Raw genomic sequence first — 461,373 nt, 5'->3', positions numbered from 1 at the left:
CCAGTTGAGGAACGGGACCACCTGCGTACAGCACGGATTGGGACGAGCCGATGAACCTTTCGGAGGTGAAGGGGACGACTCGCACGGTGACGCTCGGCCACTCGGTTACTTCCAGCAGGTAGTCGAGCTGGGAGCGAGCCACCTTCCGACCGCCGTAGTGCATGCGTAGCGCGGCCTCGTGGATGATCGCCTCGAATGGTGTCGGCTGGTCGCGTTCGAAGATCACACGTCGTCTCGCGCGGTGCTCGACTCTGGCATCGACCTCGCTTCGGGGAAGCGGTGGGATAACTTCCTCGAAAAGCTTTCTCGAGTAGTCCTCCGTCTGGAAGATGCCGGGCACCGTGAGCGTCTGGAGCGAGCGCAGATAGGCGGCGTGGTACTCAAGCTCCGCTACGTTGAGGAATGACGGCGGCAGGATGCCTCGATATTCTTCCCACCACCCCTTGGTGCGGTCTTCGGCGATCTCGCACAGCGCGTCGATCAGTTGTTGGTCGCCGGCGGAGTAGAAGGCGGCGAGTCGCCGTACGCGTTCCGCACTCACACCCCAGCGCCCCGACTCGATGTGGCTGATCTGAGCCTGGTTGCCGCCGAGCAGTTCTCCTGCCTCGCGAGCAGTGAGACCGGATGCCTCGCGCAACTTCCGCAGCTCTGCGCCCAAGCGGGCCTGACGTGCTGTGGGGCTGCTTCTGGGTGGCATTGATCCTCTCCCGATAGGCGGTCCAAGTGTGCCGTGCGTCCGCTCCGGCGGTCCACTCGTGAGTGAAGATCCTGTCACATGGTTGTGACGGCACATGTATGTGCCTTACGGTTCGATGCGCAGCGTGAACACCAGTGAACCCGCAGTGCAGTTGCCCTTCCCTGCCCATGTGCCGAAGCGGCGCGGGTGGAGCGACCGAGCCACGGTGGTGGACGCGCGTGCCGGTACCTCGTAGACGAACCGCGCAGGAGGCACGGATGACCGTGACCACGTCGAACAGCCCCACCACCCACTACCGGCTGACCGCCCCCGCCATACCGACCACCCCCAGAGTGGCCCGTGAGGCGGTCGCGGCCTGGCTGTGGGCCGCCGGGCACCACGGACTGTTGGACACCGCCCGCACGCTGGTCAGCGACGTGGTGACCAACGTGGTCGTGCACACCCGTGTACCGCACCTGTCGGTGGAGGCCGCCGTCACGCGCCTGGGCGTGACCGTCTCCGTCTGGGACGGCGACCAGCGCGGCGTCCCGCGCTCGCGCCGCGCGGACGCGGACGACACCACCGGACGCGGGTTGTACCTGGTCGAGACCCTCAGCCACGCCTGGGGCGTGAGCTGGACGGGCGGGGCGGAGCCGGCCGGCAAACGGGTCTGGTTCGAACTGCGCGCCGCGCGCGAGGGGACGTGAGCGCCGTGGACTTCATCGCCGTGTGCCTGGGCGGACTGATCACGGCCGTCAGCGCGGCCCTGATCGGCTTCACCCTCGCCTCCGCCCGCGCCCCGTACGCGTCCGGCGGCGTGTGGTGCGAGGCCACCGTCGTGGAGGAGGGCACCCGCCGGGAGTGGCTGCTGGGCGGTCACCGGGCCCGCAGTCCTCGTCGTGCCCTGCGCTGGATACGTGCCCAGGCCCCGCGCCTGGCCGATCGCATCGACCCGTCGCCCCACGCCCGTTGGGCGTCCTCCGGTCTGCTCCGCCCGTACGACGGGGCCGGCCCGGACGCCGCCGCGCTCCTGCGCCGTTGGCCGTCGGACGGGGTCGCGCACCGTGACGCCCTGCGGGCCCTGGAGGACGGCGGCCTCTACGTCCTCACCGTCCCGGACGGCGACGGCCTGCGCTACCGGATCTCCGTCCGGTCGCTGGGCGGGGCGGGGGGTCGCAGCATGGCCGGAAAACCGGCTTACGGCCGCCGTGGGACGGAGAAACTCACCACGGGGACGTTCCGCCGAGCGGGGGCCGGTGGCCGGGCGGGCGCGAGGAGCGCCGTCCCCTCCAAGCAGAAGGGGGAGTCATGAGCACGACAATCCTGGACGAGCGCACCGGGACCGGCCTGGTCCTGGACAGACCGGAGGACAGATTCCCGCTGGACCGGGGCGCGGCTCCGGACCTGCCGGACCTGACCGACCACCGGGGCCCGGCACCGCTCGCCTTCCGGTTCCTCACCGCCGTCTCCGGCTCGGGCGGTGTGCTGCCGGAGGACATCGCCTACGACGAGGAGACGCAGACCGGCGTCTACCAGGGGCTTCCACCGGGGGTCTTCATGACGCGGAACCCGCCGAAGACCTACGGACCGACGCAGCCCACCGGCGAGTTGGACGCGCCGGACGACCCGGGCCCGAGCGACGACTGACGGCCGGCGGACCGTGACGGACGACCGATGAGGGACGACCGATGACGGACGACCGATGACCACGGCCGGAACGGTCCTCGTCCTGGCGGGCCGCTTCGACCCCACCGCCGACCTGGTGGTCGAGGAGCTGAACCGGCGCTCCGTGCCCGTCTTCCGCACCGACCTGGCGGACTTCCCGCAGCGACTGGCGCTCGCCGCGAGGTTCGAGGGGACGGAGTGGGGCGGCACGCTCCGCACGGAGCGCCGGACGCTGGAACTGCGGTCCGTGCGGAGCGTCTACTACCGCAGGCCGGCCCGGCCCCGGTTCCCCGACGCCATGTCGCCCGACGCGCGCGCGGTGGCGGAACGGGAGGCGCGACGCGGTTTCGGCGGACTGCTGACGGCGCTGCCGGTCCGGTGGCTGCCGCCGCCGGGCCGGGCCGCCGACGCCGAGTACAAGCCGCTGCAACTGCGCGTCGCGGCCGAGTCCGGACTGACCGTGCCGCGCACGCTGATCACCAACGACCCGGATGCGGCACGGGAGTTCGGCGACGCGCTCGGCGGCCCGCTGGTGTTCAAGCCGTTCACGCCCGTGCGCGGGACGGCCGGCGGGGAGTCGGTGGCGACGTACACCAGCGTCGTCGGCGTCGAGGACCTGTCGCACCCGGACGTGGCCACCACGGCGCACCTGTTCCAGGAGTGGGTGCCCAAGGCGTACGAGGTGCGGCTGACGGCCGTCGGCGGACGGCTCTTCGCCACCGAGATCCACGTGGACTCGGCGGCCGGACACGTGGACTGGCGCAGCGACTACGCCGGCCACAGTTACCGGGTGTGCGAGCCGCCGGCGGCCGTCGCCGCCGGAGTACGCCGGACGATGGACACCCTCGGGCTCCCCTACGGCGCGTTCGACTTCGTCGTCACGCCCGACGGGGAATGGTGCTTCCTGGAGGTGAACCCGGGCGGGCAGTTCGGGTTCGTGGAGCAGGCGACCGGTCTGCCGATCACGGCCGCCGTCGCCGACTGGCTGGAAGGGAAAGGGACGTGAACTCGGACGGGGGCGAGGACGACGGAGACCTCATCGAGGCGAGAGTCGAACTGGTGCGGCGGATGGACGAGGGAGGTGTGGTCCTCTCCTCCCGGCTCGCCGAGACCTTCCTGAACGTGCCGCGCCATCCGTTCGTCCCGGTGTTCTACCGCAGGGACGGGGAGCGCTTCGTCCCCTGGCGCAGGTCGGACGGGGACGCCCGGGAGTGGGCGGCCCGGGTGTACGCGGACGACTCCCTGATCACCGAGGTGGACGGGGTGCACGCGGAGGACGCCGGGACGGAGGCCGTCACGGGCGTCCCCACCTCGTCCTCGACCGCGCCGAGCCTGATGGCCGACATGCTCGACGCCCTGGACGTCGAGCCGGGCGCGCGGGTGCTGGAGATCGGTACCGGGACGGGGTACAACGCGGCGCTGCTGTGCCGGCTCGCCGGGGCGGAGAACGTGGTGACCGTGGACGTCTCCGCGCGCCTGACCGCCGCGGCCGAGGAACGGTTGGGCGCGCTGGGGCTGTCGCCGGTGGTGCGGGCGGCCGACGGGGCGGCGGGCGCGCCCGGACACGCGCCGTTCGACCGCCTCATCGCCACCTGCTCGGTGCGGCGCGTCCCCGACTCCTGGCTTGACCAGTGCATGACGGGCGGCCTGTTGGTCGTCCCGCTCAAGGGAACCCTGGCCGGCGGAATGCTGGCCCGACTGACGAAGCTCCCGGACGGGACCGCCGCCGGACACCTGCTGCACACCCCGGCGGCCTTCATGCCGCTGCTGTCCGGCCCCCGACCGGCGGCGGCGCCCCCGGAACCGGCGGACGGACACCACCGAGGCTCGCCGCTGTCCGGCAGCGTGCTGGACGACTGGACGTTCTCCTTCTTCGCCCAGCTCCACCTGGGACCGACCGTCGAACGCGACCACCACCGCACCGACGACGGCCGGCACGTCACCACACTGCACGACCCCGAGGACGGCTCCCGCACGCGGGTGACCGACCACGGCCGGCGGTCCGGCGCGGCGGTCGTCGCCGCCGGGCCCCGGGACCTGTGGGAACGGGTCGAGCGCGCCCACGCGCGGTGGCGGACGCTGAACCGGCCCCGCCGCGAGTGGTTCACCGTCCGCGTCACGCCACGGGCCCAGACCCTCGCGTACGCCGAACCCGGCGGCCGGACGCACACCTGGGAACTGTGACGGCCCGACGGCCCCGGGAACCGGTCCTCGGCGAGCGGACAGTGACAGGGGCGTGGAGACCAACCAGGAGGAACTGAGGGCCCGGATACGGTCCGGTGACGCCGACGCCTTCGGAACGCTCTTCGACCGGTACGCGAAGTCGGTCTACAACCACGCCTTCCGGCTGACGGGGGACTGGTCGACGGCCGAGGACGTGGTGTCGCTGACGTTCCTGGAGGCGTGGCGCCTGCGCGGACGGATCGGGGCCGAAGGCGGCTCGCTGCGGCCCTGGCTGCTGGGCCTGGCCACCAACACGGTCCGCAACAGGCGCCGCGCCGCCCGCCGACACGCCGCCGCCGTCGCCCGGCTGCCGCCACCGGCGGAGGAACGCGACTTCGCCGACGACGTCGCGGGCCGGATGGACGACGCGGCCCGACTCGACGTCGTACGCACCGCGCTCGCGGCCCTGCGCCGCCCCGAGCGCGAGGTGCTCGCCCTGTGCGCCTGGGAGGGGCTGGACTACACGGCCGCCGCCGAGGCCCTGGGCGTACCCGTCGGCACCGTCCGCTCCCGGCTGTCCCGGGGACGGAGGAAGTTGACCGCCGCGCTGGAGGAACGGTCCCGCGACGGGGCCCGTGACGGCGGACGGACGGACGACAGGCGCGCTTCCGTGAACAGGCTCGCCCGGGAGGGAAACCGATGACCACGCCCACCGAACACCCCGAACACCCCGAACTCCCCCGACCCGGCGAGCGGGACCTCCCGCCCGGCCGCCGCCGGCTCCTCAGGGAACACCTGATGACCGAGGTGGCCCGGGACGGACGGACCGACGCGCCACCGGCCCCGCGGCCACGCCGGCTGCGCCCCTCGCTCGTCACCGGGACCGTGGCGGCGGCCGTCGTCGCCACGCTCACCGTGGCCCTGCCCTCCGACCTCCCCGACCGGGGGGCGCCGCCCGCGTCCAGGGAGGCGGTGGTGCTGCTGGAGGAGGTGGCGTACGCCGCCGAGCACCGGAAGGTGCCGGACGGCATCCGGGACGACCAGTTCGTCTACGTCGAGAGCCTGGCCGCCCACAGCCGGCACGAGGAGGGGAGGAAGGCCGTGGTGGAGCCCGTCCACCGGCGCGAGGCCTGGCGCTCCGTGGACGGCACCCGCTGGGGACGGGCGCACGCGGACAGCGAGTACGGCCCCCTCACGTTCGACCTGGAGCCCGAGACCCCGGGCATCCCCGCCAACACCAACTACCGGCGCCTCCAGACCCTGCCGACCGACCCCGGCGAGATGCTCGACTGGTTGTACGCGACGAGCGAGGGCGGTGCGGAGGGCGACGACCAGGACGCCTTCGAACTCGTGAGCACCCTGGTGCGCGAGTCGCTGCTGCCGCCGGACGTCGCCGCCGCGCTGTTCCGGGCCGTCGCCCGGATCCCGGGGGTCGTCCTCGTCGAGGACTCCGTCGACGCGGCGGGCCGCCACGGGGTCGCCGTCGCGCGGGAGAACCGCGGGGAACGCGTGGAGCTGATCTTCGACCGGAGGACGAAGGTCTACCTCGGCGAGCGCGTCGTGGCGACCGAGGACTCCCCCGACGGACTGAGGGAGGGGCAGGTCATCGGACGCCACGCGGTCCTGGAGCGGGGGATCGTCGACGAGATCGGCGAGCGGCCCCGACGGGCTGGCGGGCCGGGACCGGTCACCCGGTCCCCACGTCCTCGGTGATGCTCCTGGCCCTGATGTAGGGCTCGCCCTGGTAGTCGCGGTACAGGCCGTCCGAGAGGTTCACACCCAGCTCCTCCTGGACCTCCTGGAGATCGAACTCGCGCACGGTGCCGGTGACGCGGACCACGTCGTCCTGGTCGACGGGCGGCATGTCCCCCTCCACGACCAGCATCGGCTCGACGCCTCCCGGCTCGTCGCCGCCGACGGTGAAGGCCCAGGGGGAGACGACGTCGGCGACCCGGCCCTCGATCGTCCGCTCCTCACCGACGACGGACCCCCCGTCGCCGTCCTCGAACGCCTCCCGGATCTCGGTGATGCCCTCGGACCCCCGACCTCCGCACCCCGACAGGACGAGAACCCCGAGAACCCCGAGGACCCCGAGGGCGAGGCGCGCCAGGGCGGGCGGCACCACCGCCGGACGCCGCCGCGAACGGCTCCGAACACCCCACATGGGCCTCTCCTCTCCCGGCCGGGGTCCCGGCGAGACGGTTTTCGGACACAACCGCCCGAATACGGAAAAACATCGGTGATCGCCATTGTCGACGGTGCGGGGCCGTGCCGCCACGCGAGCCCGGCCCCTCACCGCCGGCCCACGGAGGTGTCGACGGCGGTGGCCACGAGGTACAGCTCCTCCTCCCAGTCGGCGAGGAGGTCGGCCTCCCACTCCACGCCGAGGTCGTCCGCCACCTCCCGGGCCGCGAACCCCTCCCGCACCGTGCCGGTCACCCGCACGGTGCTCCCCTCCCGCGCCTGGTGCGGATCGGCGGAGACGACCAGCAGGTTCCGGCGGTCGCCGAGGTTGTCGCCGTCGTCCTCGCCCGCGTCGGCGACGGTGAAGGCGTGTTCGTCGACGACCTCGCCGACATCGGCCCGGAGGGTGATCCGCTTGCCCACCCAGGTGTCGACGTCGTTCCAGAACTCGCCCTCCGCCAGATCCCCGTACACGAAGTCGTAGTCCTCGCCGCCCGCACGCGTCTCCTCGACGTGCACGGACGCCTCGGGGGCGGGCTCCTCGTCGTCGCCGCAGCCCGCCAGGCACACGGCGCCGAGCACGAGGGCGAACGGCAGGGCGGCGACCCTGCGGGGCCGGCGGCACTTCGCGGTGGAGCGCATGTCCTGTGGTCCTCTCACGGCGCGGGCGGCCCGGGAGGCGGTCGGAAGACCGACGCCGAGGCCGGGAAACGAACAGAAAAGAGCATTCCGGCTACGGCGGCGGCGCGTGCCGCACACGCCACGTCCGTCCACCGGGCAGCGGGCGGCTTCACCCGGGTGCGGGATCGGCGGGCTCACAACGGCGACCGGCCCCCGGCCGTCCCGTCAAAGCGAGGACGTGGCCGGGGGCCGGTGGAGAGCGCGGGTCTCAGGCGGTTTTCGGCTCCTCCAGGCGCGGGAAGAGCACCGCGCCCTTGGTCACCCGGGTGCCGGCCGGGAGCAGACCCCAGGCGCCGGCGTCCTGGACGCGCTGGTCGGCCAGGGCGCCCAGCGGGGCTTCCGCGCCCAGGGAGTCCCACAGCAGGCCGGAGGTGCGCGGCATCACCGGGTTGAGCAGCACCGCGCAGGCGCGCAGCGACTCGGCGGCGGTGTAGAGGATCGTCGCCAGGCGCTCCTGGGCCTCGGGGGAGGTGTCCTTGGCGACCTTCCACGGCTCCTGCTCGGTGAGGTAGCCGTTGACCAGCTTGACGAAGTCGAAGATCGCCGCGATGCCGCCGGCGAAGTCCAGCTCGTCGCCGATCCGCCGGTCGGCCTCGGCGACGGCCTCGGCCAGACCCTCCTTGATCGGCTGCTCGGCCTCGCCCTCCGCCTTCGACTCCGGCAGCAGCCCGTCGAAGTACTTGTTCACCATGGCCGCCACGCGCGAGGCGAGGTTGCCGTAGTCGTTGGCCAGCTCGCTGGTGTAGCGGGCGGAGAAGTCCTCCCAGGAGAACGAGCCGTCCTGGCCGAAGGCGATGGCGCGCAGGAAGTACCAGCGGTACGCGTCCACGCCGAAGTGCTCGGTGAGCTGCTGCGGCGAGATGCCCGTCAGGTTGGACTTGCTCATCTTCTCGCCGCCGACCATCAGCCAGCCGTTGGCGGCGACCTTCCCGGGCAGCGGCAGGCCCTGCGCCATCAGCATCGCGGGCCAGATCACCGCGTGGAAGCGCAGGATGTCCTTGCCGACGAGGTGGACGTCGGCCGGGAAGGTCCGCTCGAACTTCTCCTGGTCGGCGCCGTAGCCGACGGCGGTGGCGTAGTTCAGCAGGGCGTCGATCCACACGTAGATGACGTGCTTGTCGTCCCAGGGGATCTTCACGCCCCAGTCGAAGGTGGAGCGGGAGATCGACAGGTCCTCCAGGCCCTGGCGGACGATGTTCACGACCTCGTTGCGCGCCGACTCGGGCTGGATGAACTCGGGGTGCCTCTCGTAGTGCTCCAGCAGCTTCGGCCCGTACTCGGAGAGCTTGAAGAAGTAGTTCTCCTCCTTGAGCATCTCCACGGGCTTCTTGTGGATCGGGCACAGCTTCTCGCCCGCGAAGTCACCCTCCCCCTCCAGCAGGTCGCCGGGGGACTTGTACTCCTCGCAGCCCACGCAGTACGGGCCCTCGTACTCGCCCTTGTAGATCTCGCCCTTGTCGTACAAGTCCTGGACGAACTCCCGGACGCGGGCGGTGTGCCGCTCCTGCGTGGTGCGGATGAAGTCGTCGTTGGCGATCTCCAGGTGTTCCCAGAGGGGCTTCCAGGCCTCCTCCACGAGCCTGTCGCACCACTCCTGCGGGGAGACCCCGTTGGCGTCGGCGGTGCGCATGATCTTCTGACCGTGCTCGTCCGTGCCGGTGAGGTACCACACCTTCTCGCCGCGCTGGCGGTGCCAGCGCGTGAGCACGTCGCCTGCGACGGTCGTGTAGGCGTGGCCCAGGTGCGGAGCGTCGTTGACGTAGTAGATGGGGGTCGTGACGTAGAACGCCTTGGACCCCTGCTGCTCTTTTCCAGTGGCCGCCATGGGGAAATCCTAACGGTCCGGGCCCGCCCGCCGGCCCTGACCGAGCGCGTCCGGCCGGACCCGACCCGTGAGAATGGTTGAGGGCTTCAACCATTCTCACGGGTCGGGTTAAACCGGTGTTCACCGTGTGGTCGCCCGCCGTCGCATCCGCACGCATACCGTCCTCACCTGCACGAACACGGAACATCCGGAGGGGACCATGCGCAAGCTGCTGCCGTTGATCGGTTCGCACCCTGGCGGGAGATCCGCCCTGACCTGCCGCTACCGCTGCGGCGACGCCTGCTTCCACGAGGTGCCCAACACCAGCGGCAACGAGTACGTCGGCGACCTCATAGCCGGTGCCCTCTCCCGGCGTTCGATGCTGCGCGCCGGCGCCGTCGTCGGCGCCGCCGCCGCGGCCGCCGCGGCCGGGCTCGGCCAGGCGCCCGGAGCCGGTGCCGCCCCCGCCGCCGCGGCGGGGAAGGGCTGGGAGAAGAGCAAGCCCCTCGACGGCGCCCGCGGCCTGCGGTTCGCGCCCGTCGCCCCGAACACCGCCGACAAGGTCACCGTGCCCGCCGGCTACGACCAGAACATCGTCATCCGCTGGGGCGACCCGATCCTGCGCGGCGCCCCCGCCTTCGACCCGGAGAAGCAGAGCGCCAAGGCGCAGGCCGGGCAGTTCGGCTACAACAACGACTTCCTCGTCCTGATGCCGCTGAAGGGCGAGCGGGGCCGCCAGGTCCTCTTCGCCAACCACGAGTACACCGACGAGAACCTGATGTTCCCCGGGTACGACCCGGACAACCCCACCCGCGAGCAGGTCGAGATCGCCTGGGCCGCGCACGGGCTCTCCGTCGTCGTGGTCGAGGAGGACCGCCGCACGGGACGGCTCGGGGCCGTTCCCCGCCACCACCTCAACCGCCGCTTCACCGCGACCACCGAGTTCCGCCTCACCGGCCCGGCCGCGGGCAGCGACCTGCTGAAGACCTCCGCCGACCCCACCGGCACGAAGGTGCTGGGCACCCTCAACAACTGCGCGGGCGGCTCCACCCCCTGGGGCACGGCCCTGTCCGCCGAGGAGAACTTCAACCAGTACTTCGCCAACGCCGCCTCCGTCACCGACGCCGACACCAAGGCGAAGCTGGCCCGCTACGGCATGACCGGCGGCGCCACCGAGCGCAAGTGGGAGCGGTTCGACGACCGCTTCGACCTCGCCAAGGAGCCCAACGAGGCCAACCGCTTCGGCTGGATCGTCGAGGTCGACCCGTACGACCCCGACTCCACCCCGCGCAAGCGCACCGCGCTCGGCCGCTTCAAGCACGAGGCCGCCCAGCCGCGGCTGACCGCCGACGGCCGCCCGGTCGTCTACATGGGCGACGACGAGCGCTTCGACTACCTGTACAAGTTCGTCTCGGCCAAGTCGATGATGAAGGGCGACAGCCGGCGCGCCCGCGAGCACAACCTCACGCTGCTGGACGAGGGCACCCTCTACGTCGCCAAGCTGACCGGCGACAGCCCGGCCGACCGGATCGACGGCAGCGGAAAGCTCCCGAACGACGGCGAGTTCGACGGCTCCGGCGTGTGGATCCCGCTGGCCACCGGCAACACCTCGCACGTCCCCGGCATGACGGCCGAGGAGGTCTACGTCCACACCCGGATCGCCGCCGACAAGGTGGGCGCCACCAAGATGGACCGGCCCGAGGACGTCGAGCCCAGCCCGCGCACCGGCCGCGTCTACGTCGCGCTGACCAACAACTCCCAGCGCGGCACGGCCGGCAAGCCCGGCGCGGACGAGGCCAACCCGCGCAACGCCAACAAGCACGGCCACGTGCTGGAACTGGCCGAGCACTGGGACGACCCGGCGGCCGACGGCTTCGCCTGGCGGCTGTTCCTGGTCTGCGGCGACCCGGAGGACCCCGCCACCTACTTCGGCGGCTTCCCCAAGGACCAGGTCAGCCCGATCTCCTGCCCGGACAACCTCACCTTCGACGACTACGGCAACCTGTGGATCTCCACCGACGGCAACGCGCTGGGCTCGCACGACGGCCTCTTCGGCGTCGCCACGGCGGGTGAACGGCGCGGTGAGGTGCGGCAGTTCCTGACGGTGCCCGCCGGTGCGGAGACCTGCGGCCCGATCGTGCAGGACCGCCGCGTCCTCGTCGCCGTCCAGCACCCGGGCGAGAAGGACGGCGCCACCTACGAGAAGCCGGCCTCGTCCTGGCCCGACGGGCCGGGCAAGGTCGTCCGCCCGTCGGTCGTGGCCGTCTGGCGGAAGAACGGCCGGAACATCGGCGTCTGATCCGCGTCCCCTTCCCGCCCGACCTCCCCGTTCGACCCTCCCGTCCGACCTTCCCGTTCGACACGGTGCGCCGCCCCGGTGGGGCGGCGCACCCGCGTTTCCACCGGCCGGCCGTCGGACGCCGGGTGCCGTAACGCGCGTCGGTCGGTGCCCTCTTGACATGTTCTCCGTGTGCCTCTCCGCGAAGAGGGAAGGAGGAACCGCAAGGAAACGACCCGAAAAGGTGAAGTCATGGAGATTACCGGCATTCTCACCGCGATCGTCGTGGGTATCGTCATCGGCGTCCTGGGGCGCCTGGTGCTTCCCGGCCGTCAGCGCATCGGCTTCCTGTGGACGATCGTGGTCGGTATCGCCGCGGCCCTGATCGGTACGTTCGTCGCGGCGGGGCTCGGCGTCGCCAGTACGAACGGCATCGACTGGATACAGATCCTGATCCAGGTCGTGCTGGCCGCGGTGGGCATCGCGGCCCTGGAGCGCGCCAAGGTCCGCGCCTGAGGGACGCCGTGGGCGTGTCGTAGAGGTCTCCGACCGCCGACGCGGCGGTTCCCAGCGATCTTTCGCCGTCCGGGCGGTCCCCTCCGCCCGGACGGCGACGGCCCGGCGGGGAGAAGCGGCTGGAGAAGCCGCCTCCCCGCCGGGCCTCGGGCCGTTCCGGGACGGACCCGCCCCGTCCCGGAACGGCCGGGGAGCCGGGGCGGTGCCTGCCCCGGCTCCGCCGCCTCCGGCGCGACGGTCCCGACCGACTCCGTCCGAACCCGTCGGGCGGGACCGGCTCCCTCGCGCCGGAGCCGGTGTCCGGCGCGCCGCCTCAGCCGGTGTGGTGGTCGCGCTGGAAGAGCGCCGCGTGCTCCAACACGTCCTCCAGGGGGTCGTCGATCTGACCGGTGGAGATCAGCGCGATGTTCGGCCCGTTGTGCGAGCCGTGGTGGGTCTCGTCGGCCCATGCCGCCCCGCCGCCCGCCAGGACCGCGCCCGCCACGGCCACCGCCACCGCGCCCGTCCGCACCAGGGCCCGTCCCCTCGTGTTCATCGTGCTTCCCTCCTCGCCGGTCGTGGACGGGCGATCGCCGTCCGCCGTGCATATCTGCCGGTGAGCGGAAAAGTTACGAACGGATGTGAGGGTCGGTCGGCGCACGCGCCCGCGATCCGCGCGCGTGCCGGCTCCCGCGCTCGGGCGCGCGCCCGAGCGCCGTCGGGCACCCGGCTCAGGAGCGCCGCGGCTCGTAGTGCAGGGCGACGATCCCGCAGTCGAACGGCCGGGCGTCGACCAGGCGGAACCCGTGGTGGGCGCCGGTGTCGGGGAACACGGGCAGCCCGGAGCCGAGCGCGGTCGGATTGACGAACAGATGGAGCTCGTCCAGCAGCTTCCCGGCGATCAGGTTCGAGACGAGCGTGCTGCCGCCGTAGGTGATGATGTCCCCGCCCGGCTGGGCCTTGAGCTTGCGCACGGTCTCGGCGAGGTCGCCGCCGGCTACGGTGGCGTTCTCCCAGGGCGACTCGGCCAGGGAGTCGGAGACGACGACCTTGGGCGTGTTGTTCATGAAGTCGATGGACGCCTGGTCCTCGCCCTCGGGCCCGGCCGCCCAGGCCGGGATGAACCCCTCGGCGAGCCTGCGCCCCAGCACGATGCAGTCCACCGACCGGGTGAGCGCGTCGACGTGGGCGTTGAGGTCGTCGCTCCACGGGACCGTCATCCAGTCCATCTCGCCGTTCGGACCGGCCATGTATCCGTCGATGCCGACCTGGACCTGGAGCTTGAACTTCCGCACGGATCGCGTCCCTTCGGGATGGAGGCGGTACCGGGCGCCCGGCGGACGCCCGCGGTGGCGCGGCGGCCGGGACCCGGCCGGCCCGGCTCCGCACGGAGGAAAGCTAGCGGGCGGCACTGACAGGGGAGCGCCGGAGCGACGGCCGGTGCGGTGTGTCGCGCCGGCCGCCGCCGGACCGTCAGGCGCGGGCGCACGCCCGGCAGGCGCGGGACGAGACCGCCACCGCCGCGTGGGACACGGCGGTGAGCACGCCGGCGAGCGCGACCGGTGGCCAGTGCGTGGCCAGGGGAGAGCTCACGGCGAGGGCGAGCGTGGCGAGCGCCAGGGACGCGCCGGCGGCGGTGCCGGTCCACGCGGCGGCCAGGGGCAACCGACGCGGCGTGGGCAGCCGGCGGGCGAGGGGCCCGGTGGCCGCCAGTACCGCCAGGGCGAACAGCGCGGTGACGATCGCGACGCCCGCGAAGGACACGACCGGCACCTGGACGGCGCGTGGCGGATGGTGGCCGGATCCGTGGGCGAGGGCCACCAGGTACCAGCAGACGGCCGGAAGCGGCGCGGTCAGGAGCACGGTCCGAGCGGTGTGCCGGGCCTGGGCGACGGTCAACTCCCGCCGACAGGCCGGCGCCAGCTCCGCCACGGTGCCGAACTCGCGCACGGCCGACGCCAGGGCCCGGTCGCGGGGCACGCCCCCGTCGACGTGCGCCTCCACCGTGTCCGCGAGGCCGGCGCGGATCTCCGCCACCAGCCGCTCCCTGGCGCGGGCCGGTCCGTGCAGGGCGGAGGCCAGGGCCCGGGCGTACTCCTCGACCGAGCCGTACTGTTCGGCGGCCTCGTGTTCGGCGGCCTCGACGCGCCCCGTCGGTCGGTCGGCGGCGCTCATACGGCGTGCCCCGGACGCGCGGGGGGCTCCAGGACGGCGCCGATGGCCGCGGTGAACTCCCGCCAGGCCGCCCGCTCGTCGGCCAGGGTCCGGCGTCCGGCGTCGGTGAGTTCGTAGCGGCGCCGCCGCCGCTCGCCGACGGAGTCCCAGTCGCTGCGGAGCAGCCCGAGCCGCTCCAACCGGTTGAGCGCGGGATAGACCGTGCCCGTGCGCAGCTCCAGCGCGCCGGCGCTGCGCCGCTGCACGGCCGTGATGATCGCGTAGCCGTGCAACGGCCCCGGTTCGAGCACGGCCAGCAGCAGTCCGTCCAGATGTCCCCGCACCGCGTCCGCCTTCTTCATGGGTGGGCAGCCTACCCAGAACTAAGTAGGCGTGCTATCTATTGGCAGCCAATGTATTCGTCATCGGTACGGAGGGCCCGAGATGGCCAAGCTGCTGTTGTCCGTGCACGTCCTCGCCGCGATCCTGGTGGTCGGCCCGATCGCCGTGGCCGCCTCGCTCTTCCCGCGCTACGCCCGACAGGCGGCCTCCGGGGGCGGGGGACCGCAGGGGCGGGACGCTGGGGCCGTCGCCGTCCTGCACCGGATCTGCCGCGGCTACGCCGTCGTCGGCGTCGCCGTTCCGGTCTTCGGTGTCGCCACGGGCGCGCGGCTCGGCGTCCTCACCGACGCCTGGCTGGTCGCGTCGATGGTCCTGACGGCGGTCGCCGCGGCCCTGCTGGTCCTGGCGATCGTGCCCGGCCAGCGGCGGATGCTCGAAACGGCGGGCGGCCCGGACGGAAGCGGGGGGACGCGGTCGGCGGCGGCCCGACTGGCCATGCTCACCGGCGTCTTCAACCTGCTGTGGGCGGTCGTCGTCGTGCTGATGATCGTCCGCCCCGGATCCACCACGGGAGCGTGACCGGCGTGCGCGCCCTGCGGATCGCCGCCGGCGCCGAGGCGGTCTCCCTGGCCCTCCTGACGGCCAACCTCCTCACCATGCACGCCGAGGCGGTCACCTCGCTCGTCGGTCCACTGCACGGCACCGCCTACCTCGCCACCGTCGTGGCCGCCCGGCAGGCCACGACCGCCGCCGACACCAGCGCGCGGTGGTACGCCCTGGTGCCCGGCGTCGGCGGACCGCTCGCCCTGCGCCGCGTCGAACGGACGCCCACACCCACCGCCCGGCGGGAATGAGGCGCCGGACACCCGGCGACCCCCGACCGCCGCCCGCGTGTCCGCCGGGCGCCGCCGGTTCCGGTTCCGGTTCCGAAACGGCGGTTTCGCGCCGGTGGCGAGCCGGGGAAGTCTACTGTCGGCGGAACACGGCCGACGGCGGGACGTCCACGCGTCCGCGTGCGCCGGGCCGTGCCCGGAGGGGGGATCGGAATGGAAACTCGAGTGCTGCTCCGGCTGCGCGGAGCGGACGACGACGCGGAGCGCCTGGAGCTGGCGACCTCGGCGTTACGCGAGGAACTGCTGGAACTCGACGTCGAACGGGTCGACGCGGTGAGCGCGGGCCCGGCTCCGGACGGGAGCCGGGCGCTGGACGTGGCGGAGATCGGCGGCCTGCTGGTGACCGTCGCCCAGGCGCCCGTGGCCCTGCACGAACTGGTGACGGCGGTCCGGCACTGGCTGGCCAGGAGCACGGACTTTGGCGCCGGCGACCGTACCGCCGAGCTGACGATCGACGGCGACACCCTGAAGGTCACCGGCGTCTCGGCCGAGACCCAGGACCGGATCGTCGACGCGTGGCTCCGGGCCCACGCCCCCACCCCCTCCGAGCCGGGGAGGGGCTGATCGCGGTGGCGGGACGCCATGCCCTGATCGTGGCCAACGACGTCTACGAACACGAGGGGCTCAGCCGCCTGGCGGCCCCGGCCCACGACGCCCGTGCCCTTCAGTCCGTGCTGGCCGACCCGCAGATCGGCCGGTTCCGGGTCACGGTGGTCCACAACCGGCCCGCCCACGTCGTCCGACGGGAGATCGCGAACTTCTTCGCCGACCGCAAGCCCGACGACTTCCTGCTGCTCCACTTCTCCTGCCACGGTCTGAAGGGCGCGTCCGGCGCGCTGTACTTCGCCGGTTCCGACACCGTGCCGACCCGGCTGTCCGCGACGGCGGTCTCCGCCCGCTTCGTCGACCAGGAGATGACCGAGAGCCGCGCCCGGCGGATCGCCCTCTTCCTCGACTGCTGCTACGGCGGGGCCTTCTCGCGCGGCGTACGGGCCCGCTCGGCGGACGCGATCGACGGGGAGAGCGCCTTCCCCGCGGCGGCCTCCGGGGCCGACGGCGCCGGTGACGGCCGGGGCCGGATGGTCATCACGGCCTCCGGCGCCACGGAGTACGCCTTCGAGGACGACAGGCTGGCCCGAACGGACCGGCAGGGGCCGTCGGTCTTCACCGGCGCGCTCGTCCACGGACTGCGCACCGGCGAGGCGGACACCGGCGGGGACGGTCTGGTCGACCTGGACGAGCTGTACGACTACGTCTACGCGCGGGTGCGCGCCACCACCAGGCACCAGACCCCGCAGAAGTGGGTGGACGCCTCCGGCAAGCTGGTCGTCGGCTGGGTGCCGCTGTCCGCACGGCTGAAGGGCACCCCCCTCCCCGACGACCTGGTCGCCCGGACGGGCGGGCAGGCGCCCGCCGACCGGCTGGCGGGGGTGCGGGAGCTGCGGCGGATCCTGCTCGACGACGACGTCGAACGGGCGGTCGGCGCCATGGACCTGCTGCACCGGCTGACCGAGGACGACAGCAAGGAGGTGTCCGCGGCCGCGACCGCCGCCCTGGAGGAGGCACAGCTCAAGGCCGTCCCCGACCGGGTCGAACTGGGAACGGCGCCGGACGACGGAGCCGGCGGGGCGTCGGCCGCCGGGCCGCCGGCCACGCGCACGGTACGGCTGGTGGGCTCGCCCCTGGCGCGCGTCTTCCAGGCCGGCACCACGTCGAGTTGGATCACCGTGGAGCACAGCGAGCCCTTCGACCCGTCGGGCGGGTGGGTCAGGATCGGCGTCGACTCCGGGGCGCTGCCGGAGCACTCCGGTCCGCTGCGCGGTTCGGTCGGCATCGTCAACCGGCTGGGCGAGTTCGAGATACCCGTCACCGCGCCGGCGCGCGGACCGCTGTGGCCCCGGGCGGCCGGTGTCACCCTCCCCCGGCCCGGCTGGCTCCTGGACCGGAGGGTGCTCCTGGGCCTCGCCGCCGTGACCGTCGGGACCTGGCCGTTCTCCGAGGTGTCCACCCTGACCGGGGCGAACCTCGTCGGCGCGGGCTTCTTCCTGCTGCGCTCGGCGCTGCTCCTGGTCGGGGTCCTCCTGCTGGACCGGCCCGGGACGAAGGGGGCGGTGGGCCGGGGCCTGGTCGCCGCGAGCACCGTCTACCACCTCGCCGACGGACTGTCCCTGCTGGCCGCCCACTCCGACGTGTACGCGCTGCTGGGCCTGTCGGCCACCGTGCTGCTCCTGGCCGGACTGGCGCTGCGGCTGTGGCCGCACCGCGCGGCCCTGGGCCGGTTGAGACCGACGGAACTCGTCGGGAACCGGCTGGTGTACATCGTCTCGGCGGCGTTGGCGGGCCGGTTCCTCATGCTGTTCGTGGCGCTGCCGGAGACGGGCGTGACGACGGTGGACGCGATCGGGCTGCCCGCGGCCCTCTGCGCCGTCCTCCCGATGGGTCTGCTCTGCGTCGCCGCGGCGTCGGCCGAGCTCCGCGACGCGCTCCCGCGCGTCTTCGTCGTCGCGGCCGTCGCCGCCTACTACGGCCCCGAGCTGTACTTCCTCCTGGGCTCCCTGTTCGCCGGGGAGTACGTCTACGTGGGCAACGCCCTGGTCTCCCGGTACCCGGCCCCCGGGTACATCCTCGTCCAGGCCGCCTTCGCCGCGGTGCTCGCCCTGGCCACGGCCGTACCGCTGTGGCGCGGCGGGACGTCGCCGTCGAAGGCTCCGGTGCCTCCGAACGTCCCGCCGCCACCGCCGACTCCGCCGGCTTCACCGCCGACTCCGCCGAGTCCGCCGCGCTCCTCGTAGCGCGGGGACGCCGGGGCGGGCGTCAGAGCCGCTCGAAGCCGCGCATCCGCTCCCAGTCCGTGACCGCGCTCTCGAAGGCCGCCAACTCCGCGCGGGCGGCGCGGGCGTAGTGGGTGACGACCTCCTCGCCGAAGATCTTCGCCGCGATCCCGCTGCCCTCCCAACGGCTCAGCGCCTCGGCGAGGGTGGCGGGCAGGCGCGGCACGGAGTCGTCGGCCAGGGCGTTGCCGGTGTACGGCGCGGGAAGGGGGAGGCGGTTGTCGATGCCGTACAGCCCGGCGGCGACGACGGCGGCCACGGCCAGGTACGGGTTGGCGTCGCCGCCCGGGACGCGGTGTTCGATGCGCAGCGACGGTCCCGAGCCCACCACCCGTATCGGACAGGTGCGGTTGTCGCGCCCCCAGGCGATGCCCGTCGGGGCGAACGCGCCGGGCCGGAGGCGCTTGTAGGAGTTGACGTTGGGCGCCATCAGCAGGGTCAGATCGGGCAGGCAGGCGAGCTGCCCGGCCGTGAAGTGCCGCATCGTCTCCGACATGCCGTCGTCGGCGTCCGGGTCGGCCAGGACGGGCGTGCCGTCCCGGCCGCGCAGGGAGAGGTGCACGTGGCAGGAGTTGCCCTCGCCCTCGTCGAACTTCGGCATGAAGGTGAGCGCGGCGCCCTCGGCGGCGGCGATCCGCTTGGCGCCGTCCTTGAACAGGACGTGGTTGTCGCAGGTGGCCATCGCCTCCGCGTAGCGGAAGACGATCTCGTACTGGCCCGGGTGGCACTCCCCGCGGGCCGTCTCCATCTCCAGTCCGGCGCGCGTCATCTCGCGGCGGACGCGACGCACCACGGGCTCCACCTCCTCCAGGCCCTGGAGGGAGTAGTCGGTGTTGTAGCGGGCGGCGGGACGCAGGCCGACGTAGCGGCGCTCCCACGCCTCCCGGTAGGAGGAGGTGAAGACGATGAACTCCAGCTCGGTGCCGGCGTACGCGGTCAGCCCGCGGTCGGCCAGGCGGTCGAGCTGGGTGCGCAGCACGTGCCGCGGGGCGACCGCGACCGGTTCGCCGCCGGGCCAGACGGCGTCGGCGAGGACGAGGGCGGTGCCGTCGTCCCAGGGCAGGCGGGTGCGCAGGGTGGCGGGGTCGGGGCGCAGCACGAAGTCGCCGAACCCGCCGCCCCAGGCGTCGATGGCGTAGCCGGACCCGGTGTCCATCTCCACGTCGGTGGCCAGCAGGTAGACGCAGGCGCCGAAGCCCCGCCGCGCGGCCTCGTCCAGGAAGTGGGGGACGGACAGGCGGCTGCCCATCAGGCGTCCCTGGAGGTCGGGGACGGCGACGACCACCTCCTCCACGCGCCCCGCCTCGGCCTCGGTGCGCAGCGGGGCGTACGGGTCGGTGGCCGTCATGCGGGCTCCTCCGTGGTGGGACGGGCGGCGGGGGCCGCGGTGGTCTCGGTCGCCGCGGTCGCCAGGGGGTTGGGCACGGTGCCGTGGACGACGTCGAACCCCTCGTCGCGTTCGGAGCGGTCGTGGAACGCCCCGCCCAACAGGTGTTCGCGGTTGAGGGCCACCCGGTCGAAGACGGGCGCGAGCAGTCCGAACTCCTCGAACCTGTCGGCCAGTTCGGGGAAGCGGGCGTGGTACCGGTCCACCTCGGCGCGCACCAGCGCCCAGAACTCCCGCTCGGGCACGCCCAGCTGCTCCTCCACCAGGGGGGCGAGGAAGCGGAAGTGACCGGCGAACACGGCGCTCAGCAGCGAGTGCGCCAACTCGTGCGCCGGCCAGCGCAGCAGGACGGCGTCCGCGCGCTCCGACAGCCCGGCGTACTCGGGGCGCCGTCCGGGCAGCAGGTTGACGTCCTCGGCGAAGTCCTTCAGCGCCACGCCCACGGGCACCTCGTCGGCGCCGTGGAGGACGACGGTGTTCTCGCCGTGCGGGCAGTACGCGACGCCGTACCGGTAGAGCTGGTGCAACAGGCCCGGCAGCAGGGCCGCCAGGAAGCGGGCCAGCCAGGCGCGCGGCGCCAGGCCGGAGCGCGCCACCAGTTCGGCCACCAGGGCCCGCCCGTCCGAACCCGTCTTCAACAGGGCGGCCATGGTGCGGGCCCGCTCCCCCTCGCGCAGCACCCCCGTCACCGGCTCGCGCCACACCGCGCCCAACAGCTCGTGGTAGCGGTACGGGGCGTCGTCCACCGACTCGTACAGGGGGTGGTGGACGGCCACGGACGCCACCTCGCCCAGCGGGTGGAAGCGCAGCTCGTCCCGCAGGTACGGGTCGGCGTCGCGGAGCGCGTGGAGCCAGGCGCTGACGTCGGGCGCGGCCTCCGTCGGCGCGGGGGACAGCCCGCGCCACACCAGGGTGTTGCGGATGAGGAGGGGAACCTTGACGTTGCGGCGGTCGGGGCGGTCGAGGTTGGCCAGGGTGCGCACGGACTGCAGGGGACGGTAGCGGTCCGGGCCCTCGCCCAGGGAAACGATTCGTCCGTCGGCGAGGTAGGGGGCGAAGAGGGGGACGACGGCCTCGTCCCAGTGGAAGGGGTGGACCGGCAGCCAGACGTACTCGTCCGGCGCGTGGGGGCCGTGGGCGCAGGCGTCGCCCAGGACGGCGGCGAAGCGCCGGCGCGTGGCGTCGTCCAGCTCCTGTGCGAGGAGGGCCTCGGCGTCCAGGCCGGGGACGCCCGAGTACGAGGCCAGGCCGGTGTGGACGGCGGCCCAGCGCAGCCGGACCTCCCCGGCGGCCTCGGGGGCGTAGGCGGCGGCGTCGGAGGCGGAGAAGCCCAGCCGGCCCTTGTTGAGCACCATGCAGGGGTGGCCGTCCTGGTGGGCCTCCAGCTCCAGGTGGTCCAGGTCGGCGAGGGCGGCGGCGGGCAGATCGCGGGCGATGGTCTCGGCCTGGGCGAGACGGGTGGCGATCAGTTCGCGCAGCGCCTCGGCGGTGGTGGGGCCGTCCCAACCGAGCGTCCGGCGGGCGTCGAGCAGCAGCCGCTCGGGCCCGGCCTCCTCGCCGGGGGCGGGAGCCGGCCGGCGGCGGAGGGTGCCGGGGCGCAGGCGCCAGGTGCCGAAGGCGCCGCGGGCGGCACGGAACGTCCACAGCACGCCGCCGCCCAGCTCCAGCCGGTAGGGGGCGGTGCCGGGGTCGGGGTCGGATTCGGCGTCGGCGGCGGGCTCGGCGGCGGGTTCGGCGGCGGGTTCGGGGACGAGCAGTTCCTCGTACGCGAACTCCTCGACGGCCTTGACCAGCAGTCTGCGCCCCGCCTCCGCCCATGCCTCGCGGGGTATGGACGCGGTCATCGCGGGGCCTCCTCGCTCTGTTCGACCTGTTCGACCTGTTCGACCCGTTCGACCCGTTCGGCCCGTCCGGCCCTCGCGGCGCGCTGTTCGGGCACGCCGAAGGTCGTCCAGGCCGTCCGCCGGGGAACGGGCAGGACGGTGCGGCCCGCGGCGGCGTTGAGGATCGTCGCGGCGCGCCAGGCGCCCAGGGTGAGGTCGGGGGCGCCCACGCCGTGCGTGTGCGCCTCGGCGTTCTGCACGTACAGCGTGCCGGTGACGGACGGGTCGAGACAGACGCGGTAGGAGCCGTCGACGCGGTAGCGGCCCCGCCCGTCCCAGTCGATCAGCTTCTCCAGCGGCTCCAGGAAGGACGGACGCTCGGTCGCGTACCCGGTGGCGGCCACCACCGCCGAGGTGCGCACCTCGAAGTCGGCGCCCTGTTCGGCGTGCCGGCAGGTCAACACGTAGCCGGGGGCACCGTCCGGCCCGTCGTCGGGGCGCGCGGCGATCACCTCCACACCGGGGCGGAGTTCCGCGCGCGGTCGCCCGCCGCCGATCGTCCGCTCGTACAGCTCGTCGTGGATGTCGGCGAGCGTCTCCTCGCTGACGCCCTTGTAGAGCTGCCACTGCGCGCGCACCAGCCGGTCGCGGGTGGCCTCGGGCAGGGAGCGGAAGTAGTCGACGTAGTCGGGCGTGAAGTGCTCCAGGCCGATCTTGGAGTACTCCATGGGCGCGAACGCCGGGGTGCGCGCCAGCCAGCGCACGTACGGGCCGCCGCGCCCCTCGCCGTCCTGGTGCCGCAGCAGGTCCAGCACCACCTCGGCGCCGGACTGCCCCGCCCCGACCACCGTCACGTCGTCGAGCGCGGCCAGGGCGGCGCGGTGGGCGCGGTAGTCGGCGCTGTGCAGCACGCGGTTGACCCGCCGGTCGGCGGGGGCGCCCGTCGGCAGGAGGCGCAGCGGCTCGGGCACCGACGGGACCGTGCCGACGCCCAGGACGACCTGCCGGGCCAGGACGCGCCCTTCGCCCCGCCCGGCCGCCGAGCGGTGCGAGACGGCGAACGCCCCCTCGGCCGCGTCCCACTCCACGGCCGTCACCTCGGCGTCGAAGCGGCACGACGGCAGGTGCTCGGCGACCCAGCGGCAGTAGTGGTCGTACTCGCGGCGCGGGATGTGGAAGCGTTCGGAGAAGAAGAACGGGAACAGCCGCTCGTGCTCGCGCAGGTAGTTCAGGAACGACCAGCGGCTGGTCGGATCGGCCATCGTGACCAGGTCCGCCATGAACGGCACCTGGAGGACCGTCCCCTCCAGCAGCAGACCCGGGTGCCAGGAGAAGGCGGGACCGCGCTCCAGGAACAGCGCGCGCAGCCCCGGTACGCCGTCGCAGAGCGCGGCCAGCGACAGGTTGAACGGGCCGATGCCGACGCCGACGAGGTCGTACACGCCGCCGGAAGCACCGTCCGAAGCACCGCCGGAAGCACCGCCGGACGTCCGGTCGGGGACGGGAGAGGGATGGTCGCTCACCGCTGCACCTCCGCGAGGGGATTGGGAAGATCGACGTAGACGGACTGGGTGTGGACGTCGCCGACCAGCTCGTCGAGCCCGTCCACGCAGGTCAGGAAGTTGCCCTTGCAGCGCAGCACCGGCGCGTCCAGCAGCAGGTCGAGCAGGTCCTTGGCGCCGGGCTCGGTGGCGCGCAGCCGCTCCAGCGCGCCGCGCAGCACCCGCAGCAACTCCTCCTCGTCGGCCAGCCCGTACGCCCCGAAGGCGCCGACCAGGCCCAGGAGGTTGCCCACGCCCAGGTAGTAGGCGACCCGCTCGTCGACGAACGCGTCGTCGAAGACCAGTTCCACCCCCTCGGTCACCCCCGGCAGCAGCCGTTCCGCCTCGCCGGCGCGGGAGGCCGCCAGGTAGTAGCCCTGGCTGTCGCGGTACCAACCGGCGGCCGGCAGCCCGTCGCGGGCCAGGGTGACCAGGGTGTTCTGGTGGTGCGCCTCCAGAGCGACGCCATGGCGGGCCTGGAGCCGGACCAGGGGGACGGCCAGCACCTCCAGGTAGCGGGCCAGCCAGCGCGCGGACGCCTCGGCGACCGTCGTTCCGTGGGCGAGGGCGGCGCGCTCCACCGCCTCGCACAACGCCGCCCGGTGCGCGGGAGGACGACCGTCGCCCGGCCCGGCGCGCTCGGCCAACAACCCGGCCACGCACCGGGCGTCGTCCGCACCGCCCCGGAAGGGGTTGTCGCGGATCGCGACCTCCAGGCCCGTCTCCGGGCCGTCCGGCGAACCGTCGGGGTCCACCGACGCCCAGGCGAAGTCCCGCAGGACGCCGAACTCCGGGTGCTCGGCGCGCAGCCACGCGCCCGGCCCGTCCGGCCCGGCCGCCAGCAGCCGGGCGGCCCGCACCCCCAGCCGCAGCTCCCCGCGCAGGTTGTTGCGGCGTGAGTTGGTGATGCGCATCCCCAGCGACAGCTTGAGCATCGCCGCCGCGTCCGGCCGGTGCACCGTCCGCACCGAGGACGTCGGCCACCAGGGGGGACCGGCCGGCCCCAGCGGGCGCAGCAGCCCCGCCGGCAGCGCGGCGACCTCCGGCCGTCCGGTGACCTCGCGGGCCTGCCAGGGGTGGACGGGCACCGGAACCATCCCGTCGGGTACGTCCGGGCCCCCGGGCTCCGCGGCGAGGGAGCGCAGCAGTTCGGCCACGGGACGGCCGTCGGCGCTCTCGCCGACCACGAGGTCCGGACGCGCGGCGAACCAGTGCAGCGGAAACGAACCCCGCAACTCCGGCGAATAGTCATCCAGTTCGGCGTCGGAGGCACCCTCGCGGCTCTTGGGGGCGGGGTGGAAGGGATGGCCCAGCAGCAGCGCCTGCTCGGCGTCCAGGAACGGCGTCGGGCCCGTCGTGCCGGGCGGTTCCTCCCGGCGCCGGGCGAGGTGGACGGCGGTGCGGCGGGCGGAGTCCAGCACCCGGCCCACCGCGTCGACGCCCGTGTGGGGCGGCCGGCCCCGACCCAACGTGGCCTCCCGCACCAGCACCGACGCCACCAGCGCCGCGTCGGCGGGGAGGCTCCCGCCCCGCTCCGAGGTGACCACGCGGGCCTCGCCGAAGCGGTGCCACCCGGCCGCCGAGCGGTACCGCACCGGCACCCGCAGCGTCGTCCGGCTGACGGGCAGGACCAGGTGCAGCGAGCGTCCGGCGGCCGGGACCTCGGTGCCGGTGTCGCGGACGTAGGCGCGCACCGACCGTTCCGTCGCGGCGGCGTCGGCGGCGCGGTGGACGTCGGGGTGGTCGAGCGGGTCGCCGACGTGCGGTGGCGGGTCCCCGCTCCAGGGCCCCTGGGTCACGGTGTCTCCTCCCCGGTCTCGCCGGTGTGCCTCCCGGCGGCTTCCTCGGCGGCTTCCTCGGCGCGGCCCGCCTCGGCGACGGCGTGCAGCAGGCGTTCGACGTCGGCGGGCGTCGCGTGCGGGTTGAGCAGGGTGAGCTTCAACCGCACCCGACCCGGGCCCGTGCCCGGCAGCTCGGTGCGGCCCACGACCGCCCGCCCCTCGCGCAACAACCCGCGCCGCAGGGCGGCGTTGATCCGGTCCGTCCGTACCGGGTCGTACGGGCCGCGCGCGGGCAGGTAGCGGAAGAGGAAGGCCGTCAGCTCCGGCTCGGAGCACAGCTCCAGCCGGGGGTGGGAGCGCACGGCCTCCGCGCCGGCCCGTGCCAGGTCGTGGCAGGCGTCCACCAGGCGGCCCAGGCCCTCGCGGCCCAGCGTGCGCAGCGTGACGGCGATGGAGAAGGCGTCCGCGCGCCGGGTGGTGCGCAGCGACAGGCCGAGGAGGCTGGGGTAGCCGGCCTCCTCGTCGTCGGGCGGATTGAGGTAGACCGCGCGTCGGGCCAGGGAGGCGTACGTCTCCGCGCGCCGGACGAGGAACACGCCCGCGGCCACCGGCTGCCAACCCAGCTTGTGCCAGTCCAGGGAGACGGAGTCGGCGAGGGCGAGGCCGTCCAGCAGGGGGGCGAGCCGGTCCGACAGCAGCGCGCCGCCGCCGTAGGCCGCGTCCACGTGGAGCCAGGCGCCGTGCTCGGCGGCCAGTTCGGCGCAGGCGCGCAGGGGATCGATCACACCGGTGTCGGTGGTCCCGGCGGTGGCGACGACGGCGACCGGCAGCCCGCCGTCGTCCGCGCACCGGTCGAGGGCCTCGGCCAGGGCGTCCGGGTCCATGCGCAGGTCGCGGTCGACGGCGACGGGTACCACCGCGTCCTCGCCCAGCCCCAGCAGGGCGGCGGCGCGTTGGACGGAGAAGTGCGCGGCGGCGGAGGTGAACACGCGGAGGCGCGGGCCACGGCGAGGCACGCCCGCCAACTCGACCTGGCGCCCCGAGGCGCGCCCCACCACCCGGTCGCGTGCCAGCATCAGCCCCATCAGGTTGGACTCGGTGCCTCCGGAGGTCAGCACCCCGGCGGCCCGTTCGTCGTAGCCCACCAGCTCGGCCATCTCGCCCAGCAGCAGCGTCTCCAGGGTGGTGGCGGCCGGGGCCTGGTCCCAGGAGTCCTGGGAGGGGTTGAGGGCGGAGACGGCCAGGTCGGCGGCGACGGCCACGGCCAGCGGCGGGCAGTGCAGGTGCGCGGCGCACAACGGGTCGGCCGGGTCGGCGCTGCCGTACGCCAGCAGGGACGTCAGCCGGGACAGCGCGCCCTCGCCGCGGGCCGCCGCGTACTCGCCGGCGACATGCTCGGCCAGCGCGTCGGGCGGACCCGCGGGAACGGGGCCGCCGCGCCGCGCAGCCCCGTCGGCGAGGGCGGCGAGCACGGCGCGCACCAGCGGCTCCAACGCCTCGGGGCCGGCCGTGGAACCGGACAGGGCGGTGTTCGGGGCGGACGGGGCGGACAGGGCGGCGTCCGCCCCGGACGGGGCGTCCGGGGCGGCGTTCGTCGACAGCAGGCCGCCGGCGAGCTTCTCCACCACCGTGTCGACGGCGGCGCGCAGCGCCTCGGTACGCGCCCCGCCGCGGGCCCCCGGGACGCCGGTCGTCCCGTCGCCGGTCCCCGCGGCGTCCGCCGCCCGGACCCGGCCCGTCACGCGTGCCGCTCCACGGCCGACCGGACGGCCGGTGACGGGCGGGCGTGGGCGCGGGCGCGGGCCGGCACCTCCCGCGCTCTCCGGTGTCGCGGGACGGCCCCGCCGGCGGCGAGGGCGGTCGGTGGGGTGGGCGTGGTGGACACGGTCATGTGGTGACGCTCCGTCGGAGGAGGGTGTGGTACGGCCCCGGGGGGCCGCGCCGGGACGGTCAGAGCAGGTGGCGTTCCGCGACGGGGTGGCCGAGGAAGCTGTGCATCGCGAACTCCCAGCCGTAGGAACCCGCGTAGGGGAAAACGACCAGATCCCCCGCACGGACGCGGTCCACCCGGACATCGCGCAGCAACGTGTCCTCCGGGGTGCACAGTTCGCCGACGACCGTCACGCGCGCGTCGACCGCCTCGGGACGCGGCAGGCCCTCGGGCCAGCGTTCGACGGGCAGGACGGCGACGTTGTGCACCAGTTCCCAGGAGGTGGGCAGCTGGAAGTGGTTGATGCCGCCGCGCAGCACGGCGAAGGCGGAACCGTAGCTGTGCTTGACGTCGGTCACCTCGGCCGCGTACCAGCCGCAGTCGGCCACCAGGAAACGGCCCGGCTCCAGGACCACCCTCACCCCCGGCGGCGGCTCCACCCGTCCGGCCAGCTCCCCGAAGCGGGCGACGTCGAACGGCTCCTCGCCCGACAACTCCTCGAACGCCACGCCGATGCCGCCGCCGACGTCCACGTGACGCAGCTCGATCCCCGTCTCGCGGGCCGTCCGCACGCTCCACTCCACGCACCAGCGCAGGTAGGCGGCCTGCGAGTCGGCGTCGAGGTTGTTGGAGGCGGCGTGGATGTGGAAGCCCGTCACATCCAGCCCCGGCAGCCGCAGCGCCTCGGCCAGCACGGCCGGCACATCCGGTTCGGGGACGCCGAACTGCGAGGGCTCGCCGCCCATGCGGAGCGAGCCGGTGACGGGGATGTCGGCGGGGTTGACGCGCAGCGCCACACGGGCGGTGGTGCCCTCGGCGACGGCGATCCGGCTGATGCGGTGCAGCTCCAACGCGCTCTCGGCGTTGATCGCCTCCACCCCGGCGCGCACCAGGGCGGTCAGCACGGGCACGGACTTGGCCGGCCCGGCGGCGACGACGGGAACGGGCGCGCCACCGGGTGCGCCACCGGGCGGGTCCTCCTCGGGCGCCTTCTCCCGGAGGGCGGCCAGCGCCAACTCCAGCTCGGCCCGCGAGGCGACCTCGAAACCGTCCACGTACGGCGTGAGCGCCCTGACGACACCGGGGAAGGAGTTGGCCTTCACCGCGTAGTGGACGGACGCCCACCGCGGCAGTGCCTCGCGCAGCGCGCGGGCGCGCCCGGCGGCGACCTCCCCGTCGTACAGGTACGCGGAGACGGGCTCCGGCCCCTCCGCCAGCTCCAGCAGGCGGCGGCGGACCCTCGCGGGGAGGAGGTCGGGCGGGTAGGCGGAGCGCGGGGCGGCGGAGGGCGGGAGAACGATGGACACGGGCTCTACCTCGGGGAACCTCGGGAAGCGGGCGGGCGGGGAGAAGAGCGGTGCGGTCGGTCGTCCGGTGCGGACGTCACCCGTCGGCGGAAGCGCTCACGGCCCTCCTTCCGGGTGCGCGCCGTACGGACCGCCCTGTCGGGAGCCCGTCAACTTAGGGGAACCTAACTTAGAGTTTCCCCAGCTCCTTTCCAAGTGCGTTCCCCGTTCGGCCGAGCGCATCCGGGCATCACGGCGACGTGTGTGCGCCCCCCGCGCTCCGCCGGAGCGCGCGGGCGGGAGCGGCAGGGACAAGCATCCGCGCCACCGCGGGCCCTGAACAGACCGCGTGCGCCGATGCCCCCGCCCGGTGGGGGCACAGAACCGCGCGGCGCCGGGTGCCGGAGGGGCACCGAACGCCCTCGACGGGGCGGGCCCAGGGCCCGCCCCGTCGAGGGTCGGTGTGTCCGTCCGGTCCGCACCCGGTGCCTGCCCACACCTCCCGGACAGCGGGAGGGCGCCACGGGCGGCGACCGGAGAACCGGTGACGGTCGAAGGACGCTCAGCGCCCACGGTTCCGGCGGCGACGCGACGGGGCGCCGCCGCGCCCGACACGCTCCGGCGCCGGTGCGGCGATGGTCACGGGGACGCCGGAGGGCGCCTGGGCGCCGGTGATGCGGCTCAGTTCGGCCTCTCCGGAGCGGACGCGGGCGGTGTGCGGGACGATGCCGGCACAGGCCATCAGGCGGTCCATGCCACGGGACTGACCGGGGGTGACCAGGGTGACGACGCTGCCGGACTCGCCCGCGCGGGCGGTGCGGCCGCCGCGGTGCAGATAGTCCTTGTGGTCGCTGGGCGGATCCACGTTGACCACCAGGTCGAGGTTGTCGACGTGGATGCCGCGGGCCGCGACGTTGGTGGCCACCAGCGCGGTGACGTCGCCCGTCCTGAACTGGGCGAGGGTGCGGGTGCGCTGGGGCTGGGACTTGCCGCCGTGCAGAGCGGCGGCGCGCACCCCGCTGTTCAGCAGGTGCCGAGTGAGCCGGTCCACGGCGTGCTTGGTGTCGAGGAACATGATCACCCTGCCGTCGCGGGCCGCGATCTCGGTGGTGACGGCGTGCTTGTCGGCGCCGTGGACGTGCAGGGTGTGGTGCTCCATCGTGGTGACCGCGCCCGCCGAGGGGTCGACCGAGTGGACCACCGGGTCGTTCAGGTAGCGGCGGACCAGAAGATCGACGTTGCGGTCCAGGGTGGCCGAGAACAGCATCCGCTGCCCTCCGGGGCTCACCCGGTCGAGCAGGGCGGTGACCTGGGGCATGAAGCCCATGTCGGTCATCTGGTCGGCCTCGTCCAGCACGGTGGTCCGCACCTCGTCCAGCCGGCAGTCGCCCCGCTCGACCAGGTCCCTGAGCCGTCCGGGGGTCGCGACCACGACCTCGGCCCCGGAGCGCAGGGCCCCGGCCTGCCGGCCGATGGACATGCCGCCGACCACGGTGACCGTCCGCAGGGACAGCGACCGGGCGTACGGGGTGAGCGCGTCGGTGACCTGCTGGGCCAGCTCCCGGGTGGGCACCAGCACCAGGGCCAGCGGGCGGCGCGGTTCGGCGCGCCGGCCGGCGGTGCGGGCGAGCAGGGCCAGCCCGAAGGCGAGGGTCTTGCCCGATCCGGTGCGCCCCCGGCCCAGGACGTCCCGGCCGGCCAGCGAGTTCGGCAGCGTGGCCGCCTGGATCGGGAACGGCTCGTTCATGCCCAGCTTGGCGAGCGTCCTCGACAGCGCGGCCGGCATGTCCAGTTCGGCGAACGAGGCGACCGCGGGCAGGGCGGGGGTGACGGTGACCGGCGGCGCGAACTCCCCCTGCCGCGCGGCGGGCCGGCGCCCGGGGCCGTTCGAACGGCCGGAGGTCCGCGAGCGGAATCCACCGCCCCTGCCCGAACCGGCTGAGGTGCTTTTTCCGGCGAAGGAACGGTGATCGCTCGTACGGGTGACGCGGTTCATGCGGAACCTCCTCGAAACGGCGCGCATCGAGGATCTCCCTGGCCGAAGTAAGCGAGCGGGAAAACGCCGGAACGTGCCGGTGGAAAACGGAATGAAGCCCGGGGCCGCGGGGCGGCGCGCCGGGCCGGGAGAGGCCGGGAAAGGCGGAGAGCCGGGGTCCGCACCCAAGGTGCGGACCCCGGCTCTCGACGTGTGCCAGGCGTCAGGCGGGAACGATGTTCTCCGCCTGCGGGCCCTTCTGGCCCTGCGTGACGTCGAAGCTCACCTTCTGGCCCTCCAGGAGCTCACGGAAGCCCTGGGCGGCGATGTTCGAGTAGTGGGCGAAGACGTCGGCGCCGCCGCCGTCCTGCTCGATGAAGCCGAAGCCCTTTTCGCTGTTGAACCACTTCACGGTGCCAGTAGCCATGTCTGTCTCCTTCACGGGGCAGTTTCCGGGACCGCACTGTGCGATCCCCGAGTCGCCGCGATGATTGCCCCGTCCGGAAAAAGCACCGGAAACAAGAAAGCGCGCCCACGACACAGGATGCCGGTGGGAGCACTTGTAAGTCTTTGGGAACCACAACTGCAACTGAGATCGACAGTAGCACGGGGAGAGCGACGGTGGGCGGAGGGATTTTCGGCCTCCCGCGCGGCGCCGTGGAGACCTCGCGGAGCGATGGATTTTTCCTCTTCCCGCGACAACAGATATTCGCGCCTGCGCGCCGGAACACTCCTGCGCGGGAAGGACGGCCCTCCACCCGGTCCGGGCGGGACAGCCCGGACTTCCCGGTCAGGAGTCGGCGGGCCGGTCGGGGGCCGGCCTCGACCGGCGCAGCTCCTCGTTGATCCGCAGGGCCTCCTCCAGCTGGTCCTCGAGGATCACGATGCGGCAGGCGGCCTCGATCGGGTTGCCCTGGTCGACGAGTTCGCGGGCCCGTGCGGCGATGCGCAACTGGTAGCGGGAGTAGCGGCGGTGCCCGCCCTCGGACCGCAGGGGGGTGATGAGCCCGGCCTCGCCGATGGCCCGCAGGAAGGCGGGGGTGGTGCCGATCATCTCCGCGGCGCGGCCCATGGTGTAGGCGGGGAAGTCGTCGTCGTCGAGCCTGTCGGTGGTGTTCGGTCGGTTCTTCTGGGGCACCTGCACCTCATCGTCGTCGGGCGTGCCGAGGGGCCCCGGTGCCGTGCGGCACCGGGGCCCCGAGAGGTTCGACACCATCCGCCGGCGCCGTACGCCGGCTTCCTGCCGCCCGCCCGGACGTCCGGGCGGGCCCGATGGCGTCCGCTCCTCTCCGGAGATTCCCTCCGGGTGCTTCTCGCGGCGGTTCGCGTCCACTCTGCCGCGCGTCTCGGACCCTTCTCGGCTACGGCGGAAATCCTAACTTCGACGCATCCGAATGTCTACCATGGGCACGGTAGCTTTCCGTTTCCCGAGGGGACAGGATCGCGCCGTGCGCCCCGAGGGGCCCTCACGCGCGGTGATTCACCGGAGCGCCCGCGGAGGAGGGGCGAGATCCGACGGTGTGACGTACGCCACGGCTCCGTACGGCTCGTGCCGGGCGGCGACAGCGTCCACCCGGGTGAGCCGGAAACGCATCGCCGCCGTGCGGCCACCGGGACCGGGGGGCCGGGCCGCCGGGGCCGGCGCGAGTCCCGAAACCGGCGTCCCCGAAGGGGAAACCGTGGCCACGGCATGTCACGCTGGTGGTCCGCCACGTCGACGCAGACGCCGAGCACCTGTCCATGGGGGTGCTCGGCGTCATGCGTTTGCGCGGGTTCCGTACGGGACGACGGGACAGGCGGACCACAGGAAGCCGCACCTTCTTCGAGGAGAACGCGTGATCGAGAAGCTCTACGACCGGATACTGCACCGCAACCCCGGTGAGAAGGAGTTCCACCAGGCCGTCTGGGAGGTCCTGGAGTCGCTCGAGCCGGTCTTCCACCGGCGCCCCGAACTGCTGGACGAGTCGCTCGTCGAGCGGCTGTGCGAGCCGGAGCGGCAGATCATCTTCCGTGTCCCGTGGTCGGACGACTCCGGGCGGACGCACATCAACCGCGGCTTCCGGGTGGAGTTCAACAGCGCCCTGGGCCCGTACAAGGGCGGCCTGCGCTTCCACCCGTCCGTCAACCTCGGGATCATCAAGTTCCTCGGCTTCGAGCAGACGTTCAAGAACGCCCTGACCGGCATGCCGATCGGCGGCGGCAAGGGCGGCAGCGACTTCGACCCCAAGGGGAAGTCGGACGCCGAGGTCATGCGCTTCTGCCAGTCCTTCATGACCGAGCTCTACCGCCACCTGGGCGAGTACACCGACGTCCCGGCCGGTGACATCGGGGTGGGCGGACGCGAGATCGGCTACCTCTTCGGCCAGTACCGCCGGATCACCAACCGCTGGGAGGCGGGCGTGCTGACCGGCAAGGGCGTCCTGTGGGGCGGTTCACAGGCACGCGCCGAGGCCACCGGCTACGGCCTGGTCGTCTTCACCGCCGAGATGCTGAAGACGCGCGGCGAGGACCTGGACGGCAAGCGCGTGGTCGTCTCCGGCTCCGGCAACGTGGCCATCCACGCCATGGAGAAGGCCCGGCAGCTCGGTGCCGTGCCGATCGCCTGCTCCGACTCCGGCGGCTACGTGGTGGACGACAAGGGCATCGACCTGGAGCTGCTGAAGCAGGTCAAGCTGGTCGAGCGCGGCCGACTGTCGGAGTACGCCGAGCGGAGCGGGGCGAACTTCGTCTCCGGCGGCCGGGTCTGGGACGTGCCCTGCGAGGTGGCCCTGCCGTCGGCCACCCAGAACGAACTCGACGACAAGGACGCGGCGACGCTGGCGCGCAACGGCGTGCAGGCGGTCGGCGAGGGCGCCAACATGCCCACCACACCGGGCGGCGTGCGGGTGCTGCGCGAGGCCGGGGTGCTGTTCGGACCGGGCAAGGCCGCCAACGCGGGCGGCGTGGCCACCAGCGCGCTGGAGATGCAGCAGAACGCCTCGCGCGACTCGTGGACCTTCGAGCACACCGAGGCCCGGCTGACGGAGATCATGCGGCACATCCACCGCCTCTGCCACGAGACGGCCGAACGCTACGACCGTCCCGGCGACTACGTGGCGGGCGCCAACATCGCCGGCTTCGAGCTGGTGGAGGAGGCCATGGTGGCGCAGGGCCTCATCTGAGGGACCGCGGAGGGACGGGACGGACACCCGTCGGGCCGGGCGGCCCGGGTCGGGGCACGAGCCCCGCCCCGGGCCGTCGCCGTATCGCCTGCCCGGTTCACCTGCACGGCGCCTCCCTCGGGGGCCAGGGTGCGTCTGCGTACATCCGGGCGACCAGCGGGCCCTGGAGGTCGTCGAGAGCTGGGAGCGGCTCGTCCGCCAGGTGTGCCTGCGGCTCGGGGGCGAACTCGGCCAGAAGGTCCTGCCCGTCCAGCGGATCCGACGCGGCACCGACCCGCAGGCCCGCCGCGTCGCCCTCGCCGACCGGTTCTGCGAGGACGGCCGACTCCACGCGGAGCTGCGCGTCGAGGGGGCGCCGGGCATCCTGGCCGTCACCGCCGACCTGCGCACCGGCAAGCTGCGCACGTCCGTCGAGACCCCCGCGCCCGAGCAGGGCTATCCGCTCGCCTGGGTCAAGCGCCTGATCCGGCAACTCGCCGAGGCCCCGGCCGACCTGCACGTGGAGACCCTGGTCGAGGGGCAGGGCAGCGGTCCGCGCGGGACGCTGGAGCGGCTGCGCCCGGAACCGGGCGACCTCCTCCCCCGGGACGGCTCCCGGATCACCGGTTTCCGGCTCTCCCTGTTCAAGGGCATGGGCGTCAGCCGTGGCAGTGCCGAGACGGGGTTCATCCGCAGCGTCGACGACGCCGTGCACCGCTTCCACGCCGGCGTGGTCACGCACCTGGAGCGCCGTCCGTCCCGTCGGCAGTCGGCCGAGGCCTCCGGGGAGTGACCCCGGTCCCCCCGCCCGGGGCGCCGTGAGGCCGGCTCCCGGGCGCGGCCCGCGCCGCCCGTCGACCGAGCGGTCAGGGGCGCGGTGGCCGGGCCGAGCGCCGTGATGCCGAGCGTCGCGGTGTCCGCCGCCGCGGCCGCCGCTCCCCGTTCACGCGTGGAGCCTGTCGAGGAAGGCGAACAGGTTCTCCCTGGTGCGCTCCGCCTGTTCCTCGACGGTCAGGGTCTCCTGGAAGCGTCCGCCGTCCTCGGGGACCCTGAGCCCCCGTACGTAGAGGGAGCAGGCGAGGTCGGCGCACATGTACAGCCCGACCGAGTCGCCGTCCCGTCCGGCCCGGCGCGCCTTGCGGGCGGCCATCAGGCAGACGCCGTCGCCCCGGTGGGTGGTCAGGCACAGGGAGCACATGCCGCCCCCGTGGGGTGGGCGGCCGGGGCGCCGGGGGGAGGAGCGCAGTGTCACGCCGACGGGGCGTCCCTCGCGTTCGGTGACGAGGTAGCCGCGGTCGGGGGCGGCCGGGTCGCGCCAGCCGAGGAAGTCCAGGTCGGCCCAGGGGCGTTCCGCCAGGTCGCGCGGTACCGCCAGCCGTCCGGCCTCCCCCTTGGTGCAGTTGACGAAGGACGCCCGGATGTCCTTCTCGTTCAGTGGTCGCATGGGGGGACGCTAACTTTTCCTAAGGGTATTAGGCAAACCATTAATGCTCTTAGGTTGATGGTCGGCGGAGGCGTACGGCCCGTGCGGGGCGGGGGCGGAGCGGATGGCGGCGCGGGGCGTCCGACCGGGGGCGTCCAACAGGGGCGGGAGCGGTAGGACTTGACGGGTCGTCGTACCGGTCGGCGGGGTGGGGTGTGCTCCGGTGCGCGTGTCTGAACGATTGGGAGTCCGAAATGCCTCAGAATGGTAGAAACTGCTCCATGATGACCATGGTTGTCCCGTTGCCGAGGAGCGTGTCATGCAAGTTCGCGAAGGGCTCCCCGACCAGCCCACCCGCGTCGGCCGCATCGACTGGCCGAGGGAAGGCGACGACGGTACGTACCTGCGCCTGCGGAGCGGTCATGTCGTCGTCTTCGACCGACAGCCCTGGCGGATCCTGGAGATCGACGAGTACCGGGACCACCCGTGGCCCCTCTCCTACGAACAGGCGTGGCGCGAACACGTCGAACTGTGGCGGCACTCGGAGGACCTGCGCCGGATGAACGGGCGGCTGAACGTTCCGCCCCCCGAGCGCTCCGACTTCTACAAGCGGCCCGTCGTCCTCGTCCTGCGCAACGAGAACTTCCCCCGCTCCGCGCCCAAGTACTGGTGCGCTCCCATCGGTCACAGTTGGCAGGTCCTGCCGGAGCACTACGCGGTCTGCCGCACCTGCGGCGAACTGCCGCCGTGCAGCAACGGGGAGTACCGCGGGGAGATCGGCCCCCGCGCGGCGGCGCAGAAGGAGGGCGCCGGCCTGTGCGTGCCCGCCGGGTGCTGCATCGGGTGCGCCGAACCCATCAAGCCCCGAATGCGGACGGTCCGCTTTCCCGGCCCCAACCTCTGGTACCCGGACCTCGGTGAGGGCAGCGCGATCTTCCACGCCCGCGCCGCCTGCGCCGACCAGGTCGAGTGCTACCGGCTCCAGTGGAAGGCCGAACACGTGCCCACCGCACAGCAGTCGTCCACCCCGCTGTGGTCGCCGGGTACCACCGAGAGCGTCCTGCTGCCGCAGACCAGGCTCTCGCCGGACGTCGCCAAGCCCGTCAAGGGCTGGAGCGCACCGGTCGGGAGCGGCGGCGCGGACAAGGGACCGGGCACGGGCGCGGGCACTTCCGGGAGCGCGGACCGGGGAACGGGGACGACGGAGGCCGCCTCCCGCGCGGGGACGGTCGAGCCGCGGACCGAGGATTCGGCTCCCGCCGAACCCCCCGAACTCCCGTCCCAGGCCCAGGCCCAGACCCCGGCGGCCCCGACACCGGCCGAGACCGCCGAACCGGCGCCCGCGCCGAACCCGACACCCGCTCCGGCTCCGGCTCCGACACCGGAGTCCACCGCGTCCACCGCGTCCACCGCGTCCACCGCGTCCACCGCGCCCCCGGCCGTACCCGCGCCGCACTCCCCGACACCCACCGCTCCACCGGCCGCCCCCGCGACCGCCGAGGGGCTGGACGCGGTCCGCCGCCTCACCGAGGACCTCAACACCTCCCTGGCGACCGACCGCCCCGCCTTCCACGACGCGGAGCAGGCGGCCCGGGTGATCGAGGAACTCACCGCCGCGGTCCGCAACATCGCCCTCTGCCTCAACGGCACGGGACTGCGCCCGCGCCCCTGAGTCCCCGCCGGCCACCCGCCGGGGCGCCGGCCGTCAGGCGCGGGGGAGGGCGGTGACGGCGAGGACGGCCAGGTCGTCGCGGATCCGTTCGCCCCACCAGGCGTGGGCGTCCTCCAACAGGGCCGCCACCAGCTCGTCGGAAGGACGCTCCGCGTCCGGCGACAGGGGGTGCCGGGCGACCAGGGCGGCCAGGTCCTCCGGCTCCCGCCGGTCCTCCGCTCCCGCCCCCTCGGTGAAACCGTCGGTGTAGAGGACGAGGGCCTCGCCCGGCTCCAACTCCAGCTCGGCGACCGGGTGGTGGAGCTCGTCCAGGACGCCCAGCAGCGGGCCGCGCACCTCCAGCGGCGCGGTGTCGCCGTCGGCGCGACGCAACAGCGGCGCCGGGTGGCCGGCGGAGGCCAGCCGGACCCGGACCGGTCCGTCCGCCACCGGGTCGAGGACGGCGTAGACCAGGGTGCAGAACGGGGTGTTCTGGCGGCGCAGGGCGTTGTTGACCAGGTTCAGGACGTGGTCGGGGTCGGTGGTGTGCTGGGCCGCCGCCCACAGGGTGTGACGGACCAGCCCGGTGATGGAGGCGGCGACCGGCCCCTTGCCGCAGACGTCGCCCAGGGCCAGGACGTGCCGTCCGTCGGGCGCGGTGAAGGCGTCGTAGAAGTCCCCGCCGATGTGCAGACCACTGCCGAAGGGGTGGTAGCGGGCGGCCAGGTCGAAGCCGGGCAGTTCGGGCAGGCGCGGCGGGAGCAACGGGCGCTCCAGGGCCTTGGTGGTGTCCCGGAGGCGGCGCAGCAGCCGGTCCTGCCGGATGCCGACGGCCACCTGGTCGGCGATGTTCTCCAGGATGGAGAGGGTGGAGGCGGGCAGCGCCAGGCGGGTGGAGAGCGACAGCACACCGATCAGCTCTCCACCGGAGACCAACGGGTACCCGGCGAACGATCCCCGCAGGAGGCCGCCCCCGGCTCCCGCCCCGCCCCTGCCGTCCCTGCCGTCCCTGCCGCCCCCTCCGACGCCTCCGGGCCGGGCGGACCGGACGGACGCCGGGGGCGTGAGGTCCAGGTGGGGGCGGCGCTCGGCGACGATCCGGTCGACGAGGGCCCGCTCGACGTGCGAGGCGTGGGTGCGGAAGGTGTCGTCCGTCCGTTCGAGGTCGGCGCAGGCGGCGGGCTCCGGCTCCCCGGTGTGGGTCAGGGTCCATATGCAGGCGCGGTCGGCGCCCAACCGGTCGGCGGTGGCCCGCGCGCAGCGGTGCAGCCGGTCGGCCAGCGGGCCCGGGGCCGTCATGGCGGCTGCCACCTCGGCGCTGAGCAGGGCGTGGCCGGTGCGCTCGGCGAGCTTGCGCTGGGCGTGCAGCCGGTCGGTGACGTCCTCGACGAGGACGAGGCTGTGCTCGTGTCCCTCGTCGTCGAGCACCGGCTGGGGCGCGACGCGCAGGGCCTGTCCGGTGCCGTCGGACCTGGAGCGCTCGAAGACCACGTCGGGGCCGGGGGGACCGGGGGCGTCGTGGGCGGAGTGTCGCTCTGCGGAGGCCAGGTGCTGGAGCAGCGCCGGGCGGGCGTCGGTGGGGAACAGGTCGGTCAACGGGCGCCGCGGCGCATGGGCGTCGGTCAGCTCCAGCACATCGGCCGCCCTGCGGTTCCAGGCGATCAGCGTGCCGTCGCGGTCCAGCATCAGCGCTCCGATCGGGGCCTGGGAGAGGAGCGCGCCCAACAGGCGCTCCCCGCGCTGCCGCCGCTCCCCGTGCGGACGCCCGCCCGTGGCGCCGGAGGTGAGCTGCCGCTGGGCCACCGTCCGCACGGCGGTTTCGGCAAGCCGTCGGACCAGCCCGTCCACCAGTTCGCGGGCCACGTACGCCAGCCGGTCCGCCTCGGTGTCCGGCACCCGGCGGACGAGGTCGGAGGGGAAGAACAGCGGCAGGTCGGCCAGCTTGGCGGCGCTGGCGGAGGTGGAGACCACGGCGACGGCCAGGTCCGACAGGTGGGGCCGCGCGGAGCGGATCAAACCGGCGGGCGCCGCCACCCGACGGCCGACCACCATGATCGTCGGCCGTCGCTCGCCGGGCGTGCCCGCGGTGTGGTCGGCGACCTCCGAGGCGGTGACGGACACCAGTTCGAAGCCGGCGCCGAAGACGGCCGCGAAGTCCTCGGCGGTCTCGGGCAGGACATCGACCAGCAGGATCCGGATCCCCTCGGGGGAGCGGGCGGCGTCGGACACGTCATCCCTCCAGCAGCGGTTCGTCCAGCAGGGCCCGTCCCGTCCACACCCGCAACAGGTCGGTGACCGGGGACATCACGTGGGCGGCGCGGGCGTCGCGCAGCATCCGGTGCAGGGAGGACTCCTCGCCGTAGCCGACACCGCCGACCAGGGTCAGGGCGTCGTTGACCGTGGCCTCGGCGGCCTCGGCGACCTCCGCCTTGGCCGAGGCCAGGGCGGGCAGCGCGTCCGGCGAGCCGCTCTCCGCCGCCGCGGCGGCGTGGTGGATCAGCCGGCGGGTGCGCTCCACGCGGGCCCACATCGTGCCCAACCGGTGCTGGACGACGGGCTGGGTGCTCAGGGAGCGGCCGCCGCCGCGCGCGCGGCGGCGCAGCAGGTGGGCGCGGGCATCCTCCAGGGCCGCGGCGGCGATCCCCAGGTAGGTGCCGGCCATGGCGAGCAGGAAGTAGGGGGCGACGACGTTGAACACGTACCAGATCTCGTCGCCCTCCTCGCCCAGCAGGCACCAGTCGGGGATCTCCACCCCGGGCAGCTCCACACCGCGCGAGGAGTTGCCGCGCATGCCGAACCCGTTCCAGCCCGGACCCCACTCCAGGCCGGGCGTGGCGCCGTCGACGACCGTGCAGGAGAACTGGCCGGGAGGCGTTCCGGGATCGGTGGCGACGGTGGAGACCACATAGGAGTCGGCGTGGCCGCCGTTGGTGACGAAGCTCTTGGTCCCGGTCAGCCGCAGCCGGCCCTCGCCGGCGCGCTCCATGCGGGTCCGCGGCAGCCAGAACTCGCCGGTCCCCGGCTCCGACAGCGCCAGGGTCGTCAGGTGCTCCCCGGCCGCGATGGGCTCCAGGTAGTGCTTGCGCTGCCGCTCACCGGCCTTCGCGGCGATCACGGCGGAGGCGACCAGGTGCATGCCGAAACAGATCGACGTCGACGCGCACGCCCGGCCCGTCACCTCGCCGACCTGCGCCACCGCCGACAGCCCGTGTCCCATGCCGCCGGAGTGCTCGGGCACCACCAGACCGCCCAGGCGGGAACGGAGCGCGGTGATCCCCTCCTCGGGCCACCGCCGCTCGGCGTCCACCTCGGCCGCCAGCGGGGCCAGGACCTCCTCGGAGATCTCCCGTGCCACAGCCACCGCGGCGCCCAACTCGATCCGCACCACCGTCATACTCCGTTCCTTGCGTGAACCCGGTCGAGAGCGTCGGCGGGTGTCCTGGCAACCGGTCTGGCGACTCGGAGGGCAACGCTGCCGTAGCGTACTTCAAATCGTACGTATCGGACGCTCCGGGGCTCCGTCGCGAGAATCGGGGACTTGGGCGGAGCGGCCGACTCCACGGCGGACCGCGGACCGGTGTTCTCCGGACCGCGCCACGATATCCACCCGCCCGAGCCGGCGGGAGCGTTCCGGCGCCTCGACGGCCCCGACCGACGGCCGCACCGAGCGCGGAGGGAGTAATTCATACGATCGGCCCGACGTGCCGGTGTATGCCGGCTCACGGGGGACGGTCCGCTGTTAGAACGGAACGAGGGGAACGGGTTCGAGGGCGGACGGACGGACTGGAGGCCGGGTGGAAGCCGTGACAGGTGATTCGGCGATACCCGACCGGGCGGGCGCGAAGTCCGGTGCCCCTCCCCCCGCGCCCCCGGACGGCGGTGCCCCCCACGGCACGCGGAGCGCACGGAGGGACGCCCGCCGGCTGGCGGCCGGGTGCGCGGCCCTGACCGTCCTGGCCGCCGTCCTGGTGCCGCTCACCCTGCCCCTGGGCTGGGACGAACGCGTCTACGCCGCCCGCTTCGGCCCGTACGGACCGGCCACGCCCTTCAGCGCCCCGCGGACCCGGGGCGTCCCCCTGCTGCTCTCTCCCGTCGCCTCCTGGAGCGACTCGGTGCCGCTGCTGCGCAGCTGGCTGCTGCTGCTCTTCGGCGCCACGCTCTACCTGGGGTTCCGACCCTGGCTGGAGGTGTCGGCGCGGCCGTCGGCGGTCCGGGTGGCGGCGGGGCTGTACGGCACCGTGTGGACGGCCCTGTTCTACGCGAACTCCGCCATGCCCAACCACTACACGGCGATGGGCACGCTGGCCGCCACGGGATGTCTGCTGCGGCGCCGCCCCTGGTGGGGCGGGGTGATCGCGGGCCTGGCCGTGGTGACGCTGATGCGACCCAACGACGGCGCCGCCGTCGCCGTCGCGCTGCTGGTGGCCACCGTCGCGGTGCCCGCCCTGCGCGGCCGGGCCGGGGTGCGGATCGCGGCCGTGGCGGGCGGCCTGGCGGCGGGCGCGCTGCCGTGGGTCGTCGAGGCGTACCTCCGGTTCGGCGGGGTGCGGGAACGGCTGGTGGAGGCGAGCGACACCCAGGGCGGCATGCGGCCCGTCCTCGGCTTCGTCCACCAGTTCACCGCCCTGGACGGTCCGCTGCTGTGCCGGCCGTGCGACGGTGACGGTGTGCGACCGCCTGCGGTGGAGCTGTGGCTGCTGTTGTCGTTGCTCGTCGCGCTCGGCCTGTGGTCCGCGCGCCGCGCGGGCACCTCCCGCGTGCCCCTGTGGACGGCGGTGGCCGTGGCGTTCGCCGCCGCGGCGCAGTACCTCTTCCTCGTTCCCTACGCGGCGCCGCGCTTCCTGCTGCCCGCCTACGCGCTGCTCGCCGTCCCCGCCGGGCTCGGACTGCTCGCCGCCGCGGACCGGGCCCGTCGCTCGCGCACGGTCGCCGTCGTCCTCGTCGTGGCACTGGCGGGTCACCTGGCCGTCCAGCTCACCCTGGCGCACGCCCACGCCGGCATCCAGGAGCGGGCGCGGGAGGACTGGCGGCGGATCGCGACGGTCCTGCACGAGGCGGGAGTACGCGCACCGTGCCTGATCACGGGCAACAGCGCGACGATCCCCGTCGCCCACACGGCGGGCTGCTCCTCGGCCGGCCCCGGGAACCGCAGGCGGGCCGACGCCGTGGTGACGCGCGACGCGAAGCCCCCCGAGTGGGCGCGCGACTGGCCCGCGCACACCGTGCCGGACACCTACAACCCCGGCTGGACCGTCGTCGTCCGGCCGTGAGCCGGCCCGGCCACCGGCTCCGCCACGGACTTGTGGGCGCCCAGTGGCCCGGACGGCACCACGGGCGGGGAACGCTCGGGCACGAGGGTGATGCCTCCCCCGTGGCCCTCTCCCCCGACCGGGGCGCACGGGCCGGCCGTTCGGGTGGTTCGCCCCGCCGGCCGGCCGGTCCGGCCCCGTCCCGGGGAAGCCGTCCTGCCGCGCCCGCCCCGGCATCCGTCCACCGGCCGGTCCCGGCGGGCCGACCGACCGGACGGCGGGAGGGAGGAGGACGCGTGCCGCCACCGCCACCGCCACCGTCGCCGCCCGGCCCCGACTCCGGCCCCAGCCCCGGCCCCGGCCCCGACTCCGACCCGGCACCGCCCACGGATCCCGCCTCGCGGCTCCGCACCGTCCGGGGGCTCCCGTCCGCCCTCGCGCTGCTGCGCCCGCTCCTGACCGCGACGGTGTTCCTCACCGCGTACTACCTGCTGCCGTCGGACCGGGAGTTCACCGGGGGCACGGCGGTCATCCTCGTCCTGGGGACGGCCGGAATCCTCGTCCTCTTCCTCTGGGAGATCCACGAGATCGAGCGCTCCCCGCGCCCGATGCTGCGGGCCGCCGAGGCGCTGGTGAGCGTCCTGCTGCTGTTCCTGCTGCTCTTCGCCACCGCCTACCACCTCCTGGAACGCGCCGAACCGGGCAGCTTCAACGAGCCCCTCACCCGCACCGACGCGCTGTACTTCGCGCTCACCACCTTCAGCACCGTCGGGTACGGCGACATCACCGCCCGGTCCCAGCCCGCGCGCGTGATCGTGATGGTGCAGATGACGGGTGGGCTGCTGCTCCTGGGCGTCGCGGTCCGGCTGGTGGTCGACACGGTCAAGTCCGCGCTGCGGCGCCAGGCGTCCCCCGGTGACCGGAGCGCGAGGTGACCGTCCACCGGATGCCGTCCATCCGTGGGACGGCGGAGCGGAGAAACGTTTCATCGGAACCGGTTCGTGCCGTTCCGGCCCCGAAGGGCGGAAGGTCCCACTACAGTGCGGCAACCAACCGCGCACCGGAGCCGGAGCACCGGTCGCGGGCGCCTGCGGCAGGGGGTGTTGGACATGGCCGGGCAACGCACCTGGGAGCAACCGACCGGAGAGCCGACCGACGGGGACGTCCTGGCGGCCGTCGGGCGGCTGATCGAGGCGCGCGGCGGTGTGGCGGACCTGCGCGCGCTGGGCGCCGTGAGGATCACCCGGTGCCCCGTCCTCGACTGCCGCGTCACCCGCTCCCTCCGGAGGCGCCGGGAGGCGGCCGTCGAGGAGAACGGGCAGCCCGACCTCTCCCACCTGCCCGTCTACGAGGACCTGGACGGCCACCTTGTGCCCCCGCCGAGCGACCCCCGTGTCCACCGGGTGCGGGAGCTGCTCCTCGACGGCTCGGTGCGCCGGCACGGCTGCTTCTGCGGCAACGGCAAGGTCCCCTGCTCGGTGTGCGCGGGGCGTGGACGAATCTCCTGCGAGCCGTGGATGCGGTGCGCCGCCTGCCGCGGGCGGGAGAGCTGCGCCGAGTGCGGGGGCAGCGGTCTGCGACGCGACGGCAGGACCAGGACCGCGGCGCGGCTCCCGAGGAGCGCGGACGCCACGGGCGTGCCCCGCGCCGACTGCGCCCTGTGCGACGCGCCCGCCTCCGCCTGCCCCGACTGCCGGGGCCGGGGCCACGGCCGCACGGTCTGCGCGGACTGCCGGGGCAAGGGCTCCCAGCCCTGCCCGGACTGCGACGGCTCGGGGAAGACCGACCACGAGACCTGCGGTGGGAAGGGCGTGCGGACCACCTGGACGCGGGGCGTCGTCGAGGACTCGCCCCACCACGAGGAGATCCGACTGCCCGAGGAACGCCTGCCGCTCCGCGTCCGCCGCCGGGCCAGGAGGCGGGGCGACTGGCGGCACGCCGTCCTCGCGGCCGACGACCCGCTGCCCGACGACCTCGCGCCCGAGCACCGCGCGGCCGTCGAGCCCCTGTTGGAGGACCGGCCGGGGGAGGTGGCCAGACGCGTGGAACTCGATCACCTGCCCCTGGTGCGGGTCGATGTCGTCACCCACCCCGACCAGGTCTTCTACGTCTTCCCCGACCCCACGCGGCTCAGGGTCGTCCCGGTCGCCTCCCGGCGACGGATCCGGCAGGTCACGACGGTCGCTCTCGCCGCCGCGCTGCTGTGCTCCCTGGTCCTGATGGTGGCACTGCTGCCCCGCTGACCCGCCGGCCCCACCGGTCCGCCGGCCCGTCGGTTCCGCCTACCCGGTGACGAACCGCGTCAGGATGGCCTGCACCTCGTAGATGTCCACGCCCTTGGTGAAGGTCTTCTGGATCGGTGTCGGGCTGCCGGAGATCCAGATCTTCAACTCCGCGTCGAGGTCGAAAGTCCCGGCCGTCTCCACCGAGAAGTGCGTGATGCTCCGGTACGGGACGGAGTGGTACTCCACCTTCTTGCCCGTGATCCCCTGTTTGTCGACGAGGATCAGCCGGCGGTCGGTGAAGAGGATGGTGTCGCGTATCAGCAGGTACGCGGCGCGCACCTGCTCCCCCTGGCCCAGCAGCCGCGCGTACTCCTGCTGCGCCGCGGCCGGATCGACCGTGTGTGCGTTCCCGAACAGCGCCATGCCCTGCCTCCCGGTCGACAACCGTGCGGTTTCCCACAACCTACCCGGCACCACCGACACCGGCCGTCAGGAGCCCGGACGAAGCCGTTCCGATCAGCCGTCCGCCGCTCGCCGGCCGGTCCGCGAAGCGCTCGTCGTCGAGGCCGGCCGCCTTCGGATGGCCGAGACCGATCAGGTCGCGGACCTGCCGGTCGAACTCCGCCCCCGGATCGAAGGGCGGCGCGGGAGTCTCCGTCACGAGGTGGTTCCTCTCTCGTCCTTCGCCGCGACCGCCGTCAACCGGCCCGGCCCGGCAGCCCGTCGGCGATGGCCTCGATCTCCGCCGGCGTCCCGGTCATGATCGTGCGGACGTGCTCGGCGACCGTCTCGACCGGCCAGTCCCACCAGGCGGCGCGCAACAGCCGTGCCACGTCCGCCTCGTCGTACCGCCGCTTGACCGGGCGGGCCGGATTCCCGCCGACGACCGTGTACGGCGGCACGTCCGAGGTGACGACGGCGCCGGTGGCGACGATCGCGCCGTCGCCGATGGTCACGCCCGGCATGACCGTGGCGCCGTGGCCGAACCACACGTCGTTGCCCACGACCGTGTCGCCCCGGCTGGGCAGGGACGTCATGATGTCGAGCGTCCGCTCGGCCCAGGCGCCGCCGAAGATGGTGAACGGGAAGGTGGACACCCCGAGCTTGGGGTGCTCGGCGCCCGCCATGATGAAACGGGTCCCGGTGGCGATGGCGCAGTACTTTCCGATGACCAGCCGCTCGGGGCCGTAGGCGTACAGGACGTTGCGCCGCTCGAACTCCTCGGCGTCGTCCGGGTCGTCGTAGTACGTGAACTCGCCGACCACGATGCGCGGATCGGTCACCAGGGGCTTGAGCAGGACCACCCGGTGGTGGTCGGGCAGGGGGTGGACGACGGTCGGGTCCGGAAGAGTTGACACGGGAGACACGATTCCCGCCTTCCCCACCGCCGGACAACGACGGATTCGGCCATGATCGAACTCGGCCCGCCGGCACCCGCCGGCATCCGACGGTGCCCCGAAGGGCGCCCGCCTCACCCCTGTCCGACGGTCCAGCGGCCCTCGGCGTCCGCGTACTGGTGGACCGGCGCTCCCCCGATGCCGCTGGTGCGGAACGGGCGCCCGTCGTCGGTGATCTCGACCGTGCCCGACCGCCCCCCACCGCTCCACTCCAGCTCCAGGTACCAGCGACAGTCGCAGTCGGTCGTCCGGGCGGAGACCAGCAGCACCTCGGGGTCCGTGGCCGTCACGGTGTAGGGGAAGGAGACGGCGGGAATCCGCTCCCCGGCCATGCCGTCGAAGCCCGCGACGGAACGGGCGACGGGGCGGGGCGCGTCGAGGTCCACGTCGAAGTGGCGCGGACTGAGCGCGCCGCCGCACCCCTGGCTCATCCGGTAGGCGTTCCACCCGACGGGCGCCGCGCGTTCGGTGACCCGCACGTGCAGCGCCTCCACCACCACGGGTCTCCCGGACGTGCCCTGGAGGGAGACGCGCACGGTGGTGTTCCCGCCGTCCAGCGCCCCCAGGGAACGCGCCCACGGCCCGGCGTCCTGCTCCACCGGCGGTGGAGGGACCTGCTCCGGCTCACGGTCGATCAGGTAGTCGTGGTCGCACCCGCTCTGCCAGACGTCGGAGTCGACGGTCCAGACCAGCGGTGCCTCCGCCGTGTCGCCGGACGGGGACGCGGCGGAGCCTCCGGTACCGGAACCGGGGGAACCCGGCGCGGACGACCCGGTGACGGCGACGGTGACGACGGCGGTGACGGCGACGGCGACGATGGTGACGACGGCCGCGAGGAGGACCGCCCGGCGCGGACGGGACGCGCGACGCCCGGGAACGGCGTCCGCGCCCGTGGGCTCGGGCCCGACGGCGGGCGCCGGCTCGGGCACGGACTCGGGTTCGGGCTCGGGCTCCGCGGCGGGCACCGGATCGGGCGTCCGCTCCCGCTCCGCCGGTTCCCGGGGCGGTGGGGCGGCCGGCGCGGCGGTCCGCGGACGCCGGGCCGCGTCCGCCAGGATCCACAGCCGGTGCAACCGGAGCACCTCCTGCGGCGAGGCCCCGCACAGCCGTGCCAGCCGCTCGACCGGAGCGAACCCCGACGGCACCGCCTCGCCCGAGCCGTACCGGTGCAGCGTCGAGGCACTCACGCCCAACCGCCGTGCCAGAGCCCCGTAGCTGCGCCCGGAACGCTCCTTGAGCGCACGCACCTGCTCCGCGAAGCGCTCGACCTCGGCTTCCTTCGGCGCCATCCGTCCGCCCCGTCCTGTCCCGGGTCCGTGTTCCACCCCTTCCACACAGTCCCACGTCAGAGGGGGTGGAATGGTTCCACCGTCCCACAGGGGCGCGTTCGCGTTGTCCCGGTCCCCGCCGTCCGCCCAAGCTGTTCGACGTCCTCACCGACCACCACAAGGGGGAACCGCGCATGCGTACGTTCCGCACCACGCTCACCACCGCGCTCACCGCCACGCTCACCGCAGCCCTCACCGCCATCGGGGTAGGGTCGGTCGCCGCGACCCCGGCCGCCGCCACGGCCGAACCGGCCTACCTCGACGCCGCGCAGATGCCGCCGTCCGCCACCCCGTGGACGGCCGGACCGGTCGTGAAGGGACTGCCGGAGACGGACGCGCCCTGCGCTGAGGGCGTCTTCCCGGACCGGCGCACCGGCCACCGCGCCTTCCGCACCGAACTGGACACCGGCGGCCTGCAGATCACCACGGTCGCCGCCTCCACCACCCGGGCCGCCGAACTCGTCACCCGCCTGCGCCGGTCCCTCGCCACCTGCGCCGACCGCGTCGAACGGCAGTACCCCACGACGGAGGCGAGCGGCGTCTACCACGGCAGGCTGGCGGTGGAGGAGGGCGCCCACGTCTACAGCCTGGACACCGAGGACCACGAGGTGGGCATCACCGACATCGCCCTGTTCTCCGTGGGCCGCGACGGACGCACCGTCACCTACGTCCAGTGGGGGCAGATGGGCGACCTGGCGGACGCCCCGTTGGGCGACTTCGAGAACACCACCCGCACCGCGGTGGCCAAGCTCCACCGCTGACCCGCCCCGGGCCGGCACGATCCTCCACCGGAACGTGCCGGCCCGGACGAACCACCCCGCGCCCGGAACACTCCTCAAGGGAGGGCGGGACCCCGCCCGGGTGCCGTCGGCGCCCCCGCGACCGCCCGCGCCCGCGTCGTCCTCGTCGCCCTCCTCTCCCGTGGAAGGAACCCATTGACCACCATGTGCTCCAGGCGCGGTGCGCGTGCCCTGGCGGCTTCGCTCGTGAGCACCGTGCTGCTGGCCGGCTGCCAGTCCGTCGGAACGGGAGAGGCGGGGAACGGGGGAGACGGGAGACCGGACGCCACCGTGGCCGTCCGCGCCGACATCACCGTCTCGCCCGCCGACGAGGAGAAGGACCCCGTGGACCCCGGGCGCACCGTGGAGGTCACGGTCGTCCACGGGAAGTTGGGGTCCGTCCGGGTCAGGCCCGACGAGGGCGAGGGCGTCGAGGTCACCGGGGTGCTGGGCGACGGCGGGCGCACCTGGCGGTCCGACCGCACGATGACGCCCGGCACCCGCTACGTCGTCGAGGCCACCGCCACCAACGCGGCCGGGGCCACGACCCGGACCGAGAGCACCTTCCGCACCAGGGACGCCGAACGCGTCAACGGCGTCAACGTCACGCCCGTCGACGGCGCGGTCGTCGGCGCCGGGCAGCCGGTGTCGATCGCCTTCGACGAACCCGTCGAGGACAAGGCGGCCGTCGAGAAGCGCCTGTCGGTCACCACCACCCCGAAGGTGGAGGGCGCCTGGGGCTGGACCCGCGACCCGCTGACGGGCGTCGAGCGGGTGGACTGGCGACCGAAGGAGTACTGGCCGAAGGGCACCGAGGTGACACTGCGCGCCGAACTCAGCGGCGTGGACACCGGCGGCGGACGCCACCTGCGCCGGGACGTCACCACCACCTTCACCACGGGAGTCGCCCGGATCTCCACGGTGGACCTGGAGCGGCACACGATGACGGTCTCCGAGGACGGCGAGGTGGTCCGCACCATCCCCATATCCGGCGGCTCCCCCGAGTACCCGACCTGGAACGGCACGATGGTCGTCCTGCGCAAGCAGGCCATGGTCCGCATGACCTCCGCGTCGGTCGGCATCGACGACCACTACGACCTACAGGTGCCGTGGGCGGTCCACATGACGACCTCCGGCACCTACACCCACGCCGCTCCGTGGAACGAGGGCAAGGGCTACTTCGGGCGGGTCAACACCAGCCACGGCTGCGTGGGGATGTCCACCACGGACGGCAAGTGGTTCTACGACCGGTCCGTGCCCGGGGACATCATCGAGGTCACCGGATCGACGCGGGGAACGGTGGCCGTCGGCAACGGCTACGGCGACTGGAACCTCGACTTCGAGGACTGGCGCGAACTCGGCGCCCTGCGCTGACCACCGCCGGTCCCGGCCTCGGTCCCGGCCCCGTCGCCACGGGGCCGGGACCGGAGAACGAGGAAGCCCCGGGCCGACGACCCGGGGCTTTCCGCTGGAGCGGGCGACGGGAATCGAACCCGCGCTCTGAGCTTGGGAAGCTCATGTTCTACCATTAAACTACGCCCGCGAGGAGCGAACGATCACGTCGCTCATCGACGCACACTGTACCCCATCCCGGACCCCCGGCGCACAGCCGCGGGGTCTTTTCGTCGTTCCCGTGCGGGTGTCCGTTCGGCCGGCCGAACTCGCATGGCGGGCGCGTCACGGGGAAGCGGGGGAAGGGAGTTGGGGCGTACGGTGGAAGCGGAGTGCCGCCGCCCGACCCCGCCGGATCATCCCCTAACGTGGCTTTTGTCGTTCACGTACTGGGGAGAGGCAGGCGATGGAGTCCACCGTCGTTCAATGTGCCGAGGGGCACGTGTTCAGCACGTCGACGTTCCCGATGCAGAACCTCGGCACCACCCGGATCGGCCCCGGCCGGCTGCTGCGGTGCCCGCGGTGCGCGCGGCTGCGGCACGCCGTCCCGGTGGCCCGGAGGGGCGCGGGCGCGGGAGTCGCGAGAGGCTGAGCGGTACGGAGACGCAGGTCGCGCCGGGTGGCGCGGCAGGCGGGACGGAGGAGGCCGTGCGGGCCCGGTGCGCAGGCGCCGGGCCCGCGGTCTGTACCCTCGGTGCGTGCTTCTCTCAGACAAGGACATCCGCGCCGAGGTCGACGCCGGGCGAGTGAGGATCGAGCCGTACGACCCGGCGATGGTGCAGCCGTCCAGCATCGACGTGCGTCTGGACCGCTTCTTCCGGGTCTTCGAGAACCACCGCTACCCCCACATCGACCCCGCCACCGAGCAGCCCGACCTGACGCGACTGGTCGAGCCCGAGGGGGACGAGCCGTTCATCCTGCACCCGGGCGAGTTCGTGCTGGCCTCGACGTACGAGGTCGTCACCCTGCCCGACGACATCGCCTCCCGGCTGGAGGGCAAGAGCTCGCTGGGGCGGCTGGGCCTGTTGACGCACTCCACGGCCGGGTTCATCGACCCCGGCTTCTCCGGGCACGTGACGCTGGAGCTGTCGAACGTGGCGACGCTGCCCATCAAGCTCTGGCCCGGGATGAAGATCGGCCAGCTGTGCATGTTCCGGCTGACCTCGCCCGCCGAGCACCCGTACGGCTCCGCCCGGTACGGCTCCCGGTACCAGGGGCAGCGCGGGCCGACGCCCTCGCGCTCCTATCTGAACTTCCACCGCACGCAGGTCTGAGCGAGGAGAGGAACGCGCATGGGTGCCACGGGCGAAGAGCGGGAGAACCTGAGCTACGAGCTGTTCGGGCGGGCGATCCGGGAGCTGGCGCAGGCCGTCGCGGACGACGGTTACGAGCCGGACATGATCCTGTCCATCGCGCGCGGCGGCCTGTTCGTCGCGGGCGGGCTCGGCTACGCCCTCGACGTGAAGAACCTGCACGTGATGAACGTGGAGTTCTACACCGGCGTGGGCGAGACGCTCGACATGCCGGTGATGCTCCCGCCGGTGCCCAACGTCGTGGACCTGAGCGAGAAGAAGGTCCTGGTCGCCGACGACGTCGCCGACACCGGCAAGACGCTGAAGCTGGTGCACGAGTTCTGCTCCGAGCACGTGGCCGAGGTCCGCTCCGCGGTGGTCTACGAGAAGCCGCAGTCGCTGGTGAAGTGCGAGTACGTGTGGAAGCACACGGATCGCTGGATCAACTTCCCGTGGTCCGTGGAACCGCCGGTGGTGCGTCGGGACGGGCAGGTCCTGGACGCCTGACGGGCGGGCCGCCGAACGTCGGCCGAACGTCACGCGCGCGGTGAGCGCGTGAGCGGGCCCCGCGGCCCGGACCGAACCGGGCCGCGGGGCCCGCTCACGCGGGGCACGCGCGTCAGGTGGTGGTGACGTTGTCCCGCACCCGCATCCGCTCGCCCAGCAGGCCGCCGAACGCGGTGAGCAGGGACAGGCCCGCCAGCAGCAGGGCCACCGGCCACGAGGTGCCGCCGCTGACGTCCAGCAGGGCGGTGGCGGCGAAGGGCAGGAAGCCGGTGAGGGCGCCCGCGAGGTTGTACGCCAGGGCCACGCCGCTGTAGCGGAGGTTGGCCGGGAACAGCTCGGTGAGCAGGGCCCCGGAGACGGCGTACGCCACGGAGAGCAGGGCGATGCCGGACGCGACGGCGAGGACGACCAGCACCGGGTTCTCGGTGTCGATCAGCCAGAAGACGGGGAAGGCGATCAGCGCGCTGCCCACGCCGCCCCAGACGGTGACGCGTCCCGGTCCGAGCCGCTCCGCCACCCGGCCCATGACCAGGATCACCACGATCTCGACCACGGCCGCGACGAGGGTGGCGTTGACCATCAGGCTCCGCGACATTCCGAGGGTGTCGGCGCCGTAGCTGATCACGAAGGTGGTCAGGATGTAGAAGCCGCCGACGCCCAGCAGCGCCGAGGTGATGGCGACCAGCAGCCGGCGCCAGGCGGTGCGGAAGACGTCCAGCGCCGGGACCTTGGCGCGGTCGTCCTGCTTGAGCAGCTCCTCGAAGAGCGGCGACTCCTCCACCTTGCGGCGGATGTAGACGGCGACGAGCAGCATGGGGAAGGCCGCCAGGAACGGCAGGCGCCAGCCCCAGGCGTCGAAGGAGTCGTCCGGGAGCAGCAGCACCAGGGAGAAGGCGCCGGAGGAGAGCAGGGTGCCGATGGGGGAGCCGACCTGCGGCAGGGCGGCGTAGCGTCCGCGCTTCTCCGGTGGCGCGTGCTCCACGGCCAGGGTGACGGCGCCGCCCCACTCGCCGCCGACCGCGATGCCCTGGAGCAGCCGCAGCAGGACCAGCAGCAGCGGCGCGGCCAGACCGATCGCGGCGTAGCCGGGCAGCAGGCCGATGAGGCCGGTGGCGGCGCCGATCATCACCACGGTGATCAGCAGGGCGGGACGGCGGCCGATGCGGTCGCCCAACCAGCCGAAGACCACGGCGCCCACGGGGCGGGCCGCGAAGCCGACGCCGAAGGTGGCGAAGGCGGCGAGGGTGGCGGCCGTGGGGTTGAGGGAGGTGAAGTACAGCCGGTTGAAGACGATGGCGGCGGCGGTGCCGAAGAGGAAGTAGTCGTACCACTCCAGGGCCGTGCCGACGAAGGACGCGAAGGCGACGCGTCCGGCGTCCTTCTCGGACACCACCACCGACCGGTCGCCGCCCGGGGAGTCCGGGCCGCCCGGTGGGGAGGTCAGGGCGTTGGCCGGTTCGTTCATGGGTGACTCCTTGGGTGCGGTCGTCGGGGGGTGGCCGTGGTGGGGAGGGGGCCGGTCACGGTGGCGGTCTTCTCCAGCGCCTCGGCGCCGTGCGCGCACGCGCCGGAGACGAAGGTGGCCAGGACGTCGATGGCGCCGATGCGACCGCCGTCGGTCTCGACCGGGTCGTCGGAGAGCAGGACGAGGTCGGCGAGCTTGCCGGGGGTGAGGCTGCCGCGCCGGTCCTCGTCGAGGGAGACCCAGGCGGCGTCGAGGGTGTAAGCGCGCAGGGCCACCTCGGCGGTGACCCTCTCGTCGGGGCCGAGGACCGCGCCGTCCCGGCTGAGCCGCTCGACCATGGACTGCATGCCCAGCAGCGGCGCGCCGGGGGCGACCGGACGGTCGGAGCTGCCGGGGACGCGCAGCCCGTGGTCGAGGAAGGAGCGGTGGCGGTACAGCCAGCCGGTGCGGTCGGGGCCGAGCGCCTCGGCCATGGTGTCGCCGACCGCGTGCAGGAAGCGGGCCTGCGGTACGGGCGTCACCCCCAGGTCGACGTAGCGGCGCAGTTGGTCGGGTCGGACGACGCCGGAGTGCTCGATGCGGTGGCGGGCGCCGGGCCGGGGGGCGGCGCGGTGGGCCTCGTCGAGGGCGTCGAGGGCGAGGTCGACGGCGGCGTCCCCGATGGCGTGGGCGGCGATCCGCCAGCCGGCGCGGTGGGCGGCGACGACGAGGGCGCGCATCGCTTCGGGGTCGTCCTGGTAGACGCCGGCGGTGTGGTCGTGGCCGCAGAGCGGTTCGGTGACGGCGGCGGTGCGGCCGATGAGGGAGCCGTCCAGCCAGATCTTCATGGGGCCCAGGCGGAGTCGGTCGTCGCCGAATCCGGTGCGCAGGCCGAGGTCGATGCCGGCGGTGATGTCGTCGTCGGGGTGCGCGTGAAGGGGGTGGAGGTTGTCGGCGGCGACCATCAGCTCGACGCGGGTGGCCAGGGTGCCCCGCTCGCGGGCGAGCTGGTAGGCGGCGGCCTCGACGGGGCTGCGGCCGATCAGTCCGCGGCCGATGCCGGCCTCGGTGACGTGGGTGAGGCCCTCGGAGGCGTAGACGGCGCTCGCCCGGCCGATCGCGTCGGCCAGTTCCTCCACCGGGTAGGGCTGGACGAGGCCGGTCACCAGGGACTGGGCGCGCTCCTGGAGGAGCCCGGTGGGGGCGCCGGAGGCGTCGCGGACGACGACGCCGCCTTCGGGTTCGGCGGCGGTGCCGGCCAGGACGCCGGCCAGCCGCAGCACCTCGCTGCTGACGGCGCACATGTGGCCCGAGCGGTGCTTGAGCCAGACGGGCCGCCCGCCGCCGGCGCGGTCGAGGGCCGTGCGGTGCGGGTGGCCGCCCAGGACGGTGTCGTCGTAGCCGGATCCGACGATCCAGGCGTCGGCGGGGAGGGTGGCGGCGCGGCGGGCGACGGCGTCGTGGACGGCGTCCGGGGTGTCGGCGTCGCTCAGGTCGAGTTCGGCGAGGGACTGGCCGAACCAGGCCATGTGGTTGTGGGCGTCGCCGAAGCCGGGGACGACGGTCGCGCCGTGGCAGTCGACGGTGGTGCGGGCGGGCAGGTCGGCGACCGTGTCGTCCAGGCCGACGATCCGGCCGTGCAGCACGCCGAGGGTGTGGGCCCGGGGGTGGGCGTCGTCGACGGTGCGGACGCGGGCACCGGTGAGCTTCAGGTCGAGCATGGCGGGGTGGTTCTCCGGGTTCTTCCGGTTCCTCCGGGTCGGCCGCGGGGCCGGTTCGGCCGGGTCAGGCGAGGTTCTGGAGCCGGGTGAGCGGCAGTTCGGCGGCGTGGTGGACATCGACGGGGCGGCCGTCGACGAGGACGGCGTCGGGTGTGGTGGGCACCCGTACGTCCGGTACGGCGGTGTTGGCCACCATGTCGGCCCTCTCCAGGCCGCGGCTGTCGCGCAGGGCGGTGTAGCGCACTCCGCGGGGCAGGGCGTCGGCGGCGGCGCGGTCGGCCAGGCAGGTCTCGGAGACGAAGACGGTGGACAGCCGGCGCGGTGCCCCGCCCAGTCCGCCGAAGTAGGGCTTCATCACCCGCGGCTGGGTCAGGCGGGTGGAGCCGGAGCCCGAGCCGGACAGGCCCCAGGCGACGAATCCGGACTTCAGCACCAGTTCGGGCTGGGCGCCGAAGGTCGCCGGGCGCCACAGGACGACGTCGGCCAGGCGGCCGGGGCGCAGGGAGCCCACCTCGTGGGCCATTCCGTGGGCGATGGCGGGGTTGAGGGTGATCTTGGCGAGGTAGCGCAACACCCGCTCGTTGTTGACGTGCTCCGGCCCGGTCTCGCCCGCCAGGTGGGCCTGGACGTGGGCGAGCTGCCAGGTGCGGCGGGCGGTCTCGGCGATGCGCCCCATGCCCATGGAGTCGGAGTTGACGATGCTGATGGCGCCCAGGTCGTGCAGGGCGTTCTCGGCGGCGATGGCGTGTTCGCGCACCCGACCGGCGGCGATGGACAGGTCGCTGTCCAGACCGTGGTGGCCGCGGTGCACGGTGAGCGTCATCGGCAGCAGCTCGGCGACGGTGGCCGGGGTGAGCGGCAGGGTGGGGGTGGTGGAGGAGGTCAACACGTGCGGCCGGGAGACGATCTCCAGCAGGTCCGGGTGTCCGCCGCCGCCCTCGACGTGGTAGGCGTGCACCGTCCGGCCGCGGGTGGCGTCGAGGGTGTCGCAGAGGTAGCCGGACTCGTTGAGGGTGTCGGTGTGCAGCGCGACCGGCAGGTCGGTCTCCTCGGCGACGCCCAGGCAGGTGTCGACGATCCGGGGGGTGGCGCCCCAGTCCTCGTGGATCTTGAAGCCGCCGGCTCCGGCGAGGACGGCGCGCTCCAGCAACTCCCGCGAGGAGGACGAGCCGCGGGCCAGGAACGCCACGTTGATCGGGGCGTCGCGCCAGCCCTCGATGAGGCTGTGCAGGTTGTACGCGGGGTTGGCGCCCACGTCCCACACGCCGCCGATGCCCATGCCGACCAGGGAGGTGACCCCGGCGGACAGCGCGGCGGGCACCACCTCGGGGCTGGAGAGGTGGACGTGGGAGTCGACGGTGCCGGGGGTGGCGATCAGGCCCTCACCGGTGATCATCGCGGTGTGGGAGTCGACGACCAGCTCGACGCCGTCGGTGGTGTCGGGGTTGCCGGCCCGTCCCACGCCGACGATCCGGCCGTCCTTGATGCCGATGTTGGTCTTGCGGACGCCCAGCAGCGGGTCCATGACGACGACGCCGAGGACCACCATGTCCAGGGCGCTCTCGCGCGGGGCGCGGCCGGTGACCAGCAGCCCGTCGCGGGCGGTCTTGCCGCAGCCGCCGAGCAGCTCCTCGCCGGGTTCGGTGTCGTCGGCCTCGACGCGCACCCACAGGTCGGTGTCGGCCAGGCGGACCAGGTCGCCGGTGGTGGGGCCGTAGAGGGAGGCGTAGGCCTCCCGGGGCATCCGGCTCATCGCCGGTCACCTCCTCGTGCGACGACGGTGACGGAGCGGGTGCGGCCGGGCGTGAACTCGACCGAGGTGCCGGCCGGGACGTCCAGCCGGTGGCCGCGGGCGGCCTCGCGGTCGAACTCCAGGGCGGTGTTGGCCTCCTCCAGGGGGAAGTGCGAGGAGACCCAGACCGGCCGGGGGCCGCGGTTGGTGACGGTCAGGGTGCGGCGGGGCCGGCCGGGCGCCAGCTCGGCGTCCTGCTCGGCGCCCCCGGCGACCAGGACGCCGCCGGGACCGTGCGGGTCGGCCGGGCCGAACGGCTCGGGGACGTGGACGAGGCTGGTGCCGTGCGGGAAGAGGGCCTCGACCTGGACGCTCGGCACCGCCTCGGGCACGCCGGGCAGCAGCCGGTCGCGGGGGACGACGCGCGCCGCGCGCTCGACGACCTCCTCCAGGGGCGTGCCGTCCCAGGCCATCTCCAGGATCTCGTCGCAGACCAGGGCGACGGCCTCGGTGGCGCCCAGCCGCGCGCCGCGCGCCAGCCGCCTGCGGGCCAGCTCGGCGGCGGTGAACAGGGTGAGCCTCTCCTGCTCGCGCGGTGTCAGGTGCATGGGAGTGTTCCCTCGGAGTCGGGTGCGGCCGTCGGCGGCTCCGCCGGGCCTCGGGCTTTTCCGGTATGCCCAGCAGCGTGCCCCTCGGGCGAGGGGACGAACAATGACGGGACGCTTCGAGCTGCGGCTCCGATAATGGGCACATGCACAATTCGCCGTCCTCGGCCGGCGGGTCGGACGAGGCCGTCCACGCCCGGCTGCGCCGGCTGGCCCGCGACTGCCTGGACCACCTGGACGACCTGGTGGGCCGGTACGTCGCCGAGGTCTCCGACTTCGAGGACTACCGCTCCACCGTCGCCCCCGAGGACCTCCGTGACACCGCCCGCGACTCCTTCGAGCTGCTGCTGCGGCTGATCGGCGGGTTGCCGCTGCGCGAGGAGCTGCGGGCGGTGCCCGAGCGGCTGGGGCGTCGCCGGGCCCACCAGGGGGTGCCGCTGGAGAAGCTGCTGCAGGCGGTGCGGATGGACTTCCGGGTGATCTGGACGGTCTTCCTGGAGCGGGTGGCGCCCGAGGAGCTGCCGGAACTGACGCGCGGCGCGGTGCGGGTGTGGGAGGCGGTGGAGTTCCACACGGTGCACGTGCACGCCGCCTACCTGGACGAGGTGGCCGTGCTCGCCCGGGAGCAGGAGCGGCAGCGGACGGCCCTGATGGGGCGGCTGCTGTCGTCCGACGGCCGGGACCAGCAACTCGTCGCCCAGGTGGCGACCCTGCTGAGGGTGAGCGCCCAGGACGTGTTCGCGGTGGCGATCGCGCCTCCCGCCTCCCAGGACGCGATGCGGCGCGCGGTGGCCGGCCGGATGACGGGCCACACCACCCATCTGCAGCAACACCAGGGGATGCTGGTGCTCGTCGCCCGACTGCCGCGCGGCGTCGAGGCCCCACCGCCGTCCTGGCTGGAGGATGTGCCGTGCGCGGTCGGTCCGCCGGCGCACGGGCTGGCCAGGGTGCCGGAGGTCGTCCGGGCGGCGGAGGCGGTGGCCGTGGTGATGGACCCGGACGTCGCCGGGCCGGTGACGCTGACCGATGCCTGGATGCCGGTGGCCGCGGCCGGGCTGGGGCCGGTGGCGGGGATGCTGGGCGACTCGGTGCTCTCCGCGCTGGACCCGCTGCCGCCGCACGAGCGGGAGCGGCTGCTGGAGACGGTGGTCGTGTACTGCGGTTCCGGGTCGGTCGCCGAGACCTCCGGCGCGCTGTACTGCCACCGCAACACCGTCCTCAACCGGTTGCGTCGGTTCACCGAGTTGACCGGCCTCGATCCCACGCGCCCGGTGGACGCGGCCACGGCGCTGTTCGCGATGCGCTGCCGCGACCTGGCCGACTGACGCGTACGCGGGGGGTTTCGGAACGGTCCGACAGCAGGTAAATACCGTGGGTAACTGGTGTTGCCCCCGGAGAGGGAGCCCCCATGGAACGTGCGAGACGGCTCGTAGGACGGCGAGGGACGACGGGTGGAGGCGGGGAGGCACGCGGCCGCCGGACGCGCGCGGTGCGCGGCGCCCTGGCCGCCGTCGCGGCGCTGACCACCCTGACCGGGCTCCTGGCGGCGGCGCCCGCCGCGGCGACCGACCGGCCGGCGGCCCGGCGGGCCGTCCCGCTGCCGCCCGAGCTGGAGGAGATCCGCGCCGAGTGGGCCCGAGCGCTGTACGGCGACCCCGCGCCGCGTCCCGTGGAGGAGCGGAAGACCGCGCTGATCTCCCTGGGCGACAGCGAGATCTCCGGCGAGGGCGTTGGCACGTACGAGCCGGGCACGGACGGCCCCGACAACTGGTGCCACCGCTCGCCCGACGCCGCCGTCCACCGCACCGGCATCCCCGTGGACGTCACGTACAACGTGGCGTGTTCCGGAGCGTCCACCGACAACGTCCGCATCGGCGGACGGAAGCAGTACGCCGACGAGTTGGTGCAGAGCGACAGCCTGGCGATCGCCGCCCGCACCACGCGGCTGTCGATGGTGCTGCTGGTCGTGGGCGCCAACGACGACCTGCGGTTCGGCCCGGTGATGACCGACTGCGTGGCGCGCTGGTTCCTGCTCCGGGGCCCGTGCGCCCCCACCTACGCCGACGGCTGGCAGGCCCGGATCGACGGCCTGGTGCCCAAGGTCGAGCGGACCGCGCGCGACCTGCGGACCGTGATGCGGGAGGCGGGCTACGCCGACGACGACTACCGGCTCGTACTGCTCGGCTATCCCGGCCCCATCGGCCCCGACGTCCGCGACAACCCCCACTACCGGGGGAAGCTCCCCGGCGGCTGCACCGTCCACGACGAGGACGCCCGCTGGGCGCGTGACCACGCCGTGCCGCTGTTCGCCACCGGGATGCGCGAGGCCGCCCGGCGCGCCGGCGTCACGTTCCTGGACGCCTCGCGGCTCTTCCACGGTCACGAGGTGTGCATGGAGGCCCCCCGGGCGCGCGGGCTGTGGGTGGATCCGACCAATCCCTTCCCGCCGGACTTCAACTCCGTGCGCCAGTCCTTCCACCCCAACCACCGCGGGCACGGCGCCTTCGCCGCCTGTCTGACGCGGCTGCACGGGACGGAGGCGCGTGAGGCGTCGTGCGCCGACGCCGCCGGCACGGGGTCGCCCGCGCTGTACGCGGGGGCGTGGGACGACCACTTCGCGCCCCTGCGGAACGTCGCCTGGTCCACCTGCCTGGGCGTCGACGGGACCACCGGCCGGAACGGGACGCCGGTGCGCCTGGGCGACTGCGACGGCGGCCGGCACCAGGGCTGGTGGTACGACGCCGAGCAGCGTGCCCTCCACGTCGAGCTCACCCACGACCGGTGCGTGGACGTGCCGGGCGGTCGTCACGAGGCGGGGGTGGCCGTCCGGTTGTACGACTGCCACGGCGGCGCCGGCCGGCGCTTCGTCCGGGACGGCGACACCCTCCGGCCGGAGGCGGCCCGGGAGCTGTGCCTGACGGCGCCGGGGCCGCGCGAGACCGTGCGGCTTCGGCCGTGTGACGGATCCGACCGGCAACGGTTCGTCCGGGAGGGCTGAACCGGTCGGGCCGGTCGGGCCGCACGCAGACCCTGGAGGAAGAACACAGGGCCGGGATCCCGGGGGACGGGACCCCGGGGGAGAAGGGCCGGGGCCCGCGCGCCGCGCGGGCCCCGCCACGTCGACCGGTGCCGTGGCGCACCGTGGAGTTCGGCGCCCCTACGGCGCTCCCGCAGCGCTCCTACAGTGTGCCGAGCTTGAACAGGGCCAGGAGCGCCACCAGTTGGATGGCGGAGGCGCCCAGCGCCTTCGGCCAGGGCAACTCGTGGGAGCGGCGGACCATCAGGGTCAGCAGCGCCCCCGCCGCGAGCCAGGTGATCCAGCCCACGACCTGGACCACCGAGGCGTCGCCGCCCAGGAACATCGCCAGCAGCAGCCGGGGGGCGTCCGTGAGCGACATGATCAGCATCGACAGGCCGACCGTCGGCGCCCACAGGCCGTTGCCGCCGAGCTGACGGGCCAGGGTGTGGGTGACCACGCCCATCAGCAGGGCGGAGACCACCACGGCCACGCCGGTGATCAGCACGTACGGGACGGCGTTGGAGAGGGTGGAGTTGATCGCGTCCTCGCGGGCCTCGCCGAAGCCGAAGACGGCGAGCAGGCCGTAGAGGAAGGTGACGATCAGCGCGGGGCCCCACACCGAGTGGTCGCGCATCCGCCAGAAGGTGGCGTCGGGGCGCAGCACGATCCCGCTCAGCAGCTGCTTCCAGTGCGGCCGCGGTCCGGTGGGTGCCGTCGGCTGCCCGGCGCCGTAGGTGCTGCCGGCGGTGTAGCCGTCGCCGCCCTGGTGGGGGGCCGGGCCCCCGTGGTCGGGCGCCTCGCCGAGGCTGAACACCTGGGTGTGACCGGGGGTGTCGGCGTACGGGTCGTGCCCGGCGGGCCGCCCGTGCCCCGGGTGGCCGTGACCGCCGTGGCCGCCGTGGCCCGCGTGGCCGCCGTGACCGGGGTCGCCGAAGTACTCCGGCTCGCCGTGCCCGTCGCCCCCCTGGCGCCACAGGGGCTGCCCCGGCCCGCCGGGGCCGGGGCCGCCGGGTCCGGGTCGCCCGGGAGGACCGTACGGCGGCTGCCCGTGCGCTCCGGGCGCCTGCCGCGGGGGGTGCTGCGGGGGGTGCTGCCCATGCTGCTGTGCGTTCCGGGGGTCCCGGCCGCGTCCCATCCTGAATCCAGCCACGCCCTCGAACGTACCGCGTCCGGCGGAGCGCGAGGCCGTGGGGCGGGGTGTGGGAGGGGCTTTGCCGCCGAGATGTGACATCCCCTGGGGGAACCCCCTGTGGCCGTCCCCCGGCGCCGGGTGGGGGTGGCACCAGGGCGGCGCCGGCGCGGCGCGGGACCGGGTGCCCGGGGCGCCCCGGACGTCCGGTCCCGCACACGGCGACGGCCGGCCCCGCGGGAGGCGGGGCCGGCCGTGCGCGCCGGTGAACGGGTCGTCCGGTGGCCTACGTGGCGGGCTCGGGCTCGGGAGCGGACTCCGCGCCGCTGGTGCCCTCGGGCCCGGCGGGGGTCTTCACCGACTCCAGCAGGAGCTGGGCCACGTCCACGACCTGGACGCTCTCCTTGGCCTTGCCCTCGTTCTTCTTGCCGTTGACCGAGTCGGTCAGCATCACCAGGCAGAACGGGCAGGCGGTGGAGACGATGTCCGGGTCGAGGGAGAGCGCCTCGTCCACGCGCTCGGTGTTGATGCGCTTGCCGATGCGCTCCTCCATCCACATCCGCGCGCCGCCGGCGCCGCAGCAGAAGCCCCGCTCCTTGTGGCGGTGCATCTCCTCGTTGCGCAGGCCGGGCACCTTGCCGATGATCTCGCGCGGCGGCGTGTAGACCTTGTTGTGGCGGCCCAGGTAGCACGGGTCGTGGTAGGTGATCAGACCCTCGACCGGGGTGACCGGCACCAGCTTCCCCTCGTCCACGAGGTGCTGGAGCAGTTGCGTGTGGTGGATGACCTCGTAGTGCCCGCCGAGCTGCGGGTACTCGTTGGCGATCGTGTTGAAGCAGTGCGGGCAGGTCGCGACGATCTTCTTCTTGGACCGCTCGACGGTGACGCCCCCGGTGCCGTCCTCGTCCGGTTCGGACTCGCCGAAGGCCATGTTCAGCATCCCGACGTTCTCCTGGCCGAGCTGCTGGAAGAGGAACTCGTTGCCCAGTCGGCGGGCGGAGTCACCGGTGCACTTCTCGTCGCCGCCCATGATCGCGAACTTCACGCCCGCGATGTGCAGCAGTTCGGCGAAGGCCTTGGTGGTCTTCTTGGCCCGGTCCTCCAGGGCGCCGGCGCAACCGACCCAGTACAGGTAGTCGACCTCGGACAGGTCCTCGATGTCCTTGCCGACGACCGGGACCTCGAAGCCCGTCTCCCGCTGGAACTCCTTCGTCCACTCCAGCCGCTGCTTCTTGGCCAGGCCCCAGGGGTTGCCCTTCTTCTCCAGGTTCTTGAGCATCGTCCCGGCCTCGCTCGGGAAGGAGCTCTCGATCATCACCTGGTAGCGGCGCATGTCGACGATGTGGTCGACGTGCTCGATGTCGACGGGGCACTGCTCGACGCAGGCGCCGCAGGTGGTGCAGGACCACAGCACGTCCGGGTCGATGACGCCGTTCTCCTCCAGCGTGCCGACCAGCGGACGCTCGGCCTCCGCCAGGGCGGCGGCCGGAACGTTCGCGAGCTGCTCCTCGCTCGCCTTCTCCTCGCCCTCCGCGGTCTTGCCGCCGCCGGCCAGCAGGTAGGGGGCCTTGGCGTGCGCGTGGTCGCGCAGCGACATGATCAGCAGCTTCGGGGAGAGCGGCTTGCCGGTGTTCCAGGCGGGGCACTGCGACTGGCAGCGACCGCACTCGGTGCAGGTGGAGAAGTCGAGGATGCCCTTCCAGGAGAACTGCTCGACCTGGGAGACGCCGAAGGTGGTCTCCTCGCCCTCCTCCTCGTCGTCGAACACGGTCTCGAAGTCGATCGGCTTGCCGCCCGAGGTCATCGGCTGCAGCGGACCGAGCGCCACCTCGCCGTTCGACTCGCGCTTGAACCAGATGTTGGGGAAGGCCAGGAAGCGGTGCCAGGCGACGCCCATGGCGGTGTTGAGCGACACCGTGATCATCCAGATCATCGAGACGCCGATCTTGACCATGGCGGTGAAGTAGATCAGGTTCTGCAGCGTGCCGGTCTCCAGCCCGTCGAAGGCCTCGACCAGGGGGTAGGAGACGAAGTACGCCGCCTCGTAGCCCTCGACGTGGTGGATCGCGCCCTCCAGGCCGCGCAGCACGAGGATCGCCAGACCGATGGTGAGGATGACGTACTCGACGAAGTACGCCTGCCAGGCCGTCGAACCGGCGAAGCGGGACTTGCGGCCGGGGCGGGTGGGCAGGTTGAGCAGCCGGATCGCGATCAGGACGGCGATGCCCAGGACCGTCGCCAGGCCGATGAACTCGATGTACATCTCGAACGGCAGGAAGCCGCCGAGGACGGGAAGGGTCCAGTCGGCCCGGAAGAGCTGTCCGTACGCCTGGGCGAGCGTCGGCGGGAGGGTCAGGAAGCCGATCGCGACGAACCAGTGGGCGACGCCGACGATCCCCCACCGGTTCATCCGGGTGTGGCCGAGGAACTCCTTGACCAGGGTGGTCGTGCGCTGCTTCGGATGGTCGGTGCGGCTGCCGGCCGGTACCGGCCGGCCGAGCTTCACGAACCGGTAGATCTGCGCGACGGCGCGGGCCAAGAGCGCAACGCCGACCGCGGTGAGTACCAGCGAGACGACGATCGCGGCGAGTTGCATGACGGCTCCTCGAACCTGCGGGGGCGATGCCTGCTGCTGCAAGCTTACTAAGCGGTAACTTATCCGATCTGTTCGAGACTACCCATTGCCGGCGGCCGTCTGTAGCCACTCGTACGGTGATCTGCGTCGCTGAGGCGACCCTTGTCGGGTGGGGGTGTCCCGGGGGCTCCCCGGGGGGTCGGGGCGGAGGCCGGAGGCGTCCGGAGCGACCGCGGGGAGGACGCCCATCCTATAGACCTCGCACCCGCTGAATTGCCCTTAAATCCTGTAGAAAGGGATGAGTCCGGCGCTGGGGTGGGTCGGGGTGCGGCCGGGGCGCGGCGAGGGTTCCGTGCGATTTCCCGTGCGCGGGGGGCGCGCGAGCCGCCCCCGTTCCGCGGGGCGGGTCGAGGGGCGGGTCGAGGGGCGGCTCGACGGCCGGGCGTCCAGGGGGAGTTGGGTGGACGGAGTGACGGGTGGTCGTCCGGCGTGAGCCGGCTTGCGAGAGGAGAGTTGAGTCAACACGACTCAGCTCTCTTGACGCTGACTCCCCTCCTGCTGCACCCTTGAGCCATATCTACTCAAGGCATGGCTGGAGGAACCCGAAATGGCACGTGCGGTCGGCATCGACCTGGGTACGACGAACTCCGTCGTCAGTGTTCTCGAAGGCGGTGAGCCCACCGTCATCACCAACGCCGAGGGCGCCAGGACCACGCCGTCCGTTGTGGCCTTCGCGAAGAACGGCGAGGTGCTGGTCGGCGAGGTCGCCAAGCGCCAGGCCGTCACCAACGTCGACAGGACGATCCGGTCGGTCAAGCGCCACATGGGCACCGACTGGAAGATCAACCTGGACGGCAAGGACTTCAACCCCCAGCAGATCAGCGCCTTCGTGCTGCAGAAGCTGAAGCGGGACGCCGAGGCGTACCTGGGCGAGAAGGTCACCGACGCCGTGATCACCGTCCCGGCGTACTTCAACGACCATGAGCGCCAGGCCACCAAGGAGGCCGGCGAGATCGCGGGCCTGAACGTCCTGCGCATCGTGAACGAGCCCACCGCCGCCGCCCTGGCCTACGGCCTGGAGAAGGAGGACCAGACGATCCTGGTCTTCGACCTCGGTGGCGGTACGTTCGACGTCTCGCTGCTGGAGATCGGCGACGGCGTCGTGGAGGTGAAGGCCACCAACGGCGACAACCACCTCGGCGGCGACGACTGGGACCAGCGGATCGTCGACTACCTGGTCAAGCAGTTCCAGAGCGCCCACGGCGTGGACCTCGCCAAGGACAAGATGGCCCTCCAGCGCCTGCGCGAGGCGGCGGAGAAGGCGAAGATCGAGCTCTCCAGCTCGACCGAGACCACCATCAACCTGCCCTACATCACGGCCTCGGCCGAGGGCCCGCTGCACATGGACGAGAAGCTCACCCGGGCCCAGTTCCAGCAGCTGACCCAGGACCTGCTGGAGCGCTGCAAGATCCCGTTCCACAACGTGATCAAGGACGCCGGCATCCAGCTCTCCGAGATCGACCACGTGGTCCTCGTCGGCGGCTCCACCCGCATGCCCGCCGTCGCCGAGCTCGTCAAGGAGCTGACCGGCGGCAAGGAGGCCAACAAGGGCGTCAACCCGGACGAGGTCGTCGCCATCGGCGCGTCCCTCCAGGCCGGTGTGCTCAAGGGCGAGGTCAAGGACGTCCTGCTGCTGGACGTCACCCCGCTGTCCCTCGGCATCGAGACCAAGGGCGGCATCATGACCAAGCTGATCGAGCGCAACACCACGATCCCGACCAAGCGCTCGGAGATCTTCACCACGGCCGAGGACAACCAGCCCAGCGTGCAGATCCAGGTCTACCAGGGCGAGCGCGAGATCGCCGCGTACAACAAGAAGCTCGGCATGTTCGAGCTGACCGGTCTGCCCCCGGCGCCGCGCGGCGTCCCGCAGATCGAGGTCACCTTCGACATCGACGCCAACGGCATCATGCACGTCTCCGCCAAGGACCTCGGTACCGGCAAGGAGCAGCGCATGACCGTCACCGGCGGCTCCGCGCTGCCGAAGGACGACATCGAGCGCATGATGCGCGAGGCCGAGCAGTACGCGGAGGAGGACCACCGCCGCCGCGAGGCCGCCGAGACGCGCAACCAGGCCGAGCAGCTCGTCTACACCACCGAGAAGTTCCTCAAGGACAACGAGGAGAAGGTTCCCGGTGACGTGAAGAGCGAGGTCGAGTCCGCGGTGGCCGACCTGAAGGAGAAGCTCAAGGGCGAGGACACCGCCGCGATCCGCGAGGCGTCGGAGAAGGTCGCCTCCACCAGCCAGAAGCTGGGCCAGGCGCTCTACGCCGACGCCCAGGGGCAGCAGGCCGCGGGCGGGGCCGCCGGTGCCTCCGGGGCCAAGGCCGACGGCGAGGACGACGTGGTGGACGCCGAGATCGTCGACGACGACAAGTCGAACAAGGGTGATGCAGCGTGACGGAGGAGACCCCGGGTTTCGAGCAGGAGCCCGACGTCCCCACCGACTCCGCGGAGCACGGCGGACAGCAGGCCGAACAGCAGCAGTCCGGTGATGCCGCGCAGACCTCCGGACCCGCCGAGGAGGCGGGCCCGGAGGCCCCGGCCGGGGACGCCGAGCGGGCCGCGCTGACCGCGCAGCTCGACCAGGCGCGCAGCGCGCTGAACGAACGCACCCAGGACCTCCAGCGGCTCCAGGCGGAGTTCTCCAACTACCGCCGTCGGGTCGAGCGGGACCGGGCGGCGGTCAAGGAGGTCGCGATCGCCAACGTGCTGACCGAGCTGCTTCCGGTGCTCGACGACATCGGCCGCGCGCGGGACCACGGCGAGCTGGTCGGCGGCTTCAAGTCGGTGGCCGAGTCGCTGGAGACGGTCGTGGCGAAGATGGGTCTGCAGCAGTTCGGGAAGGAGGGCGAGCCCTTCGATCCGACGGTGCACGAGGCGCTGATGCACTCCTACTCGCCCGATGTCACCGAGACGACGTGCGTGCAGATCCTCCAGCCCGGGTATCGCATCGGCGAGCGCACGATCCGCCCCGCGCGGGTCGGGGTCGCCGAACCGCAGCCCGGTGCCCAGCCCGCCAAGGGCGACGGGGAACAGCAGGCGGAGACGGCAGCCGATGAGGAGAGCGGTGGCCCCGAGCAGGGCTGACGCGAGGGAAGACCGAGAGGAGGGACGCCGGGGATGAGTACGAAGGACTTCGTGGAGAAGGACTACTACAAGATCCTCGGCGTCCCGAAGGACGCCACCGAGGCGGAGATCAAGAAGGCGTACCGGAAGCTCGCCCGCGAGTACCACCCGGACGCCAACAAGGGCGACACCAAGGCCGAGGAGCGCTTCAAGGAGATCTCCGAGGCCGCCGACGTCCTCGGGGACCCCAAACGCCGCAAGGAGTACGACGAGGCGCGCGCCCTGTTCGGCGCCGGCGGTTTCCGCGCCGGTCCGTCGGGCGGCCCCGGCGGCTTCAACTTCGACCTGGGCGACCTCTTCGGAGGCGCCCAGGGCGGAGGCGGCGGCGGAGGAGGCGCGGGCGGCTTCGGCGGCGGCCTCGGCGACGTCTTCGGCGGCCTGTTCGGCGGCCGGGGCCCGGGCGCGCGCACCCAGCCGCGCCGGGGCCAGGACATCGAGTCCGAGGTGACGCTCAGCTTCACCGAGGCGGTGGACGGGGCCACGGTCCCGCTGCGGATGTCCAGCTCGGCGGCGTGCAAGGCCTGCTCGGGCACCGGCGACAAGAACGGCACCCCGCGGGTCTGCCCGACCTGCGTGGGCACCGGCCAGGTCAGCCGCGGCGGCGGGGGCGGCTTCTCGCTCACCGACCCGTGCGTGGACTGCAAGGGCCGGGGCCTGATCGCCGAGAACCCGTGCGACGTCTGCAAGGGCAGCGGTCGGGCGACGAGCTCCCGCACGATGCAGGTCCGCATCCCCGCGGGCGTCTCGGACGGGCAGCGGATCCGGCTGCGCGGCAAGGGCGCGCCGGGCGAGCGCGGCGGACCGAACGGAGACCTGTACGTGGTGGTCCATGTCGAACCGCACCCGGTCTTCGGCCGCAAGGGCGACAACCTGACCGTCACCGTGCCCGTCACCTTCCCGGAGGCGGCGCTCGGCGGCGAGATCAGGGTGCCCACGCTGGGCGGTCCGCCGGTCACTCTCAGGCTGCCGGCCGGTACTCCGAGCGGTCGGACGATGCGCGCCCGGGGCAAGGGAACGGTGCGCAAGGATGGCACTCGGGGCGACCTGTTGGTCACCATAGAGGTGACGGTCCCGAAGAAGCTGGGCGACAAGGCACGGGACCTGCTGGAGTCCTACCGTGAAGCGACCGCGGGAGAGGACCCGCGGGCGGCGCTGTTCGAGGCCGCGAAGGGAGAATGACCGATATGGACGGCTACGGCCGCGGACGACAGGGCCAGGGACGGGGGCGCGTCAACCCCTACGAGCTGACGGACGACTCACCCGTCTACGTCATCTCCGTGGCGGCGCAGCTCTCCGGGCTCCACCCACAGACGCTGCGGCAGTACGACCGGCTCGGTCTCGTCTCCCCCGATCGCACCGCCGGGCGCGGCCGGCGCTACTCGGCCCGTGACATCCAGATGCTGCGGCAGGTGCAGCGGCTGTCGCAGGACGAGGGCATCAACCTCGCGGGCATCAAGCGCATCATCGAGTTGGAGAACCAGGTCGCGGCCCTCCAGGCCAAGGTCGCCGAACTCCAGCAGGCGGTCGAGGGCGCGGCGGTGGCCATGCGCCAGCGCGAGGCGCAGGTGCACGCCTCCTACCGCCGTGACCTGGTGCCCTACCAGGACGTGCAGCAGTCCAGCGCGTTGGTGGTCTGGCGGCCGCAGCGCGGCGGGGACTGACGCGGACGGCGGTGGCCCGGTGCCCTCGGTGCCGGCGCGCGCTCGTTCCCGGGGCCCGGACGGCACGCCGTCCGGGCCCCGGCGCGTCCGGGGGTGACCGTGTGCGTCGGATGCCCGCCAGGCGCCCGCCGGCACCCACCGGCGGACGGTGCGGAGCGCGCCCGAACGCGCGCTCCGGTATGTGCGGGGCCGCCCGCTTCCACCCGGACGGAGCTCCGCCGCCACCCGCGTGGCGGTGTGCGGATGGCGTTCGGGCGCCGTCGGCGCGCAGCGTGTGGACATGGCCAAGATACGTGCTGTCATAGCCGGACTCGTCACCGTCGCGACCTCTGCCGCCCTCCTGGGCGTCGCTCCGCCGAACGCCTCCGCGGCCGGGCCGGCGCACGGCCCCGCGGCCCGGACCGCCTCCCTCGTGGGCCAGGGCGGCACCGTCCCCACGCGGGTGCGCGCGCCGTGGCCGGGCGGCACGGTGCGGACCGTCGGGAAGCTCGTCGGCAGCTACCCGGACGGTCAGTTGCTCGCCTGTTCCGGCGCCGTCGTGGACGCTCCCAACGGGAGCGTCGTCGTCACCGCCGCGCACTGCGTCCACAACCCCGGAGAACCCCGATGGGAACAGGCCTGGTTCGTGCCCGCCTACGACCGCAACGGCACCACGAACGCCGCCCGGGACGGCTGGCGCGTGACGTCGGCGCACCTGGAGCCCGCCTGGCGGCGCGGTCGGCTGCCCCAGGCCCTGCCGCACGACTACGCCTTCCTGACCGTCGAGCGCCGGGACGGGCGGACGCTCCAGGAGGTCGTCGGCGCCAACCGCGTCGCCTTCGAACCCGTCGACGCCTCCCGGCCGACCGTGGCCATGGGCTACCCGGCCGGCGAGCCGTACGACGGCGAGACCCTCGGCCACTGCTCCGGCGTCCCCTCGCTGCTGACCGAGCGCGACACCCAGCAGCCGAACGTGGGCGGTCTGCTGTTGGAGTCCTGCGACCTGACGCAGGGATCCAGCGGCGGCCCGTGGCTCCAGGACTACGACGTAAAGAGCCAGTCCGGCACGGTGGTGGCCGTGGTCTCCGTCGGCGACGACCGGGGCCGGGTGCTGGGCCGCCCCTTCCCGGAGACGGCGCGGAAGCTGCTGGAGGCGGCGGGACGCCGCTGACCGGCCGGCCCCGGACCCGTCTCCCCCGGACCGCCGCTCCGCCCGCTTGTGCGACCGGGCGGGGCGGCGCCGCGCCGTTCCGCCCCCGGCCGCACGGTCGGGGCGCTGCGGCCGGTCAGACGCCGCCCATCGCCCGGTCCACGGCGATCTCGATCACCACCCGCTCCGGGTTGGGCGACGGGACGCGGTGGTAGCGCTCGGCGTACCGGGCCTCGGCGTCCGCGACCGCCTCCGGGTCGGTGCGCACGGTCGCGGTGCCCTCCAGGGTGGCCCACCGCCCGCGGTCCACCTGGCAGACGGCGGCCCGGGCGCCGCCGGGCCGGTCCGCGGCGGCCGACACGTTGGCGACCTTGGTGCTGGAGCGGCGGGTGATGATCCGCGCCACCCCGGCCTCCGGGTCGTACGTCACCCCGACGGGCACCACGTGCGGCGTCCCGTCCGGGCGGAGCGTGGTGAGGGTGCACAGGTGACGTTCGCGCCAGAAGGCGAGGTAGGCGTCCTCCGGGCGACGGGGGTCCCGCCGACCGCGCCGTGGCGCGCCGTCCGGTGATTCGTCCGGCGTTCCGTCCTGGGGGGTGTGGGGCGCGTCCCGCCCGGTGTGCCGTGCCATGACCCGGAAACTATCCCGAGGTGCCTCCCGTTCCACCCTTGAGTGGAATAGACTCAACTTACTGCATGCTGTCATATGCAGAGTTGGCGACAGAGGAGGAGCAGGCACCCGTGGACGCCGAGCTGACGAACAGGAGCCGGGACGCGATCAGCGCGGCCGACAACCGCGCCCTCACCGGCGGGCACCCGAACATCACCCCGGCACACCTGCTGCTGGCCCTGCTGGAGGGCCGGGAGAACGAGAACATCCAGGATCTGCTCGCGGCCGTCGAGGCCGACCAGGCGGCCCTGCGCTCCGGCGTCGAGCGGCTGCTGGGTGAGCTGCCCAGCGTGCAGGGCTCCACCGTCGCCCGGCCGCAGCCCGACCGCGACCTGATGGCCGTCCTGGCCGACGCCTCTCGACGGGCCGGGGAGCTGGGCGACGTCTACGTCTCCACCGAGCACCTGCTCATCGGGCTCGCCGCCAAGGGCGGCCGGACGGGCACGCTGCTCGAACGGCAGGGCGCCACCGCCGCGGCGCTGCTGGACGCCTTCGAGAAGAGCCGCGGCGGCCGGCGCGTCACCACCGCCGACCCGGAGGGCACCTACAAGGCGCTGGAGAAGTTCGGAACCGACCTGACCGCCGCCGCGCGCGAGGGCCGGCTCGACCCGGTCATCGGCCGTGACCAGGAGATCCGCCGCGTGGTGCAGGTCCTCTCGCGGCGCACCAAGAACAACCCGGTGCTCATCGGCGAGCCCGGCGTCGGCAAGACCGCCGTCGTGGAGGGCCTGGCACAGCGCATGGTCAAGGGCGACGTCCCCGAGTCGCTGAGGAACAAGCGCCTGGTGGCCCTGGACCTGGGCGCGATGGTCGCCGGCGCCAAGTACCGGGGCGAGTTCGAGGAGCGGCTCAAGTCCGTCCTGGCGGAGATCAAGGACAGCGACGGCCGGATCGTCACCTTCATCGACGAGCTCCACACCGTGGTGGGCGCGGGAGCCGGCGGCGACTCGGCGATGGACGCGGGCAACATGCTCAAGCCGATGCTGGCCCGCGGTGAGCTGCGCATGGTCGGCGCGACCACGCTGGACGAGTACCGCGAGCGGATCGAGAAGGACCCGGCCCTGGAGCGCCGCTTCCAACAGGTGCTGGTCGCCGAGCCCACCGTCGAGGACACCATCGCCATCCTGCGCGGCCTCAAGGGCCGCTACGAGGCCCACCACAAGGTGCAGATCGCCGACGGGGCGCTGGTGGCCGCCGCCGCCCTCTCCGACCGCTACATCACCTCCCGCTTCCTGCCGGACAAGGCCATCGACCTCGTGGACGAGGCCGCCTCCCGGCTGCGCATGGAGATCGACTCCTCGCCCGTCGAGATCGACGAGCTCCAGCGCGCCGTGGACCGGCTGAAGATGGAGGAGCTGGCGCTGGCCGGCGAGAGCGACGCGGCCTCCCGCGAGCGGCTGGAGCGGCTCCGCCGGGAGCTGGCCGACCGGGAGGAGGAGCTGCGCGGCCTGACCGCCCGCTGGGAGAAGGAGAAGCAGGGCCTCAACCGCGTCGGCGAGCTGAAGGAGAAGCTGGACGAACTGCGCGGCCGGGCCGAGCGCGCCCAGCGCGACGGCGACTTCGAGACCGCCTCCAAGCTGCTGTACGGCGAGATTCCCACCCTGGAGCGCGAACTGGAGGAGGCCTCCGCGGCCGAGCAGGAGGCCGACCGCGACGACCGCGACACCATGGTCAAGGAGGAGGTCGGCTCGGACGACATCGCCGATGTCGTCGCCTCCTGGACGGGCATCCCCGCCGGCCGGCTGCTGGAGGGCGAGACGAAGAAGCTGCTGCGCATGGAGGAGGAGCTGGGCAGGCGGCTGATCGGGCAGACCGAGGCGGTGCGCGCCGTCTCCGACGCCGTGCGCCGCTCCCGCGCCGGGATCGCCGACCCCGACCGGCCCACCGGCTCGTTCATGTTCCTCGGCCCGACGGGCGTCGGGAAGACCGAGCTGGCCAAGGCGCTCGCCGACTTCCTCTTCGACGACGAGCGGGCCATGGTCCGCATCGACATGAGCGAGTACGGCGAGAAGCACTCGGTGGCCCGGCTCGTCGGCGCGCCCCCCGGCTACGTCGGCTACGAGGAGGGCGGTCAGCTCACCGAGGCGGTGCGGCGGCGCCCGTACAGCGTGGTGCTGCTGGACGAGGTGGAGAAGGCCCACCACGAGGTCTTCGACGTCCTGCTCCAGGTGCTCGACGACGGCCGGCTGACCGACGGGCAGGGGCGGACGGTGGACTTCCGCAACGCCATCCTCATCCTGACCTCCAACCTCGGCAGCCAGTACCTGATGGAGCCCACGGTCGACGAGGAGGAGAAGCGGGAGAAGGTCATGGCCACCGTCCGTGCCTCCTTCCGGCCCGAGTTCCTCAACCGACTGGACGACCTGGTGGTCTTCTCCGCGCTCAGCGGCGAGGAGCTGCGCCGCATCGCACGGCTCCAGATCGACGCCCTCGCCCGGCGCCTGGCCGAGCGCCGCCTCACCCTCGACGTCACCGACGCCGCCCTGGACTGGCTGGCGGTGGAGGGCAACGACCCGGCCTACGGCGCCCGGCCGCTGCGCCGCCTGGTGCAGACGGCGATCGGCGACCTGCTCGCCCGGAAGATCCTGGCGGGAGAGGTCCGCGACGGCGACACCGTCCGGGTGGACGTCGATCCGGAGAAGCCGGAGAAGGAGGGGCTGGCCGTCGAGCCGGTGCGCGACTGACGGCGGTCGGCCGGCGGCCGCCGGCCGACCCCGCCTCCGGGCCTCCGCGCCTCCCCCACACGCCGGCCGCGTCAGTCCGACGGCCGATGCGGAAGGCCCGGGCTTGCCATCACCGGGCCGGGGTGAGGGAGGATGGCAGGAATCGTATGAAGGGAAGTCCACGGTGAGCATCGACCCGTCCTCGATCCCGAGCTTCGGGGGCCAGGAGCCCGAGAAGCAGCAGCCGACGGGGCCCGCCGGGCCCATCGTCCCCGACCAGGACCTCGTCAAGCAGCTGCTCGACCAGATGGAGCTGAAGTACGTCGTCGACGACGAGGGTGACCTCGCGGCGCCGTGGGAGGAGTTCCGCACCTACTTCATGTTCCGGGGCGAGAAGGAGCAGCAGGTCTTCTCCGTCCGGACGTTCTACGACCGCCCGCACGCGATCGAGGACAAGACCCGCCTGCTGGAACTGATCGACGACTGGAACCGCCGCACGCTGTGGCCGAAGGTCTACAGCCACACGCACGACGACGGCACCGTCCGTCTCATCGGCGAGGCCCAGATGCTGATCGGCGTCGGCGTCTCCCTGGAGCACTTCGTCTCCAGCACGGTGAGCTGGGTGCGCGCCTCGGTCGAGTTCGACCGCTGGCTCGTCGAGCAGCTCGGCCTCGCCAAGGACGTCGACGGCGACGGTGACGGCGAGGGCTGACTCCTCCCGCTCCGCCCGTCCGAGGCCCCGCGCGGCCCCGGGCACGGGACCGGTTCCTCCGGCCCGTGTCCGGGGCCGCGGTGCGTCCGGGGCGGCGCGGTCCGGCGCCGCCCCGGGGGAGGGAGCCGCCCGGCGGTCGGTGGCCCGAGCGGCGCACCGGCCCGCCGGCCCCAAAGCCCGGCCCCCAAGCCCGGTCTCACAGCCGCCGCAGGCGCTCCACGGCCTCCCGCAGGACCTCCTCGCGCTTGCAGAACGCGAAGCGGACGAAGTGCGCGCCCTCCTCCGCGCGGTCGTAGAAGACCGCGTTGGGGACGGCGACGACGCCGCAGCGCTCGGGGAGCGCGCGGCAGAAGGCGACGCCGTCCTTCTCGCCCAGCGGGCGGATGTCGGTGGTGACGAAGTAGGTGCCGGCCGGGCGGTAGACGGTGAGGCCCACCGCCCGCAGGCCGTCGACCAGCAGGTCCCGCTTGGCGCGCAGGTCCTCGCGCAGCGTCGTGTAGTAGTCGTCCGGCAGGGCGAGGGCCTCGGCGACCGCGTACTGGAAGGGGCCCGCCGAGACGTACGTCAGGTACTGCTTGGCCGACCGCACCGCCGCCACCAGCTCCGGCGTGCCCGTCACCCAGCCGACCTTCCAGCCGGTGAACGAGAACGTCTTGCCGGCGGAGGAGATCGTCACCGTCCGCTCGCGCATCCCGGGCAGGGAGGCGATGGGGACGTGCTCGCCGTCGAAGACCAGGTGCTCGTAGACCTCGTCGGTGACGACCAGCAGATCGCGCTCGACGGCCAGCTCGGCGATCGCGGTCAGCTCCTCGCGGCCGAGGACGGTGCCGGTGGGGTTGTGCGGGGTGTTGAGCAGGAGCAGCCGGGTGCGGGGCGTGACGGCGGCGCGCAGCTCGTCCGGGTCCAGGCGGTAGGCGGGCGCGGGGTCGGTGGTGGGGCGCAGGGTGACGGGGACGCGGACGCCGCCGGCCAGGGCGACGCAGGCGGCGTAGGAGTCGTAGTACGGCTCCAGGGCGATCACCTCGTCGCCGGGCTCCACCAGGGCCAGCAGGGCGGCGGCGATGGCCTCGGTGGCGCCGGCGGTGACCAGGACCTCGGTCTCCGGGTCGTACTCCAGGCCGTGGAAGCGGCGCTGGTGCCCGGCGACGGCGGCGCGCAGCTCCCGGATGCCGGGGCCGGGCGGGTACTGGTTGCCGCGGCCGTCGCGCAGCGCCCGTACGGCGGCCTCCCGCACGGACTCGGGGCCGTCGGTGTCGGGGAAGCCCTGGCCGAGGTTGATCGAGCCGGTCGCCACCGCCAGCGCCGACATCTCGGCGAAGACGGTGGTGCCGAACTCGGCGAGGCGGCGGTTGAGCAGGGGGCGTCCGGTGGCGGTCATGGCGGCCATCCTCCGCCGGGAGCGGGGGGTTCCTCAACCTCGCCGCGGACGGTCGTGGACCATGGAGGGTGCCCGCCCGGGCGGAGGAAGCGGGCGGGCCGGTGAGCGCGAGGGCGCTGGGCGCGGAGAGGGGGGAGCGACGTGGAGTTCCTCGTCGTCTGTCTGGTGGGGCTGTTGGTGCTCGTGGTGGTCGTCGTGGTGCGGGGGAGCCGGGGCTCGGGCCGCCGCGCCGGCGGTTCGGGCGGCTCGTCCGACGGCGGCAGTGGCGGCAGCGGCGGCTGGTGGGGCGATGGCGGTTCCTCGGACGGCGGTTCCTCGGACGGCGGTTCGTGCGGGGGCGGAGGCGGCGACTGAGGTTCGTCCGCGGCCGGGATCCGGCCGGCCTTCCGGGCCGGCCCCGCTGTTCGACCGGTCCCGGTGCCCAACCTCTGGAGTTCCTCAACTCGGCTTTGGCGCCGGTCGCGAAGGGGGATCGTGCCGTCAGGCCCCAGACGGGGAACACGGACGAGGGAGGGGCATCATGGCGGGTTTCATCGTCTTCTGGTCGGTTCTGATTCCGGTGGCCGTGCTCATGGCGGTGGTCCGGTCCGCGGGGGGCCGGTCCGCGAAGGGCCGGCGCCGTGGTGGCGGGGCCTCGGGCGCGTCGGGTGGCGGCGGGGGGTTCGCCTTCTTCGACGGTGGCTCCTCGGACGGTGGTTCGTCCGGCGGCGGTTTCTCGTGCGGCGGGGGTGGCGGGGGCGGCGGATGCGGCGGTGGTTCCTGAAGTCGTTCACCCGTACGGCGGTTGCGTCATCGTGAGGGGAACATATGAGCTGACAGGTCCCCTCTGGTATGGAAAAACGACGAAGGTGGGTGAAAAGCCTGTAGGCCCCGCGTGTTCCGTGGTTCGGTGACTGATGTACCCGGATCCACGTGGGCACGAGCCGGCGACAGACACCCCCTCCGCTCCCAGACGGGGTGCCTCGGTCCGGGGGTGTGCCGGCCGCCCTCACTGCGTTGCGGAGCCGATCCATGCTCACCACTCTGAACACCTCGTACACCGATACCCGCGCCGGTGACCTCGCCTGGGCGCTCGGACTCGAGCCCATGCCCGCCCTGGCGAAGCTGGACCTCGCACTGCCGGGCATCCGGATCCAGTTGCGGCTGCTCGGCGCCTCGCACCAGGTGCTGCTCGACGAGGAGGGCGGGCCTTCCTGTTCCGAGACCGTGGCGTGCATTCCCGGCAGCAGGACGCCCCTGCCGCTGGGGGTCTCCAAGCGGATCGACGACTGGGAGTACGCGTTCGCGGCACGCGTCGAGAAGCTCTCCGGCGGTTCGTTCGCGGGGCGCGCCCAGGAGTTGCTCGCGCTCGTCGCGGACCACCCGCACGGACTGGCCGGAACCTTCCCGGGCAGCCCGTACGCCTTCACCGCCCTGCTGGTCCAGCGCCTCGGCGGCCAGGTGCACTGGCGGAGCTGGCACGCGTACCCGCAGGAGAGACGGATCGTCGTGACGCACACGAGAGTCGACGCGCGGGTTCGGGAGCCGGAGCTCGCGGGGGTGTGAGACCGGCCCCGCACCGCGCGGGACGCGTACTCCGCCCCGGACGCGAACGTCGCGTGCGGGGCGGCGGACGTGTGTGTGCGCCCCGCGCGGTGCGGACCTCGCGCGTCGCCCGCCCGTGTGTGCGAGGCATTGCACCCATGTGGGTGACAAGTCCGGCGTTTGGGGTCACGTACCGTTCCCGGCATGATCGAAACGCCCGCTTCCGTACCGGCGGGGCCACCCGGCCCGGCGCCGGGGCACGAGGCGGTGCCGGAACACGCTTCGGAGCAGGCACGGGCACCGGCACCGGTGCCGCGGCAGGAACAGGCTCGGCTGCCCGTGCCGGCCGGGGTCGGCCGGTTCCTCGTCCTGGTCGCGGTCTTCCTCTGCGCCGCCTGCGGCCTGGTCTACGAGCTCGAACTCGTGGCGCTCGGCTCGTACCTGGCCGGCGACTCCGTCACCCGCACCTCCGTGGTGCTGTCGGTGATGGTCTTCGCCATGGGGCTGGGATCGCTGCTCGCCAAACGACTGCGCACCCGCGCGGCGGTCGGGTTCGGGATCGTCGAGGCGCTGCTGGCCCTCTTCGGCGGCTGCTCGGCGATGGTCCTGTACGCGTACTTCGCCTGGGTCGGCGGCTCCCAGGTGGTGCTGATCGGCTTCTCCCTGGTCATCGGGGTGCTCATCGGTGCCGAGATGCCGCTGCTGATGGTCCTCATCCAGCGCGTCAGGGCACAGGACGCGGGCGGCGCGGTGGCGGACCTGTTCGCCGCCGACTACGTCGGAGCCCTCGTCGGCGGCCTCGCCTTCCCCTTCCTGCTCCTGCCGCTGCTGGGGCAGCTCTCGGGCGCCCTGGCGGTCGGCACGGTGAACGCCGCAGCGGGCGGCGCGCTGGTGCTGTGGCTGTTCGGAGGGGACCTCTCCCGGCGCTCACGCCGTCTGCTGGTGCTCGTCAACGCGGTGGTGATGGCCCTGCTGCTCACCTGTGCCGTCGTCGTCGACTCCTTCGAGCGGGCCGCGCGCCAGGCGGTGTACGACGGTGAGGTGCGGGCGGTGGTGACGACCGCCGTCCACGAGATCGCGCTCGCCGAGGGCGGCTCCCACACCGGCGGCGCCGGCGGGGGAGGCGACTTCGGACTGTTCCTGGACGGCCGGTTGCGGGTGTGCGGCAGGAACGAGCGCCTCTACCACGAGGCGCTGGTCCACCCCGCGATGGCGGAAGGACCGCGCGGCAGGGTGCTGGTCCTGGGCGGCGGCGACGGCTTCGCGCTGCGCGAGGTGCTGCGCCACCCGGAGGTCGGATCGGTCACCGTGGTGGAGCCCGATCCGGGCCTGGTCGAACTGGCCCGCACCGATCCGGTGCTCAGCCGCGCCACCGAGCGCGCGCTGGACGATCCACGGGTGCGGGTCGAGACCGGTGACGCCTTCGACTGGTTGCGCTCCTGGCCGGGCTCGGACCGGCCGCCCTACGACGTGATCGTCTCCGACCTGCCGGACTCCGGCGACTCGGCCAACAGCCGGCTGTACTCACGGGAGTTCTTCGGCATGGCCGCGCGTGCGCTCGCCGAGCGGGGACGGCTGGTGGTGCACGCGGGTCCGGCCGGGGAACGGCCGCGCACGTACTGGACGGTGGAGACCACCGTGCGGGCGGCGGGGCTGCGCACCGCGCCCTACACGGTGCGGGGACGGCTGTCCGACGCCCCGGAGCGGCCGGACGACTGGGGGTTCGTCCTGGCCGCCCACGGCACCGCGCCCCGCCTCGGTCTGGATCCGAACGGCCCCGCCCGCCACGCCTTCGCCCCCGAGGAGCTGCGGCGTTCGGCGGCACGGGCGCGCCGGGACCGGATCACCGGCCTGCCCGTCTCCACCCTGTTGCACCCCCGCTACCGGAATTGAGACGACGGGAGCCGGTGGACCACGGGTGCCGGACCGCGACGTGCCGATGTCCGCGCGGCCGGGTACGCGCGGAGGAGGTACTGGGTAGGCTCCGCCCCATGGAGCATGAGGTGTACGTCCCGTTCGCCGCCAGAGCCGTACGGGCGGCGCTCGCAGATCCGGAGCGCGTCGCGCGCTGTGTGCCGGGGCTCCAGCCCGAGGAGCGGCCGGAGCCCGAGGAGCCCGAGGGGAAGGCGACACCGTCCGGGAGCGTCGTGGCGCTCCGGGGGCGGCTGCGGGTACGGATCGGCGGCTCCAGCATCACCTACTGGGGTGCTCTCCACCTGTCCCCGCGGGCGCGCGGCGCGGGCGACGGCGCGGCCGACGACGGCCCGGAGGAGGAGTACGTCGTCCGCGGCGAGGGTGCCGAGTCACGGGGCGACGGTTCGGTGGAGCTGACCATGACGGTGGTGCCCCGTCCGGCGGACGACGGTGCGGGCACCACCCTCGTGTGCACCGCCGAGCTGCGCGGCGGCGGACGGATCACCGAGTTCGAGGAGAAACAGCGGCTCACCGCGGGCCGCCGCCTGTTGGACCGGTTCGGGGGCGAGTTGGCGGCGAGCATGGCGGCCGATCCGGTCGGCCCGGCGGACTCGGGCGGCACGATCGCCGCGCCCGGCGGGATCGGCGAACCCGACGACAACGAGCCCGTCATCCCCGGCATCCCCGCGCCCGAGACCCCCGCCTCGGCGGAGGCCAGGGACAACAGGGCCGCCGAAGGGGAGGCCGAGGAGTCCGGGGTGCCGCAGGAGCGGGCGCGGGACGTCTCGGACGTGGAGGTGCCGCCCTCGTCCCTGGAGCCGGAGAGCGACGAGGCGCCCGGCGGGGACCTCGGGGGCGCCCGGGGCGACACCGGCGAGGAGGGCGAGGCGACCTTCGGGCGCGGGGAGTTCACCGCCGGGTTCGACGGGCTGGGCGGTGATCCGGCCGGCGGCCTGGACGGTGATCTGGGCGGCGATCTGGACGATGATCTGGGCGGCGATCTGGACGGTGATCTGGACGGCGTGCTGGGCGAGGAGCCGGTGGAGCCCGTCGAGGCCGAGGCGGCCCACGCCCGCCGGACGATGATCGGGCGCAGCGCCGAGGAGGTGGACCACGCCCCACCGCGCGGCCGCTACGCCCCCGTGCCTCCGCCCGCCGGCGACGACTCCGCCGCGGCCGTACTGCGCTGGGCCGCTCCGGCCGCCGCGCTGGTGCTGGCATCGGCCGTCGTCGTGGGCCGCGTGCTGCGCCGCCGCCGCTGACGGCTTCCGCCCGCCGCCGCTGACGGCTTCCGCCCGCCGCCCCTGTCGAGACCTCCGCCGACGCCCCCTGCCGACGGCTCCGCCGCCCACACGGCCGTCGATCACCGGGTCCACCGCGCCCGACGCGGTTAAGGTCGTGGACGTGACTGTCCAAGAGGCCCATGACACAGAGAGCGAAGTGCGGCTGCGGGCCGGCGACGCCGAGGTGACCATCGATCCCCGCAACGGCTGCCGGCTCTCCTCGCTGCGCATCGGCGGTACGGAGGTGCTGCGACAGGGCGAGCGGTACGGCTCGTTCGTGATGGTTCCCTGGTGCGGCAGGACCCGTCAGGGGCGCTTCCTCAACGGCGGCGAGCGCTATCAGCTCCCCGTGACCGCCGGGGAGCACGCCATCCACGGCACCGTCCGCGATGTCCCCTGGCGGATGGTCCGCGGGGACGAGCGGACCGCGGCCTTCTACCGTGACCTCACCGACCCGTGGCCCTGGTCCGGTCGGGTGACCCAGGTGGTGGAGCTGGCCGAGGACGGCAGCGGCCTCACCCTCACCCTGGGGGTGGAGACCGTCGAGGACTCCTTCCCGGCCCAGGCCGGCTGGCACCCCTGGTTCCTGCGCAACCTGGGGCGCGGCGGAGGGGACGTCGAGCTGGACTTCTCCCCCGCCTGGCAGGAGGAGCGCGGCGCGGACCACCTTCCCACCGGCCGCCGTGTGGAGCCCCGCCCCGGCCCCTGGGACGACTGCTTCGGGATGCCGGACGGGGTGGACGTGACGTTGACCTGGCCCGGTGAGCTGGAGTTGAGGGTCACCAGCCGCGCCGAATGGGCGGTGGTCTACGACGAGCAGCCCGAGGCCGTCTGCGTCGAACCGCAGACGGGTCCGCCCAACGGTCTCAACACCCATCCCCGTCTGGTCACGCCCATCGACCCGTTGGAGGTGTCCACCACCTGGTCGTGGCGCCGCCCGGACGCGGGGCCGGAAGGGAGCCTGGCTTAGGCTCGTCGGCATGAGCGACGCGCGCGAGAAGCTGCTGCGGCAGATCCAGGACAAGGCCGTGGTCCACGGCAGGGTGACCCTCTCCTCCGGCAAGGAGGCCGACTACTACGTCGATCTCCGCCGGATCACCCTGGACGCCGAGGCGGCCCCGCTGGTCGGGCAGGTGCTGCTCGACCTGACCGCGGACGTCGAGTACGACGCGGTGGGCGGTCTGACCCTCGGCGCCGACCCGGTGGCCACGGCGATGCTGCACGCGGCGGCCGCGCGCGGACGGAAGCTGGACGCCTTCGTCGTCCGCAAGGCGGGCAAGGCCCACGGCCTCCAGCGCCGGATCGAGGGGCCGGACGTGGCGGGCCGCCGGGTGTTGGCCGTCGAGGACACCTCCACCACGGGAGGTTCGGTCCTCACGGCGGTCGAGGCGCTGCGGGAGGCCGGCGCCGAGGTGGTGGGCGTGGCCGTGATCGTCGAACGTGGTGCCGCCCCGGCGATCGAGGAGGCCGGGCTGCCGTACTACCAGGCCTACGGGCTCCGGGACCTGGGCCTGAAGTGAGTCTGAGCCTCCCCCGGAAGCCCGTCCGTCACAGACCGGGTGGGCAACCGGGGGAGGGCCGTGTGGCGCACTGTTTCACGTGAAACGGTGACGCACCGTGACCCGGCCGGCGGTGTGGGGCGTCTCGCCGTGACCCGGCCGGCGGGGCGGGGGGCGCCATCCGCCGCCCGCCTCCCTGCCCCTCTTCCCCGGGGCTCCGTCCGGGGTTTTCACCCCACTTCCACTCCGGAGTGGACGCGGAGGTCGGGCACGCGCGTCCGTCTGGGAGTATGGGGGCGACGATGACGTCGTTCCGTTGACCCACACCAGAGCCGAACAGCTTTCGCACACCAAGGAGCGGACAGATGCCCATCGCAACCCCCGAGGTCTACAGCGAGATGCTCGACAGGGCGAAGGCAGGCAGGTTCGCCTACCCCGCCATCAACGTGACCTCGACGCAGACGCTCCACGCCGCGCTGCGCGGTTTCGCCGAGGCGGAGAGCGACGGCATCATCCAGATCTCCACGGGCGGCGCCGAGTTCCTGGGCGGTCAGTACAACAAGGACATGGTGACCGGCGCGGTGGCGCTGGCCGAGTTCGCGCACATCGTCGCGGAGAAGTACCCGGTCAACGTCGCCCTGCACACCGACCACTGCCCCAAGGAGAAGCTGGACGGTTACGTCCGTCCGCTCCTGGAGCTCTCCCGCAAGCGCGTCGAGGCGGGCATGAACCCGCTGTTCCAGTCCCACATGTGGGACGGTTCGGCCGAGACCCTGGCCGACAACCTGGAGATCGCCCAGGAGCTGCTGGCCGCGGCCAAGGCCGCCAAGATCATCCTTGAGGTCGAGATCACCCCGACCGGCGGCGAGGAGGACGGCGTCAGCCACGAGATCAACGACGAGCTGTACACCACCGTCGAGGACGCCATCCGCACCGCCGAGGCGCTGGGCCTGGGCGAGAAGGGCCGCTACCTGCTGGCCGCCTCCTTCGGCAACGTCCACGGCGTCTACAAGCCGGGCAACGTCGTGCTCCGCCCCGAGCTGCTGAAGGACCTCCAGGAGGGCGTGGCCGCCAAGTTCGGCAAGCAGAGCCCCTTCGACTTCGTCTTCCACGGCGGCTCCGGCTCCACCGAGCAGGAGATCGCCACCGCGCTGGACAACGGCGTGGTGAAGATGAACCTCGACACCGACACCCAGTACGCCTTCACCCGTCCGGTCGCGGACCACATGTTCCGCAACTACGACGGTGTGCTGAAGGTGGACGGCGAGGTCGGCAACAAGAAGACCTACGACCCGCGTAGCTGGGGCAAGCTGGCCGAGAAGGGCATGGCCGAGCGGGTGGCCAAGGCCTGCGCCGACCTGCGCTCCACCGGCACCCGCCTGAAGTGAGCCGCCGGAGCGGCTGACGAGCGAACGACGGTGGTGTCACGGCGCGCGGCGCCGGGGCACCACCGCGTGACGGGCCCGGCACCCTTGGTGCCGGGCCCGCCGCGTACCGTCCCTCACCGTCCCTCACCGTCCCTCACCGTCCCTCACCACCGTCCTCCACCGCCTTACACCGACGGGGATCGCCGCGTGCCGACGGGGACCAGGCAGACTGGGGCCATGGCCATTCACGAGAACCTGCTCGGGGGACCGCCCCCGACCCGCCTTCCCGACGACCCCGAGCCCCGCGAGCTGCTCGCCGCGGGCACCGCGCCCGTCGAGGTCGCCGCGAAGTACCCGGCCTCCTCCCTGGCCTGGGCCCAACTCGCGGACGACGCCTTCGCCGCGGGGCGCCACGTGGAGTCGTACGCGTACGCCCGCACCGGCTACCACCGGGGGCTGGACGCCCTGCGCCGCAGCGGCTGGAAGGGGCACGGGCCGATCCCGTTCGAGCACGAGCCGAACCGGGGCTTCCTGCGCGCCCTCCACGCCCTGGCCCGTGCGGCCAAGGCCATCGGGGAGCAGGAGGAGTACGAGCGCTGCACCACCTTCCTGAAGGAGAGTTCGCCCACCGCCGCGGCCACGCTGTCCTGACGGCTTTCCGTCCTCCTCTTGCCGTCGCCGGGCCTCGAACCGATGATCTGCGGAGAAGGCCCGGCGACCCCGGGCGAGCGCGCAAGGAGATCCACGCATGTCCGCAGCACAGACACCCCAGCCGCCGGGGACGGGCCCCGGGGCCCATCCCGCCCCGGAGGAGGAACCGAACCTCGACTTCGCGGGCACCACGCCGTACGAGGACTACGTCAAGGCGGACGTCCTCACCCACCTCCAGCACCCCCTCTCCGACGATCCCGGGGAGATGTCCTTCCTGGTGACCACGCAGGTCATGGAGCTGTGGTTCACCGTCATCGTCCACGAGTGGACGATCGCCTGCCGGGCGCTGCGCGAGGACGACCCGCGCACCGCGCTGGCGGCCCTGCGGCGGTCCGTCTACGAGATGCGCTCCCTCAACGCCTCCTGGGAGCCGCTGGCCCACCTCACCCCGGCGCAGTTCAACGCCTACCGCGGCGCCCTCGGTGAGGGGTCCGGCTTCCAGTCCGCGATGTACCGGCGCCTGGAGTTCATGCTCGGCGAGAAGTCCGCGTCGATGCTCGTCCCGCACCGCGGTGCCCCGCGCGTCCACGACGAGCTGGAGAAGGCGCTGCACGAGCCGAGCCTGTACGACGAGGTGCTGCGCTACCTCGCCCGCCGGGGCGAGGACGTCCCCGAGGAGGTCCTGAACCGGGACGTCTCCCGGCGGTACGAGCCCGACGAGCGGGTCGAGGCGGTCTGGGCCCGGATCTACTCCGGCGACCCCGAGGGCGAACTGCTGCGCCTGGGCGAGGCGCTGACCGAGGTGGCCGAGCAGGTCTGGCGATGGCGCAACGACCACCTGGTCGCCACCCGCCGCGCGATGGGCTCCAAGCAGGGAACCGGTGGCTCCGCCGGGGTGGCCTGGCTGGAGAAGCGGGCCCGCAAGAACGTCTTTCCCGAACTGTGGACGGCCCGTAGCCATGTCTGAGACCTCGAAGGCCACCGCCCTGCGCGAGGAGGCGGCGAAGCTCGACGCCGTCGACGAACTGGCCGACCGCCGCGCCGGCTTCGTCCTGGAGGACGAGCGGGGAGAGCCCGTCGTCTACCTCGACGGCAACTCCCTGGGCGCGCTGCCCCGCACCGTGCCCGCCCGCGTCGCCGAGGTGGTGGAGCGGGAGTGGGGGCGGTTGCGCATCCGTTCCTGGACGGAGTCCGGCTGGTGGACCGCGCCCGAGCGGATCGGCGACCGGATCGCCCCGCTGGTCGGGGCCGCGCCGGGGCGGATCGTGGTGGGCGACTCCACCAGCGTCAACGTCCTCAAGGCCGTCGTCGCCGCCGTCCGGATGGCGCAGGAGGACAACCCGGCCCGCACCGACCTGCTGGTCGACGAGACCACCTTCCCCACCGACGGCTACATCGCCGCCTCCGCCGCCCGACTGACCGGCGCCGCCGTCCGCGCGCTGCCGGCCGAGGGCCTTCCCGGCTCGGTCGGGCCGCGCACCGCCGCCGTCCTGGTCAACCACGTCGACTACCGCACCGGTGAGCTGCACGACCTGCCCGGCATCACCGCCGCCGTCCACGAGGCCGGGGCGTACGCCGTGTGGGACCTGTGCCACAGCGCCGGCGCCCTCCCGGTCGGCCTGGACGAGCACGGCGTGGACCTGGCGGTGGGCTGCACGTACAAGTACCTCAACGGCGGCCCCGGCGCCCCCGCGTACCTGTACGTCCGCGGCGACCTCCAGCAGCGCTTCGACTCGCCGCTGCCCGGGTGGAACTCGCACGCCGACCCGTTCGGCATGAGCCCCGCGTACGAGCCCGCCGAGGGCGCGGTGCGCGGCCGGGTCGGCACGCCGGACATCCTCTCCATGCTGGCTCTGGAGGAGGCGCTGACGGTCTGGGACGGCGTGGACATCACGGCCGTGCGCGCCAAGAGCCTGGCCCTGACCGACTTCTTCCTGCGCTGCGTCGAGGCGTACGCCCCGGCCGGGCGGGTGGAGTGCGTCACCCCGACCGAGCACGCCCGGCGCGGCAGCCAGATCGCGTTGCGCTGTCCGGACGCGGGCGAGGTGATGGCCGAGCTGGTCGCGCGCGGCGTGGTGGGCGACTTCCGCCGTCCGGACGTGCTGCGCTTCGGCTTCACCCCGCTGTACACCTCGTTCGCCGACGCCGAACTGGCCGCCCGCGTCCTGGGCGAGGTGTTGGCGGACCGCGCCGTCTGACCGTGGGCCGCGGGGAACGGGACGGGGACCGAACCGTCAACGAGGCGGAGGAGGCGGCGCTGCTGGGCCTGGCCCCGGTGGCGCCGCCCGTCACCGAGCGGTACGGCCCCCACCCCTCGCAGGTGATCGACCTGTACGGACCGGCCGACGCCCCCCTGGTGGCCGTCCTGCACGGCGGCTTCTGGCGCGAGGCGTACGACCGGACCCACCTCTCGCCGCTCGCCGCCGCGCTGGCGGACGGCCACGGGGCCCGGGTGGCGCTGGTGGAGTACCGGCGGGTGGGCGGGGGCGGCGGCCGGCCGGGCACCTTCACCGACGTCGCCGCCGCCCTGGAACACCTGGCCGGGCTCGGTGGGGCGCGGGCGCTGGTCGGGCACTCGGCGGGCGGGCACCTGGCGCTGTGGGCGGCGGCCCGCGGTCTGGTGCGGGGCGCGGTGGTCGCCGTCGCCCCGGTCGCCGATCTGGGGCGCGCCCACGAACTGGGCCTGAGCGGCGGCGCGGTCGCCGAACTGCTGGGCGGGGCGGAGCACGTCGCCGCCCGGCTGCCGGAGGCCGACCCGGTACGGCTGCCGCCGCCGGGGGAGGCCGTCCGCGTGGTGCTGCTGCACGGCACCGAGGACGCGGACGTGCCCGTGGAGCTGTCCCGCCGCTACGCGGCCGTCCGCCGGTCCGCGGAGCTGGTCGAGCTGCCGGGCATCGGCCACTACGCCCCCGTCACCCCCGGCACGGCCGCCTTCGGGCGACTGGCGGCGGAGCTGGCGGGCGCGTGTGGTACCTGAGACGGACCCGTCGGGATGCGACCGCGGGCGGACGACTCGGGCGGCGGCGGTCCCTAGGGTCGTTCCCGTGACCGACACGACGAAGACCACCGTGACCGGCGGCTCCCGGCAGCCCACCGAGCTGCGGATGGCCCGTGACGCCCTGCGCTGTCTACGCGAGGACCTGCTGACCGGGGCCTTCGCGTTCCGCCCCCTGCCGGCGCTGTCGGGGGACCGCCCCCTGCTGCGCCGGCTGCCGGACGCCGTGCGCGGCCCCGTCCGTCGATTGCCGCACCTGGCGGTCGTCGCCCTGGCGCTGCTGCTGATGTTCGTCGAGGTGGCCGACGGCTACCACGACGAGGGAAACGCCTTCCTCCGGGCCCTGCTCCTCGGCGTGCCGCTGGTCCTGGTGCTCTTCCGGCCGGTCGGAGCCTTCTGGCTGTCGATCGCCGGCCTGTTCGTCGTGGTGCTGTTCATCGGCAGTTCCTGGAGCACGTGGCCGTGGACGGTCGCGGCCTTCGTCGCGCACCTGGTGCTGATGCTGATCGTCGCGGCCCGCTCCCGGACGCGGGTGGCGGCCCACCTGTGGTGGGTGACCGCCCTGGCCGGCTGGGCCGCCACCGAGATGGGGGCGCAGGGGTACGGAACGAACTCCTTCGCCATGGCGGTGGTCTCCGGACTGGCCCTCGTCTTCCTGCTCTGCCTGCGCGGCTGGCGCGACTCGCGGCGACAGGTCGTCGAGCAGGTCGCGGTGGCCGAGGAGGAGCGCTCGCGGCGCACGCTGCTGGAGGAGCGCACCACCATCGCCCGTGAGCTGCACGACGTGGTCGCCCACCACATGTCGGTCGTCGCCATCCAGGCGGAGGCGGCCCCCTACCGGGTGCAGGACCCGCCCGAGGAACTGGTGGCGGCCCTGGCCGGCATCCGGGAGAACGCCGTCACCGCGCTGACCGAACTCCGTCGCGTCCTGGGGGTCGTCCGGGCCGACCTCCCCGCGGACCTGGACGAGTGGGGCCCGGAGGCCCCGCAGCCCACCCTCGCCGAACTGGACGACCTGCTGGCCAACGTGCGCCGCGCCGGGCTGGAGGTCGAATCGGTCACCACCGGGCGCGTGCGGACCCTGCCGCAGGGCGTGGAGCTGTCGGCGTACCGCATCGTGCAGGAGGCGCTCAGCAACGCCCTGCGCCACGCGCCCGGAGCGGCCGCCCGCATCGAGCTGGGGTACGTGCCGATGGGGCTCGGCCTGCGGATCGTCAACGGACCGCCGGACGGGCTCGCGAAGGCGTCGTCGGGGGGCGAGGGCGTCGCGGGCGCCGGGCACGGGTTGCTGGGGATGCGGGAGCGCGCGGCGATGCTCGGCGGCGAGTTGACGGCGGAGGCGACGGACGACGGCGGGTTCGTGGTCGAGGCGTTCCTGCCGGGCGAGCGGTCGGAGTCCGTCGAGGCGGCGGCGGAGGCGGGGACCGTGACGGGTGGGGGCGGGGCGTGCTGAACCCTTCGCCGGAGAGGCCCGGACGGCCGGTGCGGGTGGTGATCGCCGACGATCAGATGATGGTCCGCGAGGGCTTCTCGGTCCTGCTGAACGCCCAGCCGGGCATCGAGGTGGTGGGCGAGGCGGTCAACGGGCGCGAGGCCGTGGAGAAGGTCGCCGAACTGGCCCCGGACGTGGTGCTGATGGACATCCGGATGCCGCAGCTCAACGGCTTGGACGCCACCCGTGAGATCTGCGCCTCCGGGGCGCCCGCCCGGGTGCTGGTCCTGACCACCTACGACCTGGACGAGTACGTCTACCAGGCGCTGCGCGCCGGGGCGAGCGGATTCCTGCTCAAGGACGCCTCCGCCGGGCAGCTCGCCGAGGGGGTTCGGACGGTGGCGGGCGGCGATGCGCTGCTCGCGCCGACCGTCACCCGACGGCTGATCGCGGAGTTCTCCCGGCTCGCCTCGACCGTCGGGCCGCGCGCCCCGCTCATGGAACGGGTCGGGGACCTGACCGAGCGGGAGACGCAGGTGCTGGCCCTGGTGGCCCGGGGACTGTCGAACGGGGAGATCGCCGGGCGGCTGGTCGTCGCCGAGTCCACCGTGAAGACCCACGTCAGTCGGGTGCTGGTCAAACTGGGGCTGCGCGACCGCACCCAGGCCGCCGTCTTCGCCTACGAGTCGGGGCTGGTCACCCCGGGCGGCGGCTAGCCGGCCGCCCCGGGCCGCCCCGGGCGCCGGTGGGGCCGGTCACGGATCGGTCGCCGCCGCCACCGGGGTGCGTCCGCCCCTCTATCCTCGACGCACGAGGTGAACGGGGAGGAGCCGCGCGCGATGGAACCACTGGGGGACGGGGATCCGCGCTGGGTGGGCGCGTACCGACTGCTGGGCAGACTGGGCGCCGGCGGAATGGGCCGGGTCTACCTGGCCCGCTCCGACCGCGGGCGCACGGTCGCGGTGAAGGTCGTCCAGGAGGAGTTGGCCCGCCAACCGGCCTTCCGGGAGCGCTTCGCCAAGGAGGTCACCGCCGCGCGGCGGGTGGGCGGCGCGTGGACGGCGCCGGTGCTGGACGCCGACACCGAGGCGGCCACGCCGTGGGTGGCCACCGGCTACATCGCCGGCCCCTCCCTCCAGGCGGTGGTGGACACCGACTACGGCCCGCTGCCCGAGCACTCGGTGTACGCGCTGGCCGCCGGGCTGGTGGAGGCGCTGCGGGTGATCCACGGGGCCGGGCTGGTCCACCGGGACCTCAAGCCGTCCAACGTGCTGGTGACGATCGACGGCCCGAAGGTGATCGACTTCGGTATCGCCCGTGCCCTGGACTCGGTCACCTCCGGCGGGCTGACGCAGACCGGCGCGGTCATCGGTTCGCCGGGCTTCATGTCGCCCGAGCAGGTGCGCGGCGAGCGGGTCACCCCGGCCGGTGACGTCTTCTGTCTCGGCTCGGTGCTCGCCTACGCCGCCACCGGGCGGATACCGTTCGGCACGGCCGACAGCGGTTTCCACGCGTTGCTGTTCAGCATCGCCCAGGAGGAGCCCGATCTGACCGGCCTGGCGGGGCCGCTGCGGGACCTGGTGGGCGCCTGCCTGGCCAAGGACCCCGCCGCCCGGCCCTCGCCGGACGACCTGGCCGTCCGCGTGCGGGAGCACGCTCCGGCGGGCGGGGGGACCTGGCTGCCGGGCGAGGTGCTGGCCCAGCTCGGCCGGCACGCCGTCCGCCTCCTGGACAGCGAGGACCCGGACGCCGTGTCCGGGGACCTCGCCCCCCGCGCGGTCGGCGGTGCGGTCGGCGGTGCGGTCGGTGGTGGTGCGGGGCCGTCCGCGCCCGCGGTACCGTCCGTGCCGCCGCCCGTGGTGTCGGGCACCCCGCCGCCCGGCCACGGTCCGTCGGGGTACGCGTCGCCCGTGCGGCCGACCGTCCCACCGCAGCCGGCGTACCACTCGGGGCACCCGGGCCCCACGGGGCCGACGCCCCCCACCGGCCCGTACCCGGGGCCGGCGCCGTACGCCGGGCACGGCCCGTCCTGGCACTCCACGCCTCCGCCTCCGGTCACCGCCCCCTACCCGGCCCCGAACGGGTTCGGAGCGCGTGCCGCCCGTTCGGCGCGCGGCCTGTCGCTCGCGCTGTGCGCCGCGTTGAGCGCGCTGCTGCTGTGCGTGGGCGTGAAGTTCTTCGTCGACCTGGAGATCTCCAGCGAACTGGACGAGGTGTCCTCCTCCGGGTTCTCGGGGGAGTCGACCTCCCTGGCGGCCAGTGGCCTCGACATCGACGCGATGACCACCGCGTCCGACGTGATGCTGGCCCTCAGCGTGCTGTTCTTCCTGCCGACGGTCGTGCTGTGGCTGGTGTGGTTCTGGCGGGTGCGGGCGAACGCCGAGGTGTTCGCGCCGGGGCAGGTGCGGTACCACCCGGCGTGGGCGGTCGGCTCCTGGTTCGTGCCGATCGTCTGCTTCTTCATGCCCAAACAGATCGTGAACGACGTCTGCGACCGCAGTGATCCCACCTCCTCCTCCGCCTCCTGGTACGGCCCTCGCAGGAGCGGCAACCGCGGCCTGCTCAACGGCTGGTGGACGCTGTGGCTGACGGCGCTCGTGGGGTGGTGGATCACCGGCGAGCCGTGGTACGAGGACGGCACCGTGGGCGATGCCGAGGGCACCGTGGCCCTGGCCCTCTTCACGGACCTGCTGACCGTTCCGGCCTCCGTCCTGGCGATCCTGGTGGTGCTGCGCCTGACCTCGCTCCAGGAGGACCGGATCAGGGCCGGACGCTGACGGATCCCGAACGGCCCGGTCACAGCCGGGTGCTCCGCCGCGCGGCGTCCTGTTCGGCCTCGGCGTCGCGGACCCGGCGCACCCAGGCGGCCAGCCGCTCCCGCTTCCTGCGGCGTCCCACGCGGCGCAGCACCAGCAGCCCGCCCGCCAGGCCCGCCAGCGCGACCCCGCCGCCGACGGCCCGGACCGAGGGCGGCTCCACGGCCTCGGCCCGGACCGTCTCCGTGACGCCGGTGTGGACGAAGGACGTGGACAGCGGCTCCCCGGTGCCGCAGACGGCGATCACCGGATAGCTGCGGCCGACGTCCAGACCCGGCCGTACGGTCGCGACGGCGTGCCTCTCCCGGTGCGCCCCGTCCCCGGCCGCCGCCAGCCCGACGGTCCGTTCGAAGGCGGGCGAGGAGACGATGCCGCCCCGCCCGCCCGCCGCGCACACGGCGCGGACGGCGACGGCGGTGCCCTCGCCGCCGTACCTCGGACTGAGCGCGATGCCCCGGCCGTCGGTGGGGTCCGCTCCGGGACCGCCCTCCGCGGCCGCGCCGGAGGCGGCGGCCAGCACCAGGGCCGCGGCGGCCGTGCCCACCGCCAGGGCCCGGGTCCGGTCGCGCCGCGACCGGGCGTCCGGTGGGGGCGGCGCGGGTCGTCGGGACAGTGGGGGCGGCGCGGGTCGTCGGGGGAGCGGGGACGGCATGGGGGGCGACCTCCTGACGTTCGGGTGCACGTCTGTACGCCGCCCCCATGCGAGCAGTGTCCCCGCCGTCCCGCATCCCCGGAGGGCGGGCGGGGTGACGCGGCTGCGCCGGACGGCGGAACCGAACCGCGCCCCGGGCAGGGCGGCCGTGCCCCCCTGCCCGGACCCGTTCCGTCGCCCGGCCGGACGCCGTCAGCCGATGTCGCGCCGGCGGAACGCGGTCAATCCGACGGCCGTGGTGCCGGCGGCGATCAGCAGCAGCCACAGGTACGGGGCGGCGGTCGGGTCCCCGCCCGGCAGCTTGGGCAGGTGGGTGAACGGCGTGAGGTTCATGACCGACCGCGGCAGGTCGAGTGCCGGGCCGAGCCAGCCCAGGACGAGCGCGCCGCCCACCAGGCCCCACACCACTCCGGTCGCCCGCGGCAGGAGCCCGAAGAGCAGCACCGTCGTGCCCGCGAGCACCCACACCGCGGGCGCCTGGGAGAGCACCCCGCCGGTCACCCGCCACACGGCGCCCGGCTCGCCCGCGGCCAGGCCGTACCCCAGGCCCATGGCGAGGCCGCAGACGGTGAGCAGGGCGGCCGAGCCGGCGAAGGCGACGAGCAGGTGTCCCGTGGCCCAACGCAGCCGGGGCACCGCGCCGGCGAGGATCGGCTCGGCGCGTTCGGAGGTCTCCTCGCCGCGCATCCGCAGCACCGCGCCCGCCGCCTGGATGGCCGTGACCATGCCGAACAGCCCGGCCATGGCGGCCAGGAAGGCGTCGGTGATGCCCTGGGCGCCTCCCATCTGCTCGATGATCTCGCGGCTCTGCTCGTTGTCGCCGAGCAGGTCGCCCGCGCCCTCGGCCATCCCGCCGAAGATCGCTCCGGCCAGCGCCAACCCGACGCCCCAGCCCAGCAGGGAGCCGCGTTGGAGGCGCCAGGCCAGTCCGTGGGGACCGCCGATCCCGCCGACGGCCGGTCCGGGGCGGACGGCCAGCAGCCCGGCACCGACGTCGCGCCGCCCGGCCAGCCCGTACGCGGCGAGCGAGGCCGCCACCACCAGGAGCGCCATCGGCAGCAGGACGAGGAAGCGGTCGTCGACGTACGGCCGCAGGTTGCGCGCCCAGGCCAGCGGGGAGACCCAGGCCAGTGGCGAGGAGCCGTCGGCCCGGGCGGTGTCCCCGGCGGCGCGCAGGACGAACGCCGCGCCGAGCACCGCGCCGGTCAGGCCCTTGGCGAGTCGGGCGCTCTCGGTGAGCTGGGCGGCCACCGCGGCGACGGCGGCGAAGACCAGCCCGGTGCCGCCCAGGGCGAGCCCGGTGGCCAGCGAGCCGGTGGCGGGCAGTCCGACGCCGATCAGCCCGAGGGTGACGAGGACGGCGACCGCCGCGTTGGCGCAGGCGGCGGCCGCCAGCGCGGCGGTCAGCGGCGCGTGACGACCGACCATCGCGGAGGAGAGCATCTCCTGTCGTCCGGTCTCCTCCTCCTCCCGGGTGTGCCGCACCACGATGACCATGCTCATGAGGGCGGCGAGCACGCTGCCGAGGGTGAGCATCTCCCAGACGGCCAGGGCACCGACGGAGCTGCCGAAGGCCGGCCCGTACAGGGCGCGCATCGAGTCGTTGGCGTTCATCGACGCCACCAGCTCGGCCCGCTCCGTCGCGGTGGGGTAGAACTGCTCGACGGCGACGGCGTTCTGCACGGAGATCATCGTCAGCGCCAGCAGCCACACCGGGATCAGTACGCGGTCGCGGCGCAGCGCCAGCCGCAGCAGCGTGCCCGTACCGGCCAGGCCGAGGCCCGTGCCGCGGCGGTACGGGGTGTTCCGGGGGGCCGTCCGGTGGGCCACGGCGGTCACGGTGCCACGACCTTTCCGTCCGTGCCGGCGGGTTCGGCGGACGAGGGGCCGCCGTCGGCGGTGGCCTCACCGTCCTGGTAGTGCCGCAGGAACAGCTCCTCCAGGGTGGGCGGGGTGCTGGTCAGGTTGCGCACGCCCGACTCGGTGAGCCGACGCAGCACGGCGTCCAGCTTGTCGGTGTCCACCTGGAGTCGGACGCGCCGGCCCCGCACCGACAGGTCGTGCACGCCCGGCAGCTCCGAGAGTCCGTCGGGCTCCGCGACCAGTTCGGCGGTGATGGAGGTGCGGGTCAGGTGCCGCAGGTCGGCCAGCGACCCGCTCTCGACGGTGACGCCCCGGCGGATGATGCTCACCCGGTCGCACAGCGCCTCGACCTCGCTGAGGATGTGGCTGGACAGCAGCACGGTGCGCCCGCGGTCGCGCTCCTCGGCGACGCACTCCCGGAAGACGCCCTCCATCAGCGGATCGAGTCCGGAGGTCGGCTCGTCCAGGACGAGCAGTTCCACGTCGGAGGCGAGGGCGGCGACCAGGGCCACCTTCTGCCGGTTGCCCTTGGAGTAGGTGCGGCCCTTCTTGGTCGGGTCCAGCTCGAAGCGTTCCAGCAGTTCGTCGCGGCGCCGGCGGTCGAGCCCGCCGCGCAGCCGCCCGTAGAGGTCGATGACCTCGCCGCCGGAGAGGTTGCGCCACAGGGTGACGTCGCCGGGCACGTACGCCAGGCGCCGGTGGAGCTCGACGGCGTCGTGCCACGGGTCGCCGCCCAGCAGGCGGGCGGAGCCGCCGTCGGCGCGCAGCAACCCCAGCAGGACGCGGATGGTGGTGGACTTCCCCGCGCCGTTGGGGCCGAGGAAGCCGTGGACCTCTCCGGTCTCGACCTCCAGGTCGAGGCCGTCGAGCGCGCGGGTCCGGCCGAAGGTCTTCACGAGGCCGGAGACCGAGATGGCGGTCGTTGCCTTGGTCATGCTTACGAAAGTACACTTTTTTCATAAACTTGTGAAGTTGCGGAACGCGCCGGACGGCCCGGCTCCCCGAGCCTGGGAGGATGGTCCTGTGGTGGTGAACGGACAGTCGGAACATCGGACCGAGAAGGACGGTACGGGCGAGGGGGCCTATCCCCCCGAGGTCGCCGAGTTCGTCGAGCGCTTCGCCGCGGAACTGACCGGCGCGGGGATGCAGCGCATGGCCTCGCGGGTCTTCGCCTGCCTGCTGGCGGAGGAGTCCGGCGCGCTCGGCTCCGCCGAGCTGTCGGAGCGCCTGCGGATCAGCCCCGCGGCCGTCTCCGGCGCCGTCCGGTACCTCTCCCAGGTGCACCTGGTGACCCGCGAGCGCGAACCCGGATCGCGCCGCGAGCGCTACCGCGTCCACGCGAACACCTGGTACGAGGCGATCGCCGACCGCGACGCGCTGTTGGGACGCTGGGCCACCACGTTCGAGCAGGGCATCGAGGCCGTCGGCCCGGACAGCCAGGCGGGCCGCAGGCTGGCCGAGACGGCGGAGTTCTTCGCCTTCATGCGGGAGGAGCTGTCCCGGATGGTGGAGCGCTGGTACGCCCACCGTGGTGTTCCGCGCACCGCCGGACACGGGGACCGCGAGGGCTCCGCGACCTCCTCCTGACACCCGTCGCGGACGGCCCGGGGCGACACGGCCCGGGGCGACACGGCCCGGGGCGTCAGGAGTTCGGCGGGGCCTGGCGCTGCGGCAGGACGGGCGGGGCGGACGGGTCGGTCGGGACGGTCAGGCGCAGCGCCGAGGGATGTGCCGTCCAGGTGCGGGTGTGGACCGGGCCGGAGACCACCGCGTCGGCGCGGTAGCGGAAGTGCGGTCCGGACACGGTGACCGTCCGCGCCCGCGCCCGCACCGGACCGTCCACCGACCGCCGCCGCACCACCACCTCCGCCAGACCACCGTCACCGGGGCTGAGCGAGACCCGTTCCACCGGGTGGTCCAGATCGGCCAGCACCACGCCGTCGGCCTCCACGCGCAACCGCGCCGGCTCCCGGCCCGGAGCCGGGGGCCGCGCCAGGGTGCGGACGAGGGACCGGCAGCGGTCCAGCGGGCCGCGGGTCCCGCCGTCGTGGTCCCCCGCCCCCTCCCGCGCGTCGCGCTCCCCGTCCCGCACCGGTGGGATGCGCAGGCCGCCCAGCACCACGCCGCCGCTGTCGTCTATCAGCAGGTCGAAGCGGCGCTCCCGCCCCTCCAGCACGGTCCGGGCGGCCCGCACCGCGTCCAGCGGCAGCCCCAGCCGACCGGCCAGGGCGACCGATCCCGGCCGTCCCACCGGCACCACCGCCAACGCGCACTCCGGAAGCCCGCGCTCCAGGTGCAGCAGCCGCACCGCCCGCAACAGCGCGCGGTCGTCGCCTATCACCACCGGGCGGCGGCGACCTCGGTGGGCCAGGGCCCGCGCGGTCTCCCCGGGCCCCTCGGGCAGGTACACCTTCACCCCCGGGGCACCCGCGGAGAGGACGTCCCTGGCGATCCGTACGGACTCGCCGTCCGCTCGGCGGGCCTGGGGGTCGACGAGTACGAGCAGCGGATGCGGAACCGGCACCTCGCGGTCCTTCCTACGGGCTGTCGCGCCGGTGTCCGGCGGGGGCCGGCCGGACCCTACCGGACACCGGCGGCGGGCGGATGGTGGTGGGACGCGGACGGGAACGAGCGGGTCGGGCGGGGGCGGCGGGGTTTCGGACGGACTTCGGCGGGGTTTCGACAGGAGAACGACCGGGGCCGCCGCGTTCGCCCTCCGTCGGATGAGTCCGGTAATCTCTCGGTGCAAGAGCCCCTGTCGCTGTTGCGCCAGGGGCTTCGTCGATTCGGGGCACCGGTCCGACGGTTCTTGGACAGCACAGCCGGCGTGGCCGGCGCGTGGTCACCACGCACGTTGGACATGCCCCGACCGGAAGGGGTGTACGCCTGTGCCCGCACTCGTGCTGCTCGGGGCTCAGTGGGGTGATGAAGGCAAGGGGAAGGCCACCGACCTGCTCGGTGGCTCGGTGGACTACGTGGTGCGCTACCAGGGCGGCAACAACGCCGGCCACACGGTCGTCGTCGGCGACCAGAAGTACGCGCTGCACCTCCTCCCCTCCGGCATCCTCTCCCCGGAGTGCGTTCCCGTGATCGGGAACGGCGTCGTGGTGGACCCGGCCGTCCTGCTCTCCGAGCTGGGCGGACTCACCGAACGCGGCGTCGACACGTCCAAGCTGCTGATCAGCGGCAACGCGCACCTGATCACGCCGTACCACACGACGGTGGACAAGGTGACCGAGCGCTTCCTGGGGAAGCGGAAGATCGGTACCACCGGCCGCGGCATCGGTCCGGCGTACGCCGACAAGATCAACCGGGTGGGCATCCGCGTCCAGGACCTCTTCGACGAGTCGATCCTGCGGCAGAAGGTCGAGGCGGCCCTCGACCAGAAGAACCAGATCCTCGCCAAGCTCTACAACCGCCGCGCCATCCTCGCCGACCAGGTCGTCGAGGAGCTGCTGGGCTACGCGGACGAGCTGCGGGACTACGTCTGCGACACCACGCTGCTGCTCAACGAGGCACTCGACCAGGACAAGGTCGTCCTCTTCGAGGGCGGCCAGGGCACGCTGCTGGACGTGGACCACGGCACGTACCCGTTCGTGACCTCCTCCAACCCGACCGCGGGAGGCGCCTGCACCGGCTCGGGCGTCGGGCCGACGAGGATCAACCGGGTCATCGGCATCCTCAAGGCGTACACCACGCGGGTGGGCGCCGGGCCGTTCCCGACCGAGCTGTTCGACGAGGACGGCGAGAAGCTGCGCACCATCGGCGGCGAACGCGGCGTCACCACCGGCCGCGACCGGCGCTGCGGCTGGTTCGACGCGGTGATCGCCCGGTACGCCACCCGCGTCAACGGGCTCACCGACTTCTTCCTCACCAAGCTCGACGTGCTCACCGGTTGGGAGCGGATCCCGGTGTGCGTGGCGTACGAGATCGACGGCCGGAGGGTGGAGGAGCTGCCGTACAGCCAGACGGACTTCCACCACGCCAAGCCGGTCTACGAGATGCTGCCGGGCTGGACGGAGGACATCTCCCGGGCCAAGTCCTTCGAGGACCTGCCGAAGAACGCGCAGGCCTACGTGAAGGCGCTGGAGGAGATGTCCGGGGCTCCGATCTCCGCGATCGGCGTCGGCCCGGGCCGGGACGAGACGATCCAGATCAACTCGTTCCTGTGACCCGACCCACCGCCCGGTCGGGCCGCGACCGGACCTGCCGTGGGGGCGTGCCGCAGTGCGCGGCACGCCCCCACGCGTCGTGGGACGCTCCCCCGGCTCACGCCTCCGGCGTGCCGCCGGGCGGCTCCGGGACGTCCAGGGCCCTCGACAGTCGCTCCAGCGCGTCGAGCACCCCGGCGAACTCCTCCTCGCCGCCCAGCGCCTCGCTCAGCCGGGAGGCGAACGCCGCGTGGCCGGGGGTGATCCGGTCGATCGCCGCCCGCCCCCGGGCCGTGGGCGCGAGCAGTTTGGCGCGCCGGTGCGCGGGGTTGGGCTCGTAGACCGCGAGTTCCCTCTCGACCAGGAGGTCCGCCACCCGCTGCACGCTCTGCCGGGTGATGCCCATGGCCCGCGCCACCCCGGAGACCGGCAGCGGCTCGCGCAGCACCGCGCCCAGGACCTGCCACCAGGCGGCGGTCAGCCCGGCGGGCCGGGCCAGTTCCTCGGCGACGGAGAGGAACCGGCCGTTCAGCCGGAAGACGGCGAGCGCCGTGTCCGACAGCAGTTCGGGGGCGCTCACGCCGACCCGCCGCCCGCGCGCTCGCCACCGCCCTCTCGTCCGGCTCCGGTGTCCCCGCCTCCGGCTCCGGTGTCCCCGCCTCCGGCTCCGGTGTCCCCGCCTCCGGCGTCGTATCCCGCCACCACCTCGTACGCGGACGCGTCCGAGTGTCGGAACAGCCGGAACCAGGCGTCCACCACCTCGGGCGGGTACACCCCCAACCGGGTCGCGATCTCGCGGGCGAACGCCACCGGCTCGGTGGGGCCGGCGGTGATCAGGTCGCCGTCGGTCACCGCGTCGGCCTCGCGGTAGTGGGCACCGCCCCGGTAACCGGTGGCGGCCAGCACCTCGGCCGCCGCACCGGTGTGCGCCCGGTCGTCGAGCAGCCCCTCCCGGGCCAGCCCCGTCACGCCCCCGCAGATCGCCGCGACCGGCACACCGGCGGTCAGGAAGCGGCGGGCCGCGGCGGCGAAGGGCGGCAGGACCGTCTCCCAGGCGTCGGCACCCGGCAGGATCAGCATCGCGCTGTCCTCGGGGCGTAGGTCGGCGATCGACAGATGGGGCTCCACCCGCATGCCGCCCATGCTGATCACCGTCTCGCCGCTCTCGCCGACGTACACCGCGCGGTGGCCGGAGCCGCTCAGCACCGTGGTCGCGTAGCCGATCTCCCAGTCGGCGAAGGTGTCGTAGACGGCGACGTGAAGTGTCCTGCGTTCCATGGCTCCTCCTCGGGCCGGACGCCTCGACGCCCATGACAGCAAACTGTCATACGGACAGGATACTGTCAGTGAACAGGGGATAGGCTACCTCCGGAAACCGGTCCGACGGTCGGGCCGGAACGGGTCGGCGGCGACGGGTCACGGGAGACGCGGACCGGGAGGTGGAGCACGGATGAGCGGCGGAGCCGGCACCCGGACGGTCCGGGCCGCGAGGAGGGACCCGTGATCCAGCGCAGCACACTGCGCGCGCAGATCGCGGACGCGCTGCGCGACGAGGTGCTCGCCGGGCGACTCCCGGCGGGCCGGGGCTTCACCGTCAAGGAGATCGCCGAACAGTACGGGGTCTCCGCCACGCCGGTGCGCGAGGCGCTCGTCGACCTGTCCGCACAGGGCCTGCTGGACGTGGAACAACACCGCGGCTTCCGGGTCCACGTCTTCACCCCCGAGGACTACCGGGCCATGGTGGAGGCGCGCTCCCTCGTCACCGAGAGCGTCTTCGGCCGCCCCTCCACCCTCTCGTCCCCCGTCCCGGGCGGCGAGCGGCTGGCCTCCGTCCGCCGCCGCGCCGAGGCCGCCGAGCGGGCCGCCCTCGCCGGGGACCTGGACGTGCTCATCGGCTACGACCTGCGCTTCTGGCGCGAACTGGGCGACCTGGTCGGCAACCCCTACATAGCCGAGTTCCTCGATCGGCTGCGTGTGCAGTGCTGGGTCTTCGCGGTGCCGTACCTGCGCGAGCACCCCGGACTGCGGGGCTCGCTGTGGGCGGACTACCGCGAACTGGTCGACGCCTTCGAACGCGGCGACACCGAGGCGGCCGGACGCATCGTCGCCTCCTCCAACGAGCACTCCGCCGCACTCGTCGAAAAGCTGGGCCGAACGGCACTACGCTGTTCCGGCCGGTGATCGTCCGATCGCCGTCGGCGCCGGGCCGGCCCGCTCTTCCGCCCGTCGCCCGTCCATCCGCCGTACCGCCCCGCTTAGGAGCACCCGTTGGCCTGTGACCTCTGGCTGGTGCCGCTCGTCGACGTGCTGTGCCACAGTCCCGACAATCCCTTCGCCGAGGAACTCGCGGTGTACGACAGGGCGTTGATCGCCGCCGGACTGCCCCCGGTGCCCATCCACGGGTACGTGCCCGGTCTGTCGGGGGACGTGGCGCCCGTCGCCGGGTTCGACTACGAGGCGCTCCACTTCCTGCGCCGCGCCCACCTCCTCCACCTGTGCGGGTTGGAGGTCACCCCGGTCGACGCGCTCGGCGGCGACTACGAGCAACTGCTGGAGATGTTCGCCCCCACGGCCCAGCAGTCCCACCTGGTCTGGCACTACGACCACGCGGGCGCGTACCTGCCGATCGACTTCGCCCATCCCCTCTCCGACGAGGAACTCCTCGCCGGCGGCGGCCCGTTGGGCTCCAGTCACGGACTGCTGCGCGAACTGGAGGCGGTCGCCCCCCACCTGGGCATCGACCCGACCAACCCGCCGCCCCCGCCGACGCCGCCCGCCCACCCCACGGAACTGGACGAGCCGGCCGCACCGATCGGGTACGACGACGGGCCCTTCGCCCGGGAGCGGCACGTGTGGCTGGGGCTGCACGCGGCGGCCACCCGGAGTCTGGCGCAGAGTTCCATGATCCTCTTCAGCTGATCCGGAGCGCCCGTCGTCCCGTCAGCGCGGCCCCTCCGGGGGCCGCTGCCGCGGCATGGTCGGGCGCACGCCCGGGGGCATCGCGAACCGGGACATCCGGTCGGGCACGGTGGAGCCCTCGGCCCGCGACCGCCAGGAGGAGGCCGTCAACGACTGGGTGTGCAGCGGCGCCGGACCGGAGCGGAACTCCGCCATCCAGACGGCCGTCTCACCGCGCACCAGCTCGGTCACGTCCTCCGAGAACCGCCGCAGCACCCCCAGGCACCGCTCGGCGGCCTCGCTCGCCGTGCCCTCCGTGGGGCCCAACACCTCGCGCACGCACTCCGACGTCCAGTCGTACTGGAGCATCTCCAGCCGGCGCTGCACCGCCTGCGCGGTGGCCACGTCCCGCATCCAGCCCGAGGTCACCCCGAAGTACCGGTCGCACCCCGCGCACACGGCGGCCCCCAGCAGGGCGAGGAACGACCACGCGGCCGCGCCCGGCACCGCTCCGGTCAGCTCCAGCAACGGCAGCGCCGCCCCGGCCACCACGCCGGCGACCGTCCCGGCGCGCAGCGCCCGGGCGCCCCGACGCTTGCGGGCCCGGTCCGCCAGGTACCACTCGACGACCCGCAGGGCCCCTTCCTCCACCCACCGATACAGCTCGTCCAGCCGCTCGGCGGGCTCGCCCCAGTCTCCCAGCGGGAACGGCCGTCCGAGCAGGTCCCCGCGCTCGTCCCGCCCAGTGCCGCCGCCCGAATCGGGGCGCATATCCGGCTGACTCACCCGCCACTCCCAACAAAGTCCTCGTTCGGACCACTCTCGGACGGACCTCGCGGACCGCTTGCGGCCCCTTCCTACCCCCGGAAGTGGGAGACCTCTCCGCCTTCACGGTATTTCCGCCCATACGTGGCTCCTTTCTGGGTATACAGGCCTCGCTTCCCTCACTCGAACGGGTGAGCGGTGTGTCCCGGTTGCCGTACGCCCACGGCCCCGCACGACGTCCCCTTGGCCGAGGCCACCGTCCGCCTTCCGGGCGGACCCGCCGGGGGCGGCCGGCGGGTGGATAAGGTGCAGGGCGTGAAGGTCCTCGTCATCGGCGGCGGCGCCCGCGAACACGCCCTGTGCCGCTCCTTGTCCCTCGATCCCGACGTCACCTCGCTGCACTGCGCGCCCGGCAACGCCGGCATCGCCCGGGTGGCCACCGTGCACGCCGTCGACGCCCTGGACGGCGCGGCCGTCGCCGCGCTGGCCGAGGAGGTGTCGGCCGACCTCGTCGTGGTGGGGCCGGAGGCCCCGCTGGTCGCCGGGGTGGCCGACGCCGTGCGCGAGCGCGGCGTCGCCGTCTTCGGCCCGTCGGCCGAGGCCGCCCGGCTGGAGGGCTCCAAGGCGTTCGCCAAGGAGGTCATGGCCGCGGCCGGAGTCCCCACGGCCCGCTCCTACGTGTGCACCACCGCCGAGGAGGTCGACAGCGCGCTGGACGCCTTCGGCCCCCCGTACGTCGTCAAGGACGACGGCCTGGCGGCGGGCAAGGGCGTCGTCGTCACCTCCGACCCGGAGGCCGCCCGCGCCCACGCCCGCGGCTGCGACCGGGTGGTGGTCGAGGAGTACCTGGACGGGCCCGAGGTCTCCCTCTTCGCCGTCACCGACGGCGAGACCGTCGTCCCCCTGCGGCCCGCCCAGGACTTCAAACGGGCCCACGACGGCGACGAGGGCCCCAACACCGGGGGCATGGGCGCCTACTCGCCGCTGCCCTGGGCCGACCCCAAGCTGGTCGACGAGGTGCTGGCGACCGTCCTCCAGCCGACCGTGGACGAGATGCGCCGCCGCGGCACCCCCTTCTCCGGCCTCCTGTACGCGGGACTCGCCATCACCTCGCGCGGTGTGCGCGTGGTGGAGTTCAACGCCCGCTTCGGCGACCCGGAGACCCAGGTCGTCCTGGCCCGTCTGAGGACCCCGCTGGCGGGGCTGCTGCACGCCGCGGCCACCGGGGAGCTGGCCGACTTCCCGCCGCTGCGCTGGAGCGACGACGCGGCCGTCACCGTCGTCGTCGCCTCCGAGGGCTACCCGGCCTCGCCCCGTACGGGTGACCCGATCGAGGGCCTGGAGGAGATCGAGGAGAAGGACGCCCCCACCGCGTACGTCCTCCACGCCGGCACCCGGCTGGACGAGGGGGGACGGGTGGTCAGCGCGGGCGGCCGCGTCCTGTCCGTCACGGCCACCGGAGCCGACCTGGCCGAGGCCCGCGAGCACGCCTACCGGGCGGTCTCCCGCGTCCGGCTGGCCGGTTCGCACCACCGGAGCGACATCGCGGCCGAGGCGGCCGAGGGCGTGTGACCGGACACCCCCGGCGCGGGTGGGAGCGCACCCAGCTTTACCCAAAGCCATTCCATCGAGTGACCGCTTCCTCATCCGGCTGACGTCCCGGGGGGCGCCTACTAGGGTTCCCGCGGATGGCTCCGGCAAGTGGCCCACCGCACATTGCGATGTCGTTCGGCGGTGCCACAGTGAGGGAGTGACGTACGCGGGGGACCGGCAAGGGGGTGAGCGAACCCGTGGCAGTGACGGATACGGGGGCACGTTCGGCGCGTGACCACGCGCTGGCGGTCCTCCGGGTACGCGGCACCGCGCTGGGCGCCGCCCTGCTCCCCGCCGCCGCGGCGGCGGTCCTGGTCGCCGGCGAGGCCACCGGCCGGCTCGGTGACGGCTGGGCCGCGCCGCGCTGGGTGCTCCTCCTCGTCGCCCTGGTGGTGCTCGCCGTGGCGGGTGGGGTGGCGGCCGTGATCGCCCGGGCCCGTCCGGCGGTCAGTCCCACGGTGCAGATCGATGAGGCGGCCGCCCCCGATCTGTACCGGCTGATACGCGACCTCGCCGACCGGCTGGACGTGCCCGCCCCCTCGGCCGTGGCCCTGACGCCCGACTGCGACAGTTGGCTGGAGGACCGGACGCACGCCGCGCGGGCCCGTGGCGGGAGGACGGGACGGCTCGCGGGGCTCGCCGGTCTCCTCCGGCTCCCCTGGCCCGAGCGGTCCGAGCGGCCCGAGCGATCCGAGCGGCCCCGCGGAGCCCGCCGCGCCCCCGCCCGCCCCGGCGGTGGTACGGCCGGCGGCGACGCCCCGGTACTGGTCATCGGCTCGCCCTTCCTGTGGTGGATGCGCGTGGCCGAGCTGCGGGCACTGCTCGCCCCGGTCGTCGCGGGCACCGGGCCCTCCGCGCACCCCGACATCGCCGCCGCGCGGCGCTTCGTGCGCGGACTGGACGCCGCCGCCGCGGTCGCCGCCACCGCCGGGGGCCCGGCCCCCCGGCGGCTGGCCTACGACTTCGTCGGCTGGGTGGCCAGGTTGCTGCTGCGCGCCGGGGCCGCGCACGCCGCCGAGATGGAGCGCATGGTCGCGGCCGCCGCCGCGACCCGCGCCCAGACGGTGGACTACGGGCTGCGGGTGGTGGCCCAGGAGCAGGTGGGGCTGGCGTACGCCGGCTGGGACCGGCTGCTGACCCGGGTCGCCCTCCCCGCCTGGCGCACGGGGCGCTGGCCCGCCCGGCTGGACGCGGGCGTGGTCTCCGCCCTCACCGAGCTGTCCCGGCGCGACCGGCTGGCCGAGGGCTTCGCCACCCGGCTCGGCGAGCGTCCCGCCTGCGACCTGCTGGAGGAGCCCGGCGAGGTGGACCGCCAGGTCTCCCTGTTGGCGGCCCGCCTCTTCCACGGCGGCCCGGCCGAACCGGGCCCCGAGTGGGCCCCGGTGGACTGGTCGCAGTACCCGGAGGAGGTCGTGGACCGCATCTGGCGGACCGAGGCCGCCCGCCTCTTCACGGCGCTGCGCGCCACCGAGACCCCCACGCTCGCCGAGCTGATCGACCGGCTGGAGGGCGCGACGGGCGGCACCGAGGCGCTCGCGGCCCGGCTCGCCCGCGAGGAGGCCGAACGAGAGGCCGCCGCCCGGGGGAGCGGCGGTCCGCTCCCGGGGACACCCACGCCCCTGTCCGGCGGGGACGGCGCGTTCCTGCCGCCCGGCGGCGGGTTCCCGCTGCAACCGCCGCGCGGCGGTCGCGAACTGCTGGCCGAGCACATCACGGCCGCCGTGTGCTGCGCGGCCGTGGACACCGCGGGCGCCTCCCCCGGACTGGACTGGCTGGACGGTCCTTCCCTGTTCGTGGCCGGCGAGCGCCGGGCGGACCTGGCCCGCCCGGTCCTCGCCCTCGCCGAGGAGGCCGACGCCCGGCCCCTGCGCGACTGGTTGGCGGCCGTGGGCGTGCGGTCCGACAAGCCCATACGGCTGGTCTGACCACCCCGGTCCCGGGCGAACACGTTCCCGAACCCGGGCGTTTCGCGACAAGGGGTGACCGGACGTTCGCGTTATGTGATGTGCTGGTGCCTGTCACGACCGGGGGGAGCGCGAACAGGGAGGGAAGACGCAGTGGGCACGGAGCAGAGCCGGCGCTGGGAGTCGGGAGCCCTCGCACACGCGGTCACCGATCCGTTCGGTCAGGGCCCCCTGCCCTGGCTGCGGTGCGACGAGCACTACTTCGACGACACCGGACACGTCGTGCCCTGGTACCTCGACCACGGCACCCTCGACGGCGACCGGAGTCCGTCCCGCACCGGCGGCGGCCCCCGTGGGGTCGACGACGTGAGCTGCCAGATCAAGGGCTTCACCTCCGAGGGCGCCGTCAGTCCGGGCCGGTCCATCGACTTCCGGATCACCGTCAACCCGCCCCAGCCCTTCGGCGTGGACGTCTACCGCATCGGTCACTACGGCGGCGAGGGCGCGACCAAGATCACCACCAGTCCCCGGCTCTCCGGCATCGTCCAGCCCGCGCCGCTCACCGCCGACCGCACCGTCTCCTGCCACCACTGGTGGCTCTCCTGGCGTCTCCAGATCCCGGACTACTGGAGCACCGGCGCCCATGTGGCCGTACTGACCACCGCCGACGGCCACCGCTCCCACATCCCCTTCACCGTCCGCGACGAACGCCCCGGCGACCTGCTGATGGTCCTGCCGGACGTCACCTGGCAGGCGTACAACCTCTTTCCCGAGGACGGCCGCACCGGCGCCAGCCTCTACCACGCCTGGGACGAGCGGGGCCGGCTGCTGGGCGAGGAGGAGGCGGCCGTCACCGTCTCCTTCGAACGCCCCTACGCGGGCGCCGGGCTGCCCCTGCACGTGGGCCACGCCTACGACTTCATCCGGTGGGCCGAGCGCTACGGCTACGACCTGGCCTACGCCGACACCCGTGACCTGCACGCGGGCCGTGTCGACCCCTCCCGCTACCGGGGGCTGGTCTTCGCCGGGCACGACGAGTACTGGTCGGTGCCGATGCGCCGGGCGGTGGAGAAGGCCCGCGACAGCGGCACCTCGCTGGTCTTCCTCTCCGCCAACACCATGTACTGGCAGGTGGAGCTGGGCCCCTCGCCCTCCGGCGCCCCCGACCGACTGCTGCACTGCCGCAAGCGGCGCGGCCCCGGGCGCTCGCTGCGCTGGCGCGACCAGGGCGAGCCCGAGCAGCAGGTGCTGGGCGTCCAGTACGCCGGGCAGGTGCCCCGGCCGTACCCGCTGGTCGTGCGGAACGCCCACCACTGGCTGTGGGAGTCCACCGGGGCGGCCGAGGGCGACGAACTGCCCGGCATGGTCGCCGGCGAGGCCGACCGCTACTTCCCGCGCGCCCCGCTGCCGCCGCACACCGAGCGGGTGCTGCTCGCCCACTCGCCCTACGAGGACGCCTCCGGGGGGCACCGTCACCAGGAGACCTCCCTGTACCGGGCGCCCAGCGGGGCCCTGGTCTTCGCCTCCGGCACCTTCGCCTGGTCCCCGGCCCTGGACCGGCCCGGCCACACCGATCCCCGCATCCAACGGGCCACGGCCAACCTCCTGGACCGCATCTGCAAGCACTCCTGAGGGCCCCCGCGCCCCGGGCCGGCCTTCCGCTTTGGCACCCGCTCCGGCACCCCCTCCGACGCCCACCCCGACGTCCCGTTCCGGCGTTCGGCGCCGACCCGGCCACCTCCGTGGGTCCGCCCCACCCGACCGCCCGACCCCGGCCTGTGGGGAGCGCGACCGTACGGGAGAATCGGAAGCCCCGGACCAAGCCGCAGGAGGAGCCGTGACCGGTTTTGTGGAGAAGCCCGAACCCGTGCAGGTACCGGGCCTGGTACACGTGCACACGGGCAAGGTGCGGGATCTGTACCGGACCGAGGGGGGCGATCTGGTGATGGTCGCCAGCGACCGCGTCTCCGCCTACGACTGGGTGCTGCCGACCGAGATCCCCGACAAGGGCCGTGTCCTGACCCAGCTCTCCCTGTGGTGGTTCGACCAGCTCGCCGACCTGGTGCCGAACCACGTGCTCTCCACCGACCTCCCGCCCGGCGCACCGCCCGACTGGGCGGGGCGCACGGTCGTCTGCCGCTCCCTGCGCATGGTCCCGGTCGAGTGCGTGGCCCGCGGCTACCTCACCGGCTCGGGCCTGGCCGAGTACGAGGCGTCCCGCACGGTGTGCGGACTCGCCCTGCCCGAGGGCCTGGTGGACGGCTCCGAGCTGCCCGCCCCGATCTTCACCCCGGCCACCAAGGCGGAGGTCGGCGAGCACGACGAGAACGTCCCCTACGAGGAGGTCGCCCGCCGGGTCGGTGCCGACACCGCCGCCGGGCTGCGCCAGCTCACCCTCGCCGTCTACTCCCGGGGCCGGGACATCGCCCGGGAGCGCGGCATCATCCTGGCCGACACCAAGTTCGAGTTCGGGTGGGAGACGGAGGAGGACGGCGCGGAGCGGCTGGTGCTCGCCGACGAGGTCCTCACCCCCGACTCCTCCCGCTTCTGGCCCGCCGACCGGTGGGAGCCGGGCCGTGCGCAGCCCTCCTTCGACAAGCAGATCGTCCGCGACTGGCTGACCTCGCCGGCCGCCGGCTGGGACCGCGGCGGCGAGCAGCCGCCGCCGGAGCTGCCCGCCGAGGTCGTCGAGCGCACCCGCGCCCGCTACATCGAGGCGTACGAGCTGCTGACCGGCACCCGCTGGAGCTGACGGCCCGTCCGGCCCGCCTCCCCGCCGGGGCGGGCCGGCGCTCCGGAGCCCCGGGCGGCGGGGCACGCACGACGAAGGCCCCGGTCCACGAGGACCGGGGCCTTTTCCGAGCGGACGACGAGGCTCGAACTCGCGACCTCAACCTTGGCAAGGTTGCGCTCTACCAACTGAGCTACGTCCGCGCGCGGAACGTCGCCCACCCCGTCGAGGGATGTGCTCCGTTCGGTGCGGTGACCACTATAGCCAACCTCGCTCGCGTGCGATGCGCACGGCCGCGTGACGGTTCTCGGCGGCCAGCTTCGCGGTGGCCGACGAGAGGTAGTTGCGGACCGTTCCCGGGGCCAGCGCGGCCCGCTCCGCGACCTCGGCGATCGGAGCCCCGTCCGCCGCCAGCTCCAGCAGCTCGGCCTCGCGGGCGGTCAGCGGCGAGTCGCCGGCGCTGATCGCGTCGGCCGCCAACTCCGGATCCACGTAGCGGTTCCCGCCGTGCACCGTGCGGATGATCTCGGCCAGCCGCTGCGCCGAGACGGTCTTGGGGACGAAACCGCGCACCCCCGCCGACAGGGCCCGCTTCAGGTGCCCCGGGCGGCCGTGCCCGGTGACGATCAGGACGCGGCAGTCGGGGAGCGTGGTCCGCAGCTCCGTGGCGACCGTCACACCGTCCTTGCCGGGCATCTGGAGGTCCAGCACCGCGACGTCGGGCCGGTGGGCCACGGCCATCGCCAGCGCCTCCGGGCCGGACGCGGCCTCGGCGACCACCAGGAGGTCGTCCTCCAGGGCCAGCAGCGCCGCCAGCGCGCCCCGGATCAGGTGTTCGTCGTCGGCCAACAGCACCCGTACGGGACGTCCGCCGCCCGGGGCGCTCCCGTGGGGGTCGGTCACCGCTCCGTCGTTCCTTCCTCGTGTCCGCCGGCGTCTCCACCGGTCCTGCCGGTCCTGCCGGTCCTGCCGGTCCCGCCGTCGTCCGCCGGCCGCAGGGGCACCCGGGCCGCCAGGCGGAAGGTACCGTCCGAGCCGCGCTCTCCGGTCAACGTGCCGCCCAGCACGGCCAGGCGCTCGCGGAGCCCGGCCAGTCCGGAGCCGCCCCCCGCGGCGGTTCCGGAGCGGGGGGCGCCGTCGTTCTCCATGACCAGTTCGGCGACCGGGCCGGCGCCCCCGGCCCCGCCGTCCCCCGGACCGGTCACCCACAGCCGTACCGTGCACAGCCGGGCGTCGGCGTGCCGCAGCACGTTGGTGGTCCCCTCGCGGACCACCCAGCCCAGGGCCGCGTGCAGCGGCCCGGTCAGTTCGTCGCTGCCGTCGTCCTCGATCCGGCAGTCGATCCCGGCCGCGCGGAGCACGCCGCGCGCGCCGACCAGCTCGGTGTGCAGGTCCGTCTCCCGGTAGCCGCGCACCACCTCCCGCATCTCCCGCTGGGACTCCCGCGCGATCCGCTGGACCTCCGTCATCTGCTCCACCGCCAAGGGCGAACCGCGCTGGGCGAGCTGTACGGCCAACTCGCTCTTGAGGGCGATCACCGACAGGTTGCGGCCCAGGACGTCGTGCATGTCCCGGCCGAACCGCAGCCGCTCCTCGGCCACCGCCAGCCGGGCCTGCGTCTCCCGGGCCTCCTCCAGTTCGTTGACCACCCGCATCGTCCAGCCGGAGCAGCGGTAGGAGAACCCGAAGACGGCCATGCCGAAGACGGCGGCACTCATGTGGTACCCCAGCTGTTCGCCGCGGACCCCCGCCGCCACCACGGACAGCGTCGAGCAGGCGAGCACCCCCGCCCCCAGGGCGACGCAGCGCCGGACGGGGAGCACGAGGAGCAGGGGCCCGGGGAAGAACATCAACAACCAGGTGGAGGCGACCACCGCTCCCGGGTTCAGCAGCCCGGTGCCGACCCCGGTGTGCAGGACGGCGATCCCGCCCACCACGAGGACGACGTACGCCACCGCCAGTCCGGTCGGCCGCTCGGCGGCGCCCAGGTAGTACCGCAGACCGTCCCGGATCAGCAGCAGGTGGCAGACGCAGACGGCGACGAACAACGCGATCAGGGGGAGGACGAGCCGGATGTCGTCGCCCCCGCTCCCGGCCACGCACCAGAACCCCAGCAGGACGGCCTCGGAGACGGCGAAGCAGTAGAGCGTGCCCCGGGTGTACTGGTGGAACCGGACCGGGCCGCTGGACCTCCGCATCCGCTCCAGCCAGCCCGGCCTTCCGCTCCCGACGGCCACGGCCACGCCTCCTCCTCCCCGTGGTGGCGGGGCGCCCTCCTCGACCCCCCGACGCCCTCGTCCGATCCTCAGCGACGCGGTTCCCAGCGGAACCACCGTCGTACGGCGAACACCGACGCCGCCACCCAGACCACCGCGGTCAGCAGCGCGCGCAGCACGTCGTCGTACCCGCCGCCACCGAACCAGCCGTACCGCACCAGGTCGACGACCGGGGTCATCGGCAGGAGCCGCAGCACGTCGGCCAACCGGTCCGGCATGACCTCCAGGGGCACGAACAGCCCCGAGCCGACGAACGAGGCCAGCATCAGCGGCAGCGCGGTGATCTGGGCGCTCTCGGCGGTGCGGGTGACCACGGCCGTCACGGCGGCCGTCAGCACCATCAGGACGACGCCCGCCAGCACACCGGCCAGCAGCAGGTCGAGCCGCTCGGGCGGCGCCATGTCCAGCAGCGCGGCGCCCGCCGCGACCAGCAGGGCGCACTGGGCCACGGCCAGGACGACCACGGGCAGCGCGGTGCCGGCCAGGATCTCCCAGTCGCGCACCTCACCGGTCCGCAGCCGCTTGAGCACCAGTTCCTCTCGGCGGGCGACGTAGGTGGGGATGAGGTTCGTGTAGACGACGAAGATCAGCACCATGGCGATGCCGCTGGTCATCACCAGGCCCGCCACGCTCAGCCCGGTGTCCTCCAGGTTCATCTCGCCGACCGAGGACCGCATGAGGAAGACCATGAAGAACGGCATCAGCAGGGCGGTGAACAGCGCGGTGCGGTTGCGCACCAGCAACGTCAGCTCGGCCCGGGCCAGTGCCCGCACCCGCCGCCAGACGGCCGCGGCGCCGTCCGTGGCACCGCCGCCGGGCGCCGTGTCGTGCGTCGTGTCGCTCGCCGTGTGGGTCGTGCTCATCGTGCTCCCGTCCCCGTCCCCGTCAGTCGTGCCGTGCCGTCCGTGTCGCTCCCGCCGTCCCCGGTGTCGGGGAGGTCGTCGGCGCCGCCCTCGTGGGCGATCTCCAAGAACGCCTCCTCCAGGGACGCCGAGCGGGCGTCCAGCTCCTCCAGCTCCACGTCCTCCCGGCGGGCCCACAGCAGCAGCTCGGTCAGCGCCTCCTGCAGTCGATCGGTGCGCACCTCCACCCGTCGCCCGTGGACGGCGGCCGGCACCGACAGCGGGAGCCGGGCCGCGGGCACCCCCTCGGGCAGCACGAAGCGGATGCGGGACGGGCGGGTGGCGGTGACCTCGGCCGGAGTGCCGGAGACGACGATCCGTCCCGCGCGCATGATCGCGAGCCGGTCGGCCAGTTCCTCGGCCTCCTCCAGGTAGTGCGTGGTCAGCAGCACCGTCGTGCCGCCCTCGCGCAGTTCGCGCACCAACCGCCAGGTCTCCCGCCGGCCCTCGGCGTCCAGCCCGGTGGTCGGCTCGTCCAGGAAGAGGACCTCGGGGCGACCGAGCAGTGCCATGGCCAGGTCCAGCCGCCGCCGTTCGCCCCCGGAGAGCTGTTTGACGCGCACGTCCGCGCGTCGGGCCAGCCCCACCGCCTCCAGCACCTCCCCGTACGGCCGGGCCCCGCTGGTGCAGCCGGCCCACATCCGGGCGGTCTCGGCGACGGTCAGCTCGGAGGGGAAGCCGCCCTCCTGGAGCATCACGCCGATCCGCGGCCGCACCCGGGCGCGCTCGCGGTACGGATCGTGCCCGAAGACGCGCACCCGGCCGCCACTGGGCGTGGCCAGCCCCTCCAGCAGTTCGACGGTGGAGGTCTTGCCCGCCCCGTTCGTTCCCAACAGCGCGAAGATCTCGCCGCGTGCCACGGAGAACGAGACGCCCCGCACGGCCTCGAAGCCGTCTTCCCCCTTGGCCGGGCCGTAGCGCCGCCGCAGCCCGCTCACCTCGATGACCTGTTCTCCGATGTTCATGGCACCAGGGTCGTACAGGGCGGGGCGGCGGGGGAGTGCGGCCTGTCACGACCGTGTGTGACAAATGTCAGAGGCCCGCCCGCGTCGTGCGCCACCGCGGGGCGGCGGGGCACGCACGACGAAGGCCCCGGTCCAGAAGGACCGGGGCCTTTTCCGAGCGGACGACGAGGCTCGAACTCGCGACCTCAACCTTGGCAAGGTTGCGCTCTACCAACTGAGCTACGTCCGCGTGCCACCTCTCGGCTCTCACCGAGCGGCGCGCCCTCACTCTACCCGATCCCCAGGGATCGGTGAGCGAGTGGAGCGGGTGACAGGAATCGCACACTGCGCCTCCCTCTTGGAAAGAGGGCGCTCTACTACTGAGCTACACCCGCGCGACCACCTTGGCTTCGGCCGTTTCCGGCCGCCCCCGGCGGTGTGACTCAGACTCTAGCCGATCACCCGGGGGCGCCGGCAAGTCGGGCCCGACGGCGGGCCCGACGGCGGGCCCGACGGCGAGCTCACCGGGCCTCCTCGAAGGCCTCGTAGACCTTCTTGGGGATGCGTCCGCGCGGCGGCACCTCGAAGCCGTGTGACCTGGCCCACGCCCGCACCGCCGAGGGGTCCGGCGCGACGGAGGTGTGCCGGAACGTCCCGCCCGAGCGTGCCCGCTTGCGGCCGGCCCGCACGTAGGGGGCGAGACCCATGCGCAGTTTCTTCGCGTTCTCGCGGTTGAGATCGATCTCGTACGTCTTGCCGTCGAGGCCGAAGGTGACCGTTTCCGATGCTTCCCCGCCGTCGATGTCGTCGGAGAGTGTGACTACCACGCGCTGTGCCACGGATATCGGTCCTTTCGGGAGGATCGCAGTTGAGAACGCGGTGGAACCGCTGCCCGACATGCTGTTGTGCCGGTGTTCTCGACGATCGGGAACAATGCCTTTTTCCTTTGTGCAGCGGCAGGCATTGGCCGGTGAGATGCGGAATTCTCACCCGTGTGTCATGCCGCGTAACGGACTTTACTTTTTCCCCGGCGATTCCCGCACCACTTCCCCGGGTTTTTTCGGGTGCCGATACCCGACCGTGACCGAACCCGCCCTTATCTACGCGAGTAGAATTTTCCGCCCGGTAGGCTGAAGCGGCAGCCTCCAGCACCAACACCCACCGGGAGTACCTGTGGCTCGCGTCGTAGTCGACGTCATGCTCAAGCCGGAGATCCTCGACCCCCAGGGCCAAGCGGTTCAGCGTGCGCTGCCCCGGCTGGGCTACGAGGGCATCTCCGACGTCCGCCAGGGCAAGCGCTTCGAACTCGAGGTGGAGGGGCCCGTCGACGACGCCGCCCTCGCCCGCGTTCACGAACTCGCCGAGACGTTCCTCGCCAACACCGTGATCGAGGACTTCACCGTCCGCGTCGAGGCGACCGAGGGCGTCGAAGAGGTGACCGGCGCATGACGACCCGAATCGGAGTCGTCACCTTCCCCGGCTCCCTCGACGACGTCGACGCCCGGCGCGCGATCGGCCTCGCCGGCGGCGAACCCGTCGCCCTGTGGCACCGCGACAAGGACCTGAAGCAGGTGGACGCCGTCGTCCTGCCCGGTGGCTTCTCCTACGGCGACTACCTGCGCTGCGGCGCCATCGCCCGCTTCTCGCCGGTGATGGAGACGATCGTCGACCAGGCCCGCGCGGGCCTGCCGGTGCTCGGCATCTGCAACGGCTTCCAGGTGCTGTGCGAGTCGCACCTGCTGCCCGGCGCGCTCACCCGCAACGACCACCTGCACTTCGTCTGCCGCGACCAGCGGCTGCGCGTGGAGAACGCGAGCACCGCCTGGACGTCCGACTACGCCGAGGGACAGGAGATCACCGTCCCGCTCAAGAACGGCGAGGGCGGCTACGTCGCCGACGAGCGCACCCTGGACGAGCTGGAGGCGACCGGCCGGGTCGTCTTCCGCTACCTGGACGTCAACCCCAACGGCTCCCGCCGCGACATCGCCGGCGTCTGCAACGAGGCGGGCAACGTCGTCGGCCTCATGCCGCACCCCGAGCACGCCGTCGAGGCCCTGACCGGGCCCACCACCGACGGCCTGGGATTCTTCACCTCGGTCCTCAAGAAGCTGATCACCGCATGAGCGACGCACGCACGACCACTCGGCCGCAGACGGCCCCGACGCCCGCACCTCTGCGTCGTGCGGGCGGAGAAGACCATCGAAAGGGCGCGGCATGACCCTCGACACCGTCAAGCACGCGAGCGACACCCCGGACGTCGAGCAGCCCTGGGCCGAACTCGGCCTCAAGCGGGACGAGTACGACCGCATCCGGGAGATCCTCGGCCGCCGCCCGACCGGCGCCGAGCTGGCCATGTACTCCGTGATGTGGTCCGAGCACTGCTCCTACAAGTCCAGCAAGGTCCACCTGAGGCAGTTCGGCGAGAAGGCCCCCGCCTCCGACGCCATGCTGGTGGGCATCGGCGAGAACGCCGGCGTCGTGGACGTCGGCCAGGGCTACGCCGTCACCTTCAAGGTGGAGTCGCACAACCACCCCTCCTACATCGAGCCCTACCAGGGCGCGGCCACCGGCATCGGCGGCATCGTCCGCGACATCCTGGCCATGGGCGCCCGCCCGGTCGCCGTGATGGACCCGCTGCGCTTCGGCGCCGCCGACCACCCCGACACCCGGCGCGTGCTGCCCGGCGTCGTCGCCGGCATCGGCGGCTACGGCAACTGCCTGGGCCTGCCCAACATCGGCGGCGAGGTCGTCTTCGACCCCTGCTACCAGGGCAACCCGCTGGTCAACGCCCTGTGCGTGGGTGTGATGCGGCACGAGGACATCCATCTGGCCAAGGCCTCGGGCACCGGCAACAAGGTCATCCTCTACGGCGCCCGCACCGGCGGCGACGGCATCGGCGGCGTCTCCGTGCTCGCCTCCGAGACCTTCGACGAGACGGGCCCGGCCAAGCGCCCGGCCGTCCAGGTCGGCGACCCCTTCCAGGAGAAGCTCCTCATCGAGTGCACCCTGGAGGTCTTCGCCGAGGACCTGGTCGTCGGCATCCAGGACCTCGGCGGCGCCGGCCTGTCCTGCGCCACCTCCGAGCTGGCCTCGGCCGGCTCCGGCGGCATGCGCGTCGAGCTGGACACCGTGCCGCTGCGCGACTCCACGCTCTCGCCCGAGGAGATCCTCATGAGCGAGTCGCAGGAGCGCATGTGCGCCATCGTCGAGCCGGACAAGGTCGACCGTTTCCTCGCCATCTGCGAGAAGTGGGACGTCATCGCCACCGTCATCGGCGAGGTCACCGACGGCGACCGGCTGGAGATCTACTGGCACGGCGAGCAGATCGTGGACGTGCCCCCGCGCACCGTCGCCCACGAGGGACCGGTCTACCACCGGCCCTACGCCCGCCCCGCGTGGCAGGACGCCCTCCAGGCCGACGACGCGAACAAGCTGCCCCGCCCGTCCGGCGGGGACGAGCTGCGCGAGCAGGTCCTGAAACTGGTCGGCTCGCCGAACCAGGCGTCCAAGAAGTGGATCACCGACCAGTACGACCGCTACGTGCTGGGCAACACCGTCCTGGCCCAGCCCGAGGACTCCGGCATGATCCGCATCGACGAGGAGACGGGCCTGGGCGTCGCCGTCGCCACCGACGGCAACGGCCGCTACGCCAAGCTCGACCCGTACACCGGCGCCCAGCTCGCCCTGGCCGAGTCCTACCGCAACGTGGCCGCCACCGGAGCCAGGCCGCTGGCCGTCACCGACTGCCTGAACTTCGGCTCGCCGGAGGACCCGGGCGCGATGTGGCAGTTCGCCGAGGCCTGCCGCGGACTCGCCGACGCCTGTCAGGCGCTGGGCACCCCGGTGACCGGCGGCAACGTCTCGCTCTACAACCAGACCGGCGAGACGGCCATCCACCCGACCCCGGTGGTCGGCGTGCTCGGCGTGATCGACGATGTCGCCCGCCGCACCCCCATGGCGTTCTCCGAGGAGGGCCAGCTCGTCTACCTCCTCGGCGACACCCGCGAGGAACTGGGCGGCTCGGCCTGGTCCCAGGTGATCCACGACCACCTGGGCGGCCTGCCGCCGGCGGTGGACCTGGAGCGGGAGCGGCTGCTCGCCGAGATCCTGATCGCCGCCTCCCGCGACGGCATGATCGACGCGGCGCACGACCTGAGCGACGGCGGACTGGTCCAGGCACTGGTCGAGTCCTGCCTCAAGGGGGGCAGGGGCGCCCGGCTGATCGTCCCCGACGGTCTGGACCCGTTCGTGTTCCTGTTCTCCGAGTCGGCCGGCCGCGCGATCGTCTCGGTGCCGCGCAGCGAGGAGCTGCGCTTCACCGACATGTGCGGCGCCCGGGGCCTGCCCGCCACCCGCGTCGGTGTGGTGGACGGGGACGCGATCGACGTCCAGGGGCAGTTCTCCGTCTCCCTGGCGGAGCTGCGCGAGGCCCACGAGGCGGCCCTTCCGGCCCTGTTCGGCTGAGGTCCGGCCCTCCCGCCGCGGTCCCGCTGCGTCCCACTGCGTCCCAGCGTGCCCCGGCGCCCCTCCCGGGCGCCGGGGCACGCTGGCGTCGTACGAGGGTCGTACGAGGCCGGTGGGTTCGCCGCCGAACGGGTGCCGGGCCGCACCGGACCGGGGGAGCGGAGCGATGGATCGGGAGCGGCGGCGAACCGGCCGTCCACGTCCTCACCGCCGGCCCCCCGTACGTCCACGCCGCGGGCCGCCACCCGGGTCCGGTCTTCCGCGCCTACGTCGAGGACGTCGCCGAGCGGCGCGGCTGCACGGACATCGCCCTGCCCACACGGGACGACTACGCGCGGGCGGACTGATCCCCACGACCACCCGACCGGTGGGTAACCGTCTGCTCCGGTGGTACGGCGTTCTACTCTGACGCCATGCCTCCGGTGAAGCGCAAGCCCAGGACGTACGACCCGGCCCTGGTGCGGGCCGGGCTCATCGGTCAGGTGGAGTCCGTACGCAACGCCGTGCACGGGCTCACCCCCGACCAGACGGCCCGGCCCTCCGGGCTGCCCGGCTGGGACGTACACCACCTCGTCGTCCACATCGCCGGTCAGATCGAGGCGCTGCCCCGGCTGCTGGCCGAACCCCCGCCCCGCGCCGGCGCCCCGGAGGTGGACCTGAACACCTGGGCGACCTCCACCGCCGGCGTCGCCCACGAGCTGGACGAGGCGACCCGGAAGCACGCCCAGGCGTACGACAGCGCCGCCCGGGCCGTCGACGACGCCATCGAGCAGTTGGAGCCGGTGCTGGAGGAGGCCGTCCGGCCCGACGTGCTGCTGCCGCACGGCTTCGGTGCCATGCGGGCCCTGGACTTCACCGTGACCCGCCTGGTGGAGCTGGTGGTGCACAGCGACGACCTCGTCCGCGCCACCGGCGCGCGCGTCCCGCCGGCCCGCCAGGCGCTGGCGGCCACCGTGCGGTTGTTGGCCGACGCCCTGGCGGCCAAGGCGCCCGGCGGCGCGGTGGAGGTACGGATTCCGCCCTTCGCGGTCGTCCAGTGCGTGGCGGGTCCCCGGCACACCCGCGGCACCCCGCCCGGCGTGGTGGAGACCGATCCGCTCACCTGGATCCGGCTGGCCACCGGACGCACCGCGTGGACCGACGAGTTGGATGCGGCACATCTCACAGCGAGCGGCGAACGCGCGGATCTGCGCGAGCACCTCCCCGTACTGGGCTGAACGCCGCAGGTCGACGCGGGTCGTCGCAGGTGGGGCCGGCGGAGCGGCGGCGGGCCGGCACGGTCCCGGGTTCTGAACACCGAGGGACCTGTCCTAGACTCGAAGGCGTGCCACGTGGTGACGGACGACTCAACCACGACCTGCTCCCCGGTGAGAAGGGCCCCCAGGACGCCTGCGGCGTCTTCGGTGTCTGGGCTCCGGGCGAAGAGGTCGCCAAGCTCACCTATTTCGGGCTGTACGCGTTGCAGCACCGGGGACAGGAGTCCGCGGGCATCGCGGTGAGCAACGGCTCGCAGATCCTCGTCTTCAAGGACATGGGCCTGGTCTCCCAGGTCTTCGACGAAACCTCGCTGGGATCCCTCAGGGGCCACATCGCGGTCGGTCACGCGCGCTACTCGACGACCGGCGCCTCGGTGTGGGAGAACGCCCAACCCACCTTCCGGGCCACCGCCCGGGGTTCGATCGCGCTGGGCCACAACGGCAACCTGGTCAACACCGCGGAACTGGCCGAGATGGTCGCGGCCCTGCCCAGCACGGGCGGCCGGGCCACCCAGGTGGCCGCCACCAACGACACCGACCTGGTCACCGCCCTGTTGGCGGGCCAGGTGGACGACGAGGGCAGGCCGCTGTCCGTGGAGCGGGCGGCCGCCGAGATCCTGCCGAAGGCCAAGGGCGCGTTCAGCCTGGTCTTCATGGACGAGCACACCCTCTACGCCGCCCGCGATCCGCAGGGCATCCGCCCGTTGGTGCTGGGCCGGCTGGAGCGCGGTTGGGTGGTGGCCTCCGAGACCGCGGCCCTCGACATCGTCGGCGCCTCCTTCATCCGGGAGATCGAGCCCGGCGAGATGATCGCCGTCGACGAGGACGGGCTCCGGTCCCAGCGGTTCGCGGAAGCGAAGCCGAAGGGGTGCGTCTTCGAGTACGTCTACCTCGCGCGCCCCGACACCGACATCGCGGGCCGCAACGTCTACCTCTCCCGCGTGGAGATGGGCCGCCGGCTGGCCGCCGAGTCCCCGGCGGACGCGGACCTGGTCATAGCGACCCCGGAGTCCGGCACCCCCGCCGCCGTCGGCTACGCCGAGGCCAGCGGCATCCCGTACGGCAGCGGACTGGTGAAGAACTCCTACGTGGGCCGGACGTTCATCCAGCCCTCGCAGACCATCCGCCAGCTCGGCATCCGTCTCAAGCTCAACCCGCTCAAGGAGGTCATCCGCGGCAAGCGCCTGGTGGTCGTGGACGACTCGATCGTCCGGGGCAACACCCAGCGCGCCCTGGTGCGGATGCTGCGCGAGGCGGGCGCGGCCGAGGTCCACGTGCGGATCAGCTCCCCGCCCATCAAGTGGCCGTGCTTCTTCGGCATCGACTTCGCCACCCGCGCCGAGCTGATCGCCAACGGGCTGTCGGTGGAGGAGATCGGCACCTCGCTGGGCGCGGACTCCCTGGCGTACATCTCCCTGGAGGGGATGGTCGAGGCCACCACCATCGCCAAGCCGAACCTGTGCCGGGCCTGCTTCGACGGGGAGTACCCGATGGAGCTGCCCGACCCGGAGCTGCTGGGCAAGCACCTGTTGGAGACCGAGATCACCGAGGCCCCCAGCGCCGATCCCGACGGCGTGCGGACCCTGATCGGCGGTGCCGGCGCGGCCGACGCCCTGGGCAGGCCCTGAGGGCCGCCCACCGCCCCGCGCGGCCGCCCCACGAACGCGGGCCGGCCACGCGCCCGCCGCCGTGGACCGCCGCGCGACGCGGCGAACCGCCCCGCCGGCCCACCGACGCGCCGGCGGCCCGTGACAAGCCGACCGGCCACGTGAGTCAGTGAGCCGCCGTCCGTCCCAGAGGAAGACCCATGACCTCCACCAACCCCGTCCCGTCCGGCCCGGGTGCCAGCTACGCAGCGGCCGGAGTGGACATCGAGGCGGGCGACCGCGCCGTCACGCTGATGAAGGAGTGGGTGAAGAAGGCCAGGCGCCCCGAGAGCATCGGCGCCCTGGGCGGCTTCGCCGGCCTCTTCGACGCCTCCGCGCTCAAGCGTTACGAGCGTCCGCTGCTGGCCTCGGCCACCGACGGCGTGGGCACCAAGGTCGCCGTCGCCCAGAAGATGGACGTCCACGACACGATCGGCCACGACCTGGTGGCGATGGTCGTGGACGACCTGGTGGTCTGCGGAGCCGAGCCGCTGTTCATGACCGACTACATCTGTGTGGGCAAGGTCGTTCCCGAGCGGGTCTCGGCGATCGTCAAGGGCATCGCCGAGGGGTGTGTGCTGGCCGGCTGCGCGCTGGTCGGCGGCGAGACGGCCGAGCACCCGGGGCTGCTGGGTCCGGACGAGTACGACGTGGCGGGCGCGGGCACCGGGGTCGTCGAGGCCGACGCGATCCTGGGCGCGGACCGGATCCGCGCGGGTGACGCGGTCGTGGCGATGGGCTCCTCCGGACTGCACTCCAACGGCTACTCGCTGGTGCGGCACGTCTTCCTGGAGCGGGCGGGCTGGTCCCTGGACCGGCACGTGGCGGAGTTCGGCCGCACGCTGGGCGAGGAGCTGCTGGAGCCCACCAAGATCTACTCGCTGGACTGCCTCGCCCTGGCCCGGACGACCGAGGTGCACGCCTTCTCGCACATCACCGGCGGCGGACTGGCGAACAACCTCGCCCGGGTGGTCCCCGACGGGCTGCACGCCACCGTGGACCGCTCCACCTGGAGTCCGGGCGCGGTCTTCCGCGCCGTCGGCGAGCTCGGCAGGGTCGAGCGGGCGGAGCTGGAGCGAACGCTGAACATGGGCGTCGGCATGGTCGCCGTCGTCCCGCCGGAGTCGGTCGAGGAGACGCTGGCCCTGCTGGGCGGGCGGGGCGTGGACGCCTGGGTGGCGGGCGAGATCACCGAACGCGGCGACCACGCGGAGGCGGCCGCCCTCACCGGGGACCACCCGAACTGAGCGGTGACCGGAGTGGACGACCGGGGACGCACCAAAACCCGGTCCGGCTGCCGGCCGGACCGGGTGGTGCTCGCTATCGGTGTGAAACCTGTGTGTTCAGCGGACGACGGCGTCAGGCGCGGCGTCGGTTCGACGGCGAGGAGGGCCCGCGGGAGTCGACCGAGTGGTCGTCGCCCTCCGTGTCCTCGTCGTCGTCGTTGTACAGATCCGCGTACCGTGCGTACGGGTCGTCCAGCTCATCGTCCTCGAACCGCTCGCCGTTCGGCGGCTGACTCGACGTCGATGCGCCCAGCTCCTCAGCCAGGCGTGCAAGATCAGTCCCACCGCTGTTGTACTTCAGCTGGCGGGCGACCTTTGTCTGCTTGGCCTTGGCCCGGCCGCGCCCCATGGCTCGACCCCCTCAACGACGGGGCTCAACGGCCCCAGAGTCTTGACACGCGTTCACGATACGGAGCGGACCCTCGATTCGATCGAGAGACCGTCCGTGGAGCTTCAACGGTACCTGCTTCCGTGGCCCTACGGTACGCCGCCCGCACGACACGGCCGGTGCCCGCCCTCCTCGGTGACCACTTCTCCGCTGGTCAGTGACGATTTTACCTTCTGTCCGTCCGGTCACCCGCCCAGGGGTGGTGAGGGATGTCTCCCCCACCACCCGTCACTGTGCGTGACCTCCAGGGGAACGGAAGGTCAGCGCGCCGTCGGGTCGGCCGCGCCGGCGCCCTCGGGCCGCGCGTCGTCCCGGCGCCCGGCCCGGCGCGCGTCGGCCATCCGCTGCTCGGCGATGCGGTCCGCGGCCACCGCCGGCGGCACGCCGTCGGCCGCCGCGCGTTCGAAGATCGACAGGGTGGTGTCACGGATCTTCTCCGCCTTTGCCTTCGCCCGTGCGAAGTCGAAGCCGTGGAGCTCGTCCGCCACCTGGATCACGCCGCCGGAGTTCACCACGTAGTCGGGCGCGTACAGGATGCCCCGGTCGGCGAGGTCCTTCTCGACGCCGGGGTGGGCCAGCTGGTTGTTGGCCGCGCCGCAGACGACCTTCGCGGTGAGGACCGGGACCGTCTCGTCGTCGAGCGCGCCGCCCAGCGCGCAGGGCGCGTACACGTCGAGCCCGTCGACGCGGATCAGCGTGTCGGTGTCGGCGACCGCGGTCACCTCCGGGTGCGCGGCGCGCACCTGCTCCACCGCCTCGGCCCGCACGTCCGTGATCACCACCTCGGCACCCTCCGCCAGGAGGTGCTCCACCAGGTGCCGGCCCACCTTGCCGACACCCGCGACCCCCACTTTGCGGCCGCGCAGCGAGGCGTCGCCCCACAGGTGTTCGGCGCTGGCGCGCATGCCCTGGTAGACGCCGAAGGCGGTGAGCACCGACGAGTCGCCGGCGCCACCGTTCTCGGGGGAGCGGCCGGTCACCCAGCGGCAGGTGCGGGCGACCACGTCCATGTCGCGGACGTAGGTGCCGACGTCGCACGCGGTCACGTAGCGACCACCGAGGGAGGCGACGAAGCGGCCGTAGGCCTCCAGCAGCGCCTCGCTCTTGAGCTGCTCGGGATCGCCGATGATCACGGCTTTGCCGCCGCCGTGCTCCAGCCCGGCGAGGGCGTTCTTGTACGACATGCCGCGGGCGAGGTTGAGGGCGTCCCGCACGGCGGCCTCCTCCGGGTGCTCCTCGGAGGCGTACGCGTGGAACCGCGTACCGCCCAGGGCCGGGCCCAGGGCGGTGGAGTGAATGGCGATGACGGCCCTCAGGCCGCTGGCGCGGTCCTGGCAGAGGACGACCTGCTCGTGACCGCCCTGGTCGGAGTGGAAGAGGGTGTGCAGAATCCCGCTTCCGTCACGACTGCCTGCGCTGCTGCTGTGCCCGTCGACGCTGACGGCGGGACGTACGTCAGTCACGGTGGTGACTCCTGTATGTCGCGGAAGGATGCCCTCCCACCATCCTCCCGCTTGTGGCGGAACAAGGGTGGGGTGGGCCGGTTGGCACGAGGGTACGGCTTGGCGGCCCCCGGGAGTACCGTCCTGCAGTTGCGGTGCCACGATCGGGGTATTGAACTGCCGTTGTCCGCCCCCTGGCCAGAGCCGCTCCGGGAGGAAGATCCCTTGGCCCCCACCACACCCGCGGCCGTCCCGTACGCCTCCTACCTGCGGGTCTACGAGCCGCTGGCCGCCTTCCCCGAGCCGGAGCGCTCGTACTGGGCCGACTACGCCCGCCGCGACCGCCTGCCCGGAGCCCAGGACGAGCTGCGCCGCTCCCTGGTCGACCTGGTGCCGACGCCGCCGGTGGTGGTGCCGGTGCGCGAGAGCACGGACGCCTTCGTGACCGAGGTGGACGGGGTGCTGTGCGTCTGTCCGTGGCGGACCCGGCTGCGCGGTTGGCAGGCCCTGGCAGCGCTCGGGGACGAGCTGCCGGCGTCGGTCCTGGACGCCGCGGTACCGCCGGTGGTGCGGCGTGAGGCGATGGCGGATTACGACCGCTGGCGGGAGCGGAACCCGGACGCCCGGCCGTGGATCCGCACGGCCACCTGGCACGTCCCGGTCCGCTGGTTCGTGCTCTTCTCGGACGAGGAGCGCGAGTACGGCAAGGGCTCGGGCGGTGGCGCCGGCGGTGGGGCGGGGGAGTCGCCGGTGCTGCGCTACCGCACTCCCATGGTGCAGGCGCGGCGGCGGGTGGCCCGCGGCCTGCGGGTGCTGCGCGAGGAGCTGGAGGACAGTCCGCTGGTCGACGGCCTGGTGGACGTGGGGCGCTGGCTGGAGGAGTTCCACCCCCGTTCGCTGGTGGAGCTGGACTACGGCGGACTGGTGTATACCCTTTCCGAGGACCGGCTCGCAGGCGACCACTCCGCGGCAGACACGGCCGAGGGCCTGGCGGCCCTTCGGGAGGGTGACGGTGAGCGTGCCGGCGCCGTGTACGAGCGGCTGACCGAGCGCTGGCGGGCGGTGCGGCAGCGGGGGCTGGCCAGTTGAACCGGTCGAGGCCCGCGCGGGGCGTCGGTCGGGCAGTGGGCCGGGCGCGGTGCGCGGGGAGCGTGCGACGGGGGGCTTGTCGATCCACTCGTTCCGGGCTTTCGACCCAAGCGTGATGGAAGGCACTTACCCGGGTCTTGCCTCCAAGGGCATCTCTCGTGTCAAAATAGGACAAGGAGTCCGGAGGGGGCTTCATCCGTCCAACTAAGGCCGGATCCATCGGTATTGCGCTTCTCTTCGGGGGGCGGAGCGTTCTGCTCACGTTGTAACCGATCGTCACGATGGTGTGACCGTCCGTTATGACACGGTCCATCGGCTTCCGTCGAGGTTGGACACCTGAGAGGGCAATTCCGTCGGTTTGGCCGACGTGGCTGGACAGATGGTGTAGTTGTAGTGCCGAGGACAAGCCGTTCGTCCTATAACCGACTCGACCCGCGACCGCCATTTCGGGCAACGTGGGTCAAGGTGCAGAATTTAGAGGAAAGAACCGTGATGGTTCGGTTCTCCCGAGGAGGCCGCTCATGACCGCTCGCACCCCTGATGCCGAGCCGCTGCTGACCCCGGCTGAGGTTGCCACCATGTTCCGCGTGGACCCGAAGACGGTCACGCGCTGGGCCAAGGCCGGCAAGCTCACGTCCATCCGCACGCTCGGTGGGCACCGTCGCTATCGCGAGGCGGAGGTGCGCGCTCTGTTGGCGGGTATCCCGCAGCAGCGCAGCGAGGGTTGAACAACCCCCATGAATCGGACATAGAGGGACCCCCATCTCTTCCAGTGTCCGAATCGGCACCACGTGTCAGGCCGGTGTCCCCCACGCGGCCTGAGCGTTGATCGCGCTGGGCTCCGCCGGGCCCGGCGCGATCTGTGTGTTTCTCTCGGGGGCGCCGAGGGCGCGGTGAACACCGCGAGCAGCGAGGGCTCGTGGCCCGGAATCAATGGTTCCGAGCCACGAGCCCTTGGTGTTCCTCCAGGTCCCACGGGGCTTCGGGGAGGGGTGGCGGGGCCCGCCAGGGGGGCCGGCCCGGAGGTGTCGGAAGGGCGACACGGGCGCCAACCGCCCTGTAAAATTGCACATATTAAATTTGCCCGATGTGAGAAGGGGGTGAATTCCCCCTCACGGTCAACCGATTCGGTGACTCCCGTCACATGGCGCAACCCTTGCCCGTCTCAAGTACCGTACGGTAATGGGGAGAACGGGTGCACACCGGCCCCACGGTGCGCTCGGTACGGACGGAGGGCGCACGCCGGCCCTCGCCACCGGTCCTCCCCTCCGGGGCGCTCCCCGTCCAAGGAGGGACGCGTCCGAGCCCACGGGCCGCTCCCCGGCGGCACGGGCCGCTTCCGGGCCCCTCCCTACGCCCCTGCTCGCGGCTCCGGACACGGTGCGGCGGAGAGGGCGACGGTGGAGGGGGCGGCGGGGGAATCGGACGGACTCCCGGGCCCCGGAGGCTCGTTGACGCCCGTGGACACGACCGGACGCGGGCCGGGGCGGAGTTCGTCCCCCGCCTCCATGGCCAGCCGCTGCAGCCGGTGGCAGATCGGGCAGTGACGGGTGACGTGGCCGTAGCGCGTGGCGGCGGACAGATGGGCCCTCAGCAGAGCCCGCGTCTCGTGCCGTGGCCCCTTCGGAGTAGTCGGCATGGCGCCCACCTCCCTGTGGCACAGGGGTACCGGCGATGTGAGGGGCCGTCAAGACGGCCCGTCGGCCGAATCGGACGGCGGGGCGGCGCGAGAAGGGGAGGGCGCGGGGCGGAGAACGGCCGATGGCCCGGATCCACGAGGGATCCGGGCCATCGGTACTGCGGTCCTGACGGGATTTGAACCCGCGGCCTCCACCTTGACAGGGTGGCGAGCACTCCAAACTGCTCCACAGGACCTGGAGTCGCTTCTCGGGACTTCCCGAGCCGCGAGAAGGACTCTACAGCAGCTCACCGGTGCAAGGCGAACTCACCCTCGGTGTCCGGGCCGTCACGGAACCGCGGCGTCCACCGCCTTCACGATCCGCTTGTCCGAGACCGGGTACGCGGTGCCCAGGGCGTGCGCGAAGTAGCTGACCCGCAACTCCTCGATCATCCAACGGATCTCCCTCGCCTCGCGCGGCACCGGCCGTCCCGGCGGGAACTGCTCCAGCAGCCACTCGTACTCGTCCCGCATCTCCTTCACCTTCGCCATCCGGGCCCGGTCCCGCTCGACGTTGGTGGGGAGCTGCTGGAGGCGGCGGTCCACGGCCGTCAGGTAGCGCAGCAGGTCCGGCAGGCGCCGGGCGCCGTGAGCGGTCACGAACCCCGGACGGATCAGCTCCGACAACTGCTCCCGCACGTCCGCCAGGCTCGGCGCGAGCGTCGGACTGCCCGCCAGTTGGGGCGACTTCAACCGTCGCTCGCACGCCTGCCAGGCGGCGAGCACCTCCCGGACGTGTCCGACGGTGTTCAGCGTCGCGTCCGTGATGTCGGCGCGTACCGCGTCGAAGAGCTTGCGGAAGCCCTCCTCATCCCACGCCGGGCCGCCGTGCGCCGCGATCAGCCGGTCGGCGGCGGCCGCCACGCAGTCGTCGAACAGCGCCCGCACGCTGCCGTGCGGAGAGCTGGAGAGGGCGAGCTTGGCCTGGTTGCCCAACGTGCCCAGGGCGAACTTGGCGGGATCGGAGGGCAGGTTCAGCAGGACGAGGCGACGGGTGCCGCGCCACATCGCCTGCCGCTGCTCGTCCTCGGTGTCGAAGAGCTTGACGGACACCGAGTCGCCGTCGTCCACCAGCGCCGGGTACGCCTTGACCGGCTGGCCGGCCCGCCGTGTCTCGAAGGTGCGCGGCAGGGTGCCGATCGTCCAGGACGTCAGCCCCGTGCGCTGCCGCAGGTTCCCGTCCCCGCCGGCCTCGTCCCCGTCACCGCCGCCACGGGCGGACTCGAACGCCTTGGACAGGGCGGCCCGGGTACGGGACCGCAGGGCGATGCGCAGCTCCTCCAGGTCCTTGCTCTCGGACTTCCCCGGCACCTTGCGGCGTCGCTCGTCCACCACCCGGAAGGTGATCTTCAGGTGGTCGGGCACCTTGCCCGGATCGAAGTCCTCCGGCGCCACCCGCACGCCCACCATCCGCGTCAGCTCACGGGCCAGCACGGTCGTCAGCGGCTGCCGCAGCACCTCGTCCGGCACCCGGCCGCCCTCGCCGACCGTGTCCAGGAAGCGCCGCGCGAAGTTCGGCGCGGGCACGTAGCTGCGGCGGATCGCCTTGGGCAGGGAGCGGATCAGCTCGGTGACCAGGTCCTCGCGCAGGCCCGGGATCTGCCAGTCGAACGCCTCGGCGGAGACCTGGTTGAGCACCTGGAGGGGGACGTGGACGGTCACGCCGTCGGCGTCGGCCCCCGGCTCGAACTGGTACGTCACCCGGAACTTCAGCTTCCCCTGGTGCCAGGTGTCGGGGTAGTCGGCCTCGGTGACCTCCTCGGCCCGCTCGTTGATGAGCATGGACTTCTCGAAGTTGAGGAGGTCCGGCTCCTCGCGGCGCTTCTTCTTCCACCAGGAGTCGAAGTGCGCCCCGGAGACCACGTGGTCCGGGACGCGTTGGTCGTAGAAGTCGAACAGCGTCTCGTCGTCGACGAGGATGTCGCGCCGACGGGCCCGGTGCTCCAGCTCCTCGACCTCGCCGAGCAGTTTGCGGTTCTCGTGGAAGAACTGGTGGTGGGTGCGCCAGTCGCCCTCCACCAGCGCGTTGCGGATGAACAGTTCGCGGCAGGTCTCCGGGTCGATGCGCCCGTAGTTCACCTTGCGCTGCGCGACGATCGGGATGCCGTAGAGCGTCACCTTCTCGTACGCCATCACCGCCGCCTGCTTCTGCTCCCAGTGCGGCTCGCTGTAGGTGCGCTTGACCAGGTGCTGGGCGAGCGGCTCGATCCAGTCGGGATCGATCTTCGCGTTGACCCGCGCCCACAACCGCGAGGTCTCCACCAGCTCGGCCGACATGATCCAGCGCGGCGGCTTCTTGAACAGGGCGGAGCCGGGGAAGACGGCGAACTTGGCGCTGCGCGCGCCCAGGTACTCGTTGCCCTTCGCGGCGCTCCGCCCGCTCTCCCCCGCGGTGTTCCGTCCGCTCTCCCCCCCGGTGTCCTTGAGCCCGATGTGCGACAGCAGTCCGGCCAGCAACGACTGGTGGACGCGGTCCGGGTCCGCCTCCCGGTCGTTCAGGTGGATGCCCATGGACTTCGCCACCTGCCGCAGCTGGACGTAGATGTCCTGCCACTCGCGTATGCGCAGGTAGTTGAGGAACTCCGTCTTGCACGCGCGGCGGAAGGCCGAGGAGGACAGCTCCTTCTGCCGCTCCCGCACGTACGTCCACAGGTTGAGCAGGGTGAGGAAGTCGCTGCCCTCGTCCCTGAAGCGGGCGTGCTGCTGGTCGGCCTGCTGCTGCTTGTCGGCGGGGCGCTCGCGCGGGTCCTGGATGGACAGGGCCGCGGCGATCACCATGACCTCGCGGACACAGCCGTTGCGGTCGGCCTCCAACACCATCCGGGCCAGCCGCGGGTCCACCGGGAACCGCGCCAGCTTCCGGCCCGTCTCCGTCAGCCGCTTGCGCGGGTCCTTCTGCTGCGGGTCGAGGGCGCCCAACTCCTCCAGCAGTTGCACACCGGCCTTGATGCTGCGGTGGTCCGGCGGGTCGATGAAGGGGAAGCGCTCGATGTCGCCCAGCCCGGCCGCGGTCATCTGGAGGATCACGGACGCCAGGTTCGTCCGCAGGATCTCCGGGTCGGTGAACTCCGGCCGGGAGAGGAAGTCCTCCTCGGAGTACAGCCGGATGCAGATGCCGTCCGAGGTACGGCCGCAACGCCCCTTGCGCTGGTTGGCGCTGGCCTGCGAGATCGGCTCGATGGGCAGTCGCTGGACCTTGGTGCGGTGGCTGTAGCGGGAGATGCGGGCGGCGCCGGTGTCGATGACGTACTTGATGCCGGGGACGGTCAGCGACGTCTCGGCCACGTTGGTGGCCAACACGATCCGCCGCCCGGCGTGCCGTTGGAAGACGCGGTGCTGCTCGGCGTGCGACAACCGCGCGTACAGCGGCAGCACCTCCGTGGAGCGGAGGTTCTTCTTGTTCAGCGCGTCGGCGGTGTCCCGGATCTCCCGTTCGCCGGAGAGGAAGACCAGGATGTCGCCCGGCCCCTCGGCCTGGAGCTCGTCGACGGCGTCGCAGATCGCGGTGACCTGGTCGCGGTCGGGGTTGTCGCTCTCCTCCTCCAGCAGCGGCCGGTAGCGGACCTCCACCGGATAGGTGCGACCGGACACCTCGACGATCGGCGCGTCGCCGAAGTGACGGGAGAAACGCTCGGGGTCGATGGTCGCGGAGGTGATCACGACCTTCAGGTCCGGGCGGCGCGGCAGCAGCCGGGCGAGGTAGCCGAGCAGGAAGTCGATGTTGAGGCTGCGCTCGTGCGCCTCGTCGATGATGATCGTGTCGTACTGGCGCAGCTCGCGGTCGTGCTGGATCTCCGCCAGCAGGATGCCGTCCGTCATCAGCTTGACCAGGGTGTCGTCGCCCACCTGGTCGGTGAAGCGCACCTTCCAGCCCACCGCCTCGCCCAGCGGGGTGCGCAGCTCCTCGGCGACGCGCTCGGCCACGGTGCGGGCCGCGATCCGGCGCGGCTGGGTGTGGCCGATCAGGCCCTTCACCCCGCGTCCGAGCTCCAGGCAGATCTTGGGGAGCTGGGTGGTCTTCCCGGAACCCGTCTCGCCGGCGACGATCACCACTTGGTGGTCCCGCACCGCCGCCAGGATCTCGTCCTTCTTCTGGCTGACGGGGAGCTGCTCGGGGTAGTCGATCGCGGGCACGGCGTCCCGCCGGGCGGCCACGCGCAGCTCGGCCCGCTCCACCTCGGCGGCGATCTCGGCGAGCACCGCCTGCCGGGCCTCGGGCTTGCGGATGCGGCGGGTGCCCTCCAGGCGGCGGCCCAGGCGCTGCTGGTCGCGCAGCGTCAGCTCGGGCAGCCGCTCCAGGATGGCGGGGAGGGTGGGGGAAGACAGAGTGGACATACGGTCTCCAGGATCGCACCCGTGCCGAGCGCCGGGCGAATCAATTCGCCGGGACTCGCACGGAACCCACGGCCGACATGCGTCTTATGGGTGGAATGACTGTTTAGGGTGGGCCCATGAGCGACCAGCGCCACACCTCCGCGAGCGGACGGAGCGCCGCGCACGGCTCTCATGATGCCCGGGGTGACGGGGAGGACGTCACCGGCGCGTCCGGGGGGTGGTCGCGCTTCAAGCGGTCACCGTTCCTGCCCGCCGCCGTGGTGTCGTTGATCATCGCCGTCTCGGCCGGTCTCTTCGCGGGCTCCTACACGTACGTCATGGCCGACCCCACCCCGCACCGCGTCCCGATCGCGGTCGTCGGCGACGTCGCCGGGCAGGAGGAACGCGCGGAGGCCTTCGCCGACGCCATGAGCGAGGACCTGCGCTCCTCCCTGGAACTGCGGGAGTACCCCACCCACGCGGCGGCCGAGGAGGCCCTGGAGGCCCAGGAGGTCTTCGCCGTGCTGCGCATCCCCGAAGACCCGGACCGGCAGCGGCCGGTGCTGGAGGTCTCCGGCGCCTCCGGAGCCTCCGTCGCCGAACTGCTGACCCAGGCCGCCCGCACGGTGGGCGAGCGGACCGGGCTGCCGGTGGAGGTGCGGGACGTCAAACCCCTGGACCCGGGCGATCCGCGCGGCCTGGCCCTGTTCTACGTCACCCTCGCGGCGGTGGTGACCGGCTTCATCGGCGCCATCCAGCTCAGCGTCAACGCCCGCGCCCTGAACCCACCCGAGCGGATCGCCTTCACGGCCGCGTACTCCCTGCTCGGCGGCTTCTTCATCACCGCGATCGTGGACTGGGGGCTGGACGCGGTCGACTTCCCCTTCGTCCACTCCTGGATGATCCTGTCCCTGACCATGTTCGCCTCGGGCATGGTCTTCACGATGTTCCAGACCCTGATCGGCCGCTGGGCCATGCTCCCCACCTGGGGCCTGATGGTCCTCATCGGCAACCCCTCCTCCGGCGGGGCCGTCTCCTGGCCCCTGCTGCCCTCGCCCCTGGGGGTGGTGGGGCGCTGGCTCCCCCCGGGCGCCTCCGTCAACGCGCAGCACACGGCCGTCTACTTCCCCGGCCACCAGCACGTCCAGCCCTACCTGGTGCTGGCGGCCTGGGCGGTGGGCTCCTGCGCCGTCTTCTGGATCTGGCGCCACCGCCACCCGGGCGGGCGCACGGCGGGGGAGACGGCGAGGGCGTGAGGCGCCCGGCACGGGCACGAGACCACGGGCACGAGACGGAGGGCGCGCCCGGACCCGATGGCGTACGGAAAGGCGCGGAGACGGTGAGAGGCCCGATCCGAGGAACTCGGATCGGGCCTCTCACCTGCGGTGGCTGGGGCCGGGGTCGAACCGGCGACCTTCCGCTTTTCAGGCGGACGCTCGTACCAACTGAGCTACCCAGCCGCAGCGGTCCTGACGGGATTTGAACCCGCGGCCTCCACCTTGACAGGGTGGCGAGCACTCCAAACTGCTCCACAGGACCTGGAGTGTACGAGCACTAGTCTCGCACAGGGTGGTGCGTGCCCCCAACGGGATTCGAACCCGTGCTACCGCCTTGAAAGGGCGGCGTCCTGGGCCACTAGACGATGAGGGCTGATGGCCCACCTGGGCGCTTCTCAGCGCGTCGGGGACGTGAGAAGCATATGGGATGTCGGGACGGATCGCCAAAACGGATTTCGACGGCCCCCCGGCCGGGCTAGTCGGAGGGCGGCCGGGAGGGGGACCCGGCGGGTGCCGGGGACGGGTCGGGCGACCCCGGCGGGGAGTCGGAGGGCGAGGTGGGGGACGGTTCGGAGGGCGAGTCGGACGGCGAGGGCGAGGAGCCCGGCTCCAGGTCCTCCGGCAGGTGCCGGCTGACCTCGGCCGTCGTCAGGCCCAGGCCGCCGAGGGTGATCGAGTCCCACGCCTGGAGCCGCCTGCTCTCCTGGTCCAGGTAGAGCACCGAGGCCATCATCTTCTGCGGTTCGTCGCCCTCCACGGCCCGCAGGCCGCCGCCGCCCGTGGAGCCCTCGACCATCAGCCGGGTGCCGTCGTCCAGCACCTCCGTCTCCCGGCGGTGGGTGTGGCCGGCCAGCACCAGCGGCACGTCGCCGTCCGTCTGCCGGGCCGCCACCGGGTTGTGGGTGACGGCGATGTCCACCGGCTCGCCCCGTGCCTCGGCGGCCCGCAGCGCCGCCGCCAGCCTCCGCCCCGCGGCGCGTTCGGCCGGGTCCCCCTCGGGAACCACCGAGCGGTCCGGGGTGAACTGCGGGTCGCCGATGCCCGCGATCCGCAGTCCGCCCACGGTCACGGGCCTGCCGTCGTCCAGTACGTGGGTGTTCTCCAACTCCTCGACGTACTCCTGGGTGGAGCGCGAGTCGTGGTTGCCGCGCGCCCACACGTACGGGGCGCCGAGGTCCTCGACGGGGTCGAGGAAGCCGTTCTCGGCGGCGGTGCCGTGGTCCATGGTGTCGCCGGAGTCGATGATCACGTCGATGTCGTACTGCTCCACCAGCGACCTGATGATGTGCCACGCGGCCGGGTTGAGGTGGATGTCGGAGACGTGCAGCACCCGGATCGTGCTCGGGTCCGGTTGGTAGGTGGGCAGGTTGGAGGCCGCGTCGTACAGCTTGGTGACGTTGGTGACCAGCCGGGCCAGCTCCTGCTGGTAGACGTCGAACTCGGTGACGATGTTGCGCGCGTTGCCCACCAGGCTCGGCGCACTGGCCAGCAGTCCGGAGAACTTCGGCTCCAGCACCGACTTCGGGTTCCAGGTGGCGTACGCGCCGACCGCCGAGGAGGCGAGCAGCGCCAGGGCGAGTCCGCCCGCGGCGAGCGCGCGCCGCGGCCGCCGGTAGACGACCAGTCCGAGCACCGTGGCGCCGAGGACCACCGCCGCGCACGACCTCACGGCCAGCCCCAGGGCGCCGTCCCGGACGTCCTCGGTGATCTGCGTCTCCAGCCCGCTGATCCGCTCGGGGTGGTCGACCAGGGCCTGGGCGCGTTCGGGGTCGAGCCGGTTGACGTCGACGTCGAGGCCGAGCGGGGCTTGGTGGGTCTCCAGTTCGAGGGCGCCCAGCGGCGGCACGTCGATCTGCGTGCCGCCGGAGACCGTGAGGTGCAGCGACATCCGGGTGTCCACCGGGCCCACCGGTGTCTTGACGCCGCCCGCCACCAACAGACCCAACCAGGCGCCCAACAGCGTCACGGCGATCAGCCCGAGCGCGCGGACGTAGGGCCGGGAGGCGGGGGCGAGCGAGGACGTCGGCGTCGGGCGGTGTGCCCGGGAGCGGTTCCGGAGAGAGCGGGGAACGGCTGCGGCCCTACGGGCGAGGTCCCGGAACGGCCGGAGGGGTTCGCGGCTCATGACGTGCCATATGCCCTGCTTGTGAGGCGGCTATGCGGCGGTCGTGCGCCGGCTGTACGGCGGTTGCGCGGCGGTTGCGCGGCGGCGGGGGCGGCGCGCGGGGCCGGTGGCGCCGCCCCGGTCGCGTGCGCCACCCGCGCGGGGTGGCGGACAATGGGCGCGTGCTGGAGATGACGCGCGAGGAGTTCGAGGAACTGGTCGCCGAGGCCCTCGACCGGATCCCGCCGGAGCTGACGCGGCTGATGGACAACGTGGCGGTGTTCGTCGAGGACGAGCCGCCCGCCGACGACCCCGAACTGCTCGGGTTGTACGAGGGCACACCGCTGACCGAGCGCGGTGAGTGGTACGCCGGGGTCCTGCCGGACCGGATCACCGTCTACCGCGGCCCCACCCTGCGGATGTGCGAGCGTGACGGCGGCGACCGGGAGATGGTGGTCGAGGAGGTGGAGATCACGGTCGTGCACGAGATCGCCCACCACTTCGGCATCGACGACGAGCGGCTGCACGAGCTGGGCTACGCGTGAGCGGTGGGGACGTCCCGGGCCTCCCGCACCGTCCGGGGGATCCGGCCGGTGCGGCGGTCGACCCGGACGTCGACCTGCGCGTGCCCGTCCAGCGCGCGGAGACCGCCGGGGGCCGGGCGCCGGCCGTCCTCGCCGCCGTGGCGTCGGGCGGGGCGCTCGGGGCGAGCGCCCGCCACGCGGTCCTCCTGGCCTGGCCCGCCGGGCCCGGCGGCTTCCCGTGGGCCGTCCTCGTCGTCAACGCGGTCGGCAGCGCGCTGATCGGCGCTCTGATGGTGCTGGTGTCCGAACGCGGCCGTGGGCACCGGCTGGCACGGCCCTTCCTGGGCACCGGAGTGCTGGGCGGCTTCACCACGTACTCGACGTACGCGCTGGACACCGTGGGAATGGTGGAACGGGGGCAGGTGGCGACGGCCCTGGCCCACCTGGGCGGTACGTTCGTCGCCGCGCTCGGCGCCGTGTGGGCGGCCACCGCCGTCACCCGCGCCCTGACGGCGGCGCCGGCGGCGCCGCGGTGAGCGGGGCGGGGTGGACCGGTTGGCCGCTGGTGGCGCTCGGCGGGGCGGCCGGGGCGTGCCTGCGGTACGTGGTGGACCGCGCGGTGCAGGCGCGGCACGAGTCCGTCTTCCCCTGGGGCACCCTCACCGTGAACGCCGTGGGCAGCCTGCTGCTGGGGCTGCTGACCGGCTCCGCCTGGGGAGCGGCCGGACCGGGGGCGGCGCTGCTCGGCACGGGGCTGTGTGGCGCGCTGACGACGTACTCCACCTTCTCCCACGAGACGCTGCGACTGGCCGAACTCGGCCGGGCGCGGGCGGCGGCGGCGAACGCGGTGGTCACCCCGGTCGTGGCCCTGGGGGCGGTCTGGTCGGGTCTGGTCCTCGTGCGTTACCTGGCGGGCTGACGGGAGTTGGGCAGGGAGTCCGTCCCTGTTCCCCCGCCCCGGAGGTGCCCGCCCGTGCGCCGCTCCCGATCCGTTCCCCGTGTGCCCGCCGTCCCTCCCCTCCACGCCGGTGGTCCGACCCGCGCCGGCGTCCGCACGGCCGCCGGCGCGCTGCTGTTGGCCGCTCTCGGCGGCTGCATGACGGTCGGTTCCTCCGACCCCGGGGACGGCGACAGGCCACAACCCGCCGGGCACCAGGCGTCCCAGGGCGCGGACGGCGCCCGGCCCGGTGGCGCGGTGGCGCCGCGGGGCGGCACGGGAGGCCGGAACGGCGGCGAGGAGCGCCGCGCGAAGGACCGGGACGACAGGGAACGCGGGAAGTCGGGGAAGCCGTCCGCCTCCTCCTCGGCGTCCTCGGCGTCCACCGCGCCGTCCGCGTCCGCCTCGCGCCCGCCGCGTTCGTCCGCGCCGGCGGCGTCCCCGGGCACGGGCGGAGGCGGGCGCCCCTCGGTGCCGGCCACGCCCCCGCGCCCGGACGTCCCGCCCCCGGACCGCACCACCCCGCCCGCCGAGCCGTCCCCCACGGGCGGCGACGGTGGCGGCTCGGAAGGCGGGTCCGGGGGTTCCGGCGGGTCCGGTGACGCCGGTGGCGCCGGCGGTTCCGCGGGCGGCGCCGGCGGTGGGGGCGGCGAAGGGGGTGGCGAAGGGGGCGGTGAGGGAAGCGGTGCCGAGGACGGCTCCGGCGGCGAGGCGGACGACGGAGCGGTCGGCGGTCTCCGCGAGCGGTTCCCCGCCGGCGTCGAGCCCCTGTCGGGCGGCGCTGGACCCCTCTCCGCACCTTCCTCGGGGGAGGCGGGAATGAACGGCGGCACCCGCGGCGTTCCCCCCTCACACGAACCCGAATCCGTTGCTCCCGACCGCCTCGACCACCGCCTCCACCGTCCCACCGCCCCCGCGGCGACCGGCCCGACGCCGTAGGACGGTAGACTGGCCCCACGGTCGCCGCTGCCGCGTCCCCCCGCCCACTCTCCGGCGTACGCCGACAAGGGACTTGCCTCCCTGGGGTGGAGGGCCGTATGGTGGCAGATCGTTTGCTCCCATTTGCCCGGCGCCCATCCAGAGCGCGCCGTGTGGCGCGTTCCTCACCTGAGCCGTGGCTGACCGCATCGAGGCGGTCGTATGCGAAATCACGGAGTTGCGGGCGCGTGCCATGAACTCCGGAAGGTTTGTTTTCGCATGTCTGTGACCACCCCCGACGTCATCCTCCCCGAGGACGAGCCGACGACCACGTTCGCCGACCTCGGTCTGCCGAGCGAGATCGTCCGCAAGCTGGCGCACAACGGCGTCACCGTCCCGTTCCCCATCCAGGCCGCGACCATCCCGGACGCGCTGGCGGGCAAGGACGTCCTCGGCCGCGGCCGCACCGGCTCCGGCAAGACCCTCAGCTTCGGTCTGCCCCTGCTGGCCCGGCTGGCCGGCGGGCGCACCGAGCGCAAGCGTCCCCGCGGCGTCATCCTCACCCCCACCCGCGAGTTGGCCATGCAGGTCAGCGACGCGCTCCAGCCGTACGGCGACGTCCTCGGCCTGAAGCTGAAGGTCGTCTGCGGCGGCACCTCCATGGCCAACCAGATCAGCGCCCTGGAGCGCGGCGTCGACATCCTCGTCGCCACCCCGGGCCGGCTGCGCGACCTGATCAACCGCGGCTCCTGCTCGCTGGACGAGGTGGAGATCGCGATCCTCGACGAGGCCGACCAGATGGCCGACCTGGGCTTCCTGCCCGAGGTCACCGAGCTGCTCGACCTGCTCCCGGCGGGCGGCCAGCGGATGCTGTTCTCCGCCACCCTGGAGAACGAGATCGACACCCTGGTGCGCCGCTACCTCGTCGACCCGGTGCACCACGAGGTGGACGCCGCCCAGGGCGCGGTCACCACGATGAGCCACCACGTGCTGATCGTGAAGCCGCGCGACAAGGCTCCGGTCACCGCCGCCATCGCCGCGCGCAAGGGCCGCACCATCGTCTTCGTCCGCACCCAGATGGGCGCCGACCGCGTCGCCGAGCAACTGCGCGAGGCGGGCGTGCGAGCGGACGCGCTGCACGGCGGCATGACGCAGGGCGCCCGCACCCGGACGCTGGCCGACTTCAAGGACGGCCGCGTCAACGTGCTGGTCGCCACCGACGTCGCCGCGCGCGGCATCCACGTCGACGGCATCGACCTGGTGCTGAACGTGGACCCGGCCGGTGACCACAAGGACTACCTGCACCGTTCCGGCCGTACCGCCCGTGCGGGCCGCTCCGGCACGGTCGTCTCGCTGGCGCTGCCGCACCAGCGGCGGCAGATCTTCCGGTTGATGGAGGACGCGGGCGTGGACGCCTCGCGCCACTTCATCGGCCGTGGCGACGCCTTCGACGACGAGGTGGTGGAGATCACCGGCGCCCGGTCGTTGACCGAGGTCCAGGCCGAGTCGGCGCTCAACGCCGCCAAGCAGGCCGAGCGCGAGGTGGCCGAGATCACCCGGAAGCTGGAGCACGCGCAGCGCCGCGCCACCGAACTGCGCGAGGAGGCGGACAAGCTGTCGGCGCGCGCCGCCCGTGAGCGGGGCGACGACCCCGAGGCCGCGGTCGCCGCGGTCGCCGAGGCCACCGAGGCGGCCGCCGCCGAGGCGGTGGCCGAGGTGCTGGCGGCCGAGGAGCGGGCCGAGGCCGAGGCGCGGAGGGCGCGGGAGGAGCGGGGCCACGAGCGCCGCGACCGGCGCCCCTACGGCCGGGACCGGGACGACCGGCGCGACCGTGACGACCGCCGCCCGTTCAACCGGGACCGCCGTGACGACCGCCGGGACGACCGGGGCGGTTTCCGCCGCGACGACCGCTCGTTCGACCGTCGGGACGACCGGGGCGGCTTCCGCCGGGACGACCGTCGGGACGACCGGGGTGGCTTCCGCCGGGACGACCGTCGCGAGTTCGGCCACCGGGGCGGCGGCGACCGTCCGTACAACCGGGACCGTCGTGACGACCGCCGTCCCCACGGCCGCCGTGACGACCACCGCGGCGGCTACCAGGGCGGCGACCACCGGGGCGGCCGCTCGTTCGACCGCCGTGCCGACAAGCCGCGCTGGAAGCGCAACGGCTGACCCCGCCCGGCGCCGCACGCCGGCGGCGCCCGACGGCGAGTGTCCTCCGTGAGCAGGGGCCCGGCCCGAACTCCCCGTTCGGGCCGGACCCCTGACGCGTCGCCACCGCGCCGCCCGCCGGTGGCCGGTGCGCCGGGCCGGACGAGCGCCCGCACGGCGGCGTGGACGGACTCCGCGCCCACGCGGACTGGCTCACCGAGTCCCGGGTGCGGACGCCGAGCCTTCCCGCGGAGGTGCCGGACCTCGGCCCCCGGCGCCGTGGGGGCGTCCCGACGCACGACGTTCACACGCTCTCGTGCGAATGCCTTCGAGACGCGGCCCGCCTCCGGGCTATGCTTCGGGGGCGGGCCGTTAGCTCAATTGGCAGAGCAGTGGACTTTTAATCCATTGGTTGTGGGTTCGAGTCCCACACGGCCTACCGGGCGCAGGGACGCCCCCCGAGAGGGACCTCCCTGCCTGCTCCTCGACGACGCCCCGGGCCGGCGGCCCGGGGCGTCCCGTTTCTCCCGCCGGCCGCGCCTCGGCGGCTTTCGGCGGACGAACCGGCCCGCCGGGCCTGCCGGTCCCGGCTCGGCCGGCGCGTTCCGGCCGGAGGAAGCCCCGTGCCGTCGCGGCTCCTTTCGCCGGCGCGGGGCGGCACCGCCCGGCGGCGGGAATCGTCGCTCCGCCTGGTGCGGAACCCTCGCCCACGGGAACCGTCAACGGCGACAGCCGTCGACCGCCGCCGTCCGGCAGCGGTCGGTGGATCCTCTACCAACCGGAGGGATCGGTGTGGTCCAAGGCGAGGCCGGTGGCGAGCACAGGCGATGGGCGGCGGAGCCGACGTTCTGGCGGGAGGTGTTCGACCAGTTGGGGGCCGGTCTGGTCGTGGTGGACTCCGCCGGCCTGATCGTCGCGGTCAACCCCGCCGCCGAGGAGTTGCTGGACCGTTCCGCGGCGGCGATGGTCGGGGAGGACTTCCACGACCTGCTGCACCGTCGCGCCGACGGCACGGCGGTCCCGCGCGAGGAATGCCTGCTGCTCGCGGCCCTCGCCCTCGGCACCTCGGCCCGCGGCGAGGGGGACGGCTTCCTGCGCGGCGACGGGCGTCTGATCCCGGTCGCCTGGTCCGGCGCTCCCGTGATCAGGAACGGCCGGTTGGCGGGCATGGCCGTGCTGTTCGCCCACATCACCGTCGGCTCGGGGTCGCCCGGGAACCGGACGACCCACGTGACCGCGCTGGAGGACCTCACCGGCAGGATGGCCCTGGTGGCGGAGGTCACCGCGGTCCTGGCCCAGACCCTCGACACCGACGAGGCCCTCAGCCGGCTGAGCCGCTTCCTGGTGCCCCGACTGGCGGACTGGTCCGCCATCGACCTGCGTGCCGAGGGCGAGGTGCGCAGGGTCGCGGTGACCGGCCCCGAAGGGCGCGACTCCGAGCGGGAAGCGTGGCAGGGCGTCCTGCCGGCGACCGCCGAGCACTCCCGGTCCCCCCTGGTACGGGTCCTGCACGGAGGCGAACCCGTCCTGTGGGGGCCCGGGGACATCGCCGCGCCGTCCGACTCCCCGTTGGCCGCCGTGCAGGCCGGATTCCTGCAGTCGCTGGGCGCGACCTCCGCCGTCACCGTGCCCCTGAGGACCGCCCGGCAGGTCATCGGCGCCCTCACCCTGGTCCGCACCGGCACCGCCCGGCCGTTCGACGCCGCCGACCTGGCACTGGTCGGCGACGTGGGCCGCCGTGTCGGGCTGGCCATCGACAACGCCCGTCTCTTCGGTCGGCAACGCGAGGTCGCCGAGGCCATGCAGCGCAACCTGCTCGCCCCCCTGCCCCGGCCCGGCCCGCTGCGCCTGGCCGCCCGCTACCGCCCCGCACCCGCCGGCTCCCAGGTGGGCGGCGACTGGTACGACGCCTTCCTCCTGCGCGACGGCGCCACCGCGCTGGTCATCGGCGACGTCGTCGGCCACGATCTGCCCGCCGCGGCGGGCATGGCCCAGCTCCACGGCATGCTGCGCGTCCTGGCCTGGGACCGCACCGAACCGACCGTCGCCATCGTCGACCGACTCGACGACGCCCTGCCCGCCATCACCAGCGTTTCCATGGCCACCCTCGTACTGGCCCGTGTCGAGGGGCCCGAGACCGGTCCCTGGCGACTGCGGTGGACCAGCGCGGGCCACCCGCCACCCCTCCTGGCCACCCCGGACGGACACGCCGAGTACCTCACGCGGGGGCAGGGCCTTCTCCTGGGCGCCGGCCTCGGCAGCGGCGGACGCTCCGAGGCCGACGCGTCCCTGCCTCCCGGCTCCACCCTCCTGCTCTACACCGACGGCCTGGTCGAGGTCCCCGGCACCGATCTGGACACCGGTCTGGGCCGTCTCCGTCACCACGCGGCCGTTCTCGCCCGCCGTCCCCTGGACGAGTTCTGCGACCAGGTCCTCACCCGCATGTCCTCCGGCAGCACCGACGACATCGCCATCCTCGCCCTGCGCGTCCCCGGTTGAGCCCGCCCGGGCCCCGGTGACGGCCCATTGAGGCTCCGGTACCGGGGCGGGGTGTGGCGTGTCCACGGCTCCACCGCCGGCGCCGCGGGCGGTGGCTAGGCCGGGACGCGGGTGCTGCGGATCGGGGCCCCGGCACGGTGGAGGCCGGCGAGTACCTGCCGGTAGGAGGTGATCAGCCCGGTCTCCAGGTAGGGCACTCCCAACTCCTCGCAGTGGCGGCGGACGATGGGCTGTGCCTTGCGCAGGTTGGGGCTGGGCATGCTCGGGAACAGGTGGTGCTCGATCTGGTGGTTCAGTCCGCCCAGCATGACGTCGGTGAACCGGCCGCCGCGCACGTTGCGTGAAGTGAGCACCTGACGGCGCAGGAAGTCCGGCCGGTCCTCGCCGGTCAGGATCGGCATGCCCTTGTGGTTGGGGGCGAAGATGGAGCCGAGGTAGACGCCGAACAACCCCTGGTGGACGGCGAGGAAGGCGATCGCCATGCCGAGGGGCAGCACCAGGAACAACGCGGTCAGGTAGACCGCGAAGTGCCCGAACAGCAGCGCGCCCTCCAGCACGCGGTTCTTCAGGGAGCGGTTCGCCAGCGCCCGCGCGCTCGCCACGTGCAGGTTGAAGCCCTCCAGTGTGAGCAGCGGGAAGAACAGGAAAGCCTGCCGGCGGCCGATCAGGCGGGGCAGCCCCTTGGCGGCGCGGGCCTGGTCCTGGGACCAGACCAGCAGATCGGGGGCGATGTCGGGGTCGAGCCCCTCGTGGTTGGGGTTGGCGTGGTGGCGGGTGTGCTTGTCCTGCCACCACCCGTAGCCCATTCCGATGCAGGCCCCGGCGATCCGCCCGGCCGTCTCGCTGGGCCCGCGCAGACGGAACACCTGGCGGTGGGCCACGTCGTGGGCGACCAGGGCGACCTGGCCGAAGGCCAGGGCGAGGAAGGCGGCTACCGCCAGGGTCCACCAACTGGGGCCGACGAGCACGAAGGCGACCCAGCCGGCGGCGTAGAGCGCGGCCACCACCGTGATCCGAATCGCGTAGTAGCCGGGGCGGCGGTCCATGAGGCCGGCGTCGGCGATCTTCTTCGACAGCCGGGCGAAGTCGCTGCCGGGCGTGCGTGGGGAGGGAGAGGGGGAGGTGGTGTGCGTGGTCATGGTGATGGGTCTTCCTCACGGCTGGGGGGGGGGCGGGGCCGGGGGCACGGTTCTTCCTCGCCCGCCCGGTCTTCGGTTCCGGGCGGCGGCGTGGACATCCGACCGGTCCCGCTCCTCCTCGACGGCGCGGACCATCACCGTTTACCCCTCGTGAGACCCTTCCAACAGGCTTCGACGGTGTACGACCGACGAAGGGGGGCCACGCGTGTCCGTCCTTCACCGGTACGGACCGCTGTCGGGAGCGGGGAGCCGGTCGGAGGCCTTCCGCCGACGGTCGTTCCCGTTCCGCACCACGGCAGGTGGGGGACGAGCGGTCTCCCGTGGGCGGTCGGACGCGGGACGCCCGGAGCCGGGGCGGGTTCCGGACGGCCGGACGGCCGGACGGCCGTTCGAGCCGTCAGCCCGGCCCGCCGGGGCCCGGAGCCGGAGGCGGGCCCTCCCCGGCCTCCGGGTGCGCCGGACCGGCACCGGTGTCGACGAGGATCTGTGCGGCCCGGTCGGTGTTGTCGGCCCGGACCGCTCGGGCCATCGCCGCGCGCGCGGCGTCGGGAGCCGTCCGCGGCGGGACCACCAGCAGGGAGAAGTGATCACGGTTGCCGCGGGTGACGAGGATCGTGTCGTCGCCGACGGGGAACGAGTCGATGTGGACGACCCGGTCCTCGACGACCAGCCGTGTCGGGAGGTCCTCCCAGGCGTCGGCGTCCAGGCCGACGCGGACGACGGGGCCGATGTGCTCGCTCAGCGCGGCGATCAGGCCGGGCAGTTCGGCTCCGACGCGGCGGGAACGCGGCCACCACGCGCCGTCGAGGACTCCCTGGCGGGAGTGGACCGTCTCAAGCCGCAGGAGGGCCGTCCCGGGTTTCACGGCCCGGTGGGCGGTGTCGGGCAGGAGCCCGGCCGGTTGGGCGTCGTGGTCGGTCATGGCGTGTCCGCCCGTCCTGTGGAGGGCTCGGAGCTTCCACGGTTCCTCCCGGCACCGTCGAAGTCGGTGCGGGATTCCGCCGCTGACTCCACGGTACTCGCGCATCGGTGGAGGGATCCGTTGGCGGGGCTCGGACGAGGGGCCCGAGGACGCGCCGGCGGGAGGGGCGGAGCACCGGGGACGCGTCGCGCACCTGCCCCACGCGGATGCCGTTCCCGGCGAGTGGCGCGACACCGGGCGGTCGGGGGGACCGAGCCCGGAGGCGGGTCCGCGCCACGGTCGCGGCCGGCGGCCCCGCGTCGATCGGTGCGCGCGCCTCCCGGCCACCGACCCGTCCCACCCCGCCGGCCGGTGCGGACCGCTGGTGATCCCCCGAAGACGGCAGGCGCGACAGCCGCTCGGCCGACGTTCGTCGCGTCCGTGGCGGCCGGGGCGGTCGGTGTACTGTCCGGCGGGACGGGGAAGCGTCGCGGCGGGGAACACGGCGCGGGGCGGGGAGGCGAAGGGTGGAACGGCGATGAGCGGGTCACGGGCCCGGACACCCGGGGAGGCGGACGGGCGGCTGCGGCGACGTCTGGGGACCACCGACGCGGTGGTGATCGGTCTGGGGTCGATGATCGGCGCCGGGGTCTTCGCGGCCTTCGCGCCCGCCGCGCGCGCGGCGGGCTCCGGGCTGCTGCCGGGCCTGGCGCTGGCGGCGGTCGTGGCGTACTGCAACGCGACCTCCTCGGCCCGGTTGGCCGCCCGCCACCCGCAGTCCGGCGGCACCTACGTCTACGGCCGCGAGCGACTGGGCGAGTTCTGGGGCTACCTGGCGGGCTGGGGCTTCGTGGTCGGCAAGACCGCCTCGTGCGCGGCGATGGCCCTGACGGTGGGCCTGTACGCGTGGCCGGAGCACGCCCGTGCCGTCGCGGTCGCCGCCGTCGTGGCGCTGACCGCCGTCAACTACGCCGGGGTACGGAAGGCGGTCCGGCTGACCCGCGCGATCGTGGCGGTCGTCCTGGCGGTGCTGGCCGCCGTCGTGGTCGCCTGCCTGACCTCCGGCGAGGCGGACGCGGCCCGGCTGGAGATCGGTTCGGACGTCACCGTCGCGGGTGTCCTCCAGGCCGCCGGTCTGCTGTTCTTCGCCTTCGCCGGGTACGCGCGGATCGCCACGCTGGGGGAGGAGGTACGCGATCCGGAGCGCACGATCCCCCGAGCGATCCCCCTGGCGCTGGGCATCACCCTGGTCGTGTACGCCGCCGTGGCCGTGGCAGCGCTGGCCGCGCTCGGCCCCGGCGGACTGGCCGGAGCGGACGCGCCGCTGGCCGACGCCGCGCGGGCGGCGGGGGTGCCGGAACTGGCGCCGGTGGTGCGGGTCGGGGCGGCGGTGGCCGCGCTGGGCTCGCTGCTGGCGCTGATCCTCGGGGTGTCGCGCACCACCCTGGCCATGGCCCGCGACCGTCACCTGCCGCCCGCGCTGTCCGCCGTCCACCCCCGCACCGGGGTGCCGCACCGCGCCGAACTGGTCGTCGGCGCGGTGGTGGCCGTGGTGGCGGCGACCGCGGACGTGCGCGGCGCGATCGGCTTCTCCTCCTTCGGGGTGCTGACCTACTACGCGATCGCCAACGCCTCCGCCCGGACGCTCACCTCCGCCGAGGGACGTCCGCCGCGGGTCGTCCCCGTCGTCGGGCTGGTCGGGTGCGCGGTGCTGGCCCTCGCGCTGCCGGCCGCGTCGGTCGTCGCCGGGTGCGCGGTGCTGGCCGTCGGTGCCGCCGTGTACGGGGTGCGGCGCGGACTCGCCGGACGCCGGTAGGCCCGGAGCCGGGTCGGGCCGGGTCGGGTCGGGCGGGGTCGGGCCGGGTCGGGTGGGCGGACCGTGGCCGCGGTCGTCCGTACGGCGTTGATCGACTCGCCGGACGGTCGCGGGAGGGGCAGATTGGAGAGGTGCGCGGCGAGGGACAGCGGGAGACGGGCGGCGGCAGGGAGCGCTTCCGCGCCGTTCCCGTGCTCGGGCGCCCGCCGTGGCTGCTTCCCCTGCTGCTGCTCCTGACCGGTCTGTTCACCAACCTGCTGACCCCGCCCAACGTGTTGATCGAGGCGACGTTCTCCGCCGCTCCCCTGATCGCGGCGGCCCTGTGGACGTTCCGCGGCACGGTGGCCACGGCGGTGGCGTCGGCGCTCACCTCCTGCGTCCTGCTGTTGTGGGCGGACCGGGTTCCGGCGATGGAGACCACGCTGCGGCTGTCGACGACCGTCACCGTCGGTCTGCTGGCCGTCGCCGTCAACCGCGTCGTGGAGCGCAGCGACACCCGCGCGGCCACGGCCCGGGGCATCGCCGAGGCCGTCCAACTGGCCGTGCTGCCCGCCCCGCCCGACCGGATCGGGGACCTGAGAATCGCGGCACGCTACGAGACGGCGCATCTCGACACCCGGATCGGCGGGGACCTGTACTGCGTGCAGCGGACGCCGTACGGGATCCGGGCGCTGGTGGGCGACGTCAGGGGCAGCGGGCTGGGGGCGGTCACCGTCGTCACCGTCGTGCTCGGCGCCTTCCGGGAGGCGGCCGGGACCGAGCCGGAGCTGTCGGACGTCGCGGACCGGGTGGAGCGCTCCCTGGAACGGGAGCGGGAGCGGGGGCTGTGGAGAGACGACGAGGGCAACCGGGAGGGGTTCGTCACCGCCGTCCTGGTCGAGGTGTCGGAGGGCGACGGTCCGAGGGAGGTGCGGGTCGTCAACCGGGGGCATCCGCCTCCCCTGCTGCTGCCTCCCGGCGGCGGCTCGGTGCGGGCGCTGGAACCGGACGCGTACGGGTTGCCGCTGGGACTGGGGAGGCTGGGGGACGGTACGGGCGGCTCCGTCGCCGTGGCGCCGTTCCCACCGGGAGCCCTGCTGCTGGTCCACACCGACGGGCTGACCGAGGCACGTGACGCGGCGGGTGCCTTCTACGATCCGGTGCCCTGGTTGCGCGGCCGCCGCTTCCCCGGCCCGGACGCCCTCCTGGACGGGCTCCTGGCGGAGGTCCACGCGCACACGGCCGGGGGGCAGGACGACGACATGGCGCTGTTGGCGGTCATGCGCGATCCGGATCCGCCACCCACCGGGTGATGACCGTCCGTGTCCGCGACACCTCCCTCCGCATAACAAATGAGGCACCGTCAGATAAGAGCGTTGTTCTCTCCCTCGGGAAAGTGGCGGCCAACTCGCCCGAATTGAGGGGGAAATGGCCTGTTAGGTCCCCCCGGAAATTACCCACGCTTTGAAGGGGAGACTTGGAAACCGGCGCGCTCCTCTATTAACGTTCGATAACGCAGCGCGGTCGTCACTGTCGCCGAAGGAGGCGACACCGTGCGCCGTCGCCGAATTCCGAAGGCGCTGCCCCGCCGATCGCGGGGCCGCGTCCAGGGAACCGGGGAACCACCTCTTGGGGTGAATCGGACCGCCGGGCGTGCCCGTGCGGCTCCGTAGGAGACCTTCCTGCTCCGAACCCGTCAGCTAACCCGGTAGGCGAGAAGGAAGGAAAGGAGAGCGCCTCCGTGGCGTCCAGCAGTCCGGCCCCCGAGGCCCCCGAGGTCTCGTACGATCCGCACACCGCCACCTTCGCCCCGTTCGGTCCGGCCGGCGACGAGGACCGACAGGTGTGGAATCCCACCGAGGAATCCGTCCGCCCGGTCCGGGGTCGACACCGCGTGGTCAAGCAGCGCAACGGCATGGCGCGCAGCGGAGCCGTCCTGGGCGTCGGCATGATCGCGGCGGTCGGCGCGGGCGGCATCGCCACCGCCAAGGAGAAGGCCCCCGCCCCCATCTCCCTGCCCGACCTGGGCGAGGTGGCCGAGAACATCCCCGGTGTCGGCGGGCTCATAACGGAGTCCGACAAGGGCTCCGGCCCCGATGCCGAGCCCGGCACCGAGTCCGACGCTCCCTTCGGCGACTTCGGCGACACCCTCGCCCAGGCCGGTCCGGACACCGGTGACGCCGGTGCCACCACCACCCTGAGCTCGGACCCCGGCGAGGCGCTGCGGGCCCGGATCCTCCAGCAGGCCGACCGGCAGCAGTCGAACGCCGCCCAGGCGGCGGTCGAGGCCGCCGCCGAGCAGGCCGCGGAGAAGGCGGCCGAGGAGGCCGCGGACAAGGCCGCGAAGGAGGAGGCCGAGCGCAAGCGCAAGGCCGCCGAGGAGGCGGCCCGCAAGGCCGAGGCCGAGCGCCTGGCCAAGCTCGCGGCCGGCTACACCCTTCCGCTCACCTCCTATCAGCTCACCTCCCACTTCGGCGCCTCCGGTTCGATGTGGGCCAACAACCACACCGGCCTGGACTTCGCCGCCCCGACCGGCACCCCCGTCAAGGCGGTGCACAGCGGCGAGATCGTCGAGGCGGGCTGGGCCGGCTCCTACGGCTACCGCGTCGTCCTCAGGCTCGACGACGGCACCGAGATCTGGTACTGCCACCTGTCCTCGATGACGGTGACCAGCGGCAAGGTGACCACCGGCGACGTCATCGGCCGCGTCGGCTCCACCGGCAACTCCACCGGCGCGCACCTCCACCTGGAGGTCCGTCCCGGCGGCGGCGCCCCGATCGACCCGCTGGCCTGGCTGCGCGACAAGGGCCAGTCCATCTGACCAGCCCCGGACGGGCCGTCGCCGCCGTCCGGCCCGGCCCGGACCGGAAGCCTCCGATCCTCCGGTCCCCGTTCCCGGCCGCCGCCTCGCACACCGTCGACGCACGTCGGCCGACCACAGGAGGGGACGAGGCGGCGTCCGGGTCCGTCCGGCCGCCGGACGGACCCTCGTTCCCGGCACCGTTCCCGGCACCGCTCCCGGTCCGGCCCCGAACCCCGGCGGCCCTGGTGGACCACCCCCCGACGCCAGGGCCGCCGGTTCCCGCCGCGCCCCGACCCATGACCCGGCGCCGCGCGTGGTAACCGTCTCCCATGACCGACACACCTCGCACGTCCCGCACGTCCCACGCCCCCCGCGCCTCCGACACGCCGGGCCCGCCCGGCACGAGCGGTGCTCCGCGCAGGATCGGCGGCCTCACCGTCTCCCCCCTCGCTCTGGGCGGGAGCGTCTTCGGCTGGACGGCGGACGAGCGGCAGTCCTTCGCCGTTCTGGACGCCTACACCGAGGCCGGCGGCACCTTCGTCGACACCGCCGACTCCTACTCGGCCTGGGCCGAGGGCAACAGCGGCGGCGAGTCGGAGACCGTGATCGGCCGCTGGCTGGCCGCGCGCGGCAACCGCGACGACGTCGTCATCGCCACCAAGGTCGGCTCCCACCCCGACCGCAGGGGACTGTCGGCCGCCACCATCAAGGCCGCGGCCGAGGACTCCCTGCGCCGCCTGGGCACCGACCACATCGACCTCTACTACACCCACCGCGACGACGAGTCGGTCGAGGTGGAGGAGATCGTCACCGCCCTCGACGATCTCGTGCGCGCGGGCAAGGTCCGCGAGATCGGCGCCTCCAACATCTCCGCCGAGCGGTTGGAGGCGTCCCTGGCCTTCTCCGCCCGCGAGGGACGCGCCCGCTACGTCGCCCTCCAACCCCACTACAGCCTGGTCTCGCGCGACACCTACGAGGGGCCGCTGCGCGATGTGGCCGCGCGCCACGACCTGGCCACGGTCCCCTACTACGCCCTGGCCGCCGGTTTCCTCACCGGCAAGTACCGCCCCGGCGCGGCGCCCGACGGGGCCCGCGCGGGCAGCGCGGCGAAGCACCTGGAGACCGAACGGGGACGCCGGGTCCTGGCGGCCCTGGACGAGGTCGCCGCCGCGCGCGGCACCGACCCCGCCACCGTCGCCCTGGCCTGGCTCGCCGGCCGCCCCACGGTCGCCTCCGTCCTGGCCAGTGCCCGCGCCCCGGAGCAGCTCCCGCCGCTGCTGGCGATGACCGAACAGGCCCTCACCGAACGGGAGACGGAGGTGTTGGAGAGGGCCTCGGCCTGAAACGGCGGGCACCCGACGGGGCGCGGCCCCGGCCGCGCCCCGGAACGTCGGAAGGGACGTTCCGGGCGCTCCGGGGCGTGCGCCGTCGGGTTCAGCGGCGAGGCTGCCCGTACACGTGTTCCACCGCGATCCGCAGCACCCGACGCCGGTCGGCGACCATGGTCCGCCGGTAGTCGTCCCAGTCGGGATGCTCCTCGCCTCGGATCGACCGGTAGAGGTCGACCAGCTCCTCCACCGTCCCGTCGTGCGGGTCGACGGCCACGGGCGTCAGCTCGGCGGTGCCCTCGGCGACCGTCCAGGCCCAGCCGTCCTCGCTGGTGACGTGGTAGCTCGCGCGGGGGTCGCGGGCGAGGTTGCGGGTCTTGGCGCGGTCGGCGGTGACCGAGATCCGGATCAGTCGCCGGTCGGGGTCGTAGTGGTGGACGACGTTCGACAGCTGTGGCCGTCCGTCCCGCTTCAGGGTGGCCAGCACGCCGAGTCCGCGCTCGGAGAGCAGCCGGAGGAGGGCGTCCTGTGCCGTCCCGGTCCCCTGGGCGTCGGTTCCGTCGCTTCCGGTCATGGGTCACGTTCCTTCCGGTGAGTTCCGGTGGTGGTGCCGTGGACGTCAACCGGTCGGGCGGAGCGGGGGTTTCGCCGGCTCCCCGGGCGTCGGTGTTGCCCCGTCGTCGCGCTCCGACCGGTGGGCGCGCACGTACGCGTCGTGCGCCTCCCCGCCCGCGGGCACCACCTTAGGCGGGCAGCCGCTCCTCGATGGCGGCGACGACCTCCGCCGCCTCCGGCTCGGTGCGCGGGCGGAAACGGGCGACGGGGGTGCCGTCCGCCGCGACGAGGAACTTCTCGAAGTTCCACTGGACGTCGCCGGCCTGCCCGTCGGCGTCCGCGAGCTTCGTCAGCTCGGCGTAGAGCGGGTGCCTGTCCGCGCCGTTGACGTCGGCCTTCTCCAACAGCGGGAAGGTGACGCCGTAGGTGGCCGAGCAGAACGTCCCGATCTCCTCGGCGGTGCCCGGCTCCTGGCCCCCGAACTGGTTGCACGGCACGCCGAGCACCGTGAACCCGCGGTCGCCGTACGTCTTCTGCAGCCGCTCCAGGCCCTCGTACTGCGGGGTCAGCCCGCACCTGGAGGCGACGTTGACGATCAGCAGCACCTTGCCCCGGTGCTCGGCGAGGGAGGTGGGCGCGCCGGTCAGGGTGCGCAGGGGGATGTCGTGGAGGCTCATGCCCCCTGTCTAACAGAGTCCACCGGCTCCGGGGGGCGGGACGGCGGTCGGAGTGAGCCGGCACACGGCCGGTGGGGCCCGAACGGCCGGTGGGGCCCTCCCGTGTCCCGCCCCGGCCACCGGCCGTCGGGTCGCCGGGTACGACGGTCCGTCCGGTCGGCGGCCGGGGCGGCCGCGGCCGTGGCGGGGGACGCCAGGGGACGGTGGCGGTGGAGGGCGTGGAGCAACTCGCGCTCGTGGGCGCGGAAGTCCGGGATCGCGGCGCCGTACTCCGCACGGGCGCGGAGCAGCGCCAGCCGGGCGGCCGCGCGGTGGTACTCGGCGACCGCGCGGGCCGCCCGGCGGCCTCCGCCCCGGCGCGCGAGGTCGCGGGCCAGCGCGCGGGAGCGCAGGCAGCCGAGCGTGTACGGTTCCGACGGCGCGAGCCAGCCGGCGGCCGCGTACCGGGACAGCGTGGTGCGCACCGTGCGCAGCACCTGCCGACGGGCCCGGATCGCCAGGGCGCCCACCACGACCAGCACCGGCATCATGAACAGGCCGTAGACGGTGAAGAAGACCCGCGTCCGCTGGGTCGCCGCCTCGTTCCACACCCCGTGCAGCGTGACGGCCGCCGCCAGCCCCAGCAGAGGCAGCAGGACGCGTGACGCGCGCCGATGCCGGGCGGCCAGGGCGGCCGCGCCGAAACCCACCCCCACCAGGGCCGTGAACAGCGGATGCGCGAGCGGGGCCACCACCACGCGCTGGAGGAACGTGCCCAGCGTCGTCGACTCCAGCCCCGAGTGCCCGAACGCCAGGTCCTCGCCGAAGGCCCGGCCCAGATAGAGGATGTTCTCGGTGAAGGCGAAGCCCGTGGCGGTGACGCCCGCGGTGACCACGCCCGACACCACTCCGCCGAAGTCCCGTGGCCGGTGCAGGTACAGCAGGAGGACGGCCCCCGCCTTCGCCGTCTCCTCCACGAGGGGCGCGATCACGGTGGTGCCCAGCGCGTCGGCACGGTCCGGGGCGCGCGGCATGACGGAGGAGGCCAGCCAGTCCGTGGCGAAGCCGTTGACGGTGATCGCGACGAGGGTGGCGGCGCAGGCTCCCCAACCGAAGGCGAACAGCAGATTCCGCCGGGGCGTGGGCGCGGCCCGGTCCAGCCAGCGGAAGACGGCCAGCAGCACGGGCACCGGCAGCACGGCCAGACCCAGCCCGACGAGGAAGCCGTCGGGCCCGGTCTGCTGGTGGACCAGCCCGAGGATCACCGCCCCGCACAGCCCCAGGAGCACCGTCAGGGCAGCCGTGCCCACGGCGCGGCGCGTGCGGCCGCGCCGCCGCCCGCCGCCCGACGACGCCGCCGGAGACTCATGGTGCACGCGACGACCTTTAACGCACCGGGGGGCGGATGACCAGAGCCGGCCCCCGACGACCGGCTGCGACCGGTGCGGGCGAGGGTACGGGCGGTCGTGCGGGCCGTGCGGTGGGGACGCGCGGCCGAGACCCCGGGCCCGGAGCGGCTCATTCCAGGGTGCTCTCCTCCACGTTCTCCATACGGGCGTAGAGCACCTGCTCGTTGACCTCCAGGTTGTTGATCAACCTCAGGGCCGCGGCGATCCCGTTGCCGACCAGCTCCTCGGCCACCTCGCCGTACTCCACCTGCACCAGGACGTTCGGGGCGCGCTCGTCGTCGGCCCGCCGCCGCGGGTCGCGCCAGGTGCCCACCGCGCCGATCTCCGTCGCCGCGCGCATCAGGAACGCCACGGCGTGCGCCTTGGCGCGCGGCAGGGTCAGCGTCAGCAGCTCCCGCTCCACCCGGGGGAGCTGCACACCGGCCTCGGCGTCGCCGAACAGCAGCGCGTACAGCAGGTCCTTCGCCTCGCGCAGCAGCTCCTCCCCCGCCGCCGAACGGCACCGGGCGGGGACGAGGGCGCCGCCCTTGCCGGGCGGGTCGAGCAGGTGGCCCTCGGCCTCCAGGCGCTCGCGGTCCCAGGAGCGCAACCTGGTCACGAAGTCGGCCAGCCGGGGCGTGTCCAGCTTCCAGGCGCGGATCCGCTCCAGCCGGAGCGCCCGCTCCTCCTCGTCCTCCGGTTCCGGCTCCGGCCGGGACGCGGACTCCGGCTCGTCCGGCCGCCCGGCGGCGCCGCCCGGCGCCGGCACGCGGGCGAGGAGCTGCTCCACCAGCCACTCCTTCGGCCGCTCGGCGAGCAGGACGCGCAGCCGTGCGTGGTACTCCTCGTACAGCTCGCCGTTCACCTGGCGGACCAGGTCGTCAAGGGTCTCCATGGAGCGGCACCGTAGGTGCGGGGACGGTGACGGCCGGGCGTCCGGATTCGAAACCACCCGCAAGGGTCATTCGGGAGCGCGCCGCCCGCCCACGCGCCGGAACGCGCCGGATGCACCGGAGGGGCACGGTCGGGGCGCGTCAGGGCACGCGGCGGAAGATCAGATCGCGGACGACGTGCCCCTTGGCCAGGCCCTGCTGCTCGAAGCGGGTCATCGGCCGGAAGTCGGGCCGGGGGGTGAAACCGCCGTCCGGCCGGGTGTTCTCCAGCGCCGGACAGTCGGTGAGCACCCGGAGCATCTGCTCGGCGTACGGCTCCCAGTCGGTCGCGCAGTGCAGCAGCCCGCCGGGGGCCAGCCGGGAGGCGGCCAGCTCGACGAACTCCGGCTGGATGATGCGGCGCTTGTGGTGGCGCTTCTTGGGCCAGGGATCCGGGAAGAAGACGCGGATCCCGGCGAGGCTGCCGGGATCGAGCATCTCGCGCAGCAGGATGATCGCGTCACCGTTGGCCACCCGGACGTTGGACAGCCCCTCGCGCTCGGCCGACAGCAGCAGATTGCCCTGACCGGGAGTGTGGACGTCGGCGGCGAGGACACCGGTGCCGGGGTCGGCGGCGGCCATCCGCACGGTCGCCTCGCCCATCCCGAAGCCGATCTCCAGCACGACGGGCGAGCCGGGCGGGAGGGGGGCGAAGAGCTCGTCGAGGTCGATGCGGCGGTCGCCGTCGATCTCCACCCCCCACTTCGGCCACAACCGCAGCAGCGCGTCGCGCTGGTTGGCGGTGACCCGGCTGCGGCGCGGCTGGAAGCTGCGGATGCGGCGCTCGTGGCGCTCCCCGGCGGGGTTGGCGGAGGGGCCGGTGCCGGCGGGGAACATGGCGCCCTTGGCACGCCCGCCGGACCGCCCGGCCCGCTCGGCGGGGGCGGTGGAGGTTTCCGGGGTATCGGGAGCTTCGGAGGTTTTCTCGGACACAGTGCGTACGAGTCTACGGCGGCGCGCTCGCACGGTCGTCCGACGGAGGCCGCCGTGGCCGGCGCCCCCTGGGGGGAGCGGACATCATCCCCACGGGGTCCCCACCGGGCCCCTGCCGGAATCACCGGTACGGGCAAGGGCGTTGGGGGAAGGGAAACGACCGCAGGCAGCGCGGAGCCGACCGCGCTGCCGCGTCCGCACGGAGGAGACCGACCATGACGGCCGCACTCTCGGAGAAGCTGAGGAAGTACCTGGACGAGTCACGGGTCTTCGCGACCGTGGCGACGGTCATGCCCGACGGACGGCCGCACCTGACGGTCGTCTGGATCAAGCGCGACGGCGACGACCTGGTGTTCTCCACCACCGCGGACCGGCTGCAGGGCAGGAACATCGCCCGTGACGCGCGCGTCACCGTGCTGGTCAACCCGCCCGACGACCCGTACGTGTACGCGGAGGTCCGCGGCACCGCCACCATCACGCCCGACCCCGGCGCGGATTTGGTGAACGAGCTGTCGCTGAAGTACACCGGGCAGGACTACGCCACCTTCAACCCGGCGTCGAAGGACGACGGCGAGCGCATCATCGTGCGCGTCACGCCGGAGAGGGTCACCGGTCGACTCTGAGACCGGCCCCGGGTCGATCCGGTGAGGGGGAGGGCCGCTCGACCCGATGCCGCCGACGGGTTCCGCGAACCCGGTGCGGTGCTGACAGACTGGGCGCACACACGTGGGCACTGCCCCGCGGTCCGCCGCGCCCGCCGGGGGCGCGGCGGACCGCGGTCGGCACCGAGGAGGCGAACGCGCATGGCGGACAGCGCCGCACGTCCGGGCGCGGGCGGGATCGACAGTTCCCGTCCGCACTCGGCACGGATCTGGAACTACCTGGCGGGCGGCAAGGACTACTACGAGGTCGACGCGGACGCCGCGGAGAAGGTCCTCGCGGTCTTCCCCGGCATGCGCGACGTCACTCGCGCCTCCCGTGCCTTCATCGGCCGGGTGGTGACGCACCTGGCCGGGGAGGTGGGCATCCGGCAGTTCCTGGACATCGGCACCGGCCTGCCGACGCGGGACAACACCCACGAGGTCGCCCAGCGCGTCGCCCCCGAGTCGCGCATCGTCTACGTCGACAACGACCCGCTGGTGCTGGTGCACGCCCGTGCCCTGCTCACCAGTTCCCCCGAGGGCGCGTGCGACTACATCGACGCCGACGTCCGCGACCCCGACCGGATCCTGGCGGAGGCCGCGCGGACGCTGGACCTCTCCCGCCCCGTCGGGCTGATGCTCATGGGGATCCTGGGCCTGGTGCCCGACTACGACGAGGCCCGTTCGGTCGTGCGACGGCTGCTGGACGCCCTGCCGTCGGGCAGCTACCTCGGTCTGAACGACGGCGCCACCACCGACCCGGCGTACGTCGAGGCCATCGAGCGCCACAACGCCCGTGGCCCCGCCACCCCCTACACGCCCCGCGATCCGGAGTCGATCGCGGGCTTCTTCGAGGGGTCGGAGCTGCTCGACCCCGGTGTCGTCTCGTGCTCGCGGTGGCGGCCGGAGGGCGAACCGGGGCCGGAGGTGGCCGTGTACGGGGGGCTGGCGCGCAAGCCGTAGACGGTGCCGGACGGCCCGGGGACCGACCGGGCCGTCCGCCGTTCGCCGTTCGCCGTCCGTCGCGTCCGCCGCCGGGGCGCCGGGCCCGGTCAGCGCGCGGCGTCCAGCGCCGCCAGTACCCGCCCGGCCACCTCGCGGCCGATCGGCAGGGAGGCCGTCGCCGCCGGCGAGGGGGCGTTGAGGACGTGGACGGTGTGCGGGGCCTCGGTGATCAGGAAGTCGTCCACCAGCGTCCCGTCCGGCCCGACCGCCTGGGCCCGCACCCCCGCCGGGGCCGGAACGAGGTCCGCCTCGTCCACCTCGGGCAGCAGGCGGCGCACGGCCTCGGTGAAGGCCGTCTTCGACAGCGAGCGGCGCACCTCGCCCGCCCCGTACCGCCAGTGGCGGCGGGCGAGTCGCCAGGTGCCGGGGTGGCCGAGCGTCCCGGCCAGGTCGCGGGGGCGGACACTGCCCCACCGGTAGCCCTCGCGGGCCAGCGCGGGGACGGCGTTGGGGCCGATGTGGACCGAGCCGTCCACCCCGCGCGTCAGATGCACGCCCAGGAACGGGAACGCCGGGTCCGGCACCGGGTAGACCAGCCCCCGCACCAGCGCGGAACGGGACGGGACCAGCTCGTGGTACTCCCCCCGGAACGGAACGATCCGCACCGGCGGCACGTCCCCGGCCAACCGTGCCACGCGGTCACAGTGCAGCCCCGCGCAGTTGACCATGGCACGGGCTCGCACCACCTCGCCCGCCGCGGTGCGGACGGCCGTGCCCACGCCCGGCCGGCGGTCCACGACGGTGACCTCGGCGCCACAGCGCACCTCCCCGCCCGCCGCCGTCACCGACCGGGCCAGCTCGGCGGCGACCGAACCGTAGTCGCAGACGCCGGTCGTGCCCACGTGGATGGCGGCCAGACCGGCCACGTGCGGCTCGTACTCGGCGATCTGAGCCGGTCCCAGCTCGCGCACCGGAATGCCGTTCTCCCGACCGCGCTGCACCAGGGCGTGCAGTCGGGGCAGTTCGTCCCGCTCGGTGGCGACGATCAACTTCCCCGTCACCCGGTGGGGGATGTCGTGCTCGGCGCAGAACTTCACCATCTCCGCCGCGCCCCGCACCGCGAAGCGGGCCTTGAGCGAACCGGGACGGTAGTAGACGCCGCTGTGGATCACCCCGCTGTTGCGACCGGTCTGGTGCCGGGCCGGAGCGGTCTCCTTCTCCAGCACCACCACGCGGGTGCCGGGCCGGGAACGGACGAGCGCGTACGCCGTCGCCAGACCGACGATCCCGCCACCGACCACCACCACGTCACAGTCGTACGCCGCCTGCCGCGCACCCGCGGGGGCCACCGCGGGGGCCACCGGCGGAGCCGCGGGGGAAGCCGCCGGGGGAGGGGCGGCCGAGGAGTCCGTGAGGTCCGCGGGGTCGCTGGGAGAGGCCGGGGAGACAGAGGACACGCCCTCCATCATGGCGCGACCCACCGACGGACGGAGCCCCCGAGGCCCGAGATGTGACCCGTTCGGCGATCCGTTCGGCACCCCCGCCCGCACGGCGGGCGCGGCGGACCCGGCGGACGCGGTCCGACCGGCGCGCGGACCCCGGTCCGCGCCCCGGGTCCGGCCGTCACGCGGGTGCCGCCAGCAGCGGACGCGCCCGCTCCCGCAGCTCCGCCACGCGCGGCTCGTCCCCGTACGGCTCCAGGCGGTGCAGCAGGTCCCGTACGTACTCCGTCGTCCGCGCCGAGGAGATCCGCCCCGCGACCTCCACCGCTCGGGCGCCCGCCGCACACGCCGCGTCCAGATTGCCCGATTCCAGTTCCGCGACCGCCGAGACCACCAGCCGCAGGCCGTGCGAGCGCACGAACTCCTCGCGTGGCCGCGACAGCGCCTGCTCGGTGAAGCGACGCACCTGACGCGGCGCCCGCAGATCGCGGTAGCACTCGGCGGCGTCGGCGGCCAGCCGGTCGTAGGAGTAGAAGTCCAGCCAGGACGGGTCCGGGTCGCCGTCGCGGGAACGCTCCAACCGGCCCTCGGCCGCCGCCAACGCCGCACCGCAGGCCGCCGAGTCGCCCGCCTTGGCGTGGGCGCGGGCCTCCACCAGGTGGAAGAAGCTCAGGGTGCGGGCCGTGGCCAGGCCCCGGTTGCGTTCCAGCGCCGCCTGCGCCAGGTCCACCCCCTCCTCGGCGAAGCCCCGGTAGGTCGCCTGGAGCGACATCGAGGCCAGCACGTACCCGCCCAGCGGTACGTCCGCCGCCGCCCGCGCCAGGCGCAGCGCCTGGATGTAGTAGCGCTGCGCGGCCTCCTGCTGACCGGTGTCGAAGGCCATCCATCCGGCCAGGCGCGTCAGTTCGGCGGTGGCGCGGAAGAGGGCGCGCCCCACCTCGTCGCTGTAGGTGCCCAACAGCAGCGGGGTGGCGTCCACGCGCAGACACTCGGGAACCATCGACGAACGCCAGTCGCCGCCGCCGTACTTGGAGTCCCAGCGCCTGGCCTCCTCCGCGGCGTCCCGCAGCTTGGCGACGTCGCTGTGACCGACGCGCGGCGTCGGGGAGGCGAGCGGGGAACGGGGGAGCGTCAGGGACGGGACGGGGGCCTTCCGGCCCGTCGGGGACCGCCTTCCCGTCGGCCCCGCCGCGGCTCCGGTGCCGGCTCCGGAGCCGGGGCCGGTGTCAGGACCGGTGCCGGGGCCGGTGTCAGGATCGGCGGAGTCCCGCGTCCCCTCCGGCGACGGTGGCCGTGACGCCGACGCCGAGGGGGACGCCGGAGGGGACGCCGATGCCGCCGGACCCGGGACCTCCCTCGCCACCGAGGCGTCGGCCGGTGTGATCAACCAGCGTGAGGTGGGCACGGCGTAGGCGCTCACCGAGAACGACCCCGCCAACGACTGCCAGACGCCGCCACTGCTCCGCCGCCCCGCCGGATCCAGCCGGTACAGCTCGGTGGCGGACCGCACCGCGTCGCCCACGGCGCGCGGGAAGGACAGGCCCACCTCCGGAGCCGGGTCGGCGTCCGCCAGACCGATCTCGTGCAGTGGGACGGGGCGTCCGAGCTTGCTGCCGATGGCGGCGGCGATCAGATGGGGGGCGATGCCCTGGGGCACCATGCCCTTGGAGACCCACCGGGCCACCGAGGTCTTGTCGTACCGGAGGGTCAGTCCTCTCTGCGCCCCGAGGTCGTTGACCCGGCGGGCGAGTCCGGCGTTGCTGATTCCGGCGAGGGCGAGAACGGCGCCGAGCTTCTCGTTCGGTCCGCGTGGCTCCCTGGACATGCGCACCCCTGACACAGCCGACGGCCGCCCCGCACCGCACCCGCGGGGCGCTCGTCAACCCAGCGTAGTTCGCCGCATCCCTACCGTTAAGGGGCGTCTTCCGGGATGGCGGGAATCAGGTCCGCGCAGGAGTGGGCGGCCGGCGCCGCGCGAACGGCGCGCCGCGTGTCCCGGAGCGCGCCGCGCATGCCCCCCTGGCGTGTGCACCGGGTGTGTGCCGATGCGCCTGTTCATGCGCTCTGTGCGGCCCGGATGGGAAGCGCTTCCATGGGTGCTGCGTGGGTCGGCCCGCTGCGCTGGAACCAGTGGGCTGGGGGAACCCGCCGTTCCATTCCCCGCGGACGGCGGTCCGGTCCGGGAGGCGAGGGTGCCTCCCGGACTGCCGATGACGTTTCACTCGGCATATCTCACGGCAAATATTTGGCCGAATGCCGCCGGTCCCGGCGGAGCGTTCGGCGACCGGCACGGCGTCGGAGACCGACGCCCGCTTCCGCGCGTCCGCGTCCGGGTACACCTCTCACACGCCCATCACGTGGCAGCATGGTCCGCGACGACGGCAGTTGACAGTCCCGACGGTGCACAACCGGCGGCGGTCGGCGGTGGCCGGCTGCGGCCACCCACGACCCGAGGGGCCAAGCGGAGGCGCGCATGCGGTGGTTGGTGGGATGGGCCGCAGACCACGCCTCCGGCACGGGCGGCGCACCCCGGCCCGGACAGGCGATCAGGCCGGTCGGCGCACAACCGCTGTGGGACGACTCGGACCCCCTCTGGGCGGTCGGCGACTGGCGGCCGGACGAGGTGCGCCTCGTCGAGGCCGACGGCGGTGACAGGCTCGCCGTGCTGGGGTGCTGCGGAGCGTCCGACGAACAGTTGCGCGTCGCGCTGTTCGCCGCCCGAGGCGGAGCCCTGCGCCATCTGACCGCCTGGCCCGGCAGCTACACCACCGTCGTGCGCGTCGGTCGCCGCGTCACCGTCACCACCGACCTCGCCGGTGCCCGGCCGGTCTTCCACACCCCGTGGGCGGGCGGCACCGCCTACGCCACCGCCGCGCTGCCCCTGGCCGACCTGATCGAGGCCCAACTCGACGTCGGCCACCTCGCCGCCCTTCTCGCCTGCCCCGAGGCACCCGAGGCGCTGGGCGACGGCACCCCGTACGAGGGGGTGCGCCGTGTGCCGCCCGGACACGCGCTGATCGTGCGCGACGGCCGCAGCCGCGAGACCGTCGGCTACGAGCCCGCCGTCCCGACCGTCGTCGCCGCGCCCCCGGTGGACGCGGACGCCGCGGTCGCGGGCGTACGCGAGGCCCTGGTGGAAGCCGTACGGGTGCGACTGGCGGCTCCGCGCCACGCTCCCGTGCCCGACCTCGACACCCTCGACCCCGGGCCCGTCCCCGGCATGGGACCGGCCCAGCGGCGCGCGGAACGCCCGGGCCACCGGAGGAGGGGACCGGCGCCGGGCATCGGCGCCGACCTGTCGGGCGGCAGCGCCTCGGCGACGATCGCGCTGTTGGCCGCCGGGCTGCCCGGTGCGCCGGGCACGGTGTTCGGCACCCCGGGGACGTCGGCGGGCGAGCGGTTGTCGGCCGTCACCTTCAACGACCTCACACTGGGGCCGCGTTCGGGACGCGAGGCCGAGTTGGAGTGCGCCCGGGGCATCGCCGAGAACCCCCGGCTGCACCACGTCGTCGTCGCGGCCGGGGAGGAGGCCCTGCCGTACGTCGGACCGGACGGCGGGCCGCTCGTCGACGGACCGCTGACCGACGAACCCGGCCCCTCACTGGTCGTCGCCGAACGGCACCGGCAGCGGCTGGCCGCGGGCAGCGCGGACCACCTCACCGGACACGGGGCCCGCGAGGTGCTGGACGCGCACCCGGCGCGGCTGGCCGACCTGTTGCTGGACCGTCGCCGCCGCCATCTGCTGCGACCGGTCACGGCGTTGGCGAGGGCGGAGGGAACGGCCGGCCGATCGGTGCTGGTGCCGCTCACCGTCTACCGGGCGGCGCGGCGGTTGGCCCGCACGCCGTACCGGGAGGGGGTGCTGGAGGCGGCGCGACGGTTGCGGGAGCGCGACGCGGCAGGCCCCCACGGGGCGACGGGCACGTCGAACGGCGCGGGCTCCGGTGCCGTGAGCGGGGCCGGGGGAGCGGGCCGCGACCCCCACGGGGCCGGGGTGCTCGACGCCTCGCTGGCCGCCCTCGCCTGGTGCCGTCCGGGACCGGCCGCGCGCTGGCTGACCGGTGAGGCACTGGCAGAAGTATCGATTCGCCTGGAGCGGGCGGCCCTGCGTCCGGCGCCCGGGGAGGCCGGTACCCGCCCCGGGGAGTGGCGGGCGCGCGCCGCGCTCGCCCGGTTGGCGGCCGACCACCGGATACTCGAACAGGCCGCCGAGGTCCGCGGCCAGCGGCTGCACGCCCCGTTCCTGGACAACCAGGTCGTCCGTGCCTGTCGGGCCCTGCCCGAGGCCCTGCGGGTACAGCCGGGAGCACGGGCGTCGGTGCTGCGCGCCGTTCTGGCGGGGGCGGGCGTCCACGACCTGCCGTCCGGCTGGGGCGCGCCCTCCCACGCCACCCGGGCCGCCGCCGTGCGGGCCGGACTGCGTTCCCGGGTCGGTGACCTCATCGACCTCTTCGACGCCCCCCTGCTCGCCGACGCCGGGCTGGTCGAGGCCCGGGTGGTGCGCAGGGCGCTGCGCGCGGCGGCCGAGGGCGAGCCGCTGCCCCTGGACGGGCTGGCGGAGTTGGTCTCCACCGAGGTGTGGTTGCGTCGGCTGTTGGCCCGCCGCGGCAGTTGCTGGACGGGAACGGCCGCACCGCGCCAACGCGCGGTGGCGGGAGGAGTACCGCAGCGCCCGAGTCTGTGACCCCGGCTCCGGCGGTCCGGAACCGCTCCGCCCCGGGGCGCACCGGGGAAGGCCGGATCCGGGCCGCTCAGCCGCAGCCGATCCCCGCCCCGACCCAGGAGGCCGACACCGCCACGTCCAGGACGGAGTACGGCTCGACCACCAGGCGGAGCGTTCGGCGGCCGGTCAGGGGGACGTGGACCGGCACCGGCTCGTCGCCCCGACGGACGACGCCCGACCGCCACAGCCGGTCCCCGTCGGCGTACACGGAGAAGCGGACCGCGCCCCGCAGCACCGTCAGGTCGTCCACCCCGACGAGCGCGTCGAACGAGGTACAGGGCCCGTTCAGGTCGATCGTCACCGAGGAGCGGGCCGAGACCGTCACTCCGTGCCCCCTGTTCCGTCCGCCGATGCTCACCCGCGAGCGCTGCCACAGTCGGCTGCTCCCGCTCCGTACGGTCGGCCCGTCGGCCGCCGGGCCGCCCCGGGACAACCGATCGAGCCGGTGGACGGTCGTCCCGGGCGGGGATGACGACGGGGACGAGGGTGACGACGGGGACGAGGAGGGCGAGGGGGGTGACGGGGTGGTCCCCTTCCCGGTTCCTCGGTCGCGCGCGTCACCGTACTCCCGTCCGTCCGGCCGGCCGCCCACCGGACCGGAACCGCCCACCGGACCGGAACCGGGCGCCGGCTCGGCACCCGTGACGCCCGTCGGGGCGGACGGCGCACCGGCCTCTGGGCCGTACGGAGTCCCGGGCCCCGCGGTCGTGGCCGGGGCGATGCCGTACGGCGGCACCGGGGCGAGACCCCGCGAACCTCCCGCCGAATCGGCCGGACCCACCGACTCCATCGTCTGCGGCTCCGAACCGATCCCCGAGCCCTTGGCCTCCGCTCCCACCTCGCCGGGCACGCTTGCCATGGAGGGGCGGGCACCCGGGCCCGAGTCCGGCTCGGGGCCCCGGGACCGCTGACCGTCGCCGACCAGGGCCAGCGTCAGCGCGGTGGCCACGGCGGCGGCCATCACCCCCGCCGTGACGCCGGCCTTGGCCGTGGCGCCCAACCCCTCGAAGACGGGCGTTCCGCTTCCGGCTCCGGGCACGTCACTCGCCGGGTCCGTCCGCGGCGCGACCGCCGATTTCTCGATCACCGCGCCGGCGGCCAGACGGTTCGCCGTCTCCGCCGCGTCCGCCGAGTACACCGCGGCGCCCCAGCCCACGACCGCCACGGGGAGCAGCGCGCGGAGCCGCTCGCGAACGTCCCTGGCCCCCTGCGCCGCCGAACGGCAGTCGGGACACCGGTTCAGATGTCGGTGCAGCGCCCGGCCGGGGCGCATCCGCGATCCGCCCCGCGTGTACGTCCCCAACCGGTCGACGTGGTGGGCGCACTCGCCGTCGCCTCTCCGGGAGAGGGCGAGGTGCGTCTGGAGGTACGCCTGCTGCAGTCCCTCCAGTGCCCGCTGTGTCAGCTCCGCCGTCGCCTTCGTCGTCAGTCCCAGGAGTGGAGCGACGTCCCGAGGCGACTCCTCCTCGACCACGGTGTGCCACAGCACCGTCTGCCACCGCTCGGGCAGGCTGCGGAAGGCGCGTACGGTGGTCGACCGCTCGGCCCGCCACATGGCCCGCACACCGGCGTCCGAGCCGAAGGTCTCGCCGCCGTCCTGCGTTCCGGCCCCCACCACGAAGACCGCGAACTCCTCGGTCAGTAATTCCCAACCGTCCGTACCGATCCAGGACGCCGCCACCCGTCGGACGGTCGCCAGCAGGGGGAGGCGCACCGCGGTGTCCGGCACCGGAACGTCGCCCGCCGAAAGCGCCGAGGGCCGCGGGGACTGCGAGGGTTGCGGAGACGACGAGGGTCGGGAGGACACCGAGGACGACGAGGGTGCCGAGGACGACGAGGGGGCTGAAGACAGGGCCTTCGCGAACGCCTCGTCCGTCAGCTCGGCGGCGGCGGCGTCGTCCCGGCAGCAGTGGCGCGCGTAGCGGCGCACCGCGGCCGCGTGCCGTCGATACAACTCCTCGTACGCGTCGGTGTCCCCGCCACGGGCCCGTGACACCAGTTCGGTGTCGCTGGGAGGATCGTCCTGCGGTCCGGCGGAAGGCGGCGGCTCCTCCGTCGCCCCCGACACCCGGGCCCCGTTCCCTTCGGCCTTCCCGGAGCCCGCTGGGGACTCTTCCCGATCGTCCAGGCCCTCTCGCTCGTCAACACCCAAAGCGAGCACCCCCGTACACACCGTTGCCACCGAACACCTGCACAGCGTGGCACGGCTGGGGCCGCTCAATCCCGGCCGTGCACTTCAATCACTCATCCGAGGTGATGAATCGCGAAGTGGTACGCACGGAAGGCGAAAGCAAGGTAATGGAGGCCAAAGACGGAGCCGCTCCAGAGCCGCCAAGTTGACCGAAAAACGCCCTCAGAGCTCCCCTCGGAGCTCCCCGAGGCCCCGACAACGGCCGAGACGGCCCGTGCCGACTCGGGCAGAATCGAACATCCCGGACAGTGTGAGCGGGCCTCGGTGGCCCGGGTACCCCCGACCGCTCAGGCGTCGTGGTGTCCCGCCCCGAACTCCGCGGACTTGGCGGACCGCGGCCTCAGCCCCTCCAACAGGATGTCGAGCAACCGCGCAGAAGCCGCCGCCTGCTGCGCCGCGTTCGGCAGGGAGGGCGCCGCCGTCGCCATCACCAGCAGTACGTCCGACACCGTCACGTCGGACCGCAGCTCACCGGCTGACCGCGCCCGTGCCACCAACTGCCCGACCACCTCGAGCAACGCGGCGGTGTTCGCGTCCTCCCCGGTGCCGTCGATCCGTGCGGGGAATCCGGCGCCGCCCTCCCGCCCCGCCGCCGCGGAACCGGCCTCCACGGCGGACCGGTGGCCGTCCACCAGGCGCAGGCCCGGCTGCCCGTGCCCACCACCCTCCCGGGACCGTGTCTCCTCCGCTCCGGAGCCGTACCCGGTCCCCGTGGCACCCGCGGCCCTGCCGGTCCCCTCGTCGGCGGACGAGTCGACCTTGAGTATGCGCGGCGGCAGCAGACGTCCCGCTCCCGAGGCGACCGAGGCGCGCAGGAACCGGGAGAGCGCCGACCACGCGTCCCGCTCCTGACCGAGGACCACCCGCGCCTGCTCGGTCAGCCGTGCCGTCTCCTCTTCGGCTATCCTCCTGACCAGGACTTCCTTGCTGGGGAACCGCCGGTAGACCGTGCCCACCCCGACCCGTGCGCGCCGTGCCACGTCCTCCATCGGGGCGCCGTATCCCAGCTCGCCGAAGACCTCGCGCGCGGCCCGCAGGACGTGTTCCAGATTGCGCTGGGCATCGACCCTCAGCGGAGCCGTGCGACCGGCCGCCCCCCCACTCCCGTCACCGACCGCCTGCGACCCCCCGTCGCTCCCGGACGGGTCCGCGGTGACGGCGGTCGGCCAATGAGAACCCTGAATCCCCTGAACATGCATGTTGTGTTCCCCCGGTTGGTGAGCGGTCTCCCCCCGGAGACCCTCGCTCTTGTCGCCGGAACACGGCCGTGGCTCCGTTCCGGCGCCTATGAACATAGTTGAGGCGCGGTCACCAGAGAAAGGTGCATGTTCCGCCACCTGCGGACCCCGATCGGAGTACATCGCCGCGCCCTGTCCGATCGTCCCCGCGCCCCCTCGCCGCCACCGCGCTGAGCTGCGAATACCTCCGCCCCCCGGACCGGATCCCGCATCGGACCCATCAAGTCCGGCGGTCATACGATTCCCGAGACCTGTGGACAAACGCCCTTCCGCGGGTGCGTCATGGACGGGTGACGAAGGAACCCGCGCGCATTCTCGTGGTCGGCGGTGGCTACGTCGGCATGTACACCGCCCTGCGCCTCCAGCGGTGCCTGAGAAAGGAACTGGACCGGGCGCGGGAGGGGCGGGGCGGTGTCCAGGTCGTCGTCCTCAGCCCCGAGCCGTACATGACGTACCAGCCCTTCCTGCCCGAGGCCGCAGCGGGCTCCATCTCGCCCCGCCACGTCGTCGTCCCCCTGCGGCGCGTCCTGCCCCACTGCAGGATCGTGACCGGTGAGGCCAGGGCGGTCGACCACGCCCGGCGCGTCGCCACCGTCGAGACCCTCGCCACCGGGCACGCCGGCACCGGCCCCGTCGAGGTGCCCTACGACGAACTCGTCCTCGCCCCCGGCTCCGTCTCCCGCGCCCTCCCCATCCCCGGCCTGGCCGACCACGGGATCGGCTTCAAGACCGTCGAGGAGGCCATCGGTCTGCGCAACCACGTCCTCGAACAGCTCGACATCGCCTCCTCCACCCGTGACCCCGACGTCCGCTCCGCGGCCTTGACCTTCCTCTTCGTCGGCGGCGGCTACGCGGGCGTCGAGGCACTGGCCGAGTTGGAGGACATGGCCCGCTACGCCTGCCGCTACTACCACAACATCCGTCCCCGGGACATGAAGTGGATCCTCGTCGAGGCCACCGACCGCATCCTCCCCGAGGTCGGCGCGGCGATGGGCCGCTACGCGGTGCGCGAGCTGCGCGGACGCAACATCGACGTGCGCCTGGAGACCCGCCTGGAGTCCTGCGAGAACCGGGTCGCCCAGCTCAGCGACGGCTCCCGCCACCCCTGCCGCACCCTGGTGTGGACCGCCGGTGTCAAACCCCACCCCGTCCTCGCCGCGACCGACCTGCCCCGCGACGCCCGCGGCCGGCTGCGCTGCACCACCACCCTGCGCGTCGAGGGCGTCGAGCACGCCTGGTCCGCCGGTGACGCGGCCGCCGTCCCCGACCTCACGGCCCGGGGCGCCTCCCGGGCCGGCGGCTCCGGGGGGGAGCCCGGCCGCGAGTGCGCCCCCAACGCCCAGCACGCCGTACGGCAGGCCCGGCGGTTGGCCGACAACCTGGCGGCGTCACTGCGGGGCGAGGAGGAGACGGAGTACCGACACTCCCATACGGGCTCCGTCGCCTCCCTCGGCCTGCACAAGGGCGTCGCACACGTGTACGGACGCAAGATCAAGGGCTACCCGGCCTGGCTCCTGCACCGCGCGTACCACCTGAGCCGGGTACCCACGGTCAACCGCAAGGCGCGCGTCCTCGCGGAGTGGACGCTCGCCGGGCTGTTCAAGCGCGAGATCGTCTCGCTCGGCTCGCTGGAGCACCCCCGGGCCGAGTTCGAACTCGCCGCGGGCACCGGCCGCCACCCCGAGGGCCCCTGACGGAAGTCGGTACCTTCCGCCACACTGGTCATGTGACCATGGGTGGGCTCACGCCAGCGAAGAGTCACCGACGGGCGCGGGCGCGCCGGACCGGAGGGGCCCGGCGAGGCCGGCGCCGAGGCCACCCACCGGCGCGGTCCCGGAGAAGGGGCGGCACGGCGGGCACACCCCGGCCCGGGACGCAAGAGCACGAGAACACACGAGAACAACGGAATCGGATCGGACCGCACGCAGTGAACTTCACGCGCTGGAGCGCTCGGCTGCCCGGCACACAGCGGCGCGCCGCCGCCCGGGCGGCACGGCGTCCGCCCGAGGCACGGGCCTCCGTCGGGGCCGTCCCGACCGCCCGGGGCGAGCGACACGGGGGCGCGTCCACCACCCCGGACACCGGGGAGGCGGAACGGGAGCCCGAGAAGCCCGGAGGCCGTACCGGCCCGGACGCGGGAGCGGTGGGAGCGGTGGACGGCATCGCGGCCCTCGACGCCCTCTCCGCGCACGAACTGCTCGGCCACCTGCCGGCCCTGGTGGCCCTCGTCCACGGTCCCGACCACCGCGTCGCGTTCGTCAACGGCGCCTACGCGGCCGCCTTCGGCCCCCGATCGCCCGGAGCCCCCGCGCGCGAGGCCCTGCCGGAGCTGGCCGAGCTGGGCCTGCTCCCGCTGATGGACCAGGTGCTGCGCAGCGGCAGGCCCCGCACCGTCAAGTCCCGCCGCGTGGACGGCATCCCGGCAGGTTCGCCCGGCGCCTCCCCGAACCCCCGGACGGCCGCGGCCGGTCGCACCCGCCCGGGCTACTACACCTTCACCTGCACCCCCATCGAACTGTCCGGCCCCCGGCCGCGACGCGGTGTCCTCGTCTTCGCGGCCGACGTCACCGACCAGGTGGAGGCGGCCGAGCGGCTGCGGGCCAGCGAACGCCGCCAGCGCGAGGCCGCGGTCACCCTCCAGCGCAGCCTGCTCCCGCAGCAACTGGAACAGCCCGACGACCTGCGGGTCGCCGCCACCTACCGCCCCGGCGGCATCGACGCGGCGGTCGGGGGCGACTGGTACGACGTCATCACCCTGGGAGCGGGGCGCACGGCCCTGGTCATCGGCGACGTGATGGGCCGCGGGGTCCGTGCGGCCGCGGTCATGGGCCAGCTCCGCACGGCCGTCCGCGCCTACGCCCGGCTGGACCTGCCGCCCCACGAGGTGCTCCAGCTCCTGGACGGCCTCGCCGCCGAGATCGACCCGAACCAGATCGCCACCTGTGTCTACGCCGTCCACGATCCCAACGAGGGGCGGCTGGCGTACGCCTCCGCCGGTCACCTGCCGATCCTCGTGCGCGATCCGGACGGCACCGTCCACCGCGCCGATGCCTCCACCGGCCCCCCGCTGGGCACCGGCGGCTGGTTGCACACCTCCGCCTCGGTCCCCTTCGGCCCCGGCTCGTCGGCCGTGCTCTACACCGACGGCCTGGTCGAGCGCCGTGACGCCGACATCGACCAGGGCATCGAGACCCTGGAGGACGCCTTCGCCGGGGCCACCGGCAGCCCGCAGATCGTCTGCGACCGTCTCCAGCGGGCCCTGGGCATCACCGCCGAGCACGACGACGACGTGGCCCTCCTCGTCCTTCAGCACCCCGTCCGCACGGGGGCCGAGGCCGAGCTGTTCCACAACGCCGCGCTGGAACTCCTGGGCGGCACCGAGGCCGCGCCGCGCGCACGCGCCTTCGCCTCCGGCGTGCTGGCGAGCTGGCGCTTTCCCCCGGACCTGCGCGACCTGGGCGTACTGGCGGCCAGCGAGCTGGTCGCCAACTCGCTCCAGCACGGCACCCCTCCGATGTGCCTGCGGCTGCGCCGCACCGACCGCCGGCTGATCGTCGAGGTGACCGACGGCGACGACCACCTGCCGCGCCGTCGCCGTGCGGAGCCGGGCGACGAGAACGGGCGCGGCATGTCCGTCATCGCCACGATCGCCTCGGCCTGGGGCTCACGCCGCACCCCGGGCGGCGGCAAGGCCGTCTGGTGCGAGTTCGCCCTCCCCGGGACCGACCGCGGTTGAGACGGTGCCGCTCCGGGCCGCCCCGTCGTCCGGACCGGCGCCGGACCCGCCCCCGACAGCGCCTCACCCGGCCCGAACGGGCCTGTACGTCGGCTGGGGTCGGGGACGGGACGAGGACAGCCGGGGCCGCGGCGTCGTGGAGCCGGCTGACGAGGGGCGCGGGAAGTCGCTCCCAGGTGACGCGGCCGGGCGGGCCCTGCGATCCGGGACGAAGAGGGTGCGATACCGGGCTTGACAGTCCGGGGAGCGATCCGTAAGGTTCTCCGGGTTGCCAGGGGCGTAACGGTTCTCCTGGTGGCCCTTCTGCCACGTCCGGTGGCGACCACTCACTTGGTGTGAATCCCTTCCGGGATGGATTTCGGTGTGCCGTATTGCCGTGTTTCCGTTCCGAGCGGCTCGGTTTTGGAGCCGGCGGGGAAATCCGCTACGGTGATGGAAGCGCCGGAAACGGCGTGAAGGAAATGCAGGACCCCGCCGGCCGGGGATTCGGAGACCGAAAAGGGATCTGATAGAGTCGGAGACACCGAAGGGAAGCGCCCGGAGGGGCCCCGGGAAGGGGTGCCGATGGAAGCGTCCGTTCCTTGAGAACTCAACAGCGTGCCAAAAGTCAACGCCAGATATGTTGATACCCCGTCGTCGGAACCGGTCGGTTCCGGTGATGTGGTTCCTTTGAAATACACAGCGAGGACGCTGTGCGCCCCGGGATCATTCCTCCCGGTGGCGCCGCTCCCCGCGGATGTGACCCCCGGAGTACCGGGAAGCATTCACGGAGAGTTTGATCCTGGCTCAGGACGAACGCTGGCGGCGTGCTTAACACATGCAAGTCGAACGATGAACCTCCTTCGGGAGGGGATTAGTGGCGAACGGGTGAGTAACACGTGGGCAATCTGCCCTGCACTCTGGGATAACTCCGGGAAACCGGAGCTAATACCGGATACGACCATCGCGGGCATCCGTGGTGGTGGAAAGCTCCGGCGGTGCAGGATGAGCCCGCGGCCTATCAGCTGGTTGGTGGGGTGACGGCCCACCAAGGCGACGACGGGTAGCCGGCCTGAGAGGGCGACCGGCCACACTGGGACTGAGACACGGCCCAGACTCCTACGGGAGGCAGCAGTGGGGAATATTGCACAATGGGCGCAAGCCTGATGCAGCGACGCCGCGTGAGGGATGACGGCCTTCGGGTTGTAAACCTCTTTCAGCAGGGAAGAAGCGCGAGTGACGGTACCTGCAGAAGAAGCACCGGCTAACTACGTGCCAGCAGCCGCGGTAATACGTAGGGTGCGAGCGTTGTCCGGAATTATTGGGCGTAAAGAGCTCGTAGGCGGCCTGTCGCGTCGGATGTGAAAGCCCGGGGCTTAACTCCGGGTCTGCATTCGATACGGGCAGGCTAGAGTTCGGTAGGGGAGATCGGAATTCCTGGTGTAGCGGTGAAATGCGCAGATATCAGGAGGAACACCGGTGGCGAAGGCGGATCTCTGGGCCGATACTGACGCTGAGGAGCGAAAGCGTGGGGAGCGAACAGGATTAGATACCCTGGTAGTCCACGCCGTAAACGTTGGGCACTAGGTGTGGGCGGCATTCCACGTCGTCCGTGCCGCAGCTAACGCATTAAGTGCCCCGCCTGGGGAGTACGGCCGCAAGGCTAAAACTCAAAGGAATTGACGGGGGCCCGCACAAGCGGCGGAGCATGTGGCTTAATTCGACGCAACGCGAAGAACCTTACCAAGGCTTGACATACATCGGAAAGCTCTGGAGACAGAGCCCCCCTTGTGGTCGGTGTACAGGTGGTGCATGGCTGTCGTCAGCTCGTGTCGTGAGATGTTGGGTTAAGTCCCGCAACGAGCGCAACCCTTGTTCTGTGTTGCCAGCATGCCTTTCGGGGTGATGGGGACTCACAGGAGACTGCCGGGGTCAACTCGGAGGAAGGTGGGGACGACGTCAAGTCATCATGCCCCTTATGTCTTGGGCTGCACACGTGCTACAATGGCCGGTACAATGAGCTGCGATGCCGTGAGGTGGAGCGAATCTCAAAAAGCCGGTCTCAGTTCGGATTGGGGTCTGCAACTCGACCCCATGAAGTCGGAGTCGCTAGTAATCGCAGATCAGCATTGCTGCGGTGAATACGTTCCCGGGCCTTGTACACACCGCCCGTCACGTCACGAAAGTCGGTAACACCCGAAGCCGGTGGCCCAACCCCTTGTGGGAGGGAATCGTCGAAGGTGGGACTGGCGATTGGGACGAAGTCGTAACAAGGTAGCCGTACCGGAAGGTGCGGCTGGATCACCTCCTTTCTAAGGAGCATTCTCGGCTGGTCGTCTTCGGGCGCCGGTCCAGAGGCCACTGCGCAGACGCGTGTTCTGCGGTGGTTGCTCGTGGGTGGAACGTTGACTAGTCGGTGCTCGTGGTGGGTTCGTCTCTTCCAGTACTGCTCGGTCTCTCTTCGGAGGGGTGGGCGTGGAACGGAGAGGTGGGCGGCCGTGGGTGTCGGGCGCGCTGTTGGGTGTCTGAGGGTGCGGCCGTGAGGTCGTGGTTCCCTTGGGTTCCGGACCCGGTGTACTCGCCCGTGGGGTGGGGTGACGGTGGGCCGGTCGTTGTTTGAGAACTGCACAGTGGACGCGAGCATCTGTGGCCAAGTTTTTAAGGGCGCACGGTGGATGCCTTGGCACCAGGAACCGATGAAGGACGTGGGAGGCCGCGATAGGCCCCGGGGAGCTGTCAACCGAGCTGTGATCCGGGGGTGTCCGAATGGGGAAACCCGGCAGTCGTCATGGGCTGTCACCCGCTGCTGAACACATAGGCAGTGTGGAGGGAACGCGGGGAAGTGAAACATCTCAGTACCCGCAGGAAGAGAAGACAACCGTGATTCCGGGAGTAGTGGCGAGCGAAACCGGATGAGGCCAAACCGTTCACGTGTGAGACCCGGCAGGGGTTGCGTGTGCGGGGTTGTGGGAGTTCTCTTCGGTCGTCTGCCGGCGGCCGGACGAGTCAGAAACCGTATGGATAGGCGAAGGGCATGCGAAAGGCCCGGCGTAGAGGGTAAGACCCCCGTAGTCGAAATCTGTGCGGCTCGTTTGAGGACCACCCAAGTAGCACGGGGCCCGAGAAATCCCGTGTGAATCCGGCGGGACCACCCGTCAAGCCTAAATATTCCCTGGTGACCGATAGCGGATAGTACCGTGAGGGAATGGTGAAAAGTACCGCGGGAGCGGAGTGAAATAGTACCTGAAACCGTGTGCCTACAAGCCGTGGGAGCGTCGCCGTGAGTGCTTGCGCTTGCGGTCGTGACTGCGTGCCTTTTGAAGAATGAGCCTGCGAGTTTGCGGTATGTTGCGAGGTTAACCCGTGTGGGGGAGCCGTAGCGAAAGCGAGTCCGAACAGGGCGATTGAGTAGCGTGCCCAAGACCCGAAGCGGAGTGATCTAGCCATGGGCAGGGTGAAGCGGCTGTAAGAGGTCGTGGAGGCCCGAACCCACCAGGGTTGAAAACCTGGGGGATGACCTGTGGTTAGGGGTGAAAGGCCAATCAAACTCCGTGATAGCTGGTTCTCCCCGAAATGCATTTAGGTGCAGCGTCGTGTGTTGCTTGCCGGAGGTAGAGCACTGGATAGGCGATGGGCCCTACCGGGTTACTGACCTTAGCCAAACTCCGAATGCCGGTAAGTGGTAAGCGCGGCAGTGAGACTGTGGGGGATAAGCTCCATGGTCGAGAGGGAAACAGCCCAGAGCATCGACTAAGGCCCCCAAGCGTGTGCTAAGTGGGAAAGGATGTGGAGTCGCAGAGACAACCAGGAGGTTGGCTTAGAAGCAGCCATCCTTGAAAGAGTGCGTAATAGCTCACTGGTCAAGTGATTCCGCGCCGACAATGTAGCGGGGCTCAAGCACACCGCCGACGTCGTGTCATCGGCACAGTAACCTCCAACGAGGGTGTCGATGGGTAGGGGAGCGTCGTGTGCCGGGTGAAGCAGCCGTGGAAGCGAGTTGTGGACGGTACACGAGTGAGAATGCAGGCATGAGTAGCGATACAGGAGTGGGAAACTCCTGCGCCGATTGACCAAGGGTTCCTGGGTCAAGCTGATCTGCCCAGGGTAAGTCGGGACCTAAGGCGAGGCCGACAGGCGTAGTCGATGGACAACCGGTTGATATTCCGGTACCCGCTGTGGAGCGCAAGGGCCGAGCCCGGTGATGCTAAGTCCGTGAAGCCCTCTCGTGCCTTCGGGTGCGGGGTGTGGTGGAGCCGACGGTCCGATCCGGTAGTAGGTGAGTGATGGGGTGACGCAGGAAGGTAGTCCAGCCCGGGCGGTGGTTGTCCCGGGGTAAGGGTGTAGCCCGAGGGGTAGGTAAATCCGTCCCTCGTGTAGGGGTGAGACCCGATGCCGAGCCGATGGTGGCGAAGTGGATGATCCTATGCTGTCGAGAAAAGCCTCTAGCGAGTTGCACGGCGGCCCGTACCCCAAACCGACTCAGGTGGTCTGGTAGAGAATACCGAGGCGTTCGGGTGAACTATGGTTAATGAACTCGGCAAAATGCCCCCGTAACTTCGGGAGAAGGGGGGCCATGTCTGGTGACGAGTCTTGCACTCCGAGCCGGGTGTGGCCGCAGAGACCAGCGAGAAGCGACTGTTTACTAAAAACACAGGTCCGTGCGAAGCCGTAAGGCGAGGTATACGGACTGACGCCTGCCCGGTGCTGGAACGTTAAGGGGACCGGTTAGTGGTGCTTCGGTACCGCGAAGCTGAGAACTTAAGCGCCAGTAAACGGCGGTGGTAACTATAACCATCCTAAGGTAGCGAAATTCCTTGTCGGGTAAGTTCCGACCTGCACGAATGGCGTAACGACTTCTCGACTGTCTCAACCATAGGCCCGGTGAAATTGCACTACGAGTAAAGATGCTCGTTTCGCGCAGCAGGACGGAAAGACCCCGGGACCTTTACTACAGCTTGATATTGGTGTTCGGTTCGGCTTGTGTAGGATAGGTGGGAGCCGGTGAAGCATGCACGCCAGTGTGTGTGGAGGCGTTGTTGAAATACCACTCTGGTCGTGCTGGATGTCTAACCCGGGTCCGTGATCCGGATCGGGGACAGTGTCTGGTGGGTAGTTTAACTGGGGCGGTTGCCTCCCAAAGGGTAACGGAGGCGCCCAAAGGTTCCCTCAGCCTGGTTGGTCATCAGGTGGTGAGTGTAAGTGCACAAGGGAGCTTGACTGTGAGACTGACGGGTCGAGCAGGTGCGAAAGCAGGGACTAGTGATCCGGCGGTGGCTTGTGGAAGCGCCGTCGCTCAACGGATAAAAGGTACCCCGGGGATAACAGGCTGATCTTCCCCAAGAGTCCATATCGACGGGATGGTTTGGCACCTCGATGTCGGCTCGTCGCATCCTGGGGCTGGAGTCGGTCCCAAGGGTTGGGCTGTTCGCCCATTAAAGCGGTACGCGAGCTGGGTTTAGAACGTCGTGAGACAGTTCGGTCCCTATCCGCTGTGCGCGTAGGAGTCTTGAGAAGGGCTGTCCCTAGTACGAGAGGACCGGGACGGACGAACCTCTGGTGTGCCAGTTGTTCTGCCAAGGGCATGGCTGGTTGGCTACGTTCGGGAGGGATAACCGCTGAAAGCATCTAAGCGGGAAGCCTGCTTCGAGATGAGGACTCCCACCCCGTTTCAGGGGGTAAGGCTCCCGGGAGACGACCGGGTTGATAGGCCGGAGATGGAAGCTTCGTGAGGGGTGGAGTCGACCGGTACTAATAGGCCGAGGGCTTGACCGTAGATGCTCGCGTCCACTGTGTGGGTTCTGAGACCACGACCGTCCGTGTTCGGGTTGGTTGGGTTTTATAGTGTTTCGGTGGTCATGGCGAGAGGGAAACGCCCGGTTACATTCCGAACCCGGAAGCTAAGCCTTTCAGCGCCGATGGTACTGCATGGGGGACCGTGTGGGAGAGTAGGACGCCGCCGAACGATATGTTGAGTTGAAGGCCCTGCCGGGTTTCCCGGCGGGGCCTTCACCCTTTTCCGGGCCAGAACGATCGGGTGGCCTCGGGGCACGGTCAATCGTGCTCTTTCACATACGGGCCACCGCGTGCCGGGCGGCGAGCCCTAGCAGAAGCCCTTCAGGGCCGGCCGGTCACGGGACAGGGCGGAAGCGCCCCGTCCCGGGTGATCCCGCCCATCCGCCGCCCGCTGTCGCGAGCTGCGGCCACCAGGTGCGTGCCTGCTCCTCGGAGCGCATCAGCGCCAGGGTGGGCATGCCCGTCGCCTCGCCCGTCGTCAGGAGTTCGGGGAGTTGGGGGATGGGGGCCACCGCCGCGATGTCGTCGAGGAGGAGGGTGATTGGTGGGTCGAGCCGGCCGGCGGATGACCCTGCGGCCACGCGGCGGCCGTGCTCGACCACGCTTGAGGTGAGGGCGGTGAGAAGCGGCATCGTGCCGGGAGCACGACGCGGGTCCTCGACGGCCTCGCCCACAACATAGAGCGTTCCCCCTTCGGCGGCAAAGGATTCCAACGCGGCCGAATCCGCGCGGTTCGCCGTGCAGGAGTTACGGACGTGGAGTTGGGAGAGGGCCGAGAGGGCCTGGCGGACGAGACGGACGGCGGCGTCCCTGCGCTCGGGATGGGCGACGAGGGTGGCTTCGAGCTCGCCGGCGGCCCCGGAAGCGGCCCGCGGGTCGGTGCGCAGGACACGGACGGCCTCGGCCGTCGATCCGGAGTTCGCGCCGGCCCAGCGGTGGACCTGACGGAACGGCTCTCCGGCGACGGCCGCGGCGTGCAGCCAGCAGCCCAGCAGAGTCTCGGCGGCGCTGTGGGTGGCCTCTTCCGAGCGGGCGGGGCTCCGTACCGGGGCGAGCAGGGCTGCGGCCCTGGCGGCGGCGGTGCGGCGGTCCTCGCAGCCGTGGTGGGGTGCCCAGCGCAGCAGGGCGGGAGCGTCGGTGAGCCGGCCCGGATCGTAGAGGTGGACGGGCCCCAGCTTGGCCCGGGCCCCCTCGGTCTCCTTCCACAGGGCCGGGTCGGAGGTGACGACCAGGGCGGGGCCGGGGGCGACGCGCAGGGCGTCGGCGGCACGGCTGCCGTGGTCGGGCCCGTACTCGACGCCCGTGGGCGGCCCGGAGAGCGCCTCGGGAACGGGGTGGGCCCGCAGGTGTGCCGGTGCGGGCGTCTCGGACCGCACGCCTGCGGGTGTCTCACGAGGAGACGGCACGTCCGGGCGTGGGGGGAGCGCCGTGGCGGGCTCGGCGGTGACGGGGCGGGGGACGGCGGGACGCCGGCCCGGCAGCGGGGCCGGCGAGGCCCGGTACGGGGCCTCCTCGGCCTTCTCGGGCCCCTCGAGCTCCTCGGCCCTCGAGCGTTCCCTCTCGCGTCGGACGGCGCGCAGGGCGCGCCGGCGGGCCACGACACCGGCGACGAACACGCCCAGGACCGTCAGGACCATGCACTGGCCGATGAGGACACCCCAGAACAGACCGGGGCCCGGCAGTGTGTCGGCCCCGGCGCCCGGCCAGGCGGCGGCCAGGTCGGCCGGTTCGGAGACCAGGGAACGCATCGCCATGGGGGTGCGCGTGAAGGCGACGCCGCGCGGCCACGCCCCGTGTGCGAGGAGCCCCGCCAGCCCGACGGCCGTCCAGCACAGGGTGGTGATGCCGAGGAGGAAGCCCAGCAGGCCGAGGAGGAGGCCGTCGGGAATGCCGCGCTCGGGGGCGCCGCCGCCCCTGCCCGCCGGTGCCCCGGGGCCGCTGCGGCCGTCGTGTGGCACCGGCACCGTCAGGCCACCGTCTCGTCGGCGCGTGCGAGCCGCTCCATGGCGGCGGCGCGGGACGCGGTCTCGGCCTCGAACTCGTCGGCCACGGTGTCCTCCAAGGGGGTCGCGGGAGACGCGGGAGAGGAGGTCGCCGAGGAGGATTCGGTCATGGCGCGGTCGGTGAAGACCAGGGGGCGCTCCGCCTCGGTGACCAGGTGCTTGACGACCTGCACATTGCCGTTGACGTCCCAGACGGCGATGCCGGGGGAGAGTGTGGGGATGATCTCCACGGCCCAGCGGGGCAGTCCCAGCACCTGTCCGGTGGCGCGGGCCTCGTCGGCCTTCTGGGCGTAGATCGTGCGGGTCGAGGCCATCTTGAGGATCGCGGCGGCCTCCTTGGCCGCCGCGCCGTCCACCACGTCGGACAGGTGGTGGACGACCGCCACGAACGACAGGCCCAGCCGTCGGCCGAACTTCAACAGCCGCTGGAAGAGCTGGGCGACGAAGGGGCTGTTGATGATGTGCCACGCCTCCTCGACCAGGAAGATGCGTTTCTTGCGGTCGGGGCGGATCCAGGTGTGCTCCAGCCAGACGCCGACGATGGCCATCAGGATGGGCATGGCGATGGAGTTGCGGTCGATGTGGGAGAGGTCGAAGACGATCAGCGGCGCGTCGAGGTCGATGCCCACCGTCGTCGGGCCGTCGAACATGCCGCGCAGGTCGCCGTCGACCAGGCGGTCCAGGACGAGGGCGACGTCCAGCCCCCAGGCCCGCACGTCCTCCAGGGCGACGTTCATCGCCTCGGCCGACTCCGGCTTCGGGTGGCGGAGCTGTTCGACGATGTCGGTGAGGACGGGCTGGCGGCCGGTGACGGTCTCGTTGACGTAGGAGTGGGCGACTTTCAGGGCGAAGCCGGCGCGCTCGTCGAGGCCGTGGCCCATGGCGACCTCGATGATGGTGCGCAGCAGGGCGAGCTGACCGGTGCTGGTGATGGACGGGTCCAGCGGGTTGAGGCGGATGCCCTGGTCCAGGGCGGCCATCGGATCCAGGCGGATGGGGGTGATCCCCATCTGTTCGGCGATGAGGTTCCACTCGCCGACGCCGTCCTCGCCCTGGGCGTCCAGGACGACGACCTGGCGGTCGCGGAAGCGCAGCTGGCGCAGGACGTACGTCTTCTCCAGGGCCGACTTGCCGTTGCCGGACTCGCCCAGCACCAGCCAGTGGGGGGCCGGGAGTTGCTGGCCGTAGAGCTGGAAGGGGTCGTAGATGTAGCCCTTGCCGCTGTAGACCTCGCGGCCGATGATCACCCCGGAGTCGCCCAGACCGGGCGCGGCGGTGGGCAGGTAGACGGCCTGGGCCTGGCCGGTGGAGGTGCGCACGGGCAGGCGGGTGGTCTCCGTCTTGCCGAAGACGAAGCTGGTGAAGGCGTCGGTGACGGCGGTCAGCGGATCGAACGCGGCCATGGTGTGTCGCCTCCTCAGCGGCGGATGCCGGTCGCGAACGGAAGGGTGTTCACGAACGCACGGTGATGCTCCCGGTCGCACCACTCCAGCTTCAAGTAGCTCTTTCCGGCCGAGGCTCGGATCGTGCGTTTGTCACGTGCCAGGGCGTCGGGGTTGCGGGAGGAGACGGTGATGTAGCCGACGAGGTTGACGCCCGCGGCTCCGGAGGCCAGGTCCTGGCCGCGCTGGTCGACGCGGCCGTGGGCGGCCACGTCGCGCGGGTCGACGGTGCGGTTCATCTTGGCGGCGCGGCTGGCCTCGGCCGCGTCGTTGGTCTTCTCCGTCAGCATCCGCTCGATGGCGACCTCGGTGGGCTCCAGGTCCATGCAGACGGCGACGGTGCGGATCACGTCGGGGGTGTGGACGAGCAGCGGGGCGAGGAAGTTGACGCCGACCGGTGTCATCGGCCACTCCTTGACCCAGGCGGTGGCGTGGCACCAGGGCTCGCGGGTGGCCGACTCGCGGGTCTTGGCCGTCAGGTGGGTCGGCTCGGCCGCGTTCAGCTCGGCAGGCCAGGCGTTGCGCCGGGTCATGGCCTGGATGTGGTCGATGGGGTGGTCGGGGTCGTACATGGAGTGGATCAGGGAGGCCATGCGGGCCTGACCCAGCGGCTGCCGCACCCGGATGTCGGCTTCGGCGAGCCGGGCGCAGATGTCGGTGAGTTCGCGGGCCATGACGACGGCCAGGCCCTCGTCGCGGGTGAGGCGGCGCCCGGTGGAGGCGCGGCCGGCCTTGGCGATCGCGGTGGCCTCGGCGGCCAGGTCGCGGGTGTGGTGCATGCAGGCCACCAGGTAGGCGCGGTGCTGCTCGCTGGAGGTGGAGACCATGGACAGGAGCTGCTCGTAGGACTCCCGCAGCCAGGGAGCGGCCCGTTCGTCACCGCGCTGGGCGACGTCCTTGGCATGGGCGTCGGGGTCGGCGGGGAGGGTGCGGGCGAGCATCTGGAGGCGGGTGACGAAGCCGTCGCCGTTGGCCACGTGCTTGAGGAGGGTGCCGAAGCGGTCGACGAGGGCCTCCTGGTCCTCGCTGTCGCGCAGGCCCACGCCCGGTCCCTCGATCTCTATGGCGGCGGTGACGGTGCGTCGGTCGGCGTGGAGGAGGACGGCGATCTCGTCGGGCCCGAAGGGCGCGGAGAGCCAGGTGATGCGGCCCACCCCGGGCGGGGGCGGGATGTCCACCTCGGTGCCGTCCAGCCGGGTGCCGGCCTCGGCGGCGGCGGAGCGGTAGGTGGTGCCGTGGCGCAGCAGGCGGCGGTAGCTGCGGTTGATCTCGAACCACTTGTAGTACGTCCGCCCCTTGTAGGGGACGTACACCGCGGCCAGGGAGAGCATCGGGAAGCCGACCAGGGCGACGATGCGCAGGGACAGCACGGGGATCAGGAGCCCGCTCATCATGCCGAGGAAGGCGCCCGCGATGATCAGGGCGATCTCGCCCGTCTCCCGGTTCCTGCCGATGACGGCGTTGGGACGGGCGCGCCCGATCATGTACGTGCGGCGCGGTGCGACGGTGTGGGACGGGGTCGTCACCCGCGATCACCTCCGGTGCGGTGGCTGGTGGTGCTGCCGCCGCCGTTGCCCGTGCGGGGCGGGGGCGGTGCGGTGGGCTGGGAGGTCGCGGAGCCGGTGCCGCGCGAGGCGTGGGCGGCCACGCCGCCGGAGAGCGGGTTGGCGGGGCGCGGGGTGGCACCGGAGGGGCCGCCGCCGCTGCCGCTCGTCTCGGCGCCGCCACGGGCGCTGTGGGTGGTGATGCCCTGTCGGAGCATGGCGGCGGGGGAGGAGACGACGGCGGCGGCCGTGCGGGAGGCCGGGTCGGCACTGGCGTTGCGCTGGCGGACGATCTCGTCGCCGAAGCCGGGCACGAAGCGGTAGATCATCGCGCTGGCGAAGATGGCGAGCAGGATGATGGCCAGGCCGGAGACGATCGCGGAGAAGGCGTTCGGGCCCTCGTTCGAGGCGAGCGCCCCGGCGAGGCCGAGGACGATGACGATGACCGGCTTGACGAGGATCACCGCGATCATGATGCCCGCCCAGCGGCGCACGTGGCCCCAGAGGTTCTTGTCGACGAGGCCGGAGTAGACGACCGTCCCCAGCAGCGCGCCGACGTACAGCAGGGCGGCGCGGATGACGAGTTCGAGCCAGAGGACGCCGGCGGCGAGGACGGAGACGAGGGAGACGACGATCAGCATGACCGGCCCGCCTCCGATGTCGTCGCCCTTCTTCAGCGCCTCGGAGAAGGAGCCGAAGAACTTGTCGGTGTCGGAGCCGGTGCCCGCGGCGATGACGTCGGTGACGGCGTCGGTGGCGGTGACCAGGGTGTAGAGGATCAGGGGGGTGAAGGCGGAGGCGAGGACGGTCAGCCACAGGAAGCCGATGGCCTCGGTGAGCGCCTCGGTCAGGGGGATGCCGCGGACGGCGCGCTTGGCTACGGCCAGCAACCACAGGACGAGGGTGAGGACCGTCGAGGCCGCGAAGACGACGGCGTACTGGCGCAGGAAGGCGGGGTTGGTGAAGTCGACGGTGGCGGTGGAGGCGACGGCCTCGGAGAGCTTGTCGATGATCCAGGCGGCGGCGTCGGCGCAGCCCCGGGCGAGGGAGGCCAGGGGGTCGAGGGTGGTGGCGAACGAATCGGCTTCGCCCGATCCCCCGCCGTCCCCGCCCTGCTCGCACACGTCTCGGGCGGCGCCGGGGACGTTCTCGCACTCGCTGTCGGCGGTCTCCTCCGGTTCTGCGGAGGGCGGCGGCGTCGGGTCGTCGGCGGCCGCGCGAGTGGCCGGCCGGAGCAGTCCGGCGGTCTGGACGCCCGCGACCGCCGCGGTGAGGAACAGGACTCGGTGCCGGCGGCGACGGCGGTCAGCGTGCATAGGTCATGCCTCCGAACTCCTCGACGGCCTTGCTGATCTCCTCGGCTGTGGAGGCCCGGAGGTCTCCCGGTACGGGGGCGGGGCCGTCCTGCTGGGAGTCGTCGGCGATCTTCCAGTCGGAGCCGGTCCACCGCAGTTCGAAGGTCCAGGTCTTCCAGGTGGTGGTGACGGGGGTGGTGGACTCCTCGCCGGCCAGGCCGATGAGGCCCGTGTACCAGACGTCGACGGTGGCGCTGTCCCCCTGGTACTCCGTCACCCTGGTGCCCACGGGAACGGTGCGCGAGACGAGGGTGGTGCCCTCGGGCGCCTCGCCCTGGGGGGTGAGACCGAGCCGGGTGAAGAACTCCTCCGAGTACGCCCTGTCCTGCGGCCCCTTGATGCGTGCGGCGGCTTCGGGGGTGTAGAGGGTGTCGACGAGCATGTGCCGGTGCTCGGTCTCGAACATGCCCGTACCGCCCAGGGCCACCGCGTAGTTGGCGGCGGCGCTCTGGGCGCCCTGCTCGGTGTGGGCGAAGCCGGCGGGGACGCCGTTGGCGCGGGAGGTGACGGGGCGTTCGCCGGTGGGGGCGGTGGGTCGGGCCGCGTTCTCCGAGTTCCCCGCGCCTCCGCCGCCGGTTCCCGAGGAGGCGCCGCCGTCCCGGTTGGCGAAGGCGATGGCGGCGATCAACAGGACGACGACGCCCACCACCGTCACCATGCTCCGTCCCACGCGCGGGGGTTGGCGCCTGGGCTCGTCGTAGACGTCGACGACGGCTTCGTCGTCCGGGAGGCGTCGGGTGCGGCCGCGGCCGTACGTTCCGGCTGCGGCGATGTCCCGGTCGTCGCCGTAACCGCCTTCACCGCCGATGCTCATGGTGCGCGCCGCCCTCTCGTCGCCCGCTCGTCGCGGCCAGGTTGGCCGGGTTGCCGTCGTGCCCTCTCCTTGACGTTAACGCCGTCGCGGCGGTTGTGGGGCCGGTGTGTGCGGGATCGCTTCCGCTCGGTGACCGGTGGTACGCGAGGGCCGTGCGCGCGCCGGGGCCGGGTCGGGGTGGGGGGAGGGGCGTGGGCTGGTGCATCGGGGGTTCTTTTTCCTGGTGTGTGGAGCCGTGCCGGCCGCTCCGTGGGTGCGGTGGGGCCGGGCACGGCACGTGTCGGCGCTCTGCCGCTCCCTCCGGGGGACGGAGCGGCAGAGCGCCGGGCCGCGGTCCACGGTCGCCTGTGCCGCCGCGTCTGCCGCGGCGGACGCCGGCGGGTGTGGGACGTCTGGGTTGTACGGCGGCCGGTCGGCCGCCGCTTCGCCGGGGTAGTGGGGGGTCGGGTGGTTCCGGGAGAAGGCGGTGGCGTGTGTGGGGGGAGCGGGGCTACACGGCCATGCCGTAGACGATCGTGAAGAGGGTGCCGAGCGATCCGATGATGAAGACGCCCGTCAGGCCCGCCACGATCAGGCCCTTGCCCTGCTCGGCGCTGAAGGTGTCCCGCAGCGCCGTGGCGCCGATGCGTTGCTTGGCCGCTCCCCAGATGGCGATGCCGAGGCAGAGGAGGATGGCCACGGCCATCACGACCTCGATCATCACGCGGGCCTCGTTGCCGAGGGAGCCGAACGGGCCCCAGTCCGGGGCGATTCCGCCGATGATGGTGTTGATGTCGCCCTTGTCGGCCGCCAGGAACATGGTGTGTCACCACCCCAGGTGGGTTGTCAGAAGGTGCTCTTCCCTTGGATTCTGACACGGTTGCGGCCGAATCGGCAGTGAACTCCGTCGCTGTGCGGGAGGGTTGAGGGGTGCGGAAGGCGTGGGTGGCCGTCGGAGTCGGGTTCGGGCTGGTCGTGTGTTTCATGGCGCTGCTCGTGGTCGGCACGTACACCGCCGCGTCGAACCTCTTCGGTGGTGGCGCGGTCACACTGGCGAAGGGTTCGGTGCCGATGGCGTACCGGGACCTGGTGCAGAAGTGGGGCAACCTCTGTCCGGCGCTCAACCCGGCGCTGCTGGCGGCCCAACTCCACCAGGAGAGCGGCTGGAACCCGAGGGCGCGGAGCACGGCCGCGGCGCAGGGCATCGCGCAGTTCATCCCGGCGACGTGGGCGGCGCACGGCATCGACGGCGACGGGGACGGGGATCGCGACGTGTGGGATCCCGAGGACGCCATTCCGTCGGCGGCGAAGTACGACTGCACGCTGGCGGAGGATGTCAAGGGCGTGCCCGGGGATCCGACGGACAACATGTTGGCCGCCTACAACGCGGGTCCGTACGCGGTGGTGCGGTACGGCGGTGTGCCCCCGTACCGGGAGACGCAGAACTACGTCAGGGTCATCCGGGCGATGGAGAAGACCTTCGCGGAGCCGCGCGCCCGTCTGTCGCCGTCGAAGCAGGCGGCCGGGGCGATCGACTTCGCGCAGAAGAAGCTGGGCACGCCGTACCTGTGGGGCGGTGACGGCACCGCGGAGGACGGTGGTCGGTTCGACTGCTCGGGTCTGACGAAGGCGGCGTACGCGAGTGTGGGGATCGAGCTGCCGCGCGTGGCGAACGACCAGTGGAACGCCGGTCCGCACCCGAAACGGGACGAGTTGCTCCCCGGTGACCTGGTCTTCTTCGCGCACGACCTGAACGATCCCCGGTCCATCTACCACGTGGGGATCTACGTCGGCGGTGGCTATATGATCGACGCGCCGTACACGGGCGCGGAGATCCGTTTCGATCCGATCGACACCCCCGACTACTTCGGAGCGACGAGGCCGACGGCTTCGTGACGCCCGCCCGGGGCGGTGGTGTCCCGGTGGACGGTGTGCGGTGCGGCATCCGATCCGCGAGTGCGGGTCACCCTCCGATAACGTCCGCGTGATCGTTCGGTGGAGGTTGGAACGCGCGGTCCGGTCGGGGCGTTGTCTTGTCCGGAACGGGCATTCCGCTACCACGGGGGTCGGCAGCGAAGAGTGAAGGGCAGCATCGCGATGGCTGAATGGGACAACCCCGACGTCGAGCTGCTCCACGACATCAACGGCTTGGCCAAGGCCGCCCCCACCTGGGCCGACCATCTCATGGAGTACGTCGGCGAGTACGGCACCGTGGCGGCGCTGGCCCTGATGGGCGTGTGGGCCTGGTGGACGGCACGGCGCCGTCCGGACGCGGTGACGGCGGTGGCCGGGCTGGTCTGGGCGCCGCTGGCGGCCGGGGTGGCGGTGTTGGTGAACGTGCCGATCCGCGGGTTCGTGGAGAGACCCAGACCCTTCCTGACGCACAAGGAGCTGGAAGTGCTGGTGGACGGGAAGCGGGACTTCTCGTTCGTCAGCGACCACGCGACGCTGGCGATGGCGCTCGCCGTGGGGATCTTCATGGTGAACCGCCGGCTGGGGCTCGTCGGCATCCTGGTGGCGGTGTTCGCGGGCTTCTGCCGGATCTACATGGGCGTGCACTACCCCACCGACGTGATCGGCGGTCTGGCGTTGGGCACGGCCGTGACGTTGCTGCTGGCTCCCGCCGCGTTGGCGCTGCTGACGCCGCTGCTGCGCGCGGTGGCCTCTTCGCGGGCCGGTTGGCTGGTGCGGACCCCGGAGGCGGCGGAGCGGGCCGTGAGGGAACCGGAGCCGGAGCAACGGCCTTACCGGGACCGCGATCTGGCGGCCTGAGGGGCGTCACACGGCACGTTCGAGGACGGAAACGGAAGACGGACACGGACACGGCAGCGGCCGTCGGGAAGCGCCCCGGCGGCCGTTCGTCCTTCCGACGCGCGCACGGGTCGGTGCGGGTGTCCTCCCGGCGGGCCTAGGCCTCCTGGTGGGCCGCGGCGTCGCGCCGGGCCAGGGAGCGGGCCCGGCGGGCGGGGCCGCGCCACCCACAGGTGCAGGCGGCACTGCAGAACGGGCCCTTCTCCGCCATCGAGATCAGGTGTTCCTCCGGTGGCGCCGATCGTTGCGGCGGCACTCCCGCGCGGTTCTCCTGCTGCACGCCACCACGGTACCGGCCGTGACGGGGGCCGTGGGGCGTCGTTAATCGGATCGAGTTCCGAGACGTGTCCTTGGGGGTCGGCAGACGATGGTGGTGGAGCGCGGACGTACGGGCGGGAGCGCCGCGGTCGGCGCGGCCTGTGCCGCACTGGTGCTGGCGACCCTGGCCGCCGTCGCGGGGTGTTCCGGGCCGGGGGTCGTGGCGGCCGCGGACGTGAGCGAGGCGGAGGTGCGGGAGGCGGCCGAGGCGCTGGTGAGGGCCGGGACGTCCCGGGTGAGCACGACGGTGGAGACGAACAGCGGTGGCACCCGCGTCACCATCAGGGGCACCGGCGTCTTCGACTACGGGAAGCGCACGGGGCGGTTGAGGGTGGTGCTGCCGAGCGAGGCGACCGGCGAGGGCGAGCACCGGCCGATCGTGGAATTGGTCACTCCGGGGGCGCTGTACATGAGGAACCGGGGCGCGGGCGTACCCGACGGGAAGTGGGTGCGCGTGGACACGACCACCCTGCCGGACGGAAACCTCGTCACGGGCGGTGCCACCGACCCGGTCAGCGCCGCCGAGTTGCTGCGGGGCGCGCGGTCGGTGTCGTTCCTGGGGGAGGAGCGGCTCCGGGGCGAGACGGTGCGGCGTTACCGGGGCACCGTGGACCTCGCCGCGGCGGCCCGGGCCGCGGACCGGATGTGGCGGGAGCAGTTGGCCTCGGCGGCGGAGGGCTTCTCGGGCCGCGCCGTGTCCTTCGACGCGTACGTCGACGAGCGGGGGCGACTGCGGAAGGTGCGGCACCGCTTCGTCTTCCCACCGTCGGTCGGCACCCCCGGCGACGCTCCGGGGGGCTCGGACGGCGGCCGGGGCGGGGAGGTCTCGGTGGTCTCCACGACGGTGCTGTACGGCTTCGGGGTGCCGGTGGAGGTCGAACTTCCCGAGGCGGAGGACATCTACACGGGGAGGATCGCCACGCCGTAGGGGCGGCACGGCGGCGCGTTCCGGGCGTCATCGCGAGTCCGGGCCCGGGCCTGGGCCGGGGTGTGGGCCGGTGGGACGACGTCGAATGGCCCGGACGTGTCATGTACCGGGGGAATGTTCTTTCCTACCCTGGGGCCGGGACGGGTGCCGGGGGAGCCGAAGGAGGTGGTGCGTGTGTCCGGAACCGGCAGGGGAGTCGGCCGACTGGTCCAGGACCACGTGGCCCTCGACGAGATCGAGCTCTACGGGGAGTTGATGATCGCGGCGTCGACCGCGGTCGAGGAGCGGCTCAGTCCCGACCGCATCGACGAGGTGCTCAGGGTCGGGCGCGACCCGGAGCGCGTGCCCCGAGGCCGGCCGGGCGGGCGGCCGGTCCCGCGAAGGGCGAAGGGCGCGATCTGATGCCCCGCGCCCCCCGTGCGGCCGAGGGCTCCGAGGCGTCCGCGCCCGGACCCTAGGTGCGCAGCAGTCGGGCGATGGCGGCCGTGGCCTCCTCCACCTTGGCGTCCACCGCGGCCTCGTTCTCCGGGCCGCCCTCGGCTGCCGCGTGGGCCACACAGTGGCGCAGGTGTTCCTCCAGCAGTTGGAGGGCGAAGGACTGCAGCGCCTTGGTGGAGGCCGAGACCTGGGTGAGTATGTCGATGCAGTAGACGTCCTCCTCCACCATGCGCTGGAGACCGCGGATCTGTCCCTCGATCCGTCGGAGCCGTTTGAGGTGGGCGTCCTTCTCCTTGGCGTACCCGTGCGGACCGTGGGTGGTCTCTGGACGGGCGTCGGCGGTCGTCATACGGTCCTCCCGTGTTCCCCGTGGGGGCGGATACCCCCACGGGGTATATAGTACAGAATGTTCCGTTCTGGGGCGATGAGATGGGGGATCCCCGGGTAGGGAGCGTGTGGTCCGATGGGTGACACTGAAGGACGCCGGTTCACTGTGACCGGATGATGCGCCTAGCATCATCGAGACCGACAACGACGCACCTCGAGGAATCCCAGTGCGCTTTCGTCTGACCCCCAGGGAGACGAGCTTCTACGACATGTTCGCCGCCTCCGCGGACAACATCGTCACGGGCTCCAAGCTCCTGATGGAACTGCTCGGGGCGGAACCCTCGGCACGGGCCGAGATCTCGGAGCGCATGCGTGCGGCCGAGCACGCCGGTGACGACGCGACCCACGCGATCTTCCACCAGCTGAACTCCTCCTTCATCACCCCGTTCGACCGCGAGGACATCTACCGGCTCGCGTCGTCCCTCGACGACATCATGGACTTCATGGAGGAGGCCGTCGACCTGGTCGTCCTCTACCAGATCGAGGAGCTGCCCAAGGGGGTGGAGCAGCAGATCGAGGTTCTGGCGCGGGCGGCCGAACTGACGGCCGAGGCGATGCCGCACCTGCGGACGATGGACAACCTCACCGAGTACTGGATCGAGGTCAACCGCCTGGAGAACCAGGCGGACCAGATCCACCGCAAGCTGCTCGCCCACCTGTTCAACGGCAAGTACGACGCGATCGAGGTGCTCAAGCTCAAGCAGATCGTGGATGTCCTGGAGGAGGCGGCCGACGCCTTCGAGCACGTGGCGAACACGGTGGAGACCATCGCCGTCAAGGAGTCCTGAAGCACGTGGACACCTTCGCGCTCGTACTGACCGTCGGGGTCGCGCTCTTCTTCACCTACACCAACGGCTTCCACGACTCGGCGAACGCCATCGCCACCTCCGTCTCCACCCGCGCGCTCACTCCCCGCGCGGCACTGTTGATGGCCGCGGTGATGAACCTGGCCGGCGCCTTCCTCGGCAGCGGTGTCGCCAAGACCGTCAGTGAAGGGCTGATCGAGACGCCGGACGGCCAGAGCGGCATGGCGATCCTGTTCGCCGCGCTGATCGGGGCGATCACCTGGAACATGGTCACCTGGTACTTCGGCCTGCCCTCCTCGTCCTCCCACGCCCTGTTCGGCGGCATGGTGGGCGCGGCGTTGGCCGGTGGCATCGCGGTGTACTGGTCCGGGGTCTTCTCGAAGATCGTCATCCCGATGTTCGTCTCGCCGGTGGTCGGTCTGCTGCTCGGCTACCTGGTGATGGTGGCCATCATGTGGCTGTTCCGCCGGGCCAATCCGCACAAGGCCAAGCGCGGCTTCCGCATCGCGCAGACGGTCTCGGCGGCCGGCATGGCGCTCGGCCACGGTCTCCAGGACGCGCAGAAGACGATGGGCATCGTGGTGATGGCCCTGGTCATCGCCGACGTCCAGGACCACGGTCAGATCCCGATCTGGGTCAAGGTCGCCTGCGCGATGATGCTGTCGCTGGGCACGTACGCCGGTGGTTGGCGCATCATGCGGACGCTGGGCCGTCGGATCATCGAGTTGGACCCGCCGCAGGGCTTCGCCGCCGAGACGACGGCGGCGTCGGTGATGTACACCGCGTCGTTCATGTTCCAGGCGCCGATCTCCACCACTCATGTGATCACCTCCGCGATCATGGGGGTGGGCGCCACCAAGCGGGTGAGCGCGGTGCGGTGGGGCGTGGCCAAGAACATCGTGCTCGGCTGGTTCATCACCATGCCGGCGGCCGCCGTGGTGGCGGCGCTGAGCTACTGGGCGGTGAAGATGATCGCCGCGTGACGGCGGTGCGCCCGGCCGCGCGGGCGTCGGGGACGACACGAGGGGTGCCCGCCCCCCGGGAGCCGGGGGGCGGGCTTTCGTCTTGCGGTGGCACCGCCATGCAGCACCGCAGACGGTCTCGGCGGGCGGCGTCCGGCCGGATCAGCCGAAGCGGCCCGAGATGTAGTCCTCGGTGGCCTGCACCGAGGGGTTGGAGAAGATGCGCTCGGTGTCGTCGATCTCCACCAGCTTGCCCGGCTCGCCGACCGCGGCCAGGTTGAAGAACGCGGTGCGGTCCGAGACGCGGGCGGCCTGCTGCATGTTGTGGGTGACGATGACGATCGTGAAGCGCTCCTTCAGCTCGCAGATCAGGTCCTCGATGGCGAGGGTGGAGATCGGGTCGAGCGCGGAGCACGGCTCGTCCATCAGCAGCACCTGCGGCTCGACCGCGATGGCGCGGGCGATGCACAGCCGCTGCTGCTGGCCGCCGGAGAGGCCGGAACCGGGCTTGTTCAGACGGTCCTTGACCTCGTTCCAGAGGTTGGCGCCCTTCAGCGACCGCTCGACGACGTCGTCCAACTCGGACTTCTTGTAGGAGCCGTTGAGCCGCAGGCCCGCCGCCACGTTGTCGTAGATCGACATGGTGGGGAAGGGGTTGGGGCGCTGGAAGACCATGCCGATGGTGCGGCGTACGGAGACCGGGTCGACCCCGCTGCCGTACAGGTCCTCGTGGTCGAGCATCACCTTGCCCTCGACACGCCCGCCGGGGGTGACCTCGTGCATGCGGTTGAGGGTGCGCAGGAAGGTGGACTTGCCGCAGCCGGACGGGCCGATGAAGGCGGTCACGGAGCAGGGCTCGACGGACATCGAGATGTCCTCGATGGCCTTGTGGGAGCCGTAGTACGCGGTGAGGCCGCTGACGTCGATGCGCTTGGCCATGGGAATCACTTCTCTTCTGCTACGAGGCCGGGTCAGCGGCCGGTCTTCGGGGCCTTCCAGCGGGCTATGCCGCGGGCCACCAGGTTCAGGATCATCACGAAGGCGATCAGCACGAGGGCCGCGGCCCAGGCACGGTCGAAGGAGGCCTCGTTGCCGTTGGCCCACTGCTCGTAGACGTAGTACGGCAGGGAGGACTGGGCGCCTTCGAAGGGGTTGTTGTTGATGGACTGGGAGCCGAACACCAGCAGCAGGATCGGCGCGGTCTCACCGGCGATGCGGGCGACGGCGAGCATCACGCCCGTGGTGATGCCGCCGATCGCGGTGGGCAGCACGACCTTGAGGATGGTGCGCCACTTCGGCACGCCCAGGGCCAGGGACGCCTCACGCAGCTCGTTGGGGACGAGCTTGAGCATCTCCTCGGTGGAGCGCACGACGATCGGCATCATCAGGATGGCCAGTGCCATGGCGCCGGCGAAGCCGGAGTACCCGAAGTCCAGGATGATGATCCAGAAGGAGAGGACGAACAGACCGGCGACGATGGAGGGGATGCCGGTCATGACGTCGACGAAGAAGGTGACGGCCTTGGCGAGCTTGCCGCGCCCGTACTCGACGAGGTAGATCGCGGTCAGCAGTCCGATGGGCGCGGCCATCAGCGTGGCGAGGGCGACCTGCTCGACGGTGCCGACGAGGGCGTGGTAGATGCCGCCGCCGGGCTGGAGGGTGATCACACCACTCATGGAGTGGGTGAGGAAGTAGCCGTCCAACACCTTCACACCGCGGACGATCGTCTCCCAGATCAGGGAGGCGAGCGGGACCACGGCGATCAGGAAGCTGACCCAGACCAGGCTGGTGGCCAGCCGGTCCTTGGCCTGGCGCCGGCCCTCGACGGCCGTGGTGAGGACGTGGGTGGCCAGGACGTAGACGATCGCGGCGATCAGCCCCCACTGGATGCGGCTGGCCAGCCCGGCGACCAGGCCGGTGCCGACGCCGACGCCGATCGAGAGCAGGGCCAGGCCGGCCGGGGCCCAGCGCGGCAGACGGGGCTGCTTGAGGGGGCTGCCGGAGGCCGGTGCGGTGACCGGGGGCTTGTCCATGACTGTGTTGCTCATCAGGCGTTCGCCCCCGAGTACTCCTTGCGGCGGGCGATGATCAGTCGAGCCGCGCCATTGACCAGCAGGGTGATGACGAACAGGACGAGACCGGAGGCGATCAGGGCGTCCCGTCCGATGTCGCCGGCCTCCTTGAAGCCCGCGGCGATGTTCTGCGCGAAGGTGCCGCCGCCGTGATTGAGCAGGCTGGCGTTGATCAGGAAGTTCGGGGAGAGAACGGTGGCGACCGCCATCGTCTCGCCGAGCGCGCGACCCAGTCCGAGCATCGAGGCGCTGATCACGCCGGATCGACCGAACGGCAGGACGGCCATCTTGATGACCTCCCAGCGGGTGGCGCCGAGCGCGAGCGCGGCCTCCTCCTGCATCTTGGGGGACTGCTTGAAGACCTCGCGGCTGACGTTGGAGACGATCGGCAGAATCATGATCGCCAGCAGGATGCCGACGGTGAACAGCGAGCGCGGGGCGCCGCTGTCGTAGGAGAAGATCCCCGTCCAACCGAAGAACTGGTCGAGCCACTCGTACAGGCCGGTCAGGTGCGGCACCAGGAAGAGGGCGCCCCACAGGCCGTAGATGATGCTGGGGACCGCGGCGAGCAGGTCGACGACGTACCCCAGCGAGGCGGCGAGTCTGCGCGGCGCGTAGTGGGAGATGAACAGGGCGATGCCGACGGCCACGGGGACCGCGAGGACCATCGCGATGATCGAGCTGACGATCGTGCCGTAGGCCAGGACCGCGATGCCGAAGACCGGCGGGTCGGCGTTGGCGTTCCACTCGAAGGTGGTGAGGAAGTTGCCCTCGTTCTCGGCGAGGGCGACCAGGGTGCGCCAGGTGAGGAAGACCGCGATGGCGGCCATGATCACCAGCAGCGTGATGCCCGACCCCTTGGAGAGGCCGAGGAAGATCCGGTCTCCCGGTCGGTTGGCCGACCCCCCGGGCTTCTCCGCCGGTCCCCCCGGTGGTGATTTCGTCGGAGTGGCTGATGCGGTGGGTGCTATGTCCATGTTCTCTCCGGTCTGGTGAGGGGTGTCATCCCCTGGCGGCGGTGCACCGGATGGGTTTCGCGTGCGGTTGGGGACTGTGCGGGGGGTGGCGTGACGGCGTGCGGCGCTGTGCGCGGACGCGGCCGGGCGGCCGGCCCCACCGCGGGTGCGGGGGCCGGCCGCCGGTGCGTCAGGAGAGGGAGTCGATGGTGGTGCGGACCTTGGCGATGATCTCGTCGGGGATCGGGGCGTAGCCCGCGTCGGCGAGAGCGCTCTGGCCTTCCTCGCTGGCCGTGTAGGTCAGGAAGGACTTGGTCAGGCCCAGGGACTCCTTGTTGTTGCCCTTGTCGCAGACGATCTCGTAGGTGACCAGGACGATCGGGTAGGCGCCCTCGGCCTTGGTGGCGTAGTCCAGCTCCATGGCCAGGTCGTTGCCCTCGCCGACGACCTTGCCCGCGGCGATGGCCTTGGTGGCGTTCTCGACGGTGGCCTCGACGGGCTCGGGGGCGCCGGTGTCCAGCTTCACCGTCGGGATGCCGTTGCCGGTGGCGTAGGAGAGCTCGAAGTAACCGATGGCGCCGTCGTTGTTCTTGACGTTGGTGGCCACACCGGAGGAGCCGTCGGCCGACTGGCCGCCCTCGCCGGCCCAGGCCTTGGCGGGCTCGTACTTCCAGGCGTCGGGCGCGGCGGCGTGCAGGTACTCGGTGAAGTTGTCGGTGGTGCCGGACTCGTCCGAGCGGTGGAAGGCCTGGATCTTGGTGGACGGCAGATCGGCGTCCGGGTTCAGCTTCTTGATCGCCGGGTCGTCCCACTTGGTGATCTTCGAGTCGAAGATCTTGGCGATGGTCTCGGCGTCCAGGGTGAGGTCGTCCACGCCGGAGAGGTTGTAGCCGACGGCCACCGGGCCGCCGACCATCGGCAGGTTGATGCCCTGGCCGCCCTCGCAGACCTGCTTGGACTGCTCGACCTCGTCCTCCTTCAGGGCGGAGTCGGAGCCGGCGAAGCCGGTCTTGCCCTGGAGGAACTCCTGGATGCCCGCGCCGGAGCCGGTGGGCTTGTAGTTGATCTCGACGCCCTCACAGGCGGCCTGGTAGTTCTTGACCCAGATGTCCATCGCGTTCTTCTGGGCGCTGGAGCCGGAGGCGAGGAGGTTGCCCTCGCCGTCGCACGCGATGTTGCTCGCGGCCTTGGGGCTGCTCTCCCCGTTGCTGCCCCCGGTGTTGTCGTCCGAGCCGCAGGCGGTCAGGACCAGGGCGCCGGACACCACGGCGGCGCCGACGGCGATCGCTCGAAGCCGGTTGGTGGGCTGAAGCTTCACTTCGTTCAGTTCCTTCCTGGGGCCCGCCGGTGGGGTCGGCAAGCGGTGAGGTGTGACCGGGAATCTCGTTCGGCATCCGGGGCGGTCCGCGTCCGCCGGCGACCGGGCGCGCACCCCGTAAGGCCGAAATTAGGCAGGACAGGTGAAGTGCCCGACGGTCGAGAGTGAACGAGAGGTGAACCTCGGCGGACGGTGTAGTTGCGTCGATGGCCTCCGTTCCGGGTGGCGGGTTGTCCACACCCCTGTTGTGGAGGTGGTCCGACGTGGCACGATCCGCGACGGCGGTCCGTTACGCACCGGTAGGCGAGGCGGGCGATCCGTGTGGACGAAGTGTGGGAGGCAGACGCGTGGGACGGCAGGGGGGCTGCGCCGGCAGGGCCCGTGGGGCTCGCTCGCGAGGGCCGGCGAGGACCGTGTCCAGGGGGCTGGTGGTGGCCTGCGCGCTGGTGTGCGCGCAGTTCGGGCTGTCGCTCCCCGCGGGGGCCGCGCACGCGGAGCCGGGCGGGCCCGGCCCGGGGAAGGGGGGCGCGCGGGTGTCCGCCGCGCCGCCCGAGGACGGCGCCGCCGATGGGGGGACCACCGGCACCGACGGCACCGACGGCACCGACGGCAGGGCCGTGAGCACCGCGGAGCTGGACAGGCTCCATCGGAGGATCGAGAAGCTGCACGACCGTGTGGAGTCGGCCGCCGAGAAGTACAACGCGGCCGAGGAGCGCGCCCGGAAGCAGCAGCGCGAGATCGTACGGCTGGCCGGCGAGATCGTGCGGATCCGCGGTCGACTGGACGACCTGGTGGACAGGACCGGGGCGATGGCCCGGGCCCAGTACCGGGGCAGCGGGCTGCCGCCCGGGGCACGGCTGGCCCTGGAGGACGATCCGGAGGACTTCCTGCGTGATCTCGGGCTGCTCCACAAGGGGGAACAGGCCGCCAAGGGGCTGATCGGGAGGCTGGAGACGGCCCGGGAGGACCTGGACGACCACGCCGAGGAGGCCACCGAACGCTGGGCCGAGCTGAAGGCGGACCGCAAGAGGAAGGCGGACGCCAAGAAGAGCATCGAGACGGAGCTGGCGAAGGCCGAGAAGCTGGAGTCGGAGCTGGCGGCCGAGGAACTGCAGCGGCTGCGGCGGCTGGAGGAGAAGACGGCCCGGGAGCGACAGGCGAAGTGGCTTGGGACGGGTGTGCTGGAGGAGATCGACGACAAGGCCTCCGAACGCGGCAGGAAGGCCGTCGCCTATGCCATGGCCCAGCTCGGCAAGGACTACGAGTGGGGTGCCGAGGGGCCGCTCACCTACGACTGCTCGGGGCTGACGATGCGCGCCTGGGAGGCGGCGGGGCTGCGGATCCCGCGCACGTCGCAGGAGCAGTGGAGGCGGCTGCCGAGGGTGGAGGTCACCGACATGCGCCCCGGCGACCTGATCGTCTACAAGGGTGATGCCGGCCACGTCGGCCTGTACGTGGGCGACGGCGTGATGGTCCACGCGCCGCGGACGGGCCGGCAGATCACCACGGCCGGAGCGGGCTCCCTGCCGATCCTGGGGGTGGTGCGTCCCGACCTGTAGGGCGCGTGGGTGGCGGGCCGTTCCCCCGCCGAGGAGAGCGGCCATCGTCGGCCGTTTGGCATATGCCACAAGGCATTCCGTGCAGCCCCCCGGACCGCTAAGGTCACCCGGGGCGCCTTCACCCGGCGCCCGGACGTGCCCTCGGGGGGAGGGAAGAGGACTACAGGCATGCCCGTATCGATGGGCAACGAGGTGGGATCCGCGGCGCTGCCGCGGCAGATGGGCGAGCCCAGGGAGCCCGAGGCCGCGCCCACCGGCAGCCTGACGCTGCTCGTCGTCGAGGAAGACCCGGCGGGCTCGCTGGCCGTGCCCGAGATGCTCGACGCCTCGGGAGGCCGCGTACGGGTCCGCACCGCCCGCAACCTCACCGAGGCCGAGCGGCTGCTCACCGACGACGTCCACTGCATCCTGCTCGACCTCGCGCTCTCCGACGGTCCCCCGGTGCCCGCGGGCGCCCAGGCCGCCGCCCGCGGCACGGAGGAGGCGGACGTGGCGGACGAGGAGAGGGACGAGTTGGACATCCTGCGCCGGGTGCTGAGGATGGCACCCCGGCACGCCGTCCTGGCCCTCACCGCCGAGGACGACGCCGAACGCGCGGCCGAGGCCGTACGGGTCGGCGCGCAGGACTTCCTCTTCCGCGGCGAACTGGACGGCCGGGTCCTGAGCCGGGCCATCCGCTACGCCGTCGAGCGCAAGCGGGCGGACCTGGCCCAGCGGCAGCTCACCGAATCCCGGATGCGGGCCCAGGAGAACGCCCGACTGGAACGTGGACTGCTGCCCACACCGCTGCTGGACGGCTCGGAGCTGCGGTTCGCGGCCCGTTACCGGCCCGGCCGCTCCAGGGCCCTGCTCGGCGGCGACTTCTACGACACGGTGCGCACCGCCGACGGGACCGTCCACGCCATGATCGGTGACGTGTGCGGGCACGGCCCGGACGAGGCGGCGCTCGGGGTCGAGCTGCGGATCGCCTGGCGGGCGCTGACCTTCGCCGGCCTCTGCGGCGACCAGTTGTTGGGAACGCTCCAGCGGGTGCTGGAACACGAGCGCTCCAGCGACGAGATCTTCGCCACCCTCTGCACCGTCGACATCGCCCCGGACGGGCGGCGGGCCGGGCTGTGTCTGGCGGGCCACCCCGCACCGCTGGTCGCGGGCGGTGGACGGGGGCCGCGACTGCTGCCGCACGGCGACGGCGGGGGGCCGGCGCTGGGCGTGCTGCCGGGCGCCCGCTGGCCCCGCACCCAGGTGGAGCTGGGCGGTGCGTGGAGCCTGATGATGTACACCGACGGGCTGATCGAGGGCCACATCGGCCAGGGGGGCCGGCGGCTCGGCCAGGAGGGCATGCTCGGGATCGTCGGGCAGCGGATGGTCACCGGGCTGCGCGGCGAGGCACTGCTGGACGCGGTGCTGGCCGAGGTGCGGGAGCTGAACGGCGACGAGTTGACGGACGACGTGGCGGTCGTGCTGCTCGACCGGGGCTGACGGCCGCGCCCGGAGCGGTGGGGCGGGGACCGCCCCACCGGGGACGGCCCCACCGGGGCCGGTGACTCAGCGACCGCCGTTGTACGGACCGTAGGGGCCGTCGCTGCTGCTGCCGCGCCGGAAGCCGCCCCGGCCGCCCCCGCCGACCTGGATGAGCGCGGGCCGCACGTCCACCATGTACACGATGTTGGCGATCAGACCGGCGACGACCAGGAAGATCATGCCCAGGAACAGGTTCACCGCCACGGTGATGCCGAGGATGATCAGCCAGAAGCCCTTGGTCTTCTTGTCCGCGGCCCGGTAGGCGTCCTCACGGCGCAGGGCCGCGTCGACGAAGCAGAAGATGCTGAACACGAGCAGGCCCAGGAACACCCAGGACATCAGCCCGTAGAAACCCTCCAGAAGCACTCTGGCACCATCCCGTCCGTGAGCCGGTCGTCGGCTCCCAACGCTACCGGTACCGGGGCCGGACACGAAGGGTGTGCCCGACCCCGGAAAGGATCACGACTCGGTCTTCTCCGAGCCCGACCGGCCGCCCGACCGCCCGGCGGACTTCGAGGAGGACTCCCCGGTGGTGGTCTTCCTCGCGGTGGTCTTCTTCGCGGTGGTCTTCTTCGCGACCGTCTTCGGAGTCGGCTTCGCGGCGCTCTTCCCGGAGGTTTTGCCGGTGTCCGCGGTGCTCCTGCGGGCCGTGGTCCTGCCGGCCGAGCCCTGTCGGGTGCCGCCCATCTTGGGCCGCGGCTTCTCCTCCTCCTCGCCCGCCTCGACGACGACGGCCTCGCCGCGGTGGCGCGAGGCCAGCGGAGCCCGACCGGCGGCCTTCCCGGGAGCCCTGCCGGGCGTCTCATCCGTGCTGCCCTCGGCGCTCTCCCCGCGCCAGGCGCGCACCGCGCCCCGGCCGCGCTCGGCCAGCCCGCCGTACCCCGCGCGGGCCTTCACGGCGTACTCGGCGGCGAGTCCCAGACCCTGGAACGCCAGGTGCTGGGCCTGCTCGCGCAGCTTCTTCAGGTCGGTGTCGAGCCCGGACAGGGCCGAGGTCAGCCGCGACTGGGTCTGCTTGGCCTGCTGGGCGAAGCGCTCCTGCACGACCTTGGGGTCGGCGGTCTTCTCCTTGACGGCGGCGAGGCGTTCGGGCGCCACCTCACGGATCTTGTCGATCACCCCGGCGGCGAAGTACAGCGGGGTGGGATCGGCCAGGGCCTTGCGCAGGTCACCGGCCTTGTTGGTGGTCTTGGTGGCGGTACCGGCGGCACCGGCGTTCTTGTCGGTCATGAGGGTCCCTCCTGGTTACGGTTCTCGGGGCTTCGTGTCGGTGGAGGGGGCGTCCTCGACCTCCGTGGCGGAGGCGTCCTCGGTGTGTCCGTTCTCCTTGCGGAACGACGCGTAGACCTGGAGCAACACCTGCTTCTGCTGCTCGTTGATCGACGTGTCGGCCAGGATCGCGCTGCGCACCTCCAGCCCGGCCTGCTCCTTCTCGTCGAGGATTCCGGCCTGGACGTACAGCGTCTCGGCGGAGATCCGCAGCGCTTTGGCGAGCTGCTGGAGGATCTCGGCGCTGGGCTTGCGCAGCCCCCGTTCGATCTGGCTGAGGTACGGATTCGACACCCCGGCGGCGTCGGCGAGCTGCCGCAGGGACAGCCGCGCGCTGCGCCGCTGCTCCCGCAGGAACTCGCCGAGGTTGCCGACATGAAGTGAAGCCATGTCCCCACGGTGCCTCGTTCCGCTAACTTTTGCAAGCAAGTGCTTGCTGGAGTGTTGCACCGGCCGGTCTCGCGACGGAGGGCCGGCCGGACCGTGGGTCGGACGAGCGGAACGACCTCGGCGGGGCCGCGGGCGCGCTTCCCGGCCCGCCGGACGCGTCGGACGCGGAAACGCCGACGGGGCCGGAACCGTTCGAACGGTCCCGGCCCCGCCGGTCCTCTCGTCGACGAGTGCCGCGATTCGCCCGGTGTCATCCGGTGCGCCCGGTGCCGTCCGGTGTCGTCGTGGCGCGCGCCGGGTGCCCTACCGGGCGCGGTGTCAGGGCGTCGGGGCCCCGGCGCGGTGCCGACCTCCTCCGGTGTGGCCCTCGACCGCGCGGACGGCGGCCGCCTCGCGCCGCTTCTTGGCGCGGTGCTCCGCCACCGCGAACGCCGCGACCACCACGAAGCCCAACACCCCGAAGCCGATCGCCGCACCCAGGTGCTCGTCCGGGGCGAGGAGGGCACGGTCCTCGTCCTGCCAGGGCCACAGGGCCCGCAGGCAGCCCGCCACCACACCGGTCAGCACGACCAGCGTGACGCGCTGCCGGTGGTCCAGCAGCCACTGCATCAGCTTGACGAACGAGGCCAGCCCCAGGAGGGCGCCGAGCGCGAAGAGACCCAGGTAGCCGAAGTCGCGGTCGTTGACGGCGGACAACGTCGTCTCGTACAGCCCGAAGGTCAGCAGCAGGAAAGAACCCGACAGGCCGGGCAGCACCAGCGCCGACACCGCGATCGCCGCAGCGGCGACGATGATCGGCGGGGTGGCCTCCACCTCGCCGGGGGGCAGGCTGACGATCACGAAGGCGGCCACGGCACCCAGCAGGGCCAACAGGACCTCGCCCGCCCGCCAGGGGCCGGTGGCGCCGTCGGCCCTCGGGGCCCGGGCGGCCAGTGAGAACGGCACCCACAGCGACGCCAGCACCAGACCGAAGAAGAGGGCGCGGCTCTGCACCGGCTGGTCCTCGACCCAGCCCTCGACGAGGCCGGCCATCAACACCAGGGCCGCGAACATGCCGAGCAGCAGCGGGACGATGAGCCCCCACGGGACCTGGCGGAACTCCCGGGCGGCCCGGGAGAACCCCCGCCCCCGAGGGAGGTCCGCGAGCGCCAGGCGGGCGCCGGTGACCAGCCTGCTCGCCGAACCGATCGCCGTGTCGTACACACCGACCACGAGGGCCACCGTGCCTCCGCTGACGCCCGGGACGGTCTCCGCTGTGCCTATGAGCGCGCCGCGCACCACGTTGAGGCCGCGCGTCGACCAGGAAGTCGAGGACGGTGTGTCCACTCGGTGTCGTCGGGTCTCCCCCACCAGGGCTCCTTCGTGCTGGTATGTGTCGGGGCGGCCCGGAACAGGGAGGGGCGCCCCGGCAAGGATGGCGAGAAACGCATTCTCCCCGAGTCCGGCCGGCCCGTGCGACCAGGTCCTCCCTCGGGCCTCCCGCCGGGGCCCGGCCGCCGCGCGCGGGACGGCCGGGCGACGTCAACCGTGCGGTCGCCGGCGTGCCGGAGGAACGACCGCGCCGGCGCGGTGGGGCTTCCTCCGGGTGGAGTCGTTCGGAACCGGCCCTCGTGGGTACTCCGGTCAACCGTGCCCCAGACCGCGCGGCTCCCTGGCGCGCGGCACGGGCACATCGGCACTGGCACATCGGCACGGGGTGACGGCCTCGGAGCGCGACCGGGGAGACGGAGCGCGCCACCGTCACCGCCGGCGCGAACGAGGAGTCGTCATCACATGAGCAACGTCAAGCTGGCCGTCATCTACTACTCGGCGACCGGCACCGTCCACGGCATGGCCAAGCGCCTGGCCGAGGCCGGCGAGAGGGAGGGCGCGGAGGTGCGGCTGCGGCAGGTCGCCGAGCTGGCTCCCCAGGAGGCCATCGCCTCCAACGCGGCCTGGAGCCAGCACTTCGACCGCACCAAGGACGAGCCGGAAGCCACCGCCGACGACGTCGTGTGGGCCGACGCCGTGCTGTTCGGCTCCCCGACGCGCTACGGCAACGTCGCCAGCCAGCTCAAGCAGTTCCTCGACACCCTGGGGCCGCAGTGGCAGCAGGGGCTGCTCGCCGACAAGGTGTACGCCGGCTTCACCGCCACCCAGACCGACCACGGCGGTCAGGAGTCGACGCTGCTGGCCCTGTACAACACCATCCACCACTTCGGCGGCCTGGTCGTCGCCCCGGGCTACACCGATCCGCTGAAGTTCGCCGACGGCAACCCCTACGGCGTCTCCCACGTCACCGGCCCGAACAACGACGCGCCGCTGACCGACACCGAGTACACCGCCCTGGACCACATGGCGCAGCGCGTGGTGCGCATCGCGGGGCGGCTCAGGGGAGAGGGCTGACGGGCCCGGGCACACCGGGGAGGAACGGAGAGGGGAGGGCGGGTGACGGTCCGCCCTCCCCCCTCGCGTGCCCGTGACGTTACGCCCGGTGCACCTCCAGCGCCGTCCGCACCGCCGACTCCAGGGCGCCCTCGATCCACGCCGTCCTGATGGAGGTGTGGTCGCCCGCGAAGAACAACGGGCCCTCACGGGTGCCCAGGTGCGGGAAGAGTTCGGTGTGCTGACCCGGCAGCAGCACCGCCGCCTCGCCGTACGCGTACGGGTCCCGCTGCCAGCTCTGGGTGCGGCCCGCGCCGGTGTAGAAGACCTCCACCCGCTGCCCGTACACCTGCTGCACGCCGCGCAGGGCGTACGGGTAGCGGGCGTCGCCGTCGAGGGAGTCCCAGCGCCGCGCGTCGTCGGCCCAGCTGTAGGACGCCAGCAGCACCCCGCCCTCGCTGCCCTCGACACGGTGCGAGGGGTTGAACATGAACCGGTTGGGGTTGTCGCACACCGACCCCCCGCCGACCACGTCCGCCGCCTCCGGCTGGTCGCGCGAGATCCACCGGCACGCCGTGTAGTGCACGCGCTGGGCGGGGGTGATGTGGCCGGCCGGCACGGACGGGTGGGCGCCCAGCAGGCTGCCGTCGTCGGGGGCCTTGCCGGTGCGGTACTCGTCGTACAGGCCCGGGCGGACGGCCTCCAGCTCGCGCCGCCAGTCGTCCTCGTCGAACTCCCACCAGCGGCGGCTGAACTCCAGCAGCACCTTGGTGGCGCTGTCGTAGTGCAACTCGGCCAACGCCCGCCGCTTGTCGTACGACGGCGGCGGAGCGATCTGCACCTGTCGCAACCCGGAGAAGGGCACGGTGACGATCGCGCAGTCGCCGGTGAACTGTTCGCGCACCACCATGCCGTCGCGGCCCTCGGAGACGGTGTCGATCCACACCGCCGGACCGTCCGAGCCGATGTGCGGCGTGTCCTCGCGGCTGCCCCGTCCGTCCCGTCCGTCCCGCCCGCCGTTCCCCGGGCGGTACTCGATGCGGGTGGCGCGGCGGTCGAAGCGCACCGTGTCGCGGACCTCCTCCAGCAGCGCGTCGACCAGGGTGGCGGTGCCGCCCTCCAGCTCCCAGAAGGTGGTGTCGGGACTGATCAGGGACCAGCCGATGAAGCTGTGGAGGAAGGAGAGCGGCAGCCGGGAGGTGAGGTTCTCCAGGGTGCCGATCAGGTCGATCGTGCGCTCGTCGAATCCCGCGTACTCCGTCAGGAAGCGGTACATCGACCAGTCGCCGAACCGCTCGACGATCCGCGCCCAGCCCTCCAGGCGCTCCGGGAGCGGCTTGTCGACGCGCCTGCCGTCCGGTCCGACGGTGCTGTACTCGTCGCGCACCGGGTCCAGGGCTCGGCCCAGGATCGTCGCCGCCGGAACGTCCCGGTACTTCTCGGGCACCCCGAAGGAGCGGTTGACCTCCCGCGGGTCCCGGGCGTAGTCCGCGCGGCGGACGCGGACGCCGTTGACGTTGATCCACGTGCGGTACGCGGGACGGCCCTCGGCGTCGACGTCCACCAGGTGGAAGCGGCGGCGCCGCAGCTCCAGTTTGTCGATCAGTCCGATGACCAGCGGGTGGCTGCCGGGGATGCGCATGGCCCCGGCCTCCGCGTACTGCCGGGGGTCGGCGAACGGCTGGGTCGCGCCCTCGTGTCCGCCGGTGCGGAAGGTCTTGATCCGGCCGCCGGCCCGGTTGCCGTTGGCCTCGATGACGGTGACGTGGTGCCCGGCGCGCCGCAGCAGCAGCGCGGCGGTGAGCCCGGCCGGCCCCGCCCCGACGACCAGGACCCTCTTCGGGGCCCCCGTGGCACCGCCGCGGGGCAGCCCGTCGCCGTGCAGGATCCTGGCGTAGCGCGGGGCGAGTTCGTTGTTCTCGTCGTCGAGCAGGAGGATGGCGCGGGCCACCGCCAGGCACCTCTCCCGGTGGGCGGTGCCCGCGGCGGCGGGTGACGGGACGGAGGGGGCGGTCGGTGCGGAGGGAGCGGCCGCGGTGAGTCCGGCGGTGGCGACGGCGGCGACCGTACCGGCGCCCGCGGCGAACCGTCGGCGCGACAGGGCGGGGCCGGCTCCATCGGGGCGGGGGTCGGTGTGATGGTCGGTGTGGAGGGTCATGGACCCTGACTACGACCACACCGCCCCCGATGGTCGTCGGCGCACGGGGACACGCGCCGAATTCCCCCTTACGGGCACGGCTTTCGGGTGTGAAAAGTCGTTGGGTGACGGCGCGTGTGGTGGGCATTGTTACCCCATGAGTCTTACGAGCCCCGTTCCCGTCGCCCTGCGCCCCTTGGACGAGGAACTGCTGCGCGCGCTGCTGGCCACGGCCGTCGCCGAGGCCGAGCCTCGCGAGGTGATGCCGCCGGTCGAGGACGCTGCCGGGGGCGCCGGTGGGAACGGCGCGGCGGGACCGGTGGTCTGGACGGACGCGCTCCGGGAGGCGTTCTCGCGTTTCCACCGCTTCCACTCGTTGGGGCCCGGGGCGCCCCAGCGCACCTACGCCGTCGTCGTGACCGAACCGGGTGAGGACGGGCTGCCGGAGGAGACGGTCGCCGGAGCGGCCCGGCTGGCCCCGCGCCCGGAGCCGGACGCGGTCGAGGCCGGGCTGTGGCTCGGGCGCTCCCACCGGGGGCGCGGCGTGGGCACGCGGGTGTTGGCGCTGCTGCGGGAGGAGGCCCGCCGGGGTGGTGCCGCCCGCCTGTTCGCCGGCACCGGCTCGGCCAACGCCGCCGCCCGCCGCCTGCTGTCGGCGGCGGGCGCCGATCTGGAGCGGCACGCCGACGGGTCGGTCACGGCGTGGGTGGCCCTGGTCGGTCAGCGGAGCCCGACGGCCTGACGCCGCGGTGCGACCGGGCGGGGCGCGGCCCGCCCCGCCCGGTCGCCGGCGCGCGGGCGCCGTCAGGCGGGGGGCGGGGTGGAGGCGAGGAGTTGCACCGCGACGATCACGTTGCCGTACAGGTCCTCGAAGTGCAGGGAGCGGCTGTCCGCGTCCTCGCGCTCGGCCCATGTCCGTGTGCCGTGTTCGCGCAGCCGCCGCGAGACCGCGTCCAGATCGTCCGTGTAGAGGACGAGCAACGGCTGGCCGCCGGTCTGCCGCCCGACCAGTCGGCGCTCCTCCTCGCCGGTGGCGGGCATCAGCCACAGGCCGACCCCCTCCTGGCCGGGAACGCCGAGGTGGAGGTAGCGGTAGCCGCCCTCGGTGCGGTCGTACAGCACCCGGAAGCCGAGGACGTCGCGGTAGAACGCCAGGGCCGCCTCCGGGTCGGTCACGAGGACCACCAGGCGTCCGAGCGCGGTGAACGGGCCCTTACCCGGGCCGGATGGTGACGTCATGCCCGCCATGTTGCCCTCCGCCACTGACAATTCCCCGTCGGGAACGCGGGGGCGTGGTCGGCCCGCCGGGGTGCCCGCCGCCCGGGAGCGGCTCGCCGTCCGCGAAACGGCCGAGGCACCCGCCCCCTCGATGCCGCCTTCGACGCCCTCGACGCCTTCGACGCCCTCGACGCGCCTTCGATGACGTCGGCGCGCCGCGCGGCGTCGCTCAGGCCCCCACCGGCTTCGACGAGCGGGCGCGGAACGTCCCCCGGTAGGCGCTGGGGGACACCCCGAGCGCGGCGTGGAAGTGCTGGCGCAGCGAGGCGGCCGTGCCGAAGCCGACGTCCGCCGCGATCCTGTCGACGGACAGGCTGCTCTCCTCCAGCAGTTGTCGTGCCCGCTCGACGCGCTGCCGGTTGAGCCACTGGAGGGGGGACAGCCCCGTCTCCTCGCGGAAACGGCGCGTGAAGGTGCGCACGCTCGTCGACTCGCGCTCGGCCAGCTCGCGCAGGGTGAGCTGCCGGTCCAGGTGCTCCAGGGCCCAGGCGCGCGCCGCGCCGGTGGAGGAGGAGCGGGAGTCGGGGACGGGGCGCCGGATGAACTGGGCCTGGCCACCCTCCCGGTGCGGAGGGACGACGGTGCTGCGGGCGACGGCGTTGGCCACGGCCGTTCCGTGGTCGCGGCGGATCATGTGCAGGCACAGGTCGATGCCGGAGGCGACCCCGGCAGAGGTCAGGACGTCCCCCTCGTCCGTGTACAGCACGTCCGGGTCCAGGTCGACGTTCGGGTACAGCGCCCGGAACTGGTCGCACGACTTCCAGTGGGTCGTCGCCCGGCGACCGTCCAGGAGGCCCGCCGCCGCCAGTACGAAGGCGCCCGTGCAAATCGAGGCGACGCGGGTGCCGGGCCGGATGCGGGCGAAGGCGTCGGCGAGCGGAGCGTCGAGGCCGCTCTCCGTCCGGGTGTAGTCCTCCTGGGCGGCCGGGACGACCACGGTGTCGGCCTCGGCCAGGATCTCCGGCCCGTGGGCGACGTTGAGGGTGACGTCGGTGTCGGTCCGTACCTCACCCGGGACGAGTGCGCAGGTCGCGACCTCGTACAACGGCTCCCCGGCCGCTGACGCCGCCTGGCCGAACAGCCGGTGGGCGATCCCCATCTCGATGGGCAGCAGGCCGTCCCGGACGAGGACGGCGACCCGGTGCCGGTCGGGGTGGACGAAAGCGCTCATGGCCCGATTCTTTCACATGTTGACTATCGGGCCACTCGTTGTCGTGCCCCTCCCTCCGGAGGATTGCCGTATGACACGCAGCGCCGAGACTCCCCACACCTCTCGCGGCCCCCTGGTGCACCGTGCCTGGTGGGTCGCGGCCGCCGCCGCTGTGGCCATCGTCGTCGCCGGGGCCTTCTCCACCGTGCCGGGGCTGCTGGTCGACCCACTGCACCGGGACTTCGGCTGGTCGCGCGGTTCCATCGGCTTCGCGGCCTCGGTGAACATGGTGCTCTACGGGCTCACGGCCCCCTTCGCGGCGGCCCTGATGGACCGCTTCGGCATCCGTCGGGTCGTCGCCGGGGCCCTGACGCTCGTCGCCGTCGGAGCCGCGCTGACCACGGTCATGTCCGCGGCCTGGCAGCTCACGCTGTACTGGGGGCTGCTGGTCGGCCTGGGGACCGGCTCCATGGCGATGGCGTTCGCCGCCACCGTGGTGGGGCGCTGGTTCGTCGAGCGGCGCGGCCTGGCGACCGGCCTGTTGACCTCGGCGAGCGTCCTGGGCCAGATGGTCTTCCTGCCCCTGCTCGCCTGGATCGTCGAGCACCACCGGTGGAGCACGGCCACCGCGACGCTCGCACTGGGGGCCCTGGCCGTGGTCCCCCTGCTCCTGCTGGTGCTGCGCGACCACCCGGCGGACGTCGGCGTGGAGGCGTACGGCGCCCGGGAGTTCACGCCGAGGCCCGCCCCGGTACCCGGAGCGGCTCGGCGTGCCGTGAGCGTGCTGCTCGACGCGGCCAGGACCGGCCCGTTCTGGCTGATGGCGGGCGTCTTCGCGGTCTGTGGCGCCTCGACGAACGGCATCATGTGGACCCACTTCGCCCCCGCCGCCCACGACCACGGGATGCCGACCACCGTCGCCGCCTCGCTGCTCGCGGCGATCGGCGTCTTCAACGTGGTCGGGACCGTCGCCTCCGGGTGGCTCACGGACCGCTGTGACCCCCGACGGCTGCTCGCGATCTCCTTCGCGCTGCGCGGTGCCCTGCTGGTGTTCCTGCCGGTGACGATGGCCGCGACGGTGCGGCCCTCGATGATCCTGTTCGTCGTCCTCTTCGGACTGCTCGACCTGGCCACCGTCCCGCCGGTGATCGCGCTGGCCCGGAGCTTCCACGGCGAGGACGGCGCGATCGTCTTCGGCTGGGTCAACACCGCCCACCAGGTGGGCGCGGCCCTCGCGGCCGCCCTGGGCGGTGTGGCGCGGGACGTCTTCGGCACGTACGACGTGGTGTGGATCGCCGTCGGAGCGCTCTGCGCGGCGGCGGCGCTCGTCTCGTTGGTCATCAGGCGACCGGCCGGGCCGGAACGGGCGACGGGCGGTGCCGCGTCCGTGGCGGACGCCGCCCCCGAGGCGGTCGGTGCCCGTTAGGGAGGCGTCGGCCGGGCCTTTTGACCGGGGGACATCCGGCCGAGGGGCCGGTCGCGTCCGCTCACGCCCCCTTGGCGAGCGCGAGCGCCCGTTCCCCCGGCTCGCAGGCCTCCCGCAGCGCCGCCAACTCCTTCGGCGGCAGTCGCAGCGCGGCCCCGCGCCGGCCCGGGTCGAGCATCGCCCGCCCCGCCGTCGTCCACTCCGCGTCGGCGTCCACGCCGAAGAACGAGGCCAGCCGGGCCAACTCCTCCTCCGGTTCGTCCAGCAGATCCTCGTACGACAGGCTCGTTTGACGCTCCGGCGGCACCTTCGCCAGATGCTCCAGGCACTCGACCACCAGCCGCGACCACATCTCCCCGAACAGCGTCACCGGCATCACCCGGTCGGAGATCAGCCGGGGGTCGAAGGTGTCCCCCGCCAACAGTCCCGACAGGTCCGGCGGCAACGCGTGGACGTGCTCCTCCGTCAGGTCCGTTCCGAACGCCAGGCCCAGGCGCTCGTACATCTCGCCCAGCAGCGCGAGCATCCGGAAACCGGTGTGCCGGCTCATCGACAGCGCGCAGTCCGGCCCGTTCCGGTACAGGTGGACGAACCTCGCCTCGGGGAAACCCGTCCGCAGCCGGGGCACCCACCCCACCGAGAATCCCGAGCGCTCCACCACCGCACGCCGTCCGAACCGGGCGCTCAACAGGGCGAAGAACTCCCGGTACTGGTCCTCGACCGGACGGCGCGGCCAGGCGGACACCACCGGTGCCAACTCGTCCAGCAGCCCGTCGGGGTCGTCGGTGAGGTGCGGCAGCACCATCAGGCACAGCGCGGGTATGCCGGTGGTGTGGGACGAGAAACGCCCCCGGTGGTGCGGGTAGACGAACTCCGGGATGGCCGCGCCGCTGCGGATCATCCTGTCGAACGACGGGTTGGGGTCGGCCAGGAGCCGCCAGAACTCCTCACCGGCGAGCGTCCCCTCGGGCATTCCGCCGAAGCCGACCGAGGAGAGCAGCTCGTTGAGGCTCAGCACGTCCGGGTGCCGGTTCACCACCCGTGACAGCGCGGTCGAACCACTCCGTCCGGTACCCACCACGAATGTCAGCGGCCGATCGGTCACGCCCCCACCCTCCGTCCCGTCGCCGCGAGCGCGTACCTTCGACGCGGTCGCGCTCCTCGTCCCCGGCAGCGTATGGACCTTGGTCGGCACCGCGACAGGGCGACTTCCGGCCAGGGCGGTCGGCGCGTTCCCGATGGCTTCGGCCGAGGCCGAAAGGACTTCGTGAGCCGGTGCGGTTGTCGCATGATGATGTCATCTGTCATCTGTCATCTGTCATCTGTCACCGCACCGCGCCGCACGGGGACGCCGCCCGGGGAAGCCGCACCGAGGGGAGAACATCGATGGCCGGGGTGTCCGAACTGCGCTTGGGCTCGATCGACACGCTCGTGCCCCGGGTGGTCCCCCACCCGGGGGCGACGCTCCTGTCCCTGGTCGCCGACTCCCTGGGCGGCCGCGACCACGGTGTCCACCCGCGTGTGCGGCGACTGGTCCGGGCCGCGGTGCCGCAGGGGGCCGCCGATGTGCTGCGTCCCCTCTTCGCGCCGGGGTTCTCCGTCATCCCCGACTGCCTCACCCCGACGGCCACCATGTCCCGGGAGGAATCCGTCCACCACCTGGAGCAGCTCGACGCGGTGTCGACGGACATCCTGCTCGGCGAGATCGAGACCGAGTTCGGTGGTGACGTGCCGGCTCAGTGGCGGCCGGTGGTGCGCCGGCCGAAGGCGTGGAAGAACGCCTACGCACGGCTGATGCGGAGCGTGTGGAACGAGGTCGCTCCGATGTGGCGCGCGGCCGGCCGGCTGATCGGGAGGGAGACCGAACGCGTCGGTGCCGCGACGGTCGGTGGTTCCCTGGACTGTGCCCTGGCCGACCTCAGCCCCCGCTTCCGGCTGCGGGGAACGGTCCTGCGCCTGCCCGACCAGCAGGGCGAGACGTTCGAGCTGGGCGGGCGGCGCCTCATCCTGGTGCCGGTCGTCTCCGGAGGCGGTGCCTCGCTCTTCTCCTTCGACCGGTCCGACGCCGTGTGGATCGGCTACCCGGTACCCGGGCTCGGTGGCCTGTGGGGGAGCGACGCGCCGCGGGACCGATCGTCCGACGCCCTCGGCCTGTTGCTGGGCGAGACCCGCGCCGCCGTGCTGCACGCCCTGTCCGGACCGTTGTCCTCGGGGGAGATCGCCGCGCGTCTCCGCTACGCGCCCGCCACCGTCACCTACCACTGCACCCGGCTGGAGGCGGCCGGGCTGGTGGAGCGGTTGCGCTGTGGACAGCACGTACTGGTCCGTCGCACCGCTCGTGGCGAGGAACTGATGGACGTGTTGGGCGGGACGGGCCGGGCGTGGGAGGGCGTCAGCCGGGGAGCAGGTCGCCGATGAGGTCGAGCGCCGCCGGCCACCAGGGGAGTCCACCGGTGCCGAACGCGGCGGCCGGCGCGTGCCCGGGGCCCGGTGGAGGGTGACACGCGGGATCGCCGCTCCTGCGACCACCAGCGTTCCGCGCCCCGTGTCCAACCGGACGGCGCCGTGCGGGGCCGTCCGGTTGTCACAGGTCGGCCCTAGGCTGACCGAACATGAGCATGCGTCAAAGCGATCCCTTCGAACAGGACCCGGTCACCGTCGGGCTGCGTTTCGCCGAAATCGTCACCGGCACGACGATCAGCGACGAACCCCCGGCTCCCGAGTCGCCGCTGGGCCGCCTCGAAGCCTTCGCCGAGGAGCACGGCTCCGCCGCCCTCACGCCCGAACACGTCCGCGCGGCCCAGGAGGGGAGACCACTCCCACCACCCGCCTGACGCCGCCGGGTCGCTGCCCGGTCCGACGGCCGGGACCCGGCTCACGCGGTGTTCAGCAGGGTGCGTCCGATGGGCGTCACGGTGTGGAGGACCGCCTTGTGGTGGCGGGTGGTCGTGATGAGTCCGGCACGCCTCAGGACCGTCGCGTGTTCGCTGGCGTTGGACACCGAGATCCCCACCGCCGTGGAAAGCTCGGTCGTGGTGCAGCCGACCCTGTCCGCGATGGCGAGCAGGACGGCGGCCCGGGTCCGTCCCAGAAGCTGCGCCAGCGCCGTGGAGGGACCCGCGACTCCCGCGTCCGGCCGGACGACGTCCGGGTGCGGGGAGTCGGACGACGCGGGATAGAACAGCATCGGCTGCGGTTCGGTGTCCGGAGCGATCCCCGGGGCGTCGGAGCCGAAGAAGGACGGCACGAGGAGGAGCCCCTGCCCTTCCAGGCGCAGGTCGGCGTCCATGCCCGACGCCATGTCCACCGTCAGCACCGGGGACTCCCAGCGGATCCGCCGCGGGTGCAGCTGTGACAGCACCCGTTCCATCCCACCGTGCAGGAGGGCCCTGGCTCGCAGACTCCTGTCGGCCTCCAGCCGGGCCTCCACCCGGGGTCGGTACGGCGCCAGCAGCACGTCGTGGACCGTGGACAGACTGTCCACGAGTCGTTGCAGCACCGAGGGGTCCTCGCCGAGCTGTCGCGACCAGCGGGGCACGGACTGCCGGGCGGCGACGCGTTCCATCTCCTCCCGCAGCCGCCGCCGGGGCGTCGCGCGCACCCGCTCCAGGAGCTCCTGGGAATCCCCCGCCGCGGCCGGCGCCAGGAAGTCCGGCACCCAGCCGTGGGACGGCGTCATCTCGAACGCCATCCGCGCCGTGGCCGGCAACCGGGAGAGGACCTCGTGCCGCCAGGCGCCGAAGCGCGTCGACGGGGTCCTGTCCCTCAGGACCCGCATGGCGATGCTCAACTCCTGAAGCGGGTACGTCGAGTGCGAAACCCGGGTCTTGGCCAGGTCTGCGAACGTGAAGTGGATCCGAAAGGCCATGGTGGCTTCCCCGCTGTCTCGTCCCGTCGTCCCGATGCCCGTTCCCGCGGTTCCAGGCACTCCGAAGGTGTCGCGGGTTTCCTAGCAGTCGGTCCCGCGCCGTCCTCACGGGCTCGGAAAACGGCGTTTCACCGGCAAACCGGGAGACGCCCGTCCAGGACGCCCGTCCATGCGGAGGCGCCTTGAGGACCTTCGGGGAGGGGCACGCGCGACGCCGATTCCGCGGGGCTTTTCGAGGAACGTGGAACTGCTTGTCCGCCCCGAGCGCCGTCGGCCAGTCTCTGTGGAGTCGGGCGACGCCGGAACCGGCACCGGTCCGGAACGCGGTCCCGGTGGCGGGGGAATCGGGACCGCCCGGCGGATTTCCGGGAGTGAGCGGCCTCCCGGGAACGGCGCCCCGGCCGAGAACGGCCCAGGCCGGGGCGCTCCGCCATGATCGCCGCGACGACGGCTCCGGGAGCGGTTCCTGCTTCCGAATCCGCCCCGCTCCACGGGCCGCCGCCCCACGGATCAGGGCAGGGGATGGCGGCTGCGGGCGTTGGCGGCCGCGAGTCGGGCGCTGAGCTGCTCGCGCGGGGTGAGCGACTCGACCTGGCGCGGTTCCGCGTCCCACTCCCGTCCGCCGCCCAGCGGGCGCAGCCAGATCCGTCCCGGGAGGACGTCCATCACCTCTCCCACCCGCCCGTCGCGCAGGTCGCGTGCCACCGCGCCGACCGTGGGCGCGGGTTCCCGCCGCTCGGCCCGCTCCCCGCGTCCCTTCCGCCCGTCCGTCGCGCTCATCGCACCACCCACCTCCGCAGGGAGGTCACGGCTTCCTCCGGTAGTTCGGCGAGCGGCGCGATCGGTACGAAGTCCGGCGCGGGCGCCGTGTCCACAGGTGTCAACGTCCACCAGAACCCCCTGTCGTCGAGGCCCAGCAGTGCCTCAGCCGTCGTGTCCGCGCCCACGGCCCGCGCGGCGCGGGCGAAGTCCTCGCTGTCGGCGAAGGTCGTCGAGGAGTGCCGAGTTCGGGATTCCATTCTGCTCCGTGCTCTGTGAGTGCCGTCCAACGAGCGACTATTACTTTCTGTATCCCGATCGTCGCTTTCCGACGCTACTCTCAACAGGGTTTTCACTGTGACCCCTTGGGAGCCTCACGAGGGAGACGACGCATGACGGCGGGGAGCGGCGTGTGCACCGCGCGCCGTCGCCGGTCCACAGCAGGAGGCGGCCGGACGCGTTCCCCCGCGGGAGTCGGCGGCCCGGCCGTCATGCGCGCCCGGTGGGGTCGCACCGGCCGGTGTCGGATCGCATGGAGTGCCCGTCGGGGCGCGGACCTGACGGTCTATCGTGAACGGCATGTCCGCCCCTGAGCTGATCCGCATCGTCTCCCGCGACTCCCCCATGGCACTGGCGCAGGTGGAACGCGTCCGCGCCGGGCTGGCCGCGCTCCACCCGCACATCCGCACCGAGGTCGTCCCGGTGAAGACCACCGGCGACAAGTGGCTGGGCGATCTGTCACAGGTGGAGGGGAAGGGAGCGTTCACCAAGGAGGTGGACGCCGCGCTGCTGGCCGGCGAGGCGGACCTGGCGGTGCACTGCCTCAAGGACATCCCGGCCGACCGGCCGCTCCCGGCGGGCACGGCGTTCGCGGCCTTCCTCAAGCGGGACGACGTCCGCGACGCCCTGATCCACCCCGGCGGGCTGACCCTGGACGAGCTGCCGCCGGGCACCCGGATCGGCACCTCCTCCGTGCGGCGCGTCGCACAGCTCGCGGGCTCCCATCCGCATCTGGAGTGCGTGCCGTTCCGGGGGAACGCCAACCGACGCATGGAGAAGATGGCGGCGGGGGAGGCGGACGCCCTGCTGCTGGCGGTCTCCGGCCTGGAGCGGATCGGCCGTACGGACGTGATCAGCGAGATCCTGCCGACCGAGGTGATGATGCCGCCGATCGGCGCCGGCATCCTCGTCCTCCAGTGCCGGGAGGACGACACCGGGCTGATCGAGGCGGTCGGCGAGCTGGGCGATCCGGCCACCCACCGCGAGGCCACCGCCGAGCGGATGCTGCTCCACGTCCTCCAGGGACACTGCAACAGCCCGATCGCCGGATACGCCAGGACGGAGCGGAACGGAGAACTCTCCCTGCGCGCCTGTGTGTTCACACCCGACGGCAAGACGGTGCTCAACGCGCACGAGTGGGCCGGCCGCCTCGATCCGGCCACCCTGGGCACGTCCGTCGCCGTCGCCCTGCTCCGCCAGGGCGCGCGCGACCTGATCGACGGCATCGCGCACTGAGGGGCGCTCCGCACCGGAAGGGGCGGCGGGACGCCCCGCCTCAGGAGGCCAGGCTGTTGTACAACCACCAGGCCGCCAGCCCCACGGCCACCGTGCCCGCCATGGAGATGCCGGTGTGCAGCACCTGTAGCGACCGGTCGGACCCCCTCTCCAGGGGGCTGCCCGTCTCCTCGACCGTGACGTCGATCAGCGAGTGGTGACAGGAGTACGTGGGCTCGCCGTCGATGAGGACCAGATAGGTGACGGACTGGTTCCGGCCGATGCGCCCCGGGCCGATGTGCAGTTCGGTGCCGACCACGGACTCCTGGGGCGGGGCCGCGTCCGCGGGCTCCGACTCGGTGCCGAGGGATTCGAGGATGGGACGGCCGACACCGATCCTGATCGGCTTCGACTGGTCGAAGGCGGAGCTGGGGACGTCCCGCCGACTGGTGTTCGTCATCCGGATCCGCACCAGGCGGGGATCGGCGAGCGTCCTGCCGTTCCGACTGACCTGGAGGCCCCCCTCCAACCGGTGGTGGCTCTGCAGGAGCGGGGTGTCCCCCATCCAGTAGGTGATCCGCCGCTTGGGGTTGCTCGCCCTGAGGGTTGCCCACATCGCGCCGATGCCGACTCCGAGCGTGGCGAAGACCGCGGCGGCTGCCCATAAGGAGGCGAAGACGGACTCTGATTCCGCGGAGATGACGACCATGCGGATGATCCAACCACCAACTCCCGGTGGGAGAAGAGGGGCGAGCCGGAATTCGTGGTGATCCTGTTATCGTCCGCCGGGCCGGAGGCGCCACCGGCCATGTGGGGCCGGCGGCGCCGGCGGCCCAGTACCCGCGCCGGTCAGAAGTTGCCGACGACCTCGCGCAGCACGGTGCTGATGTTCTCCGGGTTGCTCTTGGAGTCGTAGCTGTGCCCTCCGCTCGCCTTGGCCATTTTCGAGAGTGTTTCCAAGGGAGCTTCGTAGCTGTAGGCGATGGTGAAGACCCGGACCGGGTTCTCCTTCCCCTCCGCGCTGATGTCCTTCATCAACCTGTCGATGCCGTAGTTGTTCTTGTAATCTTCCTTGCCGTCGCTGAGGACGACGATGGCGGTGATCCGGTCGGTGGACGACGACCTGGAGAGTTCCCGGTGGGCGTCGCGAATGGTGACGTACAGGGCGGTGGCACTTTTCGCTTTCAGTTCATCGATCGCGTCCGCCAGGGCATCCTTGTTCTTGCGCACCGGCCTCGGCCTGACGAGTTCCTGGTACGGCGACTCGTCGCTGTGGATGTCCCCCGAGAACTCCCACAGGCCGACTTCGTCCCAGGCGTTGAACTCGTCGAGTGCCTCCGTGAGGGCTCTCTTGACGTGCCCCAGGCGTGAGTGTTTCTCGTCCTTAGCATCCTTTTGGGAATGAGGGTAGTCGTTCATCGAGTCGGAAACGTCGACGACCAGCAGGATTCTGGCCGGTTTGCGGATGGCGTCCCAGGACTTGCGTGCCTCCGCGATCACTTCCGTCTTGGGTGGTGCCCACTCCTTGAGTTTGGAACTCTCGGCGACGCCGATACGCTCCGCGACGTCGGGGGCGAGGAGGCCGTCCTTGTCGCGGAACCCGTGCTCCTTGACGGTCTTCTGCCGATCATCGCTCTGGATGAATTTCAAGAAGTTCTCGGCGACTTTCCGTTGGTCCTCGTCGGCGGTGGAGAGGATGGCGTACGGCGCGTCCGACACCATCGTCCCGTCGGCCGGGTGGACGGCCACCAGTGGTTCCTTCGGCTTGAAGTTCTCCAGTCTGTCGTCTTTGTCGCTCGGGCAGCCGGTGGTGGCGGCCCCCCGGTTGTAGTCGTAGACGGTCTTCTCCTCCAGCGGGACCACGCTGACGTAGTCGAGGGCCTTGTCCTTGTCGTCGGCTCGGGCCAGGTTGCACAGGTAGACCAGGGTGGTCTCGCCGTAGTGGAGCGTGGCCTTCTCGACCTCCGCCACCCGGCGGCGTACCGAGGCATCCTGGATGTGCCGCACGGTGAGTTCATCGAGGGACGTTCCGGCGGCCGCCGCGTAGGAGTGGAGCAGGGTGGCCAGGCCCGTGGTGGAGTAGTTGGGGTTGGTCTTTCCCAGCTTGAAGGTTCCCGCCTCCCCGTCGGTGGCCTCCTGCCAGGCGTCCGGGTCGCCGGCCATCTTCTCCAGGGTGGACCACCTGATCCCCTCCGGCCCTCCCAGTTTCTCGGCGACGGTCGCCGGCATCGCCAGCACCACCGGGGTCCTGGCGATCGAGGGAAGCTCTTCCGTGTCGTTGACGACGTGAACACCGTCGGGCATGTGCTTCTTGTCGGGCAACATCGTCACCCACGAACTGGATGCGGGACTCCAGACATGGGGGATGGTGGGATTCGACTGTTCCTCGGCCCGCCATCCCTTGGTGAGGCCCTCGAAGACATCACCCGATGCGCTGGAGACGACGGTGACCCTGCCCTCGGAGCACTTGCTCTTCTTGTTGTAGTCGTCGGCCAGTTTTTCCAGAAGTTCGAATTTCTCGGGTGAGGAGGCCAGGGTGATGCCCGTTCCGCACGGAACGGATACCGTCTCGTTCACAGGCCCTTCCGGTTTCTTCTTCTCTCCTTCGTCATCTCCCGACCACAACAGGAGCGCACTCGCCAGGATGACGAGGCCGGCTGTGATGCCGGCCATCGACGACCTGTTCCGGGTTGATGTCACAGACGGATCCCTCTCGCGTGAATCGTTCACCGCAGCGGATTCGGCGGCGCGGAACGGACGGCGCGCCGGGTGACGCCGGCGAGGTCGCCGGAACGTCGGTCCGTGGACCGCTCGACGGTCCACGGCGGGCTCATCGGGGGAGTCGCCGATGTGGTTCGCCCCAGGGGCGATGAAGTCGCGACAGCGACGGGGGCATCGTGTTCAGTCGGGTGATGCGCCGGTGCGCCGGCGTCGTCCGGTACCGCGGTGGCCGTGACGTCTCCGCGGACCGGGTCGGCGCTGCCGCCGTCCCCGCCCGTGCTGCCGTCCCCCGCTTTCCAGCGCTCACTTCGCCTCACCCGGCTCGGGTCCGGCCCCCCAGCCGGAAACGAGCCCACTCTAGGGCGACGGGCCCTCCCACGGAGGATGTTTGGCCGAACATGCCACACGATGTCGGGAGGTCGGGCGTTTCACCATCGGGAGCGTGTAGGTCCTCCGACGAGCGGTCGGGGGTGCCGCCGGGTGCAACGAGTCGGTGTCGGTTCGCTGGGCGATGCCACGGAGCGCGGGATTCCGTACGACGGTGGGGGCATGTCACCGGTTCTTTCGACGTCCGGGACGTCCGGCGCGTCCGGAACGTCCGGCGGTGCCCGTGGCGACGCGGTCTCCGGCGTGCTCGTCGGCTTCGTCCTGCTGCTCGCCGAAGTGGCGGGGGCCCTCGTGGTCATGGTGGGGCTGGGGCTGCGGAACTGGACCGACGCGGGCGGGCATCGGGAGGGCGGGGGGCCCGGGGAGCCGCCGCCGATGGACTGGGTACCGGTCCTGTGGTGCGGCGGGTTCGCGCTGGCCGTCCTCGCGCTCGCGGTGGTGTTCCTGCGCGCGGGACGCCCGGGGGTGGGGGCCGTTCAACTGCTGGTGTTCGCGGCCGCGCTGACCGCCACCGTCCTCACCTGGCACGGAGAGCACGAGCGCGCCCACCCCGATCCTCCTCCGGCGTCCCCGTACCGGGACGACCCGGGCGGTCGCCCGTGTCTCAGCGGCGGTGACAGCCGCGAGTGCCTGGACGGCGGAGGCTGACGACGGAAGCCGGGGGCGCGGGCGGCGGAGGACACGACCGTGTCCCTCCGCCGCCCCGTCGCCGTCCGGCGCGGCGCCGGTTCGCCCGGCTTCACTCGGCGCCGAGCAGCTTCAGCAGCTCGTGCCGTCCGAACATCCGGGCCGTGTCGATGGCCGACGGGTTACCGGCGGCCGGGTCGGCCCCGGCGTCCAGCAGCAGCCGGACCATTTCCTCCTGGTCCTTGAAGACGGCGCCCCCCAGCGGGGTCTGGCCCCGGTCGTTGATCCGGTTGGGATCGGCGCCACGCTCGACCAGGGCCCGCACGGTGGGGGTGCGGCCGTAGTAGGCGGCGAGCATCAGCAGCGAGTCGCCCTTGTCGTTGGTCAGGTTGGCCGGGACACCCGCGTCGACGTAGGCCGCGAGGGTGTCCGTGTCACCCTCCCGGGCGAGGTCGAAGACCTTGGCCGCGAGTTGGAGCACCTCCGGATCGTGGGCGGGCTCGTCGCTTTCGGGGGTGGGGGCGTCGGACATCGGATGCCTCCTCGTCGTACCTGTCTCGGGCTGATCGGCCTCAGCCTACGTATGCCCGTTTCCCGGCCGGCGCCGCCGCGCCTCGACCCACCGTCCCGTCAGAGCCGGATGACGACCAGGGCGGCGTCGTCGGCGGTGCCGCTGTTCATGCCGAGGTCCTCCAGGAGGCTGTCGGCGATCTCCTCCTGGTGCTGGTCCCGGTACCGGGCCAGGGCCTCCGCCAGCCGCTTCAGCCCCACGTCGATGGGCTCGTCGCGGCGTTCGACGAGCCCATCGGTGTAGAGGACGAGGACCGAGCCGGGCACGTAGGTGGTGATCGCCTGCGGCCGGTGCGAGGGCCTGCTCCGGGCGGCCAGGGGCACGTCGGTGGCCTGGTCCAGGTACTCCACGTGCCGGTCGGGGTGGCACAGCATCGGCGGCAGGTGACCGGCGCTGCTGTAGGTGAGGGTGTGCGTGTGGGTGTCGATGTCGATCTTGACGGTGGTGGTGGCCAGGGCACCGTCCAACGAGCGGGCGTACAGGTCGAGTCCGTACAGTGCCTGCGCGGGGCCGTCGGCGACCCGCATGGCCGCGCTGAGCGCACTGCGCAACTGCCCCATCACGCTGGCCGCTTCCAGCCCCCGGCCGACGACGTCGCCCACGGCGACGGCGAAGCGGTCGTCGCTGAGGTTGATCATGTCGTACCAGTCGCCGCACACGTTGAGCGAGCCCTGCGCGGGCCGGTAGCGCACGGCCGCGTTGCGCCGCTCCAGCGGCATGTGGATGGGCAGCATGGCCTTCTGGAGGGTGAGGGCCACCTCGTGTTCGCGGGCGTGGGCCTGCCGCAGCATCTCGTTGTGTTCGTACAGTTCGAGCGCGCGGGCGTAGAGCTCGGCCTCGGCGATCCTCCCGCTGTTCGTCCACAGGTCCTCGCCCTCGCCGGCCGGGCCGGAGGGGCCGCCGAGGTTGTCGCGCACGTAGACCGTGGCGTCCTCGACACGGTTGATGATCAGGGCGACCGAACCGTCCTCGCCGAGCACGGGGGTGTTGACCGGGCTCCAGTACCGCTCCTCGTACTCGCCCTCACCACCCGGCACGGGGAGGTCGTACCGCTGGAGCACCATGGTGTCCGGCTTGCCCGTCTCCAGGACGCGCCGGAACGAGGCGCGCAGGTTCTTCGCCCCGTCGTTCCGCGGATCGTCCGGGTTCGGGGGGAAGACCTCGAACAGGGGGCGGCCGACCACCTCGTCGCGGGTGCGGCCGGTCACGTTCAGGTACGCCTGGTTGGCCTCCACGAAGACCAGGGCGGGGTTCAACACGGCCAGCGGGGTGGGGACGGCGTCGAAAAGGGCCGCGTAGTCGATGTGGCGACTCGCCTCGATCATGGCCCCTCCCCTCCTGTGCGGTGTCGGCCGAAGAACGGGACCTCGGCATGGTGGCATGTGCCCACCGTCAACCTTGAACATTACCCCGTGGCCCGGCCGGGGGGCGGGCCCTCCGTGCGCCTCCAGGAGTATGGGGGAGGGGAAGATGTGACATGTCCCGTTTCAATGCGCCGGGGGCGGCTCGGGTGACCGACGCGCCCCCGGTACACCCCCGAACACGCCGACCATCGTGTCCGGGCGGCGCTTCCGTGAACATACCGTCCACCTGCCCGACGCCGTGAGCGGCTACACACGGTCTCCACACATCGTGGGGGAGGCGCGGGAGGCACAGGCTCCCGCCGGCGTCGGGGACCGCCCCTCCCACCCGTGTCCCGAGCCCGCCGGCGGGCTCAGAACTCGTCCGGGGCCCAGGGACGACGGGCCGTGCGCAACAACACGTCCGCCAGGGCCGCGGCCCCCGGCCGCTCCTCGACCAGCGACCCCAGCTCCCGCAGCCGCGAGGCCGACTCGTCCCCCAGGTACAGCGAGCCCAACGCGCCCACTCCCATCGACAGGTCGGCGGAGCGCGTGGTGGGGACGCAGTCGGCACCGTCGGGGGACGCCTCCAGCAGGAAACGGCCGCCGGACAGGCCCATCGGGTCCGCCAGCTCCAGCACCAGGGAGCCGGAGACCGGGTAGGCGCGGGCCGCCAGCAGCGCGGGCACGTCCAGCGGACGCAGCCACAGGAAGTCGGTGTGGGTGGTGACCCGCGCGGCGCGCGGGTCCGGCAGCACCAGCGGGAGGAGGGAGTCGGGGGCGCGGGGACCGGAGTGGACGGTGGCGACCCAGTCCAGGGAGAGCAGGAAGTGCCACAGGGCGCGCTCGGCGGCGGACGTCGCCGCGATCAGGTCCCGGACGCGGGCGTTGACGCGCGGCGCGTTGTGCTCCCAGTTCTCGTCCGTGGTGAACGTCAGCAGCCCCTGCGGTCGCCCGTCGGCGTCCCGGTACAGGGCGCGGAAGGGACGGGTGGAATCCCTGCCGGGCCAACCGATCTCACCGGTGCTCAGCTTCCACCAGCGCTCGGTGCGGTCGGTCATGCCCTGACGGTCGGGCAGGGCGCACACCCGCTCGTGCAGCTCGGCGCCCCGGGCGCGGAACTCCTCCGCGTCGACCAGGTCGATCCGGGCGCCCTCCTCGTCCGGTCGCGACCGGCGTGGGTCGAGGCCGGCGTGGGCGGCGTCCACGGCCCACTCGGTCGTCCAGGTGGCGGGACCGTAGCCGTACCGCCCGTAGATCGGGTACTCGGCGGCGTCCAGGGTGGAGCAGACGTCCCCCCGCTCCTTCCCCTCGACCAGCGCCTTCCGCATCATCCGCGTCAGCAGCCCGCGGCGGCGGTGGGTGGGCAGGACGGTCACGTTGGTGACGGCGAGGGAGGCCACCCGCGCCCCGCCGGGGACGGTCAGCCGCTGGGGCAGGGTGCGGAAGGTGGCCGCGCAGCGACCGTCCGGCTCGAACGCCCCCAGGACGCGCTCCGGGATCACCCCGTCGCGCCGGACGCGGATCTCCTCCTCGGAGACCTCCCGGGAGTGCAGGAACCCGGCCCGCAGGGCCCGGAACCACTGCGGGAACTCTTCCTCGGAGACGGTGCGGATGTCGGGAGCGCTCGGAACCATGGCCGTCACGGTAGGCCGCCGCGCTCAGAACGTCGCGCGTATTTCCCCCACCGGCCGCCCGCCGCCCAGCAGCGGGGCGGCGGCCGACTCGGCCAGGGCCGGGGAGTCCAGCCCCATCCGCTCCAGGACGCGGACGGTGACGGGGGCCAGCGCCCGCATCCCGCCGTCCTCGATCTTCAGCGCCAGCGCCCGACCGTCGGGCAGGGCCACCGCCTGCACCGCCTCGGCGCCCATCTTCGCCAGCGCGCCCGGCACCGCGCGCATCAGCCGGGTGTCGGAGCGTCGGGTGCCGGCGACGTACTCGGGGTGGGCGCGCATGGCGTCCGCGACCCGCCGCTCGGGGGTGCCCGGCTCGGCCAGCACGTAGGAGCGGAAGGCCCGGGCCAGACCGGTGAGGGAGACGGCCATCAGCGGCGCGCCGCAGCCGTCGATGCCGGTGTGGGCGACCTCCTCGCCCGTCGCGGACTCCACGCACTCGCGGACCAGTTGCTGGAGGGGGTGGTCCGGGGCGAGGTAGTCGGCGCGCGACCAGGCGTTGACCCGGCAGGCGGCGAGCATCGCGGTGTGCTTGCCCGAGCAGTTCATGGCGACGCGGGAGGGGCGCGCGCCCGAGGCCAGGAACCGGTCGGCCTCCTCGCGGTCCAGCGGCAGGTCCGGCGGGCAGCCCAGTTCGTCCTCGGTCAGCTTGTGCTCGACGAGCATCGCGCGGACCAGCTCCTGGTGGAACGCCTCGCCGGAGTGGCTGGCGGCGGCCAGCGCCAGACGCTCGCCGGACAGCTCCACGCCGGCCCGCAGCACGGCCGCCGCCTGCATCGGCTTGTTGGACGAACGCGGGTACACGGGCGCGGCCGGCTCGCCCAGCGCCCAGTCCACGCCGCCGTCACGGTCGAGCACCACCACCGAGCCCCGGTGCCGGCCCTCGGTGAAGCCGGAGCGGACGACTTCGGCGAGGACGGGGAGCGGTGCGTCGGAGCGTGCGCCGGAGACGGTGAGGGGCGCGGTGGTGGTCATGGACGGCCTTCCCTGGGTAGGGGGGACGACCGGGCCCGGGGTCAGGGCAGCAGGTCGTCCACGCGTGCTTCCCCTTCACGGTACCTGCGCGCGATTTCGGCGCTGCAGCCGTTCGCCGTCTCCTGGAGCACCCGGCGGCGCCGGGAGATGTGGTGCTCGTACTGGCCCAGCCGGTCCATGGCGGCGTGGAGTTCGGTGTCCGTGCGGGCGGTCGGGTCGGAGAGTTCGACCTCGGCGAGCATCTCCTCGGCCAGCCGTCGGTACTCCTCGCTGCGCGGTGTGCGAAGTGTCACGTGCCGGGCGGAACGGGCGGGGTTCCCACCGGGCGGCGGGGCGTCGGCGAGGATCTCCGCCAGCCGGTCGATCAGCGGCACGTCCACACCGCCCCGGCGGGCCAGTTCGGCGCGGAGGATGTCGATCCGTCCCTGGAGCAGCCGCCGTACGTAACTGAGGTCCGCCTCCTCCTGCTGGGCCTGGCGGCGCAGTTCGCGCAGCTGGGGCAGGCGCAGGCCGGTCAGCTCCGGGGGTTCGGTGTCGCGCAGGACCGCCGGGAGTTCGCCGTACCGGTCGCCTCCGGGGCGGGCGGGGGGCGCCTCCGGGGCGGCCTGCGGGTCCTGTGGCGGTTCCTGCGGTTCCTGCGGTTCCTGCGGCGAGGACTGCCGCGGGGTGCCCCGCGCCGGGTCGGTGTCCCCGATCGGACGGATGCTCCCGCTCGGGCGGGCGGCCGCGTGGGCCGCCGGTACGGCTCCGGGCGTGCGCCCGGTTCCGGCAGTGCTCATGGTGGTGTAGCCCCTCATCCCCTCGCGCCGTGGATCACAACGGAATGCCACGGTCCGTCACGGATACGCCACGTCGGCCACCGCGCGCACCGTGCTGCACGCATCGTGCCACCGTCGGCACACTCCGTGCAGCGCGGGGCACCCGTCCGGCGGTCACCCGCGGAGTGCGGGGCGGGCGCGGCATGATGGTCGTCATGCGAGCTGTGGTGCAGAGGGTGAACGGTGCCTCCGTCGTCGTCGGAGCGGGGGACCCCTCGGCGGAGCGAGGGGGAGAGACCGTCGGCGAGATCAAGGGCGAGGGACTGTGCGTACTGGTCGGGGTGACCCACGACGACACCCCCGAGAAGGCCGCGAAACTCGCCCGCAAGCTGTGGGGACTGCGGATCCTGGAGGGCGAGCGGTCGTGCTCGGACACCGGGGCTCCGCTGCTGGTGGTCAGCCAGTTCACCCTCTACGGTGACGCCCGCAAGGGGCGCCGTCCCACCTGGCACGCCGCCGCGCCCGGCCCGGTGGCCGAACCCCTGGTCGACGAGGTGTGCGCGCGGCTGCGCGAGCTGGGAGCCCGGGTGGAGACGGGCCGGTTCGGTGCGGCGATGGAGGTCTCCCTCACGAACGACGGCCCGTTCACGGTGCTGTTGGACGTCTGAACCGGGCCGGTCGGCCCCCGCCCCCTCCCCCGTGGGGGGCCGGGGCCGACCGGCTGCTCACTTCACCGAACCCGCCATGACGCCCTGCACGAAGTGCTTCTGGAAGGCGAAGAACACCACGAGCGGGATGGTGAGGGAGAGGAAGGCGCCGGGCGCCAGGATCTCGATGTTGCTGCCGAACTGCCGCATCTCCGACTGGAGGGCGACGGTCAGCGGCTGCGAGTCGCTGTCGGCGAAGATCAGCGCCACCAGCATGTCGTTCCACACCCACAGGAACTGGAAGATGGCCAGGCTCGCGACCGCGGGCTTGCCCACCGGCAGTACGAGCTGCGTGAAGATCCGCCACTCGCCGCCGCCGTCCATCCGCGCCGCCTCCAACATCTCCCGCGGGATCTCCGCGAAGTAGTTGCGCAGCAGGAAGATCGCGAACGGCAGCCCGTAGGCGACGTGGAACAGCACCACGCCGGGGATCGTCCCGAACAGCCCGAGGGCGCCGAACATCTTGGCCACCGGCAGCAGGCCCACCTGGACCGGGACCACCAGCAGGCCGACCACCACCAGGAAGATCCAGTCGCGGCCGGGGAACTCCAGCCAGGCGAACGCGTAGCCGGCCAGCGCCGCCACGACCACCACCGCGACGGTGGTGGGCACCGAGATCAACACGGTGTTCCACAGCGCCTGGGTGATCCCGGAGTTCTCCAGCAGGGTCGCGTAGTTGTCGATCGACAACTGTCCCGGCTCGGTCAGGGCCGTCCACCAGCCGCTGGTGGAGTTGGCCTCCTCCGAGCGCAGCGATGCCAGGAACAGTCCGAGGGCGGGCGTGAGCCACACCAGGGCGATCACGGCGAGGAACGCCTGGACCGCGCCCCTGCCCAGCAGGCCCGTCAGCCGCGTCACGACCGGTCCGCGGGAGCGGGCCGCCGGGGACGGCCGTCCGGTGGCGGGACGATCGGGGGCGGAGGGCCCGGCGCCCGCGGCCTCCGCCGCGGCCACGGACGCCGGAGTCTGTGCTGTCGCCGCCGTCGCGGCTCCCTTCTCCGCCCCCTTCTCGAAGGTGCCGTGAGGGGTCATCGCCGGCTCCTCTGGAAGCGTCGGATGTTGAAGATCATGGCCGGGACCACCAGGAGGAGCAGCAGCACGCCGATGGCGCTGCCCAGTCCCTGGTCGTTGCCGCCGCCGAAGGAGACCAGCCACATCTGCATGGCCAGCACGTTGGCGTCCTGGAGGACCGGTCCGGGAGCGATGATGTAGACGAGGTCGAAGACCTTCATCACGTTGATCACCAGGGTGACGAAGACGACCGTCAGCACGGGGGCCAACAGCGGCACGGTGATCCTGCGGAAGATCTGCCACTCGCCCGCGCCGTCCATCCGCGCCGCCTCCAGCACGTCCCGGGGCATCGCGGAGAGCCCGGCGCCGATGAGGACCATGGAGAAGCCCGTCCAGATCCACAGGTAGGCGCCGATGATCGCCGGGGTGACCAGGGCCGGACCCAGCCAGGAGACGCCGCCGTAGGGTTCGGCGAAGTTCGAGGCCGGCAGCCGTACGGCGTACGAGCCGTCCGCCAGGCCGGTCAGCCGGAAGGAACCGTCGGCGGCGGTGGTGGTCTCGCCCACCACCTTCCCGTCGCGCACGGCCTGGACGGTCATGCCGGGCAGTCCGCGCTCGCCTTCGTCGATGCGGCCCGGCTCGCCGCCCCCGCCGGGGGTGAAGTCCAGGAAGACGGTGCCGGTCAGCGCGTCCCCCGAGCCGCCGTCCGCCGTCGGGGCGGCGGCGGGCTCCGCCTCGGCGGGCACCTCCCCCGGGGGCACGCCCACGACGCCCAGGGCGAGGGTGCCGCCGGGGGAGAGGTCGGCGGCCGTGCCGTACGAGCCGTCCTTCCCCTCGGTGACCTCGGTGCCGCCCGCCTCCTCGCGGGCGCGGGCGCCGGGGTAGGCGGGGCGGTCGGCGAAGACGTCGTGGACGCCGACGGCGACGGCGTTGAGGACACCGCGGTCGGGGTCCTGCTCGTAGGTGATGCGGAAGATGATCCCGGCGGCGAGGAAGGAGATCGCCATCGGCATGAACATCAGCAGCTTGAACGCCGTGGCCCAGCGCACCTTCTCGGTGAGCACGGCCAGGATCAGGCCGAGGCCGGTCAGCAGCGCCGGGGCGACCACGACCCAGATCGCGCTGTTGCGGATCGCCTTCAGCGTGGTGGGGTCGCGGAACATCTCGACGTAGTTGTCCGCGCCGACGAAACGGGTGCCGGTGGCGTCGAAGAGGCTGCGACCGACGGAGAACAGGATCGGGTACGCGACCAGCGCCCCGAGCAGCAGCAGCGCGGGCAGCAGGAACAGGGCGGCGACGAGGCGCCGACGCCGCCGGGCGCGCAACCGGGGGTCGGTGTCCCCGCCGGCGGCCGACCCGCCGGACGGGCGCGACCCGGGCGGGGTGCCGCCCGCCGAGGCGGGCGGCACCGCGGGTGCTGTGGCTGACATGGACCGTCCCGCCTCAGCTCTTCTTCCAGGCCTTGGCCGCGGCGGCCTCCAGCTTCTCCGCGGTGGCCTTGGGGTCGGACGGGTCGCGCAGGAAGTCCTGGAGGAGCTTCCACTCGCCCGCGCCCTGGGTGCCACCGAAGGCGGCCGGCGCCTGGTCGGACATGTCGAACCGCACATCGTCACCGGCCTCCACGAGGGACCGGGCGGTCTCCCGGGTGGTGTCGTCCTGGTAGGCGTCCAGGCTCAGGGTCTCGTTGGGGGAGAGGAAGCCGCCGGCACCGGCCCACACCTCCGCGGCCTCCGCGGTGGCCAGGTACTCCACGAACTTCATGCCGGCGTCCGCGTTCTCGCCGTCCTTGAGGACCACCGCGGCGTCACCGCCGCCGACCACCGGGGGCTTGCCGCCGTCCACGGCCGGGAACGGGAAGAACTTCGCGTCCTCGCCGACCTTCTTGTCGAACTGGCCGGAGATCAGACCCGCGACGAAGTCGCCCTCGTAGACCATGCCCGCCTTGGGGTCGTTGCCGAAGACCTTCTCGACGGACTCGGGGAAGTCGGTGCGCAGCGCACCGGCGCCGCCGCCCTCCACCAGGTCCTCGTCGCCGAAGAGTTCGCCGAGGGTGGTGAGGGCCTCGACGACGGTGGGGTGGGTCCAGGGGATCTCGTGGGCGGCGAGCTTGTCGTACATCTCCGGGCCCGCCTGGGAGAGGTAGATGTTCTCGAACCAGTCGGTGAGCGGCCAGCCGGCCTCGCCCGCCACGGAGAAGGCGGCCGTGCCGGAGTCGGAGAGGGTCCGGCCCACCTTCAGCATCTCGTCGTAGTCCTTGGGCGGGGTGACGCCCGCCTGCTCGAAGGCCTCCGGGCTGTACCAGACGGTCGACTTGTGGGACGCCTTGAAGTACAGGCCGTAGAAGATCCCGTCGACGGTGCCGTACTCCTTCCACACCGGGGCGAAGTAGCTGCGGGCGCGCTTGTCCGCCTCCTTCGACAGCGGCTCCAACCAGCCCTTCTCGGCGAACTGCTGGAGCACGCCGACCTGCGGGACCATCACCACGTCCGGGGCGTTGCCGCCCTGGATCTTGCTGCCGATGACGGTGGAGACGTTGTCGCCGGTGGAGACGAAGTCCAGCTCGGCACCGGTCTTCTCCGAGAAGGCGTCCATGACCTTCTTGAAGTTCTTCTGCTCCACCCCGGTCCAGACCCCGGCGACCGTGATCTTCTCGCCCTTCAGCTCCTGGCCGCCGCCACCCGCGGTGGTGGGGTCCTCGCCACCGCACGCGGTGGCGGCCAGGGAGAGGAGGAGCGCGCCGGCGCCGGCGAGGGTGGTGCGTCGTCTGATCATGGTTGTCCCTTTCGGGTTCGGGCCGGCCGGGCGGCCGGGTGGAACGGGAACGAGTGGCTACGGCGCCCGGGGGGAGCCGGGCGCCGAACGCTTCGGCGGGGAGGCCGGGGAGGCCGGGGAGGCCGGGGGGAGGGATCGTGGGCGGACGGTGGACGGGGCGGTCGGGAGCGGTCGGGAGTGGGCGGGAGGTCAGTCGTCGACCCACCAGGCGGCGGTGGATCCGGGCAGCGTCCCGTCCGGGCACTCGCCGCTGGCCAGCAGCGGGGTGCCGGGGACCGGGGCGGGGACGGGGGTGGTGCCGAAGTTGACCGCGCACACCAGGCCGTCGCCGCGCTCGAAGGCCAGCACCTGCGGCGGGGCGTCCAGCCAGCGCAGCTTCCCCTCGCCGAGCTGGGGCAGCGAGCGGCGGAGCTGGAGACCGTCGCGGTACAGGTGCCAGAACGAGCGGGTGTCGGCCAGCGCCCGGTCGGTGGCGTGCTCGGCGAACCACTCGGGTTGCGGCAGCCACGGCCGGGCCTCCTCCGCCCCCGAGGTGAAACCGAAGGGCGACGCCTGTCCCGACCACGGCAGCGGTACGCGGCAGCCGTCGCGGACGCGCCGACGGCTGCCGGTGCGGCGGAAGATGGGGTCGGTGAGCACCTCGTCGGGCAGGTCCACGACCTCGGGCAGGCCCAGCTCCTCGCCCTGGTAGACGTAGGCCGCGCCGGGCAGGGCGAACATCAGCAGGGCGGCGGCACGGGCGCGGGCGGCCCCCAGCACGTGGTCGGTCCCGCCCACTCCGGCCGTCCCCTCGGATCCGTCGAAGGGGTCGCCGGAGGTCGCGTACCGGGTCACGGTCCTGACCTGGTCGTGGTTGTTGAGCACCCAGGTGACGGTGGAACCGGTGCCCGCGATGTCGGTCAGCGCCTCGTCGATGACCTTCCGGAAGGCGTCCACGTCCCACGGGGCGCTCAGCAGGTGGAAGAAGAACGCCTGGTGCAGCTCGTCGGGGCGCACGTACTTCGCGTGTTCGCGGGCGGTGGGGACGGACACCTCGCCGACCAGCAGCCTGTCCTGGCCGTCGCGGTCGGCGTACTCGTCGCACAGGGCCCGCCAGCGGCGCCACACCCCGTGCACCTCGGGCTGGTTCCAGGCCAGGGGGTTGACCGAGTCGCGGGTGCGCTCGTCGGCCCCGGGGTCGGGGGAGTCGGGCAGTTCGGGGTGCTTGAACAGGCCGGCGGCGACGTCGACGCGGAAGCCGTCCACGCCCCGGTCCAGCCAGAAGCGCAGCACCTCGTCGAAGTGCTCGGCGACGGCGGGCTCGCGCCAGTTGAGGTCGGGCTGCTCGGGCGTGAACAGGTGCAGGTACCACTGGCCGGGCCTGCCGTCCGGCTCGGTGACGCGGGACCAGGCCGGGCCGCCGAACATCGCCCGCCAGTTGTTGGGCGGCAGCTCCCCCCGCTCGCCGCGGCCGTCGGCGAAGTGGAACAGGGCGCGGTGCGGCCCGCCCGGCCCCTCCGCCAGCGCGGCGCGGAACCAGGGGTGCTCGCTGGAGCAGTGGTTGGGGACGATGTCGAGGACGACCTTCAGGCCGAGGCGGTGGGCGGCGGCCACGAGCCGGTCGAACTCCGCCAGGTCGCCGTAGACCGGGTCGACGTCGCGGTAGTCGGCGACGTCGTAGCCGTGGTCGTGCTGCGGGGAGGGGTAGAAGGGGCTCAGCCAGATGCCGTCCACGCCCAGCCTCCGCAGGTACGGCAGTCCGGCGCGGACGCCGGCGAGGTCGCCGATGCCGTCCCCGGTGCTGTCCAGGAAGCTGCGGACGTAGACCTGGTAGATGACCGCGTCCCGCCACCAGTCCCGAGCCGCGGCGGGGACGGTGCCGATCCGGGAGGGGCGGGCGGAGATGCCGTTGTGGGTCGTGGCTGTGAGCATCCCTCGGATACCGGTTTCTGTGCGTAGGGCTGACGGCCCGGCGGCCGCTGATGTGCATGCATGTTAGGTAGCGGTTACATCGGGGTGTCAACGGGTAGTTGAAAAGCCGTCGTTATTGCGGGGGTATGTCCGGCGAGGGGAGGCATGAAGCAGCCATCGGTTACCTAACAAGTAACCAAGAAGGGGTGGGGGATGGAGCGAGCCCCGATCAGTCCTCGCGGGCGATGGCGCCCAGCTCGCGCGCCAACCGTTCGACCGCCCGCCGCGGGCTCTGCCGCCCCGCCATCGCGTCGTGCACCACCGCCTGCACCACCAGGCTCACCTGGTCGTACCGCGGGCTCTTGGGGCGTGGCTCGGCCGCCAGCACGCTCTCGCGCAGGGTCGGCAGGTACGGGAAGTCGCGCACCAGCTCCGGGTCGGAGTACAGGCTCGCCCGCACCGGAGGCAGCGACCCCTCGGTCAGCACCCGGCGCTGCACCGACTCGCCGGTGAGGTACGCGATCAGATCGGCGGCCGTCTCCGGATGCCGGGAGTTGGAGTTCACCGCGAGGTTGGAGCCGCCCAACACGCTGACGCCCGGACCGTCCGGGCCCGGCAGCGGCACCGCGTCGAACCTCCCGGCCACCTTCGAGTCCGCGCCGCCCGCCATCGCGTACACGTACGGCCAGTTGCGCAGGAAGAGCAGCCGGCCGTCCTGGAACGCCTCCCGCGACTCCTCCTCCTTCCAGGACAGCGACTCCTTCGGGATCCACCCCTCGCGCACCCCGTCGACCAGGAAGCGCAGCCCCTCCTCGGTGCCGGAGGAGTCGGCCGTCACCTTCGCGCCCTCGTCCACGAGGAGGGAGCCGCCCGCCGAGCGCACCACCTCGGTGGCGTTGGCGGTCAACCCCTCGTACGGCAGGAACTGGCCCGCGTACCCCCCCAGCCCGTACTCGGGCGCGACCTCCTTCGCCAGCCGTTCCAACTCGGCCCAGGTGCGCGGCGGTCGCTCCCCCTCCGCCTCCAGCACGTCCGAGCGGTAGTACAGCATCCCGGCGTTGGTGACGTAGGGGACGGCGTACAGCCGCCCGCCGAAGGTGGCGGTGTCCAGCACCGGCGGCAGCAGGTCGTCCAGCGGGAAGCGATCGGGATCGACGGGCGAGATCCAGCCCGCCGCCGCGAACTCCGAGGTCCAGGTGACGTCGATGTTCAGCACGTCGAAGCGGTCACTGCCCGAGCGCAGACCGGTGACCAACTGGGCGCGGGTCTCGTCCGCCGACTCCGGCAGCTCCACCAGCGTGGCCTTCTCGTCCGGGTGGGAGCGATTCCAGTCGGCCAGCACGGGATCGAGGTAGTCGGTCAGGTCACCGGCGGTGACCAGGGTGACCGGGCCGCGCCCCCCGGCGTGCGCCACCGACTCGCCCGACGGCGTGCCCAGGCCGACGTAACCGGCGAGCACGACGGCCGCGGCCAGGAGTCCCCTGCCCGCGGCATGCGTCCACCGCATAGGCTTCCTCCCGCGCACGGTCGTGCACCGTCCTCCGTGCACCGGTCTCCCCGTCGAGTCCCGGACGCCCATATATACCCGTTGGGCATGGGCGATACTAGACGCCGAACGGCATGCGGACCGACGTGGAGACCGACGACAGACCGACGACCGGCCGGCGGGCGGGAGCCCCGGCACGGGGACCGGGCCCGGAAGCGGGACGGGGAGGAGGAGTGCGCGCGTGCGTCTGCCGCTCCTGGCGCTCCTGGCGTCGGGACCCGCCCACGGATACGAGCTCAAGCAGGCCCTTGAGAAGCTGCTGGGCGCCGCGTACCCTCAGCCGAACGTCGGACAGGTCTACGTCACTCTGGGCCGGCTGGAGAAGTCGGGCCTGATCGAGGGCGAGGACGTCGCCCAGTCGACCCGTCCCAACAAGCGGATCTACCGACTCACCGACGCGGGACGCGAGGCGGTGCGGGCCTGGTTCGACGAGCCGACCGACGAGCCGAGGGTGCGCGACGAGTTCTTCATGAAACTCGCGCTCGCCCCCCGGACCGGCCTGGCCGACCAGATCGCCCTCATCAACAAGCAGCGCCGCCAGTACCTCAACACCATGCGCGCCCTGTCCAAGCTCGCCGCCACCGAGGACCGGGACAACCGGGTGGCGCAGCTGCTGATCGAGGGCGCGATGCTGCACCTCCAGGCCGACCTGGACTGGTTGGAGCGCTGTCAGGAGGAGTTGGAGTGATCCGTCGCGGGACGCCGGCGCGGCCGGACGCGCAACAGTCGGACGAGCAGCGGCCGGACGACCGGCGGGAGACCCACCCCATCGTGCGCGCCGAGGGCCTGACCAAGACCCACCACGGCGAGGGCGCCCCCGTACGGGCCGTACGCGGAGTGGACCTGTGCGTCTCGCGCGGCGAGTTCGTCGCCGTCACCGGCCCCTCCGGCGCCGGCAAGTCCACCCTGCTGCACCTGCTCGGCGGCCTCCAGAAACCCGACGCGGGCAGCATCCGGTTCGACGGGCAACCCCTGGACTCCTACCGCGAGTCCCAGTGGGCCGCGCTGCGCCGCCGCCGCATCGGCATCGTCTTCCAGTTCTTCAACCTCGTCTCCAACCTCACCGTCGCCGACAACGTCGAGCTGCCCGCCCTGCTCGCCGGGCGCAGCCCGAAACAGGCCCGCGCCGACCGCGCCGAACTCCTGGCGGAACTCGGCCTGGCCGGCAAGGAACGCAGCATGCCCGGCGAGCTGTCCGGCGGCGAACAGCAGCGCGTCGCCCTGGCCCGCGCCCTGGTCAACCACCCCGACCTGCTGCTGGCCGACGAACCCGCGGGCAGCCTGGACAGCAAGGGCACCCGCGAGGTGCTGCGGCTGCTCTCGCGCTTCCACCAGCGCGGCCAGACCATCCTCCTCGTCACCCACGACGCCCGGATGGCCAGCGCCGCGGACCGGGTGATCAGCTTCTTCGACGGCCGCGTCGTCGACGACGCGACCCTGGACGACGACGGGGACGGCCGCCCCCGGCGGCGGCGACCGGGCGGCGTGGCCGACGTCCTGGAACTGAAGGACTGAGCGACGTGCGCGCCACCCTGCGCTGGGCCCACGCCGACCTGCGGGCGCACCGCGGCGAGGCGCTGTTCATCGTCCTGGCCACGGCCGGGATCACCGCCTGCCTGCTGCTGGCCGGAGCGCTGTTCTCCTACGCCGCCGACCCCTGGCAGCGGGTCTTCACCCAGTCCGAGGGCGCGCACGTGTGGATCCACACCCGCGCCGATGCCGAACCGGAGACGCTCGCCGACCTGGAGGGCGTCACCGGAGTCGCCGGGCCCTACACCACCGCCCGCACCACCGTCGAACTCGGCGGCGCCCGCGCCGCCGTGGAGCTGCGGGCCACCGGTCCCGAACCCCCCACCGTGGCCCGCCCGCTGATCACCGACGGCCGCCCCGCCGCCCACGGATCCGACGACGAGATCGTCCTGGAGAGGTCCCTGGCCACCGCCCTGTGGGCCGAGACCGGCGACACCCTCACCGTCCGCGGCGGCTCCGGGACCGAGCGCGGGCTGCGCGTCGTGGGCATCGCGGACACCGCCGAACGCCGCTACGCGCCCGGCGAGAACCCCGGCGTCGCCTGGCTGCCGCCCGCGGCCCTCGACGCCCTGGCGCTCGCCCCCGAACGGACCGGCCGGACCGTCGGCCTGCGGCTGGGCGACCCCGGCGACACCGACTTCACCGTCCAGCGGGCCGTCACCCTCCTCGGCGCCGACCGCGTCCAGGAGGTCACCCGCTGGCAGCAGGCCCGCACCGAGGCCGAGGGCGAGAACCGGCTGCTCGGACTCCTGCTGGGCCTCTTCGGGCTCGGGGCGCTGCTGGCCGCCGCCCTCGCCGTGGCCGGGGCCATCAGCACCCGGATCCACGGCCACCTGCGGGACATCTCCGTCCTCAAGGCCATCGGCTTCACGCCCGGCCAGGTCGTCCGCGTCTTCCTCGTCCAGCACCTGGCCTTCGCCCTCCTCGGCGTCGCCACCGGCGCCGCCGTCACCGAACTGCTCGGCGCCCACGTCCCCGGCCGCATCGGCGAGGCCGCGGACCTGTGGCGACGGCTGCCCGGCCACACCTGGACGGTGCTGGGCACCACCGCCTGCTCCGTGCTGTTCATCGCCACCGCCACCTGGCTGGCCGCCTGGCGCGCCGGCCGGGTGCCGCCGGTGCCGGTGGCCCGCACCACCGTGCCGCCCGGACCGGGCACCCTGACCCGGGTCGAGCGACGGGCGCTGGGCAAGGACGTGCCGCCCGCCCTGGTGCTCGGCTGGCGCGGCGCCTTCCCCGGCCGCCTCCGCTCCCTGGCCGCCGTCGGACGGCTGGCCGTGCCACTGGCGATGATCACGGTCGCGCTGGGCGCCTGGACCACCCTCGACCGGTTCCAGACCCACCCCGAGGAGATCGGACTGCCCGCCGCCCTCACCGTGCGCGAGACCTCGCCCGTCGGCCCCGACGGCGCGGGCGTGGACGTCGAGCGACTGGCCTCCGAACACCCCGACGTCACCGCCGTCCACCCCGGCACGGAGGTCGAGGCGCTGGTCCCCGGACAGACCGGCACCATCACCCTGCGCGGCCTGGGCACCGACGCCGAGCCCTACCCGTTCGCCCTCGCCGAGGGGAGCCTCCCCGACGGCCCGGACGAGGCGGTGGCCGGACAGGGACTGCTGGACCTGCTGGACGCGCGCGTCGGCGACTGGGTGCGGATGACCGTCCAGGGCCGCCCCCAGATCCTCCACATCACCGGACGCGCCATCGAGACCGAGGACGGCGGACGCATCGTCTCCACCTCCCTGGACAGTCTCGACCTGGACGAGGACGGCACCACCGAGCCCGACTTCCACCATCTGGTGCTGCGCGACGGCGCCGACGCGCAGGAGGTCGGCACCGAGCTGGTCGACTCCTCCGGCGGACGCCTGGAGGTCCGCGAGGTGCCCAACCCCGCCGACGGGCTCTCCGCGATGCGCGGCGTCGTCGCCGGACTGATCGCCGTGCTCGCCCTGATCGGCCTCACCGAACTCTCCACCATCCTCGGCGCCCGCGTCCGCGACCGCCGGCGCGACCTGCTCGCCCTCAAGGCCGTCGGTCTCGCCCCGCGTCAGATAGCGGGCGTGATCGTGGTCTCCACCGGCGTCACCGCCCTGGCCGCCGCCGTGGCCGGCGTGACCGTCGGCGCGGTCGCCGGAACGCGGCTGATCGACGTCCTCTCCCACACCGGCGGTGTCGGCGCCGGCATCGCCCAACCGCCCTCCGCCGGCACCCTGGCCCTGGTGGTCGCCTCGGCCGTGGCGGCCTCGGCCGCCGTCTCGGCCCTCCCCGCCGCCCGCGCCGCCCGCCGCCGCATCGCCGACACCCTCAGCGAGACGCTGTGAGGACGGCGTCCGCTCGAACACCCCGGCACGCGTGTCACCGACGCCCCGGGAGGACGCGCCGCCCGGGGCCGGTCAGCCCCGAGGTGCTCGGAGACGTCCTCCGGGTCGTGCCGGCGGCCCGGAGCAGTTCGTCGCGCACCGCCGCCCCCGCGTCCGCCGGTTCGAGCTCCACGGTGCTCCCACCCCCGTCGTCGTCCACGGGGGCCGGCGCGACCGGCCCGGAGGACCCGGTCCTCGGTTCACTCACCGTAGAGGGGGCGTAGAGGGGGAACAGCACCGTGCCCCCGGCTCCCGAAGGCGCGCCGAGCCGTCTCCGCCGGACCGTCCGCGACGGGGGCGGGCGGCCGGGGCACCGGCGCGCCGGCGGATACGGAACCGACGCGACGGAACCGGTGGGACGAAGCGGGCTACGGCCGGGGTCGGCGACCGGTCCTCGCCCGGTTCCCCCGCGGGCGCGGGCCGCCGGAGGAGCCGCGCCGACGGGGCGAGCCGCCACCCGGCCGCTCCCGGCCGCCGGCCTCGTCCGGAGTCGAGGGGGCGGCGGCTTCGGAGAGGTCCTCGTCCGGGTCTTCGGGAAGGTCCTCGAACGGGTCGTCCCCGAAGTCCGGGGCCTGGAAGAGGTCCCGTGTCAAAGGCCGCGAGCCCGCCGCGGTGGCCGGAGGTGCCGCCGGTTCGGGCGCGGAGAACAGGGAGGTGGTGTCGATGAGGAGGCTGCCTCTCGGGGCGGGGACGTCGTACGGGAGGAGGCCGGCCGGTCGCCGCGCGCCGGCCGGGCGCGGTGGTCTCAGAGACCGCTCAGCTTGGTGTACGGGCTGGGGATCCGCTCCTGTCGCGATCCGAAGTCGACCAGTACCGCGATCCCGTCCTCGACGGCGGTGACCCGGCCGAGGCCGTACGTGTCGTGTGTGACCCGCTCCCCCACGGCGAACAGCTTCGCGGGCGGTACGACCGGAGCTTTGAAGGGGCTGGTGGGCAAGTGGCGCCGGGCTACGGCCGATTTCGTCATCACAGCCAGTATGCACCCACCGGACCGGTATGCGACCCGGTGTACCGCCCCCGGTGCCGGTACCGCCGTGTCCGAGCGTCAGTCTCCGCCGTACAGGGCGCGGATCTCCGTCGTGGCGCGGACCAGCTCCGCGCGGGCCCGCCGGCCGGCGTTCGGGGTCCACCAGGACGCGACGGCTGGTCGACTCGGCCGCCGGGCGGTGCGGCGCGGGCAGCACGGCCATCACCTTCCGCAACGCGGAACCGAGCGCGGCGTCCAAGCCCAGGGCGGCGTGGGTGCCCCGTGCCACCAGGACGAACAGGGCCCGCGCCTCGTCGGCGGTCAGCCCGGTGACGTCCGTGCGGAACACCGCTGGTGGACACCGTGCGGGAGTTGCCGTACGCGGACTGCGCCGCCATCCACGACGACCCGCCCGTGCCCGTGCCCTGGACCGGCGACAACGCCCTGCTGCGCGGACCGGACGAGGAGGCGGTGCGCACGGCCTTGTCCCACGCGGGCCCGGACGCCGCCCCCTTCCCGGTGATCGTCGAACTGCGCCACCCGGGCGGCGCGTGGGCCCGGAGGCCGAAGCACCCGAACGCGGTCGGACACCGGGACGCGGAGTACGCGCTCGCCGCCGTCGTCCCGCTGGTGGGGATCTCCGACGAAGACGCCCGGCCCTTCCTGAAGCGACTCTTGGGGGACGGGTCGCTTCCCGAACGGCGCCGTGAGGGCCCGGGACGCGCCGTGGGCTTCAGGGTTCGACCACGACCTCCTGCGCCGCCGCCGTGTCGCCCGCCAGCAGCTCCGCGTCCACCGGCACGTTCCGCTTCACCAGTGCCAGGGCGATCGGGCCCAGCTCGTGGTGGCGGGCCGAGGTGGTGACGAAGCCGAGCTGCCGCCCCTCCTCGCCGTCCGCCGCCAGACGGATCGGCGTGCCGTGGCCGGGCAGGTGCACCTCGCTGCCGTCCAGGTGCAGGAAGACCAGCCGGCGCGGCGGCTTCCCCAGGTTGTGGACGCGCGCCACCGTCTCCTGGCCCCGGTAGCAGCCCTTCTGGAGGTGGACGGCGGTGCCGATCCACCCCAGCTCGTGCGGGATGGTGCGGTGGTCGGTCTCCAGGCCCACCCGAGGCCGGTGCGCCTCGACGCGCAGCGCCTCCAGGGCCAGGACGCCGATCACCGGGCCGTGGGCGGCGGCGAAGGGCTCCAGTTCGGCACGCGGCAGGAACAGGTCCCGGCCGTGCGGCGTCTCACGGACGACCACGCCCTCGGGGGCGTCGGCGATGGAGCCCGCCGGGAGGTGGACCACGGCGTACTCGTCCGTCGCGTCGGCGACCTCGACCCGGTAGAAGAACTTCATGCTCTCCAGGTACGCGATCAGCTCCCCCTGGGTGCCCGGTTCCACGTGGATCCAGGTGGTGGCGCCGTCGTCGACCAGGTAGAGCGCGTGCTCGATGTGGCCGTGCGCGGAGAGGATCAGCGCCTCGGTGGCACGGTGGGGCTCCAGCTCGCTGACGTGCTGGGTGATCAGCAGGTGCAGCCAGCTCAGCCGGTCCTCGCCGCTGACGGTCACCACGCCGCGGTGCGAGAGGTCCACCAGACCGCCGCCGTCGGCGAGCGTGCGCTGCTCGCGGAAGAGGTCGCCGTAGTGCGCGGCGACGCCTTCGTCCGGAGCCTCGGCGGGGACGGCGCCGGGCAGCGACAGCAGAGGGCTCTTGTACGACATGCCGCCAGCCTACGACCCCGCGCCGCCCGTGTTCCCGTCCGCGCCCGCCTCCGGACGCCGGGCGGCGCAGTCGCGGCAGCGGCCGAAGATCGCGAAGTGCTTCATGTCGGTGTCGAATCCGAACTCCCGCCGCAGCCGTTCGACGAAGTCGTCGGCGAGCCGGGTGTCGGCCTCGATCACCCTGTCGCAGTCCCGGCAGACCAGGTGCATGTGGTCGTGCCGGTCGGCCAGGTGGTACGTGGGAGCGCCGTGGCCCAGGTGGGCGTGGCTGACCAGCCCCAGCTCCTCCAACAGCTCCAACGTGCGGTAGACGGTGGAGATGTTGACACCGCCCGCCGTGCGCCGCACCTCGGCGAGGATGTCGTCGGGGGTGGAGTGTTCCAGCTTGTCGACGGCCTCCAGTACGAGCTGGCGCTGCGGCGTCAGCCGGTAGCCACGTCTGCGGAGGTCGCTCTGCCAGTCGGTGCTCACCACACGGCCAGTGTACGGAGAGCACGGTGCGGAACGGTCCGTACCCGGTGGGTGGTGAGCGCCCCCGGTCCGCCCCCGCTCACCCCACCGCCGGGGCACGGGCGTTCCCCGGCCCGGCGGCACGGGCCGTCGGGCGTCACCGGGGAGCGGCTCACTTGAAGAACGCGATGCCGTCGTCCGGGAGGTCCTTGAGGTCCTTGGCCCACTCGCTCGGGTCGACGACCTTCTTCAGGTGGGCCGACATGTACGGGCGCAGCGGCGTGGTGGGCGTGGCCAGTTCGCCGACCCACATCAGGTCGCCCTTGACGTAGCCGTACAGACGCTTGCCGCCGGAGTACTCGCCGGCGGAGGAGAGCCGGGCGACGGCGTCGGTGGCCAGGTCGATCTGCGGCTTCTGCTCGGCCATCTCGCCGTACCAGACCTCGGCGACGCCCTGGTCGCGGATCATGACGACCTCGACCTTGCGCTCGGCGTCGATCCGCCAGTAGCCGGTCTCGGACTCCAGCGGGCGGACCTTCTCGCCCTCGGCGTCGAGCTCCCAGGTGCGCGAGACGTACTCCAGGAAGTCCCGGCCGTCGTGCGAGAAGGAGACCTCCTGGCCGAAGTTGCACTGCTCGCGGCCGGGGAAGTCGGCGACGCCCGCCCCCGCCCAGTTGCCCAGGAGGAAGGCCAGGGGGACGAGGTCCGGGTGGAGGTCGGACGGAATCTCGATCATGGGGTGCTCAGACGATCTGTCGAGGACGAGTGGACTGCGGAACGCGGACGTGCCGCGCGCGGCCGGCGCCGGGGACCGGACGGCCGTGGCCGGCCGCCGGGATCAGCGCTGGCCCTGGTAGAGCTTCTTCACGGTCAGGCCCATGAAGGCCAGGACGCCGACACAGACCAGGACGAGCAGGGCGGTGAAGAATGCCTCAAGCACGGGGAGCGCTCCTTCAGGGGCTCGGCACGGACGAACGGGCCGGTGGACGGCCCGCGGTCGAGTCTAGTCCGCCCGCGGCGGCGCGGTGCTGTGAGGTGCGCCGCGCCGCCGTGGGGAGGGACGCGAGGCGGCGGGGACGTCCGGGTCAGCCCAGGAGCTGGGCCTGGAGGATCATCGTCTGCCGGAACGGAATCTCGGGGACCGTGCCCCTCCGCTGTTGGAGGACCACTCCCACGATGTCCCCGGCGCGCAGGTACGCCATGCGCAGCGGCACACCGGTCGCCGTCTTGTCCCGGTAGGCGGTCACCCCGACGTTCTCGGGCACTTCCTTGTACCGCCAGTCCATGTCGAGCCCCAGGTCGGGACCGGCGGCCTCGGGCGCGTAGGACCGGGTCGGGATGCCCATTATCAGATCCCGGTAGAAGTCCAATGCGATCTCGTCGGTGTTGAACCGCAGCAGGTGGATGCTCGTCCGGGTGCCGTCCGGCATCTCCCAGCCGCGGGCGGCGATGTGCCGCACGGAGGTGTCCACCAGGAACTGCCGCATCTCCTCCCGCTGCCAGACGTTGTAGAGCCCGGCGAAGTCCTCGATGCCGACCCAGCCGCCGTCCGGCGAGGGCAGCCGCAGACCCTTCTCGGCGCCCTCGGGGACCGGGAGCAGCAGGTCGCGCAGGTCGGCGTGGTGGATGTGCCCCTCGTTGCCGAGCGCGAACGGGCGCGGTGAACCGGAGGGGAGGGCGGGCAGTTCCAGCTCCGGGTACTCCCAGCGTCCGTCGCTCTCGGTGGCCAGCCCCGGCAGGTCGTGCCGTTCGGCACGGGTGATGCCGTACGCGGTGCCGGCGCAGAACACCCCGAAGACGGCGACGGCGGCGGTCCAGCGGCCCACGGCCCGCCGCACCCGGGGGGAGGGGCGGCGACGCGGTGGTTCGGTCGACAGGGCGGGAGCGGCCCACGGGTTCGCCTGCGGTGGCACGGGCGGGGCCGCCGGGAGGGGCGGCGCGGATGTGGCGGCGTCCGCCGCCGTACGCGGGGCGTCGGCCGGGGCGTCGGTGGCCGTACCGGCCGGGGTCTGCTCCGGGCCGTCGCCGGTCACGGGCTCGGTCATATGTACTCCCCCGGGGACTCCAGGTGGTCGAGTTGGTCCTTCAGCAGCTCCGCGGCGTCGTTCTTCCGGAAGGGCTTGAGGCCGTCCGCGTGGAACGAGACCAGCAGGTTCTCCCGGTAGGCCGTGCAGTACATCGACTCCAGGTCGCTCTCCTCGTCCTCGGGCGTCAGGAAGCACCTGGCGTTCTCGTGGCCCTTGATCCTCGGGCCGTCCCGGAAGACCGACAGCGCGTCGGCCATCCCGGACCGGAACCGGCTCAGGTCGCGGAGGCCCTTCTCGTTCTCCATCCGCGCGATCTGGATCCTGACCAGGAGGTCGTTGTCGGCCGACGTGTACGTGCGCATCACCACGCCCTGGATCCGCAGTTCCGCCACGCGCTTCAGGTACGCGCGGCGCTCCCTGCTCGGCAGGTCGTCGCCGTCCATCTCCATCAGGGCCTGAGCGTGTCCGCCGCTCAGCTCGACGTCGTTGCCGAACTCGGCGATGTCCGGGCCGAGTCGGAAGTTCTCGGGTACCGGGAGCAGCTTCTTGCGCAGTTCGCCGTCGGTGCGGCCGCGGCTGAGGTCGGGGGCGGGGTCGTCCTCCGAGGGGTTCTTCTCCGGTTGCCTCCAGATCGTGGTGGGGGCGGAACGGTCGGCGGCGTCCACCGTGGCCTTGGTGTAGGCGAGGCCGCCGCCCGCCGCGCCGAGGACCAGGACGACGGCCAGGGCCGTGAGGAGGACGTCGCGTCCGCGGCCCGCCGGGCGCGGCTCACCGTCCGTTCCGATTTCGGTTCCGGTTCCGGTTTCGCTTTCGGTCCCGGTCCCGGTCCCGGCTCCGTGCTCCGCCGACTCCGCCCCGGCCTCCGCCGGGGCGTCCGTTCCGCCTTCGGCTCCGGTCCCTGTCGGGTGCGCGGTCTCGGCCGCCTCGCCGCCCGTGTCCCGGTCCACCGGTCGGTTCTCCTGTCTCGGTTCGCTCACAGCCGCTCCAGCTGCCGCTCGGCCAGGGACCTGATGTCCTGTCGGCTGATCGGCTCGGTGTCGTAGATCCACACGTCCATCACGATGTCGCCGCGCCGGGCGAGGGCCCTGGTCTGGTACACCGGGAGGTATCCCGGCTCCCGGAGGGGCTCGTCGAAGACGTAGTAGAGGTGGTCACCCGAACCGTTCAGGGGTGTGCCCTCGTCGCCCACGTGGTCGTCGAACTCCATGCTGGCCTGCTGCTCCTCCAGGTAGTCGCGGGCCGAGTGGTCGTGGAGGCTGCGGAACTGCATGAGGCTGATCTCCACCCCGCGGTTCTCGCCCTCCTCCCATCCGGTGATCGCGACACGGCGGACGTCCCTCCCGAGGAAGCTCTCGAAGGCGTAGTCCGGCCTCTCGTAGTCGAGGGCGTACAGGGGAAGCCGCGCCCAGCCGTCCTGGCCGGCCGGGAGGTCCGCCTTGCGCGCGCCCTCGGGCTTGTTCAGGAGCAGCGCGCGCAGGTCGCCGTCGGTCTTGATCCGCCGGTCCTCCTCGGCGGTGAGCGGCTCGCGGCCCGCCCCCTCGGCGAGCGGCTCGTCGGGGTAGGACAGCTCCGCCTGGGAGAGGGGCGGCAGCGGCGTGGGGGCGCGGTCGGCCTGGACGGTGTAGCCGCCGGCGATGCCGCCGACGGTGCCCAGGAGGGCGGCGCAGGCGAGCAGCAGGGCGGTGCGTCCGCGGCGCCGGGGCGGGAGGGCGGCCGGCGGCAGCGCCTCCGGTGCCGCCTCGGACGGCGGTTCGGTCGGTGGTTCGGGCGGTGCCTCGGACGGCGGCTCGGGCACGGACCTGGGGGGCTCCGCCGGGGGCGGCGGGATCGCGGACATGGGGGTCACCTCGCAACTCTTGTCGGTTCGCTGACAAGGACGAGGTGGGGAAGGTTGCGCACCCGACGATCACGATCGGATTGCGACGCCGCTACGGTGGTCACATGACAGCCGGGACGAAGAAGCTCGTGATCAAGGTGACGGCCGGCGCGGACGCGCCCGAGCGGTGTTCGCAGGCGTTCACGGTGGCGGCGGTGGCCGTGGCCAGTGGGGTGGAGGTCTCGCTCTGGCTCACCGGCGAGTCGGCGTGGTTCGCGCTGCCCGGACGGGCGGCGGAGTTCGAGCTGCCGCACTCCGCGCCGCTGCCGGAGCTGATCGACGGAGTGCTGGCGGGCGGCCGGATCACGCTGTGCACGCAGTGCGCGGCACGGCGCGGGATCGAGGAGAAGGACGTGATCGAGGGCGTCCGCATCGCCGGAGCCCAGGTCTTCGTCAGCGAGATCATGGGCGAGGACGTGCGGTCGCTCGTCTACTGAGGACGTCCCGCCGAGGGCGTCGCGTCGAGGACGCCCCGCGCGGAACGCACGGAGGCCGCGCCCCCCGTCCAGGCTGTCCAACCCTCGGGGGCACGGCCTTCGTGCGTCCGGTGCGGCGGCGCCGCACGGTCACACCGCGATGGGAACCTCCACCAGGCCGCCCTTCTGGGCGACGACGGTGCGGTCCGCGGTGCCGCCGGGCACCAGGGCGCGCACCGTCCAGGTGCCTTCGGCCGCGTAGAAGCGGAACTGGCCGGTGGCGGAGGTCGGGACCTCGGCCGTGAACTCGCCGGTGCCGTCCAGGAGGCGGACGTACCCGGTGACGGGCTCGCCGCCGCGGGTCACCTGGCCCTGGATCGTCGTCTCACCGGGCTTGATGGAGGCGGCGTCGGGGCCGCCCGCCTGTGCTCCGCACATGTCTGGGTTCTCTGCCTTCCGGATGAAAACGGTTCTGAGGGGCGTCGGTACCGCCGGACTCGGCGAACTCAGGCGTCCTTGCCGGTGCCGAGCTCGATCGGCACGCCGACCAGGGAGCCGTACTCCGTCCAGGAGCCGTCGTAGTTCTTGACGTTCTCCTGGCCGAGCAGCTCGTGCAGCACGAACCAGGTGTGGGCGGAGCGCTCGCCGATGCGGCAGTAGGCGATGGTGTCCTTGCCCAGGTCCACGCCCTCGGCCTCGTACAGCTCCTTCAGCTCCTCGTCGGACTTGAAGGTGCCGTCGTCGTTGGCGGACTTCGACCACGGGATGTTGCGGGCGGTCGGGACGTGGCCCGGACGCTGCGACTGCTCCTGCGGCAGGTGGGCCGGGGCGAGCAGCTTGCCGCTGAACTCGTCGGGGGAGCGGACGTCCACCAGGTTCAGCTTGCCGATCGCCTCGACGACGTCGTCGCGGAAGGCGCGGATGGAGGTGTCCTGCTCCTTGGCCTTGTACTCGGTCTTCGGGCGGGACGGCACCTCGGAGACCAGCTCGCGGGCGTCCAGCTCCCACTTCTTGCGACCGCCGTCGAGGAGCTTGACGTCCTGGTGGCCGTAGAGCTTGAAGTACCAGTAGGCGTAGGCGGCGAACCAGTTGTTGTTGCCGCCGTAGAGGACGACGGTGTCGTCGCCCGCGATGCCCTTCTCGGAGAGGAGCTTCTCGAAACCGGCCCGGTCGACGAAGTCACGGCGCACCGGGTCCTGGAGTTCGGTCTTCCAGTCGATCCGGATGGCGTTCTTGATGTGGTTCTTCTCGTAGGCCGAGGTGTCCTCGTCGACCTCGACGATGACCACCTTGGGGTCGTCGATGTGGGCCTCGACCCAGTCGGCGTCCACCAGGACGTCACTGCGGCTCATGTCTCTCCTCCGGAGGGCAGGTGCTTCGGTGTGCGGTGCGGATGCGGTGGGTGTGCGGGCGCGGGGCATGTGACGCCGGTGCGCGCGCACGACGCTGTACGTCGCGGGGCGGGGGACAGCGAGGGGACGTGCGGCTGCGGGCCGGGCCGCGAAGGGCACCGAGAGCCGGCCGTCAGTCGACGGCGCGACAGAGCATGGCGGCGACGCGGCAAAGGTCGACTGCCCGTCGCTTCGTGAGATGCGCCTGTCGCTTCATGCGTCCGATCGTAAGGACGGAACGGTGGCGATGTCACCGTCGTTCCGCATCATGAGACCGGATTGTCCGGATCACGGGACGTGGAAGAGGGTGTCGGGCCCGGTCGGACGGGGGTTCGAGTGTCGTCGCGCGGCTTTCTGCGGTGCGGACGGGGTCGTCTCGGAACGTGGACCGCGGCGTGGTCCGACGGCGCGCGGGCCGGACGCGGGCGGGTCCGGGCCGGTCCGGGTGGTGCCGGAGCTCGGCACCGCTACCCGATCAGGGCCACCTCCGAGCCGCTCAGCTGGAGGACGACGCCCTCCTCGCGCACCTCGACCTCGCGCAGCTCCAACCCCTCGGGGAGCCCGGTGATGTGGAGCTTCCGGTCGATCTGGCCGCGGACGATCTCCTCGGCCACGGGCAGGTCGGGGAGGTTCTCGGCGTGGAGGGCGATGGTGTCGCCGTTCTCCACCCGCACCGTGCTGTAGAGGGTGAACTCCGCGATCGCCAGGTTCACGTCCAGTTTCACCTGGTTCTCCGCGGCCCGCTCCGCGCCCGCGAAGCCCAGGACGGCGCGGTCCGTGCCGCCGGCCTCGGTCAGCTCCCGGTAGCCGATGCGCGCGCTGCCGGAGGCCTCCGACGCGATGGCGGAGGAGAGGTTGTCCTCCAGCCGCACCTTCTCCAACGCCACGTCCACCTCGGTGACGTCGACGTCGCGCCCGCCGACCTTGACGGTCAGCCCGTTCAGCGTGGCGTCGACCGACTCCAACTCCTTGTCCAACACCTGGGTGAGGAAGGGGAAGCCGTGGATCTCCACGGAGGGTTCCTCGGTCAGGCCCTTGGAGCTCCTGATCCTGGAGGCGGCCTCGTCCTCGGCGAGGTTGACCGCCAGTCGGTCCGCGCCGACGAAGAGGCCGCCGAGGACGACCAGGAATATCAGCAGGAGTCGCAGTGCGCGCATGGTGGTGGTCCCCCAGGGTGGCCGTTTCGCGGTCGAAGGGAATCGACGCCGGCAGGAGTCGATCGGGTTCCGGCGAGCCTAACGGGTGGGGTCCGGGGGGACCCGAACGGGAGCGATCCGGACCGGGCCGACGGGGGCCGGCCGACGCGGCCCGGTCCGGCGGCCCGGTCCGGCGGGCGTCAGGCCAGGGCCCGGCCGAGCAGGTAGACCGCCGGCACGGCCGCGGTCAGCGGCAGCGCCACACCCGCCGTCATGTGGACGAAGCGGGAGGGGAAGTCGTAGCTCGCCACCCGCAGCCCGATCAGCGCGCACACCCCGGCCGCCAGCCCCAACACGGCCCCCGAGGCGCCCGGCGAGGTGACCTGTCCGGCGGCGACGCCCGCCCCCGCGGCGGCGAGCAGCGCGGCGACCACGGAGACCGCGGACGGCAGCGGCAGCGCCCTGGCGAGCGTCGCGGCGGCGACCCCCAGGGCGCCGACCGTCACCGCGTCCGGTTCGGCGGCCAGGTGGCCGGTGGCCAGCACGGTGAGCGCGGCGGAGGTCACCCCGGCGGTCAGGGCGTACAGCCGCTCGTCGGGCGAACTGTGGTTGCGCAGTTGGAGGACGATCACCAGCAGGCACCACACGCCGAGTGTGCCGAGGACGACCGCCGGGGCCTTCCCGACGCCGGTCGCCAACAGCGCGACGTCGGCGGTGACGCCGCCGAGGAACGCCAGCGCGATGCCCTGCCGGGCGGGCCACATCCCGTTGAGCCGGTACCACCCCGCGGCGGTGACCGCCTGGAGGAGCACCACGGCGACGGCCGTCACCGGACGGGAGAACTGGGCGGTGGCCGCGAGCAGGACGCACAGGACGGCGGTGAGGGCGGCGGGCGCCAGTCCCGGCGGGATGATCGGGTCACCGGTGCGAGGCGTGGGGGCGGGCGGGGCGGACGAGGCGCCCACGGTGGCGGTGGCGGTGGTGGCGTTCGGCGCGTCGGGGGAGTGGGCGGTGCCGGGCGCGCCGTTCGCGTCGCCCGTGCCGCCGGCGTCGTTCCCGTCCCACGACCCGCCGGCGGTTTTGGCAGGGTACGGGGCCCTGGGGTACCGAGGGTCCTGGTGGCTCTGCCGGCCGTGCGGGTGGTCCGCGTACGAGTGTTGGGGCGGCAGGGGCGCGGTGGGAGGGCCGCCCGGGGCGCCGTACCCGTCGGCGTTGCCGTACGTCCCGTCGTACGCCGGGTCGTGCGGGCCGTACGTCCCGCCGTACGACCCGCCATGCGTCTCGCCGTACGCCGGGTCGTAGGCGGCGTCGTACGGGGAGTCCTGGGCGCCGGGGAGGCCGTCGGGGCCGTGGGAGCCGTACGCACCGTGGCCGTACGGCTGTTCCCCGGCGTACGGCGGCCCCGCCTCGTGGGGACGTCCGTCGTGGGGCTGTCGCGGGTGTCGGTGGGGCGGGTACTGCGGGTACTGCCGGTCGTTCATCGGGAGCCTCCCGCGAAGGGGGGGAGCACCTCGACGGTGCCGCCCTCGGTGAGTCGGACGAGCCGGTGGTCGCGTCGACCGACGGGGTCGCCGTCCACCAGGAAGGAACAGCGCCGCAGCACCCGGGCGAAGTCCGGCCGGTCGGCGTGCCGCTCGCGCGCGTGCTCCAGCGCCTCGGCGAGGGTGTGGGCCTCGTATCTCTCCTCGGTGATCCCGGCGGCGGCCTTCGCCGCGGCCCAGTAGCGGATCATGCCGTTCGGCATGGTGGTGTCCCTCTCAGCCGTCCGTCGTGCCGGCACCATCATGGCGTGCCGCCCGCTCGGCACGTGCCGTGACCCAGGAGGCGATCCGCTCCAGCAGGCGAGGGGGCGCGGCGTTCTCCGCGTGTCCGAAGCCGTGCTCGATCCACAGCTCCGTGGTCGCGGGGTCGGCGGCTTCGGCCAGCGACAGCGGGTGGTCGAGCGGGAAGTAGGCGTCCCGGTCGCCGTGCACCACCAGCAGGGGCGTCGGAGCGATCAGCGGCGCCGCCTCCACCGGTGACAGGGGCACCGGGTCCCAGTCCCGGTGGTGGACGCGGGTGCGCAGCCCGTAGCGGGAGACCAGCCGCCCGACCGGCCGCTGGATCGCCCAGTGGACGCGTCGCATCGCGGGGGTGCCCCGGTAGTACCAGCGCGCGGGGGCGCTCACGGCGACCACGGCATCGGTGTGCGTGCCGGCCTGTGCGTCCGTGCGCCCCTCGTGCCTCTCGTGGCCCCCGGACGGCTCCCGCACCCGGTGCGGTTCCCGTGCCCCGCGCGTCCCGGACGCCGTGCCCGGCCCGTCCCCGCGGTCGCCGTCGTCCGCCCGGTGGGGGGCGTGGAGCGCCGCGTGCCGCAGCACCACCGAGCCGCCCATCGAGAAGCCCACCGTCGCCACCGCCGAGTGTCCCAGCGAGCGGGCCCAGCGCACCGCGGCCGCCAGGTCCAGCACCTCGCGGTCGCCGACCGTCGAACGCCCTCCGGAGCGGCCGTGACCACGGAAGGAGAACGTGACCACGTCCGCATGGCGGGCGAAGAGCTGTGACGCTCGTCGCACCGCGGGCCGCTCCAGCGAACCGGTGAAACCGTGCGCGACGACGATCGCCGGCCCCTTCGGAGCGCCCTCCTCCGCTTCCCTCCCCCGGCCGTCGAACGCGCCGGTACGCGGCCGGTACTCGGCCTCGATGCCCACCCCGTCGACGGTGCGCAACCGGGCCCGTCGAAACCCTCCCGTCGCCTCCCGGACTTCCGTGCGACCACCACGCGAGGTGACCGGTCCGCCACGGAAGGGTTCTCCGTGTCCCTCCGTCTCAGCACTCACGTGGGATATTCTCGACGACGAGAAGGATCCGGGCAGCGCCGCCCCCGGGTCCTTTCGTGCTTTTCGGAGCGCGGTCGCTTTTCGGAGCGCAGTACGAAGCAGTGCCGCCACACGTCCCTCGCGGGGCCGAGGAAGGACTCGACGTCATGAGCTCACTACTCCTGCTGACCAACGCCCTCCAGCCATCGAGTGAAGTGCTGCCCGCCCTCGGCCTGCTGTTGCACAACGTCCGGGTGGCCCCGGCCGAGGGGCCCGCCCTCGTCGACACCCCCGGCGCCGACGTCATCCTGATCGACGGCCGGCGCGACCTGCCCCAGGTCCGCTCCCTCTGCCAGCTCCTGCGCTCCACCGGCCCCGGCTGTCCGCTGCTCCTGGTGGTCACCGAGGGCGGTCTCGCCGCCGTCACCGCCGAGTGGGGCGTCGACGACGTGCTGCTGGACACCGCCGGCCCGGCCGAGGTGGAGGCCCGACTGCGCCTGGCCACGGGACGCCAACAGATCACCGGCGACGACAGCCCGATGGAGATCCGCACCGGCGACCTGTCGGTGGACGAGGCCACCTACAGCGCCAAGCTCAAGGGCCGGGTCCTGGACCTGACCTTCAAGGAGTTCGAGCTGCTGAAGTACCTGGCGCAGCACCCCGGCCGGGTCTTCACCCGCGCCCAACTCCTCCAGGAGGTGTGGGGATACGACTACTTCGGCGGCACGCGCACCGTCGACGTCCACGTGCGGCGGCTGCGGGCGAAGCTCGGCCCGGAGCACGAGGCGCTGATCGGCACCGTCCGCAACGTCGGTTACCGCTTCGTGCTGCCGGAGAAGAAGGAGCCCGACGAGGGGGAGAAGAAGGCCCGCGAGGAGGCGAAGGCCACCGTCGACGCCGCGGAGAAGGTGGCGCGGGCCGCCGCGAACGGCGTGCCGCGGGGGCCCGGGAGCGGAACCGCTCCCAAGCGGCGCGGGAACTGACGCGACGCACGTAGACTTCGCGCTGTGGCCAAGGTGACGCGGGACGATGTGGCGAGACTGGCGGGTACGTCGACCGCTGTCGTCAGCTATGTGATCAACAACGGCCCACGGCCGGTCGCTCCGGCCACCCGCGAGCGGGTACTCGCGGCGATCAAGGAGCTGGGGTACCGGCCGGACCGGGTCGCCCAGGCGATGGCCTCGCGCCGCACCGACCTGATAGGGCTGATCGTCCCCGACGCCCGCCAGCCCTTCTTCGCGGAGATGGCGCACGCCGTCGAACAGGCCGCCGCCGACCGCGGGAAGATGGTGCTCGTCGGCAACTCCGACTACCTCGACGAACGCGAGGTGCACTACCTGCGCGCCTTCCTCGGCATGCGGGTCTCCGGGCTGATCCTGATCAGCCAGGGCCCCAGCGAGCGCGCCGCGACCGAGATCGAGGCGTGGGACGCGCGCGTGGTGCTGCTGCACCGGCGGCCCGAGGCGATCGACGACGTGGCCGTCGTCCTCGACGACGTCGGCGGCGCCCAGATGGTCACCCGGCACCTGCTGGAGCACGGGCACGAGTACGTGGCCTGTCTGGGCGGCGTGGAGTCCACCCCCGCCTACGGCGACCCGGTCACCGACCACGTGGAGGGCTGGCGCCGGGCGATGCGGGAGGCGGGCCGCCCCATCGAGGGCCGCCTCTTCCAGGCCCCCTACAACCGCTACGACACCTACCGCGTCGCCCTCGACCTGCTCTCGGGGCCGGACCGCCCGCCCGCGCTGGTGTGCGCCACCGACGACCAGGCCATCGGCGTGCTGCGCGCCGCCCGCGAGCTGGGCCTCGACGTCCCCGGCGAACTGGCGGTGGCCGGGTTCGACGACGTCAAGGAGGCGGCTTTGACGGACCCGCCGCTGACCACGGTGGGTTCGGACCGCGAGGCGATGGCCCGCGCGGCGGTGGACCTGGTGCTGGACGACGGGCTGCGGCTGACGGGGTCGCGGCGCGAGCGCGTGCGGCAGTTCCCGTCGGGGCTGGTGGTGCGCCGCTCCTGCGGCTGCGACGGCTGACGGAGCCCGGCGGGGCGCGGCCCGGCCACTCCCGCGGGCGCGCGGCGCGATTCTTTCCGGGGCCTCAGTCCGCCCTCATGGAGTTCTCATTCCGGGCACGCACACTCGTCGGCATGAGCGACCACGAGACCCACCGCGCGTACCCGCTCCTCCCGTCGTACGAGCCCGCCGTCCACGAGCCCCCTCCCGCGGCCCCGCGGCCCGCTCCCGACGCGGCCTCCGGCGTGCCCGCCCGGCGGCGGGCGCGCCGCCCCGTCGGGCTGTTGGCGGCCGTGGCGGTCGTGGCCGCCGCGATCGGCGGCGGTACGGCGACGGTGGTCGGCGAGGCGCTCGGGGACGGTTCCGCGCCCGCCGCCACCTCCTCCGTCCTCGGCTCCAACGCCTCCGACTCCGACGCCACCGTCGCCGATGTGGCCAGGGCCGTCGGCCCCAGCGTCGTGGAGATCGACGCCGCCTCCGGCTCCGGCTCCGCGACCGGCTCCGGCGTGGTGATCTCCGAGAACGGCGAGATCCTCACCAACAACCACGTCGTCTCCGGCGCGAGCGCGATCGAGGTCACCTTCGCCGACGGCGACACCGCCGAGGCCGAGATCGTGGGCACCGACCCCGACCTCGACATGGCGCTGATCCAAGTCGACGGGGCGAAGGACCTCCACCCCGCCGAACTCGGCGACTCCGACGCCGTCGCCATCGGCGACCGGGTGGTGGCGTTCGGCTCGCCCGAGGGCCTGTCGGGCACCGTCACCAGCGGCATCGTCTCCGCCAAGGACCGCGAGGTCACCGTGGAGAAGGAACAGGGGGACGACGCCCGACCGCGCGGCGACGCCTGGCCGTTCGAGTTCGGCGGCGGCCGGTACAACGGCGACGTCGGCCCGGAGACCACCACCTACGAGGCCATCCAGACCGACGCCTCCCTCAACCCCGGCAACTCCGGCGGACCGTTGGTCGCCATGGACGGGAGCGTCATCGGCATCAACTCCGCGATCCACGACAACGCCTCCGCCACGGGCGGCGAGGCGGGCAGCGTCGGCCTGGGCTTCGCCGTCCCCGTCAACGACGTGAAGGAGATCCTCGACGACCTGCGCGCCGGTGACTGAGGCGAGTGCGACACTCCCCTCCATGACCACCGACCCGACCGCCACGCCCCACTCCGCCCCGCCCGCCCGCGTCCTGATCGTCGACGACGAGCCGGCCGTCCGGGAGGCCCTGCGCCGCAGCCTGGCCTTCGAGGGATACGCGACGGAACTGGCCGCCGACGGCACGGAGGCCCTGCGGAAGGTCGAGGCGCACCGGCCCGACCTGGTGATCCTGGACGTGCTGATGCCGCGCACGGACGGCCTGACCGCCGCCCGACGGCTGCGCGCGCACGGGGAGACCGTTCCCGTCCTGATGCTCACCGCGCGCGACACCGTCGGCGACCGCGTCACCGGACTGGACGCCGGCGCGGACGACTACCTGGTCAAACCGTTCGAGCTGGACGAGCTGCTGGCCCGCGTCCGGGCCCTGCTGCGCCGCAGCTCCTACGCGCGTGAGCAGGCGGGCGCGGAGAACACCGAGGTGCTGACCTTCGCCGACCTGCGGATGGACCTCACCACCCGCGAGGTGACCCGCGGCGGCCGGTCGGTGGAGCTGACGCGGACGGAGTTCACCCTGCTGGAGATGTTCATGGCCCACCCGCGTCAGGTCCTCACCCGTGAACAGATCCTCAAGACCGTCTGGGGCTTCGACTTCGAGCCCTCCTCCAACTCCCTGGACGTGTACGTGATGTACCTGCGCCGCAAGACCGAGGCCGGCGGCGAGCCGCGCCTGGTGCACACCGTGCGCGGGGTCGGTTACGTGCTGCGCGAGAACCCCGCGGGTCCGGGACAGTGACGTTCCGTCCGGGCTCCCTGCCGCTGCGCTCGCGCCTGGCCCTGCTGGTGGCCGCCACCGTGGCGGTCGCGGTGGCGGCGTGCTCCCTGGCCGCCTGGCTCCTGGTGCGGGCGCAGCTCGTCGATTCCCTCGACGACGCCCTGCACGACAACCGGGTGCCGGACCGCCTCCTCATCGACCTCGTGCAGACCGGACAGTGCCGGGCGGTGCCCGAGGAACAGCGGCGGGACGTGGCCAACCCGTTCGACTCCACCGTGCAGCTCGTGGACCGCAACGGCACCAGCTGCATGGCCTTCGGCGAACAGCCCCTGCCGGTCTCCGCCGCCGACGTGGCGGTCGCCCGCGGCGAGCGCGAGGAGGCCCTGCACACCGTCACCGCGGGCGGCGCCCGGTACCGCGTGCTGACGACCCCCCTGAGCGGTACGGACGCCGCCGTGACCGTGGCCCGCCCGATGGCCGAGGTCGACGACAGCCTGGACACCCTCGCCCTCGTCCTCGGCCTGGTCGCCGCCGGTGGCGTGCTCGGCGCGGCGGGCACGGGCGTCCTGCTCGCGCGCACCGGCCTGCGACCGGTGGACCGGTTGACGGGCGCGGTGGAACACGTCGCCCGCACCGAGGACCTGGCCGTCCGCATCCCCGTCGAGGGCGACGACGAGATCGCCCGCCTGTCGCGCTCCTTCAACGCCATGACCGCCGCCCTGGCCACCTCGCGCGACCTCCAGCAGCAGCTCATCGCCGACGCCGGACACGAACTGCGCACCCCGCTCACCTCGCTGCGCACCAACATCGACCTGCTGGTGCGCAGCGAGCAGACCGGCCGCTCGCTGCCGCCGGAGGACCGCCGGGCGCTACTGGAGTCGGTGCGGGCGCAGATCACCGAACTCGCCTCGCTCATCGGCGACCTCCAGGAACTCTCCCGGCACGACACCGCGCCCGGCGGGCACGTCGAGGTCGTCGGCCTGCACGAAGCCACCGAACGGGCCGTCGGACGCGCCCGGCTGCGCGGCTCGGGCATCACCGTCACCTGTGACCTGGCGCCCTGGTACGTGCGCGCCGAGCCGGCCGCCCTGGAACGGGCGGTGGTCAACCTGCTGGACAACGCGGTGAAGTTCTCCCCGCCCGGCGGGACGGTCGAGGTCGTCCTCGCCGACGGGACGCTGCGCGTGCGCGACCACGGGCCCGGCATCCCGGAGGACGAACTCCCGTACGTCTTCGACCGCTTCTGGCGCTCCCCGTCCGCCCGCAGCCTGCCCGGTTCCGGGCTGGGACTGTCCATCGTGGCCCGCACGGTCCGCCGTTGCGGCGGCGAGGTCGTCCTGCGCCCGGCGCGGGACGGGAAGGGCGGCACCGAGGCGGTCGTGCGCCTCCCCGGCGCCCCCACGCCCCCGCCGGACCACCTCCCCGACGCCCCCTGACGGGCCGGCCCCGGCCCGTCAGGAGGGCCCGCGATCAGTCGCCCAGGGCCTCGCAGACGTTCTCCTTGGTGCCGTTCTCGACCGAGAAGCTCCGGGTGCCGTCCTCGGCGAACTCCACCACGTGGTGGCCGTCGACGATCCAGAAGCCCTTGGGGTGGTCGTCCGTCTCGCGCATCCCGAAGGCCACCGGGCCGACGGCGGTGTACCGCTTGAGCCGCCCGTCGTTCCGGTACTCGGGGAAGCCGCGCCCGCCGACGTCGCGCACGACGGTCGCGCCGGTGTCGGTGTTCTCGTACTCGACCACCAGCGGGCCCTTGTACTCCTCGAGTTCGACGGCGCCGTCGGGGTGGCGCCTCAGCACCCGCTTGACCATGTCCTGCTCCAGCGGGGTCGCCTCCAGGGGGAACGAGCAGACGTACCCGGCGGGCACCGAGAACCCGTGCTCCACGTACGGCTCCCACGGCTCCGGCGTCGTCCCCCGGAGCGGGCTCTCGGCGGCGGCGGCGGTGGGGAGCAGCCCCGCCGCGCACACGGCGGCCAGTACGAACGCGACACGTCGCTTCACGCGGTCCTCCTCGACGGCACGGCTTTCGGTTGCCGACCGACCCAACCGGTTCGTCGGGCGTGCTGTCAACGCACGTGTCGGACGGCGGCGTCGGACCGGCGCGACCGGAAGGGGCGCACCGGGGCCGGTTCGGCAGCGGCCCTCGCGGTGGGAGGGGACCGGGTCGTACCCGGTGGTGGACGTGCCGCCGGCGCCGCGGGGCGAGTCCCGCGGGCCGCCCGGGAGGCGGCCCGCGGGGGGAGGGTCACCCGATGACGGTGCCGCTCACCGGACGACCGTGATCCGGTCCGCCGCCGGGGCGTCCAGCGGGTCGGCGGCGGAGGAGTTGGCGGTCAGGTACGCCTGGAGGGCCGCCAGGTCGTCACCGCCCACCAGCGGATCGGTGCCCTTCGCGAGCGTGCCGAAGCCGTCGCCGCCGCCCGCGAGGAAGGAGTTCACCGCCACGCGGTAGGAGGCCGACGGGTCGATCGGCTCACCGTCCAGCCGGACCGAGTCGGCGACGATCCGGTCCGCGCCCGACCGGGTGAGATCCACCGTGTAGGTGAGGCCGGAGGAGACCTGGAGGAACTTCGGGGACGCCGCGTTGGCGCCGCTCACCTGCTCGCGCAGCACCGTCAGGACCTGCTCGCCGGTGAGGGTGGTGAGGTTGACGGTGTTGGAGAACGGTTGGACGGTGAAGCCCTCCCCGTACGTCACCACGCCGTCCCCCTCGCCACCGGAGGCCGCGTAGGTCAGGTCGGCGCGGATGCCGCCGGGGTTCATCAGGGCCAGGTCCGCCTCGGGGTCCAGCTCCCTGGCGTGGGCGAGCTGGGCGTCGGCGACCAGGTCGCCCAGCGGGGACTCGACGGCGGCGCGGTCGGCGGTGATGTCCTCGGAGATCCAGCCGATGGGCCGGTTGGCGACGGGCTCGGCCAGCGCCTTCCAGTAGTCGATCAGCTCGGTGAGGTCGGAGGCCCGCTCCCGGTCACGGTGGACGACGTGGTTGGTGCCCGCGACGGAGGCCCGCACGATGTCGCGGGTGCGACGGTCGTACTCCATGGTCAGCTCGGTGAACAGCCGCCCGTAGGAGGCGGCGGAGGTGACCAGGCGGTCGTTGCCCCTCGGGTCCGGGACGGAGCAGACGTAGGGCTGGTGGGTGTGGCCGGTGATCAGCGCGTCCACGCCCGCGTCGGTGTCGCGGGCGATCTCCTCGATCGGACCGGAGAGGTTCGCGCCGCCGGGGCCGCAGTCGTTGTTGTAGGCGGTGGAGGACGGGGTGCCGCCCTCGTGGACCAGCGCGATGACGGCGTTGACCCCCTTGCGCCGCAGCTCCTCGGTGTACTTGTCGATGGTCTCGACCTCGTCGAGGAACTTCAGGCCCTTGACGCCCTCGGCCGAGACGATGTTCGGCGTGCCCTCCAGCGTGACGCCGATGAAACCGACGTTGACGCCCTTCATCCGTTTGACGGTGTAGGGCGCCAGCAGCGGCTTGCCGGTCTTCTCGTCCACGACGTTGGCGGCGAGGATCGGGAAGTCGGCGCCCTCGAAGGTGCGGCCCTCGTCGTAGCAGCCGTCCTCGGGGTGGCAGCCGCCCCTCTGGAGGCGCTTCAGCTCGGCCGCGCCCTCGTCGAACTCGTGGTTGCCGACGCCCACGACGTCCATGTCCAGGGCGTTCATCGCCTCGATGGTGGGCTCGTCGTGGAAGAGGCCCGACAGCAGCGGGCTGGCGCCGACGATGTCGCCGGGCGCGACGGTCACCGAGCGGCGGTGGCCCTGGCGGGCCTCGCGCAGGGCGGTGGCCAGGTACTCGGCGCCGCCCGCGTCGATCTGCTCGGTGGTGCCGTCCGGGTGCTCGTGGGTGACCCGTCCGGAGGAGCCCGTGGGGGGCTCCAGGTTGCCGTGGAAGTCGTTGATGGCCAGCACCTGGAGATCGACGGTGCGGCCGTGGTGTTCGTCGTGCCCGCCGTGCCCGTCGTGCTTGCCGGGAGCCTTCTCAAGGGCGCCGTGGGCGGTGGCGGCGGGTGCGGCGGCGCCGAGCGCGCCGACTGCCAGCAGACCGGCCGCGGCGGCGGTGAGTCTGCGCGAGAGGGGAGACCGCATCATGGGCGGAGTGGACATGTTCTGTCCCCTTCTGTTCCCTTGTCGGAACCGAGGATTGGCCGGAGTGACCGGGGGCAGCCTAGGTCAACGCGCGTAGCGCGTCATGGTTGCGGAGGTAACCGGGGGGTTTCGATGCTGCGTAACCTGTCCCCATGAGCGACGTGGTGGTTGTGGACGAGGTGTCGGCCGAAGTCGTACGGGACGCTCAGCGCCTGATCGACGAGTCGGCCCGGGTGGACGGACAGCACGCCGTCTCCGAACAGGGCAGGCTCCAGCTGCGCGGCGGTCGCCGCGCGGGCGTGCGGCACCTGCTGGTGAGGGAGCGCGGGGAACTGGTCGGATACGGTCAACTGGAGGACACCGACCCGGTCGAGGCGCCCTCCGGTGAGTTCGTCGTCCACCCGGACCACCGCGGCAAGGGGTACGGACACGCCCTCGGCCGCGCCCTGCTGGAGAGCTCCGGCAGGCGGCTGCGGGTGTGGGCGCACGGCGGCCATCCGGCCGCCCGACACCTGGCCCGGACGCTGGGACTGTCCCTCTTCCGCGAACTGCGGCAGATGCGCATGCCGCTGACCGGCCTCGACCTGCCCGAACCCGCCCTGCCCGACGGGGTGCGGCTGCGGACCTTCGTCCCCGGCCGGGACGACGCCGCCTGGCTGGCCGCCAACGCCGCCGCCTTCGCCCACCACCCCGAGCAGGGCGGCATGACCCGGCGCGACCTGGACGACCGCATGGCCGAGCCGTGGTTCGACCCCAAGGGCTTCTTCCTCGCCGTGCGCGACGACGGGAAGGGGAACGAGGGACTCGTCGGCTTCCACTGGACGAAGGTCCACAGCGCCGACCAGCTCGGCGAGGTCTACGTCGTCGGCGTCGTCCCCGGAGCCCAGGGCGGCGGGCTGGGCCGGGCCCTGACGACGGTGGGGCTGCGCTACCTCGCCCGCGACCGGGGACTGCCCACCGCGATGCTCTACGTGGACGCCGACAACACCGCCGCCGTGACGGTCTACGAACGGCTGGGCTTCCGCGTCCACGAGGTGGACCTGATGTACCGCACGGAAGGCTGACCGCCGGCGGGCCCGACCCCGACCCCGACCCCCGACCGCCCGCCGCGCCAGGCGCCCCGGCCGGCTCCAACGCCCCCAGTAGCGCGCCGGCCTCCCTGACCAGCCGGCCGCTCCCGCCCCGCGCCCGCGCCGACGCTCACCAACGCGCGGGCGGCACGCAGCCGGGGGTTCGCCACTCGGCGCGCCCGGCGTCGAACGGCAGCTCGCGGTGGAAGTACGCGGCATCGGCGGTGTCGTAGCCGATCCGGCCGGAGGCGCCCAACACGGTCAGGGCGGCGCGCACCCGCTCGGGCGTCAGCCCGGCCCGGCGGGCCAGCCCTCCGACGTCCACGCGCGGCTCCCAGGCCAGCAGCGCCGAGAGCGACTCGGCGTCGTCGGCCGCCCCGTCACCGGCCGACGCCTCCGGCACCGCGCCCTCGCCGGGAAAGCCGCGGGCCGGGTCGGGGGAGAGGGTGAGCGTGAGCCGCATCCCCGGGAGCAGCACCTCCCAGGCGGACGCCACCGGCGTGCCGGTGGCCGTCACCGGCGGGCCGTACAGCCGCAGCCCACTGGCGTGGCGCAACACCCGCAACAGCGCCGAGAGCCGGTCCGGCCCGGACAGACAGACGGCACCGGGCACCGGACGGCTCGTCAACCGCAGCCCCCGTCCGGCGGGGACGACCCAGAGGGCGGAACCCGGAACCGAACGGGCCCGCGGCAGGGAGCGCAGGAAGCGGACCGCCTCCACGGCGGTGACCTCGGCGCGCAGGTCGAACCCGGCGGAGATCACCTGTGTCTCGGCGAATCCGCGCAGCCAGCGATCCGGCAACGGCACCTTCCTCTCCACCACCGGACCGTCGAACGTCGTCACCTCCGACTCGGCCGGCCCGACCCGCAGATGGAGCGGATCGGACGGCCCCACCCGGACGAGGGCCTCGCGCAGGGGGTGGTTGACGTCCACGCTGGTGGTGCCGTGGCCCACCTCCCCGCCGTCCACGCCGTCCTCCAGGACGTCGAGACGGGCGTAGACCCCGCAGCAGCCGGAGAACGACTCGAACCGCAGCCGATCGCCGTTGCCCGTCACCACCGGATCCGGGGAGGCGGGGGAGAACCGTCGGTGGTAGCGGGAGGAGGCGACGTCGGCCACGGACAGCAGCGCCGCCGCCGCGGCCTCCGGCGCGGTCACGAACCCGGCGAAGAACCCGGGATGGGCGCTCGCCCCCGCCGGCGTCGCCCCACCCGAGGTCTCCAACGTCACCTCGGGCCCGCCCGCGCCGCGCCGCACGGCCGAGGGACGGAGGTAGGTGTAGGTGTGCACCGCCGTGGTGGTCGTCATGGCCCCGAACATAGGAGCGGCCACTGACAACCGGCCTGCCCGGCGGTGGACTTCGCGTCAGCGGCCGGCGGTGTGGGCGAGGAAGCGGCTCCAGGCGTCCGGCACGAAGGCGAGCCGGGGGCCCCGGGCGTGTTTGGAGTCGCGGACGTGGACGGCGTCGGAGGCGGTGGCGACCTCGACGCAGTCGGGACCGTCGTTGCTGCTGTGGCTGCTCTTGATCCACTCCAGCGCGGAACCGTCTCCGGCCGAGGGCTTGAGCGGCATGTCATCTCTCCCAGCAGTTTCTCGATGAAGGCCAGTGACTCTCTCGGCGCGAGAGCCTGTGCTCGGATCATCCCGTACCGCATTTCAAGGATCTGGACCTCCTTGGGATCGGAGACCAGACGACTGGTGAGCCGGGCTTCCGAGTAGCCCACCGTCGTACCGTCCTTGATCTTCAGCACGCGAAGTTCGCCGGCCATCCCTGCGTGCTCCCCACGGTCCGTCGGCATCACCTGGATCTCGACGTTCCGCGACCGGCCGACTTCCAGCAGGTGTTCGAGCCGGCGGCGCAGCACCTTGATCTGGCGGCCGGTGGCCCGGATCGCCGGACCGTACTCGTCGTCCCAGTCCTCCTCACAGGAGGTTCCGTCCGCGCCGTCCGTGGTGTGGTCCGTGCTCATGTGTGTCAGCCCCCTTCGTCGTGCCCGTGCCCAACGGCGCCCGTCCCCGGCTCGTCACCCCGTACAGGTCGTACGGAAACGGGGTGCGGCTGCACAGCCGGTCGATGACCGGACGCCGCTTCGGTCAATCTGGTGGCGAACTCGTGACTCTGGGTGACTATGGGAGGAAATCACTCGAATCGGAAATTCCGTTCCCCTTCGCGGGGTGGTGGCGGGCGCGGCCCCGGCGGTTCACCGGAGCGAATGGCTCCGGTATCGGGCACCGGAGCGAGGGGTGTGGATCGCCTGACCGCCATGTCGACTTAACCGTTGATTCAACCTTGCTTGCGAGCATCGCGGAATGCAGCCCGCCGCGTCGAACGCGCCGGTCCCAGGGCCGGGACCTGCGCCGACTTCCGAGGCGCCGTTGATCCTCGCGGCGCGGAACAATGGAGGAATGAGCCAGCCTGCCCAGCCCCCCGTCGGTTCCATCGCCGCCTCCCGCCCCCACGCCACGGCCGCGCCCGAGCACGAGCTGGAACCGGGCCTCGACTCCGACGTCGACACCTATCCGGAGGGCGAGGGCCCCGAGGCCGCCGACGACGAGCTGCCGCAGGGACGTTTCCTCGACCGCGAGCGGAGCTGGCTGGCGTTCAACGAACGGGTCCTGGAACTGGCGGAGGATCCCTCCACACCGCTGTTGGAACGGGCCAACTTCCTGGCGATCTTCGCCGGCAACCTGGACGAGTTCTTCATGGTGCGCGTCGCCGGGCTCAAGCGTCGCATCGCCACCGGTGTGGCCACCCGCTCCGCCTCCGGTCTCCAGCCCCGCGAGGTGCTGGACCTGATCTGGACCCGCTCCCGGGAGCTCATGGCCCGGCACGCCGCGTGCTTCCAGCAGGACGTGCTGCCCGCCCTGGCCGGCGAGGGCGTCCACCTCGTCCGCTGGCCGGATCTGACCGAGAAGGAGCAGGGCCGTCTCTTCACCCTGTTCCGGCAGCAGATCTACCCCGTGCTGACCCCGCTGGCGGTGGACCCGGCCCACCCCTTCCCCTACATCTCCGGTCTCTCCCTGAACCTCGCCGTGGTGGTGCGCAACCCGGTCAGCGGCCACCACCACTTCGCCCGTGTGAAGGTGCCGCCGCTGCTCTCCCGCTTCCTGGAGGCCTCCCCGCAGCGCTACGTGCCCGTCGAGGACGTGATCGCCGCCCACCTGGAGGAGCTGTTCCCCGGGATGGAGGTCCTCGCCCACCACATGTTCCGCGTCACCCGGAACGAGGACCTGGAGGTCGAGGAGGACGACACCGAGAACATCCTCCAGGCCCTGGAGAAGGAGCTGATGCGGCGCCGCTTCGGCCCGCCGGTGCGGCTGGAGGTCGAGGAGAGCATCGACCCGTACGTGCTGGACCTGCTGGTGCGGGAGTTGAAGGTCTCCGAGGCCGAGGTCTACCCGCTGCCCGGTCCGCTGGACCTCACCGGTCTGTTCGCGATCGCCGCGCTGGACCGGCCGGAGCTGAAGTACCGCAAGTTCGTCGCCGGCACCCACCGCGACCTGGCCGAGGTCGAGTCCGCGTCCGCGCCCGACGTCTTCGGGGCCCTGCGCGAGCGCGACGTGCTGCTGCACCACCCGTACGACTCGTTCTCCACCTCCGTGCAGCGCTTCCTGGAGCAGGCCGCCGCCGATCCGGACGTGTTGGCGATCAAGCAGACGCTGTACCGGACCTCCGGCGACTCCCCGATCGTGGACGCGCTGATAGACGCGGCCGAGGCCGGCAAGCAGGTGCTGGTGCTCGTCGAGATCAAGGCCCGCTTCGACGAACAGGCCAACATCAAGTGGGCGCGGAAGCTGGAGGAGGCCGGCTGCCACGTGGTCTACGGCCTGGTGGGGCTGAAGACGCACTGCAAGCTGTCGCTGGTGGTGCGGCAGGAGGGCGACACCCTGCGCCGCTACAGCCACGTCGGCACCGGCAACTACCACCCCAAGACCGCTCGCCTCTACGAGGACCTCGGCCTGCTCACCGCCGATCCGGAGGTCGGGGCCGACCTCTCGGACCTGTTCAACCGGCTGTCGGGCTACTCGCGGCGCACCTCCTACCGCCGGCTGCTGGTGGCACCCAGTTCGCTGCGCGACGGGCTGGTCCAGCGGATCAACCGGGAGATCGTCCACCACCGGGCCGGACGGCCCGCGCACGTGCGGTTCAAGGTCAACTCGATCGTCGACGAGGCGGTCATCGACGCGCTCTACCGGGCCTCCCGTGCCGGGGTCCCCGTCGACCTGTGGGTGCGCGGGATCTGCGCGGTGCGGCCGGGGGTGCCGGGGCTGTCGGAGAACATCCGGGTCCGCAGTGTGCTCGGGCGCTTCCTGGAACACTCCCGGATCTTCGTCTTCTGCAACGGGGACGACCCGGAGGTGTGGATCGGCAGCGCCGACATGATGCACCGCAACCTCGACCGACGGATCGAGGCCCTGGTGCGGGTCACCGACCCCGGCCACCGGGTCGCCCTCAGCCGGCTGCTGGAGACCGGGACGGCGGACACCACCGCCTCCTGGCACCTCGGCCCCGACGGCGACTGGACGCGTCACGCCGACGACGCCGAGGGCCGACCCCTGCGGAACATCCAGGAAATGCTCATCGACGCCCGGAGGCGCCGACGTGTTCCAACCACATGACCTGTCCCCCGGGGCGGCCGACGGGGGAGTGCGCGACCACCCGGAGCCGGGATCGGGGCCGAGCTCCGATCCGCCGCTCCGGTCGGGTTCCGAGCCCCGGTCGGAACCGAGGCCGAGGCCACGATCGGGACCGGGGCCGGGACCGATGCCGCGGACGGAACCGCGACCGGAGCCTCCGGAGCCGCGGGGGGCCACCGCGGGCCAGGTGCTCGCCGAGCACCTCCACCGGCAGGCGACCGACTTCCTGCGCAGCCTGCGACTGCACGAGGAGAGCGCGGGCCGTCCCGAGTCCGCGGCCACCGCGGCCGAGGCCGTACGGATGCTGCGGGCCTCGGCCCGTCGTATCGGCGCGGTCCTCCAGGTCTACCGGCCCCTGGTCGACACGGCCCGGGCGGACCAGCTCTGCGGCGAGCTGGTCTGGCTGTCGGGGGTGCTGGGGCGGGAGCGCACCTACGAGGCGCGGCTGGAGCGGCTGCTGGGGGCGTTGCACCGGCTGTCGTCCGCGCCGCCGGAGGCACCGGCGTCCTCCTCGCCCGCCGCGTCCGCGCCTCCCGTCCAGCGCGGCTCCTCGGCGGGCGGCGGGCTGGGGATAGGGGCCGCCCGCGCCGGCGCGCTGCTGGACAGGCAGCTCACCCTCGCCCGCACCCGCGCCCACTCCGCCGCGCTCCAGGCCCTGGGCTCCTCCCGGTTCCACGCCGTCGCCGACGCGGTCGCCGTGCTGGCCTCGGAGGCGCCGCTGTCCGGTACGGACGTCGACGCTCCGGCCGAGCTGGTGCTGCCGCCGCTGGCCGAGCTGGCCCACCGGCGGGCGACCGAGGCGGTGGAGGCGCTGCCGCTGACCCGGGCCCGACAGTCGTACAACGGCGAGGCGTTCGCCCACACCCTCGTCGTCGACGGCGAGCTGGACGCCGCCTGGAACCAGGTGCGGCTGCTGGTGCGGCTGTGTCGGTACGCCTCGGAGGTCCTCGGCGGTGACGATCCGGCGCTGGTGGCGGCGGGCCGGGCCCTGGACCGGCACCGCGACGCGGCCGAGGCGGCCGCCGCCGCCGCTGCCGCCGCCCGCACTCCCCGCATCGCGCCCGCCACCGCCTACGCGCTGGGCGTGCTCCACGCCGACCAGCGGCACGAGGTGGAGGCCGCGCGGTTCAGTTTCGGACGGCTGTGGCACCCGGTGGTCCCGGACCGCGCGGCCCGTCCGACGGCCCCGGCGGTGACCGGGGCGGAGAGAGGCTGACGATGGGGGATTCCCGGACGGTCCGGGCGGCGGGCTGTGTGCTGTGGCGCCGCTCGGCCTCGGTGGAGGAGGGCATCGAGATCGCCCTCGTGCACCGACCGAAGTGGGACGACTGGTCCCACCCCAAGGGCAAGCTCAGGAAGGGCGAGAGCGCCCTGGCGGCGGCGGTGCGGGAGGTGCGCGAGGAGACCGGCATGTCCTGCCGTCCGGGCGCGGTGCTCCCCACCGTGCGGTACGAGGTCGAGGGCGTGCCCAAGGAGGTGCGCTACTGGGCCGCCGAGGCGACCGGTGGCGCGTTCACGCCCAACGACGAGGTGGACCGGCTGCTGTGGCTCTCCCCCGGCCGGGCCCGGCGCCGGCTCACCCGGGAGCACGACCGTCGGTTGGTGGACGCGCTGGCGGCCGTCCTGCCCCTGGCCTGACGCCCCGGTCGCCACCCGGGTTTCTCCTCCCGTGCCCGACCGCCTCCAACCCTTCTCACCTGCGCTTTCCTGCCCGCCGGGGGGACTGGGTCAACTTACTTGAGTGGCTTCTTGTCAATTTTTCTCCTCGGAGTTATACAGGAATCGGAAGGCATCACCAGCAGGAGTGCCAAGGAGGGAGATGGTCCGTGATGCTGATGCGCACCGATCCGTTCCGTGAACTCGACCGTCTCACCGAGCAGCTTCTGGGCACGGCCGCCCGCCCCGTCGGGATGCCGATGGACGCCTACCGCTCCGGTGACGAGGTCGTCGTCCACTTCGACCTCCCGGGCGTGGATCCCGAGAGCGTCGACCTGGACATCGAGCGCAACGTCCTGACCGTCACCGCCGAGCGGGCCTGGTCCGGCCCCGAGGACGCCGAGCGGATCGCCGCCGAGCGCCCCACCGGTCGGTTCAGTCGCCAGCTCTTCCTGGGTGACACCCTCGACACCGAGCGGATCGACGCCTCCTACGAGGCCGGTGTCCTGACGCTGCGCATCCCGGTGGCCGAACAGGCCAAGCCGCGCAAGATCCAGATCAGCGGAGGCGACCGGAAGAAGGAGATCACCGGCTGAACCGTCGCCGAGCCACCGGCCGGCGGAACCGGCCGGTGGACGGGGCCGAGGTCCTCACTTCCCCCTCCCGCTCCCACCCGGCGCCAGGGCGTCCCACCGCACGGTGACCTCGCCCTGGCGCCAGCGGCGCGGACCGTCGACGACCGGCCAGTGGGCCGCGACCTCCGCCACCGTCCGCATCCACCGCTGTCGGGCGCCCAGCGCGGCGTAGGGGGAGGCGGCCGCCCAGGCCCGGTCCATGTCCCGCAGGAACGCGTGCACCGCCTCCCCGGGGACGTTGCGGTGGATGAGCGCCTTGGGCAGCCGCTCGGCCAGGTCGGAGGGGAGGCCCAGGGAGCCGAGCCGGGCCGCGAGCGTCACCGTGCGCGGCCCCTCCGGGCCGATCGCCACCCACGCGTGGCGCCGCCCGATCTCGTCGCACGTTCCCTCGACCAGTAGTCCGCCGGGGGCCAACCGGGCGCGCAGCCGGTCCCACACGGGGGCCACCTCGTGCTCGTCGTACTGCCGCAGCACGTTCGCCGCACGGATCAGCATGGGCCGCCGTCCGTCGGGCAGCGGCACCTCGAACCCGCCGCGCGCGAAGGACAGCCCCTCGCGCGCGTACGGCAGCGCCGCCTCGACGCGCGCCGGATCGATCTCGATCCCCACCACGCTCACGTCCGGACACTCGGCCCGTAGGCGTCCCAGCAGTTCGACGGCGGTCCAGGGCGCCGCGCCGTACCCCAGGTCCACGGCGACGGGGCCGGCGGGGTCGGCGGTGCGGCGCAGGGCCGAGCCGTGCGCGGCGGCGATCCAACGGTCCATGCGCCGCAGCCGGTTCGGATGAGTCGTCCCCCGCGTGACGGCCCCCACCGGCCGCTCCACCGCACGCCTGCCCATGGACAGCACCCTACGGGTACGCGGACACGGCGCGGCCCCCGCGCCCCGGGTGGTGCCCGGGGCGCGGGGGCCGCGGTACGGCGGTCGGACGGGCGTCAGTTCCCGACGGCCCGGCGGCGCCGGAGGCTGTAGAGCACGCCACCACCGGCCAGCAGCAGCGCGGCGGCGCCGGCGGCGACGGGACCGACGGTGCCGCTGCCGGTCTCGGCCAACCCGCCGGTTCCGGACGAGGACCCGGTCTCGGACCCGGCGGACGGGACCGCGGACTCGGAGGCCTCCGGGGCCTGCGGGGACTCACCGCCGGGGGCGGTCTCCTCCGGGCCGCTCGGGGGCGCCGACTCCGTGGAGGCCTCCGTGGGAGTCCCCGTGGGAGCCTCCGAAGCGGGCGGAGTGGGCTCACCGGACTCCGGAGGAGTCTCGGAGGGGGTCCCGGCGGGCTCCGAGGGCTCGCTCGGGGTCGGGGCGGGCGTCTCGTCGAGGCACTCGCGCGTACCGCCGTTCCAGGCGGCGATCAGCTTGTCCTTGATCACCGGGCGGTCCGGGCCGATGGGCAGCGGCCCGTGCCCCTCGCCGGTGCCGCCGTCGAACCTGGTGTTGCCGCGGTAGAGGTCGAGCTGTGCGTAGCAGCCCTCGTCGGGCACCGCGATGTCCAGGGTGTCGACCTCCCCCCTCCCCAGGGAGACGGTGTCGAAGTCGTGGAACACCTGGGCACCGGAGGTCTCCCAGGTGGGGCCGTGGGTGCGGTACGCGGCGAGGGAGGCGGTGCAGGAACCGGCCTCCCGGGCGGTCCGGACGGAGAGGTGGACCGTGCCGTCCGCGGCGGGCTTCAGGCGGACGGTGTCCAGCTTGACGGAGGAGTGCCAGGTCTCCCCGTCGAGGGAGAACTCGCAGTTGTCGGCAGCGGACTTGCTGCCCGCGCCCTCCCCCGGCCGGAAGTCGGAGGACTTCCCCCCGCCCCAGCCGTCGCCACCGGAGTGGGCGACGGCGGTGGTGGCGCCACCGGCGGAGAGCAGCAGGGCGACGGCGCCCGCGCCCAGCAGCCGCGCGGTGGAGCGATTCACTATGGGCATGTTGTTCCCAACGCGATGTCGGTTCGGAAGCCGACCGGCGTACGGTACGCCGTCCCGCCCGTCGGCGCGGTGGTCTGGGCCGCGCGGGGCGTGGGAGGGCGGGGTGAGGCCGGTCGGGCTCAGTGGTCGGAAGAACACGCACGGGGCGCGGTGGCCACCGTGGTATCAGGCATCGTTGTGACCCGGGTGACGCCTGTCAACCTCGGGGGGCATATGTCGCCACCGGGACGCCGCCAGGACACCGCCGCGCCGCGGCCGAACGGCTCCGCCCACTCGACGGGCCGGGGTCACGGTTTGGCAAAACGGAAATGGAAACGCCCCCTCCGTGGTTGCACTCCCGAGAAGCGCGGACCGCGCTGGCGTCCCACCCCCCGGAGGAGGCACCGCAGGTGAGCCCGTATCCCAGCAGGCTCGGTCGGCGGCGGCACCGGTTCGCGCGCCGGCCCCGGCGCGTGGCCATGCTCAGCGTGCACACCTCGCCGCTGCACCAGCCCGGCACCGGCGACGCCGGGGGCATGAACGTCTACATCGTCGAGCTGGCCAGACAGCTCGCCGCCCACGGCATCGAGGTGGAGGTCTTCACCCGGGCCACCAGCGGAGACCTCCCGCCCACCGTCGAACTCGCCCCCGGCGTGCTGGTGAGGCACGTGGAGGCCGGCCCCTACGAGGGGCTCGCCAAGGAGGAACTGCCCGCCCAACTGTGCGCCTTCACCCACGGCGTGATGCAGGCCTGGGCCGGGAACCGCCCCGGACACTACGACCTCGTCCACTCCCACTACTGGCTCTCCGGCCACGTCGGCTGGCTGGCCGCCGAACGGTGGGGCGTCCCCCTGGTACACGCCATGCACACCATGGCCAAGGTCAAGAACGCCGCGCTCGCCGAGGGCGACACCCCCGAACCCGCCGCCCGCGTCATCGGCGAGACGCAGATCGTGCGGGCCGCCGACCGGCTGGTGGCCAACACCGCCGAGGAGGCCGGCCAACTCGTCCACCACTACGACGCCGACCCCGCCCGCACGGCCGTCGTCCACCCCGGCGTCGACCTCGCGCGCTTCCGCGCCGCCGACGGCCGCGCCGCCGCCCGCGCCCGCCTCGGGCTGCCGAAGGACGCCTTCATACCCCTGTTCGCCGGCCGGATACAGCCCCTGAAGGCCCCCGACGTCCTGCTGCGCGCCGTCCGCCACCTCCTCGACGACGACCCCGGCCTGCGCGAACGCCTGGTCGTCCCCGTCGTCGGCGGGCCCAGCGGCAGTGGGCTGGCCAAGCCCGAGGAACTCCAGAAGCTCGCCGCCCGCCTCGGCATCGCCGACATCGTGTGCTTCCGGCCACCGGTCGGGCAGGACGTCCTGGCCGACTGGTACCGCGCGGCCAGCGTGCTGGTGATGCCGTCCCACAGCGAGTCCTTCGGCCTGGTGGCGATCGAGGCGCAGGCGTGTGGCACCCCGGTCGTCGCGGCGGCCGTCGGGGGGCTGCCGGTGGCGGTGCGCGACGGGGTGAGCGGCTTCCTGGTCCACGGGCACGACCCGGCCGAGTACGCGCGGGCCCTGCGACGGCTGGTCGACGACGCCGACCTGGCCGCCCGGATGGGCGAGGCCGCCGCCCGTCACGCGGGCGGCTTCGGCTGGGACGCGTCCGCCGCCACCACGGCCGAGCTGTACGCGGAGGTGTGCGCCGAGGCGGCGACCGAACGCCGGCGCCGCCAACTACGATCGGTGCATGCCCATCGGTGACAGTGACAACAGCGGTGCCGAAGCCCCCACCGGCCGCGCCACGTCGACCGCCGCCGCGAGGGCGGCGATCGAGCAGGCGCTGCGCGACGCGGAACTGACGTGGGAGAGCCCGTCCGACGGCCATTACGTCGTCACCCTGCCGGGCACCCGCAAACTCTCCACCACCTGTTCGCTGATCGTCGGCAGGCACTCCCTGTCCGTCAACGCGTTCGTCATCCGACGCCCCGACGAGAACCACGCCGAGGTCCACCGCCGGCTGCTGGAGCGCAACACCCGGCTGTACGGGGTGGGATACGCCCTCGACCAGCTCGGCGACGTCTACCTGACGGGGAAACTGCCGCTGGCCGCCGTCACCCCCGAGGAGGTGGACCGGCTGCTCGGGTCCGTCCTGGAGAACGCCGACGGAGCGTTCAACACGCTGCTGGAGATGGGGTTCGCCTCGGCGATCCGCAAGGAGCACGCCTGGCGCACCTCCCGCGGCGAGTCCACGCGCAACCTGGAGGCCTTCGACCACCTGCTGCGCGACGAGTGAGCCCGCCCCCGGGCCGGCCAAGCGGTCACCCCTCCACCGGTGCGGGAGGCTTCGCGCCCACCGCGTCGGCGGATTCGTCCTCCCGGGCGTCCCGCCGGGCCGTGGCCCGCGTCAGCGCCAGGTACCCCACCGCCGACACCGCGCCGACCACCGCCGTCAACGCCCACAGCGTGCCCGAGCCCCACCGGTCGATCACCGTGCCGCCCGCCAACGGCGCCACCAGCGCCGCCACCGACCACGACATCGTGTACATCCCCTGGTACCGACCCCGGCCGTGGGCCGGCGCCAGCCGCGTCACCAGTCCCGTCTGGGTGGGGGCGTTGACCATCTCGCCCAGCGTCCAGACGCAGATGACCAGCGCGTACGCCCCCACCGAACCGGCGAAGGCGGTCAGCCCGAAACCGATCCCGGTCAGCAACGAGGAGAACACCAACAGCCGGGTCGGGTCACGGTGTTCGATGAAGCGGGTGACCGGGAGCTGGAGGGCGACGATCAGCACACCGTTGACCGCGATGGCCAGCCCGTAGTCGGAGCTGCTCAACCCCTTGCCGGCCATGTCCACGGGCAGGGCCACGTACGCCTGCATGAAGAGGGTGGAGACCAGGAAGCTCAGGCCCACCACGGCCATGAACGGCCCGTCCCGCAGCACCGTCGCCATCGACACCCGATCCGGATCGTCCTGCCGTCCGGACGAACCGGGCCGCTCCGGCCGGGACTCCGGGATCCGGACGAAGACCAGCACCGCGCACACCAGCGTCATCGCCGCCTCGCCCAGGAAGAGCAGCAGGTAACCGTGTTCGGCGATCAGCCCGGCGGCCGAGGCCGAGACGGCGAAACCCAGGTTGATGGCCCAGTAGTTGAGCGAGAACGCCCGCACCCGGTCCTCGGGCGGCACGACGTCCGCGATCACCGCCTGCACCGCCGGACGCGACGCGTTGCTCGCCGCGCCGACGGCGAAGGCCAGGGCCGCGATGGCCGCCGGATGTTCCACGAAGCCCAGCGCGGCCACGGAGACCGAGGTGCCGAGCTGCGCCAACAGCAGCGTGGGCCGGCGGCCCAACCGGTCGGTGAGCACTCCGGCGCCGACGGAGGAGACCACTCCGCCCAGTCCGTGCAGTGCGGCGACGAGACCGGCGTACGTGGCCGAGTAACCGCGCTCGACGGTCAGGTACATCGCCAGGAAGGTCGCCACGAAGGCACCGAGCCGATTGACCAGGGTGCTGGTCCACAGCCACCAGAACGTCCGGGGGAGCCCGGAGACCGTTTCCGACAGGCTTCTGACGATGGACATGACGCGCCTCCGTGCACAGGTGTGCGTCCGGGACGGACGGGACGGACGGGACGAAGGAAAGGGCCACAGCGCAGCGTGTAATAGCCGCGACCGTGATGCGCAAATTACTTAATCCACGGTCGCGCACGCCACCGGATTGACGCCCACCGTCAATCGACCCCCGACATCCCGGCCGCCCCCCCGGGGCCCCACCGCCGCGACGCGGGCGTCTCGCCAGCCGGCCGCACCGCACTCGCCCCCGACCGTTCGATTAGGCTCGGGGCCATGGCCGACGCACCGTACAAGCTGATCCTCCTCCGCCACGGCGAGAGCGAGTGGAACGCGAAGAACCTGTTCACCGGCTGGGTGGACGTCAACCTGACGGAGAAGGGCGAAAAGGAGGCGGCCCGCGGCGGTGAGCTGCTGAAGGACGCCGGCCTGCTCCCCGACGTCGTCCACACCTCCGTCCAGAAGCGTGCGATCCGCACCGCTCAGATCGCGCTGGAGGCCGCCGACCGCCTCTGGATCCCCGTCCGCCGCTCCTGGCGCCTCAACGAGCGCCACTACGGCGCCCTCCAGGGCAAGAACAAGGCCCAGATCCGCGACGAGTTCGGCGAAGAGCAGTTCATGCAGTGGCGCCGCTCCTACGACGTGCCGCCGCCGGTGCTGGAGGACGGCGCCGAGTGGTCGCAGAGCGACGACCCGCGCTACGCGATGATCCCCAGCGAGCTGCGTCCGCGCACCGAGTGCCTCAAGGACGTGGTGATCCGGATGATGCCGTACTGGTACGACTCGATCGTCCCGGACCTGCTCACCGGCCGCACCGTTCTGGTCGCCGCGCACGGCAACAGCCTCCGCGCGCTGGTCAAGCACCTCGACAACATCTCGGACGACGCCATCGCGGGCCTGAACATCCCGACCGGCATCCCGCTCTCCTACGACCTGGATGCCGACTTCCACCCGGTCAACCCGGGCGGCACCTACCTCGACCCGGAGGCGGCCAAGGCCGCCATCGAGGCCGTGAAGAACCAGGGCAAGAAGTAGTAGGACCGCACGAACAAGCCCCCTGCCCGCGGATTCTCCGCCGGTAGGGGGCTTTTCGCCACCTCTGGGCCGTCGCTGGGCCGTGCTCGGTCATGAGTGAGGCTTCGTGAGGATCTCGGCCTTCACCTGGAAGGCCACCTGAAGCTTCCCCTTGATCGTGGACACCGTCTTCCCGGGCAAGAGAGCCCAACATCACTTCCAGGTTCGCCATGATCCCCACATGCCCGGACCCTTCCACGGGTGGCCGCTTCCAGGCAGAGGCTACGTGCCAGACGCGTGCCAGAACGGGCGGGGAGGAACGGTCGGCAGCGGTCACCCCAGACGCCACCATGGCGAGAGCTGTGAGAGCTTCTGTACAGGTCAGAGGCGTGATAAGAGTTTTGATCGCGCGGTGGTTCCCAAGCTCAGAGCTTCAGCCGGATACCCGGTTCGGCTTTCGCTCCTCGCCGTTCAAAGCGTTACTGATCTCCCTCAGGCGCCCCTCCGGCAGAGCGAAGGCGTTGCAGGGGTTTCGGTAGGAGTGCCCGCCGTCGTTGATCCAGACGGCGTCCGCCAACCTCCAGTGGGCAGGCCCCCACTGGCCCTGGTCCTCCAGGAGCATCCCCGCTACTTCGGCAGGCTCTTCAATCAAGGTGAGAGCGGCAAGCGCGGCAGTGAGGGGAACAGCCGCGTCGTCGGGGAGCCGCGCATCACCGAGGGTTGGAAAGAGCAGCAGGAGGCGAGCGTCGGTATCGCCAACTCCCTTTGGCGCCGGCTGTCGAGCAGCGGACAGCAGTTCCGGCCAGGCCGTGCCGGGCCCCATGAAGTGGCCATCGTCCACTGCGAGGGTTTCCGCCGTGGGCCAAGCCGGGTGATGTATCAGGTAGTCCACCCCTCGGTCTCCGTCGAAGTTGCGGTAGACGACGTAGATGGTGTGGCCCGAACGCAGGGGCACGTTGAGCACCGGCCACTCATGGTTGGCGGACAGTGCACGGTACAGCTCCATGGCCGCGTCCCAGTCCGCACCGAACGCAGCCCGTTGCGCGTCTTCGCCACGCAAGCAGGTACCGAGGTGCACCGGCCAGAACAAGGGGTCGTCCAGATAGGTGCTCCCCTCGATCAAAGGGCCGCCTTCGTATCCTGGGATCTGCAGCACCCGAGGATCATGGCACGAGGCACGGACACCCCGCCGACGCGCCTTCGAAAGGGCGTACCACAAGCGCACCGGAACGAGCGGGGAACAACAGGGAGCCACGGTGAAAGCACCGAGCCCGGCGAGGCGGCATCACTACCGTTCGCCCAGCTCGGCCACCGAACCAGCCGCAATTGATCGCAACTTCCCAAGCTGAGGGTTTTGAGGGTGGACGCCCCCGAGTCGCCTTCACGGGCCGACCGTCGCGGCTTGCTTCGATAGACGGCACCGATAGCGTGGCTGAGGCCGGTGGGGGTGCAGCGAGGCATACGCGCGCCTGGTCGGTCGACTGACGCGCCGCCGTGGCGGGCTTTCGTCGGCTGGGGCTGAGACAGCCCGCGACGAAGGTGCCGGCCGTCAGCCGAACCAGGCTCCGCACTGGGCGAAGCTGGGCCGTCCCTGGGCTGTCCAAGGCCGCTCGACAGTGGCCAACGATGACCAACGACGACCACCAGGCGTACCAACCCACCACTCCTGACCTGAAAAAACCCAGCTCACCAAGACCCCCGGCAAGATCCAGGGCAAGAAGTAGCCGTACGGCACGAACGAGCCCCCTGCCGGCGGTTTTTCCGCCGGCAGGGGGCTCGTCGCCGTGCTGCTGCGCGCTGGAGCCGCCCCGAGCCGTGTCGGGCGCTGCCCTGGCATTTCTCCGCACGGCACAGCCCGCTCCGGAGACCGGCGGCCGCGGCCTCGCTGACCCGCTCCCGACCGGCCGGCCCCGATCCGGCGGTGATCAGCCGCAGTGACCCCAGTCGGAATTATCGCCGGTGACCCCCACGTGGCCGCCGAACCGCACGCACGTCCCAGCGGCGTAAAGGCTCACGGGACCGGCGTAGTAGGAGTAGTACCCCGTGTCCGACACCTTGGTTCCCCCGAGCACTTCCAGCCACGCACTCATGTGCAACCGAACACCGGGTGTCCGAGAAGTGGTTACGACGCAGTTTTCCCCGTTGCTGTAATAGAGGTCGACCCAGCCGGTGTCGAGGGATATTCGGTCGATTCGAGACCCAGGGCACACGGAGGCGGCCTGGGCCGTTCCCGCCCCCGCGAACAGCGTCGAAGCGGCCAGAGTGGCCACAGCGGCGCCCATTCCCAAGCTCCGGAGCCCCTTGAACTTCTTCATTTCTCCCCCTTTTCGTCGACGCCCCAAAAGGCGCGCGCAATTGGTTTTGTGCCCTGTGAAGACGCCCGCTCACATTAGAATGACGCGATTGCCATGTCCACCACATTTCCGGCCTGATGGGCGCCCTTGGTCGCCGTCGCGACCGCCGGCGGTTCGGGCCGTCGTGTCCGTCTCCGGGTGGGTTCCGGAGCTTTCCGTCGTGTGCCACCGTCCGTCCCCGCCGGGCGGGGGCCGTTCCGTGGTCGTCCGCCATGGGGTGTGGGCTGGGGCGTGTCGTCCGGAACGCTTCCGGAAGTTTCGGTGATGTGAACTCGGAAGTTTGTCTCCGATGGTCGGCCACCCGTGGATGGATCCAGGTTCGATCCACCTCGCTGACTCGCTGACCAGTGGCTTTGCTCCCCAAGACGGGACCCCCGCCGAGGGCGAAGCTTCCGTAACTTTTGCGGAAACCGTTGACAACTTGACGGGGTCAGGCCAACCTGTCGGCATCGACAGGCCCCAACCACTGTCGATCCGGGTCACCCGCTGTGACCTGGGCTTTCGGTCGTCGATCGCATGGCGACCGGCCAAGTCCCACCGCGTCGCACGACGCCGACGCGCGGTCGGCGTCCCCTGGCCACCGACAGGCCCACCGGGCCGTGTCACGCGCCTGGCTTCCCGCCAACCCCCACGAGGAGGAAGCATGCACGAGGACAACGCCCCCGCCCGCCCGATCAGCCGCCGGAGCATCATCGGCGGTGCCGGCGCCCTGGCGCTGGGCGCGGCGTCCGGGCTGATACTGCCCGGCACCGCCCACGCCCAGACCATCACCTCGAACCAGACCGGCACCCACAGCGGCTACTTCTACTCGTTCTGGACCGACGCCCCCGGGACGGTCTCCGCGACCTTGGGATCCGGCGGCAACTACAGCACCTCCTGGCGCAACACCGGCAACTTCGTCATCGGCAAGGGCTGGAGCAACGGCGGACGCCGGACCGTGCGCTACTCGGGCAGCTTCAACCCGTCCGGCAACGGATACCTGTGCCTCTACGGATGGACGTCGAACCCGCTCGTGGAGTACTACATCGTCGACAGTTGGGGCACCTACCGGCCCACGGGGACGTACAAGGGCACGGTCACCAGCGACGGCGGCACCTACGACGTCTACCAGACGACGCGGTACAACGCTCCTTCCGTCGAGGGCACCAGGACCTTCAACCAGTACTGGAGCGTCCGGCAGTCGAAGCGGACGGGCGGAACCATCACCACCGGCAACCACTTCGACGCGTGGTCCCGCTACGGCATGCGGCTGGGCAACTTCAGCTACTACATGATCATGGCGACCGAGGGCTACCAGAGCAGCGGGAACTCCAACATCACGGTGAGCTGAGCGGACGAGGGGCCCGCCCGCCGGACCCCGGTGGCGCGAACCGACCCTCGACCGCTGGAAAAAACACCGCACCTGTGGCGCGACGGCCTGTGGCCGCCGCGCCACACCGCTGTCGGCCGACACGTCGGACGCGGGTCGGGCGGCGGACGGGGGAGGAGACGGACGCCGCGGACGACAGGCCCCTATTGGCGTGTACACGCGATCTTCCGGCCTTTCGTCCGGCATCCGGACGTTGGGCTCGTTGGACTCGTTTGTGTATCGGTCCGCCCATCGGGGTGGTCGGAGCGTCCAGTGATCGTTAACTTTCAGCCAGCCTGTGAAGGCTCCCCGAGGGCGCTATGCCTCGGTCTCCGGCCGGGTTCCCGGTTCAGCGCTCCCGAGGATGCCGACGTGGGAGCAGTACCGGTTCAGCTGAGGGGTGGCACGATGCGACGAAGACGGTTCCTGGCCCTGACGACAGGGATGGCCGGATCCATCGCATGGACGGCGACAGGATGCGGGGACAGCGGGACGGCCCGTTCCGACGGCCACACCCTGACGATGATCGCGACCGACTACGGAGGCACCGAGAGGGGCACCTCCACCCAGGCGTACTGGGACGAGGTGGTCGCCTCCTTCCGGAAGAAGCGCCCGGACGTCGAGGTGAAGGTGATCACCCACTCCGCCAGGGTGGCCGAGCGGAAGGTGGCGGAACTGGTCGACAAGGGGGAGCCGCCGGACATCGCGCAGATCACCTCGTTCGCCGGCCACGCGGCCGCGGGCCGGCTCCACGTGACCAACGAGGTGCTGTCCATCCCGGTGCAGGCCGACTTCGTGCCGGCACTCGCCTCGGCGGGGGAGCTGCGCCGGGTGCAGTACGCGCTGCCGTTCGTCGCCAACCTCCAGCTCCTCTTCTACAACAGGGACCTGTTCGCCACGGCCGGCCTGGACCCGGAGCGACCGCCGCGCACCTGGGAGGAGCTGAAGGACTGTGCCCTCGCGCTCAGGGCCGTGGGCGTCGACGTCCCCTACGGCCTCGCGATGGGCCCCGAGGACGCGCATGTCGAGGCCATGACGTGGATGCTCGGCAACGGCGGCGGCTTCACCGGGGAGAACGGCATGTACGCCATCGACGCGCCGGAGAACGTCCAGACCATGAGCTGGCTCCGGAAGGAGCTGGTCGGTCGGGGCCTGACCACCACCAGCCCCGCCCTCACCAGTCGTCGGGCCCTGTCGGACCTGTTCGCGAAGGGGAAGGTCGGCATGCTCAACGGCAACCTGTCGCTGATGCTGCAGGCCGACGCCGCGGGCCTGGCGTACGGGACGGCGCCGGTGCCGGGGCGGACGGACCTGTCACGGACGACCATGGGATCGGCCCACTGGATGCTCGCGTTCCGCAAGGAGGGGAACGGCGACGTGGTGGGGGCGTTCCTCGACCACGTCTACGCGGAGGAGAACCACCACCGGTTCGCCGTCCGTCACAACACGCTGCCCGTCACCGTCTCGGCGACGGAGCGGATGGCGCGCGACGAGGGGAACGCGCGGATGCGGCCGTTCCTGGACCGGCTCGGGGCGGCCGAGTTCCATCCGAGCCACAAGGTCTCCTGGAACGCGGTCGGCGAGAGGATCAAGGAGCGCATCGGACAGGCCGTGCTGACCGACGGCGACCCGAAGAGCGTGCTCGGCGCGCTCCAGGACACGGCCGAGAAGGAGGACGCGGCCGCTCGGTGACGGTGGCACGGCGCGGGGCCCGGCCGACACCGGCCGGGCCCCACGCCGTCCCGTGCGTTCTCCGGCGGTTCAGCAGCTGCCGCCGCACCGGCAGCTACCACCGGACTGGCACCCGCACGAGCACCCCGAGCCGCAGCCGCACGCCCCGGGCAGGGGCGGGGAGGGACGCTCGCCTCGGATTCCGGTCGTCGCGGGGGGAGTCGGGAAGTCCGCCATGAGTCCTCCTCCGTGTCTCGCCGGCCGTCCGCCGGCTCGCCTCGCCACCCATTGACGTCCTCCGCCGCCGAGCGCGTCAACGGCGCGCGGTGGCACGTGCCGCGCGACCGCGGGCTCGGGGGCACGCCGACCCGGGCCGGGGTGTTCCCGAGGCGGCCGCGCGCCCCCGTCCGCGAACGAGGGGAGCCGGGACGCCCGGCGTCAGGCGCCCTCGGCGGTGGTGGCACCCTGCTCCGAGTCGGCCGCGGCCGACTCGGCCGCCGCGGCTGCGGCGGTGGCCGGATCCACCTCGTCCGCGTAGTCGCCGGTGACGAGGTAGACGACGCGGCGGGCCACCGAGACCGCGTGGTCGGCGAAGCGCTCGTAGTAGCGGCCCAGCAGGGTGACGTCCACGGCCGTCTCGATGCCGTGCTTCCAGCGGTCGTCCATCAGGTGCTGGAAGAGGGTGCGGTGGAGGAGGTCGATCGCGTCGTCGTCCTGCTCCAGCTGGAGGGCCAGGTCGACGTCCTTGGTGATCAGGATCTCGCCCGTCTTGGCCATCAGGCGCTGGGCGAGCTGGCCCATCTCCAGGATGGTCGCGTGGAGGTCGTGGGGCACCGCCGACTGGGGGTAGCGCAGCCGGGCCACCTTGGCGACGTGCTGCGCCAGGTCGCCGGAGCGCTCCAGGTCGGCGCTCATCCGCAGCGAGGTGACGACGATCCGCAGGTCGGTGGCGACCGGCTGCTGCCGGGCCAGCAGGTTTATGGCCCGGGTCTCCAGGTCGCGCTGGAGGTTGTCCACCTTCTCGTCCGCGGCGATGACGCTCTCGGCGAGATTGAGGTCCGCGTCCAGCATCGCCGTGGTGGCGCGGCCGATCGCGGAGCCGACGAGCCGGGCCATCTCGACCAGGCTGTCGCCGATGGAGTCCAGCTCCTCGTGGTACGCGTCCCGCATGACAGTCCTTCCCCTCGCATGACGTTCGTCGGGGGCCGCGGGCCCTTCGCGCGACGCGCGGGCCCCCGTTCTCCCCTACGCTCCCACGCTCCGTCCGAAACACGTCCGGTTCCGCCATCCCAAGTGAACCGCCACCGACACCGACGTGAACTCTCGGAGACGTCTGTTCGAGCAGGTCCTCGAACGGCTGTGGGCACCTTCCACAGCCCGCATAACCTGGACGCATGGACGTGAACGCGGCGGTCGCCGCAGCGGCAGCGATCGCCGGGGTGTGCACCGGCGTGATCGCCATGCTGGCGTTCCGCTGGAGCGAGCGCGAGCAGACCCGTCCCACGCGTAGTTCGCTGCACACCGAGGCCGTGCTGCCACCCGGTGTGGACACCGTACTGTCCGTGCTCCGGTCGTCCGCCGTGGTGCTCGACGAGGCCGACGCGGTGGTCAAGGCCAGCTCGGCCGCGTACGCCCTCGGGCTGGTGCGCGGCGGGAAGCTGGCGGTGGAGCCGATGCTCAAGATGGCCCGCGACACCCGCCGGGACGGTGAGATCCGCCAGGTGGAGCTGGATCTGCCGCGCCGCGGCACCGGACGGGGCGAGGCGCTGGCCGTCTCCGCGAGAGTGGCGCCGTTGGGCTCGCGGCTGGTGCTGCTGCTGGTGGAGGACCTGACCGAGGCCCGCCGCATCGAAGCGGTCCGCCGCGACTTCGTGGCGAACGTCAGCCACGAGCTGAAGACCCCGGTCGGCGCGCTGTCGCTGCTGTCGGAGGCGGTGATGGACGCCTCCGACGATCCCGAGGCGGTGGAGCGCTTCGCCGGCCGCATGCAGAACGAGGCGACCCGGCTGACCAACCTCGTCCAGGAGCTGATCGACCTCTCCCGGGTGCAGAACGACAACCCGCTGGAGGACTCCGAGCCGGTCCGGGTGGACGAGCTGGTGGCCGAGGCCATCGACCGCTGTCGCCAGGCGGCGGGCACCAAGCAGATCACCATGGCCACCGGCGGCACCGCGGACCTGCACGTGTGGGGCAACCGCGGTCAGCTCGCGGCGGCCCTGGGCAACCTCGTCGAGAACGCCGTGAACTACTCCCCGGCCCGCACCCGGGTGGGCATCTCGGGACGGCGGGTCGCCGCACCGGGCGGGGACATGATCGAGATCGCGGTGACGGACCAGGGCATCGGCATCTCCGACAAGGACAAGGAGCGGATCTTCGAGCGCTTCTACCGTGTCGATCCGGCCCGTTCCCGGGCCACCGGCGGCACCGGTCTGGGCCTGGCCATCGTCAAACACGTGGCCGCCTCGCACGGTGGCGAGGTCACCGTGTGGAGCGCCGAGGGGCAGGGCTCCACCTTCACCCTGCGCCTGCCGGAGGCGGCCAGCGCGCGGGAGAGGGCCGAGGCCGGTCGGCGCGAGAGGAACCGGCTCAGCGGCGCCCTGCGCGAGCCGACGGAGTACGAGGACGACGCCGACGGGATCGACGGTGCCGACGACGCCGAGGAGACCGGCGGCGACGGGACCGACGGGACCGACGGTGCGCGGGGGGGCGTGGAGGCCCCCGGAAGGGGCACCGACGGCGGTGCGCGTGCTCCGGACGGCGCGAGCCGTCTCGACGGGCCCGGCGAGCGCCCCGACGATGGCGGTACGGCCGGAACACCGCCGTCCGAGACCTCTCACCCCCACTCCCCCACCCGACCCCACTCCCACCCGCTCCGCGAGAACCCTCGCGGTAACCCCCCAACCCCCCACGACACCAACGATCACCACTCTGATCCCGCCCCGGAGGTCCTCCCGTGACCCGAGTGCTTGTCGTCGAGGACGAGGAATCGTTCAGCGACGCACTGTCGTACATGCTGCGCAAGGAAGGTTTCGAGGTGGCCGTGGCGGCCACGGGCCCGGACGGGCTGGAGGAGTTCGAGCGCAACGGAGCGGACCTGGTGCTGCTCGACCTGATGCTGCCCGGCCTGCCGGGCACGGAGGTCTGCCGCCAGTTGAGAGGCCGCTCCAACGTCCCGGTCATCATGGTGACGGCCAAGGACAGCGAGATCGACAAGGTCGTCGGCCTGGAGATAGGGGCCGACGACTACGTCACCAAGCCCTTCTCCTCCCGCGAGCTGGTGGCCCGCATCCGCGCCGTGCTGCGGCGCCGCGGCGAACCGGAGGAGACGACGCCGGCGGCGCTGGAGGCGGGGCCGGTGCGGATGGACGTGGACCGGCACGTCGTGACGGTCGGCGGCACCAAGGTCGACCTGCCGCTGAAGGAGTTCGACCTGCTGGAGATGCTGCTGCGCAACGCCGGCCGGGTGCTGACCCGGATGCAGCTCATCGACCGGGTCTGGGGCGCCGACTACGTGGGCGACACCAAGACGCTGGACGTCCACGTCAAGCGGCTGCGCGCCAAGATCGAGCCGGACCCGAGCGCGCCGCGCTACCTGGTGACGGTGCGTGGGCTGGGGTACAAGTTCGAGCCCTGACCGGGCCCGCCCGCCGGCCCGGCCGGCGGGTTCCCACCACGGAACGACAACGGACCGGAGCCGCCCCCGCGGGGGCGGCTCCGGTCCGTTGTCGGCACCGTTTCACGCACGGGTGGGGCGGCGCGGTCGCCGGACCGCGCCGCCGCCGGCGGCGGGTCAGTTCTGCCCGTCGTTCTCCTCGCCGCCGATCTCGCCCTGGGTGTCGTCGTCGCCGGAGTCGTTCGCGCCCTCGTCCTCGGGGAGCTGGTCCTCCTCCTCGCCCGGCTCGCCGGGCGCTTCGGACCGGGCCGGGATGGAGGGGTCCGGGGTGGCCTCGGCGCCCTCGGTCGGCTGGTCCGTGGGGGAGGGGGAGCCACTGGGACCGAACTGCGCCAGGGTGCCCTCCGCCGGGACGACGGTGGCGCGCAGTTCGACGCGGCCGGTCGAGCTGAACTCGAAGACCAGCGGCTGTGCCTCGCCGTTGTTGATGTCCGCGGCCGAGGGGTCGTCGATCAGCGCGGCGGCGTTGCCCTCTCCGCCGAGCACCAGGGAGCCGCCCGCCGGGACGGTCAGCTCCTCCCGGCCCTGCGCCGGGCTCAGTTCCACCTCCCGGCCGTCCACCGTGATGGACTCCAGGGTCTCGTCCTCGGAGCCTTCGTTGAAGACGCGGGCCGAGACGCTCGCGGACCCGCCGTCCTCCTGGGAGGTGATGACGTTGACGTTCTGGACCTTGAGGTCGTCGACCTGGGCCGAGGCGTTGTCGGGGTTGATGTTCAGGCTCTGGGCGTTCGGCCCGGCCCCGCAGGCGGTCAGGGACGCGATCGAGAGCGCGATGGCGCTGGCGGCGAGGGCGCCGCGTCGAAGGCTGCTGCTCACGGCGGCGGCAACTCCTAGCGGGTGGATGGTCTGATAGGCGGCCTCAGCGTACCGAGCCGTCCGGGAGCGCCCGCACCCGACCCGCCCCACGGGACCCCACGGGACCCCACGGGACTCCGAGTGCCGCACTCCGGCCCCGCCGGACGGGCCGCGCGGGAGCGTCCCGCGAGAGGTGTGCGAGGTGTGTCGGGGTGTGGGAAGTGTGGGAGGACGTGTGGCGGGGACGGCGGTGGAATATCAACTGCACGTCCGTACGAACGATTACGCGCATTCAACCGGAAGGCGGTGGAGGAAGGCCGTGCCGAAGGTTCACCGGAAATCGGCGGACCGTCGTCCACCCCCTCCTGTTGATCAATTCGGCGGGCTCGTTCACCCGGATCAATGATTCCGACAAAACGGACGTACGGGTGTTTCGGTCAACCTCTCCCGAGAGGTTGGGGGCGCGATTCCGGCTTCCCGGGCACCCCCTCCCACCTGCGGATTTCCGCTCATTCGGGTGCCTCGAAGCACGATCCGGGCACTGTTGTCAAGCCCCGAGATAGGCCCTGACCTGCGAAAACGCCATTCAGAAGAGAGCGTTCTCGTGTTACCCTGGATAGCCACGGAAGGGGTACCTGTCACATGACGTTCAAGGTTGGCGACACCGTGGTCTATCCCCATCACGGGGCCGCGCTGATCGAGGCCATCGAAACTCGCCAGATCAAAGGCGTGGACAAGACCTACTTGGTTCTGAAGGTCGCGCAGGGCGACCTGGAGGTGCGCGTACCGGCGGAAAACGCGGAGCTCGTCGGCGTGCGTGACGTGGTCGGCCAGGACGGCCTCGACCGGGTCTTCGAGGTGCTCCGCGCGCCCTACGCCGAGGAGCCGACCAACTGGTCCCGCCGGTACAAGGCGAACCTGGAGAAGCTCGCTTCCGGCGACGTGATCAAGGTGGCCGAGGTCGTCCGCGACCTGTGGCGACGCGAGCGCGAGCGCGGTCTCTCCGCGGGCGAGAAGCGGATGCTCGCCAAGGCGCGCCAGATCCTGGTGAGCGAGCTGGCCCTCGCGGAGAACACCAACGAGGACAAGGCCGAGACGCTGCTGGACGAAGTCCTGGCGTCCTGACTCCGATCCGACGGACGACGACGAGACGAACGGCGTGACGTGAACGGGCCCCGCCCGTCGCCCACCGATCGGTGGTGGCGGCGCGGCCGTGAACACGCGACGTGAACGCATTCGGACACTGCCGCGGCGCCCGAGTGGCGGACCGTGAGAACATCGGTCTCCGCCACCGGGCGCTGCGGCGGCATGTCGGGATGCCGCGGAACGTCACGTTCGAGTTGTCGTCCCCATTCCGCCCACGCCTCGCGGCGCTCGTGATGGGACGGTCCGATGTCCGACGGTGATGCCATGCCGGGCCCGGAGGGCCGTACGACCGGCTCGTCACGGAAGGGGCCGATCGGGGCGTCACGCCCGGCACGCTGTGTGCCATACCCACCTCGGCCGAGGACACAAACCTGAACGTGCGACCAATGCCAGAAGAACAGACGTCCGCCGAAGCGGCGGAACCGAGGTCACCGGCCTCCGCCGACACCGCCCGCACCGCCGTGGTGATCCCGGCCGCCGGCCGTGGCGTACGGCTCGGCCGCGGCGCCCCCAAGGCGCTGCGGCCGCTGGGCGGCATCCCGATGCTCGTCCACGCCGTACGCGCGGTGGCCCGCGCCCGTACGGTCGCCCTGGTGGTCGTCGTGGCTCCGCCGGACGGCGCCGCGGCCGTCCGCACGATGCTGGACGAGCACCCGCTCCCCGACTCCGCCGGCGCCACCGACGTGGTGGTCGTCACCGGCGGCACGACCCGTCAGGAGTCCGTCGCCCGCGGTCTGGACGCGCTCACCGACGACATCGACGTGGTCCTCGTCCACGACGCCGCCCGTCCGCTGGTCCCCGTGGAGACCGTCGAGGCCGTGGTGGCCGCCGTACGGGACGGGGCGCCCGCCGTCGTCCCCGCGCTGCCCGTCACCGACACCGTCAAGCAGGTCGGGCCGCCCGCCGACGGCGCGGGGCCCGGGGCGCCCGAGCCGGTGGTGGCCACCCCCGAACGCGCCCTGCTGCGCGCCGTGCAGACACCCCAGGGCTTCGACCGGGCCACGCTCGCCAAGGCCCACGCGCAGGCCCCGACCGAGGGCGAGGGCGCCACCGACGACGCCGGGCTGGTCGAAGCCCTGGGCGTCCGGGTCGTCCTGGTACCCGGGCACGAGGAGGCGTTCAAGGTCACCCGCCCGCTGGACCTGGTCCTGGCCGAGGCCGTGCTCGCCCGCAGGAGGGCCACCGATGGCTTCTGAACCGACGCCCCCGATGCCCCTGGTCGGGATCGGCACCGACGTGCACGCCTTCGAGGAGGGCCGCGAACTGTGGTGCGCCGGCCTGCTGTGGGAGGGCGAGACGCACGGCCTGGCCGGACACTCCGACGGCGACGTCGCCGCCCACGCCGCCTGCGACGCCCTGTTCTCCGCCGCCTCCCTGGGCGACCTCGGTGCCCACTTCGGCACCTCCCGCCCCGAGTGGGCCGGAGCCTCGGGCGTCTCGCTGCTCGCCGAGACGGCCCGGATCGTCCGGGCGGAGGGCTTCGAGATCGGCAACGTGGCGATCCAGGTGATCGGCGTACGGCCCAAGATCGGCAAGCGGCGCGAGGAGGCGCGGAAGGCGCTGTCCGCGGCGATCGGCGCGCCCGTGTCCGTCTCCGGCACCACCACCGACGGGCTCGGCCTGACCGGCCGCGCCGAGGGGCTGGCCGCCGTCGCGACCGCCCTGGTCGTCTACCGCGCCCGAGCCGTCTGAACCGCCCGCGGGCCGCTCCGGGGAGGAAGCGGCAGGGGGACGGGCCCGGGCGACCGGGCGGGGCATCGCCGAAGAACACGGGTGGCACCGGACACAGGTGCCACCCGGCGCGCCTCCCGGCGCCTCGGCACGCGCTTTTCCTACTACCCTTGGGCCCGTGACTCTTCGCCTGTACGACACCAGCGCCCGGCAGATCCGTGACTTCACCCCGCTGACGCCGGGCTGTGTCTCGATCTACCTGTGCGGCGCGACCGTGCAGGCGGCCCCCCACATCGGCCACATCCGCTCGGGTCTGAACTTCGACATCATGCGCCGCTGGTTCGCCCACCGCGGCTACGAGGTCACCTTCGTCCGCAACGTCACGGACATCGACGACAAGATCATCGCCAAGTCCGCCGAGCAGGGACGCCCCTGGTGGGCGATCGGCTACGCCAACGAGCGCGCCTTCGACGAGGCCTACACCGCCCTCGGCTGCCTGCCGCCCACCTACGAACCGCGCGCCACCGGCCACATCCCCGAGATGGTCGAGATGATGCGCACGCTGATCGACTCCGGGCACGCGTACGCGGCCGACGGCAACGTCTACTTCGACGTGCGCTCCTTCCCCGACTACCTCTCCCTGTCCAACCAGGAGCTGGACGACCTGCGCCAGCCGGCGGGCGAGGGCGAGACCGGCAAGCGCGATCCCCGCGACTTCGCCCTGTGGAAGGCGGCCAAGCCCGGCGAGCCCGGCTGGGAGACCCCGTGGGGCCCCGGCCGCCCCGGCTGGCACCTGGAGTGCTCGGCGATGGCCCACAAGTACCTGGGCCGCGCCTTCGACATCCACGGCGGTGGCGTCGACCTCGTCTTCCCGCACCACGAGAACGAGATCGCCCAGTCCCGGGCCTACGGCGACGAGTTCGCCGGCTACTGGCTCCACAACGCCTGGGTGACGATGAGCGGCGAGAAGATGAGCAAGTCGCTCGGCAACTCGGTGCTGGTCTCGGAGATGGTCCGGCGGTGGCGTCCCGTCGTGCTCCGCTACTACCTGGGCACCCCGCACTACCGCTCCACCATCGAGTACAGCGAGGAGGCCCTGCGCGAGGCCGAGGCCGCCTACGGCCGGATCGAGGGCTTCGTCCAGCGGGCCGTCGAACAGGTCGGGGCCGTGGAGCCGGCCGCGCGGGTGCCCGAGGAGTTCGCGGCGGCGATGGACGACGACTTCGGCGTCCCGCAGGCCCTCGCCGTCGTCCACAACACCGTCCGACAGGGCAACGCGGCCCTGGGCGAGGGCGACAAGGACTCGGTGACCACCACGCTGGCCGACGTACGGGCGATGCTGGGCGTGCTCGGTCTCGACCCGCTCGACGCGCACTGGGCCGGCGGCGCCGGCGACGGACGCGGCGAGGGACTGCACGAGGCCGTGGACGCCCTGGTCGGACTCCTGCTGGAACAGCGCCAGGCGGCACGGGCCCGCAAGGACTACGCCGCCGCCGACGCCATCCGCGACCGACTCCAGCAGGCGGGCCTGGTGATCGAGGACACCCCGTCCGGGCCGCGCTGGGAGCTGGGTCCGCGGTAGCCCGACCGGGCCCGAGCCCAGCCCACCGCACTGACCCCACAACCGCATCAGCACCACGTGACAGCACCCGCACGCGGGTTTGCCGCCGGCGACCGGACGGCGACCCCGGCGGCAGCAGGAAGAGAAGAGTGATCCCGATGGCCGGGAACAGCCAGCGTCCCAACCGCCGCACGTCCAACAAGAAGGGCGCGCAGGTCGGCAGTGGTGGCAAGCGGCGCCGCGGCCTGGAGGGCAAGGGCCCCACGCCACCCGCCGAGATGCGCAAGGGCCACGTCAAGAACCGCATGGCCAACGCCAAGGCCCGGCAGGCCGCCCGCTCCACGCCCCGACGCGGCGCGGGCAAGGGCACGGCCGAGCTGGTCGTCGGCCGCAACCCGGTGGTCGAGGCGCTGCGCGAGGGCGTACCGGCGAACACGCTGTACGTACAGCAGTTCATCGACAACGACGAGCGCGTGCGGGAGGCGCTGCGGTTGGCCTCCGACCGCGGCGGCATCCACCTGATGGAGGCCCCCCGGCCGGAGCTGGACCGCATGACGAACGGGCTCAACCACCAGGGCCTGGTCATGCAGATCCCGCCCTACGAGTACGCCCACCCCGAGGACCTGTCCGCCGTCGCGTACGACGCCGGCGAGGACCCGCTGATCGTCGCCCTCGACGGCGTCACCGACCCGCGCAACCTGGGCGCGGTGGTCCGTTCCGCCTCCGCCTTCGGAGGCCACGGCGTGGTCGTCCCCGAGCGGCGCGCGGCGGGCATGACCGCGGGCGCCTGGAAGACCTCCGCGGGCACCGCCGCCCGCACCCCGGTCGCGCGGGCGACGAACCTCACCCGAGCCCTGGAGGCCTACCAGAAGGAGGGCCTGTTCGTGGTCGGTCTGGCCGCCGACGGCGAGATCGAGATCCAGGACGTGGCGGCGCTCGACGGCCCGTTGGTGATCGTGGTCGGCAGTGAGGGCAAGGGCCTGTCCCGACTGGTCGGCGAGACCTGCGACCTGCGGGTGCGCATCCCGATGCCGGGCGGCGCGGAGTCCCTCAACGCGGGCGTCGCCGCGAGCGTGGCGCTCTACGAGGCGGCCCGGCGGCGCCGCGGCTGACGGACGGTCGCCGCGACCGCGCCGCGCGCCACCGCCGTGCGTCTTGACGGGCACCCGACAGAAAGAGCTCGTCAAGGCAGTGTCCTATGCGTCCGTCACTCGGTTAGAGGAGTGTGGACACCAGAACACCCCGCGGTTTCTTCGACGACGAGCCGGTGCTGAGCACGGTCAGGGTGCCCAGCGACCCGGCCGAGGTCGTCGTCAGCCACGCGAGCTTCCGGGTGGAGTTCGCCTCGCCGCCCCCTCCCTCCCCGAGCCTGGGGCCGGTCCGCGTACCGGCCGGTGTCGGGGCCGTCGGGGCGGGCACCGCCGTACCGGCGGCGGTGCGCGGCGCCACCCTCCTGCACCGTCCGGTCGCCGGGCGGCGGGCGCCCGTGGTGTGGAGCGGTCGCACGCAGCCGGGCGACGGAGCCACCCGGCTGCTCCAGGCGGTACGCCGCGCGAGCGGCGGGACCGGCGGGGGCGAGGCGGACGACACCACCCAGGCGCTGCCGCGCGTGGTGCCCCCCGCCCTCCCGAGGCAGGTCGACGCCCGGCACACCACGGTGCTCCCCGTCTTCGACGACGACGGGGACACGATGCTCACCCGCGTCCACCGGACGACCGAACGCCCCCTGCTCGACGGCGTGCGCCCCGCCGAGGGCGCCTACGACCCCCCGGAGCACGAGCCGTACGGGACGGACGCGGACGACGGCCGCGACGTCCACGGCCGGTACGGCGACGGCTTCGGCGGCTTCGGCGGCCACGTCGGCTTCGACGACGAGGAGGCGCGGGAGGAGGGAGCGCGCCGCGAGGCCCAACGCCACGGCTACTACCCCGACCGCCGCATCAACCTCGGCGTCGTCCTGCTGCCGCTGCGGATCCTCCTCGGCCTCATCTCGATCTACGCCGGAATGGGCAAACTCTGCGACCCGGTCTACTTCGACGGCGGCGATCGCGGCTCGCTGGTGGCCTGGCTCCGCTCCCTCCAACCGTGGGCCGTGGCCGAGCCGATGCGGGACGTCGCGCTGGCCCACCCCGTCGGGGCCGGCCTCTGCGTCGCCTTCCTCCAGATCGTCGTCGGCGTGCTGACGATCCTGGGCCTGTGGCAGCGGGCCGCGGCCGGTGCCGGCGCCCTGCTGTCGGCGGCCCTGATCGTCACGGTGAGCTGGCACGCCGTCCCGGCGTACGAGACCCCGGACATCATCTACCTCGCCGCGTGGAGCCCGCTGATCATCGCGGGCGCCCCCTACTACTCGTTGGACGCCCGACTGGCGGGCGAGGCCTGGCGGACGCTCGGCCCGCGCGCGGAGGTGTGGGAGCTGCGCAGGCGGGTGCTGCGCCGGGGCACGATCGTCGCCACGGTCGTCCTGGGACTGGCCCTGCTGGTCGGCTCGGTGATGGGCAGCGCGGTGCGCTCCGCGCGGCTCGACAGCGTTCCCCGGCCCGGCGACCCGCTCACCAACAACCAGCCGGGCTCGCCGCTGCCCACGGAGTCCGGCAACGGCCCGAGCCCGTCCACCTCGGGCCCGGCGGGTGGCCTCCCGAGCACGGGGAGCCGCACGGAACCCAGCCCCGCCACCTCCTCCGGTACCGGCGCCACCACCCCCGGCACGGCCGGCACCGGCAGCGGAACCCCGGGCTCGCCGAGCCAGCAGCAGACGGTGCAGGCGCCGCCGCGACCCGAGATCCCGGCCGCTCCCCAGCCGCAGGCCCCGACCGACTCCGGCGACTTCGGGGGCGGCACCGAAGAGGCCGACACGGTCGGCGGGGAGGACGGCGGCGACGTCGGCTCCAGCGGCGGTACCTCCGGCGTCGGTGACGACGGCGGCGACGGCGGCGGAGGCGGCGAGCGGGAGGGGGCGCTGGGCGGCCTGTTGGGATGACCGGGGCCGAGGCCGGGCCGTTCCGCCTCCCGACGGCCACCCCGCGTCCGGGGCCCTCCCCGGTCCCGGACGCGCCCGTCCTCACCGGCCGGTTCCGGCCGCGGCCCCGGGCCGGGAGACTTCAGGAACGGCTCTGGGAAGCGAGCTCCCGGGCGGCCTCGCCGAGGTCCTTGGCGGTGTCGATGGCCCGCCAGTACGCGCCCTGCGGGATGGGAAAGCCCGCCAGGGCGCGTTCGCGCGCCAGCCGGGGGAAGGTCGTCCGCTCGTGGTCGCCGCGGTCGGGCAGCATCGAGGTGAAGGACGCGGAGAAGACGTAGACGCCCGCGTTGACCAGGTACGGCGAGGGCGGGGCCTCGATGAAGTCCAGGACGTGCCCGAACTCGTCGGTCTCGACCACTCCCCAGGGGATGCGGGGGCGGGCCAGCGCGAGGGTGGCGGTGGCGTCGCGCTCGGCGTGGAAGGCGGCCATCTCGCGCAGCGAGAAGCGCGTCCAGATGTCGCCGTTGGTGGCGTACCAGGGCTCGTCGGGCCGGGGGAGGGAGGCGGCGGCGTGCTTCAGGCCGCCACCACGGCCGAGGGGCTCCTTCTCGACCACGGTCGTCACCCGCAGCGGCAGGTCCGTGCCCTCCAGCCACTCCTGGAGGACCTCGGCGAGGTGGCCGCAGGAGACCACGGCGTCGGTGACGCCCTCGGTGGCCAGCCAGGCGAGCTGGTGGCCGATGATGGGCGTTCCCGTACCGGGAATCTCGACCATCGGCTTGGGGCGGTCGTCGGTGTACGGACGGAGCCGCGACCCCTGGCCGCCGGCCAGGACCACGGCCTGTGTCGGATACGTGTGGGCGAACTGGGCGTCGAGAGTCATGCCGTGACGATATGCGCAGCCGTTCCCGCGCCGACCCGGGCCCCGAGGCCCCCGGGAACACCGACGGCCCGCGCCGACGGTCCGTCCCGTCCGCGCGGGCCGTCGGCGCGGGCCTCCCGCCCGCCGTGCGGCACCCTCCCGGGGCCGTGGTGTCAGCGGGCGGCGGCGACCCCGGCGGCGAAGGAGGTGTCGCACACCGGGCGCGAGTAGGAGTGGGCGCGGACGGCGCCGTACTTCTCCACGGCGGCACGGCCCAGGGCCTTCGCGATGGAGACGCAGTGCTCGGCCAGCGACGGCTTGCGGTTGAGCTCCTTCTGCAGACTCGTCAGCGCGGCCCCCGGATCCTCCTGTCGCAACTCGGCGACCAGACGGTCGCGCAGCACCTCGTGCGGGGCCAGGGGCCTGTTCTCGGGAGTCGCCCGCTCGGCGGAGGTGGTGAGCATCCGCGTCCCCGAGGGAGTCGACCAGGGAACGTAGGTGACGGCGAGCGTCCCGGACAGGACCAGGACGACCGGAAGGACGAGGGCGAGAGTTCGGCCGATGCGGCGCGCTACCTGATTCACTGCTGAGTCTTCCTCGCGAAGGACGGATGGAGCCCGCTTCAGGGGTGGTTGCGATGGTAGCGAGGAGTGGCCGCATGGCGACTTTCGGTCACACCTGCGGGTGAACGATCCGGCATATTCCCAGGTGCGGCGGAGGAGCCGTGTTGACGCGCGAACCCGCCGTCGGGACACGGGAGTCGACGGGGAACCGGCGAGGGCCCGTACGTCCGTGGGTGCGGACGTACGGGCCCTGGGTCGGCCGTGTGGCGGAAGCCGCCGCGGAAGCGGTGCTCCCGGCCCCGCGGCCTCCGACGCCGTGCCTCGGTCGCTCAGTTGCTCAGGCGCTCACCGGTGGAGGTGGAGAACACGTGGGCCTCGCCGGCCTGCGGCACCACGTGGACCGTCGAGCCCTTCTCCGGAATCTCACGGGCCCCGACGCGGACGATGAGGTCCTTCTGCTCGCCACCGACCTCGGCGGTGCCGTAGACGTAACCGTCGGCGCCGAGCTCCTCGACGACGTTGACGGTGACGGCCAGACCCGCGGGCGCGTCCTTGGACATCCCCGCGCCCTCGCCGCTGACGACGTCCAGGTGCTCGGGACGGATGCCCACGGTGACGGTCTTGTCGCCCTTGTTCGTGGCCTCGGCGATCACCTCGCGCTCGACCGGGACGACGCTGTTGCCGAACTTCACGCCGCCGTCGATGATCGGCACCTCGACGAGGTTCATGGCCGGGGAGCCGATGAAGCCCGCGACGAAGAGGTTCGCCGGCTTGTCGTACATGCGGCGCGGGGCGTCGATCTGCTGGAGCAGACCGTCCTTGAGCACGGCCACCCGGTCGCCCATGGTCATGGCCTCGGTCTGGTCGTGGGTGACGTAGACCGTGGTGATGCCCAGCCGGCGCTGGAGGCCGGCGATCTGGGTGCGGGTCTGGACGCGGAGCTTGGCGTCGAGGTTCGACAGCGGCTCGTCCATGAGGAACACCTGCGGCTCGCGGACGATCGCGCGGCCCATCGCCACACGCTGCCGCTGACCACCGGAGAGCGCCTTGGGCTTGCGGTCCAGGTAGGGCTCCAGGTCCAGGATCTTCGCGGCGTCCTCGACCTTCGCGCGGATCTGGTCCTTCGGCACGCCCGCGATCTTGAGCGCGAAGCCCATGTTCTGGGCGACGGTCATGTGCGGGTAGAGCGCGTAGTTCTGGAACACCATGGCGATGTCCCGGTCCTTGGGCGGAAGGTGGGTGACGTCACGGTCACCGATGCGGATGGCGCCGCCGTTGACGTCCTCCAGACCCGCGAGCATGCGCAGGGAGGTGGACTTTCCGCAGCCGGAAGGGCCGACGAGGACGAGGAACTCGCCGTCCTCGATCTGGATGTCGAGCTTGTCGACGGCGGGCTTGTCGGAACCCGGGTAGATGCGGGTCGCCTTGTCGTACGTGACCGTGGCCATGGTCGGTTGTCTCCTTCACCGGCAGGAACGTGCCGGACGATCCGAGTAAAGGGCATGTTGCACGTGTGTGAACCCGTGCGAACGTGCGCTGACGTTAACCCGGGGGAGTGCCCTTTGTCAGTACTTCCCGCCGAGCGAAACCGAGCGGCTCCGCCGCGAGGAGTGGGTACACTGCGTACGCGTCGCCACGCACGCCGCCTTAGCTCAGCTGGTAGAGCGCCGCTCTTGTAAAGCGAAGGTCGTCGGTTCGAACCCGACAGGCGGCTCCACGCCCGAACAGGGACGAAGCCCCGGACCATGATCGGTCCGGGGCTTCTGACATCCACAGGTGACATCAACGAGGGCGGTCACCCGCGATCGAGGCGGCGCCTGAGCAGCCGGTCCATGTGGCTGATCGCCTCCCGCTGGGTGTCCTGCGCCACGTGCGTGTAGACGTCCATGGTGATGCTGATCTGGCTGTGGCCCAGGATCTCCATCACCACGCGGGGAGCCACCCCGGCCGCGGCGAGCAGCGTCGCGCAGCCGTGCCGGGCGTCGTGCAGCCGGATGCGCCGCAGGCCGGCCGAGTCCGCGATCCGGAAGAAGGACCGGTTGATGTTCTGCGGGTCGATCGGACGGCCGTTGCGGGTGCGGAACACCCATGAGGACGGTGACAGATCCTCGCCCTTCCGCCGGGCCGCCTCACGCTGCCGCATCCGGTGCCAGCGCAGCGCGGCCAGGCAGATCAGGGGGAGGGGCACGGGCCGGGCCCGGCCGGTCTTGGTGGTGTCTTCGTACAGCTCGCCGCCGACGCGCTGAACCTGCTTGCGGACCCGCAGAATGCGGCTGTCCAGGTCCACGTCCGACCAGCGCAGCCCCAGGATCTCCCCGCGCCGCAGGCCCATGGCCACGGCCAGGACGAAGGCCGCGTACAGCGGATCGCTCCGCGCCGCCTCCAGGAACGTCAGCGTCTCGTCCAGCGTCCACGGCGACGACTCGCGGCTGACCACCTTCGGCGGCTCGACGAGGCTCGCCACGTTGCGCGTCACCAGCTCCTCGCGGCAGGCCGAGGTGAGCGCCGTCCGCAGCACCCGGTGAGCCTCCTTGGCGGTGGCTGGAGACGCCTTGCGGGACACCTCGGCGACGAAGGTCCGCACATGGCGCGGGCTCAGCGTCTCCAGCCGCTTGGAGCCGAGCAGCGGCACGAGGTAGAGCCGGACGTGCATCGCGTACTTGCTGTACGTCGTCCGCTTCCGGTTCGGCCTGATGACGTTCTCCAGCCAGTACGGCAGCCACTCGGCGAGCTTGGCCGAACGGGTCGGCACGGGGATGCCGGAATCGACCTTGGCCAGCAGCTCACGGCGCTTGGTGTCGCACTCCGTCCACGTCTTGCCGTATACGAACTTCCGGGCACGGGTGCCGTCCGGTTGGAGGACGTAGACCGCCGCGTGATAGCGGCCGTCCTTCCGCTTGGTGATGGTGCCCGCGCCGTTGGGGTTGCGCTTGCGCTGTCCGGCCATCACGCGGCCTCCGCCAGTCGGTGGGAAATGAACTCCCGCAGCGCCGAGGCGGGAACGCGCCGGGACCGGCCGATGGTGACCGAGGGCAGGCGGCGCGAGCGGATCAGGTCGTAGACCTTGGAGCGACCGAGCCGGAGCCGGGCCATCACCTCCGGCACGGTCAGCAATTCCTCGTCAGGCATGGGCGTTCTCTCCTTCCGCGCTGGGGTTGGCGGTCAGGGCGTTGGTCAGCCATTGCTCGCCCGCGGTGAGGCCGGTGCCGGCGAAGGCCCAGTGCGCGAGGACGAGCGTGGTCTCCTCCGGCTCGGCGGCCGGGTCGTGGGGTGTCTCGCCGCGTGAGATGGCGGCTTGGAGGCGCTGCCACTCGGCGCGGGCGTCGCGGAGGGCGCCGAGGGTGGTGGAGTAGCGGCGGGTCTTGGTGGAGAAGTGGCCGCGGAAGCCGAGCATGTGGGCCCAGGCCCGCAGCCGCAGGTGTTCCAGGTCCTTGCGCGCGCCGAGGGTCCAGGCGGTGCGGATCATCCGCCGGGCGTGGTCGGAGAGATCGAGCCCGGCCAGCTCGGCGAGGAACTTCAACGGCCGGTCCAGGGTGCCGGTGGCCGTTTCGGCGCCCTTGGTGGCGTACTTGGCGATGTAGGCCGCGACGGCCCGGTCGGTCAGCTCGGTGCCGCCGTCGAGGTCGGCTGAGCGGATCGGGCGGATGTCGAGCTGGCGGCCGAAGGCGAAGGTGTGCGTCCGGCCGTCGAGGGTCGGGCCGGTGATCCGGGCGGCGGATGCGGCCGCGCGGATGGCGTCGGTCAGCAGCTCGGCACTGGCCCAGGAGGGCGGCGGAGTGTCGCCGCCGGTGGGGCCGTCGAGGCGGATGACGGCGTGGAAGTGGACCGCGCCGCGCTTCTGGTACTCGGCGACCTTGGCGAAGGACACCCGGGCGTACTGGCGGAAGGCGCGTTGGGTGAGTCCGGCGCGCTTGGCGATCTCCCGGCGCAGGTAGATCGAGAAGCGCCGCCAGATGGCCCCGGCGTGCGCGTTCCACAGCACGGCCGCTTCGTAGTCGTAGGTGTCGGGGTCGAGCGGGGTGCCGAGGGCGGGATCGTCGGCCGGGTGGCGGGCGCCGCAGCGGCAGCGGCCGGAGTCGGGGCGGTTGTGGACCGGGCCGAAGCTGGGCGCGGTGAAGGTGGCGAACACGCGCGGGTGCGTGGCGACCTGCTCCGGGGTGCCCTTGCCGCCGCGCAGTCCGGCGGTGATCAGGTGGTAGGTGTCGCGGCGGTAGGTCTCGGCGCAGGTGGCGCACCGGGTGGTGCGGCGGTTGTTGCAGCGCACCAGCAGATGACCGGCCGGGAGCTGCGCCGAGTCCAGGCGGTGCAGTTCGGGGCCGATCTCCCCGGTGGCGGTGTTGAGGGCGTGTTCGGCGCGGTAGCCGGACAGCCGGATCGGGCGCGCGCAGCCGCCCAGGCCGGTCAGTTGCCGGACCAGGCCGGGCAGGCTACCCCAGGCGGCCAACATGCCGAGTTCTTTCGGCGGCGGTGCGGTGGTGCGGGGGATGATGGGCTCTCTCCTTGTCTGGCTTGCGGGTCGGACGAGGGGTTGAGGCCGGTCGGGGCGGCGGGATGCTTGGCGGTATCGAGGCCGCCCCGACCGGCCGTTCAGCGGCGGTGCCCGGAGGCGAGCAGGGACCGCAGGACGAGGGCGGCGACGGTCACGGATATGGCCGTGACGGCGACGGCGGCCAGGAGCGCGGTCAGCACCACGCCGCCGACGAGTACGGCGGCCACCGCCCCGGTCGTGGCCGGAGGCAGTGCGGGCCGCCGGACGGCCGGGGCGGGGTGGCAGGAGCAGGCCGGCGGCTGGCCGTGCTCGGTGGTGGCCGGGAGCTGCGGACGCAGGAACATGGCGGGTTCTCCTTCAGTCGGTGGTGCCGTTGACGACCTCGACCCCGGTGCGGGTGCCGGTGTCGATGGCGGGGGCGAGGAAGGTCTGGGAGAGGTAGAAGCCGAAGAGGGCGATCACGACGACGACCCACAGGCGGATGCCGAGGAACTTGATCGCGGCCCAGGCGATGACGCCCAGGACGGCCACCAGGGGCAGGGAGACGGTCACGGGAACCTCCGGTCAGCGGACGGGGCAGCGGTGGGTACGGGCGGCCAGCTCGGCGGCGGAGCGGCTGTCGTAGTCGGCGGAGAAGCCGCAGCGCGGCGCGGTGCAGGCGGCGGTGTGCTTCTCGCGGCCCCGGCCGTCGTAGGCGGTGCCGACCTGGACAGGGCCGATGCGGACGACGCGGCGGAAGCGGCGGTGCGCGGGCATGAGTAGTCCTCCTGTTAGGGCAGATAGGGCGTGCGATGATCCGACTGACCAGGGCATGAGGCATGTCCGGATGGCTGTATGGCCGCGGTGTGACTTGGTTGCCGACTTGTGATTGCGGTGCCGGAGCAGTAGATGTCGGTGCCGTCGCGGTGCCTTGAGGGGATGAGCGCTGCGTGAGGGGGCGGAGTGAGCCGACGAACACGAGTGATCTTGATGCTCATCGGTCAGGCACTGGCCATTGCCGGCCTCACGGCGGTTGGTCGTTTGTGGCTGGGTTGGGACTGGATTTACCTGATCCCCATGTGCGCCAGTTGGGCTTTGAGTACGGGCCTGATCCTTTTCATGCAGCGTCCTTGGCGAGAGAGGTTGTAGAGCTGGTCACCTCCTCTTGAGGCGGATGTATGGGATGCCCGCTTCGGCTCAGGTGGGCGGCGATCTGGTCGGCCAGGGCGGGCGGGACGCCGAGGCGGGTGCGCAGGGTGTCGGTGTCGATGGGCGTGCCGGTCCGGGCGCGGTGGGCGTCGGCGACCTTCCGGGCGTGCTCGACGAGGGCGGCCGGGATGGCGGGTGCCGCCGGGAGCGCCGGGGCAGGTGCGGCAGGCCGGGCCGGTTCGGGTGTGGGTTCCGGCGCAGGCTCGGCGGCCGCGGGCAGATCGGCGGTGTCCTCGTCCGGCTCATCCGGTGCCGCAGTGCTCGGCGAGTGAGCGAGGAGCGTTCCGCCGAGGAAGGCGACGGCGGGCCATCCGGCGACGAGGATGCGCAGCCAGGCGGGCACGTCGTCCAGGTCGAGGAGTCCGGCGGTGGCGACGTTCGCGCCGAGCGAGGCGGCCAGGGCGATGACGAACCAGCACCATCCGGCCGTGGTGGCGTGGCCGGAGCGCAGGCGCCGCCAGGCCGCGACCATCAGCAGGTCGACGCTGATCGGGTAGGCCCAGGCTTTCCAGCCGTGCTGTCCGGCCGCTGCGGCCAGGTCGTGCAGGTGCGCGAAGGACAGGGCACCGGCGATGACGGCCTGGACCAGCACGGCGTCGACGCGGGCCAGGTAGCGGCGCATGGGTGGCACCTCCTTTCGGTTTTCGGCATGGCAGGGGTAGGGACGTGGCGCGAGGGCGGTCGCGCCGACCGTGGTGCGGGGCGGCTTTAGTCGGTCACGGGTCGCGGTGTGACCAGCGGAGTCGGATGTTCGACCGGGGCCGGCGGAATGTGCGGCCGGAACGGGTCGAGGGCGGGCACGTCGGGGGCGAGGTGCGCGGTGTCCTGACAGACGGCGGCGGCGTCGGTGAGGGAGAGGTAGGGGGTGCGGATGCAGGACCAGCCGCCGGAGGTGTCACCGGCCACGGCCAGGCCCGGCCGTTCCGGGGCGATGGAGCAGGCCGCCTCCACCGCTTCGGGGGCGATGTCGCCGAGCGCCATCTTGGCGGACGCCTCGTCGTTCACCCGGTGGCAGACGCGGCCGGAGAGCTGGGCGCGGAGCATGGTGGCGCCCTTGCCCAGCTCGGCGCCGAAGCGCTGCCCGCACACCTCCAGATAGATCCCGGCGGCCCGGCCGAGTTGGGCGAGACGGATGAGGTGGGTGACCATCTCATCCCGCCGCTCCTCGTCCTTCTTCGTCGCGACCAGGAACAGCTCGGCCACCTCGTCCACGACCAGCACGATCGGCACCGGCCGCTCATCCTCCGGCAGGCCCCAGACATCAGAGGTGATCTCCTCATCCGGAGTGTTGGGGGCGATGCCCTGCCGGGCCTTGATCAGGTCGTAGCGGTCCTCCATCTCCTTGACGAGCACCGGCAGCAGCTCGGCCGCCTCGCTCGGGTCGGTGGCCAGGGCGGACAGGCGCGGGGCGAACGGAGCCAGCTCCACCCCGCGCTTGCAGTCGATCCCGACCAGCGCGACCGGCTGCCGGGCCAGACCGGCGACGAGGTTGCGCAGGTACATGGACTTGCCCGACAGCGTCGCGCCAAGGGTGAGCTGATGCGGGATGGCGCGGTAGTCGCGGACGAACGCGGTTGCGTCCTCCCGCAGCGCCACCGGCACCCGAAGGAACTCGCCCTCGACATCGCGCGGCATCCGCACCCGGTCCAGCACATCGAAGCCGACCAAACGCAGCTCGACCACACCCGGCTTGACCTCCGCCACATAGACGGCGTGCACGCCCCAGGCGTGGCGGAGCCGTTCGGCCGAGGCCGCCACGTCGGCCGGTTCCTGCCCCGGCGCCAGCCGCAGCCGCAGGCGCAGGCCGGTCGAGGTGGGGCGGATCAGGCCCCGGCGCGGCGGCACCGGCCTCACCTCCCGGCGGCTGGTCGCCCAGGTGGCCAGCGCCCGCAGCCGGGACGGGGGCACGGTCAGTCCGCAGGAGTCCATGACCGCCCCGTAGGAGGTGACCAGCCGGGCCACCGACACCGGCAGGCCCACCACCGGCCACCAGGCCGCCGGGTGCCGGGACTTGGCCCAGGCGGCGGCCCCGCCACCGGCTATGGCAACGGGACCGCCCACCTCCAGCCACGTCATCAGGTCCGACACGGTCAGGCCCCCACCGCGGCCGGGACGGCACCGGGGGTGACGGCGGCGGCCCGGTAGGCGATGCCGTGCCGCTGCTGGCCGTTGAAGACGTTCTCCCACGGCTTGGCCACCAGGCCCGGCAGGGACACCGGAGCGCCCAGGGCCAGGCCCTCGGCGACGCCGCTTTCGGGGACGGTGACGCGGATCAGCGCGGACTCGCCCTCGTCGATGTAGACGACGCCGATCGTCATCAGCGTCTCGCCGCTCACGGCGTCCTTGGCCACCTCGCCGGTCTGCCGGTCGCGGACCTTGGGCTCAGGGGCTTCGGTCAGCAGGATCGTGGCGGTCGAGGTCTCCACACGGATGGTGCGCAACGTCTTGTCTCTCCTTGGATCGCACCGGAACCACTGACGCCTACTCGTCTAGACAAGATACGGCGACGTGATCCCGAGTCAGTTCGGAACGCGGACCACTGTGCCACACAGCTTGCCCACTCGTCTATACGAGTATGCGCCTGGGTGTGTACGAGTCGAAACCAGCCGCGCACCGGGCCGCACCGCACCTCGCCACCCCCGGCCGTCAGGTGGCCGGCAACCGGTACGACAGGACGTAGGCGTCGGCGGCCATCACCGTGTCGCAGACCTCCACCGCGCGCCCCTCGGTGTCGTACGCGGTGCGGATCAGGTGGATGACCGGCACACCGGAGGCCAGCCGCAGCGTCCGCACCTCCTGCGGGGTGGGCATCCGGGCCTTGATCTCCTCGTCGAAGTGGTCCAGGCGGTGCCCCAGCTCCTCCAGCCGGGCATAGATGCCACCCGGACCGGGGTTCGGCTGGGCGATCGGGGTGTTCCGCGCCAGGTCGAGCGGGAGGTAGGAGGTGGCGAACTCCACCGGCCGCCCGTCCAGCAGATACCGGCGACGACGGGCCAGCACCCGGCGCGGCGAGCCCAGGCGCGCGGCGATGTCCTGACTCGGCCGCTCCTCCCCGACCTCCAGGCTGTCCACCTCCGACTTGCTCCCGGCCGCCTCCGCCTCCACGATGAACGCCGACTTGCCCTGCTCGCGGTGGCGCCGGGCGAAGCGGTCCGAGGCCAGGCGCCGCACCGGCGGGCGTGGCCGGACATAGACGCCCCTGCCGTGCTCGGAGACCACCAGGCCCTCGGTCTGGAGAATCGACAGCGAGTTGCGCACGGTCATCCGGGAGACGCCGTAGTGCTCGACCAGTTCGGATTCGGACGGCAGCTTGTCGCCCTCCTTGAACCGGCCCTTGTCGATGGCTTCGCGGATCTGGTCGGCGATCTGCCGGAACACCGCGCGGTCACTGGTCGGGTCCAGCGCTCCGAGAGCGCCGGAAGGGGAGGCCGCCATCTTTACTCCTTTGGATATCTAGACGAGAGGCTGAGTGTCGTTGCTACGGTGGAGAGCCTAGCCAGCCCAGGAAGCCGAGGACTGTGAGTACTGCCGAACGCCCCCACTCCGTGAGCGTCGCCGGAGTCATCGTTGACGACCGCGGCCGGGCCCTGCTGATCAAGCGCAGGGACAACGGGCACTGGGAGCCGCCCGGCGGCGTCCTCGAACCGGGCGAGACCATCCCCGAGGCCCTCCAGCGCGAGGTCCTCGAAGAGACCGGCATCAAGATCGTCCTTCCGGCGGCCCTGACCGGCGTCTACAAGAACATGACCGGACTGATCGTCTCCCTCGTCTTCCGCTGCGAGGCGATCGACGGTTCCCCCACCACCGGCGACGAGACCCGTGCATTGCGCTGGGCCACCCGTGAGGACGTCACCGAACTCGCCGACGAGGCATACGCCGTGCGCGTCCTGGACGCCCTGGACGCGGCGGCCCCGCCGGCCGTCCGGGCGCACGACGGCGTGAAACTCGTCTAGCCCGAACCCACTGCCCATGGCCGCCTACCAGCACGAAGGAACTTGTATGGACGAGTATACGAGTACGGTGCGAGTCTGGGAACTCTCCTGCCCGAGACTCCCGGCCGAGGTCGGCCGCGCCCGCCGCTGGACCCGCGACATCCTCCACGACAGCCCTTGCGCCGACGACGCCGCGTTGATCGTCACCGAGCTGGGCGCCAACGCGGTCACCCACACCACCGGGCCCGCCTTCCGCGTCACCATCACCCGAGCCGCCGAGGCCGTGACGCTCACCGTCACCGACACCGGCGCCACCACCACGCACCCGCGGATCACCCACCCCGACGAGGAGGCCACCCACGGCCGAGGACTGGCCATCGTCACCGTCCTCGCCGCAGCGCTGGACATCCACCACGACGGCCACGGCCACACGGTGACCGCTCACCTCCCCGCCTCTGCACCGCAGCCGACCACGCGGGAAACCCAGCCATGCTGACCCGCTCCTACTGGTGCGAAGCGATCGCCCACACCCTCGATGACGGCCGCACATTCTGGCTCGGCGCCCACTCCACCAGCTCACCGCGGCTCGCCCTGCGCTGGCTCCAGCAACGGGCCCGCCACATCAGCGACCAGCTCGACCCACCGGCCGCCCGCCCCGTTCTGGCCTGGCTCCACGACGACCAAGCCCACGAACACGCGTTAGCCGTCCTCGCCTCCGGCACGCCCTACACCCACACGGTTTACGACGACGCCGTCCGCTACCTGCTCACCGCCCGACCGACCCCAAGGCCCTACCCGTGACTTGCGACCGCACCGCCCAGAACGAGCAGCTGTACCGCTATGAGATCACCGTCGCCCTGAACGCCGTCGTCCGCGCCTGCCAGGACATCGTCACCGAACACAGCCACCGCGGCTTCTGGACACCCCACACCAGCAACGAGCCGACCCCCACGCATCAAGACCTGATCGAGGCCGCCCGCCGCGATGTTCTCAACCGCCTCCAGATGGTCATCCACTGCGCCGAAACGGTCGCCTACACCATCGAGCACGACCGCCAACGCCAGCCCAACCGGCCCACTGAGTAACAACCTTCTCTACGAGTTCAAGGCGGCTCGCTCCGCTCACCGCGCGCGGCCCGGCCGCCGGCCGGGCCTGCGCTCCAGTCTCCGCCCCGCTCCGCCCCGGCGTCCGCCGGCCGCGCACCAGCAGCACACACCGGGGTTGCTGACCAGGCGCCGTCGTGGCTGGGGGTCGGCTCCGACGGCTTTACGCACCTACCCGGTCCGGGACCCGCGTCGAGCACGCCCAGGGGGCCACTCGGACACATTGCGGGCAGGTCCACAGCCTGCCCGAGTTGCCAACCAGCGTACGGCCCCCTGGCCATGCCCGACCCCAGTCCGGGCAGGACACCGCCCAAACCCGCTCCGCCGACCTGGTGCTAGGTCGCGATGGATTACCGGGGGCTAGCGCCCGTAGAGTTCACATTCTTCACACTCGTCCGTAACTGGATGACGCATGGGAATCATCTTGCGAGCCTCTTCAAGAAGCCAATCATAGGTCTGAATCTCGCAATGCTCATTCCAGAAAATATCGTGCCGCCTGCGCTGGTCGTCCTGATTAGTGATCCGGCGGCGACCGATGATTACCATGCCCTGGACCTTGGGGGAGATGTCGACAAACCCGCATCCTCCATTCCGAGGACTATTCCTAGCGGTCTGCAAATTATTTTCAATCCAGTGCCTCCAGTCTTTGATCTGCTGGAGTCCGTTTCGGAGTTCCCGTGCAGGAGTTTTATATTTACCCACAAAAAGAGAATCAATGCATGGGGTCTCGAGCTCGATGGCGACCCACCTTAATCCGCCACTGTTAAGCCTGGCGGCCATAAAATCAGGGACGTAAACCCCTCCTACTTTTGGCTTGGGGATAATCCATCGGCAACCAGCACCTATCTGATGGGCCAGAACTTCTGGGTGTTCTTCGAAAAATTCTTGCAAGGGGTCTTCAGTCTTTGCTTCTTCCAACACCCTTTCAAACTCGTCAACCGCCTTGGCGGTCGGAGCGTCCCGGACCATGCACAGCTTTTTGTGGCCGTTTCGCACAAGCTCCTGCGTTGCCCAAGCGAGGTAGGCGTCGGCGTCGTTCCAATCTTCCGTGTCCACTGTTCACTCCTAAGGGATTTGGTCAACATCAAACAAGGAGTCTGCACTGGTTGGTGCAGATGGCTTAGAGAGAAGGACGGAAATTTTCCTCGCTTCATCCTCACGGAGATCAAAAAGAAGGAGAAGGGCCGCACGCAAAATCTCGGAAATTGGAAATCTCGCGGCCGTCCTTCCATGGGCTGTGAGGCTCCTGAAGTCGCAACGCAAATTGCGTGCTCCAGCAATAGAAGCAATTGCTGAATTGACCCGGGCTGAGGCTCCAAGAACCTCAGCGAAGTTCATCAATTCAGCATCGCCGGATACATCCTCTACGTGCTCCGACCCATACGTAAGTGTTCGCCTATCCGTAGAAAGCTCAAGTTCCGAAATCGGAATCCGATGTTTGATGGAGCGCGAGACTAGCTCATCAATGCTGATACCATCAAAATCTTCCGCCGGGACATTCAAGTCCTCTCGCTTACTCGCCAAGAAGGCTGTGAAGCGTTCCCCTTGCAGGCCTAGCATTCCCCTATCGATCACCCATTGAATAGGAAATGAACCCTCAAGGGCATCCCAAAGTTGCGGTTGCGCCGATACAATGCGGCAGAACCTGGCGAACAAGACGTCGAGGTTATTCGCCACCAGTCTCTGGAGATTCGGGGATGGCTGATCGATGGACAAACCGGATACACGCTCAAGAGAAATACTTCTCCCAATTCTGCGCCAAAAGACGTCATCGATAATTTCTTCTAGATTCAGCAGAAATGAAAGAGCTTCATCATCAAGAGGGCCGGTAACATCGCCGATGGCAGGAAATGCAGATGCGTCCCCGCCCGAGCCAACCCAAACAGCATGCAAGAAACGCGTAAGGCGAGCGGACCTCAAGTCATCAAACACATCGCCGATGACCCTTGTTGCTGATTGCGTGCGCGAGGCGTCCAATTCTTGAGCGGCAGAGAAACCGTCCGATATTCCGTTAGATACGGCATTTGCTTCCGATTGACGGACCACGCCGCGACCCCCTTGCAAAATTGCACTGGAGGCCAGACTGACGACCGGATATTCCCGGCGACAGTTAATGAATTCTTCTAATCCATCCGCATCCGTAATCAGTGAGTTTGTGTCACGCGCTGCGGAGTTAAGACGTTCGTCAATTACTGGCTTCGTCTGCCTTCTGGGCGTGACGAGAGAGAAGAAAATTGACTTAGATCCTCCTGCGATTTCCAAATCCTCCATGAGATATGAGGGATCGGGATCAGTTCGCAGGAATAGGTGGCGCGTAGTGCTCTCTTGAGGCCATTTTAAAACGAGATCAGGAGCGTAGGTGTGATTGAAGTACTCGGTTGACTTTACCGCTACGCGTGAGTCCGTTTCTCTAATCTCATTGATGACAGTCTGTTTTACGGCGTTAACACTACCTAGCGGGTTAGCCTGATCAAAGGCATTGCGCACTGATTGCGCGTATGAAACACGCCTCACCATGTGCCCGCCTCAACTTCATGCTTTATTAGTATTCCGCGATGCTCGGGAGTGATCACTAGCTTTTCCTGCTTGTCCGAGAGGACAAGGAGCCATAGACGGTTTGCGACTTCCTGCGCTATATCCTCGTCTATAAGCGCTTTAGCTTCGTCTTCCGATTCCGTATTGAATACTCGGGAAGCCTCAGACAGGACACCCTCGCGAACTTTATCCACCGAGCAGAGTTTTCCCCAAGAACCTACGAGAAATGGATGCCACGTTATCCACATGAAGTGGTCTGCAAGACGGGCGTGGTGAAGCAATGTCACATAACATTTAGCAAGGTATGACTGGTAGTGTGTCCCTTGATCTCCTGCTGCCGAATATTTTTTACATTCGGCCAAGAACATTTGTCCTGAGAACTCGCCGCCGTGCAGTATTCCGCCTATGTCATAGGAGAAATTCCAACCGCCGTACGACCAAGGGAACTCAAGTCTCCCCGCAGAATAGGGGTCAGTATTTAGCCACGCTGCTTTTACTCTGGTAGTGGATTCAAGCCAACGCTTAGCGCGCCTTGCGCCATCATCACCGAGCTGATGTAGAGCCTCCCCTGGCATGTGATGCAGCATACATAGCTTGATCGAGCAAGTATAGGGTTCTGTGACAGCCTGACCACAGAGGGTTCATCATGGCGGAGGTGGGGCGGGGCATCACAGCAGTGTCGGAGCCACTGGTGCGCCAGTCGACAGCGGTCAGTGACAAGCACAGTGGCAAGGAAGAGCCCAGCGCACGAGGCCGCAGGCCACACGCGGTTGTACCCAGCCTCTCCCCACCGCAGCAACGAGATGCAGTGACATCACCGAGTGACATCAACGTCTCCGGACGGCCGTGGACTGGGGCAGCCGCAGGAGGACCAAGAGCTGTCAGGATCTCCAGGGTCGAGCAGGCCGCGCAGCCCGGTGATCGAACTTGTAAAGCGAAGGTCGTCGGTTCGAACCCGACAGGCGGCTCAGGCCCTGAACAGGGGCGAAGCCCCGAGCCGTGATCGGCTCGGGGCTTTCGACGTCCACGGGGCGGTCACCCGCGAGCGGGGGTGGCCGTTCCGGTCGAGACGACCGGTCGGGCGGCTGCCCGGTGACGCCGCTACAGGGGATCGCCGGGAAGGGCGGCGTACTCCCCGCGCAACTCCTCGATCAGCGGGTGTGCTTCCGGGAGGGAGAGGTCGTCCAGACGCCCGATGGTCCGGACGCCGACGGCGGCGTTGGTGGCGAAGGCCGCGTCGAATCCGGTGACGTCGGCGAGCCTCACGGTGGTCGAGACCGAGGCGTGGACCTGCTGGAGCAGCCGCATGGTGGTGCCGACCAGGCATTCCGCGTCCGGCCACACCACCTGCTCGCCCCGGACGAAGCCGATGTTCCAGGTGCTGCCCTCGGAGATCGCGGACCGGTCGTCCACGAACAGCGCGTCGTCGAAGCCGGCGCGCTGCGCCGCGCGCCGGTGCCGCAGCGAGCCGAACAGTCCGACGCTCTTCACCTCGGGCACCTCCCGGGTGTACGCGGCCGACCGGACCCGCAGCGGCGGGAGCGGCAGGTTGCCGGCGGGGCGGGTGGTCACCAGCACGTGCGGGTGCGCGTCCGCCCCGATGCGGCCCAGGTCCAGCGCCGGGTCGAAGACGGTCACCCTGACGACACAGGCCCCGGTCCCGGGAGCGGCCCGGCGGACGAACTCCAGAACCCGCTCGGGGTCGAGGTCGGTGTCGAACACGGCCCGGCAGTCGCGCACCAGCCGGTCCAGGTGCAGGGACAGGCCACGTACCCGGCCCTGCTCGACGCGCATCGAGGTGAAGTGGCCGTAGTTGGTCAGGGCCAGGGACCGGAGAGCGTCGGGGCTGATCGGCTTGCCGTCGAGTTCCGTCACGTGCCCCAGCTTGGCATCCGTGACCGGCGGAGACGGCCGGGACGACGCGGGACGGGCCCACGGGTTCGGTGCCCCGGTCCCTCGGCGGTCCCCTCCACGGGCCGGTCGGTCATGGGGGCAGGGTACCCGCGGAACCGCCGAGAACGCGCCATTTCATCGGTATCGCGGGGGAATGTCGCGGTGGCCGTCTTTCCGGTCGCGTCGCGCGGGTACGAGGTCGGGAGTCGACGTCCAGGATCAGGAGCACGCAGTGACACGCCGTTCCACCATGACCGCGCTCGCCCTCGGTACGGCTCTCTTGGCGGCGGCCTGCGGAGGCGGGGGAGGGGCCGCGGAGGAGTCCGCGAGTCCGTCCCCGGAGTCCTCGGCGTCCCGCTCCCCCGGAGGGGCGGGGAGCCCGGGGGGCTCCGGCGCGTCCACCCCCGCCCCGCCTGCCTCTCCCACGTCCGAGGAGTCGGGCACGCCCTCCGCCGGTGGGGGCGGAGCGGTGGCCGACGCGCCCCGGGACGCCTCCCGGAAGGCGGGGGAGGGTCGGGGGGCCGACGTCACCGAGCTGGCGGCGTTGACCGAGGTGCGGGTGGGCGTCCACGACACCTACGATCGGGTCGTCCTCGACTTCGAGGGGGGCGCGCCGGCGTACACCGCCGAGTACGTGGAGGCACTGCACCAGGACGGTTCGGGCCAGGTGGTTCCCGTCGAGGGCGAACACCGGATCATGATCGTCCTCGATCGGGCCCGGCCCGAGCACCCGGACCGGGAGTTCGACCCCGGCCCCCGCGCCACGACCACCTCCACCGTCCGGGGTCTGGAGCTCGTCAGCTACTTCGAGGGGAGCACCCGCTTCGGCATCGGCGTCGACACCCGCCGGGGCGACGGCCGTCCCGGCTTCCGGGTGACGGCGGGCGAGGACAAGCTCATCGTGGACATCGCCCACGAGGCGGCCGGCCGGACCGGGTGATTCAGCCGGTCAGACGGGCCTTCCAGACCTCCTCGCAGGGCCAGTCGCGGGCCCAGGCGGCGGAGACCTCGTGGTAGTCGCGGTGGGCGGGGTGGGGTGCGCGGATCTCGACCAGGTCCTCGACGGTGAAGCCGGCGTCGCGCAGCACGCGGATCATCTCGCCGTGCGGCAGGACGAACTCCACGCGTCCGCCCAGCTCCAGCCTTCCCAGGCCGCCGGGGCCGAACTGCGGCCGGCGCAGGGCGGCCGCGGCGGGTCCGTCCGGCGCGGCGCACAGGGCGAACAGCGGCGAGTACCGCATGAACACCAGTCGCCCGCCGGGGGTCAGCAGTCGGGCGGCTTCCGGGATCCAACGGCGCGGGTCGCACCACAACGAGGCGCCGTACTCGCTGACGACCAGGTCGAACGTGCCGTCCGCGCAGGGAACGCGCTCGGCGTCGGCGTGCAGGAGCGGAAAGTCGAGGCCGAACTCCTCCCGCATGGCGCGGGCGGTGGCGAGCTGCTCGTGGGAGAGGTCGACGGCGACCGGGTGGGCCCCGGCCCGGGCCAGCCAGGCGGAGACGTAGGCGGTGCCGCAGCCCAGTTCGACCACGCGCTTCCCGGCGATGTCACGGGGGAGGAGGGAGAGTTCGGACTCGGGGGTGGCCCACAGGCCCCAGGCGGGTTCGGTGCGTGCCCAGTGGGCGCGGGCGAGGGGGCCGTGGGAGGCGGCGGCCTCGCCGTCCCAGTAGCGCCGGTTGGCTTCCACATGGTCGTCGTGGTCGGTCATGTGGACAGGGAAGCGGAGAACGGAACGGCGGGGCAACGGGGTTACGGCTGACGCGCGTCTGGTCAGACGGCCGGGACGCCGCTACGTTACCACCGGTAACTCGCCCTGTTCCCCGACCCGGGAGTGCGCCATGACGACCGCACCGTCATCCCCCCACCGCCCCTCCCCGCGCCGCCGTTCCCGCGTGATCGCCGGAGGCGCCGTCGCCCTCGTGCTGGCCGCCACCGCCGCCGTGCCCGCCACCGCCGCGCCCGCGGACACGTCCGCGGGGCAGGCCGGCGCCGGCCTGAACGAGGTGATGTTCGTCGGCAACAACTGGGAGGGGACCGCCGACGTCATCGAGTCCACCGGCGACTACGCCAGGGTGGGCCGCGTCAACGTGATCCCCGACAAGGCCGAGCGGCTGTGGGAGATCCACCTCAACCCGGTCAGGCTCGCCTTCTACCTCGGCATCCGCCAGACCGTGGGCGAGGGCCACGACCAGTACGTCGACGACATGTACTCCACCCCGGACGGTTCGGCCGTCGTCGTCTCCCGGCCCAGCTTCGCCGACGTGGTCTCCATCGACCTCGCCACGGGTGGGATCAACTGGCGCTTCCCGGTGTCGGGCTTCCGCTCCGACCACATGGCGATCTCGCCCGACGGGAGGAAGGTCGCCGTCTCGGCCTCGACCTCCAACACCGTCCACGTCCTGGACATCGTCACGGGGAAGGAGTTGGGCTCGTTCGGGACCGGCGACAAGCCGCACGAGAACGTCTTCACCGACGGCGGCCGGTACATCTGGAACATGTCCATCGGCGAGGTCAACAACGCCCTCGACGCCCCCTGGCTGGACTGGACGAAGGGCGACCGGCGCATCACGATCGCCGACGCGAACACCTTCGAGACGGTGAGGGTCGTCGACATGCGCGAGCGGCTGGACGCCTTCGGCCGCGACGACCTGTCGGACTCGGTGCGCCCCGTCGCCTTCACGCCCGACGAGTCCACGCTCTACTTCCAGGTGTCGTTCTTCAACGGCTTCCTGGAGTACGACGTGGCGGCGGACCGGATCACGAGGTCGAAGGAACTGCCGAAGAATCCCGAGACCGACGAGGACCGCACCACCTGGGTCAACGACTCGCGCCACCACGGGATGTCGATGGACCCGCGGGGCGACAAGCTGTGCGTCGCCGGGACGATGGACGACTACGCCACCGTCGTGGACCGGAAGACCCTCCGGGAGGGGCCGCTGGTGCCGGTCTCCAAACCGTACTGGGCGACGGTGAGCGGTGACGGGCGGCACTGCGTGGTCTCCGAGAGCGGCGCCGACCGGGTCAGTGTGATCGACTTCGCGACCGGCCGGAAGGTGCGCTCCGTCCCCGTCGGCGACCATCCGCAGCGGGTGCGGGTCGGGCACGTGCCGGCGGGCTGGACGGGTCCCTCGGGGAGCTGATCCGCGGTCGACCGTCCGTCGGTGGCCACCGGACGCCCGCCGGCGCTCCGCCGATCCGCCGCCCGTCCCGTACCTCCGGGTGCCGGGACGGGCGGAGGACCGTTTTCGTGCACGGCTCTTGCCGCCTCGCGGTGGACCCCCCTATGTTCGCGGGAGCGCTCCCACCTCTCTTCTGACCGCCGTGTCACACTGGGTGACCACGGCGCGTCGATGAATCGTTTCACGCAGGCTCTTCCCCCCACCGGGAGCGATCACCAACCCCGACAAGGAGCCGCAATGCCTGCCCACCACAGCACGCGAAGAACCGCTGCCCCATCCACCGGCCCCCGCCCCCGCGACCGCGTCCGCGCCCTGTACGCCGGGGTGCTCGCCGCGCTGCTGGCGGCCGTCTCGCTCGTCGTCCTGCCGCCGCAGGAGGCCGAAGCCGCCGAGATCGACACCTCCGCCTACTACCAGCTGATCTCCCGCCACAGCGGCAAGGCCGTCGACGTCTTCGAACGCTCCACCGCCGACGGTGCCTCCATCGTGCAGTGGACGCCGGGGACGGGCACCAACCAGCAGTTCCGGTTCGTCCCCTCCGGCGACGGCTGGTACCGGATCATGGCCCGCCACAGCGGCAAGGTGCTGGACGTGGAGGCGCGTTCCACCGCCGACGGCGCCAACGTCGTCCAGTGGACCGACAAGAACTCCGCCAACCAGCAGTTCCGCGTCGCCGACTCCGACGGCGGCCACATCCGGTTGATCAACCGGCACAGCGGCAAGGCGCTGGACGTGTGGGAGTGGTCCACCGCCGACGGCGCGCGGATCTCCCAGTACACCGACACCGGAGGCGCCAACCAGCAGTGGCGCCTGGTGAGGGTGGACGACGGCCAGGGCCCGGGACCCGACCCCACCGACCCGCCGCCCGGCGGCACCCGGCAGATGGAGGACCTCGACAGGGGCCTGGTGTCGGTGCGTTCGGGCTCGGGCAACCTGGTGTCGTGGCGACTGCTGGGCACCGAGAGCCGCGACGTCGCCTTCAACCTCTACCGCGACGGGACGAGGGTCAACTCCTCGCCGATCACCGGTTCCACCAACCACCTGGACCCCGGCGCCCCCGCCGGCGCCTCCTACACCGTGCGCGCCGTGGTCGGCGGCGTCGAGCAGGCGCCCTCCGAGCCCTCGCTCCGCTTCACCGGCGGCGACCACCTCGACGTGCCGCTCTCCCGTCCGAGCTCCGCCCACACCCCCGTGGAGGCGTCCCCCGGCGACCTCGACGGTGACGGGCAGTACGAACTGGTCGTCAAATGGGACCCGGACAACGCCAAGGACAACTCCCAGTCCGGGGTCACCGGCACCGTGTACATCGACGCCTACCGGCTGAACGGGCAGCGGCTGTGGCGCATCGACCTGGGCCGCAACATCCGCGCCGGCGCCCACTACACCCAGTTCCAGGTCTACGACTACGACGGCGACGGACGGGCCGAGGTGGCCATGAAGACCGCCGACGCCACCCGCGACGGCCGCGGGACCGTCATCGGCGACGCGAACGCCGACCACCGCAACTCCAGCGGCTACGTCCTCACCGGCCCCGAGTACCTGACCGTCTTCGACGGGCTCACCGGCGCCGCGCTGGACACCGTCGACTACGCACCCGGCCGGGGCAACGTCTCCTCCTGGGGCGACTCCTACGGCAACCGCGTCGACCGCTTCCTGGCCGGCACCGCCTACCTGGACGGACAGCGTCCGTCGCTGATCATGGCGCGCGGCTACTACACCCGCGCCACCATCGCCGCCTGGGACTTCCGGAACGGACAACTCACCCGGCGCTGGCTGTTCGACTCGAACACCTCCGGCAACGGCGCCGCGTACGGCCAGGGCAACCACCAGCTCTCCGTCGCGGACGTGGACGCCGACGGTCGCCAGGAGATCGTCTACGGCTCGGCCACGGTCGACGACGACGGCACCCTGATGTACTCCACCGGCTTCGGCCACGGCGACGCCCTGCACGTCGGCGACTTCGTGCCCACCCGGCCGGGCCTGGAGGTCTTCTCCATCCACGAGTCCGGCAACCAGCCCGGCTCCGACCTCCACGACGCCCGCACCGGCCAGGTGATCCACCGCACTCCCACCAGCGGCTCCGAGGGACCGGGACGCGGGGTGGCCGCCGACATCCACGCCGGCAACCCCGGCGCCGAGTTCTGGGGCTCGGGTCCGAACATGGACCGGCTCCGCAACGCCTCGGGCGGCCACGTCGGACGCAACCCGTCCTCGGCCAACTTCCTGGTCTGGTGGGACGGCGACCCGGTGCGTGAACTCCTCGACGGCACCCGCGTCGACAAGTACGGCACCGGCGGCGAGACCCGGCTGTTGACGGGCAGCGGCGTCAGTTCCAGCAACGGGACCAAGTCCACCCCGGTGCTCTCCGGCGACCTGTTCGGCGACTGGCGGGAGGAGGTGATCTGGCGGCACAGCGACAACTCGGCGCTGCGCATATACGCCACCACCGTCCCGACGGACCTGAAGCTGCACACGCTGGTCCACGACGCCCAGTACCGGGTGGCGCTGGCCTGGCAGAACACCGCCTACAACCAACCGCCGCACCCGAGCTTCTTCCTCGGGCAGGGCATGAGCCTCCCGCCCCGACCCGACATCCACCTGCGCTGACCGGTTCGACCGGTTCGATCGGTTCGACCGCTCCGGGGTCGGCCGCGACACCGCGGCCGGCCCCGGAGCCGTGTTGTGACCCGGGGCGCCGCCGACCCCTCGAAGACGTGGGCGAGGGGACGGTCACCGAACTTCCCGCGGACCCGACCGTCCCGGCCACCTCGCGTCCCGGGACCGTCGGCAGCTCGGGCAGCGGAACCGGTCCGAGCCGCACCCCCTGGCGCGGAGCGGTGTCCACCAGGTGCGCCCCGGCCGCCCGCACGGCGCTCCGCACCCGACCGGGGCCAGGGGCGGGGTCGGGGTCCGGGGCCGGGGACCCGCTCGTGACGGAGTTTGCCGGTGGGGCCGAGGGCGTGCAGACGGATGGCACGCATGGGGCGTCCCCCTGGGACCGGGTGGTCGTGCCGTGGGGGTGACCACCCTCCAACCCCGGGACGACGTGAGGTCGAGTCGACGGGAGCGGCCGCGCGGGGCGTCAGACGCGGGGGAAGCGGGCCTGGAGGTCCCAGATCACGGGGTTGTCGCCCAGATCGTCGTGGATGTCGACGAGGTCGGCGACCAGGTCGTGCAGGAAGTCGCGGACCTCGCGGCGCAGCACGCCGTGGTTGACGGTCAGCGGCGGCTCGTCCTCGGGCAGCCAGTCGGCGGTGATCTCCACCCAGCCGAAACGGCGCAGGAAGTGGAGGCTGTCGGCCGACTCCACGAAGTCCAGCTCGGCGCGTTGCAGGCGGGACGCGCGGTTGCCGAGCGGATCACGGTCCAGCCGCTCGGCGATGTCGCACAGCGCCCAGGCGAAGTCGAGCACGGGCACCGTCCCGCGGGCCGTGGACAGCTCGCGGTCGGTGTCGGTGTCCGCGAGGTAGACGTCGCCGCAGAACAGGTCGTGTCGCAGCGTCCGCGCGTCCGCCGTGCGGTAGTCGGTCTGCGGCGGGTCGGGGAAGCGGCGGGAGAGGGAGTAGCCGATGTCGAGCACGGAAGCGATGGTGACACGCCCGGGCCGATGCGGTGGCGGTGGCGGGCTACTCCGAGGCGCCGCCGGAACCCGGTGACCGTTCGACCACGGAAGTGCCCTTGCCGGAGCCGCCCCCTCCGTCGAGCCGGTTCAGCTGCGTCCGGGTGGCTTTGCGCGCGGACGCGACAGCCACCCACCCGCTGCCGTTCCTCGTCGAACGACATCCGTCCAACCCCGTGGGGAAGAGTCGTGTTGTCGATCACCCACCGTGTTCGATCGACGATGGCGAGCTGCGGGAGGGAGACGCTGCACGGCAGCCGGAAGCCCCTCTTCGAGGCCGCGGACCGGATGCGCCCCGGGCCACCGGACCGTACGCGCGGACGCGGGTCCCACCCGGGTCGGAAAACGCCGGAGGGCGCCCGGCACCGCGCGCTGCGGTGCCGGGCGCCCCGGTGGGCCGCCGGAAGACGATCAGACGTTGACGCCGAAGTCCTGGGCGATGCCCACCAGGCCCGAGGCGTAGCCCTGGCCGACCGCGCGGAACTTCCACTCGGCGCCGTGGCGGTACAGCTCGCCGAAGACCATGGCCGTCTCGGTGGCGGCGTCCTCGCTCAGGTCGTAGCGGGCGATCTCGGTGCCGCCGGCCTGGTTGACGATGCGGATGTAGGCGTTGCGCACCTGGCCGAAGTTCTGGCTGCGGCTCTCGGCGTCGTAGATCGACACCGGGAAGACGATCTTGTCGATGTCGGCGGGCAGCCCGGCGAGGTTGACGTTGATCTGCTCGTCGTCGCCCGAGCCCTCGCCGGTGCGGTTGTCGCCGGTGTGGACGATCGACTGGTCCGGGGTGGACTTGTTGTTGAAGAAGACGAAGTGCTGGTCCGAGTAGACCTTGCCGTCGGCCTTGACCGCGATGGCGCTGGCATCCAGGTCGAAGTCGGTGCCGGTGGTCGTCCGGACGTCCCAGCCGAGGCCGACCGTCACGGCGGTCAGGCCGGGGGCCTCCTTGGTGAGGGAGACATTGCCGCCCTTGGACAGGCTTACAGCCATCGGGGTGCCCTTCTGTGGTGGTTCTCTTGCTGACCCGTTACTGGTCCATTTCCTACCCCCTCAAACGCCGACGGGGGGCGGCAGGGTTCCAGGTTCTTCGCCTTCTTCACTCTCGGCGCCGAAGCCGATCACCGTCGACCGGAAGCCGACGGGACCGGTCGGGAGCGGTCGGGGCCCCGGGCCGGGACCGACCGGGGTCCGAAAACGCCGTGACGGCGGCACCCGGCGGGCGGGATCATGGGGGACATGTCCGGGCCCTACTACATCCGAGGCTCGGTCTCCTTGCCGGAGGCCGAGCTGAACTGGCGTTTCTCCCGATCGTCCGGACCCGGCGGCCAACACGTCAACACCAGCGACAGCCGCGTCGAGCTGCGCTTCGACCTGGCACGCACCGAGGCACTGCCCGAAGTGTGGAAGGAACGCGCCCTGGAGCGACTGGCCGGCCGGCTGGTGGACGGGGTGCTGGTCGTCCGGGCCGCCGACCACCGCTCCCAGTGGCGCAACCGTGAGACCGCGGCCGTGCGGATGGCCTCGCTCCTGGCGGAGGCCACCGCACCGCCGCCGCGTCCGCGCCGGAAGGGCAAGGTTCCGCGCGGGATCAACGAGCGGCGGCTGCGGAACAAGAAGCACCGCTCCGACATCAAGCGCGGTCGTTCCGGCCGCGACTGGGGATAGCCTTCTCCGCTCCGCTCCGCTCCCTCGGCTCCGGCTCAGTACCGGAATTGTTGCTGTGCCTGGTTCCGTCGTCGTACGGCGACGATGGTGACGGTGGCGGCGAGGGCGAGTACGGCGACGCCGATGCCGATGGCCGTCCATGGGGGCCCGTCGTTGTCGGCCTGCGCGGTGTTCTGGTCCTCGCCGGAACCTGAAGGCGACTGCTCCTGCTCTTCCTGGCTTCGCTGGTCGGTCTGGTTCTTGTCGTCGGCGGAACCGGATTCGGGGGAGGGGGACTGGGAGGCTTCGAGGGAGGCGAAGTACTCGGAGAAGACCGGGCTCTTGTCGGCCGGGCCGGGGTCGCCCTTGCCGTCGACAATGACATGGGAGGGACGGATGATGCCGTGGCCGAGGTACATGCTCGGTTCCTCGCCCCTCTCCGACATGCCCGTTGTTTCGACCATCACGCGCAGGACCTGGTGGTTGGTCCAGTCGGGGTGCTTGGACCAGATGAGTGCGGCAGTTGCGGAGGCGAGGGCGGTTGCCACGCTCGTCCCGCCGGGGTCGCCGGGAGCGGAGAGAACCAGGTGGGGGCCGTAGTTGGAGAAGTCGGCCACGGTGGCGGTCTTGTCCACCGCACCCACGGCGACGACACCGGGAAGTACCGACGGGTAATCGTCCTTCTCTACCCGGCGGCCGTCGTTTCCAGAGCCGGCGAAGATGAGCTTACCTCGCTCATTGGCCTCAATGATGGCGTTCTGCGTCTCTGTGAGTGTTTCATTGTCCATGGCGCCGACGCTTATTGAAATGTTAATTACCTTTGCGTCGCTCTTGGCTGCATATCGAATTGCCTGGGCGAGGGATTTATCCCAGCTGGTGACAAACCCATCTTCCTTGTGTGCTCGTAGAGGGAGGATCTTCGCTTCGGGGGCGAGCCCTCGAAGACTGTTCGCTGTTCCTGTCCCGGCAATGAGAGCGGCCATGTCAGTGCCATGGCCGCTTGTGTCCTCGTGAGGATTCCGACTCTCCGAGATGAAGCTTTTTCCTGGGAGCAGGCGGCCTTCCAGGCCGGGGATCGGTTTCACCCCGGAGTCGATGACGGCGACGGTGACGCCTTCTCCCTTGGTGACCTTCCAGATGTCCGACATGTTCATGGCGTCGAGGTACCACTGTTGGTCCGGCCTGATCTCTGCGGCGGCAGGAGGTGAGAACAGGCCCAGAGACGCGAGCGTGGCTGTCAGCAGCGCCACCACGGTCAGCGCGCGCCTCTGTGGGGGGAGGGCTTGGGTTCGCATGAAGCTGTGCACTTCCTCGGGAGTCAGTCGATGACCGGCGGTACCACGTTCCGCTGCCCCGTCGCCCAGGTCTCCTCGTCCTCGGCGAGGTAGTCGGGGCGGTCGGTGCCGCTTCGGCGGCCCTTCGGGGGAGGGCTGCTGTTGGCCGGCCGTGCTGCCATGCCGGGGCGTGAAGGCCCCGCCGTGGCCCCTGGTTGTGGGCCACGGGACGTCCTGGGAACATTCCCTTGTTTGCCGAAGTCCCACCGCCGCGTCCGCGTCGGAAGGGCAAGGTTCCGCGCGGGATCAACGAGCGGCGGCTGCGGAACAAGAAGCACCGCTCCGACATCAAGCGCGGCCGTTCCGGCCGCGACTGGGGATAGCCCTTCTCCGCTCCGCTCCCTCGGCTCCCTCGGTTCCCTCGGCTCGGGCTCAGTACCGGAGTTGTTGCCGTGCCTGGTTCCGTCGTCGTACGGCGACGATGGTGACGGTGGCGGCGAGGGCGAGTACGGCGGCGCCGATGCCGATGGCCGTCCATGGGGGCCCGTCGTTGTCGGCCTGTGCGGTGTTCTGGTCCTCGCCGGAGCCTGAAGGCGACTGCTCCTGCTCTTCCTGGCTTCGCTGGTCGGTCTGGTTCTTATCGTCGGCGGAACCGGATTCGGGGGAGGGGGACTGGGAGGCTTCGAGGGAGGCGAAGTACTCGGAGAAGACCGGGCTCTTGTCGGCCGGGCCGGGGTCGCCCTTGCCGTCGATAATGACTTGGCCGGGACGGAGCGTTCCGTAACCGAGGTACATGCTCGGCTCGTTGCTTTTTTCGGAACGGCCGGCTGTCTCGACCATCACGCGCAGGACCTGGTGGTTGGTCCAGTCGGGGTGCTTGGACCAGATGAGCGCGGCAGTTGCGGAGGTGAGGGCGGTTGCCACACTCGTCCCGCCGGGGTCGCCGGGAGCGGAGAGAACCAGGTGGGGGCCGTAGTTGGAGAAGTCGGCCACGGTACCGGTCTCGTCCACCGCACCCACGGCGACGACGCCGGGAAGTACTGCCGGGTAGTCGTCCTTCTCTACCCGGCGGCCGTCGTTTCCGGACGCAGCGAAGATGAGAGCACCTTGCCTATTGGCATAGTTCACTGCATTTTGAATTCTGGTGAACTCGTCTTCGCTGAGGCTTCTTTTCCCCTGTGACACATTGATTACTTTTGCGCCGTTGTCGACTGCGTATCGGATGGCTTCGGCGATCCTCTTGCTCCAAGAGACGGAGAAGGAGAACGATTGGTGTGTGCGGAGAGGGAGGATCTTTGCCTCGGGTGCCAGTCCCTGAAGGCTTCCCGCTGTCCCTGATCCAGCGATCAGGGAAGCCATTTCTGTCCCGTGGCCGTCTGTGTCTTCGTGGGGGTCGGACGCTGCTGGGCTGAAGCTTTTCCCTGGGAGCAGGCGGTCTTCCAGGCCGGGCACTGGTTTGACTCCGGAGTCGATGACGGCGACGGTGACGCCTTCCCCCTTGGTGACCTTCCACAGTTCCGGCGCTTCCATGGCGTCGAGGTACCACTGTTGGTCCGGCCTGATCTCTGCGGCGGCAGGAGGTGAGAACAGGCCCAGAGACGCGAGTATGGCCGTCAGTAGCGCCACCACGGTCTGCGCGCGCCTCTGTGGGGGGAGGGCTTGGGTTCGCATGAAGCTGTGCACTTCCTCGGGAGTCAGTCGATGACCGGCGGTACCACGTTCCGCTGCCCCGTCGCCCAGGTCTCCTCGTCTTCGGCGAGGTAGTCGGGGCGGTCGGTGCCGCTTCGGCGGTCCTTCGGGGGAGGGCTGCTGTTGGCCGGCCGTGCTGCCATGCCGGAGGTGGTGCCACCTCCCCGGACCAGGCCGGTGCCACCGGGAGTGAACGCCGTGGGCACGCGACCGCTGCCGGTACGTTGGGGTCCTGCGGTAATGCCTGGTTGGGAAGCCATGGGGCGTCCCGGGAACACGCCCCTGTCGGCGGGGTTGCTACCGCCCATCCCCCCGGGCGAAGCAGTTATAGGCCGCCCCATCGAGGTGCGTTCCCCGCCGGGGACGGTTCCTCCGCGCGGGTTCGTGCTGCCAGGGCCGGCCGTGAGAGGAGAGGGCTGGCGAGGAGTGCCACCCGTAATGTTCTTGTTTACGGTGCCCTGCGGTGGGATGCCGCCTCCTCCGCCGACGGGTGGGCGGCCGCTGATGGGAGTACGGGTGGACGAGGGTGTTCGGTCGACTCGCTGTGCTGGATTGGCACTCGGTACTGGTGTCACAGGCATGGTCGACGGTCCAGTGGAGTGCTGTGAGGCAGACGGGGTAGTGACTTGCGGCCGAGCCTCGGTGGTAGGAAGTGGAGCAGCAGAGTCGATCGTTGTGGCCGGGGGACGGTTGCTCGCGAGGGCAGGGCGGTCAACGGCAGGGCCAGGGGACGTCTCCGTTACGCCGTGGGAGGAAGCCCCACCACTGGTTGCTGGGATGTTGGCTCCCTGGACCGGGTGAGGTGAGATTCCTCCCGTCCCGGCTCCTGCCGCCGAGTTCGAGGTAGTTCCGCCGGGCTCACTTCGATAGCCAGGGTTCGGCAGCGGCTTGAAGGTCGGTTCCTCCGCGCCCCGCAGGTTCTCCCCGGCCGCCCGGTAGTACGACGACAACCGGTTCATCTGGTTGATCGCCTCTTGGCGCTGCTTCTCCTCCGCCTCCCGGCGGGCCTTGTCCTTCTCCGGGTCGGCGTAGCACATCTCCGGGTTCGGGATGGCGGCCTTGGTCTCGGTGAGGGCCTGCCCGGCGTCCACCATGTGCTGTCCCAGGGTGCGGACGTACACGGCGAACCGCATGGTCTCCAGCGCGAAGTGCTGCCCCCACTCGCGGAACGCCTCGGCGGCCTCGCCCTTCCACTCCACGCGGTCGACGTACGTGCGCAACTCGCTGCCGATGCCGTCCAGGTCGGTGCTCGCCTTGGCGAGCGCCTCGCCCCTGGAGGTGAGCACACCGGGGTTGGCGTTCGCGATCATCGCGCGGAGCGCGCCGAGGGACTTGTCCTCGAACTCTCCCATGATCCTTCCTGCCCCCCTTAGCGGTAGTCCGAGACGTTCTCGTTGGCCTTGTCGGTCTGCCCGGCCTCGATGTCCTGACTGTTGCCGTCGCCGTGCCGGCTCTGGCTGTACTCCTCCACCCGTTCCTGGATGGTCTGGAAGCGCTGCGCCTGGTCGGTCTCCAGGTTCTGGTAGCCCCTGTCGACGATCTGGGTGGCGATGCCCAGCGCCTCCAGCTGTTCGCCGAAGAGCCGGGAGAGGTCCTGCAGTCGGGTGTGGACCCTGTCGTAGAGCGACGACAGGTCCGCCGCGGCGCTGAAGCCCGTTCCGTACGCGTCCGGGGTGATGTCCTGGTCGCTGATGTGCTGGTGGGAGGCGGGGGAGCTCGGCAGCTCGCCCAGGATCTCGTCGATGCGCCTCTTGAACGAGGCGAGCGATTCGGCCTCGTAGGAGAGGTCCTTGCCGCCGCCCACGTCACGTCCGCCTGTCACGCCGTGTCCCCCGTCCCCCCGGTTCAGTCGTCACGTTGTGCCATGGTCGTGTACGGCAGTGTAGACCCCACCGGTGTCAACTCACGGGGTGGTGGTGGGCGTTCGGCCACGGCTCGGGCGGCCTCGGAGGGGGTGGGCGCACGGGGTGTGGAAGCGGCCCGTCGCGTCCGTTGTGTCCGTCGCGTCCTCAGGCCAGGCGCCGGTAGCGTCCCCGGAAGTACGCCAGTGGCCCGTTCTCCGCGCCCGTCGGCAGCGTGGTGGCCAGGACCCGGCCGATCACCAGGGTGTGGTCGCCGGCGCTCACGCGCTGTTCGGTGCGGCACTCCACCGTGGCCAGCGCGCCGTCGACCAGGGGGGCGCCGGAGCTTTCGCCGCGGGTGCAGGCCATGTCCTGGAAGAGGAGACGGTCGCTGACGCGGCCGCGCATGGAGAAGCGCCCCGCGATGTGCCGCTGGCCCTCGGTGAGGACGGACACCGCCCACAGCGGCTGTCGTTCCAGCAGTTCGTCCATCCGGGAGTCCGCGCGGACGCTCACCAGGACCAGGGGCGGGTCCAGCGAGACGGAGAGGAAGGAGGTGGCGGTCATGCCGACGTCCTCGCCGCGCGGCCCGTCCTCCGGGTCGTACGCGGTCACGAGCACCACTCCCGCGGCCAACCGAGCCATGGCGGCACGGAACTCCTCCTCGCTCACCCCTCCAGGATGAGGGGCGTCGGGGCCCTGCTGCGATACGGGGGCGTTCTGGGACATCTGTTGCTGGGGTGTCGGGTGCACACACCGCACGCTAGACGGTGTCCCGGCGCAGTCGCATCGGCCCTCGGGACCAGGCCGGGCCTAGGTACATTGGCTGAACGTTCCGCAGGTCAGAGCCGGAATTTGCGTTCGGTACGGGTGTGGAGCAGGGTGGGGCGCCCCGACGCACCGCAATCGTTCGCCCACGCTCCGTTGTGACTTGAGTCACACAGGACTCCAATTGTTGACCCTGTGTACCGACTGGGCAGCTCGCTGTGATTCAGTGGCTGGCAGAGGCGGAGAAAGTCAAAACCCGAATCATCTGGAGTCGCTCGTTCGAGTCTCAGGGGGAGGGCGGATGGAAGCCGAGTCGGAGCCCTATGTGCGCCTCGCCACCCTGCGCAAGCTCCACCGGTCCATGGCGGAGCTGAACACCGCCCGCAGTCTGGCGGACACCCTGCAGACGGTGGCCGACGGCCTCGTCAAGGGCATGGACTTCGAGCTGGCCGCGGTCAACCTCGTCAAGCCCGACGGGGACCTCGTGGTGGCCGCGGTCGCCGGCAGCGAGGGCGCGGAGGCCATGATGGCGGGCCGTACGGGTTCCCGTGCGGCCTGGGAGCGCAGGCTGGCCATGGGGGAGCGCTGGGGCGAGCTGCGCTTCATCCCGCACACCGAGGCGTGGATCCTGCTCGACGACGACGTGCCGCAGTGGCACACCGCCGGCCCGGCGCCGCGGTACCCCGACGAGTGGCACCCGATGGACATCCTCCTGGCGCCGATGTACTCCTCCGACGGGGATCTGTTGGGCGTGATATCCGTCGACAAGCCGCGCAACGGACGGCGCCCCGGCGCGTGGGGGCGCGAAGCGCTCCAGATGTACGCCTTCCAGGCCGGCATCGCGATCGGCAACGCGCGTTTGCGGGCGAACATGCAACGCGCGCTGGTCCGGCTGGAGCGCGAGCAGCAGGCTCTGCGCGCGAGCGAGGAGAGCTTCCGACAGGCGTTCGAGTACGCGCCCAGCGGCATGGCGATCACCGAACTGGACGGTGACCAGAACGGCCGGCTGGTGCGCACCAACGACGCGCTGTGCAGGCTGCTGGACCGCCCGGCGTCGGCCCTGCGGCGCTACTGCTTCTCCGACCTCGTCCATCCCGAGGACCTGGCCACCCTGATGCGCACCTCCGCCGAGGGCGGCCGGGCCGAGCTGCGGCTGGGGCGGCGCGACGGCTCCTACGTCTGGGTGTCCCTGCGCAACTCCGTGGTGGCCGACGCCACCGACGGCCCTCGTCTGCTGCTCACCCACGTCGAGGACATCGAGGAACGCAAGCGGCACGAGCTCCAGCTCGCCCACCGCGCCAGCCACGACGCCCTCACCGGTCTGCCCAACAGCGCCGAGCTGCGCGCCCGGCTCAGTGCCCGGTTGTGCGACAAGCCGGCGCCCCTGTCCGACGCGGCGCAGATGGGGCCCGGCGTGGCGGCCGCCCCCGGCCCCGGCCCCGGTTTCGACCCCGGCTTCGACCCGGGCTTCGGGGACGCCTTCCCGGAGCCGGTCGGCGGGTGCGACCACCACGTGCACATCGTTCCGCCGTCGGGCGACAGTCCCTCGGAGAAGGGATTGGCGGTCCTCTTCTGCGACCTGGACGGTTTCAAGTCGATCAACGACCGCTTCGGTCACCACTGCGGGGACGCGGTGCTGATCGAGGTGGCGCGCCGGCTGGCGAGTGGCGTTCGCGACAATGACACCGTCGCGCGCCTCGGTGGTGACGAGTTCGTCGTACTGGCCGACGGACTGGGCCGGGAAGACGCCTCCGACCTGGCCGTACGCCTGCGCAACGCGATCATTCCCCCCATCCGGGTGGGGGGCCGCGCGGTCCGGGTGGGCGCCAGCTTCGGCATCGGCTGGGCCGGGTGCGGCATGACGGCCGAAGAGGTGTTGCACTCGGCCGACCAGCGGATGTACGTCGAGAAGCGATCGCGTGCGAGGGCCCACCGCCGCGTCGGGTGAGATTCCTCGCCCGACGCGGTTCGGGGGTCAAGAGCGCCACGACCTTTACCCCGAAAGGGGTAGGCTGCGCCGGGCAGGCACCTGTGATGGAGGAGCGCACGGAATGACCGCCGGTAACAACGGCTCGGGCACGCCGGAGAACGACGACCCGTTCGCCTACCTCTACCGTTCCGAGGACGGTACGGACGGTGGTGCTGGTGACGCGGCGACACAGCAACCCGGCGTTCCCCGCACCTCGTACCACCAGGTCCGCGCGGTGGGCCAGCGTCGGTACGGCGGGGTCCAGCAGGGCCGACAGCCCCAGCAGCCACCGCCCCCGCAGGCTGCCCACCAGCAGCCGAACGCGTACTACGCGGCCCCCGAGACCGTCCCCGGCGGCCGGGCCGCCGCACGGCGCGAGGCCGCCGCCGGACCGGGCGGGCCCGGTGGGCGGGGGCGCGGTGGTCGCAGCCACAACGGTCTGCTCATCGGCGCCATCGCGGTCGTCGTGGCCGTGATCCTCGGGGTGGGCGCCGCGGTCGTCTTCAGCGACGACGACACCGGAGGCAACCAGGCGGGCACCGCCCCGTCCCCCACCGCCGAGGAGAGCGGCGGTGACACCGGGGAGGACGAGGGCGAGACCGAGGGGTCCGACAGCAGCGACAAGGCCCCGGCGCCCCTGCCCGAGGAGGAGGCCGTCAGCCTTCGCCTGGAGGGCGGCGCGTCCGTGCCCGCGACCGCGGAGATCAAGGGGTCCCGCGCCAGGAACGGTTCGTACGTCACGGGCCTGGACAACCCCGGAGCCGGGGTGAGCTGGTCCTTCGAGGTGCCGGAGGCCGGCAAGTACACGCTGTTCGTCGGCTACGGCGTGCCCGGCAAGGACGCCAACTCCACGCTCACGGTCAACGGCGAGCCCCGCCAGGATCCGCTGAACATGAAGAACTTCGCCAAGGCGGGCGAGGGCGAGTGGGAGAAGGGCTGGACCCGCACCTACGCCTGGGTCGACCTGGAGAAGGGCACCAACAGCGTCAAGATCTCCTGCGAGCAGGGCAACCAGTGCGGCTTCGTCCTCGACCAGGTGTGGCTGGAGAAGGGGCACGTCAGCAGCAGCGGCTGACGCGGCGCGGCACGGACGGTGGCGCGGCGCGGGACGCGGGCCGGCGGCCGCGGGGCCGGGCCGCCCTCAGCGGGAGACCACCCGCAGGAAGGAAGCCACCGTCTCCGCCATCGCCTCCCGCGCCGGTGTCAGGTACCGGCGGGGATCGACGGCCGAGGGATCCCGCTCCAGGAGGGCGCGGACGGCGCCGGTGAAGGCGGTGTTCAGCGCCGTCCCCACATTGATCTTGACCATGCCGGAGGCGACCGCCCGCCGCAGCTCCCCGTCCGGCACCCCGGACGAGCCGTGCAGCACCAGCGGCACGGGGACGGCCCGCCGTAGCTCGCCGATGAGGTCGTGGTCGAGGACGGCGGTCCGCTCGGTCATCGCGTGGGAGCTGCCCACCGCGACGGCGAGCGCGTCCACACCCGTGGCGGCGACGTACGCCCGTGCCTCGTCCGGATCGGTACGGACCCCGGGGGCGTGCGCGTCGAGCGTGCCGCGCTCCGGTGCCGGGTCGCCGGGCTTGCCGCCGACGCGCCCCAGCTCGGCCTCCACCCACATCCCGTGCCGGTGGCCGAAGCGGACGGCCTCGGCGGTGGCCTCGACGTTCCCGGCGTAGGGCAGCTTCGAGGCGTCGAACATCACCGAACCGAAGCCCGCGTCGGGAGCGGCCCGCAGCAGCTCGGTGCTCTCCACGTGGTCCAGGTGCAGGGCCAGCGGCGCGTCGGAGGCGCGGGCCACGGCCGCCGCCGCGGCGGCCGGCGGGCCGAGCCGGCCGCCGTGGAACCGCACGGCGTTCTCGGAGATCTGGAGGACCGCACCGGTGCCCGCGGCCTCCGCGCCGGCGGCGATCGCCTCGGCGTGCTCCAACGTGATCACGTTGAACGCCGCGACGCCGTGCCCGGCCGCGCGCGCCCGCGCGACGAGTTCCCCGGTCCCCACCAGTGGCATGCCGATCGCTCCCTCGACGTCGCGTTCCCCCGGCGCCCCGGTGCCCGGCGCGCTCTCCTCGGGGATGTGTCCGGCGGCCGTACCGTCGCCGGTGGGCCGCCGCGTCCCGCCGGGCCGCCGCGGCGGCGGCCGTGGCCCGCCTCAGGCCGCCACCAACCGTGCGGCGACCCGCACCTCGGGCAGCAACTCCTCGTAGGCCGCCCGGTCGAACTCGCCCGCGGCCGGCGCCCGTACCGTCGCCGCCGACAGGGCGGCGGCCCGGGCCAGCCGCTCCGGCCAGGGCAGCTCCTCGACCAGTCCGGCCAGCAGCGCGGCCACCACCGAGTCGCCCGCGCCCGTCGGGTTCCCGGACAGCCGTCGGGGCGGCTCGACGCGCCAGGAGCCGTCCGGAGTGAGCGCCAGCAGGCCGTCGGCCCCCAGCGAGGCCACCACCGCGTGCGCCCCGCGCCGCCGCACCAGTTCCGCCGCCCGCAGCGGCTCGGTGGTGCCCGTTATCCCGGCCAGTTCCTCGGCGTTGGGCTTGACGGCGTCCGGCCGGGCGGCGAGCCCGCGCAGCAGCGGCTCCCCGCTGGTGTCCAGCAGCACCGGTACTCCGGCGGCGCGCGCGGCGCGCACCAGCGTCCCGTACGCGCCCACGGGCACGCCGGGCGGCAGACTGCCGCAGAGCGCGACGGCGGTGGCGTCGCGCAGGAGGTCGTCGTAGGTGCTCAGGAAGCGGTCCCACTCGGCGGGGGCGATCAGCGGCCCCGGCTCGTTGAACAGGGTGGCGCCGCCGCCCCCGTCCACGACCCCGACGGTGCGGCGGGTGTTCCCGCCGACGGGAACGAGCGCGTCCCCGACCGGTCCCTCCTCCGTCACCTCCGCCAGCAGCGCCCGCAGCCGTTCGCCCGACGGTCCGCCGGCGAAGCCGGTCACCAACGTCTCGTGGCCCAGCGCGGCCAGTACCCGGGACACGTTCAGGCCCTTGCCGCCCGGTTTCTCGACGACCTCCCGCACCCGGTGGGAGGCGTGGGGCTCCACACGGGGCACGCGGTAGGTGATGTCCAACGCCGCGTTGAGCGTGACGGTCAGGATCATCCGGTCTTTCCACCTCCCAACGGCGGCACGTGAACGTCCTGTGGTGCCCACGGTGACGCGGGCGGGTCGGCCGCGCGAGCGATCATGCCAAAGCGGAGGCGGCCGGCCCAGGGGTTCGGGCCCACCGCCCCCGCTCGATGTGCGAACGAGACCGGAACGAGATCAGGCGGCCCCGGACGACTCGGACACCCCGGGCCTTCCGACGGCTCCGGCGGCTGCGGTGGTTGCGGTGGCTGCGGCGGTCGGGGGAGCGACCACCCACGCCCCCTTGCGCATCACGCCCACCACCCGGTAGTCGCCGTCCAGCACCACCAGGTCCGCGTCCTTGCCCGGTTCGATGCCGCCCACCCGGTCGGCGACCCCCAGCATCCGCGCCGGGGTGGCCGTCAGCGCCCGCACCGCGTCCGCCACCGGCAGGCCGTCCACCGTCACCGCACGCCGCAGCGCGGTGTCCAGGGTGAGCGTGGAGCCCGCGATCGAACCGCCCTCCACCAGCCGGGCGACCCCGTCGGTGACCCGCACCTGGAGCGGGCCGAGCGGGTAGACGCCGTCGCCCATCCCGGCCGCTCCCATGGCGTCGGTGACGAAGGCGACCCGGTCCGCGCCCGCGCGGGCGAAGGCCAGCTCCAGGACGGCCGGGTGCAGATGGGTGCCGTCGTTGATCAGCTCGACGGTGACCCGCTCGTCCTCCAGCAGCGCGGCCACCGGGCCGGGCGTGCGGTGCAGCAGCGTGGGCATCGCGTTGAACAGGTGCGTGGCGACCGTCGCGCCCGCCGCCACGGCCCGGACCGTGGCCTCGTAATCGGCGTCGGTGTGGCCGACGGCCGCGATCACCCCGCTGTCGGCGAGCATCCGCACCGACTCCAGACCACCGGGCAGCTCCGGCGCCAACGTCACCATGCGGGCCGTGCCGCGCGCCGCCTCCACCAGCTTGCGCACGTCGGCCGGGTCCGGATCGCGCAGCAGGGCCGGGTCGTGGGCGCCGCAGCGGCTGCGGGCGATGAACGGCCCCTCGAAGTGGACGCCCGCCAGATCGCCCTGCTCCACCAACTCCGACAGCACGGCCGCCTGCCGGGCCAGGTCGTCCAGATCGCCGGTCACGGTGGAGGCGACCATCGTGGTGGTGCCGTGCGCCCGGTGGGTGGCCACGACCTCCAGCGCCTCCTCGGCGCTGCCCGCGGAGAAGGACGCGCCGCCACCGCCGTGGACGTGTATGTCGACGAAGCCGGGCACGACCCAGTGGCCCGACAGGTCGAGGGTGCCCGCCTCGCCGGGGACGTCCTCGGCGATCCGGCCGCCCTCGACGGTCACCCGACCGTCCTCGGCCACGCCGTCCGGCAGTACCACCCTGGCACCGGTCAGCACTGCGCGCCGGGTGGGCCGTGTGGTCGGTGTCGTGGTCGGTGTCGTGGTCGGCGTCATCGGCTCGAAACCTCCGCGGAGAGTAGGTCCCAGGCGAGGAGGCCCGCGCCCAGGCACCCGGCGGCGTCCCCCAGGGCCGCCGGAACGATGGTGGGGAGCTGCTGGAAGGTGACCCGGGCGCGCACGGCCTCGCGCAACGGCGCGAGGAGCGTCTCGCCCGCCTCGGCGAGACCGCCGCCGACGATCAGCACCCGGGGGTCCACCAGGGTGATGGCGGTGACCAGGCCCTCGGCGAGAGCGTCGAGGGCGTCGCGCCAGACGGCGAGCGCCCGCGGGTCGCCGGCGGTGACGGCCTCGGCGGCGTCGGCGGCCGTCGCCGCCGGATCGCCGCACGCGGCGGCCCAGGCCCGGCCGACGGCGGCGGCGGAGGCGAACACCTCCAGGCAGCCGCGTCGCCCGCAGCCGCACTCGGGGCCGTCGGGGCGCACGGTGATGTGCCCGATCTCGCCGGCGCCGCCGTGGGCGCCGGGCTCCACCCGGCCGTCGATGCCGATGGCCCCGGCGACGCCGGTGCCCAGCGCCACGAACAGGAAGCGGTCCGTGCCCGCGCCGGCTCCGATCCGGCCCTCGGCGAGTCCGCCGGTGCGCACGTCGTGGCCCAGGGCGATCGGGGTGCCGGGGGCGTCCAGCCGCTTGGCGAGCAGGTCGCGCAGCGGCACGTCCCGCCAGTCGAGGTTGGCGGAGTAGACGGCCGTGCCCGTCGCGTCGTCGACGATCCCGGGGACGGCGATGCCCACGGCCGCGGGCTCGGCGCCGTACCGCCGCAGGCCCGTCTCGCGCAGCTCGGTGACGAAGGAGAGGACGTTGTCCACCACCGCGTCGGGCCCCTCGTCCCGTCCGGTGGGGCGGCGCGCCCGGTGGAGCGGCGCGTGGTCGGCGCCCACGAGGGCGGCCTTCATACCGGTGCCGCCCACGTCGAGGGCGACGACGTACGGGGTGTCGTTCAGCCGAGGAGTCACGGGGACAGTCTCCCGTGACTGCCGGGAAAGGTCTAGTCCACTCTTCGGGTGGCCTCCCGCCCCGGCGTCCACGCACGGTCGTCGGACCGGGGGCCGCCGGTGGGAACCACGGGGCGACCGGGCCGTTTCGGTGGCGTCATCCCCATCCGGGAGGTGCGCGGAACGAGGCCGGGGGCGAACCGGACGAGGCCGAGCACAGCGCGCGCGGGGCGCTCCCGGAGCGGGAACTCCGCGCGGTACTCGGCGACGGGCCGCCGGGGAGGGACACGCGACCCGGAGGACGCTCCCCACACCGAGGCGGACGGGACTCCCGGCGGCGGTGTGACGGCCCCGATGGACACACCTCCCGGAGAGAGGACCGGCGGGACGCTGCCCGAGGGCGACTTCCGGACCGACGCCACCCGTCCGACCCCCGTACGACATCCACTCGACACGGGGCCCGTGACGGTTGGTCACTACAATTCGACGGTCGGCTCACGGCGACCACGGGGTTCCTGTCCGCCCTTCCGCACCCGCGTGGGGAACGAGGCGGCGGACCGGCCGGGACCGACACGGTGACGGACGGAGAGAACGGGGGATCATGACCTTTGAAGACCAACGGTCCACGCGTACGCGGCTGAACGAATCGGCCCCTCCGGGCGGCGGTCAAGGGCCCGGCGGCGACCTGGCGCACTCCGAGGCGCAGAAGAAGAAGGCCGTCGAGTACATCGAGGAGCACCTGGGCCCGGAGACGAGGAAGGCGGGCGTCATCGCCGACGACGAGAGCGAGGCCCTCACGGGAGGGGTGAGCGCCACCGCCTGCACCGTGGGCAGGCTGAACGGCTGGGAGGTGCAGAAGGGACTCTCCCACCGCCTGGGCAAGTGGCAGCGGAACGTCAAGCGGCTGACGGGCCGGCTGGACGCGGAACTCGCGGGCCTCCGACGGACCGACACCCTCTTCCGAACCAACGAGGACGACACCAAGGCGTCGTTCAACGGCGTCTCGCCCCTCTACCGCAGCGCCCTGCTCGACTACGTGCCCGGTCCCGGACCGACGCCGAGCCCCGGCGCCGACCGCCCGACGGCGAAGAGCCCGATCTCGGACTTCTGAAAGAACGGCGGGGGATCACCATGGCGGTGGACTACGAGACGATCGTCAACACCGATCTGTCGGGCCTCGACAAGGCGGCGTCCGACTGGAAGAAGATGGGGAAACGGTTCGGCGATCTGCACGACAACTACCGCGACCACGTCAAGGCCGCGGTGGAAGCCGATGGCTGGCAAGGGGAATCGGCCACCACGTTCAAGAGCCAGGCCCAGATCACGCTGGAGGAGTACGCCGGGGCACGGGACGAGGCACAGGCGGTCGGCGCACTGCTGGAAGAAGCGCACAGCACGCTCACCGACCGACGCGGGAAAGTGCTCGAAGCGCGGGACCAGGCCGTCGAGGCCGGCATGGACGTCAACCCCGGCACCGGACGCTGCACCCTGAACCTCGACAGGCTGGATGAGGCCAAGGCCGAGACCTACCGCGAGGACCCGGCCGCCCGGGAGGAACTCGAGGAACGCTGGACGAAGAAGATCCGCGACGCGGTCAAAGCCGTCCAGGACGCCGACGAGAACTTCCGCCTGGCTCTCGCGGCCGATCCCGACGACGGCAACAGGGGACTGCTGGACGGCTTCAACGGTGCCCTCGAGGACGACGCGGGCGCGGCGAACGCCGCACGCGCCGAGGAGCTGTACAGCAAGGTCGAAAGGGGCGAGAAACTCTCCCGCGAGGAACGGGAGGAACTGGATCTCCTGATGCGGGAGAACGAGTCCGACCAGGAGTTCAGCCGCACCTTCATCACCGCCCTGGGCGGCCCCGACGGCGTCATCCGCACGCACAACGAGCTGACCGACCGCGCGTACTACGAGGACACGGGACAGAAGAAGCACTACCTGGGCCTGGACCGGCACCTGGCCAACGTCGTCGCCACCGCCACGACCGTCGACGGCAAGGACAAGGCCGCCGACGAGAGGTTCTACGACACGTGGCGCGAGCAGCTGCGGGAAGCCGGTGTCGAGACGTACGACGCCGAGGTCGTCGGGGGAGAGCACAGTGGCCGGCAGGTGAGGGGGTACCAGAGCCTGGTCACCCTGATGCAGAACGGCGACGGCTACGACCGGGAGTTCCTGCACGACCTCGCCGACGACATCCGCGCGGCCGAGGACCCCGACAAGGGAGGCGACCCCGACATCTGGGACCTCGACGGAGGGTTCGCCGGCACGAAGGAGGAGGACGGGACCTTCTCGCCGGACCGGAACAGTTGGTTCGCCAACGATCCCTACGACGGCGTCCTCGGCATCATGAGCAAGGACCCGGCCACCGCCACCGCCTACTTCGATCCCGCGTCCGAGGCCGGTGAGGACCGGCTCAAGTACCTCCAGCGGGACCGCGACTGGGACGTCGTCAACACCTCCGAGTGGCGCAAGGTCGAGGTGACCGGCCCCGACAAGGCCGACTCGGACAGCCGCGTGGGCTTCGGCGCGGCTCTGGAGGCGGCCATGACCGGCCATGTCCCCGGTGAGGAGCCCCGGGGAAAGAACCCCACGCATCACTCCGAGGCGGAGGTTCGCGTCCTGGAGTCGGTGGTCAAGTCGTATGCGGAGGCTGCGGCCGTCGACAAGACGGCCATACCCGAGAACATCCGCCGGAACATGGCGAACGCGCTCGCCTACTATCCGAACGACGTCCATGACATCCTCGGCAAGAACGGGGACTTCACCCGCGATTCCCTGTCGTCTGAACCGAACGATGTCGATGTCAAGCGACAGCACATGTTGCAGTTTGTTCGTGGCGTCGCAGAAGACGGTGGAGCCTTCCGCACCATTCACGACTCCCAGGTGAAGATGGTCGCCGGTGAAATTCACGACCTGGGCAGGGAAGACCTGATGGAGGGGACCGACAGAGCTCGGGCAGTGGCGCAGGTGAGCGGCCAAGTCATGGGGTCCCTGGATTACATACGCGCCGATGTCCTGGGCTCGCAGCGAGACGACGAAATCTCCCAGAATAATTGGGGGAAAATATACGCGTACCATACGATAGGTACGCCGGTCACCGCTGTGCCTGTATTCGGAGACGCTCTCCAGCGCCTTGTCGACGTCGGGACCGGGCAATATGCGGAACAGCTCAACAACGAGGTCTCCAACAAGACGACGGAAGACCTTATTTCTGCTTACAGAAGGGAAGGGTATCCCCGACTGGAGGAAATGCTGCACATTCGGGCGGAGCAGGTGGGAATCTCGGAGGAGGACCTGGCATCGCCCGAGAAGGCGTTCCAGTCGACGATCATGAATGATGCCGGAAGTGAGTACTCCATGGCTCTGGGGGACGCCGAGGGAGCCATGGGGGACAGGTCGTGACGGGCGGCGCGGAGGAGAAGCGCGGAATGAGGAAAACTGTTCGATTTGCCATTGCTTCAAGTCTGACGCTTCTGCTGTCTACCGCCGTGGTCTTCCATTGGAAGTCGGGAGGGGAGGAGTCCGGGGGCGGTCAGGCGATCTGCGACGGTCTCCTGACGAAGGAAGCGATATCCCCTCTGTCGATCGATCCCGAAGGAGAATACGAATCCTCTCGGAAAGAGCTGGTCGACGGCCCGGGGGAGAGTGGAAGCGATTCTCCCGGGCGGCGTGGGATGATATCGCGCTGCCCTGTTTGGCAGTCCGAAGGGGGCATTGCCGAGTTCGAGGTGTTCGTTGCCTGGGACTTTGGTCCCTTTAGGAGTGAACCGGTGACTCCCGGATGGTACGTGGACGCCTCTCCGCTTGGTTCCGGTCTGAATGGCTGGACGGAAGGTCGGAGAGCCGAAGTTTGGCTTCCGCAGAAATGTTCCGATGATTTCAAAATGGGGAACAAGCCGATTCAGGTGCAGTTGGAGCTTCAGAACCCGCGACATGGGCAGTGGGGGCGGGACGACAAGCGCCGCCGCATGGCCGAGGTGCTGATGAGCTATGCGAAGAACTTGGCCCAGGAGAAAGGGTGTGACGAGGAAGGTTTCGAACTCGCGGATGAGGTTCCCGGGGCTCCAGTCCACGAAGAAGTCCCCGTTGAAGGCCAGTGCGGCCTGTCGGGCTTCGGCGTGACTCGTGACCAGGCGAGTCGGGGAGAGCTTCGTCAGAGTGTGGTCGGGAACTACGAGGACGGTTGGAGCTGCGTGCTGACCCGTGAGAGCGAATCGGACAGGAAGTACGCTCTGGCAGCCTTCGCGGTGAACGGGAACGATCAGCTGATAGCTCACCACCGGAATTCCCGGGCGAATGAATCGGAGGGTTTCCAAACCGAATTCATCACCTGCGGCGGTGCGGAATACCTGGTACAGATGTCGCATGCCGAAAGCGAACCCCAGGACCACGACGAGCACGAGCGGAAGGCGCTCGAGTACGCCGAAGCCGATCTCCTGCCCGCGCGGGTTCTGCACGAAAGCTTCGTCGATGCCGTCAAGGAAAAGCTGGGGTGCGCGTCGTGAGGTGAGGGGGCGGGAGTCCCCGGTTGTGGAGGGCGGTGGTCCCCGTGTGGTGCTTCCCGCGGCTGACGCAGATCCGCAGGACGGCCGTCGCCGAACGGGGGGCGGGAACGCGGCCACCAAGGGAAAGCTGATCGACACCTACGAGGAGTACGGCCTGCCACGGCTCCGGAGCATGATTCAGGACCGGGCCGTGGAGACCGGCGTGCCGGAAGGTGAGGTCGGTGAGTCCGGCAGCAGGAGCGCCCTCCTGCTCCAGGAAGCCGGACAGGCGTACACAGCTGCGGCGAACAGGGCGGAGGGAGCCCTCCGGTAGGCCGTTCCGCCCCGAGCCCGGGCTCGGGGCGTCAGCCCAGGATCACGCTGCGGGTCAGGTTGCGGGGACGGTCCGGGTCGGCGCCGCGGGACTCGGCGAGGGCGACGGCCAGGCGCTGGGCGCGGATCAGGTCGGCCATCGGGTCCAGGGCGCCCTCGCCCGTGGCCGGACAGTCGGATTCGGCCAGCAGGGTGCCGCCCACCCGCTCCACGTCGCCCGCCAGCCCGTCCGGCAGGGACCCCAGCAGCCAGGCCACCCGGCCGGGGCCGGTGACGGCGATGGGGCCGTGGCGGTACTCCATCGCGGGGTACGCCTCCGTCCACGCGCCGGCCGCCTCGCGCATCTTCAGGGCCGCCTCCAGGGCCAGTCCGTACGTCCAGCCGCGTCCCAGGAACGTCCACTGCTCGGCGGCCAGCACCGCTTCCGGCAGCGGCTGGGTGACGGCCCGCTCCGCGTCGACGGCCGCCCGCGCCACCGTCTTGACCCCGGCCGGAAGTCCGCCGTGCCGCTCCAGCCCGGCGCGCAGCAGCGCCAGGGCGGAGGTGGCGAAGCGAGTCTGGACGACCGACTCCTCGTCCGCCCACTCCAGGACGACCACCCGGTCGGCCGCGTCCACGACGGGGGTGTTCGGGTCGGCGGTCAGGGCGGTGGTGGGGACGCGGCCCGCCAGCTCGCCCAGCAGGTGGAGCACCTCGGAGGTGGTTCCGGAGCGGGTGATGGCCACCACCCGGTCGTAGGAGCGTCCGACGGGGAACTCCGAGGCGGCGTGGGCGTCCGTCTCGCCCTGCCCGGCCGCCTCGCGCAGCGCCGCGTAGGACTGGGCCATGAACCACGAGGTGCCGCAGCCGGTCACCGCCACCCGCTCGCCCGGCCGCGGCAGCGACTCGACGGCGCCCTCCGCGGCCTCGACCGCCCGCCGCCAGCAGGCGGGCTGGGTGGCGATCTCGGTGGCGGTGCGGGACTGCTCGGCGGCGGCCATGCGGGCTCCTCGGTGCGGGGCGGCGGGCGATCGGCAGTGCACCCCGAACGGAGGGGTACACGCACGTGGATAGCAGTCCTGACCTGCGGGGAGAAGGAACGTTGCCGAAGAGATACGCGATGCGGCGCGGACCGTGGGGCGGACCGGACGCCGTGGTCGCGGCCCGGGATGCGGTGTCCGAGCACGGCAGTAGGTTGGAGGAGTGAGCACCGGGAACGAGCGGCCGCACGAGGGCGAGGGCCTGTCCGAGGAGGACGAGGCCGTGCTCGCCGTCGAACGGCGCGGTTGGCCCACCCCCGGTGCCAAGGAGCGGGCGATACGCGAGCGGCTGGGCATGTCCCCGACGCGCTACTACCAGGTGCTCAACGCCCTGCTGGACGATCCGCGCGCCCTCGCCCGCGACCCCGTCACCGTCAACCGGCTCCGCCGCCGCCGGGACGAGCAGCGCGGCCGGCGCCGGTAGGGGCGAGCCGACGGACGGGGAGACGGCGGAGAGACGACGGGGGCGACGACAGGGGCGGGGAGACGGCGATGCGCGGGCCCCGGCCGGGTAGGTTTCCCGGCATGGGCAGCCACTCCTCACACCTCCGTCCGGAGCATCTCCCCACTCCGACCACCCCCGCCGGGCGCGACGGCCTCGCCGCGTTGCTGGCCGACCCCGGGCGGGCCGTGGTCGCACTCGACTTCGACGGCACGATCGCGCCGATCGTCCCCGATCCCGACCGGGCCCGCGCCCACCCCGACGCCGTTCCCGTCCTGGCCCGGCTGGCGCCCGCGCTGCGGGCCGTGGTGATCGTCACCGGCCGTCCGGCCGAGGTGGCGGCGCGCTACGGCGGTTTCGCCGGGGTGCCGGGCCTGGAGCACCTGGTGGTGCTCGGCGCGTACGGTGCGGAGCGCTGGGACGCCGCCACGGGCGAGACGCGCACCCCGCCGCCCCACCCCGGTGTGGAGGCGGTGCGCACCGAACTGCCGGGCCTGCTGGAGAAGGCGGGCGCACCGGAGGGCACCCGGACCGAGGACAAGGGCCGGGCCGTCGCCGTCCACACCCGGCGCGCCGCCGATCCACAGGGCGCCTTCGAGCTGCTGCGCGCCCCCCTGGAGGAGCTGGCCGCGCGGCACGGTCTGGCCGTCGAACCCGGCCGGCTCGTCCTGGAGCTGCGACCCCCGGGCATGGACAAGGGCGTCGCCCTGTCGGACTTCCTCCGCGAGACGGGCGCCGGTTCGGTGCTCTACGGCGGTGACGACCTGGGCGACCTGGCCGCGTACGACGCGGTGGACCGACTGCGCGGCGAGGGCCTGCCGGGGCTGCTGGTGTGCAGCGGCAGTGAGGAGGTCACCGCACTGGCCGAGCGGGCGGATTTGGTCGTGGACGGTCCCGCCGGGGTCGTCTCCCTGCTGGGCGCGGTGGCGGACGCCCTGACGGACGCCCCGACGGACACCCCGACGGATTGAGCCACCGGACGACACGCGGTGTGCGGCGGGCGCGGACCGTGCTCGCCGCACCCCCGGCCCGCCCCGGTCAGCCGCGCAGGGCGTCGAGCTGGTCGGTGAACCAGGTGGTGGGCGGCAGCGCGGTGGCCGCCGAGGCGAGCCGCTCGGTGCGCTCGGCGCGTTCGCCCGCGTCCATCGTCAGCGCCCGGTGCAGGGCGTCGGCGGTGGCGCCGATGTCGTAGGGGTTGACGGTGATCGCGTCCTCGGCCAGCTCGGCGAAGGCCCCGGCCTCGCGGGAGAGCACCAGCGCGCAGCCGTCGTCGGAGACCACCGGGACCTCCTTGGCGACCAGGTTCATGCCGTCCCTGATCGGGTTGACCAGGGCCACGTCGGCCAGCCGGTACGCGGCGAGGGAGCGTGCGAAGTCGTCCTTGACGTGCAGTACGACCGGCGTCCAGTCCGCCGTGCCGTACTCCGCGTTGATCCCGTCGGCGACCCGGGAGACCTCGGCGGTGTAGTCGCGGTAGACGGCCAGGTCCTGCCGGGAGGGGTAGGCGAAGGCGACGTGCACGACGCGGCCGCGCCACTCGGGACGCTCGTCCAGCAGCCGCCGGTAGGCGTGCAGACCGCGGACGATGTTCTTGGACAGCTCGGTGCGGTCCACCCGGACGACCGCCTTGCGCGGCGTGCCGTCCGGGGCGCGGCCGATCTGCTCGCGCAGGGACGCCATCCGCTCGTCCACGTCCGGCCGTCGGGAGCGCTCGCGGAGGAAGTCGCCGTCGGCGCCCAACCCGTGGACGCCTATCCGCGTCTCGCGCCCCTCGTGCGTCACGACCATCTCGCCGTCGTCGCTCACGGTGACCTCCGCCCCCAGCAGCCGCACGCAGCACTCGGTGAACGCGTTGGCCCACCGCTGGGTGAGGAAGGCGGCGCGGTCGGCGCCGAGGACGCCGCGCAGCACCTGGGCGGCCACCCCGCCGTCGGGATCGTCCGGCAGCATCCGGAAGTAGTCCGCCGGGGCCCAGGGCGTGTGCGAGAAGTGGCCGATGCGCAGGTCGGGCCGGCGCTCGCGGAGCATGCCGGGGGCGAGGGTGAGGTGGTAGTCCTGCACGAGGACGGCCGCTCCCTCGGCGGCCTCCTCGGCGAGGGCGTCGGCGAAGGCGGCGTTGTACGTCTCGTAGGAGCGCCACTGCCGCTCGAAGGCGGTGTCGAAGGCGGGTTCCAGCGGGGTCTGGTAGAGCATGTGGTGGACGAACCACAGCACGGAGTTGGCGATGCCGTTGTAGGCGTCCGCGAAGACCGACGGCGGTATGTCCAGCATCCGCACCGCCTGGCCGCCGGTGTCGGCCGGGTCCAGGGCGCCGCCCGTGCGACGGGCGGCCTCGCGGTCTCCGTCGCCCAGCGCCGCGCACACCCACACCGCGTCGCCCTTGACCGCCGACAGCCCGGAGACCAGTCCTCCGCCGCCGCGTTTGGCGGTCAACGAGCCGTCCTCCCCGACGGAGTAGGAGACGGGCCCGCGGTTGGACGCGACGAGTACCTGGTGCCGAGTGACCATGGTCGGAACCTAGCCGCTGTCCGGACCGCGCAAACGTGCGGTTCCCGTCACACGCGGCCGAGGGCGCGCCAAAGCACGCGCGGAAGGCGCGGAAGGCGCGGAAGGCCCCGTGGCCGGCGCGTCGCGCGCCGGCCACGGGGCCGGGTGGGGCGTCGAGGGTGCGGTCGTCGGGCGGCCCGGCCGTCAGGCGGCGCGGCGGCTGGTGTACTCCGGGACCGTGCACATCGGTGGGCGCTCCTCGGTGTCCACCGGGTACGAGTGCGGCACGAAGCCGCCCTCCGGCGAACGCTCGAACTGCGTCAGCACCGGACGTATCAGCCCGCCGCGCGCCTGCCGGACGTGGGCGGTGCGCTGGATGGCGGCGGCCATCCGCCCCAGCGCCAGCCCGTCCTGGTTGCGGTGCCGGCGCACCCCGACGTCGACCTGGGCGAGCGCGTCCAGTCCGACGGCGTGCAACGCGTCGACCAGCAGGCCCAGCTCGACGCCGTAGCCGACGGGGAAGCTGAGCCGCTCCAGCAGGGAGCGCCGGGCCGCGTACTCGCCGCCGAGCGGCTGGACGAAGCCCGCCAACTGGGGCCAGTGCAGGTTCAGCAGGGGCCGGGCGACCAGCTCGGTGACCCGGCCGCCGCCGACGTTGCTGTCCCCCAGGGCACGGTCGTACATCGCCTTGACCATCGCCAGCGAGGGGTCGGTCAGCAGCGGGCCGACGATCCCCGAGACGAACGTGGAGTCGAAGTCGCGCAGGTCCGCGTCGACGAAGCAGACGATCTCGCCGCCGGTGGCCAGCAGCGATCGCCACAGGACCTCGCCCTTGCCGGGCACGGTGGGCACCCGGGGCAGCAGCTCGTCGCGGTGCACCACCTTGGCGCCCGCGGCCGCCGCGACCTCCGAGGTGCGGTCGGTGGAGCCGGAGTCCACCACGACCAGTTCGTCGACCAGGGGCACGTCCTCGGTCATCAGGTCGCGGCGGATGGCGGCGACGATGTCGCCGACCGTCGCCTCCTCGTTCAGTGCCGGAAGCACCACGCTCACGCTGCCCGCCGGTCCCGCCGCCCGCTTCGCGGCCAGCAGCCGGGGCAGCGGGCGGTCGGCAGCGCTCCATGAGCGTCGCTCCAGCCAGTGGTCGACCTCATCCAGCACGTGCGCCTCCTGTCCTCGGCATCCTGGTCGGTTCCGCCGGTCCCAGGCATTCTGCGGGACCGGGGTTTCCCGGATGTTCCCGGAGTGTTCTCGGCGTCGGTCGTATCGGTGACGTGGGGGCACCGGTGTCGCCGGTGCCCCGGTCCGCGGAGCCCGTCCGGGGCGGTCCGCACCGTCCGGTGTCGGGTCCTGGTTGCCCGCCGGCGGTCCTTCATGCACGGTCGCGGACAGGATCTCGCGCCTTCCGGTCGTTCCGTGGGTCCTCTCCGGCGTCCTTCGGCGCCATCGGGCCGGTCCGGGGCATGCCCGATGTCCCTCGGGGGACCGGTCGAGCGCTCCCGGGGGGCGCACGCGCCGTCTTTCGGGCCTCTCCGCCCCGAGACGGTCGTTCGCCCCCGTCTCGCGGTTCGGACGGCCTCCGTGGCCGACGGAGCCGTCGGTTACAGTCTTGAGCGACGCGCGGGGGTTCCGCATCTCGGAGCCCGGCGTGCACAAACGCCCCGGTCAGGGTATTGGCCGGGTGCCATAGAGCTCATCCAGAGGGGCAGAGGGAACGGCCCGTTGAAGCCCCGGCAACCCTCCCGCCGGCACTCGTTCGCAGCAGTCCGAGGCCACGGTGGGGAAGGTGCCAATTCCGGCCCGCGGCGAGAGGCGTCACGGGGAAGATGAGGAGAAAGGGCCTCGCCATCCATGGCTGTGCAGACTGTTGTAAGCAACACCGGCATCTCGCTCGGACCCGCCGCCGCGCTCTCCTGTCGAGAGTGCGGGGAGCGCTTCCCGCTCGGACCGGTCTTCGCCTGTGAGGCCTGTTTCGGGCCGCTGGAGATCGCGTACGACCTGCCCGGGGGCGACCCCGAGGCGCTGCGCGCGCGCATCGAGGCCGGGCCGGACAACATCTGGCGCTACGCCCCGCTGCTGCCGGTGCCGGCCGACGTGGCGGACAAGCCCAACCTGAACCCCGGCTTCACCAAGCTGGTGAGGGCCGACAACCTCGCCCGCGAGCTGGGCGTCACCGGCGGGCTGTACGTCAAGGACGACTCCGGCAACCCCACCCACTCCTTCAAGGACCGGGTGGTGGCCATCGCCGTGGAGGCCGCCCGCGCCTTCGGGTTCACCACCCTGTCGTGCTCCTCCACCGGCAACCTGGCCGGCGCCGTCGGCGCCGCGGCGGCCCGCGCGGGGCTGCGCTCCTGCGTCTTCATCCCGCACGACCTGGAGCAGGGCAAGGTCGTGATGGCCGCGGTCTACGGTGGCGACCTGGTCGGCATCGAGGGCACCTACGACGACGTGAACCGCTTCTGCTCCGAGCTGATCGGCGATCCGGCCGGCGAGGGCTGGGGCTTCGTCAACGTCAACCTCCGCCCGTACTACGCGGAGGGCTCCAAGACCCTGGCGTACGAGATCTGCGAGCAGCTCGGGTGGCGGCTGCCGGACCAGATCGTCGTCCCGATCGCCTCCGGCTCCCAGCTCACCAAGATCGACAAGGGGCTGCGGGAGCTGATCGGGCTCGGGCTGGTCGAGGACCGGCCGTACCGGATCTTCGGTGCCCAGGCCGAGGGGTGCTCGCCGGTCTCCCGGGCCTTCAAGGAGGGGCACGACGTGGTGCGGCCGGTGAAGCCGGACACCATCGCCAAGTCGTTGGCCATCGGCAACCCGGCGGACGGCCCCTACGTCCTGGACATCGCCCGCCGCACCGGCGGTGCGGTGGAGGACGTGACCGACGAGCAGGTGGTCGACGCGATCAAGCTGCTGGCCCGGACGGAGGGGATCTTCGCGGAGACCGCCGGTGGTGTGACCGTCGGCGTGACGCGGAAGCTGATCGAGACGGGCGCCCTCGACCCCTCCCTGACCACCGTCGTCCTCAACACCGGCGACGGTCTCAAGACCCTGGACGCGGTGGCCCCGACCACCGGACCGTCCGCGATCATCCGTCCGAACCTGGACTCCTTCCGAGAGGCTGGCCTGGCATGAGCGTCACCGTCCGTATCCCGACCATCCTGCGCACCTACACCGACGGACGGGCCGAGGTGTCGGCCGAGGGCGCCACGCTCGCCGAGGTCGTCGCCGATCTGGAGAAGAACCACCAGGGCATCTCCGCCCGGATCCTGGACGACTCCGGCAAGCTGCGCCGCTTCGTGAACGTCTACGTCAACGACGACGACGTCCGCTTCACCGACGGCCTGCAGACGCCGACGCCGGACGGTGCGGGCGTCTCGATCATCCCGGCCGTCGCGGGCGGCTGCTGACCGTCGCGGACCGCGGCGGTCCGCCGAGGACCGACCGCCGGCGACCGGCTCTCCCGGCCGGTCCCCGCCCCTCGGGGCGCCGTGCGTCACACCGCCTTTCACACCCGCGCCCACACCCGCGCCCACGCCCACGGCCCCGCGCTCCCGGTGATCCGCCGGGGGAGCGGGGCCGTGGGCGTGCGCGCCCCCTGTACCATCCCGCCTCCCGGCGATAAGCGGAATTGGTAATTCCGCCCGCTGGAGAGCGGTAGAGTGAGCACCACTCCCCCCGAATGTGCGCGCCGGCGCCCATGAGAACGCGACAACTTGTGCCCGAAATCGCTGCGGCAATTGTCGGGTTGGTCCGCTATGCCCGGCCCGGGATGCCCTGCTTTCCTCGTGTTCATCTGGTTATCGGCAATCCAGCATGACCGGAATTCTCGTCGGAAAGACCTGTTGCGGAGGGCGTCTGCCCAGATACATTCAGCCGCGGTCGACGCGTTCCGGCGCACACCCCCTCTCGCCGGGGGGTGATTTCTGACCCGGGTCCGCGGAGCGCGGATCCGTGCAAGGGCCAGCAATAGGGGAGTTAGGAATGGCTCAAGGCACCGTCAAGTGGTTCAACGCGGAGAAGGGCTACGGCTTCATCGCGGTCGACGGTGGGGCGGACGTGTTCGTCCACTACAGCGCGATCCAGATGGACGGATACCGCACCCTTGAGGAAGGGCAGCGGGTCGAGTTCGAGATCTCGCAGGGCCAGAAGGGCCCACAGGCGGACATGGTCCGCGTGACGGCCTGAAGCGCCGGGCCGCGCACGCAACGCACCACAGACGAACAAGCAACGAGACGGCACAGGAGGGTCCGTGCCCCCGAGGGGGTGCGGGCCCTCCCGTCCGTGTGCCCGCGGCCGGGGGCACACGGGGCGGCCCCGACGGGCCGGGGGCGTTCCGACGGCCGGGCGCGCGGGGGCGCGCAAGCGCCTGACGCGCTTGCACTCAAGGGGGTCGAGTGCTAATCATTGGCGTTAGCACTCTGAAGGTGAGAGTGACAGCAGCAGGACCGGTTCGGTGAGGTCCGAGAGCCCGGCGGAGCAAGGAGCCTCCGGGCTGGAGGGCCGTCCGTCGCGGGCGCCAGAGCGGTCCGGAGAAATCCAACCCCGCCCCTGGCCTTCGGCATGGGGAACCCCAGGGAGGACCACTTCACATGGCCAAGATCATCGCGTTCGACGAGGAGGCGCGGCGCGGCCTCGAGCGCGGGATGAACCAGCTCGCCGACGCCGTCAAGGTCACGCTCGGCCCCAAGGGCCGCAACGTCGTCCTTGAGAAGAAGTGGGGCGCCCCCACGATCACCAACGATGGTGTCTCCATCGCCAAGGAGATCGAGCTCGAGGACGCGTACGAGAAGATCGGCGCCGAGCTGGTCAAGGAGGTCGCCAAGAAGACGGACGACGTCGCCGGTGACGGTACGACCACCGCGACCGTCCTCGCCCAGGCGCTCGTCCGCGAGGGGCTGCGCAACGTCGCCGCCGGCGCCAACCCGATGGCCCTCAAGCGCGGCATCGAGAAGGCCACCGAGGCCGTCTCCACCGCCCTGCTGGAGCAGGCCAAGGAGGTGGAGACCAAGGAGCAGATCGCCTCGACCGCCTCCATCTCCGCCGCCGACACCCAGATCGGCGAGCTGATCGCCGAGGCGATGGACAAGGTCGGCAAGGAAGGCGTCATCACCGTCGAGGAGTCGCAGACCTTCGGGCTGGAGCTGGAGCTCACCGAGGGCATGCGCTTCGACAAGGGCTACATCTCCGCCTACTTCGCCACCGACATGGAGCGGATGGAGGCGGTCCTGGAGGACCCCTACATCCTGATCGCCAACCAGAAGATCTCCGCGGTCAAGGACCTGCTGCCGCTCCTGGAGAAGGTCATGCAGGCCGGCAAGCCGCTGCTGATCATCGCCGAGGACGTCGAGGGCGAGGCCCTCTCCACCCTGGTGGTCAACAAGATCCGCGGCACCTTCAAGTCCGTCGCCGTCAAGGCCCCGGGCTTCGGCGACCGCCGCAAGGCCATGCTGGGCGACATCGCCATCCTCACCGGCGGCCAGGTCATCTCCGAGGAGGTCGGCCTCAAGCTGGAGAACGCCGGCCTGGAGCTGCTGGGTCGCGCCCGCAAGGTCGTCATCACCAAGGACGAGACCACCATCGTCGACGGTGCCGGTGACAGCGAGCAGGTCAACGGTCGGGTCAACCAGATCCGCGCCGAGATCGAGAACTCCGACTCCGACTACGACCGCGAGAAGCTCCAGGAGCGTCTGGCGAAGCTGGCCGGCGGCGTGGCCGTCATCAAGGCCGGTGCCGCCACCGAGGTGGAGCTGAAGGAGCGCAAGCACCGCATCGAGGACGCCGTCCGCAACGCGAAGGCCGCCGTCGAGGAGGGCATCGTCGCCGGTGGTGGCGTGGCCCTGCTCCAGGCGTCCAACGTCTTCGAGAAGCTGGAGCTGGACGGCGACGAGGCCACCGGCGCCGCCGCGGTCAAGGCCGCGCTGGAGGCCCCGCTGAAGCAGATCGCGGTCAACGCCGGCCTTGAGGGCGGCGTCATCGTGGAGAAGGTGCGCAACCTGACCCCGGGCCACGGTCTGAACGCCGCGACCGGTGAGTACGTGGACATGATCGCCGAGGGCATCATCGACCCGGCGAAGGTCACCCGCTCCGCGCTGCAGAACGCCGCCTCCATCGCGGCGCTCTTCCTCACCACCGAGGCCGTCATCGCCGACAAGCCGGAGAAGGCCGCCGCCGGCGCCGACCCCGCCGCTGCCGGCATGGGCGGTGGCATGGACTTCTGATCCGCCCCTTTCCGGAGCCCGGCCTGCCGGGCTCCGGAGCGGATCGGCCGTCCGGCCGCCCTGCGCGGCCCGTGCGCACGGGCGGGGGCGGCACCCCTTCGGGGGTGCCGCCCCCGCCCTCGTCGTTGTCCGGGATGTGAGATTCGGCACCGGTCGTCCGACTGTTGCGGGGCCCGGAGCGGCATATAGCCTCCCGGAGGCCGTCTGCGGAAGCCCCTTTCCGTTCCCCGAGGTCCGGCCCGCGCGGCCGAGCCCCCCGACCCTGGACGACGACTCGATGAACACGATCGACACGCTGATCGTAGAGATCAACGACCACTTCTGGACCTATCTGCTGATCCCCCTGGTGGCAGGGGCGGGTCTGTACTTCACCCTCCGCTCCGGAGCCCTCCAGTTCCGACTCCTCCCGGAGATGCTCCGGGTCGTGAAGGAGCGGCCCACGCCCCGGGGCGACGGCACCAAGTCCGTCTCCGCGTTCGGTGCCTTCACCATCTCCGCCGCCGCCCGGATCGGCACCGGCAACATCGCCGGCGTCGCGAGCGCCATCACCGTCGGTGGTGCCGGGGCGGTCTTCTGGATGTGGGTCATGGCGATCGTCGGTGGCGCCTCCGCCTTCGTGGAGTCCACCCTCGCCCAGTTGTACAAGGTGCGCGACCGGGACCCGAGCCGGGAGGGCACCTACCGCGGCGGCCCCGCGTACTACATGCAGCGCGGCCTGGGCCGGCGCTGGGTCGGCGTGGTCTTCGCCGTGATCATCACTCTGACCTTCGGCCTGGTCTTCACGGCCGTGCAGTCCAACACCATCTCCACCGTCACCGCCGGATCGCTCGGCGACGGCACTCCCGGCTGGTTCGCGCCGGTCGTGGGTGTGGCGCTGGCGGCGCTGCTGGGCCTCGCCGTCTTCGGCGGGGTGCGGCGGATCGCCTCGATCACGCAGGTGCTCGTCCCCGTGATGGCGGTCCTCTACCTGATCGTCGGCTTCGCCGTCGTCGTGCTCAACGTCTCCGAGGTGCCGCGCGTCCTCGCCGACATCGTCGGCGGTGCCTTCGGCTTCCGCGAGGTCGTCGGCGGCGGTGTCGGCGCGGCGATCCAGCAGGGTGTGCGCCGCGGCATGTTCTCCAACGAGGCCGGTCTGGGCTCGGCCCCCAACGCGGCCGCGGCGGCCGAGACCTCCCACCCGGTCAAGCAGGGCCTGGTGCAGACCCTGGGCGTCTTCTTCGACACCCTGGTGGTCTGCTCGATGACCGCCTTCGTCATCCTCTCCACCAACCCCGAGCTCGCCGGCCGCCAGGGGGCCGACCTCACCCAGTCCGCGCTCCAGGACGCCCTGGGCGGCTGGGCCGGTCACCTGCTGACGGTGGTGGTCTTCCTGCTCGCCTTCAGCTCGATGATCGGCAACTACTACTACGGCGAGTCCAACATCGAGTTCATCACCGGCAGGCGCTCGATCATGGTCGGCTACCGCGGCCTGGTCCTGGCCGCCACCTTCCTGGGCGCGCTGGGCTCGGTGAGCGTGGTGTGGAACCTCGCCGACGTCACCATGGGGGCCATGGCCCTGGTCAACCTGCTGGCCATCCTGCCGCTGTCGGTGATCGCCTTCCGGCTGATGAACGACTACCTCGCCCAGCGGCGCGGTGGTCTGGACCCCGTCTTCACCCGTGACCGCCTGCCCGACCTGACCGGGGTGGAGTGCTGGGACCCGGTGCCCGCCTCCGGCACGGCCGTTCCCTCCGACGCCTCCGCCGCACGCGGCGACGAGGGCGGGGCCCCGACGGCGGAGGCACGCTGACACGGACCGATCGGGGGCGGGGCCCAAAGCCCCGCCCCGAGGCCCCCCGGCCCGCACACCCCTTCCGGTGTGGGCCGGGGGGCCTCTTCCGTGCGCTCCCGTGGGTTCCGAACGGGCGGCGCGGGGCGGCGCGGAGACCGCGGGGGACGGCGCGGTGGCTCAGCCCCGGGCGGCCTCCAGCGCCGCGCGCAGATGCCCGCCCGACTCCCTCAGCAACCGGGCGGCGGTGGGCCCGTCCACTTCGCCCAGGATGGTGAGGATGGCGTTCTTCACCTCGCCGTCGGTGTCGGCGAGCGCGGACTCGACCCGTTCGTCGCCGGCGCCCGTGGCCAGCGAGACGATCCGGCGCGAGCGGGCCCGGAGCTTCTCGTTGGAGGCCCGCACGTCGACCATCAGGTTCCCGTAGGTCTTGCCCAGCCGGATCATGGTGATCGTCGAGATCATGTTGAGCACCAGCTTCTGGGCGGTGCCCGCCTTCAACCGGGTCGATCCGGTCAGCAGCTCCGGGCCGGTCACGACCTCGATGCCGTGCTCGGCCGCCGCGGCCAGCGGCGAGTTCGCGTTGCAGGACAGCCCGACCGTCAGCGCGCCCAGCCGGCGCGCGTGCTCCACCGCGCCCACGGCGTACGGGGTGCGCCCGGAGGCGGACACGCCGACCACCACGTCGGTCGGGCCCACGCCCAGCCCGTCCAGGTCGGCGGCGGCCAGGTCGCCGCGGTCCTCGGCGCCCTCGGCGGCCCGGACCAGGGCCGCGGGGCCTCCCGCGACGAGCCCGACGACCTGGGAGGGCGAGGTGTTGAACGTCGGCGGGCACTCGCTGGCGTCCAGCACGCCCAGTCGTCCCGCCGTCCCCGCGCCCGCGTAGACCAGTCGGCCGCCGCGCGCCAGCCGTTCGGCGGTGGCGTCGATGGCGGCGGCGATGTCGGGGAGCCGGGCGGAGACGGCGGCCGGGACGGTGGCGTCCTCGCCGTTCATGATCCGGGCGATTTCCAGGGTGGGCAGCCGGTCGATCTCGGACAGTTCGCTGCGGAACGCCTCGGTGGTGAGCGTCTCCAGCTCGTCGCGGAGCCGGCCGTAGGGGCGTTCCGGGGCGCCGCCGGGGGTTCCGTCGTCGGCGGCGGTCGGGGAGGAGGTCATCGGAGTGCGGCTCTTTCCGTTCTTCCGTGGGCCGGTCTCGGATCGGTCGTCGGCCGACCGTGGGCCTGGACGGCCTCCCGTACCGGTGCCCGGACGTGTGGGGGGTGGCGGGCGGTGCGGTGGTGCCGTGGGACGGGGTGGGCTCGGGGACGCGGCGGCGTCGGCGTTCGGCGCGCGGAGCTCGCCGCTCGTGGTTCGGGCTCGGGGCGCCGGCCCGGCGGGACCGGCGACCCGGCGGGTCAGCGCTGCCGGGGCGAGTGGCGGTGGGCCAGTGCCTCGTAGGAGGCGGACAGGGCCGGCGCGGCCGTCTCGTAGGTGCGCTGCGCCACGCCGATGAACAGGCAGTCCACGACCAGGAGCTGACCGGTTCGGCTGGACATGGCCGCCGGGCGCAGTTCGCTCTCGCGCGCCGTGGAGGTGGTCAGGACGTGGTCGGCGTACTGGGCGATCTCGCCGTCCGGACGACCGGTGACCGCCACGGTGGTGGCACCGTGGTCGAAGGCCACGCGCAACGGCTCGATCACGTCCACCGTGCGACCGGAGTGGGTTATCGCTATGGCGACGTCCCCGGAGCTCAACTGCACGGCGGTGGTGACCGCCAGGTGGGGGTCGGGGTGGGCGTGCGCGACCAACCCGATGCGCAGCAGCTTCTGCACCAGGTCCTGGGCGACCAGGGCGGAGGCGCCGGCTCCGTAGACGTCGATCCGGTGGGCGGAGGACATCGCGTGCACGGCCGCCTCGACCTGTCCCGGGTCGAGTCCGGCGGCGGTGTCGGCGAGGGTCTGCCGCTCGTCGTGGGCGAGTTTGGCTATGACGTCCTCGATGGGGTCGTCCACGGCGATGTCGGCGGTGACCGAGGGTGCCGCGCCGGACGCCTGCTGCGCCGCGAGGCCGGCCAACGCCAACCGCAGATCCCGGTAGCCCGGGTAGCCCAGCAGCCGTGAGGTCCGTACGACGGTGGCCTCGCTGGTGCCCGTGCGCTCGGCGAGGCCGGTGACGGTGAGCTGTGCGCAGCCGGCCGGATCGCCGGCGACGGCCTCGGCGACGCGCTGCATGGAGCGGGTCATCGAGGGAGCCATGGTGCGCACCTTGGCCGCGAGGGCGGCGGGGCCGGGTGGGCCGGGTGGGCCGGGGGCACGGCCCGGCACGGCCCCGCGCGCCGAGTCGGAGAAACTTTCCTTCACTGTGTTGTTCACGGGGGGAAGATATTTTCAGCGGGAGGGGGCGTCAAGGGTGCGCGGGCCCGTGGCCTTCGACGATCGCGGTCGGCGGGACGCGTCTGGTCCAATGGGGGAGTCATGACCGAACATCCACATGATCACGACGCCCCCGACGGCTCCGCCTCCCCCGGCGACCTGGAGCGGGCCCTCCACACCGGCCGGGCCCTCGTCCTGGCCGACCTCACCGCCTGCGGCATCGCCGGGGCCGAGGTCGTCTCGCTGGTCGAGGACGCCGTCTCGCACCGGCGCTGGTGGGTCGAGCAGTGGCCCGAGGGCGTGTCCTTCGTGGCGGGCCTGATCGCCCAGGACGTCCAGGACGCGCTGCTGGACCGTCGCGGCCGCTGGCCGGAGTGCCCGGTGTGCCACGGCTCCGAGGCGCACGCCCTGGACGTCGAGCCCGAACTCGGCCCGGATCCGCACTGGGTGTGCGGTACGACGGCGACGGCGGTGGCCCCGGTCGGGGAGCTGGGGAGCACCCGGTGACCGTCTACATCGACCCGCCGGTCTGGCCCGGTCACGGCAGGCTGTGGTCACACCTGGTCAGCGATGTCTCCCACGAGGAACTGCACGCGTTCGCCGCCGCTCTCGGCTGCCCGCGCCGCGCCTTCGACCGCGACCACTACGACGTGCCCGAGGAACACCACGAGCGGGCCGTGCTGCTGGGCGCGGTCGAGGTGGGCAGCAAGGAGCTGCTGCGGAGGCTGACGGAGGCCGGTCTGCGGCGGCGGAAACCCCCGCGCCTCCGAGCCCCCCGGACCGTGCGGGGGGCCGCGCCGGACGCGTCCGGGGCCGCGGTCACACCGTCCTGACGGCCCCGTCCGCCCCCGCCGCGCCGCCGTGCGGCACGGCGGTCGCCGCACCGGCGCCGCGGTCGCCCTCGGCGCGGTGGGGGATGCCCAGGGCCAGGACGGCGGTGTCGTCGTCCAGCCCCTCGCCGAACTCGTCCAACAGCCGGGCGACCGCCGCGACGGTGGCGTCCGCCCCCGCCGGCGCCAGGTCCCGCGCGAAGGCCAACAGCGCCTCCTCGCCGTAGCGGCCGCCGCGGTCGTCGGTGCGGGCCTCGATCAACCCGTCGGTGTAGAGCACCACGGTGTCGCCGGGACCCAGCCGCGCGGTGGTGGTGGCGAAGCGGGCCTCGGGCAGCGCGCCGACGAGCTGGCCGCCGGGGGTGGTCAGCTCCTCGGCGGTGCCGTCGGAGCGCAGCAGCAGGGCCGGGGGGTGGCCGCCGGAGGCGAGGGTCAGGGAGCAGCCCGTCTCGCCGGGGGTGAGCAGGCCGAAGACGACGGTGCAGTGGCGCGGGTCGGTGCCGCGGAACTCGTGCTCCAGGACGGTGTTGAGGTTGGTCAGCACACGGACCGGGTCGGGGTCGTAGACGCTCGCGGCGCGCAGGGTGTAACGGGTCAGGGAGGTGACGGCCGCCGCGCCCGCGCCCTTGCCGGAGACGTCGCCGAGGAAGAGACCCCACCGGCCGTCGGCGAGCGGGAACACGTCGTAGAAGTCGCCGCCGACCTCGTCGGTCGAGGCCGTGTGGTAGTGCGAGGCGAGCTCGATGCCCGGCACGTCGGGCAGGGTCGGGGGCAGCAGGCTGCGCTGGAGGGTGGTGGCCAGGCGTTGGACGCGTTCGCGCTCGCGCTCGGCCTCCCGGCGGGCGCGCAGCAGTTCGCGCTCGTAGGCGCGGCGGTCGCGGGCGTCGAAGACGGTGGTGCGGATCAGCAGGGGCCGGCCGTCGGAGGTGGTCTTGACGGTGGAGGTGACCAGCACCGGCAGGCGCGTGCCGTCGGCGGCCTTCATCTCCAGCGCGATTCCGCCGATGTGGCCCTGCATCCGCAGCAGCGGCGCGAAGTGCGTCTCGTGGTAGAGACGGCCCCCCACGGTGAGGAGGTCGGAGAAGTACCGGCGGCCGACCAGCTCGTCGCGGGTGCGTCCGAGCCAGGTCAGCAGCGTGGTGTTGACCTTGGCTATCTTCCCGTCCATGAGGGTGGACAGATAGCCGCACGGGGCGTTCTCGTAGAGGTCCTCGGCGCTGTCCTCCAGCAGGGCGGAGAACGCGGCGTCGTCACCCCCGCCGCCGCCTCCCCGGCCGTCCCCGCCGTTCCCACCACTCCCGCCGTTCCCGCCGTTCCTTCCGGGGCCCGTGCCGGACCCCGTGCCGCACTTCACCGCTCCCTCGCGAAGGAGACGATGGCCTCCGCCGTCGCCTCCGGAGCGCTCAGCTGCGGACAGTGCCCGGTGGCGTCCAGGGTGACCAGGCGGCTGCCGCTGATCCGGTCCCGGACGAACGCGCCCACCTCGCGCGGGGCGATCGCGTCCTGGAGGCACTCGATCACCAGCGTCGGCACGGCGACCCCGGCCAGGTCCTCGCGGTTGTCGGAGAGGAAGGTGGTGTGGGCGAAGACACGGGCCATGTCCGGGTCGGTGCGGCAGAAGCTGTTGGTCAGCTCCTCGCCCAGCTCGGGCCGGTCCGGGGTGCCCATGATCACCGGCGCCATCGCGGCCGACCAGCCCAGGTAGTTGCTGTCCAGGGAGTCCAGCAGCTCCTCGATGTCCTCCCGGCTGAACCCGCCCCGGTAGTCGTCGTCGTCGATGTAGCAGGGGGAGGGGGTGAGCAGGACCAGCTTGGCGAACCGCTCCGGCTCCCGCACCGCCGCCAGCACGCCGATCATGGAGCTGACGGAGTGGCCCACGAACACCACGTCCCGCAGATCCAGTTCGCGGCAGATCTCCAGGACGTCCTCCGCGTACCCGCCCAGCGAGGAGTAGCGCTCCTCGTCCCAGGCGGCCGGGTCGGAGCGGCCGGAGCCCACGTGGTCGAAGAGGACCACCCGGAACTCCTCGGCCAGGGTGGGCGTCACCAGACGCCACAGGTTCTGGTCACAGCCGAAGCCGTGCGCGAGGAGCAGCACGGGCCCGTCCTCCCGGCCGGTGACCGTGATGTTGTTCCTGGTGCGCACGTCCATTCGACACGTCCTTCCGAAGGGTCCCCCCGCCGCGGGGCGGGGCCGGGCCGGTCGGCTCACGGACCGCTGGCTCCCGAGGGTAGCGCCCCGGCCCCGGACCTCCGGGTTCCCGGGTTCCGCCGGAGCTACCGTCCGAGGCCCTCGGCGCTCGCCTCCGGGACCGTTCCCGGGCCGCCGGAGCCCGGGGCGGGGACGCCCGTGCCACCGGCCCCGACCACCACGCGGGAGGCGGCGGTGCGCCGGTGCCGGCGGGCGGCGACGACCGTCGCGCCGACGGCCGCGGCGGCCAGCAGCGCGCTGACCCAGGAGACGCCCTGGTAACCCCAGCCCGCGGTGATCACCAAGCCGCCGATCCACGGACCGATGGTGTTGCCCAGGTTGAACGCCGAGGTCGTCGTGGCCCCCGCGAGGGTGGGGGCGGCGCCCGCCACGTCGAACATCCGGGCGTTGACGGCCGGGGCGGTGAAGAAGGCCGTCACCCCGAGCAGCAGCGCCAGCCCGACGGCCGCCGCCGGCAGGTGCGCGGTGAGCGCCAGCAGCGCCAGGACGACGGTGGTGGCGGCCATGCCCCCGCCCATCGTCCCGAACAGGTTCCGGTCACCGGCCCGGCCGCCGGTCGCCGACCCGATCAGCGCGCCGACCCCGAACAGCGCCAGCACGGTCGGCACCCAGCCCTCGTCCAGCCCGGCGGTCTCGGTGAGCAGCGGGGAGAGGTAGGAGAAGAGGCAGAAGGTGGCGGCGGCGTTGAGCGCGGTGATCACCAGGGCCAGCCACACCTGGCCGTTCCGGTAGATCCGCAGTTCGCGGCGGAGCACCGGACGGTCGTCCCCGGTGGGCGGTTCGGTGCGCGGGACGAGCGTGACCACGCCGACCAGCCCGATCGCCGACAGGACGGCCACCGCCCAGAACGCCGAGCGCCAGCCCGCGTGCTGCCCGAGCAGGGCCCCGGCGGGCACGCCGATGACGTTGGCGACGCTCAGCCCGCCGATCATCGTCGCCATCGCCCGCGCCTTCATGCCCGGCGGCACCAGCGACACGGCCACCGCGGCGCCCACGGCCCAGAACCCGGCGCAGGCCAGCGCGCTCACCACCCGAGAGGCGAACAGCGTCCCGTACGTCGGTGCCAGTGCTCCGGCCACCTGGCCGAGTCCGAAGACGGCCAGCAGGACGATGAGCGTGGTGCGCCGGGGCAGGCGCAGCGTCGCCGCGGCCAGCACCGGCGCCCCGACCACCATCCCGACGGCGAAGGCGGAGACCAGCAGTCCGGCCTGCGGGATGGTCACGTCCAGGTCGCGGGCGAGCGGCTGGAGGAGCCCGGAGAGCATGAACTCCGAGGTTCCCAGGGCGAAGACCGAGAGTCCGAGGACGTAGACGGCCAGGGGCATGCGGGTGCGTCCGGCGCGGGGTGGGGCGCCGGGGGGCGCGGTGTCAGGCTGCGGCATGTCCGGGACCAACATCACCACCGGGGCGCGCATTCCCCGCCGGGCCGCCGGCCGGCTCCCGGCCCGTCCCCGGCCGGGGCCCGCGGCCGGGCGTCAGGGCCTGCGGCCGAGCAGGGCGACCAGCCTCTCCTGGGGGCCCGCCGACGGCGCGACCTCGACCGGCTCGCCGAACAGGCCCGTCGCCCGGAGAGTGCCCGCCACGGGACGCACCGCGTCGTGGACCCACCGGGCCAGCTCCTCGTCCAGGCGGTCGTCGGCACCGATGCCGCGGGCCAGGTCCCACGCGTGCACGGTGAGGTCGGTGATCATCTCCCGGGCGTAGTCGACGGTCGGCCGCGGGCCGTCGCTGGTGTGCACCCGCCCCTCCAGCGCGCCGGGACGGTGGAAGGCGGCCTTCGACTCCGCCGCGGCACGCCGCCACGCGGCCACGGGGTCGTCACCGAGGACGTCGCCGTCGAACCGGTCGCCGACCTCCTCCAGGGTCGCGCCGCGCAGCAGCCAGGGCGCCCACAGGTGTTCGCCGACGAGGTGGCCGACCAGGTCCCGCACGGACCACTCGGCGCACGGGGTGGGGGCGTCCCACTGGTCGTCGCGCACCGCGCGGACCCGTCGGTCGAACTCCTCGTAGGCCCGGTCCAGGGCGTCCAGTCGGTCCATGCCCTCCAGCGTAGGCGCGGCTCACGCCACGAGCAGCTCCAGCTCCGTGGTCAGGTTGCGGCGGGCGTCGTGTTCCCAGTGGTCGTGGCCGTAGGGGGTGCGGAACAGCCGCGGCAGACCGAGGAGCCGGCGCAGCACGTCGGCGCGGCCGACGCGGAAGGCGTCGTCGGGGACGGAGGCGTACTCCTCGCGGACGGCGGCGGCGTAGGCCGCGTACTCCCGCGGCGTCCCGGCCAGAACGGCGAGGTCGGCGTCGCACAGCACCTCCCCGCCGGTGTCGCCGGGCGCCGGGTCGTGGGTGACGGTCAGGCGGACCAGCCGGGCGACCTCGGCGGCGAGCCGTGGGGGGACGCCCGCCTCGGGGAGGGCGCGTTCGGCCAGGCGGGCGCTGCGTTCCTCGTTGGTGGAGCGGTCCGGGAGGTGGACCGCGTCGTGGAACCAGGCCGCCAGCGTGACGGCCGCCACCGCCTCCGGGTCCTCGCAGTGCGCGGAGAGCAGCCCGATCCGGTCCAGCACGGCGATCAGGTGGTCGGTGGTGTGGTAGCGGCGGTGGGGCTCGGCCCAGCGGGCGAGCAGGTCGTCGGCGTAGGCGTACGGGGACGGGGCGCCGTGGGGGGAGGCGTCCGGGCGGCGAACGGCCAGGAGGGTGCGGGTCCAGCGCTCGCGGAGCTCGTCGTGGGCCGGGTGGCGGCCTTCGGGGGAGGACATGGGGGCAATTGTGGGGCGCGCCTTCCCCCCGTGTCCGGCGATATGGCAGGCTCCGCTATATGTCTAGACCAATTCTGGAAGTGATCGCGCTCGACGCCCGGGACGCGGTCGCCGCGCGGGACGGCGGCGCCGACCGTCTCGAACTCGCCGCCGACATGACGGCCGGAGGGCTCACCCCGGCCCGTGAGACCTTCGCCGCCGTACGCGACGCCGTCGACCTGCCGGTGCGCGTGATGCTGCGGGCGACCGACGACTTCGCGGCCGGCGCCCCCGAGGCGCTCGACGACCTGTGCGGACGGGCCCGAGCGCTGCGCGCCGAGGGCGCCGAGGAGTTCGTGCTCGGTTTCCTCGACGACACCGGAGCCCCCGACCTCCCCGCGATCGGCGCCCTGCTGGACGCCGTCCCCGGCTGTCGCTGGACCTTCCACCGCGCCATCGACGGCTGCGCCGACCGCGACGTGCTGCGCAAACGGCTCGACGGCCTGCCCGGCCTGGACACCTACCTCACCGCCGGCTCGGCGGACGGCGTGCCGGACGGCCTGGAGGTGCTGTGCGCCGAGGCGGCCCGCATGGCGGCGGGCGACCCCGGCTACCGGCCGCTGCTGATGGCCGGCGGCGGGCTCCGCCTCGACCACGTCCCCACGCTGCGCGCGGCGGGCGTCACCGCCTTCCACATCGGCGGCGCGGCCCGCGCCGGGAGCTGGACGGCCCCGGTCTCCCCGGACGCGGTCCGTGTCTGGCGCACGACGCTGGACGCCGAACCGGCCCGGTGACCGGCCGGGGGCGGTCTTCGACCGACGCGTCTCACCCCCCGGCGTCCAGGGCGTCGAGGCGGGCCGTCTCGTCGTCCGAGAGCCGCAGTACGCCGGCGGCGACGTTCTCGACCAGGTGGTCCGGGTTGCCGGTGCCGGGGATGGCCAGGACGTGCTCCCCCTGCCGGAGCGTCCACGCCAGTCGGACCTGGGCGGGTGTCGTGCCGTGCGCGCGGGCGACGGCGAGGACCGCCTCGTCGTCGGTTCCCCTCGCGCCCGCTTCGCGCCCCCGGCCGGCTATCGCGAAGAACGGTACGAAGGCGATGCCCCGCTCCCCGCACCGGCGCAGGAGTTCGCGCTCCTCGGCCGGTGCGCCGATGCCGTAGGCGTTCTGCACGCACACCACCGGAGCCGTCGCCTGTGCCTCCGCGAGGTGCTCGGCCGTGGCGTTGGAGAGGCCCAGGTGGCGGATGAGCCCGGCGTCGCGCAACTCCGCGAGCGCGCCGAAGTGTTCGGCGATCGACCCGTTCCGCCGGCTCGGCGGGACGCGCAGGACGACCACGTCGAGGTGGTCGCGGCCGAGTTGGCGGATGTTCTCCTCGACCTGGCCGCGCAGCTGCTCCGGCCTGGCCCACCACCACCCGCCCGACGGGTCGCGTCCCGGCCAGACCTTGGTGGCGATGACCAGGTCGTCCGGGTAGGGGGCCAGGGCGCGGTTGATCAGTTCGTTGGCGGAGCGTGTCGCCGAGAAGTAGAACGCGGCGGTGTCGATGTGGTTCACGCCGAGTTCGACGGCGCGGCGCAGCACGGCGACGGCCCGGTCGCGGTCGCTCGGCGTGCCGAGGTCGAAGGCGGCGCTGCCCGTCAGACGCATCGCGCCGAAGCCCATGCGGTTGACGGTCAGGTCGCCGAGCCGCCAGGTGCCCGCGGACGCGGCGGTGATCGTCTTCTCCGTCATCCGGTCTTCCCTGTTCGTCGGTTCGTCGGTTCGTCGGTTCGTAGGAGCCGTCGGAGCCGTCGGCGGGGTCGCGGGTCATGCCCCGCCGGCCAGCGGCTCGGGCAGCGGCGCCGCGTGGACGACGGTGAGGCCGGAGACCGCACGCGTCAGGGCCACGTACAGGCGGCGCAGGCCGGTGCGCTCGTCCGGCTCGCCGTCGACGACGGCCGCCGGCTCGTCCAGGACCACGTGGTCGTACTCCAGGCCCTTGGCCAGCGTCGCCGGGACGAGGGTGAGACGGGCGTCGGCGTCCGTCTCGGTGCCGGGGGCGAGGTGGGGGAGCCCGGCGGCGTTCAGCGCCGCGGCCAAGGCGGGGACGCGGGCGTCGGCGGCGATCAGACCGATCGACCCCTCCCGCTCCAGTGCCTCGCGGCAGGCGTCCACCACCGCGCCGGTCAACTCCTCCACCCGTGCCGACCGCACCCGCAACGAGCCCGCCGCGTCACGGATCGACGTCGCCTCGGACAGGCCCGGGGCGATGTGCGGCAGCAGCCGGGAGGCGTAGGCGATGACCTCGCGCGGCACGCGGAAGCCCTGGGTCAGTTCCTCCACCGCCGCGTCCGGCTTGCCCAGGTGGGACAGGGCCTCGGCCCAACTCGCCGTCGCCCACGGGGTGGTGCCCTGGGCCAGGTCGCCCAGGATCGTCGCCGAGCCGGTGGCACAGCGGCGGCCCACCGCCCGGTACTGCATGGGGGAGAGGTCCTGCGCCTCGTCGAGGACGACGTGGCCGAGCGAGGGCGTGCGCCGCACCAGGTCGCCGGCCTCGTCGACCAGCACCGCGTCGGCGACCGACCACGCCGCCGACCTCACTCCGCGCGGCGGCTTCGTCCACAGGATCGCCTTGCGCTCCTCGTCGGTGAGGATCCCCTCGGAGCACTCGGCCAGGAAGTCGGCGTCCGAGAGCAGGCGCAGCACCAGCCTGGCCGGGTCCACCTCCGGCCACACCGCCTTGACCTGGGCCTTCACCGCCGCGTTGCGGGCGACCGCGTCCTGTACCCGGTCGTCCGGTGCCTCGCCGGCCCGTTCCATCCGGGTCAGCACGGCGTGCGCGATGCGCCGCGGCAGGGCCTCGCGGGCCGCGCCGTGGCGGATGCCGCGGTCCAGCAGCTCGCGGACGATCTCCTCCAGCTCGTACGCCGGGATCCGCCAGCGGCGCGAGCCGCGCACCACGACGCACGGCTCGGTCGGCATCGTCACGCCCGCGCGGACCGCGCGGCGCAGCACCTCGGCCATCCGGGCGTCGCCCTTGATCCGGGCGGCCTCCGGGTCGTCGACGCCGCGCACCGTCACGCCGGTGTCGGCGGTCACCAGGTCCTCCACCGTCGTCTGTCGGACCGACAGCTCGCCCAGGGCGGGCAGCACCTGCTCGATGTAGCGCAGGAAGGACCGGTTCGGGCCGATGACCAGCGTTCCGCTGCGGGCCAGCCGCTCGCGGTGCGCGTACAGCAGGTACGCCACGCGGTGCAGGCCGACGGCCGTCTTGCCGGTGCCGGGCGCCCCCTGGACGCACACCGTGCCCTCGACGCCGGTGCGGACGATCTCGTCCTGCTCGGGCTGGATCGTCGCCACGATGTCGCGCATCGGGCCGACGCGCGGACGCTCGATCTCCCGTCGCAGCAGCGCGCTGACCCGCTCGGCCTCCTCCGGGTCGGTCAGGCGCTCGTCCTCGTAGGCGGTCAGCTCGCCGCCGGTGTAGCCGAAGCGGCGGCGCAGCTCGACGCCCTGCGGGTCCCTCCCGGAGGCGCGGTAGAAGGGTTGGGAGACGGGGGCGCGCCAGTCGATGACCATCGGGTCGCCGTCGGCGTCGTGGACGTGGCGGCGGCCGATGTAGTACCGGGCCGGCTCCGGGTCGGGGGCCAGATCCAGGCGGCCGAAGAACAGCGGGGTGTCGGCGAGGTCGGCCAGGGCCGCGACGCGGGCGTCGATCTGGTGCTGGAGGGCCTCGGCGTTCACCCAGTTGGCGGTGACGTCCCTGATGTCGAGGGCCTCGACGTCCTCGCGCATGGCGCGCAGCGCGGTCCGGGAGGCGGTCAGGTGGGCGCGTTCGCGTTCCAGGGGATCGGTCGGCCTGTCGGTCTGCTGGTCGTGGACGTGCGAGGGCACGGTGGAGCCTCCGGTGGATGCGCACGGTGGCGTGCGGCGGCCCGGCGCGATGGGGGTGCGCGGACGCCGCGCCCCGGTGCGGTGGGCGACTGGTGCGGACTGGGCGGGAGGGTCGCGGGGCCGGCGGGGGCTTCGCCGTCGGGGGCGCGACCGGGCCGGCCGGTGCCGACCGGCCGACTCCTCCCCGGCGGCGCGGCGGACGGGCCCGTGCGGACGCGGACGGGGCCGTGCGTCACCACGGCGCGGGAGGCGGGAGAGAGGTGATTGTAGCCCTGACCGTCCGGGCGGGCGACCGTATATCCGCCACACGCCCGCCACCGGAAAGACGGTCGGACACCACGGGTCGCGGCCGGAGGAAAGCTGTGACGAGGCATAGGATGGAAACGGACCAATCGGGCTGAATCGGCAAGCGGCGGAGCCATGAACAGCGCATCCATCCCTTCCCAGAAAACCGGCGGTCCGGCGTCGGGGGCCACCGCGCTCGGTGAACTCGACGCGCGGGGCGGCGACGGCGGACACCGCCACCATCGGCACCTCCTGGGCGACGCCGTTCGGGCGATCTCCGTCTTCGCCGGTGCCGTCTTCGATGTCGCCGTCCGGGGCGATCACGAGCAGGCGCGCGACGAGCACGAACCCCACCAGGGAGGCGGCGGGTCGGCCGCGGGCGTCGGTGGGTCCGGCTCCGGCCGGCTGCCCTGAGACCGGCCCGGGACCCGCCGCGGGTCACGCGCCCGTGCCCACCGAGTCGGCGCTGTGCCGGCTGCCGGCCGGCTTTGCCGGGGCGCCCGGATCCTCCCCGGCGCCGGGTGGGGGAGGTCTTCGCGGAAGGGGGCGATCGTCGAGGGCGCCGGGCCCGAGCAGCCGCAGCAACGGGCTGGTGACGGCCGTCGTGACCAGCGCGACGAGGGTCAGGACGCTCGCCATCTCCGCGTCGATGATCCGCGCCTGGTACCCGATCTGGATGACGACGAGTTCCGTCAGCCCGCGCGCGTTGAGCAGGACGCCCAGGGCGAGGGCCGACGGCCAGGACATGCCCGTCAACCGCGCGCACAGGCCGGGGCCGAGGACCTTGGAGGCGACGGCGACGGCCAGCAGGCAGCCGAACGTCAGCGCCGCCTCCCCGCCCCAGGCCAGGGCTCCCAGGTCGGTGGTGAGGCCGAAGCCGAAGAAGAAGAACGGCAGCAGCACGGTCTTGGCGGTGTCGGCGAGGCGCTCGGCGACGGCCACGGCCCACCGGCCGCGGGTGGGCCAGGCGACGCCCGCCAGCAGGGCGCCGATGAGCTGGTGGACGCCCAGGGCCGCGGTGAGGGCGGCCGACGCGGTGACGCACACGGTGAGGAGGACCGCCGTGCCGACCTCCGCGCCCCGCCTCCCGTCCGCGCGGTCCGCCCACCGCGCCAGCAGCAGCCGCAGCGGGCCGAGGAAGAGGACGGCCACGGCGACGAGGAGGGCGATGTCGAGCAGCAGCCGGGAGGCGCCGAAGCCGTGGGACGCGGCCAGGATCGCGGCGAGCAGCAGCCAACTGCCCGCGTCGCCCACCGCCGCGGAGTAGAGACCGAGCTGTCCGGTGCGGGTGCGGGTGATGCCCAGGTCGGCCAGGATGCGGGCCAGGACGGGGAACGCGGTGACGCTGAGCGTGCAGCCGATGAACAGGACGAAGGTCAGGGGGCGGCCGCCGGGGCCGAGGTGGTCGTCCACCAGCGCCACCGCCACGGCGGCGCCGGCGGCGAAGGGGATCAGCAGGGACGCCTGGCTGATCAGCAGGGCCTGGCCGGCGGCACCGCGCAGGCGCGTGCCGGACAGCTCCCGCCCCACGCCGAACACGAACAGGGCCAGACCGAGTTGGGCCAGACCGTCCAGCATGGGCAGGACTCGCTCCGGAAAGAGCCACCCGGCCGCGTCGGGAGCGGCGCGCCCGAGGAGGGACGGGCCCAGGAGCAGACCCGCGCAGATCTCGCCGACGACCCGCGGCTGCCCGAGGCGCCGGACCAGGACGCCGCCGAGGTGGGCGGCCGCCAGGACGGCGGCCGCGGCGAGGAGGAAGTGGCCCGCGGCGCCCATGCCCTCGTGGGGAGGGGCCGCGTCGGACGCGGCGGTCCGCGACCCCGTGGTGTGGGCCGCGATCAGGCCGAGGGAGACCACGGGGAGGAACAGCGCCAGGGTGGCCGCCGACCAGAACCGCAGGTGTCTCCTCGCGGGTGCGGAGGATAAGCGTGCCAACGTCGTCAGATCCCATCGACTGCGGAAGTGGATGGATGTCGCACGTTCTGTCGCCGAGCTGTCGTCGGGCCTCGGTGGGGACGGCCCGGACGGTCGGAGTCGGACGGGGAGCGCGGAGAAGCCGGGCGGAAGCGCCCGGACGCGCCTTTCGCGTCGTTCGGCAGGGCTGGAGCGGGAGCGTCGATCCCCTCCCGGCAGGAGAGTGAATCACGGAACGCGGGCTTCCGTAAGGGGTGTGATCACCGTCACATTTCGGTGGCCTATTGCGTCGACCCGCATGCGCTGTGTAAGCATGACGGCGGCATTCGCCAAGGGACAAGCACGATCATCCACCACTTCGCCACAACCACGGGTTTGGGGACAGTTGTGTTCGGTGCTGTGTCACATCCCTCGTCCTCCCCTTCCGCGGAAGGGGACGGGGACTTACGAGAAACTCTGATCGATCTGTTCGTCTCGGTGGCCCGTGCGAGGCCGCTGGGGAAGGCACTGAGTTTCGAGGGCGAAACATACTCCTACGCCGCTCTCGACGTCTGGTCCCGGGCGGTGGCGGAACGGCTGTGGGCGGCGGGCGTGAGGCGGGGCGACCGCGTCGCGTTGCGCATGGCCCCCGGGGCCGAGGTCGTCGCCGCGATGCTGGGAATCCTCAGGATCGGAGCGGCCTACGTACCACTGGACGTCCGCAACCCACCGGCGCGCAACGAGTTCATCCTCTCCGACAGCCGGGTCACGGCCTTCGTCGGCGATCCCGGGGAGGGGCCGCCGTCCGGCCTGTCCGGACTGCCCCTGATCGGCACGGACGACGTGGCGAAACTCCTCCTGGCGGAGGCGTCCGGGGGCGCCGCGGTGGACGACCACGCTCCCGGCCCGGACGACATCGCCTACGTCATCTACACCTCCGGGACGACGGGGCGGCCCAAGGGCGTCCCGGTCCGCCACGGCAGTGTGGTGGCCCTGCTGGAGTCCACCTCGGGCCTGTTCTCCTTCCGGCCGGACGACCGGTGGTTGCTCTTCCACTCCGTCGCGTTCGACTTCTCCGTGTGGGAGATCTGGGGCGCGCTCTCGTGCGGCGCGGAGCTGGTGGTGCTGCCGCACTGGACGGCGCGCAGCCCGGACGGGTACCTGCGCGTGGTGCGGGAGGCGGGGATCACCGTGCTCAACCAGACCCCCACGGCCTTCGGCGCCTTCGCCGACGCCGCGCTGCGCCGGGGGGAGGACCTGCCGCGCCTGCGGTACGTGGTCTTCGGCGGGGAGAAGCTGACCCCCGCCGCGGTCCGTCCTTGGGCGGAACGTTTCGGCACCGAGCGGCCGCGCCTGGTGAACATGTACGGGATCACCGAGACGACCGTGCACGCCACCTTCCGGGAGTGGGACCGGGCGGAGCTGGCGGGCGAGGAGTCGGTGATCGGACCGCCGCTGCCGGGCTTCGTCGCCCGGGTGGTCACCGAGGACGGGCGGGACGCGGAACCGGGCGAGGTGGGGGAGCTGTGGCTGTCGGGGCCGCAGGTCACCGAGGGGTACCTCGAACGGCCGGACCTCAACGCCGACCGCTTCCCCCTCGGACCCGCCCCCGACGGCGGGGCGCGCCTGCGCTACTACCGCTCGGGCGACCTGGTCAGCCGCCGCCCCGACGGTGACCTGGTCTACCGGGGCCGAGCCGACCTGCAGGTCAAGCTCCGCGGGCACCGCATCGAACTCAGCGACATCGAGGGCGCCGTGCGGGCGCACCCCGGGGTCGTCGACGCGGTGGTCTGGGTGCACGAGTTCGGGCCGGGGGACAGCCGGCTGGTGTGCGCCCTCGTCCCGTCCGACGGAGCCGACGGACCGGGCACGCGGGCCCTGCGCGAGCACGTCGGGGGGCTCCTTCCGTCCTACATGCGGCCCGGGCGGTACCTGAGCCTCCCGGAGCTCCCCCGCACCGTCAACGGAAAGATCGATCGGGCCGCCGTGGCCCGGATCTTCGAAGAAGGGAGATGAGCCGATGCCGGAGGCAGTGGAGGAATCCACGCTGAAGGAGAGCGTCCAGCGGGCGACCGTCGAGTGGGTCGCCGAACTCCTGGAGGACCCCGAGGTCGGCGCCGAGGACAACTTCCTCGACCTCGGCGGACACTCGATGCTCGCCCTCCAACTGGGGAACCTGGCCAAGGAGCGGTTCGGCCAGGATTACGACCTGCGCGTTCTCTTCGAGGGAACCCTCGCGGACGCCGCGGCCGACCTGGCCGCCCGGGCCGCGTAGGAGCCGATCCGGCTCCGGGGGCCCCGCCGTGTCGGTGGCGGCCGTCGCCCCCGCGCACCCCACCTCCACCGATGTGTTCGTGCACGCCCTGTACGGCAAGTCCACGGTAACGATCTGGAAGGACGCACTCGCATGGCGACCACGGAACGGACCGACCACAGGCTCAGCGCGCAGGAACTGGAGCAGTTCGAGCGGGACGGCTTCATCGGGCCCATCAAGATCTACGAGCCCGAGGAGATGGAGGAGCGGTGGAACACCATCCGCCGCCAACTGCCCGACCGCTCCCTGGCGATCTACCCCGACGACGCCCTGGGCGCCGTCACCAACATCTCCAACTACGACCGTCACCTCGACGTCGACCTGCTCTCCGAGCACATCATGAAGGCGGAGATCGTCGACCGCGTCGCCTCGATCCTCGGCCCCGACGTCCTGTGCTGGCGCACCGAGTTCTTCCCCAAGTACCCCGGTGACGAGGGGACGGACTGGCACCAGGCCGCGACCTTCGCCAACGCCAGCAAGAAGCCGCAGATCCTGTGGCCCTCGCGGGACGGGCAGCCGGCCTTCGGCGGCACGATCACCGTCTGGACGGCGTTCACCGACTCCACCAGGGAGAACGGCTGCCTCCAGCTCATGCCCGGCACCCACCGGCAGATGAACTACGACGAGTCCAAGCCCATGGAGTACGACCCCGAGGCCATCAACGCCCGTGAGAAGGAGGGGGTCAAGCGCGGCTTCTTCGGTTACGACTACCGGCAGCTCCAGAAGGACCCGAACTGGCAGCCGGACGAGTCCCAGGCCTTCCCCCTGGTGATGAAGCGCGGTGAGTGCGTCATCTTCTGGTCGACGCTGATGCACGCCTCGCTGCCCCACACCGGGAGCAAGAAGGACTACCGCATGGGCTTCGCCGCCCGCTACGTGCCCACCCAGGTCCGGATCTACCCCGACACGGACACCGTGGCCGAGTACGGCGGCGGCATCCCGCTGGACAACTACGGTGCCGTCCTGGTCTCCGGCAAGGACGAGTACGGGCACAACCGCATCGCCAAGACCAGCAGGCGGGGTTTCACCTTCGAACCGCGCGGTTTCTGACAAGCTGTCCTCCGGGGACGGGGCGGTCCGTGACGCCCCGTCCCCGGACGACGAGAACCGTTTTTCAGGCCCCGGAGGCACCGTTGTTGCAACATCACATCTACCTGGAAGACACCTACCGCTTCACCGCCACCACGCGGGTGGTCGAAGCCGGTCGCAGCGACCTGGGGCCCTGGGTCACCCTCGAGGACAACATCTTCCACCCCCAGGGCGGCGGTCAGCCCAGCGACCTGGGGACCGTCGACCAGGCACCCGCGCGTCCGTTCAGGGACGCCGAGGCCACCGAGCACGTCGTGCGCCTGTCCTGCGAACGCGAGTTCGCGGTGGGTGACGAGGTCACCAGCGCCATCGACGGCGACCTGCGCCTGCGCCACGCGGCCCTGCACACCTGCGGCCACGTCGTGGACGGGTTCGTCAGGGCCATGGGCTTCCGCCACCGCGTGAGCAACCACTTCCCCGGGCAGGCCCGGATCGAGTTCGACGCCGGCGAGGAGAAGCCCGACCTGCAGCGGCTGGCGGCCGAGGTGGAGGAGAAGACCCGCCAGGCCATCGAGGCCGACCGGAAGGTGTACGCGGAGACGCGCGGCGACCTGCGCGTCGTCACCGTCGACGGAATGCACGAGGACCCCTGCGGCGGCACGCACGTCGCCTCGCTGGGGGAGCTCGCCGGTTTCTCCCTGCGGTCGGTCAAGGTCAAGGGCGGTGTCCTGAAGGTGGGTTACACGGTTGAGCACGCCTGACGCCCGAGCGAACGGCGCCGTCGACGCACCGGACGCCAAGGCCGCGACCGGCACGTCGACCGAGCGAGGGCGGCCGACACGGAGGACCTGGGGCGCCGACTTAGGCGTGTTGGGCGTGGCGATCGTCTGGGGCTCCACGTACGTGGCCATGCAGTGGATGGGCCAGTACCTCTCCGTCCCCCTCTTCCTCTTCCTCCGCTTCGCGCTCGGCGCCCTGGCCATCACCGTGCTGTCGCTGCACCTGTGGCGACAGACCAGCCGGGACGAGCTGATGCTCGGCTGTCTGTTCGGCGGCCTGCTGTTCGCCATCCTCTTCCTCGAAACACTGGGTGTTCGCTACACCCTCGCCTCGAACGCCGGGTTCCTGATCGCCCTGTCGGTGATGTTGGTACCCCTGTTCGAGCGGCTGTTCCTCCGGGTGGCGGTCGCCCGGAGCATCTATCCGCTGACGCTGCTGTCCCTGACCGGCTGCGCCCTGCTCACCCTCAACGAGGGGCTGTCCGTCCGCAGCGGAGACCTCATCATCCTGGCCGCGGCGCTGATCAGGGCCTGGCAGATCGTGCTCTTCGGATCCCGCACGAAGGGGAGACCGGTATCCCTCCTGCGGGTGACCGCGATCGAGCTGTGGGTGGTGGCCCTCGGCGGGCTCCTGCTCTCCCTCGTCCAGCCGGGGCGGTCGTGGCAACAGATGACCCAGCTCCCCGGCAACGCGTGGTTGGTCATCGTCTACCTGGGGGTGGCGGGCACGGCCTTCGCCTTCCTCGCGCAACTGCACGCCGCTCGGGTGTCCAGTCCCACCAGGGTGGGGCTGGTGCTGTCCACGGAACCGTTCTTCGCCGCGGTGTTCGCGGTGCTCCTCCTCAACGAACACCTGGGTCCCCTCCAACTCCTCGGCGGCGGACTGGTGCTGGTGTCGGCGGTGACCGGCCGTTGGGTGGACGCACGCTCCCGCCGGGCCCAGTAGCTGACGGAGGTGGCACCATGTCGTCCCATCCGCTGTTCCTGCTGCACCACTCCGGTGGTTCCGCGCAGGTCTTCTCCGAAGTCGTCCGCACGCTCCCCTCGTCCGTCGAACCCCTCCCGCTGGAACTGCCCGGACGCGGCAGGCGCTGGCGGGAGGAACCGGTGACCACGGCGCAGGACGCGGTGGACGACCTGGCCGGGCAGGTGGCCCGGTCCGGTGTGCGGGGCGGGTTCGCGATCCTCGGACACAGCATGGGTGCCTACCTGGGGTTGGCGCTGGCCGCGCGGCTGGAGAGGGTCGCGGGCGAGGCCTGGTGCGAGCTGCTGTTCGCGTCGGCCAACGCCGGGCCGTACCACGCGGTGCCGCTCTTCGAGGGCGACCCCCTGGAGGCCGACGACGAGCGGATCCTGGCGACGGCGAGCCGCTTCGGCGGCATCGCCCCGCAGGTACTGGCCCACGAGGAACTGCGGGCACGCACCGCGCGGCTGCTGCGGGCGGACTTCGCCGTGTGCGACTCCTTCGTGCGCACGTACGGCCGCACGGTGGTCGAGAACCCCATCGTGGTGTGCTGCGGGACGAAGGACGCCTTCACCGAGGCGCAACTGGAGAACTGGCGGCTCAGCACCGTGGCGGACGCGGAGGTCGTCCGGATCCCGGGCGACCACTTCTACCTGGACGAGCAGGCGGAGAAGCTGGCCGAGACGGTCGCCGCGCGGCTGGCGCCGGTGGGCCGTCCGGTGGGACCGGTCCGCCCCCCGGCCGCCGACGACCGGGGGGCGCGAGCCCGCTAGGGTGACTCTTCCCGCCCCGCCCGGCGACCTCCGGACGGGGCGGGAACGGGATTCCGCACGACACCAGGAGGCGGCCGGGTGGCAGCCGTGTCCCTACCCACCGGCAGCCGGCGCGCGTACGCGGTCGTCACCCTGCTCGCCGTCTCCCTCGCCGCCCTCGCGGTGCTCTGCGCGGCACAGCCCAACCCCCTGGTGGACCTCCTCGTCTACCGTGCCGAGGGCCGGGCCGTCGTCGAGGGCACCGACCTGTACGGCTTCACCGTCACCGAGTGGGAGCTGCCCGCCACCTATCCGCCCTTCGCCGCGCTGCTGTTCGTCCCCGTCGCCGTGTCGCCGCTGCCCGTCGCCCAGGCGCTCTTCGCGGTCGGCAACGTCGTCCTGCTCGCCCTGCTGATCCACTTCTCCCTGCGGCTGGCCGGGCGGCGGACGGCCCCCCTGCCGCTGATGGCCGCCACGGCGCTCGGCGTGTGGCTGGAACCGGTCTTCCAGACCGTGCTGTTCGGCCAGATCAACCTCGCGCTGGCCTGCCTGGTGCTGTGGGACCTGACGCGTCCGGAGGGGGCGCGCGGCAAGGGACTGGCCATCGGCGTCGCGGCCGGCATCAAGCTCACCCCCGCGATCTTCGCCGTCCACCTGCTGGTGACCGGCCGCGTCCGGTCCGGGCTGACCGCGCTGGCCGGCTTCGCCGGGACGGTGGCGCTGGGAGCGGTCGCCCTGCCCGGCGCGAGCGTCGACTTCTGGGCGCGGCGGATGTTCGAGACCGGGCGCGTCGGCAAGGCGTGGATCGTCGACAACCAGTCGCTCCAGGGGCTCCTCGCCCGTCTCCTCCACACCCCCGAGCCCGGCCTGTGGTGGGCGGTGCCCGCGGCGTTCGTCGGACTCGCGGGCCTGTGGCTGGCCCGCACGGCGCACCGGCGGGGACGGGAGGCGTGGGGGGTGTCGGCCGTCGCCGGCACGGCGCTGCTGGTCTCCCCGATCAGTTGGTCCCACCACTGGGTGTGGTGCGTGCCGCTGCTCGCCGTGCTGGGCGGCGCCCCGTCCGGCCGGCGGTGGCCGCCGTACGCCGCGGCCGCCGTCGCCGTGCTCTTCACGGCCCGCACCCACTGGCTCGTCCCGCACTCCGGCGACCTCGACCTCCACCTGCCCTGGTGGCAGCAGCCCCTCGCCTCCCCCTACCCGCTCCTGGGCCTGGCCCTGCTGGGGTACGCGGCGTGGCGACTGCGCCGGGAAGGGCGCGCGGGACACCGGACGACGTCCCCGGCTCCCGTCGGTCCGGCGCGCGGTGAGCGGCGCCGGGGCGGGGCCTCGGCGTCGGACCCGCCCCGTCCGGCGGAGTCGACGGGACGTTGAGGGCTGCCGCCCCGGAGCCGACGGGCCGACGGGCCGACGGACCGGCGCGCCGACGGGCCGCGCGCCGTCACCGCCGGGCGAAGCCGTCCAGCGCCTCCAGGACGTGGGCGAGGGTGGCGGTGCCGCCGAGGTGGCCCTCGGAGCCGACGACGGTCAGCTCCGCGTCCGGCCAGGCGCGGGCCAGCTCCCACGCCGTCTCCAGGGGGCTGCTCAGATCGAGCCGGCCGTGGACCAGCACCCCCGGAATGCCCGCCAGCCGTCCGGCCTCGCGCAGCAGCGCGCCCTCCTCCAGCCACGCGCCGTGCGAGAAGTAGTGGGCGCAGATCCGCACCAGGGCGAGCCGGGCGGCCGAGGGGCGGCCGCCGAACGGGGCGGGCCCGGTGTACGGCTCGCCGGAGAGTACCGCGTCCTCCCAGGCGCACCAGTCGTCGGCGGCCTTCTCCCGCACCGCGGCGTCCGGATGCTCCATCAGCCGTGCGTACGCCCCCAGCAGCTCGGTGATGTCGCCGTCGCGCGGCGCGTCCGGCACCCCGGCCACGAAGCGCTCCCACTGTTCGGGGAGGAAGCGGGCCACGCCCCGGTAGAGCCAGTCGATCTCCGAGCGGCGGGTGGTGGTGACGCCGGAGATCACGATCTGCGACACCCGCTCCGGGTGCCGCTCCGCGTAGGCCAGCAGCAGTGTGGAGCCCCACGAGCCGCCGTACAGCAGCCAGCGGTCGACGCCCAGGTGCTCGCGCAGCCGCTCCATGTCCGAGACCAGGTGCCAGGTGGTGTTGTTCCGCAGATCGGTGGCCGGGTCGCTCGCGTGCGGGGTGCTGCGGCCGCAACCGCGCTGGTCGAACAGCACCACGCGGTACCGGTCGGGGTCGAACAGACGGCGGGCGCCCGCCCCGCGGCCGGAGCCCGGCCCGCCGTGGACGACCAGGGCGGGTTTGCCGTCCGGGTTGCCGCAGGCCTCCCAGTACACGAGGTCGCCGTCGCCGACGTCGAGCATGCCCGTCTCGTACGGCTCGATCGACGGGTACGGTTCGCGCATCGTCGTTCCTCCCCCTGGTGGACCCCGGGACCGGGGAGGCTACCCGACCTCGTCCGCCTCCGCCTCGTCGGCGAGGTCGTCCGCGAGCAGCTCCGAGGCGTCCACGATGCGGTAGGCGTAGCCCTGCTCGGCCAGGAAGCGCTGGCGGTGGGCGGCGAAGTCCTGGTCGACGGTGTCGCGGGCGACGACGGAGTAGAAGCGCGCCTCGTGGCCGTCGGCCTTCGGCCGCAGGACGCGGCCCAGCCGCTGGGCCTCCTCCTGGCGGGAGCCGAAGGTGCCCGACACCTGGATGGCGACGGTCGCCTCGGGCAGGTCGATGGAGAAGTTGGCGACCTTGGAGACCACCAGCACCGACAACTCGCCGGAGCGGAACGCGTCGAAGAGCTTCTCGCGCTGCGCGTTGCCGGTGTCGCCCTTGATCACGGGCGCGTCCAGGTGCTCGCCCAACTCGTCGAGCTGGTCGATGTACTGGCCGATGACGAGGGTCTGCTCACCGGCGTGGCGGCGCACCAACGCCTCCGTGACGCGCTGCTTGGAGGCGGTGGTGGAGCAGAAGCGGTACTTCTCGTCCGACTCGGCCGTCGCGTAGGCCAGCCGCTCGGACTCGGTGAGGTCGACGCGGACCTCCACGCAGTCGGCCGGGGCGATGTAGCCCTGCGCCTCGATCTCCTTCCAGGGCGCGTCGAAGCGCTTGGGGCCGATGAGGGAGAACACGTCGGCCTCGCGGCCGTCCTCGCGCACCAGGGTGGCCGTCAGACCGATGCGGCGCCGGGCCTGGAGGTCGGCGGTGAACTTGAACACCGGCGCGGGCAGCAGGTGCACCTCGTCGTAGACGATCAGGCCCCAGTCACGGGAGTCGAACAGCTCCAGGTGGGGGTAGACGCCCTTCCGCTTGGTGGTCAGCACCTGGTACGTGGCGATGGTGACCGGCCGGATCTCCTTCTTCGCGCCGCTGTACTCGCCGATCTCGTCCTCCGTCAGCGAGGTGCGCCGCACCAGCTCGCTCTTCCACTGGCGGGCGGAGACGGTGTTGGTGACCAGGATCAGCGTGGTGGCCTTCGCCGTGGCCATCGCGCCCGCGCCCACCAGCGTCTTGCCCGCGCCGCAGGGCAGGACGACGACGCCGGAGCCGCCGTGCCAGAAGTTCTCCACGGCCTGCCGCTGGTAGGGGCGGAGCGACCAGCCGTCCTCCGTCAGCTCGATGGGGTGGGCCTCGCCGTCCACGTAGCCGGCCAGGTCCTCGGCGGGCCAGCCCAGTTTGAGCAGCGACTGCTTGATCTGACCGCGCTCGGAGGGGTGCACGGCGACGGTGTCGGGATCGACGCGGGCGCCGACCAGCGGCTGGATCCGCTTGGAGCGCAGGATCTCCTCCAGCACCGGCCGGTCGGTGGTCTCCAGCACCAGGCCGTGGGTGGGGTGCTTGAGCAGCCGCAGCCGCCCGTAGCGGGCCATCGTCTCGGCCACGTCGACCAGCAGCGCGTGCGGCACCGGGTAGCGGGAGTGGGTGACCAGGGCGTCGACGACCTGCTCGGCGTCGTGCCCGGCGGCACGGGCGTTCCACAGCCCCAGCGGAGTGATCCGGTAGGTGTGGATGTGCTCCGGGGCCCGTTCCAGCTCGGCGAAGGGCGCGATGGCGCGGCGGCACGCCTCGGCCTGCTCGTGGTCGACCTCCAGCAGCAGGGTCTTGTCGCTCTGGACGATGAGCGGTCCGGTCACGGTGGTCCTCCTGCCTGTGGCGGGGCGCCGCGCACGGGCGGTGCGCGGGCCGACCGTCCAGTGTGCCGCATGCCGCCGACAGGCGACGCCGACGGACGACCGGCCGCGGCCGGACCGCGTGGTCGGCGCGGGCGCCGCCACGGGGCGCCTCAGTCGTCCGTGTCCGCCAGTTCCGCCGCGCCCGTGACGCGGTGCACGGGATAGGTGCGGACCTCCTCGGCGGTGTGGTCGTACGCGGTGACGAAGCCGCCCTCGACCCGGACGGGCTCGATGATCCGCTGCCCCGCGGTGCCGTCCGCGCCCACGTAACCGATCCACACCGGCGTCCCCGTGCGGGCCGCCGACCGCAGGGTGACCAGGGTGTCGGCCGCGGTGGTGCGCGGCGGGCGGCCGTCGGGCACGGCCGGAGCGGGCTGCCGGGGGCGGTGCGGGGCGGTCGCCGCCAGGTCGCCCGCCCGGATGGCGCGCACGGCGGCGGCCAACAGGGGCGTGTCGGGGACGGGCGGGCCGTCCGGAACCGGATCGGGAGCGGTGCGCGGCGGGGTGCGCAGAGTGTCGGCGCGGTGGATCACCACGTCCCCCTCCGACGACTCGAAGACGGGCGCGTAGCCCATCGCGCGCAACTGCTCCAGCAGCGCGCCCGGATCCGCCCGGGCGGCCAGCACCGTCGGCGCCAGCAGCCGCAGGCCCAGGCCGGCGGCACGGCGGTCGGCGGCGATCTCGGCGAGCAGCGTGTCGTCGTCGCAGCGGACGTACGCGCCGGCCGCGCCCACCCGCAGCCGCCCGTGCCGTCGTGCCACGTCGTCGATCAGGTACGTCAGCGGCTGCGGGACGGGGGTGCGGGAGTGGGTGGCCAGGAAGGAGTGCAGCTCGGAGGCGGTGCGACCCGCGTCCAGGGCGCGGCGCACGGACTGCGGGGTGAAGCGGTAGACCGTCGCGCCGCCCTTGGACTCCACGTCGGCCAGCACGTTCAGCGTCTCGGCCAGCGGTCGCCGCAGCGGACCGGGGGCCACGGCCGTCAGGTCGGCCTGGAGCAGCACGTGGTCCAGCGGCTCGGGGAGACGGGAGGCCAGGAGGGCGGCCGCCTCCTCGGCGGCCGGCCCCGGCCCGCCCTCCGCCGCGTGCTCCGGGGCGGCGGACGCCCCGGCGTCCGCGCCCACCAGGGGGCGCGCGTACGAGGCGAGCGCGCCCCGCCCGGTGACGCCCAGCAGCTCGGCCTCCCGGAGCGTCCACCGCACGATCCGCTCCCGCAGCTTCGGGCCGCCGCGCAGCGGGCACTCCCAGTCCAGCCGAGCCACCACCGCGTCGGCCTCCGGGGCCGCCACCTCGACGGCCCCGGTGTCCCCGGCGGCGTACTCGGCCAACAGCGCCAGGGTGCGGCGACGCAGCTCGGGCACCGGGCCACGGTCCAGACCGGGGCCGAGCGCGTTGAGCGAGCGCCCCCGACTGTCGCGCTCGCCGACCAGTCCGGCCGGTCGGGTGGCCGTCAGCCAGGCGCCCACCAGCCGCGCCCACCGCCGCTCGGGCGGCGACTCCAGCCAGGCGTCGTACGCGGGCGTGGGCGCGTACCGCTCGTCCGCCTCGCCGTCGGAGGCCAGCAGCCCGGCCACGTAGGCCAGCTCGATCCAGAAGGCGGCCACCGGCTCGGGCACGTCCAGGGCGACGGCGGTGCGCTTGAGGTCCCGCACGCCCAGACCGCCCGCCCGCAGCACGGGCGGCGCCCCGGACGCCGTTCCCCACAGCGTCAGCAACTCCTCGACGACGGTGAGCGCGGCCAACGCCTGGCCCGCGGCCGTCCCGTCCACCGCCTCCCTCGGGTACGCGCGCACCGGCTCGGGCACGGGCGGCAGCGGCTCCAGCCGGCGGTGGATCCGGCCCCCGCGCAGATGCAGGGCCACCTCCCTGGGCAGGACGACCGTCCGGGGCGCGGCCGGCAGCAGCAGCCCGCGGTCCAGCAGCCAGCGCACCGGGGGCGAGGGGGAGTCGGAGACCTCGCCCCAGGGCGGACCCCAGGTCAGCTTGGCGAGCATCGTCCGGGCCTCCTCCGGTGCCCGCTCCACCAGGGCGGCCATCCGCTCCCGGTCGGTGAACAGCCCGGTCAGGGCGGCCAGCGCGCTCACCGGGTCGTGGGTGGCGGGTAGCTCGACGGCGGCCAGGATCTCCTGGAGGCGGCCGGGCGACATCCCCGTGGCCGCCTCGGCCAGGGTCGGGCCCAGACCGGTCGTGGAAGGTCCCTTGGCGGTCGGGGAGAGCAGCTCGCGGGCGGTGCGCACCAACCGCAGCCGGTCGTCACCGCCCCACACCACCGCGCGCTCGCGCAGCAGCGCCAGCGCGCGCGGCAGTTCGGCCTGGCCGCCGGGCAGCCCGGCGGCCAGCTCCTCGTACGGGCAGGGGTCGGGCGCGACGGCCAGCGCCTCGGCGACCTGGAGGGAGAAGCGGTCCAGCCGCTCCAACGCCCGCAGGACCGACACGCGCGTACCGGCCCGGGTGGCCAGTTGGGAGAGGTCGCCGGGGACGGGCGAGAGGAGGTCGGGGCGGGCCCGCAGCAGTTCGGCGAGCGCGTCGTCGGGACGGGAGCGCAGCTCGTCGGCGAGCGTGCGGGGGGCTGCTCGGCGTCGCGCTTCGGGCTCTGGCGTCATCCGTACCACGGTACCGGCACGCTGTGCCGGATCGGTTCCACCGACGCCGGTACGCGGTACGGTCGGGGCGTACGGGTGTGTGCGGGCGCCAAGGGCCGGGAGCCGCTGGAGAGTTCGGTGGGAATCGAGAGCGAGCAACTCGTCTTCGACTATCTGAGCCGGATCGGCGATCTGGCGCACGGCACGAGCATGACGGCCGCCGAGCGGGCCCGTCTGGTGAACCGGGTGCGCGCCGACATCGAGCGGCGCCGGACCGAGGCGGGCGGCGCGGAGACCGTGGCCGGGGTCCGCAGGATCCTGGACGGGATCGGGCGGCCGGAGGAGGTCGTCGCGGAGACGGGGGTGGCCGTGCCGCAGCCCAGGGCGCCGCGTCCGGTCGACGAGGCGTCCGAGGGCCCGGGGGCGGAGGGTCGGACGGCTCCGTCGTCGCCGTCGTCGCCGTCGCCGACCGCCGCCTCCCCGCCGCACCTGGCGAGCCCCGAGGAGCTGGGCCCGCGGGAGAGCGACCCCGACTGGTGGCGCACGCCCCCCACCGTCCGGTACGCGCCCGGCGGTCAGGTGCCGGTGGGCGGGTTCGTCGGCGGGTTCGAGCTGCCGGAGGTCCTCGCGCCGCCGCCGGATCCGGAGAAGGAGCGGGAGAAGGCGGGGGAGGCGGAGCGCGCCGAGGCGGAGCGGGCGGCCGAGAGGTCTCCCGGGGTGCCGGCCCCCGCCGGCTCCCGCGGGGCGTGGGTGCGCCGGCTGCGCGCCCGCACCACGAAGGCGGCCGGGGCCGGACGCGTCCCGCGCACGGGCGGTGTGGTGGAACTGCTGGCCGCCGCCCTGCTGGTGGCGGGCGCGGTCGCGGGCTCGCTGGTCCCGCTGGGCCTGGGCTGGCTGGCCGCTTGGTGGTCGCCCCGGTTGAGCCGCCAGGAGGCCAAGTGGGCGGTGGCGGTCGTCCCCGGCACGGTCGCCGCCGCCGGCCTGGTGTGGCTGTGGGGCCGCACCGAGGGCCGCTGGGGCGAGCCGATCGCCCCGGGCGCGCTGGGGGACGAGATCGCCGCCTCTTGGCCCTGGGCGCTGCGCGCCGCCGCCGTCGCCAGTGCGCTCTACCTGCTCTGGCGGGCGCGACGGCCGAAGGGCTAGGCGGCCGCCCCCGAGGGCCGGGCCGGACGGCGGACGCGGAGGCCGCCGCCCCGCCCGGTCCGGGACGTCAGCTCCGGGAGCCCTCCGAGCCCTCGGTGAGGAAGCCCTTCAGTTCGTCCAGGATCGTGTCGGCGGCCGTGTAGCCGATGCCCTGGATCCAGGTCTCGTCGTCCACCCGGAAGGCGCGGCCGTTCCGCACCGCCTCCATGCCCTTCCACAGCGCGCCGCCGACGGCCTTGTCCTCGCCGGACTCGGCGGGGTCGCCGTAGGAGGTGTAGAAGACGACGTCCGCGTCGCCCTGGTCGACCTTCTCCGGGCTGACGTCGAGGGAGAAGCCGTCGGTGGCCTTGTCGGCGATGGCCGGGCGGCCGACGCCGATGTCGGCGAGGATCGTGCCGATGTAGTTCTCCCTGCCGTAGATGCGGGTGTCGGCGCCCTCCACGAAGCGGACGACGCTCACCGTGAGGTCCTTCGCCGCCTCGGGCCCGCCGAGGGCCTCGGTGACCTCGGCGGTCTTCTCCCGGTAGGCCTCGACGACCTTCTCCGCCTCCTCCTTCTTGCCCAGCGCGTCGGCGTGGAGCAGGAAGTTCTCCTTCCAGGGCGCGCCGGTGGTCTCGGTGAAGACGGTCGGGGCGATCTTCGACAGCTCGTCGTAGCGGTCCTTGTCGCGGACGTTGCTGCCCAGGATCAGGTCGGGCTTGAGGGCGGCGATCCTCTCCAGGTTGGGCGCCATGATGTTGCCGACGTTCTCGATGCCCTCGACCTTCTCCTTCGGCAGGTACTTCAGGAAGCCGGAGGCGACGTCGGAGCGGGTGGAGCCGACCGGCTTCACCCCCAGGGTGACGGCCGAGTCCAGCTCGGCGGTGTCGAGCACGACCACGCGCTTCGGGTCGTTCGGCACCTCGACGTCGCCGTTGGCCGTCCGCACGACGTGGGTGCCCCCGTCGGCCGCGCCCTTGTCCGCCCCGGCGTTCGAGCCGGAGTCGGAGCCGCAGGCGGACAGCGTCAGGGAGGCGGTCAGCGCCAGGGCGGTGGCGGCGAGCGTACGGCGTCGAGTGATGGTCATGGTGTGGCCTCTCTGGAGCCGGTGGCGGTCACGGGTGTGGGGGCGGGGCCGGATTCGGGGGAGCGCCAGGGGGCGCCGGGGACGACCAGCGGTCCGCCGGTCACCGGGTCGGGGACGACCACGGACTCCAGGCCGAAGACATCGCGGACCAGGGCGGCGGTGACGACCTCGGCGGGCGGCCCCTGCGCGGCGATCCGGCCCCCGCGCATCGCGACGAGGTGGTCGGCGTAGCGGGCGGCCTGGTTGAGGTCGTGCAGGACCATCACCACGGTGCGGCCCCGCTCGTGGTTGAGTTGCCGCACCAGGTCGAGCACCTCGACCTGGTGGGCGATGTCGAGGTACGTGGTCGGCTCGTCGAGCAGCAGCAGCTCGGTCTCCTGGGCCAGTGTCATCGCGATCCACACCCGCTGGCGCTGTCCGCCGGAGAGCTCGTCCACGGGGCGCTCGGCCAGAGCGGTCACGCCGGTGCGGGCCATGGCGTCGGCGACGGCCGCCTCGTCGGCCTCCGACCACTGCTGCCACCAGCGCTGGTGGGGGCGGCGTCCCCGGGCGACCAGGTCGGCGACGGTGATCGTCTCGGGTGCGACCGGTGCCTGGGGAAGCAGTCCGAGGGAACGGGCGATGTGCCGGGTGGGGATCCGCGACAGCTCCCGGCCGTCCAGCAGCACCGTGCCGCGCCGGGGCGCGAGCAGCCGTCCCAGCGCCCGGAGGGTGGTGGACTTGCCGCAGGCGTTGGGACCGACGATGACGGTGACGCGGCCGTCGGGGACGTCCAGGTCGAGGCCGTCGACGACGGTGCGGTCCTCGTAGGCGAGGGTGAGGCCACGGGCGGCCAGCCGGCTCGCCGGCCCGTGCGCCCCGCGGGCCTCCTCGGTTCCGTCGGGGATCGTCATGCGGTGCCTCCGGTGCGGCTACGGGCGATCAGCCAGATCAGATACGGCGCCCCGATCGCGGCGGTCAGCACCCCGACGGGCAGCTCGACGGGGGCGAACATCCTGCGGGCCAGCAGGTCGCCGAGGGTCACGACGAACGCGCCGGTCAGCGCCGTGGTGAGCAGCGGGATCTGCGCGGTGCGGGTCAGCCGGCGGGCGATCTGCGGGGAGAGCAGCGCCACGAAGTCCACGGGCCCGGCGGCACCGGTGGCCACGGAGGCCAGGACGACGCCGGTGGCGGTCAGCCCCAGCCGGGTGGCGTTCACCCGCACGCCGAGCGCGGTGGCGGTGTCGTCGTCCGGTCCGACGTCCCGCTGGGCGCGGGCACACCACAGGACCGCGGGCAGCAGCGCCGGCAGCGCCCAGCCCAGCGGCTCGGCCTGCTCCCAGCCGCGGCCGCTCAGCGAACCGGTCATCCACACCTGGGCCTGCTGGGCGGCGAGGAAGTCGCCCTTGGTCATGAACAGTTGGGTGATCGACCGCAGCGCCACGGAGAAGCCCAGGCCGATGAGGACGAACCGGGCCGCGTGGAGGCCGCGCCGCCAGGCGAAGACGTAGATCAGCGCGGCGGCGAGCGTCCCGCCCGCGACGGAGAGGTAGGGAAGGAGGGCGTACGAGGTCAGGCCGAAGGTCATCGCGCCGACGGTCACGGCGGCCGCGCCGTGCGTGATGCCGATGATCTCCGGGCTGGCCAGCGGGTTGCGGGCGACGGTCTGGATCAGTCCGCCCGCCACGGCCAGCGCGGCGCCGACCAGCACTCCGACGACCAGGCGCGGCAGCCGCAGCGTCCCCACCACCAGCTCCTCCGGTGAGGGCCGACCCACCAGCACCTTCACCACCTCGGTGGGGGCGGTGACCGTCTCCCCCAGGGAGAGCGAGGCCACGACGGCGGCGGCGAGCGCGACGGCCAGGGCGCCGGCGGTGAACAGGGAGCGTCGATGGAGGAGGAACGAGGCACGCCCGCGGCGCACCAGCCCGTACCCGGCGGGCCGGACGGCCGGTGTCCCGCGCGCGGCTCCGGCGGCGGTCACGCGGACACCCGCTTCCCGCGCACCAGCGCCACCAGGAACGGCGCGCCGATCAGCGCCGTCATCACCCCCGCCGGAACCTCGCCCGGCGGTATCACGATCCGTCCGATCACGTCCGACACCAACAGCGCCACGGGGCCGAGCAGCGCCGACATCGGCAGCAGCCGGCGGTGGTCGGCGCCGACCAGGGCACGGGCGACGTGGGGCACGGCCAGGCCGACGAAGGCGATGGGCCCGGCCGCGGCGACACCCGCGCCGGTGAGGACGGTGGCGCCGACACCCCCGGTGATCCGCACGGCCGCCACGTTCTGCCCCAGCCCCCTGGCCATGTCCTCGCCCAGGGCCAGGGAGTCCAGCCCCCGCGCCACGACCAGCACCAGCAGCGCGCCCAGCGCCAGGAACGGCCAGACCTGCCCGATCACCTCCGCGTCGCGTCCGGCCACCGAGCCGACCTGCCAGAAGCGGAACTCGTCCAGTGTGGCGGCCCGGGTGGTCAGCACGCCCGCCACCACCGAGTACAGCAGGGCGTTGACGGCGGCGCCGGCCAGCGCCAGCTTCACCGGTGTCGCCCCGTCCCGCCCCCGGGCGGCCACCAGGTAGACGGCGACACCGGCGGCGCCCGCGCCCACGAAGGCGAACCAGACGTAGTCGGTGAGCGTGTGCGCCCCGGTGTAGGCGATGGCCAGGACGACACCGAGCGCGGCGCCCTGGCTGACGCCGAGGATGCCCGGCTCGGCGATCGGGTTGCGGGTCAGGCCCTGCATCACGCAGCCCGCCATGCCCAGCGCCGCGCCGACCAGCACCGCCAGCACGGTACGGGGCACGCGCATGGTCCGCACCACCTGGGCGGCGGGGCCGTCGCCGCCGTGCAGCAGCGCGTCGTACACGGCCGACGGGGCGATCGTGCGGCTGCCGACGGCCAGGCTCAGCACCACGGCGACGGCCAGGGCCGCGACGGCGGAGCCCGTCCACAGCAGGCGGCGGGCCGCCGCGCGGCGTGCGGGACCGCGCGGACGCGGGCCACCGCCGTGCTCGACGGCGGTGGCGGTGGCGGCGGCTGGCATCGGCACCTCGGGCGTACGGGGACGGAATGCCTGGTTAGGGTAACCTAACCAACTTCCGCGGCACCGGCCACCGGACCGACCGGGTCCAAAGTGCACAATGAGGCTCATGACCCCTCGCCCGGTGACGGTCGGCTTCGACCTGGACATGACGCTGATCGACTCCCGCCCCGGCATCCGGGCGACCTACCTGGCCCTCGCCGCCGAGACCGGCGCCCACATCGACGCCGACCTGGCCGTCACCCGCCTCGGACCGCCGCTGGAGGTCGAACTGGCGCACTGGTTCCCCGAGGAGGAGCTGGACGAGGCCGCCGGGCGCTACCGGGAGCTGTACGTGCGCCACGCCATCGAACCCAGCCTCGCCATGCCCGGCGCGCGGGAGGCGGTGGACGCGGTGCGGCGGACGGGCGGCACGGCGATCGTGGTCACCGCCAAGCACGGGCCCAGCGCCGAGCTCCACCTCGACCACCTGGGCATCGAGCCGGACGCGGTGATCGGTCGGCTGTGGGCGGAGGCCAAGGCCGACGCGCTGGTCGAGCACGGGGCCGGCGTCTACGTCGGCGACCACCTGGGGGACGTGCGCGGGGCGCGGGCGGCCGGGGCGCTGTCGGTGGCCGTGCCGACGGGGCCGTGCGGAGCGGAGGAGCTGCGGGCGGCCGGCGCCGACGTCGTCCTGGAGGACCTGACGGAGTTCCCCGCCTGGCTGGAGTCGTACCCGGGGTGAGGCCCCTCCGGGAGGTCCGCGCCGGCCGGTCGGCCGGGGGCCGGTCGGGCCCGGCTACCGGGGGGCGGACGCCCTGGCCCGGCGCCGCTGCTCCGCGATCGAGCGCAGCACTCCGGCACCGGCGATGGCGAAACCGACGCCCATCGCCATGCTGACGAGGTACGCGGCCGTGGGCAGCGGGTCGGAGCCGAGGAACAGGGGCGCGATGGTCACGAGCGTGGCCACCGCGCCGACGACGAAGACGACGGCGCCGATACGGACGAGGAGATCTCCCGCGCGGGACGTTTCACTGGTCACCAGGACAGGGTAGTTCCGTGGGCGGGGGGACCCGGGACACGGGAGGCGCCCGAGGCGTCTTGTCACCGGGGCGTGGACCATTAATCTTGTTGCCGGCGGGTCGTGCGGCCCGCCGAAGTCTTATTCAGAGCCGTTGTTTTTTCAAGAAGTCGTAGCCCGGTCATCCGGACGAGTTCGAGGACGAGGACAGACGTGCCTACCGGCAAGGTCAAGTGGTTCAACAGTGAGAAGGGTTTCGGCTTCCTCTCCCGCGATGACGGCGGTGACGTCTTCGTGCATTCTTCGGTGCTCCCGGACGGGGTCACCACGTTGCGGCCCGGCCAGCGCGTCGAGTTCGGTGTCGTCGCGGGGCAGCGCGGTGACCAGGCGCTCTCGGTCACGCTGCTGGATCCGACGCCGTCGGTGGCCGCGGCCCAGCGGCGCAAGCCGGACGAACTGGCCTCGATCGTGCAGGACCTCACCACCCTGCTGGACGGGGTGGCGCAGCAACTGGAGCGGGGCCGCTACCCCGACCGCCAGCACGGCCACAAGATCGCGAACATGCTCCGCGTGGTGGCCGACCAACTCGACGTCTGACCCCGAGGCCCGGGAGCGGTGGCGGCGCGCGCCGCGCCGCCACCCGCGGACGCCGGTCCCGGGCGTCGATCTCACACGAAGTCCAGCGCACCCCGGCCGAGGGGCGGCACCAGCCCCTCGGCCGCGGCCCGTGTGAGGAGCTCGCGCACCGCCGCGTAGCCGCTCTCGCCCAGGTCGGCGGTGAACTCGTTGACGTACAGGCCGATGTGCCGGTCCGCGACCGACGGGTCCATCTCCTGGGCGTGCTCCAGCACGTACGAACGGGACGCCTCCGGAGCGTCCCAGGCCATCCGCACCGAGGCGCGGGCGGCGTCGGCGAGCCTTTGCAGCCGCTCGGTCCCCAGGGAGCGCCGGGCGATGATCGCGCCCAGCGGGATCGGCAGCCCGGTGCGGGACTCCCAGTGCTCGCCCATGTCGGCCAGCCGGTGGAGCCCGTAGTCCTGGTAGGTGAAGCGCGCCTCGTGGATGACCAGTCCGGCGTCCACGGCCCCGTCGCGCACGGCCGGCATGATCTCGTGGAACGGCATCACGGTGATCTTCCCGACCCCGCCGGGCACCTCCTCGGCCGCCCAGAGCCGGAACAGCAGGTACGCCGTCGAACGCTCGCCGGGCACCGCCACCGTCGCGCCGCGCAGGTCGGCCCCCGTGCCCGGCTCGCGGGTGAGCACCAACGGGCCGCAGCCGCGGCCCAGCGCACCGCCGCACGGCAGCAGCGCGTACTCCTCCAGCACCCACGGCAGCACCGCGTAGGAGACCTTGAGGACGTCCAGCTCGCCGCGCTCGGCCATGCCGTTGGTGACGTCGATGTCCGCGAACGTCACGTCCAGCGGCGGCGCGCTCGGCACCAGGCCGTGCGCCCAGGCGTGGAAGACGAAGGTGTCGTTGGGGCAGGGGGAATAGGCGATCCGCAGCCGCTCGCCGGGCTCGCCGTCCCCGCCCCGCCCGGCCGTGACGGTCGTGCCGTCGGGGCCTTCGGGACCTTCGGGGGCGTCAGTGCCGTTCATCGGAATGCTCCCTCCAACCGTCCAGTACGGGCACGATGGCGCCGAAGGCCACCCCCAGTGCGGTGAGCGCCTCCGGAATCCGCCAGGCGTCCCGGTCGCGCGGACCGACCGCGTTGGAGACCGCGCGGACCTCCAACACGGGAACACCACAGACCGCCGCGGCCTCCGCGACGCCGAACCCCTCCATCGCCTCGACCAGCGCGCCCGGATGGAGCCGCGCCAGCAGCGCGGCGCGCTCGGCGGTGCCGGTGGCCGTGGAGACCGTCAGCACCGGGCCCAGCGCCGCGCCGGCCGCCTCGGCGGCGGCCCGTGCCAGGGCCCGGGGCGGATGGTGGACGGCCGTGCCGAAGCCCAGCTCGGCCAGGGAGGCGAAGGGCACGGACCCGCCGGGCGTCTCGGAGCCCAGGTCGGCGGCGACGATCTCGGAGGCGACGGCCACCGAGCCGACGGGCGCCGCCGGGGCGAAACCACCGCCGATGCCCGCCGAGACCACCAGCCCGTAGGGACGGCCCCGCGCCGCCTCCCGCGCCAACACGGCGGCGGTGCGGGCCGCCGCGGCGGCGGGACCGGCGCCGGAGACGAGCACGTCCGCCGCGCCCGCGCCCGCCACCGCGTCCCGCTCGGCGGACACGGCGGTGACGACCAGGGTGCGCACGGCGGCGGACGGGGCGGACGTCAGCCCTCGCTCGCCTTCTTCAGCTCGAAGTTCCACACCCCGTGGTACTCGCTGCCGTCGTACTCGACGATGCTGAGCTGGGCGGACTTCGACTCGCCGTCGCGGAAGAAGGCGTCGCCCGAGAAGCTGCGGTAGGTCTTGCCGATCTTGTCGGTGACCGCCGGCTGGCCGTCGAGGAACAGCACCCAGCCCTCCTCCGCGATCTCGGGATCGACACCGATGCGCAGCAGGTCGCCCTCGTCGACCGTGATGGAGGTGTCGGTCTCCTCCTCGGCGCAGGAGAGGACCTTCTCCTGCGAGATCGTCGCGCCGTCCTCGTAGCAGGCCGCTTCGGTGGACACGCTGTCGGAGCCGACGGTCACGGTCGCGCGGGGAGTCGGCTTCTCACAGGCGGAGAGGGCGACGAGCCCGAGGGTGGCCGCACCGATGGCTACGGCAGTGCGGATCGTGCGGCTGCCCTTGCCCCGGGAGATCGTGTGGGTCATAGCGGCAGGCTACCCGGAGGCCCGACTCAGGCGACGCGCGGGTGGGGCGTGCCGTGACGCGCGGCGGACAACAGGGGCCGAACGGTGGCGAACGCCCCCGCCGCCACGACCAGCCCGGCCACCGCCATGCCGACCGGCCCGATCAGCGGCAGCGCGATCCCGACGGCACCGCCGACCACCCACGACATCTGCATCAGCGTCTCGGAGCGGGCGAAGGCGGAGGTGCGCACCAACTCCGGCACGTCCCGCTGGATCAACGCGTCCAGGGAGAGCTTGCCCAGCGCCTGCGCGAGTCCGGCGGTCGCCGCGACGACGGGCACGGTGACCGTGCCGTAGAGGACGGCCGCCACCACCGTCGCGGTCAGCGCCAGCCCCAGGACGGACGCGATGATCAGCTCCGGCCCGCGATCCCGCAGCCAGGCGCCCAGCGCCGTGCCCAGCGCGTTGCCACCGCCCGCGGCGACGGCGACGAGTCCGAGCGAGAACACGGCGTCCAGCCCGTCGAGGGGGTGCTCGCGCAACATGAAGGCGAGGAAGAAGGTGAGGAAGCCCGACAGGGCGCGCAGGGACGAGTTGGCGATCAGGGCGTTGAGCACCGAGGCGCCGACGGTGCGCAGACCCGGCCGCCGTGGCCTGCCGTCCCCCTTCGCGCTCGGGCCGGCGGCCGGCGCGGGCGTCGGTGTCTCCGTCGGTGTCTCCGTCGGTGTCTCCGCCGGTGTCTCCGCCGGTGTGCCGGTCGGTGGCCCGTCCCGCTCGGAGCTCCGGCCACCGTCCGGCCCGGTGCCGGACGCCCCGGGGACGCCCGTGCCGTCGCCGGCGCCCCCGTCGCCCTCCCCGACGCCGTTCTCCTCCGCCGCCCTCGCGCGCTCGGCCTCGTAGGCGATCAGCAGGGCCCTGCGCTCCCCCTTGGCGGAGTCCACCGTGTGGGGGAGCGAGAAGGACAGGAACGTCCCCACGACGAAGACCGCGAACGCCCCGTACAGCGGCCAGGTCGGGCCCAGCCGATGCAGCCCGGCGCCGATCGGCGCCGCCGCCCCGGTGGCCAGCAGCCCGGCGAGCGTCACCCGTGAGTTCGCCTTCACCAGGGAGATCCGGTGGGGCAGCAGCCGTGGCACCACCGCCGACCGCACCACCCCGTACGCCTTGGACGCCACCAGTACGCCCAGCGCGGCCGGATACAGCTCCAGGCTGCCGGTGGTCACCGCCCCGGCCATGCTCAGCGCGAGCAGCGCGCGGCCCAGCATCGACCCGGCCATCGCGGCGCGCCGGCCGTGCGGGACGCGGTCCAGCAGCGGCCCGATGATCGGGGCGAGCAGCGCGAAGGGGGCCAGGGTGACGGCCAGGTAGAGGGCGACCCGTCCGCGTGCCTCGCCGGTGGGGACGGAGAAGAAGATGGTGGACGCCAGGGCGACGGTGATCAGCATGTCGCCCGCCGAGTTGACGGCGTGCAGCTCGATCAGCTTGCCCAGCCCCGACTCGCCCGCGCCCTGCGCGTGAGTGGCCTTCCGGATCCGCCTGCCCAGTGCGCGGGGAGGCGCGTGTACGGCGCGGGCGATCGCCCGCGCCGTCCGTCGGAACCGGCCCCCTTCCTCCGGGGACGCCCTGAAGGCTGTCACGTCGCCAGTGTGCCCCACCGACGCTCGTCTACCCCGGAGCCTTTCGATCGGTTGAAGACGCGACGGTCGGGGGCGGACGCTCGTGGGGTAGCGTGGAGGGATGGTGCGCTCCGCCCGGTGAGGCCGTTGGGGTCCGGACGTCGCAGCGGTCCCCCGGTCCGCTCCGTCCTCACCCGTCCTTCCCGGGCGCACTGCAGGCGCACCCGCGAAACGGCGTAGGAGAGAATCGATTCTTGTGAGTGCTGCGATGCGAGGCCGTACCCCTGACCGCCTGTGCGCCGAGGCGGTCGAGTTGGCTCGGGAGGCGGCACGGGAGGCCGCCCGCCCCGGCAGGATCGGCGACCACCTGGGAGCCGTCGCCGAGGGGGACCGCGTCGTCACGCACTTCTTCGAGTGCCTGGAGCCCGGCTACCGCGGCTGGCGCTGGGCCGCCACCGTCGCACGGGCCTCGCGGGCACGGGTGGTGACGGTCGACGAGACCGTCCTGCTGCCCGGCCCCGACGCGCTGCTCGCCCCCGAATGGGTGCCCTGGAGCGAACGGCTGCGCCCCGGCGACCTGGGCCCCGGCGACCTGCTGCCCACCGAGGCGGACGACCCCCGTCTGGAGCCGGGCCACACCGGCGGCGGCGACCCCTCGCCGCACTCGGCGATCGTGGAGGCGGCCTGGGAGGAGGCCGGGGCCGAGGGCCCGGCGGAGGCCGAGGACGCGGACATCTCCACCAACGAGCCCGGCGAGTTCCCCGGCGCCCCGGCGCGCGGCAGCATCGCGGCGGTCGTCGAGGAGATCGGCATGGGCCGCCCCCGGGTCCTCTCCCGCCAGGGCCTGCACGACGCCGCCGACCGCTGGGAGGAGGAGTTCGGCCCCCGCACCCCCGTGGCGCAGGCCGCCCCCGCCTCCTGTGAGAGCTGTGGCTTCCTCGTTCCGATGGCCGGTTCACTGCGTCAGGCGTTCGGGGTGTGCGCCAACGAGTTCTCCCCGGCCGACGGCCGCGTGGTCTCCCTCGCCTTCGGCTGCGGCGCCCACTCGGAGGCCGCTGTCATGCCCAGGACGCCCCGCCCGGCCCCGCCGGTGATCGACGAGACGCGGGTGGACGAACTGCCGCTGGGCGACGGCGGCGAGGCGCCGGAGACTCCCGGCGCGTAGCGGCGCGAGGCCGCGCTCCGCCGCCTCCCGCGGCCAGGAGACGGTCCCGTCACAGCAGTACCCCACCGGAACGGCGGTCGTCCCCGAGGCGTGCCGCGTCCCGTCACCGCCCGTCCGACACCGGTGGACGTCGAAGAGGGGACGCACCGCGAGACGGCCGCCCTCCCCCGTCCGGCACCTCGTGGGACGCGGCCGTGGGGAGCGACCTGCTCCGGCTGCCGACCGCTCCCTCGAAGAGGCCGAGGGGTGACGTCCCCCCCCCGGCCGAGTGGGAGCCCTCGACCGTTGCCCCACCCCGACCTCGTCCGTGACGTCTTCGGGACCACCCCGGTGCCGTCGGGCGGCAGCCGGCGCCACAAGCGGGCTCCGGGACGGAAGAAGAGGAACGCCGGCCGTGCCACGGAGCCCGGTGTCCGGGGGCGAGGAGCGGTCCGGCGCGCACGGTGGGTCCCCGACGCAGTACCGTCGCCGCTGTAGCAGGCGGACGGCACGGGCGGGCCCGCCCGGTGGTGTTGTGGAGGAGACGAGAGACGTGAACGGCACGGTGTTGGTGCAGGGCGCGGACGACGGGGCGGACCCCTTCGACACCGCGCGGCTGCGCCGGGGCGTACTCGACGCCTGGGCGGCGTCCCCCGCCCGTTTCCGGGAGGACGCCAACGCCGAGGAGGACCTGGCGCTGGGTGGCTACCGCGACCGGCTGGTGGTCGAGCTGGCCCAGAACGCCGCCGACGCGGCCGCCCGCGCCGGGGTGCCCGGCCGGTTGCGGCTCACCCTGCGCGACCGGGTGCTCGTCGCCGCCAACACCGGGGCGCCCCTGGACGCGGCGGGTGTGGAGTCCCTGTCCACCCTGCGTGCCTCCGCCAAGCGCGACGACGCGGCGGGAGGCGGCCCCCAGGCGAGGCCCGTCGGCCGCTTCGGTGTCGGCTTCGCCGCCGTCCTGGCCGTCAGCGACGAGCCCGCGATCGTCGGCCGCACCGGCGGTGCCCGCTGGTCGCTGGCCGAGGCCCGCGACCTGGCCGCCGAGGTCGCCGCCCACAGTCCCGAACTCGCCGACGAGCTGCGCCGCCGCGAGGGTCACGTGCCGTTGCTGCGGTTGCCGATGCCCGCCCAGGGCGGCGCCCCCCGGGGGTACGACACGGCCGTGGTGCTGCCGCTGCGCGACGCGGCGGCCGAGGAGTTGGCCGTCCGGCTGCTCACCGCCGTCGACGACGCGCTGTTGCTCACCCTCCCCGGGCTGACCGAGGTCGTGATCGAGACCGACGGCGGGGAGCGGGTCCTGACCCGCCGTGAGGACGGCCCGTACGTCACGGTCGAGGACAGCGGCTCCGAGCGCGGCGCCACCCGGTGGCGGGTGGCCTCCGACTCCGGACGCACCGACGCCGCCCTGCTCGCCGACCGGCCCGTCGAGGAGCGGCTGCGGCCGGTGTGGTCGGTCACCTGGGCCGTACCCGTCGACGCCGCCGGCGCGCCGGAGCGTCCCCGTACCGTGCCGGTCGTCCACGCCCCCACCCCCACCGACGAGCCGCTGGGTCTGCCCGCCCTGTTGATCGCCTCCTTCCCGCTGGAGCCGTCCCGCCGCCGCATCGCGCCTGGCCCGCTCACCGACTTCCTGCTGGAGCGCGCGGCCGACGCCTACACCGCCCTGCTGCGCGACTGGCACCCGGTCGGCGGCGGCACCCTCGACCTAGTCCCCGGCCGGCTGGGCAGCTCCGAACTCGACGGCGAGCTGCGCCGTCTGGTGCTGGAGCGGCTGCCGCGCATCCCGTTCCTGGCGAGCGAGGCGAGGGACGAGAACGGCGAGCCCTACGCGCTGCGTCCCACCGACGCCGAGATCGCCGAGGGCGCCGGCGCCGGGACGGTCGCGGTGCTGGCCGAACTCTTCCCCGGGCTGCTGCCCGCGGGGCAGGAGCGCCGCACCGAGCTGCGCACCCTGGAGGTCCCCCGGGTGCCGCTGGGCGAGCTGATCGACCGGCTCGCCGGCGTCGAGCGGGACCCGTCCTGGTGGCGGCGGCTGTACGACTCCCTCGCCGGCGTCGACCCCGACCGGCTCACCGGCCTGCCCGTCCCCCTCGCCGACGGGCGCACCACCATCGGCCCCCGCCAGGTGCTGCTACCGCTGCCCGACGGGGAGGACGGGACGGGCGGCGCGGTGAGCACCGAGGCCCTGGCCCGGCCCCTCACCCGGCTGGGCCTGAAGGTCGCCCACCCCGACGCCGCCCACCCCCTGCTGGAGAAGCTGGGCGCCACTCCCGCCACGCCCCGCGCGGTGCTCACCACCCCGCAGGTGCGGGCGGCGGTCGCCGCGTCGCTGGACGCCGAGGACGCCTGGTACGACGAGGAGGACGACGGCGGCCCCCTCGACCCCGAGGAGTTGGCCGAGACCGTCCTCGCCCTCGTCCGCGACGCGCGGCTCGCCCCCGGCGACGAGCCGTGGCTCGGCGCGCTCGCCCTGCCCGACGAGGACGGCGAACTCGTCCCCGCCGCCGAACTGGTCCTGCCGGGCAGCGCCTTCGCGGACGTCATCCGCGAGGGCGAACTCCCCGCCTGTGACGCCGAGTTGGCCGAGCGTTGGGGCGAGGGGCCGCTCGCGGCGGTCGGGGTGCTCGCCGACTTCGCCCTCGTCCGCGCCACCGACGTCGTCCTCGACCCGGACGAGCTGGAGCCCCGCGACACCGACTACCCCGAACCCGACGACGCCGGTCTGCTGGACGCCGTGGACGTGTGGTGCGAGGACGTCCTCGACGGCCTGCCCGAGACGCCGGTCCCGCCGGTCGCCTCCGAACTGCTCGCCGTCCGCGACCTGGACCTCGTCGCCGACGACCGCTGGCCGCGGGCCCTGGCCATGCTCTCCCGGCCGCCGCTGCGCGACGCCCTCACCACCCCCGTGCGGGTCCTGCTGCCCGACGGCACCGTGGAGACCGTCCGCCCCTACACCGCCTGGTGGCTGCGCGACCACCCCGTCCTGGACGGCCGCCGCCCCGCCGGGCTGCGCGCCGCGAACGGCGACCCGCTGCTGGCCGGGCTGTACGAGGAGGCCTCCGCCACCACCGCCGACCTGGACGAGCAGGTGCTGCGCGCCCTGGGCATCCGCACCTCCGCCGCCGCCCTGCTGGACGAGCCCGGCGGCGCCTCCGAACTCCTCGGCCGCCTCGCCGACCCGGACCTGTCCGTCGACGCCGCCCAACTCCACGGCCTCTACACCCTGCTGGCCTCCCTGGACCCGGACGAGGTGACGCTCCCCGACGAACTGCGGGCCGTGGTCGACGGCGAGGTGCGGGTGGTGGACGCCGCCGACGCGCTGGTCGCCGACGCCCCCGACCTGCTGCCCCTGGCCGCCGGCCGCCCGTTGCTGCCGGTCCGCCCGGCGCTCGCCGCCGAGCTGGCCGCCGTCCTGGACGTGCGCCGCCTGAGCGACGTCCTCGGTGCCGACCTGCCCGCCCCGGCGGCCACCGACGGCGAGGTCCGCGAGGTGCCCGAGGCGGTACGGGTGCTGCTGCCCGGCGCCCCGGCCGGCTACGTCGAGCACGAGGAGCTGGTGGTCGACGGCGTGGAGCTGGACTGGCGGCTCACCCCCGACGGCACCCTGCACGCCGCCACCGTCGAGGGCGTCGCGGCGGGCCTGGCCTGGGCGGCGGGGCAGTGGCCGCGTCGCTTCGAGGCCGCCGCCCTGCTGGAGGATCCCTCCCGGGGGGACGAACTCGCCCGGGACCGCTGGTTCGACTGAGAGCGTCGGCCCGGGGGGGCGCCGGTCCGGGCCGGTCTCCCCGGGCCGGTCTCGCCCCCCGGGCCGGTCTCGCCCCGGGGAGACCGGTTGCCGCCGTCCGTGCGGCCGTCAGGCGCCCTCCGAGAGGATCGGCTCGCTCACCAGCAGAACCGCGCGGCCGGTTCGGCGGGCCTCGTCGAGGGCGGCCAGCCGCCGGTGGCCCTCGGGGGACATCAGCCGTTCCCAGGTGGCCAGGTCCTCCACGGCCCAGCGGTCGTGCTCGTCGGGGTCGAGGCGGACGGAGGCGAGTTGCTCGTCGTCCAGGACGCCGCCGTCGAAGCAGAAACCGATCTTGGCCAGTGGTGCCTCGGTCGGTTCGCCGCGGATGTAGTGCACCAGCAGCAGCGGTCCCGGCTCCGTCACGCGCAACCCGGTCTCCTCGTACGTCTCGCGCACGGCGGTCTGGTACGGGTCCTCGCCCTCGTCCAGGTTGCCGCCCGGGATCTGCCACGGCCGGTTGTTGAAGATCGACCGCATCTGCAGTGGGCGTCCGCGCACGTCGGTGAAGTACAGGCAGGCGTAGACGGTGGCCTTGGGCAGGGTGGCCAGGTAGTCCGCCCGCGCCGTCGGGAACGGGAGGCCCGCGGGCTCGTCTCTCGTGGTGGTCATGGGGAGTCCTTTCCCACGGGCGTGCCCGTAGGTGCGTGTTCCGGCCGGGCAAAGCTGTTCGGGTGTTCGACGCGGGTCGTGGGGAGGCCGGTCGCGGGACGGCGGGGACGGCGAGGATGGCGGATGAGGCGAGGACGGCGGAGGAGACGGGGATGACGGAGGCGGGACGGAAGCCGAGGATCGCGGTGGCGGTCGTGGTGCGCGACGGTCGGGTGCTGATGGTGCGTCGGCGAGTGGCCGAAGGAGCCGGGGGCGAGCTGTCGTGGCAGTTCCCGGCCGGGGAGGTCGAGCCGGGGGAGACGGCGCGGGAGGCCGCCGTACGGGAGGTGGCCGAGGAGACGGGTCTGGTGGTGCGGGCCGTCGAGCCGCTGGGGGAGCGCACGCACCCGGTGACGCGACGGTCCCTGGAGTACTGGGCGTGCGAGGTGGTCGCGGGAACGGCGAAGGTGCGAGACGCCGAGGAGTTGGACGCGCTCGCGTGGTGCGCGCGCCACGAGGTGGGGGAGCGGGTGCCGCACGGGCTGTACGGGCCGGTCCGGCGCCACCTGGAGGGAACGCTCACCGACCTCCGACAGGGCCGCCCCGCGCCCGTCGGAGACGACCGGCGCCGGGCCGGACCCGTGTCCGGGGAGGACGGGGCGGGGCCGGGGCTGGGCCGGAGCCGGTGATGTCGCGAGGGAGCGTCCTCGTCCGGCAGGGGGGCGGGACCCGTCCACCGCCTCCGGTTCTCCGCCGGCGCCCGCGGACCGCCGCGCGTCAGATGGTGAACTCCTCGCCCGCGCCGTACGTCCGCACCACCACGTCCCCGGTCGCGTTCCCCGTCCGCACCGTGTACGCCCGGCCCCGGCCCGACACCCGGGCCCGGTGGCCGTCCACGGTCAGCAGGGTGTCCTCGTCGAGGGCCACACCGCGTCCGGCGCGGCCCCGCGTCACGACCTCGACCAGCCGGGAGAGCGTCCCGGTCCGGGCGGCGCGCGTCTCGACGGCGCCGGGCAGGAGGCCGAGGCCGGGGCGTACGTCGATCTCCTCCAGGCCGTCGGCGGCGGCGTCCGGACAGACGGGGATCCCGTCGGCGAGCCGGCCGCCGACGATCGCGTGTTCGGCGGCGAGCGACGCCCCCGAGGAGAAACCCGCGTAGGGCATGCCGCGCATGACCCGCAGGGTGACGGTGTCGAGGACGTCGGCCAGCGCGTCGTGGTACGCGGCGGCGGGGCCGTCGCCGACCCACAGGGCGTCGGCGCCGTCCAGGACGGACGGGTCGAACGTCCCGCCGACCGGTACCAGGACCGGTTCCGGCGTGCAGTTCGGGGCCGCGGCGCGCAGGGCGGCCTCGATCCGGGCGAAGTGTTCGGTGCCCCGGCCCCCGTCGATCAGCAGGCAGGCGACGGTGGGGGCGGTCCCGGCCTCGGCGAGGAACGGTCCGTGGACCGTGGCGGCAGCCTCCTCGTTCCGACCTCCGCCGATCAGGTGGATGCTCATGGTGCCCGTTTCTCCCAGGGGGGTGGTGCGGCCCGGACGGTAACAACGCGTCCGTCGGGCGCGCGAAGGGTTTTGCCTCGCGGCTGCCCACCCCGTGTCGCTTGAGTCCCCGCCGATCGGGAAGAGCACCCCCACGAGCGCGGCGGTGGCGGTGGCGGTGGCGGTGCCCGACCTCGGAAGTCCCTCAACCCGGTGGTGCGGGGACGCCCCGGCGCGGACGATGTCCCCATGTTCGGCGACGGGAAGCGCAAGAAGACGGAAGCGGTCATCGTCCTGCGGGACTCCGGGGAGGTCCTCGCGGCACTGGAGCGGGCCCTGGACGGGGCGAGCCCGGAGGACAGGCCCGGGCTGGAGCGGGCCCTGCGGACCGCTCGCGGGGCGGCGGAGACGGCCGACGACACGCGGGTGCGGGCCCGGTGGACGCTCGGAAGGCTGGAGGCGGTCGGCTTCACCGGTCCGCTGGATTCGGTGCGCGCGGTCAAGGCGCTGCGCGAGGCCGAGCCGTCCCTGAGCCTGGCGACGGCGGTGGCGCTGACGAAGGAGGCGCACGCGGCCCTCTGACGCTCGCCGCGTCCGGCGGCCCCGGGCGGCCGAAGGCGCGTACCCGCGCGTGACGCGTCCGGCCCGGGGCAGGGGGCCCGGCCGGGCGCGTCAGTCGGTGGTGGCGGGGTCGTCCTCTGGCTTCCGCCCGTTCCGTTCCGACCCGTCGCCGCGCTCGGTCTCCGCCGCGAGCCGGGTCCGACGCAGGGCCGCCTCGCGGCGGCGGGTGTACCAGATGCCGTACAGGCCCAGCACGCCGCCGGCCAGGCAGGTCCACAGCCACCAGGTGCGGTCGTGGTCGACGAACCAGCCGTAGAAGGGGAGTTGGACCAGGAAGAGCGTGAACCAGATGACCGTGCCGCCGACGACGGTGGCGACCACGTTGCCCTCCAGGGGGGCGGGCGCTTCGCGCTCGCCGCTCGTCCACCTGTTCAGGCCCATCGCCGGCTCCTTCGGTCCCGTCACCCCGTCGCCCGTCTCTCCGTGGCGTTCCGGACCAGCGTAACCAGGGGGGACGGGCGCGCCGAGCGGGGCGTGGCATCCGGGTCGCGGGGCGGCGGGCCCGTGGTGGGGCGTGGCGTGTGGGGAGACTCACGGCGGAACGGGAGCGGTGGCGGGTCGTGGGAATGGCTTTTCCCGTCATGGTGCGTTCATACTGAAAACATCTTGGGTTCGTCGGGTTCTGTTCGTAGGAACCTCCAAGAGTTCCCCCTACCGCTCAGTGAAGGTCACGCATGTCCGCTCCGGTCACCGACACCACGGCCACGTCCGGCATCCACGGCAAGGACCCCGGAAACCCGCCGCCCGGAGGCGGCCTGGACCGCTTCTTCAAGATCTCCGAACGAGGTTCGACGGTCGGCCGCGAACTGCGCGGTGGGTTGGCCACCTTCTTCGCGATGGCCTACATCGTCGTGCTGAACCCGATCATCCTCGGCGCCGGCCAGGACAAGTTCGGCCAACAACTCGACAACGCCCAGCTCGTCACCGCCACCGCGTTGATGGCCGGTCTGACCACCCTCCTGATGGGCGTCATCGGCAACGTGCCCATCGCCCTGGCCGCCGGACTGGGCATCAACGCCGTGGTCTCCCTCCAGCTCGCGCCGCAGATGAGCTGGCCGGACGCGATGGGCATGGTGGTCCTGGCGGGGCTGGTGCTGATGCTGCTGGTCGCCTCCGGGCTGCGCGAGCGCGTCATGGACGCCATTCCCGGCGGGCTTCGACGGGCCATCGCGATCGGCATCGGCCTGTTCATCACCCTCATCGGCCTGGTGGACTCCGGGTTCGTCACCCGCAACCCCGACGCCGCCCACACCACCGTGCCCCTGGGCCTCGGCCAGGGCGGCCATCTGACGGGCTGGCCGGTGCTGGTCTTCGTCCTCGGTCTGGCGCTGACGTTCGTGCTGGTCGTGCGGGGGGTCAAGGGCGCGATCCTGATCAGCATCGCCACGATGACCGTCGTGGCGGTGGTGATCAACGCGATCGCCGCGATCCCGGACTCCGCCTGGGGCCTGGCCGTGCCCAACGTGCCCGAGAAGATCGTCAGCACCCCCGACTTCGGACTGATCGGCGAGGTCAGCCTCTTCGGCGGCTTCGAGGAGGTCGGGCTGCTGACCGGTTCCCTGTTCGTCTTCACGGTGCTGCTGTCCGGCTTCTTCGACGCGATGGGCACGATCATCGGCGTCGGCCACGAGGCGAAGCTGACCGACGACAAGGGTCGGCTCCCGGGCATGGGCCGCATCCTGATGGTGGACGGTCTCGGCGTCGCGGGCGGCGGCGTCGGTTCCTGCTCGGCCACCACCTGCTTCGTGGAGTCCACCGCCGGTGTCGGTGAGGGCGCCCGTACCGGTCTGGCCAACATCATGACCGGAGCGCTGTTCCTGCTGGCGCTGGTCTTCACCCCGCTGGCCACCGTGGTGCCGTCGCACGCCGCCACCCCGGCGCTGGTCGTGGTCGGCTTCCTGATCATGGCCTCGAACGTGCGGGAGATCGACTGGAGCGACCGGACCGTCGCGATCCCGGCGTTCCTGACCCTGATCTCGATGCCGTTCACCTACAGCATCACCAACGGCATCGGCATCGGCGTGCTGTCCTACATCCTGCTGCGCGCCGCCACCGGACGCTTCCGCGAGATCCCGTGGCTGCTGAACGCGGTGGGCGCCTGCTTCCTCGTCTACTTCCTGCTCGACCCGATCCAGCAGGTCCTGGGCATCGGCTGACCCGGGGCGTCCACCGCCGGCACGGAACCGACTCGAACGAGCGCCCGGACCATTCGGTCCGGGCGCTCGTTCCGTGTGTCGCGGCGTGCGGGGAGGGCCGTTCGAGTGGGGTGCCGGCCGTCCGTAGGCTGAGCGCTTTCGATTCCGTGGGTTTCGTCAGGACGCGGTCTCGGGGTAGGCGGGGGCAGTGTGTCGTTCGTCGTACGGGCGCGCCCGTACGGGTGATGAAGGACACTCCGCCACCGCCTGCCTCACACTGGTCCTTAGACTAGGTAATGAGTTAGGCTAATGAACATGCCGGATCTGTCCCGGGGCGAGGACGCCGAAGCGGTCAACGCCCTCCGTTCCGCCACGATGCGTCTCGCGCGCCGCCTGAAGCACCAGCGGGTCGACGAGTCGCTGAGCCCGGCCGAGATGTCGGTCCTCGGCACTCTCGCCCGCTGCGGCTCGGCCACCCCCGGCGAGCTGGCGCGCAAGGAACACGTCCAGCCGCCCTCGATGACCCGCATCGTGGCGATGCTGGAGGCCAAGGGCCTCGTCCGGCTGGAGCCGCATCCGGAGGACCGCCGGCAGAAGGTGGTCACCCAGACCGAGCAGGCCGAGGCGATGCTCGCCGCCAGCCGCACCAAGCGGAACGCCTGGCTGGCCGAGCTCGCGGGCCGGCTCGACGAGGACGAGTGGGCGCGACTGCGCGCCGCCGCCCCCGTCCTGGAGAAGCTCGCGCAACTGTAGAAGGAGTCGCACCACAAGGAGGCGAACACCACTTGAGTTCGGGACACGGAGCACACTCCGCACCCGCACCTGACGGCAACGACACCAACACCCACGCCGCCGCCCCCGAGGCCGAGGCCACGGCCAAGCCCTCGATGTTCAGCTCGTTGCGGATCCGCAACTACCGGCTGTTCGCCATGGGGCAGCTCGTCTCCAACACCGGCACCTGGATGCAGCGCATCGCCCAGGACTGGCTGGTCCTCAGCCTCACCGGCTCCGCGACGGCCGTGGGCGTCACCACCGCGCTGCAGTTCCTGCCCATGCTGCTCCTCGGGCTCTACGGCGGCGTCATCGCCGACCGCTACCCCAAGCGCAGGCTGCTGCTGATCACCCAGATCGCGATGGGCCTCACCGGCCTGGCGCTGGCCGCCCTCACCCTCAGCGGCCACGTCCAGGTCTGGCACGTCTACGCCCTCGCGCTCGTCCTGGGCATGGCGACGGTCGTCGACAACCCCGCGCGGCAGACCTTCGTCTCGGAGATGGTCGGTCCCGAACAGCTCCCCAACGCCGTCTCCCTCAACGGCGCCAACTTCCAGTCCGCCCGGCTGGTCGGCCCGGCCGTCGCCGGCGTGCTGATCACCGCCGTGGGCAGCGGCTGGGCGTTCCTGCTCAACGGGCTGTCCTTCATCGCGCCGATCACCGGCCTGCTGATGATGCGCACCGCCGAGCTGCACACCATCGAGCGCGCCCCGCGCGCCAAGGGGCAGCTCCGTGAGGGACTGCGGTACGTGGCGAGCCGGCCCGACCTGATCTGGCCGATCACGCTCGTCGGCTTCGTCGGCACCTTCGCCTACAACTTCCCGATCTGGCTCACCGCCTTCACCGACAAGGTCTTCGAGGAGGGCGCGGGCACCTACGGCCTGCTCAACACCCTGATGGCCGTCGGCTCGGTCACCGGCGCACTGCTCGCCGCCCGGCGCGGCGTGAGCCGGATGCGGGTGATGGTCGCCGCGGCGCTGGCCTTCGGCGTGCTGGAGATGGTCGCGGCCGTCTCCCCGTCGTTCTGGCTCTTCGCCCTGCTGATGGTGCCCATCGGCGCCGTGGGCCTGACCTTCAACGTCACCGCCAACTCCACGGTGCAGCTCTCCTCCGATCCGGCGATGCGCGGCCGGGTGATGAGCCTGTACATGATGGTGTTCATGGGCGGCACCCCGATCGGTGGGCCGCTGATGGGCTGGCTCACCGACGCCCACGGGGCCCGGGTCGGCTTCCTGGCGGGCGGCGCGATCTCCGCCCTGGCCGCCGTCGCCACCGGCCTGGTGCTGGCCCGGATCGGCGGGCTGCGGCCGGGCCTCCAGCGCCGTGGGGGGCGTCGCCGTCTGGTGCTCGTCCCGGTCGCGGCACGCGACGGGGCGCGGGGGAGCATAGCCGTCCGTCCCGCTCCGGAGCCGGCCCCGGAGCAGGACCCCGCCACGGACCCGGACACCGACCGCGAGCGTGCCGCGGCGCCGGCCCGGAGCCGTGCCCCCGAGCGGAACCCGGTCGACTCCCGGCCCACCGTCCCGGTCGCCGCGCCCGCCACGGCGCCCCACCCCGCACCGGCCACCGCGCCGGGCGAGGACCGCAACCACCGGGGGGAAGTGCTCGCGTGACGGCACCGGGCCCGCGAGACTTCCCCCATGCGACTCTTCACCGCCGTCCTGCCGCCCCCGCCCGCCGCCGCGGAACTGGCGGCGGCGGTGGGCGCGCTACAAGCGCTGCCCGGTGCCGACCGGCTGCGCTGGACCCCCGCCGAGGGCCGGCACATCACCCTGGCCTTCCTCGGTGAGGTGGACGAGGACCTCCTGCCGGAGCTGCGCGAACGCTTCGGTCGCGCCGCCCGCCGCCACCGCCCCTTCGACGCCCGGCTGGCCGGGGGTGGCCGCTTCGGCGACCGGGTGCTGTGGGCCGGGGTGGCGGACGGCCGCACGGCCCTGCGCGCCCTGGCCGACTCCGTCTCGGCCGGGGCGCGACGCACCGGGGTGCCGATCGAGGACCGCCCCTACCGGCCCCATCTGACCGTCGCCCGCGCCCGCGCCGGCCGCGCCCCCGGCGCGCGGCGAACCGACCTGCGCCCCTTCGCCGACGCCCTGGCCGACTTCTCCGGCAGCGCGTGGCGGGCCGGGGAGCTGACCCTCGTCCGCAGCCGGCTGCCCGTCTCCGGGGTGTCCGGGGACCGCCCCCGGTACGAGACGCTGGAGGTCTGGCCGCTGGGCCACTGACCGGGCCGGGCCGGGCCGGAGCGGGCCGGGCCGGAGCGGGCCGGGCCGAGCGGGCGGCGACCACGCGGGCTCCGACCGGGCGGGCCGGCGCGGGGACCGACCGGCGCGCGGGCTACCGTTGGGGCGTGGATCCGAAGACCCGTACCCGCATCGTCAGCGGAGCCCTGGTGCTGATGCTCGCCGTGGTGCTCGTGGCAGCCCTGGTCGGCTGAGGGAGCCGGCGGACGCACCGACGACAGCGGGGCCGGCCCGTCCCATCGGGACGGGCCGGCCCCGTACCCGGTCGGGCGCGCGTGCGGCGCACCCGTCACCGGGCTCGGGTCACCAGGCGAACGCCTCCGGGGAGGGTCCCGGGCCGGGGAAGATCTCGTCCAGCGACGCCAGCAGTTCCTCGCTCAGCTCCAGGTCCAGCGCGCGCAGCGCCGAGTTCAACTGCTCGTCCGTGCGCGGGCCGATGATCGGTCCGGTGACGCCCGGCTGGGCGAGGTGCCAGGCCAGGGCGACCTCGCCGGGCTCCAGGCCGTGCTTGTCCAGCAGGTCCTCGTACGCCTGCACCTTCCCGCGCAGATCCGGGTTGTTCGCCAGCGCCTCCGACGAGCGGCGGCCGGGGTTCTCCCGCTCCTTGCGGAGCACACCGCCCAGCAGACCGCCACCCAGCGGCGACCACGGGATGACGCCCAGCCCGTAGTCCCGCGCGGCCGGGATGACCTCCATCTCGGCGCGGCGCTCCACGAGGCTGTACTTGCACTGCTCGCTGACCAGGCCGAGCCGGCCCCTGCGGGCCGCGACCTCGTTGGCCTGGGCGATGTGCCAGCCCGCGAAGTTGGACGATCCGACGTACAGGATCTTGCCCTGCTGGACCAGGACGTCCATGGCCTGCCAGATCTCGTCCCACGGCGTGTTCCGGTCGACGTGGTGGAACTGGTACAGGTCGATGTGGTCGGTCCGCAGCCGCTTGAGGCTGGCGTCCACGGCCCGGCGGATGTTCACCGCCGACAGTTTGTCGTGATTGGGCCAGACGTCGTTGTCCGCGGCCGCCATGTTGCCGTAGACCTTGGTGGCGAGCACGACCTTGTCGCGGCGTCCGCCGCCGCCGGCGAACCAGTTGCCGATGATCTCCTCGGTGCGGCCCTTGTTCTCGCCCCAGCCGTAGACGTTGGCGGTGTCGAAGAAGTTGACGCCCGCCTCCAGTGCGGCGTCCATGATGGCGTGGCTCTCGGGCTCGTCGGTCTGCGGACCGAAGTTCATCGTGCCGAGGACCAGGCGGCTGACCTTGAGGCCGGTGCGTCCGAGTTGCGTGTACTTCATGGCCACCAGCCAACGCGCTGGAGTGCGCTCAAGGCAAGGACCGGCCACGTGACGCGGCGGACCGACGACCGCTCCGCCCCGCCCGTTTCCGTCCGGATGTCGCTGGGAACCGGCCCGCGGCCCGCGGCACCGGTCGGTGGCACGAGGCCCGTCACCGGCCCCGGGGTGTCGGGCGGAGGAGGTGCGGTGCGGCGCCCGGCCCGGAGCGGGCATGTGTGGGCGTGTGTGGGCTTGTATCGCCATGGGTCGTCTGAAATGGGTACAGCAGGACGCTTTCCGTCCGCCAGGTCAAAAACTAACCCATCGGCCACTGGGGGACTCGATCGGTGTTTGCCTGGAATAACGACCGGAAAGAATCTTCGGTCGGCTGGTGTCTTGATCGTCCGTGTGGTCCATTCAAAGTGGAGTGGATAACTCCGCTATTCTTCCCTGGCGCCGGCGGTCCGGATGTGTATAGTGTGGTGCGCGAGCATGTTGCTGAGCCTGCCCGACCAGCAGGGTCAGTGGAAATCCTCGATTCCGGAAGCATGGACCTACGGAAATCTGCCACAGGGGGAAACATGCACAAGATCGAATCGTACGCGAGGGGATCCTCCGCGTCGACAGTGAAATTTCCGCAGAGGTGCGACCGCCTCCCGGAAGAGGAACGGGAAATCCTGCCGTAGGCCGACCGGTGGCCCGTCGAGCCGAAACGGGCGGAGCACCGGCATCGCCGAACACGGTGTGAGTGATCCGGCGGGAGTGCGGTGTTCCGGGCTTCCGGATGCCCGGGTGCCCCGCTTGTTGTCGTATGGGCCGCCGAAGGCCTGCGGCTGCGCCGCGGAGTCGTGTCGACTCGTACGCCGAGCCCGTCCGCCCATCTGTTCCCGTGTTCCCGTTTCCGCGGGCCACCAGGGCGACCTGCGGTTTCCTTGTGGTGTACAGCTCCGGCGCGCACTGTTTACGCTCGGCCCCGTCCCGCGTTACCGCCTGAAAAGGAGTGTCCCAATTTTGGACCAACGGCAGTAGGTCGGCCGGACGGTCGCGCACCGACTTGTCCGCTGTCTCGCAGGGCATCCCTCTCCACGGAAGTTTGTTTCGCGTTGAATCGGGGCGGGGATGGATTCTGCTTGTGCTTCCGAGATCCTCCCCGAATTGGTATTTCTGTCGGGTTGTGGGCGTACGATCCTCCGGCGTTCATCGATTCGGGTGTTCACAAACGACGGTTCCTGTATAAGCTGAATTTCGAAACCGGTTCGGGGTCGCACCCGCTTCCGAAGGTCCGCTTGTATTCCGTTCGACCATCTCGTGGATTCCTTCTTTGTGCATGTGACGCGCGTAGTGTCCGGAGCTGTGCGGTTTTCCCGGTTTCGGCCGGGGGCAGAGTGGTCGTACCCCGGAATCCTTCACAGGCTTGCCCGGCGGATCCCGTCGGGCATGGCCGGGCCGGTATGCCGACCCGGCGGCACCATCGCAAGAGAAAACGAGCACACCACCGCGCAGGAAAGAGACAGAAGAGGAGAGCAGGACAATGGAGCAGAAAATCTCCGTGTTCATGAACGACCAGGACCTCGGTCCGCTGGAGCAGGGCTACCAGGACGACGCCCCGGCGCCGGTCCTGGCCACCCCCGGGGCCGTTGCCACCTGCTGGTACGTCGGCGGTGCCGTCGTCGGTGCGGGCTCCGTCGTGGGTGCCTACGTCACCGGCCGCGTCGTCGGCTGACCCGTTCGTATGTCGATCGACTCCCGAAGGAGAACCGGAATGAACAGGATCGTCGAGAGTGTCGCCGCCCTCACCCCCGAGGAGCTGACGGACGAGACCGGCGGTGAGTTCGGCGCGATGATGCCCGTCCAGGCCACTCCGGGCCTGGTCGCCTTCGGCGTGGGCTTCGCCGGCGGCGCCGGCGCCGCGTGGGTCACCGTCCAGGCGTACGAGGCCGGCCGTACCGCCGGCTGACCCGTCCCGCTGGACGAGCGCCACCAGTTGAGGAGTCCTGCGGGATTCTGAGAGAGCCTCCCGGGGGCTGCCCCCGGGAGTGGTGAGAGCTGTCGGGCCGCGCCGGAATCGCGGCCCGACAGTCCTCTCAACCCTACCCGCAGCCGGGTCGACGCGAAGGAAAGCTCCGGTATGAGGATGATAAAGAAGATTTCGTCTGCGTTGTTCTCCCCTATTCCAGTTTCCAGGGACCGCGCAATAGGCATATCGGAACGCCTCGCGGCCCTTTCCAGTCTCTCTTCTTCCCTGGAATACCTTCATCAGCACCGCAATCTGGGTCCGGGTGGTCTCAACGACTGGGAGATCATGAGACAGACCCCGGAGAGCAAGGTTCCGGCCATCCAGAAGCTCACCGACGTCGTGAGCGGTAGACGGACCACCCTGGCCCTGCACGCGACGCGCGTAGCGTGCAGTCTGGGGATGCTCCTGCCGGGGAACAGCCGGTGGCGGGGGGTGGGCAACCTCTACCTGGGAGCCACCACCACACTCCTCCAGGCCCGTCACCGCTACGGCTCGGACGGCTCGGACCAGGTCGCCACGCAGGTGCAGGCGGTCACCGGCCTCGCCCGACTGGCGAGCAGCCCGCAGGTCAAGGACGCCCTGATGTGGTATCTGGCGCTCCAGGCCAACATGTCCTACGCCGCGTCCGGCTGGACGAAGATGGCGGGGACGAAGTGGCGCGACGGCTCGGCCCTGCCCGGTGTGATGCGGACCCGCACCTACGGCTTCGAGCGCGCGTACCGCCTGACGCAGCGCTATCCCCGGGCCAGCAAGGTCACCCAGCACGCGGTCCTGGCGATGGAGTGCCTCTTTCCCGTCGTCTACCTGGCCGGTGGCCGCCTGACCCGACCGTTGATCGGAGCGGCGGGGAGCTTCCACGTCGTCAACGCCTTCGTCATGGGCCTGGGCCGGTTCATGACCGCGTTCCCCGCGATGCATCCGATGATCGCCTACACGGCCGCGCCGCGGGAACTCCCCGCGGTCGCCGGTCGGGACGACCGGATGGTCAAGACGGCTCTGGTGCTGTTGGCCGGCGGCGTCACCGGGGCGGCCGTGCTGGCGACGCAGCAGCGTGCCCGTGCCGTGGCCGGGTGGCCGATGTCCCGCACCGTCACCACCCGGTGCGGCAACGTGCTGCAGTACGACACCGGCGGCCGGGACCTCGACGACCGTCCGGTCGTCGTCTTCAACCACGGTCTCGCCTCGACCCCCGAGCACTTCGCCTGGATGGTCGAGCGGTTGGCCTTCGACCTGGGCCAGCCGGTGGTGACCTATGCCCGTGCGGGCTACGGTCCCAGCCGTCGTGTGCGGGAGGCTCCCTACACCCTGCAGGAGTCCGTGGACGACCTGGAGGACCTGATCCTCCAGGCCCTGCCGAAGGACCGCAAGGTGGTGCTCGTCGGGCACTCCCTGGGCGCGGACCTGAACCGGCGGGCGGCGGCGCGGCTCGGCGACCGGGTGGCCGGCGTCGTCTACCTCGACCCCACCCACCCGGGCCAGCTCGTCCGGTCGGACAAGCAGCGGAAGGGCATGGAGCTGTTCACCGCCTCCCTCGCGGACATGGCGCGCTGGACGAGGCTGGGCTGCGGTGCGCTGATGTCGCGCCCCCGCTGGGTGGACGACCTGCCCTACCCCTACCGGCAGAAGGTGTTCGCCCTCTACACCGACTCCCGGCTGTGGACGGCGGCGAAGCGGGAGTGGGAGGTGGTGCGGGAGGAGTTTGACTCCTTCGACGAGGAGTTGACGCCGGTGCCGGCTCCGGGGCTGGTCGTCGCCGCGCAGGTGACCGTGGACATGGACCAGGAGCAGCTGCTGATGTACCACGACATCGCCCGGTCCCACCAGGCGGCCGGCCGGCACGGGGACGTCACCGTGGTGGAACGCGCGGGGCACGACACGATCCTGACCGACGCGCGCCACGCGCGCACCGCGGCGGATCTGATCGCGTCCTTCGTGGACCGCCACTGCGTTCCGCGACCCGAGCCGGAGACCGTGGCCCCGGCCGGAGACATCGACGGGAAGGCGGGTGAGGAGAAGTGAACGCCGCCTCGTTCGTCAAGGAGGCCTTCACCGGCCCCGGTGCCGTGACGCGTCTGACGGGCGCGGCCCTGCTGGTGGCGACGCTGGCCGCGCAGCACCCGAGCCCGGCCTTCGAACGCGCACGGGAGAAGGACCTGTTCTCCCTCGTGCCCAACTGGAAGTTCTTCGCGCCCAACCCGGCGACGCACGACTACCACTACCTCTACCGCACCCTCGACGAGAACCGCGAGACGTCCCCCTGGATCGAGTTGGAACTGATCCAGAAGCGCAGGATGATCCAGGCGTTCTGGTTCTCGTCCCGCCGAACGGAGAAGGCCGTCTTCGACATCTGCAGCGCCATGCTCAAGAGCATTTCCAAGGGGGAGGACCCGACCGGCTCGCCGCCCTTCCGGGTCCTGGCCGAGTTCATCAGGAGGCAGATCAGGGAGACCCCGAACGTCTCCGACGTACGCGGTTTCCAACTCGCCGTGGTTCGCGCCACCGGCCACGACGACAGCGAGGAACCGGAAGTCCTCTACGTCTCCACCTACCTGCCCATGAAGCCCGTCTCCCCGGCCTTCTTGCGGGCCGCCTGAGACCGACGGCTCCCGGTGCGGGGGTTTCGCCCACGAGAAACGGAGAACCCATGACGATCGCGGACATCGGCTACGGCAAGCAGTTCGAGGGCTGGTACGACCGCGTCTTCCCGAACGACGCCGCCACGGAGGCCACCGTCGAGGCACTGGCCGGGTTCCACCCCGACCCCCCTCGGGGCACGCTGGAGTTCGGCGTCGGGACGGGACGGATCGCGCTGCCGCTGTCGCGCCGGGTCGGTCCGGTCACCGGTGTGGACTCCTCGCGGGAGATGCTGACGGCTCTGGAGAAGAAGGCCGACGAGGGCGAGGTGACCGCCGAACTCGGCGACATCCGGACCTACCGCGACGGCCGGCAGTACGGCCTGGTCTACTGCGTCTGTTCCACGCTCGCGTTGATCCTCGACCCGGAGGGGCAGCGGGAGGCCGTCGCACGGGCGGCCGAGCACCTGTGTCCCGGCGGCCGGTTGGTGATCGAGACGCACAACCGTCCGGGCATCGTCGCCCAGCACGAGGGGCTGACGCGCACCACGATGTTCGTGCCCTACCCGGAGCCGAACACCGGCATCCAGATGCACGCCACGCTCCTGATGGACAACCGGGTCTGGCAGGTGTCCAGCGTGTGGTTCGAGGCGGACGGCACCCACCGCATCGGCACCGAGGCCGTGCGCCTGCTCGTCCCCGAGGAGGTGGACGGCTACGCGCGGGACGCCGGACTGCGGCCCGAGGGCCACTACGGCGACTGGCTGCGGACCGGCTACACACCCGAGGCCGGTCTGTTCGTCGCGTCCTACACCAAGCCGGCATGAACCTCCGGGAGACAGTCCGCCGCCACCGCGCCCTGCTGATCGCCGGCATCGGCATGGGGCTGGTCGGCGCGGCGGCCACGCTCGCCCAGCCCTGGATGCTGGGCCGTCTGATCGAGGCCGTGTCCCGGCAGGAGTCGATCGCCTGGCCCATCACGTTCATCGCGCTGTTCTTCGTGGCGGACGCGGCCCTGGGGGCCGGGCACTCCTACGCGATCGGCCGGGCCGGCGAGAACATCGCGTTCGACGCCCGGCGCATCCTCGGCGGCCGTCTGCTGCGCAGCCAGATCCCGTACTTCTCACGCCTGGAGCACGGGGACGTCTTCGCGCGCACGGTGTCCGACACCTCCGTCGCCTGCCTGATCATCGCGCAGGCGTTGGCCCAGGTGGTCACCTCGGTGTTCATGGTCGTCGGCGGTGTCGTGCTGATGGCCCGGCTGGACTGGAAGCTGCTGCTCACCACGGTCGCCTGCCTCGGGGTGGCCAGTGGCGCCTCGCTGTTCCTGGCCCGCCGGGTGCGCATCGCCGCCCTGCAGAACCGGCAGGACATCGGCGCGTTCGGCTCGGGCCTGCAGCGGGTGCTCGGCGCCATCACCACGGTCAAGGCGTCACGCGCCGAGGAGCGGGAGAGCGAGGAACTGGCCGGGCTGGCGGACCGGGCCCGGCGCAGCGGGATCCGGGTCATCGGGTTCGGTTCGCTGCTCACCCCCATGATGAACGTCGGGACCCAGCTCTCACTGGCCGTCGTCATCTCCTGGGGCATGGCCCGGGTGGCCACCGGCTCGCTGTCGCCGGCCGATCTCACGTCGTTCGTGATGTACCTCTTCTACCTGGTGGCGCCGCTGGTGATGCTCTTCATGTCGATCGGTCAGATCCAGCAGGGCCGGGCCGCCGTCCAGCGCGTGACGGAGCTGGGGGCGGTTCCGCAGGAGGAGGACGAGGAAGACCCGGCGGGGCCGGTGGGGTCGGGGCAGCCGCGGGAGCGCGAGCCCGTGGCGGAGTCGGCGCCCGCGGTCAGCTTCGAGGACGTCGTCTTCTCCTACCACGAGGGCGCGCCCGTGCTGCGCGACGTCTCGTTCAGCCTGCCGCGCCGCGGCCTGACCGCGATCGTCGGCGCGTCGGGGGCCGGGAAGACGACGACGTTCCAGCTCATCGAGCGCTTCCACCGGCCGGACTCCGGCACGATCCGGGTCGCGGGGCGGGACGTCGCCGCCCTGCGGTTGGCGGAACTGCGGTCGCTGGTCGGCTACGTCGAGCAGGACGCGCCGCTGCTGCGCGGCACGATCCGGGAGAACCTGACGTACGCCAACCCCGGAGCCGACGACGCGGAGGTCGCCCGTGCGCTGCGGCTCGCCAGCATGGAGGGTTTCGTCGCGGAGCTGCCCGACGGGCTCGACACGGAGCTCGGCGAGCGCGGCGCCGGTCTCTCCGGCGGCCAGCGGCAGCGGCTCGCCATCGCCCGTACGCTGTTGCAGCGGCCGGAGGTGATCCTGCTGGACGAGGTCACCGCGCACCTGGACGGCGACACCGAGGTCGCGCTGCGCGACGCGATCACCGAGGCCGCCCGCGAGTGCGCCGTCCTGGCCATCGCGCACCGGCTGTCCACCATCGTGCGGGCCGACCGCATCATCGTGATGGAGGAGGGACGGGTGCGGGCGACCGGCACCCACCGGGAGCTGATCGAGTCCGACGAGGTCTACCGACGGCTCGCCGGACAGCAGTTCGCCGCAGAGGAAGCCCTGGCATGACGCGCGCCGACGTCGCTGTCGTCGGCAGCGGTCCGAACGGTCTGGCGGCCGCCGTCACCATGGCGCGCGCGGGACTGACCGTGCACGTCCACGAGCAGGCCTCCGCCGTCGGCGGAGGCCTGCGCGGCGAGGCGCTGTTCGACCCCGAGGTGTGGCACGACATCTGTGCCGCGGTGCACCCGATGGCGGCCGCGTCCGCGTTCTTCCGCGAGTTCGACCTCCCGGCCCGCGGGGTCCCGCTGCTGCAGCCGCCGATCGCCTACGCGCATCCCCTGGACGACGGTACCGCCGCGTTCGCCCACCGGGACCTGGAGGAGACCTGCGACCGTCTGGGGCCGGACGGGCGGCGCTGGCGGCGGCTGATGGAACCCCTGGTGCGGCACAGCGCGGGGGTGACCGACTTCCTGCTGTCCGGCCAACGGTCCGTGCCGCGGGATCCCGCCGTTCCGCTGCTGCTCGGCCCGCGCGTGCTGAGTCACCTCCTGCGAGGCGACGGGCTGCGGACCGAGGCCGCCCGGGCACTGCTCACCGGGGTCGCGGCGCACGCGGTGGGTCGGCTGCCCAGCCCGCCCTCCGGCGCCATCGCGCTGCTGCTGGGACACCTGGCGCACGCGACCGGCTGGCCGTTGCCGCGGGGCGGCAGCGGCCGCATCGCGGAGGCCCTGGCCGACGACCTGCGGGCGCACGGCGGTGTGCTGCACACCGGCCACCGGGTCACCGACCTCGCGGAGTTGGAGGCACGGGTGGTCATGCTGGACGTCACGCCGCACGGTCTGCTCGAACTGGCCGGCGACCGGCTGCCACCGGGGTACCGCCGGGCCCTGGGCCGCTTCCGCTACGGTCCGGGAGCGGCGAAGGTCGACTTCCTGGTCGACGAGCCCATCCCGTGGGCCGCCCCCGAAGTGGGCCGGGCCGGGACCGTGCACCTGGGCGGCACCCGAGCCCAGACCCTCGCGGCAGAGGGGGCGACGGCCCGGGGGGAGACCTGCGAGGAGCCGTTCGTGCTGGTGGTCGACCCGGCCGTGACCGACCCCGGGCGCGCCGTGGGCGGTCGCCGTCCGGTGTGGGCCTACGCGCACGTGCCGAACGGCGACACCCGGGATCCGGTTCCCCTGGTCACCCGCCGTATCGAGCGGTACGCGCCCGGCTTCGCCGACACGGTCGTCGCGGCACGTGGCGTGCCGGCGGCCGACTACGAGACGTACAACCCCAACTATCCCGGTGGGGACATCGGCGCGGGAGCCGTCACGCTCGCGCAGTCCGTGTTCCGGCCGGTGCCCGCCTGGAATCCCTACCGCACGCCCCTGCCCGGGGTGTACCTGTGCTCCGCGTCGACGCCGCCCGGTCCCAGCGTGCACGGGATGTGCGGCCACCACGCGGCCCGGGTAGCCCTGCGTCGGGAGTTCCACATCACGACCACGCCGCCCCTGGGACCCGGGAGCGGCGCGCCGCACACCGAGAGATCCGGGAGAGCACCATGAGCAGCACGGACCGTCCCACCGCCGCGGAGGACTTCGCCGGGTACCTCCGCGCCTACCACTCCGACGCCATCGACGGGGACGAGCCGGTCGAGGAGGTCTGGGACCGCTACCACCTCCCCCACGGCACCCACCGGGTCAACGGTCGGGTCTGGGACCGGAAGAAGATCCTGAGCAGCCTGCGCTCCCGACGTTCCCTCGACGCGCCGTTCGAACTGCACCTCCACGAGGTGATCGTGGAGGGGCGCAGGGCCGCGGCCCGGTACACCATCGGCACGCCCATGATGTGGAAGCTCCAGAGCGCCACGGACGCGGCGGTCTTCGCCGAACTGGCCGAGGACGGGCGTGTGGTCCGCACCGACGCCTTCTCCTCCACCCGGCCCGGCTGGTCGGGGACGGGGGAGCGGGACTCGTTCGACGGCGCGGCCCGGCCCGCACCGGGGACCGCCCCGGCGCCGCCGCCCGTCGCCGGGGCCGAGCCGACGCCCGCCCAGGACCCGGCGCACTACCTGCGGGCCTACTACGCCGCCGGGTACGACCCGGCGGTGCCGGCCGCCGAGGCCCACGACCGCTTCCACACCCCCGACGCGCTGCACCAGGTCGGGGGGAAGGTGATGCAGCGCTCCGGCGTCCTGAAGGCCCTGGAGGACGAGCGGAAGCGGGGGCACGTCTACCCCGTGGAGGTCCACGAGACCCTGCGCGAGGGCAACCGCTTCGCGGCCCGCTACACCACCAGCCGGGACGGGAAGTCGAAGCGGAGCCAGGAGGTGTTCGCCTTCGGCGAGTTCGCCCCCGACGGCCGCGTCCGGCTGGTCCGCTTCCTGCTCGAACCCGGCTACGGCGCGGCGTAGGGGTCCGGCCGGTCGGCCGTGGTGGTCCGGATCGGGACGAAGCAGGTGTTGTCGGCGGGCACGCCGTCGTGCTCCCGGCCGTCGTCGTCCCGGTACCGCCAGGTGAAGCGCAGGCCGCGGGCGGAGGTGACGTCGGGACCGTCCATGAGCTGGAAGTGCAGGTGCGGTTCCGCGGAGTTCCCCGAGTTGCCGCACTCGGCCAGCGGCCGGCCGGCCGTCACCCGGTCCCCCACGGCCACTTTCAACGAGTGGCGCCGCAGATGGGCGAAGACGGCGTACACCCCGTCGTCCAGTTCGAGGACGAGGTGGTTGCCCAGCAGGTGGCGGGGGAGGCCGAGGGAGCGCACGAACCCCTCCGCGAGCACGTAGAAGAGGCCGGCCAGCGAGGAACGCGAGAGGTGGTCCCGCTGTCCGTCCGAGGCGGCCACCACCCGACCGTCCGCGGGGGCCAGCAGCGGCTCGCCGAAGGACGGGTAGGACTCGGGGCGCCGTGCCACCGGCCAGAACCACACGGGTTCCGGCGCGGGCCGGCGGGCCAGGTCGATGGCGTAGGTCTGCGCGAGGTTGTGGGTGTGGCTGGGCACCTTGGTGGCGGGGCCGTTGCGCGCCATCCAGCGGCCCTCCACGGGGACGTCGAGTGCCAGCGGCGGGGCCTCGTCGCCGGACGGGCGCTGCGCGCGGGTCATCGCCCACCGCATCAGCATGCCGACCACCAGCAGGGCGATCCCGGTGAGCCACAGCGGCCCGATGCCCTGGCCGTTGACGAGGATGCACACGGCGCCCGCGGCCATCACCGGGCCGTGGCACTTCCAGAGGGACTGGGACATGGGACCGGACCTTCCGTGGGGGGGCGAGGGGTCATCAGCATTCCAGCATCGGGGCGCCGGAATTCTAATTTACGCACTTACGTACTTCCGTAGAAAGCGGTAGTGTTCCGGTGTCGGAGTCCCGAACGGGCGGGAGCGCAGGTGAACGTTGAGCAGACGTCCCACACCGCGGCACCGGTCGCGGTCGATGCCGCCGGCTGGCACCTGCCGGATCGGACCCGTGCCGTCGCGGACCTCCCCGAACTGGCCGAACTGGCCGGGGCGGACCGCCGCACCTGCCTCAACCTCGGCATCGACACCGTGGCGGTGGACGACGACCTGACCGCCACCGACCTGGCCGAGCGCGCCGCCCGTGCCGTGTTGGCGCGGGCCGGGGCACGGGCCGCGTCCCTCGGGGCGCTGATCCTGGTCGAGTCGCGCGCCCCGGAGACCCTGGTCAGTTCGGACGCGACGAGACTCCAGCACGCGCTGGGCGCCGACGCGGCGACGGTCTTCACGGTCGGTGGCCTCGGCTGCGTCTCCGTCGCCCCCGCCCTGCTCGCGGCGCGCGGCCTGCTGGCCGCCGACCCGGACCTCGGCCCCGTGCTGGTCGTGCACGGCAGCAAGCCCGCGGCGAAGACGCGTTACCGGCACCCGGTCACCGTCAACGGCGACAGCGGGCAGGCCCTGCTGCTGGGCCGTCCGCACCCGGCCGCGCCGGTCCGGATCCTCGACCTCGTCCAGCGGACCAACGGCCGGTACTGGGACCTCTTCCGGCTGGAGTACCGCGACCGGCCCACCGATCGCTGGCGGGAGGAGTGCAGGGACCTGCCCGAGTACTCGTTCCGGCTGGCGATGGAGAGCCGGCACCGGCTCTCCGGGCTGGTGGACGAGCTGCTGGCGCGCAACGACCTCACCCGGGCCGACATCGCCGGGTACGCGAGCCAGAACCTGTCGGCCGGCGGGTTGGCGTTCACCGAGGAGACCCTGGACATCGGGCTGCTGCCCTCCTGCCGGGACAACCTGCGCCGCTTCGGCCACCTCGGCCCGAACGACGTCTTCCTGAACCTCTACACCGCCCTGGCCCGCGAGGACCTCGTCGAGGGTGACCGGGCGGTCCTCGTCAACGTCAGCCCAGTGGCGGCCTGGAGCGTGCTGCTGGTCGAGATAGGCCCGCAGCACGGTCGGGAGGGCACCGTATGAACCACGGCACCGAGAAGACCACCGAGGAGATCACCCGGTTCCTGACCGAAGCGCTGCGGCGACCGATCGGCCCCGACGACGACTACTTCGCACTCGGCCTGGTCGACTCGTTGTTCGCGCTGGAGTTGGTCACCCACGTCGAGCAGCGCTTCACCCTCACCGTGGAGGTGGAGGACCTCGATCTGGACAGTTTCCGGACCGCACGACGGATCGCCGAGTTCGTCCACCGCAAGACCGGCGCCGACACGCCGACCCGGACCCGTGCGGGCGACCGCTGACGCCCCCGGGGCGCCGCCGTTGGTCGCGGCGGCAGCCCGGTTCGCCGCCGAGTCCCGGGACCCGGCCGCGGACTGGGACCGTGCGGGCCGGATCCCGGCGGACGTGTGCCGCAGGCTGGCGCGCACGGGCCTGCTCGCCGCCGACCTGCCCGCCCGGTACGGCGGGGCGGGCCTGGCGCCGGTCGAACTCGGTGAGGCGGCCGCCCACCTGGGGGGCGTGTGCAGTGCCCTGCGCGGTCTGCTCACCGTCCAGTCGATGGTCGCGGCGGCGCTGCTGCGCTGGGGCACCCGCGAGCAACGCGCCCACTGGCTGCCGCGACTGGCCGCCGGCACGCTGACGGCCGGCTTCGCGGCCACCGAGGACGGCGCGGGCAGCGCGCTCGCCGAGGTGCGGACCGACATCGAGGAATCCGCGGACGGCACCGAGCTCACCGTGACCGGTCGCAAGAAGTGGGTCACCTTCGGGCAGCTCGCCGACGTGCTGCTGGTACTCGGGCGCAGCGGCGACAAGCCCACCGCCGTGCTGGTCGAGACCGACCGGCCCGGCGTGCGCCGCGAACCGGTCGACGGCCAACTCGGCATGCGGGCCGCCGGCGTGGCCCACCTCACCCTGGACGCCGTCCGGGTGCCCGCCGACCACCGGATCGCCCCACCGGGCGCCGGTCTGTCACACGTCGCCGCGACCGCGTTGGACCACGGCCGGTTCACGGTCGCCTGGGGGTGCGTCGGCATGGCCGAGGCGTGTGTCGCCGACGCCGCCGCGCACGCGGCCGCCCGGGTGCAGGGCGGTGTTCCGCTCAGTCGGCACCAGGCGATCGGCGCGCTGCTGGCCCGGATCGCGGTGGACGCCGCCGCGGCCCGCGAGCTCGCCGTCCGCGCGGCCCGGGCACGGGGCGACGGACCGGGCCGCGGTGTCACCGAAACGATCATGGCCAAGTACGCGGCCGCGGCGGCCGCCGCCGCGGCCGGCCGGGACGCCGTGCAGGTCCTCGGGGCCGCGGGGTGCGAGCCGGACAGCCGGGTCGGCCGCCACTACCGGGACGCGAAGGTCATGGAGATCATCGAAGGAGCGCAGCAAGTGTCCGAACTCCACATCGCCGCACACCTGGTGCGCCGGTTCGGGCCGCGCGCATGACGGCCCCGACGAGCACACCGACCGTCAAGTGCCTGGTCTGGGACCTGGACGACACGTTGTGGGACGGAGTCGTGCTGGAAGGCGACGACCCCCGGCCGTTCCCCCACGTCCTGCCGACCCTCCGGACGCTGGACGAACGCGGCATCCTGCACGCCGCGGTCAGCCGCGGCGACCACGCCACGGCCACCGCCCACCTGAGCGCGTGCGGCCTCGACGAGTGGTTCTGCGCGGTGCGGATCGGCTGGGGCGACAAGTCCGCCGCGATCCGCCGCATCGCCGAGACGCTCAACATCGGGCTCGACACCATCGCCTTCGTCGACAACGACCCGGCCGAGCGCGCCGAGGTCGCCTCCGAGGTCCCGGAGGTCCGCTGCTACACCGCCGACGCGGTCGGGCACCTACCGGAGCGTCCCGAGTTCCGCCCCGCCCACGTGACGGCCGAGGCCGCCGGTCGCCGCCACCTCTACCGCACCGAGTGGCGGCGGCGGCAGGCCGAGGAGGAGTCCGGCGGCGACCGGCAGGCGTTCCTGGCCTCGCTCGGCCTCGTCATGGAGATCGCACCGGCGACGGAGGACGACCTCGCGCGGGCCAGCGAACTCACGGTGCGCACCCACCAGCTCAACAGTACGGGACTGGTCTACGGCGAGGACGAGCTGCGCGAACTCGTCGCGTCGCCTCACCACCGGGTACGGCTCGCCCGGCTCCGCGACCGCTTCGGCGACTACGGCGTCATCGGTCTGTCCGTCACCGAACTCACGCCGACGGACGCGGTGCTGCGGCTGATGTTGATGTCCTGTCGGGTCGCCTCGCGCGGCGTCGGCGGGCTGCTGTTGAACCACCTGATCCGGCAGGCGCGTGCCGAGGGCCGCCGACCCGTCACGCATTTCGTGCCCACCGCCGTCAACCGCACCATGCTCGTCACCCTCCGCTTCGCCGGCTTCACCCAGGTCGACGACGGTCCGGCGGACGGGGGGCCCATGGTCCTCGCGGTGCCCGAGGACCATCCGGTACCCGAACCCGGCGACCACGTCCGCCTGTTGATCCGGGACGTCTGAGGAGGCCGCAGTGACGCAGTTACCCGTCCCGTCCCGGCCGCAGCCGCAGCCGCAATCGCTCCTCGACGCCTTCCGCGCCCGGGCCGCCGAGACACCGCGGGCCACCGCGCTCGTCGTCGGCGCCACCTCGCTCACCTACCGCGAACTCGACCAGGCGTCCGCCGGCCTCGCCGAGCTGCTGCGCGACGCGGGCGCCCGGATCGGCACCACCGTGTGCATCCGCCTCGAACAGAGCGCCGTCGCCGTCGTCGCCGTCCTTGCGGCGCTGCGGGTGGGTGCCGCCTGGGCCGCGATCGAGCCCGACCTGCCGCCGAACCGGCTGCGCGCCCTGCTGCGCGACACCGACTGCGCCGTCGTGCTCGCCGCCCGGGACGACCGGGACCTGGCCGGGACGCCGGACGTGCCGCCCCGGTTGGCAGCCGAGGACCTCGACATCGCCGCCCTGATCGAGGCGGGCGCCCGTACCGCGGCGGACCCCGTGCCCCCGGTTCCGGAGGAGGCCCCCGCATACGTCGTCTACACCTCGGGTTCCACCGGCGAACCCAAGGGAGTCGTGGTCGACCGCGGCCGGCTGGCCGACTCCGTCCGTCCGCGCGGCGCCGTGTACGGCACCGGTCCCTCGGTCTTCCTGATGGCGATGCGGCTGTCGTTCGACGGCATGCTCGCCGGCATGTTCTGGTCGCTCCACAACGGTCACACGCTGCTGTTGCCGACCGCCCGCGAGCTGCGTATCGTTCCCGAACTGGCGTTGTTGGCCCGCCGGTACCGCGCGACCCACCTCGTCGTCGTGCCGTCCCACTACCGACTGCTGCTGGCCGATCCGGACGGGCTTCCGGACAGCCTGCGCCTGGTGGTCGTCGCCGGCGAGGTCTGCACGCCCGAACTGGTCGGGAACCACCGCGCGTGCCTGCCGGGCGCCCGGCTCGTCAACGAGTACGGGCCCACGGAGACCATCGTCTCCTGCACCGTCGAGGACCGGCTCGATCCCGACCGGGAACGCGTCCCCATCGGCCGGCCCTGGCCCGGTGCCACCGTCCACGTGTTGGACCGGCAACTGCGCGAAGTCGCGGACGGCGAGGTGGGCGAGCTGTACGTCGGCGGCGCCTTCGTCGCCCTCGGCTACGCCCGGGCGCCCGGACGCACGGCGGAACGCTTCGTCGCCGATCCGTTCGGGCCGCCCGGCGCCCGCCTCTACCGCACCGGCGACCTCGCCCGCCGCGACGAGAACGGCGCGCTGCACTACCACGGCCGGACCGACCACCAGGTGAAGATCCGCGGCGCCCGCGTCGAGCTCGGCGAGGTCGAGGCCGCGCTCGAGGCGCACCCCGCGGTCGGCCAGGCCGTGGTGGTCTGCGCGGGACCGACCGACGAGGCGTCGCGGTTGACCGCGTTCCTCACCCCGGCCGCGGGGCAGGAGCTCCCCGACCCGGGGGACCTGCGTCGGCACTGTCGCGACCGGTTGGTCGAACAGGCGCTGCCGGACCGTTTCGTACCGGTGGACCGGATGCCGCTCACCTCCACCGGCAAGGCCGACCGCACGGCGCTCGCCGCTTCGCTGCCCGCGGCCGGCGAGAGCGCGGAACGGCCGGCGGAACAGGAGCACTGGACCGGACCGCAACGGATCGTCTGGGACATCTGGGTCGAGGTGCTCGGCCACCGCGACGTCGGTCTGGAGGACAGCTTCTTCGGCCTGGGCGGCAGCTCTCTCAAGATCCTCGACCTGTACAGCCGACTCGATGCGCGCTGGCCCGGTGCGATACGCGCCGGTGAACTGTTCGACCTGGTCACCGTCGAGGCCCAGGCGGGCGTGATCGACGATCGGGTCGGGACCGGCGTCGGGGAGCGGAACCGGCCGGGGGCCGGACGCCCGGCCCCGGTCTCCTACGAGCTCTGACGGCAGGCCGCCCCACGAACGGAGTTCAGACATGACTGGTACCGGTACGGCCGCCGTCGCGGTCATCGGCATCGCCACCCGGTTTCCCGAGGCCGCCGACCTGGCCGAGTTCCGCGCGAACCTGCGCGCCGGCCGTGACTCCGTGCGGCCGATCCCGGCCGAGCGCGTCGAATCCACCGGCCTGGACCCCGCGGTGCGCTACCCGGAATTGGGCTACCTGGATCGGATCGACCTCTTCGACCACGAGTCCTTCGGCATGTCCCGGCACGAGGCCGAGGTCACCGACCCGCAGCACCGACTGGCCCTACACCTCACGCGGGAGGCCCTGGAACACGCCGGCTACGCCCCCTCCGCACTGCGCGACAGCCGGACGGCAGTGGTCTTCAGCTCGCCCGGCAACGGCTACCTGCCGCTGGTCCACGAGCCCGGCACGCTCAGCCTGATGGGCAACATGCCGTTCGCCCTGCCCGCCCGCGTCTCCCACCTCTTCGGTCTGACGGGCCCCTGCTACGGCGTGGACACCGGGTGCAACGGCTCTCTCGTCGCCGTCCACCACGGTTGCCGGGAGCTCCGCGACGGCGACGCCGACTACGCCGTGGTCGGCGGTGTCAGTCTGCGCCACGTCATCGCCCCCGAGGCCGCGGTCGACGACTTCCCCGGCATCGCCTCGCCGACCGCCCGCTCCCGCGCCTTCGACGAGGCGGCGGACGGCGCGGGCGGCGGCGAGGGCGGCGCGGTGCTCCTGCTGACCACACTGGAGCGGGCCCGGGACGAGGGCGCGTTCGTCCACGCGGTGATCCGCGGCACCGCCACCGCGCACAACGGCCGCCACTCCGCCACCATCGCCACCCCCAGCGCCCGCGCACAGGCCGAGGTCATCACGCGTGCCTGGGACCGGGCCGGCCTGGACATCCGGTCCGCCGGCTACGTCGAGGCGCACGGTTCGGGCACCCGGCTGGGCGACGCGGTCGAGGCCGAGGGGCTGGCGCTGGCCCGGCCGGGGGAGCGCGGGCCGCTCGCGGTCGGCTCGGTGAAGACCAACATCGGCCACCTGGACCACGCGGCGGGCATCGCCGGCCTGGTCAAGACGATCCTCAGCGTGCGGCACGGCGAGCTGTACCCGTCGCTGCACTTCCGGCGGCCGGCGGCCGAGGTGGACCTGGACGGCGCCCGCCTGGAGGTGGTGACGTCGCCGAGGCCGTGGCGGGCCGAGGGCATGCGGCGGGCCGGGGTCAGTTCGTTCAGTCTCGGCGGCGTCAACGCGCACTGCGTGGTCGAGGAACCGCCGCCCGCGCCCGCCGGGGCGCCGGACGGGCCGCCGCGGGTGGTCGGCGTCTCGGCCCGGACCGAGGCCGACCTGCACACCCTGTGCGAACGGCTCTCGGTCGCACTGCGGTCCGGCCGGCCCGCGTTCGCCGATGTCGCCTGGACGTTGAACACGGGCCGTGACCACCATCCGTTCCGCGTGGGCGTGGTGGCCGGTCGGACCCGGGACCTCGCGGTCGCGCTGGCCGCCGCGGTCACCTGGCGTCGGCTGGATCCGGTCGCCGCTCCGGCCGCCGCGCCCCGCGTCGTCTGCCTGCTGTCCGGGGACGCCGAACCGGCCGCCGGGACCGGCGATCCGGCCCCGCTGCCCCGTGCCCTGCCGGTTCCGACGGACCGGGCCGCGGCGGTGCGCGGGCAACTCGCCGCGCACGCCGTGCTCGAACGAGCCGGGATCACCGTGGACGGGCTGATCAGCTCGGGGCTCTCCCGCTACGTGGTCCGCCACCTCAACGGCACGCTCACCGACCGGGACACACGGGACCTCGCCGCCGCGGACCCCGCCGCGGCGCCGGTGTCGCCGGAGCGGCTGCGGGCCGCGGCCGACGAGCAACTGGCCGCCGGGCCGACGACCTTCGTGGAGCTGGGCGGTCGCGGCGAGCTGAGCGACCTGCTGGCGGAGCACCTCGCGGACCGGGCCGGGGCCACCGTGCTCACCGCGGGAGCCGAGACGGACGGCATGCTCGGCGTGCTGGCGCGACTGTACGAGTCGGGACACGACCCGGACTGGCGGGAGACGACCCCCGCCGCGCGGCGCGTACCGCTGCCGGGCCACCCGTTCCGCGGCGTCCGCTGCTGGGCCCGACCGGCCGGCGAGGCACCGACGGTTCGGACCGACCGACACCCCCTTGTCGAACCGGTCGAGCCGGTCGGACCACCGGCCGCCGACGCGCCCGCCGGGGAGCCCACCGCCGGGCAACCATCGCTCCCCGAGGCCCCCGGACCGCTCGGCGCCGCGGATCCGGCGGAGGTGCTGCCCTGGCTGCGACGGACCCTGGCGGAACTGCTCTACGCGGACGACGTCGCCCCCGACGACGACTACTTCGCCCTCGGCGGCAACTCCATCATCGCCCTGCTCCTCCTGAAACGGGCCAAGGAGCACCACGGCGTCGAACTGCGGATGATCGACGTCTACGACCACTCCGTCGTCTCCGACCTGGCCGCCGCCATCGCGGCCGGGCGTTCCGCCGCCTCCTCGTCCGCCGTCTCGTCCGCCTCCTCGTCCACGGTGTCCGAGCCGGAGCCCGCCACCCCCGCGACGAGCGGTGCGCGGGAGCTCCCGCCGATCCGGCGCGGCGGCGAGCCGGTGCTGTCCTACGGACAGGAACGCATGTGGTTCCACCACCAGCTCGACCCCGACACCACCCTCTACAACCTTCCCGGCGCCTCCCGCCACCGTGGCCCGATCGATCCCGAGGCGATGCGTCTGGCCTGGGAGGACCTGGCCGAACGGCACGAGACCCTGCGGTCCAACTTCGTCTCCGTGGACGGTCGCGCGCGCCTGGTGATCAGACCACGGCTCGGCGACTTCTTCCGCTACGAGGACCTCACCGGGCGGCCCGACGCGGAGCGCACGGCGCGCACGATCATCCGTGCCGAGTCGGAGCGGGTCCTCGACGTCGAGCGGGACCCCCTGGTCCGCGTCACCCTGGTCCGCCTCGCCCCCGACGACCACCTCTTCTGCTGGCTGACCCACCACGCGGTCAACGACGGCTGGGCACCGCAGATCCTGATGGGCGAGCTCATGCGGTTCTACCAGGCACGTCGCGAGGGGCGGGTGCACCGCTTCGACCCGCTGCCCGTGCAGTACCCCGACTACGCCCGTTGGCAACGGGAGCTGTTGGAGAACGGGCTCCTCGACGGCGAGCTGCGCTACTGGACGGAGCGGCTCGCCGACCCACCGGTCCTGGACCTGCCCACCGACCGGCCGCGCGCCGCCCGGATGGACTTCGCGGGCGCCGCCCACGGCCTGACCGTCCCGCCCGAACTGGTCACCCGACTGCGCGAGGTCGGCGCGCGGGAGTCCGTCACGCTCTTCACGGTGCTGCTCACCGGGCTCACGATGCTGCTGTCCCGGTGGTCGGGCCGGCACGACATCGTGGTCGGCACTCCGACCATCGGGCGCACCCGCCCGGAACTGTGGGGCCTGCTCGGCTTCTTCAACAACACCATCGCGCTGCGCTCCGACCTCTCCGGCGACCCGGACTTCCGCACGCTGCTGCGGAAGGTGCGCGACACCGTGATCGACGGCCTGGAGAACCAGGAGATCCCGTTCGACGCCGTCGTCCGGGAGGTGGCGCCGCAGCGGGACCCGTCCCGCAACCCGATCTTCGACGTCATGTACGTCCACCAGACGCTGCCGCCGCACTTCGTCCTCGGCGAGGGCCTGTTCGGTCCGGCCGTGGACGAGGACGGTGGTCCGCTCTTCCCCGGACTTCCGCCGGGCACCGCGAAGTTCGACATCTCGGTGGTGGTCGGGGAACGCGCCGGCGCGGACGATCTGGACGTGGTGGTCGAGTACAGCACGCAGTTGTTCGACCGGAGCACGATCGCCGCGATGGCGGACGCGTGGCTCGACCTGTTGTGGACGGTCACCGGCGACGGTGACGTCCCGCTCTCCGCGCTGCCCGGAGTGTCCACCGAGCGGAGCGGGCACCGGCCCGACGCGCTCGCCGGACTGCGGACGTTCGAGTTGCCGACGGACCGGCCGCGCCCGCAGGGCACCGGCACCGGGGTGACGGATCGCCATGAGGCCCCGCTTCCCGTCGGTCTCGCCGCCGCCCTGGGCCGCGACGGGCTGCTGGCCGCCCTCGCCACCCTGCTCACCGACCGGGCCGAGGCCGACGAACTGCTGCTCGGTCTCCTCCGGCCGCACGGCACACCACTGCCGTTGCGGATCGACGTGGCGGACGAGCCGCCGCTCGCGGTCCTGACCGAGCGCATCGCCCGGCTGCGCGCCGACGCGGAGGCGCGTCCGCTGCCGGGACGCCCCCCGCTGTTCGACGTCACGGTGGACCACGGCGGCACCGGCGGCACCGGTGCTGCCGGCGTCGTGGGCGACGGCCGCGTCCCCGACCTCCACTGGAGCGTCACCGAGGACCGGATCGCCGTCGAGTACCGCACCGAGCTGTTCGACGAGGCGACGGTGCTCGCCCTCACCGACGACCTGATCTCCCTGGCGCGCACCGCTGTCGCGTCCGCCGACTGACACCGCGAGCACAACCCGACCGGGAAGGGAGCCCCACGTGGGCGAGAGCAAGGACCGCGAACCATCCGGCACGACCGGGCTGCCGGTCGGCGTCGTGGGCGCCGGCACCATGGGGACCGGCGTCGCCCAGTGCTTCGCCGCGGCCGGCCACCCCGTCGTGGTCGTCGACCCGGATCCGGCCGCGCGTGCCGCCGGACCGGAGCGCCTGCGCGCCGGTGTGCGCGCGGTGCGTCTGCTGCGCCGACGGGCCGTGGGCCCGGTGGAGGAACGGGTGACCTGGGCGGAGGGGCTCTCCGCCCTGTCCGGCGCCCGCTTCGTGGTGGAGTGCGTGCCGGAGCGGGTGCCGCTCAAGGAGGCGGTCCTCGGGGAGCTGGATCGGGTGTGTCCGCCCGAGACGGTGTTCGCGTCGTGCACCTCGGCGATTCCGATAGGTCGACTGGGCTCCTTCACCGGCCGGCCCGAGCGGGTGGTCGGCACCCACTTCATGAACCCGGCCCCGTTGAAGGACACCGTCGAGGTCGTCGGGTCCCCGCACACCGGCGCGCACGCCCTCGCGCTGACCGTGGACCTCCTGGCGGGTCTCGGCAAGGAGGCGATCGTGGTCGGTGACGGCCCCGGCTTCGTCGGCAACCGCGTGCTGATGCTGACGGTCAACGAGGCGGCCGCCGTCGTGGACGAGGGCACCGCCGACGCGGACACCGTGGACCGCGTCTTCCAGGACTGCTTCGGGCACGCCACGGGACCGTTGCGGACCGCGGACCTGATCGGCCTCGACACCGTGCTCGACACCCTCGACGTGCTGCGCGAGCACACCGGTGACGAACGGTTCCGGCCGACGCCGCTGCTGGCCCGGCTGGTCGCCGAGGGAAACCTCGGGAGGAAGAGCGGCCGTGGATTCCATCCGTACCCGAGCCACCGAGCCACCGACCGATCCCGGCACGCAGGAGTTGGCAGCCATGTCTGAGCGCGACATCACGTGGGTCCCGACGGCCGGCACCGCCGTGGCCGAGGTCGTGGAGATCCACGGGGCGGTGGACGTGACCGTGCTGCAGGAAGCGATCCGTCAGGTCGTCGACGAGGCGGAGGCCGTACGGTTGCGCGCGACGGACGGACCGGCCGGACCCCCGGGCTTCACCGACGGGGGCAGCCTGCCGCTGGCCATGGTGGACCTCGCCGACGAGGCCGACCCGGCGGCCGCGGCCGAGGCGTGGCTGCGGGCCGAACTGGCCGCCGACGACGCGGGGACGAGGTCCGCGCAGGCCCTGCTCCGACTCGCGGCCGATCGGTTCGCGTGGTTCCACCGGCACCCGCGGGCGGTCCTGGACGCGTTCGGCTGCGCCCTGGTGGGCCGCCGCGCCGCCGAGGTGTACACCGCGCGGATCGACGGGACCCTCCCGGCCGAGGACGCGCTGTCGCCACTGGGGCGGTTCACCGCGGACGAGGCCGCCTACCGGGCCTCCCCGGCCCGGGAGGCGGACGCGGCCTACTGGCGCGAACGCTTCGCCGACCGTCCCGAGCCGCTGACGCTTCCCGGGGCGCCGACGCCCTCGGTGTCGACCGGGCGGGCCGGGACGGGGGCGGGCCTGTCCGTGTCCGCCGTCCTCGACGTCGCGGCGACCGACCGGGTGCGCGCCGCGGCCCGGTACTGCGGCGCCCACCCGCGCGCGGTCCTGATCGCCGCCGTCGCGGCCTACCTGCACCGGACGACCGGCGAGACCGATGTGGTGCTCGGCCTGCCGGTGGACGGCCGCCCGGAGCGCGCCGCACGGCGGACGCCGGCCGCGGCCGAGGACGTCGCCGCGCTGCGTCTCGACGTCCGGGCCGGCACGCCGTTCGCGGAGTTGGTCCGGCAGGTCGGCGTGGAGTCCCGTCGGGCCCGACGGCACCAGCGGGTCCGGCACGCCGAGGTCTGTCGCGAGCTCGGCCTGACCGCTCCCGGTGCCCGGCTGTACGGCACGGTCGTCGACGTCCGCGAGGCCGGGCCCGAGCTGCGGTTCGGCGAACACCGGGCGGTCGGCCGCCGGATCGGCGTGGAGCCGGACGGCCCGGCCGGCCCGGACGAGGTGGTGCGGATCGTGGTGGAGGAGGACCCGTCCGGTCACCGGTTCCGGGCGGTCCTCACCGGCCCCGCCGACCGCCGTTCCGAGGCCGAACTCGACGCGCACGCCCGGCGCCTGCGCACCCTGCTGGACACGGCCGTCGCGGCGCCCGGCCGCACGGTGGGCGCCCTGGAGCTGTTGGACACCGGCGAGGCGGCCACCGTTCGCGTCTGGTCCCGGCCGGCGGCGCGCGGAGCCGTACCCGGCACGCTGACCGCCCTGCTGGAGGCGGCGGCGCGGCGGGCACCGGACGCGGTCGCGGTGCGCGACCGGACCGGAGGCCTCACCCACCGTGAACTGCACGAGCGGGCCAACCGGCTGGCCAGGGTGCTGATCGGTCGGGGAGCCGGGCCCGAGAGGGTGGTCGGGCTGCTGCTGCCGAGGTCCGCGGACACGCTCGTGGCGATGCTGGCGGTCTTGAAGTCCGGCGCCGCCTACCTGTCCCTCGACCCGGCGTACCCGGCCGAGCGGCTCCGTTTCATGATCGGTGACGCTCGGCCCTCGTGCCTGGTCACCGACGCGGCGGGGGCCGCCCGCGACCTCGGCGACCCACCGGGCCCGGTCGTCGTCCTGGACGACGCCGCGGTGGTGGAGGAATCCGGGGCCGTCGCGTCGCACGACGTCACCGACACCGACCGGATCGCACCGCTGCTGCCCGACCATCCGGCGTACGTCGTCTACACCTCGGGGTCGACGGGCACGCCGAAGGGGGTCGTCGTGCCGCACCGCAACGTGCCGCCGCTGCTGGCCTGGGCCGAGGCCGAACTCGGCGCGGAGGCGCTCGCGCACGGCCTCGCCGCGACGTCGTTCGGCTTCGACGTGTCGGTGGTCGAGGTGTTCGCGCCGCTGGCCGCCGGCGGCACGGTGGAGATCGTCGCCAGCCTGCTCTCCCTGCTGGACGACGAGCCGCCGCGCTGGTCCGGCGGCCTGGTGTGCGCCGTTCCCTCGGTGCTGGGCCGCCTGCTGGAGCGGACGGGGCTGGATCTGTCGGCCCGGACCCTGGCGGTGGCGGGGGAGGCGCTGCCCGGCGCCCTCGCCGCCCGGATCGCCGAGGTGATGCCGGGCACCCGGCTGCTCAACGTCTACGGGCCGACCGAGGCCACCGTGTACGCCACCGCCTGGCGGGCCGGTGAGGCCCCGGCCGGCGACGCGCCGCCCATCGGCCGCCCGCTCGGCCACGTCCACACATATGTGCTCGACAGCGCGCTGCGGCCGGTGGAACCGGGCCGCGCGGGCGAGCTGTACCTCGCCGGCGACGGGATCGCGCGCGGTTACCTGGCGCGTCCGGGGCTGACCGCGGAACGCTTCCCGGCGGACCCCTTCGGCCCGCCCGGTGGGCGGATGTACCGCACCGGCGACCTGGTCCGTTGGCGGACGGACGGGCAGTTGGAGTTCCTCGGCCGGGTGGACGCGCAAGTGAAGATCAACGGCTTCCGCGTCGAGCCGGGCGAGGTGGAGGCGGTCCTGGGCCGGCACCCCGGGGTCGTCGAGGCGATGGCCGCGGTCCGTACGGACCGGCCGGGGCACCCCCGGCTGATCGCCTACCCGGTCCCGGTGGACGCGGCCGCGCCGCCGACCCCGGAGGGGCTGCGCGCGTGGCTCGCCGAGCGTCTCCCCGCCCACCTGGTCCCGGCCGAGATCCGTCCGACCGCGTCCCTCCCCCGCACCCCCGGGGGCAAACTCTCCCGCGGGACGGAACCCCGGCCTCTCCTCGCCCCGGAACCGGCCCCGGCCCCGGCCCCGAAACCGGAACCGGCGTCGGCCGTCGCGCCCGTGCCCTCCGAACCCGCGGACGAGAAGGCGGGCGCGGCCCCCGCGTCCCGGGAGGACCTGGTCGCCGCGGCCTTCGCCGAGGTGCTGCGCACGTCCCGCGTACCGCGGGACCGGAGCTTCTTCGACCTCGGCGGCGACAGCATCATGTCCATCCAACTCGTCAGCCGACTGCGGCAGTCCGGGCTGGTCCTCACTCCCCAGGACGTCTTCGAGCACAAGACGGTCCAGTCCCTCGCCCGGGCCGCCCGCGAGACCACCCGGCGCGCGGCCGACGGCGTCGACGCGGCGGTCGGCGACGTTCCGCTCACCCCGATCATGCACTGGCTGCGCGACCAGGGCGGCCCCGTCGACGGCTTCCACCAGGCCGTGCTGCTCCGCGTCCCCGGAGGACTGCGCGAGGATCGACTGACCGCCGCCGTCCAAGCGTTGGTCGACCACCACGACGCGTTCCGGCTCCGGCTCGACCGGTCGGCGCCGGGCTGGTCCCTGGAAGTCCGTCCCGCGGGCACCGTCTCCGCCGCCGCCTGCGTGCGGCGGGTGCCGATCGGTGCCGCCACCGGTGACGGTCTCGTCGACGTCCTGCTCCGGGAGAGCCGCCGGGCCCAGGGCGAACTCGACGTCCGGGCCGGTCGCATGGTGCGCGTGGTCTGGTTCGACGCGGGACCGAAGGCACCGGGCCGCCTGCTGTTCATGGCCAACCACCTGGCCTGCGACGGTGTCTCCTGGCGCGTCGTCGTGCCCGACCTCGTCGCCGCCCACCAGGAGATCGCCGCGGGCCGCACACCCCGCCTCCGCCCGGTCGAGACCTCCCTGCGGCACTGGAGCCGCGCCCTGGCCGAGCAGGCGCGCACCCCCGAGCGGGCGGCCGAACTCCCGTTGTGGGAGAGGATGCTGGCCGTCCCCGGCCCCCGGCTCGCCAAGCGCCCCCTGGACCCCGCCCGCGACACCACCGGCACGGCCCGCTCCCGCACCGCGGTCTACGGCGCGGACCGGGCCCGACACCTGTTCACCACCATCCCGGCCGCGTTCCACTGCGAGATCAACGACGTGCTGCTGACCGCCCTCGCCCTGGCCGTCCAGCGCTGCCTGGACACCACCGAGGACGTGGTGATCGACGTCGAGGGCCACGGCCGTGAACCGGTGGTGCCCGGCGCCGACCTGTCGCGCACGGTCGGCTGGTTCACCAGCATGTATCCGGTGCGTCTCGCCCCCGGCACCGAGCCCGGCCGGGGACCCGCCTCCGGTGCCGAACTCGGCCGGGCCCTGCGGCGGGTGAAGGAGCAGCTCCGCGGCATCCCGGACAAGGGGATCGGATTCGGCATGCTCCGCCACCTCAACCCGGAGACCGGACCCCGGCTGGCCGCCGCCGAACCCCGGCACATCGGCTTCAACTACTTCGGCCGCTTCCTGCTCCCCGCCGACCGGGGCGAACAGGACTGGTCGCCCGCGCCCGAGACCGGCATGACGGCCGGCGCGGACGCGGACATGCCGCTGGACCACCCGCTGTCCGTCAACGCCCTGACCGAGGACACCGCGGACGGCGCCGAGCTGCGCGTCGCGTTCTCCTGGGCGGACGGGATCCTGGACGACCGCCTGGTGGACGAGCTGGCCGACACGTGGTTCGAGATCCTGGACGCGTTGGCCGCGCACGCCGCCGAGCCGGGCGCCGGTGGCCGTACACCGTCCGACTTCCCGCTGGTCGACCTCGACCAGGAGCAGGTCGAACGGTTGGAGCGCGACCACCCGGGCCTGACGGACGTCCTGCCGCTCTCCTCGCTCCAGCAGGGCATGCTCTACCACCTCCTCCTCGGCGCGCTGGACGACTCGGAGGAAGGCGGCTCCGGGGACGCGCCGCACTCGCTGTACACCGTCCAGTTCTGGCTCGAACTGGACGGGGACCTGGACACCGCGGCCATGCGGGCGGCGTTCCGCGCCCTTCTGGACCGCCACCCCAACCTCGGCGCCGCCTTCGTGCACACCGGCCTGTCGCAGCCGGTGCAGATCCTCCGGCCCGGGGTGGAACCACCGTGGCGGGAGGCGGACCTGAGCGCGCTGTCGGAGGAGGGGAAGGAGCGCGAGGTCGAACGCCTCCTGGCGGACGAGCGCGCCCGCCCCTACGATCCGGGCCGGCCGCCGCTGATGCGGCTGCTGCTGATCGACCTCGGCGGCGGACGGCGCCGGCTGGTGTTCTCCACGCACCACATCCTGCTGGACGGCTGGTCGCTGCCGATCGTCGTCGGGGAGGTGTTCGCCCTCTACCGGGCGCAGGTCACCGGCACCCCGCACGGGCTGCCCGCGGGAACGCCGTTCCGCGAGTACCTGAACTGGCTGTCCGGAGTGGACGGGCAGGCGGCCGAGGAGGCCTGGCGCTCGGCGTTGGACGGTCTGACCGCCACCCGGATCGGCCGCCGGGAGCAGGGCGAGCCGCAACCGTCGCGGCACCTGCGGTTCTCGCTGGACCAGGACGTGACCCGCGCGCTGGTGGACATGGCGCGGCGGCACGGCGTGACCGTCGCGACCGTGCTCCAGGCGTGCTGGGCGATCGTGCTCGGCGAGGAGACCGGCCGGCGGGACGTCGTGTTCGGTTCGGTGGTCTCCGGCCGGCCGGCCGAACTGCCGGGGGTCGAGGGGATGGTGGGACTGTTCATCAACACCGTGCCGACGCGGGTGCGGCTCGACCCGGCCGAGTCCCCGGGCGAACTGTTCGTGCGCGTGCAGGACGAGCAGGCCGCGCTCCTGCCGTACCAGCACATGAGCCTCACCGACATCCGCCGTATCACCGACAGCGGAGACATGTTCGACACGATGATGTCGTTCGCCAACTACCCGTTCGACGACGAGCCGCTGCGCCGTCCCGCCCCCGGTCTGGAACTGGTCCGCGCTTCCGGTGACGACCGGCAGCACTACCCGCTGGGCGTCGTCCTCAGTCACCGCGGTGACACGCTGGCCGTACAGGTCGAGTACCGGCCGCACCTGGTCGACCCCGAGCGCGCGAACGGCCTCGCCGAGCGGTTCGTCGCGCTGCTGGAGCGGGTCGCGTACGCACCGCACCACCCCGTGGACGGCCCGCGGTCCGCGGCCGCGGCTCCGGTACGGCGCCGCCGAGAGCCGGTACCACCGGCTCTCGGCGGCACCGGGGTGCTGTTGCCGCTGCGGGAGGAAGGCGACCGGCCGCCGCTGTTCTGCGTGCACCCGGCCGCCGGCATCGCCTGGTCCTACGCGGGGTTGACCGGGCCGCTCGGCACCGACCAACCGGTGTACGGGCTCCAGGCGCGCGGCCTGGACGGCTCGCGGGTACTGCCCGGATCGATCGCCGAGATGGCCGCGGACTACGTGGACCGGCTCCGCAGCGTGCGGCCGGCCGGTCCGTACCACCTGCTCGGGTGGTCGTTCGGCGGTTTGGTGGCGCACGAGATGGCCGTGCAGCTCCAGCGGGCGGGGGAACCCGCGGGCCTGCTGGCCGTCCTCGACGCGCTGCCGTCCGGTCCTCCGGCCGGGACCGAAGGCTTTGGCGACCGCGGGGACGACGGCACCGCGAAACGCTTCGGCCCGGACCACGTGATGGGGACGATCCTGCAGTTCTTCGGCTACGACCCGGCCCTGTGGGCCGGTGAGGAGCTGACCCGGTCGCGCTTCTTGGAGATCGCCCGCGAACACACCGGTCTGCTGGCGTCGTTCGACGAGGAGACGATCGGGACACTCTGCCGGATCTACGCCAACAACGCCGTCCTCTCACACGACCACACCCCCTCCGGCTACGGCGGCGACCTGCTGGTCTTCACCGCGCTGGGGACCTCCCCCGAGGTGGCCGCCGAACAGTGGCGGCCGTACCTCGACGGGGGGAAGCCGGACGTGCGCCCCGTGGCGTGTCCGCACGCGGAGATGGGCAGGCCCGGTCCGCTGGCCGAGATCGGCGAGATCCTCGCCCCGTTGCTGCGCGCCCGGGGCACGGCGTCGGGTTCCCCCCGGTGACCGGCCCCGGAACGGTCGCGCCGACCGACCCGGTGCCGCTGACCGCGGCACAGCGCGGCATCTGGGTGGGTGCCCGTCTCGGCGACCCGGCCCGCTACCACGTGGGGGTGGCCGTCGAGATGGCCGGACCGCTGGATCCGGCCCTGTTCGAGGCCGCGTTCGCGACCGCCGTGGCCGAGACCGCCCCGCTGCGGGCCCGGTTCGTGGTGGACGACACCGGCGAGCCGAGGCAGTGGGCCGGGCCGCCACCGGTGTGGGAGACGCTCCGGGTGGACCTGCGCGCGGAACCGTCCCCGGCGGCCGCGGCGACGGCGTGGGCGAGGGCGGACGTGGCGCGGCCGTTCGACCTGGCCGCCGGTCCGCCGTTCCGGACCGCCCTGCTGCGGTTGGCCGACGACCGGTTCCGCTGGTACCTGGCCTGTCACCACCTGGTGCTCGACGGCGTCGGCAGCGCGCTGCTGGTCCGCAGGGTCGGGCGACTCTACGCCGCGCTGGAGCGCGGGGAGCGGCCGGAGCCGGTCGTACACCCACTGGAGGCCCTGCCGGAGGCGGAGCGCGCCTACCGGGCCTCGCCCGCCGCCGTCGCCGACCGCGCCTTCTGGCTGGACCGGCTCGCCGGGATCGCTCCGGGGCGCGCGGCCGGCGGTGCCGCGGCGGGTGGCGTCGCGGCGCGTGGCGTCGCCCGCCTTCCGGCGGCGTGCTTCGCCGCGCTGCGCGGGACCGCAGGCCGGCTCGGCGTGCGCTGGCCCGCGGCGGCCGCCGCGGCCGGGGCGCTGCTCGCGCACGTCCGCTCCGGCGTCGGCGGTCCCGACGAGGTGGTACTGGGGCTGCCGGTGGCCGGCCGCGACCGCGCGGTGGCCCGGCTGCCCGCCGGCACCGCGTCGAACGTCCTGCCGCTGCGGGTGCCCGTCGACCCGGACCGTCCGCTCGGCGAGGTGGTGCGCGCGGTGGCCGACGAGACGGCCGCCGTCCTCCCGCACCAGCGCTACCGGTACGAGGACCTGCTCCACGACCTCGGCCTGGCGGGCACCGGGAGCGCGCCGTACGACCTGGCGGTGAACGTGATGCCGTTCAGCTACGGCCGTGACTTCGCCGGTCGGCCGATGACGACGCGGAACGTCGCCATCGGGCCGGTCCGGGACCTGTCCGTCACCGTCTACCCGGACGGGGACGGCGGCCTCCGCGTCGACGCGGACGCCGACCCCGCCCGGTACGGCCCTCGCGAGGCGGCGGCCGAGGCACGCCGCTACGTCCGTCTGCTGGCCGAACTGGCCGCCGCCCCGGAACGCGCCGCCGGTCGCTGTGCCCACCTGTCCGCCGGCGAGCGCCGCCGTACGGTGCCGCGGCCCACCGCGTCCCCCGCGCCCGTCGCGGTCACGCTCCCGCGGCTCTTCGAGCGGGCCGCGGCCCGTTTCCCGGAGGCTTCGGCGGTCGGCTTCGGCGACACCGTCCTGAGCTACCGCGACCTCAACACCCGAGCCAACCGCCTGGCCCGTGCGCTGGTCGGGATCGGGGCCGGGCCCGAACGCACCGTCGCCGTGCGGATCCCGCCCTCCACGGAGCTGGTGGTCGCGCTGCTGGCCGTGGCCAAGTCCGGAGCGGCCGCGGTGCCCATCGACCCGGAGTGGCCGGACGAACGGGCCCGGCTGATCCTGGCCGACACCCGTCCGGTCCGCGTGCTCGTCCCGGGCGACCCGCTCACCGACTCGCCGGAGCACGGCGACGACACGGACCTCACGGATGCCGACCGCCGGTCCCCGCTGACCCCCGCGCACGCCGCCTACGTGATCCACACCTCGGGGTCGACGGGCCGTCCCAAGGGCGTGGTGGTACCGCACGAGGGCCCCGTGGCGCTGCTGACGGACGCCGCCGCGTCCTTCGGCTTCGACGAGACGGACGTGTGGACGCTCTTCCACTCCTGCGCCTTCGACTTCTCCGTGTGGGAGCTGTGGGGAGCCCTGGTCCACGGCGGACGGCTCGTGGTCGTACCGCGCGACACGGCCCGCTCCCCCCGGGCGTTCCTCGATCTCCTGGTGCGCGAGCGCGTCACGGTGCTGAACCAGACGCCGTCCGCCTTCGCCGCCCTGGACCGGGCCGACGCGGAGGAGCCGTCGCGCGGCCGGGGGCTGGCCCTGCGCCGGGTGGTCCTCGGCGGCGACGCGCTGTCCCCGCCGGCCCTGCGCGGCTGGTACCGGCGGCACGGACCGGACTCCCCGGTACTGGTCAACATGTACGGCATCACCGAGACCACCGTCCACGCCACGCGCCTGGACCTGACGGGCGACCACACCGAGCGCGCCGGCAGCCCGATCGGCGCCGCGCTCCCCGGCACCCGGCTCTACGTGCTGGACGGCCGCCTGCGCCCGGTGCCGCCCGGCACCCCCGGCGAACTGTACGTGGCGGGCCGGGGGGTGGCCCGCGGTTACCTCGGCCGCCCCGCTCTCACCGCGCAGCGCTTCGTCGCCGACCCCTTCGGTCCGCCCGGCTCCCGTCTCTACCGCTCCGGCGACCTGGCCCGATGGACGACGGACGGCACCCTCGAGTACCTGGGGCGCGCCGACGACCAGCTCAAGGTCCGCGGCCACCGCGTCGAGCCGGCCGAGGTCGAGGCCGCGCTCTCGGCCGAGCACGACGTGGTCGCCGCCGCCGTCACCGCGGTACCCGACGCGGCGGGGGGCGAGCCGCGGCTCGTCGGCTACGTCGTGCCGGAACGCGGCCGGCCGGTGGACGGACTTCCGGACCGGCTGCGCCGCAGGCTGCGCGCGCGGCTGCCCGCGCACCTCGTCCCGGCCGGGTTGGTGCTGCTCGACGCGCTTCCGCTCACCCGGAACGGCAAGCTCGACCGTGCCGCCCTGCCGGCCCTCGGGGACCGGGAGCCCCAGGACCGCGGCGTCCCGACGTTCGCCACCCCGCTGGAGCGACGTCTGGCGGACCTCTGCGCCGACGTCCTGGGCACCGACCGGGTGGGCCCGCACGACGACTTCTTCGACCTCGGCGGCGACAGTCTGCGCGCCGCCCGGCTGGCCGCCCGGATCCGCGCCACCCACCACGTCGAGATCGACGTCCGGGACGTCTTCGACTCCCCGACCGTCGCCGCCCTCGCGGCCCGCCTCTCCCCGCACGTCCGGGTCCCCGAGGCGCCGCGGGAGCCGCGGGACCACCCGGAGCGCCTCCCCCTCTCCTTCGCGCAGCGCCGCCTGTGGTTCCTGCACCGCCACGCCGGAGCCGACCGCGCCTACAACGTGCCGCTGACCCTGCGCCTGACCGGCGTTCCGGACCGGACGGCGCTCGCCGCCGCCCTCGGCGACCTGACCGATCGCCACGAGGTGCTGCGCACCGTCGTCCGGGAGGAGGCCGGCCGCCTTTACCAGCGGATCCTGCCCGCCGCCGAAGCCCGTCCGCACCTCGCCGAGACGGCCGTCACCGCGGCCGAACTGCCCGCCCTGTTGGCCCGTCGCGCGCGGCACGTCTTCCGGCTCGACCGCGAACCCCCGCTGCGCGCCGAGCTGTTCACCACGGAGAACGGCGAGAGCACCCTGCTGTTGCTCCTCCACCACATCGCGTGCGACCACGCCTCGCTCGCCCCGCTCGCCGCCGACCTCGAAGCCGCCTACGCCGGCCGGTTGCGCGGCACACCGCCCGTCGACCGGCCGCCGCCGCCCTGCCGGTACGCCGACTTCGCGCTGGACCAGCGGGTGGCGTTCGGAACCGAGAGCGAACGCACGGACCACGCCGAACGCCGACTCGCCCACTGGGTCCGGGCCCTGGACGGCCTCCCGGACCGCATCACGCTGCCCACCGACCGGACGGCACCGCGGACGGACGACGGGGCCACCGTCGCCTTCCGGATCCCCGCCGCCCTGCACCGTCGCCTGGCCGACATCGCCGCGGCGGAACGCGCGAGCCTCTTCATGGTGGTGCACACCGTGCTCGCCGCGCTGCTCACCCGGCTCGGCGCCGGCACCGACATCCCGATCGCCACCGCGGTCGCCGATCGGCCCGACCCCCGGTTCGACGCGCTGGTCGGCTTCTTCGTCAACACGCTCGTACTGCGCACCGACACCTCCGGCGACCCCACCTTCCGGGACCTGCTCGGCCGGGTCCGAGCGGCCGACCTGGCCGCCTTCGCCCACCAGGACGTGCCGTTCGAACTCGTCGTCGGGGCGGTGCGACCGCACCGCCCCGCGACGGGGTCGCCGCTCTTCCAGGTGATGCTGGTCGTCACCCCGCCCCCGCCCGCCCGGCTCGACCTGTCCGGGCTGCGCGCCGAGGTCGGCACGGTCGGCACCGGCACGGCCAAGTGCGACCTGGCGTTCAGCCTCCACGAACACCGCGACGCGCACGGTGTCCGCCAGGGCCTGGACGGCGTGCTCGAGTACCGCACCGGTCTGTTCGACCCCGCGACGGCCCGGGCGCTCTGCGACCGCCTGCTCCGGCTGCTGACGTCGATGGCCGACGACCCGGACACCCCGGTGCGCCGCGCGGCGCTCCTCACCCCGGCCGAGCGCCACCGCCTGCTGGCCCGGTGGGGTGCGACACCGGCCCGCCCCCGTCCGGCCGGCGGCACCGTCCGGAGCGTCCCGGAGCGGGTGGCCGAGCACGCGCGCCGCACGCCGCACGCCGTGGCGCTGCGCACGGACACGGAGACGCTGACGTACCGGGAGCTGGTGCTCCGCTCCGACCGGCTCGCCGCCCGGCTGACCGCAGCCGGCGTCGGCCCGGAGACCCGGGTCGCGGTGCTGATGGACCGGGGCGTCGAGTACGCCGTGACCGCCCTCGCCGTCCTCGGGAGCGGCGGGGTCCACGTGCCGCTCGACGCCCGCGCGCCCCGGACCCGGCAGTCCCGTGTCGTCTCCGAGGCCGAGGCCGCGGTGCTGGTGGTCGGTCCGGGCCGGCCGCCCGAGGAGCTGCTCCCCGACGCACCGCTGGTCATCGACGTCCGCGATGCGGACGCAGCTGCCGACGCCGTCCCCGGCACGGCACCGCCCGGCCGTGTGCCGACGGCCGGCCCGCCCCACCCGGAACGGTTGGCCTGTACCGTCTTCACCTCCGGCTCCACGGGCGTGCCCAAGGGCGTCGCGATCACCCACGGCGGCATCCTCGCCCTCGCCGACGACGCCTGTTACGAACCGACCGCCGCCCGCCGCATGCTGATGCACTCCCCGCACTCCTTCGACGCCTCCACGATGGAGCTGTGGGTGCCGCTGCTCAACGGCGGCGAGGTCGTCGTCGCCCCGCCCGGCGAACTCGACCTGCGGACCCTGCGACGGTTGATCACCGAGACCCGTCCGACGGCCCTGTGGCTGACCGCCGGGCTCTTCCAGGCCGTCGCCGAGGAGGACCCGGCCTGCCTGCGCGGCCTCGACGTGGTGTGGACCGGCGGCGACGTCGTCCCGCCCCGGGCCGTGCGTTCCGTGCGGCGGCACTGCCCGGACACCGACGTCGTCAACGGCTACGGCCCGGCCGAGGCGACGGTCTGCGCCACCTGGCACCGGATCGCCGACACCGACCTGGCCGAGGCGGCCGTCCGGCGCGGCATTCCCATCGGCCGTCCGCTGGACGGCGGTCGCGCCTACGTGCTGGACGCCGGCCTCCAGCCGGTGCCCGCCGGGGTGACCGGTGAGCTGTACCTGGCGGGCACCGGCATCGCCCGCGGCTACCTGGGGCGCCCCGGCCCCACCGCGCAGCGCTTCGTCGCCGACCCGTTCGGCCCGCCCGGCGCGCGCATGTACCGCACCGGCGACCTGGCGCGGTGGCTGCCGGACGGCACCCTGGCGTTCGGCGGTCGGGCCGACGGGCAGGTCAAGCTGCGCGGCTTCCGCATCGAGACCGACGAGGTCGCCGCCGTGCTCGTCGGGCACGGCGGCGTGGGGCAGGCCGTCGTGGTGGTCCGCGAGGACCGGCCCGACCACCGGAGCCTCGTCGCCTACCTGGTGCCGGCCGAGGGCGCCGCGATCGATCCGGACGCGCTGCGGGAACACGCCACCGAGCACCTGCCCGACTACATGGTGCCCACGGCCTGGGTGGTGCTGGACCGGATGCCGTTGACCCGCAACGGCAAGCCGGACCGCGCCGCCCTGCCCGCTCCCGACCCGGTTGCCCGCACCGCGACGGGGGCCGCCGACCGCGACCGGCCCCGCGACGCGCGGGAACGGGTGCTGCGCGATGTCTTCGCCGAACTGCTCCGACTGCCGTCGATCGGCGTCCACGACGGGTTCTTCGACGCGGGCGGGGACAGCATCACCGCCATCCAACTCGTCAGCCGCGCCCACGACGCCGGTCTGAGGATCACCGTCGAGGACGTCTTCCGCGCGCCGACCGCGGCCGGGCTCGCGGGACGGGCGGAGGCCGTGACCGCGAACGCCTCCGACGAGGGCGCTCGGCAGGACGACGGAGCGGGACCGCTGCCGTTGACCCCGATCGTCCACTGGTGGCGCGAGCAGGGTGGCGGCACCGGACCGTTCGACCAGCACCTGGTCGTCCGCACCCCGGCCGGACTGACCGCGGAACGGCTCACCGCGGTCCTCCAGGCACTCGTCGACCGGCACGCGGCGCTGCGTCTGAGGCTGGACACCACCGGCGGGACCTGGCGGCTCGACGCGCTGCCGGCCGGCCGGATCCGCGTGGCCGACCGCATCCGGCACATCCGGCCCGTCGACCAAGGCGATCCCACCGGTCCCACCGGTCCCACCGGTCCCACCGACCGAACCGGCCACGCCGCCGGCGCTTTCGCCGGCGAGCCGACCACCCTGCCCGCCGACGCCCTGGCCACCGCCCGCGATCGTCTCGACCCGGCGGCCGGCCACCTGCTGGCCGCGGTGTTCCTCGACCGGGGCGCGGACCGGGACGGCCTTCTGCTGCTCGTCCTCCACCACCTGGCGGTCGACGGCGTCTCCTGGCGCATCCTGCTCTCCGACCTGGCCGCCGCCGACCGGGCGCTCGCCGCGGGACGCGCGCCGGACCTCACCGCCCCACCGGTTCCGTTCCCCCACTGGGCACGCACCCTGGCCGAGCGGGGCGCGACCGGTGTCCACCGCGCCGAACTCCCCCTGTGGACCGGCATGTCGGCCGACCCCGACCCGCCGCTGGCGGATCCGCTGCCCGCCGGGGCCGCACGCACGGCGCGCCGGCTGACCGTGACCCTGCCACCGGGGCGGACCCGGCCGCTGCTCACCGAGGTCGGCCCGGCCTTCCACTGCGGGGTCGAGCCGGTGCTGCTCACCGGCCTGGTCCTCGCCGTCGAGGAGTGGCGGCGGCGCCGCGGACGCGCGGGTGGCCCCGGCGGCCTGCTGGTGGACCTGGAATCCCACGGCCGGCCCGACCTGCCGGACACCGACCTGTCCCGGACCGTGGGGTGGTTGACGGCCCTGTACCCGGTCCGGTTGCCCGACACCGGCTGTTCCTGGGCCGACGTGTGGACCGCGGGACCCGCTCTCGGCCGCGCGCTCAAGCGGGTCAAGGAGCGGCTGCGGGCCGTCCCGGACCGCGGCGTGGGCCACGGCGTCCTGCGGTACCTCGATCCGGACCCCGCCCCGGAGCTCGTCGGGGCGTCCGCCCCGCAGCTCGGGTTCAACTACCTGGGCCGCCTCACCGCGGGATCCGACGCCGACTGGGGGGTCGCCGGGGAGCACCTCCTCCCGGACCCCGCCCCGAACCGTTTCGGACCGCATCTGCTGGACATCGACGCGCTGACGCTCGACGGCCCCGCGGGTCCGCGGTTGACGGCCGTGGTGACCTGGACCGAAGGCCGGCTCGCCGAGGCCGAGGTCCGTGAGGTAACGGACCTGTGGTTCGCGGCCCTCGACTCCCTCGTCCTGCACGCCAGGACCCCGGGCGCCGGAGGCCGCAGCCCGTCGGACCTGCCCCTGGTCCGGCTCGACCAGGAAGAGGTCGACCGGCTGGAGCGCGACCACCCCCGGTTCGTGGACGTGCTGCCGCTCACCCCCCTCCAGGAGGGGCTCCTCTTCCACGCGCTGTACGCGCCGGCCGCCCCCGACGTCTACCAGGCGCAGTTCGTCCTCCGGCTGCGCGGCGAGCCGGACCCCGCCGTACTGCGCGCCGCGGCCGCGGCCCTGCCGGTCCGCCACCCCAACCTGCGTGCCGCGTTCGTCCACCACGGCCTGCGCCGACCGGTCCAGGTCGTCCCCGAGCCGTCGGACCCCGAGTGGCGGGAGGTCGACCTCACCGGCGTCGCCGAGAGCAGACGCGAACGGGTCTTCGACCGACTGGCCCGTGCCGACCTGCGTCGTCGCCTCGCCGTCGACGATCCGCCGCTGATCCGCTTCCGCCTCGTCCGGTGGAGCCGGGAGGAGTACCGGCTCGTCCTGACCAACCACCATCTGGTGTTGGACGGCTGGTCGATGCAGCCGCTCGTGCGCGAGCTGTTGGAGCTCTACGCCCATGGGGGCGACCCGGACGCCCTGGACCGGGTCACGCCCTACCGCGACCATCTCGCCCTGCTGGCCACCCGCGACCGTGCCGCGGCCCGCGAGGCGTGGCGGGACGCGCTCGCCGGCCTCGGGGAACCGCCCCGTTCGGACCCGGTCGTCCCGGTCGCCCCCGATCGGGCGGCGGACGAGGGCATCACCACGCTGAGCGCGACACTGTCCGTCGACACGACCGCGGCGTTGCGGAGCCTGGGCGCCGAGGGGATCACCCTCGGCACGGCCGTGCAGGCCGCCTGGGGGGTGCTGTTGGCCCGTCGCCGCGGTACCGCGGACGTGGTCTTCGGCACCACCGTCTCCGGCCGTCAACCGGAGCTCCCCGGCATGGAGTCGATGATCGGCCTGTTCGTCAACACGTTGCCGGTACGGCTGCGGTTGGACCGGGCCGAGACGGTGCGCGCCATGCTGCGCCGCCTACGCGACGAACAGGCCCGTCTGCTGCCGCACCACCACATCGGACTGAGCGAGATACAACGCTCGGTGGGGCGGCGCGAACTGTTCGACACCCATGTGGTGTTCGAGAACTACCCGTTGGACCGCGCCGCCCTCGCACGGCCGGTCCCGGGGCTGCGCCTGGTCGGCTTCGAGGGCCGCGACGCCACCCACTACCCGCTGACCCTGGTGGCGTTCGCCGCCGAAGGGCCGCTGCGCCTGCGTCTCGACCACCGTCCGGGCGCGGTGACGCCCGGGGCCGCCGAGGGCGTCCTGGACGAACTGGTCGACCTGCTGGAAACCTTCGCGAAGGAGCCCGGAGCGCCGGTGGCCGGGCTCGTCCGCACCGTGTTCGAGAACGACGAGTGACGATCGAGAGGACGAACCGTGACCAATCCCTTCGACGACCACGACGCGTCCTTCCTGGTGCTGGTCAACGACGAGGGTCAGTACTCGCTCTGGCCCGAGTTCGCCGACGTTCCGGCCGGCTGGACGCGCGACTTCGGCCCCGACAGCCGCGCCGCCTGTCTGGAACACGTCGAGACCGTCTGGACGGACATGCGCCCGAAGTCCCTCGTCGCGGCGGTGGGCGACTGATCCCGCGCACCGCCCGAGCGGTGCGCCTAGTGGCGGGCCGCGGTGATCACGACCAACAGCGGGACGAGCCGGGTCGGTGGGACCTGGTAGTGCCCGCGGCCCGCCGTCTCCAGCCAGCCGGCGGAGACGAGCTGCCGCAGGTGGTGGTAGATCTGGCCGGTGGTGCCGAGGCCGTCCAGCTCCACGAGTTCGGCGACCGCGGTCCGTCCTTCCAGCAGCGCCTGGAGCAGCCGCAGCCGGACCGGTTGCCCCAGCGCACCCAGTGCGTCGGCCAGCTCCGACCAGTCGGACTCCAGCACCGACTCGGTGGCGGCGGAGCGTTCCCACTCCACGCGCTCCCCGCCCGGGCCCGCCACGGACCCGGCGAACAGCACCCCGCCACGTGCCGCCTCCCGCAGCCGCTCCCGGAGCTGCGGCAGCACCCGGTACGCGTCGGCGACCGGCTCCTTGTCGCCCCCCGGGCTTCCCGTGCCGCTCCCCAGCCGCCCCTCAAGTTCGGAGACCCGACGCGCCAACTCGGCGACCCGCCCGGCCAACGCATCGTTCGACGACGCATCCCCACTCATCCCGCCAGCCTAGCGCCGGGTGCCCGGCCCGTCCGGAGCGGCACCCGTCCCGTCGGGTGTCCCCGTGCGCGGGGATGGCAGGCTGGGGGGCATGCGGAGGCTGGTGTGCGCCCTGGGCGCGGCGACGGTGATCCTGTCGGGGACGGTCCGGACGGTCGAGGCGCCCGGGACGCCGGGAACGGCCGCCGCGTCCGACCCCGCCGACGGCTTCACCATCGAGGACGAGCGGATCACCGAGTCCAGCGGCCTGGCCGCGAGCCGTGCCCACCCCGGCGTGTACTGGACGCACAACGACAGCGACGACGGGCCGTACGTGTACGCCGTGGACGGCCGCACCGGTCGGACGGTCGCCACCGTCACCCTCGCGGGCGTCGCCCCGCGCGACGTGGAGGCGATCTCGGTCGGTCCCGGCGGCGTCCACGTCGGCGACATCGGCGACAACTTCGGCGGGCGGTGGACCGAGGTGTGGATCCACCGCTTCGCCGAACCGGAGGAGTTGGGCGACCGGACGGTGGAGGCCACCCGCCACACCGTGCGCTACGCCGACGGTCCGCGCGACGCCGAGTCGCTGGCCGTCCACCCCGTCACCGGACGGGTGTACATCGTCAGCAAGGAGAAGGGGGGCGGGGCGCTGTACGCCGGGCCCGAGGAGCTCTCCGCGTCCGGCACCAACGTCTTCACCCGCGTCGCGGAGATCGACCTGTGGGCGACCGACGCCGCGTTCTCCCCGGACGGCACCCGGCTGGCGGTGCGCGGCTACTTCGGCGGCACCCTGTACGCCTGGGAGGACGGCCGGCCGCGCGAACTGGGGCCGCTGACCGTGCCGGTGCAGCGCCAGGGGGAGTCGGTCGCCTTCACCCCGGACGGCCGGACGCTGCTGTACGGCACCGAGGGCGAACGCGGCGCGGTGCAGCCGATGCCGCTCGCCGACGAGTTCCTGCCCGAGAGCGCGCGACGGGAGGACCGGTCCGGCGACGGCGGCGAAGGCGGTGACGGGAAGGCGACCGGCCGGGACGACACCGCCGCCGGCGGAACGGACGGGTCGGAGAGCGGCGGCACCGTCGGCCTCGGCCTCGTCCTCGCCGTCGGGGCCGTCCTGTTCCTCGTCCTGCGCCGGTCCGGGCGCCGGTCCGGGCGCCCGGGCGGCGGGACCGGCTGAGCCGTGGACACCCGGCGCGTGCCCGGGGGCGGTCCTGGAAGCGGTACCGGTCCGGCGGTACGGTGAGCCCGCTTCGAGCACGGTGTACGGACGGGTGTCCGCCCACGTCCGGAAAGGGGGGCCGCGTGGAAGCGCTCACGACGCTCTCGCTGCTGGTCGGCACGGTGACCACGGGACTGATGGCCGGACTGTTCGCCGGTTTCGCCTACGCGGTGATGCCGGGGCTGGGCCGGGGGGACGACCGCACGTTCGCCACCGCGATGCGACAGATCAACCGGGCGATCCTCAACGGCCGGTTCCTGACGTGCTTCATGGGGACGCCCGTCGTGCTGGGGCTCGCGGTCGTCCTGCTGTGGACCGGGGACGACCGCTCCGCCCTGCCGGCCGCCGTCGCCGGACTGGTCCTGTACCTGGTGGTGTTCGCCGTCACCGCGGCCGTCAACGTCCCGCTCAACGAACGGCTCGACGCCGCCGACGCCGCCGACGCCGCCGACGCCACTGCCGACACCGCCGCGCGGCAGCGCTTCGAGCGGCCCTGGGTCCGCTGGAACACCGTCCGCGCGGTGGCGTCCACCGCCGCCCTCGCCTGCCTGGCCTGGGCCCTGGTGCTGCACGGACGCGGTACGGCCTGAGGGCGTCCGCCGGGCCGGGCACGTGCCGGGCGCCGGGCACCGTGGGCGGTCAGCCGCAGCCGGTGTCGCCCTCGCCGCGGCCCAGCCCGGAGTCGGGGGAGCCCCCGGTCTCGACGAACGCCTCCAGACCGTCCAGCAGGCGTTCCAGGCCGAACTCGAAGAGTTTCTCGCCGGGGACGGCGAAGGCGTCCTCGGCGAGGGCGGCCGCGTGCGGGTACGCGCCGCTGAGCATCGCCTTCTCCAGCATCGGCACGTGCGCGGTCCAGAACTCCTCGTCGCTGATGCCGGTCCGCCGCGCGGCCTGGGCCGCGTAGACGTGGGTGCGGGCGCAGCCGGCCACGTAGCCGTCGAGGGCGACGATGAAGCCCATCCGCTCCCGGTCGGTGATGTCGAGCCCGGCCAGTCCCGACAGGGCGTAGTCGAAGCCGGCCATGCCGCCGGGGCCGAGGACCGGGCGCGCCAGGTTGGTCTGGAGCAGCCAGGGGTGGGCCAGGTACATCCGCCAGTTGCCGACGGCCACGTAGCGCATGGTCGTGCGCCAGCCGGCGTCGCGGGGGGCGTCGGGGCCGGGCATCATCCGGTAGGCCCGGTCGATCATCAGCTCCAGCAGCTCCGCCTTGCCGGGCACGTAGCGGTAGAGCGACATCGCGCCGACGCCCAGCTCGGCGGCGACGCGGCGCATGGAGAGCGCGTCGATCCCCTCGGTGTCGGCGATGCGCACCCCCGCGTCGACGATGCGTTCCAGGGACAGGCCCGGCTTGGGGCCGCGTGAGGGGCGCTCGCCGGAGCCCCACAGGAGTTCGAGGCTGCGCTTGAGGTAGCCGCCGTCGCTGTTCTCGGTCGTCATCGTGCCTCCATCCTACGGGTGCGGGAAAAAACTGAGTACGGTGTACCCACAATCGGGTACGCTGTACCCGGTTCGGAGGGAGGCAGTACATGACGACACTGATCGGCGACACCGGGGCCGGCCGGCACACGGAGCACGCCGTGCTGGCCGAGGGCCTGGTGAAGAGGTACGGCGACAAGCGGGCCCTGGACGGCCTGGACCTCGCCGTCCGGCGCGGCACGGTGCACGGCGTCCTCGGCCCCAACGGGGCGGGCAAGACCACCGCCGTCCGCATCCTGACCACGCTGGTACGGCCCGACGCCGGGCGCGCCACCGTGGCCGGGCACGACGTGGCGCGCGAACCCGACCGGGTGCGCCGCGGGATCGGGCTGGCGGGGCAGTACGCGGCGGTCGACGAGATCCTCACCGGCCGCCAGAACCTGGAGATGTTCGGCCGGCTGTTCCACCTGGGCGCCCGGCGTGCCCGGCAGCGGGCCGGTGAGCTGCTGGAGCGCTTCGCGCTGACCGAGGCGGCCGACAAGCCGCTCAAGACCTACAGCGGCGGTATGCGGCGCCGCCTGGACCTGGCCGCCGGCATGATCCTCGCGCCCGAGGTGCTCTTCCTGGACGAGCCCACCACCGGTCTGGACCCGCGCAGCCGCAACGAGGTGTGGGACGCGGTGCGCTCCATGGCCGCCGCGGGCACCACGGTGCTGCTCACCACACAGTACCTGGAGGAGGCCGACCGGTTGGCCGACCGCGTCACCGTGATCGACCGCGGTGTGCGCATCGCCGACGACACCCCCGCCGCCCTCAAGAGCGCCGTCGGCGGCGACCGCGTCGAGGTGGTGGTGTACGACGCGGCCGACGTCCCCGCCGCCGCCGAGGTGCTCGCCCGGGTCGCGGACGAGGGGACCGAGCCGTACGTCGATCCCGAGGAGCGCCGCCTCCACGCGCCGGTCACCGACCGGGTGGCCGCCCTCACCGAGGCGGCCCGCGCCCTGCAGGACCTCGGCGTCGGGGTGGAGGACATCGGCCTGCGACGCCCCACCCTGGACGAGGTCTTCCTCCGGCTGACGGGCCACCGGACGGACGCCGGGGCCGAGGACGGCCACGGGAACGGGACGACCGGGGAGTCGGACACGACGAAGGAGAGGGAGACCGTCGCATGACCACCGCACCGAAACCCGCGCACCGCGCCGAACCCGGGGCGACGACCCCGACGAGCGTCCCCGTCCTCCCCGACGGCCCCGAGCGGCGCCTGTACTGGGCCCTCGCCGACTGCTGGACGATCGTCCGCCGCGACCTGCTGCACCTTCTCCGGCAGCCGTCCATCGTCGCCTGGCAGCTCGGCTTCCCGATCGTCTCGGTGCTGCTGTTCGTCTACGTCTTCGGCAGCGCCATGGACGTGGGCGCGGCGGACTACGAGTCGTACGCGCTGCCCGGCATGTTCACCATGACGATGGCCTTCGGCTTCATGAACACGGCGATGGCCGTCGCGGTCGACAAGGAACGCGGGGTCACCGACCGGTTCCGGTCCATGCCCATGGCCTCCTCCGCGGTGGTCACCGGGCGCGGGGTCTCCGACGTGCTGCACGCCGCGCTGGATCTGCTGGTGCTGGCCGCGATCGCCCTGGTGGTCGGCTGGCGCTCGGACGGCGGGGCGCTCGCCACCCTCTACGCGTTCGCGCTGCTGCTCCTGCTGCGCTCCGCGCTGATCTGGGTCGGGGTGTTCATCGGGCTGCTCGTCCCCAACCAGGAGGCGGCGGGGAACCTGTTCGCGCTCGCCTTCCCGTTCGGCATGATCTCCAGCGTCTTCACCCCGCCGTCGATGATGCCGGACTGGCTGGGCGCCATCGCGATGTGGAACCCGGTCTCCTCCACCGCCAACGCCGTTCGGGACCTCTTCGGCAACCCGGCGCCCGTCGGCGGGAGCTGGATCGAGCAGAACGCCGCCCTGATGGCGGTGGTCTGGCCGCTGGTGATCACGGCCGTCTTCCTGCCCCTGGCGGTGCGGCGCTTCCGGCGGCTGTCGCGCTGACGCGTTCCGCCGGACGTCCCGCACCCCCGTCCGGCGGATCAGCGCTCGCCGACCGGCCGCAGCTCGTACAGCACCGACCGGTCGAGCATCGCCCAGTGCCCCAGCGGCACCAGCGAACCCCGCACCGGGTGTTTCCGGGCCAGGCACCGGGCGGCGTGCCGGGCCTCGCGGCCGGTCAACCGCCGCACGTCCACCTTCACCGGAGCACCCGCCGGGGTGCCGCCGAGGGTGGCGGGGGAGATCTCCGCCTCGGGGCGGCGGCGCAGCCGCTCGGCCGTGCCCGACCGGCCGGGCACGCGCACGTAGGCGCGGTCGTCCGCCACGGCGATCGCCGTGGCGGTGCCCACCGGCGCCCCCTCGGGGGCGTACGTGGCCAGCCAGACGCGCGGCTCGTCGACGAAGAGACGCAGTCCGGTACCGGGAGTGGTCATGTGCCGCCGGGTACCTCACCGGCGGCGGGGGAAACGGACGCCGGGGACGACCGGGCCCGGCCGCGGCGGCGGCCGGGCCCGGTGCGTCCGGAAGGGCTTCGGAAGGCGGGATCAGAGCCGCTCGACGACGTGGTCCACGCACGCCGTCAGCGCCTCGACGTCCGCCGGCTCGACGGCCGGGAACATCGCGACCCGCAGTTGGTTGCGGCCCAGCTTGCGGTAGGGCTCGGTGTCCACGATGCCGTTCGCGCGCAGCACCTTGGCGATCGCCGAGGCGTCCACGCCGTCGGCGAAGTCGATCGTGCCGACGACCTGCGAGCGCTGGGCGGGGTCGGTCACGAACGGGGTGGCGAACTCGGACTTCTCCGCCCAGCCGTACAGCCGCGAGGAGGAGTCGGCGGTGCGGGCGGCGGCCCACTCCAGGCCACCCTGGCCGTTGATCCACTCCAACTGGTCGGCCAGCAGGAAGAGGGTGGCGATGGCCGGGGTGTTGTACGTCTGGTTCTTGCGGGAGTTGTCGATGGCGGTCGGCAGGTCGAAGAACGCCGGGATGTGCCGGTCGCTCGCCGCGATCCGCTCGGCGCGCTCCAGCGCCGCCGGGGAGAACACGCCGATCCACAGGCCGCCGTCGGCCGCGAAGGACTTCTGCGGGGCGAAGTAGTAGACGTCCGTCTCGGCGATGTCCACCGGCAGGCCGCCCGCGCCGGACGTGGCGTCCACCAGGACCAGGGAGCCGTCCTCGGCGCCCGTGGGCCGCCCGATCGGCATGGCGACGCCGGTGGAGGTCTCGTTGTGGGTGAGGGCGTAGACGTCCACGCCCGCCTCGGCGCGCGGCAGCGGGTGGGTGCCGGGCTCCGAGGAGATCACGCTCGGTTCGGCCAGCCACGGCGCCAGCTTGGCGGCCTTGGCGAACTTCGAGGAGAACTCGCCGAAGGACAGGTGCTGGGACTTCGTCTCGATCAGGCCGTGGGTCGCGATGTCCCAGAAGGCCGTGGAGCCGCCGTTGCCGAGGACCACCTCATAGCCCTCGGGGAGGCGGAACAGCTCCTTCACTCCCTCGCGCACCCGGCCGACCAGGTTCTTCACCGGTGCCTGGCGGTGTGAGGTGCCCATCAGGGACGTGCCGGTGGCGGCCAGGGCGCTCAGCGCCTCGGGGCGCACCTTGGACGGGCCCGAACCGAAACGTCCGTCGGCGGGCTTGAGGTCTGCGGGAATCTGGAGATCGGCCACGGAACGGAAGGGTAGTCCGTCGGAGCCGTCGTCTCCGGTCGGCGTCCACCCCGCGAGACACGCCCTCGTGGTGGGAAGGCTGGTGCCATGAGCGACAGCGCGGAGCAGAGGGCAGAGCAGAGGACGGAGCGGAGGAGGGAGCAGCGGACGGGGCCGGTGGGCGCGACGGGCGGCGCCGCGCGGGCGGGCGACCCCGCCCTGGTGGAGGCGCTGCGGGCCGCCGTGCGCGGCGAGGTCGCCGGTGACCGGGCGAGCCGCGCGCTGGTGACGATGGACGCCTCCAACTACCGACGGGTGCCGTCGGCCGTGGTGGCGCCGCGCGACGCCGACGACGTGGCGGCGGCGTTGGCGGTGTGCCGGGAACGGGGAGTGCCGGTGGTGCCGCGCGGCGGGGGCACCTCCATCGCCGGACAGGCCACGGGCACGGGAGTGGTGCTGGACTTCACCCGCCACATGGACGCGATCGAGTCGATCGACCCCGCCACCCGTACGGCCGTCGTCCGACCGGGGGTGATCCTGGACGACCTGCGCCGGGCGGCCGGCGCCCACGGACTGACGTTCGGCCCCGACCCGTCCACCCACAGCCGCTGCACGCTCGGGGGCATGATCGGCAACAACTCCTGCGGCTCCCACTCGGTGGCCTGGGGCACCACCGCCGACAACGTGCTCGCCCTGGACGTGCTCACCCACGGAGGTGAGCGGGCCCGGCTCGCGCCCGGCGGGGACGGCGTGCCCGAACGGCTGCGCGCCGGGGCGCGGGCCCTGGTCCGGGAGGAGTTGGCGCGGCTGCGCACCGGCTTCCCCGACCTGCCCCGCCGCATCTCCGGCTACGCGCTGGACGCGCTGCTGCCGGAGAACGGGGAGGACTGGGCGCGGGCCTTCACCGGCAGCGAGGGCACCCTCGGGGTGGTCACGAGCGCGACGGTGCGGCTGGTCGAGCGCCCCGGCGCGCGGGTGCTGGCGGTGCTCGGCTACCCGGACGAGAGCGCCGCCGCCGAGGCCGCCGTCACGCTGCTGCCCCACCACCCGCTGACCGTGGAGGGCATGGCCGCCGATCTGGTACCCGGCACCGAGCGGGCCTCGCTGCCCCGCGGCGAGGCGTGGTTGTTCGTCGAGGTCGGCGGGGCGGACGCGGCCGAGGCGCGGGCGGCGGCCGAACGGCTGTGCCGGGCCGCCGCCGACACCGCCGCCGACCACCTGCTGGTCACCGACCCGGCCGGGCGACGCGCCCTGTGGCGGGTCCGCGAGGACGCCTCCGGCACCGCCACCCGCATGCCCGACGGCAGCGAGGCGTGGCCGGGCTGGGAGGACTGCGCCGTCCCGCCCGCCCGGCTGGGCGCCTACCTGCGGGACTTCCGGGCCCTGCTGGCCGAGCACGGGCTGCGCGGACTGCCCTACGGCCACTTCGGCGACGGCTGCATCCATGTGCGCATCGACTTCGACCTGGTCCACGACGAGGGCGTCGCCCGCTTCCGCCGCTTCTCCACCGACCTGGCCGACCTGGTGGCGGCCCACGGCGGTTCGCTCTCGGGCGAACACGGCGACGGGCAGGCGCGCGCCGAACTGCTCCCGCGCATGTACGGCCCGGAGATGGTGGAGCTCTTCGCCCGCTTCAAGGACCTGTGGGACCCGGCCGGCGGCCTCAACCCCGGCATGCTCGCGCGCCCCCACCGCCTGGACGAGAACCTGCGCTTCGCGTCGCTGCCCCGCCGACCCGTCACCGACGTGGCGTTCGGCTACCCGGACGACGGCGGGGACTTCTCGGCGGCGGTGCGCCGCTGCGTGGGCGTCGCCAAGTGCCGCAATCCGTCGGGGAGTCCGGGCGTGATGTGTCCGTCCTACCGGGCGACGGGCGAGGAGGAGCACTCCACGCGCGGCCGGGCGCGGCTGCTGCACGAGATGCTGGCGGGCGAGGTGGTCACCGACGGCTGGCGCTCGAAGGAGGTCCACCGGGCGCTGGACCTCTGCCTGTCCTGCAAGGGGTGCCGCCGGGACTGCCCGGTGGGGGTGGACATGGCCACCTACAAGGCCGAGTTCCTCCACCACCACTACGCGGGCCGCCTCCGTCCGCCGGCGCACTACTCGATGGGGTGGCTGCCGCTGTGGCTGCGGGCGGTCTCCGCCGGCCGAGTCGCGCCGCTGCTCGACCTCCTGGCCCGCACCCCGCTCGCGGCCCTGGGCAAGCGGCTGGGCGGCATCGCGCCGGAGCGGGAGATCCCGTCGCTGCCGCGCGCCCCGTTCCTGCGCCTGTGGCGGCGGGAACTGCGGCGCCGGCGGGCGGAGGGCGGCCGGCGCGGCGGCCGGCGCGTCGTGCTGTGGCCCGACACCTTCACCAACCACCTGTCCCCCGAGGCGGGTACCGCCGCCGTGCGGGTGCTGGAGGCGGCCGGTCTGGAGGTGGTGCCGCCGCCCGGCGCGGACCGGGTCTGCTGCGGTCTGACCTGGATCTCCACCGGGCAACTCGACGGCGCACGCCGGGTGCTGCGCCACACCCTGGAGAGGCTGGAGCCGGTGCTGGACGCGGGGGTGCCCGTCGTCGTCCTGGAGCCGCCGTGCGCGGCGGCGCTGCGCACCGACGCACCCGAGCTGCTGCCCGACGACCCGCGCGCGAAGCGGCTGGCGGAGTCCGTCCGCACCTTCGCCCAGGCCCTGGAGGAGTACGCCCCGGACTGGACCCCGCCGCGCCTGGACCGCCCGGTGGCCGGCCAGACCCACTGCCACCAGCACGCCGTCCTGGGGGACGCGGCGGAGCGACGGCTGATGGAGAAGGCCGGGCTGACGGGCGAGCTGAGCGACGGGTGCTGCGGGTTGGCCGGCAACTTCGGCTTCGAGAAGGGGCACTACGAGGTCTCCGTCGCCTGTGCCGAGGAGAAGCTGCTGCCGTCGGTCCGCGCCGCCGCTCCCGGCACCGAGCTGCTGGCCGACGGCTACTCCTGCCGCACCCAGCTCGCCCAGCTCGGCGGGTACCGGGCCCGCCATCTGGCGGAGGTGCTGGCCGAGGCGCTGGAGGGCGCCCCGGGGTGAGGGCCGGGGTGAGGGCCGGGGCCGGGGCCGGGGAGGACGGCGCGGTGTCCGCGAAAGTTACGGACGCGTAACTCCCCAAGGGGTTACTGGGAGTAAGTTCCGGACTTTACCCTCGGGTCACTTTCCCCACACGCGCCGGCTCCCGGGCCGGACCGAGACAGGAGAGGGCCCATGGGACACCCTCACAGGCACCTGCGCACCTCCGCGGCCGTCGTCGCCTCGGCGGCGGTGCTGGCCGGGACGGTGGTCGGCCCGTCGTCCGCCGCTCACGCCTCCACCGACGCGACCGCCGCCCCGACGACCGTGCGGTTCGTCGACATCCCCGGCCACGGCGGCACCAGACTCGCCGCCAACGTCGTCGCCCCCGGCGACGTGGGGGGTGCCGCCCCCGGCGACGTAGGGGGTGTCGCCCCCGGCGACGTGGGGGGCGGTGCGGACGGCGGCCGCCGGTACCCGCTCGTCGTGCTTCCGACGAGCTGGTCCATGCCGCAGGTCGAGTACCTGGCCCAGGCGAGGAGGTTCGCCGAGTCCGGCTACGTCGTGGTCTCCTACAACTCCCGCGGATTCCTCCAGTCCGGCGGCGAGATCGAGGTCGCCGGGCCGCCCGACGTCGCCGACGCCTCGCGCGTCATCGACTGGGCGTTGGCCAACACCCCCGCCGACCCCGACCGCGTCGGCATGGCGGGCATCTCCTACGGCGCCGGCATCAGCCTGCTCGCCTCCGCCCACGACGAGCGGATCAAGGCCGTGGTGGCGATGAGCGGGTGGGCCGACCTGGTCGGTTCCATCTACAGCGGCCGCACCCAGCACACCCAGGCCGCCGCGTTCCTCACCGGCACCGGTTACCTCACCGGCCGCCCCAGCGACGAGTTCCGGGAGATCATCACCGGTTTCCTCGGCTCCGACCTGGAGAAGGAGGGGGAGATGATCGAGTGGGGGAAGAAGCGCTCCCCCGCGACGTACCTCGACCGGATCAACGCGAACGGCGCCGCGATCATGCTGGGCAACGCCTGGGGCGACTCGATCTTCCCGCCCAACCAGTACGCCGACTTCTACGAGAAGCTGACCGTCCCCAAGCGTCTGGAGTTCCGCCCCGGCGACCACGCGACCGCCGACCTGACCGGCCTGCTGGGCCTGCCCAACGACGTGTGGAACAGCGCCGAACGCTGGCTCGACCACCACCTCAAGGGCGAGGACAACGGCATCGACCGGGAGGCGCCCGTCCACCTCGACGTCCGAGCCGGGGGGAAGGAGTCCCACCCGAGCTGGAAGGCCGTCTCATCCGGCACCGAACGGATCGCGCTGAACGACACCGAGAGGATCCTGACGGGCCTGGACTCGGGGGCGAACGGCGGCACCGTGATGCTCACCGGCCTCCTGGACCAGTTCCTCAGCCTCCCGCCGACCGTCTCCGTCCCCCTGCTGCCCGACTGGTACTCGGCCGCCTGGACGTCGCGGCGGTACGCCGAGGAGCAGCGGATCCGCGGCACCGTGAAGCTGCGCACCACGGTGACGAGCAACCGCTCCAGCGGCACCTTCGTCGCCCACCTGTACGACGTGAACGCGTTGGGCGTCGGCAAACTCGTCACCCACGCGCCGTTCAGCTTCCACGACAAGGAACCGGGCGAGCCGTTCGCGGTGGACCTGGAGTTGTTCTCCACCGCCTACGACGTGCCGGCCGGGCACCGGCTCGCCCTGGTGGTCGACACCGTCGATCCGCTCTACGCCGAGCACAACCCGCTCGGCGCCAGGCTCACCTTCTCCTCGCCCGCCGGCAGCCCCTCCCACGTCGAGGTCCCCGTGCGCGACTCGACCGCCCGTCGCTGACGGACCGCCGGGCCGGCCCCGGCCAGGCGCACCGGTGCGCCTGGCCGGGGCCGGCCCGTACGGAAGCGGGGAGGGTCAGCCGGCGGCCGCGCCGTACCCCTCGATCTCGCGCGGACCGCGCGGCCCGGGGCCGACGTAGCGCGCGGAAGGACGCACCAACCGTCCGGTGCGCTTCTGCTCCAGGATGTGCGCCGACCAGCCGGCGGTACGGGCGCAGGTGAACATCGAGGTGAACATGTGCGCCGGCACCTCGGCGAAGTCCAGCACGATCGCCGCCCAGAACTCCACGTTGGTGGCCAGCACCCGGTCCGGGCGGCGGTTGTGCAGCTCCTCCAGTGCCGCCTTCTCCAGCGCCTCGGCCACCTCGAAGCGCGGTGCGCCCAGCTCCTTGGCGGTGCGGCGCAGCACCCGGGCGCGGGGGTCCTCGGCGCGGTAGACGCGGTGGCCGAACCCCATCAGCCGTTCGCCGCGGTCCAGGGCGCCCGTCACGTACGCCCGGGCGTCGCCGGTCCGCTCGATCTCCTCGACCATGCCCAGCACCCGGGAGGGCGCGCCGCCGTGCAGCGGGCCGGACATCGCGCCGACCGCGCCCGACAGCGCCGCCGCCACGTCCGCGCCGGTGGAGGCGATGACGCGGGCGGTGAAGGTGGAGGCGTTCATGCCGTGCTCGGCGGCCGACGACCAGTAGGCGTCCACGGCCGCGACGTGCTTGGGGTCGGGCTCGCCCCGCCAGCGGCGCATGAAGCGCTCCACCACGGTCTCGGCCTTGTCGATCTCCTTCTGCGGCACCATCGGCAGGCCCTGGCCGCGCGCCGACTGCGCCACGTAGGACAGCGCCATCACCGCGGCCCGGGCCAGGTCCTCGCGGGCCTGCTCCGCGTCGATGTCCAGCAGCGGCTTCAGGCCCCACACCGGTGCGAGCATCGCCAGCGCGGACTGCACGTCCACCCGGATGTCGCCGGAGTGCACCGGGATGGGGAAGGGCTCGGCCGGGGGGAGACCGGGGTCGAAGCTGCCGTCCACCAGCAGGCCCCAGACCTTCTCGAAGGGAACGTGGCCCACCAGTTCCTCGATGTCCACGCCCCGGTAGCGGAGGGCACCGCCCTCCTTGTCGGGCTCGGCGATCTCCGTCTCGAACGCGACGACTCCCTCGAGCCCGGGTACGAAGTCGGACATCAGGCGGCTCCTCGTGTGTGGTTCGGCGGATGGGCGGCGGCCGGCCCGAGGGGGCGGTCGGCCCCGTCGGTTCCGCACCGGCCCGGACGGCCGCCGCGGGGCCCGCGTTCGGGTCGGTGCCCGGCACGCCCCCGCCGCCGGTGGGCTGCCGGCGGCGGCCGGGCGGTGACCGGTCGGCCACGATAACCCGCGTGTGCGGCGGCCACAGCCGTCCGGCCTGCGATTCTTTCCGGTTCAGTGGAAGCGGGGAAAGGTGAGATGCGGCACACTCGTGGTTTCCCCGCGTCCAGGTGTACGGAGCGCGGTGAGCGGGCAGACTCGTCCGCCACCCCGTGTGACCGCCGCGCGCCGGGGATGCTGCAAGATGAACGCGTGCCCCATGCCGACGACGCAGCCAGAGAAGCCCGCGCCCACCAACCGCACCTGGATCCCGCCGCGATGCGGGCCCACTACCGTGCCGAGGGGCTGTTGGAGGAGGACCTCGCCCCGACCCCGTACGGGCAGTTCCTGCGCTGGTTCGAGGAGGCCGTGGCCGCGGGACTGTACGAACCGAACGCGATGGTCGTCTCCACGGCGGACGAGCGGGGCCGGCCCAGCTCCCGCACGGTGCTGCTCAAGCGGTTCGACGAGAGCGGCTTCGTCTTCTTCACCAACCATCTCTCCCGCAAGGGCCGCGAGATCGAGGTCAACCCGTACGTCTCGCTGCTCTTCCCCTGGCACGCGATCGCCCGCCAGGTGATCGTCTCGGGGCGGGCCGAGCGCGTCGGCCGGGACGAGACGGCCGCCTACTTCCGCACCCGTCCGCACGGTTCACAGCTCGGGGCGTGGGCCAGCGACCAGTCCGCGCCGTTGGAGTCCAGGGCGGAGCTGGACCGTGCCTACCGGGAGCTGGCGGCCCGCTATCCGGAGACGGAACGGGTCCCGGTGCCGCCGCACTGGGGCGGCTACCGCGTGGTGGCGCGGACCGTGGAGTTCTGGCAGGGCCGGGAGAACCGCCTCCACGACCGGCTGCGCTACGTCCGCGCCGGTGCCGGTCCGGGGGAGGGCGCGGTCTGGACGGTGGAGCGTCTGGCGCCCTGAGCCGGGTGCCCCGCCCGTCCGGTCCTGCCCGGGGAGCCGGGCCGAGGACGCAGACGACCCGCGGGCCTGGCCCCTGTCGCGCCGTGGCGCGGCAGGAGGTCGGTCGGACGTACCGACAGCCCGCGGGTCGGGTGACTGCTGGGAATTGGCCGGCGGCGCCGGCATCACGTCGTGACGTCGGCCTCCTAGGCCGCAGCCACCTCACGCGTCCGGTTGCACATCATCTGCCGAACCACCTCCCTTCTCGTGTACTTCGACGCTATGTGGCACAAGGGACAAGGGCAAGCGAATTTCGGGGGTACAACGATTTTCCGCAATCGCGTGTGGGCTGGGTCACGCCCGCGTTCTAATGATCGGGAGTGCAGTTGCGCGCAGCGTCCAGGTCCAGCCGGGGGTGCCAGGTGACCGCTCAGTCCGAGACCCACTTCGAACACGGTGCCGGTGAGGGAGACGACCTACGGGGCGGCTCCGCCGGCTCCGGGGGCGATCCGTTGCTCACCGCGCTGCTGGACGGGATGGACGCGGGGCTGTGCGCCTTCGACGCCGACGGCGTCGTCACCCACTGGAACCGTGAGGCCGAGCGCATCCTGGGGTGGACGAAGGAGGAGGCCGTCGGCCGCCGGGGCCTGGCCGGGTGGGCGGTCCGCAGCGCGGACGCCGAGCACGTCGAGGCCCGGCTGCTCGACGCGATGAACGCCCCCGGCCGCCGGGTCCACGAGTTCGCGCTGCTGCGCAAGGACGGCGGACGGGTGCTGGTGCGGGTCCAGTCCTCCGGGGTGCGCGGCGCGGACGGCCGGCCGTCCGGTGTGTACTGCGCGTTCAGCGAGGTGCGCACCCAGATCGACCTGGAGCGGTCGATCGCCCTGAGCGAGGCGCTGTTCGACGGCGCCTCCTGGGGAGTGGTGCTGGTCGACGCCGACCTGCGCCCGGCCGTCGCCAACGAGCACGCCGCCCGCGCGCTGCGCACCGGCCGCGCGGAGATGCTGGGACGGCCGCTGGGCGAGCTGGTGGGCGAGGGCGTGGAGGAGTTGGAGAGCGCCCTGCAACACGTATTGGCCGCCGGACCGCCGCCCGACCCGGCGGAGCTGTGGGTGACGCTGCGCACGGACACAGGCGGCCGGGCGGGCGAGGGCGGCGGCGCCGGGCCCGGCGCCGGGGACGCCCGCCGCTGTTGGCGCAGCGGTTTCCTGCGGCTGGTCTCGCCGATGGCCGAGGAGACCCCGGTGCCGCTGGGCGTGGCGTGGTTCTTCCTGGACGTCACCGAGGCCCGGCGGACCGAACAGGAGGCGGCGCGGTTCCGGTTCCGCGGCAACCAGTTGCACCGGGCCACGCGGGCCGCGGCCGAGTGCGAGGACCCGATGGAGGCCGTGGCCGTCCACCTGGACTACTCCCTGGCCGGCTTCGCCGACCACGCGCTGCTGGACCTGGCGGTCGGCGGGGCCGACGACTCCCCGGTCCGGCTGGTCCGCACCGTCGAGGCGCCGTCGCAGGGCACGGTGTCGACGGGCGTCCCGGCGTGCTACCCGCGTGACCACCCGGCGTTCCAGGCGTACGACCGCTGCGGCCCGGTCCGCACGAGCGTGGGCGGCGCGGCGGCCGAGGGGTGGGCCAAGGCCCGCAGGTGGCCGGACGGCATGGTGCACGGCCTGTGCGTGGTGCTGCGCAGCCGGGGCCGTTCGCTGGGCGTGTTGACGTTCCTGCGGGGATCGAGCCGCCGCGCCTTCGACCGCGCGGACGCCGTCCACGCGGAGGGGGTGGCGGACCGGGTCGCCGCCGCGGTCGACCTGGCCCGTGCCCTGGCCCCGTGAGCCGGTCCGGTTCCCGGCCCGGTCCGCCGCGGTCGGTCCCACTGCGGCCGGGCTCCGGCGGCGGTGGGACCGGGCCTCAGCGGCGGTGGAAGACGCGGTCCGCGTGCTCGGTCAGCACCCGCTCGTTCCACGCGTGGCCGCCGTCGACGTTCCCCGAGCGCAGCAGGGGCGGGGTGATGCCGCGGGCGACCAGTGCCTGGGCCGCGCAGGCGACGATCGCCTGCACGATCGCGCTGGTCACCACCGTGGAGGCGGGGGCGAAGGGGGCGTCGATGCCCTGGGCGGTCAGCTCCGCGTCGCCGACGGCGATCTTGCTGTCGACGACGATGTCGCAGTGGTCCTTCAGGAAGGTGCCCAAGGGGTTGCGCGGCGTGGTGGCCTCGGCGTACGCCACCGACGTCACGCCGACCACCCGCAGACCGAGCTCCCGGGCGCGGGCCGCCATCTCCACGGGCAGCGCGTTGCGGCCCGACAGGGAGATCACCACCAGGACGTCCCCGGAGCGAGCCGGGGACGTCTCCAGCGCCGCCGAGGCCAGGCCCGTCACCCGCTCCAGCGCGCTGCCCAGGGTGGCGGGCCGGACGTCGACGCCGACCGTGCCGGGCACGGACAGGAGGTTCACCACGGCCAGGCCGCCGGCCCGGTAGACCACGTCCTGGGCGGGCAGGGACGAGTGGCCGGCGCCGAAGGCGAAGATCCGTCCGCCGGTCGCGAAGGCGTCGGCGATCAGTTCTCCGGCCGCCGCGATGCCGGCGGCCTCCTCCTTCCGAACCCGCTCCAGCAGTTCCACGGCCGCGTCGATGAACCGCTCGGCCGGTCCGTTCCCGTCCATGTCCGTACGGCCTTCCGTCGTCGGGGCGCCGCGGGACGCACGGGGCGGCAGGCCCCACACCCCGGCGCGCGCCCCGGAGACACCCCGTGGCGCAGCGATCACGATGAGGTCCGGACCAGTGCGCCGTCAATACGGCGCGACGGTGCGAACGGTGTCCGACGGATCGGGACCGGTTGTCGTCCGCATGCGTCAGAATTGGATTCCAGGGCCACCGCACGAACCGACGAGGGGCACGCATGTCCGGACTCATCGACACCACGGAGATGTATCTCCGCACGATCCTGGAGCTGGAGGAGGAGGGCGTGGTCCCCATGCGTGCCCGGATCGCCGAGCGGCTCGACCAGAGCGGGCCGACGGTGAGCCAGACGGTCGCCCGCATGGAACGCGACGGTCTGCTCACGGTCGCCGGCGACCGGCACCTGGAGCTGACCGAGGAGGGCCGCCGGCTGGCGACGCGGGTGATGCGCAAGCACCGCCTGGCGGAGTGCCTGCTGGTGGACGTGATCGGCCTGGAGTGGGAGCAGGTGCACGCGGAGGCGTGCCGCTGGGAGCACGTGATGAGCGAGGCGGTCGAGCGCCGCGTGCTGGAGCTGCTGCGGCACCCGACCGAGTCCCCGTACGGCAACCCGATCCCGGGGCTGGAGGAGCTGGGCGAGCCCTCGGAGGCCGGTCCGTTCCTGAGCGACGACATGGTGAGCCTGTCGGATCTGGACACCGACGCCGACGGCAAGACGGTCGTGGTGCGCCGGATCGGCGAGCCGATCCAGACGGACGCCCAGTTGATGTACACGCTCCGCCGTGCCGGTGTGCAGCCGGGCGCGGTGGTCAGCGTGACGGCGGGCGCGGGCGGGGGTGTGCAGGTCGGCAGCAGCGGGGAGGCCGCGGAGCTGACGCCCGAGATCGCCACGCACGTCTTCGTCGCCAGGCGCTGAGCGCCCGCCGCGGCCGTCCCGTTCGCGTCCGGGTCCGAAAGCGGTGGAGTTGTGCGTAACGGGGGGCGCCGGCGGTCGTGTCGTGACACGCTTTCCGTGACGCGCGTGTGGAGACGGAAGGGGAGCCGTCCATGGGTCTGTCGGACCACCGGGGTCCCGGCGCCGTCACCGGCGGCCGGGACCCCGCCTCCCCGTGTCCCCCCTTCCCGCTGCCCCCCGATGCGACTCTGGGCCCCGACCTCCCAGGGTCGCTCCCCGCGGGCCCTTGTCCCCGAGTGGCCCGCCTCCCGGTAGCTGTCTCCCCCCGGCCCCCGGGGGTGACACTCGCTGAGTGTCACTCAAAAGTGGGGTGTTGCACGTCGGATGAGCTTGTTCGAATAAAGGTTCGATAGCGTGACGTCGGTGGACGACGTGACGGAAGACGCGGCGATCGGCGTGACGGATGGCGTGGCGAACGGCACGGCAGGCGGACGAGCGGACGGGAGGGGTGGGGGTGCCAGGACGCATGGTTCGACGCATCAACGTCAGGGGGGCGGGCGGTCTGCGGCTCGCGGCCTGGGAGTTCGCCGACCCGCCCAAGGGCGCGCAGCCAGGAGGGGAGGACGGACAGGCGCCGAGCGTGCTGCTGCTGCACGGCCTGATGGGCCGCGGTTCCCACTGGGCGGCCACCGCCCGCTGGCTCTCCGGCAGCTACCGTGCCGTCTGTCTCGACCAGCGCGGCCACGGCCGCAGTGACAAGCCCACCGACGGCCCGTTCGACCGTGAGGCGTTCGTCGCGGACGCCGAGGCCGTGATCGAACAGCTCGGCCTCGCCCCCGTGGCGGTCGTCGGTCACGCGATGGGCGCGCTGACGGCCTGGCAGCTCGCGGCCAAGCGCCCCGACCTGGTCCGCGCGGTGGTGATCTGCGACATGCGGGCCTCGGCGCTGGGCAAGCGCTCCCAACGGGAGTGGGAGCAGTGGTTCGCCACCTGGCCGGTCCCCTTCGCCACGCTCGCGGACGTCCGCCGCTGGTTCGGCGAGGAGGATCCGACGCTGGAGCGCCCGAACCCGGCGCGCGGCGACTTCTTCGCCGAGGTGATGGCCGAGCGCATGGACGGCTGGCGCCCGGTGTTCTCCCGCCGACAGATGCTGATGATCCGCCAGACGTGGGTGCACGAGGCGTACTGGGACGACCTGACGCAGGTCCGGTGTCCCGCGCTGGTCGTCCGGGGCCTCGACGGGAAGCTGGGACGGGCCGAGGCGCAGGAGATGGTCCGCGTGTTGCCGCGGGGCTCCTACGCCGAGGTGGACGGTGCCGGGCACCTCGTCCACTACGACCGGCCCGAGCAGTGGCGGCAGGTCGTCGAACCCTTCCTCCAGGGAGCGCTGCCCGCCTGAGCCGTCCGGACCGGCGCCGGGGGCGGCCGGTGGTCGGAAGGTTCGACGGCCGGTCCGGTGACCGGCCGTCCCCCCTCGGGTTCCCGAACGTCCCGAGGCCCGCCGCCACGGCCCCGGGTCTCGGTTTCCCGGTCAGCCCTCGCGCGTGGCGGCGTCGCGCCCGCAGGCGTACGCCAGCGGCTGGATGATCTCCTCGGCGTCCGGGAGCCAGCGGTTGGCGGCCGTCGGCTCCCGGACCCACAGCACCGAACCGCGCGTCCCCACCCGGCTCGGCGGAGCCGCCACCCAGTCGCCGTCGCCCCGTGCCGCCATGTCGACGCGGCTCGGCGACCAGCCCAGCTTCCGGACCAGGTCGGGCACCTTGGCGGCGCCGCCCGGCAGGACGAAGAAGAACATCCGCCCGTCCGGTGTGCCGGTCACCGGACCGATCTGCAGTTCCATGCGCTCCATCCGGGCCAGCGCCAGACAGCCCGTGGTCTCCGACACCTCGATGGCGTCGAAGGTCCGTCCGGTGGGCAGCAGCACCGACGCGTACGGGGTGTCCTCCCACATGCGTCGCACGGCCGTCGCGCTGCCGGTCGCCTGTGCCGTCCAGTCCGGGCGTATGGGGTGGGCGCCGGGCGTCGGGCAGTCGGACGTACCGCAGGAGCAGCGCGGCGTGCCCCTCGTGACCTCCATCCAGGCGCCGGGGACGACGTCCCAGTGCCGCTCCTCCGCGTACCGCACCGCGTGGTCGATCGTCCTGCCCGTCGGTACCACCGGATCTCTGCCGACTGGGCGTGGAATGTCCTGATTGATGGTGACGGATGTGGTCGATGATGTGATGTTCATGGCCTCCTCCACGACGATCACAACTTATCCCGTGACGAAGGGTTACGGCCCGGGGATCGGTGTGGACGGGGGTACCGATCCGACACATGGGGCGCACGGGTGCACGGGCGGGGGCGCGTGTAGGGAGCGGCCGTCCGGGGTGGGTAGTTCCAGTGCGGCGCGGTGCCGGAAATCTTGGCATATGCCTCCAGCGCCGCAGTCAGGCAGGACGGACGACGTGCACGGGGACGTGCACCAGGGAGGGGGACCGTATGGCCGCGAGGCCGTTGGTCGCACGACAGCCCAACGAGCGGCTGCAGGCGCTCATCCAGGAGGCGGGCTGCTCCAACGCCGGCCTGGCCCGCCGCGTCAACATGTGCGGCGCCGAGCACGGGCTCGACCTGAGGTACGACAAGACCTCCGTCGCCCGCTGGCTGCGCGGGCAGCAGCCGCGCGGCCGGGCGCCGGCCGTGATCGCCGAGGCCCTGGGGCGCAAGCTGGGCCGGACGGTCACGGTGGAGGAGATAGGCATGGCCGGCGGCCGGAGCATGGCCGCCGGGGTCGGCCTGCGGTTCGCCACCTCCGTGGCGGGGGCCGTGGAGCAGGCGTGCGAGCTGTGGCGCAGCGACGTGGGCCGCCGCGATCTGCTCACCGCCCAGTCGGCGGCCTTCTCGGCGCTGGTGGAGCCCAGCCGCGACTGGCTCATCACCGCCCCCGACCCCCAGGTGGCGCGCGCCTCCGGGCCGCGCGTGGGGAGCTCGGACGTCCAGGCGGTGCGGGAGACCACCGCCGCCCTGTCCGAACTGGACCACCGCTACGGCAGCGGACACGTCCGGCCGGTCGTCGTCCACTACCTCAACAGCGTGGTCTCCGGGCTGCTGACGGGCTCCTACTCGGAGGCCGTGGGGCGCGAGCTGTTCGGCGCGGTGGCCCGGCTCAACGAACTCGCCGGCTACACGGCCGTGGACACCGGGCAACCGGGCCTGGCGCAGCGGTACTACATCCAGGCGCTGCGGCTGGCCCAGGCCGCCGACGACCGGGCGTACGGCGGCTACGTGCTGGCCGCGGGCATGAGCCACCTCGCCGCCTCGCTCGGCACACCGCGCGAGATAGCCCAACTCGCCCGTGCCGCCCAGGAGGGCTCGCGGGGGAAGGCGACCCCGCGGGTGCAGGCGATGTTCCACGCGGCCGAGGCGCGCGGCCACGCCCTGCTGGGCGACGCCCGCACGTGCCAACTCGCCGCGGGACGGGCGCTGGCGGCGTTCGACCGCGCCGAGTCGGCGACGGACACGGGCGACGACCCGGAGTGGATCGCCCACTTCGACGCCGCCTACCTGGCCGACGAACTCGCCCACTGCCACCGGGACCTGAACCAGCCCACCCCGGCCCAGCGCCGTGCCGAGGAGGCCCTGGCGGGGCTCCCCGAGCGGCGGACGCGGCGGCGCGCGATCGACCTGCTGCTGCTCGCCACGGCGCGGTTGCAGCAGCGGGAGTTGGAGCACGCCTGCCACGTCGGTGGCCAGGCGGCCGAGTTGCTGGCCGGGCTCCGCTCGGAGCGTGGCGCGGAGTACCTGGACGACTTCCGCGGGCGCCTGGAACCCCATCAGGGGGAGCCGGTGGTACGGGAGTTCTCCGAGCGGCTGACGGCGATGGCCGCCTGAGGACGGGCGGGGCGGGGGCAGGAAAGGAGACAAGCGGGGGACGTCGGGAGGTTTCACCCCGGTTGGAAGTGGGGAGAATGCGCAGCCCTCCGGGGGACGTGGTGGACCGTGTGGACGACCCGGTAGCGTGAGCCGACGGTTCTGGCAGTCGGGTGAACGAGGAGTCCCGGTGACGACGCACGGCCGAGAGGGCGACGAGGCACACGAGGGTGTGGTCCTGCCGTCGAACGGTGACCCGTGGGCTCCCGGCCACGGTGACTCCCGACGTACGGGGCCGCCCTCGGGGCAGCCCTGGGGACAGCCCTGGGGCCCCCAGGGACAGCCCGCGCAGGCCCCCCTGCCTCCGCAGGCCCCCCCGCCGCCCCCGCAGGCGCCTCCTCGGCCGTACTCCCAGCCGCCGCAACAGCCACCGGCCCGGTCGGAGGACCCGGAGTGGTACGGGCAGCAGCACCCCCGGCAGGCCCCGCAGCCGCCGTCGCACGCCCCGGCCCAGGGCGCGACGCCCGGCGCCGCCGACGAGACGCAGGTCCTGCCGCCGATATCCCCGGCCGGTCCTCCGCCCCCCGCGGAACCGACGTCCTCGGCGCCTTTGGTGTCCGGCGGGGGCGCCCCCGTCCCGGACGGCGGTGACGACGCGACCCGGGTCATCAGACCGGTGTCCGCCGGCCCGCCCCCGGAACGGGACACCGAGAGCACCACGGTGCTGCGCAGGCCGCTGTCGCCGGAGAGGAAGCCCGCGCAGCCCCCCGGGAGCGCGCCCTCGGCCTCGGGCGCGGTTCCCCCGCCGTCCCCCGGCGCCCCGTACGGAACCCGTCCCGGCGCGGTGGGCGGCGGTTCCCCGCACTCGGACTTCGAAGGGCTGTTCCGGTCCGACGCGCGGACGGACGGCTCCCCGGGGGGCCTGCCCGCCGACGCCACCCGGCAGCTTCCCCCCGTCGACCCGTCGGGCGCTCCGCCGTTCCCGCCGTACGGTGGCGGCGGTCACGGGCACGGCGGTGACCGCGGGGGGTACGACCGCCCGTCCCCCGGGCGGGACTCCGGCGAGCGGCGCGGCATACCGCGCCTCGCGGTCGCCGGGATCGTCGTGGTGGGCTGTGCCGTCGTGGGACTGGCCGCCGGGGCGGCGATGACCGGCGGTGACAGCTCCGCTCCGCTGCCGCAGGCGAAGGCGTCGGCCCCCGCCCCGGGCGGCGAGGAGTCGCCGTCCCCGTCGCAGTCGTCGCCGTCGCCGTCGCCCACCGTCGATCTGGCCGAGGTCCAGGCGAAGGAGTTGGACAAGCTCCTCGCCGACAGCAACAACAGCCGCAGCGCGGTCATCCGGGCGGTCGAGAACATCAAGAAGTGCGAGAAGCTGGGCAAGGCCGCCTCCGACCTGCGGGACGCCGCCCGCCAACGCAACGACCTGGTGAGCAGGTTGAACGAGTTGGAGATCGACCGGCTGCCCGACCACCGGAAGCTGGCCGACGCCCTCACCCGGGCGTGGCGGGCGTCGGCCACGGCGGACAACCACTACGCGGCGTGGGCCGACCAGGTCGCGGGCAAGAAGGGCTGCCCCAAGGGCATGGCGAGGACCACGAGCAGCACGGCGGAGGGCAACAAGGCCAGTGGCGTGGCCACGGCGGCGAAGAAGGAGGCGGCCGGGTTGTGGAACCCGACCGCCCGCCGGTACGGCCTGCCCGAGCGGCGGTACGGGCAGCTGTAGGGCGTCCGCCGTCCGGACCGGGCGCCGTCCCCGCGACCGGCTCTCCGGGAGCCCCCGGCAGCCGCCGCCGCGCCCGGCTCAGCCGCCGGCCGGGGTGGCCTCCAGCGTGCTCCGCACGTCCACGAACCCGTCCCGGACCTGGGCCAGCCTGCCCTCCCTGACCTGTTGGAAGGTCACCATCGAGTTGACCAGCCGCGGATGGTCGCGCACGGCGAGCAGGTCCTCGTAGCGCCAGCTCAGCTTCGGGGTCAGCCCTCCGGTGTCCACCGGGGGCATGCTCTCCAGGGCGCGCTGCACGGACCTGGCCGTGACGGTCCCCTCGACGTTCTCCAGGGCGGCCCGCAGCACGGTGTAGGCGATCCAGGTGGTCTGGACGCCCGGGTCGTTCGGGTCGATCCGGTTGTCGCCGAAGGCGTGCTCGCGGACGACCTCCCGCATCGCCCCCCAGCGCGGGTCGGAGGAGACCGGGTACCAACCGGTGGCGTACGCGCCCTCCCAGCGGCTGTCCGGCCCGCCCGTGGCGTCCACGAGGGACTGCCGGACGCTGCCGAGCACCGAGGCGATCCGCACCTCGGTGCCGCCGTCCAGCCGTCGGAAGGAGTCGAAGAAGGTGTCCGTGCGGCCGCCGAGCACGGCGGTGACGCAGGCACCGTCGGCGTCCGCGTCGGCGGAGCCCGCGTCGACGCCCACTCCGGTCAGCGCGCGGCGGGCCTGGTCGGCGTAGGCGGAGGCGTCCTCCGGGGCCCGGACGTCGGTGGCCGGGTTCCGGCCGCCCTCGGCCAGGCCGGCGTTCAACAGATCGGGGAGCCGGTCGCCCGCGACGGTGTCGGGGCGCACCAGGGAGACGTGCTCGCAGTGCTCGGCGAGCTGGTGACCGTTCCCGGCGAGCAGGGTCGACTGGCCTCCGTTGACGGGGTAGGAGAACGGGCTGGTGAACTCCTCGTCGGTGACGCCGTAGCCGCCGATGTAGGGGATGCCGGCCGACTCCAGGGCCGGCATGAAGGTGCGGCCGTGCTGGCTGTAGGAGCCGACCACCGCCACCGCCCCCTCCTCGCGGGCCCGGTTGGCGCACCGGGCGGCGCTCACCGACTCGTTGTGGTCGTTGCAGGTGAGGACCCGGAGCGTGCGGCCGCTGATGCCGCCGGTGGCGTTCACCCAGCGCGCGTACGCCTCCGCCATGGCGGGCATCCCCGGCATGTCGGTGGCCCCGGTGTCCTGGGGGGCCCAGGTCATCACGGTGACGGTGCCCTCGTCGGCTCTCGCGTCACCGGGCAGCATGCCGCAGCCGGTGAGCAGGGACGCGCAGACCCCCGTGGTGGCGGCGAAGGCGGTCAGGATCCGGGCGGAACGTATGCGACGCCGTGCGGTCATGTCCGGGAACGATTCCGCGCCGGTTGTAACGGGCGAGTGATGAAAGGTCAACGGAGGGGGACGACCGGGTGAACAGCGGGGGCCGTGAAGATCACCGGGAGACGGGACGTACGATCGACCATCGTGCAGGCAACGGAGAGGACTTTCCGCCGCGGCGGTCGTTCGAGCACCATGGACGGCATGCCGCGCACCGACATGCCCTGGTGGCGCTGGCGCACCCACGTGCGCTCGGCGCTGCACATGCTCTCCGACCCCGTCTTCCAGCAGGAGTGCTGGCTGACGGGGCGCCCAGGGTACGGCGACGTCACGGACGCCGTCTACCGACTGGTCGAGGACACCTGGTTGGACAACTGGTCCGCCGACAAGTACATAGGCACGATCTTCCGCGACGCCCAGGAGGCCGCGCTCGTCGACGTGGCGGTGCTGCGCGTCCTGCGCATCATGCACCAGGTCGGGGCGGACGCCCCGGTCACGGCCTACCTGGAGCACCAGGGCTGGCCGGAGGCCGTCCGCGCGGCGCGCGACGCCCACGTCCTGCTGGCCACGAACGACGGCGACGACCCGGACCTGCCGCCCGTCTCCCTCGATGTGCTGGTGGCCGCGCTGAGGACCGCCTAGCCCGGCGCCCGGCCCGACCCGATTCCCGGGGCCGACTCGTGGGGGCGGGACGGGCGCCGGGGCGAACGGGGACATCGCGATCGGCCGCACCGCCGGGTGTGCCACGCTTGTGCACATGACCCAGCCGCAGCCCACCGCCGCCCCGGAAGCACCGGAACGGACCCAGCAGTACATCCTGACGCTCTCGTGCCCGGACAAACAGGGCATCGTGCACGCCGTCTCCAGCTATCTCTTCATGACCGGTTGCAACATCGAGGACAGCCGGCAGTTCGGGGACCACGACACCGGGCTGTTCTTCATGCGGGTGCACTTCAGCGCCGGGACGCCCGTGACGGTGGAGAAGCTGCGGGCCAGCTTCGCGGCGGTGGGCGACTCCTTCGGCATGGACTGGCAGATCCACCGCACCGACGAGAAGATGCGCGTGGTCCTGATGGTCAGCAAGTTCGGACACTGCCTGAACGACCTGCTGTTCCGCACCCGCATCGGCGCGCTGCCGATCGAGATCGCGGCCGTGGTCTCCAACCACACCGACTTCGAGGAACTGGTCTCCTCCTACGGCATCCCCTTCCACCACATCCCGGTCACCAGGGACACCAAGCCCGAGGCCGAGGCGCGACTGCTGGAGCTGGTGCGCGCCGAGGGCGTGGAACTGGTGGTCCTGGCCCGCTACATGCAGGTGATCTCGGACGACCTCTGCAAGGAGCTGTCCGGCCGGATCATCAACATCCACCACTCGTTCCTGCCGAGCTTCAAGGGCGCCAAGCCGTACCACCAGGCCCACGCGCGCGGTGTGAAGCTGATCGGCGCCACGGCCCACTACGTGACGGCGGAGCTGGACGAGGGGCCGATCATCGAGCAGGAGGTGGAGCGGGTCGGGCACGAGGTCACGCCCGAGCAGCTCGTGGCCGTCGGCCGCGACGTGGAGTGCCGGGTGCTGGCGCGCGCGGTGAAGTGGCACAGCGAGCACCGGGTCCTGCTCAACGGGCACCGCACGGTGGTCTTCGCCTGAGGTCGCACCCCACCGGGCCGTTTCGCCGGTCGTTCCGACGGGCGCGCGGGACCGCGACCCCGCGGAAGCCGGGGCGGCCCGGAGCGGCCCGGGACGGCGGCGCGCGGAGCCGCTCTCAGAGCCTGGAGAGGGAGAACAGGGCCCACAGGGCGTCGCGCACCGCCTCCTCGTCCCCCTCCCGGCCCGCGGCCACCTCCTCGGGAGAGACGTGCCCGGCCGCCAGCCGGCAGAGTTCGGTGTCCTCCAGCGCCAGGTGGGCCACCGTGTGCTCGGGGCCGGCGAGGGCGGCGGGGGAGTCCAGCGGGACGTACCAGTCGCCGCCGCCCCGCCCCTCGACCTCCAGGTGGAGGGTGCGGCCCGGGGCGCCCGCCGCCGTCAGCCGGCGTGGCGGGGCGGCCAGTCCGGCGCGCCGACGGTTCGCCAGCGCGGTGGGCAGCCGTCCGGCGACGAGGCCGACCATGGGGGCGAGGTGTTCGGGCGCGGGCGGACCGTAGGGGTAGTCGACCGCGGTCGCGATGTCCTCCGCGTGGATCCAGCACGCGAACGCCCGCCCGGCCAGCGCCTCGGGCATCGGCCGCCGGAAGTCGGTGAAGTCCACCGTCTCCTCCGCCGTGTCCGGCGCCCCGAGGGCCGCGACGCGCACGATGTTCCTGCTCTGGGTGCGCCACTTGTTCCGCACGAACGGCGGCCCGTGCTGCCGACAGCGTTCGATGGCCGCCTCGGTGCGGTCGCCGACGGTGCGCGGCGCGCCGGGACCCAACGGGTCCGGCAGACCGAGCGTGGTGGCCACCAGGCCGTCGACCGAGCCGAGGTGGGCGAGCACCCCGCACAGCGTCAGCGTGCGCTCGCCGGTCGCCCAGCGCAGCGTGACCGGGGCGTTCCACTCGGACTCGCCCATGTCGCGCAGGAGCGCGTCGAGCCGGGCGGTCTCGGCGTCGTACGGTGCCGCCCACCGAGGCAGCGGCACGTCGGCCGGCCGGCGACGCAGGCACGCGTCGACCACCCGCGAGCGCAGCCCGGGGCCGGGATCGAGGGGCTCGTCGCGCCGCATCAGACCCACCGCCTCGCGCAGCCGTTCGGCCTCCTCGGCGCACTCCGGGCACCGGGGCAGATGGGCCTCGACGGCCGCGGTCTCCTCGACCGAGCAGGCGGCCATGGCCCACGCGCCCAGCAGCGACTTCAGCGTGGCGTGGTCGTGTTCGTGGCCGTGTTCGTGGGCAGCGCCCCCGGCCGGGTGCCCGCCGGTGGAACCCGAGTTCCCGGGCAGGTCGTCGGCGGCGGCGCGCGGTGGTGGTATGCGCGGTACGCGCGGTACGTCCCCGCCCGTGCCTCCGGCGCCGGTCACGACGCCCTGCCCGAACCGGTCCCCGTGCCGTCGGTCCGTCCCGCGTCGCCCTTCGCGTCCGCGTCGCCCTTCGCGTCCGCCGCGCCCGCCGTCCCCGGCGCGGGGCGTGCCGTGGCCGTGGAGAGCAACTGGAGTCCCAGGCGCAGCCTGCGCCGTGCCTCGTCCTCGCTCACGCCCATCTCGGCCGCGGCCTCCCGGTAGTCCCGGTGCCGTACGTAGACCAGCTCCAACGCCGTCCGCAGCGGGCCGGGCATGGCGGTGACCACGCGGTCGGCGCGGGCGGCCGCCGACGCGGCGCGGGCGCGTTCCACCAGGCGGCCGGGGGAGTCCCCGTCCGGTCCGGGGGCGTCCTCTACCCGCTCCCCCAGGCCGCGCATGGCCCGCCGGTGGGTGAGTTCGGTGAGTCGGGAGCGGAGTGGTCCGTGATCCGGGGAGTGGGCCGGGGGGTCGGCCCACAGGTCGGCGAAGACCTCGACCAGGACCCGGCCGGCGGCCTCCTCGTCGTCCAGGAAGCGCAGGGCCAGGCCGTACACCATCGGGGCGTGGGTGTCGTACAGTTCGGCCAGGGCGGCCTCCTCGCCGCGCGCCAGCCGGCGCAGCGTCTCGTGCTCGCGGTCGGCACCGGTGTCGGTGCCCGTTCCGGGTCGCGTCGTGCCGGGTGTCTCGTCGGACGTTCCGTTCGCCATTCCCACCCCCAGCCCCTCCTGCTCATCTCGAATGTAATGGCAGTGACTGACAGGATGCCTGCCTTTACGGCGATGTGCCCTGGGCGGTGGTTGCGCATGGTGGCGATTGCACTGGTTTGCGCCCCTTGGCGTTGATCGATCCGGACCTCTCCTGTCCGGGTTCGCGGCTGTGTTATGCGGGTGTGACCGGAAGTGGGGAGAGGTGGAGACCCGATTCGACATAGGGTCGTGGTTTGCAGTTGTCGTGACGGAGGTCGGCAGGGGCGGCCGACGGAGGAAAGGACGGGGAAGGAACCGTTCCGGTCGGTGTCGGCGGATGAAGGGACTACGGACACGTGTCGTTGAAGGTGATCGAGGAGAACCGTGGGGAGTGGGCCGTCCTGCGGGTGTCGGGCGAGCTGGATCTCGTCACCTCGCCGACCGTGCGCCAGCACGTGCACGACGCCGTGGCCGACGGCCGCCGGAGTCTCGTGCTCGACCTGTCGCAGGTGTTGTTCTGCGACTCCAGCGGTGTCGGCGTCCTCATAGCCTCGCGCCGGCTGATGCGCTCGTGCGCCGGTCGGCTGCGCCTGATCCTCCCCGCCCGGGGCGCGGTGGAGGGATCCCACGTCAACCGGGTGCTCGCCGCGCTCGGCGTTCGGCGGCTCTTCGACTGCTACCCGGACCTGGCCGCGGCCACGGACGAGGCCGCGAGCCCCCTCAGCGCCTGAGGGATCTCGGCGCCCGGCGAACGCCGCCCTTCCCGGCCGCCGACCGTCCGCCGCCGACCGTCCGCCGTCGACGGACCGCCCGCGCGCGGTGAGCGCGACGGACACCGGGCCGGGGTGTTCGACTTCCCGCCCGGGGCGTCGCACAGTATGCGGGGGACATACTCCTTTGCGCCGGAATATGCCTGAAGCGCTTGTTGTGGCGGTGGCCGGTCCATCAGTCTGTCCTGCACCGGGGGAACGGACGGTGGCCTCGCGTCGGCGCGCGGCCATGTGCCCCGGCCATGGATGGTGTGAAAGGTGCAGATGCTTCAGGTTCAGCTGGAGGTCGGAACCGATCCCAAGGAGGTGGGCAGAGCCCGCAGATGGGCTCGCTCCCGACTCGTCGACCTCGGCATGGAGCCGGACGAGTCGCTCTCGGAGACGTTGGTGCTGCTGGTCTCCGAACTGGTCACCAACGCCGTGGTCCACACCGGACGGCCCGCCGTGCTGCGCATGGCCCTGTCCGGGTGCCTGGTGACGGGCAGTGGGACGGTGCGGATCGAGGTCGTCGACGCCTGCGCCGTCCCACCGCGCAGGTGCAGGGCCGACGGAGACGACACCCACGGTCGCGGCCTGGAGTTGGTCGGAGGGCTCGCCGACCGCTGGGGCTGGCGGTGCGAGGGATCGGGCAAACGCGTCTGGTGCGAACTGGACCGGGGGTGTGGCGCCGCGTCGGCCGGGGCGGGAGCGGGAGCGGGCACCGGAACGGGCACCGCCGGGGAGGTCGAGTCCACCGCTTCCACCGCGTCCACCGAGGGGTTCGTGGAGGCACCCCGCGACCGTCCGGCCGTCCAACCGGCCCGCACCTGACGGCGGTTCCCCCATCTCCGCACGGAACTTCGGGTCATGTGTCCGCTCCGGACGGGGTATGGGTGAGGTGTTGACGGATCATCACGATTTGACCACCCTTGTGGCAGCGATTCCGTCGCGAGGGGACGTCGAGGCACCCCGGTGCCTCGGCGAGTGCGGATCGCGGCCGGCGCCGGCCGCCCCGACAGGAGGGGCGGAGCCCGAGCGCCGGAGCCGGGTGGCGGTCCGCCGTGCCGCGCTCGGGGTGTGCACCGGCGCACCGCCACCCGCCGCCTCGCCCGCCGGTCACTCCGTCGTCGTGCGGGCGACGGCGCGGGCGATCTTCCGCGCGTCGATGGCCAGTTCGCGGAGCATGCCGCTGATGGGGTTGCCGTAGCCGGTGAAGTACAGGCCCGCGGCGGTCGGCAGGGTACGGCGGCCCTGGACGCGCGGCCGTCCCCGCTCGTCCAGCACTCCGAGGTGGCCCACCATCTCCTCCAGGCCGCGCCGGTAGCCGGTGGCGGCTATGACGACGTCCGGAGTGATCGCGGCGCCGTCCGCCAGCCGGACCTCCCCGCCCTCGAAGGACTCCACGGCGGCGACCGGCTCTATCGACCCCCGGCGCACCGCCTTCACGAAGCCGGTGTCCTGCACGGGGATCGCCCCCTGCCGCACGCGTGTGTAGAGACCGGCCTCCGGGCGGGGCAGACCGTACCGCGACAGGTTCGGCAGGGAGGCCCTCGCCAACCCGCGCGCCATGCCGTCCACCACGCGCACCGGCAGCCGTCGTACCGCGATGGCGGTGGCCTGCGCGGGCCAGCCCAGTGTGGAGCGGCGCACGATGTGCGGCGGGGTGCGGACGGCGAGCCGCACCCGCGCGGCGCCGCCCTCGGCCAGGTCGAGCGCTATCTCGGTGCCCGTGTTGCCGGTGCCGACGACGAGCACGTCCCGACCCGCGTACGGCTCGGGGTCGCGGTAGGAACGGGCGTGCAGCAACTCGCCCGTGAAGGAGTCCCGTCCCGGCCAGTCGGGAACGCGCGGGGTGTGGTTGTGGCCGGTGGCCACCACGACCACCGGTGAGTTCAACTCCCGGCCCCCGTTGGCGCGCAGCAGCCAACTCCCGTCGTCGTTGCGGTCGATCCGGTTGACCTCCACCCCCGTCGCCACCTCCAGCCGGTGGTGGCGGACGTACGCCTCCAGGTAGCGCACCAGGTCGTCCCGGCGCACCCAGCGCCCGTACGAGCGGGGTATCGCCATGCCGGGGAGCGCGGAACGACGGCGCGTGGTGTGCAGCCGCAGCCGGTCGTAGTGGCCGCGCCAGGAGGCTCCGACGGCGTCGGACCTCTCCAACACGACGGAACGTATGCCGCGGCTTCGGAGCGCCGCCGCGGTGGCCAATCCGCCCGGCCCCGCCCCGATGATGTGCACGGGTCTGCTGTCGTCGGACATGGGCATGGCGATGAGTCTATGCCCCGCTTCCTCCCCGGGGCGCCGGTACCCCGGGCCGGGGAGGAAGCGGCGCACGGGAAGGCTGGTCGTAGGAGGCGCCCGGGGCGGCGGGCACGGCGGGGGCGAGGAGTCCGCCGGCGGAGCGCGCCCGGCACCGACGTGCCGTGGCACCCCGGTGTCTCCCCCTGACGCGCCGTCGGCTACAACCGTGGACACCCGTTCGAAGACAACCTCCCGACAGAGAGACTCACACGGTGCAGAAAGACAGAACCCCCGGAAGACGCGGAAGATCCCGCACGGCCTTCGGTGCCGCGCTGGCGGCGCTCGTCCTCACCGGCACCACCGCCGCCACGGCCGGGGCCGCCACCCCCGGCCCCGAGGCCCCCCTGGGCACCGTCCGCGGCGCGGACGCGTCGAACGCGGTGGACGGCGAGTACATCGTGGTGCTGAAGGACTCCGGCACCACCGCCCGAACCCTCCGGGCCCCCGACGACGTGCGGGAGAAGGCCGAGGAGCTGACCGAGTCCCTCGGCGGCGAGGCGCGACGCACGTACGCCACCGCCCTGAAGGGGTTCTCGGTCGAGGCCACCGAGAAGCAGGCGCGACGCCTGGCCGCGCACCCCGATGTCGCCTACGTGGAGGCCAACCGCGTCGAACGCGGCGACGACCTGCCGGCCGGCCAGGGCACCGAGGACGCGCAGGCCGACCCGACCTGGGGGCTGGACCGCGTCGACCAGCGCAACCTGCCGCTCGACGGGCGGTACGAGTACGACACCGAGGCGTCGAACGTCACCGCGTACATCATCGACTCCGGCATCAACATCGCCCACAGGGACTTCCAGGGGCGCGCCTCCTACGGCTACAACTTCGTGGACGGCACCAGGACGGCGTCCGACTGCCACGGACACGGCACGCATGTGGCGGGCACCGTGGGCAGCGCGACGCACGGGGTGGCCAAGGGCGTGAGGCTGGTGGCGGTGAAGGTGCTCGACTGCCGGAACTCCGGCACGACCGAGGGCGTGCTGGCCGGGTACGACTGGGTCGCGAGGAACGCGGTCAGGCCCGCCGTCGCCAACGTCAGCATCGGCGGCTCCGCGAGTGACGCCAAGGACGCGGCGGTGCGGAAGATGGTCCAGGCCGGGATCACCGTCACGGCCTCGGCGGGCAACAAGTCCACCCTGGCGTGCGACCAGTCCCCGGCCCGCGAGCCGTCGGTGCTCACCGTCGCGGCGACGACCTGGGAGGACGCCAGGGCGAGCTGGTCCAACCACGGCTCCTGTGTCGACATCTTCGCGCCGGGGTCGTCCGTCCTCTCCCTGGGCATCGACTCCAAGACGGCGACCAGGACGATGAGCGGCACGTCGATGGCGGCGCCGCACGCGACGGGCGCGGCCGCGCTGTACCTGTCGGAGAAGCCGGAGGCCTCTCCGGCGGAGGTGAGGGGCGTGCTGAAACTCCTCGCGACCATCGGACGGGTGACGGACGCGGGCGTGGGCTCGCCCAACAGGCTGCTGTTCACCAACTTCTGAGCGGGTCCCGCGCCGGGGACGCCCCGCCGCGACGCGGTGGTCCCGGACGACCGGTGACAGGGGCCGGTCGTCCGGGGCGGGCGGCGAGGACGGCGGGACGGCGGGACGCAGCCGAGGGCAGCCGGGAACGACCGGAAACGGTCGGGAACGGCCGGGGACGACCGGGGCGGGAGTACGGGCGACGGTCGGCCGCCGCGCGGACGGGGCCGGCGCTCGGATCCGTCGGCGGTGGGCCCGGGACGGCTAGCGGGTGGGCTTGCGGCCGGTGACGCCCAGGTAGAGGAGGAAGGCGAGGGTCGGTTTGAGATCGGCTCGCTTGGCGCCCCAGCTCTGGACGCTCTTCTGCTGCCCGGCCACCGCGGCGAGCATCGAGACCAGTGATCCGGCGACGGCCTGCGGACTGACCTCCTGATCCGCCCGGCCCTTGGACTGGAGCTCCTCGATGGAGTCGGAGAGCGGGCCGGTGAGGTTGCTGAGAACCTTCGTGCGGATCTTGGAGAAACGTTTATCCCCCTCGGCCGCGCCCAGATCCACCACGCGCAGGATCGCGTCGTTGCGCTGCCAGAAGGAGAGGAAACCGTCGACCAGCTCCTCCGCCGTCCGCCGTCCCGCCTTGCCGGCCCAGGAACGGTCGGTGACGAGTTCGGCCAGGGAGGAACTCTCCCGGGCCATCGTGTCGGCCAGCTCCAGGACGGCGCCCTCCACGTCGGGGAAGTACTGGTAGAAGGTGGCGGGAGAGGTCCCCGCGCGCCGCGCGACGTCGATCACCCGGACGTCGCGATAAGGGGAGGAGGCGAGCATCTCGTCCAGGCAGTCGAGCAGCTTCTGCCGCGTCGCCTGGCCGCGCCGCCCGGCCACCCGACCGTCAACAGTTCGTACTTGTCCTGTCATGTCGTCAGCTTACCGAGGGCTGATCGGCTCGCGATTCGGCCGACCCAAATGGGGTGTCCTCCTGCATACGAGGTGATACGCGGCTAGCGTTCCCGTAACGGGACAGGATCGTACGGAAGGATCCGGAGATGGCCGTTGCCGGAGGCGCCTTCGTCGAGGGCGAACCCTGCTGGGCGGACGTGATGCTCCCCGACCCGGAGGCGGGCAAACGCTTCTACGGTGGGCTGTTCGGTTGGACCTTCGGCCCTCCGGCACCGCCCGAACGGGGGTCCTACACCATCGCCCTCCTGGAGGGCTCACGGGCCGCCGCGCTCTCGCACAAACCGGACGGCAGGCTGCCCACGGCGTGGACCGTCTACTTCGCCACCCCCGACGCGGCGGCCACCGCCGCGCGCATCCGTGCCGCGGGCGGACAGCTCGTCACCGAGCCCGTTCCGATCGGCGGGGCGGGGACGATGGCGACGGCCGTCGATCCGGGCGGCGCCGCCTTCGGACTCTGGCAGCCGGGATCGCTGACCGGCTTCGAGGTGGTGGGCGATCCCGGCGCGTACGTGTGGACCGAGGTGTGCACCCGGGAGAAGGCGCCGGTGGACACCTTCTACGCGCGGGTCTTCGGCTACGGCCTGCGTCCGGCGGGAGCGGGCGGAGCACCGACCGGCGGGCTCGGCGGGACCGACACGACGGACGGGACCGGCGGGCCGGGGGAGGCCGGAGAGGCGGCCGGAGAGGCGGTCGGAGAGGGGGTCGGAGAGGTGGAGGAAGTGGCGGAGTCCGCCGAGGCCGAGACCCTGGAGGAGTTCGGAGCGGTCCGGGAGGGCGAGGCCCCGACCGACACGGGTGTCGCCGGGGACGACGCCGACGCCGTCATGCTCTGGGCCCTGCCCGGCGATCCGGTGGACGACGAGCACGCCGTCGGGGCCCGTACGATGATCGACGACACGTACCCGGTGGAGATGCCCGCCCACTTCCTCGTCTACTTCGCGGTCGCCGACTGCGAGGCGTCCGTCCGCGCGGCGGTGCGGCTGGGCGGCCGCACGGTCCGGGGGCCCGAGGACTCGCCCCACGGCGGACGCCACGCCGTCCTCGTCGACGACCAGGGCGCACGCTTCGGGGTCCTGGAGACCCCCGTGGCCGGCTGAGGATTCCCGGGAAGCGCGCGGCGGGCGTACGGCGGGCGCGCGGGCGCCGCGAGGGGCCGCGCCGGGAGCGGAGAGGGCGGGGAGAGGGGCGAGGAGGGGGCGACTCACCGCCCCCGAGTTCGCAACCGCGGGCTCCGCCAGGAAGAATCGCAGTCGGACCGCGGGACCGGTACGGCGGTGGGAAGCTGCACGGGGCGGCGCGATCGTCGACCCCTACGGGGAGGTGGCAGGCAAGTGGTGGAGCAGCTGACGCAGCACGATCCGCGGCGGATCGGCCCGTTCGAGGTGCTCGGCCGACTCGGCGCCGGAGGCATGGGGCTGGTCTACCTCGCCCGCTCGGCGTCGGGGCGGCGCGTGGCGATCAAGACGGTGCGCTCCGAGCTCGCCGAGGACCAACTGTTCCGCGTCCGCTTCACCCGCGAGGTCGAGGCCGCCCGCGCGGTCAGCGGCTTCTACACGGCCGCCGTGGTGGACGCCGACCCGCGCGCCGCGGTGCCGTGGCTGGCCACCGCGTACGTGCCCGCGCCGTCCCTGGAGGAGATAGTCAACGAGTGCGGACCGCTTCCCGCGCAGGCCGTGCGCTGGCTGGCCGCCGGGGTCGCCGAGGCGCTCCAGTCCATCCACGGGGCGGGGCTGGTCCACCGCGACCTGAAGCCCTCCAACGTCCTGGTGGTCGAGGACGGCCCGCGAGTGATCGACTTCGGTATCGCCTCCGGGGTGTCCAACACCCGACTGACGATGACCAACGTCGCCGTCGGCACCCCTTCCTACATGTCACCCGAACAGGCGCGGGACTCGCGCAGCGTGACGGGCGCCAGCGATGTCTTCTCCCTCGGTTCCACCCTGGTCTTCGCCGCCACCGGGCACCCGCCCTTCCACGGCGCCAACCCGGTCGAGACCGTCTTCATGCTGCTGCGCGAGAGACCGGACCTGGAGGGGCTGCCCGACGAACTGCGGCCGCTGATCGAGTCCTGCATGCGCCCCGACCCCGAGCAGCGGCCCACCCCGGCCGACCTCCAGGCCCAGCTCGCCCCGCACCTGTTCTCCTCCGGCGGGGACGACAGCGGCACGGCCTCGGCATGGCTGCCCGGCGGCGCGGTGGCGCTGATCGAGCGGCACCGGG

At 72.9% G+C, this 461,373-nt stretch carries 388 protein-coding genes, 11 tRNA genes, 3 rRNA genes, 7 pseudogenes and 2 riboswitches (2 of these 411 running past the window's edge); of the genes and pseudogenes, 207 read left to right on the top strand and 202 right to left on the bottom strand.

Annotated features, from left to right (window positions below; genetic code table 11):
- A protein-coding gene (locus tag F0L17_RS12440) for a helix-turn-helix domain-containing protein (protein WP_338018063.1) crosses the window boundary here: on the bottom strand, positions 1-658 show its 5' portion. It extends 155 nt beyond the left edge of the window; the window shows 658 of its 813 coding nt (coding positions 1-658); it begins with the start codon at positions 656-658; the stop codon falls past the left edge of the window.
- Between the two features lie 296 nt (positions 659-954).
- Here F0L17_RS12440 and F0L17_RS12435 point away from each other — a divergent pair, with 296 nt between their 5' ends.
- The 7 genes from F0L17_RS12435 to F0L17_RS12405 are packed head-to-tail and all read left to right on the top strand — an operon-like array spanning position 955 to position 6,217.
- Positions 955-1,383, top strand: coding sequence for an ATP-binding protein (locus F0L17_RS12435; protein WP_155071126.1), 429 nt, complete (start codon positions 955-957; stop codon positions 1,381-1,383).
- Positions 1,380-1,988: a hypothetical protein gene (locus F0L17_RS12430; RefSeq protein ID WP_155071125.1), complete on the top strand. Its 609-nt coding sequence runs from the start codon at positions 1,380-1,382 to the stop codon at positions 1,986-1,988. The genes F0L17_RS12435 and F0L17_RS12430 overlap by 4 nt, the downstream gene beginning before the upstream one ends.
- Positions 1,985-2,323 (top strand): hypothetical protein, encoded by a 339-nt coding sequence (locus tag F0L17_RS12425; protein WP_202917865.1) that lies wholly within the window; start codon positions 1,985-1,987, stop codon positions 2,321-2,323. The genes F0L17_RS12430 and F0L17_RS12425 overlap by 4 nt, the downstream gene beginning before the upstream one ends.
- A gap of 55 nt (positions 2,324-2,378) precedes the next feature.
- Positions 2,379-3,347 (top strand): ATP-grasp ribosomal peptide maturase, encoded by a 969-nt coding sequence (tgmB, locus tag F0L17_RS12420; RefSeq protein WP_155071124.1) that lies wholly within the window; start codon positions 2,379-2,381, stop codon positions 3,345-3,347.
- A complete protein-coding gene (locus tag F0L17_RS12415) occupies positions 3,344-4,525 on the top strand; it encodes a methyltransferase domain-containing protein (RefSeq protein WP_338018062.1) in 1,182 nt (393 codons plus the stop codon). The genes tgmB and F0L17_RS12415 overlap by 4 nt, the downstream gene beginning before the upstream one ends.
- A gap of 52 nt (positions 4,526-4,577) precedes the next feature.
- Positions 4,578-5,207: an RNA polymerase sigma factor gene (locus F0L17_RS12410; protein ID WP_420802415.1), complete on the top strand. Its 630-nt coding sequence runs from the start codon at positions 4,578-4,580 to the stop codon at positions 5,205-5,207.
- The gene (locus F0L17_RS12405) at positions 5,204-6,217 is read left to right on the top strand and encodes a CU044_5270 family protein (protein WP_155071122.1); all 1,014 of its coding nucleotides are present in this window, start codon (positions 5,204-5,206) and stop codon (positions 6,215-6,217) included. Before F0L17_RS12410 ends, F0L17_RS12405 begins: the two co-directional genes overlap by 4 nt.
- Here F0L17_RS12405 and F0L17_RS12400 read toward each other — a convergent pair.
- The 3 genes from F0L17_RS12400 to metG form a co-directional block, all read right to left on the bottom strand.
- Complete coding sequence (locus F0L17_RS12400; RefSeq protein WP_155071121.1) at positions 6,192-6,668, bottom strand: hypothetical protein; 477 nt, start codon at positions 6,666-6,668, stop codon at positions 6,192-6,194. The genes F0L17_RS12405 and F0L17_RS12400 overlap by 26 nt on opposite strands.
- A gap of 128 nt (positions 6,669-6,796) precedes the next feature.
- A complete protein-coding gene (locus F0L17_RS12395; RefSeq protein WP_155071119.1) occupies positions 6,797-7,330 on the bottom strand; it encodes a hypothetical protein in 534 nt (177 codons plus the stop codon).
- Between the two features lie 247 nt (positions 7,331-7,577).
- Complete coding sequence (gene metG, locus F0L17_RS12390; protein WP_155071118.1) at positions 7,578-9,194, bottom strand: methionine--tRNA ligase; 1,617 nt, start codon at positions 9,192-9,194, stop codon at positions 7,578-7,580.
- 199 nt (positions 9,195-9,393) lie between these two features.
- Between metG and F0L17_RS12385 the strand changes: the two genes are divergently transcribed.
- Positions 9,394-11,472, top strand: coding sequence for a PhoX family protein (locus F0L17_RS12385; protein ID WP_155071117.1), 2,079 nt, complete (start codon positions 9,394-9,396; stop codon positions 11,470-11,472).
- A 231-nt stretch (positions 11,473-11,703) separates the two neighbouring features.
- On the top strand, positions 11,704-11,967 hold the full coding sequence (locus F0L17_RS12380) for a GlsB/YeaQ/YmgE family stress response membrane protein (protein WP_155071116.1): 264 nt from the start codon (positions 11,704-11,706) through the stop codon (positions 11,965-11,967).
- A gap of 313 nt (positions 11,968-12,280) precedes the next feature.
- Here the strand turns inward: F0L17_RS12380 and F0L17_RS12375 are convergent, their stop codons facing one another.
- The 4 genes from F0L17_RS12375 to F0L17_RS12360 form a co-directional block, all read right to left on the bottom strand.
- Positions 12,281-12,502 (bottom strand): hypothetical protein, encoded by a 222-nt coding sequence (locus tag F0L17_RS12375; RefSeq protein ID WP_162465598.1) that lies wholly within the window; start codon positions 12,500-12,502, stop codon positions 12,281-12,283.
- Positions 12,503-12,677: 175 nt separating this feature from the next.
- The gene (locus F0L17_RS12370) at positions 12,678-13,241 is read right to left on the bottom strand and encodes a dihydrofolate reductase family protein (protein ID WP_162466111.1); all 564 of its coding nucleotides are present in this window, start codon (positions 13,239-13,241) and stop codon (positions 12,678-12,680) included.
- Positions 13,242-13,419: 178 nt separating this feature from the next.
- Positions 13,420-14,121 (bottom strand): permease prefix domain 1-containing protein, encoded by a 702-nt coding sequence (locus F0L17_RS12365; protein WP_155071115.1) that lies wholly within the window; start codon positions 14,119-14,121, stop codon positions 13,420-13,422.
- A complete protein-coding gene (locus tag F0L17_RS12360) occupies positions 14,118-14,462 on the bottom strand; it encodes a helix-turn-helix transcriptional regulator (RefSeq protein WP_155071114.1) in 345 nt (114 codons plus the stop codon). Before F0L17_RS12360 ends, F0L17_RS12365 begins: the two co-directional genes overlap by 4 nt.
- An 82-nt stretch (positions 14,463-14,544) precedes the next feature.
- Between F0L17_RS12360 and F0L17_RS12355 the strand changes: the two genes are divergently transcribed.
- The 4 genes from F0L17_RS12355 (at position 14,545) to F0L17_RS12345 (ending at position 18,127) form a co-directional block, all read left to right on the top strand.
- A complete protein-coding gene (locus tag F0L17_RS12355) occupies positions 14,545-15,021 on the top strand; it encodes a hypothetical protein (protein WP_155071113.1) in 477 nt (158 codons plus the stop codon).
- Complete coding sequence (locus F0L17_RS12350) at positions 15,018-15,296, top strand: DUF3817 domain-containing protein (RefSeq protein WP_338018061.1); 279 nt, start codon at positions 15,018-15,020, stop codon at positions 15,294-15,296. Before F0L17_RS12355 ends, F0L17_RS12350 begins: the two co-directional genes overlap by 4 nt.
- Before the next feature lie 192 nt (positions 15,297-15,488).
- On the top strand, positions 15,489-15,899 hold the full coding sequence (locus F0L17_RS26820) for a hypothetical protein (RefSeq protein ID WP_162466110.1): 411 nt from the start codon (positions 15,489-15,491) through the stop codon (positions 15,897-15,899).
- A gap of 5 nt (positions 15,900-15,904) precedes the next feature.
- Entirely contained in the window at positions 15,905-18,127 is a 2,223-nt protein-coding gene (locus F0L17_RS12345) for a caspase, EACC1-associated type (RefSeq protein ID WP_162466109.1), read from the top strand.
- Between the two features lie 22 nt (positions 18,128-18,149).
- Here the strand turns inward: F0L17_RS12345 and F0L17_RS12340 are convergent, their stop codons facing one another.
- The 9 genes from F0L17_RS12340 to F0L17_RS12300 form a co-directional block, all read right to left on the bottom strand.
- Positions 18,150-19,514, bottom strand: coding sequence for a glutamine synthetase family protein (locus tag F0L17_RS12340; RefSeq protein WP_155071111.1), 1,365 nt, complete (start codon positions 19,512-19,514; stop codon positions 18,150-18,152).
- Positions 19,511-21,397, bottom strand: a complete 1,887-nt coding sequence (locus F0L17_RS12335) for an IucA/IucC family protein (RefSeq protein ID WP_155071110.1) — start codon at positions 21,395-21,397, stop codon at positions 19,511-19,513. The genes F0L17_RS12340 and F0L17_RS12335 overlap by 4 nt, the downstream gene beginning before the upstream one ends.
- Positions 21,394-22,899 carry a lysine N(6)-hydroxylase/L-ornithine N(5)-oxygenase family protein gene (locus tag F0L17_RS12330; protein WP_338018060.1) on the bottom strand — a complete coding sequence of 502 codons (1,506 nt, stop codon included), beginning with the start codon at positions 22,897-22,899 and terminating at the stop codon, positions 21,394-21,396. Before F0L17_RS12330 ends, F0L17_RS12335 begins: the two co-directional genes overlap by 4 nt.
- Positions 22,896-24,716 carry an IucA/IucC family protein gene (locus F0L17_RS12325; RefSeq protein ID WP_155071109.1) on the bottom strand — a complete coding sequence of 607 codons (1,821 nt, stop codon included), beginning with the start codon at positions 24,714-24,716 and terminating at the stop codon, positions 22,896-22,898. The genes F0L17_RS12330 and F0L17_RS12325 overlap by 4 nt, the downstream gene beginning before the upstream one ends.
- Positions 24,713-26,251 (bottom strand): pyridoxal phosphate-dependent decarboxylase family protein, encoded by a 1,539-nt coding sequence (locus F0L17_RS12320; RefSeq protein ID WP_202917967.1) that lies wholly within the window; start codon positions 26,249-26,251, stop codon positions 24,713-24,715. Before F0L17_RS12320 ends, F0L17_RS12325 begins: the two co-directional genes overlap by 4 nt.
- Positions 26,252-26,648: 397 nt before the next feature.
- A complete protein-coding gene (locus F0L17_RS12315) occupies positions 26,649-27,935 on the bottom strand; it encodes a type III PLP-dependent enzyme domain-containing protein (protein ID WP_202917864.1) in 1,287 nt (428 codons plus the stop codon).
- Positions 27,936-28,476: 541 nt separating this feature from the next.
- On the bottom strand, positions 28,477-29,910 hold the full coding sequence (locus F0L17_RS12310; protein ID WP_155071108.1) for a DEAD/DEAH box helicase: 1,434 nt from the start codon (positions 29,908-29,910) through the stop codon (positions 28,477-28,479).
- A gap of 202 nt (positions 29,911-30,112) precedes the next feature.
- Positions 30,113-30,316 carry a cold-shock protein gene (locus tag F0L17_RS12305; RefSeq protein ID WP_155071107.1) on the bottom strand — a complete coding sequence of 68 codons (204 nt, stop codon included), beginning with the start codon at positions 30,314-30,316 and terminating at the stop codon, positions 30,113-30,115.
- 363 nt (positions 30,317-30,679) lie between these two features.
- Entirely contained in the window at positions 30,680-30,961 is a 282-nt protein-coding gene (locus F0L17_RS12300) for a helix-turn-helix domain-containing protein (protein ID WP_155073537.1), read from the bottom strand.
- A 763-nt stretch (positions 30,962-31,724) separates the two neighbouring features.
- Here F0L17_RS12300 and gdhA point away from each other — a divergent pair.
- Together gdhA and F0L17_RS12290 are read left to right on the top strand one after the other, a co-directional pair.
- Positions 31,725-33,050 carry an NADP-specific glutamate dehydrogenase gene (gdhA, locus tag F0L17_RS12295; RefSeq protein WP_338018058.1) on the top strand — a complete coding sequence of 442 codons (1,326 nt, stop codon included), beginning with the start codon at positions 31,725-31,727 and terminating at the stop codon, positions 33,048-33,050.
- Between the two features lie 148 nt (positions 33,051-33,198).
- Positions 33,199-33,822 (top strand): annotated as a pseudogene (locus F0L17_RS12290) (hypothetical protein); the annotation flags it as partial.
- Between the two features lie 150 nt (positions 33,823-33,972).
- On the opposite strand, the gene F0L17_RS12285 reads toward F0L17_RS12290, so the two are convergent.
- Positions 33,973-34,473, bottom strand: a complete 501-nt coding sequence (locus tag F0L17_RS12285; RefSeq protein ID WP_155071105.1) for an FBP domain-containing protein — start codon at positions 34,471-34,473, stop codon at positions 33,973-33,975.
- A 298-nt stretch (positions 34,474-34,771) separates the two neighbouring features.
- Here F0L17_RS12285 and F0L17_RS12280 point away from each other — a divergent pair, with 298 nt between their 5' ends.
- Positions 34,772-36,124: a hypothetical protein gene (locus F0L17_RS12280; RefSeq protein ID WP_155071104.1), complete on the top strand. Its 1,353-nt coding sequence runs from the start codon at positions 34,772-34,774 to the stop codon at positions 36,122-36,124.
- A 33-nt stretch (positions 36,125-36,157) separates the two neighbouring features.
- Here the strand turns inward: F0L17_RS12280 and F0L17_RS12275 are convergent, their stop codons facing one another.
- Entirely contained in the window at positions 36,158-38,332 is a 2,175-nt protein-coding gene (locus F0L17_RS12275; RefSeq protein ID WP_155071103.1) for a SpoIIE family protein phosphatase, read from the bottom strand.
- A 1-nt stretch (position 38,333) separates the two neighbouring features.
- A complete protein-coding gene (locus F0L17_RS12270; RefSeq protein ID WP_155071102.1) occupies positions 38,334-39,497 on the bottom strand; it encodes an acyl-CoA dehydrogenase family protein in 1,164 nt (387 codons plus the stop codon).
- A gap of 409 nt (positions 39,498-39,906) precedes the next feature.
- Here F0L17_RS12270 and F0L17_RS12265 point away from each other — a divergent pair, with 409 nt between their 5' ends.
- From F0L17_RS12265 to F0L17_RS12255, 3 genes are all read left to right on the top strand, one after another.
- Positions 39,907-41,373, top strand: coding sequence for a hypothetical protein (locus F0L17_RS12265; protein ID WP_338018057.1), 1,467 nt, complete (start codon positions 39,907-39,909; stop codon positions 41,371-41,373).
- A 275-nt stretch (positions 41,374-41,648) separates the two neighbouring features.
- On the top strand, positions 41,649-42,287 hold the full coding sequence (locus F0L17_RS12260; RefSeq protein WP_338018056.1) for a potassium channel family protein: 639 nt from the start codon (positions 41,649-41,651) through the stop codon (positions 42,285-42,287).
- A 174-nt stretch (positions 42,288-42,461) separates the two neighbouring features.
- Complete coding sequence (locus F0L17_RS12255; RefSeq protein WP_155071101.1) at positions 42,462-43,595, top strand: hypothetical protein; 1,134 nt, start codon at positions 42,462-42,464, stop codon at positions 43,593-43,595.
- Positions 43,596-43,634: 39 nt separating this feature from the next.
- On the opposite strand, the gene F0L17_RS12250 is transcribed toward F0L17_RS12255, so the two are convergent.
- The 4 genes from F0L17_RS12250 to F0L17_RS12235 form a co-directional block, all read right to left on the bottom strand.
- Entirely contained in the window at positions 43,635-44,000 is a 366-nt protein-coding gene (locus tag F0L17_RS12250) for a PH domain-containing protein (RefSeq protein ID WP_155071100.1), read from the bottom strand.
- Positions 44,001-44,040: 40 nt separating this feature from the next.
- On the bottom strand, positions 44,041-44,238 hold the full coding sequence (locus F0L17_RS12245) for a hypothetical protein (RefSeq protein ID WP_155071099.1): 198 nt from the start codon (positions 44,236-44,238) through the stop codon (positions 44,041-44,043).
- Between the two features lie 37 nt (positions 44,239-44,275).
- Positions 44,276-44,944, bottom strand: a complete 669-nt coding sequence (locus F0L17_RS12240) for a CatB-related O-acetyltransferase (protein ID WP_420802414.1) — start codon at positions 44,942-44,944, stop codon at positions 44,276-44,278.
- 104 nt (positions 44,945-45,048) lie between these two features.
- Positions 45,049-46,263 (bottom strand): helix-turn-helix domain-containing protein, encoded by a 1,215-nt coding sequence (locus tag F0L17_RS12235; protein WP_155071098.1) that lies wholly within the window; start codon positions 46,261-46,263, stop codon positions 45,049-45,051.
- A 173-nt stretch (positions 46,264-46,436) separates the two neighbouring features.
- Between F0L17_RS12235 and F0L17_RS12230 the strand changes: the two genes are divergently transcribed.
- Together F0L17_RS12230 and F0L17_RS12225 are read left to right on the top strand one after the other, a co-directional pair.
- The gene (locus F0L17_RS12230) at positions 46,437-47,063 is read left to right on the top strand and encodes a hypothetical protein (RefSeq protein ID WP_155071097.1); all 627 of its coding nucleotides are present in this window, start codon (positions 46,437-46,439) and stop codon (positions 47,061-47,063) included.
- 225 nt (positions 47,064-47,288) lie between these two features.
- Entirely contained in the window at positions 47,289-48,455 is a 1,167-nt protein-coding gene (locus tag F0L17_RS12225; protein ID WP_155071096.1) for an Ig-like domain-containing protein, read from the top strand.
- 95 nt (positions 48,456-48,550) lie between these two features.
- Here the strand turns inward: F0L17_RS12225 and F0L17_RS12220 are convergent.
- A tRNA-Gly gene (locus F0L17_RS12220) sits at positions 48,551-48,624 on the bottom strand.
- Between the two features lie 255 nt (positions 48,625-48,879).
- On the opposite strand from F0L17_RS12220, the gene F0L17_RS12215 reads away from it, so the two are divergent.
- The 3 genes from F0L17_RS12215 to F0L17_RS12205 all read left to right on the top strand — a co-directional run bounded on the left by F0L17_RS12215 (position 48,880) and on the right by F0L17_RS12205 (position 50,272).
- A complete protein-coding gene (locus F0L17_RS12215; protein WP_155071095.1) occupies positions 48,880-49,065 on the top strand; it encodes a hypothetical protein in 186 nt (61 codons plus the stop codon).
- A gap of 106 nt (positions 49,066-49,171) precedes the next feature.
- The gene (dcd, locus tag F0L17_RS12210) at positions 49,172-49,747 is read left to right on the top strand and encodes a dCTP deaminase (protein WP_162466106.1); all 576 of its coding nucleotides are present in this window, start codon (positions 49,172-49,174) and stop codon (positions 49,745-49,747) included.
- Positions 49,748-49,765: 18 nt separating this feature from the next.
- Positions 49,766-50,272, top strand: a complete 507-nt coding sequence (locus F0L17_RS12205; protein ID WP_155071094.1) for a phosphoribosyltransferase — start codon at positions 49,766-49,768, stop codon at positions 50,270-50,272.
- A gap of 112 nt (positions 50,273-50,384) precedes the next feature.
- On the opposite strand, the gene F0L17_RS12200 is transcribed toward F0L17_RS12205, so the two are convergent.
- The 4 genes from F0L17_RS12200 to ureA all read right to left on the bottom strand — a co-directional run bounded on the left by F0L17_RS12200 (position 50,385) and on the right by ureA (position 55,777).
- Positions 50,385-51,737: an MFS transporter gene (locus tag F0L17_RS12200; RefSeq protein ID WP_155071093.1), complete on the bottom strand. Its 1,353-nt coding sequence runs from the start codon at positions 51,735-51,737 to the stop codon at positions 50,385-50,387.
- Positions 51,734-53,437, bottom strand: coding sequence for an amidohydrolase (locus F0L17_RS12195; protein WP_155071092.1), 1,704 nt, complete (start codon positions 53,435-53,437; stop codon positions 51,734-51,736). The genes F0L17_RS12200 and F0L17_RS12195 overlap by 4 nt, the downstream gene beginning before the upstream one ends.
- Positions 53,438-53,501: 64 nt before the next feature.
- On the bottom strand, positions 53,502-55,190 hold the full coding sequence (locus F0L17_RS12190) for an urease subunit alpha (protein ID WP_155071091.1): 1,689 nt from the start codon (positions 55,188-55,190) through the stop codon (positions 53,502-53,504).
- Positions 55,187-55,777 (bottom strand): urease subunit gamma, encoded by a 591-nt coding sequence (gene ureA, locus F0L17_RS12185; RefSeq protein WP_155071090.1) that lies wholly within the window; start codon positions 55,775-55,777, stop codon positions 55,187-55,189. Before ureA ends, F0L17_RS12190 begins: the two co-directional genes overlap by 4 nt.
- 143 nt (positions 55,778-55,920) lie before the next feature.
- Here ureA and F0L17_RS28055 point away from each other — a divergent pair, with 143 nt between their 5' ends.
- Together F0L17_RS28055 and F0L17_RS12175 are read left to right on the top strand one after the other, a co-directional pair.
- Positions 55,921-57,099, top strand: a complete 1,179-nt coding sequence (locus F0L17_RS28055; protein ID WP_155071089.1) for a PucR family transcriptional regulator — start codon at positions 55,921-55,923, stop codon at positions 57,097-57,099.
- 83 nt (positions 57,100-57,182) lie between these two features.
- Positions 57,183-58,772, top strand: a complete 1,590-nt coding sequence (locus F0L17_RS12175; protein ID WP_155071088.1) for a ricin-type beta-trefoil lectin domain protein — start codon at positions 57,183-57,185, stop codon at positions 58,770-58,772.
- 181 nt (positions 58,773-58,953) lie between these two features.
- Here the strand turns inward: F0L17_RS12175 and F0L17_RS12170 are convergent, their stop codons facing one another.
- Both F0L17_RS12170 and F0L17_RS12165 read right to left on the bottom strand, forming a co-directional pair.
- Complete coding sequence (locus F0L17_RS12170; RefSeq protein WP_338018055.1) at positions 58,954-59,943, bottom strand: Yip1 family protein; 990 nt, start codon at positions 59,941-59,943, stop codon at positions 58,954-58,956.
- 265 nt (positions 59,944-60,208) lie between these two features.
- Positions 60,209-62,518, bottom strand: a complete 2,310-nt coding sequence (locus tag F0L17_RS12165; protein ID WP_155071086.1) for a (Fe-S)-binding protein — start codon at positions 62,516-62,518, stop codon at positions 60,209-60,211.
- Between the two features lie 586 nt (positions 62,519-63,104).
- Between F0L17_RS12165 and dnaK the strand changes: the two genes are divergently transcribed.
- The 5 genes from dnaK to F0L17_RS12140 all read left to right on the top strand — a co-directional run bounded on the left by dnaK (position 63,105) and on the right by F0L17_RS12140 (position 68,497).
- Entirely contained in the window at positions 63,105-64,958 is a 1,854-nt protein-coding gene (gene dnaK / locus F0L17_RS12160) for a molecular chaperone DnaK (protein WP_155071085.1), read from the top strand.
- Positions 64,955-65,647, top strand: coding sequence for a nucleotide exchange factor GrpE (grpE, locus tag F0L17_RS12155; RefSeq protein WP_162466105.1), 693 nt, complete (start codon positions 64,955-64,957; stop codon positions 65,645-65,647). The genes dnaK and grpE overlap by 4 nt, the downstream gene beginning before the upstream one ends.
- A 33-nt stretch (positions 65,648-65,680) precedes the next feature.
- Positions 65,681-66,865, top strand: coding sequence for a molecular chaperone DnaJ (gene dnaJ, locus F0L17_RS12150; RefSeq protein WP_155071084.1), 1,185 nt, complete (start codon positions 65,681-65,683; stop codon positions 66,863-66,865).
- Between the two features lie 5 nt (positions 66,866-66,870).
- The gene (locus F0L17_RS12145; protein ID WP_155073532.1) at positions 66,871-67,347 is read left to right on the top strand and encodes a heat shock protein transcriptional repressor HspR; all 477 of its coding nucleotides are present in this window, start codon (positions 66,871-66,873) and stop codon (positions 67,345-67,347) included.
- Between the two features lie 280 nt (positions 67,348-67,627).
- Positions 67,628-68,497 carry a trypsin-like serine peptidase gene (locus tag F0L17_RS12140; protein ID WP_155071083.1) on the top strand — a complete coding sequence of 290 codons (870 nt, stop codon included), beginning with the start codon at positions 67,628-67,630 and terminating at the stop codon, positions 68,495-68,497.
- 115 nt (positions 68,498-68,612) lie between these two features.
- Here F0L17_RS12140 and F0L17_RS12135 read toward each other — a convergent pair whose 3' ends face one another.
- Positions 68,613-69,107, bottom strand: coding sequence for a pyridoxamine 5'-phosphate oxidase family protein (locus tag F0L17_RS12135; protein WP_155071082.1), 495 nt, complete (start codon positions 69,105-69,107; stop codon positions 68,613-68,615).
- Positions 69,108-69,217: 110 nt separating this feature from the next.
- Here F0L17_RS12135 and clpB point away from each other — a divergent pair, with 110 nt between their 5' ends.
- Positions 69,218-71,830 carry an ATP-dependent chaperone ClpB gene (clpB, locus tag F0L17_RS12130; RefSeq protein ID WP_162466798.1) on the top strand — a complete coding sequence of 871 codons (2,613 nt, stop codon included), beginning with the start codon at positions 69,218-69,220 and terminating at the stop codon, positions 71,828-71,830.
- 163 nt (positions 71,831-71,993) lie between these two features.
- Positions 71,994-72,521, top strand: coding sequence for a YbjN domain-containing protein (locus tag F0L17_RS12125; RefSeq protein WP_162466104.1), 528 nt, complete (start codon positions 71,994-71,996; stop codon positions 72,519-72,521).
- Between the two features lie 196 nt (positions 72,522-72,717).
- Here the strand turns inward: F0L17_RS12125 and F0L17_RS12120 are convergent, their stop codons facing one another.
- Complete coding sequence (locus tag F0L17_RS12120; protein WP_420802413.1) at positions 72,718-73,899, bottom strand: pyridoxal phosphate-dependent aminotransferase; 1,182 nt, start codon at positions 73,897-73,899, stop codon at positions 72,718-72,720.
- 141 nt (positions 73,900-74,040) lie between these two features.
- On the opposite strand from F0L17_RS12120, the gene F0L17_RS12115 reads away from it, so the two are divergent.
- From F0L17_RS12115 to F0L17_RS12050, 14 genes are all read left to right on the top strand, one after another.
- Entirely contained in the window at positions 74,041-74,253 is a 213-nt protein-coding gene (locus F0L17_RS12115) for a hypothetical protein (RefSeq protein ID WP_162466103.1), read from the top strand.
- Between the two features lie 657 nt (positions 74,254-74,910).
- The gene (locus F0L17_RS12110; RefSeq protein ID WP_155071078.1) at positions 74,911-75,444 is read left to right on the top strand and encodes a DUF2617 family protein; all 534 of its coding nucleotides are present in this window, start codon (positions 74,911-74,913) and stop codon (positions 75,442-75,444) included.
- Between the two features lie 183 nt (positions 75,445-75,627).
- Positions 75,628-77,316 carry a polyamine aminopropyltransferase gene (locus F0L17_RS12105; protein WP_155071077.1) on the top strand — a complete coding sequence of 563 codons (1,689 nt, stop codon included), beginning with the start codon at positions 75,628-75,630 and terminating at the stop codon, positions 77,314-77,316.
- A gap of 98 nt (positions 77,317-77,414) precedes the next feature.
- Complete coding sequence (locus tag F0L17_RS12100; RefSeq protein WP_155071076.1) at positions 77,415-78,599, top strand: SRPBCC family protein; 1,185 nt, start codon at positions 77,415-77,417, stop codon at positions 78,597-78,599.
- A gap of 142 nt (positions 78,600-78,741) precedes the next feature.
- Positions 78,742-79,590, top strand: coding sequence for an aldose epimerase family protein (locus F0L17_RS12095; RefSeq protein WP_338018054.1), 849 nt, complete (start codon positions 78,742-78,744; stop codon positions 79,588-79,590).
- A 10-nt stretch (positions 79,591-79,600) separates the two neighbouring features.
- Complete coding sequence (pyrE, locus tag F0L17_RS12090; RefSeq protein WP_155071074.1) at positions 79,601-80,140, top strand: orotate phosphoribosyltransferase; 540 nt, start codon at positions 79,601-79,603, stop codon at positions 80,138-80,140.
- Positions 80,141-80,484: 344 nt separating this feature from the next.
- Positions 80,485-81,507, top strand: coding sequence for a class II fructose-bisphosphate aldolase (gene fbaA / locus F0L17_RS12085; RefSeq protein WP_155071073.1), 1,023 nt, complete (start codon positions 80,485-80,487; stop codon positions 81,505-81,507).
- 216 nt (positions 81,508-81,723) lie between these two features.
- Positions 81,724-82,137 carry a DUF3151 domain-containing protein gene (locus tag F0L17_RS12080; protein ID WP_155071072.1) on the top strand — a complete coding sequence of 138 codons (414 nt, stop codon included), beginning with the start codon at positions 81,724-81,726 and terminating at the stop codon, positions 82,135-82,137.
- 97 nt (positions 82,138-82,234) lie between these two features.
- Positions 82,235-83,104, top strand: a complete 870-nt coding sequence (locus F0L17_RS12075; protein ID WP_155071071.1) for a tryptophan 2,3-dioxygenase family protein — start codon at positions 82,235-82,237, stop codon at positions 83,102-83,104.
- The gene (gene kynU, locus F0L17_RS12070; RefSeq protein WP_155071070.1) at positions 83,097-84,335 is read left to right on the top strand and encodes a kynureninase; all 1,239 of its coding nucleotides are present in this window, start codon (positions 83,097-83,099) and stop codon (positions 84,333-84,335) included. The genes F0L17_RS12075 and kynU overlap by 8 nt, the downstream gene beginning before the upstream one ends.
- 2 nt (positions 84,336-84,337) lie before the next feature.
- Positions 84,338-85,114 carry an alpha/beta fold hydrolase gene (locus F0L17_RS12065; RefSeq protein WP_162466102.1) on the top strand — a complete coding sequence of 259 codons (777 nt, stop codon included), beginning with the start codon at positions 84,338-84,340 and terminating at the stop codon, positions 85,112-85,114.
- Positions 85,115-85,181: 67 nt separating this feature from the next.
- On the top strand, positions 85,182-86,585 hold the full coding sequence (locus F0L17_RS12060) for a sensor histidine kinase (protein ID WP_338018053.1): 1,404 nt from the start codon (positions 85,182-85,184) through the stop codon (positions 86,583-86,585).
- Positions 86,582-87,280: a response regulator gene (locus F0L17_RS12055; protein WP_274389126.1), complete on the top strand. Its 699-nt coding sequence runs from the start codon at positions 86,582-86,584 to the stop codon at positions 87,278-87,280. The genes F0L17_RS12060 and F0L17_RS12055 overlap by 4 nt, the downstream gene beginning before the upstream one ends.
- A gap of 123 nt (positions 87,281-87,403) precedes the next feature.
- On the top strand, positions 87,404-89,341 hold the full coding sequence (locus F0L17_RS12050) for a protein kinase domain-containing protein (protein WP_155071069.1): 1,938 nt from the start codon (positions 87,404-87,406) through the stop codon (positions 89,339-89,341).
- A gap of 19 nt (positions 89,342-89,360) precedes the next feature.
- On the opposite strand, the gene F0L17_RS12045 is transcribed toward F0L17_RS12050, so the two are convergent.
- The 3 genes from F0L17_RS12045 to F0L17_RS12035 all read right to left on the bottom strand — a co-directional run bounded on the left by F0L17_RS12045 (position 89,361) and on the right by F0L17_RS12035 (position 92,830).
- The gene (locus F0L17_RS12045; protein ID WP_155071068.1) at positions 89,361-90,032 is read right to left on the bottom strand and encodes a hypothetical protein; all 672 of its coding nucleotides are present in this window, start codon (positions 90,030-90,032) and stop codon (positions 89,361-89,363) included.
- A 192-nt stretch (positions 90,033-90,224) separates the two neighbouring features.
- Complete coding sequence (locus tag F0L17_RS12040; RefSeq protein ID WP_420802412.1) at positions 90,225-91,871, bottom strand: ABC transporter permease; 1,647 nt, start codon at positions 91,869-91,871, stop codon at positions 90,225-90,227.
- Positions 91,868-92,830 carry an ABC transporter ATP-binding protein gene (locus F0L17_RS12035; protein WP_155071067.1) on the bottom strand — a complete coding sequence of 321 codons (963 nt, stop codon included), beginning with the start codon at positions 92,828-92,830 and terminating at the stop codon, positions 91,868-91,870. The genes F0L17_RS12040 and F0L17_RS12035 overlap by 4 nt, the downstream gene beginning before the upstream one ends.
- Before the next feature lie 91 nt (positions 92,831-92,921).
- On the opposite strand from F0L17_RS12035, the gene F0L17_RS12030 reads away from it, so the two are divergent.
- Positions 92,922-93,482: a GbsR/MarR family transcriptional regulator gene (locus tag F0L17_RS12030; protein WP_420802411.1), complete on the top strand. Its 561-nt coding sequence runs from the start codon at positions 92,922-92,924 to the stop codon at positions 93,480-93,482.
- 55 nt (positions 93,483-93,537) lie between these two features.
- Here F0L17_RS12030 and F0L17_RS12025 read toward each other — a convergent pair whose 3' ends face one another.
- The gene (locus F0L17_RS12025; RefSeq protein WP_162466101.1) at positions 93,538-94,419 is read right to left on the bottom strand and encodes a diacylglycerol kinase family protein; all 882 of its coding nucleotides are present in this window, start codon (positions 94,417-94,419) and stop codon (positions 93,538-93,540) included.
- A gap of 364 nt (positions 94,420-94,783) precedes the next feature.
- Here F0L17_RS12025 and F0L17_RS12020 point away from each other — a divergent pair, with 364 nt between their 5' ends.
- Positions 94,784-96,067 (top strand): adenylosuccinate synthase, encoded by a 1,284-nt coding sequence (locus tag F0L17_RS12020; protein WP_162466100.1) that lies wholly within the window; start codon positions 94,784-94,786, stop codon positions 96,065-96,067.
- A 97-nt stretch (positions 96,068-96,164) separates the two neighbouring features.
- On the opposite strand, the gene F0L17_RS12015 is transcribed toward F0L17_RS12020, so the two are convergent.
- Positions 96,165-96,626: a MarR family transcriptional regulator gene (locus F0L17_RS12015; RefSeq protein ID WP_162466099.1), complete on the bottom strand. Its 462-nt coding sequence runs from the start codon at positions 96,624-96,626 to the stop codon at positions 96,165-96,167.
- A complete protein-coding gene (locus tag F0L17_RS12010) occupies positions 96,623-97,324 on the bottom strand; it encodes a DJ-1/PfpI family protein (protein ID WP_155071065.1) in 702 nt (233 codons plus the stop codon). The genes F0L17_RS12015 and F0L17_RS12010 overlap by 4 nt, the downstream gene beginning before the upstream one ends.
- 222 nt (positions 97,325-97,546) lie before the next feature.
- Here F0L17_RS12010 and F0L17_RS12005 point away from each other — a divergent pair, with 222 nt between their 5' ends.
- Positions 97,547-98,227, top strand: coding sequence for a GntR family transcriptional regulator (locus F0L17_RS12005; RefSeq protein ID WP_162466098.1), 681 nt, complete (start codon positions 97,547-97,549; stop codon positions 98,225-98,227).
- An 87-nt stretch (positions 98,228-98,314) separates the two neighbouring features.
- Positions 98,315-98,965, top strand: coding sequence for a hypothetical protein (locus tag F0L17_RS12000; RefSeq protein ID WP_155071064.1), 651 nt, complete (start codon positions 98,315-98,317; stop codon positions 98,963-98,965).
- 21 nt (positions 98,966-98,986) lie between these two features.
- Here the strand turns inward: F0L17_RS12000 and F0L17_RS11995 are convergent, their stop codons facing one another.
- Complete coding sequence (locus F0L17_RS11995) at positions 98,987-99,730, bottom strand: SLATT domain-containing protein (protein ID WP_420802410.1); 744 nt, start codon at positions 99,728-99,730, stop codon at positions 98,987-98,989.
- A gap of 294 nt (positions 99,731-100,024) precedes the next feature.
- Between F0L17_RS11995 and purD the strand changes: the two genes are divergently transcribed.
- From purD to F0L17_RS11975, 4 genes are all read left to right on the top strand, one after another.
- Positions 100,025-101,281 (top strand): phosphoribosylamine--glycine ligase, encoded by a 1,257-nt coding sequence (gene purD / locus F0L17_RS11990; protein WP_162466097.1) that lies wholly within the window; start codon positions 100,025-100,027, stop codon positions 101,279-101,281.
- A 218-nt stretch (positions 101,282-101,499) separates the two neighbouring features.
- Positions 101,500-103,227 (top strand): hypothetical protein, encoded by a 1,728-nt coding sequence (locus F0L17_RS11985; protein ID WP_338018052.1) that lies wholly within the window; start codon positions 101,500-101,502, stop codon positions 103,225-103,227.
- 132 nt (positions 103,228-103,359) lie between these two features.
- Positions 103,360-104,838 carry a N,N-dimethylformamidase beta subunit family domain-containing protein gene (locus tag F0L17_RS11980; protein ID WP_162466095.1) on the top strand — a complete coding sequence of 493 codons (1,479 nt, stop codon included), beginning with the start codon at positions 103,360-103,362 and terminating at the stop codon, positions 104,836-104,838.
- A gap of 205 nt (positions 104,839-105,043) precedes the next feature.
- Complete coding sequence (locus F0L17_RS11975) at positions 105,044-105,958, top strand: phosphoribosylaminoimidazolesuccinocarboxamide synthase (protein WP_162466094.1); 915 nt, start codon at positions 105,044-105,046, stop codon at positions 105,956-105,958.
- A 109-nt stretch (positions 105,959-106,067) separates the two neighbouring features.
- On the opposite strand, the gene F0L17_RS11970 is transcribed toward F0L17_RS11975, so the two are convergent.
- The 8 genes from F0L17_RS11970 to F0L17_RS11935 all read right to left on the bottom strand — a co-directional run bounded on the left by F0L17_RS11970 (position 106,068) and on the right by F0L17_RS11935 (position 110,898).
- Positions 106,068-106,140, bottom strand: a tRNA-Gly gene (locus F0L17_RS11970).
- A gap of 55 nt (positions 106,141-106,195) precedes the next feature.
- Complete coding sequence (locus tag F0L17_RS11965; RefSeq protein ID WP_162466093.1) at positions 106,196-106,840, bottom strand: response regulator; 645 nt, start codon at positions 106,838-106,840, stop codon at positions 106,196-106,198.
- Entirely contained in the window at positions 106,837-108,180 is a 1,344-nt protein-coding gene (locus tag F0L17_RS11960; protein WP_338018051.1) for a sensor histidine kinase, read from the bottom strand. Before F0L17_RS11960 ends, F0L17_RS11965 begins: the two co-directional genes overlap by 4 nt.
- A gap of 62 nt (positions 108,181-108,242) precedes the next feature.
- Complete coding sequence (locus F0L17_RS11955; protein ID WP_155071062.1) at positions 108,243-109,076, bottom strand: ABC transporter permease; 834 nt, start codon at positions 109,074-109,076, stop codon at positions 108,243-108,245.
- Positions 109,073-110,080, bottom strand: coding sequence for an ABC transporter ATP-binding protein (locus F0L17_RS11950; RefSeq protein ID WP_155071061.1), 1,008 nt, complete (start codon positions 110,078-110,080; stop codon positions 109,073-109,075). Before F0L17_RS11950 ends, F0L17_RS11955 begins: the two co-directional genes overlap by 4 nt.
- Positions 110,081-110,236: 156 nt before the next feature.
- Positions 110,237-110,309, bottom strand: a tRNA-Gly gene (locus tag F0L17_RS11945).
- 70 nt (positions 110,310-110,379) lie between these two features.
- Positions 110,380-110,454 (bottom strand) — tRNA-Gly (locus F0L17_RS11940).
- 126 nt (positions 110,455-110,580) lie between these two features.
- Positions 110,581-110,898, bottom strand: a complete 318-nt coding sequence (locus tag F0L17_RS11935) for a histone-like nucleoid-structuring protein Lsr2 (protein WP_338018050.1) — start codon at positions 110,896-110,898, stop codon at positions 110,581-110,583.
- 334 nt (positions 110,899-111,232) lie between these two features.
- On the opposite strand from F0L17_RS11935, the gene purS reads away from it, so the two are divergent.
- The 6 genes from purS to purM all read left to right on the top strand — a co-directional run bounded on the left by purS (position 111,233) and on the right by purM (position 118,672).
- Positions 111,233-111,508: a phosphoribosylformylglycinamidine synthase subunit PurS gene (purS, locus tag F0L17_RS11930; RefSeq protein ID WP_162466092.1), complete on the top strand. Its 276-nt coding sequence runs from the start codon at positions 111,233-111,235 to the stop codon at positions 111,506-111,508.
- A complete protein-coding gene (purQ, locus tag F0L17_RS11925) occupies positions 111,505-112,182 on the top strand; it encodes a phosphoribosylformylglycinamidine synthase subunit PurQ (RefSeq protein WP_155071059.1) in 678 nt (225 codons plus the stop codon). Before purS ends, purQ begins: the two co-directional genes overlap by 4 nt.
- Positions 112,183-112,273: 91 nt before the next feature.
- Positions 112,274-114,523, top strand: coding sequence for a phosphoribosylformylglycinamidine synthase subunit PurL (purL, locus tag F0L17_RS11920; protein WP_155071058.1), 2,250 nt, complete (start codon positions 112,274-112,276; stop codon positions 114,521-114,523).
- 413 nt (positions 114,524-114,936) lie between these two features.
- Positions 114,937-115,740 (top strand): maleylpyruvate isomerase family mycothiol-dependent enzyme, encoded by an 804-nt coding sequence (locus tag F0L17_RS11915; protein ID WP_155071057.1) that lies wholly within the window; start codon positions 114,937-114,939, stop codon positions 115,738-115,740.
- A gap of 107 nt (positions 115,741-115,847) precedes the next feature.
- Positions 115,848-117,407, top strand: a complete 1,560-nt coding sequence (gene purF, locus F0L17_RS11910; protein ID WP_162466091.1) for an amidophosphoribosyltransferase — start codon at positions 115,848-115,850, stop codon at positions 117,405-117,407.
- 179 nt (positions 117,408-117,586) lie between these two features.
- Positions 117,587-118,672, top strand: a complete 1,086-nt coding sequence (gene purM / locus F0L17_RS11905) for a phosphoribosylformylglycinamidine cyclo-ligase (protein ID WP_155071056.1) — start codon at positions 117,587-117,589, stop codon at positions 118,670-118,672.
- Between the two features lie 112 nt (positions 118,673-118,784).
- On the opposite strand, the gene F0L17_RS11900 is transcribed toward purM, so the two are convergent.
- Together F0L17_RS11900 and F0L17_RS11895 are read right to left on the bottom strand one after the other, a co-directional pair.
- Positions 118,785-119,060, bottom strand: coding sequence for a DUF3073 domain-containing protein (locus F0L17_RS11900; RefSeq protein ID WP_155071055.1), 276 nt, complete (start codon positions 119,058-119,060; stop codon positions 118,785-118,787).
- Between the two features lie 299 nt (positions 119,061-119,359).
- Positions 119,360-120,562 carry a Leu/Phe/Val dehydrogenase gene (locus F0L17_RS11895; protein ID WP_162466090.1) on the bottom strand — a complete coding sequence of 401 codons (1,203 nt, stop codon included), beginning with the start codon at positions 120,560-120,562 and terminating at the stop codon, positions 119,360-119,362.
- Positions 120,563-120,766: 204 nt separating this feature from the next.
- On the opposite strand from F0L17_RS11895, the gene F0L17_RS11890 reads away from it, so the two are divergent.
- Both F0L17_RS11890 and bldC read left to right on the top strand, forming a co-directional pair.
- A complete protein-coding gene (locus tag F0L17_RS11890) occupies positions 120,767-121,630 on the top strand; it encodes a DUF8083 family protein (protein ID WP_155071054.1) in 864 nt (287 codons plus the stop codon).
- Between the two features lie 521 nt (positions 121,631-122,151).
- Positions 122,152-122,358, top strand: coding sequence for a developmental transcriptional regulator BldC (bldC, locus tag F0L17_RS11885; RefSeq protein ID WP_020869672.1), 207 nt, complete (start codon positions 122,152-122,154; stop codon positions 122,356-122,358).
- Between the two features lie 623 nt (positions 122,359-122,981).
- Here bldC and F0L17_RS11880 read toward each other — a convergent pair.
- The 3 genes from F0L17_RS11880 to hrpA all read right to left on the bottom strand — a co-directional run bounded on the left by F0L17_RS11880 (position 122,982) and on the right by hrpA (position 127,643).
- The gene (locus F0L17_RS11880) at positions 122,982-123,269 is read right to left on the bottom strand and encodes a DUF6274 family protein (protein ID WP_155071053.1); all 288 of its coding nucleotides are present in this window, start codon (positions 123,267-123,269) and stop codon (positions 122,982-122,984) included.
- Positions 123,270-123,430: 161 nt separating this feature from the next.
- Positions 123,431-123,505: transfer RNA gene (locus tag F0L17_RS11875), tRNA-Asp, on the bottom strand.
- Between the two features lie 91 nt (positions 123,506-123,596).
- Positions 123,597-127,643 carry an ATP-dependent RNA helicase HrpA gene (gene hrpA / locus F0L17_RS11870; protein WP_155071052.1) on the bottom strand — a complete coding sequence of 1,349 codons (4,047 nt, stop codon included), beginning with the start codon at positions 127,641-127,643 and terminating at the stop codon, positions 123,597-123,599.
- A 116-nt stretch (positions 127,644-127,759) separates the two neighbouring features.
- On the opposite strand from hrpA, the gene F0L17_RS11865 reads away from it, so the two are divergent.
- A complete protein-coding gene (locus F0L17_RS11865; protein WP_155071051.1) occupies positions 127,760-128,878 on the top strand; it encodes an ABC-2 transporter permease in 1,119 nt (372 codons plus the stop codon).
- A 130-nt stretch (positions 128,879-129,008) separates the two neighbouring features.
- Here F0L17_RS11865 and F0L17_RS11860 read toward each other — a convergent pair.
- From F0L17_RS11860 to F0L17_RS11845, 4 genes are all read right to left on the bottom strand, one after another.
- Positions 129,009-129,082, bottom strand: a tRNA-Phe gene (locus F0L17_RS11860).
- 4 nt (positions 129,083-129,086) lie between these two features.
- Positions 129,087-129,161: transfer RNA gene (locus F0L17_RS11855), tRNA-Asp, on the bottom strand.
- A gap of 38 nt (positions 129,162-129,199) precedes the next feature.
- Positions 129,200-129,272 (bottom strand) — tRNA-Glu (locus F0L17_RS11850).
- Positions 129,273-129,374: 102 nt separating this feature from the next.
- Entirely contained in the window at positions 129,375-131,024 is a 1,650-nt protein-coding gene (locus F0L17_RS11845; protein ID WP_155071050.1) for a metallophosphoesterase family protein, read from the bottom strand.
- A gap of 161 nt (positions 131,025-131,185) precedes the next feature.
- On the opposite strand from F0L17_RS11845, the gene F0L17_RS11840 reads away from it, so the two are divergent.
- From F0L17_RS11840 to F0L17_RS11815, 6 genes are all read left to right on the top strand, one after another.
- On the top strand, positions 131,186-131,548 hold the full coding sequence (locus F0L17_RS11840) for a metallopeptidase family protein (RefSeq protein WP_338018048.1): 363 nt from the start codon (positions 131,186-131,188) through the stop codon (positions 131,546-131,548).
- Positions 131,545-132,063: a CrcB family protein gene (locus F0L17_RS11835; protein WP_162466089.1), complete on the top strand. Its 519-nt coding sequence runs from the start codon at positions 131,545-131,547 to the stop codon at positions 132,061-132,063. The genes F0L17_RS11840 and F0L17_RS11835 overlap by 4 nt, the downstream gene beginning before the upstream one ends.
- Positions 132,060-132,446 carry a fluoride efflux transporter CrcB gene (gene crcB, locus F0L17_RS11830; protein WP_162466088.1) on the top strand — a complete coding sequence of 129 codons (387 nt, stop codon included), beginning with the start codon at positions 132,060-132,062 and terminating at the stop codon, positions 132,444-132,446. The genes F0L17_RS11835 and crcB overlap by 4 nt, the downstream gene beginning before the upstream one ends.
- Positions 132,447-133,661: 1,215 nt before the next feature.
- Positions 133,662-135,554, top strand: coding sequence for a DEAD/DEAH box helicase (locus F0L17_RS11825; protein WP_155071049.1), 1,893 nt, complete (start codon positions 133,662-133,664; stop codon positions 135,552-135,554).
- A gap of 345 nt (positions 135,555-135,899) precedes the next feature.
- A tRNA-Lys gene (locus F0L17_RS11820) sits at positions 135,900-135,972 on the top strand.
- 353 nt (positions 135,973-136,325) lie between these two features.
- Positions 136,326-138,032, top strand: a complete 1,707-nt coding sequence (locus tag F0L17_RS11815; RefSeq protein ID WP_162466087.1) for a SpoIIE family protein phosphatase — start codon at positions 136,326-136,328, stop codon at positions 138,030-138,032.
- Positions 138,033-138,127: 95 nt separating this feature from the next.
- Here the strand turns inward: F0L17_RS11815 and F0L17_RS11810 are convergent, their stop codons facing one another.
- On the bottom strand, positions 138,128-139,171 hold the full coding sequence (locus tag F0L17_RS11810; RefSeq protein WP_155071047.1) for a fatty acid desaturase family protein: 1,044 nt from the start codon (positions 139,169-139,171) through the stop codon (positions 138,128-138,130).
- A 397-nt stretch (positions 139,172-139,568) separates the two neighbouring features.
- Complete coding sequence (locus F0L17_RS11805) at positions 139,569-140,093, bottom strand: DUF5994 family protein (protein WP_155071046.1); 525 nt, start codon at positions 140,091-140,093, stop codon at positions 139,569-139,571.
- Between the two features lie 517 nt (positions 140,094-140,610).
- On the opposite strand from F0L17_RS11805, the gene F0L17_RS11800 reads away from it, so the two are divergent.
- From F0L17_RS11800 to F0L17_RS11785, 4 genes are all read left to right on the top strand, one after another.
- Entirely contained in the window at positions 140,611-141,888 is a 1,278-nt protein-coding gene (locus tag F0L17_RS11800; protein WP_155071045.1) for an APC family permease, read from the top strand.
- A 131-nt stretch (positions 141,889-142,019) separates the two neighbouring features.
- Positions 142,020-143,180, top strand: a complete 1,161-nt coding sequence (locus F0L17_RS11795) for a PP2C family protein-serine/threonine phosphatase (RefSeq protein ID WP_338018047.1) — start codon at positions 142,020-142,022, stop codon at positions 143,178-143,180.
- Between the two features lie 275 nt (positions 143,181-143,455).
- A riboswitch (cyclic di-AMP (ydaO/yuaA leader) is annotated at positions 143,456-143,596 on the top strand.
- Positions 143,597-143,608: 12 nt separating this feature from the next.
- Positions 143,609-144,688, top strand: coding sequence for a peptidoglycan DD-metalloendopeptidase family protein (locus F0L17_RS11790; RefSeq protein ID WP_162466086.1), 1,080 nt, complete (start codon positions 143,609-143,611; stop codon positions 144,686-144,688).
- 311 nt (positions 144,689-144,999) lie between these two features.
- Positions 145,000-146,013 (top strand): aldo/keto reductase, encoded by a 1,014-nt coding sequence (locus F0L17_RS11785; RefSeq protein WP_155071044.1) that lies wholly within the window; start codon positions 145,000-145,002, stop codon positions 146,011-146,013.
- 91 nt (positions 146,014-146,104) lie between these two features.
- Here F0L17_RS11785 and F0L17_RS11780 read toward each other — a convergent pair whose 3' ends face one another.
- The 5 genes from F0L17_RS11780 to trmB form a co-directional block, all read right to left on the bottom strand.
- Positions 146,105-146,572 carry a PPOX class F420-dependent oxidoreductase gene (locus tag F0L17_RS11780; RefSeq protein ID WP_155071043.1) on the bottom strand — a complete coding sequence of 156 codons (468 nt, stop codon included), beginning with the start codon at positions 146,570-146,572 and terminating at the stop codon, positions 146,105-146,107.
- Positions 146,573-146,741: 169 nt separating this feature from the next.
- Positions 146,742-147,230 carry a glutathione peroxidase gene (locus F0L17_RS11775; protein ID WP_155071042.1) on the bottom strand — a complete coding sequence of 163 codons (489 nt, stop codon included), beginning with the start codon at positions 147,228-147,230 and terminating at the stop codon, positions 146,742-146,744.
- Positions 147,227-148,519, bottom strand: a complete 1,293-nt coding sequence (locus F0L17_RS11770; RefSeq protein ID WP_338018046.1) for a PrsW family intramembrane metalloprotease — start codon at positions 148,517-148,519, stop codon at positions 147,227-147,229. The genes F0L17_RS11775 and F0L17_RS11770 overlap by 4 nt, the downstream gene beginning before the upstream one ends.
- A gap of 208 nt (positions 148,520-148,727) precedes the next feature.
- On the bottom strand, positions 148,728-149,492 hold the full coding sequence (locus tag F0L17_RS11765) for a hypothetical protein (protein WP_155071041.1): 765 nt from the start codon (positions 149,490-149,492) through the stop codon (positions 148,728-148,730).
- Between the two features lie 139 nt (positions 149,493-149,631).
- Complete coding sequence (gene trmB / locus F0L17_RS11760; RefSeq protein ID WP_338018044.1) at positions 149,632-150,462, bottom strand: tRNA (guanosine(46)-N7)-methyltransferase TrmB; 831 nt, start codon at positions 150,460-150,462, stop codon at positions 149,632-149,634.
- A 215-nt stretch (positions 150,463-150,677) separates the two neighbouring features.
- On the opposite strand from trmB, the gene F0L17_RS11755 reads away from it, so the two are divergent.
- A complete protein-coding gene (locus F0L17_RS11755) occupies positions 150,678-151,085 on the top strand; it encodes a PPOX class F420-dependent oxidoreductase (protein ID WP_155071040.1) in 408 nt (135 codons plus the stop codon).
- 180 nt (positions 151,086-151,265) lie between these two features.
- Positions 151,266-152,066 carry an SAM-dependent methyltransferase gene (locus F0L17_RS11750; RefSeq protein ID WP_155071039.1) on the top strand — a complete coding sequence of 267 codons (801 nt, stop codon included), beginning with the start codon at positions 151,266-151,268 and terminating at the stop codon, positions 152,064-152,066.
- Positions 152,067-152,155: 89 nt separating this feature from the next.
- On the opposite strand, the gene lhgO is transcribed toward F0L17_RS11750, so the two are convergent.
- Together lhgO and F0L17_RS11740 are read right to left on the bottom strand one after the other, a co-directional pair.
- Positions 152,156-153,397: an L-2-hydroxyglutarate oxidase gene (gene lhgO / locus F0L17_RS11745; protein ID WP_338018254.1), complete on the bottom strand. Its 1,242-nt coding sequence runs from the start codon at positions 153,395-153,397 to the stop codon at positions 152,156-152,158.
- A 274-nt stretch (positions 153,398-153,671) separates the two neighbouring features.
- Positions 153,672-155,315, bottom strand: coding sequence for an NsdA family TPR-like regulatory protein (locus tag F0L17_RS11740; RefSeq protein WP_155071038.1), 1,644 nt, complete (start codon positions 155,313-155,315; stop codon positions 153,672-153,674).
- 648 nt (positions 155,316-155,963) lie between these two features.
- Here F0L17_RS11740 and F0L17_RS11735 point away from each other — a divergent pair.
- On the top strand, positions 155,964-158,174 hold the full coding sequence (locus F0L17_RS11735) for an asparagine synthase-related protein (RefSeq protein ID WP_155071037.1): 2,211 nt from the start codon (positions 155,964-155,966) through the stop codon (positions 158,172-158,174).
- 67 nt (positions 158,175-158,241) lie between these two features.
- On the opposite strand, the gene F0L17_RS11730 is transcribed toward F0L17_RS11735, so the two are convergent.
- Both F0L17_RS11730 and F0L17_RS11725 read right to left on the bottom strand, forming a co-directional pair.
- The gene (locus F0L17_RS11730) at positions 158,242-160,281 is read right to left on the bottom strand and encodes an NPCBM/NEW2 domain-containing protein (protein ID WP_338018043.1); all 2,040 of its coding nucleotides are present in this window, start codon (positions 160,279-160,281) and stop codon (positions 158,242-158,244) included.
- A 410-nt stretch (positions 160,282-160,691) separates the two neighbouring features.
- Positions 160,692-161,603: a TetR/AcrR family transcriptional regulator gene (locus F0L17_RS11725; RefSeq protein WP_155071035.1), complete on the bottom strand. Its 912-nt coding sequence runs from the start codon at positions 161,601-161,603 to the stop codon at positions 160,692-160,694.
- 380 nt (positions 161,604-161,983) lie between these two features.
- On the opposite strand from F0L17_RS11725, the gene F0L17_RS11720 reads away from it, so the two are divergent.
- The 5 genes from F0L17_RS11720 (at position 161,984) to rrf (ending at position 171,319) form a co-directional block, all read left to right on the top strand.
- Positions 161,984-163,336, top strand: a complete 1,353-nt coding sequence (locus tag F0L17_RS11720; RefSeq protein ID WP_238420505.1) for an NAD(P)/FAD-dependent oxidoreductase — start codon at positions 161,984-161,986, stop codon at positions 163,334-163,336.
- A gap of 233 nt (positions 163,337-163,569) precedes the next feature.
- Positions 163,570-165,378: a SpoIIE family protein phosphatase gene (locus tag F0L17_RS11715; RefSeq protein WP_162466083.1), complete on the top strand. Its 1,809-nt coding sequence runs from the start codon at positions 163,570-163,572 to the stop codon at positions 165,376-165,378.
- 763 nt (positions 165,379-166,141) lie between these two features.
- Positions 166,142-167,669, top strand: a 16S ribosomal RNA gene (locus tag F0L17_RS11710).
- A 336-nt stretch (positions 167,670-168,005) separates the two neighbouring features.
- Positions 168,006-171,129, top strand: a 23S ribosomal RNA gene (locus tag F0L17_RS11705).
- Between the two features lie 73 nt (positions 171,130-171,202).
- Positions 171,203-171,319 (top strand): 5S ribosomal RNA (gene rrf / locus F0L17_RS11700).
- Together the 16S, 23S and 5S rRNA genes form the textbook arrangement of a ribosomal RNA operon.
- Positions 171,320-171,485: 166 nt before the next feature.
- Here the strand turns inward: rrf and F0L17_RS11695 are convergent.
- From F0L17_RS11695 to F0L17_RS11670, 6 genes are all read right to left on the bottom strand, one after another.
- A complete protein-coding gene (locus tag F0L17_RS11695) occupies positions 171,486-173,114 on the bottom strand; it encodes a type VI secretion protein (RefSeq protein ID WP_338018042.1) in 1,629 nt (542 codons plus the stop codon).
- A 2-nt stretch (positions 173,115-173,116) separates the two neighbouring features.
- Positions 173,117-174,556, bottom strand: a complete 1,440-nt coding sequence (locus F0L17_RS11690) for an ATP-binding protein (protein WP_155071034.1) — start codon at positions 174,554-174,556, stop codon at positions 173,117-173,119.
- A 14-nt stretch (positions 174,557-174,570) separates the two neighbouring features.
- Complete coding sequence (locus F0L17_RS11685; RefSeq protein ID WP_162466082.1) at positions 174,571-176,121, bottom strand: SCO6880 family protein; 1,551 nt, start codon at positions 176,119-176,121, stop codon at positions 174,571-174,573.
- On the bottom strand, positions 176,118-177,455 hold the full coding sequence (locus F0L17_RS11680; RefSeq protein ID WP_155071033.1) for a hypothetical protein: 1,338 nt from the start codon (positions 177,453-177,455) through the stop codon (positions 176,118-176,120). The genes F0L17_RS11685 and F0L17_RS11680 overlap by 4 nt, the downstream gene beginning before the upstream one ends.
- On the bottom strand, positions 177,445-178,308 hold the full coding sequence (locus tag F0L17_RS11675) for a DUF8175 domain-containg protein (protein WP_155071032.1): 864 nt from the start codon (positions 178,306-178,308) through the stop codon (positions 177,445-177,447). The genes F0L17_RS11680 and F0L17_RS11675 overlap by 11 nt, the downstream gene beginning before the upstream one ends.
- 490 nt (positions 178,309-178,798) lie before the next feature.
- On the bottom strand, positions 178,799-179,107 hold the full coding sequence (locus tag F0L17_RS11670) for a hypothetical protein (protein WP_155071031.1): 309 nt from the start codon (positions 179,105-179,107) through the stop codon (positions 178,799-178,801).
- Between the two features lie 110 nt (positions 179,108-179,217).
- Here F0L17_RS11670 and F0L17_RS11665 point away from each other — a divergent pair, with 110 nt between their 5' ends.
- The gene (locus F0L17_RS11665; RefSeq protein WP_338018041.1) at positions 179,218-180,183 is read left to right on the top strand and encodes a C40 family peptidase; all 966 of its coding nucleotides are present in this window, start codon (positions 179,218-179,220) and stop codon (positions 180,181-180,183) included.
- 195 nt (positions 180,184-180,378) lie between these two features.
- A complete protein-coding gene (locus F0L17_RS11660; RefSeq protein WP_420802471.1) occupies positions 180,379-181,059 on the top strand; it encodes a phosphatase PAP2 family protein in 681 nt (226 codons plus the stop codon).
- A gap of 136 nt (positions 181,060-181,195) precedes the next feature.
- Here the strand turns inward: F0L17_RS11660 and F0L17_RS11655 are convergent, their stop codons facing one another.
- Positions 181,196-181,378 carry a hypothetical protein gene (locus F0L17_RS11655; RefSeq protein WP_155071029.1) on the bottom strand — a complete coding sequence of 61 codons (183 nt, stop codon included), beginning with the start codon at positions 181,376-181,378 and terminating at the stop codon, positions 181,196-181,198.
- A gap of 87 nt (positions 181,379-181,465) precedes the next feature.
- Between F0L17_RS11655 and F0L17_RS11650 the strand changes: the two genes are divergently transcribed.
- Together F0L17_RS11650 and F0L17_RS11645 are read left to right on the top strand one after the other, a co-directional pair.
- Complete coding sequence (locus tag F0L17_RS11650) at positions 181,466-182,344, top strand: SCO4651 family lipoprotein (protein ID WP_155071028.1); 879 nt, start codon at positions 181,466-181,468, stop codon at positions 182,342-182,344.
- A gap of 174 nt (positions 182,345-182,518) precedes the next feature.
- Positions 182,519-182,746 carry a hypothetical protein gene (locus tag F0L17_RS11645; protein ID WP_338018040.1) on the top strand — a complete coding sequence of 76 codons (228 nt, stop codon included), beginning with the start codon at positions 182,519-182,521 and terminating at the stop codon, positions 182,744-182,746.
- A gap of 52 nt (positions 182,747-182,798) precedes the next feature.
- Here F0L17_RS11645 and F0L17_RS11640 read toward each other — a convergent pair whose 3' ends face one another.
- Entirely contained in the window at positions 182,799-183,131 is a 333-nt protein-coding gene (locus F0L17_RS11640; protein WP_155071027.1) for a metal-sensitive transcriptional regulator, read from the bottom strand.
- A 205-nt stretch (positions 183,132-183,336) separates the two neighbouring features.
- Here F0L17_RS11640 and F0L17_RS11635 point away from each other — a divergent pair, with 205 nt between their 5' ends.
- On the top strand, positions 183,337-183,957 hold the full coding sequence (locus tag F0L17_RS11635) for a DUF47 family protein (RefSeq protein ID WP_162466081.1): 621 nt from the start codon (positions 183,337-183,339) through the stop codon (positions 183,955-183,957).
- 5 nt (positions 183,958-183,962) lie between these two features.
- On the top strand, positions 183,963-184,958 hold the full coding sequence (locus tag F0L17_RS11630; protein WP_162466080.1) for an inorganic phosphate transporter: 996 nt from the start codon (positions 183,963-183,965) through the stop codon (positions 184,956-184,958).
- Between the two features lie 141 nt (positions 184,959-185,099).
- On the opposite strand, the gene pstB is transcribed toward F0L17_RS11630, so the two are convergent.
- From pstB to pstS, 4 genes are all read right to left on the bottom strand, one after another.
- Positions 185,100-185,876, bottom strand: coding sequence for a phosphate ABC transporter ATP-binding protein PstB (pstB, locus tag F0L17_RS11625; RefSeq protein ID WP_155071025.1), 777 nt, complete (start codon positions 185,874-185,876; stop codon positions 185,100-185,102).
- 32 nt (positions 185,877-185,908) lie between these two features.
- The gene (pstA, locus tag F0L17_RS11620) at positions 185,909-186,985 is read right to left on the bottom strand and encodes a phosphate ABC transporter permease PstA (RefSeq protein WP_155071024.1); all 1,077 of its coding nucleotides are present in this window, start codon (positions 186,983-186,985) and stop codon (positions 185,909-185,911) included.
- Positions 186,985-187,986 (bottom strand): phosphate ABC transporter permease subunit PstC, encoded by a 1,002-nt coding sequence (gene pstC / locus F0L17_RS11615; protein ID WP_155071023.1) that lies wholly within the window; start codon positions 187,984-187,986, stop codon positions 186,985-186,987. The genes pstA and pstC overlap by 1 nt, the downstream gene beginning before the upstream one ends.
- A gap of 169 nt (positions 187,987-188,155) precedes the next feature.
- Positions 188,156-189,283: a phosphate ABC transporter substrate-binding protein PstS gene (gene pstS / locus F0L17_RS11610; protein WP_162466079.1), complete on the bottom strand. Its 1,128-nt coding sequence runs from the start codon at positions 189,281-189,283 to the stop codon at positions 188,156-188,158.
- 413 nt (positions 189,284-189,696) lie between these two features.
- Here pstS and F0L17_RS11605 point away from each other — a divergent pair, with 413 nt between their 5' ends.
- On the top strand, positions 189,697-190,842 hold the full coding sequence (locus tag F0L17_RS11605) for a C40 family peptidase (protein WP_338018039.1): 1,146 nt from the start codon (positions 189,697-189,699) through the stop codon (positions 190,840-190,842).
- A 219-nt stretch (positions 190,843-191,061) separates the two neighbouring features.
- Positions 191,062-192,321, top strand: coding sequence for a PP2C family protein-serine/threonine phosphatase (locus tag F0L17_RS11600; RefSeq protein WP_155073498.1), 1,260 nt, complete (start codon positions 191,062-191,064; stop codon positions 192,319-192,321).
- Positions 192,322-192,387: 66 nt separating this feature from the next.
- Here the strand turns inward: F0L17_RS11600 and F0L17_RS11595 are convergent, their stop codons facing one another.
- From F0L17_RS11595 to F0L17_RS11580, 4 genes are all read right to left on the bottom strand, one after another.
- Positions 192,388-192,729, bottom strand: a complete 342-nt coding sequence (locus F0L17_RS11595) for a DUF2516 family protein (protein WP_162466078.1) — start codon at positions 192,727-192,729, stop codon at positions 192,388-192,390.
- Positions 192,730-192,822: 93 nt separating this feature from the next.
- Positions 192,823-193,593: a hypothetical protein gene (locus F0L17_RS11590; protein ID WP_202917863.1), complete on the bottom strand. Its 771-nt coding sequence runs from the start codon at positions 193,591-193,593 to the stop codon at positions 192,823-192,825.
- 15 nt (positions 193,594-193,608) lie between these two features.
- Positions 193,609-194,022 (bottom strand): helix-turn-helix domain-containing protein, encoded by a 414-nt coding sequence (locus F0L17_RS11585; RefSeq protein ID WP_155071021.1) that lies wholly within the window; start codon positions 194,020-194,022, stop codon positions 193,609-193,611.
- Positions 194,023-194,340: 318 nt separating this feature from the next.
- Entirely contained in the window at positions 194,341-195,372 is a 1,032-nt protein-coding gene (locus F0L17_RS11580; RefSeq protein ID WP_202917862.1) for an undecaprenyl phosphate translocase family protein, read from the bottom strand.
- A 423-nt stretch (positions 195,373-195,795) separates the two neighbouring features.
- On the opposite strand from F0L17_RS11580, the gene wrbA reads away from it, so the two are divergent.
- Positions 195,796-196,407: an NAD(P)H:quinone oxidoreductase gene (wrbA, locus tag F0L17_RS11575; RefSeq protein WP_155071019.1), complete on the top strand. Its 612-nt coding sequence runs from the start codon at positions 195,796-195,798 to the stop codon at positions 196,405-196,407.
- 79 nt (positions 196,408-196,486) lie between these two features.
- Here wrbA and F0L17_RS11570 read toward each other — a convergent pair whose 3' ends face one another.
- Positions 196,487-198,544 (bottom strand): NAD(P)/FAD-dependent oxidoreductase, encoded by a 2,058-nt coding sequence (locus F0L17_RS11570; protein ID WP_155071018.1) that lies wholly within the window; start codon positions 198,542-198,544, stop codon positions 196,487-196,489.
- A 136-nt stretch (positions 198,545-198,680) separates the two neighbouring features.
- Between F0L17_RS11570 and F0L17_RS11565 the strand changes: the two genes are divergently transcribed.
- Complete coding sequence (locus F0L17_RS11565) at positions 198,681-199,265, top strand: GNAT family N-acetyltransferase (RefSeq protein ID WP_155071017.1); 585 nt, start codon at positions 198,681-198,683, stop codon at positions 199,263-199,265.
- A 62-nt stretch (positions 199,266-199,327) separates the two neighbouring features.
- On the opposite strand, the gene F0L17_RS11560 is transcribed toward F0L17_RS11565, so the two are convergent.
- Together F0L17_RS11560 and F0L17_RS11555 are read right to left on the bottom strand one after the other, a co-directional pair.
- A complete protein-coding gene (locus F0L17_RS11560) occupies positions 199,328-199,762 on the bottom strand; it encodes a VOC family protein (RefSeq protein ID WP_162466077.1) in 435 nt (144 codons plus the stop codon).
- Positions 199,763-199,970: 208 nt separating this feature from the next.
- Complete coding sequence (locus tag F0L17_RS11555) at positions 199,971-200,972, bottom strand: GlxA family transcriptional regulator (protein WP_155071015.1); 1,002 nt, start codon at positions 200,970-200,972, stop codon at positions 199,971-199,973.
- Between the two features lie 70 nt (positions 200,973-201,042).
- Here F0L17_RS11555 and F0L17_RS11550 point away from each other — a divergent pair, with 70 nt between their 5' ends.
- Positions 201,043-202,377, top strand: a complete 1,335-nt coding sequence (locus tag F0L17_RS11550; protein WP_155071014.1) for an MFS transporter — start codon at positions 201,043-201,045, stop codon at positions 202,375-202,377.
- 61 nt (positions 202,378-202,438) lie between these two features.
- On the opposite strand, the gene F0L17_RS11545 is transcribed toward F0L17_RS11550, so the two are convergent.
- On the bottom strand, positions 202,439-203,482 hold the full coding sequence (locus tag F0L17_RS11545) for a sulfotransferase (RefSeq protein WP_162466076.1): 1,044 nt from the start codon (positions 203,480-203,482) through the stop codon (positions 202,439-202,441).
- A gap of 281 nt (positions 203,483-203,763) precedes the next feature.
- Here F0L17_RS11545 and F0L17_RS11540 point away from each other — a divergent pair, with 281 nt between their 5' ends.
- Both F0L17_RS11540 and F0L17_RS11535 read left to right on the top strand, forming a co-directional pair.
- The gene (locus tag F0L17_RS11540) at positions 203,764-204,795 is read left to right on the top strand and encodes an ArsR/SmtB family transcription factor (RefSeq protein ID WP_155071013.1); all 1,032 of its coding nucleotides are present in this window, start codon (positions 203,764-203,766) and stop codon (positions 204,793-204,795) included.
- 194 nt (positions 204,796-204,989) lie between these two features.
- A complete protein-coding gene (locus F0L17_RS11535) occupies positions 204,990-205,211 on the top strand; it encodes a hypothetical protein (protein WP_238419344.1) in 222 nt (73 codons plus the stop codon).
- Between the two features lie 41 nt (positions 205,212-205,252).
- Here the strand turns inward: F0L17_RS11535 and F0L17_RS11530 are convergent, their stop codons facing one another.
- The 3 genes from F0L17_RS11530 to F0L17_RS11520 all read right to left on the bottom strand — a co-directional run bounded on the left by F0L17_RS11530 (position 205,253) and on the right by F0L17_RS11520 (position 207,264).
- Positions 205,253-206,245 carry a winged helix-turn-helix domain-containing protein gene (locus F0L17_RS11530; protein ID WP_155071012.1) on the bottom strand — a complete coding sequence of 331 codons (993 nt, stop codon included), beginning with the start codon at positions 206,243-206,245 and terminating at the stop codon, positions 205,253-205,255.
- A gap of 510 nt (positions 206,246-206,755) precedes the next feature.
- Positions 206,756-207,025, bottom strand: coding sequence for a hypothetical protein (locus tag F0L17_RS11525; RefSeq protein ID WP_155071011.1), 270 nt, complete (start codon positions 207,023-207,025; stop codon positions 206,756-206,758).
- Positions 207,022-207,264 carry a hypothetical protein gene (locus F0L17_RS11520; RefSeq protein ID WP_155071010.1) on the bottom strand — a complete coding sequence of 81 codons (243 nt, stop codon included), beginning with the start codon at positions 207,262-207,264 and terminating at the stop codon, positions 207,022-207,024. Before F0L17_RS11520 ends, F0L17_RS11525 begins: the two co-directional genes overlap by 4 nt.
- A 319-nt stretch (positions 207,265-207,583) precedes the next feature.
- On the opposite strand from F0L17_RS11520, the gene hemC reads away from it, so the two are divergent.
- The gene (gene hemC, locus F0L17_RS11515) at positions 207,584-208,519 is read left to right on the top strand and encodes a hydroxymethylbilane synthase (RefSeq protein WP_155071009.1); all 936 of its coding nucleotides are present in this window, start codon (positions 207,584-207,586) and stop codon (positions 208,517-208,519) included.
- 40 nt (positions 208,520-208,559) lie between these two features.
- Here hemC and F0L17_RS11510 read toward each other — a convergent pair whose 3' ends face one another.
- Both F0L17_RS11510 and F0L17_RS11505 read right to left on the bottom strand, forming a co-directional pair.
- Positions 208,560-209,207 carry a hypothetical protein gene (locus F0L17_RS11510; protein ID WP_155071008.1) on the bottom strand — a complete coding sequence of 216 codons (648 nt, stop codon included), beginning with the start codon at positions 209,205-209,207 and terminating at the stop codon, positions 208,560-208,562.
- A 140-nt stretch (positions 209,208-209,347) separates the two neighbouring features.
- Positions 209,348-211,075, bottom strand: a complete 1,728-nt coding sequence (locus F0L17_RS11505; RefSeq protein WP_162466075.1) for a substrate-binding domain-containing protein — start codon at positions 211,073-211,075, stop codon at positions 209,348-209,350.
- Between the two features lie 693 nt (positions 211,076-211,768).
- On the opposite strand from F0L17_RS11505, the gene F0L17_RS11500 reads away from it, so the two are divergent.
- Positions 211,769-212,254 carry a DUF6234 family protein gene (locus F0L17_RS11500; RefSeq protein ID WP_155071006.1) on the top strand — a complete coding sequence of 162 codons (486 nt, stop codon included), beginning with the start codon at positions 211,769-211,771 and terminating at the stop codon, positions 212,252-212,254.
- Between the two features lie 91 nt (positions 212,255-212,345).
- Here the strand turns inward: F0L17_RS11500 and F0L17_RS11495 are convergent, their stop codons facing one another.
- The 5 genes from F0L17_RS11495 to F0L17_RS11475 all read right to left on the bottom strand — a co-directional run bounded on the left by F0L17_RS11495 (position 212,346) and on the right by F0L17_RS11475 (position 217,571).
- A complete protein-coding gene (locus F0L17_RS11495) occupies positions 212,346-212,765 on the bottom strand; it encodes an ankyrin repeat domain-containing protein (protein WP_155071005.1) in 420 nt (139 codons plus the stop codon).
- Positions 212,766-212,863: 98 nt separating this feature from the next.
- A complete protein-coding gene (locus F0L17_RS11490; RefSeq protein WP_155071004.1) occupies positions 212,864-214,129 on the bottom strand; it encodes a PP2C family protein-serine/threonine phosphatase in 1,266 nt (421 codons plus the stop codon).
- A gap of 389 nt (positions 214,130-214,518) precedes the next feature.
- Complete coding sequence (locus tag F0L17_RS11485; RefSeq protein ID WP_155071003.1) at positions 214,519-215,781, bottom strand: GNAT family N-acetyltransferase; 1,263 nt, start codon at positions 215,779-215,781, stop codon at positions 214,519-214,521.
- 24 nt (positions 215,782-215,805) lie between these two features.
- Complete coding sequence (locus tag F0L17_RS11480) at positions 215,806-216,792, bottom strand: asparaginase (RefSeq protein ID WP_155071002.1); 987 nt, start codon at positions 216,790-216,792, stop codon at positions 215,806-215,808.
- A gap of 41 nt (positions 216,793-216,833) precedes the next feature.
- Positions 216,834-217,571, bottom strand: a complete 738-nt coding sequence (locus F0L17_RS11475) for an RsiG family protein (RefSeq protein ID WP_155071001.1) — start codon at positions 217,569-217,571, stop codon at positions 216,834-216,836.
- 194 nt (positions 217,572-217,765) lie between these two features.
- Between F0L17_RS11475 and dtd the strand changes: the two genes are divergently transcribed.
- Positions 217,766-218,218 carry a D-aminoacyl-tRNA deacylase gene (gene dtd / locus F0L17_RS11470; protein ID WP_155071000.1) on the top strand — a complete coding sequence of 151 codons (453 nt, stop codon included), beginning with the start codon at positions 217,766-217,768 and terminating at the stop codon, positions 218,216-218,218.
- 57 nt (positions 218,219-218,275) lie between these two features.
- Here dtd and F0L17_RS11465 read toward each other — a convergent pair whose 3' ends face one another.
- From F0L17_RS11465 to F0L17_RS11445, 5 genes are all read right to left on the bottom strand, one after another.
- Positions 218,276-219,289: a carbohydrate ABC transporter permease gene (locus tag F0L17_RS11465; protein WP_238419339.1), complete on the bottom strand. Its 1,014-nt coding sequence runs from the start codon at positions 219,287-219,289 to the stop codon at positions 218,276-218,278.
- Positions 219,286-220,698: an ABC transporter permease gene (locus F0L17_RS11460; protein WP_155070999.1), complete on the bottom strand. Its 1,413-nt coding sequence runs from the start codon at positions 220,696-220,698 to the stop codon at positions 219,286-219,288. The genes F0L17_RS11465 and F0L17_RS11460 overlap by 4 nt, the downstream gene beginning before the upstream one ends.
- Positions 220,699-220,711: 13 nt before the next feature.
- Complete coding sequence (locus tag F0L17_RS11455; RefSeq protein WP_155070998.1) at positions 220,712-222,040, bottom strand: ABC transporter substrate-binding protein; 1,329 nt, start codon at positions 222,038-222,040, stop codon at positions 220,712-220,714.
- Positions 222,041-222,229: 189 nt separating this feature from the next.
- Complete coding sequence (locus F0L17_RS11450) at positions 222,230-223,951, bottom strand: glycoside hydrolase family 13 protein (RefSeq protein WP_155070997.1); 1,722 nt, start codon at positions 223,949-223,951, stop codon at positions 222,230-222,232.
- 208 nt (positions 223,952-224,159) lie between these two features.
- On the bottom strand, positions 224,160-225,437 hold the full coding sequence (locus tag F0L17_RS11445; protein WP_155070996.1) for an ABC transporter substrate-binding protein: 1,278 nt from the start codon (positions 225,435-225,437) through the stop codon (positions 224,160-224,162).
- A 220-nt stretch (positions 225,438-225,657) separates the two neighbouring features.
- On the opposite strand from F0L17_RS11445, the gene F0L17_RS11440 reads away from it, so the two are divergent.
- From F0L17_RS11440 to F0L17_RS11430, 3 genes are all read left to right on the top strand, one after another.
- Positions 225,658-226,164, top strand: a complete 507-nt coding sequence (locus F0L17_RS11440; protein WP_162466074.1) for a helix-turn-helix transcriptional regulator — start codon at positions 225,658-225,660, stop codon at positions 226,162-226,164.
- Between the two features lie 80 nt (positions 226,165-226,244).
- Positions 226,245-226,991, top strand: a complete 747-nt coding sequence (locus tag F0L17_RS11435; protein WP_162466793.1) for an ATP-binding cassette domain-containing protein — start codon at positions 226,245-226,247, stop codon at positions 226,989-226,991.
- Between the two features lie 5 nt (positions 226,992-226,996).
- Positions 226,997-229,327, top strand: a complete 2,331-nt coding sequence (locus tag F0L17_RS11430) for an FtsX-like permease family protein (protein WP_162466073.1) — start codon at positions 226,997-226,999, stop codon at positions 229,325-229,327.
- Between the two features lie 784 nt (positions 229,328-230,111).
- Here F0L17_RS11430 and F0L17_RS11425 read toward each other — a convergent pair.
- The 8 genes and pseudogenes from F0L17_RS11425 to F0L17_RS11385 form a co-directional block, all read right to left on the bottom strand.
- Complete coding sequence (locus tag F0L17_RS11425; protein ID WP_155070995.1) at positions 230,112-230,333, bottom strand: hypothetical protein; 222 nt, start codon at positions 230,331-230,333, stop codon at positions 230,112-230,114.
- 147 nt (positions 230,334-230,480) lie between these two features.
- A pseudogene (locus tag F0L17_RS27520) lies at positions 230,481-230,679 on the bottom strand (DNA-binding transcriptional regulator); the annotation flags it as partial.
- 387 nt (positions 230,680-231,066) lie between these two features.
- Positions 231,067-232,038 (bottom strand): CAF17-like 4Fe-4S cluster assembly/insertion protein YgfZ, encoded by a 972-nt coding sequence (ygfZ, locus tag F0L17_RS11415; RefSeq protein WP_155070994.1) that lies wholly within the window; start codon positions 232,036-232,038, stop codon positions 231,067-231,069.
- Positions 232,039-232,047: 9 nt separating this feature from the next.
- Positions 232,048-232,512, bottom strand: a complete 465-nt coding sequence (locus F0L17_RS11410; RefSeq protein ID WP_162466072.1) for a transcriptional repressor — start codon at positions 232,510-232,512, stop codon at positions 232,048-232,050.
- Positions 232,513-232,660: 148 nt separating this feature from the next.
- Entirely contained in the window at positions 232,661-233,224 is a 564-nt protein-coding gene (locus F0L17_RS11405; RefSeq protein WP_155070993.1) for a heme-binding beta-barrel domain-containing protein, read from the bottom strand.
- A gap of 349 nt (positions 233,225-233,573) precedes the next feature.
- Positions 233,574-234,533: a hypothetical protein gene (locus F0L17_RS11395; RefSeq protein ID WP_202917861.1), complete on the bottom strand. Its 960-nt coding sequence runs from the start codon at positions 234,531-234,533 to the stop codon at positions 233,574-233,576.
- Positions 234,530-235,492 carry a hypothetical protein gene (locus tag F0L17_RS27040; RefSeq protein ID WP_202917860.1) on the bottom strand — a complete coding sequence of 321 codons (963 nt, stop codon included), beginning with the start codon at positions 235,490-235,492 and terminating at the stop codon, positions 234,530-234,532. Before F0L17_RS27040 ends, F0L17_RS11395 begins: the two co-directional genes overlap by 4 nt.
- Positions 235,489-236,352 carry a hypothetical protein gene (locus F0L17_RS11385; protein ID WP_238419336.1) on the bottom strand — a complete coding sequence of 288 codons (864 nt, stop codon included), beginning with the start codon at positions 236,350-236,352 and terminating at the stop codon, positions 235,489-235,491. The genes F0L17_RS27040 and F0L17_RS11385 overlap by 4 nt, the downstream gene beginning before the upstream one ends.
- Positions 236,353-236,456: 104 nt before the next feature.
- Between F0L17_RS11385 and F0L17_RS11380 the strand changes: the two genes are divergently transcribed.
- On the top strand, positions 236,457-236,828 hold the full coding sequence (locus F0L17_RS11380; protein WP_155070992.1) for a DsrE family protein: 372 nt from the start codon (positions 236,457-236,459) through the stop codon (positions 236,826-236,828).
- A gap of 129 nt (positions 236,829-236,957) precedes the next feature.
- Here the strand turns inward: F0L17_RS11380 and F0L17_RS11375 are convergent, their stop codons facing one another.
- The 7 genes from F0L17_RS11375 to F0L17_RS11350 form a co-directional block, all read right to left on the bottom strand.
- Complete coding sequence (locus tag F0L17_RS11375) at positions 236,958-237,245, bottom strand: DUF1416 domain-containing protein (RefSeq protein WP_155070991.1); 288 nt, start codon at positions 237,243-237,245, stop codon at positions 236,958-236,960.
- A 68-nt stretch (positions 237,246-237,313) separates the two neighbouring features.
- Positions 237,314-238,159, bottom strand: a complete 846-nt coding sequence (locus tag F0L17_RS11370; protein ID WP_155070990.1) for a sulfurtransferase — start codon at positions 238,157-238,159, stop codon at positions 237,314-237,316.
- A gap of 172 nt (positions 238,160-238,331) precedes the next feature.
- Positions 238,332-238,415 carry a putative leader peptide gene (locus F0L17_RS28505; RefSeq protein ID WP_420802470.1) on the bottom strand — a complete coding sequence of 28 codons (84 nt, stop codon included), beginning with the start codon at positions 238,413-238,415 and terminating at the stop codon, positions 238,332-238,334.
- A gap of 250 nt (positions 238,416-238,665) precedes the next feature.
- Positions 238,666-239,355, bottom strand: a complete 690-nt coding sequence (locus F0L17_RS11365; RefSeq protein WP_155070989.1) for an LmeA family phospholipid-binding protein — start codon at positions 239,353-239,355, stop codon at positions 238,666-238,668.
- Positions 239,356-239,534: 179 nt separating this feature from the next.
- A complete protein-coding gene (locus F0L17_RS11360; RefSeq protein WP_155070988.1) occupies positions 239,535-240,815 on the bottom strand; it encodes a chromosomal replication initiator protein DnaA in 1,281 nt (426 codons plus the stop codon).
- Positions 240,812-241,078 (bottom strand): MoaD/ThiS family protein, encoded by a 267-nt coding sequence (locus tag F0L17_RS11355; RefSeq protein WP_155070987.1) that lies wholly within the window; start codon positions 241,076-241,078, stop codon positions 240,812-240,814. Before F0L17_RS11355 ends, F0L17_RS11360 begins: the two co-directional genes overlap by 4 nt.
- 13 nt (positions 241,079-241,091) lie before the next feature.
- Positions 241,092-242,042 (bottom strand): alpha/beta hydrolase, encoded by a 951-nt coding sequence (locus F0L17_RS11350; RefSeq protein ID WP_155070986.1) that lies wholly within the window; start codon positions 242,040-242,042, stop codon positions 241,092-241,094.
- Between the two features lie 257 nt (positions 242,043-242,299).
- Between F0L17_RS11350 and F0L17_RS11345 the strand changes: the two genes are divergently transcribed.
- From F0L17_RS11345 to F0L17_RS11325, 5 genes are all read left to right on the top strand, one after another.
- Positions 242,300-243,115, top strand: coding sequence for a response regulator transcription factor (locus tag F0L17_RS11345; RefSeq protein WP_155070985.1), 816 nt, complete (start codon positions 242,300-242,302; stop codon positions 243,113-243,115).
- Between the two features lie 24 nt (positions 243,116-243,139).
- Positions 243,140-244,165 carry a substrate-binding domain-containing protein gene (locus tag F0L17_RS11340; protein ID WP_162466071.1) on the top strand — a complete coding sequence of 342 codons (1,026 nt, stop codon included), beginning with the start codon at positions 243,140-243,142 and terminating at the stop codon, positions 244,163-244,165.
- 113 nt (positions 244,166-244,278) lie between these two features.
- Positions 244,279-245,262: a S1C family serine protease gene (locus tag F0L17_RS11335; RefSeq protein WP_155070984.1), complete on the top strand. Its 984-nt coding sequence runs from the start codon at positions 244,279-244,281 to the stop codon at positions 245,260-245,262.
- A 22-nt stretch (positions 245,263-245,284) separates the two neighbouring features.
- Entirely contained in the window at positions 245,285-246,037 is a 753-nt protein-coding gene (locus F0L17_RS11330) for a response regulator transcription factor (protein WP_155070983.1), read from the top strand.
- Positions 246,034-247,452: an ATP-binding protein gene (locus F0L17_RS11325; RefSeq protein WP_162466070.1), complete on the top strand. Its 1,419-nt coding sequence runs from the start codon at positions 246,034-246,036 to the stop codon at positions 247,450-247,452. Before F0L17_RS11330 ends, F0L17_RS11325 begins: the two co-directional genes overlap by 4 nt.
- Positions 247,453-247,486: 34 nt before the next feature.
- On the opposite strand, the gene F0L17_RS11320 is transcribed toward F0L17_RS11325, so the two are convergent.
- Together F0L17_RS11320 and F0L17_RS11315 are read right to left on the bottom strand one after the other, a co-directional pair.
- On the bottom strand, positions 247,487-248,017 hold the full coding sequence (locus tag F0L17_RS11320; protein ID WP_155070982.1) for a hypothetical protein: 531 nt from the start codon (positions 248,015-248,017) through the stop codon (positions 247,487-247,489).
- A gap of 264 nt (positions 248,018-248,281) precedes the next feature.
- On the bottom strand, positions 248,282-250,114 hold the full coding sequence (locus F0L17_RS11315) for a bifunctional metallophosphatase/5'-nucleotidase (protein WP_338018038.1): 1,833 nt from the start codon (positions 250,112-250,114) through the stop codon (positions 248,282-248,284).
- A gap of 134 nt (positions 250,115-250,248) precedes the next feature.
- On the opposite strand from F0L17_RS11315, the gene mshD reads away from it, so the two are divergent.
- Entirely contained in the window at positions 250,249-251,160 is a 912-nt protein-coding gene (mshD, locus tag F0L17_RS11310; RefSeq protein ID WP_155070981.1) for a mycothiol synthase, read from the top strand.
- Here mshD and F0L17_RS11305 read toward each other — a convergent pair.
- The 3 genes and pseudogenes from F0L17_RS11305 to F0L17_RS27515 form a co-directional block, all read right to left on the bottom strand.
- Positions 251,100-252,475, bottom strand: a pseudogene (locus tag F0L17_RS11305) (SWIM zinc finger family protein). The gene mshD and the pseudogene F0L17_RS11305 sit on opposite strands and share 61 nt — an antisense overlap.
- Positions 252,476-252,532: 57 nt before the next feature.
- The gene (locus F0L17_RS11300) at positions 252,533-252,739 is read right to left on the bottom strand and encodes a DUF397 domain-containing protein (RefSeq protein WP_155070980.1); all 207 of its coding nucleotides are present in this window, start codon (positions 252,737-252,739) and stop codon (positions 252,533-252,535) included.
- A gap of 5 nt (positions 252,740-252,744) precedes the next feature.
- Positions 252,745-253,137 (bottom strand): annotated as a pseudogene (locus tag F0L17_RS27515) (Scr1 family TA system antitoxin-like transcriptional regulator); the annotation flags it as partial.
- A 436-nt stretch (positions 253,138-253,573) separates the two neighbouring features.
- Between F0L17_RS27515 and F0L17_RS11295 the strand changes: the two are divergent.
- The 4 genes from F0L17_RS11295 to F0L17_RS11280 all read left to right on the top strand — a co-directional run bounded on the left by F0L17_RS11295 (position 253,574) and on the right by F0L17_RS11280 (position 258,057).
- On the top strand, positions 253,574-255,787 hold the full coding sequence (locus F0L17_RS11295; RefSeq protein ID WP_238419334.1) for an RNA degradosome polyphosphate kinase: 2,214 nt from the start codon (positions 253,574-253,576) through the stop codon (positions 255,785-255,787).
- Between the two features lie 205 nt (positions 255,788-255,992).
- Positions 255,993-257,021, top strand: coding sequence for a CHAD domain-containing protein (locus F0L17_RS11290; protein WP_420802409.1), 1,029 nt, complete (start codon positions 255,993-255,995; stop codon positions 257,019-257,021).
- A 2-nt stretch (positions 257,022-257,023) separates the two neighbouring features.
- Positions 257,024-257,443 (top strand): NUDIX hydrolase, encoded by a 420-nt coding sequence (locus F0L17_RS11285; RefSeq protein ID WP_155070977.1) that lies wholly within the window; start codon positions 257,024-257,026, stop codon positions 257,441-257,443.
- Between the two features lie 191 nt (positions 257,444-257,634).
- Entirely contained in the window at positions 257,635-258,057 is a 423-nt protein-coding gene (locus F0L17_RS11280) for an Hsp20/alpha crystallin family protein (protein WP_155070976.1), read from the top strand.
- A gap of 54 nt (positions 258,058-258,111) precedes the next feature.
- Here F0L17_RS11280 and F0L17_RS11275 read toward each other — a convergent pair whose 3' ends face one another.
- Positions 258,112-258,936 (bottom strand): class I SAM-dependent methyltransferase, encoded by an 825-nt coding sequence (locus F0L17_RS11275; protein WP_155070975.1) that lies wholly within the window; start codon positions 258,934-258,936, stop codon positions 258,112-258,114.
- Between the two features lie 95 nt (positions 258,937-259,031).
- Positions 259,032-260,006 (bottom strand): LPXTG cell wall anchor domain-containing protein, encoded by a 975-nt coding sequence (locus F0L17_RS11270; protein ID WP_155070974.1) that lies wholly within the window; start codon positions 260,004-260,006, stop codon positions 259,032-259,034.
- Positions 260,007-260,395: 389 nt separating this feature from the next.
- Between F0L17_RS11270 and mshA the strand changes: the two genes are divergently transcribed.
- Together mshA and F0L17_RS11260 are read left to right on the top strand one after the other, a co-directional pair.
- The gene (gene mshA, locus F0L17_RS11265; protein WP_162466069.1) at positions 260,396-261,736 is read left to right on the top strand and encodes a D-inositol-3-phosphate glycosyltransferase; all 1,341 of its coding nucleotides are present in this window, start codon (positions 260,396-260,398) and stop codon (positions 261,734-261,736) included.
- Positions 261,723-262,268 carry a type III secretion system chaperone family protein gene (locus F0L17_RS11260; RefSeq protein WP_155070972.1) on the top strand — a complete coding sequence of 182 codons (546 nt, stop codon included), beginning with the start codon at positions 261,723-261,725 and terminating at the stop codon, positions 262,266-262,268. The genes mshA and F0L17_RS11260 overlap by 14 nt, the downstream gene beginning before the upstream one ends.
- 25 nt (positions 262,269-262,293) lie before the next feature.
- Here the strand turns inward: F0L17_RS11260 and F0L17_RS11255 are convergent, their stop codons facing one another.
- The gene (locus tag F0L17_RS11255) at positions 262,294-263,559 is read right to left on the bottom strand and encodes an MDR family MFS transporter (RefSeq protein WP_155070971.1); all 1,266 of its coding nucleotides are present in this window, start codon (positions 263,557-263,559) and stop codon (positions 262,294-262,296) included.
- Positions 263,560-263,823: 264 nt separating this feature from the next.
- On the opposite strand from F0L17_RS11255, the gene F0L17_RS11250 reads away from it, so the two are divergent.
- On the top strand, positions 263,824-264,582 hold the full coding sequence (locus F0L17_RS11250) for a phosphoglyceromutase (protein ID WP_155070970.1): 759 nt from the start codon (positions 263,824-263,826) through the stop codon (positions 264,580-264,582).
- A gap of 412 nt (positions 264,583-264,994) precedes the next feature.
- On the opposite strand, the gene F0L17_RS11245 is transcribed toward F0L17_RS11250, so the two are convergent.
- Complete coding sequence (locus F0L17_RS11245) at positions 264,995-265,717, bottom strand: hypothetical protein (RefSeq protein ID WP_162466068.1); 723 nt, start codon at positions 265,715-265,717, stop codon at positions 264,995-264,997.
- A 769-nt stretch (positions 265,718-266,486) separates the two neighbouring features.
- The gene (locus tag F0L17_RS11240; protein ID WP_155070969.1) at positions 266,487-266,876 is read right to left on the bottom strand and encodes a hypothetical protein; all 390 of its coding nucleotides are present in this window, start codon (positions 266,874-266,876) and stop codon (positions 266,487-266,489) included.
- A gap of 682 nt (positions 266,877-267,558) precedes the next feature.
- Here F0L17_RS11240 and F0L17_RS11235 point away from each other — a divergent pair.
- Positions 267,559-268,245 carry a glycoside hydrolase family 11 protein gene (locus F0L17_RS11235; protein ID WP_155070968.1) on the top strand — a complete coding sequence of 229 codons (687 nt, stop codon included), beginning with the start codon at positions 267,559-267,561 and terminating at the stop codon, positions 268,243-268,245.
- Positions 268,246-268,671: 426 nt separating this feature from the next.
- The gene (locus F0L17_RS11230; protein ID WP_155070967.1) at positions 268,672-269,955 is read left to right on the top strand and encodes an extracellular solute-binding protein; all 1,284 of its coding nucleotides are present in this window, start codon (positions 268,672-268,674) and stop codon (positions 269,953-269,955) included.
- Positions 269,956-270,372: 417 nt separating this feature from the next.
- On the opposite strand, the gene phoU is transcribed toward F0L17_RS11230, so the two are convergent.
- A complete protein-coding gene (gene phoU, locus F0L17_RS11225) occupies positions 270,373-271,104 on the bottom strand; it encodes a phosphate signaling complex protein PhoU (protein ID WP_155070966.1) in 732 nt (243 codons plus the stop codon).
- A gap of 224 nt (positions 271,105-271,328) precedes the next feature.
- Between phoU and F0L17_RS11220 the strand changes: the two genes are divergently transcribed.
- Positions 271,329-272,891 carry a sensor histidine kinase gene (locus F0L17_RS11220; RefSeq protein WP_238419331.1) on the top strand — a complete coding sequence of 521 codons (1,563 nt, stop codon included), beginning with the start codon at positions 271,329-271,331 and terminating at the stop codon, positions 272,889-272,891.
- Positions 272,892-272,896: 5 nt separating this feature from the next.
- A complete protein-coding gene (gene phoP, locus F0L17_RS11215) occupies positions 272,897-273,568 on the top strand; it encodes a two-component system response regulator PhoP (RefSeq protein WP_476691287.1) in 672 nt (223 codons plus the stop codon).
- 156 nt (positions 273,569-273,724) lie between these two features.
- Here phoP and F0L17_RS11210 read toward each other — a convergent pair whose 3' ends face one another.
- The gene (locus F0L17_RS11210; RefSeq protein ID WP_155070965.1) at positions 273,725-274,423 is read right to left on the bottom strand and encodes a copper chaperone PCu(A)C domain-containing protein; all 699 of its coding nucleotides are present in this window, start codon (positions 274,421-274,423) and stop codon (positions 273,725-273,727) included.
- A gap of 621 nt (positions 274,424-275,044) precedes the next feature.
- Between F0L17_RS11210 and F0L17_RS11200 the strand changes: the two genes are divergently transcribed.
- From F0L17_RS11200 to F0L17_RS11175, 6 genes are all read left to right on the top strand, one after another.
- Entirely contained in the window at positions 275,045-275,527 is a 483-nt protein-coding gene (locus F0L17_RS11200) for a CarD family transcriptional regulator (protein WP_093658831.1), read from the top strand.
- Between the two features lie 407 nt (positions 275,528-275,934).
- Positions 275,935-276,744, top strand: coding sequence for a 2-C-methyl-D-erythritol 4-phosphate cytidylyltransferase (gene ispD / locus F0L17_RS11195; protein WP_155070964.1), 810 nt, complete (start codon positions 275,935-275,937; stop codon positions 276,742-276,744).
- Positions 276,734-277,240 (top strand): 2-C-methyl-D-erythritol 2,4-cyclodiphosphate synthase, encoded by a 507-nt coding sequence (gene ispF, locus F0L17_RS11190; RefSeq protein ID WP_155070963.1) that lies wholly within the window; start codon positions 276,734-276,736, stop codon positions 277,238-277,240. Before ispD ends, ispF begins: the two co-directional genes overlap by 11 nt.
- Before the next feature lie 157 nt (positions 277,241-277,397).
- Positions 277,398-278,801 carry a cysteine--tRNA ligase gene (cysS, locus tag F0L17_RS11185; protein ID WP_162466066.1) on the top strand — a complete coding sequence of 468 codons (1,404 nt, stop codon included), beginning with the start codon at positions 277,398-277,400 and terminating at the stop codon, positions 278,799-278,801.
- 137 nt (positions 278,802-278,938) lie between these two features.
- Positions 278,939-279,892: a 23S rRNA (guanosine(2251)-2'-O)-methyltransferase RlmB gene (gene rlmB, locus F0L17_RS11180; RefSeq protein ID WP_155070962.1), complete on the top strand. Its 954-nt coding sequence runs from the start codon at positions 278,939-278,941 to the stop codon at positions 279,890-279,892.
- Between the two features lie 113 nt (positions 279,893-280,005).
- Positions 280,006-281,757: a DoxX family membrane protein gene (locus F0L17_RS11175; RefSeq protein WP_162466065.1), complete on the top strand. Its 1,752-nt coding sequence runs from the start codon at positions 280,006-280,008 to the stop codon at positions 281,755-281,757.
- Between the two features lie 121 nt (positions 281,758-281,878).
- Here F0L17_RS11175 and F0L17_RS11170 read toward each other — a convergent pair whose 3' ends face one another.
- From F0L17_RS11170 to F0L17_RS11160, 3 genes are all read right to left on the bottom strand, one after another.
- Entirely contained in the window at positions 281,879-282,619 is a 741-nt protein-coding gene (locus F0L17_RS11170; protein WP_155070961.1) for a nucleotidyltransferase family protein, read from the bottom strand.
- A gap of 152 nt (positions 282,620-282,771) precedes the next feature.
- Positions 282,772-283,182 (bottom strand): hypothetical protein, encoded by a 411-nt coding sequence (locus F0L17_RS11165; protein ID WP_162466064.1) that lies wholly within the window; start codon positions 283,180-283,182, stop codon positions 282,772-282,774.
- A gap of 308 nt (positions 283,183-283,490) precedes the next feature.
- Positions 283,491-284,609, bottom strand: a complete 1,119-nt coding sequence (locus F0L17_RS11160) for an ABC transporter ATP-binding protein (RefSeq protein ID WP_155070960.1) — start codon at positions 284,607-284,609, stop codon at positions 283,491-283,493.
- A 193-nt stretch (positions 284,610-284,802) separates the two neighbouring features.
- On the opposite strand from F0L17_RS11160, the gene F0L17_RS11155 reads away from it, so the two are divergent.
- Positions 284,803-284,878: transfer RNA gene (locus F0L17_RS11155), tRNA-Thr, on the top strand.
- Positions 284,879-284,956: 78 nt separating this feature from the next.
- Here the strand turns inward: F0L17_RS11155 and F0L17_RS11150 are convergent.
- The 10 genes from F0L17_RS11150 to F0L17_RS11105 all read right to left on the bottom strand — a co-directional run bounded on the left by F0L17_RS11150 (position 284,957) and on the right by F0L17_RS11105 (position 292,273).
- Positions 284,957-286,108 (bottom strand): tyrosine-type recombinase/integrase, encoded by a 1,152-nt coding sequence (locus F0L17_RS11150; protein WP_155070959.1) that lies wholly within the window; start codon positions 286,106-286,108, stop codon positions 284,957-284,959.
- Positions 286,108-286,290 carry a helix-turn-helix domain-containing protein gene (locus F0L17_RS11145; RefSeq protein ID WP_155070958.1) on the bottom strand — a complete coding sequence of 61 codons (183 nt, stop codon included), beginning with the start codon at positions 286,288-286,290 and terminating at the stop codon, positions 286,108-286,110. The genes F0L17_RS11150 and F0L17_RS11145 overlap by 1 nt, the downstream gene beginning before the upstream one ends.
- A complete protein-coding gene (locus tag F0L17_RS11140) occupies positions 286,283-287,608 on the bottom strand; it encodes a replication initiator (RefSeq protein WP_155070957.1) in 1,326 nt (441 codons plus the stop codon). Before F0L17_RS11140 ends, F0L17_RS11145 begins: the two co-directional genes overlap by 8 nt.
- 140 nt (positions 287,609-287,748) lie before the next feature.
- Positions 287,749-287,994, bottom strand: a complete 246-nt coding sequence (locus F0L17_RS11135) for a SpdD protein (protein ID WP_155070956.1) — start codon at positions 287,992-287,994, stop codon at positions 287,749-287,751.
- 13 nt (positions 287,995-288,007) lie between these two features.
- Positions 288,008-288,202: a hypothetical protein gene (locus F0L17_RS11130; RefSeq protein WP_162466063.1), complete on the bottom strand. Its 195-nt coding sequence runs from the start codon at positions 288,200-288,202 to the stop codon at positions 288,008-288,010.
- 12 nt (positions 288,203-288,214) lie between these two features.
- Positions 288,215-288,406, bottom strand: coding sequence for a mobile element transfer protein (locus tag F0L17_RS11125; RefSeq protein ID WP_155070955.1), 192 nt, complete (start codon positions 288,404-288,406; stop codon positions 288,215-288,217).
- A 340-nt stretch (positions 288,407-288,746) separates the two neighbouring features.
- Positions 288,747-289,460 carry a DUF2637 domain-containing protein gene (locus F0L17_RS11120; protein WP_155070954.1) on the bottom strand — a complete coding sequence of 238 codons (714 nt, stop codon included), beginning with the start codon at positions 289,458-289,460 and terminating at the stop codon, positions 288,747-288,749.
- Positions 289,461-289,546: 86 nt separating this feature from the next.
- Complete coding sequence (locus tag F0L17_RS11115) at positions 289,547-290,926, bottom strand: FtsK/SpoIIIE domain-containing protein (RefSeq protein ID WP_162466062.1); 1,380 nt, start codon at positions 290,924-290,926, stop codon at positions 289,547-289,549.
- 2 nt (positions 290,927-290,928) lie between these two features.
- Positions 290,929-291,279: an SCO3933 family regulatory protein gene (locus F0L17_RS11110; RefSeq protein ID WP_093852181.1), complete on the bottom strand. Its 351-nt coding sequence runs from the start codon at positions 291,277-291,279 to the stop codon at positions 290,929-290,931.
- Between the two features lie 205 nt (positions 291,280-291,484).
- Positions 291,485-292,273 (bottom strand): GntR family transcriptional regulator, encoded by a 789-nt coding sequence (locus tag F0L17_RS11105; RefSeq protein WP_155070952.1) that lies wholly within the window; start codon positions 292,271-292,273, stop codon positions 291,485-291,487.
- Positions 292,274-292,383: 110 nt separating this feature from the next.
- On the opposite strand from F0L17_RS11105, the gene F0L17_RS11100 reads away from it, so the two are divergent.
- From F0L17_RS11100 to F0L17_RS11085, 4 genes are read left to right on the top strand one after another with little or no spacing between them, the layout of a single operon-like run.
- The gene (locus F0L17_RS11100) at positions 292,384-292,791 is read left to right on the top strand and encodes an NUDIX domain-containing protein (RefSeq protein ID WP_162466792.1); all 408 of its coding nucleotides are present in this window, start codon (positions 292,384-292,386) and stop codon (positions 292,789-292,791) included.
- Positions 292,792-292,837: 46 nt separating this feature from the next.
- A complete protein-coding gene (locus F0L17_RS11095; RefSeq protein WP_155070951.1) occupies positions 292,838-293,266 on the top strand; it encodes an ATP-binding protein in 429 nt (142 codons plus the stop codon).
- Complete coding sequence (locus F0L17_RS11090; protein WP_155070950.1) at positions 293,260-293,571, top strand: hypothetical protein; 312 nt, start codon at positions 293,260-293,262, stop codon at positions 293,569-293,571. Before F0L17_RS11095 ends, F0L17_RS11090 begins: the two co-directional genes overlap by 7 nt.
- Positions 293,568-293,855, top strand: a complete 288-nt coding sequence (locus F0L17_RS11085; RefSeq protein WP_162466061.1) for a hypothetical protein — start codon at positions 293,568-293,570, stop codon at positions 293,853-293,855. The genes F0L17_RS11090 and F0L17_RS11085 overlap by 4 nt, the downstream gene beginning before the upstream one ends.
- Positions 293,856-294,233: 378 nt before the next feature.
- Here the strand turns inward: F0L17_RS11085 and F0L17_RS11080 are convergent, their stop codons facing one another.
- From F0L17_RS11080 to F0L17_RS11070, 3 genes are all read right to left on the bottom strand, one after another.
- On the bottom strand, positions 294,234-294,929 hold the full coding sequence (locus tag F0L17_RS11080) for a Shedu anti-phage system protein SduA domain-containing protein (RefSeq protein WP_155070949.1): 696 nt from the start codon (positions 294,927-294,929) through the stop codon (positions 294,234-294,236).
- A gap of 9 nt (positions 294,930-294,938) precedes the next feature.
- Positions 294,939-296,144 (bottom strand): hypothetical protein, encoded by a 1,206-nt coding sequence (locus tag F0L17_RS11075; protein WP_155070948.1) that lies wholly within the window; start codon positions 296,142-296,144, stop codon positions 294,939-294,941.
- 239 nt (positions 296,145-296,383) lie between these two features.
- Complete coding sequence (locus F0L17_RS11070) at positions 296,384-296,983, bottom strand: hypothetical protein (RefSeq protein WP_155070947.1); 600 nt, start codon at positions 296,981-296,983, stop codon at positions 296,384-296,386.
- A gap of 329 nt (positions 296,984-297,312) precedes the next feature.
- Between F0L17_RS11070 and F0L17_RS11065 the strand changes: the two genes are divergently transcribed.
- Positions 297,313-297,376 (top strand) — tRNA-Ser (locus F0L17_RS11065).
- Positions 297,377-297,509: 133 nt separating this feature from the next.
- Here the strand turns inward: F0L17_RS11065 and F0L17_RS11060 are convergent.
- A complete protein-coding gene (locus F0L17_RS11060) occupies positions 297,510-298,283 on the bottom strand; it encodes an aminotransferase class IV (RefSeq protein ID WP_162466060.1) in 774 nt (257 codons plus the stop codon).
- A 487-nt stretch (positions 298,284-298,770) separates the two neighbouring features.
- Between F0L17_RS11060 and F0L17_RS11055 the strand changes: the two genes are divergently transcribed.
- Positions 298,771-299,241: an AMIN-like domain-containing (lipo)protein gene (locus tag F0L17_RS11055; protein ID WP_155070945.1), complete on the top strand. Its 471-nt coding sequence runs from the start codon at positions 298,771-298,773 to the stop codon at positions 299,239-299,241.
- Between the two features lies 1 nt (position 299,242).
- Here the strand turns inward: F0L17_RS11055 and F0L17_RS11050 are convergent, their stop codons facing one another.
- Entirely contained in the window at positions 299,243-300,010 is a 768-nt protein-coding gene (locus F0L17_RS11050) for a class I SAM-dependent methyltransferase (protein WP_155070944.1), read from the bottom strand.
- A gap of 130 nt (positions 300,011-300,140) precedes the next feature.
- On the opposite strand from F0L17_RS11050, the gene F0L17_RS11045 reads away from it, so the two are divergent.
- Positions 300,141-301,442 carry a YncE family protein gene (locus tag F0L17_RS11045; RefSeq protein ID WP_155070943.1) on the top strand — a complete coding sequence of 434 codons (1,302 nt, stop codon included), beginning with the start codon at positions 300,141-300,143 and terminating at the stop codon, positions 301,440-301,442.
- 276 nt (positions 301,443-301,718) lie between these two features.
- Positions 301,719-304,088 (top strand): rhamnogalacturonan lyase family protein, encoded by a 2,370-nt coding sequence (locus F0L17_RS11040; RefSeq protein WP_162466059.1) that lies wholly within the window; start codon positions 301,719-301,721, stop codon positions 304,086-304,088.
- A gap of 475 nt (positions 304,089-304,563) precedes the next feature.
- Here F0L17_RS11040 and F0L17_RS11035 read toward each other — a convergent pair whose 3' ends face one another.
- Both F0L17_RS11035 and F0L17_RS11030 read right to left on the bottom strand, forming a co-directional pair.
- The gene (locus F0L17_RS11035) at positions 304,564-305,061 is read right to left on the bottom strand and encodes a hypothetical protein (protein ID WP_162466058.1); all 498 of its coding nucleotides are present in this window, start codon (positions 305,059-305,061) and stop codon (positions 304,564-304,566) included.
- A gap of 450 nt (positions 305,062-305,511) precedes the next feature.
- Positions 305,512-306,087, bottom strand: a complete 576-nt coding sequence (locus tag F0L17_RS11030; RefSeq protein WP_155070941.1) for a TerD family protein — start codon at positions 306,085-306,087, stop codon at positions 305,512-305,514.
- 237 nt (positions 306,088-306,324) lie between these two features.
- Here F0L17_RS11030 and arfB point away from each other — a divergent pair, with 237 nt between their 5' ends.
- Entirely contained in the window at positions 306,325-306,762 is a 438-nt protein-coding gene (arfB, locus tag F0L17_RS11025) for an alternative ribosome rescue aminoacyl-tRNA hydrolase ArfB (protein WP_155070940.1), read from the top strand.
- A gap of 35 nt (positions 306,763-306,797) precedes the next feature.
- On the opposite strand, the gene F0L17_RS11020 is transcribed toward arfB, so the two are convergent.
- Positions 306,798-307,994, bottom strand: a complete 1,197-nt coding sequence (locus tag F0L17_RS11020; protein ID WP_162466057.1) for a S8 family serine peptidase — start codon at positions 307,992-307,994, stop codon at positions 306,798-306,800.
- Between the two features lie 65 nt (positions 307,995-308,059).
- On the bottom strand, positions 308,060-308,197 hold the full coding sequence (locus tag F0L17_RS11015; protein WP_155070938.1) for a hypothetical protein: 138 nt from the start codon (positions 308,195-308,197) through the stop codon (positions 308,060-308,062).
- Between the two features lie 72 nt (positions 308,198-308,269).
- Between F0L17_RS11015 and F0L17_RS11010 the strand changes: the two are divergent.
- Positions 308,270-308,398 (top strand): annotated as a pseudogene (locus tag F0L17_RS11010) (aminoacyl-tRNA hydrolase); the annotation flags it as partial.
- Between the two features lie 49 nt (positions 308,399-308,447).
- Here F0L17_RS11010 and F0L17_RS11005 read toward each other — a convergent pair.
- The 4 genes from F0L17_RS11005 to F0L17_RS10990 all read right to left on the bottom strand — a co-directional run bounded on the left by F0L17_RS11005 (position 308,448) and on the right by F0L17_RS10990 (position 312,274).
- Complete coding sequence (locus F0L17_RS11005; protein WP_162466056.1) at positions 308,448-309,644, bottom strand: S8 family serine peptidase; 1,197 nt, start codon at positions 309,642-309,644, stop codon at positions 308,448-308,450.
- Between the two features lie 65 nt (positions 309,645-309,709).
- The gene (locus tag F0L17_RS11000) at positions 309,710-309,847 is read right to left on the bottom strand and encodes a hypothetical protein (protein WP_155070936.1); all 138 of its coding nucleotides are present in this window, start codon (positions 309,845-309,847) and stop codon (positions 309,710-309,712) included.
- 1,226 nt (positions 309,848-311,073) lie between these two features.
- Positions 311,074-311,526, bottom strand: a complete 453-nt coding sequence (locus tag F0L17_RS10995; RefSeq protein ID WP_155070935.1) for a hypothetical protein — start codon at positions 311,524-311,526, stop codon at positions 311,074-311,076.
- A 187-nt stretch (positions 311,527-311,713) separates the two neighbouring features.
- Positions 311,714-312,274: a flavin reductase family protein gene (locus F0L17_RS10990; RefSeq protein WP_155073477.1), complete on the bottom strand. Its 561-nt coding sequence runs from the start codon at positions 312,272-312,274 to the stop codon at positions 311,714-311,716.
- Positions 312,275-312,614: 340 nt separating this feature from the next.
- Here F0L17_RS10990 and cdgB point away from each other — a divergent pair, with 340 nt between their 5' ends.
- Together cdgB and F0L17_RS10980 are read left to right on the top strand one after the other, a co-directional pair.
- Positions 312,615-314,261 carry a diguanylate cyclase CdgB gene (cdgB, locus tag F0L17_RS10985; protein ID WP_155070934.1) on the top strand — a complete coding sequence of 549 codons (1,647 nt, stop codon included), beginning with the start codon at positions 312,615-312,617 and terminating at the stop codon, positions 314,259-314,261.
- A gap of 103 nt (positions 314,262-314,364) precedes the next feature.
- Positions 314,365-315,357: a carbohydrate-binding protein gene (locus F0L17_RS10980; RefSeq protein ID WP_155070933.1), complete on the top strand. Its 993-nt coding sequence runs from the start codon at positions 314,365-314,367 to the stop codon at positions 315,355-315,357.
- 66 nt (positions 315,358-315,423) lie between these two features.
- On the opposite strand, the gene F0L17_RS10975 is transcribed toward F0L17_RS10980, so the two are convergent.
- The 4 genes from F0L17_RS10975 to F0L17_RS10960 form a co-directional block, all read right to left on the bottom strand.
- Positions 315,424-316,290, bottom strand: coding sequence for a class II fructose-bisphosphate aldolase (locus F0L17_RS10975; RefSeq protein ID WP_155070932.1), 867 nt, complete (start codon positions 316,288-316,290; stop codon positions 315,424-315,426).
- Between the two features lie 141 nt (positions 316,291-316,431).
- On the bottom strand, positions 316,432-317,367 hold the full coding sequence (locus F0L17_RS10970; RefSeq protein WP_155070931.1) for a 1-phosphofructokinase family hexose kinase: 936 nt from the start codon (positions 317,365-317,367) through the stop codon (positions 316,432-316,434).
- Between the two features lie 162 nt (positions 317,368-317,529).
- Complete coding sequence (nagA, locus tag F0L17_RS10965) at positions 317,530-318,789, bottom strand: N-acetylglucosamine-6-phosphate deacetylase (RefSeq protein ID WP_155070930.1); 1,260 nt, start codon at positions 318,787-318,789, stop codon at positions 317,530-317,532.
- Positions 318,786-319,688: an ROK family protein gene (locus F0L17_RS10960; protein WP_238420483.1), complete on the bottom strand. Its 903-nt coding sequence runs from the start codon at positions 319,686-319,688 to the stop codon at positions 318,786-318,788. The genes nagA and F0L17_RS10960 overlap by 4 nt, the downstream gene beginning before the upstream one ends.
- Before the next feature lie 640 nt (positions 319,689-320,328).
- Between F0L17_RS10960 and F0L17_RS10955 the strand changes: the two genes are divergently transcribed.
- From F0L17_RS10955 to F0L17_RS10945, 3 genes are read left to right on the top strand one after another with little or no spacing between them, the layout of a single operon-like run.
- Positions 320,329-320,838 carry a hypothetical protein gene (locus F0L17_RS10955; RefSeq protein WP_155070929.1) on the top strand — a complete coding sequence of 170 codons (510 nt, stop codon included), beginning with the start codon at positions 320,329-320,331 and terminating at the stop codon, positions 320,836-320,838.
- A 20-nt stretch (positions 320,839-320,858) separates the two neighbouring features.
- A complete protein-coding gene (locus F0L17_RS10950; protein WP_155070928.1) occupies positions 320,859-323,132 on the top strand; it encodes a hypothetical protein in 2,274 nt (757 codons plus the stop codon).
- Positions 323,133-323,158: 26 nt separating this feature from the next.
- Positions 323,159-324,235, top strand: coding sequence for a hypothetical protein (locus tag F0L17_RS10945; protein ID WP_155070927.1), 1,077 nt, complete (start codon positions 323,159-323,161; stop codon positions 324,233-324,235).
- Positions 324,236-324,579: 344 nt separating this feature from the next.
- Here the strand turns inward: F0L17_RS10945 and F0L17_RS10940 are convergent, their stop codons facing one another.
- On the bottom strand, positions 324,580-325,527 hold the full coding sequence (locus tag F0L17_RS10940; RefSeq protein WP_155070926.1) for an SIS domain-containing protein: 948 nt from the start codon (positions 325,525-325,527) through the stop codon (positions 324,580-324,582).
- A gap of 202 nt (positions 325,528-325,729) precedes the next feature.
- Here F0L17_RS10940 and F0L17_RS10935 point away from each other — a divergent pair, with 202 nt between their 5' ends.
- Entirely contained in the window at positions 325,730-325,990 is a 261-nt protein-coding gene (locus F0L17_RS10935) for a DUF3263 domain-containing protein (RefSeq protein WP_162466055.1), read from the top strand.
- 101 nt (positions 325,991-326,091) lie between these two features.
- A complete protein-coding gene (gene otsB / locus F0L17_RS10930) occupies positions 326,092-326,979 on the top strand; it encodes a trehalose-phosphatase (RefSeq protein WP_155070925.1) in 888 nt (295 codons plus the stop codon).
- Positions 326,980-327,046: 67 nt separating this feature from the next.
- Here otsB and F0L17_RS10925 read toward each other — a convergent pair whose 3' ends face one another.
- Entirely contained in the window at positions 327,047-328,516 is a 1,470-nt protein-coding gene (locus F0L17_RS10925) for an alpha,alpha-trehalose-phosphate synthase (UDP-forming) (RefSeq protein ID WP_155070924.1), read from the bottom strand.
- 183 nt (positions 328,517-328,699) lie between these two features.
- The gene (locus F0L17_RS10920) at positions 328,700-329,656 is read right to left on the bottom strand and encodes a glucosyl-3-phosphoglycerate synthase (protein WP_162466054.1); all 957 of its coding nucleotides are present in this window, start codon (positions 329,654-329,656) and stop codon (positions 328,700-328,702) included.
- A 529-nt stretch (positions 329,657-330,185) separates the two neighbouring features.
- Positions 330,186-330,328, top strand: a riboswitch (SAM riboswitch).
- Positions 330,329-330,346: 18 nt separating this feature from the next.
- Between F0L17_RS10920 and thrC the strand changes: the two genes are divergently transcribed.
- The 5 genes from thrC (at position 330,347) to F0L17_RS10895 (ending at position 336,502) form a co-directional block, all read left to right on the top strand.
- Positions 330,347-331,627, top strand: coding sequence for a threonine synthase (gene thrC / locus F0L17_RS10915; RefSeq protein WP_155070923.1), 1,281 nt, complete (start codon positions 330,347-330,349; stop codon positions 331,625-331,627).
- Positions 331,624-331,902 carry a MoaD/ThiS family protein gene (locus F0L17_RS10910; protein ID WP_155070922.1) on the top strand — a complete coding sequence of 93 codons (279 nt, stop codon included), beginning with the start codon at positions 331,624-331,626 and terminating at the stop codon, positions 331,900-331,902. Before thrC ends, F0L17_RS10910 begins: the two co-directional genes overlap by 4 nt.
- Positions 331,903-332,476: 574 nt before the next feature.
- A complete protein-coding gene (locus tag F0L17_RS10905) occupies positions 332,477-332,680 on the top strand; it encodes a cold-shock protein (protein ID WP_004986573.1) in 204 nt (67 codons plus the stop codon).
- Between the two features lie 404 nt (positions 332,681-333,084).
- Complete coding sequence (gene groL, locus F0L17_RS10900; protein ID WP_155070921.1) at positions 333,085-334,713, top strand: chaperonin GroEL; 1,629 nt, start codon at positions 333,085-333,087, stop codon at positions 334,711-334,713.
- Positions 334,714-334,990: 277 nt separating this feature from the next.
- Positions 334,991-336,502: an alanine/glycine:cation symporter family protein gene (locus F0L17_RS10895; protein WP_155070920.1), complete on the top strand. Its 1,512-nt coding sequence runs from the start codon at positions 334,991-334,993 to the stop codon at positions 336,500-336,502.
- 159 nt (positions 336,503-336,661) lie between these two features.
- Here the strand turns inward: F0L17_RS10895 and murQ are convergent, their stop codons facing one another.
- Both murQ and F0L17_RS10885 read right to left on the bottom strand, forming a co-directional pair.
- On the bottom strand, positions 336,662-337,639 hold the full coding sequence (gene murQ / locus F0L17_RS10890; protein ID WP_155070919.1) for an N-acetylmuramic acid 6-phosphate etherase: 978 nt from the start codon (positions 337,637-337,639) through the stop codon (positions 336,662-336,664).
- Between the two features lie 239 nt (positions 337,640-337,878).
- Positions 337,879-338,835: a MurR/RpiR family transcriptional regulator gene (locus F0L17_RS10885; RefSeq protein ID WP_162466053.1), complete on the bottom strand. Its 957-nt coding sequence runs from the start codon at positions 338,833-338,835 to the stop codon at positions 337,879-337,881.
- A 102-nt stretch (positions 338,836-338,937) separates the two neighbouring features.
- On the opposite strand from F0L17_RS10885, the gene F0L17_RS10880 reads away from it, so the two are divergent.
- Together F0L17_RS10880 and F0L17_RS10875 are read left to right on the top strand one after the other, a co-directional pair.
- The gene (locus F0L17_RS10880; protein WP_155070918.1) at positions 338,938-339,342 is read left to right on the top strand and encodes a hypothetical protein; all 405 of its coding nucleotides are present in this window, start codon (positions 338,938-338,940) and stop codon (positions 339,340-339,342) included.
- Positions 339,339-339,668 (top strand): DUF4031 domain-containing protein, encoded by a 330-nt coding sequence (locus F0L17_RS10875; RefSeq protein ID WP_162466052.1) that lies wholly within the window; start codon positions 339,339-339,341, stop codon positions 339,666-339,668. The genes F0L17_RS10880 and F0L17_RS10875 overlap by 4 nt, the downstream gene beginning before the upstream one ends.
- Here F0L17_RS10875 and F0L17_RS10870 read toward each other — a convergent pair.
- The 5 genes from F0L17_RS10870 to F0L17_RS10850 all read right to left on the bottom strand — a co-directional run bounded on the left by F0L17_RS10870 (position 339,655) and on the right by F0L17_RS10850 (position 344,623).
- A complete protein-coding gene (locus tag F0L17_RS10870; RefSeq protein WP_338018037.1) occupies positions 339,655-341,019 on the bottom strand; it encodes a SpoIIE family protein phosphatase in 1,365 nt (454 codons plus the stop codon). The two genes, F0L17_RS10875 and F0L17_RS10870, sit on opposite strands and share 14 nt — an antisense overlap.
- Positions 341,016-341,816, bottom strand: a complete 801-nt coding sequence (locus tag F0L17_RS10865) for an alpha/beta fold hydrolase (RefSeq protein ID WP_155070917.1) — start codon at positions 341,814-341,816, stop codon at positions 341,016-341,018. Before F0L17_RS10865 ends, F0L17_RS10870 begins: the two co-directional genes overlap by 4 nt.
- Positions 341,817-341,941: 125 nt before the next feature.
- Complete coding sequence (locus F0L17_RS10860; RefSeq protein WP_155073470.1) at positions 341,942-343,201, bottom strand: Cmx/CmrA family chloramphenicol efflux MFS transporter; 1,260 nt, start codon at positions 343,199-343,201, stop codon at positions 341,942-341,944.
- Between the two features lie 150 nt (positions 343,202-343,351).
- Positions 343,352-343,915, bottom strand: a complete 564-nt coding sequence (locus tag F0L17_RS10855; RefSeq protein WP_155070916.1) for a TIGR03086 family metal-binding protein — start codon at positions 343,913-343,915, stop codon at positions 343,352-343,354.
- A 21-nt stretch (positions 343,916-343,936) separates the two neighbouring features.
- Positions 343,937-344,623, bottom strand: a complete 687-nt coding sequence (locus F0L17_RS10850) for an HD domain-containing protein (protein ID WP_155070915.1) — start codon at positions 344,621-344,623, stop codon at positions 343,937-343,939.
- Between the two features lie 59 nt (positions 344,624-344,682).
- Between F0L17_RS10850 and F0L17_RS10845 the strand changes: the two genes are divergently transcribed.
- A complete protein-coding gene (locus tag F0L17_RS10845) occupies positions 344,683-345,396 on the top strand; it encodes a copper homeostasis protein CutC (protein WP_155070914.1) in 714 nt (237 codons plus the stop codon).
- Between the two features lie 31 nt (positions 345,397-345,427).
- Here the strand turns inward: F0L17_RS10845 and F0L17_RS10840 are convergent, their stop codons facing one another.
- Entirely contained in the window at positions 345,428-346,333 is a 906-nt protein-coding gene (locus F0L17_RS10840; protein ID WP_155070913.1) for an aldo/keto reductase, read from the bottom strand.
- A gap of 75 nt (positions 346,334-346,408) precedes the next feature.
- Positions 346,409-348,475, bottom strand: a complete 2,067-nt coding sequence (locus tag F0L17_RS10835; RefSeq protein WP_338018036.1) for a HelD family protein — start codon at positions 348,473-348,475, stop codon at positions 346,409-346,411.
- 420 nt (positions 348,476-348,895) lie between these two features.
- On the opposite strand from F0L17_RS10835, the gene F0L17_RS10830 reads away from it, so the two are divergent.
- Complete coding sequence (locus F0L17_RS10830; RefSeq protein WP_202917859.1) at positions 348,896-349,174, top strand: hypothetical protein; 279 nt, start codon at positions 348,896-348,898, stop codon at positions 349,172-349,174.
- Between the two features lie 24 nt (positions 349,175-349,198).
- Here F0L17_RS10830 and F0L17_RS10825 read toward each other — a convergent pair whose 3' ends face one another.
- Positions 349,199-350,695, bottom strand: coding sequence for a cation:proton antiporter domain-containing protein (locus F0L17_RS10825; RefSeq protein ID WP_155070912.1), 1,497 nt, complete (start codon positions 350,693-350,695; stop codon positions 349,199-349,201).
- Positions 350,696-351,151: 456 nt separating this feature from the next.
- On the opposite strand from F0L17_RS10825, the gene F0L17_RS10820 reads away from it, so the two are divergent.
- From F0L17_RS10820 to F0L17_RS10790, 7 genes are all read left to right on the top strand, one after another.
- Positions 351,152-352,669, top strand: a complete 1,518-nt coding sequence (locus F0L17_RS10820) for an amino acid adenylation domain-containing protein (RefSeq protein WP_202917858.1) — start codon at positions 351,152-351,154, stop codon at positions 352,667-352,669.
- Positions 352,670-352,673: 4 nt separating this feature from the next.
- On the top strand, positions 352,674-352,928 hold the full coding sequence (locus tag F0L17_RS10815) for a phosphopantetheine-binding protein (RefSeq protein WP_155070910.1): 255 nt from the start codon (positions 352,674-352,676) through the stop codon (positions 352,926-352,928).
- 132 nt (positions 352,929-353,060) lie between these two features.
- Positions 353,061-354,017, top strand: a complete 957-nt coding sequence (locus F0L17_RS10810) for a chlorinating enzyme (RefSeq protein ID WP_155070909.1) — start codon at positions 353,061-353,063, stop codon at positions 354,015-354,017.
- 86 nt (positions 354,018-354,103) lie between these two features.
- Positions 354,104-354,757, top strand: coding sequence for an alanyl-tRNA editing protein (locus F0L17_RS10805; protein ID WP_238419324.1), 654 nt, complete (start codon positions 354,104-354,106; stop codon positions 354,755-354,757).
- Entirely contained in the window at positions 354,744-355,721 is a 978-nt protein-coding gene (locus tag F0L17_RS10800; RefSeq protein ID WP_155070907.1) for a DMT family transporter, read from the top strand. The genes F0L17_RS10805 and F0L17_RS10800 overlap by 14 nt, the downstream gene beginning before the upstream one ends.
- A gap of 17 nt (positions 355,722-355,738) precedes the next feature.
- Positions 355,739-356,512 (top strand): thioesterase II family protein, encoded by a 774-nt coding sequence (locus tag F0L17_RS10795; protein WP_155070906.1) that lies wholly within the window; start codon positions 355,739-355,741, stop codon positions 356,510-356,512.
- A 78-nt stretch (positions 356,513-356,590) separates the two neighbouring features.
- Positions 356,591-357,862, top strand: a complete 1,272-nt coding sequence (locus F0L17_RS10790; protein WP_420802408.1) for a glycosyltransferase 87 family protein — start codon at positions 356,591-356,593, stop codon at positions 357,860-357,862.
- 67 nt (positions 357,863-357,929) lie between these two features.
- Here F0L17_RS10790 and pip read toward each other — a convergent pair whose 3' ends face one another.
- From pip to F0L17_RS10775, 3 genes are all read right to left on the bottom strand, one after another.
- Complete coding sequence (pip, locus tag F0L17_RS10785) at positions 357,930-358,898, bottom strand: prolyl aminopeptidase (RefSeq protein WP_155070905.1); 969 nt, start codon at positions 358,896-358,898, stop codon at positions 357,930-357,932.
- Between the two features lie 39 nt (positions 358,899-358,937).
- Complete coding sequence (locus tag F0L17_RS10780; protein ID WP_162466051.1) at positions 358,938-360,614, bottom strand: DNA repair helicase XPB; 1,677 nt, start codon at positions 360,612-360,614, stop codon at positions 358,938-358,940.
- A gap of 149 nt (positions 360,615-360,763) precedes the next feature.
- Positions 360,764-363,253, bottom strand: a complete 2,490-nt coding sequence (locus tag F0L17_RS10775) for a helicase-associated domain-containing protein (RefSeq protein ID WP_155070904.1) — start codon at positions 363,251-363,253, stop codon at positions 360,764-360,766.
- 117 nt (positions 363,254-363,370) lie between these two features.
- Between F0L17_RS10775 and F0L17_RS10770 the strand changes: the two genes are divergently transcribed.
- Positions 363,371-364,375, top strand: coding sequence for a hypothetical protein (locus tag F0L17_RS10770; protein ID WP_162466050.1), 1,005 nt, complete (start codon positions 363,371-363,373; stop codon positions 364,373-364,375).
- Between the two features lie 67 nt (positions 364,376-364,442).
- On the opposite strand, the gene F0L17_RS10765 is transcribed toward F0L17_RS10770, so the two are convergent.
- The 4 genes from F0L17_RS10765 to F0L17_RS10750 are packed head-to-tail and all read right to left on the bottom strand — an operon-like array spanning position 364,443 to position 368,465.
- Positions 364,443-365,441 carry an ABC transporter substrate-binding protein gene (locus tag F0L17_RS10765; protein WP_155070903.1) on the bottom strand — a complete coding sequence of 333 codons (999 nt, stop codon included), beginning with the start codon at positions 365,439-365,441 and terminating at the stop codon, positions 364,443-364,445.
- On the bottom strand, positions 365,438-366,334 hold the full coding sequence (locus F0L17_RS10760; RefSeq protein WP_155070902.1) for an ABC transporter ATP-binding protein: 897 nt from the start codon (positions 366,332-366,334) through the stop codon (positions 365,438-365,440). The genes F0L17_RS10765 and F0L17_RS10760 overlap by 4 nt, the downstream gene beginning before the upstream one ends.
- Positions 366,331-367,404 (bottom strand): iron chelate uptake ABC transporter family permease subunit, encoded by a 1,074-nt coding sequence (locus F0L17_RS10755; protein ID WP_162466049.1) that lies wholly within the window; start codon positions 367,402-367,404, stop codon positions 366,331-366,333. Before F0L17_RS10755 ends, F0L17_RS10760 begins: the two co-directional genes overlap by 4 nt.
- Entirely contained in the window at positions 367,401-368,465 is a 1,065-nt protein-coding gene (locus F0L17_RS10750; RefSeq protein WP_155070901.1) for a FecCD family ABC transporter permease, read from the bottom strand. The genes F0L17_RS10755 and F0L17_RS10750 overlap by 4 nt, the downstream gene beginning before the upstream one ends.
- A 106-nt stretch (positions 368,466-368,571) precedes the next feature.
- Here F0L17_RS10750 and F0L17_RS10745 point away from each other — a divergent pair, with 106 nt between their 5' ends.
- Complete coding sequence (locus F0L17_RS10745; RefSeq protein WP_155070900.1) at positions 368,572-369,186, top strand: HAD family hydrolase; 615 nt, start codon at positions 368,572-368,574, stop codon at positions 369,184-369,186.
- 54 nt (positions 369,187-369,240) lie between these two features.
- Here F0L17_RS10745 and F0L17_RS10740 read toward each other — a convergent pair whose 3' ends face one another.
- Positions 369,241-369,483, bottom strand: coding sequence for a hypothetical protein (locus F0L17_RS10740; RefSeq protein WP_162466048.1), 243 nt, complete (start codon positions 369,481-369,483; stop codon positions 369,241-369,243).
- A 192-nt stretch (positions 369,484-369,675) separates the two neighbouring features.
- Between F0L17_RS10740 and F0L17_RS28050 the strand changes: the two genes are divergently transcribed.
- Positions 369,676-370,059: a cold shock domain-containing protein gene (locus tag F0L17_RS28050; protein ID WP_162466047.1), complete on the top strand. Its 384-nt coding sequence runs from the start codon at positions 369,676-369,678 to the stop codon at positions 370,057-370,059.
- A gap of 71 nt (positions 370,060-370,130) precedes the next feature.
- Here the strand turns inward: F0L17_RS28050 and F0L17_RS10730 are convergent, their stop codons facing one another.
- Genes F0L17_RS10730 through F0L17_RS10715 form a run of 4 tightly spaced genes read right to left on the bottom strand, consistent with a single transcriptional unit; the run spans position 370,131 to position 373,840 of the window.
- On the bottom strand, positions 370,131-371,063 hold the full coding sequence (locus tag F0L17_RS10730; protein ID WP_155070899.1) for a 1,4-dihydroxy-6-naphtoate synthase: 933 nt from the start codon (positions 371,061-371,063) through the stop codon (positions 370,131-370,133).
- Positions 371,050-371,718: a futalosine hydrolase gene (locus F0L17_RS10725; RefSeq protein ID WP_162466791.1), complete on the bottom strand. Its 669-nt coding sequence runs from the start codon at positions 371,716-371,718 to the stop codon at positions 371,050-371,052. The genes F0L17_RS10730 and F0L17_RS10725 overlap by 14 nt, the downstream gene beginning before the upstream one ends.
- A gap of 20 nt (positions 371,719-371,738) precedes the next feature.
- On the bottom strand, positions 371,739-372,224 hold the full coding sequence (locus tag F0L17_RS10720) for a DUF2771 domain-containing protein (RefSeq protein ID WP_155070898.1): 486 nt from the start codon (positions 372,222-372,224) through the stop codon (positions 371,739-371,741).
- 26 nt (positions 372,225-372,250) lie between these two features.
- Positions 372,251-373,840: an MFS transporter gene (locus tag F0L17_RS10715; RefSeq protein WP_162466046.1), complete on the bottom strand. Its 1,590-nt coding sequence runs from the start codon at positions 373,838-373,840 to the stop codon at positions 372,251-372,253.
- 247 nt (positions 373,841-374,087) lie between these two features.
- Here F0L17_RS10715 and F0L17_RS10710 point away from each other — a divergent pair, with 247 nt between their 5' ends.
- Together F0L17_RS10710 and F0L17_RS10705 are read left to right on the top strand one after the other, a co-directional pair.
- Positions 374,088-374,984 (top strand): DUF3027 domain-containing protein, encoded by an 897-nt coding sequence (locus F0L17_RS10710; RefSeq protein WP_155073461.1) that lies wholly within the window; start codon positions 374,088-374,090, stop codon positions 374,982-374,984.
- Between the two features lie 532 nt (positions 374,985-375,516).
- A complete protein-coding gene (locus tag F0L17_RS10705; protein WP_338018035.1) occupies positions 375,517-378,708 on the top strand; it encodes a sacsin N-terminal ATP-binding-like domain-containing protein in 3,192 nt (1,063 codons plus the stop codon).
- Positions 378,709-378,816: 108 nt separating this feature from the next.
- On the opposite strand, the gene F0L17_RS10700 is transcribed toward F0L17_RS10705, so the two are convergent.
- The gene (locus F0L17_RS10700) at positions 378,817-379,356 is read right to left on the bottom strand and encodes an NUDIX domain-containing protein (RefSeq protein WP_155070897.1); all 540 of its coding nucleotides are present in this window, start codon (positions 379,354-379,356) and stop codon (positions 378,817-378,819) included.
- A gap of 152 nt (positions 379,357-379,508) precedes the next feature.
- On the opposite strand from F0L17_RS10700, the pseudogene F0L17_RS10695 reads away from it, so the two are divergent.
- A pseudogene (locus tag F0L17_RS10695) lies at positions 379,509-379,916 on the top strand (NUDIX hydrolase); the annotation flags it as partial.
- A 196-nt stretch (positions 379,917-380,112) separates the two neighbouring features.
- On the opposite strand, the gene F0L17_RS10690 reads toward F0L17_RS10695, so the two are convergent.
- A complete protein-coding gene (locus F0L17_RS10690; RefSeq protein ID WP_155070895.1) occupies positions 380,113-380,835 on the bottom strand; it encodes a type 1 glutamine amidotransferase family protein in 723 nt (240 codons plus the stop codon).
- A gap of 228 nt (positions 380,836-381,063) precedes the next feature.
- On the opposite strand from F0L17_RS10690, the gene F0L17_RS10685 reads away from it, so the two are divergent.
- Positions 381,064-381,396: a hypothetical protein gene (locus F0L17_RS10685; protein WP_155070894.1), complete on the top strand. Its 333-nt coding sequence runs from the start codon at positions 381,064-381,066 to the stop codon at positions 381,394-381,396.
- A 90-nt stretch (positions 381,397-381,486) separates the two neighbouring features.
- On the opposite strand, the gene F0L17_RS10680 is transcribed toward F0L17_RS10685, so the two are convergent.
- Positions 381,487-381,816, bottom strand: a complete 330-nt coding sequence (locus F0L17_RS10680) for a DUF2530 domain-containing protein (protein ID WP_155070893.1) — start codon at positions 381,814-381,816, stop codon at positions 381,487-381,489.
- Between the two features lie 293 nt (positions 381,817-382,109).
- Here F0L17_RS10680 and F0L17_RS10675 point away from each other — a divergent pair, with 293 nt between their 5' ends.
- From F0L17_RS10675 to thpR, 4 genes are all read left to right on the top strand, one after another.
- Positions 382,110-383,591, top strand: coding sequence for an NCS2 family permease (locus F0L17_RS10675; protein ID WP_155070892.1), 1,482 nt, complete (start codon positions 382,110-382,112; stop codon positions 383,589-383,591).
- A 294-nt stretch (positions 383,592-383,885) separates the two neighbouring features.
- The gene (locus F0L17_RS10670; protein ID WP_155070891.1) at positions 383,886-384,323 is read left to right on the top strand and encodes a MarR family winged helix-turn-helix transcriptional regulator; all 438 of its coding nucleotides are present in this window, start codon (positions 383,886-383,888) and stop codon (positions 384,321-384,323) included.
- A gap of 32 nt (positions 384,324-384,355) precedes the next feature.
- Positions 384,356-385,954 (top strand): MFS transporter, encoded by a 1,599-nt coding sequence (locus F0L17_RS10665; protein ID WP_155070890.1) that lies wholly within the window; start codon positions 384,356-384,358, stop codon positions 385,952-385,954.
- Positions 385,955-385,981: 27 nt separating this feature from the next.
- The gene (gene thpR / locus F0L17_RS10660; protein ID WP_155070889.1) at positions 385,982-386,563 is read left to right on the top strand and encodes an RNA 2',3'-cyclic phosphodiesterase; all 582 of its coding nucleotides are present in this window, start codon (positions 385,982-385,984) and stop codon (positions 386,561-386,563) included.
- 321 nt (positions 386,564-386,884) lie between these two features.
- Here thpR and F0L17_RS10655 read toward each other — a convergent pair whose 3' ends face one another.
- Complete coding sequence (locus F0L17_RS10655; protein WP_155070888.1) at positions 386,885-387,871, bottom strand: aldo/keto reductase; 987 nt, start codon at positions 387,869-387,871, stop codon at positions 386,885-386,887.
- 1,510 nt (positions 387,872-389,381) lie between these two features.
- On the opposite strand from F0L17_RS10655, the gene F0L17_RS10650 reads away from it, so the two are divergent.
- The 8 genes from F0L17_RS10650 to F0L17_RS10615 all read left to right on the top strand — a co-directional run bounded on the left by F0L17_RS10650 (position 389,382) and on the right by F0L17_RS10615 (position 397,341).
- Positions 389,382-389,573, top strand: a complete 192-nt coding sequence (locus tag F0L17_RS10650) for a hypothetical protein (RefSeq protein ID WP_155070887.1) — start codon at positions 389,382-389,384, stop codon at positions 389,571-389,573.
- A 39-nt stretch (positions 389,574-389,612) separates the two neighbouring features.
- The gene (locus F0L17_RS10645) at positions 389,613-389,807 is read left to right on the top strand and encodes a hypothetical protein (protein WP_155070886.1); all 195 of its coding nucleotides are present in this window, start codon (positions 389,613-389,615) and stop codon (positions 389,805-389,807) included.
- A 345-nt stretch (positions 389,808-390,152) separates the two neighbouring features.
- The gene (locus F0L17_RS10640; protein WP_155070885.1) at positions 390,153-391,886 is read left to right on the top strand and encodes an alpha/beta fold hydrolase; all 1,734 of its coding nucleotides are present in this window, start codon (positions 390,153-390,155) and stop codon (positions 391,884-391,886) included.
- On the top strand, positions 391,883-392,461 hold the full coding sequence (locus tag F0L17_RS10635; protein WP_162466045.1) for a hypothetical protein: 579 nt from the start codon (positions 391,883-391,885) through the stop codon (positions 392,459-392,461). The genes F0L17_RS10640 and F0L17_RS10635 overlap by 4 nt, the downstream gene beginning before the upstream one ends.
- A gap of 50 nt (positions 392,462-392,511) precedes the next feature.
- Entirely contained in the window at positions 392,512-393,267 is a 756-nt protein-coding gene (locus F0L17_RS10630) for a class I SAM-dependent methyltransferase (protein WP_155070884.1), read from the top strand.
- A complete protein-coding gene (locus F0L17_RS10625; RefSeq protein ID WP_155070883.1) occupies positions 393,264-395,012 on the top strand; it encodes an ABC transporter ATP-binding protein in 1,749 nt (582 codons plus the stop codon). Before F0L17_RS10630 ends, F0L17_RS10625 begins: the two co-directional genes overlap by 4 nt.
- Positions 395,009-396,493, top strand: coding sequence for a phytoene desaturase family protein (locus F0L17_RS10620; protein ID WP_155070882.1), 1,485 nt, complete (start codon positions 395,009-395,011; stop codon positions 396,491-396,493). Before F0L17_RS10625 ends, F0L17_RS10620 begins: the two co-directional genes overlap by 4 nt.
- Positions 396,490-397,341, top strand: coding sequence for a nuclear transport factor 2 family protein (locus F0L17_RS10615; protein WP_155070881.1), 852 nt, complete (start codon positions 396,490-396,492; stop codon positions 397,339-397,341). The genes F0L17_RS10620 and F0L17_RS10615 overlap by 4 nt, the downstream gene beginning before the upstream one ends.
- On the opposite strand, the gene F0L17_RS10610 is transcribed toward F0L17_RS10615, so the two are convergent.
- Positions 397,326-398,168, bottom strand: a complete 843-nt coding sequence (locus tag F0L17_RS10610) for a M23 family metallopeptidase (RefSeq protein WP_155070880.1) — start codon at positions 398,166-398,168, stop codon at positions 397,326-397,328. The genes F0L17_RS10615 and F0L17_RS10610 overlap by 16 nt on opposite strands.
- A 141-nt stretch (positions 398,169-398,309) precedes the next feature.
- On the opposite strand from F0L17_RS10610, the gene F0L17_RS10605 reads away from it, so the two are divergent.
- From F0L17_RS10605 to F0L17_RS10560, 10 genes are read left to right on the top strand one after another with little or no spacing between them, the layout of a single operon-like run.
- On the top strand, positions 398,310-399,350 hold the full coding sequence (locus F0L17_RS10605) for a 3-oxoacyl-ACP synthase (RefSeq protein WP_420802407.1): 1,041 nt from the start codon (positions 398,310-398,312) through the stop codon (positions 399,348-399,350).
- Positions 399,347-399,628: an acyl carrier protein gene (locus tag F0L17_RS10600; protein WP_155070879.1), complete on the top strand. Its 282-nt coding sequence runs from the start codon at positions 399,347-399,349 to the stop codon at positions 399,626-399,628. Before F0L17_RS10605 ends, F0L17_RS10600 begins: the two co-directional genes overlap by 4 nt.
- Positions 399,612-400,763 carry an acyl-CoA dehydrogenase family protein gene (locus F0L17_RS10595; RefSeq protein ID WP_162466044.1) on the top strand — a complete coding sequence of 384 codons (1,152 nt, stop codon included), beginning with the start codon at positions 399,612-399,614 and terminating at the stop codon, positions 400,761-400,763. Before F0L17_RS10600 ends, F0L17_RS10595 begins: the two co-directional genes overlap by 17 nt.
- Positions 400,760-401,818, top strand: a complete 1,059-nt coding sequence (locus F0L17_RS10590) for an HAD-IIIC family phosphatase (RefSeq protein WP_155070878.1) — start codon at positions 400,760-400,762, stop codon at positions 401,816-401,818. The genes F0L17_RS10595 and F0L17_RS10590 overlap by 4 nt, the downstream gene beginning before the upstream one ends.
- Positions 401,819-401,828: 10 nt before the next feature.
- On the top strand, positions 401,829-403,712 hold the full coding sequence (locus F0L17_RS10585) for an amino acid adenylation domain-containing protein (protein WP_155070877.1): 1,884 nt from the start codon (positions 401,829-401,831) through the stop codon (positions 403,710-403,712).
- 31 nt (positions 403,713-403,743) lie between these two features.
- Positions 403,744-408,243 (top strand): condensation domain-containing protein, encoded by a 4,500-nt coding sequence (locus tag F0L17_RS28045; RefSeq protein ID WP_155070876.1) that lies wholly within the window; start codon positions 403,744-403,746, stop codon positions 408,241-408,243.
- 37 nt (positions 408,244-408,280) lie between these two features.
- The gene (locus F0L17_RS10575) at positions 408,281-409,207 is read left to right on the top strand and encodes a 3-hydroxyacyl-CoA dehydrogenase family protein (RefSeq protein ID WP_338018034.1); all 927 of its coding nucleotides are present in this window, start codon (positions 408,281-408,283) and stop codon (positions 409,205-409,207) included.
- Positions 409,200-416,087 carry a non-ribosomal peptide synthetase gene (locus F0L17_RS10570; RefSeq protein WP_155070875.1) on the top strand — a complete coding sequence of 2,296 codons (6,888 nt, stop codon included), beginning with the start codon at positions 409,200-409,202 and terminating at the stop codon, positions 416,085-416,087. The genes F0L17_RS10575 and F0L17_RS10570 overlap by 8 nt, the downstream gene beginning before the upstream one ends.
- Positions 416,084-425,332, top strand: coding sequence for a non-ribosomal peptide synthetase (locus tag F0L17_RS10565; RefSeq protein WP_155070874.1), 9,249 nt, complete (start codon positions 416,084-416,086; stop codon positions 425,330-425,332). Before F0L17_RS10570 ends, F0L17_RS10565 begins: the two co-directional genes overlap by 4 nt.
- An 18-nt stretch (positions 425,333-425,350) precedes the next feature.
- Positions 425,351-425,560, top strand: coding sequence for an MbtH family NRPS accessory protein (locus F0L17_RS10560; protein WP_162466043.1), 210 nt, complete (start codon positions 425,351-425,353; stop codon positions 425,558-425,560).
- A gap of 26 nt (positions 425,561-425,586) precedes the next feature.
- Here the strand turns inward: F0L17_RS10560 and F0L17_RS10555 are convergent, their stop codons facing one another.
- Positions 425,587-426,126: an ArsR/SmtB family transcription factor gene (locus F0L17_RS10555; RefSeq protein WP_155070873.1), complete on the bottom strand. Its 540-nt coding sequence runs from the start codon at positions 426,124-426,126 to the stop codon at positions 425,587-425,589.
- Positions 426,127-426,217: 91 nt separating this feature from the next.
- Between F0L17_RS10555 and F0L17_RS10550 the strand changes: the two genes are divergently transcribed.
- Together F0L17_RS10550 and F0L17_RS10545 are read left to right on the top strand one after the other, a co-directional pair.
- Positions 426,218-427,285 (top strand): hypothetical protein, encoded by a 1,068-nt coding sequence (locus F0L17_RS10550; protein WP_155070872.1) that lies wholly within the window; start codon positions 426,218-426,220, stop codon positions 427,283-427,285.
- Between the two features lie 125 nt (positions 427,286-427,410).
- Entirely contained in the window at positions 427,411-427,917 is a 507-nt protein-coding gene (locus F0L17_RS10545; protein ID WP_338018033.1) for an anthrone oxygenase family protein, read from the top strand.
- A gap of 49 nt (positions 427,918-427,966) precedes the next feature.
- On the opposite strand, the gene F0L17_RS10540 is transcribed toward F0L17_RS10545, so the two are convergent.
- The gene (locus F0L17_RS10540; RefSeq protein WP_155070871.1) at positions 427,967-428,764 is read right to left on the bottom strand and encodes a TetR/AcrR family transcriptional regulator; all 798 of its coding nucleotides are present in this window, start codon (positions 428,762-428,764) and stop codon (positions 427,967-427,969) included.
- Between the two features lie 89 nt (positions 428,765-428,853).
- Here F0L17_RS10540 and F0L17_RS10535 point away from each other — a divergent pair, with 89 nt between their 5' ends.
- Both F0L17_RS10535 and F0L17_RS10530 read left to right on the top strand, forming a co-directional pair.
- Complete coding sequence (locus tag F0L17_RS10535) at positions 428,854-429,915, top strand: ATP-binding cassette domain-containing protein (protein WP_155070870.1); 1,062 nt, start codon at positions 428,854-428,856, stop codon at positions 429,913-429,915.
- Positions 429,912-430,784: an ABC transporter permease gene (locus tag F0L17_RS10530; RefSeq protein ID WP_155070869.1), complete on the top strand. Its 873-nt coding sequence runs from the start codon at positions 429,912-429,914 to the stop codon at positions 430,782-430,784. Before F0L17_RS10535 ends, F0L17_RS10530 begins: the two co-directional genes overlap by 4 nt.
- Before the next feature lie 38 nt (positions 430,785-430,822).
- Here the strand turns inward: F0L17_RS10530 and F0L17_RS10525 are convergent, their stop codons facing one another.
- Entirely contained in the window at positions 430,823-431,215 is a 393-nt protein-coding gene (locus F0L17_RS10525; RefSeq protein WP_155070868.1) for a pyridoxamine 5'-phosphate oxidase family protein, read from the bottom strand.
- Positions 431,216-431,326: 111 nt separating this feature from the next.
- A complete protein-coding gene (gene serC / locus F0L17_RS10520; protein ID WP_162466042.1) occupies positions 431,327-432,445 on the bottom strand; it encodes a phosphoserine transaminase in 1,119 nt (372 codons plus the stop codon).
- An 87-nt stretch (positions 432,446-432,532) separates the two neighbouring features.
- Between serC and F0L17_RS10515 the strand changes: the two genes are divergently transcribed.
- Complete coding sequence (locus F0L17_RS10515; protein ID WP_155070867.1) at positions 432,533-435,469, top strand: FAD-binding and (Fe-S)-binding domain-containing protein; 2,937 nt, start codon at positions 432,533-432,535, stop codon at positions 435,467-435,469.
- A gap of 171 nt (positions 435,470-435,640) precedes the next feature.
- The gene (locus F0L17_RS10510; protein WP_155070866.1) at positions 435,641-437,296 is read left to right on the top strand and encodes an alpha/beta fold hydrolase; all 1,656 of its coding nucleotides are present in this window, start codon (positions 435,641-435,643) and stop codon (positions 437,294-437,296) included.
- Positions 437,297-437,371: 75 nt separating this feature from the next.
- On the opposite strand, the gene F0L17_RS10505 is transcribed toward F0L17_RS10510, so the two are convergent.
- Positions 437,372-438,472, bottom strand: coding sequence for a citrate synthase 2 (locus F0L17_RS10505; RefSeq protein ID WP_155070865.1), 1,101 nt, complete (start codon positions 438,470-438,472; stop codon positions 437,372-437,374).
- Between the two features lie 354 nt (positions 438,473-438,826).
- Between F0L17_RS10505 and pdxH the strand changes: the two genes are divergently transcribed.
- Positions 438,827-439,552, top strand: a complete 726-nt coding sequence (pdxH, locus tag F0L17_RS10500; protein ID WP_420802406.1) for a pyridoxamine 5'-phosphate oxidase — start codon at positions 438,827-438,829, stop codon at positions 439,550-439,552.
- Positions 439,553-439,953: 401 nt separating this feature from the next.
- The gene (locus F0L17_RS10495; protein WP_338018032.1) at positions 439,954-441,360 is read left to right on the top strand and encodes a PAS domain-containing protein; all 1,407 of its coding nucleotides are present in this window, start codon (positions 439,954-439,956) and stop codon (positions 441,358-441,360) included.
- A 76-nt stretch (positions 441,361-441,436) separates the two neighbouring features.
- Here the strand turns inward: F0L17_RS10495 and F0L17_RS10490 are convergent, their stop codons facing one another.
- Positions 441,437-442,192: an SIS domain-containing protein gene (locus F0L17_RS10490; RefSeq protein WP_155070864.1), complete on the bottom strand. Its 756-nt coding sequence runs from the start codon at positions 442,190-442,192 to the stop codon at positions 441,437-441,439.
- 236 nt (positions 442,193-442,428) lie between these two features.
- Between F0L17_RS10490 and F0L17_RS10485 the strand changes: the two genes are divergently transcribed.
- Positions 442,429-443,124, top strand: a complete 696-nt coding sequence (locus F0L17_RS10485; RefSeq protein WP_155070863.1) for an iron-dependent transcriptional repressor DtxR — start codon at positions 442,429-442,431, stop codon at positions 443,122-443,124.
- 505 nt (positions 443,125-443,629) lie between these two features.
- A complete protein-coding gene (locus F0L17_RS10480) occupies positions 443,630-444,502 on the top strand; it encodes an alpha/beta fold hydrolase (RefSeq protein ID WP_155070862.1) in 873 nt (290 codons plus the stop codon).
- Positions 444,503-444,634: 132 nt separating this feature from the next.
- On the opposite strand, the gene F0L17_RS10475 is transcribed toward F0L17_RS10480, so the two are convergent.
- Entirely contained in the window at positions 444,635-445,333 is a 699-nt protein-coding gene (locus F0L17_RS10475; protein ID WP_155070861.1) for a bifunctional DNA primase/polymerase, read from the bottom strand.
- A 251-nt stretch (positions 445,334-445,584) separates the two neighbouring features.
- Here F0L17_RS10475 and F0L17_RS10470 point away from each other — a divergent pair, with 251 nt between their 5' ends.
- Positions 445,585-446,973 carry an NsdA family TPR-like regulatory protein gene (locus tag F0L17_RS10470; protein ID WP_155070860.1) on the top strand — a complete coding sequence of 463 codons (1,389 nt, stop codon included), beginning with the start codon at positions 445,585-445,587 and terminating at the stop codon, positions 446,971-446,973.
- A 169-nt stretch (positions 446,974-447,142) separates the two neighbouring features.
- Positions 447,143-448,675: a hypothetical protein gene (locus F0L17_RS10465; RefSeq protein ID WP_162466040.1), complete on the top strand. Its 1,533-nt coding sequence runs from the start codon at positions 447,143-447,145 to the stop codon at positions 448,673-448,675.
- 78 nt (positions 448,676-448,753) lie between these two features.
- Here F0L17_RS10465 and F0L17_RS10460 read toward each other — a convergent pair whose 3' ends face one another.
- On the bottom strand, positions 448,754-450,046 hold the full coding sequence (locus tag F0L17_RS10460; protein ID WP_155070859.1) for an ABC transporter substrate-binding protein: 1,293 nt from the start codon (positions 450,044-450,046) through the stop codon (positions 448,754-448,756).
- Positions 450,047-450,226: 180 nt separating this feature from the next.
- Here F0L17_RS10460 and F0L17_RS10455 point away from each other — a divergent pair, with 180 nt between their 5' ends.
- Positions 450,227-450,664, top strand: a complete 438-nt coding sequence (locus F0L17_RS10455; protein ID WP_238419323.1) for an SCO4402 family protein — start codon at positions 450,227-450,229, stop codon at positions 450,662-450,664.
- Between the two features lie 115 nt (positions 450,665-450,779).
- Complete coding sequence (gene purU / locus F0L17_RS10450) at positions 450,780-451,673, top strand: formyltetrahydrofolate deformylase (protein WP_155070858.1); 894 nt, start codon at positions 450,780-450,782, stop codon at positions 451,671-451,673.
- A gap of 115 nt (positions 451,674-451,788) precedes the next feature.
- Here the strand turns inward: purU and F0L17_RS10445 are convergent, their stop codons facing one another.
- The gene (locus F0L17_RS10445; protein ID WP_338018031.1) at positions 451,789-453,018 is read right to left on the bottom strand and encodes a maleylpyruvate isomerase N-terminal domain-containing protein; all 1,230 of its coding nucleotides are present in this window, start codon (positions 453,016-453,018) and stop codon (positions 451,789-451,791) included.
- Positions 453,015-453,704 carry an RNA polymerase sigma factor gene (locus F0L17_RS27030; protein WP_238419321.1) on the bottom strand — a complete coding sequence of 230 codons (690 nt, stop codon included), beginning with the start codon at positions 453,702-453,704 and terminating at the stop codon, positions 453,015-453,017. The genes F0L17_RS10445 and F0L17_RS27030 overlap by 4 nt, the downstream gene beginning before the upstream one ends.
- A 335-nt stretch (positions 453,705-454,039) precedes the next feature.
- On the opposite strand from F0L17_RS27030, the gene F0L17_RS10435 reads away from it, so the two are divergent.
- On the top strand, positions 454,040-454,414 hold the full coding sequence (locus F0L17_RS10435) for an STAS domain-containing protein (RefSeq protein WP_338018030.1): 375 nt from the start codon (positions 454,040-454,042) through the stop codon (positions 454,412-454,414).
- Positions 454,415-454,711: 297 nt separating this feature from the next.
- Complete coding sequence (locus F0L17_RS10430; RefSeq protein ID WP_338018029.1) at positions 454,712-455,263, top strand: ATP-binding protein; 552 nt, start codon at positions 454,712-454,714, stop codon at positions 455,261-455,263.
- 285 nt (positions 455,264-455,548) lie between these two features.
- Here the strand turns inward: F0L17_RS10430 and F0L17_RS10425 are convergent, their stop codons facing one another.
- Complete coding sequence (locus tag F0L17_RS10425; protein WP_155073446.1) at positions 455,549-456,691, bottom strand: flavin-containing monooxygenase; 1,143 nt, start codon at positions 456,689-456,691, stop codon at positions 455,549-455,551.
- Positions 456,692-456,945: 254 nt separating this feature from the next.
- Here F0L17_RS10425 and F0L17_RS10420 point away from each other — a divergent pair, with 254 nt between their 5' ends.
- Positions 456,946-458,220, top strand: a complete 1,275-nt coding sequence (locus F0L17_RS10420) for a S8 family serine peptidase (protein ID WP_162466037.1) — start codon at positions 456,946-456,948, stop codon at positions 458,218-458,220.
- Positions 458,221-458,463: 243 nt separating this feature from the next.
- Here F0L17_RS10420 and F0L17_RS10415 read toward each other — a convergent pair whose 3' ends face one another.
- On the bottom strand, positions 458,464-459,111 hold the full coding sequence (locus F0L17_RS10415) for a TetR/AcrR family transcriptional regulator (protein ID WP_155070856.1): 648 nt from the start codon (positions 459,109-459,111) through the stop codon (positions 458,464-458,466).
- Positions 459,112-459,239: 128 nt separating this feature from the next.
- Here F0L17_RS10415 and F0L17_RS27485 point away from each other — a divergent pair, with 128 nt between their 5' ends.
- Both F0L17_RS27485 and afsK read left to right on the top strand, forming a co-directional pair.
- Positions 459,240-460,250 (top strand): VOC family protein, encoded by a 1,011-nt coding sequence (locus F0L17_RS27485; protein ID WP_155070855.1) that lies wholly within the window; start codon positions 459,240-459,242, stop codon positions 460,248-460,250.
- A gap of 234 nt (positions 460,251-460,484) precedes the next feature.
- Positions 460,485-461,373, top strand: a pseudogene (afsK, locus tag F0L17_RS10405) (protein serine/threonine kinase AfsK); it runs 1,659 nt beyond the window's last position.

The sequence above is a fragment of the Streptomyces taklimakanensis genome, assembly GCF_009709575.1.
Taxonomy (GTDB): domain Bacteria; phylum Actinomycetota; class Actinomycetes; order Streptomycetales; family Streptomycetaceae; genus Streptomyces; species Streptomyces taklimakanensis.
Note: the sequence above shows the minus strand (reverse complement) of the source record. Positions and strands in the feature narration are given on the sequence as shown.

Excerpts from the sequence above, each read along its gene's own strand:
- F0L17_RS12435 (WP_155071126.1), top strand. The coding sequence starts at position 955 with ATGACCGTGACCACGTCGAACAGCCCCACCACCCACTACCGGCTGACC.
- F0L17_RS12425 (WP_202917865.1), top strand. The coding sequence starts at position 1,985 with ATGAGCACGACAATCCTGGACGAGCGCACCGGGACCGGCCTGGTCCTG.
- tgmB (WP_155071124.1), top strand. The coding sequence starts at position 2,379 with ATGACCACGGCCGGAACGGTCCTCGTCCTGGCGGGCCGCTTCGACCCC.
- F0L17_RS12405 (WP_155071122.1), top strand. The coding sequence starts at position 5,204 with ATGACCACGCCCACCGAACACCCCGAACACCCCGAACTCCCCCGACCC.
- F0L17_RS12400 (WP_155071121.1), bottom strand. The coding sequence starts at position 6,668 with ATGTGGGGTGTTCGGAGCCGTTCGCGGCGGCGTCCGGCGGTGGTGCCG.
- F0L17_RS12395 (WP_155071119.1), bottom strand. The coding sequence starts at position 7,330 with ATGCGCTCCACCGCGAAGTGCCGCCGGCCCCGCAGGGTCGCCGCCCTG.
- metG (WP_155071118.1), bottom strand. The coding sequence starts at position 9,194 with ATGGCGGCCACTGGAAAAGAGCAGCAGGGGTCCAAGGCGTTCTACGTC.
- F0L17_RS12385 (WP_155071117.1), top strand. The coding sequence starts at position 9,394 with ATGCGCAAGCTGCTGCCGTTGATCGGTTCGCACCCTGGCGGGAGATCC.
- F0L17_RS12380 (WP_155071116.1), top strand. The coding sequence starts at position 11,704 with ATGGAGATTACCGGCATTCTCACCGCGATCGTCGTGGGTATCGTCATC.
- F0L17_RS12375 (WP_162465598.1), bottom strand. The coding sequence starts at position 12,502 with ATGAACACGAGGGGACGGGCCCTGGTGCGGACGGGCGCGGTGGCGGTG.
- F0L17_RS12365 (WP_155071115.1), bottom strand. The coding sequence starts at position 14,121 with ATGAGCGCCGCCGACCGACCGACGGGGCGCGTCGAGGCCGCCGAACAC.
- F0L17_RS12360 (WP_155071114.1), bottom strand. The coding sequence starts at position 14,462 with ATGAAGAAGGCGGACGCGGTGCGGGGACATCTGGACGGACTGCTGCTG.
- F0L17_RS12355 (WP_155071113.1), top strand. The coding sequence starts at position 14,545 with ATGGCCAAGCTGCTGTTGTCCGTGCACGTCCTCGCCGCGATCCTGGTG.
- F0L17_RS26820 (WP_162466110.1), top strand. The coding sequence starts at position 15,489 with ATGGAAACTCGAGTGCTGCTCCGGCTGCGCGGAGCGGACGACGACGCG.
- F0L17_RS12340 (WP_155071111.1), bottom strand. The coding sequence starts at position 19,514 with ATGACGGCCACCGACCCGTACGCCCCGCTGCGCACCGAGGCCGAGGCG.
- F0L17_RS12335 (WP_155071110.1), bottom strand. The coding sequence starts at position 21,397 with ATGACCGCGTCCATACCCCGCGAGGCATGGGCGGAGGCGGGGCGCAGA.
- F0L17_RS12310 (WP_155071108.1), bottom strand. The coding sequence starts at position 29,910 with ATGAACCGCGTCACCCGTACGAGCGATCACCGTTCCTTCGCCGGAAAA.
- F0L17_RS12305 (WP_155071107.1), bottom strand. The coding sequence starts at position 30,316 with ATGGCTACTGGCACCGTGAAGTGGTTCAACAGCGAAAAGGGCTTCGGC.
- F0L17_RS12300 (WP_155073537.1), bottom strand. The coding sequence starts at position 30,961 with ATGGGCCGCGCCGCGGAGATGATCGGCACCACCCCCGCCTTCCTGCGG.
- F0L17_RS12285 (WP_155071105.1), bottom strand. The coding sequence starts at position 34,473 with ATGCGACCACTGAACGAGAAGGACATCCGGGCGTCCTTCGTCAACTGC.
- F0L17_RS12280 (WP_155071104.1), top strand. The coding sequence starts at position 34,772 with ATGCAAGTTCGCGAAGGGCTCCCCGACCAGCCCACCCGCGTCGGCCGC.
- F0L17_RS12270 (WP_155071102.1), bottom strand. The coding sequence starts at position 39,497 with ATGACGGTGGTGCGGATCGAGTTGGGCGCCGCGGTGGCTGTGGCACGG.
- F0L17_RS12255 (WP_155071101.1), top strand. The coding sequence starts at position 42,462 with ATGGCCGGGCAACGCACCTGGGAGCAACCGACCGGAGAGCCGACCGAC.
- F0L17_RS12250 (WP_155071100.1), bottom strand. The coding sequence starts at position 44,000 with ATGGCGCTGTTCGGGAACGCACACACGGTCGATCCGGCCGCGGCGCAG.
- F0L17_RS12235 (WP_155071098.1), bottom strand. The coding sequence starts at position 46,263 with ATGGCGCCGAAGGAAGCCGAGGTCGAGCGCTTCGCGGAGCAGGTGCGT.
- F0L17_RS12230 (WP_155071097.1), top strand. The coding sequence starts at position 46,437 with ATGCGTACGTTCCGCACCACGCTCACCACCGCGCTCACCGCCACGCTC.
- F0L17_RS12215 (WP_155071095.1), top strand. The coding sequence starts at position 48,880 with ATGGAGTCCACCGTCGTTCAATGTGCCGAGGGGCACGTGTTCAGCACG.
- F0L17_RS12205 (WP_155071094.1), top strand. The coding sequence starts at position 49,766 with ATGGGTGCCACGGGCGAAGAGCGGGAGAACCTGAGCTACGAGCTGTTC.
- F0L17_RS12200 (WP_155071093.1), bottom strand. The coding sequence starts at position 51,737 with ATGAACGAACCGGCCAACGCCCTGACCTCCCCACCGGGCGGCCCGGAC.
- F0L17_RS12195 (WP_155071092.1), bottom strand. The coding sequence starts at position 53,437 with ATGCTCGACCTGAAGCTCACCGGTGCCCGCGTCCGCACCGTCGACGAC.
- F0L17_RS12190 (WP_155071091.1), bottom strand. The coding sequence starts at position 55,190 with ATGAGCCGGATGCCCCGGGAGGCCTACGCCTCCCTCTACGGCCCCACC.
- ureA (WP_155071090.1), bottom strand. The coding sequence starts at position 55,777 with ATGCACCTGACACCGCGCGAGCAGGAGAGGCTCACCCTGTTCACCGCC.
- F0L17_RS28055 (WP_155071089.1), top strand. The coding sequence starts at position 55,921 with ATGCACAATTCGCCGTCCTCGGCCGGCGGGTCGGACGAGGCCGTCCAC.
- F0L17_RS12175 (WP_155071088.1), top strand. The coding sequence starts at position 57,183 with ATGGAACGTGCGAGACGGCTCGTAGGACGGCGAGGGACGACGGGTGGA.
- F0L17_RS12165 (WP_155071086.1), bottom strand. The coding sequence starts at position 62,518 with ATGCAACTCGCCGCGATCGTCGTCTCGCTGGTACTCACCGCGGTCGGC.
- dnaK (WP_155071085.1), top strand. The coding sequence starts at position 63,105 with ATGGCACGTGCGGTCGGCATCGACCTGGGTACGACGAACTCCGTCGTC.
- dnaJ (WP_155071084.1), top strand. The coding sequence starts at position 65,681 with ATGAGTACGAAGGACTTCGTGGAGAAGGACTACTACAAGATCCTCGGC.
- F0L17_RS12145 (WP_155073532.1), top strand. The coding sequence starts at position 66,871 with ATGGACGGCTACGGCCGCGGACGACAGGGCCAGGGACGGGGGCGCGTC.
- F0L17_RS12140 (WP_155071083.1), top strand. The coding sequence starts at position 67,628 with ATGGCCAAGATACGTGCTGTCATAGCCGGACTCGTCACCGTCGCGACC.
- F0L17_RS12135 (WP_155071082.1), bottom strand. The coding sequence starts at position 69,107 with ATGGCACGGCACACCGGGCGGGACGCGCCCCACACCCCCCAGGACGGA.
- F0L17_RS12120 (WP_420802413.1), bottom strand. The coding sequence starts at position 73,899 with ATGACCGCCACCGGACGCCCCCTGCTCAACCGCCGCCTCGCCGAGTTC.
- F0L17_RS12110 (WP_155071078.1), top strand. The coding sequence starts at position 74,911 with ATGCTCACCACTCTGAACACCTCGTACACCGATACCCGCGCCGGTGAC.
- F0L17_RS12105 (WP_155071077.1), top strand. The coding sequence starts at position 75,628 with ATGATCGAAACGCCCGCTTCCGTACCGGCGGGGCCACCCGGCCCGGCG.
- F0L17_RS12100 (WP_155071076.1), top strand. The coding sequence starts at position 77,415 with ATGGAGCATGAGGTGTACGTCCCGTTCGCCGCCAGAGCCGTACGGGCG.
- pyrE (WP_155071074.1), top strand. The coding sequence starts at position 79,601 with ATGAGCGACGCGCGCGAGAAGCTGCTGCGGCAGATCCAGGACAAGGCC.
- fbaA (WP_155071073.1), top strand. The coding sequence starts at position 80,485 with ATGCCCATCGCAACCCCCGAGGTCTACAGCGAGATGCTCGACAGGGCG.
- F0L17_RS12080 (WP_155071072.1), top strand. The coding sequence starts at position 81,724 with ATGGCCATTCACGAGAACCTGCTCGGGGGACCGCCCCCGACCCGCCTT.
- F0L17_RS12075 (WP_155071071.1), top strand. The coding sequence starts at position 82,235 with ATGTCCGCAGCACAGACACCCCAGCCGCCGGGGACGGGCCCCGGGGCC.
- kynU (WP_155071070.1), top strand. The coding sequence starts at position 83,097 with ATGTCTGAGACCTCGAAGGCCACCGCCCTGCGCGAGGAGGCGGCGAAG.
- F0L17_RS12050 (WP_155071069.1), top strand. The coding sequence starts at position 87,404 with ATGGAACCACTGGGGGACGGGGATCCGCGCTGGGTGGGCGCGTACCGA.
- F0L17_RS12045 (WP_155071068.1), bottom strand. The coding sequence starts at position 90,032 with ATGCCGTCCCCGCTCCCCCGACGACCCGCGCCGCCCCCACTGTCCCGA.
- F0L17_RS12035 (WP_155071067.1), bottom strand. The coding sequence starts at position 92,830 with ATGACCAAGGCAACGACCGCCATCTCGGTCTCCGGCCTCGTGAAGACC.
- F0L17_RS12010 (WP_155071065.1), bottom strand. The coding sequence starts at position 97,324 with ATGGAACGCAGGACACTTCACGTCGCCGTCTACGACACCTTCGCCGAC.
- F0L17_RS11955 (WP_155071062.1), bottom strand. The coding sequence starts at position 109,076 with ATGAGCACGACCCACACGGCGAGCGACACGACGCACGACACGGCGCCC.
- F0L17_RS11950 (WP_155071061.1), bottom strand. The coding sequence starts at position 110,080 with ATGAACATCGGAGAACAGGTCATCGAGGTGAGCGGGCTGCGGCGGCGC.
- purQ (WP_155071059.1), top strand. The coding sequence starts at position 111,505 with ATGACGACCCGAATCGGAGTCGTCACCTTCCCCGGCTCCCTCGACGAC.
- purL (WP_155071058.1), top strand. The coding sequence starts at position 112,274 with ATGACCCTCGACACCGTCAAGCACGCGAGCGACACCCCGGACGTCGAG.
- F0L17_RS11915 (WP_155071057.1), top strand. The coding sequence starts at position 114,937 with ATGCCTCCGGTGAAGCGCAAGCCCAGGACGTACGACCCGGCCCTGGTG.
- purM (WP_155071056.1), top strand. The coding sequence starts at position 117,587 with ATGACCTCCACCAACCCCGTCCCGTCCGGCCCGGGTGCCAGCTACGCA.
- F0L17_RS11900 (WP_155071055.1), bottom strand. The coding sequence starts at position 119,060 with ATGGGGCGCGGCCGGGCCAAGGCCAAGCAGACAAAGGTCGCCCGCCAG.
- bldC (WP_020869672.1), top strand. The coding sequence starts at position 122,152 with ATGACCGCTCGCACCCCTGATGCCGAGCCGCTGCTGACCCCGGCTGAG.
- F0L17_RS11880 (WP_155071053.1), bottom strand. The coding sequence starts at position 123,269 with ATGCCGACTACTCCGAAGGGGCCACGGCACGAGACGCGGGCTCTGCTG.
- hrpA (WP_155071052.1), bottom strand. The coding sequence starts at position 127,643 with ATGTCCACTCTGTCTTCCCCCACCCTCCCCGCCATCCTGGAGCGGCTG.
- F0L17_RS11865 (WP_155071051.1), top strand. The coding sequence starts at position 127,760 with ATGAGCGACCAGCGCCACACCTCCGCGAGCGGACGGAGCGCCGCGCAC.
- F0L17_RS11845 (WP_155071050.1), bottom strand. The coding sequence starts at position 131,024 with ATGAGCCGCGAACCCCTCCGGCCGTTCCGGGACCTCGCCCGTAGGGCC.
- F0L17_RS11825 (WP_155071049.1), top strand. The coding sequence starts at position 133,662 with ATGTCTGTGACCACCCCCGACGTCATCCTCCCCGAGGACGAGCCGACG.
- F0L17_RS11810 (WP_155071047.1), bottom strand. The coding sequence starts at position 139,171 with ATGACCACGCACACCACCTCCCCCTCTCCCTCCCCACGCACGCCCGGC.
- F0L17_RS11805 (WP_155071046.1), bottom strand. The coding sequence starts at position 140,093 with ATGACCGACCACGACGCCCAACCGGCCGGGCTCCTGCCCGACACCGCC.
- F0L17_RS11800 (WP_155071045.1), top strand. The coding sequence starts at position 140,611 with ATGAGCGGGTCACGGGCCCGGACACCCGGGGAGGCGGACGGGCGGCTG.
- F0L17_RS11785 (WP_155071044.1), top strand. The coding sequence starts at position 145,000 with ATGACCGACACACCTCGCACGTCCCGCACGTCCCACGCCCCCCGCGCC.
- F0L17_RS11780 (WP_155071043.1), bottom strand. The coding sequence starts at position 146,572 with ATGACCGGAAGCGACGGAACCGACGCCCAGGGGACCGGGACGGCACAG.
- F0L17_RS11775 (WP_155071042.1), bottom strand. The coding sequence starts at position 147,230 with ATGAGCCTCCACGACATCCCCCTGCGCACCCTGACCGGCGCGCCCACC.
- F0L17_RS11765 (WP_155071041.1), bottom strand. The coding sequence starts at position 149,492 with ATGGAGACCCTTGACGACCTGGTCCGCCAGGTGAACGGCGAGCTGTAC.
- F0L17_RS11755 (WP_155071040.1), top strand. The coding sequence starts at position 150,678 with ATGACGGCCGCACTCTCGGAGAAGCTGAGGAAGTACCTGGACGAGTCA.
- F0L17_RS11750 (WP_155071039.1), top strand. The coding sequence starts at position 151,266 with ATGGCGGACAGCGCCGCACGTCCGGGCGCGGGCGGGATCGACAGTTCC.
- F0L17_RS11740 (WP_155071038.1), bottom strand. The coding sequence starts at position 155,315 with ATGTCCAGGGAGCCACGCGGACCGAACGAGAAGCTCGGCGCCGTTCTC.
- F0L17_RS11735 (WP_155071037.1), top strand. The coding sequence starts at position 155,964 with ATGCGGTGGTTGGTGGGATGGGCCGCAGACCACGCCTCCGGCACGGGC.
- F0L17_RS11725 (WP_155071035.1), bottom strand. The coding sequence starts at position 161,603 with ATGCATGTTCAGGGGATTCAGGGTTCTCATTGGCCGACCGCCGTCACC.
- F0L17_RS11720 (WP_238420505.1), top strand. The coding sequence starts at position 161,984 with ATGTACACCGCCCTGCGCCTCCAGCGGTGCCTGAGAAAGGAACTGGAC.
- F0L17_RS11690 (WP_155071034.1), bottom strand. The coding sequence starts at position 174,556 with ATGGCCGCGTTCGATCCGCTGACCGCCGTCACCGACGCCTTCACCAGC.
- F0L17_RS11680 (WP_155071033.1), bottom strand. The coding sequence starts at position 177,455 with ATGCACGCTGACCGCCGTCGCCGCCGGCACCGAGTCCTGTTCCTCACC.
- F0L17_RS11675 (WP_155071032.1), bottom strand. The coding sequence starts at position 178,308 with ATGAGCATCGGCGGTGAAGGCGGTTACGGCGACGACCGGGACATCGCC.
- F0L17_RS11670 (WP_155071031.1), bottom strand. The coding sequence starts at position 179,107 with ATGTTCCTGGCGGCCGACAAGGGCGACATCAACACCATCATCGGCGGA.
- F0L17_RS11650 (WP_155071028.1), top strand. The coding sequence starts at position 181,466 with ATGGTGGTGGAGCGCGGACGTACGGGCGGGAGCGCCGCGGTCGGCGCG.
- F0L17_RS11640 (WP_155071027.1), bottom strand. The coding sequence starts at position 183,131 with ATGACGACCGCCGACGCCCGTCCAGAGACCACCCACGGTCCGCACGGG.
- pstB (WP_155071025.1), bottom strand. The coding sequence starts at position 185,876 with ATGGCCAAGCGCATCGACGTCAGCGGCCTCACCGCGTACTACGGCTCC.
- pstA (WP_155071024.1), bottom strand. The coding sequence starts at position 186,985 with ATGAGCAACACAGTCATGGACAAGCCCCCGGTCACCGCACCGGCCTCC.
- pstC (WP_155071023.1), bottom strand. The coding sequence starts at position 187,986 with ATGGACATAGCACCCACCGCATCAGCCACTCCGACGAAATCACCACCG.
- F0L17_RS11600 (WP_155073498.1), top strand. The coding sequence starts at position 191,062 with ATGGGCGAGCCCAGGGAGCCCGAGGCCGCGCCCACCGGCAGCCTGACG.
- F0L17_RS11590 (WP_202917863.1), bottom strand. The coding sequence starts at position 193,593 with ATGACCGACAAGAACGCCGGTGCCGCCGGTACCGCCACCAAGACCACC.
- F0L17_RS11585 (WP_155071021.1), bottom strand. The coding sequence starts at position 194,022 with ATGGCTTCACTTCATGTCGGCAACCTCGGCGAGTTCCTGCGGGAGCAG.
- wrbA (WP_155071019.1), top strand. The coding sequence starts at position 195,796 with ATGAGCAACGTCAAGCTGGCCGTCATCTACTACTCGGCGACCGGCACC.
- F0L17_RS11570 (WP_155071018.1), bottom strand. The coding sequence starts at position 198,544 with ATGACCCTCCACACCGACCATCACACCGACCCCCGCCCCGATGGAGCC.
- F0L17_RS11565 (WP_155071017.1), top strand. The coding sequence starts at position 198,681 with ATGAGTCTTACGAGCCCCGTTCCCGTCGCCCTGCGCCCCTTGGACGAG.
- F0L17_RS11560 (WP_162466077.1), bottom strand. The coding sequence starts at position 199,762 with ATGACGTCACCATCCGGCCCGGGTAAGGGCCCGTTCACCGCGCTCGGA.
- F0L17_RS11555 (WP_155071015.1), bottom strand. The coding sequence starts at position 200,972 with ATGAGCGCTTTCGTCCACCCCGACCGGCACCGGGTCGCCGTCCTCGTC.
- F0L17_RS11550 (WP_155071014.1), top strand. The coding sequence starts at position 201,043 with ATGACACGCAGCGCCGAGACTCCCCACACCTCTCGCGGCCCCCTGGTG.
- F0L17_RS11540 (WP_155071013.1), top strand. The coding sequence starts at position 203,764 with ATGGCCGGGGTGTCCGAACTGCGCTTGGGCTCGATCGACACGCTCGTG.
- F0L17_RS11535 (WP_238419344.1), top strand. The coding sequence starts at position 204,990 with ATGAGCATGCGTCAAAGCGATCCCTTCGAACAGGACCCGGTCACCGTC.
- F0L17_RS11530 (WP_155071012.1), bottom strand. The coding sequence starts at position 206,245 with ATGGCCTTTCGGATCCACTTCACGTTCGCAGACCTGGCCAAGACCCGG.
- F0L17_RS11525 (WP_155071011.1), bottom strand. The coding sequence starts at position 207,025 with ATGAGCGCGACGGACGGGCGGAAGGGACGCGGGGAGCGGGCCGAGCGG.
- F0L17_RS11520 (WP_155071010.1), bottom strand. The coding sequence starts at position 207,264 with ATGGAATCCCGAACTCGGCACTCCTCGACGACCTTCGCCGACAGCGAG.
- hemC (WP_155071009.1), top strand. The coding sequence starts at position 207,584 with ATGTCCGCCCCTGAGCTGATCCGCATCGTCTCCCGCGACTCCCCCATG.
- F0L17_RS11510 (WP_155071008.1), bottom strand. The coding sequence starts at position 209,207 with ATGGTCGTCATCTCCGCGGAATCAGAGTCCGTCTTCGCCTCCTTATGG.
- F0L17_RS11500 (WP_155071006.1), top strand. The coding sequence starts at position 211,769 with ATGTCACCGGTTCTTTCGACGTCCGGGACGTCCGGCGCGTCCGGAACG.
- F0L17_RS11495 (WP_155071005.1), bottom strand. The coding sequence starts at position 212,765 with ATGTCCGACGCCCCCACCCCCGAAAGCGACGAGCCCGCCCACGATCCG.
- F0L17_RS11490 (WP_155071004.1), bottom strand. The coding sequence starts at position 214,129 with ATGATCGAGGCGAGTCGCCACATCGACTACGCGGCCCTTTTCGACGCC.
- F0L17_RS11485 (WP_155071003.1), bottom strand. The coding sequence starts at position 215,781 with ATGGTTCCGAGCGCTCCCGACATCCGCACCGTCTCCGAGGAAGAGTTC.
- F0L17_RS11480 (WP_155071002.1), bottom strand. The coding sequence starts at position 216,792 with ATGACCACCACCGCGCCCCTCACCGTCTCCGGCGCACGCTCCGACGCA.
- F0L17_RS11475 (WP_155071001.1), bottom strand. The coding sequence starts at position 217,571 with ATGAGCACTGCCGGAACCGGGCGCACGCCCGGAGCCGTACCGGCGGCC.
- dtd (WP_155071000.1), top strand. The coding sequence starts at position 217,766 with ATGCGAGCTGTGGTGCAGAGGGTGAACGGTGCCTCCGTCGTCGTCGGA.
- F0L17_RS11465 (WP_238419339.1), bottom strand. The coding sequence starts at position 219,289 with ATGACCCCTCACGGCACCTTCGAGAAGGGGGCGGAGAAGGGAGCCGCG.
- F0L17_RS11460 (WP_155070999.1), bottom strand. The coding sequence starts at position 220,698 with ATGTCAGCCACAGCACCCGCGGTGCCGCCCGCCTCGGCGGGCGGCACC.
- F0L17_RS11455 (WP_155070998.1), bottom strand. The coding sequence starts at position 222,040 with ATGATCAGACGACGCACCACCCTCGCCGGCGCCGGCGCGCTCCTCCTC.
- F0L17_RS11450 (WP_155070997.1), bottom strand. The coding sequence starts at position 223,951 with ATGCTCACAGCCACGACCCACAACGGCATCTCCGCCCGCCCCTCCCGG.
- F0L17_RS11445 (WP_155070996.1), bottom strand. The coding sequence starts at position 225,437 with ATGCGGTGGACGCATGCCGCGGGCAGGGGACTCCTGGCCGCGGCCGTC.
- F0L17_RS11425 (WP_155070995.1), bottom strand. The coding sequence starts at position 230,333 with ATGACGAAATCGGCCGTAGCCCGGCGCCACTTGCCCACCAGCCCCTTC.
- ygfZ (WP_155070994.1), bottom strand. The coding sequence starts at position 232,038 with ATGTCGTACAAGAGCCCTCTGCTGTCGCTGCCCGGCGCCGTCCCCGCC.
- F0L17_RS11405 (WP_155070993.1), bottom strand. The coding sequence starts at position 233,224 with ATGATCGAGATTCCGTCCGACCTCCACCCGGACCTCGTCCCCCTGGCC.
- F0L17_RS11395 (WP_202917861.1), bottom strand. The coding sequence starts at position 234,533 with ATGACCGAGCCCGTGACCGGCGACGGCCCGGAGCAGACCCCGGCCGGT.
- F0L17_RS11385 (WP_238419336.1), bottom strand. The coding sequence starts at position 236,352 with ATGTCCGCGATCCCGCCGCCCCCGGCGGAGCCCCCCAGGTCCGTGCCC.
- F0L17_RS11380 (WP_155070992.1), top strand. The coding sequence starts at position 236,457 with ATGACAGCCGGGACGAAGAAGCTCGTGATCAAGGTGACGGCCGGCGCG.
- F0L17_RS11375 (WP_155070991.1), bottom strand. The coding sequence starts at position 237,245 with ATGTGCGGAGCACAGGCGGGCGGCCCCGACGCCGCCTCCATCAAGCCC.
- F0L17_RS11370 (WP_155070990.1), bottom strand. The coding sequence starts at position 238,159 with ATGAGCCGCAGTGACGTCCTGGTGGACGCCGACTGGGTCGAGGCCCAC.
- F0L17_RS28505 (WP_420802470.1), bottom strand. The coding sequence starts at position 238,415 with ATGAAGCGACAGGCGCATCTCACGAAGCGACGGGCAGTCGACCTTTGC.
- F0L17_RS11365 (WP_155070989.1), bottom strand. The coding sequence starts at position 239,355 with ATGCGCGCACTGCGACTCCTGCTGATATTCCTGGTCGTCCTCGGCGGC.
- F0L17_RS11360 (WP_155070988.1), bottom strand. The coding sequence starts at position 240,815 with ATGAACGACCGGCAGTACCCGCAGTACCCGCCCCACCGACACCCGCGA.
- F0L17_RS11355 (WP_155070987.1), bottom strand. The coding sequence starts at position 241,078 with ATGCCGAACGGCATGATCCGCTACTGGGCCGCGGCGAAGGCCGCCGCC.
- F0L17_RS11345 (WP_155070985.1), top strand. The coding sequence starts at position 242,300 with ATGAGCTCACTACTCCTGCTGACCAACGCCCTCCAGCCATCGAGTGAA.
- F0L17_RS11335 (WP_155070984.1), top strand. The coding sequence starts at position 244,279 with ATGAGCGACCACGAGACCCACCGCGCGTACCCGCTCCTCCCGTCGTAC.
- F0L17_RS11330 (WP_155070983.1), top strand. The coding sequence starts at position 245,285 with ATGACCACCGACCCGACCGCCACGCCCCACTCCGCCCCGCCCGCCCGC.
- F0L17_RS11315 (WP_338018038.1), bottom strand. The coding sequence starts at position 250,114 with ATGTCCACTCCGCCCATGATGCGGTCTCCCCTCTCGCGCAGACTCACC.
- mshD (WP_155070981.1), top strand. The coding sequence starts at position 250,249 with ATGAGCGACGTGGTGGTTGTGGACGAGGTGTCGGCCGAAGTCGTACGG.
- F0L17_RS11300 (WP_155070980.1), bottom strand. The coding sequence starts at position 252,739 with ATGCCGCTCAAGCCCTCGGCCGGAGACGGTTCCGCGCTGGAGTGGATC.
- F0L17_RS11295 (WP_238419334.1), top strand. The coding sequence starts at position 253,574 with ATGAGCCAGCCTGCCCAGCCCCCCGTCGGTTCCATCGCCGCCTCCCGC.
- F0L17_RS11285 (WP_155070977.1), top strand. The coding sequence starts at position 257,024 with ATGGGGGATTCCCGGACGGTCCGGGCGGCGGGCTGTGTGCTGTGGCGC.
- F0L17_RS11280 (WP_155070976.1), top strand. The coding sequence starts at position 257,635 with ATGCTGATGCGCACCGATCCGTTCCGTGAACTCGACCGTCTCACCGAG.
- F0L17_RS11275 (WP_155070975.1), bottom strand. The coding sequence starts at position 258,936 with ATGGGCAGGCGTGCGGTGGAGCGGCCGGTGGGGGCCGTCACGCGGGGG.
- F0L17_RS11270 (WP_155070974.1), bottom strand. The coding sequence starts at position 260,006 with ATGCCCATAGTGAATCGCTCCACCGCGCGGCTGCTGGGCGCGGGCGCC.
- F0L17_RS11260 (WP_155070972.1), top strand. The coding sequence starts at position 261,723 with ATGCCCATCGGTGACAGTGACAACAGCGGTGCCGAAGCCCCCACCGGC.
- F0L17_RS11255 (WP_155070971.1), bottom strand. The coding sequence starts at position 263,559 with ATGTCCATCGTCAGAAGCCTGTCGGAAACGGTCTCCGGGCTCCCCCGG.
- F0L17_RS11250 (WP_155070970.1), top strand. The coding sequence starts at position 263,824 with ATGGCCGACGCACCGTACAAGCTGATCCTCCTCCGCCACGGCGAGAGC.
- F0L17_RS11240 (WP_155070969.1), bottom strand. The coding sequence starts at position 266,876 with ATGAAGAAGTTCAAGGGGCTCCGGAGCTTGGGAATGGGCGCCGCTGTG.
- F0L17_RS11235 (WP_155070968.1), top strand. The coding sequence starts at position 267,559 with ATGCACGAGGACAACGCCCCCGCCCGCCCGATCAGCCGCCGGAGCATC.
- F0L17_RS11230 (WP_155070967.1), top strand. The coding sequence starts at position 268,672 with ATGCGACGAAGACGGTTCCTGGCCCTGACGACAGGGATGGCCGGATCC.
- phoU (WP_155070966.1), bottom strand. The coding sequence starts at position 271,104 with ATGCGGGACGCGTACCACGAGGAGCTGGACTCCATCGGCGACAGCCTG.
- F0L17_RS11220 (WP_238419331.1), top strand. The coding sequence starts at position 271,329 with ATGGACGTGAACGCGGCGGTCGCCGCAGCGGCAGCGATCGCCGGGGTG.
- F0L17_RS11200 (WP_093658831.1), top strand. The coding sequence starts at position 275,045 with ATGACGTTCAAGGTTGGCGACACCGTGGTCTATCCCCATCACGGGGCC.
- ispD (WP_155070964.1), top strand. The coding sequence starts at position 275,935 with ATGCCAGAAGAACAGACGTCCGCCGAAGCGGCGGAACCGAGGTCACCG.
- ispF (WP_155070963.1), top strand. The coding sequence starts at position 276,734 with ATGGCTTCTGAACCGACGCCCCCGATGCCCCTGGTCGGGATCGGCACC.
- rlmB (WP_155070962.1), top strand. The coding sequence starts at position 278,939 with ATGGCCGGGAACAGCCAGCGTCCCAACCGCCGCACGTCCAACAAGAAG.
- F0L17_RS11170 (WP_155070961.1), bottom strand. The coding sequence starts at position 282,619 with ATGACTCTCGACGCCCAGTTCGCCCACACGTATCCGACACAGGCCGTG.
- F0L17_RS11160 (WP_155070960.1), bottom strand. The coding sequence starts at position 284,609 with ATGGCCACGGTCACGTACGACAAGGCGACCCGCATCTACCCGGGTTCC.
- F0L17_RS11150 (WP_155070959.1), bottom strand. The coding sequence starts at position 286,108 with ATGGCCGGACAGCGCAAGCGCAACCCCAACGGCGCGGGCACCATCACC.
- F0L17_RS11145 (WP_155070958.1), bottom strand. The coding sequence starts at position 286,290 with ATGCCTGACGAGGAATTGCTGACCGTGCCGGAGGTGATGGCCCGGCTC.
- F0L17_RS11140 (WP_155070957.1), bottom strand. The coding sequence starts at position 287,608 with ATGTTGGCCGCCTGGGGTAGCCTGCCCGGCCTGGTCCGGCAACTGACC.
- F0L17_RS11135 (WP_155070956.1), bottom strand. The coding sequence starts at position 287,994 with ATGTTCCTGCGTCCGCAGCTCCCGGCCACCACCGAGCACGGCCAGCCG.
- F0L17_RS11125 (WP_155070955.1), bottom strand. The coding sequence starts at position 288,406 with ATGCCCGCGCACCGCCGCTTCCGCCGCGTCGTCCGCATCGGCCCTGTC.
- F0L17_RS11120 (WP_155070954.1), bottom strand. The coding sequence starts at position 289,460 with ATGCGCCGCTACCTGGCCCGCGTCGACGCCGTGCTGGTCCAGGCCGTC.
- F0L17_RS11105 (WP_155070952.1), bottom strand. The coding sequence starts at position 292,273 with ATGGCGGCCTCCCCTTCCGGCGCTCTCGGAGCGCTGGACCCGACCAGT.
- F0L17_RS11095 (WP_155070951.1), top strand. The coding sequence starts at position 292,838 with ATGGACGAGTATACGAGTACGGTGCGAGTCTGGGAACTCTCCTGCCCG.
- F0L17_RS11090 (WP_155070950.1), top strand. The coding sequence starts at position 293,260 with ATGCTGACCCGCTCCTACTGGTGCGAAGCGATCGCCCACACCCTCGAT.
- F0L17_RS11075 (WP_155070948.1), bottom strand. The coding sequence starts at position 296,144 with ATGGAGGATTTGGAAATCGCAGGAGGATCTAAGTCAATTTTCTTCTCT.
- F0L17_RS11070 (WP_155070947.1), bottom strand. The coding sequence starts at position 296,983 with ATGCCAGGGGAGGCTCTACATCAGCTCGGTGATGATGGCGCAAGGCGC.
- F0L17_RS11050 (WP_155070944.1), bottom strand. The coding sequence starts at position 300,010 with ATGACCGACCACGACGACCATGTGGAAGCCAACCGGCGCTACTGGGAC.
- F0L17_RS11045 (WP_155070943.1), top strand. The coding sequence starts at position 300,141 with ATGACGACCGCACCGTCATCCCCCCACCGCCCCTCCCCGCGCCGCCGT.
- F0L17_RS11040 (WP_162466059.1), top strand. The coding sequence starts at position 301,719 with ATGCCTGCCCACCACAGCACGCGAAGAACCGCTGCCCCATCCACCGGC.
- F0L17_RS11030 (WP_155070941.1), bottom strand. The coding sequence starts at position 306,087 with ATGGCTGTAAGCCTGTCCAAGGGCGGCAATGTCTCCCTCACCAAGGAG.
- arfB (WP_155070940.1), top strand. The coding sequence starts at position 306,325 with ATGGGGGACATGTCCGGGCCCTACTACATCCGAGGCTCGGTCTCCTTG.
- F0L17_RS11015 (WP_155070938.1), bottom strand. The coding sequence starts at position 308,197 with ATGGCAGCACGGCCGGCCAACAGCAGCCCTCCCCCGAAGGGCCGCCGA.
- F0L17_RS11000 (WP_155070936.1), bottom strand. The coding sequence starts at position 309,847 with ATGGCAGCACGGCCGGCCAACAGCAGCCCTCCCCCGAAGGACCGCCGA.
- F0L17_RS10990 (WP_155073477.1), bottom strand. The coding sequence starts at position 312,274 with ATGTCCCAGAACGCCCCCGTATCGCAGCAGGGCCCCGACGCCCCTCAT.
- cdgB (WP_155070934.1), top strand. The coding sequence starts at position 312,615 with ATGGAAGCCGAGTCGGAGCCCTATGTGCGCCTCGCCACCCTGCGCAAG.
- F0L17_RS10980 (WP_155070933.1), top strand. The coding sequence starts at position 314,365 with ATGACCGCCGGTAACAACGGCTCGGGCACGCCGGAGAACGACGACCCG.
- F0L17_RS10975 (WP_155070932.1), bottom strand. The coding sequence starts at position 316,290 with ATGCCACTGGTGGGGACCGGGGAACTCGTCGCGCGGGCGCGCGCGGCC.
- F0L17_RS10970 (WP_155070931.1), bottom strand. The coding sequence starts at position 317,367 with ATGATCCTGACCGTCACGCTCAACGCGGCGTTGGACATCACCTACCGC.
- nagA (WP_155070930.1), bottom strand. The coding sequence starts at position 318,789 with ATGACGCCGACCACGACACCGACCACGACACCGACCACACGGCCCACC.
- F0L17_RS10960 (WP_238420483.1), bottom strand. The coding sequence starts at position 319,688 with ATGAAGGCCGCCCTCGTGGGCGCCGACCACGCGCCGCTCCACCGGGCG.
- F0L17_RS10955 (WP_155070929.1), top strand. The coding sequence starts at position 320,329 with ATGACCTTTGAAGACCAACGGTCCACGCGTACGCGGCTGAACGAATCG.
- F0L17_RS10950 (WP_155070928.1), top strand. The coding sequence starts at position 320,859 with ATGGCGGTGGACTACGAGACGATCGTCAACACCGATCTGTCGGGCCTC.
- F0L17_RS10945 (WP_155070927.1), top strand. The coding sequence starts at position 323,159 with ATGAGGAAAACTGTTCGATTTGCCATTGCTTCAAGTCTGACGCTTCTG.
- F0L17_RS10940 (WP_155070926.1), bottom strand. The coding sequence starts at position 325,527 with ATGGCCGCCGCCGAGCAGTCCCGCACCGCCACCGAGATCGCCACCCAG.
- otsB (WP_155070925.1), top strand. The coding sequence starts at position 326,092 with ATGGGCAGCCACTCCTCACACCTCCGTCCGGAGCATCTCCCCACTCCG.
- F0L17_RS10925 (WP_155070924.1), bottom strand. The coding sequence starts at position 328,516 with ATGGTCACTCGGCACCAGGTACTCGTCGCGTCCAACCGCGGGCCCGTC.
- thrC (WP_155070923.1), top strand. The coding sequence starts at position 330,347 with ATGGCTGTGCAGACTGTTGTAAGCAACACCGGCATCTCGCTCGGACCC.
- F0L17_RS10910 (WP_155070922.1), top strand. The coding sequence starts at position 331,624 with ATGAGCGTCACCGTCCGTATCCCGACCATCCTGCGCACCTACACCGAC.
- F0L17_RS10905 (WP_004986573.1), top strand. The coding sequence starts at position 332,477 with ATGGCTCAAGGCACCGTCAAGTGGTTCAACGCGGAGAAGGGCTACGGC.
- groL (WP_155070921.1), top strand. The coding sequence starts at position 333,085 with ATGGCCAAGATCATCGCGTTCGACGAGGAGGCGCGGCGCGGCCTCGAG.
- F0L17_RS10895 (WP_155070920.1), top strand. The coding sequence starts at position 334,991 with ATGAACACGATCGACACGCTGATCGTAGAGATCAACGACCACTTCTGG.
- murQ (WP_155070919.1), bottom strand. The coding sequence starts at position 337,639 with ATGACCTCCTCCCCGACCGCCGCCGACGACGGAACCCCCGGCGGCGCC.
- F0L17_RS10880 (WP_155070918.1), top strand. The coding sequence starts at position 338,938 with ATGACCGAACATCCACATGATCACGACGCCCCCGACGGCTCCGCCTCC.
- F0L17_RS10865 (WP_155070917.1), bottom strand. The coding sequence starts at position 341,816 with ATGGACGTGCGCACCAGGAACAACATCACGGTCACCGGCCGGGAGGAC.
- F0L17_RS10860 (WP_155073470.1), bottom strand. The coding sequence starts at position 343,201 with ATGCCCCTGGCCGTCTACGTCCTCGGACTCTCGGTCTTCGCCCTGGGA.
- F0L17_RS10855 (WP_155070916.1), bottom strand. The coding sequence starts at position 343,915 with ATGGACCGACTGGACGCCCTGGACCGGGCCTACGAGGAGTTCGACCGA.
- F0L17_RS10850 (WP_155070915.1), bottom strand. The coding sequence starts at position 344,623 with ATGTCCTCCCCCGAAGGCCGCCACCCGGCCCACGACGAGCTCCGCGAG.
- F0L17_RS10845 (WP_155070914.1), top strand. The coding sequence starts at position 344,683 with ATGTCTAGACCAATTCTGGAAGTGATCGCGCTCGACGCCCGGGACGCG.
- F0L17_RS10840 (WP_155070913.1), bottom strand. The coding sequence starts at position 346,333 with ATGACGGAGAAGACGATCACCGCCGCGTCCGCGGGCACCTGGCGGCTC.
- F0L17_RS10830 (WP_202917859.1), top strand. The coding sequence starts at position 348,896 with ATGAACAGCGCATCCATCCCTTCCCAGAAAACCGGCGGTCCGGCGTCG.
- F0L17_RS10815 (WP_155070910.1), top strand. The coding sequence starts at position 352,674 with ATGCCGGAGGCAGTGGAGGAATCCACGCTGAAGGAGAGCGTCCAGCGG.
- F0L17_RS10810 (WP_155070909.1), top strand. The coding sequence starts at position 353,061 with ATGGCGACCACGGAACGGACCGACCACAGGCTCAGCGCGCAGGAACTG.
- F0L17_RS10795 (WP_155070906.1), top strand. The coding sequence starts at position 355,739 with ATGTCGTCCCATCCGCTGTTCCTGCTGCACCACTCCGGTGGTTCCGCG.
- pip (WP_155070905.1), bottom strand. The coding sequence starts at position 358,898 with ATGCGCGAACCGTACCCGTCGATCGAGCCGTACGAGACGGGCATGCTC.
- F0L17_RS10775 (WP_155070904.1), bottom strand. The coding sequence starts at position 363,253 with ATGACGCCAGAGCCCGAAGCGCGACGCCGAGCAGCCCCCCGCACGCTC.
- F0L17_RS10765 (WP_155070903.1), bottom strand. The coding sequence starts at position 365,441 with ATGACCATCACTCGACGCCGTACGCTCGCCGCCACCGCCCTGGCGCTG.
- F0L17_RS10760 (WP_155070902.1), bottom strand. The coding sequence starts at position 366,334 with ATGACGATCCCCGACGGAACCGAGGAGGCCCGCGGGGCGCACGGGCCG.
- F0L17_RS10750 (WP_155070901.1), bottom strand. The coding sequence starts at position 368,465 with ATGCCAGCCGCCGCCACCGCCACCGCCGTCGAGCACGGCGGTGGCCCG.
- F0L17_RS10745 (WP_155070900.1), top strand. The coding sequence starts at position 368,572 with ATGACCCCTCGCCCGGTGACGGTCGGCTTCGACCTGGACATGACGCTG.
- F0L17_RS10730 (WP_155070899.1), bottom strand. The coding sequence starts at position 371,063 with ATGAACGGCACTGACGCCCCCGAAGGTCCCGAAGGCCCCGACGGCACG.
- F0L17_RS10720 (WP_155070898.1), bottom strand. The coding sequence starts at position 372,224 with ATGACCCACACGATCTCCCGGGGCAAGGGCAGCCGCACGATCCGCACT.
- F0L17_RS10710 (WP_155073461.1), top strand. The coding sequence starts at position 374,088 with ATGCGAGGCCGTACCCCTGACCGCCTGTGCGCCGAGGCGGTCGAGTTG.
- F0L17_RS10700 (WP_155070897.1), bottom strand. The coding sequence starts at position 379,356 with ATGACCACCACGAGAGACGAGCCCGCGGGCCTCCCGTTCCCGACGGCG.
- F0L17_RS10690 (WP_155070895.1), bottom strand. The coding sequence starts at position 380,835 with ATGAGCATCCACCTGATCGGCGGAGGTCGGAACGAGGAGGCTGCCGCC.
- F0L17_RS10685 (WP_155070894.1), top strand. The coding sequence starts at position 381,064 with ATGTTCGGCGACGGGAAGCGCAAGAAGACGGAAGCGGTCATCGTCCTG.
- F0L17_RS10680 (WP_155070893.1), bottom strand. The coding sequence starts at position 381,816 with ATGGGCCTGAACAGGTGGACGAGCGGCGAGCGCGAAGCGCCCGCCCCC.
- F0L17_RS10675 (WP_155070892.1), top strand. The coding sequence starts at position 382,110 with ATGTCCGCTCCGGTCACCGACACCACGGCCACGTCCGGCATCCACGGC.
- F0L17_RS10670 (WP_155070891.1), top strand. The coding sequence starts at position 383,886 with ATGCCGGATCTGTCCCGGGGCGAGGACGCCGAAGCGGTCAACGCCCTC.
- thpR (WP_155070889.1), top strand. The coding sequence starts at position 385,982 with ATGCGACTCTTCACCGCCGTCCTGCCGCCCCCGCCCGCCGCCGCGGAA.
- F0L17_RS10655 (WP_155070888.1), bottom strand. The coding sequence starts at position 387,871 with ATGAAGTACACGCAACTCGGACGCACCGGCCTCAAGGTCAGCCGCCTG.
- F0L17_RS10650 (WP_155070887.1), top strand. The coding sequence starts at position 389,382 with ATGGAGCAGAAAATCTCCGTGTTCATGAACGACCAGGACCTCGGTCCG.
- F0L17_RS10645 (WP_155070886.1), top strand. The coding sequence starts at position 389,613 with ATGAACAGGATCGTCGAGAGTGTCGCCGCCCTCACCCCCGAGGAGCTG.
- F0L17_RS10640 (WP_155070885.1), top strand. The coding sequence starts at position 390,153 with ATGAGACAGACCCCGGAGAGCAAGGTTCCGGCCATCCAGAAGCTCACC.
- F0L17_RS10630 (WP_155070884.1), top strand. The coding sequence starts at position 392,512 with ATGACGATCGCGGACATCGGCTACGGCAAGCAGTTCGAGGGCTGGTAC.
- F0L17_RS10625 (WP_155070883.1), top strand. The coding sequence starts at position 393,264 with ATGAACCTCCGGGAGACAGTCCGCCGCCACCGCGCCCTGCTGATCGCC.
- F0L17_RS10620 (WP_155070882.1), top strand. The coding sequence starts at position 395,009 with ATGACGCGCGCCGACGTCGCTGTCGTCGGCAGCGGTCCGAACGGTCTG.
- F0L17_RS10615 (WP_155070881.1), top strand. The coding sequence starts at position 396,490 with ATGAGCAGCACGGACCGTCCCACCGCCGCGGAGGACTTCGCCGGGTAC.
- F0L17_RS10610 (WP_155070880.1), bottom strand. The coding sequence starts at position 398,168 with ATGTCCCAGTCCCTCTGGAAGTGCCACGGCCCGGTGATGGCCGCGGGC.
- F0L17_RS10600 (WP_155070879.1), top strand. The coding sequence starts at position 399,347 with ATGAACCACGGCACCGAGAAGACCACCGAGGAGATCACCCGGTTCCTG.
- F0L17_RS10590 (WP_155070878.1), top strand. The coding sequence starts at position 400,760 with ATGACGGCCCCGACGAGCACACCGACCGTCAAGTGCCTGGTCTGGGAC.
- F0L17_RS28045 (WP_155070876.1), top strand. The coding sequence starts at position 403,744 with ATGACTGGTACCGGTACGGCCGCCGTCGCGGTCATCGGCATCGCCACC.
- F0L17_RS10570 (WP_155070875.1), top strand. The coding sequence starts at position 409,200 with ATGTCTGAGCGCGACATCACGTGGGTCCCGACGGCCGGCACCGCCGTG.
- F0L17_RS10555 (WP_155070873.1), bottom strand. The coding sequence starts at position 426,126 with ATGAGTGGGGATGCGTCGTCGAACGATGCGTTGGCCGGGCGGGTCGCC.
- F0L17_RS10550 (WP_155070872.1), top strand. The coding sequence starts at position 426,218 with ATGCGGAGGCTGGTGTGCGCCCTGGGCGCGGCGACGGTGATCCTGTCG.
- F0L17_RS10540 (WP_155070871.1), bottom strand. The coding sequence starts at position 428,764 with ATGACGACCGAGAACAGCGACGGCGGCTACCTCAAGCGCAGCCTCGAA.
- F0L17_RS10535 (WP_155070870.1), top strand. The coding sequence starts at position 428,854 with ATGACGACACTGATCGGCGACACCGGGGCCGGCCGGCACACGGAGCAC.
- F0L17_RS10530 (WP_155070869.1), top strand. The coding sequence starts at position 429,912 with ATGACCACCGCACCGAAACCCGCGCACCGCGCCGAACCCGGGGCGACG.
- F0L17_RS10525 (WP_155070868.1), bottom strand. The coding sequence starts at position 431,215 with ATGACCACTCCCGGTACCGGACTGCGTCTCTTCGTCGACGAGCCGCGC.
- F0L17_RS10515 (WP_155070867.1), top strand. The coding sequence starts at position 432,533 with ATGAGCGACAGCGCGGAGCAGAGGGCAGAGCAGAGGACGGAGCGGAGG.
- F0L17_RS10510 (WP_155070866.1), top strand. The coding sequence starts at position 435,641 with ATGGGACACCCTCACAGGCACCTGCGCACCTCCGCGGCCGTCGTCGCC.
- F0L17_RS10505 (WP_155070865.1), bottom strand. The coding sequence starts at position 438,472 with ATGTCCGACTTCGTACCCGGGCTCGAGGGAGTCGTCGCGTTCGAGACG.
- pdxH (WP_420802406.1), top strand. The coding sequence starts at position 438,827 with ATGCTGCAAGATGAACGCGTGCCCCATGCCGACGACGCAGCCAGAGAA.
- F0L17_RS10490 (WP_155070864.1), bottom strand. The coding sequence starts at position 442,192 with ATGGACGGGAACGGACCGGCCGAGCGGTTCATCGACGCGGCCGTGGAA.
- F0L17_RS10485 (WP_155070863.1), top strand. The coding sequence starts at position 442,429 with ATGTCCGGACTCATCGACACCACGGAGATGTATCTCCGCACGATCCTG.
- F0L17_RS10480 (WP_155070862.1), top strand. The coding sequence starts at position 443,630 with ATGGTTCGACGCATCAACGTCAGGGGGGCGGGCGGTCTGCGGCTCGCG.
- F0L17_RS10475 (WP_155070861.1), bottom strand. The coding sequence starts at position 445,333 with ATGAACATCACATCATCGACCACATCCGTCACCATCAATCAGGACATT.
- F0L17_RS10470 (WP_155070860.1), top strand. The coding sequence starts at position 445,585 with ATGGCCGCGAGGCCGTTGGTCGCACGACAGCCCAACGAGCGGCTGCAG.
- F0L17_RS10460 (WP_155070859.1), bottom strand. The coding sequence starts at position 450,046 with ATGACCGCACGGCGTCGCATACGTTCCGCCCGGATCCTGACCGCCTTC.
- F0L17_RS10455 (WP_238419323.1), top strand. The coding sequence starts at position 450,227 with ATGCCGCGCACCGACATGCCCTGGTGGCGCTGGCGCACCCACGTGCGC.
- purU (WP_155070858.1), top strand. The coding sequence starts at position 450,780 with ATGACCCAGCCGCAGCCCACCGCCGCCCCGGAAGCACCGGAACGGACC.
- F0L17_RS27030 (WP_238419321.1), bottom strand. The coding sequence starts at position 453,704 with ATGGCGAACGGAACGTCCGACGAGACACCCGGCACGACGCGACCCGGA.
- F0L17_RS10425 (WP_155073446.1), bottom strand. The coding sequence starts at position 456,691 with ATGTCCGACGACAGCAGACCCGTGCACATCATCGGGGCGGGGCCGGGC.
- F0L17_RS10415 (WP_155070856.1), bottom strand. The coding sequence starts at position 459,111 with ATGACAGGACAAGTACGAACTGTTGACGGTCGGGTGGCCGGGCGGCGC.
- F0L17_RS27485 (WP_155070855.1), top strand. The coding sequence starts at position 459,240 with ATGGCCGTTGCCGGAGGCGCCTTCGTCGAGGGCGAACCCTGCTGGGCG.